A 444,663-nucleotide genomic window follows, 5' to 3' on the forward strand; every position below is an offset into this window, starting at 1 on the left:
CGCGAATCCTTCGCCGTTGGCTGAGAGGAGCGGCGGCTCGTGCCGCCGCCCTTGCCGTTCACATCACGTCGTCGAGCCGACGACGCCTTCGAGCAGGTAGCTCATCCCGTCGAGCTCGGGATCGTAGTTGTCCTTGGTGCCCTCGATGACGACCTTGCCGGTGTTGTCCTTGAGCGGGCCGACATAGATCGGCTTCTGGGCCTTGAGGCCTTCGATCGCGGCCTCGGCGGCCTTGATCGCCTCGGGCGTGGCGCCCGCGCCGAAGGCGGTGTTGCGCAGCATGTCGTTGTGGTAGCCGCCGGCGATGAAGTTCGGCAGCGCCTCGCCCTTGGAGAGCGCGTCGGCGTAGATCTTGTAGATCGTCTCCCACTTGTATTCGGCGCCGGTGATGAAGCCCTTCGGCGCGAGCGGCGCCTGGCTGGCATTGTGACCGCAGCTCTTCACGCCGCGCCCCTCGGCGGTCTCGATCACCACCTTCGGACCGTCGACGTGGCAGGTGATGACATCGCAGCCCGCGTCGATGAGCGCATTCGCGGCTTCTGCCTCGCGAACGGGCAGTGACCATTCACCGGTGAAGATCACCTGTACCGTGGCGTTCGGATTGACGCTTTTCGCGCCGAGCAGCACCGAGTTGACGTTGGAGAGGACCGACGGGATCGGCTTGGCGGCGACGAAGCCGATCTTGTTGGACTTGGTGGAGAGGCCGGCGGCGACGCCGTCGACGTAATGCGCCTGGTTGAGGTAGCAGAAATAGGAACCGGCGTTGGCCGGATCGGTGTCCTTGTTCCACAGCGGAGCGGCGTGGCGGAACTGGACGTTCGGATATTTCTTGGCCGACTCGACGACGAACGGCTTGTAGTAGCCGAAGGACGTGGCGAGGATCAGGTTCGCGCCGTCGAGATTGATCATGGATTCCATCGACTTGGAGACGGCGTCCGTCTCGGGCACGTTCTCCTCTTCGACGACGGTGACGCCCGGCACCTGCTTGAGGATGTCCATGGCGACCGCGTGCGCCTGGTTCCATCCGAAGTCGTCGCGCGGGCCGACATAGACGGCGCCGAGGATGACGGGGGCCTGGGCCCGGGCGAGGCCGAAGGGAAGCGCGGAGGCGGCGAGGCCGGCCGCACCGGCCTTGAGCAGGGAACGACGATTGAGCGAGAAACTGTTCATGCGAGGCTCCAGCGGCTAGGGGTTGAGCGCGGCCGCCGGCGGCGGTCGTTCTGTCGAAGGAAAGAAGGCAAAGCCCGTGCCATCTTCCGGATGGTGGATCGGCGGGTCACCGTCATGCGGCGGCCTCCGTCTTCGAGGATGCCGGCCGGGCGAGATAGGCGCGCCAGCCGCCGAATTCGGTGATGTCGGCGGCACCCGCGAGACCCGCGGCCTCGCAGAGGAAGCCCTTGACCGTGGCGCCGTCTTCCAGCTCCACCGTGCCGATGCCGAGCGGGGCCGGAATGCCGGCGACGAAGTCGCCGAAACGCTCCTTCGGCAACGCCCACACTTCGAGCTCAATCGCGGCGCCCCGCGCCTGGCGCACCAGGCCGGGGCGGAAGGGCGGGCCGCCCGCCAGCGCATGCAGACGATAGGCCGGTGCGGTGCTGCAGGCGCGGATGAAGCGCCCTCCCCGCTCGGTGAGTTCGCGGTTGAGCGGCAGGCCGGACATGTGCGCGCCGCAGACGGCGAGCGCGATCTCGCCGGCCGCAGGTGCCGGGACGAGCGTCGGCGGAGAAGGACGCACCCAGCCGGTCGCGCCCAGCGCGCCCGCCTCGACCGATGCCGCGATCGAGGCGCAGAGGGCGTCGCGGCCGGCCGCAGCGAGGAGAGTGACGCTGCCGGGCCGGCCGTCCGCCCGCGCCCCCACCGGAACCGCGATGCCGCACAGGTCGAGCAGGTTGACGAAATTGGTGTAGGTGCCGAGCCGTGCATTCGGACCGATCGGATCGGCCGCGATCTCGTCCAGCGTGACGAAGGTCGGGATGGTCGGCACGCAGAGCGCATCGACACCCGAAAGCAGCGCCTCGCAGTCGCGCCGCAGCGCCTTCAGCCGGTAGAAGCCCTCGAACGCATCGACGGCGGAGAGCTTCAGGCCCGGTTCGAGGATCGAGCGGGTCGTCGGATGCAGCGTCTCCGGCTTCTCGGTCAGCCTGGATCCGACCGCCGCCACGCGCTCGGCAAGCCAGGCGCCCTCGTAGAGCATCCGGGCGACGTCGTAAAACGGCGCGAAGTCGAGTTCGCGGATCGTGGCTCCGTTCGTCCGCAGGCGCTCCACGGTGGCGCGGAAGCTGGCCGCCTGCACGGCATCGCCGAACGTTTCGAGCGACGCCTCGTCCGGCACGCCGATGCGAACGGCCGAAGCATCGAACAGGCCGCCCGCCGGAATGGCGCGCGACCAGGCATCCGCCGGATCGAGGCCAGAGGCGACGGCGTGTATCTCCCACGCATCGGCGACCGTGAGCGCGAAGACGGAGATGGTGTCGAGCGTGCGGCAGGCGGGCACGACACCCGTTGCCGAATATGCACCGAGCGTGGGCTTCAGCCCGACGATGGAATTGAGGGCCGCCGGCACGCGGCCGGAGCCTGCCGTATCGGTGCCGAGCGAGAAACACGCAATGCCGCGCGCCACCGCCACTGCCGAGCCGGAGGAGGAACCGCCGGGCACGATCGTCGGATCGATGGGGTTGCGCGGCACGGGCCAGGGCGTGCGCACGCCGACAAGGCCGGTGGCGAACTGGTCGAGGTTCGTCTTGCCGAGAACGATTGCGCCTGCCTCGCGCAGGCGGGCCACCACGAACGCATCCCGGTCGGCAAGATAGGCGAAATCGGGACAGGCAGCCGTGGTCGGCATGCCGGCCACGTCGATATTGTCCTTCACCACGAAGGGAATTCCCCAGAGCGGGCGGCCGTCCGGTGCGCCGAGCGCATCGGCCGCGGCCAGCGCGCTGTCGCGGGCCTCGTGGATAAAGATGCCGGGATCGCTGGCTATGGCAAGCCGCCAGAACGCCTCGGTGACAACGTCGCGGGGCTCGAGGCCCTCCGCGTAGGCTCGCCGCAACGCATCCAGCGTGAAAGGCAGCTCATCGATCATCGATCGTTCTTGACGCCCCGTGGGGGCATCGTCCCGCGCCCCCTGCCCGCCAAGAATGCAGCTTTTTGCGTTGGCGAAAAATGCTATGAATTCACCATCGCGGTGCAAAAAATGCACCACCCTCTGGAACCACGATATGCGCCATCTGCAAAATTTCCGGCTGATCGAAGCGGTCGCCCGCGCCGGCTCCATGCGCCGCGCCGCCGAGGACATGAACATCACCGCCTCGGCGCTGGTGCGCCGCATCAACGGCTTCGAGCAGGAGTTCGGAACGGAGCTGTTCGAACGGCTGCCGGGCGGCGTGCGGCTGAACCCGGCAGGGGAACTGGTGCTGCACCACTACCGCGCGACCCTGTCCGACCTGTCCCGCGTGCAGGGCCAGGTCGCGGACCTGACCGGCGAGCGGCGCGGCCACGTTTCCATCGCCTGCTCGCAGGCGCTGCTGCCCTACTTCCTGCCGCAGCAGATCGCGCGCTATCGCAGCGAGCATCCGGGCGTGACCTTCTCGGTGAACATCCGCGACCGCGCCCAGGCGGAACAGGAGCTGGCCTCCTATTCGAGCGACCTCGCGCTGGTGTTCGAACCGGTCTACCTGGTCGACTTCCAGGTGATCGAGACCATCCCGCAATCGGTCAACGTCGTCATGCGCGCCGACCACCCGCTGGCGGACAAGTCGGAGATCAGGCTGCGCGACTGCCTCGACACACCGCATATCGCGCCTTCGGCGAAATACGGCGTGCGGCACCTGCTAGATTTCGCCGCGCGGCGCGGCTCGCGTCGTGTAGACCCTCTGGTCGAGACGGAGAGCTTCGAACTGATCCGCCACTATGTGCTGCAGGAGCGGGTGATCGGCTTCCAGATCCCGATCGGCTTGACCGGGTTCGGAGATCCGCAACTGGTGTTCCGGCCGATCTCGGAGCGGGACCTGCCGCCCGGCAACCTCATCCTCGGCCAGATGCGGGGCCGCACCTTGCCGGTCGCCTCGGCGCGCTTCGCCATGCAGGTCGCGACGGCACTCAAGACCTATAGCGGCGAGGAGAAGCCGTAGGGCCTGTCAGCGGGCGCGATCGGGGAAGAGTTTCGCCAGCCCCTCGGCCGAGGCCTTCGCCACGCCGCGCTCGGTGATGAGCCCGGTGACGAGGCGCGCGGGCGTCACATCGAAGGCGGGGTTGGCCGCGGGCGTCGCCTCGGGCGAGATGCGGACGGAGCGGACGGAGCCGTCTTCGTCGCGGCCGGCGACGAGCGAGACCTCGTCGGGCGAGCGCTCCTCGATCGGGATCTCCTTCACGCCGTCGTTCACCGTCCAGTCGATCGTCGGCGACGGCAGCGCGACGTAGAACGGCACGCCGTTGTCTTGTGCCGCCAGCGCCTTGAGATAGGTGCCGATCTTGTTGCAAACGTCGCCTTGCGCCGTCGTGCGGTCGGTGCCGACGATCACCATGTCGACCTCGCCATGCTGCATCAGGTGGCCGCCGGCATTGTCGACGATCAGCGTGTGCGGCACACCGTGGCCGGCGAGTTCCCAAGCGGTGAGGAAAGCGCCCTGATTGCGCGGCCGGGTCTCGTCGACATAGACGTGGACCGGGATGCCGGCCTCGGCGGCGAGGTAGATCGGCGCGGTGGCGGTGCCGTAATCCACGGTCGCGAGCCAGCCGGCATTGCAGTGGGTGAGGATGTTGACCTTCTCGCCCGGCTTCTTGCGCGCCGCGATCTCGCGGATGATCTCCAGCCCGTTGCGGCCGATGGCGCGGTTGAGCTCGACGTCCTCGTCGGCGATTTCCGCTGCCTTCGCATAGGCGGCGTCGGCCCGCTCGGCCGGCGGCAGCGGCTTCAGATAGGCCCGCATTGCATCCAGCGCCCAGCGCAGGTTGATCGCGGTCGGCCGTGTCTCGTTGAGCCGCTCCCAGGCCTCGTCAAGCGAGGCGTCGGACGCATCGACACGCATCTGCAAGGCAACGCCATAGGCGGCCGCGACGCCGATCAGCGGCGCGCCGCGCACCCACATGTCGCGGATCGCGACCGCGATGTCGGCCATCGACTGCGCGTTCACGACGACGAATTCGTGCGGCAGCTTGCGCTGGTCGATCAGGTCGACGGACCAGCGGTCCTCGTTCAGCCAGATCGTGCGGTAATGGCGTTCGCCGACTTTCACGCAACTGCTCCTTCGTCGAGGCGGACCGCCAGCTCGTTCACTTCGGACAGCGATCGGATGTGGCGGCGGTTGACCGCGAGATGGCGGCCGAGCTTGAGCGCACGCATCTCGCATGCACCGCGCAGCTTCTGTTCGGCGATCTCCTCGAAATCGGCATTGTGGGCAAGGCCGAGGATGCGGCGGTGCATCTCGACGCCGGCGAAGCCCAGCATGTCGGTGAAGATGTCGCCGAGCACGCGCTGGAGGGCCTGCTCGGCCGCGAGCGGATCGCCACGATCCTCGAAGACCGAGGAGGCATAGAGCATGCCCTTGCGCTCGGTGCGCCACAGCCGAGAGAACTCGGCGTGGAAGACGTTCCAGGTATCAGTGATCACAGAAAGCAGCCAGGCCCGCATCTCGTCGCGCGGCTTGCCGCCCTCGTGGCCGCGCGCGGCGAAGAAGGCCATCCAGTAGTTGGCCAAGAGCATGCCGACGTCGAACGCGATCGGTCCGTAGAAGGCGAATTCGGGGTCGATGACGCGCGTGTCGGCGTCGGTGACCATGACCGAGCCTGAGTGCAGGTCGCCGTGGAGCAGGGTCTCGGCCCTGGCGGCGAAGAGGTGCTTCAGCGCCTGCGCCTCGACCTTGAGGTCGCGGTCAGCGCGCAGCTCCGCCACCATGCCGTCGAGCTCCGGCGACGTGTGCCGGTTGAGCGGGGCTTCGAAATAGGGATCGGTGAAGACGAGGTTTTCCGTGATGTCGCACAGCTCGACATTGTCGGCGAAGAGCGCGAGGTCGGCCTTTCGCTCGCGCGCCGTCATCGAGAAATCGGAGCCGCGGAACAGGGTGCGGGCCATGAACAGGCCGAGGTCGCTGGCGATGCGTGGCGGCATGCGGCCCTCGATCAGGGCGCGGCGCAGGATGACGTGCGGCGTGAGGAACTCCATGACGATGAGCGCCTGCGTCTCGTCATAGTGGAAGACCTCCGGAACCGCGCCCTTGCCGGCCCGCGCCTCCTGCCGGATCAGCGCGTGGTATTCGAAGAAAGAACGCTTGAGGGGCAGCGGCCAGCTCTCGCCGACGAGGCGGACATAGGGCAGCGCCTGCTTGACGATGATCGAGCCGCGCTCGCCGTCGACGATGAACACGAGATTGAGATTGCCGTCGCCGACCTCGCGCGAGCGCCACGACGCGGGCGGCCCGATGCGGCTGGTCAAGGCGTCGATGCTGCCGAGCCGTGCCGGCAGCGTGTCTATCGTCAACGCCTGATAGGGCGCATCCGTCATGATCCGTCTCCCCTGATCCTCCCATATGGAGGAGAGCAGGGCGACGCTAGGAGCCAGACTGGCAATTGTCAATCCAGTTGACATTTGACGGCATGGTTCGTAGCGTCATGATCCGGGAGGATCAATTGCAGGGCACACCGGTCTTTGTCGTCAAAGGCTTGATGAAGTCGTTCGGCCCCAACAGGGTGCTGAAGGGCGTCGATCTTGTCTTGCATCCGGGCGAGGTGACCGTGCTGATGGGCGCCAACGGCGCCGGCAAGTCGACACTGGTGAAGATCGTCAGCGGCATCCACGCCTCCGGTGGCGGCACGATGGAGCTGGCGGGCACGCCCTTCGCACCTGCCACGCCGGCCGAGGCGATGCGCGCCGGGGTCGTCACCGTGCACCAGGCGATCAATGACGGCGTGGTCCCGGCGCTCGACGTCGCCTCCAACCTCACCCTCGACCGGCTGAGCGGCAAGGGAGCCCCGCTGCTCTTGAACCCGCGCCGCATCCGCCGCGAGGCGCAGGCCGTAGCGGACCGGATGGGCCTGTCGATCGATCTCTCGAAAGAGGTCGCGGACCTGACGCTGGCCGACCGCCAGCTCGTCGCGATCGCCCGCGCCATGGCGCACCAGCCGAAGGTGCTGATCCTCGACGAACCGACCTCGTCGCTGTCGTCGAGCGAGGCCGACCGGCTGTTCGCGCTGATCGACCGGTTGCGGGCCGACGGCGTCGCCATCCTCTACATCTCGCACCGCATGTCCGACATCCGCCGCATCGCCGACCGCATCGTCAGCCTGCGCGACGGCGCGATCGCCGGCCGGTTCGAGGACAAGCCGCTCGACTATTCCGGCGCGGTGGACGCCATGCTCGGCCGCAAGGCGGGCCATGGCACGATCGAGGCGCGGCCGGCCGGAACGCCGGTATTCCGCGCCGAGGACCTGCGCATCGCCTCCGCCTCCGAACCGTTCCGCCTCGAACTCGGCGAGGCCGAGATCGTCGCCATCACCGGCCTCGTCGGCGTCGGCAAGACGGTGCTGGCCGAGACGCTGTTCGGCCTGCGCCAGCCGCTTGCCGGCAGCATGGAGCTCGACGGCAAACCGTACGCGCCGGCCAGGCCGCCGGAAGCGATCGCGCGCGGGGTGTTCCTGGTGGCGAAGGACCGCGCCGACAGCGGCATCGTGCCGGACTTCAACCTCGCCAGGAACGTCAGCCTTCCTTTCCTCACCCGGCTGTCCAGCCTGTCGATCGTGCGGCGCGGCGAAGAACGGCGGCGCGCCCAGGACCAGATTTCACAGCTCGGCATCGTCTGCCGCAGCGAGAAGGACGAGATGTCGGCGCTCTCCGGCGGCAACCAGCAGAAGGCGATGGTGGCGCGCTGGCTCGCCGAGCCGTCGCGCCTGCTCGTGCTGGACGAGCCGTTCCAGGGCGTCGACATCGCGGCCCGCCACGACATCGCCTCGAAGCTGCGCGCGACGGCGCACAACCGCGCCACCGTCCTGTTCGTCACCGAACTGGACGAGGCGCTGGAGACAGCGGACCGCATCCTGGTGATGTCGGAACACACGATCGTCGGCGAGCACATGAACCGCGGCGTCGATATGGACCGGCTCCTCGCAGAGGTCGCCGGGCGCGGCCTGCGCGGAGCCGCCTGATGATGATTTCGGAGACTGCCCCTTGACCCTGCGCGACCTCGCCATCCGCTACGGCTTCCTGGCGCTGCTGGCCGGGCTGGTGATCTTCTTCTCGTTCTCGACGAACGGCTTCACCTCGCCGCAGGCGGCCGTCTTCATCCTGCAATCCGTGTCGCTGACCGGCATCCTGGCGCTCGGCGTGACCGCGACGCTGGTCGTCGGCGGCTTCGATCTTTCGATCGGCTCGATCGCCACCAGCGCGATGATGGCGGCGGCCTATGTCATGGTGGTTCTGGAGCAGAACGCGCTGGTGGCCGTGCTCGTCTGCCTCGCCATCGGCGCGCTGGTCGGGCTGATCAACGGCATCATCATCTGCTACCTGCGCGTGCCCGACCTTCTGGCGACGCTCGGCATGATGTTCCTGCTGATCGGCCTGCAGCGCATTCCGACCGAAGGCCGCTCGATCGCGGCCGGGATGACGATGCCGGACGGGTCCACGGCGACCGGCCAGTTCGATCCGGCCTTCCTGGCACTCGGCCGCCACCGCTTCGACTTCATCCTGCCGAACCTGGTGCCCGCCTCGGTGGTGGTGCTGATCGTGCTCGCGGTGCTGATCTGGTTCTTCCTCGAATACACCCGCTTCGGCCGGCTGATGTATGCGGTGGGGTCCAACGCGCGCGCCGCCGAGTTCGCCGGCGCGCCGGTGAAGGCCTACAAGATCTGGGCCTACATCATCTCCGGCGTCTTCGCCTCCATCGGCGGAATCCTGCTCGCCGCGCGGCTGGGACGCGGCGATATCGCCTCGGGGAACAATCTTCTCCTCGACGCCGTCGCAGCCGCACTGATCGGCTACGCGGTGCTCGGAGCTTCGAAGCCGAATGCTTTCGGCACGGCCGTCGGGGCGCTATTCGTCGGCGTGCTGCTGCAGGGCCTCACCATGATGAACGTGCCCTACTACACGCAAGATTTCATCAAAGGCGCGGTGCTGGTCGTCGCGCTTGTGTTCACCTTCTCGCTGTCGGGTCGGACCGCCCGCTAGCCGTCGTTCAAACCAGGTCTCAGGTGGAGGAAAGACAATGATCACCCGCAGGACGTTCTCCAAGCTCGGACTGGCGCTCGCCGCCGGCTCGGCCCTTCTCGGAATGCCGGCGCTCGCGCAGGACAGGCCGGCTCCGTTCGACAAGCCCGGCGACGTCAAGATCGCGCTGGTGCGGTATCTGTCGACCGGCGATTTCTTCCAGGCCTATCTCGCCGGCGTGGAATCCCAGGCCAAGGCGCTGGGCGTGCAGCTGCAGGTGTTCGACAGCCGCCAGGACGCCGCGCTCCAGGCCGACATGGTCGACCAGGCGATCGCGCTCGGCGTGCAGGGCATCATCATCCAGCACGGCCTGACGGAATCGATGAAGGAAGCCGCCCAGCGCGCGGTCGACGCCGGCATCAAGGTCGTCGCCTTCGACGTCAACGTCGAGAACGACAAGATCCCGCAGATCGAGCAGTCCGACCGCGACCTCGCCCGCCTGGCTCTCGAGCAGGCGATCAAGGACAATGGCGAGAGCTGGAAGGCGGGCTATGTCTATGTCGCCGGCATCGCCCCGCTCGACCGCCGCAACGAGACCTGGGTGGAGTTCAAGAAGAAGTATCCGGGCATCAACGAGGCGGCCATGTTCGGCACGCTCGACAATCCGATCGCCAACTCGGTCGCGAACCAGGCGCGCTCGGTGGTCTCGGCAAATCCGGACATCACGGTGATGTTCGCGCCCTATGACGAGTTCGCCAAGGGCGTGAAGATCGCCGTCGACGAAGCGGGCCTGTCGTCCAGCGTGAAGATCTACTCGGCCGACATCTCGACCGCCGACATCTCGGCGATGCGCGAGGCGGGCAGCGCCTGGGCCGCCACCGCGGCAACCAACCCGGCCGTGGTCGGCCAGGTCTCGGTGCGCGCTCTGGCGCAGCTGCTGGCCGGCGAGGACCCGGGCAAGAGCGTGATCGTTCCCCCGACGCTGATCACCCAGAAGGACCTCAACGACAACGACATCAAGAACATGGAAGAGCTGTCGGCCAAGCTGCCGCAGTTCGCCCATGCCGACGTCGCCATGCCGGCCTGGATGCCGAACCCGAACGCGAAGTGACCACACAGTCGTTTCGATAAAAGGGGCGGGCCGAACGGTCCGCCCCTTTTTCTTGCCGGCGGGATATCTCGGGCGTATATCTAGATATCCGAAGGAGATATCCGATGGCGCTTTTCATCCGCGACGACGAGGTCGATGCTCTGGCGAGCGAGCTTCAGCGGGCGACGAATGCAGCCACAAAAAAGGAAGCGGTGCGGCGGGCGCTGAAGAACGAGTTGGCGCGAATGCGCGCTGTTCCGCCCGGCAACGACAAACTGGCGCGGGCGATGGCGCTCGCCGACGCGATGGGCGACAGCGATCCGGCCTTCGACATGAAAAAGTTCACGGACGAGATGTGGGGAGACCTCTGATGTTCGTGGACGCTTCGGTCCTAGTCGCCGTCCTCGCGCGAGAATCCGATGGTCCGCAACTGACCGAGCGACTTCGAGGTATGATCCCCGGTGGCACGTTCGTCTCGCCAATCGTGCGCTACGAAGCGACGCTGGCAATGGCTCGGGTGAAAGCCAAGGCAGCCGGGAGAACAAGGCCGACGCCGGAACTCCTATTGCAGGCACGCGAAACCGTTGATGCCTTGCTCGATTGGCTCCAGGCCCAGGACGTGGACATCACTTCTGAAATCGGCGTCGCGGCACTCGAAACGACCGGGCGCTACGGAAAAATCGTGGGCCATCCGGCAGCGCTCAACTTCGGCGACTGTTTCGCCTACGCCTGCGCCAAATCCCTCGGCGTCGCCCTCGCCTACAAAGGCGACGACTTCACCCACACAGATCTGGCATGAATCACCCGCCGGAGTTCAGGGCGTCGAGCAGGGTCCATACGGCAATCGCAAGAAGAGCCGCGCCGGCGATCCCGCGCACGGTCGCTCCGAGATAGGGCGGAAGGCCGCGCGCTGCGGCGCGGCTTGCGATCCAGCCCACGAGCAGGAACCATCCAAGCGCCATCGTGAAGACGCAGGCGGGCGCGGCGACCAGCAGGCGGCTGCCGGAGTCCGCAAGACTTATTGCGGCCGTGGAGAAGAAGGCGAAGCTGATCGGATTGCTCAAGGAAGTGACGAGACCTGCGAGGAGATGTCCGCCAATCGCGCCTCCCGCCCGGGCAACGCGCGGATCGGAAGGCCTGACAGCCTGGGAGACGAGCCGCAGGCCGAGATAGAGCATCGTCGCCGCGAACAGGAACGGCGCGACCAGGCCGAGATCGGCCGCCTCGCCGATCCTGTTTCCGGCATACATTGCCACCAGCGCCAACAGCGTGGCGCCGAACGCCACGCCGATCGCCGCCGCCATGCCCTCGCCGCCCCGCGACGCCAGGCTCGCCGCCGAGACGACGACCATATTCGGACCCGGCACCACCAGCAGCGCTGCATAGCCTGCCATCAGTTGCAGCGTCCCGGCGGGAAGGCCGTCGATCAATCCGGACATCGCGTTTCTCCGCGACGCCCGGACCGTCTTATCCTTCACACGCGTCGCGGTCGCTGATTGCCGCAACGGAAGCAAGAGGACTGTGAAACATCTAACGCAGCGTCGCGGCGGGCGACAGTTCAGGCGCTACTCTGCCGGATCGATCGCGCTGACCACGCGCGCCACGATCTCCCCGATCGTGGCATCGTCGAGCGTCTCGACGTAACGCGCGGTTCCACCCCGCACACGCGCCTCGATATCGAAGCTGCGGACCTGGTTGCAGACCGCGACGCCGGTGGTGCGGTGGCCGATGATCGGGACGGCCAGCCCGACATTGCGGGTGAACACGCCGCCCGTCGTCACCGGGACGGTCATCGAGACGCCGAGTGCGTTGATTTCGTGCGGCGTGATCACCACGAAGGAGTGGAGGTCCTTCATCTCGCGGCCGGCGACCGGATTGGGATCGATCCAGTAGATGTCTCCCCGCCGCGGCACGCTGCTGCGGACCATCAGGGCAGCTCGCGGCCGACGGAGTCACCTTCGCGCGCCCATTCGGTCTGCGCGTTGAGCTCGGCCATTGCGTCGGCACCTTCCAGCAGCTCGCCAAGCGAGTAGCGCTTCCTGGCGCCCCTTACCGGACGGGCGATCAGCTCGCCGTCGGTAACGCTCAGCGACAATTGCGAGCCGACCTCCACATCCATCAGCTTCAGAAGCGCCGGCGGGATGGTCACCACGGCGGCGCCGCCCTGCCGGCGTATTTTCGATGTGATGGACATTGGCGACACTCCAACCAGATGTGCTACATACATAGCACACGCGAGAGTGACCGCAATCGATCCTTACCGCAGCGTCGCCGCGATATTCCCCCCGTCGACCGTCGTCACATCCGCCGTCGTCCGCTCCGCCAGCGCGTGGTGCAGGAAGGCCTGCGCCACGTGGTCGGCGGTGACTTCCTGGCCGAGCAGGTTGCCGGACATGTAGTCCTTCTCCGACAGGCCGCGGGCGGTGGAGCGGCTGGCGATCATCGCGTCGGTGAGCAGGCCCGAGCGGATGCGGTCGGCGTTGACGGCGTTGGAGCGCACGCCGATCGAACCGTAGTCGAGCGCATATTGCCGCGACAGGAACAGCGTCGCCGCTTTGGGCAGGCCATAGGCGCCGAACTTCGGGCCGGGATTGATCGCCTGCTTGGAGGTGTTGAAGAGCAGGCAACCGCCGGTGCCCTGCTGCTTGAAGATGCGCACCGCGTTCTGCGCCACGGACTGGTGGGCGAAGAAGTTGAGCTCGAAGCTCTTGCGCAGCAGCGCGTCGTCGATCTCGCCGATCGCGCCTTCGAAAGCCGCGCCCGCATTCGAGACAACGATGTCGACGCCGCCATAGGTCGCGACGGCCTTGTCGAACGCGGCGCGTACATCGGCCGGCTTGGTCACGTCCGCGCCCACGCCGATCGAGGCGTTGCCGGCGGCCTTGGCGACCTCCTTGGCCTTTGCCTCATCGAGGTCGACCACGACCACATGTGCGCCATTGGCGGCGAACATCTTCGCCGTCGCAGCGCCGATCGCGCCCGCGCCGCCAGTCACCAGCATCACTTGGCCCGTCAGCGGCTTCGGCTTGTTGCCGGCGAGCTTGGCCTGCTCCAGCGACCAGTATTCGAGCTCGAACAGGTCGGACTTGGCGAGCGGGCGGAAGTCGCCGATCGCCTCCGCCCCACGCACCGCGTCCATCCACGCCTCGGCGACATCTGAAGCGATCTTCGCGTCCTTCAGTGTGCGGCCGTGGCCGAAGATGCCGACGCCCGGAACGAGGCTGAGGCGCGGCATCGGGTCGAGCATGGTGCGCCTGACCTCGTCGCGCGCGTCGTTGGTGCGGAAGTAGTCGGTGTATTCGGCGACATAGGCCGCCACCTTCTCGCGGATCGCCTTCGGATAGTTCGCGTCTCCGGCGGCCGGTGCCGGCAGCACCATCGGGCCAGTCTTGATGCGGATCGAGAGATCCGGCGTCGAGACGCCGCGATCGGCCAGCCGCTGGAGATCGGCATTGGCGAGGAAATCGAGGATCGCCGGCGAGGTGCGGAAGTCGGACACCATGCGGTCGAAGCGTCCTTCACCGAGATCGACGGCGACCGCGCCCCGCAGCGACGAAGCGATGTCTGCCGCTGTCGCCAGCGTCGCGGGGAGTGCCGCGGTCTTCGCCGGCGCCTTGCCGTTCTTCGCGACATAATCCTCAGCGACCGTGACCCAGTGGATCATCAGGTCATAGGCCTCCTTGGCGGTCTCGGCGAAGGTGAAGATGCCGTGCTTGTCGAGGATCAGGCCTTCGACGGAGGTGTCCTTCTCGAACACCTCGGCCGCCGCCTTGGCGAGGTCGAAGCCGGGCTTGATGTAGGGCACGTAGCCCATCTTCGGGCCGAAGACCTTGGCGATCGTCTCGACGCTGTCGGTGCCCTGGTCGACGATGGCGAGCACGGCCGTCGAATGCGTGTGGTCGACGAACTTGTGCGGCAGGAAGGCGTGCAACAGCGTCTCGACCGACGGATTGGGCGAGGACGGGTCGATGAGGTTGGCGCGCTGCAGCGCGACCATGTCCTCGTCGGAAAGCACGTCCTTTGCGCGCGCCTTTAAGAGCGGCGCCATCTTCACCGCCGGCAGGCCGGCCGGCTCGATGACCGCCATGTCCCAGCCGGAACCCTTGACGTGCAGCACGTCGTAGGTGTCGCCGACGAGGTCGGTCGCGGTGGCCTTCACCGACGTGTTGCCGCCGCCATGCAGCACCAAGCGCGGCTCGCCGCCGAGCAGCCGGGTCGTGTAGACGCGCAGCGCCAGATCGCGCGCGACGCCCTTGGCGGCATATTCGCCGACGAGACGCTCGGCTTCCTGGTCGTTCCAGAGGTTCTTCATTGCAGTCTTCCGTATTGCGATGAGTTGATGACCGGTCAGCCGCCCGCAAGCAGGCCGCGCGCTATTGCCGCGGTCGCGACTAGGTGGGTGCAGAAGCCGCCGGCAAGCGCTGCGCGAAGCGGTGCGAGCTTGCTCTCCTCCTGCACGACCGTCAGCCTGCGGGGGATCTTCTTGAGGCTTTCGAGATCGGCGGAGATGACGCGGCGGTTGTAGTCGCAGTCGAGCAGGCGGCCGGAGCGATCGATGATCTGGCCGGCGATCACACCCGCCCCGCCCTGCTTTCGCAGTTGCGCCAGTTCGTTCGCCGTCAGCGCGCCGCACTTCACCACATGGCTGTCCTCGTCGAGCGTGCCGACCGAATAGAGCGACAGGTCGCAGCCGGCGACGCTGTCGAGCTGCTCGCGGATCACCGGCTCGCTGCGCAGGGCGCTGGCAAGCTCGGGCGTAGAGAGAACCAGGGGGGCATAGAAATTCAGGCCGCGCGCGTTGAGCCGCCGCGCGATCTCCATCGTGCACTGGTCGGGCCGGTAGGAATAGGGCGCGCCGAGATTGCCGCAGAGCTGGACGACGGTGACGCCTTCGAGATCGGCAAAGGACATGACGTCGGCAATCGCATAGACGGTGCGGCCCCAGGCGATGCCGACACGCTGGCCGCGCCCGACCATCTCGAGGAAGACGCTCGCCCCGAGCGACGGGATCTCGGCCTCGGCCTCCCCGGCGGCCAGGTCCTCGCCGGCGATCCAGACGGCCTCCAGCCCGAACTTATCCTCGACCTCGCGGGCGAGCTGTTCGCCGCGAAAGAGATGCGTGGCGGTGGAGATGTTGACGATGCCCGTCTCGCGGGCGCGACGGAGATAGAGCGCGACGGAGGCGCGCGAGATATTCAGCCGCTGCGCCACCTCGTCCTGGCGCAGTCCATGCGTATAATAGAGCCAGGCCGCCTTGTGCACGATCCTGTCAGCTTGCGCCTTCGCCATTGCTCCTCACCATGCTCCAACGCATGGCGACATATTTCACACGGATTGGCAATTGTCAAAGAAATGGCGCGACGGAGCCTGCGGCAAACATGGGTGCCGTGGGCTAATCGAGATCGAGCGACGCCAGCATCAGGCCGGGCTCCTGCGGATGATGCTCGACATGGAAGCCGAACTGGCGGCACATCGACAGCATGCGCGTGTTGTCGCCCAGGATGATGCCTTCGATCCGCTGGATGCCGTCGGCACGGGCGTAGTCGATCAGGTGCCGCAGCAACGCCCAGCCGAGCCCGTGTCCCTGCAGGTCGGTCCGCACGAGAAGCGCGTATTCGGCCTTCACATGGTCCGGATCGGCGGACAGGCGGCCGATGGCCGCAAGCTCGCCGGTCTCCTGCAGGGCCACGAAGGCGATCTCGCGGTCGTAGTCGAGCTGGGTCAGCCGCTTCAGCATCTCGTCCGGAAACTCCTTGCGCTGTGCGAGGAAGCGGAAGCGGATGTCGTCGGCGGACACTTTTGCCAGGAAATCGGGATAGAGCCGGACGTCGGCCGGCTTGATCGGGCGGACATGGAAATCGGCCCTGTCGCTCGAGACGGTCGTTTCCCAGCCGGACGGATAGGGGCGGATCACGAGCGAACGCTCCGGCCCGTCCTCCTCGACCCGCGCCGGATCGATCTCGACGCGGGCGTCGAGCGCGACGGCGCCCTCGGCATTGGCGAGCAGCGGGTTGATGTCGACGCCGTCGATGCAGGGGAAATCGATGATGAGCTGCGACAAGCCGTTGAGCGCCTTCACGATCGCCGCGCGGTCGGCCGGTTTGCGGTCGCGGTAGCCGGCAAGCAGGCGGCCGATGCGGGTGCGGTCGATCAGGTCGCCCGCCAGCACGTCGTCCATCGGCGGCAGGCCGACCGAGGTGTCCTCCATGACCTCGACGGCGACGCCGCCTGCGCCGAACAGGATCACCGGTCCGAAGATCGGATCGCGGCTCATGCCGAGGATCAGCTCGTGCGCCTGCTTGCGCACGACCATCGGCTGCACCGCGAAGCCGTCGATCGCCGCACCCGGTTTCACCTTCGCCACGCGCTTCTCGATCGTGCGGGCGGCCTCGGCAGCCGCCTCCGCCGTATCGAGCGACAGAACCACGCCGCCGACGTCGGACTTGTGGGTAATCTCCTTCGACAAAAGCTTGACCGCCACCTGCCCGCCCCCGGCGAGCAGCCGCTCCGCAGCGGCCTGCACCTCGGCCGGGGTTTGGGCGACCAGCACTTCCGGCGCGTCGACGCCGTAGGCGCGGATGACGCTCTTCGCCTCCGGCTCGGTCAGCATGCGCCGGCCCTCTCGCGCAGCTTCGCGCAGGATGCCGAGAACCAGCTTGCGGTTGCCATCCACATCCTCGCTGCCGGCCGACGGCACGCGGCTCAACGCCATCTGCGCCTTCGACCAGTCCGCAAGATAGGCGGCCGCCCGCGCAGTGTCGGCCGGAGTCTCGAAGCTCGCGAGACCGGCATCCTGAAGGGCGCGGCGGCCGATGCGCGCCGTGTGCTCGCCGAGCCAGCAGGTCAGCACCGGCTTGCCGCCGATATGGCCCTTGTCGGCAAGCTCGGCGACGGCAGTGGCGGCCGCGATCGGCGAGGCGAGGCCGGTCGGACAGTTGAACACCATCACCGCATCGACCCCGGGATCCGCCGCAACGGCCGAGACCGCGGCGCGGTAACGCTCCGGCGGGGCATCGCCGATGATGTCGACCGGATTGCCCTTGGACCAGGTCGGTGGAAGGACCGCGCCCAGCGCCTTCAACGTCTCGGGAGAAAGCTCGGCGAGTTCGATGCCGCAGCTCACAAGCTCGTCGACGGCCAGCACGCCAGCGCCGCCGCCATTGGTGACGATGCCGATGCGGGCGCTGTACAACGGCGGGAAACGTGAGGTGATCTCGGCCGCGTCGATCAGCTCCGCGAGGCCGTCGACCCTGAGGATGCCGGCGCGCCGCAGTGCCGCGTCCACCACGCGGTCCGCGCCCGACAGAGCGCCGGTGTGGGTGGCGGCAGCCTTGGCCGCGGCGGCATGGCGGCCGGACTTGATGGCGATCACCGGCTTGATGCGCGCGGCGGCACGTGCCGCCGACATGAACTTGCGCGGATTGGTGATCGATTCGAGATACATCACGATGGCCTTGGTGGCCGGGTCACCGGCGAGCAGGTCGAGCCAGTCGCCGACGTCGACGTCAGCCATGTCGCCGAGCGAGACGATATGGGAGAAGCCGACATTGTTCTCCGCCGCCCAGTCGATCAGCGAGGTGGCGATCGCGCCGGACTGCGACAGGAGCGCGATGTTGCCGGGCCGGGCCGCCATATGGGCGAAGCCGGCATTCAGCTTGAAGGGCGGGATCATCAGGCCGACCGTGTTGGGACCGATGATGCGGAAGAGATGAGGCCGTGCCGCGTCGAGCATGGCCTGGCGCAGCCCGTTCGCGCGCGTCAGCCCCGCCGTGATCACCACGCCAGCGCGGCATCCTTTCTCGCCGAGCTCGGAGATGACGCCGGGCACCGCTTCGGCCGGCGTGACGATGACGGCGAGATCGGGCGCGGCCGGCAGGGCGGCGGCGTTGCGGAAGGCGGGGAGACCGCGGATCTCGTGGTATTTCGGATTGATCGGCCAGATCGGCCCTTCGAAACCGCCGGAGACGATGTTGTCGAGCACCACCCGCCCGACAGATCCCACGCGCTCGGAAGCGCCGACGACAGCCACGGAGCGCGGACGCGCGGCGAATTCCAGGTTTCTGATGGTCATGCGTCACCCTCTTTCCGCCGACGACCTATCGCTGAGGAGACTGCATCGTCATTGTCACGGATCAAAAGTACGTCGGCCGGCGCCCCGGACGCTACAACCGTCGGAAAGCCGACGACATCCAGTCGGTGGGGCGAGTGTCTCTCTCGGCTTCCTCGTCGGGGCGAACCAGCGTGAGTGCCGGGATGCGCTGCATCAGGCTTGGGTCGCGGTGCAGCACATACTCCAGATTGCGCCTCGCCAGCCGGGCATGCTCGCGGGCGATCGCTTCGGCGCGCGCGCCTTCCCTCTTCTCGATCGCCTCGAGGATGGCGCGATGCTGCTCCTGCGCGCCGACGAGCGACCGGCGGAAGACCGGAACGTCTTCCTGCTTTTCGAGGAATGCGCTGGGCGACGCGAAGGGCAGCCGCACGGCACGCTCGATCTCGCGACGGATCGTCTCGCTGCCGGCAAGCCCCGCCAGGAGCCGGTGGAACTCGTCATTGCCCTGCACATAGGCTTCGAAATCCATCTCCGCCGGCCCCGGCTCGATGGCGCGCCCGATCGCGTCGACCACATACAAGATGTCGGAAAGCTTGCGCGGGTCGGCTCCCCGCTCGGCGGCGAGCCGCGCCGCGGTGCCTTCGAGCACGCCGCGAAGCTCAAGCGCGTCCATGACCTCCTCGATGGTGAAGGCGCGGGCAAAATAGCTGCCGGACCGGGTCTTTTCGAGAAGGCCTTCCTGCTCCAGCCGCGCCAGCGCCGCGCGCACCGGCGTGCGCGAAATCCCGAGTTGCTCGGCGAGGGGGATTTCGGACAATCGCTCGCCGGCCGCAATCCGCCCGCTCATGATGAGATCGCGAATTCCGAGCAGCGCCTTGAGCGATTGCGAAGCTTCCTTGTCACCCATCGCGTTCTCCCCGGCGATCCGACCGGCCCGTCCGGGCCGATCGGGAGCTTTCCCTGCACTATCTGTGCCTCAGGCCGCGCGGGTGCGCCAGCTTTCCACGTAGTTTTCGCGCGCTTCGCGTGCGTACGGCGCCGCCGACACGCGCACGCGGATCTCGGCCTGGCGGTGCTTTTCCGTCGCGGTCTTGTCCGTGCCGCCGTCCGGCTCGCCCCAGACGAGCGTCAGGATGTCACCGATCTCGACGTCGTCGTCGACGACGCCGAGCGACAGCATGCAGCGTTCGTTGAAGCTGTAGCCCGAGAACATCGACAGCCCGACCATCCGGTCGCCGCGCATGATCCTGTCGAACGACGAGGAGGCATAGTTTGCCACCGGGAAGTCGATCCATTTGTAGGGCAGGTCGTCGCGCTGGAAGGCCGACGCGATGACCTTGGCCACGTCGTCGCCGTTCCATTCGAACGTCACCTTCTTGCGGTGCCTGCGGCCCTGCATCTTCTCCAGGGCCGCACGCCCGACGAAGTCGTGATCGTTCTTGATATAAAAGCCGTAGCCGAGCTCCCAGGGGGTCGAATAATAGTCCCGGATATCGTCCGACACGAACGACCCGCCGATCGAGCCGGTCGCTTCGTAACCGTCGGCCGGCAGCCACTGGCGATAGGCTTTCATCTCCTCGCCGGTGTAGACGGCCGGCAGCGGCGACGGGATCCAGCCGGACTCGAGCGTGTTCGTCGAATAGGCCCGGCTGCCGACCTGGTAGAGGTCGAACTCCTTGCCCGCCTCCAGGATCGCCGCGCGGATCTCGTCCTTTTCGGCATAGGGACCGAACACCTCCAGCCCCGGCGCGCCGGCCATGCCGTGGCGCAGCGCCCTCACCTTGCGGCCGGCGATGTTGATGCGGTCCATATGGAAGAACTTGATGTCCGGCACCAGCCCGCCATTGAGCTTCTCGAGGATCTGCGGCGCGTTCGGCCCCTGGATCTGGAAGCGGTAATGGCGTCGCTCGACCTTGTTTCCGTCCGGTCGGGACGGCGAGCGGTCATCGCGGATGGTCTTGACCGAACGACCACCCTTTTTGGCATTGTATTCAACCCAGTTCACGGTCGGGGCGCGGCCGACCAGGACGTATTCGTCCTCTTCGAGGTGGAAGCAGATCACATCGCCGATGACGTAGCCTTCGGGGCTCACCGGCACGTAGTGCTTGGCGCGGTCGACGGGGAAGTTCCTGAAACTGTTGATCGACAGGCTTTCGAGGAAACGGCCCGCGTCCGGCCCTTCGACGGTCAGCTCCGCCATGTGATGCGACTGGTCGAACAGTACCGCGGAATCGCGCCAGGCGCGCTGTTCGTCACGCCAGTTGGCGAACTCGGCCGCGACGACTGGATACACATAGCTTCCGATTTTTGAGTTTCTCAGAATCTCGACGATGTTTTTTCCCGATTTTGTGACGTCTTCCAAGCTAGATGATGTCATTGTTCGATCCTCCCTGATCGCTGGCGACTTCCATGCGCAGTACCTGTATACAATCAGAAGATATCGAGCCGTTCAATCGCCATTCCGCGACCTTCACGCAAGGCGGGTCGGGCGCGGCCGGCCGCTCCTGGGTCCATCCGCGATGCCCTTCATGTGAATCACCTCACAGACGCGCGCCCTGAATTCGAAGACCTTCCGTTACGGCAAGGCCGAATCGAGCCTTGAGCCCAATGAAAAGGAGCAGGTCCCAGCGACCCGCACGTTCCCGAATGCCAAAGGACTTTTCATTGTCGTCGTCTGCGCGGGCGGTTCCTCCCGCCGTCCGTGCAGACGGCCCGCCGCGCTCCGCGACGCCCTTCCTGCCGCCCCGGCCCGCGCCGCGGCTGCTCGGGGCGCGTTTCGAGCGAAACTGTCCGTCACTCGAGTGAGCAACGCCATGCTTTCCACCATGATCGAGCTGTCGTACAAAGACACCGGACGCCGCGAGCGGAGCATTCCGATGACGGGCAGCACACATGATGCGGGTGGCGCAGCCCTTCCGGTGCGCATCGGAAGCGGCCTGTTCGACCTGTTGTTCAAGGGATGCCGCATCGAGCGCTACCCGGCCGGCCAGCACCTGTTCGTACAGGAGGACGACGCCGACCGGATCTATGGCGTCCTTTCCGGGACCGTGGAGATCTCCCTCTTCTCGCCCGGCGGGCAGAAGCTGGTCGCCAATATCGAACTGCACCACAGCCTGGTCGGCGAGATCGGCGCGCTCGACGGCGGCACGAGGACGGCGACTGCGATCTGCCTGACGGCCTGCGAGCTCGTCTCGCTCAGCCGCGCGCAGCTGTTCGACCGGATGCAGGCCCACCCGGAACTCGCCCGCGCGATGATCGAGCTTCTGTGCGCGCGGCTGCGCTGGGTGAGCGGAGAGATGGGCGACCTCGCCTTCTTCGCCATCGAGGCGCGGCTCGCCAAGCGGCTTGGGCTCCTGTCCGGCATCAGCGCCGACAAGGATGGCTGGATCGAGCTCTCGCAGGCCGAGCTTGCCGAATTCCTCGGCGCCACGCGCGAATCCGTCAACAAGACGCTCAACGACTGGCGCTCGCGCGGCGTGATCGAGCTTCGCCGTGGCGGCGTGCGCGTCGTCAGCGCGGCGAAGCTGCGCGGCATCGCCAGCGCCGGCGAGGACGACTGAGCCGTCTCCCGCCGTAGGCTGCGACTTGCCCTACAGCCGCGAGATCATGAAGCGCAGCGCCGCCCGGCTCGGCATGAAGAAATAGCCGCCGCCGCGCGTCGTCACGAAGCTCGGCATCTCCCGCAGCACCACGTTGCCTTCCCATTTCGGGATCGAGAACCGGCCCTTGCCTTCGTTCGCGCCGATCGCCGGGTCCTTCTCGCCCGCGAGGCCGTGGAAGGAACGGGCCGACACCCAGGTCTGCTGCATGAACTCGTACTGACGCTCGATGTCGGCGTTGAGGCACATGAAGAGCAGGCCCTTCTCGGTCTCGCCCTTCTTGGCCCCCGGCACTTCGTAGGTGCGACCGACGCGCAGGATGCGGTGCCGCTTGCCGATGCTGATCTGCGTGGCGTGGTCGTCGCCCAGCGAATCGCGCGGGTTGGAGCGGCGGATATGTGCCCCGAACGGACAGCGCAGCCCCTGCGGGTCCTCGGCGCCGTAGGAGAAGGCGTTGTCGACCGGCCGATCCGGCCGGCCTTCGGGATTGCGCACCAGCGACGAGCCATCCTTCCAGCGGCCCATCATCTTGGCCGCGATCCACTCCGGCGTGATCGACGGGTCGTCGTGCTCCTTGGCCTTGGTTTTCGCGGCGAAGACGCAATAATCGTCGAAGGCGTCGACGTGCTGCTCGAACTGACGCACGACGATGAAGGAGCCGTTGCGGCCGAAATCGTGCAGCGCGTCCGTCGTGCCGTCGGCGCCGCGCCGGAAGCGCAGCGAGGACAGGATGCCCGACGGATCGTGGTGCGCCTTGACGGCCGGCGACACCGGATAGAAGCCGTGCTCGTCGCGATAGCCGAACAGGAATTCGCCAGCGGCAACCACGTTGGCCTCCGGCGCGCCGCCATGGGCGCGCGCCGTGCCGCGCACCGCCGGCTGCGAGATGCCGTCGGCGAAGCCGAAATGCTCGATCGCCCGGCCGTTGCGGCGCACGGTCTCGGCCCGTTCGTGGCTGGCCGCCGCGGCGCGATTGTAGCGCTTGGTCTCGAGCGGCGCCTGGCGTTTGGTTTCGAGTGGCAGATCGAACCCCGGCGACAGGCCGGCAGCCTTCGCGCGCTTCTTCACCTCGGCGACTTTCTTCGCCAGCAGCGACGGGTCCTTGGCATAGCAGAGGACGATCATGTCGACCGGCTTTTCGGGCGAGCCCCAGCGCCATTTTCCGGGCTGGCTCTCGCCGATGTCGTCGAGGATGCGGCTGCGCTCGGGATGGCCCATGCCCTGCAGGAAGGCGTTGGGGAAACGCTTCAGCGCCTCCTCGTCGGCGCCGCCGTCGAGCCCCAGCCGGCGCAGCCCGCGCGGACCGAAGGCGATGGTCATCGCCCTGTCGCGCGGGATCGGATCGCCGAAGCTGGTCTGCGCGGTAAGGAACTCCAGCCATGTCCGCCGCCCGTCGCGGCCCAGGCCACCCGGCACCTCGAACGCGGTCAGATGGCCGTAGTCCAGCGCGCCGAAGGCGTTGAAGAAGATCGACTGGATCTCGCCGGACTCCAGCGGCTCCGGCGGTTGCGGCGCCTCCGGCTTCGCGGCCGCCTCGACCAGATCCTGCGAGATGCGCGGCCGCGGGCGCGAGCCGAACAGGCTGAGCCAGTCGCGCGCCTCGCCGTCGGTGGCGCGGCAGATGCCCCGCCGGATGCGCGAATTGATGCGAATCCGCTGCGTGTTGACCTCGGGATAGGCCGAATACCAGAACAGCGTCGGCACCTGCTGCCGCCTCGCCCAGCGCTTGAAGCGGTCGCCATCGCGGGCGCCATCGCCGAAAAGGTCTTTTGCGCGGGGGAAACCGACCGTGTTGCTCCAAACGCCCGTCAGGCCCGCCGCCGCCTTGGTGATGAAGTCCTCCAGATAGCTCTCCCAGCTCCCACCGTAGTTCGAGAAAAACATCAGCCGGTCGGTCCCCGGTAGCAGCACCCAGCGCGCGAAATGGATCGTGTTGATGTCCGCGAGATATCCCGGCCGGAACACCTTCTGGGCCGAGATGGAGATCAGGTAGAATGCGAGCCGCAGCGCAAGCCGCCGCAGCGTGCCTGGCTTCATCACGGAAATCGCCGTGAGATGGTTCTGGGCGCTGTGATCTTCCCGTTTCTGGATCTTCTCCAGGTCGTCGAGCGGGATCGACTCGACGCCTCGTTTATCGGTCCTCTCGAGCCGATCGAGCGCGAACCGTGCAAGAAAGAGGAGGATCCCGATGACGAAGGCGAGGCCGATCAGGGCCAGCACCAGTGACGTGCCACCGACGAGCAGGTTACGTATGATGCCGGGAGCGGGCCCGAAGACGTACCAGTAGGTGATCCACGCACAGGCGGCGATCAGGGCGACGAGCACGGCCGTGAAGCCGAATGAGCCCAGTGTCGCCTGGATCGCCCGCCGGATATTGCCTGGCGGACGCTCCAGAAGGCTCTCGGTGGAGCGGAAAGCCCAGTCGTAGCCACCGTCGGCCTTGAGCTTCTCGCGCACCTCGGCGAGCACGCCGGCCGCACCGCGCGCATCGCCAGGATGGGGCGTCTCGGCGATGCGTTCCGCAAATGCCGCGAGCTTCGCCTCTGCCCTGATCCTCTGCACGGAATGGCCGGGCGTGCCGGCAAAGACCAGCCCCGCCGTGCTGCCGAAGGAGGGAGAGATGTCGATGCTTTTCTTGGCGAAGAGCTCTTCGAGGTCGCCGCCGGCAGGAATGTCGCAGGCTCGTTCCAGAATCGGCCGCACGATCGGGCTGGCATGATGGGCGAGCGCGGCGATGACCTGCCGGCTGTCGCCGTCGCCCGAGAACTCCAGCACCACCATGCCGAGAGGCTTGCCGGTGGCGGGATCGGCCTTGCCGGTGTCGGCGACCGCGATGCTGGCGAAATGGATGATCCCGGCGGCATCGAGTGCTGCGCGCATCTCGTCGCCCGCCGGATTGCCGAGCTTGTCGACGCTATCGCGAACCTCGCCGAGGCTCACGCCGGGCTTCGTCGGCAACGCCACCGTGACCAGCGACTGCGGTGCGATCCTGTCGAGGTCCTCGCGCTCGAAATCGATGCGCAGATGTTCGGGGAACGCGCCGATGCGCGTCATCTTGCCCGCGCGGCCCGGCATGCGGCGCACGCCCTTCTTCGCGAAGATCGCCCGCAGACACTCGCCGATCTGGACGCGCGCCACCTCGATACCGATGCAGACATGGATGCCGTGGCCGTAGACCATGTAGGTCTTCTTCGGGCGCTCCGGGTCGAACTCGTCCGGCCGCTCGACCGCGTCGGGGTCGAACATGGCCGAGAGCGTCGCCGGCATCACCGTGGATTTGTGCGGGATGACCTTCTCGCGCGGCGTGCCTTCGGCGATCCGCAGGTCGGCCGACGCGTAGCGCCACGGGCCGATCCAGATCGGCTTGAAGCGCATCGCCTCCAGCACCGCCTTGTCCAGCGCCTTGGTGTCTCCAGCGCCGACCGCGAGACGGACCGCCGTCTGCGCCTCCGGCTTCGACAGGATGACATCGAGGCAGTTGCCGCCGGCGAGCAGGTTGGTGGGAGCGAAGCCGGAGATCATGCCCAGCATGACCGAGTGGACCTCCTCCAGCTTGAGGACGCCCTGGTCGATCATCGCCACCATGCGCGAGAGCGGCGTGTCGGGCAGCGCCGAGCCCTCGCGGACGGCGGCGATGGAACGGTCGACGGCCTTGATCATCCGGTCGGCGGCGACGACGGCCAGCTCGCGCGTCGCCTTGTTCGCCGTCGGATCGGAGAAGAAGATCGACGAGAGCGCGATCGACCAGTCGGCGAACTCGTCCTCGTCATCGACGATCATGCCGAAATATTCGCGGCAGATCTTCACCGGCACGATCTTCATCAGTCCGGCGATGGCGTCGAAGCCGGGCGAGGCGCGGTCCATGATCTCGCGCGCATGCCGGGCGGCGATGGGGCGCACGCGCGCTTCCACCTCGGCCGGCGGGAAGGCGCTGAGCAGCGGCTTCTTCAGCTTGCGGTAGTCGGGACCATCCTGCATGCCGAGGATGAAGTTGGAGCCGCCGGCCATCTCGGTCATTTCGAGGCCATAGGGCGTGATGAATTCGCTCTCGCGCTCCAGGATCTCGCGCACGTCGGCATCGCGCGTCACCAGAACGAACTTGCCGATGCGCACGGTCGGCCACCAGCGCCGCACGATCTTCAGCCACCAGCGTGGGTCCTCGAAGATGAGCCCCTTGACCCATTCGCCGATGCCGCCCTTCGAGCGCAGCCGACCGAGGTCGAACGGCGGCATGTCGGAGACGGGTCCCTGTTCGGCCTGCGCCTTGATTACCCCGTCGAAGTATTTCGTCGTGATCATGGTTCGAAGCGCCCCCGCCTCAAGGATCGAAGTCCCGCATGCGCCCGGCCGTGCCGCGTGAGAGGCCGGAAAGCTCCGGGCTCCACGGACGGGGTTCGGAATGAAAGCCGGCAGCGCTTAGACTTACGAGGTTCCACCCGACATTGTCCTCGGATCGTCCGGCACGCCACGCGTGCACGCCACTATCGATGCAAGTGAGGGCCAGTGTCTAGATGCGCCGGCCGTTTCGTCTGTGATCGATTTCATAGATCGTCGCCGCAAGCGCCCCGATGGTCGTCACCCGGGCCTCGCCATCTCGAAATTGGCGATGAGGAAGTCGTTCGCCTCCCTGTCGACGAAGGGAATCCAGCGGATGCGCTGCACGGTGAAGTCCGGATGGCGCGTGTCGAAGATCGCGCGCTCCCGCGCGGCCTCCTCCATTCGGCCGCTGCGCATCAGCGCGCCGATCTTGAGGAAGCGCGCATAGAAATAGCCCGGCGAGAGCGCCAGCGACCGTTCCGCCGTCTCGATCACCGCCGGCCACTGCTCCATGAAACTGTAGGCGGCGGCGAGCTCGCCGAGATTGTGGAAGCTGTAGATGTCGAACGGGCTGAGCCGCTCCGCGTCGCGGAACAGCGGGATCGCCGCCTCCGGCTCGTTGAGCAGCAGCCGCGCGCTGCCCATGGCGGAGCGCGCGAAGGCGAAGCTCGGATTGATATGCAGCGCGACTTCGAGATGCTCGACGGCCCGCGCCGGCCGGCCGCGCATGATCTCCATCGCGCCGAGATTGGCGTGCGGGCGCGCATCCTGGCTGTCCATCAGCAGCGCCTTGTGGGCGAATTGCGCGACGCGTTCGAGATCCTCGCTGTCGCCGAAGCGCAGCCATGCCCGCCAGAACCACCACCAGGCGAGCTCGTTCAGCACCGCGCTGGAATTGGGGTCCTGGCTGTAGGCCTTGGTGAAGAGCTCCAAAGCGAGTTCGGTGTCCTGGCTGGTGCGCCGGGCCATGTGCCAGCGTCCGCGCAGCACGAGCTGCCAGGTCTCCAGCGTTTCCCACGGCACCTGGAAGGTGCGCGCCTGCTCGACGCGGTCCACCTCCTTCTCCAGGATGCCGACGATCTCGCTGCCGATCTCGTTCTGCAGCGCGAAGACATCGTCGAGCGCCCGGTTGAAGCGGCGCGACCAGACCAGGCGTCCGTTCGAAGCATCGACCAGGGCGACGGAGATGCGGATCTCGGCCGTGTTGCGCGCAAGCGTGCCGCGCACGACATAGCGCGCGCCGAGCGCATTGCCGACGAGGCGGATGTCGAGCGCATCGTCGCGGAACTGCGCCGACGAACCGGTCGAGATGACCGAGATCCAGCGTACGTTGGAAAGGCCCCGTCCGATCTCCTCGGCGATGCCGTCGGCCAGATAGGCAAGTTCGCGCTCTTCGTCATGGCGGAACGGCAGCACCGCGATCGCCGGCGGCCCTTGCGGCAGTGCCAGGTGCTTGAGCAGGCCGAGCGGCAGCGAGGCGGGAGCGGCGCCATCCGCCGTCGCGCTCGGCCGCCCGGCCGCGAAGATGCGCACCGGCAGCGAGATGTTCTTTAGCGACAGAGTGCCGAGATCCGTGAACTCCGCAGCCGCCTTGTCCTTGACGTGATGCCATGTCGTTTCGGAGATCGTGAGCCCGCCATGCGGAGCGAATTCCTGGATGCGCGCGGCGATATTGACGTCGTCGCCGTAAAGCCGGCCTTCATGCGCGATCACGTCGCCGGTGTTGATGCCGGCGCGGAACGGCATGCGCCGGCTCGGCGGGGCGGCCTCGTTCAGCGCCGAGATGCGCTCCTGGAAGTCGAACGCCGCCAGCAAGGCCTCCACCGGATTGCCGAACTCGGCCATGATCGAGTCGCCGGCATCGCCGAAGGTGCGGCCGCCATGTACGCCGCAGCGTTCGACGATGATGTCGCGCCGCTCCTCGAAGGCGGACAGCGCCGCCTCGTCGTCCATGCCCATCAGCCGCGAGAATCCCGCCGCATCGATCGACATGATCGTTGCGAGCTGTCGGATATATCGCCGAGCAGCCATCCTGACAGACTGTCCTTCTCGCCCGCGCTCGCCGACCTGATGGCCGGCCCGGCAGCATGTTGCCCAACCCCTCGCCGCGGCACGCGTAACGATGCTTCGGCCCCCTCGCCAGGTTTCAGGCTAACAGGACGTAACGTAAACCTCCACAGCCGAGACGTTGCATCGAGGCGGAAATGGCGCCTTGCCGCATCTAAAAAGTTATCCGGACGTTAAGAACGCCCCTCCGACAGCCTCTCGGCGGCCGGTAATGCGACGGTCTGAAGCTCGCACACATCCTTGCCGGCGATGGCGCCCATGACAGCCTTGGCGAGCTCGCGGCCGGCGAGCCGGAAGTCTTCATGGACCAGTTGCAGCCCGGGGCGGAACCATCGCAGCAGCTTCGACGACTGCTTGCTGACCACGTCGACCTCGCGGCCGAGCGCAAGACCGGCGGCTTCCAGCCCAGCAACCAGCGCGAACGCCGCGCCGCCGCTGGCGCAGACATATCCGTCCGGCGCGCCGGAGCGGACCGAGAGCGCGGCGACCCGGTCGCGGATCGTGTCGATGGAATCGTCGATCGACAGGTCGCCGAGCGAAGTCTCCTGCAGCCCCGCCGCGGCGAGCGCCTCCGCGAAGCCCTTGCGGGTGTGGCGATGATAGGTGAGCGCCGGCGGCGGCGGCAGCAGGGCCAGCCGCCGGCGGCCCTTCGCGACCAGCGCCTCGACCGCCATCCGCCCATAGGCCTCGTTGTCGAAATCGTGGAAGGGATGCGGCGCGCCGATACTGGTGCGGCCGTGCGTTGCGAACGGGAAACCGTGCTCCATGAGATAGAGTACGCGCGGGTCGTTCGGCGTGGTGCGCGAGATGATGATGCCGTCCGCGGACTCGGTCTCGACAACATAGCGGATCGGGTCCATCGGGTCGCGGCGGCGCGAATAGGGCGTCACGACGAGGTGGTAGGACGTGTCGGCGATGCCGTCGGAAATGCCGTAGATGATGTCGGAGACGAAGCCGGTGAGATCATCCTCTGTGTCGAGCACGAGGCTGATGACATTGGTCTTGCCGGTACGCAGGCGCACCCCGGCGCGGTTCGGCCGGTAGCCGACCTGGCGCGCGACGAGCTGGACGCGGCGGCGCGTTTCCTCGCCGATCTCCGGCGCGTCCTTCAACGCGCGCGATACGGTCGTCACGCCGAGGCCCATCATGAAAGCGATCGATTTCAACGTCGCACGCCCGTCGGGCGGCTGCGCCGTCTCCGCAATGACCTTCGCCCGCCGCCCCATCGAATGCTCCTGCCGGCGATTCATCATATGACCGCGCGAACTAACTGTAACGATACAGATATTCGCTTTCAACAAGGATATTGCGTAGCTGCTTCGCGGTTTGGATTCAATCGCTTACCGCACCGCAACCGGTAATATCGTGCATCGCAGCACAAGATTCCGGCTCCTGACAACGACTGACGTCTTGCGAGAGCGAATTAATTCGCCTACCGTAAAAATCTGTAACGTTACAGATTTGGGAGGATCCTCATGCGTTATGCCATACTCGCCGCAGCCCTCGCGGCATCCGTCGCCCTGCCCCGTGTCGCCCAGGCGACCGACCTCGAAGTGACGCACTGGTGGACGTCGGGCGGCGAGGCCGCGGCCGTCGCCGAACTCGCGAAAGCCTTCGACGCGACCGGCAACAAATGGGTGGACGGCGCGATCGCCGGTTCCGGCGGCACCGCGCGGCCGATCATGATCAGCCGCATCACCGGCGGCGATCCGATGGGCGCGACGCAGTTCAACCACGGCCGCCAGGCGGAAGAGCTGGTTGCCGCCGGCCTGATGCGCGACCTGACGCCGATCGCCGAGAAGGAAGGCTGGAAGAACTTCATCAAGCCGAGTTCGCTGCTCGATTCCTGCACCCTCGACGGCAAGATTTACTGCGTGCCGATCAACATCCACTCGCAGCAGTGGCTCTGGCTCTCCAACGCGGCATTCGAAAAGGCCGGCGTCGCGGTGCCGAAGAACTGGGACGAGTATGTCGCAGCGGCCCCCGCCCTGGAAAAGGCCGGCATCATCCCGCTCGCGATGGGCCAGCAGCCCTGGCAGACCTCGCTCGCGTTCCAGGTTCTGGTCGTGGCGCTCGCGGGTCCCGACGGCTTCAACAAGATCTACAAGGACAAGGACGCCGAGTTCGCCGCCGGCGCCGAGATGGCCAAGGTCTTCGACGCGGCCGACAAGGCGCGCGCCATGGCTGCCAAGTCGAACGTGCAGGACTGGAACCAGGCGACCAACATGGTCATCAGCGGTCAGGCCGCCGGGCAGATCATGGGCGACTGGGCGCAGGGCGAGTTCCAGGTGGCCGGCAAGGTGGCCGGCAAGGACTACACCTGCCTGCCCGGCCTCGGCGTCAACGAGGTGATCCAGACGGCTGGTGATGCGTTCTACTTCCCGGTCCTGAAGGACGAGGCGAAGTCCGCCGCGCAGGATGTGCTGGCCTCGACCATGCTGTCGCCGACCACGCAGGTCGCCTTCAACCTCAAGAAGGGCTCGCTGCCGGTGCGCGGCGACGTCGACCTTGCCGCGGCCAACGACTGCATGAAGAAGGGTCTCGAGATCCTTGCCAAGGGCAACATCATCCAGTCGCCCGACCAGCTGTTCTCGGCGGACTCGCTGACGCAGGTGAACGACCTGTTCGTCGAGTTCTTCAAGGACCCCAAGATCACGGCGGCCGACGCGCAGAAGCGCTTCGCCGAGATCGTCGCTGCCGCCGACTGAGGCAGCCATCCTCCGCCGCGCGCCGTGGCCAAAGGGCCGCGGCGCAGCGAAGCCGTCCCTGAGCGAGAGAACGCGCCATGGCAGACGCAGCCGCCCGCCGGCCGAACCAGCTCTTCCGAAACCTCAACGCCAAGATCGCGTCAATCCCGATGATCCTGACCGCGCTCGTGGTCTTCGTCGGCGGTTCGATCTGGACGGTCGTCTATTCCTTCACCAATTCGCGGCTCCTGCCGCGGCTCAATTTCGTCGGGCTCGACCAGTATGAGCGGCTCTGGTCCTCGAACAAATGGCAGATCGCCATCGAGAACCTGTTCATCTACGGCGTCTGCACGCTGATCCTGTCGATGGTGATCGGCTTCGTGCTCGCCGCCCTGCTCGACCAGAAGATCCGCTTCGAGGACACGTTCCGGACCATCTTCCTTTATCCCTTCGCACTCTCATTCATCGTCACCGGCCTCGTCTGGCAGTGGATCCTGAACCCGGACTTCGGCATCCAGGGCTTCGTCCGTGGCCTCGGCTGGGAAAGCTTCACCTTCGATCCGCTCTACAACCAGGACATCGTCATCTACGGCATCCTGATCGCGGGCATCTGGCAAGGCACGGGGCTGGTCATGTGCCTGATGCTGGCCGGCCTGCGCGGCATCGACGAGGACATCTGGAAGGCCGCGCGCGTCGACGGCATCCCGATGTGGAAGACCTATCTCTTCATCGTCATTCCGATGATGCGGCCGGTGTTCGTCACCACGCTGGTGATCGTCGCCTCCGGCATCGTGCGCGTCTACGACCTCGTCGTGGCGCAGACGAGCGGCGGGCCGGGCATCGCCTCGGAAGTGCCGGCGAAATATGTCTACGACGCGATGTTCCTGTCGCAGAACCTCGGCCAGGGCTTCGCGGCTTCCACGATGATGCTGCTGGCGGTGATGACCGTCATCGTGCCGTGGGCCTATTTCGAGTTCGGCAGGAGGCGGCGCAATGGCTGACGTGCGCACCGCCACGGCCGGGCAGTTCGAGCCCGCCATCGCCTCCCCCACCGAGCCCTACGGGCCGCGGCCGCGCCGCGCCATCTCGCGCCGCAACATCCTGATCTACGGCACGCTGGCGCTCGTCTCGCTCTACTACCTGCTGCCGCTCTGGGTGATGGTGGTGACCTCGGTGAAGGGCATGCCGGAGATCCGCACCGGCAACATCTTCGCGCCGCCGCTGGAGATCACCTTCGAGCCGTGGGTGAAGGCCTGGTCGACCGCCTGCACGGGGCTGAACTGCGACGGGCTCTCGCGCGGTTTCTGGAACTCGGTGCGCATCACCGTGCCGAGCGTCATCATCTCGATCCTGATCGCCTCGGTGAACGGCTATGCGCTCGCCAACTGGCGCTTCAAGGGATCGGAGGTCTTCTTCACCATCCTGATCGTCGGCGCCTTCATTCCCTACCAGGTGATGCTCTACCCGATCGTCATCATCCTGCGCGAAATGGGCATCTACGGCACGCTGACGGGGCTGGTGATCGTCCACACCATCTTCGGCATGCCGATCAACACGCTGCTGTTCCGCAACTATTTCGCTTCGGTGCCGGAAGAGCTTTTCAAGGCCGCCCGCGTCGACGGCGCCGGCTTCTGGGGCATCTACTTCCGCATCATGCTGCCGATGTCGCTGCCGATCTTCGTGGTGGCGATGATCATCCAGGTGACGGGCATCTGGAACGACTTCCTGTTCGGCGTCGTCTACACCAAGCCCGACGTCTACCCGATGACCGTGCAGCTCAACAACATCGTCAACTCCGTGCAGGGCGTGAAGGAGTACAACGTCAACATGGCCGCCACGCTGCTGACCGGGCTCGTGCCGCTGATCATCTACTTCATTTCCGGAAAACTGTTCGTGCGCGGCATCGCGGCCGGCGCGGTGAAGGGGTGAGCCGATGACAAGCGTTCTCGTCAAGGATGTCTCGCTCGCCTTCGGCGCCGTCGAGGTGTTGAAAAAGCTGAACCTCGACGTGCAGCAGGGCGAGTTCATCGTGCTGCTCGGCCCCTCCGGCTGCGGCAAGTCCACGCTGCTCAACTGCATTGCCGGCCTGCTCGACGTGTCGGCCGGGCAGATCTTCATCAACGGCAAGAACGTGACCTGGGAGGAGCCGAAGGACCGCGGCATCGGCATGGTGTTCCAGTCCTATGCGCTCTATCCGCAGATGACGGTGGAGGGGAACCTCTCCTTCGGCCTGAAGAACGCACGCCTGCCGAAGGACGAGATCGCGAAGCGTATCGCCCGCGCGGCCGAGATCCTGCAGATCGAGCCGCTGCTGCAGCGCAAGCCGGCCGCGCTCTCCGGCGGCCAGCGCCAGCGCGTCGCGATCGGCCGCGCGCTGGTGCGCGACGTCGATGTGTTCCTGTTCGACGAGCCGCTATCCAACCTCGACGCCAAGCTGCGCGCCGAGCTGCGGGTGGAGATCAAGCGCCTGCACCAACAGCTCGCCAACACGATGATCTACGTGACCCACGACCAGATCGAAGCGATGACGCTGGCCGACCGGATCGCGGTGATGCGCGGCGGCCTGATCCAGCAGTTCGCCTCGCCGAAGGAGATCTACAACCGCCCGGTCAACCGCTTCGTCGCCGGCTTCATCGGCTCGCCGGGCATGAATTTCCTCGAGGGCGAGGTCGCCGACGGGGACTTCGTCGCGGACGGCGTACGTATCCCGATCACGCGCTACGAGGCTACGGCGCAGCCTCTTCAAGGCGCGAAGGTGGCGTTCGGCATAAGGCCGGAGCATGTCGCGCTCAACAGCGGCGCGGACTGGCCTTTTGCGCAGAAAGTGAAGGTCGACGTGGTCGAGCCGATGGGTTCCGACGCGCTGGTCTGGACCAAGCTCGGCCGTCAGAACCTCGCCGTGCGCGTGCCGGCGGAACGGACGCCCGCCACCGGCGACACGGTCGAGATCGGCTTCGATCCGATGCGCGCCTCTCTCTTCGACGCCGCCGAGGGGCGACGGGTCTGACATCACAGGACAAACGGCAGGACATTCACATGAACTGGTCTTTCCAGCTTTACAGCGCCCGCAACTTCAAACCCTGGAGCGATGTGCTGAAGCTCGTCTCCCGGCTGGGCTACAAGGAGGTCGAGGGTTTCGGCGGCGTCTACGACGACCCGAAGGCCTTCCGGGCCGACATGGACCGCAATGGTCTCGCGATGCCCTCCGGCCATTTCTCGATCGACGCGCTGGAGGGCGATTTCGACGGCGTGCGGCGCATCGCCGACACGCTGGGCGTGACGCTGATCGTCTGCCCCTACCTGATGCCCGACAAACGCCCGACCGACGCCGCCGGCTGGAAGGCCTTCGGCGAGCGGCTCGGCGCCGTCGGGGACAAGGCGAAGAAGGCCGGATACGGTTTTGCCTGGCACAACCACGACTTCGAATTCAAGGCGCTGCCTGACGGCTCGCTGCCGCAGAAGCTGATCCTCGATGCCGCTCCCTCGATCGGACTGGAACTGGACGTCGCCTGGGTCGTGCGCGGCGGGGCCGATCCGGCGAAGTGGATCGCCGACTACGCCGACCGCATCCTCGCCGTGCATGTGAAGGACATCGCCCCGGCCGGGCAGAACGCGAACGAGGACGGCTGGGCCGATGTCGGCCACGGCACCGTCGCGTGGAAACCGCTGATGGCCGAACTGCGCGCGAAGACGCCGGCGAAGGTCTACGTCATGGAACACGACAACCCGTCCGACCTCGAACGCTTTGCCAGGCGGTCGATCGAAACGGTGAAATCCTACTGAGGATCGCGGACATGGTTGCGAAGAAGAAACTGCGCGTCGGCGTCGTCGGCTGCGGCAACATCTCGACCGCCTATTTCCGCCTGGCACCGCTGTTCAAGGGCGTGCGCATGGTCGCCTGCGCCGACCTGAAGCCGGAACTCGCCGAAACGCAGGCGAAGGCCTTCGGCCTGCGGGCGATGACTGTCGACGAGCTGCTTGCCGACAGGGACATCGACATCGTCGTGAACCTGACGGTCCCGGCGGCGCATTATCCGATCTCGAAGGCCGCGCTCGATGCCGGCAAGCATGTCTACTCCGAAAAGCCCTTCGTGCTGTCGCTGAAGGAAGGGCTCGACCTGAAGAAGCGGGCGGAGAAGAAGGGCCTGCGCATCGGCTCGGCGCCGGACACCTTCCTCGGTGGCGCGCACCAGCAGGCGCGCGCACTGGTCGACGCAGGCAAGATCGGCAAGGTCACGTCGGGCGTCTGCCACGTGATGAATCACGGCATGGAGCACTGGCACCCGAATCCCGACTTCTTTTATGCACCGGGTGGCGGGCCGATCCTCGACCTTGGACCGTATTATGTCTCCAGCCTTGTGCAGCTCATCGGGCCGGTCTCCAAAGTCGCCGCAGTGACCTCGATCCCGCAGGCTCGCCGTACGATCTCGAACGGGCCGCGCACCGGCGAAAGCGTGCCGGTCGGCACGCCGACGACGATCCATGCACTGCTGCATTTCGCCAACGGCGCGGTGGTCACGCTGAACGCCTCGTGGGACGTGTGGTCTCATGGGCATGCGCCGATCGAGCTCTATGGCGAGGACGGGACGATGCTGGTGCCCGATCCGAACTTCTTCGGCGGCACGGTGGGTCTCACGCGCCAGGACAAGCCGGTGAAGAAGCTGCCGGCCTGGAACCATCCGCTCGGCGTGCCCAACCAGCAGTCGCCGCGCGGCCCGCTGGCGAACTATCGGACGGTCGGACTGGCGGACATGGCGCTGGGCATCCTGGAAGACCGGCCGCACCGCTGCTCGCTCGACTTCGCGCTGCATGCGATCGACATCATGACCGCGATCCTGCAATCGGGCGAGACGGGCAAGTTCGTCACGCTGACGACCAGTTGCGAACGGCCGGCCGCGCTCGACTCGGCCACGGCGCGCAGGATGATGGCCTGAGCCGCAGACAATTCGGGCGGCCCCTCCGTCGAGGGCCGCCCTTCAAGACATCAGCGATGGATAGGCGTCCGGCAAACCGGACGCGCCGCCAAGAAGCGTTCAGTGCTTCTTGGCCTGCTCGGTCTCGCGAATGGCTTCGTCGTGATACCAGCCGTTGACGTCGACGACAGGCGCCTGAAGCACCGGCGCGGGCTGCTCGCGGCGCGCGAGAAAGCCGGCGCGACCGCCGACGGGAAACTGGATGATGGTGGCGCTCTGGCTGCTCTGGTTGTTGGTCATCATGTATACTCCGCTGATGCCGAACATCAGTATAACCCAGATGGGTGCTGCACTCAATTTAATCAAGATGCCTTTTTTGTAGTCATTTTTTGAGCACCCGTCGCAGCGAAGCGCTTTCTGCATCCTAATGCGGCAATTTGGATCGGGTTCCGGCCCGTGATGGCTGCCGTTGTCGAAACCGCAGGCAAACGCGAAAAATGCTGCATTTTTCGCCGCTTGCGCGGAGGCCGGTCTGATTCGCTCTTTCGCGGGGCGCGACATACCCTTTCGTAAGCGAAGTATTAACCGCAACTGGCACGCCTGTTGCATCGCACCATTCGGCATGCGCACGGCGGAATGGCCGCAGCGATCACAGTTCGACGTAACTTCGTAAGAGAGGCGAAATGACCAAGTACAAGTTGGAGTATATCTGGCTCGACGGCTATACCCCTGTTCCGAACCTCCGCGGAAAGACCCAGATCAAGGAATTCGACTCCTTCCCTTCGCTCGATGAACTGCCTCTGTGGGGCTTCGACGGTTCCTCGACGATGCAGGCCGAAGGTCACAGCTCCGACTGCGTGCTGAAGCCGGTCGCCGTCTATCCCGATCCGGCCCGCAAGAACGGCGTGCTCGTCATGTGCGAAGTCATGATGCCCGACGGCGTCACCCCGCATTCGACGAACAGCCGCGCGACCATCCTCGACGACGAGGGCGCCTGGTTCGGCTTCGAGCAGGAATACTTCTTCTACAAGGACGGCCGCCCTCTCGGCTTCCCGGAGCATGGCTATCCCTCGCCGCAGGGCCCGTACTACACCGGCGTCGGCTACAAGAACGTCGGCGACGTTGCCCGCACGATCGTCGAGGAGCATCTCGAGCTCTGCCTCGAGGCCGGCATCAACCATGAAGGCATCAACGCCGAGGTGGCCAAGGGCCAGTGGGAATTCCAGATCTTCGGCAAGGGCTCGAAGAAGGCCGCGGACCAGATCTGGATGGCGCGCTACCTGCTGCTGCGCCTGTGCGAGAAGTATTGCATCGACGTCGAGTTCCACTGCAAGCCGCTGGGCGACACGGACTGGAACGGTTCGGGCATGCACTGCAACTTCTCGACCACCTTCATGCGCGAAGTCGGCGGCAAGGCCTATTTCGAGGCGCTGATGGCTGCCTTCGACAAGAACCTGATGGACCACATCGCCGTCTACGGCCCGGACAACGACAAGCGCCTGACCGGCAAGCACGAGACCGCGCCGTGGAACAAGTTCTCCTACGGCATCGCCGACCGCGGCGCGTCCATCCGCGTTCCGCACTCCTTCGTCAAGAACGACTACAAGGGCTATCTCGAGGATCGCCGCCCGAACTCGCAGGGCGACCCCTACCAGATCGCCTCCATCGTCCTGAAGACGATCTCGGAAGTTCCGACCGAGGCCTACAAGAAGGCCGCGGCCTGATTTAAGGAGCCGGCGTTCGCGCCGGCAGGCAAAGTCTCGACGGCCCGGCTGGCGACAGCCGGGCCGTTTCCGTTTCGGCGCCCAGGCGCGCTGGCAGAGGCTTCCCCCCTCTGCTAGCCTGCCGGCACATCGGAGCCGATCCCCATGCTGCAGCAGAACCAGGACAACTTGTCGGCCGCGTTCGACAGGCAGAAGGCTGCATTCGCCCGCGATCCCTTCCCTGACATCGACGCGCGCCGCGACAGGCTGCGCCGGCTGCTGGCGCTGACCGAGGACCATGAGGCGGAGTTTTGCGGTGCGATCGACGCCGATTTCGGCGGCCGCTCCGCGCACGAGACGCGCCTGGCGGAGATCATCGTCGTGCGCGCCGGCATCCGCCACGCGCTGTCGCACCTGTCGTCATGGATGGCGGACAAGCGCGTGCCCACCGCGATGCCCTTCTGGCCCGCCCGCAACAGGCTCGTGCCGCAGCCGCTCGGCGTGGTCGGTATCGTCTCGCCGTGGAACTATCCCTTCCAGCTCGCGCTGGCGCCAGCGACGGCAGCGCTTGCGGCCGGCAACCGCGTGCTGATCAAGCCATCCGAGCTCACTCCGCGCTTCTCGGACCTGCTCGCCTCGCTGGCAGCGCAGCATTTCGCCCCGGACGAGCTGGACGTGATCGTTGGCGGCCCGGATGTCGGCAAGGCCTTCGTCGCCCTGCCCTTCGACCACCTGCTCTTCACCGGCTCGACGACGGTCGGTCGCCAAGTGGCGGTCGCAGCAGCCGCCAACCTGACGCCAGTGACGCTGGAACTCGGCGGCAAGTCGCCGGCGATCTTCGATCCGAGCTGCAACCTCGACACGGCAGTCGCCAGCGTCGCCTACGGCAAGCTGCTCAATGCCGGCCAGACCTGCATCGCGCCCGACTATCTGATGGTGCCGAAGGGCCAGGGTGCGGCGATCGCCGGCAGGCTCGCGGGCGCGATGGCGAAGCTCTATCCAAGGATCGCCGACAATCCAGACTACACCGCGATCATCTCGGACCGGCATCACGCACGGCTGACCTCGCTGGTGGAGGAGGTCCGCGCGCGGGGCGCCGAGGTGATCGAGGTCAATCCGGCAGGCGAAAACTTCGGCAATACGCGAAAGCTCGCGCCCATGATCGTGCGCAACGCGCCATATGACACGCGGCTGATGCAGGAGGAGATTTTCGGCCCGGTCCTGCCGATCATCGAATACGGCGACGTCAGCGAGGCGATCGGCCATATCAACGGCCGCGACCGGCCGCTGGCGCTCTACTGGTTCGGCAAGGATAAGGCCGCTCGACGCAGGGTTCTGCGCGAGACGGTCTCAGGCGGCGTGACCATCAACGACTGCCTAATGCATATCGCCCAGGAGAACCAGCCCTTCGGCGGCGTCGGGCCGAGCGGCATGGGCGCCTATCACGGCGAATGGGGCTTCCGCACCTTCAGCAAGGAGAAGCCGGTCTTCGTGCAGTCACCGCTCGGCGCCGGCGGCATGATGCACCCGCCCTATGGCGCGACGTTCGAGCGAACGCTTCGCCTCTTCAAACTGATGACCTGAGGCATCGCCGGCGTTTGCGCTCGATCAATGCGCATGGCTCTCGTCCACCGTAGACAATTGCCACGGCTGAGGCCGGCAATCGAAACAGGTGTCATCATGAAAAGAACATTCGCAATGGCCGCCGCGCTCGCGGCGTTGCTGGCGACGGGCGCGGCGCAGGCCGCCGACCATCAGGTGCAGATGCTCAACAAGGGCGAAAAGGGGACGATGGTTTTCCAGCCCGACCTGATCATCGCCCAACCGGGCGACACGGTCACCTTCGTCCCTGTCGACAAGTCGCACGACGTACAGAGCATCAAGGACATGATCCCGGAGGGAGCGACCCCGTTCAAGGGCAAGCCGAACGAGCAGGTCACCATCACGGTCGACAAGGAAGGCGTCTACGGCGTCAAGTGCCTGCCGCACTACGCGATGGGAATGGTCGCGCTGATCGTGGTCGGCAAGCCGGTCAATCTTGAGCAGGCGAAGGCCGTGAAGCAGACGGGCATGGCGAAGAAGCGGTTCGAGGCGCTGTTCGCGGAAGTGCCGACGAACTGATTGCAGGCGCGGCGGGCAAGGCGTCACGACCCCGCCGCGAATCGTTCCCGCAAGGTGCGGCGCAGCACTTTGCCGTAGGCGTTCTTCGGCAGTTCTTCGAGGAAGAAGACGTGCTTCGGCTTCTTGAAGCGCGCGAGGTGGTCGCGGCAGAAGTCGAGCACGGCCGTCTCGGTCATGCCTGCGTCCGCCACCAGCGCGACGGCGACGGATTCTCCCCATTCGCTGTCGGGCAGTCCGAAGGCGATGACCTCGCGCACGGCCGGATGCGCCGCCAGCACGTCCTCGACCTCCTTGGGATAGATGTTGGTACCGCCGGAGATGATCGTGTCGTGCCGCCGGTCGAGCACTCGCAGCCGGCCGCCGGAATCGAAATGGCCGACGTCGCCGGTGTGCAGCCAGCCGCCCCTCAGCGCCTTCGCCGTCGCGTCCGGATTGCGCCAGTAGCCTTTCATGACGACATCGCCGCGCACGCAGATCTCACCGTCGCCGCCCAGCGGGACGTCACGGTCGTTCTCGTCGAGGATACGCACCTCGATGCCGCTGCGGACATAGCCGGCGGACACCAGCGTCTCGTCGTCGGCGCCGAGATGTGCAGCGCCCGGCAGATAGGAGATCGTCATCGGCGACTCCCCCTGCCCGTAGAGCTGATGGAAGATCGGGCCGAAGCGCGCGACCGCCGCGCGGATATGTTCGAGATGGATCGTCGCGCCGCCATAGATGACGCCGCGCAAGGAACCGATGCCGTCGCGCGGCGCGGCCTCCAGGAAGCGCACGATCATCGTTGGGGCGACGAAGGCGATGGCGGTGATGCGTTCCCGCGCGATCGTGTCGAACACTTCGTCCGGGCGGAAGTTGGCGCGGTCGTAGACGATGTTGAGCGCGCCGCGCGCCAGCGACGGGATGAGATAGAGGCCGCTGCCATGCGACAGCGGCGCGACATGCAGCACGCGGTCGCTCTCGACGAAGGCGAAGACATCGGCGAGGCAATTGACCGAGGCGGCGATGAGGTTGCGATGCGAAAGCGTCGCGCCCTTCGGCTTGCCCGTCGTGCCGGATGTGTAGAAGATCCAGGCCGGTTCGTCGGGATCGACCTCGGCGGGAACCGATGATCGAGGGGCAGGTTGAGGCATCGAAAAATCCTCGATCGCGATGATCCGAGGCTTTTCCTCTCCCTCAAGAGCAGCATCGAGGGCATCGACATGCTCCCGATGCGTGAAGATCAGCTTCGGCTCGGCATCGCCGGCGATCCATGCGACCTCGCGAGGGTGCAGCTTCGCATTGGTCGGCACGACCACCAGACCGGCTCGCATGATCGCCATCAACAGGACGGGGAACTCGAAGCCGTTCTTCAGGAAGACGAGCACGCGGTCGCCGCGGACACAGCCCTGGGCCGCCAGCCAGTCGCCGAGCGCGGCGCAGGTGAGATCGAACTCGCCATATGTAAGCCTGTTCTTACCATAAGATATGGCGCTCTCGTCTTTCCGGCGGCGAATGGCGTCGGCGAGCATCGAATAGACGTTCATGGGACTTCACCTCTCCTCCCAGGCGAATGCCGCGCGGGATCGCTCCGCGCGAAGCAGCCTGACTATTCCTTGCGAAGGGCGGATGCGCAACGTGCGGGGTCTGTAACCGTGGAGCGGCAGGCGGGCCACAGCTCCGCCCGCCTTCCGGACCGTCAGCTCGGCCGCGTCAGCACGCGGTTGCGCAGGATGCCGATGCCCTCGACCTCCAGTTCCACCGCGTCGCCGTGCTTGAGGAACTTCATATGCTCGAGGCCGCAACCATTGCCGACCGTGCCCGAGCCGAAGAACTCGCCGGGATAGATCGTCTCCGAACGCGAGACATGCGCGATCAGGTCCTCGAACTTCCAGTGCATGGTGGACGTGCTGCCGCGGCCCCACTCCTCGCCGTTGACGCGGCAGATCATGGTGAGGTTGTAGGGATCCTTCAGTTCGTCGGCGGTGACGAGGCAAGGGCCCATGGCGTTGCCGTAGTCGAAGTCCTTGCCCTTGGCCGGGCCGAGCTGGCCGCCCATTTCCTGCGTCTGCGCGTCGCGGGCGGAGAAGTCATTGAAGATGGTGTAGCCGTAAATGTGCTCGCGCGCCTTGTCCTTCGGAATGTCGACGCCTTTGGTGCCGACGTAGAAGCCGAATTCCAGCTCGAAATCCATCAGCGTGGAATAGCTTGGCCAGAGCACGTCCTGATCGGTGCCGATGACCGAGAAGCGGTTGGCCTTGTAGTAGATCGGCTGCTCGTAGAAGGTCTTGGGGATCGCGAAGACGCCCTTTTCCTCGAACTCCTTCATCGCCGCTTCGGGGTCCGGTGTCGCGTTGGCGCGGATGCGACGGACGGCGTTGAACGACTGCTTCAGGTGCGTCTCGAAGCAGAGGCAGTCACGCATCTGGATCGGCACCGGCACCGGGGCGAGCAGCCGTACGTCCTTGCGGGAGACGGCGTCGCCCTTGGCGGCCTTCTTCACCGTCTTTTTCGCCAGGTCGAGACCTTCCTCGCCGGCTTCGATGAGCGCCTGGATAGAGGCGAAGGCCGGGTAGCTCTTGCCGAACGCTTCCTTGTGCGCGTCGGCGAGATCGACGATCTTGCGATCGCCGTCCACCAGGGCGCCGGCGCGCGGCTTGCCCTTCTTCTGATATGTCACGAGCTTCATCGGTTTCCTCCCGTTGGTCGTCGCGCCGGCTCTTGTGCGCCGGCTAGGTTTGCGCTTTCGGCACATGGCTGTAGAGCAGCGCCGCCTTCATCAGCGCGACGAGATGCGTCGCGGTCGTCAGTTCGTCTTCGGGATCGCACCGTCCGCCCGACAGGCGGCTGATGCGCCCGGTATCGGCCATGGTGTAGACCATGACCCCGAGCATGGCCTGGTAGCCCCAGTTGATCTCCTCGATCGTGCGGTCGGGCATCGCCTGCTGCAGCGCCTCGATCACCTTGTAGGCGATCGGGTCGAAGAACTCGGCGACGACCTTGCGGTGGTGTGACTTGGGGTCTGAAACCTCCCGCGCGAGGATGCGGGCGTAGCTGGAGTTCTTTTCCGTGCTGCGCATGTGCAGGTTCGGTACCAGCACGGCCTTGACGATCATCTCCACCTTCCGGTCGCGCTCCGGCTCCATCTCGGCAAGCCGGAGGCCGGCGATGCGCTGGTCGATAATCATCGGCGCGCGCATTTCGAAGATGGCGCGGTAGAGGCCTTCCTTGCTGCCGAAATGGTAGTTGATCAGGGCGACGGGCACGTCGGCATGCAGCGCGATCTGGCGCACAGAGACACCGTCAAATCCATGATCGGCGAACTCGGCTTCGGCGGCATACAGAATCCGCATGCGCGTCGCCACAGAATTCCGCTGGGTCGCCTCGACGGCGATAACCTTCTGTTCCGGCTCTGTTTTCTGCGATTTCGGCATAGCTTTCCGCACGGCTTTCGGCCGCCCTCCCATGTGTTATTGAACGAGATATCAAAGTTCTTGTCAACTTGTTCAAATGCCGATACGTTCTCCGGATCGATCGGATGGCGGGGAGAGAGCCGTCCGTTCTGAACAGGGAGGATTTGCATGTATCGCACTCTATTGTCGGGCGGTGTGGCGGCTGTGGCGCTTGCCGTGGCCTCGGCGCCCGCATTCTCGCAGGAAACGATCAACCTGACCGCCGCAGCAGGACATCCCGAGGTGTTTCTCTGGGTGAAGCATATCAAGGAGACCTTTATCCCGACGGTCGATGCCGAGCTCGCCAAGACCGGCAAGGTGAAGATCAACTGGACGCAGGGCTACGGCGGCACCATCGTCAAGCTCGGCTCCGAGGTCGAGGCGTTCCAGCAGGGCATCATCGATGTCGGCCAGATGAGCGGCGTGTTCAATCCGGCCACGATGGGCCTGTTGAACCTGACCTATGCGATGCCCTTCGGCCCGCCCGATGCGCGCGGAGTCACCGCCGCCGTCGAGAAGGCGCTGATGGAGACCGAAGGCGCGCTGCAGAAGCTGGAGGAGGCGACCGGCGTCGTCTATATCGGCGGCGGGATCGCCATCGACGACTATAACATCGCCTCCACCAAGGCGCTGACCAAGATCGCCGACATGAACGGCGTCAAGCTGGGCGGCGCCGGCCCGAACCTTGCCTGGCTCGCCGGCACCGGCGCGGTCGGCGTGCAGGGCAGCTACGTCACCTTCTACAACGACATCAAGACCGGCGTGTATGACGGCAACATCGGCTGGATGACGGCGAACGTGCCGGCCAAGCTCTACGAGGTCGCGCCCAACTGGAACCAGACGCATTTCGGCGCGATGTATATCGGCGGCATGGGCGTGTCGAAAATGCAGTGGGACACGTTCTCGGACGAGACCAAGGCCGCGTTCCGCACCGCCGCCACCGCCTACACCAAGGCCTATTTCGACGAGCAGGAGGCCCGCTACGAGGCGGCCAAGAAGACGCTGGTCGATGGCGGCGGCAAGATCGTCGAGTTCGATCCTGCCGAGCGCAGCACCTGGATCAAGGGACTGCCGAACCCGACGGCCGCCTGGGCCAAGGCGGCGGAGGCGCGCGGCGAGCCGGCCAAGAAAGTGCTCGAAGCCTATCGCGACAACCTCAAGGCAGCGGGCTTCACCTTCGAGCGCGACTACCTCGCCGAATGACGTAGCCGCCCGGCTCCCCGCGGGCCGGGCGTTTTCACCAGAGGAACATCGAGATGGCTGACGAGGCCGCAATTCCGCGCGACGACGCGCCACCTCCTCGTGCACCCAGCGGGTCGTTCGCCCGCGTGATCGGCGTGATGAACGCCGTGGGAACGCTCTGGATCATCCTGCTGATGCTGCTGATCAATGCCGACATCTTCGGCCGCAGCTTCCTGAATCATCCGATCGCCGGAGTGCCCGAGCTCGTGGCCTTCTCGATCGTCGGCATCGTGTTCCTGCAGCTCGCCCACACGCTGCGCTCCGGCGCCATGACGCGCTCCGACGTCCTGCTGAACGTCCTCGAACGCCGCGCCCCGCGCGCCCGCTTCACGCTCTTGTCGATCTTCCATCTGGTCGGCGGCTTGCTGATGCTGATGATCGCCTGGAAATTCTGGCCGAGCGTGGTCGCGGCCTGGCTGTATCCCGAACGCAACTTCATGGGCAATCCGGGTTTCTTCACCATCCCGCAATGGCCCCTCTTCATGCTTGTCTTCCTGGGCATTGTGGCGACCGCGATCCAGTTCCTGCTCCTGTCGTGGAATGACCTCCGTTCCGCCCGGGAGATCGCATCATGAGCGGCGTCGGCATAGCCTTCCTTTCGATCGCAGCCATGCTGGTCCTGATCTATTCGGGCATGCATGTCGCCATAGCGCTGATCCTGCTTTCCTTCTGCGGCGTGTGGATCCTGCGCGGCAATTTCGACATCGCCTCCAATATGCTGGTCCTCGCCTTCAAGGACTCGATCAGCGACTATCTCTTCGGTGTCGTGCCGCTGTTCGTCCTGATGGGCCTGCTGGTCGCCGTCGCAGGCATCGGCCGCGACACGTTCGAGGTCGCCGCGCAAGTCTTCCGCCGCGTCCTTGGCGGGCTTGGCATCGCGACGGTCGCGGCCAACGCGGTCTTCGCCGCGATCACCGGCATCTCCATCGCCTCCGCCGCCGTGTTCACCAAGGTCGCCGTGCCGGAGATGATCCGCCACGGCTACACGGCGCGCTTCGCTGTCGGCGTGGTGGCGGGCTCCTCGGTGCTCGGCATGCTGATCCCGCCGAGCCTGCTTTTCATCCTCTACGGCGTGCTGACGGAGCAATCGGTCGGCTCGCTGTTCATCGCCGGCGTCATCCCCGGCGTACTGCTGTCGCTCATCTACTGCGCCGGCATCTTCGCGATGGGCCGCTGGTGGCCCTCCTTCATCGGCGGGCGGAAAGCGGACAGCTACGACACGGCGAACGACATGAGCCTCGGCGAGATGGCCAACAAGCTTGCGCCGATCGTGATCCTGATCGCCCTGGTGCTCGGCGGCATCTATGGCGGCTTCTTCACGCCGACCGAAGCGGGCGCCGCCGGCGCGCTCGGCGCGCTGCTGATCTCGCTCGCCAAGCAGCGGCTGACCTGGGCGAGCTTCTGGCAGGTGCTGGTGCAGACCGGGCACACGACCTCGTCGATCTGTTTCTTGATCATCGGCGCGAGCCTCTATTCGCGCATGCTCGCCATGTCGGGCATGCCTGGCTGGCTCGGGACATTCGTGGTGGAGTCGGGACTTGGCGTCACCGGCATCGTGATCGCGCTGATGATGGTGGTGATCCTGCTCGGCACGATCCTCGACTCGGCCTCGATCATGCTCCTCACATTGCCGATCGCGATCCCGATCCTGACCGGCATGAGCGTCGACCTGATCTGGCTCGGCGTTCTGATGATCCTCTCCGTCGAGATCGGCCTGCTCACCCCACCCTTCGGCATCGCCGTCTTCGTCGTGAAGGCAACACTGGGACCCGACAGCGAGGTCACGCTCAACGACATCTTCGCGGGCGCCTTCCCCTTCGCCGCGATGATGTTCCTCGTCCTGGTGCTCGTCTTCCTGTTCCCGTGGCTTGCCACAGCCCTCGTCTAGGAGAAACACAATGGCCAAATGGCAATTCACCAAAGGCATGCACGACCTCGGTAACGGCTGCTATGCCTACCTGTTGCCGGACGGCAGCTGGGGCTGGTCGAATGCGGGTCTGATCGTGGACGGCGACGCGACGCTTATGGTCGACACGCTGTTCGACCTCAAGCTCACCGCAGAGATGCTCGAAACCTATCGCGCCTCGATCCCTGCCGCGAAGTCGATCGACGTGCTGGTCAATACGCATGCCGACGGCGACCATACCTTCGGCAACCAGCTCGTCGAAGGCGCACGTATCATCGGCACGCAAGGGACGGTCACCGACTTCGCCCGCTTCGATCCGACCGTCGTGCAGAACATCTGCCTCAACGCGGAGCAGTTCGGCAGCGCCGGCGTCTTCATGCGCGAGTGCTTTCGGCCGTTCGATTTTTCCAGGATCACGCTCACGCCGCCGACAGAAACCTTCTCGGGCACGCTCGACCTCATGGTCGGATCCAAGAAGGTCCAGCTCATCGAGGTCGGACCGTCGCATTCGCTGGGCGATGCGCTGATCTACGTGCCGGACGACAAGGTGCTCTACACAGGCGATATCCTGTTCACCGGCGGCACGCCGATCGCATGGTACGGACCGGTCAATCGCTGGATCGACGTCTGCGACAGGGTGCTGAACATGGATGTCGAGACGATCGTCGCCGGCCATGGCCCGATCTCGACCAAGGACGACGTGCGCGAGATGCGGGACTACCTGCAGCATGTGAGCGACGAAGCGCGACCGCTCTGGGAGCAGGGCATGGACTATCTCGAGGCGTCGTACAAGATCGACCTCGGCAAATACCGGGACCGGGAAGACGCCGAGCGCGTGGTGGTCACCGTGCAGACGCTGTTCGACGATTTTGCCGATGCGCCGCAGCGGCCGGTGCGCGCGCCGATCCCCTATTTCGCCGAGATGAAGGGCTTCCGGCACCATCTCGGCCGCGGCCCCGTGCATGAGGCCTATTGCAAGGCCTGCGGCATTGAGCAGGGCTTTCGCGCCCGCGAAGCGAAATAAGCTGGTTTGAAGCGCTCAGCCACGCGGGAACGCGTGAGTGCGCAGGACGGCGATGCGGCCGTGATCGCCCTTCGCCACCTTCGTTTCCGGCGGCACGTCGAGCTCCACCAGGGAGCCGTCGGACAGCGACGCCAGGAGACGCCGGCCATCGGGCCGGTCGATGACGCGTGAGACCACGGCCGGGATGGACCCGGCCGTATTCCATTCCAGGTCGGCGGGCCGGACGAAGATCTCGACCGATCCGTCCTCGACGCCGGGCAGCTCGATAACGCCTCCGGCCACCTGCGCCCTTCCATGAGACGCGACGGCTTCAAGCCGGTGCGCGTCGCCCAGGAAGCGCGTGACGAAGGGCGAGTTCGGCTGCCGGCAGACCTCTTCCGGTGTGCCCTGCTGGACGATCTTTCCCTGGTCCAGGATGACCACGCGGTCGGCCAGATCCAGCGCCTCTTCCTGATCGTGCGTGACGAAGAGTGTGGTGATGCCGAGTTCGTCATGGATCTCGCGCAGCCAGCGGCGCAGGTCGCGCCGCACATTTGCGTCGAGCGCGCCGAATGGTTCGTCGAGCAAGAGCACCTTCGGATCGACGGCGAGCGAGCGCGCAAGCGCCACGCGCTGGCGCTGGCCGCCGGAGATCTGCGACGGGAACCGGTTGCCCAGGCCGGAGAGCTTCACGAGCACGAGGAGGTCGTTGACGCGCGCCTCGATCTCGGCCCCGCTGCGCTTGCGCTTTGAGACCTTCATGCCGAAGGCGATGTTCTCGGCCACCGTCATATGCGGGAAAAGGGCATAGTGCTGGAACACGAAGCCGACGCCGCGATCGCGCACCGGTATGTCGGTGGCATCCTGCTCGCCGAACAGGATGCGTCCACCGTCGGCATATTCGAGGCCGGCGACCATGCGCAGGATCGTCGTCTTGCCGGAGCCGGACGGACCAAGCAGCGCAACCAGCTCGCCGCTGCCGATCTCGAGCGAGACGCCGCGTACGGCGCGGAACGTGTCGAAGGTCTTCACCACATTGTCGAGCGTGATCTTCATGCCTTCGCTCCCTGTTCGGCGACGACGGGGCCGGCGAGCGCCGGGCGTCCCGCCCGGCCGGCGCCCCGGCGTTCGAGAATGACCTTGGCCACGATCGTGACGAGCGCGAGCGCGGTCAGGATGGACGCCGCCGCGAAGGCGCCCGCCGTCTGGTAGTCGTGATAGAGCAGCTCGATGTGCAGCGGCAGCGTATTGGTCTGGCCGCGGATGTTGCCCGACACGACCGAGACCGCGCCGAACTCGCCCATGACGCGGGCATTGCACAGCACCACGCCGTAGAGCAGCGCCCAGCGGATGTTGGGCAGCGTCACGGAGAAGAAAGTGCGCCAGCCCGACGCACCAAGCGACGTGGCCGCCTCCTCAAGGTCCCGCCCTTGCGCCTGCATGAGCGGAATGAGCTCACGCGCGACGAAGGGCGCGGTGACGAACATCGAGGCGAGCACGATGCCCGGCAGCGCGAAAAGGATCTTGATGTCCGCCGACTGAAGCGCCGGGCCGAACAGACCCTGCAGTCCATAGACGAAGAGATAGGCGACGCCGGCCACGATCGGCGAGATCGAGAAGGGGATCTCGATGATGACGGTGAGCAGGCGCTTGCCGGGAAAATCGAACTTGGTGATCGCCCATGCGGCCGCGACGCCGAAGGCGGTGTTGACCGGAACGGCGATGAGCGCCGTCACGACCGTGAGCATGATCGCATGCCGCGTGTCGGGATGCGTGATGGTGGCCGCATAGGCCGACCAGCCGGCGGAAAAGGCCTGGACGAAGATCACCACCAGCGGGGCGAGCACCAGAACCGCGCCGACGCCCAGCACGAAGCCGATCAGGCTGCGGCGGACGGCGGGGCTGTCGCCGATGCGCGGCGGCTTCTTGCGAATGGGTGCGGCGCTCATGTCACGACCTCTGCGTATAGCGCAGCGCGCGCGACTGAAGGAGGTTCGTCACGGCGAGCATGACGAAGGCAGCGATGAGCATGACGGAGGCGATCGCTGCGGCCGCCTGGTAGTCGTATTCCTCCAGCCGGATAAAGGCGAGCAGCGCGGTGATCTCGGTCTCGAACGGCTGATTGCCGGCGATGAAGATGATGGCGCCGAACTCGCCAAGGCTGCGGGCAAAGGCAAGCGACACACCCGCGAGCAGCGCCGGCGTCAGCAGCGGCAGGATCACCCGCCGGAAGATCTCGCTGTCCGTCCCGCCGAGCGACTGGGCCGCCTCCTCCAGCGCCGGATCGAGATCCTCGAGCACCGGCTGCACCGTGCGCACGATGAAAGGCAGGCTGGTGAACGCCATCGCGATCATGATGCCGAGCGGCGTGTAGGCGACCTGCACGCCGATGCGGTCGAAGAAGAAGCCGAACCAGCCGCCGGGTGCGAACAGCGTCGTGAGCGCGATGCCGGCGACCGCCGTCGGCAGCGCAAAGGGAAGGTCGACGATCGCGTCGACCAGCCGCTTGCCGGGAAAGGAGTAGCGGACCAGCACCCAGGCGAGCGCGACGCCGAAGACGACGTTGAAGGCAGTGGCCGCGGCGGCCGACAGCACCGTCACACGGTAGCTCGCCACGGCGCGGCCGGAGGAGATGATGCGCCAGTAGTCCTCGAACCCGAGGCTGCCCGCCTTCACGACCAGCGCGCCGAGCGGCAACAGCACGATCAGCCCCACGTAGAAGAGGGTGATGCCGAGCGACAGGTGGAACCCGGGCAGAACGCGTCGTCTCAAACCAGATATCCCGAACAGGAAAAGGGCCGGCGGAGATGTAGCCGCCGGCCCGCGATGGCGAAACCTATTATTCAGCGCTCGCCGTAGATCTGGTCAAGCAGTCCGCCGGAAGCGAAGTGCTCTTCCTGAACCTTGGCCCAGCCGCCGAAAACGTCGTCTACCGTTACAAGCCGGATGTCAGGGAACTGATCCTTGAACTTGGCAGCAACAGCCTCGTCGTTGACGCGATGGCCTCTCTCGGCGGCGATCGTCTGGCCTTCCGGTGAATAGAGGAAGTCCAGATAGGTCTTGGCGAGATCACGAGTGCCGTGCTTGTCGACCACCCTGTCGACGATGGCGACAGGAAACTCCGCCAGAAGGCTGACCGAAGGAACGACCAGGTCGAACTTGTCCTCGCCGAACTCCTTCGCGATGCCGCGAGTCTCCGCCTCGAAGGTGATCAGCACGTCGCCGATATTGCGCTCGACAAAGGTCGTGGTCGCGGCGCGGCCACCGGTGTCGAACACCGGGACGTTGGCGAAGATCTTCTTGACGAACTCGGTGACCTTGGCCTGATCGTCGCCAAACTTCTCCTTCGCGTAGGCCGTCGCAGCGAGATAGGTGTAGCGCGCATTGCCGGAGGTCTTCGGATTGGGGAAGATGACCTTCACGTCGTCGCGGACGAGGTCGCCCCAGTCCTTGATGCCCTTGGGATTGCCTTCGCGCACGAGGAAGGACGGCATCGAATAGAAGGGCGAGGACTGGTTGGGAAAGTCGGCCTGCCAGTCGTCGGACACGAAGCCGTTCTTCACCAGGAAATCGATGTCGGTGACCTGGTTGAAGGTGACGACGTCGGCCTCGAGGCCTTCAACGATGGCACGGGCCTGCTTCGACGTTCCGGCATGCGACTGATCGATCGTCACGCCCGGGTGCTTGGCGACGAAAGCCTCGTTCACCTGTGCGAAGAGTTCGCGCGCGATGTCGTAGGACGCGTTGAGGAGCTTGTTCGGCTCCTGCGCGGCCGCGGGAGAAAGCAGAAGCGCGAGCGCGGCGCCGACAAGGAGAAGTCTTTTCATCTGTTGCCATCCGACTGAGAGAGTGTAGCCGGAAAATAGACGAGCCGCGCGAGAAGCCGGAGAGACACCACGCTAAGTTACATTCAGCAGCGGAACATTCTTCCTCAAACCAGGGATCGAATGAGATTTGTTTTTCAAAATCCCATGCTGCCTACGCCGGGATGGAAAGACATGCCATCGAACGGCGCATTCGCGATACGTTATGCTCACCCGGCGCGGTAAGGCGGCTTACGTCCTCTTGCCCCAGCCGCCGCCATTGGCGGTGTGGATCAGGATCTCGTCACCCGGCATGATCACGCAGCCGCTGACGAAGGAGTAGTCCTCGCGGCCGCCGTCCTTGCGGACCACGGAAATGCCGTTCGTGTCGCCATTGGCCCCGCCGGCCGAGCCCCAGACGGGAATGCGATTGCGGCTGTAGCCGGCCGACAGCACCGCCGGCGCGCGCGGCTGCAGCGATGCCGACAGGCCGCGCCCACCCTTGTGCAGGCTGGTTTCATCGGTGATCTCGTTGAGCCTGCGATAGCCGACGTCGATCCCGTACCGCGCCTCGCAGATTTCGACCGGACAGTTGAACGTGTCGCCGTGGCCGGTCGAATACATCGCATCGAGCCCGTCACGCGTCGCCGTCGCGCCCCAGCCGCCCATCTGCGGCTCGACCATGGTGTAACGGCGGCCGGTATCGGGATGTAGACCTGCCAGCACCGTTCCGCAGATCGAGGCGAAATGGCCGGCCGGCAGTTTGTCCGGCTGCGGTTCCGCCATGCGACGGCAGAGCATGTCGTAGAGCCGCATCCGCGTCTCGAAATAGTAGCCATGCGGCGCCGTTCCCCGGACATCGAAGATCGTACCGGGCTCTGTGATAACTTCAAGCGGGCGGAACGAGCCCGAATTAGCGAACAGCGTCGGGTCGGTCAGCCCCTTGAACAGCGTCTGGCAGACGATCACCGCGCCATCGCGCGCGGTGTTGTAAGGCGCGGCGCGCTGCGCCGGATTGCCGCGCAGATCGACCGTGAACGTCTCGTCGGTGATCATGACCGTCGCGTGCCAGACCGCGCCGTCGTCCTGCTCTTCCTCGACCGTGAACGTGCCCTTCGGCAAGGCTTTCAGGCCGGCCCGTGCACGCCGCTCGCCTTCGACGAACAGCGCCTCGATGGCCCGGTGGTAGGCGTCGGCGCCATAGGTCTCGATCAGTTGCTTGATGCGCTGCTCCGCCTTGCGGCCAGCGGCAACCTGCGACCAGAGATCACCTTCGACGAACTCCGGCAGGCGGGAATTGACCATGATGATGTCGAACACCGAGCGGATCGGCTGACCGTTCTCGAACAGTTTTACCGCAGGCAGGCGCAGGCCTTCCTGGAACACTTCGGTGACGTCCACTGCCATCGATCCCGGCGTCTTGCCGCCAACGTCGTTCCAGTGTCCGACCGAAGCAGCCCAGGCGACGCAGGTGCCATCAGCGAACACGGGCTGCGCCACGATGACGTCGTTGAGATGGGTCACCCCGCCATAGGCCGGGTCGTTGGTGATGTAGCAGTCGCCATCGCGGATGTTGTCGAGCCCGTACATCTCGATGATGCGGTAGACCGCCTTGTCGAGCATGCCGATGAAGCTCGGTATGCCGGCGCCAGAGCTGACCAGATGGCCATGGCGGTCCATCACCCCGGTGCCCACGTCGAGCACCTCATAGATGATCGGGCTCATCGCGGTCTTCTTCAGCACCGCGAACATCTCGTCGGCGGCAGCGACCAGGCCGGACTGGATGACCGATGTGGTGATCGGGTCGACGGCTGGGGTATTTGTCATGGTCGTCAGTCCTTCACAGGCCGGTTTCGATGACGACCTTGCCATGCGCCGTGCGCGGCTGGCTGAGATAGTCGAACGCCTCGATGTATTTCTCCATCGGATAGACCCGGTCGATCGACGGCTTAAGCCGCCCGGCCGCCAGCATGTCGTAGACGAAGGCCTTGCCGCGCTCACACATCAGCGGATCCTCGACATAGTTGAACAGCGAATAGGGATGGAAGACGGCGTTCTTCTGGAACATGTCGACGAAAGGCAACGGCGGCCAGACGGTGTCCAGCGTGCCGTAGAAGTAGATGCGTGCGTTCTTCGCCAGTGCGGGGGCATACTGGTCGATCAGCCCTCCACCGACCGGATCGAACGCCATGGTCACGCCCTTGCCGCCGGTGATGTCGCGGATGCGCGCGGCGAGGTCTTCCTTGCCGGTGACGATGACATGGTCTGCGCCCATCGAGCGCAGATACTCCTCGTTTTCGGCGAAGCGCGTGGTGCCGATCATGGTGGCGCCGAGCAGGCGGCCGATCTCCAGCGAGGCGGCACCTGCCGTGCTGGTCGCCGCGGTCACGAGGACATGGCTGCCAGGGCCAACCGGCGTGACCTCCGCCAGCGGATAATAGGCGGTGAGATACTGCATCCAGATCGAGGCGCATTCGACCGCCGACAGGTTCGGCGGCGCCTTGGCGACGTAACGCGCATCGATCACCATCGATTCCGTGCTGGCGCCGCGGTTGTCGTAGAAATAGGGCAGCGTGGACACCCGCTCGCCGATCGAGAAGCCTTCCACGCCCGGCCCAATGGCGTCGATGATGCCCGCCGCCTCGATGCCGACGCGCGCGGGGAAACGCGGGAAGCTGAAGGAGTAGTTGTCCTTCATCAGGTCCATGTCGCCCCAGTTCAGCGCGAAGGCTTCGACCCTGAGCCGCACCTCGCCAGCACCTGGCTTCTCGAACGGCTCCTCGCCGAGGCGCAGCCCCTGATAGCCGGAATAGTCGTGGATGTGCCAGGCGCGGGGCATGTATGGTCCTTTCGCGAGTGCTGCTCAGACCTGCACGACGTGCAGGTCGCGCGGCAGGTCGGACAGGATCTCGGGACCGTCGGCGCGCAGGATGACGATCTCCTCCAGCCGGATGCCGAAGCGGCCGGGGAGATAAATGCCGGGCTCGATGGAGAACACCATGCCCTCCTCCAGCACCGCCTCGGAGGTGGCCGTGATGTAGGGCGGCTCGTGGCCGTCGATGCCCAGCCCATGGCCGGTACGGTGGACGAAGAACTCGCCATAGCCGGCATCCGCGATGACGTTGCGCGCCGCCGCGTCGACCTCTTTCGCAAGCACGCCGGGCTTCGCCGCCTTCAATGCCGCCTGCACGGCCTTCTCGACGATGCCGTGGATCTGGCCGTAGCCTTCCGGCGGCTGGCCGATGACGGCCATGCGGGTGATGTCGCTCGGGAAGCCGCCCTTGCGGCCGCCGATGTCGATGACGATCGCGTCGCCCTCGGCAAGCTTGCGCTCGCCCGTCTGGTGGTGCGGGAAGGCGCCGTTCGGCCCGCCGCCGACGATCCAGAAGGCGGGCGTCGCACCTTCGGAGGCGAAGTGGTCGCGGATGATCGCCGCGAGCTCCTTCTCGGTGATCCCCGGCTTGACGGAGGCGAACGCCTTCTGCATCGCGCGGTCGGCGATCGAGGCGTTCATCTTCAGCGCCTTGTATTCGGCAGCGTCCTTGCGCATGCGCAGCGCCCCGACCGTCTCGGGCGTGAACGCATGCGTTGCATCCGGCAGCGCACCGAGCAGCAGCAGCGCGAAGTCGGCGCGCATCGTCTCGTCGAGCGCGACCTTCTTCGCCGACGCGGCACCGACATCGGCAAGCGCGGCGGCGAGTGCCGCATCGGGACCCTCCGCGTCGGCCCAGGTGTGGAAGGCGATGTCGGTGGATTCGCGCGTTCCCTCGGCATTGAGCACCGGCATCAGGAACGCCTCGCGCTCCGGGCCGACCAGCAGCAGGCAGGGCCGCTCGTCGGGATGAGGATGGAAGCCGAGCAGCCAGTCCATGTGCGAGCCGGGCGCGACCGCGACGAGGTCCGTGCCGGTTGCCTTCATCCGCCCGCGCAACGCGGCGAGCCTCCCCTTGGTGTCGACGGTCATGGGTGAATGTCTCCTTGCTCTTCAATACTCATGGTGCGCGCCCCCTCCACCACTACGTGGTCCCCCTCCCCCGCTTCGCAGGGGAGGATTGGCGGCGGCACGGCCGCTCCGATCCTCCCCCGTTTACGGGGGAGGGGAACCGCCGAAGGCGGTGGAGGGGGCGCGTCACAAACCTCACGCCGCCTTGCGCGCCGGCTGCAGCGGCTCGGCCGGAACCACGATACGATTGCCGAAGATCTCGCCATCGTCGAAGCCGCCGAAGCGCGCGATCTCCTCCTCGGGCGGAGCCTCGGACGACCAGCGCCGGCTCGGCTTCCAGCCGCAATCGTGCTTCAGCACAGCGGCATACTCCGCCCGCTTGAGGGCGGCGATGGACGGGTCGATCACCGGCACGCCGAGCGCCTTTTCGACGTCGCGGTAGAAGCCGACCTCCAGCGTGCAGCCGAGGATGAGCGCCTCGGCGAACTCCTCCTCCACCGCCTTGCGCCCGGCCGCGATCAGCCGGCGTTCGGTCTCCGCATGATCCTTCTGGAAGTCGTCGACGCCGAGTTCGACATGATAGAAGCCGGAGAGGCGATGCTCGTGGCCGTGCTCGCGCACGGTCGAATGCATCTGGTGCACCCATTTGCGCCGCCCGACGATGACGCCGAACCGGTTCGACAGGCTGGCCGCGATCTCGCAGGAGGCGACGCAGGGCGCGGTGACGACCATGTCGCCAGACACCTCGCGCGCATCGTGCAGCGCCGTGTCGTAGAAGCAGCCGATCGCGAATGCGTCGAAGCCTTCCTTCGCCGCCGCGCGGGCGGCGCGGACGATGCCGCGCGTGACGATCGCCTCGTAGGAGCGGAACTCGATATGGGTGAAACCGCCCGTCGACGGCGGCAGCGAGGCGATGTGCACCTCGGTCTGCGGCAGCTTGTGCTGCCGCGCCATGTCGGCGAACACGTGGTCGTAGCCGGACGTTCCGACCGGATTGAGATACATGATCTTGAGCGGTCTGTCGGTCATGATGAAGTCTCCTCTTCTTCGAAACGCTGCAAACGCCCTCGCCTGCCCGGACTCCCCTGCCCGGGCAGCAGACATGTCGTGATCAGGCCTCGTAGCCGTAGACCTCGCGCGCCCGCTCGGGCGTGATCAGGCCGTTCTTCAGGTCTTCCGCGACCAGCTTGCGGTCGCGCTCCTTGGGATTGCCGATGCCGCCGCCGTTGCCGGTGACGACGCGGATCACATCATCCGTATGCGTCGTCAGGCCCGAAACGAAGGCGTAGCGCTGGTCCGTGCCGTCCTTGCCCAGGTAGCGGACATAGTTGCCCGTTCCCTCGTTGCCGCCGTCGAGCGCCCAGGCGGGGAACTTCGAACGGGTGTAGCCCACGGTCAGGAAGCCGTTGTCGCCACGGATGCGGTAATCCATCACGATGCCGCGCCCGCCGCGATACTTGCCCTCGCCGCCCGGCTCCATGTTGAGCTCCATGCGGTCGACATAGAGGCCGTTGCGCGCCTCGTTGATCTCGGCCGGGCAATTGTAGGTCTCGCCGTGGAAACCGCAGAAGATGGCGCTGTTGCCGTCGCCGGTGCGGCTACCGCCCCACCCGCCGATCTGCGGCTCGATGATGGTATACTGCCGGCCCGTATCCGGATGGATGCCGCCGATGAACGTGCCGCAGACCGAGGCGAAGTGGCCGGCCGCCAGCCGGTCCGGCATATGCTGCGCGAGGCAGCGCCACATGATGTCGTACACGCGCAGCTCGATCTCGTAGTAGAAGCCGATCGGCGCCGGCTCCTTCGCCTCGAAGACCGAGCCAGGCCGCGTCAAGAGCCGGATCGGCCGGAACGAGCCCTCGTTGGCCGCCGAATAGGGATCGGTCAGCGACTTGAAGATCATCTGCGCCGACACCATCACGCCGTCGCGGCTGGTGTTGACCGGGTTCTTCGACTGGTCGGGATTGTCGCGCAGGTCGACGACGAACTCGGTGTCGGAGATGGTGATCTTCACGTTGAAGATGCGACCGTCGTCCTGCTCCTCGGAGAGCTCGAACGTGCCCTTGGGCAGCTTCGCCAGCTCCTTGAGCGACACCTGCTCGCCGAAATCCATGAACGAAGTCATGGCGTTCTCGAAGGTCTCGACGCCGTATTTTTCGGCGATCTCGACCAGCCGCTTCGCGCCGATGCGCACGGAGGCGATCGCCGCCCAGACGTCGCCTTCCAGCACGTCGGGCATGCGGGAATTGACCGTGATGATGTCCATCACCGAACGGATCGCCTCGCCCTTGGAGATGATCTTGATGGCCGGCAGGCGCAGGCCCTCCTGGAAGATCTCGGTCGCCTCGCCAGTGAGCGAGCCGGGCGCCATGCCGCCGACATCGGAATTGTGGGCAATGTTGGCGGTCCAGGCGATGATGCGCCCGCCGGCGAAAACAGGCATCATCACGATGATGTCGTTCAGATGCGTGACACCGCCGTAGTACGGATCGTTGGTGGCGAAGACGTCGCCCGGCTCGATGTCGCCGGGCTTGTCGAACTTCGCCACGACCACCTTCACCGCCTTGTCGAGCACGCCGACGAAGGCCGGGATGCCGGCGCCGGAGGAAGCGAGCGCACCCTTCGCGTCCGTTATGCCGGTGCCCATGTCGAGCACCTCGTAGATGATCGAGCTCATCGCCGTCTTCTTCATGACGGCGAACATCTCGTCGGCGGTCGCCTGCAGCGAGTTCTGGATGATCTCCAGCGTGATCGGGTCGTTGACCTTGGTCGTCATCTTGGCCTCCTCACGCCAGCTTGATGTGGATATTGCCGTAGCCGTCGATCTCGACGGCATTGCCCGGATGGATGACGACGGTAGTGCCCGGATCTTCCACGATCGCCGGGCCGGCGAAGGTCATGCCCGGCTCGAGCTTCGTGCCGTCGTAGATCGCCGCTTTCTTGACGCCCTCGAGTGCGTAGTCGACGTCGCGGTGGCCCTTCAGCGCGACGTCCGCCTTGGCGCCGGTCGGCTCGCGCTTCTTCATGGTAAGCTTGCCGACCTCCGCCGAGGCGACGAGATGGATGCCGACCATTTCGACCGGCGCATCGAGGCGGTAAGTGTATTCGCGCTCGTAGGTCTCGTGGAACGCCTTCTCGATCTCCGACAGACTGCCATCGGTGATCTTGCCGCCCTCGATCAGCACTTCGGTCGTGTGCTCCTGGTTCTGGTAACGGAACTTGCCGTAGCGCAGGAACCGGATCTTGGCCGGATCGACGCCCTCGGCAGCGAACTGGGCGCGCGCCCGGTCCTCGCTTTCGGCGAACACCGCCTCGATGCTCTCAGCGGCTCCCTTCTTGAGATCGGCCAGCTTTGTGACGAAGTAATCTCGGCGCAGGTCGGACATCATCATGCCCCAGGCCGAGAAGACCGAGGCGCCGGCGGGCACCACGACCTTCTTGACGCCGAGCTCCATTCCGAGCGCCACGCCGTGCATCGCCCCGCCGCCGCCGAACACCACGAGGGTGAAGTCGCGCGGATCGTGGCCGCGGTTGAGCGAAACCAGCTTCAGCGCATTGACCATGTTGTTGTTGGCGATGCGGATGATGCCGCGCGCCGCCTCGTCCACGGACACGCCGAGCCGGCCGGCAACCTCGCCGAGCGCCGCTTCCGTCGCCTTCATGTCGGCGATCACCTCGCCGCCGCAGAAATAGTCGCGGTTGATGCGGCCGAGCCAGAGATTGGCGTCGGTGGTCGTGGCCTTGGTGCCGCCGCGCCCGTAGGCTGCGGGTCCGGGCATCGCACCGGCCGATTGCGGGCCGACATGCAGCTTGCCGAAATCGTCGACCCAGGCGATCGAGCCGCCGCCATTGCCGATCTCGACCAGGTCGACCACCGGAACCATGATCGGATAGCCGGCGGAGGTGCGGTCGCGCTCGATCCAGTAGTCGGTCTTGATCTTGACCTCGCCTTCCTCGATCAGCGAGCACTTGGCCGTCGTGCCGCCGATGTCGAGCGCCAGGACGTTGGGTTCGCCGATCAGTTTGCCGAGTTCCGCCGCGCCCCAGAAGCCGGAGGCGGGACCGGACTCGACCATCGTAATCGGGATCTTCGACACGGATTCCAACGAGTCGACGCCGCAGTTGGACTGCATGATGTAGGGGCTGCCCTTGAGCCCCTGCTCCTTGAGACCACCGGCCAGGCGCGAGAGATAGCGCTCGGCCGTCGGCTGCACATAGGCCGACAGCACGGCGGTGTTGGTGCGCTCGTATTCGCGCCATTCGCGGGTGATCTGGTGGGACGCGACGACCGAGACCTCCGGCCAGAGCTTCTTGACGGCATCGATCACCGCCTGCTCATGCGCCATATTGGCGTAGGAATGCAGGAAGCAGATTGCGATCGCCTGCACACCCTCGGCCTTGAAGTCGTCGAGGATCGCCGGCAGGCCGGACAGGTCGAGCGGCTTCAGCTCCTCGCCCTTGTAGGACATGCGGCCCGGCAGTTCGCGGCGCAGGTAGCGCGGCACGAAGGGCTTCGGCTTCTCATAGTGCAGGTTGAAGAAGTCGGGGCGGTTGCCGCGCGCGATCTCCAGCGTGTCGCGGAAGCCTTCGGTGGTGATCAGCCCGACCTTGACGCCCTTGCGCTCGGTCAGCGCATTGATGACCACCGTGGTGCCGTGGGCGAGGAAGTCGACCTCCTTCGGATCGACACCGCCCTTGGCGAGCACGTTGAGCACGCCCTGCTCGAAATTGGGCGGCGTGGTGTCGGACTTGGCGGTGACGATGCGCGACTCGCCGGTCGTGTGGTTCGTCTCGAAACAGACGAGGTCGGTGAAGGTGCCGCCGACGTCAGTCGCGACCCGGATCGTGGTTTCGGCCATCACTCGGCTCCCTTCGCATCGAGTTCGTTGAGCAGCAGGCAGACCGCGCCGGGCAGCTTCAGCGCCTCGGCGGCCTGAACGCGCTCCGGCGTGTAGAAACCTGCCTCGTGCAGGCAGTTGATCGTGCCCTTCACCTCGCCGGCGACGATGATCGGCACGTTGATGACGCTTTCGCAGCCGAGCGACTTGATCAGTTCGTGGTCGTAGAAGACGTTCGCGATGTCCTCGATCGTGTTGGCGACGAAGGTGCGCTTTTCCTTGATCACCTGCCGCGACCAGTCGGTCTCGTTGGCGGGCTTGGTGCCGGAGACCGGATAGGCATCCGGCATGTTGGAGTAGATACGCCCGGCCATGCCGGTGCGGGAATCATGCGTCATCACGGTGAAGAGCTTCACGCCCACCACGTCGCGGGTGAGCTCGCACAGGGCGTCGAAGGCCTCCGTGGGCCCGTGCCCCTTGGCCAGCGCGGTGGTGAAGGCCGAGTAGTCAGGCATTTCCATTGGTGTCCTCCATGATTTTCTGGCGCAGGGCCGCCTCGGCCGCCGTGACGACGGGAACCGCGGCGATCAGCCGGCGCGTATAGGGATGCGAGGGAGCCTCGAAGATCGAGGCGGTAGAACCGATCTCGACGAGCCGGCCCTTTTCGAACACGGCGACGCGATCGGCGATGTTGCGCACGACCGAGAGGTCGTGGGTGATGAAGAGATAGGTCAGGCCGCGGCTCTGCCTGAGCTCCGCCAGGAGCTTCAGCACGCGCGCCTGCACCAGCACGTCGAGCGCCGAGGTCGGCTCGTCGAGCACGACCAGCTCCGACTGGCAGGCGAGCGCGCGCGCAATCGCCACGCGCTGGCGCTGACCGCCGGAGAGAGCCGCCGGCGCGCGCGTGCGGAAGTCGGCGGGCAGCCCGACCTCCTCCAGCAACTGGCCGGTGCGCTCCGCGCGGGCCGCACGCTCGCCGATGCCGTGCACGTCGAGCGCCAGCCTCAGCGACGCGCCGATGGTGCGGCGCGGGTTGAGCGAGGAGAGCGGGTTCTGCTGCACGAGCTGGATGGCGCGGCGATGCGCGAGGTCGCGCCGGGCAGGAAGCGCGGCGCCCTTGAAGGCGATCTCACCCAGCGTCTGCGGGTAGATGCCGAGGATCATGTTGGCGATGGTCGACTTGCCCGATCCGCTCTCGCCGACCACGGCGAGGCATTCGCCCTGCGCGACGTCGAAAGAAACGTCGTCCACAGCCTTCACCTCGCGGCCGGCGACATGGAAGGTCTTGGAGACGGAGCGCAGCGACAGGAGAGGCTGGATCATGATGCGCCCTCCGGCTCGCCATTTCCCTCATGCACCACGGTCGGCGCGAAATAGGCGTTCGACGCGTCGTCGATCTCCGGAATGCCTTCGCCGGTGATGCGCGGCACCGCGGCCAGCAGCGCCTGGGTGTAGGGATGGCGCGGGTCCTCGAACAAGGCCGCGGCAGATCCCTGTTCGGCGATGCGGCCCTTGTAGATGACGTAGACGCGGTCGGCGAACTCGCGCACCACGCCGAGATTGTGCGAGATGAACAGGACCGAGGTGCCATGCCGCTCGACCTGCTCGCGCATCAGCTTCAGCGTCTGCGCCTGCACCGTGACGTCGAGGGCCGTGCCCGGCTCGTCGGCGATCAGCAGGGACGGTTCATTGGCCAGCGCCATCGCGATCATGACGCGCTGGTTCATGCCGCCCGAGAGCTGGAAAGGATAGGATTCCAGAACGCGGGCCGGGTCCGGGATGGAAACATCGGCGAGCGCCTTTTCGGCGCGCATCTGCGCTTCCGCGGCAGTGATCGCCGGGTTGGCCCGCCGCAGCACCTCGTGGAACTGGGTGAACACTGGATAGACCGGATTGAGCGACGAGGTCGGGTCCTGGAAGATCATCGACATGCGCGTGCCGCGCAGTGCGTGGCGCTCGGCTTCGGAAAGCTTCGAAAGATCGCGACCTTCGAACTCGACCAGGCCGGAAAGGCGCGCCGACCGCAGCGACTGCAGAAGGCCAAGCACGATGCGGGCGGTGACCGACTTGCCGGAGCCGCTTTCGCCGACGAGAGCGACGCGCTCGCCCTTGTTGATGTGCAGCGAGATGCCATGCAGCACCTCGACCATGCCGGACCAGCTCTTGAAGCCGAGCTTGAGATCGCGGATGCGCAGAGTGGGGCCGCTCATTGCTCGGCCCCCAGGATCTCGCGTAGCGCGTCGCCGATGAGGTTGAAGCCGAACACCGCGACCAGGATCGCCAGGCCCGGGAACACGGTCAGCCACCAGGAGTCGGGCAGGTATTTCGCGCCTTCCGCGACCATCGAGCCGAGATCGGGCGTGGGCGGCTGGACGCCGAGGCCGAGGAAGGAGAGTGACGAGGCGATGAGGATGACGAAGCCGAAGTCGAGCGTCATCTTGGTGAGGATCGACGGCACGCAGTTCGGCAGGATCTCGCGGAACATCACGTGCAGCTTCGACGCGCCGATGATCTCGGCGGCGAGCACGTAGCCCTCCTCCTTCTCGGAGCGCGCGAGGTTGTAGACGAGGCGCGTGTACCAGGGCCACCACATGGCGGTGACCGCGATCATGCCGTTTGTCAGCGTCGGCTCCAGCAGGCCCATCATCGACATGGCGAGCACCAGCGGCGGGATGGACAGGAAGACATCGGTGATGCGCATCAGGACATATTCGGTCCAGCCGCCGAGATAGCCGGCGAAAAGGCCGATCGCGACGCCGATCGGCACCGCGATGGCGAGCACCACCACGCCGAGGATCAGCGAGATGCGATAGGCGTAGAGGATGCGCGAGAACAGGTCGCGGCCGACGAGATCGGTGCCGAAGATGTAGGGCCATTCCGGCGGCTTGTTGAAGTTGGCGAAGTCGACCACCGCGCCGCGGTGCAGCGGAAACGGCGCGATGAAATCCGCGAACACCGCCGACAGCACGACCAGCGCGACGAGGATCAGGCCGAGCAGCGAAAGCGGATTGCGCAGCAGGACGGCGAGGGTGCGATTCATGACGCCCTCTGCGAGTAACGGATGCGCGGGTTGATGAAGGCGATCAGGAGGTCGACGATCACGTTGACGATCAGGAACATGGCCGAGATGACCAGCACCGTGCCCACGATGGCGTTGAGGTCCTTGCGCAGGATGACCGCCACGCCGTAGCGCGACAGGCCCGGCCAGGCGAACACCGCCTCGACCAGGAAGGCGTTGCCGAGCATCGCCGCGAAGTCGAGGCCGATGATCGTCATCGACGGGATGAGCGAGGGCCGGAAGGCATAGCGCCAGGCGATGCGCTTCTCCGGGAAGCCGTAGGATTTCGCCATCTCGATATAGGGCCGTTCGTAGGTCTCCACCATGTTGGAACGCGTCAGCCGGGCGGCCTGCGCGATGCCGGCCAGCGCCAACGCAAAGGCGGGCAGGATGATGTGCCAAGCGGCGTTGCCGAACGCCCTGACATTGCCGGCGAGCAACGTATCGATCAGCAGGAACCCGGTCACCGGTGGGATGACGAAGGAATCCGCGATCCGGCCCGCGATCGGGAAGAGCGGGATGAAGAAGGCGAAGAGCAGCATGAAGATCACCGCCCAGACGAAGCTGGGCGCGGACACGCCGAGCAGCGTGACGATGCGCACCGAATGGTCGATCCAGGAGCCGCGATAGCGCGCCGAGAGCACGCCGAGCGGCAGCCCGAACAACACCATCATCAGGCCCGCAGCGAAGACCAGCTCAAGGGTCGCAGGCAGGAAGTCGGCGATGTCCCGCGTCACCGGGCGGTTGGTGTAAAGCGAGATGCCCAGGTCGCCGCGGGCGAGATCGGCGAGGAAGTAGCCGTATTGGAGGACGAACGGGTCATCGAGATGCAGCCGGTCGCGTAGCGCCGCGACAGCCTCCGCCGTGGCGTTGGGACCGAGCGCGATACGCGCAGGGTCGCCGGGGATCACCCGGGCGATGGCGAAGATCAGCAGGGAAACGCCGACCAGGACGATCAACGATGTTCCCAGCCGCTTCGCGAGGAGGCGGAGGACAGGCGGCATGGCGGATCCGCTCGGTTGGAGTAAATCCCCAGCCGACGACGCTTGCCGCCGGCCGGATGCGAGAGCGGCTCGGGCCGCTATTCGTTCATTTCCATCAGCCGGAAGGAAAAGCCGAAGCCCGAGAGGTTGAACGCCTTGGCGGGATCGGTCAGCGCCGGCACGCTCACCCGCTTCGACGCCGCGAACACGGCCACCTGATCGTAGGCGTAGATCGACGGAGCGATCTCGACCAGCCGCTTGTTCAGTGCCGAATAGGCTGCCGCACGGCCAGCCTCGTCCGCGATCGAACGGCCTTCGTCGAGATACTTGTCGACCTCGGCGTCCTGGAGATATTCCGGCGACTGCCAGGTGCCCTTCGCGCTCGAGTGATACATGCCGTAGAGCAGCGTGTCGGGATCGCCGGTGATCGACGCCACGAAGAGCTGCGAGATGTTCGGCGTGTTCTCGGGCTTCGACACCTGTTCGGAGAACAGCGCCCAGGGCAGCTTCTTGATCTCGGACTTGATGCCGATCTCGGCGAAGTTAGCCTGCATAAGCAGCGCGAAGCGTTCTTCGAGCGGCACCTCGCCGATCCAGGACAGTTCGAGATTGATGTCTTCCGGCTTGTATTTGCACTTCGCCAGATGCGCCTTGGCGGCTTCGAGGTCGCGCTTGTTGGCCATCTCGGCTGGGTTGGCGCCGAGCATGCCGACGAGGATCGCCCCGGTGGACGGCTTGCCCTGAGAGACGGTGTCGTTGATGGCGACCATCTTGATGCCGGCTTCGTAGTCGAAGGCATTGGCCAGCGCGAGGCGGCATTCGACGTCGTCGAGCGGCGCCTTGGTCGTGTTCATCTTGATGTAGAAGCCCGACGTGCCGGACTCCGTGAGGAGCTGGGCGCCGCTGGAGGCGAGCGACTTCAGCACTTCCGGCGGCAGCCACTGCGAGGAGATGTCGTGCTCGCCCTGCGCGATCAGAGTGCGCACGGTGGCGGCTTCAAGCCCATAGCGCAGGCGCACAGTGTCCGGCGCCTTGGCAGGCACGCCGAGGAAGTAGTCGGCGTTCTTCGCCATCACCGTTTCCTGCTGCGGATTGTGCGACGTGACCTTGTAGGCGCCGGAGCCGGCGTCGTTGGACGACAGGAACGCCTGGCCCCAATCCTTCATCTCGCCGTCGCCCGCGCCGAGATTGGCCAGAACCAGCTTCTTGTCGACGATCGGCAGCTTTACCAGCGAGGCCACGAACGGCGAATAGGGCCGGCTCAGCGTGAACTTCACGGTGCTCTCATCGACCGCCTCGACCTTCTCGACCACGTCGAAGAGATAGGTGAGGCCCTGGCCGAGCGCCTTGGTGCGCTCCAGCGAGAAGACCACGTCCTCCGCCGTAAACGGATTGCCGCTGTGGAATTTCACGCCGGGACGAAGCTTGAAGGTGTAGGCGTTGCCGTCGACCGTCCAGCTCTCCGCCAGGTGACCCTGATGCCCCGGCGCGCCCTGGTTCGGGATGACGAGCGTGTCATAGACGTTGAACATGAGGATGGAGTCGGCATAGTCGGAAGCCTTGCCGGGATCGAGCTCGCCGACGGCGACCTCGTCCAGCCTCAGCACGGTTTCGGCCGATGCCATGGTGGCCGTGGCCGCGGTCACCGCCGTCAGCGCGCTGGCGGCGACAAGCGCCGCGGCGAGTGTCTTCAGTATGTTCTTCATGATGACTTCCCCTTTTTTGCTTTGCTTGTGGTCTTGGTCTTAGGCTTGGGAGGCAGTTCGGACGCGGTCACCGCGCCCGGGTTGGACGAGCTGTTCGCCTCGTTGTCACGAAAGACGTCCATCGTGCAGGTGTGCAGGATCGTCGACGGCGTACTCGTATGGTTCCAGGAGGAATGAACCCGCCTGGACGGAAAATGGATCGAATCCCCGACGCCGAGCACATGCGTCTCGCCGTCGACCTCAACCGTGATCCCTCCTTCGAGCACGTAGAAAATCTCCTCGCCCTCGTGAGCAATCGGCTCGGAGCGGTAGCCGGGGGGCTCGTGGATGATGACGCTGTTGATGACGTTGCCCGGGAACGAGGTCGACAGCCTCTCGTAGACGAGGGAGTTGGAGCCGATCGCGTAGTGTGGGCGCTGGTCGTGCCGGGTGGTGGGGGCTATTACCCGAGGCTGCGACAGGAATTCGGACACCTGGAAGCCGAGCACGCGCGAGACGCTGACGAGGGAGGACAGCGACGGCGTGGTGATGCCGCGCTCGATCTGCGAGATGAAGCCCACCGACAGGCCCGCCCCGTCGGCGACTTCCTTCAACGTCAGTCCGAGCTCGCGACGGCGCGTGCGGAGTCGTTCCCCGAACGCATCGTGGTCCAAGCCGCGGACGCCGCCTTCTGCAGACTGGCTGTCCAACGTCCAATTCCCTGGTTTTAGTATTGCTAAAAATCTAGGGTCAGGATCGGCGCAGCGTCAAGCGAAAATTTTAGTCAGGCTAAAAAAGAGCCGGCGAATTTCTTCGCCGGCCCGTGACTGTTCAGGATTCGATGCGAAGGCCGCGACTTTCGGGAAAGGCGCGGCGGTGCAACATGTCAGACACGCTGCCGGACCCGCATCTTGATGTGCTTGGATTCGCGATAGGCCTCGATGCCCTCGCGACCGAGCTCGCGGCCGATGCCGCTCATCTTCCAGCCGCCGAACGGCGCCTGCAGCTCGCTGGTGTCGTTGACGTTGACGCCGACGGCGCCCGCCTCGATCTGCTCGGCCATCGACCAGGCACGCTCCAGATCGCCGGAATAGACATAGGATGCGAGGCCATAGGGCAACGAGTTGGCGATCGCCAGCGCCTCGCGGTCGTCAGCGACCGAACGGATCGCCGCGAGCGGGCCGAAGGTCTCCTCGGTGACGGCAAGCGCGCCATCCGGCACCTCGTCCACCAGCGCCGGCTCGAAGAAGAAGCCCCTGTCGTAGAGGCCGCCCTTCGGGGCGCTGCCGCCGGTGACGAGCTTCGCCCCGCGCCGCACGGCATCGTCAAGGTGGCGAGTGGTGCGGGCGCGCACGCTTTCGTTCAGCACCGGCCCGTAGAGCACGCCGGGCTCGACGCCGTGGCCGAGCTCGATCTTGCGCGTTTCGGCGGCCAACGCCTCCACGAAGCGGGCATGGATCGGCTTCGAGACGAGGATGCGGTTCACCGCGATGCAGATCTGGCCCATGTTGGAAAAGGAGCGCCGCGCCGCGGCGGCGGCCGCCTCCTCGATATCGGCGTCGTCCAGCACGATGAACGGGCTGTGGCCGCCGAGTTCCAGCGACATGCGCTTGAGCGTCGCCGCCCCTGCCCGCATGATCGACTGGCCCGCCGGCACAGACGCGGTCGCCGAGATCATGGCGATGCCGGGATGTTCGGCGAGTGCGGCGCCGACCTCCGGGCCGTTGCCTGGGATGTCGTTGAGCACGCCGGCAGGCAGGCCCGCATCGGCGAAACACTGCACGACCTGGCCGATCGCGAGCGGCGTCTCGTGCGGCGGCTTCACCACCAGGGTGCAGCCGGCGGCGAGCGACGGCGCCACCTTCCACGCATAGAGATCAACCGGATAGTTCCACGGCACGATGCCGCCGACGACGCCGACGGGCGCGGTCGTGACAAGGCTGCGGATGTCGGACCGCGAGGCCGGACGGATCGACCCGCCGAGCCGCCTGCCCTCTTCCGCGTAATAGCGGATGACCGTGACGCCGAAGAGGATTTCCTTCTTCGCGTCCGGGATCGGCTTGCCCTGCTCGCGCGTCAGCGTGTCGGCGATCGCCTCGACGCGTTCCTCGATCAGGTCCGCGGCGCGGTGAAGGATGCGCGCGCGCTCATCCGCATGGATGCCCCCCCATGCGGAGAGCGCGCGCGTGGCGGCCAGAACGGCGCGGTCAACATCCGCCCTTGCCGCGATGGAGCTCGTGCCGACGAGATCGCCGGTGGCTGGGTCCTTGATGTCGGCGCGCGTGCCGGCGATCGCATCGACCCAGGCGCCGTCGATGAACAGCTTGCGATCCATGGCGCTCACCGTGCCTTGAGCCGGGCCCAGAGCTGCTCGTAGTTCTCGTCGTTCTGCCGGTTGGCCTTTTCCTTCTCGGTCGTGTTGGGGCTGACCATGACGTGCGGATGGACGCCCTGCTTCACGAGCTTCTCGGCGGTCGAGGACACGATGGCGTGTGCGACGGCGATCGTCACCGAGGTCGAACTGGCGCCCACCGGCGATTCCAACCCGTCGATGTAGAGATTGGCATCGGCGCGCGGGATGCCGGTGTCGATGACGACGTCGGCGACCTCGAACAGGCGCTTGCCGGACGAATGGCGCGACGGCGTCGAGGTGGAATGCGGCAGCGAAGTTACGCCGATCAGCGTGATGCCGCGCTCCTTGCACTCCATGGCAATGTCCATGATCACGGCGTTGATGCCGGAATGCGAGAACAGGATCATCGTGTCGGCGGGGTCGATCTGGTGCGAGCGCAGGATCGCCTTGCCGTAACCTTCCTGGGCGTGGATGAAGCGGTACTGTCGCGCGCCCATGTCGCCCCAGACATGGTGGAACGAGATCATCGTGCTTTCGACTATCGGCCGGAAGCCGACGATGGTTCCGGTGCGCGGGAAGCTCTCAAGTGCGGGCAGCGCGCCGTGGCCGGTGCCGAAGGTGAAGGCGAGCTTGCCGGCGGCGATGGATTTGGCGCAGGCTTCCGCCGCCTTCTCGATGGCCGGTCCCTGGGTGGAGCGCACCGTTTCCAGCCGCTCCGAAAGCGTCTGGAAATAGCGGTCGATCAGCGTGGTCATGGTCTTTCCTTTCTTATGTCCTTGGCCGGCGACGCAGCGCGCGTCAGGCCGGCAGCGATGTCATCGCGTCGAGCGCGACATCGAAGAGTTCGGCCTCGGCGACATCCATGGCGGCGTCGTCGATCTTGGCCTGGCTGTGGGCGTCCACCGTGGCAACGCACAGCGTCGAGCAGCGGGCGCCGAGAATTCGGGCGGCGGTGAGCAGCGCCGAGGTCTCCATGTCGGTGCCGATCAGGCCCATCCGCTCGATGTCCTGCTTCAGCTTGCCGATCATCTCGCGGCGCGCGCCCGACAGGCCGAACATCTCGGTGTAGAAGCCGTCATAGGTGCCGTAGATGCCGGCATGCCAGGCGCGCTTCGACGCGGCCAGCTTCGCGCGCAGCACCGTGTTCAGCGTGAAGTCAGCGATGGCCGGGAAGCCCAGAGGGGCATAGGAGTTCGACGTGCCGTCCGCGCGCAGCGCGCCGTCCGCGAGCACGAAATCGCCGATCTTCGCCGGCGGGATCGCCATCGCGGTGCCGATGCGCAGGAAGTTGCGGATGCCGAGCGCGAAAAGCTCGTGCAGCACGATGGTGGCGATCGGCGCGCCCATGCCGAAGGCGGCGACGGTGACGCGCTTGCCGGCATAGGTGCCGGTGACCGTCTTCAGGCCCCGGTTCTCCTTGACGGAGTGGACGTTCGTCATCTTCGCGGCGAGACGCGGCACGCGGGCCGGATCGCCAACGAGGATGGCCGCCTCTCCTACTTCGTCTCTGCTGGCACCGATATACCAGGCGCTCGCGGCTTGTTCTTCGCTCATGTCATGCACTTTCATTCTGGTTCGCGACGCGCCCTGACAGCAGGGCATACGCCGCCTTATGGCCGGATTTGACGACCGCGACCGGATTGGTTTCCCCGCTGGCAAGCGCCGCGAGGGCACCGCCCGCAAATGTGTCTCCGGCTCCCGTAGGATCGGTGATGACGAGCGGTTCGGAAGGGACGAAGGTCGTGACGCCCTCGAACGTCACCTGCGCGCCGGCGCCGCCGCGGGTCTCGATCAGCATCAGGCCCGGTTTCGGCTTTGCACCGGCTTCGAAGGCGCGCCTCACGAACGCAGCCTCGGCCGCGCTGCAGCAGATGAGATCGGCGCGCGCGGCAAGCTCGGCCGCGAGGTCGGGCGTGACGGCGCGCGGATCGTCCTTGACCACCCAGCAGAGTTTCGCGGCGGGCGACAGCAGGCCCACCGCCTCGCGGGTCGCCGCTTTCGGCCCGACGGTGACGCATAGCCAATCGGCACCGGCGACGACGCCTCGCTGGCTGTCCGTCAGGACGAGGTGACCGGCGGATGCAGGATGGTAGAGGCAGAGACATCCGCCTTGCGGCTCGTAGGCGAGGATCGCCATCGGCGTGCGCTCGCCCTCGATCGCCGACACGCCGTCGGTCCGGATGCCGCGTTGCTCAAGCTGTCGCAGATAGCCCTCACCGGCCGGATCGTCGCCGATCCAGGTGACGGGCGTTGCGCCATCGATTCCGCCGGAGGCAAGCGCGGCCGCGACATAGGCGGGGCTGCCGCCAAGGCGCGGCCAAGCGTCCTCGGGCCTGGTCAGGATCGTCGTGGTGCGGCCGGGCGTGGGAATCCCGTCCAGCGTCATCACATGGTCGAGGCTGGCATAGCCGGGGATCGCGATGCGGGTCACGACAGCATCCCGATCGCTTCGTCCACGGACACGACACGCCCCATGTAGCGGTCGATGTCCTCCAGCGAGGCCTCGGCCAGGTGCGGCCGGTTGGAATTCGTCGCCTCGCGCGGCACCACCGGTTCGAACCCATTGGCGAAGGCATCCTGCGCGGTGGCACGGATGCAGACATTGGTCTTCACGCCGACGATGATCACCCGCTCCACCTTCTGCTCGGTCAGGAACAGGGCAAGGTCGGTGGCGAAGAACGCGCTGAAGCGGCGCTTGAGCACGAGGGTCTCGTTGTCTCCCTGCGGCCTGAACTCGCCGAAGAACTCGGCGTCGAAGGCCTGTTCGAGATGATGCAGCGGCAGCTTGCGCCATTCGAAGTCGTCGAAACCGGGCCGATGGCGCTCGACGGCGTGCACCACCACGGCCCCCGACGCCTTCGCCGCCGCCCGCAGCCGGCGGATCGGTTCGAGAACGTCTTCGACGCCCTTGTAGTAGTTCGGCTGCGACGGATCGAAGAAGGAGTTGATCACGTCGACGAGGATGAGAGCGGTCTTTTGCGTGTCGGTCATGGGTCAGGCTTTCAGGGCGCGGGCGCGGCGCGTGGCGATCGCCATAAAGGTCAGCACCACGATCACCATTGCATAAGGTAGTGTCTGGATCAGTTCGGCCGGGATGCCGCGCCCCTGGAGGCGGATCTGCAGGGCGTCGAAGAAGCCGAACAGCAGCGCGCAGAGCGCGGTCGGCCACGGCCGGTTGCGGCCGAAATAGAAGGCGGCGAGCGCGATGAAGCCGCGGCCGGCGGTGATGCCCTCGTTGAAGATGCCGACGACGCCGATCGAGAGATAGGCGCCGGCGAGGCCTGCCAGCAGGCCGGCGAAGACGGTCGAGGCATCGCGCAGCCGCAGCGGTGAGAGCCCCAGCGCACGCGACGCCTGCGGAGCAGCGCCCGCGGCGCGCAGACGCAGACCGAGACGCGTGCGACGCAGGAACCAGACCGTCACTGGAACAAGGATCCAGGCTGCCCAGGTGAGCGGGTCGTGGCCGGACAGGATGGCGCCGAGATAGGGGATGTCGGCGATGACAGGGATCTCGATGCGGGGAAGCCGGGCGACGTCGGGCAGCCGCAGCGTGCCGGAGCTGCCATAGGCGGTCTTGAGGAAGAAGCGGACGAGACCGGCGACGAGGATGTTGAAGCCGAGCCCGACGATGATCTCGTCGGCCTTGAGCCGCGTGACGCAGAGCGACATCAGGAGGCCGAGCAGCGCGCCGACGCCGGCCGCGCCCACCAGCGCGACACCCCAGCTGCCGGTCTGCGAGGCGAGGATGATCGCGATGAGGGCGCCGCCCAGCATCATGGAATCGAGGCCGATATTGACGATGCCGCCGATGCGGTTGATCAGCCCGCCGATCGCGGCCAGCAGCACCGGCGTCGTCATGACGATGGCCGAATGGAGGACGTTCTCGATCATGCCGCGCCCCTCTTCTTCGACATGATCCAGCCGAAGCGGGCGACGGCGAAGATCATGACCATGCCCTGCAGCACGTTGACGATCTCGATCGGCACGTCGCTGAAGAGCTGGATGGTCGCGCCCGATGCTGCGAGCGCCCCGAACAGGATCGCCGCAAGGAAGATGCCGATCGCGGAGCCGCGTCCGAGCAGCGCGACGGCGATGCCGGCGAAGCCGTAGCCGGGCGAGAAGCCGGAGACGAAGCGGCCGACATTGCCGAGCGCATGCACCGCGCCGGCAAGCCCGCCGATGGCCCCTGACAGGAGCATCATCTTGATGATGAGGCCGGGAACATCGATGCCGGACGCCGTGGCGAAGCGCGGATTGAGGCCAGCCAGCCGCGTCTCGAAACCAAGTGCGGTGCGCTTGCCCCAGAGCCAGTAGAGCAAAAGCAGCGCCACCGCGATCAGGAAACCGGCATTGAGTGTCGAGGGCGGCATCAGGCGCGGCAGGCGGGCGGCGGCGTCGACCATCGGCGTCGCCGAATTGGCGGAGCCGGGTGCCAGCAGCGGGCCGTTGACCAGGTAGGCCGTGAGGCTGATGGCGATGAAGTTGAGCATCAGCGTGGTGACGACCTCGTCCACGTCGAGACGGGCCTTGAGCACGCCGGGCACCAGCATCCAGAGCGAGCCGACGACGAGGCCGGCGGCAAGCGCCAGCGGCAGGAGGATGGCGGCGGGAAGGCCGACGAAGGTGAAGCCGACATAGGCGGCCGCCAGACCGCCGACATAGACGCATCCCTCGACGCCGACATTGAAGGCCCCGGCGCGGAAGGCGATGGCCGTGGCGAGGCCGGTCAGCATCAGCGGCGTCGCAGCCGAAAGGGTGGCGGCGACGCGGCGCGTTCCGCCGAAGGATTCGACGATCAGCAGGCGATAGACCTCGACCGGGTTATGGCCGGCCAACGCAAGCAGGATCGCAGTGCCCGCAAAGGCGAGCACCAGCGCCAAGGCAATCGCCAGCGCGGCCTGCAGACGACCGGAAGGCTGTTCGGCAGCGACGGTGCTCATGCGGCAAGCCCTCCGAGCATCAGGCGGCCGATCTCGTCGATGCGCGCCGAGCCGCGCGACACTTCGCCGGTCGCCTTGCCGCCATAGAGGACGACGATGCGATCCGAGAGCGTGATGAGTTCGTCGAGCTCCTCGGAAATGAGCAGCACCGCGCCGCCCTTGTCGCGGAAGTCGAGCAGGCATTGATGGATGAAGGCGATGCCGCGGATGTCGACGCCTCGCGTCGGCTGGCAGGCGAGCAGCACCTTCGGATTTCCGTCGAGCTCACGCCCGACGGCGACGCGCTGCTGGTTGCCGCCGGACAGGCTGGAGGCGGGAAGCTGGGAGGACGAGCGCTTGACGCCGAAGCGGTCGAGCATCGTCTCGACATGGGTTGCAATCGCACGGCGCTTGAGAAAGCCGGACGACGAGAATTCCGGCCGGCGATGATGCCCGGCAATCGCGTTCTCGGCGATCGGCGCGACGAGGCACAGGCCCTCATGCGCGCGGTCGGGACTGAGATAGGCGAGGCCCGCGAGACGCCGGGCACTGAGCGGCAGCGACGAGATGTCGAGCCCGTCGATCCTGATTGCGCCAGCACTCGCCTGGCGCAGGCCGGTGACGATGCCGGAAAGCTCGTCCTGGCCGTTGCCCGCGACGCCGGCGATGCCGACGATCTCGCCGGCGCGCACGGTGAGGTCCAGTGCATCGAGGCCGGCGGTGCCGCGGCCGGGACGGGCGGAGATGCCGGAGAGTTCGAGAACCGGCTTGCCGGCGGCGCTCTCCCGCGCGGAAGGCCGCGCCAGGATCTCGCCGATCATCAGCTCGGCCAGCTTGCCCTTGTCGGCCTCCGAGGCAGGCAGGCTTGCGACGACCTTGCCGGTGCGGATCACCGTGATGTCGTTGGCGAGCGCCAGCACCTCGTCGAGCTTGTGGCTGATGAACAGGATGGTCCGCCCTTCCTCGCGCAGCTTCTTCAGCAGCGTGATGAGCTCGCGCACCTGGGCAGGAGCAAGCACGGCCGTCGGCTCGTCGAGGATCAGCACGTCGGCGCCGCGATAAAGCAGGCGCAGGATCTCGACGATCTGGCGCAGGTGAACCGGCGCCTCTTCCTCCGGCACGTCCCAGTCCACCGTGACACCAGCGAGCTTCTCCAGGCGGCGCGCCTCGGCGAGAGCGGTGTCGCGGTCGATCCTGCCGAGGCCGCCGACCGGTTCCTTGGCGAGGATCAGGTTCTCGAGCAAAGTGAGCCCCGGCACCAGCATGAATTCCTGGTGCACCATGCCGATGCCGTGCTCGAACGCATCGGCGGGACCAGCGAAGGACACCGGCTCGCTGTTGACGACGACGGTGCCTTCGCTCGGCTGGTCCATGCCCTGCAGGATGCGCATGAGCGTCGACTTGCCGGCGCCGTTGCCGCCGACGATCGCATGGATCGTGCCGCGGCGTGCCGAGAAGTCGATCGCGTCATTGGCCACAAGGCGCCCGAACCGCCTGGTCACGCCGCGCGCGCCCAGGCGGATGTCGGAGGCCGGGACTTTGTCCTGCCCGGTCATGGAGCGTCCGTCCCGCTTACTTCAGCCAGTCCGGATAGCCCTGGGTGACGACGTTCCAGACCTGCACCTTGCCGGAGAGGATGTCCTGCTTCGCCGCCTCGACCTTCTCGAGGATCGCAGCCGGGATCAGCTCCTTGGTGTGCTCCATCTCGGACAGGCCGACGCCGCCTTCCTTCAGGCCGAAGGCAGCCGTCTTGCCCGCCGGGAACGTGTCTGCGGCATAATCCTTGAGCATCGCCTCGACGGCGACGTCGGTGCGCTTGATCATGCTGGTGAGCACCGAGCCGGGAGCAAGCCCGTCCTGATCGGTGTCGACGCCGATGGCATAGTGCCCGGCTTCCTTGGCCGCCTGGATGACGCCCATGCCGGTGCCGCCGGCGATCTGGTAGACGATGTCGGCGCCCTGCTCGAACATGGCCTTGGTCATCTGCAGGCCGATCGCCGGATCGGCGAAGTTATTCGAATAGGCGACCAGCACCTTCACGTCCGGATTGGCGGCCTTGGCGCCTTCCATGTAGCCGGCGATGAACTTGTCGATGCCGGCCGACTTGGTGCCCCCGATCACGCCGATCACCGGCTCGGCATTGATGCCCTTGATCGAGGTGTCGGTCGTGACCAGCGCGGCGAGCGTGCCTGCGAGGTAGGAGCCTTCCTGCTCCTGGAACAGGACGGAAGCGACGTTGGCGCCCTCGCGCACCTGGTTCAGGATCACGTATTTGGTGTCGGGATAGTCCTTGGCGACTTCGGTCAGCGCGTCGCCATGGGCATATTCGAGGTCGACCACGAGGCCGAAATTGGCATCGGACGCGCGGCGCAGGATATCGACCGCCTGGGCGACGACCTCCTTGGATTCGATCGGACGACCTTCGAGCTTGGTGGCCTCCAGGCCGCGCTTGAAGCCTTCATAAGCGAGGTCGTTGTAGGACTGATCGCCGAGGCCGCTCTGCGAGATGATCAGAGCAGCAGGTCGATCGTCAGCTTTCGCCGCCGAGAGTCCAAGGGCCGAGACGAGGGCCAGCATGGCGGTCCCGAGCATCAGTTTGCGGTGCATTGTCGTTCTCCTGACTTGTTAGGGTGTTCCCGGGCCGATGCCGCCGCACGAGGCGAGCCTCGTAGGAATAGCGACGGGCATCGTAGATCGCGCTGACGCAGTCCAGGACGGCTCCGTCAGCAGCAAAGGAGTGGCGGTTGACCGCGACGACGACGCCGTTGCGCGGCAGTCCGAGCAGCTTGCGGTCCTCCGCTTCGGCAGGACGCGCCAAAAGGCTTTCCGTCGCCGAATGGACGGAAAGGCCGTGGTCGTCGAGATGCCGGTAGAGCGAGAATGACGGATCGGCCGCCCGGTCCTCGGTCAGGCCGATGCGGTCGACCAGCCGGCGTGACAGCACCGACCGGTGCCGCGCGATAGGCATGCCGTCGACAAGACGCAGGCGGTCCATAAGGACGAGAGCTTCGTCGCGACCATAGGGAAGGCCGCGCTCCCACACGGCAGGACCATAGGCGAGCAGCCGGTGCGCGGCCGAATGTCCGGTGGCTTCGACGGCTTCGGTGAAGGAGAGGAGATAGCCGGGCGAGCGCCGCAGCGGCGCTTCCGCCACAAATGTCCCACTGCCCTGACGGCGCGTGATCAACCCTTCTTCGAGAAGCTGCTCGACGGCACGCGTGACGGTAAAGCGGCTGACGCCGAACTCCTTCGCCAATTGCGGTTCGCTGGAGAGACGGGCGCCCGGATCGAGCGACGCGATGCGGACCTTCAGCTCGTCGGCGATCTGAAGGTAGCGCGGCGCATGAAGGAGGCGGTCTGCGGACATCTCTTCCTCAACTTGTCCAGTCAACTGATCAGATTTTGAAAGCCGGCGCAAGAGGCACGCCGCGGTTTGCCGACAGAAGATGGAGCACGCCGCGATGGGACGGCCGCAACAAATGCCCTCCCGCTGTCAGCGAGGCGAAGCCGGCGAAAATAGGAGAAGCTCACACGCGGCGAACGTTAGGATCGCGCGGACGAGACCGAGGCGGCGATATCAGAAATCGAGCGGAAGAGGACCAGCGGATCGTCCTTCGAGGCCATGAAGCCACGCCGGAGCCAGAAGGCGGCCGCCTCGTCATCTACCGCATTCACGACGAGCGCACGCCCGCCGACAAGCGAAGCAGCCGCCACGCAACGTTGGAGCGCGTGCTTGACCAACCCCGTCCCGATACCTTTGCCCTTCCACCGTTCATCCGTCGCAAGCTGGCCGAGCAGCAGACAAGGAACAGGATCGGGCGGCTGTCCGGTTCGGATCGATCGCGGCAGCCGGCCTGGCACGATGGCGGTTGGGGCAAGGCCGTAGTAGCCCACCACGCGGTTCTGCTCGTGGACGACGATAACCGCCGTAAAGCTTTTCTTCTGGTTCGACAGCGCCCGCGTCTTCAACCAACGGTCCAGCACCGGCTTGCCGCAGGAGAACTCCGATACGTCATGCAACGCGGAGATCGGCTCGGGAGCGGAGAGGGCCAAGCCTCATTCCCCGGCTTTCGACACGTCCTGCTCCCAAGGGGCGGGGCGGCGCAGCAATTCGACCATTTCCGGAACAGCGCTGGCCGGAGTTGAAAGGGTCTTGAGGAACGCGTCGAAACCATCCGCGCTCATTCTGATCGGCACCGTTTCCATGAGCACGTCCTCGGCGGCACGCACGGCAGCCTCGCGCACGAAATCGGTCCGCGAACGCCCACGCAGCGACGCGGCACGGTCTATGACGGCAATGTCGGCATCGGGCAGCCGCATGGAAAGCGGATGGTCTTTCCGTTCAGCGATACGAGACATGGCATTTCTCCAGATCGCCGGAGTGTATCAACGTGTAGCGCATTTTGCAATACATCCTCGTCAACCGGTGGATTGCCGCCGTCCAGATCGAAGTTCTCGGCCGGCGCTCTATCCGCCCGTCGCCGTCGGCTCCTCGCGCGCGATGGCCGACCAGCACATCTCGGCGATCTGCCGCCGTTCCAGCTCGGTCAACGGAGAACCGTCGGCGCGACGCCATTTCAGCGTGTTGCGGATGCCACCGCCGATATATGCGCCCATGACGTCGGGGTCGAAGTCGCGCAGCACACCCGCGGCATGCGCCTCGGTGAAGATCTTGGTGGTGAAATCCGTCACGGGCGCAAACAGCGACCGCAGTTCGCCGGGCTGCAGCAGCGGGATGTTGGACAGGTATTCGAACAGGATCGCCTGCTCGGGATCGGCCCATATCAGGCGGATGTAGTCGTCGATGTAGCGCCGGACCCGGGTTTCATGCGGAACCTCGGGCCCATGCTCGATGATGAGGGAGGAGCCCACCTTGGCGGTCAGCCTTTGGTACACTCCGCGAACCATCTCCTCTTTCGAGGCGAAATAGATATAGAGCGTGCCGGTGGCGACCCCGGCCACCTGAGCGATCTCCGCCATCGAGCATTGAAGGCCGTTTTTCACGATCAGGTCAGAGGCGGCAGACAGTATGCGCTCGCGCTTGTCGATGACGGGTGCGTCCAACTGATTCCTCCCAACCTGTGAATGAATGTTCATTCACCTGTCACATAGCATGGCTACTCCTGCCCGCGTCAAGCATGAGCGCCGGGTTGTCGCCTGGCCGCACAGGAGTATTCAATGGCCGACGCCCTCACCTTCGTTCACCTGACGGACCTTCATATCGGCAATCCGGCCGTCCAGGACGATCACCTCTATTCCGACACGGCTGCCACGCTCCGCGCTATCCTCGCGGATGTGAAGCGCCTGGTGCCGCAGCCCCGCTTCATCGTCGCCAGCGGCGACCTGACCAATACCGGCGACCAGGAAAGCTACGAGCAGCTGAAGGCGATCATCGCCGAGGCCGAGCTCGACATGCCGATCCTCTATACGCTCGGCAATCACGACAAGCGTTCCGGCTTCTATCCCGCCATGCTCGGCCAGGCCGAGAACATCGACAAGCCCTACGATCATTCGGCGGTCGTCGACGGCATCCACATCATCCTCGTCGACACCAGCGTGCCCTTCAAGATCGGCGGCCATTTCGAGCCCGGCCAGGTCGAATGGCTGGAGAGCGAGCTGGACCGTCATCCCGAGTTGCCGAAGCTGATTGTCATGCATCATGCGCCCGCGCTCGATTTCCATGCCGCCGAACTCGAATGGGAGTCGCTCTCCTTCGAGGGAACCGAGGCCCTGCGCCGCACGCTCGAAGGCCGCAGCGGCATTCTCGGCATCCTCTCCGGCCACATCCACTACGACCGAGTCAGCCACTGGCACGGGATTCCGGTCGTGGTCGGCATCGGCCAGCACGCGGCGACCGACGTGCTCTACCTGCATGAGGGCCTGCGCATGGTCGCCGGCGCCTCCTTCGCGCTCGGCACGGTCCGCGACTCGGGCCTCAGCATCTCCTTCGTGCCGCAGCCGGCCGACCGCCGCGAGCTCAAGGTCCACACCTTCGCGGGCATGTCCGAGCTGATCAAGCACTACGAAACCGACGCGGCCGCCGCCGCGGTGGCAGCACAGTAAACCCAGGAGTCCTCCCATGAACCGCAAGACATTCCTGGCCGGCGCGACAGCGCTGGTCATGACGGGCCTTTGCGCGCCCGCCTTCGCCCAGGCGATCCCCGCGACCGTCGATCAGCCAGTGACGATCAGCTATTACAACTACAACCTCGCCTCGGCCGGCAACGGCGCAGAAGCGACCAAGAAGATGATCGCCGACTTCGAGAAGGCGAATCCGAACATCAAGGTCGAGGGCGTCGGCGCCAGCTCGGCGGACATCACCAGCCGCATCCAGGCCGACGTGGCCGCCGGACGCATCCCCGACGTCGTTCAGATGGTCTTCTCCGACCTGAACTTCACCGTCGACAATCTCGGCGCCGTAGCACTCGAGGACATCGTCCCGGCCGACGAGCTGAAGAAGCACTTCGAGGGCATCACGCCCAACGGACTGCAGCTCGGCGTGGTCAACGGCAAGACCTACGGGCTCGCCTACACCTTCTCGACGCCCGTCCTGTTCTACAATGCGGATCTTTTCCGCCAGGCCGGGCTCGATCCGGAGAACCCGCCCAAGACCTGGGCCGAGGTGAAGGCAGCCGCACTCGCGATCGTCGACAAGACGGATGCCGAGGGCATTGCCACCGGCATCTTCGGGCCGAGCGCCGGCGACTGGTTGTTCCAGGGCGTGCTGCGCTCCAACAATGGCGGCATCATCTCGGCCGACCGCAAGCAGCTCGCCTTCGCGGATCCGGCCTCGGTCGAGGCGGTGGCGATGCTGCGCGACCTCTATGACAGCGGCGCCTACACCAATGTCGAAGTCCAGGCCGCCATGGAAGGCATGGCCTCGGGCAAAATCGGCATGTATCTGCAGACTTCGGCGATCCAGGGCTTCCTGGTGAAGGGCGCGGAAGGCAAGTTCGAGCTGCGCGCGAGCACCATGCCGCGCTTCGGCGACAAGCCGCAGCGCCCGAACAATTCCGGCAGCGCGCTGGTGATCCTGAGCAAGGACCCGGTCAAGCAGCGGGCCGCGTGGGAGCTGATGAAGGCGATGACCTCGAAGGAGGCCTATACCGTCATCACCTCGCAGATCGGCTACCTGCCGCTGCGCACCGACATCGTCGACGATCCGAACTATCTCGGCGAATGGGTCAAGAAGCATCCGCTGATCAAGCCGAACCTCGAACAGCTCGCCATCCTGGAGCGCTGGGAATCCTTCCCCGGCCCGAACTATCGCCAGATCCAGAAGACCATGATGGAAGGCGCCGAGCTCGCCGTATTCGGTGGTGTCGAGCCGGCCGAGGCGATGAAGGCCGCGCAGGACAACGCCCAGACCCTGATGCCGAAGTGACGAAAAGCGGCGGCCGGCTCTCAAACGCCGGCCGCCTCCTTACTATTCCCGGGATAAGGCCATGACCGCCATTCCTCTCGACAGACCGGCGAAGATTGCCGCGAAGCGCACCGCGAGCCCATGGCGGATCGCCCCCTGGCTCTATCTCGCGCCTTCCGCCGCGACGCTGGTCCTGTGGATCTACTGGCCGCTGCTCGACGCGCTGAGGCTCAGCTTCTACGAATGGAACATGCTGCCGACTTCGCCAATGACCTTCGTCGGCTGGCAGAACTACGTGAACATCTTCGCGCTGCCGAAGTTCTGGCAGGCGCTGCGCAACACGGTGATCTACGTGATCGGCCTGCTGCCGCTCGCGGTGCTGATCCCGCTCGCGATCGCCATTTACACCCACGACCTGCCGGCGCGCTCGCGCAACATCTACCGTGCGATCATCTTCGTGCCGATGATCATCGCTCCCGTCGTGGCCGCCGCCGTGTGGCGCTGGCTGCTCGATCCGGGCCACGGCATGATCAACGAGACGATCGGCCTGTTCGGCTTCCGTCCGGTCCGTTTCCTCCAGGACCCGAAGATTGCCATCTGGACGATCATCGTGCTCACCGGCTGGAAGCTCATCGGCTTCTCGACGCTCATCCTTTCGGCGGCGAACGCCAACATCAACCCGTCGCTGGTCGAGGCGGCGCGGATGGACGGTGCCTCGCGCTGGGAGATCATCCGCGACATCCGCCTGCCGCTGCTGCGCTCGACCATCCTGTTCCTGTCGCTGATGACGATCCTGCTCGGCGCGCAGTGGAGCTTTTCCTACATCCACGTGCTCACCGGCGGCGGGCCGCTCGGCGCCACGACCAACATCTTCTACATCCTGTGGGACTTCGGCTTCTCCACCCTCTCGGTCGGCTGGAGTTCGGCGGCGGCGATCATCCTCTTCCTCGGCTTCGGCGCGCTGGCCTTCGTCCTCTTCCGCCTGATGGACAGGTATTCGTTCCATGACAACTGACGTCACCCTCTCCCCGACGCTGTCCGGCGTCGCCCGCAACAGATCCCGGCGTCGTTCGCAGTCGACGCACCTGAACACGGCGGTCGGACACGCAGTCATGGTCCTGCTGTCGATCTTCTGCCTGTTCCCGGTCTACTGGATGATCATCTCGTCGTTCCGGCCGGCCAACGCGATCTTCGAGACGACGCTCTGGCCGACATCCGCATCGCTCGAAAACTACACTTATGCGCTGAACGCGATCCCGATCGGGGCGATGCTGGTCAACACGCTGGTGGTCTCCGCTGTCGTGACCATCGCGCAGCTCTTCACCGGCCTGCTCGCAGCCTATGCCTTCGCCCGCTGGCGCTTTCCCTTCGACAAGCTGATCTACACGATGATCGCGCTCACCTGGCTGGTTCCCTTCCAGGTGGTGATGATCCCGAACTACCTGCTGGTGGCCAATCTCGGCCTGCTCGACAGCCTGGCCGCGCTGATCCTGCCGCACTTCGCCGGCGCTCTCGCCGTCCTGCTGCTGGCGCAGGCGATGCGCTCCTTCCCCGCCGAGGTGATCGAGGCGGCGCGCATGGATGGCGCCAAGAGCTGGCGCGTGCTGTGGGAAGTCATCACGCCCAACCTGCGCGGCACCATCGCCTCGCTGGCGATCCTCATCTTCATCTCGACCTGGAACGAATATTTCTGGCCGCTGCTCTTGTCCCGCACGCCGGAGAACAGCGTCATCCAGATCGGCATCCAGATGTTCATGACCTCGGAGGGCACAGCCTGGGGGCCGCTGATGGCGGCGTCAACGCTGGCGAGCCTGCCAATCCTGGCGATCTACATCGTCCTCCAGCAGCAGGTCATCCAGTCCTTCATGAAATCGGGAATACGCTGATGCACGCGCCGATCGAACGCCATCTCGCCATTGCGGGAACATTCAACGTCCGCGACCTGGGCGGCTATCCCGTGCCGGGCGGCGCGACGCACTGGCGCCGCATCCTGCGCGCGGACGGCCTCCACCGTCTCGACGGCAACAGCATCGCAGAACTGAAAGGCCTCGGCGTGGCGACCGTCATCGACCTGCGGCGCGACGAGGAACTCGAAACCCACCCCAATCCGCTGCGCCTGGAGCCGGGCATCGACTACCGGCAGATCTCGCTGTTCGAGGAGCTCGCGCCTTCGGCCATGACCGCCGCCGACGTGCTGTACGACCTCTACCTGCAGGCGCTCTCCAGCCGCCGCGACCGGATCGTCGAGGTCCTGTCGGCGATCGCGGATGCGCCGGAGGGGATCGTCCTGTTCCATTGCACCGCCGGCAAGGACCGGACCGGCCTCATCGCCGCCCTGCTTCTCGGCCTGGCAGGCGTCGAGCACGATGTCATCGTGGCCGACTACGCCCTGACGAAGGAACGTCTCGCGCCCGCGATCGAGGGCTTCGTCGCCGATGCGGTCGCGCGCGGCGTCGATGTCGAGGCCTTGCGGCCGCTGCTTGCCTGCGAGCCGGAAACCATGGCGGCGACGCTCGCCCACCTCGCCGACCGCTACGGATCGGTCGAAACCTACCTTCTGGATTCGGGCCTCGATCCGGCCACCATCGGCCGCCTCAGAGCCCGCCTGTCGGAGATCGCGTGATGTCCCATCTGTCCATTCAAGCCCTGAAGAAGCGCTACGACGGCAAGCAAGTGCTGCACGGCGTCGATGTCGAGATCGAGCACGGCCAGTTCGTGGTCATCGTCGGCCCGTCCGGCTGCGGCAAGTCGACCCTGCTGCGCATGATCGCCGGGCTGGAGAGCATCACCGAAGGCGTCATCTCGATCGACGGCGAGGAGATCAACGATCTCGACCCGGCCGATCGTGGCTGCGCGATGGTGTTCCAGAACTACGCGCTCTATCCGCACATGACAGTGCGCGAGAACATGGCCTATCCGCTCAAGATCGCCCGGATGGCGAAGGAGGAGCGGGAGAAGCGCGTCGCCGAGGCGGCCGCGATGCTGGACCTGACCGCCCTGCTCGACCGCCGCCCCGCCCAGCTGTCGGGCGGTCAGCGTCAGCGCGTCGCGATGGGGCGTGCCCTGGTGCGCGAGCCGCGCGTCTTTCTCTTCGACGAGCCGCTGTCCAATCTGGATGCCAAGCTGCGCGTGACGATGCGCATCGAGATCAAGCGCCTGCACCGGCGCCTGAAGGCGACGTCGATCTTCGTCACGCACGACCAGACCGAGGCTATGACGCTCGCCGACACGATGATCGTGATGAACGGCGGCAATGTCGAGCAGGTCGGCACGCCGCTGTCGATCTACCGCGAGCCGGCGTCGACCTTCGTCGCGAGCTTCCTCGGGGCGCCGGCAATGAACCTGATGCCTGCGCGGGCGAACGAGAAGGCTCTCGTGCTGCAGCATCTGCCGCAATTCGCCATCGCGCTCGACCGCCACCCGGTGGCCGATGGCGACGCGGTGACGTTCGGCATCAGGCCGGAGGACATCGTCGTGTCCCCGCCCGGGCCGACGGGCCACCCGGCGCGGATCGACCTGATCGAGGAACTCGGCGGCAGCCGGATCGCCTACTGCTCGCTCGGCAATCAGGAAGTCGCCGTCATGCTGCCAAAGGGCGGCGACCATCGCGAGGGCGAGACGGTTCACCTGAGTTTCCCGGCGCGCTCGGTGCATCTGTTCGATATCAAGACCGGCCTGCGCCTCGCCCAGGGCGCAACGGAGCCGGGCCGCGCACGCATGTCCCTTGTGACGGCCTGATCCGAGGGCTCGCCCTCTTCGAGGGGGGGCGACCGATCCACATTTTTCGACAGAACCACGGCGAGAATCGAACGGATTCTCGCCGTGGCTTCGTTTGGGGAGTGGTGGATTCAAGGGTTTATCCACGCAGTCATCCCACCTTTCCGCGCGGATTGTAGAACTTTCTCCAAAATTGACAAACGCCAGCCATTTTGTAAGCTCTTCGTCATCGGGAGAGGAGCTTGAAGAGCGGTGTCGATACGGGAAGAGCTGGCGCACACGCAGTTGGCCCTCACTGCGGCGGAAAGGAAGATCGTTCAGGTGCTCCTGGCGGACTATCCGAAGTCTGGACTTGGCACGGCGACCCGCCTCGCGCGGCTGGCCGGCGTGAGCGATCCGACCGTCATGCGCCTGATGATCAAGCTCGGCTACGGCAAGTTTTCCGACTTCCAGACGAAGCTTCTGGAAGAGGTGGAATCCCGGCTGCACTCGCCCCTCCTGATGATGGAGGCGAAGCGGCCTGCCAATGCCAGCGAGGGCACCGCGCTCGGCTACTACAACTCGGTCATCCAGAGCCTGGAACGCACGCGCACGCAGACGTCGTCCCAGGCCTATACCCGCGCCGTGTCGATGCTGCTCGAGACCAAGGGCAAGGTGCTGCTGCTCGGTGGCCGCTTCAGTCGTAACGTCGCCTCGATCCTGGCCAGCTACCTGGCGCAACTGCGCGTGGGCGTGCACGACATGGAGAAGCTGTCCGCCTCCGATTTCGACGTCTTGATCGACATGGGCAAGAAGGATCTTCTCGTCGTGTTCGACTACCGCCGCTATCAGGCGGACGTGGTGAGTTTCGCCCGCCAGGCGCATGAGCGCGGGGTCGGCATCCTCCTCTTCACCGACCCCTGGCTTTCGCCGATCGCGGAGATCGCCGACCAGACGATGGTGGCGGCGATCGACTCGGATTCGCCTTTCGACACCTCGGCCTCCTGCGTCGCGCAGATCGAGGCCGTGGTGGCGCATGCGCTCGCCGTGCGCGGCCCCTCTGTGCGCGGCCGCATCGAGGACATCGAGGCGATCCGCGACGCCAACGGCGTCACCCTCGACGCCGGCAACGACCCCGAACGGGGCAAGAATCCCGGCAGCCGCATCCAGTCGGCCGCATCGAAATCATGACCTTGTCGGAGACTATATGACCACCTCGCTTCCGCGCCGCGACCAGCCCTTTGCCAAGGGAGCGACGGCCCTCCTCCTCGTCGACATGCAGCGGATATGGCTGGAGCCGGGGCTCGATCCGGACCATGCCGACTGGGGGCCGGATCACTACTTCTTCCGGCAGACCCGTGAGGTGACCATCCCGAACCAGGTCGCGCTGCTCAAGGCGGCGCGCGAGAATGGCGTCGAGGTGCTGCATACGATCATCCAGAGCCTGACCGAGGACGGCCGCGACCGCTCGCTCGACCACAAGATGACGCCGATCCACATCCCGCCGAGCCTCAAGGAAGGCCTGCCGCCAACGGAGCTCGCGCCCATCGGTGACGAGATCATGCTTCCCAAGACCTCCTCCGGCGTCTTCAACTCCACCAACATCGACTACGTGCTGAAGAACCTCGGCATCCGCAATCTCGTGGTCTGCGGCGTGCTGACGGACCAGTGCGTCGACATGACGGTGCGCGACGGGGCGGACCGGGGCTATCTCGTCACCTGCGTGGCCGATGCCTGCGCAGCCCCCACACCGGAACGCCACAACGGCGCGCTGAAGGCCTTCGGCGGCTATTGCTGGGTGACCGACACGCAGACGGTTGCCGGCCGCTTCGAAGCGCTCGGCCGCGAGGTCGCGGCATGAGCGGCGCCCTGACACCCCTTGCCCATGTCGTGACGACAGACCTGGCGGCCGTGACGCGCGGCCGGCCCGTCACCGAGGAGCGGCTTCGCAAGGCGCAGAGCACCGGCCTCGGCTGGGTGCCCGCCAACCTCTGCCTGACGCCGTTCAACTCGATCGGCGAGAATCCGTGGGGCTCATCCGGGGACCTGCGCCTCGTCCCCGATATCTCGGCGCGCCACACCACCTCCGCGACCGGGGCCGCGACGCCGCTCGATCTCGTGATGGCCGACATCGTCGAACTCGACGGTTCCCCATGGGACGGCTGCCCGCGAACTCAATTGAAGAAGGCGCTCGCGGCGCTGAAACAGGCGACCGGACTGTCGGTGATCGCCACCTTCGAGCAGGAATTCCTGCTTCTGCCCACAGCCTCGGACCCGGCGCGGATCGCCGACCATGCCTTTTCGGTCGCAGCGTTCCGGGGCGCCGGCGACTTCGGGCCGATGCTCGCCACCTGCCTGGAGGAGGCCGGGGTCGAGCCCGAGATGATCCTGCCGGAATACGGCAACGACCAGTTCGAGATCACGCATGCGCCGGCCGACGCGCTCGCAGCCGCGGACCGCGCGGTCGTCATCCGCGAGGTGACGCGGGAGGTCGCGCGCACGCTCGGCCGCCGCGCCTGCTTCGCGCCGAAGCCGGTCCTCGACGCAGTCGGCAACGGCGTGCACATCCATTTCAGCCTCGTCGATGCGGACGGGCGGCCAGCGACTTACGCGGCCGACGGTCCGGGCAAGCTGTCTCCCGCGGCGGCCTCCTTCTGCGCAGGCATCCTCAGGCATCTTCCGGCGCTCGTCGCGCTCACCGCGTCGAGCCCGCCGTCCTACTACCGGCTGGCGCCGCACAACTGGAGTTCATCCTATACCTGGCTCGGCGAGCGCGACCGCGAGGCGACGCTGCGCATCTGCCCGTTCGTGACGATGGGGGGCGGGGACCCGGCGCGGCAGTTCAACATCGAATACCGCGCCGCCGACGCGACGGCCAATCCCTACCTTGCGCTGGCCGGCATCGTCCGCGCAGGGCTTGCCGGTATCGAGGCGAAGCTGCCCGCGCCGCCGATCGTGACGGGCGACCCGACGCTGATGACGCAGGACGAACTCGATGCGAAGGGTCTGCGCCGCCTTCCCGAAACCCTGGAGGCCGCGCTCGATGCGCTGGCCGCGGACAGCATCGCCCGCAGCTGGTTTCCGGAACGGCTCATCGACAGCTTCTTCGCGGTCAAGCGCACCGAACTCGCCGCAATGGATGGCAAGGAGAAAACCGAGATCTGCGCAGCCTACGGGGAACGCTATTGAGCACTGCAGCAAGCAGGGCAGCGCTTCCCGACTGGCCGGAGCCTGTCGAGATCCTGAACCCTGCCTCCACGTCGCCGCTGGTGCTGATCTGCGACCATGCATCGAACCATTTGCCGGCGAGCTATCGCGGCCTGGGACTGGATGCCGCCGACCTGAAGCGGCACATCGCCTACGACATCGGCGCCGCCGAGGTCACCTGCGCGCTTGCCGCGCAGCTCGGCGCACCGGCCTTCCTCGGCACCTATTCGCGATTGCTGGTGGATCTCAACCGGCCGTTCGGCTCTGCGACCAGCATGCCGGTGCTCTCCGAGGCAACGCGGATTCCTGGCAACGAGGCGCCAAGCGAGGCCGAGAAGTCGCTCAGGCGCAGCCGCGTCTTCGATCCTTTCCACGCCGCGATCGCGGATTTCCTCGACCGGCGGCGGACGCCGAGCTTCATCGTCGCGATCCATTCCTTCACGCCGGTGTTCCTCGGGGTCGAACGCCCCTGGCATGTCGGCGTCCTGCACGAGAACAGGCCGGACCTCGCCGAGGCGTTCCTGGCGCCGTTGCGAACCGAGCCCGGCCTGACCGTCGGCGAGAATGTGCCTTACGTGATCGAACGCGACAGCGACTACGCCATCCCGATCCATGGCACCGATCGCGGCAATCCGGCGCTGCTGATCGAGATCCGCAACGACCTGATCGCCACGCCGCGGGGCGTCGCCGAGTGGACCGGCCGCGTCGCGCCGATCCTCGACCATCTCGCCACCACCTACGCCGCCCCCATTGAACGCAACTGAGAGGATGCCATGTCGGACACGGAAGCCACGATCAAAGCCGTCCAGGACTTCATCGAGAAGGACCGGGATTTCGTCATAAACCTGACGCGCGACATCGTCCGCATCCCGTCGGTCAATCCGAAGTTCGAGACCGGCGAGGGCCTCAACCGTGAGGGTGACGTCCAGGCCCTGCTGGAAAAGGCCATCAAGGAAGAAGGCTTTGCCACCGAACAGTTCGACGCGCTGCCCGGTCGCCCGAACCTGATCGGCGAGAAGCCCGGCTCCGAGGAGAAGAGCCTGATCCTGTGCGGCCACATCGACGTGGTGCCGACCGGCGCGCTGAAGGACTGGACGGTCGATCCGTTCGGCGGCGAGATCCGCGACGGCAAGCTGTACGGACGCGGCGCGATCGACATGAAGGGCGGCGTGGCGGCCTGCGTCGCGGCCATGCGCGCGCTCAACCGGACGGACGTGAAGCTCGACGGACGGCTCGCCTTCCACTCGGTGGTCGACGAGGAAGCGGGCGGCGGCGGTGCCATCGACAACGTCAGGCGCGGCAAACTGGCCAAGGCGATCCTCGTCGCCGAGCCGAGCTGGGGCGACGTGCATCCGGCCGAGGGCGGGCTCGAATGGGCGCGCGTGACCATCCGCGGCCGCAACGGCCATTCCGCCTTCCGCTTCAACGAGATCTATCCGCAGCAGCACACGCCCGACCGGATCGCGCCCGCCGTCAACGCCATCGACATCGCGGCCCGCTTCATCCAGGCCGTGCATCTGTTCGAGCAGAACCGCGTGCGCGCCAGGGCGCATCCGCTGCTGCCGGCCGGCATGAATACGATCAATATCGGCGTCATGTGGGGCGGCACGGCGCTGGGCGACAATGGCCTGCCGACGGTGATGACCAATCCGGCGATCATCCCGGACGCAGTGGTGCTCGACCTCGACATGAAGTTCCTGCCGGACGAGACCTCGAAGCAGTACCGCAAGGACTTCGAGGACTTCGTCGCGCATTTCTGCGCCATGGACGACAGGCTGAAGGCCAATCCGATCAAGATCGACTGGGAATTGGGCGGCCTCTATTTCGCACCGATGAATACCTCGCCCGACCATCCGCTGGTCGCCTCGCTGATGAAACGGCAGGCGGCGATCGGCAAGTCGCCGACGATGAAGGGCTTCATCGCCGTCTGCGACGCGGCGCACTACGCCGGCGCGGGCGTCGACGGCGTGATCTTTGGACCCGGTGGCGACGGCTTCCACGGCGTGAACGAATATGTCGATGTCGAGTCGCTGGTGAGCAGCGCCAAGGTGATCGCAGCCGCGGTCGTCGACTGGTGCGGCATCAAGGCCTGACCGGAACGACGGCCAATCGAAGGAGGCACTCATGACGCGCACAATCCCGCTGGACAACAGCCTGATCGACGAGGCGACGGAGTGGCGGCGCTATCTCCACGCTCATCCCGAAACCGCCTTCGACGAGCACCGCACCGCCGATTTCGTCGCCGCCAAGCTGGAGGAGTTCGGCATCGAGGTTCATCGCGGCCTCGGCGGCACGGGCGTGGTGGGCACGCTGAAGCGGGGCACGAGCCCGGCCGCCGTCGGCCTGCGCGCCGACATGGACGCTCTCTTCATCCATGAGGACAACGACGTCGATTACCGCTCGACGGTGGACGGCAAGATGCATGCCTGCGGCCATGACGGGCATATGGCGATGCTGCTCGGAGCGGCCAGGCACCTTGCCCGAAACGGCGACTTCGACGGCACGGTGCGCTTCATCTTCCAGCCGGCGGAGGAGACGGGGGACGAGCGTTGCGGCGGCAACGAAATGGTCAAGGACGGACTGTTCGAGAAATTCCCCGTCCAGGCGGTGTTCGGCATGCACAATTTTCCCGGCGCGCCACTCGGCAGCTTCATGTTGCGTCCCGGGCCGATGCTGGCGTCCATCGACACGTTCGAGTTCCACATCGGAAGCGAACTGTCCCATCCGCATTCGCAGTTCTATGTCGCGGACCCGCTGCTCATTGCCGCCAGCCTCGTCCAGGACATGCACGCCTTCAAGGCCCGCTACGTCAATCCGGCGGAGCCGGTGGTGCTGTCGATCACCCAGTTCCAGAGCGGCAATCCGGCCGATCGGCAGAGCGTGCACGTGACGCCGGACAAGGCTGTGGTGCGCGGTACGCTCTACACGCTGAACGACGCCATTCGCGGACAGTTCGAGGCCGGACTGGAGAAGCTGGTGCGCAACGCCGCCGAGGCCAGCGGTGCGACCTACAAGTTCATCTTCGAGCGGGGCTATCCGGTGCTGCGTAACGCGCCACAAGAGACCGAATTTGCCACGTCAGTGGCGGAGGAAGTCGCAGGCGCGGACAAGGTGAGCGCGGCGATGCAGCCGGTCATGGGCGCCGAGGATTTCGCCTTCATGCTCGGCAAGGTGCCGGGCTGCTACGTGTTCCTCGGCTCGGCGCGCGAAGGCGAGGCGACGCCGCGCCAGCTTCACAATCCGGCCTATGACTTCAACGATGAGGCCCTGCCGGTGGGCATCCGCTACTGGGCGACGCTGGCGGAACGCTACCTGAGCCAGGCATCCGGCCGGCAATAACGCAGAGGAGGCGTCCGGCTTCGCCGGACCCTACTTCCTGCCTGCGCCGCGGCGGTTGAACAGGAGGTCGCCGGCGCTCTTCAGCATGCCCATGATACCGCCGGGATAGGCAAGCATCACGACGAGGATGAGGACGGCGGTGATCATCGGCCGCCAGGCGCCGAAATCCGCCATCGCCTCGGAGAAGACCGTCAGCACGAAGGAGGCAATGATCGCGCCGTAGATCGTGCCGGTGCCGCCGAGCAGCACCATCGACAGGATGATCGTGGCGAGGCTCATGCCGAAGACCTCGACCGACGCATTGCGCTGGTAGGCGGCATAGAAGGCCCCCGCGATGCCGGTGAAGAAGGCGCTGGCCGCCAGCGTGATCAGCCGCTGCCGGACCAGCGAGATACCGCGGCTGACGGCATATTCCTCATTGTCGCGCAACGCGACGATGCTGATGCCCATGCGCGAGCGTACGAAGATGCGCAGGAAAATGGTGCTGAGCGCCAGCAGCCCGAGAGCGATGTAAAAATAGGCGAACTTCGCATCCCGGACCATGTTGTGGTCGAACCAGTAGAGGGTCGGGATGCGCACGAGACCCTGCGTGCCGCCGGTGTAGTCGGACTGGCTGATGATGATCTGCATCACCAGCTGCGCGAAGCCGAAGGTCACCAGGATGATGTAGATGCCCTTCAGCCGCAGGATCGGGATCGTCACGAGCACCGCCGCGAGCACAGCCACGATGCCGCTGGCGGCCATCGCGATCCATGGATCCATTTCGGCGAGTTTGGTCAGCAGGCTGTAGGCGTAGACGCCGATGCCGAACAGCGCGATGTGGCCGAAGTTGAAGACGCCGCCATAGCCCAGGCTGAGATCCCAGTTGGAGGCGACGACGGCGTAGATGAACACCATGATGAGCACATGGCGGCTGTAGCTGTCGGTGAACACGAAGGGCGCAAGCGCCAGGAGCACGAGGCCGATCGCGAGCGCGATCGCCTCGCGCTGCCAGGACACGCGGCCCGGCGCCTTCGGCACGATCGTGGAAGATGCGGAAGGTTGGGTCATCGTCTCGGCGGAACTGGCGGTGGTCATGCGAGCCCCCTGCCGCTGCTGGTCGAGAACAATCCCTCAGGCCGGATCATAAGCGTCAGGATGAGCGCGGCGAAGAGCAGAGCCGGTGTCCAGTACAAACCGAAATAGTAGCTGCAGATGGCCTCGAAGAAGCCGATCACATAGGCCGCGAAAATGGGGCCCGAGATGCTCGATATGCCGCCGAAGACGACGACGATCAGCGCCTTGAGCAGCGGATCTGCGCCCATGACCGGCGTCATGAAGCGGTAGCCGCCGAGGAAGATGCCGGCGAGCGCCGCGAGTGCCGCAGCGATGCCGAAGGCGAGCGCGTAGAGCGCCGTCACGTTGAGGCCGACGAGCCGGCTCGCATCCTCGTTCTGCGCGACCGCGCGCAGCGCGAGGCCCAGGCGCGTGCGGCTGAGGAACAGCCACAGCGCACCCAGGATGATCGGCGTGATGACGATGATCGCGATCTGGTGCATCGACACACCGATGCCGCCGATCATGGCATTGCCCTCGAGCAGCGGCGGGACCTGCTTCGAGCGCGGTCCCCAGGTGACGAGCACGCCGTTCTCGATCAGCGAGCCTGCGGCGAGCGTGGTGATGACGACGACCAGAACCAGATTGGCGCGGCCGATCAGCGGCCTGACCACTGTCGCCTGCAGCAGCCAGCCGACGCCGGCCATCAGCACCACCGCCAGCGGGAAGGCCGCGAAGGGCGGCAGCCCAAGAGCTACAAGCTGCCAGGCGACATAGGCGCCGAGCATCATCAGCACGCCATGGCTGAAGTTGAACACGCCGATCGTGGTCCAGACCAGCGCGAGGCCGACCGCCATCATGGCGTAGAGCGAGCCCTGGAACAGGCCGCCGAACAGGATATCCGCCACGGTGTTCATGGTTCAGTGCCCGAAATACATGGCCATGATGTCGGAGTGGGCCAGGCTTTCGCCCGGCTTGATCTCCGTTTCCACCTGGCCGTGATTGATGAAATAGAGGTGGTTCGTAAGTTCGAGCAGGAACTCGACATCCTGCTCGACCACGATCAGCGGCACGCCGCTCTTCGAAATGTCGAAGACCGCCTTGCAGAGCTCGTCCTTGATCTTCGGCGCGAGGCCGAGCGTCGGCTCGTCGAGGATCAAAAGCTTCGGATGACTCATCAGCGCAGTGCCGATGGACACCATCTGCCGTTCGCCGCCGGACAAGGTGCGCACACGCTGCCGCCAGCGCGCGCGCAGCTTCGGAAAGAGTGCCAGCACCTTTTCCCGGTTCGCCTCCTCAGCGGCGCGGGCGCGCGGCGTGTAGGCGCCGAGTGCCAGGCAGTCGGCAATGGTCAGGTCCGGGAAAAGCGTGTTGCCCTGCGGAACGTGGATCAGCCCCCTGTCGACGATGGCCCTCGGGCTCATACCGGTGATGTTCTCGCCTTCGAACTCGACCGCCCCGGCGCGCGGCTTGAGCAGCCCCGATATGGCGCGCAGCAGCGTGGTCTTGCCGTGGCCGTTGGGGCCGAACAGGCCGACATTGCCATTCGCGCCCGCGGCCACGGAAATCCCGTCGAGCACCGTCACCCGGCCATAGCCGGCGGAGAGGCGGGCGACGTTGAGCATGGGAGCGCTCATGCGACCTTCCTGCTTCCGAGATAGGCTTCCACGACGCGCTGGTCCGCCACCACCGTGCGCGGGTCGCCGAGGGCCAGAACGGAGCCTTCGTTGAGCACGAGCAGGTGCTGCGACAGGCTCATCAGCAGCGTCAGAACATGTTCGATGAGCAATATGGTGATGCCGCGCGCGGCCGTGCGGCGGATGAGCTCGATCGAACTGTCGATCTCGGGCTTGGTGAGGCTGGACGCCGGCTCGTCGAGCAGCAGCATCTTCGGCTTCATGGCGATCGCCGTCGCCAGCATCAGGCACTTGCGCTGGAACACCGACAGCTCGCCCGCCGGGCGGCCGAAATCCTGCGCCGAAAAGCCGACGAATTCGAGCGCTTCCGCGGCCGAGGCGGCCGCCTCCACCGTCTGCTGGCCGCCGAAGGCCGAGCCCATCAGCGCATTCTCGAACACGGTCAGGCCGTCGAAGGCCGTCTCGCGCTGAAAGGTGCGGGCGAGACCGAGGCGCGCGATCCGGTGACCGCGGAGCTTCTGGATCTCCACGCCGTCGAAACGGATCGTGCCACGGTCAGGCCCGAAGGGAATGCCGGTGATAGTGTTGAACAGCGTGCTCTTGCCGCTGCCGTTGGGGCCGGCGATCCCGAAGATCTCGCCGGCCTCGACCTTGAAGGAGACGTTGTCGACGGCCTTCAGCGAGCCGAAGGCCTTCGAGACGCCGTCCAGTTCCAGCAACGCCATTGCGTCACTTCATCCACGGCTGGATCTGGAACTCTCCGGTCGCATACTGCTCCGGCGAGATCAGCGTCCGCTTGCCGTCCCAGATCTGGAAGAAGGTGATCGGGATGAAGTCGTCGCCCTGCATAGCGAGATGCGTCGCCTGGTCAAACTTCAGCCGGCCGGCGGAGATTTGCTTGTCGGTCTCGCCGAGCGCCTTCATGACGGCGGCATGGTCGGAGGCATCGCCCGCCTTCTTGAGAGCATCGAGGTAGAGATAGACGGTCTCATAGAGCGCGACGCCGTAGGTGCCGCTCTCGGTGCCGTATTTCGCCTTGTATTTCGCAGCCACTTCGTCCGCCCGCGGGTTCTTCGGCGTGGTCAGCGGGCCGCCCAGCAGGTTGTAGATGATGCCGGTCGAATTCGCCTTCGTCAGCTCGACGAACTCAGGCACGCTCGGCGCATACTGCAGGAAGACGAGGCTCTTGGTCGGCTGCTCCATAAACTGGTTGAGGAACGAGGCCGAGTTGCCCGGCAGGTAGTCGGTGTTGATGACCACGTCCGGAACGTCGCCGCGCACCTTTGTCAGGATGGCGCGCCAGTCGGTGACTTCGCCGAACGGCACGAGTTCATCGACCGTGATCGTCCAGCCCTGTTCGGTGAAGGTCTTCTTCATGCCCTCGGAGATGGTCTTCGAATAGGCGTTGTCGGACGAGATGATCGCCACCTTCTTGGTCGGCAGCTGGATCTTTCCGTCCTTGGCGAGCTTCTCGACGAAATAGGTCACGTCGGTGTTGTAGGCGTCGAAGGACGGCGTCAGCGACCAGCAGCAGGTATATTTGGCCGGATCCGGCGCAATGATGTCGCGCGTCTGCTGCGAGGTGGCGGAGAGCACGTAAGGCATTTCCGCCTCAGCCATGTTCTCGATTTCGAAATTGGTCAGGCTGGCGTAGCCGGTGGTCATGAAATGCACGTCGGGATCGCCGAGCAGGCGCTCCACCGCGCTGGTGACGTTGCCGGCCGACTGGTCCTTCACATCGCCGACGACAAGCTCAAAGGTGTTGCCGTTGAAACCTCCGGCGGCATTGATCTCGTCGATGGCGAGCTGCGCGCCGCGCTGGAACTCCTGACCGTCGGCCGCGGCCGGTCCGGTCTGCGGCGCGAGCAGTCCGATCTTGATCGTGTCGGCCCATGCAGCCCCGCCGGCCGTAGCGGCCAATGCTGCGAGCGAAGCCCCCAGGAGAAGGCGGCGGACACGAGAACCCATGGTATTCGACATCATATTACGACCCCTCTGGAACCCTTGTTGGACAGGTTGAATAATTGACAATCTATGCACATGCGGTCCAATCTGAAAAGACATTTTCACACCCCGGCGCGATCTTTTGCCTACTCGCTGGACTCGCCGGCGCGGGTGATGAATTGATGTGCAGGCAGTGAATATCGCGAAAACGGAGGCCCCGGTGGCAACGAAGAAGTCCAAGATCGAGACAAGTCATGGCACGCTCGCGGTACGGGAGACCGACAGTTCCGGCATGCCGTTGCTGATGATCCACGGCAATTCGTCGAGCAGCGAAGTCTTCCGCAACCAGTTCGAGGGACAGATCGGCCGGGATTACCATCTGATCGCGATCGACCTGCCCGGACATGGCGAGTCCGCCGACGCGATCGATCCGGACCGCACCTACAACATGCCCGGCTATGCCGACGCCTTCACCGAGGCGATGCTCAAGCTCGGCTACGACCGCGCGGCGATCTTCGGCTGGTCGCTCGGGGGTCATATCGGTCTCGAAATGATCGGTCTCTACAAGGGAATGCTCGGCCTGATGATCACCGGCACGCCGCCGGTCTCGGCAGCCGACCTCGGCAACGGCTTTCTTCCGAGCCCGCACATGGGTCTGGCCGGCAAGGAGCATTTCACCGCCGAAGACGTCGACGCCTACGCGCACAGCACCTGCGGCGAGCCCTATGACCAGTTGCTCCACGACGCGGTGAAGCGCACCGACGGGCGGGCGCGCGCCATGATGCTCGGCAAGTTCGCGCAGGGCGTCGGCCGCGACCAGGCGCAGATCGTGCTCGGCGACACGCCGCCGATCGCCGTGGTCAACGGCGCGGACGAGCCCTTCGTCAATGTCGCCTTCGTCGACACGATCCCCTTCTCCAATTTGTGGGAGGGCAAGAAATTCGTCATCGAAAAATCCGGCCATGCGCCGTTCTGGGATTCGCCGGACCGTTTCGACCCGATCCTCGACCGCTTCCTGAAGAGCCTGGAGCCGGCCTGGCGCAAATAGGCTGCGACGCCGCGAAGGCGGGCGAGGCTACTCGGCCGCCTCCGCGAACGGCGTCGGGATATAGTTCAGGATCGGCCCGAGCCAGCGCTCGACCTCCTCGACGGCCATGCCCTTGCGCGCCGCATAGTCCTCGACCTGGTCGCGCTCGACTTTGGCGACGCCGAAATAATAGCTGTCGGGGTGCGACAGGTAGAGGCCTGAGACCGACGAGCCCGGCCACATCGCCATGCTCTCCGTCAACGCGACGCCGGCGTTCTTCTCGGCATCGAGCAGGCGAAACAGCGTGACCTTCTCGGTATGGTCCGGCTGGGCCGGATAGCCGGGCGCAGGGCGGATGCCCTGATAGCCTTCCAGGATGAGATCGTCCGGCGTCGCGGCCTCGTCCGGCGCATAGCCCCAGAACTCGGTGCGGACCTTCTCATGCATCCGCTCGGCGAAAGCTTCGGCGAAGCGGTCGGCAAGCGCCTTGACCATGATCGAGTTGTAGTCGTCGTTGGCGCGTTCGAACCGCTCGGCGATCGCCACTTCCTCGATGCCCGCGGTGACCACGAAGCCGCCGACATAGTCCGCCTTGCCGCTGTCGGCCGGCGCGACGAAGTCGGAGAGCGCCACATTCGCCTTGCCGTCGCGCTTGGCGAGTTGCTGGCGCAAGGTGAAGAAGGAGACGAGTTCTTCCGTCCTGCTTTCGTCCGTGAAGAGACGGATGTCGTCACCCACCGTATTGGCCGGCCAGAAGCCGATCACGCCTTTTGGCGCAAACCATTTCTCCTCAATGATCTGCTTCAGCATCGCCTGCGCGTCGTCGAAGAGCTGCCGGGCGGCAGGGCCCTGCTTCTCGTCTTCCAGGATCTTTGGATAACGTCCCTTAAGCTCCCAGGTCTGGAAGAAGGGCGTCCAGTCGATATAGCGCGCAAGCTCGGCAAGATCCCAGTTTTCGAACACCCGCGTGCCGAGGAAGCTCGGCCTGGGCGGCGTGTAGTCCGCCCAGTCGATCTTGTGCGCATTCGCCCGTGCGCGTGCGAGCGGAAGGCGCTGCTTCTCGCGCTCCGAGCGCTCATGTGCCTCCGTCACCTTCTTGTATTCGGCCCGCAGCGTCTCGATGTAGCCGGGCTTCATCTCCGGCGACAGGAGGCTGGACACGACGCCGACCGCACGGCTGGCATCGGTGACGTAGACCGCCTGCCCGCGGTCGTAGCGAGGGTGAATCTTGACGGCGGTATGGACACGGCTGGTCGTCGCGCCGCCGATCAGCAGCGGAATGTCGAAACCTTCCCGTTCCATCTCGGACGCGACATGCACCATCTCGTCGAGCGAGGGCGTGATCAGGCCGCTGAGGCCGATCACGTCGACCTTCTCGTCCCGCGCCGTCTGCAGGATCTTGGTCGCCGGCACCATGACGCCGAGGTCGATGATCTCGTAATTGTTGCAGGCCAGCACAACGCCGACGATGTTCTTGCCGATGTCGTGCACATCACCCTTGACGGTGGCCATCAGGATCTTGCCGGCGCTCTGACGCTCGCCATTGTCGATGCCGTTTGCGGCATTGGCGAGCTTCTCCGCTTCCATGTGGGGCAACAGGCCGGCGACCGCCTGCTTCATGACGCGCGCCGACTTGACCACCTGCGGCAGGAACATCTTTCCCGCGCCGAACAGGTCGCCCACCACATTCATGCCGGCCATCAACGGGCCTTCGATGACATGCAGCGGCCGTTCGGCCTTCAGCCGCGCCTCGTCGGTGTCGGCGTCGATGAATTCGGTGATGCCGTTGACCAGCGCGTGGCTGATGCGCTGTTCGACAGGCCATTCGCGCCAGGCGAGGTCCTTTTCCTTGGCTTCCTTGCCCGCGGTTCCCTTGAACCGCTCGGCGATCTCCAGCATCCGCTCGGTCGCCGTGCCGCCGGCCTTCGGCACGCGGTTGAGCACGACGTCCTCGCAGGCCTCGCGCAGCTCGGGCTCGATCGTGTCGTAGACGGCAAGCTGACCGGCATTGACGATGCCCATGTCCATGCCGCGCTGGATCGCATGATAGAGGAACACGGCATGCATCGCCTCGCGCACCGGCTCGTTGCCGCGGAACGAGAAGGACAGGTTCGACACGCCGCCGGAAATGTGGACATGCGGGAGGGTGGAGGTGATCTCGCCGGTGGCCTCGATGAAATCGACGCCGTAATTGTCGTGCTCCTCGATGCCCGTGGCGACCGCGAACACGTTCGGATCGAAGATGATGTCCTCCGGCGCGAAGCCGGCCTTCTCCGTCAGGAGCTTGTAGGCGCGCGTGCAGATCTCGACCTTGCGCGTCTTGGTGTCCGCCTGGCCGACCTCGTCGAAGGCCATGACCACGACCGCCGCTCCATACATGCGGCACAGCTTCGCGTGATGCAGGAAGGCTTCCTCGCCTTCCTTCATCGAGATCGAATTGACGATCGGCTTGCCCTGCACGCATTTCAGCCCGGCCTCGATCACCTCCCACTTGGAGGAGTCGATCATGACCGGCACCTTGGCGATGTCCGGCTCGGCGGCGATGAGGTTGAGGTATTCGACCATCGCCTTCTTCGAGTCGATCAGGCCCTCGTCCATGTTGATGTCGATCACCTGCGCGCCGTTGGCGACCTGGTCGCGCGCGACGTCGAGGGCGGCGGCGTAGTCGCCCGCAGTGATCAGCTTCCTGAACTTCGCCGAGCCGGTGACGTTGGTGCGCTCGCCGACATTCACAAACGGAATGTCCTTGGTCAGCGTGAACGGCTCGAGGCCCGACAGCCGCATCAACGGCGAACGCTTCGGCACATTGCGCGGCGCGTGGCGCGAGACCGCTTCGCTGATCGCGGCGATATGTTCCGGCGTCGAGCCGCAGCAGCCGCCGACCACGTTGACCAGTCCTTCGCGCGCAAATTCCTCAACCTGCGAGGCCATGAATTCGGGGCTCTCGTCGTACTGGCCGAAGGCGTTGGGCAGGCCGGCATTGGGATAGGCGCAGATGAACGTGTCGGCCACCGACGACAGCTCCGCGAGATGCGGACGCATGGCAGCCGCGCCGAGCGCGCAGTTGAGGCCGATGGTGAAGGGCGCGGCATGGCGGATCGAGTGCCAGAAGGCGGTCGGCGTCTGGCCGGACAGCGTGCGGCCGGAGAGGTCGGTGATGGTGCCGGAGATCATCACCGGCAAGCGGATGCCCTTCTCCACGAACACCTCCTCGGTCGCGAAGATCGCGGCCTTGGCGTTGAGCGTGTCGAAGATCGTCTCGATCAGCACGATGTCGGCGCCGCCATCGATCAACCCGCGCAGCTGTTCCGCATAGGCGAGGCGCAGGTCGTCGAAGGTCACGGCGCGGTAGCCGGGATTGTTGACGTCGGGAGAAATCGACGCGGTGCGGTTGGTCGGACCGAGCGCGCCGGCCACGAAGCGGCGCCTGCCGTCCTCCTGCTCCGCCCGGCGGATCGCGCGCTTCACCAGCCGGGCTCCGTCGCGGTTCAGATCGTAGACCATGTCCTCCATGCCGTAATCGGCCTGCGCGATCGAGGTGGAGGAAAAGGTGTTTGTCTCGATGATGTCGGCGCCTGCCTTGGCATAGGCGTAGTGAATGTCCTCGATCGCCTTGGGCTGGGTGAGAATCAGAAGGTCGTTGTTGCCCTGCTGGTGGCAGGCGCAGCCGAGGAACCGGTCGCCGCGGAAATGATCCTCGCCGAAGGCGAGCCCCTGGATCTGCGTGCCCATCGCGCCGTCGAGGACGAGAATCCGCTCGCGCGCGGCCGCCTGCAAAGCGGCAAGAATCTCCGCGCCATCCGGCTGCGGAGCGGTCGCGCCGAACAGCGCATCCGAGACACTTTTTTGCGACATCACCTGTCCTTTATGCGACGAGGTCTTCGTCACATAAAGACATCTTTATGTCAACATGCGGCAAGTTGCAGAATGAATTTGCTACTCGTCCTGCAGCTCCTCGATCAACTCGCCGAAGAGACGTTTCAGCGTCCGCACACCCGCCTCATCCCGGTGAACGGCCAGTCGCTCGATCTGCGCCCGGGCGCCGGCGACAATGTCCGCCTCCGGCGGCTGAGCGACGAGCCAGCACAGGAACACCTGTTCGGGCGACGGCAATGGCCGCATCAGTCCCATGCCAGCGCTCCGCCATTCTGGTATTCGATGACGCGGGTCTCGAAGAAGTTCTTCTCCTTCTTGAGGTCCATTGCCTCCGACATCCAGGGGAACGGGTTCTCCGCTTCCGCGAACACCGGAACGAGACCGAGCTGCGCGCAGCGGCGGTTGGCGATGAAGTGCATGTACTGTTCGCACAGCGCCGCGTTCAGCCCGAGGAAGCCGCGCGGCATGGTGTCCCGGCCATAGGCCGCTTCCAGTTCCGCCGCGTTGGATATCATCCCCCGCACCTCGTCCTGGAACGCCTTCGTCCACAGGTGCGGGTTCTCCAGCTTGATCTGGTTGATGACGTCGATGCCGAAATTGAGATGGATGGATTCGTCGCGCAGGATGTACTGGTACTGCTCGGCGATGCCGACCATCTTGTTGCGGCGCCCGAGCGACAGGATCTGCGCGAAGCCGGTGTAGAACCACATCCCCTCGAAGATGACGTAGAAGGCGACGAGATCGCGCAGGAAAGACTGGTCGGCCTCCGGCGTGCCGGTCCTGAAGTCCGGATTGTCGAGGTTCTGCGTGTGCTTCAGCGCCCAGGCCGCCTTGTCGGTGATCGACGGCACCTCGCGATACATGTTGAACAGCTCGCCCTCGTCGAGGCTGAGGCTTTCCACGATATACTGGAAGGTGTGGGTGTGGATCGCCTCCTCGAAAGCCTGCCGGAGCAGATACTGGCGGCATTCGGGGTTGGTGAGGTGCCGGTAGATGGCGAGCACGATGTTGTTCGCCACCAGGCTTTCCGAGGCGGCGAAGAAGCCGAGGTTGCGCTTGATCATGCGCCGCTCGTCGTCGGTCAGGCCTTCGCGTGACTTCCACAGCGCGATGTCAGCCTGCATCGACACTTCGGTCGGCATCCAGTGATTGTTGCAGCCGGAAAGATATTTCTCCCACGCCCAGCGGTATTTCAGCGGCAGCAGCTGGTTCACGTCGGCACGGGCGTTGATCATGCGCTTGTCGTCAACCGAGACGCGCGCGCCGCCGCGTTCGATCTCGCCGAGGCCGGTGGCGTCGACGGCGGGAGCATCCGTGCCGAGCGGCGGGATGGGAGAATTGGGCTTGGGTTCGGACCAGTCGAGCATTGGAGGCATCTTCCTGAATATAGAAAATCGGAGGCGTCATCCCGGCCAAGAGAGCGAGGCGACCGCGAGCCGGGATCCAGTCCGCCGACGTTGCGGGCTGGATCCCGGATAGCCTCCGCTGCGCTGCGGCTTCCGGGATGACGCGGATGGGCGGAGCGGCGTCTACTGGCAGGCCTCGCAGTCGGGATCGTCGATGGCGCAGGCCTTGCCCCAGGCGGCATCCGGATTGACGACGATCGGCTGGGATGCGGGTGCAGCGGCAACCACGGCCGACACCGCGTTCAGCTTTCCGTCCGTGCCCTTCAGCGTCGACTTCTCGACATGGGTCGCCGATCGCGAGCGCAGGTAGTAGGTCGTCTTCAACCCCTTCCTCCACGCCAGGCGATACAGCTCGTCCAGCTTCTTGCCCGACGGATTGGCGATGTAGAGGTTGAGCGACTGCGCCTGGTCGATCCATTTTTGCCGGCGCGAGGCGGCCTCGATCAGCCACGCGGTGTCGAGCTCGAACGCGGTCGCATAGAGCGCCTTCAGGTCGTCCGGCACACGGTCGATCTGGCCGACGGACCCGTCGAAATACTTCAGGTCCGACACCATCACCTCGTCCCAGAGGCCGCGCATCTTCAGGTCGTGAACGAGCTGCGCGTTCACGACGGTGAAGTCGCCCGACATGTTCGATTTGACGAACAGGTTCTGGTAGCCGGGCTCGATCGACTGCGACACGCCGCAAATGTTGGAGATCGTGGCGGTGGGTGCGATCGCCATCGTATTGGAGTTGCGCATGCCGGTGGTCTTCACCCGCCTGCGGAGCCCCTCCCAGTCGAGTGTCGAGGCGGCATCCATCTCGACGCCGGGCCGCGCCTCCTCCAGCAGCCGGATCGAGTCGATGGGAAGAATGCCCTTCGACCAGAGCGAGCCGTCAAAGCTCGGATAGCGCCCGCGTTCGGCCGCGAGATCGACCGAAGCCGAGATCGCATGGTAGCTGATCGCCTCCATCGAGCGATCCGCGAACTGCACCGCGGCGTCCGACGCGTACGGGATGCGCAATGTCTGCAGCGCGTCCTGGAAACCCATCAGGCCGAGACCGACCGGACGGTGCCTGAGGTTCGAGCGCCGCGCCTCCGGGATCGTGTAGAAATTGATGTCGACGACATTGTCGAGCATGCGCATCGCCGTGCCGACCGTCCTCGCCAGGCGATCCAGGTCGAGACCCTTTTCGGTGACGTGGTTGGCGAGGTTGACGGAGCCGAGATTGCACACCGCCACCTCGTCCCTCGACGTGTTCAGCGTGATCTCCGTGCACAGGTTGGAGGAGTGCACGACGCCGACATGGCCCTGCGGCGAGCGGATGTTGCAAGGATCCTTGAACGTGATCCAGGGATGCCCCGTCTCGAACAGCATCGTGAGCATCCTGCGCCACAGGTCCACGGCGCGGACCTTGCGGAACACCTTCATGCCGCCGGCCGCCGCCTTCGCCTCATAGGCTTCGTAGGCCGCGCGGAATGCCGTGCCGTAGAGGTCGTGCAGGTCCGGCACCTCGTCGGGAGAGAACAGCGTCCACTCGGCATCGGCCTCGACGCGCTCCATGAAAAGGTCCGGCACCCAGTTGGCCGTATTCATGTCGTGCGTGCGGCGGCGGTCGTCGCCGGTGTTCTTGCGCAGGTCGAGGAACTCCTCGATGTCGACATGCCACGTCTCGAGATAGGCGCAGACCGCACCCTTGCGCTTGCCGCCCTGGTTGACGGCGATCGCGGTGTCGTTGGCGACCTTCAGGAACGGCACCACGCCCTGGCTCTCGCCATTGGTGCCCTTGATGTGGGCGCCGAGCCCGCGCACCGGCGTCCAGTCGTTGCCGAGCCCGCCGGAATATTTGGCGAGCAGCGCATTGTCCTTGATGCCCTTGAAGATCGCGTCGAGATCGTCGCCGATCGTGGTCAGGAAGCAGGAGGAGAGCTGCGGCCGCGTCGTGCCCGAATTGAACAGCGTCGGGGTCGAGGCCATGAAGTCGAACGAGGAGAGCAGGTCGTAGAACTCGATCGCCCTCGCCTCGCGGTCGATCTCGCGGATTGCCAGTCCCATCGCCACGCGCATGAAGAAGGCTTGCGGCAACTCGAAGCGCCTTCCGCGCGTGTGCAGGAAATAGCGGTCGTAGAGGGTCTGGAGACCGAGATACTGGAAGTTCAGGTCACGTTCCGGCTTGAGGGCCGCGCCGAGCCTGGCGAGATCGAAGCGGCCGAGTTCCGGATCGATCAGTTCGGCCTCGATGCCCGTCTTGACGAAATCCGGGAAATAGCTCGCATAGCGCTTGGCCATGTCGGCCTGCGTTGCCAGCTCCGTCCGGCCGGAGACGAAGGACAGCGCTTCCCGCCGCAGCCGGTCGAGCAGCAGGCGAGCCGAGACGAAGGCATAGTTCGGCTCCTGCTCGACCAGCGTGCGCGCGGCGAGGATCGGGGCGAGCGACAGTTCGTCGAGCGTGATGCCGTCGTAGAGGTTGCGTCTTGCCTCGGCGAGGATCGGCTGGGCGGAGACCGCATCGAGACCGTCACAAGCCTCATCGACGATCCGTGCCAGCCGCGCCTCGTCCAGCGGCAGCAGCGCGCCGTCCTCGGCTTTCACGTGCAGCGAAGGCGCCGCCTGTTCGACGGCCGCGGCCTTTTCGGCGGCGCGCTCGCGCGCCCGTTCCTCGCGATAGAGCACATAGGCGCGCGCTATCTTGTGATGCTCGCCGCGCATCAGGGCGAGTTCGACCTGGTCCTGCACGTCCTCGATGTGGAAGATCCTGCCCTCGCCGACGCGGCGCGTCAGCGCGGTCACGACCTGTTCCGTCAGGTCCTCGACGACGTCATGGACGCGCCGCGACCCCGCGGCCGTCGAGCCCTCCACCGCCAGGAAGGCCTTGGTGAGAGCCACGGTGATCTTCGTCGGATCGAACGGCGTCAGGCCGCCGTTGCGCCGGATGACCCGGTAGCCGGGCTCCGCGCCCCGCCGCGCGCCGGTGTCGAGGGAGGGAGGAACCGGTGAGGTTCCCATGGTGTCGAGTGTCGCAGTCGCCGGCATCTTTTCCCCGTAGGCGTTGTGGACGGGGATGGCGTGGAACGCATGCCGGACGCGGGCTCCTCAAGCCGCACGCAGACACAGCGCACCGCCGGGACACCCCGCCCGTGGTTCGTTCAGATCCGTCACGGCAGGTCTCCTGGCTCGCAGGTCGCCGCTTTTGTCGGCCTTCCCGGCGCCGTCAGGCACCAGTGGCTAATCTCGACGCAAGCTCACTGCTTACAGTTGCGGGGGCAGCGCCGGCATTGTGAACACGCACCGGCTTCCCTCTTAGCTTCCGAGCTGGAACGACTCGGAAGAACCATGACCACAACATCTAGACGGAAAGGCCATCAGACTGTCAACAGGTCGCTTCAACTGTTGTGTGAAAGTCCGTGTCGGTTATGTTTCGCCACCGAGATTGGGAGAAGCGGACGTGACGAAGACACGCATTGCGATTGTCGGCCTTGGCATGGCGGTAACGCCGCACGCGCGGGGGCTGATGGATTTGGCCGGCACGGTCGAGGTCGTGCATGCCTATGCGCGCAGCGAAGGACGACGACAGGCTTTCGGCGCGAAGTTTCCCTTTCCGCTCTGCGACAGCCTCGAAACCATCCTGAACGACGACAGCGTCGAAGCGGTGGCGGTTCTCTCGCCGGCCAACACGCATCGCGACATCGCGCTGCGTTGCGCGGAGGCCGGCAAGCATGTGCTGATGGAGAAGCCGCTCGAGATCACCACCGCGCGCGCCGAGGAACTCGTCGCCGCCTGCCGCAGGGCGGGCGTCAGGCTCGGCGTCGTGCTGCAGCATCGTTTCCGGCCCGCCGGCATGAAGCTGGCGGAGATGCTGCGCGCGGGCGAACTGGGCGCCATCGTCGGCTGCTCCACCGTGATCCGGCTATGGCGGCCCCAGTCCTACTACGACGAGCCGGGTCGCGGCACTTTGGCCCGCGACGGCGGCGGCGTGCTGATCTCGCAGGGCATCCACACGCTGGACCTGATGCTGAGCCTCGCCGGCCCGGTTGCGGAGGTCACTGGGTTCACGGCGACCACTCCGATCCATAGAATGGAGACCGAGGACATGGTCTGCGCCGCCGCGCGCTTCGCCAATGGCGCGATCGGCACGATCGACGCGACGACGGCCGCCTATCCCGGCTTCCCCGAGGAGATCGTCCTCACCTGCGAGAAGGGCACCGCCCTGCTGCGCGGCACGGAACTTCTCGTGCAGTTTCAGGACGGCCGGAAGATCGCCATGGAGCCGGACCGCTCGGCAGGAGGCACCGGAGCCGACCCGATGGCCTTTCCCCACGACTATCACCGCGCGGTCATGGCCGACTTCGTCGAGGCGATCCGCGCCGGCCGCGACCCGAAGGTGACCGGCGAGGAAGCGCTCAAGGTACACCGCCTGATCGACGCCCTGATCGAAACCGGCCGCACCGGCCGGCCGGTCCGCTGCAAGACGAGCTGACGCTCCAGTAGGCAACCGGCTCAGGCGGCCTCGTTCTTGGCGAGAATGCCGACGATCACCGGCAGGCGCATGTCCTTGCAGGTCTGGACTCGATCCTCGTCGAAATGGCCCGACTCCGCGAGGCAGTTCAATGTCCCGATCACCCGGCCGAAGAGGACGAGAGGCACGTTGACGAGGGACTCGCAGCCGATCGACCGGATGGTGTCGTGGTCGGCCATCACCTCGGCCAGCGTCTCGTAGTCGTTCGCCACGAACACTTCGAGCTTTTCCATCACCTGCTGGCTCCAGCGGGTGGTGTTCGCCGGCTTGCGGCCGGAAACGGGGTAGACGTCGGGCATCGACGAGTAGAGCCGTTCATAGGACAGGTCGTTCGGATCGACGGCGGTGACGGTCACCAGCTTGGCCCCTGCCTTCTCGCGCAGTTCGTCCGCGACCAGCTTGAACACGTCGGCGCTCGTCGACGCGGCCCGGGCAAGGGCGTCGGCAAAGTCGTCCGGATGGGCGGTAGGTGCGCTCGTCACGATCAATTCCTTTTCTGCGTAGGTCGTTCAGGATCGCTTGCCGGCGACGCTCACCGCCACGGCGACGAGGATGACGACGCCGGTTGCGAGGTCCTTGTAGAAGGGATCGGCGTTCAGGATGTTGAAGCCGTTGTTGATGAGGGCAAGCAGCATGACGCCCGCGACGGACCGCCAGACCGCCCCCTCCCCGCCATAGATCGAGGTCCCGCCGAGGATGACGGCCGCGATGGCCTGCAGTTCCATCCCCTGCCCGGCGGTCGGCTGTCCCATGGAGATGCGCGAGACGGTGATCGCCGAGGCGAGGCCCGCCGCCAGCCCCGAGATGGCGAAGGTGGCGACCCGCACCCTGTCTACCCGTATCCCCGAGAGCTCCGCCGCCTGGACATTGCCGCCGACGGCGAAGATGCGCCGGCCTAGGCCGGTCTGCGTCAGGACCACAGCCAGGATTCCGGCGAAGAGTATCAGCACGATGACGGCGACGTTGACGCCGAAATACTGAGCCCGCCCCAGCCAGGTGAAGGCGTCGATGCGCACCGGGATCAGGTTGCCGTCGGAGATCAGGATCGCGAGGCCCTGGAAGACCAGCCCTGTGGCGAGCGTAGCGAGGAAGGAGTGGACCCGAAGCCGCGTCACCACGATGCCGTTGAAGACGCCGAGGGCCAGGCCGACGAGCGGCGCGATCAGCAGGCCGAGCGCCGGGTTCACCGCCAGCGCCACCGAGGCACAGACCACGCTCGCGACGCCGAAAATCGCGCCGACCGAGAGATCGAAGCCTCCGCCGATGATGACGAAGGTCATCGCGGCGGCCATGATGGCCAAGGGCGCATTCTGGTTGAGGATGTTGGCGATGTTGCGCCAGGTCAGGAAGGCGTCGCTCGCCAGCGCCAGCACGATCACCATCAGAACCAGTGCGATGGCGATGGCATAGCGCTGCGCGAAGGCGGAAGGGTTGATCCGAACGGCGGTCGACAAGCGGCTCTCCTTCTACGATGGCTCGGATTCGACCTGGAACAGCGCGTTCAGCACCTCGGCCATGGTCGTCTCAGGGGGAGAAATCTCCTTCACGGTCCGGCCCTCGTGGACCAGATAGGCGCGGTGCGAGAGGCCGAGGACTTCCTCCAGCTCCGAAGAGATCAGGAGAACCGCCTTGCCCGAAGCCGCCTGCTCGATGACGAAGTCGTGAATCCGGCGTCTTGCGCCGATGTCGACGCCCCGGCTCGGCTCGTCGAGAATGATGAGCGAGGGAGCGATGGTGACCCATTTGGCGAGCAGCACCTTCTGCTGGTTCCCGCCGGAAAGCTTGCGGATATCGCCGTCCATTGACGGCGGCGTGATGGAGAATTCCGAGATCCGCGCGGTGACGTTCGCCAGTTCCTTGCGGCGTCGGAGGAACCCGCCGAGGAGAAATGCCGGCAGGCTCGCCATGGTGATGTTGGGGCGGACGGGACTCGCCAGGACGAGTCCCTGGCTGCGTCGATCCTCGGGGACGAAGGCGACGCCGCGGGCGATCGATGCTTCCGGGCTGCGGTCCGCATAGTCTTCGCCGTTGAGGCGGACGGTTCCCTCGGATGGGTCGGCGCCGAAGATCGCCCGCGCGATTTCGCTTCGCCCGCTGCCGACAAGGCCGACGAGGCCGACGACCTCGCCCGGCCGGACGATCAGGTCCGCACCTTTTACTCCCGCCCCGGAGACGAGGCCTTTGACCTCGAGGAGCGGCGGAACCTCCGGACCGGGGAGCGGAGGGAGGTCGGGATAAATGATCTCCTGCGCGCCCCCGCCCAGCATGCCGCCGATCAGGGTCGCCTTGGTTTCGGAGGCCGTGTCGGCGGTGCGGACCACCGAACCGTCGCGCAGGATCGTCACGCGATCGCTGACCTCGAGCACATGGTCGAGGAAATGCGTGATGTAGATCAGGGTCCGGCCGTCGTCGCGCAGCCGCTTCATCGTCGCATGCAGCCGCTCGATCTCGTCGAAGGTGAGCGACGAGGTCGGCTCGTCCAGCACGATCACCTGCGCGTTGCGAGCGAGCGCCCGCATGATCTCGATCTTCTGCTGGTCGGCCAGCGCGAGATCGCCGGCGCGCGCATTCGGGTCGAGCTCGAAGCCGCAGATCCGCTCGATCTCGGCGGCTCGGGCTGCATCGTCATGCTTGAGCAGGCCGAAGCGCAGGGATTCGATCCCCAGGAAGACGTTCTGGGCGACCGTCAGCGCCGTCACGATCTGCAGCTCCTGGTGCATGATCGCGACGCCCTTCTCCAGCGCCCGGACGGGATTCCAGGCGCCGACTGGATGGCCTTCGTGGAGGATCTCCCCCTTGGTCGCACTGTAGAAGCCGCCCGCGATCTTGCCGACCGTCGACTTGCCCGCGCCGTTCTCGCCGACGAGGGCGTGGATTTCGCCCGGCCGGAAGCCGATCGAGACGTCGTGCAGGATCTCGGTCCCGTAGAAGGACTTCGAGACATGGGACAGGGCCAGCCTGTCCAATCCCTCCTGCGTCGCCTCGGCCACGGCGCCTTAGCCCCAGGTAGCCCGGGGCGTGCTGGCCGCCGTGTCGATCGCTCCGTCCTTGACCACCACGCCGTAGTCGCGCGCGGCGACGTCCGGCGAGAGGTAGCCGCAGTCAAGGTCTTCCTGGATCTCCGCGAAGGGACGGGCAAGCGGATCGCCAAAGCCGCCGCCGCCGCCGGTCTTGGTGACGAGGACGGTCCCCTTCGGCAGGGAGCGGGCGCGCATCTTGAGCCGTTTCTCCTCGCTGCCGTCGGGCCAGTAGATGGTCACGTCCGGACCTTGCGCGCTGTTGCCGCCATTGAGGCCGAACGCCGGCGTCAGGGCCCGGTCGAACCACAGCGCGCCCGCTGCGTCGTCCAGCAGCTTGTAGGATCGCACCACCCCGTTTCCGCCGCGCCAGCGGCCTGCGCCGCTGGAGTCCGGGCGGATCGAGAACTCCTCGACCCGCACCGGGAACTTGGTCTCGTAGATTTCCGCCGGCAGGTTACGGAAGCCGCCATTGGTTATGTTGATCAGCGCGCTCTCGCCGTCTGCGCCGTTGGAGCCGCCCCAGCCGCCGGCGGTCGCCTCGGTCGAGATCCACTGCTTGCGCTTGGGGTCGACCGAGAAGAAGGAGACCACCATGGAGTCACCGTAGTGGGCAGCCGTGGCTCTCTCCGGCATCGCTTCGGAAAGGCAGGAGATCAACTGGTCGGCGAGCAGGCCGAAGCTGGTGAAATACCAGGAACACGCGGCCGGCTCCTTGGCGTTGAACATGCAGTCGTCGGGGATCTTGACCTCCATGGTGGAGAAGGATCCGCCGGTGATTGCCCGGTCGGGCGAGATCATCGTCTTGTAGGCGAGGCGCAGGATGGACACCGTCTGCACCGCGCCGCAGTTGATCGAACCCTTCACCTGGGGTGAGGAGCCCTCAAGGTCGAGGATCAGCCTTTCGCCGTCGATGGTGACCTTCAGCGCCACCTTGACCGGATCGTCCGACAGGCCGTCATTGTCGATATAGCCTTCGCGATAGTAGGTGCCGTCCTTGAGCGCGCCGATCGCCTCGCGGTCGAGCGTGCGGGCCTGCTCGAAGATGTTCTCGCAGGAGGCCTGGTAGGTCGGCACACCGATCCGGTCGAGAAGCTGGTTCAGTCGCCGCTCGCCGGTCCGGATGGCGCTGATCTGGGCGCGGAAATCGCCAAGGGTCAGTTCCTTCAGCCGGGTGTTGCGCAGGATCAGGTCGAACCAGTCCGGCAGTTCCCTGAAGTTCTGCACCACCCGCGTCGGCCCGAGCCTCCAGCCTTCCTGGAAGATCGATGAGGCGCCCATCACCATGCCAGGATCGGTGGCCCCGACATCGGCCCAGTGAGCCCTTGCCGCGCCGAAGCCGACCAGCTTGCCTTTGTAGAAAAGCGGGCCGACCGCGGTGAAGTCGTTCAGATGCGTTCCCTGCAGATAGGCGTCGTTCATCAGGAAAATGTCGCCTTCGCCGATGTCGTCGCCATAGCGGTCGAGGACCATGTGGACGCAGGCGTCGATGGCGCCGACGAACAGCGGCACGCCGGTTGACTGGCCGAGCATGTTGCCTTTCGCGTCGAGCAGGGCGACGGCCGAGTCCCGGCCTTCGTAGATCAGGGCCGAGAAGGCCGAGCGCCAGAGCGAGGCGTTCATGTCCTCTGCGCAGGAGATGACGAAGTTGCGGACGACTTCGGTCGTGATCGGATCGGCAGTGACTGTGGTCATCTCACGCTCCCGCTTTGGTCATGGACAGGTGGCCGCCGACGATGACTTCGATCCGCCAGCCGGGCGGGACGAGGGTTGTCGCGGTTTCTTCTTCCAGGATTGCCGGCCCTTCGACCGCCTCGCCGAGAGCGAGCGTGTTGCGGTCGACGATCGCCGTCTCCCGTTCGGACCCGTCGAAATAGACGAGCCGGCTGCGGGCCGAGCCCTTGGCTTTCGTCTCCGGGTCGGGCTGCGCAGGCCGCGCCAGCCGGCCAAGCGCTGCGACGCGCAGGTTGGCCACCTCGACCGGGGTCGTCCCGCTCGAATGGCCGTAGTGCTGCTGGTAGGACTTGTCGAACTCGGCACGAACGGCAGCGAGGTCCACGGGTCCGTTGGGCACCTGGATCGTCAGGACATATTCCTGCCCCTGGTAGCGCAAGTCGGCGAAACGCTCGTAGGAGATGTCGGCGGCCTCCATGCCTTCCTTCTTCAGGTAGGCGAAGCCTCGCTTCTCCAGCTCTTCGAACTTCTGCGTCACCTCGGCCGGATCGAGCGTGCCCCACTGGCCGTAATAGGTCATCTTGAAATCGTGGCGCATATCGGTCTGCAGCATGCCCCAGGCCGAGAAGGCGCCCGGATGGACGGGGATGATAACCTCGCGAATGTCGAGCTGGTCGGCCAGCGCGGCCGCCTGGCTGGGGCCGGCGCCGCCATAGGCGAGCAGGGCGAAGTCGCGCGGATCGATGCCGCGCTGCACGGTGATAGTGCGGATCGCATCCGCCATCTTGGCGTTGATGATGTCGATGATGCCCTGGGCGAAAACTTCCGGCCCCATGCCGAACCGCTCGCCGAGGTCGTGCATCGCCTGCCGGGCAAGGCCCGCATCGAGTTGCATCTCGCCGCCCGAGAAGTTCGAGGAATCGAGCCGCTTCAACACCAGGTTCGCGTCCGAGACGGTCGGCTCGGTGCCGCCGCGTCCGTAGCAGGCAGGGCCGGGAACCGACCCGGCCGACTGGGGGCCGACGCGCAACGCCTTCGCCTCTTCCCAGGCGATCGAGCCTCCGCCGGCTCCGATGACGTGGATGTCGACCACCGACATCTGCACCGGAAGTCCCTCGAGCTTGGTCTCCGTCGAGCTGGAGGGCAGTCCGTCGACGATCAGGCTCGCGTCGAAGGACGTGCCGCCCATGTCGACGCAGATCAGGTTCCTGCGGCCGGTCTGCTCGGCAAGCGAACGGCCGCCGATGGTTCCGCCCACCGGGCCGGACAGCAGGGTCTGCAGCGGATTTTCGGCGGCGGCCGTGGCGGTCATCGCACCGCCGTTCGATTCCATCACATGGACCTGGCCGTCGGCCGGCAGCGTGTCCTTCATCTGCTCGACCAGCGTGCGCAGATAGCGGCGCACCACCGGAGCGGTAAAGGCGTTCATCGCGGTCGTCGAGATGCGGTCGAACTCGCGCCACTCGGGCGAGACCTTGTGCGACAGGGTGATGTCCACGCCCGGCAGATGCTCGCGCAGATAGGCCTCGGCGGCAAGTTCATGCGCAGGGTTGCGGAAGGAGAACAGGAAGCAGACCGCCACGGCGGCATATCCCTTGTCCTTCACCGCGGCGACGAACGGGGCGAGATCCTCGACCTTCATCGGGACCACGACGCTCCCGTCGGCTGCGACGCGCTCGGCGACCGTATAGGTGTCCTTCACCGACACCAGCGGCTTGGGCTTCTTCCAGCGGATCGAGAAGATCTCGCCCCGGTCGTTGCCCTGGATGGTATAGACATCGCGGAACTTCTCGGTGGTCAGCAGCGCCACCCGGGCGCCGCGGCGGGTCAGGACCGAGTTCAGTCCGACCGTTGTTCCATGCACGAAGAAGTCGACATGTTCGTCGGGGCCGAGCCCCTTGCGGATACCTTCCAGCACGGCGAGCGCCGGGTTTTCGGGGGTCGACAGGACCTTGAGCGCCCGGCAGGCGCCGGTCTCGGTATCCTGGAAGACGACGTCAGTGAAAGTGCCGCCAATATCGGCGGACACCCGATAGCCGGTGGATGGCATCGGAACCTCTCCGTTATTCATGAAAGTCGGGAAGGGGCGGCCCCTCTTGCGGGGCCGCCGGAGGGGTCAGGTCACTGTGCCCACTCGCCGACGAAGGCGGGATTCTTGTCGAGCACGTCCTTGGTGACGATGAACGGCACGGGACCGCCGACATCCATGTCGTAGGTGACCGGATACTTTTCCTTCTTCATCGCGGCGACCAGGGTCTCGAGGGCAACCGTGCCCATCGTCTCGGGGAAGTAGGCGAGCGTGTTGTCCCAGTCGCCCTTGCGCACCGCGTCGACGCCGTAGGTCGACGCGCCCGCAGCGGCGAGGAAGATCGGCCCCATGTCGATTCCCGCGTCCTTGAGGGCAATCTCGACCCCGATCATCTGCTGATCGGCGACGGACAGCACGGCGTTGAAGTCGCTCTGCGCCTGCATGATGTCCTGCATCGCGGTCAGCGTCGCATCGGGGCTGTAGAGCCCTTCCGCCGTCGCGACGATCTTGATGTTCGGATGTCCGGCGAAGACCTTTTCATAGGCCGCGAGGCGGATCTGGTCGAACGGCGAGACCTTGAAGCCCAGCAGGATGACCACTTTGCAGGGATCCTTGTCCTTGCAGAACTCCGCGACCGATTCCGCCTGGGCGGTGGCTCCGATCGCCGGGACATGGCCGACCGTAGCGGTGAGACCGGGGATCTGGGGCTCGAGCGTGCCGAGATCGGGACCGATCGGGAACATGACGGCGACGAGCGGCACACCCTTGGCGATCACCTGCTCGGCAGCGCCGGAAATGCCGACCGTATCCTGCGCGTAGAGGATCATGCCGTCGAAGTTGCCGCTGGCGAGCACGTCCTCGACCTGCGCGTACTGCACGACGGGATCGAACTTGCCGTCGTAGATGGAGACCGAGATGCCGCCGAGCTCCTTGGCTTTCTTCTGGATCCCCGACCAGACGGCCTGATTGAAGCCGTTCTGCGAGGCCGAGGCGAAGAAGGCGATCTTGAGGTCCTGGGCCGATGCTCCCGTTGCCGCCAGGCCTAGCATAGCGCCTGCGGCAAGCAGCCCCGCACGGCAGACGCGCCACGATTCATTGAACAATGTCATGTGGTTACCCCTACTGAAGACTGTGTTTCTTATCGTTGACGAGATCGAGGCTAGTCGATATGCGAACTTTATGCAATTGGGTTATCCAAACTTTATGCAAGTCAGACAGGGTAGTGATGGAACGCAGCAGTCCACGCAGAATCACATCGGGAGGAAACGCATGACGGGCGAGAAGCCGACCGGGGCCGAGGCGGCCGGCCCCAAGCGCGAAAGAGGGGCGACGACGATCTATTCCTCTCTGCGCGAGGACATCCTGACCCTGCGCCTGGCACCGGGCTCGGCGGTGGACGAGGTGGATGTCGCCCGGCAGTTCGGCCTTTCCCGCACGCCGGTGCGCGAGGCGCTGATCATGCTTTCCGGCGAAGGACTGGTCCGGTTCCTGCCGAACCGTTCCTCGATCATCGCGCCGCTGACCATGGAGAACATGAACGACTACTTCGACACGCTGCTCATCCTGACCCGGTCGATCATGGTGGCCGCAGCCACCAAGCGGCTCCCCGAGGACGGAGAGCGGCTGCGCCAGCTGCTTGTCAGCTTCCGCGAGAGCATTGTTCAGGACGAGGACGTGTTCCGGATCGTCTTTGCCCAGCTGGACCTGCTCAAGGGCTTTTCCCGCGTCGCGCGCAACGACTTCCTCGGCAAGTTCTTCCCCACCTGCCTCGACTACGGCCGGCGGACGATGTTGCTGCACTACTTCCCCTTTGCGGGACCGGAGGACCTCGCCTTCGTCGCCGACACCTACGCCCGCCTGATCGAGGCGGTGGAGAAAGGCGACACCTCGGCCTGCAACGAGATCGTCAACGAGCAGATGAATTCGGTCGTCCGCGTGGTGCAGAGGTCGCTCGAGCCGACCTTCGCCGAATCCGTCGACCTGTCGACAGACACCTATCCCCGCTTCAAGAATCTCGCGAAGAGAAAGTGACGCCTGTGACCAGCCCCCGCATCGCCAAGCTGCAGACCTTGCTCCAGGCCGCCGATCTGCCTGCTGTCGCCTTCGTGCCGGGACCGAACTTCTACTATCTGACAGGCGTTCACCTGCACCTGATGGAGCGGCCAACGATCCTGATCGTCACCGCCGAGGGTGCGATCCACGCAGCGATCCCTGCCCTGGAGCGTGACCGCTGGAACGCCGACATGCCCAAGGCCGAGACCGTCTTCTGGCAGGATTCCGAAGGCTACGCCGACGCGCTCACCACGCTGGCCCGCCAGACCGGACTCGACCGGCTTGGCGTGGAATCAGGCCGGATGCGGCATTTCGAGGCCGCCGCGCTGGAGGCCGCCTTCGGCTTCAGGATCGTCGATGCCAGCAAGGCGCTTGCGAAGCTGCGCCTGATCAAGGAGCCCGAGGAACTCGCAGCGATGGAGCGCGCCATCCGCATCAGCGAGGCCGCCCTAGAGGACACCCTGCCGCGGATCGTCGCCGGCATGTCGGAAACCGAAATCCGCGCACGGCTCAACATCGCCATGCTGGAACGCGGCGCCGACGGACCGGCCTACGACCTGATCGTGCTGACCGGAGGCGCCTCGGCCGATTGCCATGGCGTCCCGTCGCCAGACCGGCGCGTGGCCAGAGGCGACGCCCTGCTGTTCGACTGGGGCGCGGCTGCGGGCGGCTACGCGGCGGACCTGACGCGGACCTTCTTCGTCGAGACCGTCTCGAAGGCCCACCGCGACATCTACCAGACCGTGCTCGACGCCAACCGGCTGGGTCTCTCGACGGCCGCTCCGGGCGTGACCTACGACGCGCTCGACACCGCCGTGCTGAGACTGCTGGCAGACAGGGGCTATGCCGACATGATCCGGCACAAGACCGGACACGGCCTCGGCCTCGACGTCCACGAGGCGCCGCAGGTGATGGTCGGCAACCGCGAAACGATGTCGCCCGGCACCGTCTTCACCATCGAGCCCGGCCTCTACCGTCCGGACAATCTCGGGGTGCGAATCGAGGACGACGTGGTCGTCACGGAGACCGGTGCGAGGTCCCTATCGGTCATGTCGCGGGAGCTGCGGATCATCGGCTGAGGGTAGCGTGGGCGAGCGGGCCTGACGTCAGCGGCAAGCGGCTTCGAGCAGGATTCACATACGTGTCGAATGTCCGCCCAAGGCGGACAGGGTGTTGGCGATGTTCGGAACGCTGGTTAGGTGTGCGACGAGATGGCGGCGCATGAGACGTCGGCCGTCCGGAAACGCTAACCGAGAGGGTCACGGCGTATCGCGAAGATGCGGAACGCCGGGCGGAACCATATGGCACAGGCCGGAGCATTGGCGGGGATTCGCGTCCTGGACCTCACCCAGGCTCTCGCCGGGCCTTTTTGCACGCAGATACTAGCCGACCATGGCGCAGATGTCGTCAAGATCGAGCCGCCGGTCAGCGGGGACATGGCGCGGCTTTCGGGCCCCTATCATCCCGACGACCGGCAGAAGACCGAATCCGGCTACTTCCACAGCATCAACCGCAACAAGCGCAGCGTCGTCATCGATCTCAAGACCCCGGACGGGCGAGACCTGCTGCTGCGCATGCTGCCCGACTTCGACGTGGTGGTGGAGAACTTCCGGACCGGCGTAATGGACCGCTTCGGTCTCTCCTACGAGACGCTTCGAGCAGCTCATCCGAAGGTGGTCTACGGCACAATTCGCGGCTTCGGCGACCCACGTTCCGGCGAAAGTCCCTATTCGGACTGGCCGGCCTTCGATGTCGTCGCCCAGGCAATGGGCGGCATGATCGGCGTCACGGGGGCGGATGCGGTCCACCCCGTCAAGGTAGGGCCCGGTGTCGGCGACACGATACCCGCGCTTTATCTTGCGATCGGAATCCTGGCCGCGGTTCTGCGCGCGAGGGAGACGGGGCAGGGGCAGTTCGTCGACGTCTCCATGGTGGATGCGATCCTTGCCGTGACCGAGAGGATCGTCCACCAGAATTCCTTCGGCGGCAAGGTCGCCCTGCCGGAAGGCAACCATCACCCTTTCATCGTGCCGTTCGGACTGTTCTCCGCCCGTGACGGCCATGTCGCGCTCGCCTGCCACAACGACGCATTCTTCGGCGTCCTCTGCAAGTCGCTGGATGCGGATGCGGTTCTGGAAAATCCGATCGTAAGGACAAAGGAGAGCCGCACCGAGAACCGGGCCGCCGCGATCGCGCTGATCGACGAGATGACGCGCCGGTTCACCAAGGCCGAGCTCAACGAGCGGCTCGGCGGCAAGGTCCCGTTCGGCCCGGTCTACCAGATCGACGAAATCGAGCGCGATCGGCATTTCACCGTCCGTGAAATGATCGCGGAGATCGAGTGCCCTCCGATCCAGGGCAAGATGCGGATTGCCGGCGTGCCGATAAAGTTCAGCGACACGCCCGGCAGCGTCAGGACGCGAGGTCCGCGCCAAGGCGAGCACACCGCCGAGGTTCTGGCGGCGTCCGGCCTGTCGGACGCCGAGATGAAGAGCCTGAAGGAGAGGGGCGTCATCGGCGGTGACTTCGGCTGACGACCGGGTCGGGTTCTCCATCGCTCGTTCGCGCCCTCCAGATCAAAAGACGGCAGATTCACGAGAACGCCATTCCTGGCCGCGCGCCAAACGGCGCCCACGAAGGTTCCGGCCTTGCTGGACAAGTCGAACACATATGTGATCTGTCTTCGCCGGTTCCGTTAACCGGCTGTTCTCGATACGGATCCGGTGGAGAGTGCCGTCGCGTTCGACCTGGAGGAGATCGAAATGTCCTATGAGCAATTCGAAGGCTCGGTGATCGTGCCGGGGCTTCCGGTGCGCGACAAGACGGTCAAATCGGCGCGCAGGACCATCGAGCTGCTCGAGTTCTTCGTCGAGCATCGTCGGCCTGCCAACCTCCTGACGATCTCCCAGGCCCTCCGCTATCCGGCATCGAGCACGGCGGCGCTGGCGAAGAGCCTGACCGTTCTCGGCTATCTTCACTACGATTCCAGCACCCGCACCTATTTCCCGACCCTCCGCATATCGCTCCTCGGCGGCTGGCTGCAGGATCAGTATTTTTCCGACACCAAGACGCTCGACCTGATGAATGCGATCGCCAAGGAAACGCGACAGACCGTGATTCTGGCGATGCAGTCCGGCATTCACGTCCAGTATCTGATGGTGATCCAGGGGCATGAGCACCTGCGCGCCTACACCCGGATCGGCTCGCTGCGGCCGATCTGCCGGGCCTCGACCGGATTGATGCTGCTGACCCTGGCGCCGGTGGAAGCGCTGCGCGGGATCGTCAACCACGCCAACTCGCTGGAAAAGGAGCCGTCGGCGCGCGTCATGTTCAAGGACCTGGTCAAGGAACTCGACGAGTGCCGCGCCCGGGGATACGCGACGACGTCGGGCAACGTCACGCCGGGCCTCGGAACTGTCGCGATGCTGCTGCCGAGATCGGAGAGGCACGTGCCCCTCGTCATCGCCGTCGGCGGCCCGCTGGAGGCGCAGCGGGAGGAGATGCCGGACTGGATACGCATCATGCGGGACCGGATCGCGGACTACTATCCAAAGCTCACCAGAACGGTCTGAGTTTCTGCGCCCCGGCATGGCCCGGAGGCAGGGAGTAACTGGCTTCCGGAAGCCTGCCCCAGCCTACGCTTCCCGACGGTCACAGGGACGGAATCGCACATGAACACATATGTGCTTTGGCCCTCCGAGGAGCCTGTCCAGGGTGAAGCGAGCCGGCAAACCCAATAGATTGGGCTTCCGGTTGCCGGCTCAGCGGCCCCGACAGGACCATTTCGGAGGAGATCATGAAAACCACAACTGGCGGCGGTTTCGCCGTCCTCGCCTTGCTCGGCGGCCTGCTTTCCGCAAGCACCGCCATCGCCCAGGATCACACGATGCGCATCTCGCTCGACACGGGGGCGAACTCCAGCCGTGTCATCTGGGTCCAGAAATTCGCGGACGCGGTGGAGAGCCGATCGAACGGCCGTATCGACACCCAGGTCTTCCATAGCGGCCAGCTTTTCCGTGATGTCGACGTGCCGAAGGCGATCCGCCAGGGCAATGTCCAGATGGGCGTGCCGGGCAGCTGGCAGCTGGGCGGCTTCGATCCGCGCATGAACATGTTCCAGCTTCCGGTCATGTACGGGCGCTCGGCCGATGTCGTTCACGAACTGGTCGACGGTCCGCTCGGCCAGAACCTTGCCAAGTCGATTGGCGAGCGACTGGGTGTCGAGGTCATCGGGAACTGGCTCGATCTCGATGCCGGCTCGGTCTTTACCACGACGAAGAAAATCGAAACGCATGGCGACTTCTCGGGCCTGACGATCCGCTTTCCCGGCGGCGCCGCCATCGAAGAGAAACTGAAGGTGCTGGGCGCGGTGCCCGTGCGGGTTCCTTTCCCCGACGTGCCGATGGGCCTTCAGCGCGGCAACTTCCAGGGTCTCGTGTCGACGGCCAACACGGTCGTGTCCGCCAAGCTCTGGGAGTCGGGCATCAAATACGGCTACCTTGAAGCAAACTCGCGCGATCAGTTCATCCCGATGGTGTCCAAGGATTTCTGGAGCGGCCTTCCCGACGACCTGAAGCAGATCGTCACGGAAGAATGGAGCAAGATGATCCCGCTGGCGCGCGAGGACGTCCTGCTGCAGGCGGGCAAGGACGCGGAGACGCTGAAGCAGAACGGCGTCGAGCTGGTCGAACCCAGCGAGTCGGAAATTGCCGCGACACGCGAGATTCTGATGCAGAAGCAGGAAGAAATCACCAAGACGCTGGGGATCGAAGCCGACTTCGTGAAGAGCGTGAGCGCGGCGCTCGGCGAGAGCCAATAGCACCTCGCAGAACGGATCCGACATCGGGTCGAAATGAAGCCGTCGCCGGCCCACCGGCGGCGGCTTTCTTTTGCGCCGGCGCTACGCATCGAAGGTATCGCGAGCGCCGAAGCGGCAAGCTCCCGACGACCACTGCAGTTCAAAGCTGCGCAGCGATGCGCGGTCGTCGCCTCCAATGCAACTCGTCCGAGCCTTCGGGATCGATGCCGCAGCAGGCTGTAACGAAAGCGGAGCGGCGGGTGTCGAACCGCGCCGCTCCGTTGTTGCCTGTCGGGATATGCGCCGGCAGCTATGGTCCGTAGACCATCTCTGGCAGCCACAGGGTGAGGCCGGGAATGAACGCGACCAGCAGCAGCAGGCCAAGCATAAGGACCACGAACGGCCATATGCCGGCGTTCACCTCGGACGTCGTGCCCTTGGAGATCGCCGCAAGCACATAGAGGTTGAGCCCGACAGGAGGCGTGATCGCCGCGATCTCCATGTTGATCGCCATGAGGATTCCGAAATGGATCGGGCTGATGTCGTAGGCGCCCAGCAGCGGAATGAGGATCGGCGTCGTGATCAGCAGGATCGAGGCGATCTCCAGGATCGTTCCCAGCACGATCAGGATCAGCATGACGATGACGATGAACTGCCACGGCTGGAGATTGAGAGAACTCGTCCACTCGACCAGCCGCGCCGGCACTCCGGATTCGGTTACCCAGTGGCCGAACACCATCGCGGTCATGATGATGAGGATGATCGCCGAGACGCTGTAGATCGACTCCCCGATCACTGAGATCGTCTCCCTCAGCTTCACGCCGCGATAGACGAAGATGCTCAGGATGAGCGAGACGAACGCCGCGGCCACCGCGGAATCCGTGATCGTCAGCAGCCCGCCATAGATGCCGACCGCGATCACGATCGGCACCAGAAGCGCGGGAGCCGCGCGCAGGGCAAGCACGCCGATCTCGCCGGCGGACTGCCGAGGCTCCGCCGGCAGATTGCGGACGCGGGCCATCACGATGACGTAGATTGCCAGCAGCAGGGCCTGCATCAGCCCCGGTATGACCGCCGCGAGGAACAGCCTCGGCACGCTTTCCTCGGCAAGAATGGCGTAGAGGATGAGCGGCAGGCTCGGTGGGATCAGAATGCCGAGCGTGCCGCCGGCGCCGAGAAGGCCCGTCGAGAACGGACGGCCGTAGCCCTTGGCGAGCATGGACGGCAGAAGCAGCACGCCCATCGCCAGCGCTGTCGTGACGCTCGAGCCGGAGATGGTCGCGAACATCGTGCACGCGGCGACGGCGACGAGCCCCAGTCCGCCGCGCATCCAGCCGATGAGTCCGATCGCAAGATCGACCAGCGACTTCGCGACGCCGCCCCGCTGCATGAAGACGGCCGCCATGCCGAAGAACGGCAGGGACATCAGCAGGTCGTTGTTCAGCTCGTCGATCATCTTTTGCGCGACGAGCGTGAGGGACATGTGGCCCTCGGCAACGATCAGGACCGAGACCGAGGCGCCGAGCACCACGAAGAGCGGCGTGCCGAGATAAAGCAGCACGAAAAAGAGAACGAGCAGGAGCAGCATCAGACCGACTCGCTCCCGCTCGCAGGGGCGGCGTGTTCGGGCTCGAGCCCGGGGACGTCCCGTCCTGCCGCGAGATAGGCCAGCCGGATCGCGTAGAAGACCGACATGATCAGGAAGCTGGCGGGAAGTGCGGCGTAGTAGATCCACATCGGGAATTGCAGGGACGTAACGGACCTCTCTCCGATGTCCCACGCATCATAGGTGATCTTGTATCCGTAGTACGCGATGGCGCCGCAGAACGTCAGGGATATCAGGACATTGAGCGTCTCGACATATCGCAGCGGCCTGCCCTTCAGCGTGGCGAAGATGCTGTCGACGCGGATGTGTTTGCCCTCGGCGGCCAGGGTCGACGCGGTCAGCAGCGACGCCCAGACCAGGAGGTAGATGAAGACCTCGTAGATCCACGGTCGCATTCCGGGCGGATACAGTACCTGCGCGAAGATCTGGTAGGTCGGCAGCGCGAGCGCCGCGAACGCCAGTAGTCCGGCGATCCAGTTCAGGATACGGATTGCAATGGCAACATAGGCATTCATGGACGGTCCCTCCCGGCTCGCCCGGTCCTCGCTTGCGATGCGAACTCGCATCCCGGACGACTGCCCGCCGATGGAGTCGGGCCGGCGGCCCATCATCGTCACAGCACGCTTGACGAGGATCAGGCCACGTCGCTCGACCGGCGGGCGTGTCTATCAGCCATCATCTGGCGACCGGCCTGACAAGGGCTGGAGCCCGACGCCGAAAGGCAAACCACATATGTATTTTGACGCCCGGACGGCTCGACACCGCCCGTTTCGCGGGTCTTTCGCGTTCCTGAGACGATGTCAGGCATGGAAGACGATCTGGACTGCCCGCTTCGCGGACGACCGGCGGCATCCCCTCCGGGGCGTCGAAGAAACACATTCGTGTCCTGATTGCCGCCCCAGCCCACCGATGTTGATCGGTCGCTGCGTTCTCGCCCAAATGCATCGCAAATGGGAGGAACGGTATGTACGACTACGTGATCATCGGCGCGGGATCGGCTGGCTGCGTGATCGCCAACAGGCTGAGCGCGGATCCTTCCATACGCGTTCTGTTGCTGGAGGCCGGGTCCGAGCCGTCCGACCCGTGGATCAAGATCCCGGCCGGCATGGCGAGAATGTACCTGCCGGGCAAGAACAACTGGGGCTACATGTCCCTGCCGGAGCCCGGCCTGAACAATCGCGAAATCTACTGGCCGCGCGGCAAGGTGCTGGGCGGCACCAGCGCGATCAACGGTATGCTCTACGTCCGCGGCCATCCGCTGGATTTCGACGACTGGGCTCAGCGCGGCAATTTCGGCTGGAGCTGGGACGACCTGCTGCCGCTATTCAAGCGAGGCGAGGACTACCAGTTCGGAGCGACGGGCGAGCATGGCGCCGGCGGGGAGCTGTCGGTGACGGAACCGGTGATGAAGCTGCCTTTCTCGCAGGCGTTCATCGAGGCCGCGGCCAAGTGCGGACACAAGGTGAATGAGGACTTCAACAGCGGCGATCAGGACGGCGTCGGGTTTCTTCACTTCACGATCAGGAACGGCTCGCGCAACTCGACCTACGACGCCTTCGTCAAGCCGATCCGCCATCGGCGGAATCTCGACATCGTCACCGACGCGTTCGCGGAGAGGATCGTCATCCGCGAGGGGCGCGCATGCGGCGTGGAATACAGTCTGGGCGGGGAACGCAGGACAGCCGAGGCGCGCCGCGAGATCGTGCTCAGCGGCGGAGTCATCAATTCGCCCCAGCTCCTGATGCTGTCCGGTATCGGTCCGGCCGCCCATCTCAAGGAGTTCGGCATAGAGCCGATCGTGGACCTTCCCGGCGTCGGGCAGAACCTGCACGACCATCTCTACACGAACCTGGTCTTCGAGGTGGAGCCGGCATCCTCGGTGAACAGCAGGATCCGGGGAGCCGCAGCCTATCTCGAAGGCCTGAAATACGTCCTGGCAAAGACCGGCAACCTTACCAGCGGCTCCTCGCAGACATCCCTCTTCGCCCGGGTCATGCCCGGCGCCGACAGGCCCGACATCCAGATCAACTCGCGGCCTCTGAGCTTCGAGTTCTCGAAGGGCAAGATCGAGGTCGGCAAGGCCCCTGCCGTAACGGTTTCCGTCTGCCAGCTCCGTCCTCATTCCCGCGGCGAGGTGCGTCTCACATCGCCCGATCCGCGGGCGGCGCCCAGCATGATCGCCAACTATATGAAGGAGGAATGGGATCGGCTGACCATGATCGGCGGCGTCCGCATGGCGGAGCAGATCGTGTCCACAGAGCCCGTCGCCTCACGCATCGTCGGCCGCAGGGCTCCGGCGGAGGAACTCGTCACCGACGACGAGATCCTCGCCTACATCCGCCAGAGCGCGCAGTCGGTCTACCATCCCGTGGGCACATGCAAGATGGGCAACGATGCGCTGGCGGTCGTCGATCACCGGCTGCGCGTGCGCGGCGTGGCGGGTCTGCGCGTCGCCGACGCGGCCATCATGCCGGTCATCACCTCGGGAAACACCAACGCGCCGGCTATCGTCATCGGCGAGAAAGCCTCCGACCTCTTGAACGAAGATCGGCGCTGACTGCGTACTACCGCGGGAGCGGATGCTACATTCGCATAGGCTCCCGGGCAGAATGCCGGCCGAACGGCACGCCTCCACGGCGAAGGCGTGCCGGCAGCCGGTCACATGCCGATTGCGTCCGCCCGCTGGACGATGTTCCTGATGTGGCGAACCGAGGCAATGTCGATCATCTGCCCCTTGAACTGAACCGCGCCCAGCCCTTCGGACAGGGCCTTCTCGAAGGCCGCGTACATTTCCCGCGCCTCGTCCACCTGCGCTTGCGTGGGAGAGAACACCTCCTGCGCGACAGCCACCTGCGAGGGATGGATCGCCCATTTTCCGACCATGCCCAGCGTGGCCGCGCGTGTGGCCTCGCGGCGATAGGCTTCGGGATTGGAGAAGTCGCCGAACGGGCCGTCGACCGCATCGATGCCGTGGGCGCGGCATGCGATGGTCATGCGTGTGCGCTGATAGTGCCAGATGTCGCCCGGATAGCCGCTCTCCCCACCGATCGAGGTGATCGGAACGCCCTGGCTGGCCGAATAATCCCCCATTCCGAAGATCAGGCCTTCCAGCCGCGGCGTTGACGCCGCGATGCGCTCGACATTCATCATCGCCTCGACCTCTTCGATCAGGCACTCGATGCCGATTTTGCGCTCCAGGCCCAGATCCTTCTCGATCTGGCTGAGGAGCTTGTCGACGAAGAGCACGTCGTCGGCGTCGAGGACCTTCGGGACAATGATCATGTCCAGGTTCCGGCCCGCACCGGAGACGACCTCGATGAGGTCGCCATAGCAGAAATGACTGGCCGGATCGTTGATCCGCACGCAGCGCGTGGTGCGGCCGAAGTCGAGCGTGTTCAGCGCCTCGACGATCTTTCCGCGCGCTTCCTTCTTCTTGTCGGGAGCCACCGCGTCCTCAAGGTCGAGGAAGACGTAGTCGACGTCCATCGACGCTGCCTTGTTCATCATCTTCTCGGAGCTGCCGGGCACCGAAAGCTGGCAGCGGCGCAGCCGCGGAGGATGCGGGTATTTCGTGATCATCGGTGTCTCTTCCTTCTTACCTGGCAGCGCTCGGCTTGCGCTTGACGAGCGCGGTGCGCTCGCCTTCGAAGACCAGCTTGTCGTCCTGATTGATGCCGTAGTGCCGGAATCGGATGACGCCCGCGTCCGGACGGGCCGACTCCGTTTTCTCCAGCACTTCCGTCATGGCGTAGAGGGTGTCGCCGTGGATGACCGGATGCTTGAGGCGGATCTTGTCCATGCCCAGCTCCTCGATCACCTGTTCGGCGGTGTCCTGTGCCGCCAGCCCTATGACGAGCGAGAAGTTGATGCCGCCAAACACGATGCGCGTGTCGAAGCCGGCGACGCCTTTCAGCGACTGGGTCTTCATCCGATGCTCGTTGAAATGTCCGTCGGCGGTGTTCATGACCAGATTGGTCAGCAGCACATTGTCCATCTCGGTCATCGTCTTGCCGCGGGCATGCGAGATGACCTGTCCGACCTCGAAATCCTCGAAGTAGTTGTTCGGTGAGGTCAGGGCGGGATCGTTGGCTTTCATGCTGCTCTCCTCATGCTTCGCCGAACGCCATGTCGACCATGCGCCTGTCCGTCTCCGATCGGCCCAGGATGCTGTCCGAGATGATGCGAAGCTGGATTTCCGACGTGCCTTCGAAGATCTTCGTCAGGCGCGCGTCGCGCCAGTGCCGCTCGACGGCATGCAGCTTGGTGTAGCCGGCGCCGCCGAGGATCTGCAGCGCATCCGAAGTGACGCGCTCCGCCATCTCGGCCGAGAGATATTTCACCATCGAGGATTCGCGATCGCAGCGGCGGCCCTGGTCGATCTCGTTGCAGACGAAATACATCAGCTGTCGGCACGCTTCGATCCTCGTCGCCATCTCGGCGATCCTGAACCGCAGCGACTGGAACTCCGTGATCGGCATGCCGAACTGCCTGCGTTCGCCCGCATAGGCGATGGCGTCGTCCAGCGCCGCCTGCGCGAGGCCGATCGAGCGGGCGGCCGTGTGCGCGCGGGCGCCTTCGAGACCGCTCGTCATCAGGTAGAAGGCCTTGCCCTCCTCGCCCAGCAGCGCCGAGCCGGGGACGCGCGTGCCCTGGAAACTCAGCTCGAACGTGTTCCAGCCGAAATAGCCGATCTTGGGGATCGGGCTGCCAGCGCAGTTCGTCGGAAGCGTGCCGCGCTCCTTGTCGATCACGAAGGCGGAGATGCCGAGGTGGCGTTTGGCCGCCGACGGCGGCGGCGAGGTGCGTGCGAACACGACAAGGAAATCGGCACCGTCCGCGAAAGTGCACCAGTATTTGCTCCCGGTGATCACCCATTCGTCCCCGTCCTTGACGGCCCGGCAGGAGATCGAGGCGAGATCGGAGCCGGTGCCGGGCTCCGACAGCGCCGCGGCGGCCAGATAGTCGCCTTGCGCCGCCCGGCGAAGCCGATCTGCCTGCGCGTCCGTCAGGTTCCCTTTCTTCGGCAGGAACGAGCCCTGGCCCCGCGCAATGATCGATGCCACCGACATCCAGCCGCGCGCGAGTTCCTCCGCGATAAGGCAATACTCGAAATATCCGAGCCCCAATCCGCCATATTGCTCCGGCACCAGGATGCCGAAATATCCCATCTCGGCCATCTTCCGGCGCAGATCCATCGGGATCTCGCCCTTCTCCGGATCAAGCCGGTTCGCCACCGGCAACACCTCGTTGCGGGTGAATTCGCGCGCCACCTGCTGGATCATCCGGCGTTCGGACGTCATGTAGCCGCGACCGTCGTTCTCGACGGACGGGTCTGCCGATAGTGCGGTCATTTCAGCCGTCCCTCTTGCGCACGAGATTGCTCCTCGTGAATTCGATCAGGGTTTCGCCGGCCACGGTGTGGCCGCGCGTGCGCCAGGTGACGATGCCGTAGTCGGGTCGGCTTTCGGTCGTCCGGCAGGCCGTGACGGTGCTTTCCGCATACACGGTCTCCCCGACGATAACCGGCCGTGCGTAGGTGAGGTCGTCCACGCCGAGAAAAGGCCCGCCGATTTCGCTCAGATCCTCCACGCTCAGGCCGAAGACGGTTCCAAAAAGCAGCAGCGGACACACGACCAGGCCGCTCCGTCCCTCCGCCCGCGCATATTCCTCGTTGAAGTAGATCGGGTTGTAGTGGAGCGTGAGGGTGGTGAAGAGGACGTTGTCGCCCTGCGTCAGCGTACGCCCCCAATGGTGGCGGAAAACCTGGCCGACCGCGAAGTCCTCATAGCTGTTTCCGCGCCCCCAGAACTGCGCGCGACTGCGCAACTGCGCGACGATGTCGTCCGGCATCCGGCGTCCCTCCCTCGGTCACGCAGCCGATGGTGCGATCGGGCGTGTTTTCTTCCAGGCCCGCGGATGCTGCGCAGGATCGCAAGCCGGATCCCGCCGATGTGCCGACGCCGCTGGTGTCGCGGCACTCCGTCATCCACGCGCTTGTCCTGTTGTTCAGAAAGCGGTGTCCGCAAACAAGCGCAAACCGGGCGCGGCGCGCCGGACAACACATATGTGGCGCGTGCACTTCGATGGACGGATTTCGTTCCGCCGGCCGCATTTCACATATGTGCTCTCAGCGTCCCTTTCCCCGCTCTCCGATTGACTGCCACGCCGTCCAGCGAACACGCTCCTTTCGTTCGCGGCTAGGCAAGGCCAGCTTCTCGCTGGTCATGCAGGGGCGCGAAGCAAGGGAGGAGGACGATCATGCAGGAATCCATCACGTTCGATGTCGACGAGATCCGTCTTCAGGTGAACGCCGACAAGGAATGGACGCTGGCCGCGCGCTACTGGTACGCGCGAATCCGTTTCTCGATCGGAGCCGACCGCTACTTCATGCGTGTCGAGGACGGCAGGGTGACGGAGTTCGTCGCGGGAACGCAGGGCTTCGATCCTTACCAGATCGACATCGGCGCTCCCGCCGAAGTCTGGGAAAAGATGCTGGCGAAGGTCCCGCCGGCCTACTGCCAGAGTTTTCTGCCGGCACAGCTCTTCTTCGGCGCGACGCTCGGCGGCGATCTGGCCGCGATCTACTCTCACTACGCGGCGCTCGAGCGCATCCTGGCGGTCATGCGCCGCTGTCACAACGCGGTTGCCGCCTGAGTCCGCAGAGGGAGGAAGCATCAATGAGATACTCGAACGTTACCGGCCGCTATGCCTATCTCGAAGTCGAGGGGGTCGAATACCGCGTCTACATCGAGGAGGCCGGAGCCGGCATCCCGGTTCTGCTCCAGCACACGGCCGGCTCCGACGCCCGCCAGTGGCGCCACCTCCTCGAAGACGAGGAGCTGACGAAAAGGTTCCGCTTCATCGCCTACGACCTGCCTTACCATGGCAAGTCGGTGCCACCGCTTTCCGAGCGGTATTGGGAAGAGGAATACAAGCTGCGCAAGGACTGGTTCATGACCTTCGTCACCACCCTTGCAAGCGAAATGAAGCTGGTGGATCCGATCTACATGGGGTGTTCGATGGGCGGCCATCTCGCACCCGATCTGGCGCTGCATTATCCCGGCGTCTTCAGGGCGGTCATCGGCATAGAGGCCGCGGCATCCAGCGCCGGGGTGGAAACGCTGCTGAAGTTCCTCTGGCATCCGGAAATCTCGAACGAGAGCAAGCCCGCGATGATGCACACCTTGTGCTCGCCCACCGCTCCCGAGCCCTATGTGCGCGAGACCATTTGGTGCTACAGCCAGGGTGCTCCGGTCGTCTTCAAGGGCGACCTCAACTACTACGTCGTCGAGCACGACCTGACCGCGACGGCCAGAGACATCGATACGTCGAAGACGGCCGTCTACATCCTCAACGGCGAGTATGACTGGTCGGGCTACGCCGCGGCCGGCGAGGCCCTGGCGAAGGATATCGCCGGCGCGAAATGGACCTTCATGCAGGGGGTCGGCCATTTCCCGATGAGCGAGGATCCGGTCCGGTTCCGGTCCTACATCGTACCGATCCTCGACGAGATCGCCGCGCGCGCTTAGTCACGCGGCCTGCGCCAGCCACCCGCAAATTCAGACGGGACATGAAGGAAGAGAACGTGAGCGATCGCTGGAACCACTACATCGGCGGGACATTCAGGGAGCCGGCTGGCGGCGCCTATCTTCGCGAGCGCAATCCCCGCACCCGCGGCTTTTCCTATGAGATTGCGCGCGGCTCGTCCGAAGACGTGCGTCTTGCCGTGGAAGCCGCCCGCGCGGCCTACCCGGCATGGCGGGCGCTGAGGCCGATCGCGAGAGGGCGTGTCCTCTCCGCAATGGCCGCAGCGATCCGCAGCAACCTTGACGACCTTGCCGAGAGCGAGAGCCTGGAGACCGGCAAGACGGCCGTGCAGGCGAAAGCCGAGATCGAGGTGGCCGCCCAGTATTTCGAGTTCTATGCCAGCGTCATCAACCTGCCCGGCGGCGAGGTCATCGACCTCGGCGACAAATACCATTCCTACACCCGGCGCGAGCCGCTCGGCGTCGTCGGCGTCATCCTGCCCTGGAACGGGCCGCTGAACCAGGCAGCGCGAGGCATCGCGCCGGCGCTCGGCGCTGGCAACGCTGTAGTGTCGAAGCCGTCGGAATTCACCTCCGTCTCCCTCCTCAAACTCGCGCGCCTCGCAGTGGAGCAATGCGGGCTTCCGGCCGGCCTGCTGAACGTCGTGACCGGAAACGGTCCGGAAACGGGCGAGGCCATCGTTTCGCACCCCGAAATCCGCAAGGTCGCCTTCACCGGCTCGCTGAGAGCCGGCCGCGAGATCGGCCGCATCGCCGCCGAAAGGGTGATACCGGTGACGCTGGAGCTCGGCGGAAAATCCCCGAATGTCGTTTTCGCCGACGCCGACCTGGACGCCGCCGCGCTAGGAGCGCTGAGGGCATTTATCAGCAATGCCGGACAGATCTGCTCCAGCGGCACGCGCTGCCTGGTCGAGGCCTCGATCCACGACGTCTTCGTCGACAAGCTGGCAACCGCGCTGGATAAGGTGAGCATCGGCAGGCAGGAGCCTGGCTCGATCGGTCCGATGTCAACCGAGGCGCAGTTCGACAAGGTGCAGTCCTATTACGGGATAGCGCGGGGAGAGGGTCTGGTCGCCGTGCGCGGCGGTGCGCTGCCCGATGCTCCGGAGCTGAAGGAAGGCTGGTTCGTCCTGCCGACCATATACGCAAACGTGCCCAACTCGTCGCGCCTCGCGCGAGAGGAAATCTTCGGCCCCATCCTGTCCGTCATCCCCTTTTCCGACGAGGCCGACGCGATACGGATCGCCAACGATACAGAGTATGGCCTCGTGGCAGGCCTGTGGACGCGCGACCTCGCCCGCGCGCACCGCGTCGCCGGCCAGATCGAGGCCGGCCAGGTCTTCGTCAACGAGTATTTTGCCGGCGGTGTGGAAACCCCGTTCGGCGGCTACAAGCAGAGCGGCATCGGACGCGAAAAGGGCATCGAGGCCCTTCACCATTATTCCCAAGTCAAATCCGTCACCATAGCACTCTGAACATACATGCTCGTCGAATAGCTCCGAGATCAGGGCGCGATCTGGAACAGCGCCTGCATGCTCCACGTCGCAGTCGGCGCCTGACCCATGCCAATCAAGGTGAGATCGTGTGTCTGTGGAGCAACGTGCGCCGAGCCGCGCTAAAGCTGCTTTTCAGTCTGTTGCAAACTGGCAATCCAACCGGTGAAGGCTAGACGGCCGGTCGGTGATACCTCTCCGACCGTGACCGACAGTCCAGCGTGAGGGCCAGATGACTTTGTTGATCTCACTGGTCGTAGCACTCTGAAGAGATGACCAATCGCTCGCGGCATGATGCTTCCAAAGGATGCCGCCAGGTCCCATTTCGGGATTGAACATCACGTTGAGATCGAAAGCAGACACCTCCGCCAAGTTCGGTCCGATCCAATATGACGGACTCCGACCAGGACTACCGTGGACTATCGCGGTCAACGTTTGCTGGCTGCCCCGCAAGCCCAGCCAAATCTGCTCGATCGAACCTGGAGCGAAAGCTGAGAAGAAGGTTTGTGGCCTGGCGGTCCCGCAGGAGCTCGGCTGTCCCGTAACCCTCAGTTCAATCCGTCGACCCATAGCAAGGCAGCCCTGGATAGGGGCTTCCATTTCGCCCCTCGGCAAGGTTTTCCACTCCGACTCTTGCTCGGTCGGCGGCCACTCAAATTTCTCTCTGATAGCCCCCTCTGTGTCCAACACATTCAAGCGAAGGCCTTGGTCGTCAATCGCGGCTTGGACGCAGTGCAGGTATTCGACACCTTCAGGCATGCGGTGCGCGGTCCCGGCACCAGCAGTACATATCTGCAGGACACCTCGATGGATCTGCACATCGAATGCGAGGATATGGCTGCAGACATAGGCCAACACCTTCTCCCTGACCAATATGTCCCAGAACTTTGGGCCGTCTTCCGGGCCAATCTCGCGCTGGTACGGGCCGGAAAATCCGTTCACCGGAAAGACCGGGTGGTGACCGACAACGAGTTTGTGGCGAACGTCAGCATTCTCCTGGAGTGTCCTCTCGAGCCACTGGGTCTCGACATACCCCTCGCCTCCCGAGCCGCTCCACAAAGTGTTGACGAAGACCATCAGGAGATCGCCACGCCGCACGAAATAGGACAGGCCAAGTTGGTCGACCGGACCATTGTCCGGGAGTCCGAGCACATCGCGGAATACCGCTTCGCTCATCTCATCATAGGCTGTGTGGTTGCCGGTGGTATGCCACATCGGGATCTGCGTGCGATCCAGCCAGCCCATCTCGACTTCCAGCCAATGCCGCCACTGGTCCCTCAGCGCCGCTTCGTCCGAAACCAAACCGATGACTTCGTCGCCAGGGAAGAGGATGAATTCCGGCGCTGGATCGAGGCGTCTCACGACCGCATTCACTGAAGCAAACGTCTGTTCATGAAGGGCATTCGGGACGCCTGAACAGGAGTCGCCGTAGATGACGAACTGGTGGCCTTGACCACGCGGACAAATCGCCGGAATGCGCGGCGTCATATACTCCTCCCTTGAGCTGCTACGCCCTTCAGGACGCGCCCGTCACGTGCGCAATAGGGAGCTCCGATCCCTTCCATGGACCCATCCACGTCTGCAGAACGTCCGGCGGCGCGCATCCGCGGAGCATCCGCTTACCAAGCTGGCGCTTCAGCAGCATCCTCCCCGTTCTGCCCCTGAGCGGCGTTACGATCGCTGCAGCCTCGCAAAACAGGTCATTGCTCCGAATTGGCGGCCCATGCCTCGTCTCGATACCGCCGGATCGCGGTGCGCAGACCGGCTACACTTGGACCCTTTGCCAGAATCGCACGAGAGACGGAGGGCAGCGTTCGTTTTGCTGCGCGGCCAAACCTGGCTTTGACGTCCGAGATCGTCGCGCCCTGGGCGCCGACGCCCGGCGCCAACACAAGAGAGAGTGGTAGCCGGTCAAGGACGGTGCTGTCCGCTGCATCGATCGTCGCGCCGATCACCGCGCCGACATGTCCGATGCCCTCGCCCGTCTCGCGATTGATCACCGTGATGGAATCCGCAAGCGCCTCCGCGACGGTCCGGCCATCGTCATGCATCGCCTTCTGCAGGAAGTGTCCGTCGGCATTCGACGAACGTACCACCACGAAGACAGCCGCGCCGCAGGCGGCAGCCCTGTCGATCACGGGTCTGAGCGCGTCCAGTCCGAGATAGGCGGTGACAGTCATTGCATCGCCACCAAAGCCGCTGTCATCGCCGAGCATTGCCTGCGCATAGCCCGTCATTGTCCTGGCGAAGTCACCCCTCTTGCAGTCGATGAGGGCGAGCGCGCCCTGGCTCTTGGCCTGCCTGATCACCTTCGCCATCACGTCCATGCCACCAGGTCCGAGGCGTTCGAAGAAGCCGCATTGCGGCTTCACGACCGCGATCTCGTCAGCCGCCGCTTCGAGCACTGTCTGGCAGAAGCGATGCATTCCCTCGACCGAATCGTCGAGACCCCAGTGGCGGATGAGATCCTCCGAGGGATCCAGTCCCAGACACAGCGGTGATCGTGCCTGTGCGAGATCCACGAACCGATCCGCAAAGCGCCGTGCAACAGGCCTGCTTGTGTTCCCGGATTCGCGTCGAACTGCTGCTGGCATGCTTCCGTTCCTCGCTAGAAGATCAAGTTGGGCAGGAAGGTCGACAACCAGGGCACATAGCTGACAAGCGCCAGCACCAGCAGATTGACGGCGATGAAAGGCATTATGCCGGCCACGACCTGTTCGACCGGTCGCCCGAGCGTTGCCGAGGTTACAGCGAGATCGAGCCCGACCGGCGGCGTTATCATGCCGGTGCAGACGTTCAGCGTTACGATCATGCCGAAGTGGACAGGGTCGATTCCAAGCGCGGTCGAGACTGGGAAGAGGGTTGGCAGGAAAATCACCATGATCGAGTTGGGATCGAGAAACATGCCGCAGATGAGAAACAGCACGTTCACGCACAGCATGAACACGATCCAGTTCACGTTGTTGTCCTGGATGATGCCCAGCAATGTGCGGTCAAACCCGGCCAGCGTGATGAAGTAGGCAAGAAGCGCGCCCATCGACAGCAGGATGAAGATCACGCCGGTGGAGACAGCGCTGTCGCGCGCGATCGAGAAGACGTCGCGCAACGAGAGCGAGCGGAAGATGAAGACCTCCACGATCACGGCATAGACGGCGGAGACCGCGGCCGCCTCGGTCGCCGTGAATATCCCGCTGAAAATTCCGACCAGGATGATGACCTGCATCAGCAGCGCCCAGAAGGCGTCGACAAAAGCCGACCACCTCCCGCGCCAGGTCACACGCTCGACCCCAGGAATGCCCTCCCTCCATGCGGTGAATGCAACCAGCGCCATGAAGCCGAGGCCAAGGACGATCCCCACCATCAGACCCGCCGCAAACAGCGCGGCGATCGAAGTCCCCGTCAGCCAGCTGTAGACGACAAAGGTGATCGAGGGCGGGATCAGGAGTGCGCATTCCGCGCTCGAGGCTATCAGGCCAAGGCTGAAGCGTTCGCTGAAGCCGGAGCGCCTGAGTTCGGGAAAGGCCACGCGCCCCATCGCTGCCACGGTGGCTGGAGCGGATCCCGCGGCGGCGCCGAACACCATGCAGGTTACGACCGTCGAATGGCCGAGGCCTCCCCGTTTGTGGCCGACCAGGGCGCGGAACAGACCGGCAAGCTGCCCTGCCATTCTGCCCCGCGCCATCAGGTCCGCCGCGAAAATGAAGAAGGGAATGGCGAGCAGCGTCACCACTTCGACGCCGCCGACCAGGCGCTGCCCGATGATCAGATCGGGCATCATCGGATACATGAGGTATTTGGTGACGACCGCCGGAACGCCGAGAACCAGGAATATCTCTGCGGCTATCGCCAGAAGAACGGCCGCGAGAACGAAGAGGAGCCCAACCATGTGACCGCTACAGATGGTGCATGGGGTCGATCTCGCGCGCAAAGCGGTCCGACAACCCAAGCAGTTCAACCAGATATTGCGCCGCAAGCAGGAGGAAGCCGACAGGCATGATCCCGTAGAGCCACGCGACGGAGAAGCCGAGCGTCGGACTGGTCTGCCCGCTGCGCGCCACGAAAGCCGTGATCTCCCAGCCGACCTTCAGCATGTAGACGCTGAAGACCAGGCCGAGCAGATTGATGACGATTTTCACGAGGCGCTGGGCCGAAGGCGGCATGCGGTCGAGCAGCATGCGCATGCTGATATGCCGTCCGCTTTCGAGCGCGAGACCGATCGCCAGAAAGACGATCCACACCAGCCCGAAGAGCGAGACCTCGTCGATCCACGCCAGTCTCGGTGCGAGCGACGGCATGATTTCACGAACAAGGACATTGGTCGCGTAGCCGAAGGTCATTGCAAGCATGAGCAGACCGAGCAGGAAACCCTGCACGGTCTGCACGCGCCCCAGCGCGGCGACGAAGCGCGCGCCCATCAACCGGCGAGCTTCTTGTACTCGGCGTCGTAGATCTTGAGTATGTCCTCGCCCTCGGCCCCCGCCAGCGCCACATAGGCTTCGCGGGCCTTCGGCGCGGTCGCGTCGCGCAATTTCCCGCGCTCGGCTTCATCCGCGATCCGGACATTGACACCGGCGGCCTTGATGATCTCGAGCGCGGCGCTGGCCGACGCTTCCTTCATCTTCTCGACTTCGGGTCGCACCTCGTCGAATGCCTTTGCAATGATGTCCTTGTGGCCATCCGGCAGCGCCTGCCACCATGCAGGATTGAACAGGACGAAGTCCTCCATCGCGCCATGCTCGGTCACGACGAGGTTCTTCTGGACCTCGTGGAACTTCATGGTGGTGATGGTGTCGAGCGGGTTTTCCTGCCCGTCGACGAGACCCGTCTGGAGCGAGGTGTAGAGCTCGCCGAAGTTGATGGCGACGGCGGTGGCGCCGACCGCGGCGAACTGATCGATCAGGATCTTGGAGTCCATGACGCGGAACTTCTGTCCCGCGAGCTCGACCAGATTGTCGAGGGATTTGTTCGAGGTCAGGCTTTTGCGGCCGTTCGGCCATTCGGTGAGCGCATGCAGACCGCGCTTCTCGAAGCTTGCAAGCAAAGCCTTGCCGAATGGCCCCTCGCGCAGCTGCTGCGACATGGCGCGATCGGTCGGCAGCAGGTAAGGAACGTCGAGCACCGACACCACCGGATTGAAGCCACCGAGGAAGGCGGCCGGCTGAACCGTGCACTCGATGGCGCCGAACTGCGTGCCCTCGATCATCTGGCGCGCATTGCCGAGCTGGGACAGCGGGTAGAGCGTGAACTCGACTTCACCGCTCGTACGTTCCTTCACCAGAGCCCCGACTTTTTCGAGACCCTTGTGGCGCGGTTGAGCCGGCGATTCGAGATGCGCGACTTTCACTGGATACTTCGCGGCCTGACCGAATGCGACCCTGGGCATCATCGCCGCGGTGGCCGCCAACGCTCCCGACTTCAGGACTGTCCTTCTGGATATCATCTTGTTCACCCTCGTTTTTAGTTGTCTCATTTTTGAGAATTGATCCATATATTGAGTATCGTGTCAACGCCCGTTCGACAGGAAAACGTACCTCCGCTCAGTTGGAAATCGACAGATCCGCAAGGCCGACGCGATTGATGAGGGCGATCAGGCTCTCGGCGTCACCGGGCGGCAGTTCGCTTGCTTCACGTACATAGGCCTTGAGTTGGCTCAGGGCTTGACTGGCGGTGGACAGATCAAGTGGCTCGCCATCAAATTCGTCTGCGAAGCGACCCGACAGATCGGCCAGCAGCCTCATCAGGCCTGCCTGCCGGTTATGCGAGGCACGAAGCGCAAGGGACCTTCGCTGGAACTCATAGAAGGTCGCCACGCCGCCCTTCTGCATGTCCAGCCATTGCAGGAGCCCGTGAAGACCCTCCTGCGCCTGCGTTTCCAAATTGATGCCCGAGGAATGTTCGCCACTCATCTTGCTCTTCCTTCCAACTGCGGATCACGGTCACCTTCTTCGTCGATGGACCAGGCCAGCCGTTCACCCCCACGAAACATCGCGATATCGCTGCTGCCGATCCGCAGGGAGCGATCGCCCAGATTCTTCCGTCGTCGCAGCGTGATCGTCCCGGTGTTGAGCGGTAGACGATAGAAGGCCGGTCCGTTGCAGGATGCGAATGATTCCAGCCTGCCGAGCGCGCCCTCCTCCTCGAAAACCTGGGCATAGGTCTGAAGGGCGGTCGGCCCGCAGAAGATGCCGGCCGAACAGCACTCCGCCTGCTTGGCCTCGCGAAGATGCGGTGCCGAGTCGGTGCCGAGGAAAAAGCAGGGATCGCCGGAGACGGCGGCGCGCCTGAGCGCCAGGCGATGGTGCTCGCGCTTGGCGACCGGCAGGCAATAGTAGTGGGGCCGCAGGCCACCCTGAAACAATGATGTGCGATTGAGCACCAGGTGGTGGGGTGTGATGGTCGCGGCCATGCGCGCCGAATTCTCGCGCACAACGGCCACGCCTTCGACGGTCGTGACATGCTCCAGCACGATCCTGAGTTCCTGGTGTCGACCAAGAAGTGTCCGCAGGCTGTTCTCGATGAAGAAGCTCTCGCGGTCGAATGTGTCGACCGTCGGCTCGGTCGCCTCGCCGTGGATCAGAACGGGCATGCCGATCCTTTCCATCCGCTCCAGCACGGATCCGATACGGGCGAGGTTGGTGACGCCGTGACTTGAATTGGTCGTTGCGCCGGCCGGATAGAGTTTGCAGGCAACCCACACGCGGTCCCGAAAGCCGGCCTCAACCTCGTCGGCGGATGTCTCGTCCGTCAGGTAGCAGGTCATCAGGGGTGTAAACGTGGCTCCTCGCGGCAGCGCCGCCACGATCCGGTCGCGATAGGCTTGCGCCGCGGCCACCGTGGTGACCGGCGGGGTCAGGTTGGGCATGACGATGGCCCGACCGAACTGCGAACTGGTGAACGGCAGCACCGCCCTCATCATGTCGCCGTCCCGAAGATGAACGTGCCAGTCGTCCGGGCGCCTGATCGTCAGCGTCGTGACGGGACTGTCGCCGGGCGGACCGAAGATCTTTTCGGTGTTCATTGCGCCGCCTCCTGGATCGCGGCATGCATCACATCTATCCCGGCGATCAGATCAGACAGGTCCATCGCCTCGCGCGGATTGTGGGAACCGTGCTGGTTGCGCACGAAGACCATGGCGCTCGGCACACCGGCATTCGCAAACACCGCCGCGTCGTGCCCGGCGCCGCTGGCGATCGTTTCGAAGGGGAGATTCAGCCGACCGGCCGCGGCGGTCAGTCTTTCGATCCACATCTTGTCCATGGTGGCGCCGGCGGCCTCCACCTTCTCGTCGAACCGGAAGGACACGCCGCGCTCCCTGGAGACCGAGGCGCATTCGGACAGGAAGAGTTCGTAGACGGCGTCGAGCGTGGCCTTGCTCTGACTGCGAATTTCGAAGGCGAAACGCACGAGTTCAGGAATACGAGCGATGGCATTGACCTTCGGGTCGGTCGCGACAATGCCCGATGTGAGGACCAGATCGTGGCCCCGCTCAAGCAACGTTCTCCAGTGCGCGTCGAGATGGGTGATCAGTTCGCACATCCCGAACACGGCGTCGTGGCGCAGCCATCTTGGCACCGCCCCCGAATGACCGGCCTGGCCGACACATTCGACCGCGCGGTGCCTTATGTTGCCACGGATTCCCGAGACGATCCCTATCGGCAGGTTGCGGGCGGTGAGCACCGGGCCCTGCTCGATATGGAGCTCCACCCAGGCCGCCATGGACGCCGGCTCCAGCAAGACCTCGCGCGCTGCGATACGGTCGACCGCGACACCGACGCTGCGCATGCAGTCGCCCATCGAGCGACCATCGTCCTCCGCCTTGGTCTCCAGATCGGACGGCGTCAGCTTCCCAAAGAGACAGCTCGATCCGAGATAGGGTTTGCCAAATCGCGCGCTCTCTTCGCCGCGCAACGCGAACAGCTTGACCGTGCGCTTCAATGGTCTTTCCAGCGCCTTCAGACGGCGCAGGACGGCGAGTGCCGCAACGACGCCGGCGGCTCCGTCGAAATTTCCGCCTTGCGGCACCGAATCGACATGCGAGCCGCAGGCGATGAAGGGAAGTCCCCCATCAGATCCGGGCAGCGTGGCGACGAGGTTGGCGGCGGCGTCCCTCTCCGTGGTCAGACCGATGCGCCGGGCTTCGACCTCGATCATCTCAAGAGCTCGGCTCTCCACCTCGCTATAGGCGACGCGACTGATCCCGACACCATCGAATGCCGCGTCCCGAAGTGCATCGAACAGCGTCGAGATCTCGTCATACTCGCTGGGCGCGTGTCCACGATTGCGGGTGGCCGACGCCATCATTGCGCCGGCTCCGTCCACGCCATGTCAGGTTCGTCGCTTTCTTCAACGACGAGCGCTCCGGACAGGTCGGCGATTCTCGCTATGTCCCGGTGCGCGCAAAACTGCGCGAGACCGTCGATGATGCGGAGAAGAGCATCAGGCTGGACAAAGGACGCAGTGCCAATCTGCACGGCCGTCGCCCCTGCCAGCAGGAATTCCACCGCATCCTCGGCGCTGGAGATACCGCCGCATCCGATAATCGGAATCCTTGCCGCCCGCGCGCACTGGTAGACCTGCCGCAGGATGATCGGCTTGACCGCCGGCCCGGACAGTCCACCCATGATATTGCCCAGGGAAGGCCTGAACGTCTTCAGGTCCACGGCCATTGCCAGGATCGTGTTGGCGACGACAAGGGCGTCCGCACCTGCTTCCTCGCTGGCGCGCGCGACCGCCGCGATGTCTCCCGTGTTCGGCGTCAGCTTGGCCCACAGGGGAAGAGTTGTCGCCCTGCGCAGTGCAGCGGTCACGCGCGCCGCCGACTTGGGGCTCATCGCGAAGGCCTTGCCGTCTTCCTCGATGTTGGGACAGGAGATGTTCGCCTCGATCGCGGCAACGCCCGGCACAGAGACGGCTTCGGCGAGATAGGCAAATCCCTCCACGGTCGGCGCCGAGATGCTGACCACGAGAGGGGTCGAATACTGGGCATAGAGCGGCAACGTCTCTTCTATGAAGTGGTCGATGCCCTTCGACGGGATTCCGATCGAATTGATCATGCCGTCGGGCTGTTCCACGACGCGCGGCAAGGGGTTGCCAGTCCGCAATTCGCGCGTGATCGTTTTGGTGACCAGCGCGCCAAGCCGGTTGAAGTCGATGACGCGATCGAGACCTTCGGCGAAGGTTCCCGAGGCAGGCATGACCGGGTTGCGCAAGCTCAGCGACCCGACCTTGACGGAGAGATCGACGCTCATGGCATCGCCTCCGCCAGGTCGAAGACGGGACCGTCCCAGCACACGCGCCGGCTGATGATCTCGCCATCGACGTTGAAGTCGCGAACGCAGCAGTAGCAAAGGCCGATGCCGCAGGCCATCTGCTGCTCGAGCGCGATCTGGCCGGGGATGCCGAACTCATGCGCCAGCCGCTGTTGCACGCGCATCAGCCGGGCTGAGCCGCAGGTGAAGAAGGCGTCGCAACTGTCCTGTGCGATCAGAGCGCGCAGAACCTTCTCGACATTGGCGGGACCGCTGGTGGCTTCGGCATCGGTCACACCGATCACGTCTGCGCCATAGGTCTGGAAAAGGTCGACAGAAACCAGAAGATCGGGACGGCGCGCACTCAGGATCGCCGTGACGCGAATGTTCAGTTCGGCCGCCGCACGAGCCAACGGCGCAAGGGTCGCCAGACCCGCGCCACGTCCGACCACGACGATGTGGCGCCATTGCCGGTCGAGCGTGAAACCAACGCCAAGCGGCCCGAAGACGTCGATGGTATCGCCGGACTGAAGGGTCGCCAGGCCTCGCGTGCCCGCACCCGTCACCTTGTACAGAAACTCGATCCGACAAGGATCTGCCTGCACCGCATAGACGCTCATCGGACGGCGCAAGAACGGCTTTTCGCCAACCGGCTGCGGGCAGAGGAGTTGAAAGAACTGGCCGGGGCGAGCGCTCGCGGCGAGCGCGCCGCATGAGAGAATGAGGTGCCTGTAGTCGCTCGCGATGGGGCGATTGGAGATGACCGTCGCAATCTCGGGCATCGCCTTCGGCTGCCACGCCGCGCCTGATCTCGAACCGACTTGCTCTCCTGACGTCTGAAGCATGCTGCAGTCACCGGCTAAAAAGAGAGCCTGACACAGGCAAATCTCAATTGCAATGCTTTGTCTCTTTTTTGCGACAAAACGCCAACTGATATCAGTATCTGCATTGTTAGCTTTTTGTGAGGAAATGTCGCATTTTTCAAATTCGACGTTGACGGATCGCCGCCCGGGGGACAGAAGAGGCCGTTTGTACCCAGCAAGCGCCCGCCCCTGACAACGCCGCGCCGGTGAACGCCGACGCGCAGCCATGGAGAACGACCCATGCCCAGCCTCTACACGCCCGTCGACAAGGAGACGATCGCCAGGGAAGCAGCGAAGATGCTGCTCGAGATCAAAGCCGTTCACTTCTACGACGAGAAGCCGTTTTTCTTCACGTCGGGTTGGGCAAGTCCCGTCTACATCGACTGCCGCAAGATCATCTCATATCCACGGCTGCGCTCGTCGCTTATCGACTTCGCGGCGGCGACGATCGTGCGCGATATCGGCTACGAGTCGATCGACTGCGTCGCCGGCGGCGAGACAGCCGGCATCCCGTTCGCAGCATGGATCTCCGACCGGCTGATGCTGCCGATGCAGTATGTGCGCAAGAAGGCCAAGGGCTTTGGACGCAACGCGCAGATCGAGGGTGAGATCGCTTCGGGCGCCCGCACGATTCTGGTCGAAGACCTGGCGACGGACGGACGGAGCAAGGTCAATTTCTGCCAGGCGCTGCGCGAGGCCGGAGCGCATGTCGATCATTGCTTCGTGCTGTTCTACTACGACATCTTCCCGAAGAGCCGCGAACTGATGGAGGAGTTGGGCGTTCGCCTGCACCACCTCACCACATGGTGGCATGTTCTGGAGGTCGCCAAGGCAAGCGGCCATTTCGAGCCGAAGGTTCTCGGCGAGGTCGAGCAGTTCCTGAATGATCCGGCAACGTGGTCGGCGGCGCACGGCGGAATCTCGGACTTCGGCAAGAGCGCCTGAGGCGCCCGACAGGAGCTCAGGCCGTCGCAGCGCGACGACGGCCTGGCGCACCGATCGCGGAGCGCGTCAGCACCGTGCGCAGAAGATCGGCCGCTTCCCTGCCCTTGCGCGCCCGCTTCCAGAGTTCGTCGACAAGCCGTTCATAGAGCTGCACCGGCTCGAGATCCGCCGTGACCGTCGCAACGCCGGAACGGATGTTGGGCAGATCCCCCCCAAGCCGGAACGGACTGACGCCGAGATAGGTCTTCTCGGCGGTTCGGAACAGCTGGAAGGCTGTGTTCGGCAGAACCTCTTCCAGAAGACCGATCTGGATTCCCATCGGCTCGCTCTCGATCAGCGTGATCAGATGCTCGACCTCGTCGCGCGCGGCCCGTCGCCGCTCTGTCAGTTCGGGGCCGGACATATCGAACCGGCCGACGATGCCGAGCTTCAGCCAACGCTCGATTTCCAGCAGATTGACGAAATTAACCACGCTCAGGCGCCGCTGCTGACTCGACTGCTTGCGCTCGTCGAGGATGGAGATGATCAGGTCGATGTCGCGCTCGGCGGTCTTGTCGTGAACATGCGGCGGCAGCGTTTCGAGCAACGAGCGTTTCAGATAGGCCGGGAAGGCGTCGGAGGTCAGCAGGTAAGACAGCGGCGGGAAGTGGGCGACAACCTGGTCTGCATCCGCCTCGATCTGGCGCATGCGCTCGAAATAGCTGATGGGGCTGGCGTAGTACTCCACGCCTGCGCCGAGCAGCGAAGCGACCGTCGTGCCGAGAACGACGGCCAGCTTCTCGAGAGTTTCGATCTTCACGACGTCGCCGGTCTCGATGCGATAGACGGCGGCGCGCGAGATTCCCAGGTCGTCGGCGATGGCATCGGCGGTGAGGCCTTTGCCCATCCGGTAGGCCTTCAATCGCCGGCCAATCTCCTCGAACTGGCTTGCCATGGCCCCTCCCAAATCGTTTGTCTCATTATTTAGACGCACTTAGCGTAAATACGCCCCGCTGCAAAGTCTCTCAGCCGGCCTCCAACGCCAAACGTTCCCGGGCGTCGGTACTTTCGTGCCACCTGAGCATTCGCCGTTCGACATGGTCTACGGCCATGAACAGGGCATAGCCCAAAAGGGACAGCAGGGTAACGCTGATCAAGACCAGGCCGATGTCGGACGTCTCCTGGCCGAGACTCAAAAGATAACCCAATCCCGCACGGGCGCCCATCAGTTCGCCGATCACCGCCGCGGTGACAGCCAGGGTGATGCCAACCTTCATCCCTGTGAACAGGAGCGGCAGGGCCTGCGGAAGCTCGATCCGCCACAGGCGGCTCCAGGTGCTCATGCGCAGGATCCTAGCCAATGCGAGGAGATTCGGGTCGATCGTCCGCAACGCGCTGATCATGTTGGACAGGACCGGAAAGAAGACGACGATCGCCACCAGCACCACCTTTGGCGTTGCCCCCAGCCCCAGCCACAGCAGGAGCAGCGGCGCGATGGCGATCTTCGGCGCGGTCTGTACGAAAATGATCAAGGGGTTCATGACGATCTCGAGCAGCGGAACGCGCACGAACAGCACTGCGAGACCAATGCCGAGCACCGTGCCGATGACGAAACCCAGCACGATTTCCATCAGGGTCACAGGGACATGGCTGAACAGCCCGGCCTGTGTCGTCAGGAACCAGAATTTCGCCGCCAGCGTTGGCGGCGACGGCACGAGGTATTCGGGGACGCCGAATACCCAGACCGCGCCCCACCAAAGGGCGACAAACACCAAGAGCGAAATGACTGCTCGCAAGTCAGGTCTCCCGGCGCTCCAGCCCAGCTGGAGCGCCGCTTTGCGCTAGAGATCGGATGGCTTCTCGACGACGAGGTCGGCGGCGGGGAAGGCCTCCGGTATCGCCTTGTATTCGGCTGCGACGTCGATCGTCTTCTGCCAGCCGGCGATGTTGCCGTAGCCGAAGCCGTTCGCCTTCGTGTCCTCGCTCTGCCACAGGGTCTTTATGAAGACCTCCTTGATGATTTCGGTGACGACCTTCTCTTGCGGGGCGAAAGTCGGCGCATAGTCGGCGATCGCCATCTTGACCTCCTTTTCAACGTCACCCTCGACGATGTGCTTGAGGGCCTTGTCGAGCGCGGCGATGAAACCCTTCACCTGCTGCGGATTGGAGGCGAGATAGCTGTCCGACGTGACAAGCACGTTGCCGTGGCTGGGCAGGAAATCATCCGAAGCGATCATGCCGACATCCACGCCCTCGGCCTTGAGCGCGTAATAGCGCAGCATGGAGAAGACGATCGCGTCGACCTGGTCCGACTTCAATGCATCCAGGATCGCGCCGGTGCCGACGATCTCGACCTTGACGTCGTCGATGGACTTGCCGGCCTGGCTCATCATAACCTGAAGCTGGATGTAGTTCGGGCTGCCGTAGCTTGTCACGGCGACCTTCTTGCCAACGAGATCCGCCGGGGTCTTGATGCCGCTCGCATTCTTGAACAGCACCGCACCGATGCCGCGCTGATAGGTCGAGTGGACAACCTTGACCGGGATGCCGTTCGCGCGGGCGGAGATGACGGCATCGCCATTCGGAAAGCCGAACTGGACATTGCCGGCGGCAACATTGTTCAGGATGTCCGCGGCATTGGCATAGAGGAACTCGACCTCAAGACCCTGTTCCTTGAAGTATCCTTCCTTCTGCGCGACGTACAGCGGAAGATAGTAGGGCACAGCCGCGCCATCGATCTGGATCGTCACCTTTTCATCGGCTCTGGTCGCGAACGTTCCGGCCGTCAGCGCCAGCAGCGCGAGCGGAATTGCCAGTGCGGCGGCCCTTAGGATTGCGTGCAGTCTCATCACATTCTCCTCTGTCGGTTATTGTGTCTTGAAGGTTTCGATCATGGTCGCCGCCGCCTGAGCGCCAATGCGCAGGAGGTTGCGCTGGGTTGCCTCGTAGTCTTCGAGCCAACCATCGCTGCGCCGATGTGCGTGCACGGCCAGAACGGCGCCGGCCCGCACATTGCATGCGGAGGCCACCGCCAGGATCACTTCGGCTTCCATTTCGACGGCATCGGCGCCCGCCGCCGCGAAACGATCGAGCAGGCCGGCATCTCCCTGGCCATCGGCGGTGTTCGGCCTGCCCTGGGCGCGATAATATCCGTCGGCGGTCAGGCATTTTCCCGGACGGGCCGCCAATCGAAGCGATCTGCAGGCGTCAAGCAGCGCCGAACTGACCGAAGCGTCCGCGCCGACCGCGATCGCCGGGTCCGGCTGATACACAGCGGCGACGCCGCTGTTGCGGACAGCCTCCTGCACGATCAGGAAATCGCCGAGCGACAGATCGTCGGCGAGCGCGCCGCAGCCACCGGTACGAATGAGGATGGTTGCGCCCATCGCGGCAAGCTCCACCGTCGCGATCTCGGCCGAGGCGCCGCCGACACCGGTCGAGCACACCCCGATCAATGCTTCTCCAAAATAGCCGCACCCCAGTCGAAACTCCCGGTTCTGGCCGACGACGACAAAATCGCGGAGCACGGACGCTGCGAAGTCGACGCGAGCGGGATCGCCCGGCAGCAGGAAGGCTGTCGGCATCAGCGTGGGACGCGGCAGATGAGGTGGGGTATCGCCGCGCCAGGGCCATGCTGCCGAACGGTTGTTCATCGCCATGAGAGCAGCCATTTTTCAAGGCCGGCGAGCGACTGGTAGATCAGGATGCCGAGCAGTGAGGTGACCAGCACCATCGCGAACAGCATCGGCGTCTTGTACGTGGTTCCGGCGAAGACCATCAGGTAGCCAAGTCCCTGCCCGCCGGAGAGCCATTCAGCCAGGATCGCTCCGATTGTGGCCTGCACCGCGCCCACTTTGAGGCCGGCGAATATTTCGGGGACCGCCGAGGGAAGCTCGATGCGAACGAGGCGGTCTCTTCGTGTAAGGTGCAGGATGTCCGCCAGGAAGCCGAAATTCGCGGGCACCGAACGCAGCCCGAGGATCGTGCCTGCCATCACCGGGAAGAAGACCAGGGAGACGGCCAGAACGATCTGGGAGGTCAGTCCGAGCCCGAACCAGAGGATGAAAAGCGGCGCCAGCGCGATCTTGGGCGCGGTCTGGAAAAAGAAAAGGTAGGGGCCGATGATCCGCTCGGTCCGCGGGCTCTTGGCCAGGATGAAGCCAAGCACGAAACCCAGCGCCGATCCGATCCCGAAGCCCGCGACGATGATGCCGAGCGTATGCGCCAGATGCGGCCAGATTGTCCCGTCCCGGAAGAGCGCAACGAGGGCCGATCCGACGGCGCCCGGCGGCGGCAGCACAAAACGCGGAACGTTGAAGATCCGCACATAGGCCCACCATACCGCGATCAGCGCGAGCGGCGTCACGACCATGAAGACCGCATGCAGGGCGCGGTTGTTCATTTCAGTTCCCGACGCAGCAGTGAGAGCCAGCGATGGAAATCGGGCGTGTCCTTGAGCGCCTCGTCGCGATCCTTGCCGAGGTCGAGCGTATGGACGGCGCTGATCCGTCCCGGCCGGGGCGACATGACCGCGACGCGATCCGACAGATAGGCAGCCTCATCGATGGAGTGGGTTACGAAGACGATCGTGGCTGCCGTCTCCGCCTTGATGCGAAGAAGTTCGTCGTTCATGCGATCCCGGGTCAGGAGGTCGAGCGCGCCGAATGGCTCATCCATCAGGACGAGCCGCGGGCGATAGACGAGCGCACGGGCGATGGAGGCGCGCTGCCGCATTCCACCCGAGAGCTCCTTGGGCAGGGCCCTGCCGAAATCCTTGAGTCCGACCAGTGCCAGCATGGCGGCCGCGCGCTCGTCTGCCTCCTGCCGTGCGACACCGAACACGTCGAGCGGAAACCGCACATTGTCCTGAATGCTGAGCCAGGGCAGCAGAACGGGCTCCTGGAAGACGAAACCGATATCGGTTCCGCGGCTCGGCGCCCCGTCCTGCCAGCGGATCACGCCGCCCGACGCCTGTTCCAGCCCGGCCAACAGGCGCAAAAGGGTCGACTTACCGCACCCCGATGGTCCAATAAGGCTCAGGAGTTCGCCGCGATAGACGTCCAGCGTCACGGGCGAGAGGGCCTCGACGTTCGAGCCCTCTCTGGTTTTGTAAGTCTTGGTCAGCGCTTCCACGCCGACAAGCACCGAAGGATCTGTCGTCTGCTGCAATTTTTTCGACTGCCGAGCCCGTTGTCTCAATATTGAGACGAAGGTTGCAAGGAACTCGATCCTTGTCAAACTGAAAACGCGCTGGCTCAAACTTTGCAATCGGGTCAGCCGACCAAAATATCAGCGATCAGCGTTTTTCGGGCCAAGTGCGTCGATGAAACTGATCGCTCACCAGAGCGGATCTGGCGGCCGTCAGCTCAATAGCCAATTGATATGTCTCGACTTGTTGGCTGCAAAGAGCACGTGAAACACGGCGTCCGGATTCTTGGCCAGCTTGATGAAATTCCCGCCTGACTCATATGGTCTGGGCTTCAACTATCCGCCGTTGGTGGAGCTGAGGGGGATCGAACCCCTGACCTCGTCATTGCGAACGACGCGCTCTCCCAGCTGAGCTACAGCCCCGTCCGACGGATGGCCGGCATTTATGTGCCGGGGCCCGGTTCTGTCAAGCGCGTTACGCGCCGGATTCCGGCTGCCCTTGCCGCTTCCGCCCGCAATGGCTACATCTGCCCGACGATCACGGAGACGTTCATGCTGGCCCTTATCCAGACCATCATCCTGGCGCTCGATATCTACTGGTGGCTGATCATCCTGTCGGCGATCTTTTCCTGGCTGTACGCGTTCAATGTGATCAATTCGCGCAACCAGTTCGTCGGCATGGTGGGGGACTTCCTCTACAAGGTGACCGAGCCGGCGCTCCGCCCGATCCGGCGTTTCCTGCCGGACCTCGGAGGCATCGACATCTCGCCGATCATCCTGCTGCTGATCCTGTTCTTCATCCGCCAGCTCATCCTGCAGACGGTCGCCCCGGCTCTCCTATCCTGAGATGGAGCGCATGGTCCGGCTTTCGGCCGGCCGCATCGACATCCGCGTGCGCCTGACGCCGAAATCCTCGGCCGACCGGATCGAAGGCGTCGCGGCGGCCTCCGACGGCTCGGCCCATCTTGCCGCCCGCGTCCGCGCGGTGCCTGAAAAGGGCGCGGCGAATGCAGCGCTGGAGCGGCTGGTGGCCGATTGGCTTGGCGTGCCCGGCCGCACGGTCTCCGTGACGGGCGGAGCCACGTCGCGCATCAAGACCGTCAGCGTCGCGGGCGACGCGACGCTGCTCTCGAAACGCGTGGAGGAACGGCTCGTGGGCGGCTGAAGCCCGGGCGGCCTACTTCGCCGCCTTTGCCCGCTCGATGCCTTCGACAATCATCTTCTTGGCGTAGTCGGCGTCGTGCCAGCCGCCGATCTTCACCCACTTGCCGGGCTCGAGATCCTTGTAGTGCTCGAAGAAATGCGCCACCTGCTGCAGCGTGATCTCCGGCAGGTCGGTGTAGTTGAGCACCTTGTCGTAGCGCCGCGTCAGCTTCGGCGTGGGCACGGCGATGACCTTCTCGTCCTGCCCTGCATTGTCCTCCATGATCAGCACGCCGATCGGACGGACATTGATGTAGCAGCCGGGCATCAGCTCGCGCGTGTTGCAGACGAGCACGTCCACCGGATCGCCGTCGCCCGACAGCGTGTGCGGCACGAAGCCGTAGTTTCCGGGATAGGCCATCGGCGTGTAGAGGAACCGGTCGACGAACAGCGTGCCCGCCTCCTTGTTCATCTCGTACTTGATCGGCTGTCCGCCGATCGGCACCTCGATGATGACGTTCACGTCGTCGGGCGGATTGTTTCCGATCGGAATGGCGTCGATGCGCATCAAAGAACTCCAGTAATTTTCGGGCAGCGGTATCGTTTTGTGCGATGCAGCGCAAGCGGCCGAATTGACGCCGCGTCGGACGCGGCGGAAGATGCGCCCTCCACCGGAGGAAAGGACGATGCGCATACTTGCCGGCTTGATGCTCCTGGCGTCCTCGCTCGGCGCTTATGGCGCCGAAAGTACCTACCAGAAGGTCGATTTCGAGACCGATTGCAGTGAGGTCCAGTCCGATGAAACCGGCGGATCGTGGACCTGCAAGGGCTACGGCGACTACGGCATCAGCTTCGCCGAGGGCGACCTCAGGCAATCCGCCTTCTACGGCCATCTCGGGCCATGGTTCGAAAAGGGCGCCTTCGAAACGTTTTCGGGCTTCAACCATGCCGGCGACACGATCGAATGGCGGCTCGACGGCGCCACGCCCTTCGCGACGATCCGGCGCTGGTTCGTCTCGCCCGGCACCAACGACAAGGGCGACCCGTTGCCGGAAGTCCAGGTGCTGGTGATCTCGAAGGTCGGGCAGAAGGATGCGAGAGACGCTTGCGTCGTCGGCTATGTCGAGGCAACGGCCAACAAGGATGCCAATGCGCTGGCGCGCAAGATCGCCGACGAAGAAGCGCACGATTTCGCCTGTCGCTACGCCGAGGCGATGTGGCATGGCGAGCGACGCGCGACGGGAATAGAGGCGTCCAGCTATTTCGAGGACAAGGCTGGCGTCGAATAGGCCTGGCCAGACCCGTTCAGGGCCAGATTATTTCCAGACGAAGGCGATCTTGCGCAGCGCCTTCTGGTCGAAGATCTCGACACCCTCGGCGACATCGCGGCCGCCGATGCCGTGGTAGAACGAGGTCGCATTGGCATTGTCTTCCAGCGCCCAGATGACGAGCCCCTTCAGCCCGTGCCCGCTGAGCCGTTCGCGCGCGGCCTGGAAGAGTCGCGTGCCGAGGCCGATGCCCTGGTACTCCGGCCTGACGTACAGCTCGTAGATCTCGCCTTCCTGCTTGAGGTCGCGCGACCTGTTGCGGCCGATCGTGGCGTAGCCGACGACCTTGCCGCCCACCTCGACCACCAGCACGGAAGCCGCCCGCTTGATCGCGCTCGCCCACCAGCTCTGGCCGCGGCGATTGATCATCGCCGTGAGTGCGCGATGTGGGATGATGCCCGCATAGGCTCCCTGCCACGCCGCCTGATGAATAGACGCGATCGCGGCCGCGTCATCTTCCTCGGCTCTGCGTATGCCTACGGTCAGGGTTTTCATAATGGCTTAACCATAGCCGGGTGCGAAGAGTCGGCGCAAGCGGCGAGCCGCGCCGGCTGGTGGATTTTCCACTCAGATTTCGACCAGCCTGTCGTCGAGCTCGTTGCGGTCGCGCGTTCCGCGCGGCACATGGGTGGCAAGCAGGGCGCCGGCAGCGGCGACCGCGCTTTCGAAACCCTCGGTCAACCGTTTCTGCGACGCCGCGACGACGAGATCAGCAATGATCCGGTTCCACTCCGACTGCGGCACCTTCTCGCTGATGCCGGTGTCCGCCACCACTTCCGCATAGCGTTCTGCCAGCGAAACGAAGATCAGCACGCCGGTCCGCTCGCTTGTCGTGTGCACGTTCCGCGACAGGAACTGCCGCATGGCGTTGGCGTGCGCCTTGGCATAGCGGACGCGCTTCGGCACCAGCCGGATGCGCAGCGATGGAACGGCCTTCAGCAGGATCACCCCCGCCGCGAACGCGAGGCATTGCGCCAGCACGAAGGTCGAGGCCTCGACATGGCGCCAGCCCCACTCGAGCCAGAGCGCGACGAGCAGGCTGAGGACCATGATGGCGCCGGCCAGCACCGCGGCCGCGACGTGGAAATAGCCGTCGCTGGCGCGCGCGAGCACGCAGAATATCTCGCCGGATGTCGACGTCTCGGCCTGCCTGATGGCGGCCGAGACGCGGGAATGATCGACCTCGCCGCTCATGCCGTCTCTCCTACCATCCGCCCGAGGCTCCCCCGCCGCCCGACGAGCCGCCGCCGCCGGAGAAGCCGCCGCCGGAGCTTCCCGACGACCAGCCGGACGAGCCGCCCGAATAGCTTCCGCCCGAAGACGACCCGCCGATGGTGATGTCCATGCCGAGCCAGCGATAGCGGTTCGGCCCGAGCTTCTTGCCGTAGATCGGCGCCAGGAAGGAGATCAGGAAGCCGCCGACGAACAGCGTCACCCACAGCGTGACGAAGAGGACGACGAACCAGTCGATGTCCGCCGGCGCGTCCTGGTTCCGCTCGGCGCGGGCCTCGAGTTCGGCAACATTGCCTTCCAGCACCATGATGATGTCGTCGACCGCCCGCGAGATGCCGCCGGAAAAGTCGCCGGCGCGGAAGGCGGGCACCATCGTGTTCTCGATGATGAGCTTCGAATGCAGGTCGGTCAGCGTGCCTTCCAGCCCGTAGCCGACCTCGATCCGCATCTTGCGGTCGTCCTTCGCCACCAGCAGCAGGATGCCGTTGTTCTCGCCCGCCTGACCCAGCCCCCAGGCGCGAAACTGCCGGTTGGCGAAATCCTCGATGCTTTCGCCATCGAGGCTGTCCATCGTCGCAACGACGATCTGGTCGGAGGATTTCTGCTCGAAGGCGGCCAGCTTTGCCGTCAGCGCGGCCTCGGTCGCCGCATCGATCATGTCTGCCTGGTCGACCACGCGACCGGTCAGCGGCAGAAGCTCCGCCGTGAACGCAGGCAGCAGCGAAAACGCGACAAGGAAAACGGCCGCGAGGAGCCGAGCGCCTGCGCTCATGCCCTCGCGGAGTGCGTACTGCATGGCGGTTTAAGCCTCAGCCGCCCTGCTTCGTGCCGAAATCGACCTTCGGCACCTCCATCTTGTCCTCGGCGACAGTGAAGTTCTGGAACGGCTCGTTGGAGGTGAACCAGAGCTTGGCCCAGATCAGCGACGGGAAGGTGCGCAGCGTCGTGTTATAGACCCGGACCGCCTCGATATAGTCGCGGCGGGCGACCGCGATCCGGTTCTCCGTGCCTTCGAGCTGCGCCTGCAGCGCCAGGAAGTTCTGGTTGGACTTGAGATCCGGATAGTTCTCGACGACCGCCAGCAGCCGCGACAGCGCGCTAGTCAGCCCGGCCTGGCTGTCCTGGAACGCCTTGAAAGCCTCGGGATCGGACAGCTGCTCCGGCGTCACCTGGATTTGCGGCTGGGTCGCCTTGGCGCGAGCCTCGACGACCGATTCGAGCACGTCCTTTTCCTGGGCCGCATAGCCCTTCACGGTCTCGACGAGGTTCGGGATCAGGTCGGCGCGCCGCTGGTACTGGTTGAGCACCTCGCTCCAGGCCGCCTTCGCCCGTTCCTCTTCGGTGGGGATCGTGTTGAAGCCACAGCCCGAAAGCAGCGGGACGAGCAGAAGGAGCAGGAGTGCGCCGAGGCGCGGAAGGCGAAGAGCCGGAGCTTGGATTGAAGCGGTCATGATCTCCCCTCGTCGATCCATGCGGATCAGGAACGGTGCGCACATTACTCCGCCGGCACACGGAAGGAAACGGCGGCGACAGCGTCCCCTGTGCAGGACCGAATGCGCCGGCTAGAGTGGCGTCATGGCAGACAGGAAGGAAAACCCGGAGGCGGAGTCGCGCCGCATCCTCGACCGCGTGGCGAAGGAATCGTCCGCGGACGGCGCTTCCTTCGTCGGGCGCGGGGTCGATCGGCTCAAGGGTCATCTCAACGCCGACGATGTCGATCAGGCCGACAGCATCGAGGTCTGGGGCACCCGCGTCGGCCGCGCAATCGGCTTCCTCATCACGCTGGCGATCCTGGCCTGGCTCCTCTTCTATATCCTCGGCGGCTGAACCGGCATGCAGACCCATACGACCGATACGCCGCGCGCGGTAATCGTCATCTCCAGCCACGTCGCGCGCGGCTCCGTCGGCAACCGCGCCGCCGTCTTCGCTCTCGAAACGCTGGGCTTTCCCGTCTGGGCCGTTCCGACCGTGATCCTGCCCTGGCATCCGGGCCATGGCCGCGCCACGCGCATCGTGCCGCCGGCGGCCGATTTCGCCGCGCTGATGAAAGACCTCGAAGGCGCCCGCTGGCTCGGCGAAGTCGGCGCGGTCCTCTCCGGATATCTCGGCGATCCAGCGCAGGCCGAGGCGATCGCATCGCTGGTCGCGGCCGTGAAGGCCCGCAATCCCCGCGCGCTCTATGTCTGCGACCCGGTCATGGGCGACAAGGGCGGGCTCTATGTCCCAGAGGCGACAGCCATCGCAATCCGCGACCTGCTGGTGCCGGTCGCGGACGTAGCGACGCCGAACCGCTACGAGCTCGCCTGGATGACGGGCGCCCCTCTCGACGAAATCTCCAGCCTGCTTCAGGCGGCGCAAGACGCCCCGCCCCCGACCATGCTGGTCACCTCGGCCCCGGCGATGATGAACGGTTCGATCGGCAACCTCCTGCTGACGCCCTCGCAAGCGCTGCTCGCCGAGCATCGCATGATCGACAGGCCGCCGAACGGGCTTGGCGACCTCACGGCGGCGGTCTACCTCGCCCGTGTCCTGTCAGGCCAGTCGCCGGACAAGGCGCTCCAGTCGACCACAGCCGCCGTGTTCGAGATTCTCGCCCGCACGGCCAAGCGCGGCGGCGACGAGCTGCAGATCGAAACCGACGCCCAGAGCCTGTCGCACCCGATGGCGATGGTCCAGACGCGCCATCTTTCCGTGCCGGGCAGAAACCGGCGCGCGTGAGCACCGTCCTCGCCGGGGTCGACGGCTGCAAGGCCGGCTGGGTGGCAGCCGTGAGACGCCCCGGATCTCAGGATGAGATCGTCGTCGTCGATCGTTTCTCAAGCTTGGTCGATGCTCTCCCGGACGATGCGGTGATCGCGGTGGACATGCCGATCGGATTGCCCGACGTCACCCGCAAGGGCGGCCGCGGCCCCGAGATGGCCGTCAGGCCTCTCCTCGGCCAGCGGCAGTCGAGCGTGTTCTCGATCCCCTCGCGCGCGGCCGTCTATGCCGAACCCGCCGGCTTCACTACGCTCGATGCGTGGTACGAGGCGCATCGGCGCTCCAGCGCCATCGCCCGCGCCACCTCGGATCCGCCGCGGTCCATCTCCATCCAGGCGTTCGGCATCTTCTCGAAGATCCGCGAGATCGACGGCCTGCTGCGCGATCGCCCGGACCTGCGCGGCCGCATCCACGAATCCCATCCCGAAGTCGCGTTCTGGCGCCTGAACGGCATGCAGGCCATGTCCCTGCCCAAGAAGGTCAAGGGGCGCGTGTCTGCTCCCGGCATGGAGGAGCGACGGGCTCTGCTTGCGCAATGCGGGCTCGAACGGACGTTTCTCGATCGCCCTTCCCCGCGCGGCGCCGGCGACGACGACGTGCTCGACGCCTGCGCGATGCTGCTGATCGCAGCGCGCATCGAACGGGGCGAGGCGAGGCCGTATCCGGACCCGCCGCTGGTGGATTCCTGCGGGCTGCCGATCGCGATCTGGGTTTGACCCGCTGTGCATCGTTCGCAATTGCGAATGATCCGGATTCCCGCTAATCGCATCTGCATGAGCGCTTTCCCGGAACAGCTTCTCAACGGCTATCGGTCCTTCATGAGCGGCCGTTACGCACACGAAACGAATCGCTATCGGGAGCTCGCGCGAAGCGGCCAGTCGCCGGAGACGCTGATCGTGGCCTGCTGCGATTCCCGCGCCGCGCCAGAGACGATTTTCGACGCGGGGCCGGGCGAACTCTTCGTCGTCCGCAACGTCGCCAATCTCGTGCCGCCCTATTCGCCGGATGGCGAATATCACTCGACGTCCGCCGCGCTCGAATTCGCGGTGCAGAGCCTGAAGGTCAAGAACATCGTGGTGATGGGCCACGGACGCTGCGGCGGCATTCGTGCAGCGCTTTCGCCCGTGGCGGAGCCCCTGTCGCCGGGCGACTTCATCGGCAAGTGGATGAGCCTTGTCGCACCGGCCGCGGAAGACGTGTCGAAGAACACGATGCTCACCGCCGCCGAGCGCCAGACCGCGCTGGAGCGCATCTCGATCCGCTTCTCCATCGCCAATCTGCGCACCTTTCCGTGCGTGAGCATCCTCGAAAAGAAGGAGCGGCTCACATTGCACGGCGCCTGGTTCGACATCTCGACCGGCGAACTCTGGATCATGAATCCCGAAACCGGCGACTTCGAGCGGCCTGAAGCCGAGTGATCAGCTGATCGTGATATCCTTAGGGGGCCGGACGATCCGCGCAGCGTCCGGCAGCTTCCTGAACCCCAGCCAGCAGAGAACAGTGATCAGCCCCATTGTGGGGATCACGGTAGCGATCGCCAGAATGGGCTCCCCGATCAGCACGGCGACCGCGCTGCCGAGAAGGCCGCCGCCCATCTGCATGAAGCCTGAAAGCGATGAGGCCGCGCCTGCCATGTGCGGAAAGGGCGCAAGCGCCGCCGTGGTCAGGGCCGGCGTCACGAAGGCGATACCCACCGCATAAGACGCGATCGGCAGCATCACCGTATAGAAGCTCGGACCGAACAGCAGCGGCAGCGCGCAGATGGCGATGCTGCCGAGGACCACGAAGCCCAGGCCGATCGGGACGAGCGCATGCGAGCCGAGCTTCGGCATGATGAACCGCACGGCGAGCGATCCGAAGAAATAGGACCCCGACTGCATCAGCATCGACAGGCCGAACTGCGTCGCCGTCAGCCCGACGCGCTCGATCAGGACAAAGGGAAGCATGGTCGCGAGGGTGTAGAGCGCGCCCACCGTGCCGCCGAGCATGAGGCTCGGATACATGAAGGAACGGCTGGCGAGCAGCGACTTGTAGGACCGCAGGATCGCCATCGGGCGGATGCGGCTGAGGTCACGCGTCACTGTCTCCTGCAGGGAGAATGTCGCGATCAGGATGATCACCGCGCCGAAAGCCACCATCAGGACGAAGATCGCGTGCCAGCCGAACAATTCCATCGTCACGCCGCCGATGACGGGGGAGAAGGCCGGCCCGATCGCCAGGATGATGCCGATCAGGTTCATGATCCTGGCGGACGATTCGTTGGTGAAGAGATCGCGCACGATGGCGCGCGAGATCGCGATTCCGGCGGCAGCCCCCACGCCCTGAAGGAAACGCGCGGCGATCAGCACGTGGACGTTGGGGGAGAACAGCGCCAGCGTGCTCGCGACGAGATAAATCCCCATGAACGCCACGGTGACGGGCCGCCGGCCAAATCCGTCCGACAGCGGCCCGCAGAAGAGCTGCGCGATGGCAAAGCCGGCGAAATACATCGAAAGCGTCAGCTTGACCGCCGCCTCCGTCGTGCCGAAGGCGCGCACGATCTCGGGCATTGCCGGCGTGTAGAGCGCCATCGAGACCGGTCCGAGCGCGACCAGCATCGCGCCGATGATCGCGACGCGCCGCTCCGACATCAAGGGCGGCATCGCCACCGGAGCCTGCATCATGTTCATGCGGCGTCGCTTTCCCGCTTGTTCGCCTCGAGGCGAAGCTGGTTGAGGCTGTCGCGGGCATGCCGCAGCGCCGAATTGAGCTGCTCCCATTCCGACGGGCTGATCCTCGTGGCGACATCGACCCGCACGCTGGCGCCGATGATCTGGATCTTCTCCAGCACCACATGCGCCTCGTCCGTCAGGTGAATGAGCTTTGCGCGCCTGTCGGTCGGATCGGGCTGACGCTGGACGAGGCCACGGGCTTCGAGCCGATCGAGATAGGTGCTCAGCGTCATCGCCTCGACACCCATCCGCTCGGCAAGTACCGTCTGGCGCACGACGCCGGCGCGAAACGCGTTGGAGAGCGCACGCGCCTCGCCCGGCGTCACGCCGATGCCTGCCTCGCCGATGCGCCGGTCGAACTCCGCACGCATAAGCCGCGACACGTCGGCGATCAGGAAGCCGAATGAATCCGGGTCTTGGAGAAGAGCCATCTGGGTCGGAATTAGTAAGCCATACTGATAATAAGCGGGCCATAGTGCGTCTGCCGTTCCGCGTCAAGCGGTTGTCCCGCGCCGCCGCAGCGATTACATGCCTCGCAGCATGTCCCTCCCGGAGCATCTTCCATGACCGCCCACCCGCTCGATCTCGCTTCGCATCCCCTCACCCGCTGGACGGGCGAGATCAGCCTGCCGGAATTCGAGCGGATCGACGACGGTGATTACGCGCCCGCGTTCGAGGCTGCCCTGTCGGCCCATGGCGCTGAGATAGACGCGATCGCCGGCAATGCCGAGGAGCCGACGATCGAGAACACGCTCGCAGCACTTGAGCTCGCGGGCGATCCGTTGAGCCGCGTCTCCGCCCTGTTCTGGGCCCGCGCGGGCGCGCACACCAACGAGACCATCCAGGCGCTGGAGCGTGAGATCGCGCCGAAGATGTCGCGGCATTTCTCGGCGATCTACATGAACGACCGGCTCTTCGCCCGCATCGATTCGCTCTATTCGCGGCGCGCCGAACTCGGCCTCGACGCCGAGACGCTGCGCGTGCTCGAAAAGACCTGGAAGCGCTTCGTGCGCGCCGGCGCGAAGCTGGGCGCCGAAGACAAGGCGCGCCTCGCCGCGATCGGCGAGGAACTTGCCTCGCTCGGCGCGGCATTCAGCCAGAACCTTCTCGCCGACGAGAAGGGCTGGGCCATGATCCTCCAGGCCGAGGACGTCGACGACCTACCGGAGTTCCTGCGTTCCTCGATGGCGGAAGCCGCCCGGGCGCGCGGCGAGGAAGGCCGTTTCGCCGTTACCCTGTCGCGCTCGATCTACGAGCCCTTCATGTCCTTCTCCGGCCGCCGCGACCTGCGCGAGAAAGCGTTCCGCGCCTTCGCCGGCCGGGGCGAGAACCCGGGCCCGACCGACAACCGCGACATCGTCCGCCGCACGCTCGAACTGCGCGCCGAGAAGGCGAAGCTTCTCGGCTACGAGAATTTCGCCGCCCTCAAGCTGGACGACACGATGGCCAAGACCCCGCCGGCGGTGATGGGCCTGCTCGAACCGGTCTGGGAGAAGGCGCTGGAGAAGGCCGCCGCCGACCAGGCCGAACTCGCCCGCATCGCCGCCGCCGAGGGCCGCAACCATGCGATCGCGCCGTGGGACTGGCGCTATTATGCCGAGAAGCTGCGGGCCGAGAAGTTCGCCTTCGACGAGGCCGAGCTGAAGCCCTACCTCCAGCTCGAACGCGTGATCGACGCCGCCTTCGACGTGGCCTCGCGGCTGTTCGGCGTTTCCTTCGTCGAGCGGCCGGACATCACCGCCTGGCATCCGGACGTGCGCGTGTTCGAGGTGCGCAGCCGTGAGGGCGACCGCATCGCCACGTTCCTCGCCGACTATTTCGCCCGTCCGACAAAGCGCTCCGGCGCGTGGATGAGCAGCCTCGAATCCGGCTACACGCTGGGCGCGGGCTCGCTGCCGATCGTCTACAACGTCATGAACTTCGCCAAGCCCGCTCCCGGCGAGCCGGCGCTTCTGTCGCTGGACGAGGCGCGGACGCTGTTCCACGAGTTCGGCCACGGACTTCACGGCATGCTGACGGACGTCCGCTGGCCGTCGATCTCTGGCACCTCGGTATCGCGCGACTTCGTCGAACTGCCGTCGCAGCTTTACGAGCACTGGCTGACGGTTCCGGCGGTTCTGGCGCGCCATGCGCTGCATTACAGGACCGGCAAGCCGATGCCGGAGGAGCTGATCGCCAAGATGGAGGCCGCGCGCAACTTCAACGCAGGCTTCAACACCGTCGAATTCACCTCCTCCGCTTTGGTCGACATGGCCTATCACGCCCGTGCCGACGCGCCGGCCGACCCGATGGCTTTCGAGGCCGAGACGCTGGCGCGGCTCAACATGCCGGATGCGATCGTGATGCGGCACCGCACGCCGCACTTCCAGCACGTCTTCGCTGGCGACGGATACTCAGCCGGCTACTACTCCTACATGTGGTCGGAAGTGCTCGACGCCGATGCTTTCGCGGCGTTCGAAGAGACGAACGATCCATTCAACCCAGACCTCGCCGCGAGGCTGAAACGGCACATCTATGCCGCCGGCGGCTCGGCCGACCCGGAAGAACTCTACACCGCCTTCCGCGGCCGCATGCCCTCGCCGCAGGCGATGATGGAGAAGCGCGGGCTGGTGTAACGCCTGCTCAGTGCGACATCAGCACCGGCAGGCGCACGTCCTCCAGGATCGTGCGCGTGGCGCCGCCGAGGACGAATTCGCGCAGCCGCGAATGGCCGTAGGCGCCCATCGCGAGCAGCCCGGCGCCGTCCTGGATTGCGAAGTCCTGCAAGGTCGCTCCGATCGGCTGGTCCTCCAGCTCGACCGCCAGCGCGCGTGCCGGCACGCCACGCTTGATCAGATGCGCCGCGAGCCTGTCGCCAAGGTCGTCGGCGGGCAATGGCTTCTCGTTGAGGACGGAGACGATCGTCACCTGATCCATCCCGCCGAACAGCGAGAGCATGTCGTTGACCGCGCGCGCTGCAACGCGCGAGCCGTCCCACGCCACCACGGCCCGGCGAAGGCCGCGCACCACCAGGGCTTCGGGCACCAGGATCGTCGGCCGGCCTGATCCGAACACGATGGCCTCCGCGATCGCCCGGCCCTGTTCGCCGACCTTCGGCATGGGGACCACACTGAGATCGAAATAGCGTGCCTCTTCCGCGGCCGCGTCACCCGCAAGCTCCTGCGCCGAACGGCGGCGGCCGGCTTCGCTCTCGACGCCGTGTTGCGTAGCGAGCGTGGCAACAGCCTTGAGCAACGCCTCGCCGCCCATCCGGCTCTGCGCCTCAGCTCTTCGGATCATCTCGGGCACATCGAGCAGCAGGCGCGACAGCGCATTGGCGACGTCGGGAAAGTCTGCCTCCAGCGAAAGAGCGAAGAGGTCGAAGCCCGCCTTGGAGGCGAACTCCACGCTCGCAGCGAGCGCTTCGCCCGGAAGCGGCTCGGGATAGGTGACGAGTGGAAGGAGAGCTGTCTTTTTCATGGCTTCACCTTACGACATTGTAGGCGACCCGTATTGACCTCCGTCAAAGCGGCCTAGCCGGCGGCGATTTCCGCCTGCAGCGCGTTCATATGTTGCTCGGCCGCCGCGGTGGCCGCCTGCTCGATGGCGCGGAAGCGGCTGACGACCGCACGCCCGACGGCGGTGAGCTCCGCGCCGCCGCCGCGCCTGCCGCCGGTCTGCGCCGCCACGACCGGCTTGCCGAAGATGCCGTTCATCTCCTCGACCAGGTCCCAGGCATGCTTGTAGGACATGTTCATCTGCCGCGCGCCGGCCGAGATCGAGCCGAAGGCGGCTATCTGCTCCAGAAGCTCGATCTTGCCGGGGCCGATACGTCCGTCTGGATCGAGGTTGATGCGCAGGCTGAGCGACGGCATGGACGGCTCCGATCGTTATTCCATCCAGTATATATCGATGGCCGGCAGCTGCAACGCGCGGGGCCCGCGGCGCCGTCAACGGCGGGCGGTCGCGGCGCCGTCCAGCGAGACGGATTTGACGATGGCGAAGACGGGCTTGCCGGGCTCGAGCCCGAGCTGCTGCACCGACCTACCCGTCACGCGCGCCGAGAGGCGGTCCGATCCGGACAGGATCGTCACGAGCGCCTCGCTGTCGCCGACGCTGTCGACCCCGGCGATCGTGCCTTCCAGGACGTTGAGGGCGCTGACGCCGGCCGGCTTCTCGGTCGCGATCATGACGTCCCTTGCCCTGACCCGCACCGTCAGACGCGTCCCCTCCTCCGCCGCGACCCGCGGCAGGCGCCATTCGCCACCCGAGGAGCGCATCAGCGACAGGCCAAAGCCGTCGTCGCGCCTCACCACTTCGAGCCGCACCAGCGCGCCCGCCTCGCCGCGCTCGGAATCCGGCAGGAGGTCGAAGCGCGGCAGGATATCGTTGACCGGCCCTGCCGCCGTCACCCTGCCATCGGACAGCAGCACCACATCGCTGGCGAGCCGCGCGATCTCGGCGACGGAATGGCTGACATAGACGATGGGGATCTGCGTCTCGTCGCGCAGTCGCTCGACATAGGGCAATATCTCGGCCTTGCGCGCATCGTCCAGCGCGGCCAGCGGCTCGTCCATCAGCAAAAGCCGCGGGCTCGCGATCAGCGCCCGGCCGATCGCCACCCGCTGCCTTTCGCCGCCTGAAAGGCCGGAGGGACGCCGCTCCACCAGATGGCCGATGCCGAGCAGCTCGACCACCTTCGAGACATCGGCATACCGCTCCGCCGCCGGCGTGAAGAAGCGCCCGTAGCGCAGGTTCTGCGACACGGTGAGGTGCGGAAACAGCCGCGCGTCCTGGAAGACATAGCCGATCCGTCGGCGGTGCGGCGGCAGGAAAATGCGCCGCTCGGCGTCGAAGAGCACACGTCCGTCCACCGCGACCTTGCCGCCCTCCGGTAGCGTCAGCCCGGCAATGGCGTTGACGATCGAGGTCTTGCCGGAACCGGACGGACCGAACAGGGCGGTCAGCCGTCCGGCGCTCGCGAAGGCGACATCAAGCGCGAACGCGCCGAGCCTTTGCCGGATCTCGACCTCGACCGCCATCAGGCGCCGATCCGCCGGCTGATCCGCCGCGCCAGGATCTCCGAGGCGACGAGGGCGACCATCGCGATGGCGATCGAGACCAGCGTCAGGCGCATCGCGCCGAGCTCCCCGCCCGGCACCTGCGTGAAGGTGTAGATCGCCGACGGCAGCGTCTGCGTCTCGCCGGGAATGTTGGAGACGAAGGTGATCGTCGCGCCGAACTCGCCCATCGCCTTGGCGAAGGCGAGGATGGCGCCGGCCACGATGCCCGGCAGGATCAGCGGCAGGGTCACGGTCATGAAGACCATCACCGGGTTCGCCCCCAGCGTTCCCGCCGCGGCCTCCAGCTTGCGGTCAACGGCCTCGATCGAGAGACGGATCGCGCGCACCATCAACGGAAACGCCATCACCCCGCAGGCGAGCGCGGCGCCGGTCCACCGGAACGAGAACACCAGCCCGCAGCAGGATTCGAGCAGCGAGCCGACCGGCCCCCTGCGCCCGAAGCTGAGCAGCAGCAGATAGCCGGTGACCACCGGCGGCAGGATCAGCGGCAGATGAACCAGACCGTTGAGCACCGATTTGCCGATGAACTCGCGCCGGGCGAGGATGTGGGCGACGACGATGCCGATCGGCAGGCTGACCAGCGTCGCCCAGATCGAGACCTTGAGGGAGAGGCTGACGGCGACCCATTCCTCCGGACTGAGCGCCAGCCACTCCATCGTTCAACCGGTCCCCGTCAGTTCGATGCGACGGGGCTCAATACCGTGAAACCCTGCTCCTCGAAAAGCGTCTTCGCCTTGGCGGACTGCATGCACTTCAGGAACGCGGCCGCGTCGGCGTCATTGGACTCGGCGGTGATGGCCGCCGGATAGACGATCGGCGCATGCGATCCCTCGGGGAAGGCGCCGACGATCTTCACCTTCCTGTCGGCGGCGGCGTCGGTCTTGTAGACTATTCCGAGCGGCGCCTCGCCGGTCGAGACCAGCGCGAGTGCGGCGCGCACGTTCTCAGCCTGCGCGACCTTGCCCTCGACCGAGCCCCAGACGCCGAGCTTCTCCAGCGCCGCCTTGCCGTATTTGCCGGCTGGCACCGAGTCCACGTTCGCCATGGCGAGCTTTCCGTCGCCGAGGAGGCCGGCGAGGTCGAAATTCTCCTTGATATCGGTCGCGGCCGTGGAATCCGCCGGGGCGACGAGGACGATGCTGTTACCGAGCAGCTTCACCTCGGTGTCCTTCTTCGTCAGGTTCTTCTCCGACAGATAAGCCATCCAGTCGAGATCGGCAGACACGAAGATATCGGCCGGCGCTCCGCCCTCGATCTGCTTGGCCAATGCCGAACTGGCGGCGTAGGAGATCGTCGCCTCGCCGACATCCGCCTCGCAGGCCGTGTTGACCGCGTCCAGCGCGTTCTTGAGGCTCGCGGCGGCGAACACCGTCACCTTGTCCTGCGCGAACGAAGCCGTCGATGCGAGGACCGAAGCCGCAAGGGCGGCAGCGCCCGCAAGGAAAGAGAGACGCGATACCATTGGATGTTTCCCGTGATCTGCCTGAGCGATATATTCAGTCAAACATAACACTCGGCGCGTGTCCATCACCCAGGGGAGGGATTTTGCGCGAGACCGAGGCGCCTGCGGCGCCTGAAGCTCAGGCGACGCAGGCGTCGGATTCGCGGACTTCCATGCGGCGGTAGAAGTCAGCCAGCGTCTTGCCGCGCTCGTGGCGGAAGGTGCGGCCGGTCGGTGTCACGCCGGCAACGCGGTCGATACGGAAGGCGCGGAAATCGTCGCGAAGCTCGCACCAGGCGACGAGCGTCCACACCCTGCCCCAGAACCAGAGCCCAAGCGGCCGCACGTCGCGCTGGGTCGGGCGTCCCTGCTCGTCGCGATAGTCGAGCGAAAGCACCTGCCGCTCCTCGACCGCGCGCTCGGCGAGGTCGACCGCGGTCCGCACGGCGTTGCTCATCACATAGTCGGGCATGTGGATTTCGGTGCGGCGGATGCGGTCCTTTTCGCCGGCCGGCAGGACAGCGCCGATCTTGATCAGCGATTCCGCCGCAGCCCGCGCCATCGCCGCGCCGCCGAAGGCCTGCACCATCCGTGCGCCGGCCACGAGCGCGACGATCTCGTCGCGGGTGAACATCAGCGGCGGCAGGTCGTAGCCTTCGCGCATGATGTAGCCGACGCCGGCCTCGCCGTCGATCGGCACGCCGGTCGACTGCAGGTCGGCGATGTCGCGATAGATCGTCCGCTCCGACACTTCCAGCCGCTCGCCGAGCATCTGCGCCGTGACCAGGCGGCCACCGCGCAGGTGCTGGACGATCTGGAAAAGGCGGTCCGCGCGTCGCATCAGGCCGAGAACACGCCGATGGAGTTGCCGTCCGGATCCAGGCAATAGGCAAAGCGCCCGGCGGGGATCGAGATCACCGGCGAGACGACCGTGCCGCCATTGGCCGTGACGCGGCCCATCGCCGCCTCGACGTCGTCGACGGCGAGATGGATAGTCGGGCCGGTTCCGGCCGTCGCGGGCTTGCCGGGATAGATGTGGCCGGCGACAGAGCTGTCGCTGGCCGCGGCGAAGCGTGCCATCGGGTTCGGGCCGCCCTCCTCGTCGAAGAGCGGATTGCCGGTGACGGCGGAATAGAATGCCTTGGCCCGCTCCTGGTCAGTGACCGGTATTTCGAACCACACGACGGCGTGCTGGGGAACTTGGGTGCCCATGATGAGATCCTCTCGTTTCGACATCTCACCATCGCACGACCCTCCTGACAACATTTTGTCAGGAGGGTCTCGTCCTCTCCCGACATCTCTTGTCATCGGCGGGTGCGGTGCGGACCGTTCCACAGGTCCGGCCAGCCGACATCCTTGCGCAGATGCGTGGGCAGCGCGCCCAAGATGCGCTCGGTGCGGACGGCGGCGCGGATTTCGCGCCGATGGGCGACGAAACGCGTGAGTGACGAGCGAAAATTGGAAGCGAAGGACATGATTCTCTCCTCTCTCGGTTGGGAGGAGAGAATGACAGGATGCTCCCGACAGCCTTGCGTCAGGAGGCAGGCGGCTTCGCGGTCATTTCTTGTCGGCGACGGGAACCGTATAGTTGAGCGGCAGCCGGCCGCCGTCGGCGTAGATCGTCTGGCCGGTGATGTAGGACGCGTCGTCCGACGCGAGGAATGCGGCGATTGCGGCGATCTCCGACGGCTGGCCGACGCGGCCGAGCGGCGTGCGCGACAGGATGCGGTTCTTCGCGGCCGGATCGGCGTTCACCGAGGCGAGCATCTCGGTCATGATCGAGCCCGGGCCGATCGCGTTGACGCGGATGCCGTAGGGCGCAAGCGACAGCGCCATCACCCGCGTGAGCTGGTTCACCCCGCCCTTGGAGACCGAATAGGGAACCTGGTCGGCGATGGCCACCACGGAGTTGATCGACGACATGTTGACGATCGCGCCGGGCGCTCCGCCGGCCTTGACCTTGTCGACCATTACTCGCGCCACCGCCTGGCCGACGAGGAAGGCGCCCTTGAGATTGACGCGCAGGACGCGGTCGAAATCCTCCTCCCTCAGATCGAGAAAACCAGCGCCGTGGACGATGCCGGCATTGTTGACCAGCACGTCAATGTCGCCATAGGCCTCGAGCGTCGCGGCGACGAGATTGTGCGCGTCGAGCCGGTTACCGACATCGGCACGGATGAAGCGGACCTCGCCGAGTTTTCCGAGATCCTGCGCCGCCTTCTCGCCCTTCTCGGCATCTATGTCGGCGATCACCACGCTCGCCTTGCCGCGCAGGAAGCGCTCCGCGATGGCATAACCTATGCCGCCGGCAGCACCGGTGATGATGGCGATCTTGCGTTCAAGCGACATGAAGGGCTCCGGATCGGGATGTGGGCAGGTTATAGACCCTGCCCGGATGGGGAGCCAGCGTTTGGACTAGCCGTCCGGCCTTCAATTCGTCCAACTTGTCACCGCTCTCTGAACGAAACGGGATCGAGTCATGACCAACGCCGCCAACGCACGCACGCTGCGCAACCACGTCGCCTCTCTGGAGACGATGACGCGCCTGGTGCTGGCAACGCTGGCGCTGGCGTCCGGTGTCTACACTTATCTCGGCGTGCGCTCGCTGCTCGACGGGTCGGCGACGATGGTGTTCTTCGCAGCGGTCATCTACTCCGTCTCCGTGTCGGTCGGGATGTACGGGTTCTGGACCTACATGATCCGCTTCCTGCCGGAGCTTCGCGAAGGCGCGTCTCGGCTCTCGATGCTCGCGATGATGGCGCTCGGTTCGCTGATGATCATCGCGATGTCCTCTTGGCTCAACGCCGCCGCACTTGCCGGTTCCGCGGCGGTCGAGCAGCACCTCGCGGTGACGCTGCAGGGCTATACCGAAGACCTCGACCAGGCGAACTCCAACGCGATCGGCGCGTTGTCGCTCGTCCCCGACATCCAGCGGGCAGCGGAGCGCTTCAACCGGCTGGCCGAGGATGAGCGCACCTCCGGCGCGCTGACCGGCACCACGGGCTCGGGCAGCGTCGTGCAGCTCTTGAGCCAGATGTCGGCGCAGATGCGCGAGCTGGAGGCAACGATCTCGGCCTCACGCGAGAGCGTGCAGACCCTGTTCGAGCAGGGTCAGGCGCATCTGGCGACGATGCGTGGCCTCGTCTCGGCCCCCGGCGCGATCGCCGAACGGTCGGACGACTTCGCCAAGGAGTCGGTGGCGCTGGCCGGTGTCATCGCATCGCTCGAACGGACGTCGATCGCGCCATCGGTGGCGCGAGCGGCCGCCGATCTTTCGGCCGGCTTCATCGCGCCGGTGGCGGACGGGTCGACGACCGACCTTGCCGGACGGCAGGACGCGGTGATCGCGACCGTGCGCGCCTCGGTGGCGCAGCAGTCGACGGCGCTGGCGGCGGCCGCGGAAGAGATCATGGCGCAGCCGAAGGTCGAGGAACGCCGCTACGTGCCACTCACTTCGGCCGAGGCGGTGATCCGCTACTGGGACCAGTTCATCCCGAGTTGGGCGGGCGCGATCTCGATCGACCTCCTGCCGGCAGCACTCGTTGGCATAATGGCGGTCGTCTATAGCGCCATCCGGCGCAGCGAGGAGACGATGACCGACGTGGACCGGCTGTCGGCCGGAGACGTGCTGAGGGCGCTGGAAATCCAGGATTCATTGCTGGCCAAGGCGCGGGCCAGGGCGGAGTTGGCCGCAAGCGACGCGGCTGCCAGGACCGAGCCTGCGCCAGAGCAGGAGGCGAGGCCGGCGCCACCCGAAAACGTGACGCCGCTGACCCTTAACGAAAGGAAGCGCAGCGAGACATGAACGGTGATCCGGCAACCTCCGTGACGATCAGGCAAAAGGTCGGCGGCCTTGTCTGGCGCTATCTCTCGCGCTTCGACGAGGGCGAGGTGATCCGCTGGGCGTTCCGCGGCATGCTGATCGGCACGATCGGTGTGCTGGCGCTGGACCTGTCCGAGCTGGTCGAGCGCAATGGCGGGCTGTTCCCGCCGCAGGCGATCGCGCCGTCGCCCGACCAGCCGATCCTGCCGCCGGCGGTAGAGACATCCGACCCGGCCGAAACGGGCGTCGATCCCCGACAGTTTCTCACTGTGGACGAGGATCGGCTGAAGGGCGCGATGCGCTTCACGCTCGGCGCCGGAGGGGTGCTTGCGGCGGAGGGAACGATCGATCCGGGCGCAGCCACTCGATTCGCAGAGGAGATCGCGGCGCGGGGCGAATATGTGACGACGGTGGCACTCAACTCGCCGGGCGGCTCACTCGACGACGCGATGGCGATGGCGCGGCTGATCCGCGACAAGGAGCTCGGCACCGAAGTGGCCGACGGCGCGCTCTGCGCCTCGTCCTGCCCGCTGGTCTTCGCCGGCGGTGCGACGCGGCGGGCGGGCGAGAAGGCGGCCATCGGCGTCCATCAGTTCTATTCAGCCGGCTCGACCGAGGGACTGGCCCCGGCGCAGGCAATGTCGGATGCGCAGGCGACGACGGCGCGGATCACGCGGTTGCTCGCCGAACTCGACGTCGACCCGGCGATGTGGCTGCACGCGCTCGATACGCCGCCGCGCCAGCTCTACTATTTCTCGCGCGAGGAACTCGAAAGTTACCGGATCGTCACGGGGTCGGCCCCGGTGGCGGCAAGGAAGTAGGGGATCGGACCGACGTGGCGCGCTTCAACATACTATGGCGCATCGTCGTCGAGGCGGTGGACGTCGAAGAGGCGCAGGCGACCGCCGACGAGGTCGCCCGTCTCGCCGGGATCGAAGGGATGCAGCCCGTCGCGCGCTACGAGGAGCCGCCGCAGTGGATGACGGACGTCGTCATGAGCGAGGAGGCGGAGGAGACGGCGTGCCTGTTCGGCAAATGCCTCGCCCGCGCCGGTCGCCTTGGCAACGAATGGCTGGCCGCGGCTCTGTCCGACCTCGCCGAGGGCGGTGAATGCTATGCCACCTTCAACGCCAGCGAGCGCAACCGGCCGAAGGTGGCCGGCCTCAAGTGGGCGCTCGTCGAGGTCTGGGCCGCCAGTCATGACATGTGAGACGATCCGGAGCCAGCCGTTTCGGTAGCACGGGACGACACGCGGCAATTTCCGTCACACGGCGCGACGGGCGGCGCCAGGGCCAGTGCGGACTCGCGTCAGGCGAAGGCCGGCGCCGGGCGCTGCTGGGATCGTGGTGACATGACGGGGTTTGGAGCCGGAGCAATGGCGGGCGTGCAGCCTTGCGTCAGATCAAGTTGGGCGCAGCTGTTTGTGATATCGTTCCGGCAAACAATCCGCCAGGACAATCCATCATGAGCCGACTGCACGCCGAAAACCATCTCGTCTCGCGGATCGGATGGCTGCGGGCCGCCGTGCTGGGCGCTAATGACGGCATCGTCTCGACCGCGAGCCTCATCGTCGGCGTCGCGTCTGCCTCCGCCAGCACGTCCGAGGTGCTGGTGGCGGGCGTCGCAGGTCTGGTGGCGGGCGCCATGTCGATGGCGGCCGGGGAATATGTGTCGGTCAGCTCGCAGTCGGATACGGAGCGGGCCGATCTCGATCGCGAGAGGGCGGAACTCAAGACACAACCGGAGTTCGAACGGCAGGAGCTCGCGGACATCTACGTCAAGCGTGGGGTCGCACCGGAGCTCGCGCTACAAGTGGCGGACCAGCTCACGGCCAGGGACGCACTCGGCGCCCATGCCCATGACGAGCTCGGCATTTCAGATATGACGACGGCGCGGCCGATCCAGGCGGCGCTGACCTCGGCCGCGACCTTCGCGGTCGGAGCGGCGCTGCCGCTGCTCATGGTCGTCGTCGCGCCGGCTTCGCTGCTGGTCGCGACGGTGTCCGGGGCATCACTGCTCTTCCTCGCGCTTCTCGGTGCGCTCGGGGCTAGGGCTGGCGGCGCGGACGTGCTGCGCGCCACCGTCCGCGTCACCTTCTGGGGTGCCTTCGCGATGGCGCTGACCGCCGGCATCGGCGCGGTGGTAGGTACGGCGGTCTGACGCCTACAGGATAGTCTTGCCCTTCAGCGCTTCGCCGATCTCGCTCAGAATGGCCGGGTCGTCGATGGTGGCCGGCATGTTCCAGCTTTCGCCGTCGGCGATCTTCTGCATCGTGCCGCGCAGGATCTTGCCGGAGCGCGTCTTGGGCAGGCGCTTCACCGACACGGCGGTGCGGAAGGCCGCGACCGGGCCGATGCGGTCGCGCACCAGGGCCACGATCTCCTTTTCGATCTCGTGCGGATCGCGCTTCACGCCGGCCGAGAGCACCACGAAGCCGAGCGGCAGCTGGCCCTTCATCTCGTCGGCGACGCCGATGACGGCGCATTCGGCGACATCGGGATGCGAGGCCACCACCTCCTCCATCGCGCCGGTCGACAGACGATGGCCGGCGACGTTGATGATGTCGTCGGTGCGGGCCATGATGAACAGGTAGCCGTCCGCGTCGAGATAGCCGGCGTCGGCGGTCTTGTAGTAGCCCGGGAACTCCGCGAGATAGGCGTTGAAGAAGCGCTCGTCCGCATTCCACAGCGTCGGCAGGCAGCCCGGAGGCAGCGGCAGCTTGACCAGCACGTTGCCGAGCGTGCCCGCCGGAACGGCGTGGCCGGCATCGTCCAGCACCTCCATCTTGTAGCCCGGCATCGCCACGCCCGGCGAACCGAGCTTGACCGGCAGCATGCCGAGCCCGACCGGGTTCTGGCTGATCGGCGAGCCGGTCTCGGTCTGCCACCAGTGGTCGATGACCGGGACGCCGAGATGTGTCTGCGCCCATTCGATCGTCGGCGGATCGCCGCGCTCGCCAGCGAGAAAGAGGGTGCGGAACTTCGACAGGTCATACTTGCCGATGAACTCGCCGTTCGGGTCCTGGCCCTTGATGGCGCGGAAGGCGGTGGGCGCCGTGAACAGCGAGACGACGCCGTGCTCCGCAATCACCCGCCAGAAGGTGCCGGCGTCGGGTGTGCCGACCGGCTTGCCCTCGAACAAGATGGTTGTGCAGCCGTGCAGCAGCGGCGCGTAGACGATGTAGGAGTGGCCGACGACCCAGCCGACATCGGAGGCCGCCCAGAACACCTCGCCCGGCTTGACGCCGAACTCGTTCCACATCGACCATTCGAGCGCGACCATGTGGCCACCGGTGTCGCGCACCACCCCCTTGGGCTGGCCGGTCGTGCCGGAGGTGTAGAGAATGTAGAGCGGGTCGGTGGCGAGCATTGGCTCGCAGGGCACGGCGCGGCCGCGGGCGGCAGCAACGAGCGTGGCATAGTCGAAGTCGCGGCCTTCGGTCATCGCGGCGGCGAGCTGCGGCCGCTGCAGGACGAGGCAGAAGTCCGGCTTGTGCGCCGCCATGTCGATCGCGCCGTCGAGCAGCGGCTTGTAGGCGACGGTGCGGCCGGGCTCGAGGCCGCAGGAGGCGGCGATGATGGCCTTCGGCGTGCAGTCGTCGATGCGGGTGGCGAGCTCCTTGGCCGCGAAGCCGCCGAACACCACCGAGTGGATCGCGCCAAGCCGGGCACAGGCGAGCATGGCGAAGGCGGCTTCCGGCACCATCGGCATGTAGATGATGACGCGATCGCCCTTGCCGATGCCGTTGTCCTTCAGCACCGCCGCAAGCGCCGTGACCTCGGTCAGAAGTTCGGCATAGGTGAAGGAGGCCGTGGTGCCGGTAATGGCGCTGTCATGGACGAGCGCGAGCTGATCGGCGCGGCCGGAGGCGACATGCCGGTCGACGGCGTTGTGGCACATGTTGCCGACCGCATCCGGGAACCAGCGGCCGTAGACGCCGGCCTTCGGATCGAAGATGCGCTTCGGCGGCGAGACCCAGTCGATGGCCGTTGCAGCCTCGGCCCAGAATCCTTCCGGATCCTTCTCCCAGCGCGCATAGACCTCGCGATATGTCGACGCCATCAATGCCTCCCTCAGATGCGTGGCAGCGTTCTAGACCCTCGAAGCGCGGCTCGTCCACCTGACCATCGTCTAGACTCGGGCGTTCGGAGCTGTTCAAAAGGAGCAAATCGCCGCACAACGGTTTCGCATTGTCCAAAGTCCTCGCCCTTCTGATCCTTGCCATGATGGCGCTGCACCTCGTCCGCCCGCTCGGACTGCCGGGGCTGAAGCAGCGGCGCGACGTGTGGAAGATCGCCGTCGCCGCGCTGGTGGCGATCGGGGCGACGGTGCTGCTGAGCCATACGGGGCAGTGAGGGTGTGGGCAGTGGCGACATATGGCCAGCGCCTGTAACCCGGTCCGGGCTGACATTCGTGTTTTCGATCGGGAAACCGGCGCCAAATCCGTCCGCGCTATCCTTGTCATGACAAATGCGATATTCTGTCATGACAGATCAAAAGGACAACGCATGAACCTTCAGATCCGTGACAAGCGCGCCCACGAACTCGCCAGGCGTCTCGCCGAGCGGGACAAGACGACCATGACCGAAGCGGTGATCTCGGCACTGGAGAACGAGCTTGGGCGGAAGGCGGAGGAACCTTCGTTTCAGGAGCAGGTCGCACTGATTGTCGACGAGCTTCACCGACTCTCACCGGGCCGCGGCCGTGACATGACCAAGGACGAGATCGACGAGATGTGGGGCCATGAATGATCTTCCTCGACACGTCGGTGCTCGTCGCCATCGTCGCCCGGGAGGAAGATCATCATGAGTGGATCGACCGGATAGGCGCATACGGGGCAGGCGTGACGTCGCCCCTTGTCATCCTGGAAGCCACGATGCGACTGACCACGCTTCTGGCCACGGAGCCGCGGGATGTCGAGGCAACCATCGCGTCGCTGCTCGCGGTGTTCAAGGTCCAGGTGCTGCCGATCGAGGCGGAGGACACCAGTCTCGCAATCGGTGCCTTCGCTCATTACGGCAAGGGAAGGCGCCCCCCCGCGCGGCTGAACCTTGCCGACTGTCTGTCCTATGCCTGCGCGAAGCGGCGAGGGTTGAAGCTGCTCTACAAGGGCGGCGACTTCGCGCTGACCGATCTCGCCTGAGCGGCGGCCTCACCCCTCTCCAAGCACCATCGGCAGCAGATGCTCAGCCCAGGCGGCATAGCCGGCAGCGGAGGCATGGAAGCCGTCGGTAGAGAAGCCGGCGGCGGGGTCGAGGATCGGCAGGCGGGTCGCCGGGATCGCGCCGCGCTCGTAGCACAACGCCTCGCCTTTGGCATTGATGACGCCGGCGCGGATTTCGAGGATCTTTCCGAGCAGCAGCGGCAGCGCCGGCACGCGCGTCATCTCAACCACCGGCGACCAGATCACGCGGGCCTCGGGCCACTTGGCGCGCAACGCGTAGAGCAGACCGCCGAACTCGCGCTTGAAGCGCGGCGCGGAATGGAAATTCTTCGCGTCGTTGGTGCCAATGGAGAGCACGATATGGGTCCACGGCTCCGGCGCGAGATTGGGCAGGACATGGTCGCGGATCTGGCCGGACGTCGCCGAATTGAAACCCGCCGCGCGCCAGACGACGGCGCGGCCGGTGCGCGCGGAGAGCAGGCGGGCGAGCTCGGCGGCGATGCCCTGCTCCGAACTTTCGATGCCGACCGAGGCGGCGGAGGAATCGCCGAGCACCAGGAGCCGGATCTCCGGCTCGGCGCCGTCGATGCGATGACGCACCGGCCCGGACGCCGGCAGCATGCGCGGCGTGCGGCGGCGCACGCCCAAGCCCTGCCAGACATAGACAGGAAAGGCGAGCCAGGAGAGGAGCGCGGCGAAGCGGGACATCACAGTCCGGATAATGCGACGGCGGCCGGGATGGAAGGAGATTCCGGCAGGCTGCGCCTCAGGAGCGGCCTTTCGCCGAGGCAAGCGCCAGCCAGAGCGGCCAGATCTCGTCAACGAGACGATGCCGCCGGGCAATCGCCTCGGGCGCGGCGGTATCCCTTCCCCCGCCGCGATAACGCCGTTCCGGATGCGGAACGATGACGACCGGTGGAGCGCCGAACTGGTCGGCGGTGATGTCGATGATCCGGCCTTCGGCCTCGACCCAGCTGTGCGCCCGCCACGACGCGCCGTCGAAGAAGCCCAGCTCCAGGCCGTCCTGCGGCACGCCGCGGCAGACGCTGGCATCGATGCCGCCGTCGCGCAGCGCCCGTTCGAGAAAGAGGCTGGAGCGGCCGCAGGTGTTCAGCGAAGGGATCGGCGGCACCGTGCCGGAGTCCAGCAGGTGCCACCGGCACCAGATGGGCTCCAGGATCGCCCGCGCCATGCGGGCGATACGTTCGATCTCGTTGGGCGTTGACAGCATGTTCGTCGGCGATGACGGCGGGGGCGTCGGGCCTCGCGCCGTTGATCCCGCTCCCAGATCGATCAGAACGACGGGAGCGCCGGGCGCATGGCGAGCGCGTCGGTGATGATCTTCTCCGTGGTGGCGCGGCGCTCGCCCGACAGCGGCAGGCGTGGCATGCGCACACGGTCGTTGGTGCCGATGGCGTGAACTTCCGCCAGCTTGATGTTCTGGACGAGATAGGTCGAGACGTCGAGGTCGAGCAGCGGGCGGAACCAGCGGTAGATCGACAACGCCTCTTCGCGGCGGCCCTGCTTCATCAGCTGGTAGATTGCGACCGTCTCGCGCGGGAAGGCGGTGACGAGACCCGCCACCCAGCCGATGGCGCCGACCGACAGCGCCTCGAAGGCGAGGTTGTCGACGCCGGTGAACAGGTCGAACCGATCGCCGAAGGCATTGATGATGTCGGTCGAGCGGCGGATGTCGTCGGAGCTTTCCTTGACCGCAACGAAACGGGCGTCGGCGGCGAGCTCTTCCATGATGGGAAGAGTCACGTCGACACGGTAGGCAAGCCGGTTGGAATAGATCATCACCGGCAGGTCGCCGGCAGCCGCCACCGCCTTGAGCGCGGCGACCGTTTCTTCCGGATTGGTGTGGTAGATCGGCGACGGCACGACCATCAGCCCGTCGGCGCCCGCCTGCGCCGCGCGCCTGGCGAGCGAAGCCGCCTCACGGGTGCCGGCCTCGTTGACGGTGAGCAGGACCGGCTTTTTGCCGGCTATCTTTCGCGCTGTCGCAAAGACTTCAAGCTTCTCGTCATGGCTGAGCATCGGGCCCTCGCCGAGCGAGCCGCAGACGATGATGCCGTCGCAGCCGGCATCCATCTGCAGGCCGAAGCAGCGCTCCATCTCGGCATGATCGAGACGGTCGTCAGGGGTGAACTTGGTCGTGACAGCTGGGAAAACGCCGGCCCACATGATTGATCTCCTTGTGATATATTACTGATATATGAGATTGGGCAGCAGGTTGTCAATCGCTTTCCGAAGCTGATATATCAAGAATATATCTAACGGAGTCCGCAGATATATGGCCGACGTGATGCAGGAGAGCGCGACGAGGCGCGCCTACCGGGCGCTGGAGCGGATGATCGTCACGCTCGAGCTCTCCCCCGGCAGCGTGACCACGGAGGGCGCGCTGATCGAGCGGATCGGGCTCGGCCGCACGCCGGTGCGCGAGGCGATCCAGCGGCTGGCCTGGGAAGGATTGCTGGAGGTTCGCGCCCGGGCCGGGCTGGCGGTCACGCCGCTGCACGCGTCAGACTGGGTGAAAATCATCGATGCTCGCCGTGGCGTCGAGGCGGTGCTGGCGCGCGCCGCCGCGCGGCACGCGACGCGTGAGACGGCGCAGCGCTTCCACGACGCGCTGCTGGCTATGCGCAAGGCCGTGGTGGCCGGCAACGTGCTGGCCTTCCTCCAGGCGGACAAGGCGCTGGACGAGGCAATGGCAGATGCCTCCGACAATCCCTATGCCGCAATGGTCGCGGAGCCCTTGCAGATCCACAGCCGCCGCTTCTGGTATCGATACCAGGCCGAAAGCGGCCTGTCTGCCGCGGCGGACAGGCACATGACCCTGATCAAGGCGGTTCTCGAAGGCGACGGCGACGAGGCGGCCGCGGAGTCCGACCGGTTGATGGCGCTGCTGCGATCCTATGCGGAAGAGGCCGCGCGATAGCGCGCCCACTTCAGGATCAGGTATCGTCGCCGACCGGGGTGGTGACCGCGGCGTCCCAGCCCTCGCCGCTGGCGAGGATGCAGCTGTTGCCGTCGGTGCCGCTGGCAAGGATGGTGAAGGTGCCGGCGTTGGAGACGAACACTTCTACCACGGCGGTCGGATCGATCATGCCCATGCCGCTCGGCGCCTCTTGGAAGACGGAGCCGAGCTGGGCGACGATCTCGTCGCGAGGCCCGCAATTGGAGATCTCGGCGGACTGGTCCGGCACGGTGGCGTCCGGAACGACCTGGACGGACGGGTCGGACGGCCCTGCCTGGGAGGCGACATACTGCGCCGGGGTCTGCGCCGGGGTCTGCGCCACGGCGGCGAAGCTGCAGGTGAGCGCGAGAGCGCCGATCAAAGGGGCGAGACGGGACATGACCGAACTCCTCATTCGCCGATTTCTGGTTCCGTGAACTCAAGCAGGCGAACGTTTCCACGTTCCATCACGAAAACTTGCAAAGCGTAACGAACGGCGAAGACAAGCCGTCAGGTCGCGATCAGGAATCCCGACGTTCGGCCGCCCATTTCAACAGGGCATCGAGCGCCGGACACAGCGCCTGGCCCCAGTCCGTCAGACAATACTCGACCTTTGGCGGCACCTGATGATGAACGATCCGACGCACGATTCCATCGGTTTCCATCTGCCGCAATTGCTGGATCAGCATCTTCTGCGAAATGGCAGGAATAGCGCGCTCCAGTTCGGAGAAACGCAGAACCTTGCCGCCGAAGAGATGGAACAGGATCACCAGCTTCCAGCGACCTTCGAGTATCCGCAACGCGTTCTCGACGCCGCTGGCGGCGGTCGTCGGCGTGAGCGGCTCATGCTCACTTTCTGGTAAGTAGCCTACTTTTTGGTCGGTTCTTGTCATTTCGAGAGCCTAGCCGCATCTAGGCGGAGAGGCAAGCAGCCGGCGAGTTTCAGAGGCCGGCAGACAAGGAGTAGAGACCATGACCATCGATCTGCCGCGGCCGCTCGAAGATTATTTCGCCGCCAAGAACAGACATGACATCGACACGATGCTCGCGCCATTCGCTGTGGACGCGATCGTTCGGGACGAGAGCCGGACCTACACCGGCCACGCTGCGATCCGGGCGTGGATGGAGGAGACGACCAGGAAATACCGCGTCACCGTCGAGCCGACCGGGGCCCACCTGGACGGACAGAACTGGAAGGTCTCGGCGCTCGTCGCGGGCGATTTTCCAGGCAGCCCGGCGACGCTGCGCTACAGGTTCTCGCTGGCGCATGAGCGCATCGCCGGGCTGGAGATCGGCGCATGACCGCAGCGCCGCATTTTCCGATCCTTGCCGACGAATTCGCCGGCAAGCGCGTGCTGGTGACGGGAGGTACGAAGGGCGCCGGCGCGGCGATCGTGCGACGCTTCTCGGCGGCGGGCGCGCGGATTGCCACCGGCGCGCGCTCGACGCCGCCGGAAGGGGTTTCGCCCGAGATCTTCGTTCAGGCCGACCTGAGCACGATCGACGGTTCCGCGGAGATGGCCGCCACGATCCTGCGCGAGATGGGCGGCGTCGATATCATCGTCCACTGCCTTGGCGGCTCGAAAAGCCCGGGCGGAGGCTTCGCCGCGCTGACGGAGGCTCTCTGGCAGGATGAACTGAACCTCAACCTTTTGACCGCCGTGCGCCTCGATCGCGCGCTTGCACCGGGGATGGCGAAGCGCGGCACCGGCGTCGTGATCCACATCTCGTCGATCCAGCGCAGTCTGCCGCTGCATGAATCGACAACGGCCTATGCCGCGGCCAAGGCGGCGCTGTCCACCTACAGCAAGGCGCTGTCGAAGGAGCTTGGCCCGAGGGGCGTCAGGGTCAACAGCATCGCGCCAGGCTGGATCAACACGACCGCATCCGAAGCCATGGTGGCGCGCCTGGCCGAAAGCGCCGGGACGGACAAGCAGACGGCGCGGCAAGGGATCATGGATGCGCTGGGCGGCATCCCGATCGGTCGTCCGGCATGGCCGGAGGAGGTAGCGGAACTGGTGGCTTTCCTGGCCTCCGACCGCGCCGCGTCGATCCATGGCGCGGAATATGTAATCGACGGCGGCACGGTGCCGACCGTCTAGCCGCTCAGCTGCCGAGAGCGCGGCGCAGCAGCGGGTGTGGCTCGGCGAGGAAGGGGTTGATCACCGTCACGCCACGCCACTCGAAGCCGTGCTGCATGTCTTGGGAGAGCAGGAGGCGACAGCCGGCCGCGTCGGACACGGCGAGGATGATGGCGTCGTAGATTTGCAAGTTATGACTAGCCGACAGTTCGCTCGCTGTCTCAAAATCTTCAATCGTGGTGGCAAGGACATGAAACACCCGTGACCAAGCATGGAGGGTTGCCTGGGCCTCGCGGCGTGAAAAGCCGCCTTTCTTGGTCAGAACGTTGAAGGTCTCGCTCAAGACCTGGATAGGGACGAACTGTTGGGAGTTCCGCGTTCCCTTGATCACCGACAATGCGATCTGCCGCAAGTCCGGACCATTGGCGCCTTCTGCATAGACGAGAACATTCGTATCGAATGTGATCCGCACGGCCTCAGCGCTCGTTGGCCTCGTCTCGTGTCCACTTGCCGATATTTTTCACGGGCTGGCTTTGAAGCCGTTCAACGAGTGCATCAAGCGCTTTCTGCCTCGCGGCCAGATCGTCCGCGTCAGCGGGGGCAAGCGTCGCGATCGTCGTCCCATGGTTGGTTATGACGACGGTATCGCCCTCTTTCACACGCTTAAGCAGCTTGGAGAAGTCCCGGTTGGCCTCGGCGGCTGTGACGATCCTGTTCATGTGCCAAAAAGTAGTGATTTTCACTACTTTGTCAAATCTGCATCCGCGGGCAGACCCTTGGACACGAAAAAGAGGCGGCGCATCGCTGCGCCGCCTCAGTCGGGATCGCCTTTGGGAGGAGATCAATTCATCGTCGGGATGACGAACTCGGCGCCGTCCTTGACGCCGCTCGGCCAGCGCGAGGTGATCGTCTTGGTCTTGGTGTAGAAGCGGAAGGCGTCCGGGCCGTGCTGGTTGAGGTCGCCGAAGGACGAGGCCTTCCAGCCGCCGAAGGTGTAGTAGGCGATCGGCACCGGGATCGGCACGTTGACGCCGACCATGCCGACCTGGACGCGGGAGGCGAAGTCGCGCGCCGCGTCGCCGTCGCGGGTGAAGATCGCGACGCCGTTGCCGTATTCATGGTCGTTGGCGAGCTTGATCGCGTCCTCGTAGCGGTTGGCGCGCACCACCGAGAGCACCGGCCCGAAGATCTCTTCCTTGTAGATCTTCATGTCGGCGGTCACGTGGTCGAACAGGCAGCCGCCCATGTAGTAGCCGTTCTCGTAGCCCTGCATCTTGAAGCCGCGACCGTCGACCAGCAGCTTGGCGCCTTCCTGGACGCCGGCGTCGACATAGCCCTTGACGCGCTCCAGCGCCTGCTTCGTCACCAGCGGGCCGAAATCGGCCGAGCTGTCGGTGGACGGGCCGACCTTGAGGCTCTCGACCCGCGGGATGAGCTTCTCGATCAGGCGGTCGGCGGTCTCCTTGCCGACAGGCACGGCGACCGAGATCGCCATGCAGCGCTCGCCGGCCGAGCCGTAGCCGGCGCCGATGAGGGCGTCGACGGTCTGGTCCATGTCGGCGTCGGGCATGATGATCATGTGGTTCTTGGCGCCGCCGAAGCACTGCGCGCGCTTGCCGTTGGCCGTGGCGCGCGAATAGATGTACTGCGCGATCGGGGTCGAGCCGACGAAGCCGACCGCCTTGATGTCGGGATCGTCGAGGATCGCGTCCACCACTTCCTTGTCGCCGTTGACGACGTTGAGCACGCCTTCCGGCAGGCCGGCCTCGAGGAAGATCTCGGCGATGCGCATCGGCACGCCCGGGTCGCGCTCGGACGGCTTGAGGATGAAGGCGTTTCCGGCGGCGAGCGCCGGACCGATCTTCCACAGCGGGATCATGGCCGGGAAGTTGAACGGGGTGATGCCTGCGACGACGCCGAGCGGCTGGCGCATCGAATAGACGTCGATGCCGGGGCCTGCGCCGTCGGTATATTCGCCCTTCATCAGGTGCGGCGCGCCGATGCAGACCTCGATGACCTCGAGGCCGCGCTGGATGTCGCCCTTGGCGTCGGCGATCGTCTTGCCGTGCTCGCGGGCGAGCAGTTCGGCCAGCGCGTCATTCTCGCGCGCCATCAGTTCGAGGAACTTCATCAGCACGCGCACGCGGCGCTGCGGATTGGTCGCGGCCCAGCCCACCTGGGCTGCCTTGGCGTTTTCGACCGCCTTGCGCAGCTCGGCGGCCGAGCCGAGCGCGACCTGACCGCGCACCGAGCCGTCCATCGGCTGCAGCACGTCCGCGACGCGTCCGCTGGTGGAGGCGACATGCTTGCCGCCGATGAAATGACCGAGGATCGCCACTGTTTCACTCCCTGGAGGATTTTCTGTGGCTGCCATCATCGGCGCAGCGCAGCCGGATTGCAACGCGAGCAAGGTCGAAACCGTTGTGCGCCGTCTCAATAGCGACTATGGTTGATCTATATTCTTTGCATATCGGGAGGGGATATGAACTGGGATGACGTGCGCATCTTCCTCGCCGTGGCCCGCGCGGGACAGATCCTCGGCGCGGCCAAGCGGCTTGGTCTCAACCACGCGACCGTCTCGCGCCGCGTCGCGGCGCTCGAGGAAAGCCTCAACGCCCGGCTGTTCCGCAGGCTGACCACGGGCAGTGAGCTGACGCCGGCCGGCGAGCACTTCCTGGCGGTGGCCGAGCGGATGGAAGGCGACATGATCGCCGCCCGCGCCGAGATCGCCGGCGAGGGCAACGACGTCTCCGGCACGGTCAGGATCGGCGCGCCGGACGGTTTCGGCGTCGCCTATCTCGCGCCGCGGCTGGGCGAGCTGACGCAGAAGCACCCGACGCTTTCGGTACAGCTCGTGCCGGTGCCGCGCTCCTTCTCGCTGTCGCGCCGCGAGGCCGACATCGCAATCACCGTGGAGCGGCCGACGGAGGGCCGGCTGGTCGCTGCCAAGCTTGTCGACTACACGCTCGGCCTCTATGCCTCGAAGGCCTATCTCGACGCTCAGGGCGTGCCGGCGACGATCGACGACCTCGGCAAGCACCGGCTGGTCGGCTATGTCGGCGATCTGGTCATCAGCCCGAGCCTGGACTACGCCACCGAGATCTCGCCGCGCTGGAACGCCGGCTTCCAGATCTCCTCGGCGCTGGGCCAGACGGCGGCGGTGCGGTCGGGCGCGGGGATCGGCATCCTGCACACCTTCATCGCAAAATCGTTCGATGATCTCGTGCCGCTGGCGATCGCGCCGCCGATCCGGCGCGCCTACTGGCTGGTCTACCATGAGAGCGTCAGGCCGCTGCGGCGCGTGCAGGCGGTGTCGGCCTTCATCGCCGGACTGGTCGAGAAGGACCGCGCCAGCTTCGCCTGAGCGCGGTCAGGGCAATGCCACTGCCGTCTCCGTCCGTTCGCCCGCGCTGACCTTGGCCTCGGCTTCCTTGCCGGCGTCGTCGTTCAGCTGCCTCGCGACGACGACGTAATCGCCGGCCGGAAGCGTTGTCTGGAATTCCTCGCCATAGGAATAGGAGAACGATTTGCGCTTGCCCTGGATGTCCTTCTTCGCGCCCAGGATTTCGATGGAATGCGCGCCGGGCGCCGAGATAGCGAGCACGCCGGCGTTCAGCACGACTTCGACATCCGTGGTTTCTCCGACCTTGACGCTGAACGGGGTCTCCGCATCGGTTTCGCCGATCCGCGCGTGCAGCACATAGTCGCCCGGCGGAACCTCGTGGGCGCTGTCCGGACCATAGGCGGACACGACGGACCCGCGCGACCCGTCCAGCTTTTTCGCCGCCTTGAGGATCTCAAGGAACAGGCCGCCGTCCTCGACCTTCATGCCCGGCACATAGGCCGCGTTCGTCACCGCGCGGCCGACACCCACGACGACATCCTTCGTGACGGTGTCACCGGCATTGACGACGACCGTCTCGGTGACTTCGCCGGCACCGATGCGGACATTGAGCTTCTGTTCTCCCGCCGGCGTGATGAACGTGGCCTGCCCGTAGGTGGTCGTTTCGCCACCGGGATAGACCAGATTGACGGCCGCGCCGTCGACGGGCTCGCCACCGGGAATCGCCAAAGGCCGGACGATCAGGGTGCCGGCATTGAGCACGAAAAGCGGCTCGGTCAACTTGCCGGCCTCTATCGTGACGGGCTGCTCCGTGCCAGCCTCGCCGTAACGGGCGACAACGACATATTTGCCGGGCTCCAGGCTCGTCTTCCAGCTGTTGCCGTAGTCGGTCGAGACGTATTCGCCGCGCGAACCGTCGGCATTGGCGCGATAGACCTCCCAGGCGTTGCCGGCATTCCCCGGCAACGGGTCTTCGCCTTCGGCCATGATCACGACCGGCGCAAAATTGTATTCCGGAGCAGCCGGCTCAGGGGCTGGTGCCGGCGCGGGGGTCGGCTTGGCCGCGGGCTGTGATGCCTGGGCGACGGTCGTCGCGAGTGCCTCGGAGAGCGCATTGCCGTCTCCGGCCTGGACGTACATCCCGCCGGTATTCTCGGCCAGACACGCGACCTTGCGGCCTTCCTCCTCCGTCAGGCCGAAGCCGACGACGTGCGCGGTGAAGCCGACACCACCCTTTTCGAGCTCGTTCGCCAGCGCGCATGGATCGGCGTCGCATGTCTCGATGCCGTCGGTGACGAGGATCACCGTCGCCTTCTCCTCAGTGTAGCGCAGTTCCTCGGCGGCGCGCTTCACGGCGGCGGAGAGCGGCGTCTTGCCCTTCGGATTGATCCTGTCGACGGCAGCCGAAATCGCGGCAGCCGAGCCAGCGGCTGGCGGAACGAGAGTCTCGATGTCCTGGCAGGAGCCTTTCTCGCGGTGGCCATATGCCATCAGGCCGAGCTCAAGACCGGCGGGAAGGCGGCCGAGAACCTCCTTGATCGTCTGTCGCGCAATCGTAATGCGTGGCACACCATCGATCTGCGCCCACATCGAGCCGGAAGCGTCGAGCACGACGATCGCACGATCGGCAGCGAGGGATGGTATGACCGACGCCGCCATGGTCATAAGACCTGCGGCCAAAGCAAAACGAAGTCTCATGATGTCTCCCGCGACGTTTCGATCTCGACGGGAGTTACCAGCACATGTGACGTTACGGCAACCCCGTTAAAGGCGGAATCGAACAGGGCAGCGCGGAAGAATGCCGGCGATAGTCTTCGCCTGCGCGTGCAATTGCGCTGGCGAGAGCCCGACTATTCCTCGTCGTCTTCGGCGTCCTGGCGCTTGAGCGAGGACAGCTTGGCGAAGACCTTGGAGGCGTCGAGCTCCTCGTCCTCGTCCTTCGGCGCCTGCTCCAGCGGCATCCGCTCGGTGAGCGCGGCGGGCAGCAGCGTATCGCCGACGGGCGCGGCCGGTGCGCGACCCGAGGACGCGCGCTGCACTTCGAGATCGAGGTCGATCTGCGAGCACAGGCCGAGCGTCACCGGGTCCATCGGCGCCAGGCTGGCGGAGTTCCAGTGCGTGCGGTTGCGGATCTGCTCGATGGTCGACTTGGTCGTGCCGACGAGACGCGAAATCTGCGCGTCCTTCAATTCGGGATGGTTGCGCACCAGCCAAAGGATCGCGTTCGGCCGATCCTGGCGCTTCGACAGCGGCGTGTAGCGGCCGCCGCGACGCTTGGCTTCCGGCACGCGCACCTTGGGCTCGTTGAGCTTGAGGCGATAGTTCGGATCCGTCTCGCCGCACTTGATCTCGTCGCGGGTCAGCTGGCCGTTCATGATCGGGTCCATGCCCTTGATGCCTTGCGCGGCCTCGCCGTCGGCGATGGCGCGAACCTCGAGCGGGTGGAGATGGCAGAAGAAGGCGATCTGGTCGAAGGAGAGCGCCGTGTTGTCGACCAGCCAGACGGCGGTCGCCTTGGGCATGAGCAGCGTGTTGGCCATGGGTAAAATCCTCTCGTTCGCCCGCGTCCCTAGCGCGGGCGGTGGGCAAACCACCGAAGAATGGGAAATCGCGGCCGATATAGACCGAAAGCGGAGTCGAGGCAAGAGAAAGGGCTGAAGACGCCGTGGGATCCTGGCCACGTGAGGTCGCGCCATCAAACCAATATAACAGCGGTCGAATAGGGGCTAACCAGAAATGGCGATCTCTATCGCCCTTTCAGCAATCGCGAAATACCGCGCAGTGGCGCCGTCAGGCGCCAGGACGTGCTGCTGGCAACGGCCTGCTTGAAGGCCTCCAGCTCGGCCGCCTTATGTTCAAGTGCCTTTCCTGCCTCTTCGGCCTTTTTCTCCAGCGGCTTGAGACTGTCCCGTTCGGTCCTGATCACCGAGATTTCCGTCGTCACAGCCTCGAGCGCCGCGGACTTTCGGTCGAGTTCAGAGCTTACCTCTTCGACCTTCTTCTCCAGCGGCTTGAGGTTATCCCGTTCCGCTGCCAAGCGGTTAACTTCAGACGCAATGGTCTCCAAGGCTGCAGCTTTCCGGTCGAGTTCCAGGCTTATCTCTTCGACCTTCTTCTCAAGCGGCTTAAGGTTGTCCAATTCCGCTGTCAGGCCGGAAACGTGCGACGCGGCAGCCATGCGCTCGCGCGCCATTTCCTCGCTCAGGACTGAAAGTCTCGTCTCAAGCGACGTCTTCGACACCGCCAATGCGGCTTTCTCGCGCTCGAGACGAGCCACGACCTCTTCCGCGCGCTTGCTGTCGAGCACAGCACCGAGTTCCTGGCGGATCAGCGGAGCAAGCTGACGTGCCATCTGAGCGAGATGCCTCGCATCGCGTTCGTGGCGTTGCTCCAAGCGTTCGAGCTCGTCGCGCGCGGCTTCCAGTTCGCCGGACAGCCGCGCAATCTTTCCCTTGTCCTGTTCTGTCTGATCACGAAGCTCGTCGAGTTCGTGACCACGCTGGAGGAAAGCGCTACGCATCTGGGCGAGATCGCTTTCCAGCTGCTGTTTCGCCCTAGCAACCTCGTCAAGACTGGACGACAGATTCGCAATGTTAGTCTGATCCTCATTAGCGCGGCCGCGAAGTCTATCCAGTTCCCGTTGTTGGTGCCCGAATGACTCTTGCAGTGCGACGAGCGCTTGCTCGGCTTGGCTGCGGGCAAGCGCATTATCCCCGAATTGCCCTTCCAGCTCGGCGATCCGGGCCTCCGCAGCGCCGCGTTTCCTCTGTTCGGTCGCGTGATTGGCTGCGTGCCCGATGGATTCGGCGCGCACAGTGGCCAGAGCCGTCTCGGCCTTCGCCAGCTTTGCCTGCAGGCCTCGCGTTTCTTGTGCGATCACTCCGAGCAGCGGCGAGGCCTCGTCGAACGCGGCTCTCACGGCATCGAGTTCGGCATAGTCAGCCGCCTGCTCGCCGTCCGCCGCCCACCGCTCGAACACCTCATAGGCACGCGCTACCCATGCGAAGGCCAGGGAATGACGCGGCATGGTTTCGCCCGCAGCCCGGAAGTGCCGCAGCTCGCCCGAGAGGAACGCCTCGATATCGCTTGCCGCGTTGTCCGGATGGCGCGGCCAGCTCAACCCCAGCCCCTCGCCGATACGAGCCACCGTCGCGCGCCAGTCCGACAATAGACCATCATAGGAGACGAAGACGCGCGACTGCCCGCGGCTGCCGGCCTCCGCCTCGAGCGCGTGACGCAACCAGAGCAGCAGACCCACCGTCTCCGGCCAGCCTTCCCGGCGGGTCAGCGAGGCGGCCACTTCCTTGGGATGACGATGAATGCAAACATAGCGCGGCCCGACATCCAGATCGGCCAGAACCCGTTGCCAGAACGGCAGAAGGCGGCACATCCGTGGATCCTTCATGACGAAGAAACCGGAACCGCCAAACTCCTCCTCAATGACCTTTGCCGCCCGCGCTCGATACTCGGGGAACCGCGGCGACGCGTACCATTCGGTATTGAAGGCTGCGGAATCGTCCCAGGAGGACCCTGCCGACATGAGCAGATCGTCGTTCAGACGATATGCCTTCATCGATTCGAAATACCCCTTCGGATTCGCATCCCCAGGAGGCATCAACTCCTTGGGCAGATCGGATCCCATATGCGCCAGCACACCAGCTATCGCAGAGGTCCCGGAGCGATGCATGCCGAGGACGACAAGGGCGGTGCGGGGAGGAGCAGAACCTTCGATGAGCGTATTCATTCGTGACGCGATCATACTGATTTCACTTGCGCTCGTCGCGGCGCTCGAGACTTTCAACGCGAGCGGCCAGTCTTTTGATCTGATGGGCCTGGCTAAACACCAGATCCATCATGGTGCCCAGAATATGATCCGTCAATTCTGAAAGATCAAAATCTTGTTCCGGCTGAACTCTATTCTTGGAAAGATTAAACCCGAACTCGCGCTCAAGATAAGAAATAGTCTCACTATTCTCCGCTAGGATTTGGGAAATCTCACTCACATCGAATACATGAGAGAATTTACTCGACAAACTCCTTGGAGTTCCAGCAGGGACACCCCGTGAAGAAACGGCGTTATAGAGATCTGGGAGCGCCATTTGCGGATGCGTATTGTTGCATGCACCCCGGAGCAAAGTCTCCGACGATGAAGGGCGAACCTGCTGCCTGCCGGAAGCAGATTGAAAATCGACACCGAGATATCTTGAAAATTCTGCAACCGAATCGGTGTTGTCGTCCAGCAGAACCACACTAACGTTAGATCCAAATATTTCGCGCCAGCGCCGGATAAAATCGTATTGCCGAATAAGCTCGCGAGCCTTTACGGAGAAGGAACGGACTGGCCCTAAATTCGTCTTGTGAACCACCCCCCACTGAATGTAAGCCGAAGGCAACCAGCTTGCTGGAGGGCGAACAAAAATTATAATCTTAAGCTCAACATGCCTCTCTATCCGCTTAAAGAAGACATCAAGCTTATCTATGTTTTCTAAATATTGCTCGTTCGAAATCAGGAAATTTTGAACACCTTTCTCTTGACCAATTCTATTGATCTCTTGAACAAATATGTCCGCACATAATTCAAATTCGTCCTTTTTCTGTTTAAGAAATGCCTGAAATCCTTGAAACTGATCGAACTCCGGACGTATGATATCCAGCCATTGTCCGAGATACAAATACCCTGCCCTCAAAAGGGCAGGATCATTCTGGGCTAGAGCCGCCTGGATTGTCGTCGATCCAGTCTTACCCATGCCGACATGAAAAATAACTTTAGGCAACTAAACTCTCTTCTGATCCAGTTTATGCACGAAGACTGAATCCAATCCAGCTTGGGTGGTCACTGCGGGCCAGAGTCGCTCGATCAGATGGAACTCCGTCCCGTCGTCCGGAATCGGCTCATTCGGCCACGGGTAGTTGTGCCCGAACAAGTCCCTCATGGCCAGAACTACGGAACGACGTATCCAAAACATATTTCCGACCGGCAACAGGAGCGGATTGTCGGGCAACGGACCCGAAAGACGATCTACGAACCGGGGCAGGAGCTCGCGCGACGCGTTCCAGGGTATGAAGTAAGGATCGAACGGGGCGACGAGCCCAATCCCGTCCTGGCCGATCAAGTTGATCGCAGTGGAGATTTCCTTTTCGTCGCCGAGCAGAATCCGCATCAGGAACGTCCGCCATACATCGCCGGATCGAACCGTCGCCAGGGATTTCTTCTGGTGGAGATGGCACCAAACCTCGTCGTCGCCAGCTGCCCCTCCTTCGGCGAACAATTCCATGAACGGCAGGATATCGCGACCTCGATTGGGAACGATCACCACCTCGGGAGAAAGCTCCTCGGAGGCGGCAATCCTGCGGATCTCATCCGCCTTCCTTTCTGTATCGGTGGTGAAAACGATACGCTTCGCCAAGCGATATGCGCGGTAACGCTTCAGGTCGTCGCCCAGTTCGTCGGTATAGTAGGCGTGCACGTGGATAGAGAATTCCGTCTCGGGCACCCGCGGGACCTGTTCGTAGGGGAGAAGCCGGAGTCTTTTGTGCGTCCAGTTGTCCGAACTCGCCAGCTCCTCCTCGACGTCCGCGAGATCCCGCCACACGAAGCGCCGACGGTAGCGCAGCATCTTTTCGCGTTCGCGAACGCGCAGCGGGCGGTCACCATCGCCGCTCGTATAAAGCACCGGCACGTCGATCTGGCTCGCACCGCGCACGAAGTAGCGCTGGGCGGCGAGCCGCGCTTCCAGCGCCTTGCGGATGCTGCCGAAGAGGCGAGGAGGCGGCAAGGATTCGACGCCGGCCGTTGCCGCCTTACGCGGTAGCGACAGGATAGCCTCTGCCGCAGCCAAGGGATTGCCGTATTCGACCGACGTGAAATGCTCCGTCTCGGCATAGAGACTGTCGCCAAAGCCCGAAGCACCTTCGAACTGCACGATATGGCAGCCGGCATCGAGTGCGTCGAAAACGACATTCGGCAGCGGGTCGAGCCGCGAGGAGACGAGCATGGCGTCCGAGGCCGCGATCAGATCCTGGTAGGCGGGACCTGCCGGAAGGAAGAACAGGTTGCCGCCATGTTTGTCGGCGCCGGCCTGTTTCATATGATACTTCATCCAGACGCCGAAACTGATGTCCTCGAAGTTGAGGCCGTCGCCGATCCAGACGAACACCGTGTTCGGATCGCGGTCGCGGCAGATCTGCGCGACCATCGTGAAGATGTCGGTGCCCTTGCGCCATTGAAGGTGCCCTGCTCCGCAGATCAGCCGCACGTTCGAAAGATCGCGCCCGATGACATTCGACAGCCGGGCCCGGGCTCCGTCCAGCGTCAGCGCGTCCACTCCGCCGGTCGAGAAATTGCGCTGCCTCACGATCGTGGAATCGCGCGCAGTGTCGAACTCGATGTCCTTGAGCCGGCCCGCCCAGCTGTCGCGCACATGCTCCGATGAGAATACCACGAGGTCGGCGAACAGGCCTGTGAAGGTGGATTTGTAGGTAGGGAGCACGTAATGTACATACTCATGCACATATGATGCGAAAGGTATCTCCTGCGCGACGAGAAACGGGATGAACGACCAGGCCTCGACGGAATTGACGATCGCGAAATCGATTCTTGAGAACACCTCGCCCCTGTAGTGGCGGAAATCGCCGAGCGGCCGCGTGACGATGACCACCTCGCAGGCATATTCGAGGAACGAATCGAGCAGCGGTCCGTCCTTCAGCGATGCGACGATGACGTTGTGGGTGCGTGAGGCTTCGCGGACCAGATCGAGGGTGACGATCGGCGCTCCCGTGCGGGAGAGTTCGTGCGTCCCGATCAGGCAGGTCGGCCGGTCCGCGGAGTAGGCGCCACGCCCGTGATGCTGCGAAGCAAGCAGATGCTTCAGCGTCTGGCGGCCTTCCTTCACGCCATAGGCCAGGTAGTGGATCAGTGCGTCGACGCCCGCGCTTCCGATATCAGGATAGGTGTCGAGATAGGCTTCGAGCGAGAAGTCCGAGATGCGCGCGTCGACAGGCGGGCCGAGATGCATCAGCTCGAAGGCCAGGTGAAGCGCCTCGGGGTCGCCGCTCGCGATCGCCTGGCGGATGTCGGGATCGACGATCAGCCCGTCGACGACTGCCGTCAGGTCCGGCCGCTCGGCAATGGCCCGAATGTAGAGGGACGGAGCCGCACCCTTCGCCTTGCCGTGCCGCTCGTAGTGTGCCCTGAGGGCTTCGGGATCCTGGCCAAGATCGGGCCATTGCCGGCCGTAGAAATCGGGATCGAACCTGAAGTCGGGGCGACGCTGGAGAACATTCGCCGCCGACGCATGCTTGCGCCAAATCGCCAGGAGGTCGGTCATGCGCGCGCACCGGAGAAGGACAGGTTGAGCAGGTCGACCATCTGACGATCTTCGATCCGGTTCTCGCACATGAACGACAGGACATCGCGTAGCACCGGGCTCGTCGCGATCATCTCGCCCAACCGCAGCGTGGCGAGCGCCCCCTGGCTTGAGAAGGCGGCCTCCAGGTCGCCCGGATGGCGACGGCCCAACTCGCCCTGGGCCTTGACGAAGGCAGGTTCGCACGGGCGGTCCATGTAGAGCAGTGGCCAGCTTTCGTTCTCGAAATGCACCTTCAGGAACGAAAGTATGTCCATCAGCAGGGCGGATGTGCTGGACGGTGTCTCGAGGCAGTCCAGAACGAGGAAGTCCTTCTCGAGTTGCCTGAACAGCGATCGTCTGGGATGCTGACCCGGAAGAAACACCAGGAGCGCCGGCCCGTCCCACCCGAGCAGGTGACCCATGTCGCCGCCCGTCTCGAGGCAGTTTGATGTCGCGATCAGCATGGGATCTTGCTCTCGTCGCCGACAAGAAGAAAATATTCTGCCTTCATAGGCCTTTCAAAACTTCACAATGTTGATCCGACATGACGCAACGCGATAGCGTTGCCGCATTACACTTGTGTGGCTGTCGCGAGGCGTTGTGCCGGACATGTCAGTTGGCATGCTGCATCGGATGGCTTGCGCTTCGATGATACCGAAAGCGCATCGGCTGGGGTTGCAAGGAAAGCTGGGCAAGGCTCAGCCGCAGGGTTCATCGAATCGCATCTGAACGAAAATAACCTACAGTAACTTCTTTGGCACTTTGTTCAGAGTTTTGCACTGCACAAAACGGAAACCAAGCCGTTTTTGTCGTGAACCTGTTGGTGTTCCGGAGTTCTGAAGCCGTCCAGTTCACCCGACATCCAGCACGATCTTGCCGATGTGCTCGCCCTCTTGCATGCGCTCGTGCGCGCGCCAGGCCTCGCGCAGCGGGAAGATCATATCCAGCACGGGCGCGATCCTGCGTTCCGACAACAACGGCCAGACCTGCCGTTCCAGCTCCGACGCGATGTCTCCCTTGAACTCCACCGTGCGCGGACGCAGCGTGGAGCCGGTATGGGTCAGGCGCTTGACCATCAGCTTCGAGAAATCGGCCGTCGCCTTGGGCCCCTGCAGGAAGGCGATCTGGACGATCCGCCCGTCGATTGCCGCGCAGTCGTAGTTCCGGCCGACATAGTCGCCGCCCACCATGTCGAGGATGACGTCGGCGCCCTTGCCGCCCGTCACCTCCTTCACCACCGCGACAAAATCCTCGCTCCGGTAATTCACCGCGCGGTCGGCGCCGAGCTTCGTGCAGGCCTCGCACTTCTCCGCCGACCCGGCGGTGGCAATGACGCGCGCGCCGAACGCCTTGGCGAGCTGGATCGCGGCGGTGCCGATGCCCGAGGTGCCACCATGTACCAGGAAGGTCTCGCCCGCCTTCAGCCCGCCGCGCTGGAAGACGTTGTGCCACACCGTGAAGAAGGTCTCGGGAATGGCGGCGGCCTCGGTGAAGGTGAAGCCGTGCGGCACCGGCAGCGCGTTGGTCTCGTGCACCAGGCAGAATTCGGCATATCCCCCGCCGGGCGTGAGCGCCGTCACGCTGTCGCCGACCTTCCACCGCTTCACGCCCTCGCCGGTCGCCGCGACCTCGCCGGCCACCTCGAGGCCCGGCAGGTCGGACGCACCCGGCGGCGGCGGATAAACGCCTTGCCGTTGCGCGACGTCAGGCCGGTTCACGCCCGCGGCCTTGACCCTGATCAGGATCTCGCCCGGCCCAGGCTGCGGCAGCGGCCGCTTCTCAGGCTTCAGCACCCGTGGACCGCCCGGCTCGGTGATCGCGATGGCCGTCATCGTCTCGGGCAATCTGGCCGGCTGCTTCATCTCGGTTCTCCGCTGCTTGTCCGGGGTTGTTCACCCCGTTCGTCCGGCTCTATGTATCCTCTGTCCGCAAAGAGGCAAACCGGAGGACGACATGGCCCTGTTCGAAGAGGAGCCGAGGAAGAAGAAGCTGGTCCACGAGATCGGTCAGGACCTGTCGGCGCTGTCGGTCGGCGAACTTGAGGAGCGGATCGACCTGCTGCGCGGTGAGATCCTGCGCCTGGAGGCGGAAAAGGCGGCCAAGGGCGCGACGCGCAACGCCGCCGATGCCTTGTTCAGGCGCTAGGAAAAATCCGCCCCGGCGGAACGAAGGCGTTTTCCCGTCCTTGAAAGGACACAAAGCGGGTATCCTCAGCCGAACCGAATCCCAGAGCGGAAGCCTGTCATGTTCGCATCCTTCGGTCCGATCCTAGCCCTATTGCGCGGCACGGCCTTCCTGCTGGCCGCATCGGGCCTGCACGGGCTGCTCCTGCCGCTGCGCGGCCAGGCCGAGGGCTTCTCGACCTCCTCGCTCGGCCTGCTGGGCACCGCGTGGGCGGCCGGCTTCGTCGCCGGCTGCCTGTTTGCGCCGCGCCTTGTCCGCCGGGTCGGCCACGTGCGCGCCTTCGGGGCATTCGCTGCGTCCGGCGCCATCATCGCGCTGATGACGGGCCTGCTGATCCATCCGATGATCTGGGTCGTGCTTCGCGCCTTCACCGGCTTCGTCATGGCCGGCGCCTTCATGGTCATCGAGAGCTGGCTCAACGAGCGCGCGACCAACGAGAACCGCGGCACGGTCTTCGGCCTCTACATGATGGTCACCTATGCCTCGATCATGGCCGGCCAGATGCTGGTCGCATTCGGCGACGTGACCACCGACAAGCTGTTCATGGTCGCCGGCATCTTCTTCTGCCTGTCGCTCATCCCGACCGCGGTCTCCACCGCGGTGACGCCCAAGCCGCTGCAGGAAGTCTCGCTGGACATCAGGAGCCTCTACGCCAACTCGCCCGTCTCGGTGGTCGGTTGCCTGCTCGTTGGCGTTGCCAACGGTGCCTGGGGCACGCTGGGCGCGGTCTACGGCGCGCAGATCGGCGTCTCGACGGCGACGATCGCGCTGATGATGAGCCTGACCGTGGTGGCGGGTGCTGCCATGCAGATGCCTGTCGGGCGCATTTCCGACATGACGGACCGCCGTAATGTGCTGGCCGGGGCCGCCTTCATTACGGCCGTGATCGGCGTCGCGACCTATTTCCTCCAGCCGAGATCGGACGTCTTCGTGCTGATCATGACGGCGGCCTACGGCGCGCTCGCCTACACGCTCTATTCGATCGCGGTGGCGCATGCGAATGACCACGCGGATGCGGCGAACTTCGTCAAGGTGTCCGGCGGCCTGCTGCTGCTCTACGGCTTCGGCACGATGATCGGGCCGGTACTGGGAGCGGTGTTGATGGAGCAGCTGCGGCCGGATGCGATTTTCCTCGCGACCGCGCTCGCCCACCTGGGGCTGGCGGGCTACACGCTGGTGCGCATCCGGGCCCGTGCGCCCGTGCCGATCGCCGAGCGCGAGTCCTTCCAGACGCTGCCGTCCGAGCGCGCGGTCACGCCCGAATCCCTGCGTCTCGACCCGCGCAGCGGGGAATCGCCGTAGCGCAACCGCGCATTGAACCGTTGAATTGGGCCGCATGCTCTCTTACGCTGGGGTATGGCGATCGAAGATGCGTTCCTTGCAATATCCGATCCGAACCGGCGGACGATCCTCGAGGAGCTCCGCCGGCAGCCGCGCACCGTGAACGAACTCGCCGCCGGACTGCCGGTGTCGCGCCCGGCCGTGTCCCAGCATCTCAAGGTGCTGCTCGACGCCGGCCTCGTCTCGGTGCGCGCCGAGGGGACGCGGCGGATCTACGCGGTCGAGAACGGCGGTTTCCTGCGCCTCAACCTGTGGCTCGACCAGTTCTGGGCGGAATGAGGCTTTTCTGAACTGAAACGGCCCGCCGGGAGCACCGGCGAGCCGTTGAAAAAAGCTGTGGACGCGCCGCGAGGGCGCGGAAGAGATCAGTGTCGGGTCTGCGTATCGTCCTTCTCGGTACGGAGCCGCTGGATCTGGTCTTTGAGAGCCAGCTTCCGGCGCTTCATCGCGACGATCTCCACGTCGTCTGTCGACGGGCTCGCTTGCGCCTCGACGATTCGCTGTTCGATCTCGCTGTGGCGCTTCTGAAGTTCCGCAAGATGGGACGCTAATGACATCTGTCGTTCTCCCTTCGCTGGTTTCCTCGTTTTCCGCCAGGGAGGCCGCCCCGCCGGACGGCGTTCATGACGGACGGATGACACTGTGCCACCCCTCCCCGCGAATGTCGAACACCTCAGAGTAGCATTTCGTTTCGCGGCGAAATGTGATATGGCGACTCGCCGGTCGCAGCCCGTGTCCGGGCTCCCCGACATTCCGGCGCGACCGCGCGACATACATCGAGACGGAACCTAGATGTCCGACCAGGACCAGGCAGAAATCAAGCTTGAATATGCACGTCTCAAGCAGGAACATGCCGACTTCGACGCTGCGATCAACGCGATGATCGCCACCGGCTGCGATCCTTTGCAGATCCAGCGCATGAAGAAGAAGAAGCTGCATCTGAAGGACAAGCTGATCCAGCTTTCCGACAAGGTGATCCCCGACATCATCGCCTGAACCGGCGGCGGGCCGCTGCTTGCGCCGCCCCGCCGATTCCGCTAGGTCCGCCGCCTGACGAGGGATACCGACATGGCCGGCAGCGACGTTGCGATCATCATGGGCAGCCAGTCCGACTGGGCGACCATGCGCCACGCCGCCGAGACGCTGGAAAGCCTCGGCATCGCCCACGACAGCCTGATCGTCTCCGCCCACCGCACGCCCGAACGCCTCTACGAATTCGCCCGCGGCGCCAAGGCCAGGGGCTACAAGGTGGTGATCGCGGGCGCGGGCGGCGCGGCGCACCTGCCGGGCATGACCGCCTCGCTCACTCCTCTGCCGGTGTTCGGCGTGCCGGTGGAATCCAAGGCGCTGTCGGGCCAGGATTCGCTGCTGTCGATCGTCCAGATGCCCGCCGGCATCCCGGTCGGCACACTCGCCATCGGCCGCGCCGGCGCGGTGAACGCCGCGCTCCTGGCGGCAGCCGTGCTGGCGTTGCGCGACGAGGCCCTGGCGGCGCGCCTCGACGCCTTCCGCAAGGCGCAGACCGACAAGGTCGCGCTCGTGCCCTCGGACAGCGCCGAATGACGGCGCCGCTGCCGCCCGGCTCGACGATCGGCATCATCGGCGGCGGCCAGCTCGGCCGGATGCTGGCCATGGCCGCCGCCCGGCTGGGCTACCGCACGATCATCCTCGAACCACAGGCCGATTGCCCGGCGGCGCAGGTTGCGAACCGGCAGATTGCCGCCGCCTATGACGATGAGACGGCGCTCGCGGAATTGGCCGAGAGCTGCGACGTCGTGACCTACGAATTTGAGAACGTGCCGGTGCAGGCAGCCGCCGCGCTCGCAGGCCGGGTGGAGGTCTCGCCGCCGCCGATGGCCCTCGACGTGTCGCAGGACCGGCTGACCGAGAAGAGCTTCATCAACGCGGCGGGCACCCCGACGGCGAACTTCCGCGCGGTCGATTCCGATGACGACCTGATCAGCGCCTGCGCCGCGTTCGGCGGCTCCGGCGTGCTCAAGACCCGCCGCCTCGGCTATGACGGGAAGGGGCAGCGCCTGCTACGCGGTGCCAACCCGGCCGATCTCGCCGGCGTCTACGCAGCCATGGGTGGCGTGCCGCTGATCCTTGAAAGCCTTGTTCCCTTCAAGCGCGAGATCTCGATCATCGCCGCGCGCGGCCGCGACGGGACGGTGCTTTGCTACGACCCGGCCGAGAACGTCCACCGCAACGGCATCCTGCACACCTCGACCGTTCCGGCGCGCATCCCGGAGCGGACGGCAGAGGCGGCGCGCAAGGCCGCGACAGCGATTCTCGAAGGGCTCGACTATGTCGGCGTCATCGGCGTCGAGTTCTTCGTGCTCCGCGACGGCAACCTCCTGGTGAACGAGATCGCGCCGCGGGTGCACAATTCCGGCCACTGGACCGAGGCCGCCTGCGCCATCTCGCAGTTCGAGCAGCACATCCGCGCGGTCGCCGGCCTGCCGCTTGGCGATCCGAAGCGCCACTCGGACTGCGTCATGGAAAACCTGATCGGCGACGACGTGAACCGGCTCGCCGACCTCGCCGCCGAGCCGGACACCGTCATCCACCTCTACGGCAAGGCCGAAGCGCGGCCCGGGCGCAAGATGGGGCATTTCACGCGATTGACGAAATCGACCTCATAGCTTATCTGCTATGTTTGCGTTTTGGACTCTAGCCGATGCCGTAGACGGTCGAGACCCTGGACGAGACCGTCGACGATGAAATCGCGGCGCTGCCCACGTCCTTGCAGGCACGCCTGATCCGCCTGTTCGAGATGGTGGAGCATCTCGGGCTCGAAAGGATTCGCGAGCCGCATGCCAAGCACCTGCGCGGCAAGCTGTGGGAGCTCAGGGCAAAGTCTCCGGAGGGTATCGCGAGAGGGATCTATGTCGCACTGGCTGGTCAGCGCGTGATCATTCTCCATGTTTTCGCGAAGAAATCACAGAAGACACCGGCGGGGGCTCTCACGACCGCCGAACAAAGATTGAAGCAGGTGATGCGATGACGAAACTCACGGACCTGAAGCAGAGACTCTCGAAGAATCCGGAATTCGCGACCGAGTATGTCAAGGCCGACGAGGAATATGCGGTGATCGAGGCGCTGATCGCCGCCCGTACCTCCGCCCATCTTTCGCAGGCGGAACTGGCAATCCGTCTCGGAACGACCCAATCCGCCATCGCACGTCTCGAAAGCGGCCGCATTTCTCCGTCGCTGTCGACGCTTCGTCGCTATGCCGAGGCCACGGGAACCCGACTGAACGTGTCGTTGGTGGCGAGATAGGCGCAACGCCTTGACAGCCCGCCGCCGCGCCGGTATGGACCCGCATCGTTTTTGGCGCGCCCCATCGGCGCGTCTTTCGTTTTGGCCCGAACGGGCCTCACCGACGGGCTAAGACAATGAAGATCAAGAACTCGCTCAAGGCGCTCAAGGGCCGTCACCGCGACAACCGCCTGGTTCGTCGCAAGGGCCGCATCTACATCATCAACAAGACGGCTCCGCGCTACAAGGCGCGCCAGGGCTGAGCGCCCGCCTCACGCGAATTTCAGTTTGACGCCGCGCGAATCGGGGCTACGTTCCCGGTATGCGCGGTGTTTTGCTTTTGCTCCTCGGACTGGGCGTCCTCGCCCCGGCCCTCCCCTCATACGCTCAATCGAGCGCCGCTCCCGTCGCGCCGGCCATGACGCAGGCCGACCGGACGGCCGCGCTCGACAAGCTGTTCGACGAGCTCAGGCGCGAGCGCAAGGAGAAGGCGGCGGAGCGCATCGCGTCGCGCATCCGTGACAGCTGGCTCCACTCCGGCAGCGCATCGATCGATGCGATGATGCAATGGTCGGAAGATGCGGTGAAGGCCAAGAAATACGGCGTGGCGCTGGATTTTCTCGATCGGGTCACCGTGCTTGAGCCTGACTACGCCGAAGGGTGGAACCAGCGCGCCACCGTCCATTTCCTGATGAACAACTACCGCAAGTCGATGGCCGACATCGACAAGACGCTGAGGCTCGAGCCGCGCCATTTCGGCGCGCTGTCCGGCATGGGCGCGATCCTCAAGCAGTCGGGCCGCAAGGAGCTCGCGCTGGACGCCTACGAGCGCGCGCTGGCGATCTATCCGATGATGCGCGGCGCCCAGAAGGAAGTGGCGGAACTGGCCGAAGAACTGGCCGGCGAGGGAATCTGAGTCTTCCCTCCGGCGCGCCAGCGCCTATGCTCTCCACATCCCGTGTCCCTGCTCCCGCCGGCTCATGAACCTCGTCTATGCGCTGATCCTGTTCGTCGTCGCCCTGTCGCTCACGCTGGCCGGCGTCACCCGCGTCGGCACCTGGCTGATCGAGCGGCGCAATCCGCCTGTCGGATCGTTTGCGACGGTCAATGGCACGCGGATGCATTTCGTCCATGTCGCAGGCCCTTCCGCCCGCGATCTTCCGCCGGTCGTCTTCGTCCATGGTGCGAGCGGCAACCTGAAGGACCAGATGCTGCCCTTCCGGCAGGCGCTCGAAGGCCGGGCGGAGATGCTGTTCCTCGATCGGCCGGGCCACGGCTGGTCCGCCCGCGGCGCGGCAAACGAGGACCCGCACGGCCAGGCCAGGACGATCGCCGCGCTGATGGACCATGTCGGGATCGACCGCGCCATCGTCGTCGGCCATTCCTTCGGCGGCGCGATCGCGGCCACCTTCGCGCTCGACTTCCCCGATCGCACGGCGGGCCTCGTCTTCCTCGCGCCGGCCAGCCATCCGTGGCCGGGCGGCGCGACCTCCTGGTACTACACGCTGACGACGAAACCGGTGGTCGGGCGGCTCTTTTCCGAGACGCTGTCCTATCTCGGCGGCATCCTGCGGATCGACAGCGCGAGCGAATGCGTTTTCTCGCCGAACAGGGCGCCGGACCACTACGTCCGCGATGCCTCGATCGCGCTGGTGCTGCGGCCGGCGGCGTTCCGGGCCAATGCGACGGACGTGGAGGGCCTCTACCGCCACGCGCTGGCGACTGCGCCGCGCTACCGCGAGATCACGGCGCCCACGGTGGTGATCTCCGGCGACAGCGATACGGTGGTCTACGAGGAGATCCACTCCGCCGGCCTCGGGCGCGACATTCCGGGCGCGGAACTGGTCTGGGTGCACAATCTCGGCCACAAGCCGGACTGGATCGCGACCGACCTGGCCATTGCCGCGATCGGCAAGGTCGCGGGTCAGCCGGCCGATCTCCAGGCGCTCGCGAAGGCCGTCGAGGCACGCATCGCCGACGACAGGCATGGCGTCGGCATCTGTGTCGACGAGACAGCGCCCTATCGCGCGCCCGAATTGAAACCGGTGGAATAGGCCCTGGTCACCCGGATCGCCCGACGCTCATGCGGTCGCGTCGAGCTGCGCTGCGAAGGGGCTGCCGAAGGATATCTGATCCCCGGCGGGCGGAATCAGAATCCGCTCAGTCCATCCGAGCCGATATAGGCGATGCGCAGCATGTTGGTGGCGCCCGGCGTGCCCAGCGGCACGCCCGCGGTGACGATGATCCGGTCGCCCGGCTTGCCGAAGCCTTCGTCGAAGGCGATGCGGCAGGCGCGGTCCACCATGTCGTCGAGGTCATGGGCGTCGGGCGTTACCACGCAATGCTGGCCCCATACGAGCGACAGCCGCCGCGCCGTGGCAAGCACGGGCGAGAGCGAGATGATCGGCAGTTGCGGCCGCTCCCGCGCCGCGCGCAGGCCGGTCGTGCCGGAGGAAGTGTAGGTGACGATCGCCGACAGCTTCAGCGTCTCGCCGATCTGCCGCGCCGCGGCGGAGATGGCGTCGGCGCCGGTCGCCTCGGGCTCCGAGCGCTGCGCGTTGATGATGCCGGGATAGACGGGATCCTGCTCCACCTTCTCGGCGATCTTGTTCATCATCGCGACCGACTCGATCGGATACTGGCCGGCGGCGGATTCGGCCGAGAGCATGATCGCATCCGCGCCCTCGAACACGGCGATCGACACGTCGGACACCTCGGCGCGGGTGGGCACCGGGGCAGAGATCATCGATTCCAGCATCTGGGTCGCAACGACCACCGGCTTGCCGGCGCGGCGGGCGGCGCGCGTGATCTGCTTCTGGATGCCGGGAACGGCTTCCAGCGGCATCTCGACGCCAAGGTCACCGCGCGCCACCATCAACGCGTCGGACAATTCGATGATCTCCGACAGGCGGGCAACCGCCTGCGGCTTCTCGATCTTCGACATCAGCGCCGCGCGACCCTTGGCGATCTTGCGCGCCTCGGCCAAGTCCTCCGGCCGCTGGATGAAGGACAGCGCCACCCAGTCGACGCCCGTTTCCAGCACCGCGTCGAGGTCCCTGCGGTCCTTGTCCGTCAGGGCGCCGACCGGCAGTTCGGTGTCGGGCAGGCTGACGCCCTTCTTGTTCGAGATGTTCGTGCCGGAAACGACCTTGCAGACGATCGACTTTCCGTCGGCCGACTCGGCCACCAGCGCAAGCCGCCCGTCGTCGATCAGCAGGCGGTCGCCGGGCTTCACCGAGGAGAGGATCTCCGGATGCGGCAGGTGCACCCGCGTCGCGTCGCCCGGCGCGGGATCGGCGTCCAGCGTGAAGGTCTGGCCCGGCGTCAGCGTCTCCTTGCCGTTGGCGAAAAGGCCAACGCGCAGCTTCGGACCCTGCAGGTCCGCGAGGATGCCGATCGGCCGACCGACCTTCGTCTCCACCGCGCGGATGCGACCGACAAGCTCCCGCATCAGGGGATGATCGGTATGGCTCATATTGATGCGGAACACGTCCGCACCGGCCTCGAACAGCTTTTGGATCATCGCCTCGTCGGACGAGGCGGGTCCGAGCGTGGCGAGGATCTTGACCTTGCGGCTGCGTCTCATTGAGAGCCTGTCGGGCTGGGAGGAGTCGGGCCGCCGGGCGGCAGTTCATCGGTCAGTTCGACCATCCAGCTCGACTGTTCGCGCGTATCGTATTCCTGGAAGCCGGCGCGCTGGAAGCCGCGCCGCACGCAATCGTTCACGGCAGTGATCTTGAACTCTTTTTCGGCCACGCACATGGTGGTCGGGCCGTCCCAGCGGCCGCCGCGCTCGGCATCCTCGGCATAGAGGTAGTAGTAGCGCGAGGCGAGCGGGCCCTCGATCAGCGTCTTGCAGGTCGACGCCTCGATGTGCCACCAGCCCTCTGTGATCCAGCCCGCGGCGGCACGATAGCCGATCGCCACGCCGACGAGGCTCTGCGTCGCGTTGCAGACACGGAAATCGGCCAGCGCCGGCGTGGAAAAGGCGACCGTTCCCAGCGTCGCCGCAGCAAAAAGCGCCGGCAAGGTGATGGCATGGCGCACGCGTGCGGCCTTGGCGACCTGCATTCTCGAACTCTTCGGCTGACGAAGCAATCTAAGGTTCTTTTCGGAAAACTCGCGCGATCTGTCAACGAAACTCCGCTGCACTGCGGCAGAAGCCCGGTGAAATCCGCAGTTTCGCCGCATCTATATCGATACGGCATTGCGCGAGGCTGCACGAGGTGGAAGAAGAGCCGCATCCGGACCACGAGCGGAACCCAGAATCGACATGGCCAGGACGGCCCTCTTTTCCCCATTCGAGATCATCGAAGGCAACCGCGCCGGCGGCATGCTGATCGTTGCCGACCACGCCAAGCGGGACATGCCGGACGAATATGGCGACCTCGGCCTGCCCGCCGCCGAGTTCGACCGCCACATCGCCTATGACATCGGCGTGGAGATGGTCACGCGCCGGCTGGCCGCCATCACCGGCGCGCCGGCAGTGCTGTGCGGCTTCTCGCGGCTGCTGATCGATCCGAACCGCGGCGAGGACGACCCGACGCTGATCCGGCAGGTCTATGACGGCACGGTGATTTCCGGAAACTATCCGATGTCGAACGACGAGCGGCAGCAGCGGCTCGACCGCTTCTACCGCCCTTACGACGACGCGGTGGGCGCTCTGATGTCCTCCGTCGCGGAGGCGTCCGGCCGGTCGCCGTTCATCGTCTCGATGCATTCCTTCACGCCTGTCATGCAGGGCCGCCCGCGCCCCTGGCATGCCGGCATCCTGTGGGACAGCGATCCCCGCGCGCCGCTGCCGCTGATCGAGGCGCTGGCGGCGGACGGCTCGCTCGTCGTCGGCGACAACGAGCCCTATGACGGGGCGCTGCGCGGCGACACGATGTTCCGTCATGCGATCGTCAACGGCTTCGCCCATGTGCTGATCGAGATCCGGCAGGACCTGATCGGAACGCAGGCCGGCGCCGACGAATGGGCGGAACGCCTCGCTCCGATGCTTGACGCGATCAACCGGCGACCCGATATCCATGAAGCGAAACAGTTCGGGTCCCGCACGGGACCGATCTGAGGAGGCTCCCATGACAGACCTGACCGAGACCGAGCAGCGCGACTTCGAGGCCGCCGCCTTCCGCCGCCTCGTGCAGCACCTGCGCGAGCGCGCCGATGTGCAGAACATCGACATGATGAACCTCGCCGGCTTCTGCCGGAACTGCCTGTCGAACTGGTATCGCGATGCCGCCAACGCGGCCGGGCACGACATGTCCAAGGACGAGTCGCGCGAGATCATCTACGGCATGCCCTATGCCGAATGGCAGGCGAAGCACCAGACCGAGGCGTCCGACGCCAAGAAGGCCGCCTTCGAGCAGAACCGTCCGAAGGACCACTGACAGCAGCATGCCGGCGTGACCCGTTTGCGCCTTGACCCTGCCGGGGCGGTGGGGCATCGCAGGCCTCCCGGGCGGCGTGCGAGTCGCCCTGCAACGACCAGATTGAGGAGTATACCTTGGCCGACGAGATCACAGAAACCTCGCAGACTGTCGCTGCCGGCCAGCTCAAGGCCTTCATCGAGCGCGTCGAGCGGCTCGAGGAGGAGAAGCAGACGATCTCCGACGACATCAAGGACGTCTATGCCGAGATGAAGGGCACCGGCTTCGACACGAAGGCCGTGCGGACCATCATCCGGCTGCGCAAGAAGGACCAGGCCGAGCGCCAGGAGGAAGAGGCGATCCTCGACCTCTACAAGGCCGCTCTCGGCATGGAGTAGGGACGAATTGCCCTCTAGCGAAGTCCACGTCATCGAGCCTGTGGGAATCCCTGTGGCGCCGCGTCGCGCCGACTGACAGCGGATGCTAAGGACGGTGCCGGAAGGGGTACCGGATGAAGGTCAATATCGACATGGGCGTCGCGGCTCGCGGCGCCATGGCGGAGATGGATCTGGAAGAACTGCTGGCGACCCGCCTGCTGGTGCAGGGCAATTCCGGGTCCGGCAAGTCGCATCTGCTGCGCCGCCTGCTGGAGCAGAGCGCGCCGTGGGTGCAGCAATGCATCATTGATCCCGAGGGTGATTTCGTCACGCTGGCGGAGAAGTTCGGCCACCAGGTGGTCGACGCCGCCCGCACCGAAGCGGAGCTGACGCGGATCGCGGGTCGCGTGCGCCAGCACCGCGTCTCTGTCGTGCTCAACCTCGAAGGTCTCGACGTCGAGCAGCAGATGCGCGCGGCCGCCGCCTTCCTCGGCGGTATGTTCGATGCCGAGCGCGACCACTGGTATCCGGTGCTCGTCGTGGTCGACGAGGCGCAGCTTTTCGCACCCGCCGCCGCCGGCGAGGTCGCGGACGAGGCGCGGAAACTCTCGCTCGCCGCCATGACCAACCTGATGTGCCGCGGCCGCAAGCGCGGCCTGGCCGGCGTCATCGCCACCCAGCGGCTGGCCAAGCTGGCGAAGAATGTCGCCGCGGAAGCGTCCAACTTCCTGATGGGCCGCACCTTCCTCGACATCGACATGGCGCGCGCGGCCGACCTGCTGGGCATGGATCGCCGTCAGGCCGAGATGTTCCGCGACCTGGCGCGCGGCAATTTCGTCGCGCTGGGACCTGCCCTGTCGCGCCGCCCGCTGCCGATCACCATCGGCAGCGTCGAGACCTCTGCGCGCTCGGGAAGCCCGAAGCTGATGCCGCTGCCGGAGGCGCCTCAGGACGCCGGCGACCTGATCTTCACGCCCGCGCCCGACGAGGCGCGCCTGGTGGTGCGCAAGCCGCCACCGACGCCGATCCCCACCGCCGACCTCCTGGCGCAGCTGTCGCGGCCCAAGCCCGCGCCTGCGCCGCCGGCCGAGCCGGTCTTCGCCGTCATCGACGAAGCCGAACGGGACGCTGGCATCGACGCCGTGCTGCGGGAGATCCTCGACGATCCGGATGCGGCCTTCCGCACCGACGCCGTGCTCTATCAGGACTTCCTGGTCCGCAGCCGCATCCGCCGCGTGCCCGGCGAGCCGCTGTCGCTGTCGGGCTTCCGCCGGCGGCTGGCGGTCGCCCGCGCCGGCGTCGACGAACATTCCGGCGGCGAAGTCTGGGCGAAGGCGTTGTCGCTCTCGGAAACCCTGCCCGACGACCTCCAGGGCGTGTTCCTGATGGTCGCGCGCGCCGCGACGCTCAACGCCCCGGCCCCGTCCGACGCCACGCTGGCCCGAGCCTATGGCAGCCACTCGCCCCGCCGCGCCCGGCGCCTGCTCGCCTATTTCGAGGAGCGTGGCCTGCTAGTCGTTCGCACAGATTTCCACCAGCGCCGCGTTCTCGCCTTCCCCGACCTCGGCTGCGAAACCGCCCCCGGCCACCCCGAAGCGCCCGACGAGCCCCAGCGCGACGCAGCCGAATAGGGGCACCTCCTGCCGCGACAGGCAGGCAATCTGTCTCGCAAAGAAGACCGGCGGCAGATCGCTCTGCCGCGGCGCGGATTGAGCCATTATTGACGTTTGATCTCCACGACATCTGTTGATACAGACCATTGTCCACTCGGACATTCCGGATATTCTTGAGACTCGGATCCTGAGGGTCTCATCGAGGGGGCAGGCCTGAATTGTAATGACGAGCACGTTCTCCAAATCCCGGGAATACCTCCGCCACATCGATGGAATACGCGCCATCGCCGTTATTTCGGTGTTTCTCTTCCACCTGAACGTTCCGTATTTCTCAGGGGGGTTCGTCGGCGTCGACATATTTTTCGTGATCTCGGGATTCCTGATCACCCGGTTGATCGTACAGGAACTCAACGAAAGCGGCGGCTTCTCGTTCTCAAATTTCTACCTGCGCCGCCTGCGCCGTCTCGGTCCGGCAATGCTCTTGACCGTCTTCGCGAGCTTCGTCGCCGCCTACTTCCAGTTCGCTCCGGCTGACCTGCGGCAGTTTGGCGGTTCCGTCGTCGCAAGCCTGCTCAGCGTATCGAACATCTTCTTCTGGTACGAGTCGGGCTATTTTGACACCGAATCGGCCCTGAAGCCCCTGCTGCACACCTGGTCGCTGTCGGTCGAAGAACAGTTCTATCTGACCTGGCCGCTGATCCTGATCGTCTCGTCGACTCTGCTTGGCGCCCGCAGGACCGTTCTGGTCGTCGGGGCGATCGGGACGATCAGCTTCCTCGTCAATCTCTGGGTGCAATTCGGCGGAAGCGGCTTCACCGACCTCAAGTCGGCGATGTTCTACCTGCCGTTCTTCCGGGTGTTCGAACTCGTTATCGGCGCTTTGCTGGTCTGGGCGTGGGCATGGCGCCCCAAATCGGCCGGATGGAACGATTTCCTGACGCTGCTAGGCCTCGGGATGATCGCCGTGTCCATCTACTATTACGACGAGAATACGCCCTTCCCCACCTATTACGCGCTGCTTCCCTGCATTGGCACGGCCTTCCTGATCCTCGCCGGCGACGGCAGCCGGATCAGATATGCGCTGACGAATGGCGTAAGCGTTCGGATCGGGCTGATCAGTTACTCGCTATATCTCGTTCACTGGCCGCTGATCGTATTCTGGAGCTATTCTCATCAGCTCACGAGCACCGCCAAGGCTGGAATATTCGTCGCGGCCCTGGTGATCGCTACTGTGATGTATTTCTTAGTCGAACAGCCGTTCCGCTCGGCCAACCGCCTGCCGATGCTCGGCCGCAATTTGCCGTTCGTCACCACTTCGGTCCTCCTCGCGGCTCTCATGGCAACGCCCGGCGCGCATGCCTGGGCACACAAGGGCTGGCTGTGGAGGCTCGACCCGGGCATCCTCGCGTTGATAGATCCTCAGAACGTCGCAGCTGGCCCCGCCCATACCAGGTTCAAGTGCCTGCTCGGTAGGGGCGAAGACCCATCGGCGTTCGACGAAGAATGCTACAGGATTCGGCCGAACGGCCGCCCCAACATACTCCTCCTTGGAGACAGCACAGCTTCAGGCCTTTATCCTGGGCTGAATGAATTGCTTGGAGAGGAGGCTAACATCTATCTGACGGCAGTGGCCGGCTGCCCTCCACTTCTGGGCTTGGACATTCGAACCAGTCCCCGGTGCGGCGAGGCGAATCAGTACCTTTTCAAGACACTGATCCGGAACCACGCGTATGATTTGGTCATCATGAAATCGCTCGCCTCCGACACCATGTTCCAGCGCTATTTTCCCGCGACGCGCGCGGCGATTAGTGACAGCGGCACTAACTATCTTGTTCTTGGTCGCGGACTGGAATTCAAGAAAGGCCTGCTGACGCTGATCACCCAGTACGGCAAGGAAGCGGGACTGGACGAGTTTGTAGAACGCAATCTCCAGGCGCCATGCGGCGACGAGCAGGGTATCGACAAATTCGTCCCTCCTGACAATTTCCTCTCGTTGAAGGACATTTTCTGCGCCGATGGCAAGCCGACCTTTCGAGATGGCTCCAACGTCTACTTTATAGACGGTGTTCATATGACGCGGTTCGCCTCGCGGTTGGCGGCGAAGCCGATTGCCGCCTGGATTCGCGCGAACGATGTCTTACGGCCGGGATCCTGAACTCCGGCAAGGTTGGCTTGGAGGCTCTGCCATCTCGAACCCGTTTGTTCGCGGGTACGACCGACCGGCGGCAGATCGCTCTGCCGCCGGTCTTTGTCTTCAGCCCTTGGCCGGCGCGGCGTCCGGCGCTTCGAGCGCCCGGTTGGGGTGGCGCCGGGTCCACCAGTCGCCGAGGAAGAGCAGGATGGGGGCTGCGATGAAGATCGAGGACGTCGTCGCGACGACCACGCCGGCCACCATCGGCACGGCGAAGTTTTCGGTCGCCTTGCCGCCCCAGATCGCCATCGGCACGATCGACAGGAGGATCGCGACCGAGGTGTAGACGCAGCGCGCGAACACCTGGTTGATCGACATGTCGATGACGTTGCGCAACGGCATCTTCTTGTAGGCTCTCAAGTTCTCGCGCATCCGGTCGTAGACGACCACCTTGTCGTTCACCGAATAGCCGATGATCGTCAAAAGTGCCGCGATCGCCGTCAGGTTGAAGTCGAGGCCGAGCAGGGCGAAGAAGCCGACCATCTTGGTCGTATCGAGCACCAGCGTCGCGATCGCGCCGATGGCGAAGTTCCACTCGAAGCGCCACCAGATGTAGCAAAGCATCGCCGCCGCCGCGAGGACCACCGCCAGCACGCCCGACTGGGCAAGTTCGCCCGAGACCTTCGGCCCGACCACCTCCGTGCGTTCGAACTTCACGCCCGGATCGAGCTTCTGCACCGCCTCCTTCACCTTTTCGACGGCGGTCGTCTGCGCGATCTCGCCGCCATCCTGCCGCTGGACGCGGATCAGGACGTGGTCGGCGTCGCCGACGTTCTGAAGCGCGATTTCGCCCAAGCCCAGATCCGAGAGCGTGCTTCTCAGCTGGCCGAGATCGGCCGGCTGCGACGAGGTGATCTCCACCTGGATGCCGCCCTTGAAGTCGATGCCGTAGTTGAGGCCGGGCTTCATGAACAGGCCGATCGAGGCGAGCGACAGCAGGATCGACACGCCGATGCCGAGGAAACGGCCCTTCATGAAGGAGATCGACGTCTTTTCCGGGAAGAACCGGAACAGCGGCTCGATGCGCAGCACCTTCAGCTTCCGCCGGCGCACCACTTCCTGCATGATGACGCGGGTGACGGCGACGGCGGTGAACATCGACAGCAGCGTGCCGAGCACCATCGTCACCGCGAAGCCGCGCACCGGACCAGCGCCGAACATGAACAGCAGGCTGGACACGATCAGCGAGGTCGCATTCGCGTCGACGATCGTCGAGTAGGCGCGCTTGAAGCCCTGGTCGAGCGCCGCGAAGGCGCCGAGCCCGCGCTTGGTCTCCTCGCGGATGCGCTCGTTGATCAGGATGTTGGCGTCCACGCCGAGGCCAATGCCGAGGATGATGCCGGCGATGCCAGGCAGCGTCAGCGTCGCCCCCAGTATGGCCAGTGCGCCGAAGGTGAGCACGACATGCAGCAGGAGCGCGACGTTCGCGATCATGCCCCACGAACCGTAGAGCGCCACCATGAACAGCACGACGGCGACGAAGCCGGCAATGCCGGTATAGATGCCCATCTTGATGACGTCGCCGCCGAGATCGGGACCGACGGTGCGTTCCTCGATCACGGTCAGCGGCGCTGGCAGCGAGCCGGAACGCAGCAGCGCCGACAGCGTCACCGTCTCGTCGACGGTGAAGTTGCCGCTGATCTGGCCGGACCCGCCGACGATCGCCTCGCGGATGACGGGCGCGGTCAGCACCTTGCCGTCGAGCACGATGGCAAAGGGCCGGCCGACGTTCTGGCCGGTGATCTCGGCGAACTGACGCGCGCCGAGGCTATCGAAGCGGAAGGAGACGATTGGCTCCTTGGTGCGCTGGTCGAAGCCGGCGCGGGCATCGGTGAGGCGTTCGCCGTCAACGGCGACGCGGTCTTCAACCGGCATCTGGCCGCCGCCCTTGGCATCCGGCAACATGGTCACGCCGCGCGGCAGCGGCTCGCCCTGGCCGACATTGGCGACCATGTGGAAGGTCATCTTGGCGGTGCTGCCGAGCAGCTGGCGCAGCCGGGTCGGGTCCTGCAGGCCGGGTAGCTGGACCAGGATGCGATCCGAGCCGACACGCTGGATGGTCGGCTCCGCGACGCCGACCTGGTCGACGCGCTGGCGCACGATCTCCAGGCTCTGCTCGACGGCACGGTCGAGGCGGTCCTTGAGGCCCGCTTCCGTAGGCGTGACCTTGATCGGCGCGCTCGCATCGGAGCCGTCGACCGCGAGATCCGACGAGCCGGCGGAGAAGCCGATCGCCGTGACGGGCGTGGACAGCGCCTTCAGGCTATCGATCGCCTTGGCGCGGGTGGCCGGATCGGCGACCGCGACCGTTACCGTGTCACCCACCAGGCGAACAGAGTCGGTGCGGACGCCGTCCTTGCGCAACGCCGTGCGGGCGTCGTTGAGCAGCGATTGCAGCCTGTCCTGCTTCAAGGCGGCGGAATCGACCTCGAGCACGAGGTGAGAGCCGCCCTGGAGATCGAGGCCGAGGGTGATCTGGTGCTTGGGCACCCAGTTGGGAAGCGCGGCGAGCTGCTGCGCGGTGAAGAGGCTGGGGAGTGCGGCGAGAACGCCGACGAGGATGATGAGGGCATAGCCCAACATCACGCTCCTGGAAGTGCGCATGATCTGATCCTTCGAAAGACGCTGTCACGGCGCGAGGCCGCGTGCGTCGAAAAGCCTGAACGGTCCGCCCCGAAGGGGCGGTTCTGCGTCAGGTGAGGATCGGGGGAGCGCGGGCCCGGAAGCCCGAGGCGCGGGCGGAGAGAGAGAAGGTGGAAAGGGATGTTCCGCCATGCGCCGCGCGCAGCGCCGGAAGGTCGAGACGGATGTCCGGGACGATCGCAGGATCGGGACCGTCGAAGCTCGACGCCGGAACGGCCTCGAGCGCGCGCTCGGTGACCAGCACCATCCGCATCTGCGCGCTGGGCGCGGTCGAACGCTGGAGGGGCAGGCCGCCGGAACGGGCGGCCCCGGTCGATGCGGGACGCAGCTGGCCCGCGTCGGGCGGGGCAACCTGCTGGATGCCGGCGCCGAGCGTCAGCACGGCCGCCAGCCACAGCATCACCGCCGACAGGAGATGCGTCGGTGCGGGACGTGCCTTATGCGGCTGCGGCTTCATCGCGGGTCGCTATACGCCTCTTCGCACCACCGCACCAGAGCGGCGGCGCGTCGCGGATCAATCGGCTGCCTTTGCATAAGAGGCGAGTGCGGCGACAAGGAGGAGGAGCACGGCCACGCCGAGGAAAACCGGCGCGAAGCCGAAATGGCCGCCGACGAAGCCAAGGCCCGAAGGCGCGACCAGGATGCCGGAATAGCCGATCGTCGTGACGACGCTCATGCCCGCCCCCGGCGGCAGGCCGGGATGGTTGCCGCCGGCCGAGAATGCGATCGGCACGGTGTTGGCGATGCCGAGCCCGGCAAGGGAGAAGGCGGCGATCACCATCCAGGTCTCCGGCGCGAGGCCCGCCGCGAACATGCCCACCGCCGCGATCAGCGCCGAGACCCGCAGCGTCTTCACCGCGCCGAACCGGTCGCGCACCCGGTCGCCAAGGAAGCGCATCGTGGCCATCGCCGCCGAGAAGGCCGCGAAGGCGAAGCCGGCGGTGGCGATCGAGGCGCCGCGTTCCTCCTTGAGGTAAAGGGCGGCCCAGTCGAGCACCGCCCCTTCCGGCACCATGCAGAACAGCGCGATGAGGCCGACGAGATAAAGCGACGGGTCGCGCGGCAAAGCGAGCGGCTGGCGCTCGTGCGGCTCGGGCCGGTCGTCGCCGCCGAGCTGCGACACGACGAGGGCGACGACGGCGAGCGCGACGACGGTTACGGCTCCGGCATGGGCGAGCGCGCCGAAGCGTTCGATAACCAGACCGCCGGCCGCGCCGCCGGCAAAGCCGCCGAGGCTCCAGAAGCCGTGCGAGGACGACATGATGGCGCGGCCGAGCGACCGCTCGACGGCCACCGCATTGGCGTTCATCGACACGTCCATGCCCCCGACCAGCCCACCGAACAGCACCATGGCGAACGCCGCCGTCCAGACGCTCGGCGCGGCCACGACCACGATGAGGCCGAAGGCGGCTGCGAAGGCGAACCAGGTGAGCGTGACGCGCGAACCCTGCCGGCCGATGACATAGCCGGCGGCCGGCATCGCAATCAGCGCGCCGAGGCCGAAGCCGAGGATCAGCAGGCCGAGGGTGAACTCGGTGATGCCGAGCCGCGCAAGGAACAGCGGGATCTGCGGCGCCCAGCTGCCGATGATGAATCCGTTCACCGCAAACAGCGCGGCGACCGCCCAGCGGGCACGGAGAAAGGCGGGATTTACAGCGGCGAGGCTCGACATCGGAGTTTCTTAAATCGATTTAGAAACTCCATCAAGCCACTTGCCAATCCAAGCGATTGGGCCAGCAGAGACCAGGAAAGACGCTGCAGGATCTCCATCGCCCTACCCCCACCCCTAGCCCCTCCCCGCAAGGGGGAGGGGGACTTGGCGGCGAAACTGCCCTGCACAGTTTGGACCGTTTGGCGGAATGGCGACGACCTCGTTCCCCTCCCCCTTGCGGGGAGGGGTTAGGGGTGGGGGTGCCCGCCACATGCGATCTCCCGACCCCGCCACGCTCAGGCCGCCCGCGCCAGCGCCACGGCGTCGGGACCCGCGGGGAAATGCAGCTGACCCGTCATGTCGTTCGCTGCCTCCCACACCGCTTCGGCGACATCTGTCTCCTTCGTGACCAGCGCAGGCGACGCGAACTCTGCGAAGATCGGCTGGGCATAGGCCGCATAGGCCTGCGGGATCAGGTCTTCGACGCGCACCTGGGTGTTCTGCGAGAAGCGGGTGGTCGGGGCATAGCCGGGCTCCACCAGCTTGACGCGCACGTCGAACGCTCCGAGCTCATGCGCCAGCGAGCCGGTGAATCCAGTGATCGCCAGCTTGCTGGCGGTGTAGGCGGCCGCGAGCGGCATCGACGCGAGCGTGACGCTGGAGGTCACGTTGACCACCACGCCGGAGCGGCGTTCGCGGAACTGCGGGATGACGGCTTGCGTCATCGCCATCACGCCGAACGTGTTGGTCTCGAACACCTTGCGCACATGCGACATCGGCGTCGCCTCGAAGGCGCCGACGACGCCGATGCCGGCATTGTTGACCAGCGCGTCGATCGGCCCCGCCGCCTCGATCACGGCGGCGATGCTCGCAGCGTCGGTGACGTCGAGCGGCAGCACGCGGATGCGCTCGGAGCGGGGGAGGATTTCCTCGCGGGGCGTGCGCATCGTCGCGATGACGTTCCATCCGCGAGAGTGGAAGTGGCGGGCGGTCTCGAGCCCGTAACCCGAGGAGGAGCCGGTGATCAGAACGGTTTTCATTTTCATATCCCTTGTTGCAGTTGACGCGACAGGAATAAACGAGGCATTCTGGACCATCATCAATCCGCAGTCCTGATTTCATCGTCGAAAGTCCGGAAATGATCGATCCGCTCGCGCAAGTCATCGAACTGCTCCGTCCTCGCACCGTCTTCTCGAAGGGGATCAGCGGCGCCGGCCGCTGGGGCGTGCGCTACTCCGCCTTCGGCGAGCCCGGCTTCTGCGCGGTGCTGGAAGGAAGCTGCCGGCTCGCCGTCGACGGCGTGGAGCCGATCACCCTTGAGACGGGCGACTTCGTTCTCCTGCCGGCAACGCCCGCCTTCACCATGTCCAGCTTCGAGCCCGCGACGCCGCGGCACATCGATCCCAAGGTCGCGCCGGCGCCGACGGAGGAGGTTCGCCACGGCCGCCAGGACGGACCCCCGGATGTGCGCCTGCTCGGCGGCTATTTCGTCTTCGATTCGCCCGACGCTTCCCTGCTGGTGTCGCTTCTGCCGGCGATGATCCATGTGCGCGGCGTGGCGCGGCTCTCGCAGCTGGTGCGCCTTGTCGGCGAGGAGGCCGGGGAGCAGAACGTCGGCCGCGACTTCGTGCTCGCGCGCCTCGTCGAGATCCTGTTGATCGAGGCGCTGCGGGCAAGCCAGGGCAAGGATGCGCCGCCTGGCCTGCTGCGCGGACTGGCCGATGCGCGGGTCGCCGGAGCGATGCGGCAGATGCACGGCGATCCCGAGCGCGCCTGGACGGTGGCGGAGCTCGCGCAGGAGGCAGCCATGTCGAGGTCAGCCTTCTTCGACCGCTTCACCCGCTGCGTCGGGTTGCGGCCGATGGAATACCTGCTCGCCTGGCGGATGGCCATGGCGAAGGACCTGCTGCGCGACGGCGATATCGCGCTGGACGAAGTCGCCCGGCGCGTCGGCTACGGCTCCGCGAGCACGTTCAGCACGGCGTTCAGCCGCCATGTCGGGCAACCACCGGGCCGGTATGCGCGCCGCGGCCGGCGCGAAGGCCGGCCCGGCGCACGCACACAGGTCGCGCTTGCCGGGCAGGCGCTCTGACGGGGGAGAGGTTCAGTAGGGCGAAAGCCCCCTCACGCGCCTCCGCTCCGTTCGGCGGACCTCTCCCCGAGGGGAGAGGAGGCGGTCAACGCCGGCTTCCTCTTCTCCCCTCGGGGAAAAGGTGGCCGCGCAGCGGCCGGATAAGGGGGGCGTGCGCGATATGCGATCGCCCGCTCTGACGCGCCAGGCGCCCTACCCGAACACCACCAGCAGGTCCTTTGCGTCGATCTGCTCGCCGGGGCGGACCAGCACTTCGGCGATGGTGCCGTCGCGCTCGGCGTGCAGTGCTGTCTCCATCTTCATCGCCTCGATCGAGACGAGGATGTCGCCGGCCTTGACCGACTGGCCTGCCGCCACCGCCACGCCGGAGATGACGCCCGGCATCGGCGCGCCGACATGGGCCTCGTTGCCCGGCTCCGCCTTGCGGCGCGCCTTGCCGTTCGCCGCACCATGGACGCGGTCCGGCACCTTGACGCGACGCGGCTGGCCGTTGAGCTCGAAGAACACGGTGACCATGCCCTTTTCGTCGACATCGCCAATGGCAAGGCAGCGCACCACCAGCGTCTTGCCCTTCTCGATGTCGAGGAAGATCTCGTCCTCAGCCTTCATGCCGTAGAAATAGGTCGGCGTCGGCAGCACCGAGACCGGACCGTAATTGTCCTGCGCGGAGACGAAGTCGGTGAACACCTTCGGATACATCAGATAGGAGGCGAACTCGAACTCGGAGAGCTTGCGGCCGGCCTTTTCCTCGGCCTCCTTGCGCGCCTTGCCGAGATCGGCGTCCTTGAGCAGCGAGCCGGGGCGCACGGTGATCGGCGTCTCGCCCTTCAGCGCCTTCTTCTGCAGGGCAGCCGGCCAGCCGCCCGGAGGCTGGCCGAGGTCGCCCTTGAGCATGGAGACGACCGAATCCGGGAAGGCGATGTCCTTGGCCGGATTCTCGACATCGGCGACGGTGAGGTCCTGGCTGACCATCATCAGCGCCATGTCACCGACCACCTTGGAGGACGGCGTGACCTTGACGATGTCGCCGAACATCAGGTTGACGTCATGATAGGCCTGCGCCACCTCGTGCCAGCGGGTTTCGAGCCCCAGCGAGCGCGCCTGCTCCTTGAGGTTGGTGAACTGGCCGCCCGGCATCTCGTGCAGGTAAACCTCGGAGGCTGGCCCCTTCAGGTCGCTCTCGAAGGCCGTGTACTGGTTTCGCACCGCCTCCCAGTAGAACGACAGTTTCCTGATCCAGCCGGTGTCCAGGCCCGGATCGCGCTCGGTGCCCTTCAAGGCCTCGACGATCGAGCCGAGGCAGGGCTGCGAGGTGTTGCCCGACAGCGCGTCCATCGCCGCGTCGACCGCGTCGACGCCGGCCTCGACGGCCGCAAGCACGGTCGCCGCCGCGATGCCGGACGTGTCGTGGGTATGAAAGTGGATCGGCAGGTCGGTCGCCTCGCGCAGCGCCTTGAACAGCACTTTAGCCGCCGCCGGCTTGAGCAGCCCGGCCATGTCCTTGACCGCGATGATGTGAGCCCCGGCCGCTTCCAGTTCCTTGGCCAGCGCGACATAGTATTTGAGGTCGTATTTGGCGCGGCTCGGATCGAGGATGTCGCCGGTGTAGCAGATCGCAGCCTCGATCAGCTTGCCCTCGGCCCCCACCGCGTCCATCGCGACGCGCATGTTCTCGACCCAGTTCAGGCAATCGAAGACGCGGAACAGATCGATGCCGCCGGCTGCGGCCTGTTTGACAAAATGCTTCACCACATTGTCGGGATAGTTGGTGTAGCCGACGCCGTTCGCCCCGCGCAAAAGCATCTGGAGAAGCAGGTTCGGCGCGCCCTTGCGCACCAGGTCGAGCCTCTCCCACGGGTCCTCGGTGAGGAAGCGCATCGCGACGTCGAAGGTCGCCCCGCCCCAGCATTCGAGCGACAAAAGCTGCGGCAGGCCGCGCGCATAGGCGCCCGCCACCTGCGCGATGTCGAAGGTGCGCATGCGGGTGGCAAGCAGCGACTGGTGGCCGTCGCGCATCGTCGTGTCGGTGACGAGCACTTGGCGTTGCGCCCGCATCCACTTGGCGAAGCCGGCCGGGCCAAGCTGGTCGAGCTTCTGCTTCGTGCCGTCCGGCACGTCGCCGCCGACGAAGGGCACGACCGGAGCTGCCGCATCCGCCTTGGGCTTCGGCCGCCCGCGCGCCTCGGGGTGGCCGTTGACGGTCACGTCGGCGAGGTAGTTGAGCAGCTTCGTCGCGCGGTCCTGGCGCTTCACCTGCGCGAACAGTTCCGGCGTCGTGTCGATGAACTTGGTCGTGTAGGAATTTTCCTTGAACGCCGGATGCGTGATGATCGCTTCGAGGAAGGTGAGGTTCGTTGCCACGCCGCGGATGCGGAACTCGCGCAGCGCCCGGTCCATGCGGGCAATCGCCTCCAGCGGCGTCGGCGCCCAGGCCGTCACCTTCTCCAAGAGCGGATCGTAGAAGCGGGTGATGACCGCGCCGGAATAGGCCGTGCCGCCGTCGAGCCGGATGCCGAAGCCGGTGGCGCCGCGATAGGCGGTGATGCGGCCGTAGTCCGGGATGAAGTTCTGCTCGGGATCTTCCGTCGTGATGCGGCACTGCAGCGCGTGGCCGTTGAGGCGGATGTCCTTCTGCGCCGGCACGCCGCTCTCGGGCGTGCCGATCGCAGCCCCTTCGAGGATGTGGATCTGCGCCTTGACGATGTCGATCCCGGTCACCTGCTCGGTCACCGTATGCTCGACCTGGATGCGCGGATTGACCTCGATGAAGTAGAACTTGCCGGTGTCGGCGTCCTGCAGGAACTCGACCGTGCCGGCGCCGATATAGTCGGTCGCGTGCGCGATCTTGAGCGCGTAGCCGCACAGCTCCTGCCTCAGTTCGTCCGAGAGATACGGCGCCGGCGCGCGCTCGACAACCTTCTGGTTGCGGCGCTGGATCGAGCAGTCGCGCTCGAACAGGTGTACGGCGTTGCCATGCGTGTCGCCCAGCACCTGCACCTCGACATGGCGGGCGCGCTCGATCAGCTTTTCGAGATAGACCTCGTCCTTGCCGAAGGCGGCCTTGGCCTCGCGCTTGCCCTCGGTGACCTCCTTGGCAAGCTCGGCCTCGGAACGGATGACCCGCATGCCGCGCCCGCCGCCGCCCCATGAGGCCTTCAGCATCAGTGGATAGCCGACTTCGGCCGCGAGCGTCTTCACCGCCTCCATGTCGTCCGGCAGCGGGTCGGTGGCAGGGATGACCGGCACCGCGATCTCGACCGCGAGGTTGCGCGCCGCGACCTTGTTGCCGAGCCGGCGCATCGTCTCCGGCTTCGGGCCGATGAAGGTGATGCCGTTTTCCGCGCAGGCGTCGGCGAATTCGGGGCTCTCGGACAAAAGGCCGTAGCCGGGATGGATCGCATCCGCGCCGGACAGCTTCGCCACCCGGATCACCTCGTCGATCGACAGGTAGCTCTCGATCGGCCCGAGGTCGCGTTCCAGATGCGGCCCGCGGCCGATCTGATAGCTCTCGTCCGCCTTGAAGCGGTGGAGCGCGTATTTGTCCTCCTCCGCCCAGATCGCGACCGTCTTGATGCCCAGTTCGTTGGCGGCGCGGAAGACGCGGATCGCTATCTCGGACCGGTTCGCGACAAGGATCTTCTTGATCTGCAAGGAGGCACTCCGGGAGGGGCGGGACGCTGGGGAAGATGTTTATCCGGAAAATGCTGCACTGCAAACAGAATCGGCGAAACGCGCCGACATCCCGGGCCATCCGGCAAAGAAAATGCCCGGCGCGAGGGTCGCGCCGGGCACTTTGCGCAGGTTCAGAGAGCTTATTCGTTCTCGAAGTAGCTGTACTTGCCGTCGTCGCCCTTCTTCCAGGTGTACATCACGTAGTCCGGACGGGTGATGTCGCCCTTGGCGTCGAAGCCGAGTTCGCCGATCGCGGTCGCGAACGGGCCCTTGGCCTTGGCGGCTTCCGCGACCTTCATCGGGTCGAGGTCGCCGGCTGCCTTCGCCGCGCCTGCGATGACCTGCACGGCGGCGTAGGAGTAGAGCGTGTAGGCTTCCGGCTCGAAGCCCGCGGCGCGGAACTTCTCGACGATTTCCTTCGCGGCCGGGTTCTTGCGCGGATCCGGAGCGAACGTCATCAGGGTGCCGTCGACAGCGTCGCCAGCGATCGAGGCGAGCTCGTTCGACACGATGCCGTCGCCCGACATGAAGGCCGCCTTCAGGCCCTGGTCGGCCAGCTGGCGCATCATCAGGCCGGCTTCGGTGTGCAGGCCGCCGTAGTAGACCGCCGTCACGCCGGCTTCCTTCATCTTGGCGATCAGGGCCGAGAAGTCCTTGTCGCCGATGTTGATGCCTTCATACATGACTTCCGTCACGCCGGCGCCGTTGGCGGCTTTCTTGGTCTCGTCGGCGAGACCCTGACCATATGGCGTCTTGTCGTGGATGATGGCGACCTTGCCGTCCTTGAAGTTGGCGGCGATGTAGGCGCCCGCGACTGCACCCTGCTGGTCGTCACGGCCGCAGGTGCGGAACGTGTTCCACAGGCCCCGCTCGGTGAACTGCGGGTTGGTCGAGGCCGGCGTGATCTGCATGATGCCGTTCTCGGCATAGACTTCCGAGGCCGGGATCGAGACGCCCGAGTTGAAGTGGCCGACGACGAATTTCACACCGTCCGCGACGAACTTGTTCGCGACCGAAACACCCTGCGTCGGGTCGGAGACGTCGTCGCCGATGACGACCTTGATCTGCTCGCCATTGATGCCGCCGGCGGCGTTGATGTCGGCCGCGGCCTGCTCCGCGCCCTTCTGGAGCTGAGCGCCGAAGGCGGCGTTCGGACCGGTGATCGGACCGGCGACGCCGATCAGGATGTCGGCCCACGCGCTGCCGCTGAACGCGAGGACCGCGGTCACGGCGACGGCCGACAAGAGAGACTTCTTCATAGATACACTCCCGTTAAACGGGCGGGCCTGGATGATTGCTTTCATGCGATGCCCACCCAACTCGCAGAAAGGAAACTTTGCCCATTTTCAGGGACTTGTCACGCCGATTCCTGATGAAATCGGCCTGAATGGTGAATGTCTTCGCCGCCTCAGCTTTTATCCTTCCAGGACAGAAGTGAATCCCGCTCGTAGAGCCAGTGATACTGCGTGACCATCTGGTTGACCCGCGTGTAGCGGTAGCCGAGATAGCCGATCACCAGCAGGATGATCGTGTCGACGATGTAGAACTGGGCCGTGAACATCGTGCCGTCGAACAGCGCATGATGGATGAAGCGCACCGCGACGCCCAGCAGCAGCAGGAACGCAACGAGGCTGGACACCGGCCGCCAGGTCTGCGCGCAGGCCCGGCCCGTCATCCAGGCCGCACCGCCGCCCAGCACCAGCGTGACGAAGAAGAACTGCCAGATATTGGCTTCCTCGTAGAGAATGCCGTGCATCAGAATATCCTCCTCAGTGCCGCCCGCCTTCGAGATAGGCGGCGCGGACTTCCGGATTGGCGAGCAGGTCCTGGCCGGTCCCGCTCATGGTGATGTTGCCGTTGACCATGACATAGCCGCGCGTGGCGAGCCGGAGCGCGCCGAAGGCGTTCTGCTCGACCAGGAACACGGTCAGCCCCTGCTCCTGGTTGAGCAGGCGAATGGCGTCGAAGATCTGCTTCACGATCAGCGGCGCGAGGCCGAGCGAGGGCTCGTCGAGCAGCAGCAGCTTCGGCCGCGCCATCAGCGCGCGGCCGATGGAGAGCATCTGCTGTTCGCCGCCCGACAGCGTGCCGCCGCGCTGCTGAATGCGCTCCTTGAGACGCGGGAAGAGGGCGAAGACCTTCTCCGAATCCTCGGCGAAATGCGCGAGGTTGTCGAGGCTCGCCCCCATCTGCAGGTTTTCGAGCACGGTCATGCGCGGGAAGATGCGCCGCCCCTCCGGCGACTGCGCGATCCGCAGCCTGGCGATCTCATGGGTGGGCAGTTGCGTGATGTCGGTGCCGTTGAAGACGATGCGGCCCGATTTCGCCCGCGGCGCGCCGAAGATCGTCATCATCAGCGTCGACTTGCCGGCGCCGTTGGCACCGATCAGGGCAACGATCTCGCCCTGGTTGACCTCCATCGTCACGCCGTTGAGCGCGCGGATGTTGCCGTAATAGGTCTCGACGCCGTCGACGGAGAGAAGCGGTTGCGTCGCCATCAGCCGCGTCCTCCGGTCTTACCGGCCTTCGCCGGCTTGGCGCCCCTGGCGAAACGCCTGGCCTGGCCGACCCAGTCCTCGCGGGCGATGCGCCCGTCGAATTCGAGATAGGCCTCCGCCGCGACGATGTCCGCCTTCTTCCAGGCGGCGATCTGGGCGAAGGTGGTGATGCCGTGCTCGCCGAGCTTGCGCGCATTGACCGGGCCGATGCCCTTGATCAGCGTCAGGTCGTCGGGAGCGGCCGTTGCCGCGCTTGCCGGAGCGGGCTTCGGCCGCGCAGGTTTCGCGGCGGCAGGCGATTTGGCTGGAACCGTGGCCTTGGCCGCCGCCGGCTTCGGCGCTGGAACGGCCGCCTTGGCCACGGGCTTTGCCGATGCCTTGGCCGCGGGCGTCTCCGCTGGCTTCGCCTTGACGGTGGCCTTGGGCTTTACCGCCGGGGCCGACATCAGCGACACGGGCGCCTGATCGGTCGGCTTCGCACGAGACCGCGCGGGCTTCGGGGCCGCCGGCTGCGCTACCGCGGCGTCGGCCGCCGCCTCGGATTTGGCTTTGGGTGCTCTTGGAACCTTCGCCGGCTCCACGGCCGGCTTCGCCTTCGCGGCCGGCTTGGCCTTTGCGGAAGGAGCCTTGGCGCTTTCGGCGGACTTGACGCGATCGGCCTTCGACGCACCGGGCGCCACCTTGACCAGCCCCTCGCTGTGGTCGGCATGCTCGATCGTGTCGGAGACCGGCCCGGCCATCATCGATGACGACGGCGAAGGCCCCTGCTCGGGGTCGGGCGTGCCGTCGAACTGCTCGATGACATGCTCGTCGCCCACCTCGACCAGCACCGTCTCGACCTCCTGGTCGTCGATGCCGAGATAGGCGGCGATGACCTTCGGGTCGCTCTTCACGAAGGACGGGTCGCCGTCGGAGATCTTGCGTCCATATTCGAGCACGACGACGTGGTCGGAGATCTGCATGACCACCGACATGTCGTGCTCGATGAGCAGGATCGAGGTGCCGGTATTGTCCTTGATGTCGTTGAGCAGCGTGTTGAGCGCCAGCGACTCCTTGGGATTGAGGCCCGCCGCCGGCTCGTCGAGACAGAGCAGTTCCGGCCCCGTGCACATCGCGCGCGCGATCTCGAGACGCCGCTGCGCGCCATAGGGCAGGTCGCCGGCCGGATCGTCGGCGCGGTCGATCAGGTCGGCCTTTTCCAGCCAGTGCGCCGCGAGATCGCGCGATTCCGCCGATGCCCTGCGGTAGGCCGGCGCGCCGAACAGGCCGAGCACCGTGAAACCGGACGCCAGCATCAGCTTGTTGTGCTGGGCGACGAGCAGGTTCTCCAGCACGGTCATGCCGGAGAACAGGCGGATGTTCTGGAAGGTGCGCGCAACCTTCGCCTTTGCGGGAATCTGGAAGTCCGGCAGGCGTTCGAGCAGATAGGCGGTGCCGTCGCGCCGCTTCAGCGTGATCATGCCCTCGGACGGCTTGTAGAAACCGGTGATGCAATTGAACACGGTCGTCTTGCCGGCGCCGTTGGGGCCGATCAGCGCGGTGATCTCGCCGCGCCGCGCCTCGAAGGACAGGTCGCCCACCGCGACCAGTCCGCCGAACTTCATCGACAGGTGCTCGACCTTGAGAATGGGATCGGAAGCCACGATCGACATCAGCCGTGTCCCTCGCGCGTGAATGAACCGGACACGGATTTCCTCGCCTTCAGGAACGCGGTCGGCTCGCGGCTGCCGACGAAGCCGCGCGGCTTCCAGACCATCACGATGACCATCGCCATGCCGAACAGGAGCATGCGGTAGAGTTCGGGGGTGAAATCCTGCCCGAAGGCGAGCTTGAGGAACTGCATCTCGCGCAGGGCCTCCATGCCGCCGATCATCACGAGCGCGGCGACCGCGATGCCGACCAGCGAGCCCATGCCGCCGAGCACGACAATCGCCAGGATGATCGCGGATTGGAGGAAGACGAAGGATTCCGGGTTGATGAAGCCTTGCCGCGCCGCGAAGAAGGAGCCGGCGAAGCCGCCGAACATCGCGCCGATGGCGAACGCCGTCAGCTTGGTGTTCGTCGTGTTGATGCCAAGCGAGCGGCAGGCGATCTCGTCCTCGCGCAGCGCCTCCCAGGCGCGGCCGACGGGCATGCGCCTGAGCCGGACCGTGACGAAGGCGGTGATCAGCGCCAGGCACAGGATCAGATAGTAGAGGAAGATCTTGTAGTAGACGCCCGAGGTCGGCAGGTCGAACATCTTGCCGATGTAGAACGGCGACGAGACGTCGAAATTGAAGAAGCCGAAGAAGGTGATCTTCGGGATGCCGGAAATGCCCGCGGACCCGTTGGTCACCTCGCGCCAGTTGATCAGCACCAGGCGGATGATCTCGCCGAAGGCGAGCGTGACGATGGCGAGATAGTCGCCGCGCAGGCGCAGCACCGGGAAGCCGAGAAGCACGCCCCACAACGCCGCCATCGCGCCGGCGGCCGGCAGCAGGATCCAGAACGACAGGCCGAATTCCTTGCCGAGCAGCGCATAGGTATAGGCGCCGACCGCGTAGAAGGCGACGTAGCCGAGGTCGAGCAACCCGGCGAGCCCGATGACGATGTTCAGGCCCCAGGCGAGCATCACGTAGATCAGCACCTGGATGCCGAAATTGTCGACCCACTTCAGCGAGCCCTGCAGGCCGCTGGTCCACACCGCGAAGACCGGGAACAGGAACAGGAGGAGGATGCCGATCCAGGTGAAATTGCGGCGCAGGAAGCCGGGCTCGGCGGCGACGGCCGCCTTCTTGCCCGCCATGCGGCGGCGCTCGACCTCCGGCCATATGAAGGCCGAGAAGGCAAAGCGCCCGACCATCACGATGGCGACGACGATGGCGAGCAGGCTCCAGCGCTGCACGACGATCAGTTCGTTGCGGATGTTCTGGGTCGTTTCGAGCCCGACGATCAGCACGAACATGCCGAGCGCGATGAGGCCGGCATAGAAGGCCTCTCTCAGCGCGTCCGAGATGACGTTGGGCTGCGCGCCGGCCGCCCTGCTCGCGGCGGCGGTTACAGTCGTCTGCGATGTCGCCATGGCGCTAGACTTTCTCCACTTCCGGGCGGCCCATCAGGCCGGAGGGCAGGAAGATCAGCACGATCGCCAGGATCGAGAAGGCGGCGACGTCCTTGTAGTCGATCGAGAAATAGGCGGACCACAGGGACTCGATCGTGCCGATGAGCAGCCCGCCAAGCACCGCGCCCGGCAGCGAGCCGATGCCGCCGAGCACGGCCGCCGTGAACGCCTTCACGCCCGGCACGAAGCCGTCGGAGAAGGCGACGACGCCGTAATACATCAGGAACAGCGTGCCGGCGACGGCGGCGAGCGCGGCCCCCATGATGAAGGTGATCGAGATCGTCTTGTCCACGTCGACACCGAGCAGTGCCGCCATCTTGCGGTCCTGCTCGCAGGCGCGCTGCGCGCGGCCCAGCGGCGTCCTGTTGACGATGTACCAGAACACGGCGAGCAGCGTGACGGTGACCACCGCGATGACGATCTGCTTCAGCGAGATCGAGATGCCGCCGATGGTGTAGACCGAGGAGATCATCGGCGGGATCGGCTTGTTGCGCGGGCCCTGCGTGACCTGCACGAAGTTGGAGATGAAGATCGACATGCCGATCGCGGTGATCAGCGGCGCCAGCCGGAACGACCCGCGCAGCGGCCGGTAGGCGGCGCGCTCGATGGTCCAGTTCCACAGCGACGTGGTCAGCATGGCGACGATCATCATCACCAGGAGGAAGAACACCACGTGGATGGTTGTGAACATCGCGACCAGGATCAGGAAGACGATCATCGCGATAAACGCGCCGAGCATGAAGATGTCGCCATGGGCAAAGTTGATCATGCCGATAATGCCGTAGACCATCGTGTAGCCGATCGCGATCAGCCCGTAGATAGATCCCAGCGTCAGCCCGTTGATGAGCTGCTGGATAAAGTATTCCATCGTTTGTCGGCTCCCCTGGAATGTCGCCACCCCTGGCGCATTCCTTATGTGGTTCCCTTAAGTCGTAGCCGTACGATATCGGATTGCAATGTCAAAATGCGACATGCAGCCTGCCGGAGCGGCACTGCCTAAAATCGCGACATGGACGATCGACGACCTGGACCAAGCCGGACGCTAGCATTGGCCTACTGCGAAGTCTTCGACTTTCGGCGGAGACCGCGTCAGCCTTTCGTAGAATCCGTTACGGAAGCCCGGAAATCCGAGCTTTCCTGCGAGATCGCAGTGCTCTGCGGGGTCCTACTTCACCACGAAACCGTGCGCGTAGGGATCGCGGTCGTCGATGAAGATGGTGTTGTAGCCCGTGGTGCGGGCCCAGCCGCCAATCGATGGCACGATCGCCTTGCGGTTTGCGACAGTGGTTTCCTTTTCCACCCGGCCTTTGAACAACGAGCCGATGATGGACTCGTGCACGAAGCTCTCGCCCTCCTTGAGCAGGCCCTTGGCATGGCGCTGCGCCATGCGCGCCGAGGTGCCGGTGCCGCACGGGCTGCGATCGATCGCCTTGTCGCCGTAGAACACGGCATTGCGCGCATCGGCCCCGTCTACCGTCGGCGCGCCGGTCCACAGGATGTGCGACAGCCGGTTGATGCCGGGGTTTTCCGGATGCTCGAAGGTGTATTTGTCGTTCAGAGCCTTGCGCAGCACCGGGCTCCAGCCCACCAGCTCGCCGGCCGTATGGTCGGCGATGTCGCGGAAATTCTTCTGCGGTTCGACGATGGCGTAGAAATTGCCGCCATAGGCGACATCGACCACGATCTCGCCGAGGCCGGGCACCTCCGCCGACAGCCCCTCGGCATAAAGAAAAGACGGCACGTTGGTGATGCGCACCTCCTCGACATATTCGCCCTCCTGCCGGTATTCGGCGAGCACGAGGCCGGCCGGCGTGTCGAGGCGCAGCAGGCCCGGCGTCTTCGGCTTCACCAGCCCGTGCTCTATCGCCATCGTCACCGTGCCGATCGTCCCATGCCCGCACATCGGCAGGCAGCCGGAGGTCTCGATGAACAGGATCGCGATGTCGCAATCGGGACGGGTCGGCGGATAGAGGATCGAGCCCGACATCATGTCGTGCCCGCGCGGCTCGAACATCAGCCCGGTGCGGATCCAGTCGTATTCGGCGAGGAAATGCGCCCGCCGCTCCATCATGGTCGAGCCGTCGAGCAGCGGCCCTCCCCCGGCGACGAGACGCACCGGATTGCCGCAGGTATGGCCGTCGATGATGTGGAAGGAATGGCGGGACATCATGCGGCTCCTGTGGCGATGGCTAGGGGGGTGCCTAAGCGAACCATCGGTCGATCCTAGAACCTCTGCGGCGAAAACGGCGCCAGGTCTATCGCCGGTGCGTCCCCCGTCACAAGGTCGCGCATCAACCGCCCCGTGGCCGCCGCCTGCGTCAGGCCGAGATGGCCGTGGCCGAAGGCGTAGAAGACGTTTGGGGCCGAGCGCGACTTGCCCATGACCGGCAGCGAATCCGGCAGCGAGGGCCGATAGCCCATCCATTCGCGCCCGCCCTCTGTCTTGAGACCCGGCAGGAACGTCGCGGCCTTCGTGAGCATGGCTTTCGAGCGGGCATAATTGGGCGCACGCTGCAGGCCGGCGAACTCGACGGCCCCGCCGACACGCACGCCAGTCGACAACGGCGTGATGACGAAGCCATGACCGGCGAAGAACAGCTGGCGCTTCAGATCGAACGCCCCGACGGGCAGCGTCGTGTTGTAGCCACGCTCCGTCTCGAGCGGGATCGTGTCACCGAAACGCGACGCGAGCATGTGCGACCACGCGCCGGCGGCGATGATCAGGTGGCGGCCGGCAAGGACTCTGCCGTCTGTCAGCTTGATCCGCGCCGCGTCCCCCTCCGCGCCCACGGTGGCAACGACGCCGCGGACGAAGCGCGCGCCTTTGCTTTCCGCATAGGCCCAGATCGCCTTGCCCAGCAGCTTTGGATCGTCCACCGTTTTCCAGCCGGGCACGAAAGTACCCTTGACGAAGCGCGGGGAGAGGCCGGGCTGCAGCTCCGCCAGCGCCTTGCCCTCGACGTGGCGAAGCGCGATGCCATGCACCTCGCGCGCCGCCCAGCCTGGAAGCGATTCCTGGAACTCCCTTTCGCTTTCATACAGATCAAGCGAACCATCCTCGCGCAGCATCGCCCGTGTGCCGGACCGATCAAACAAACCCATCCACTCGGCCTCGGCGAGGCGCATCAGCGAGGCCTGCGCCGCGATCGCCGGCGTCGGGTCGGACTGCCCGGCGCGCCAGAAGCGCCACAGCCAGGGTGTCAAACGGGGCAGATAGGCGGGTGAAATGGAGAGCGGGCCAAGCGGGTCTGACAACCATCGCGGCAGCTTCTTCATCATGCCCTTGTGGGCCAGCGGCAAGATCTCGGCGAAGGCGAGCGCCGCGGCATTGCCCGAGCTCGTCTCCTCGCAGATGCCGGTGCGGTCGACGACCAGCACCCGCTTGCCGGCCTCGGCGAGGAACGCCGCCGCGCAGATGCCGACGATGCCCGCGCCGATCACGACGATGTCGGCGTCAGGGTCGGCGGGCTGGGCAGTGGGCATGGGCAGGGATCTATGAAGTAGTAAGGGGGCCGCGCGGCCCCCTTAGCATTGTTCGCCGATGCAAGGCGACGGGAAAATCAGCCGGCGGGCGCCCTTCAGCGCGCGCGGGAGGCTTCGAAGATGCTGTCGATCGCCGACGCCAGCACGGCGTTGAACTCGGCGTCGTTCTGCTTCGCCGAGAGGCCCTCGGTCAGGGCGCGCGAGAAGGACGCGATCACGCCGTCGTTTTCCATCAGCTTCTTGTTCGCCTCGTCGCGGGAATAGCCGCCCGACAGCGCCACCACGCGCATGACCTTCGGATGGTCGACCAGCGGCTTGTAGAGGTTCGCCTTCGTCGGCAGCGTCAGCTTGAGCATGACCTGCTGGCCGGCGGGAAGCTTGTCGAGATGCTTGAGGATCTCGGCGAGCAGGATCTCCTCGGCCTCCGCCTTGTCGGCAATCGAGATCGTCACCTCCGGCTCGATGATCGGCACCAGCCCATGCGACAGGACCTGCGCGCCAACCTCGAACTGCTGCGCGACGATCGCCGCGATGCCCTTCGGGTTGGCGGCGTCGACCACCGAACGTTCCTTGGTGCCGAAGATGCCCTTGGCGACAGCGCGCTTGAGCAGGGCGTCGAGTTCCGGCATCGGCTTCATCAGCTGGACGCCGTCAGCTGCCGGGGCGAGCCCCTTGTCGATCTTCAGGAACGGCACCACGCCGCGCTTCTCCCACAGATACTGCGCCGTCGGCGTGCCGTCGATGTCGCGGTCCATGGTCTGCTCGAACAGGATGGCGCCCATCACCTTGTCGCCGGTGAAGGCGGGCGACTTGATGATGCGCGCGCGCATCTGGTGGATGAGGTCGAACATCTCCGCTTCGTTCGACCAGGAACCTTCCTCGACGCCGTAGAGCCTGAGCGCCTTGGGCGTGGAGCCGCCCGACTGGTCGAGCGCCGCGATGAAACCGTCCTTGTTCGCGGCCTGCGCGGCCATTTTCTCGTTCATGCCATTCTCCCTGTGTCGACCGATTTCCGTGTGTTTGCGCGCGCTTAGCAGGTATTCATACAAGACGGAATGGTGCGCGGACGCCCTCAATCGATTGAAAGTGGCGGGCATCGCGAAGATGGTTGACGATCCCGCGTCTGGAGGCGGGACGGCCCGCGAAACCTCCCCGCCCAAGCGGAATTCCTTGGTCCAGGGCCAATTTCACGTTTCTGAATCAGCCCGCGGCGGGCAATGTTCTTTTGCCGCCTTCCGGATCGGCCGATAGAGACGACGGACCGAAAATCGATCTGGGAGGAATAGATGAAGGGTCTCAAGCTCTTTTTTGCGCTCGTGTCGCTGGCCCTGACGACGGGCCTCGCAAGGGCTGAGGACTGGCCGACGCGGCCGGTCACGTTCGTCGTGCCCTTCGCGGCCGGCGGCATCACCGACACCGTCGCGCGCCGCATGGCGACTGTCATGACCGAGAAGCTCGGCCAGCCCGTGGTAGTGGAGAACCGTCCGGGTGCGGGCGGCATCGTCGGCACCGAAAGCGTCGCCAACGCGAAGGCGGACGGCTACACGATCATCTATTCGTCGGGTGGACCGATGTCGATCCTGCCGCAGTTGCAGAAGGGCAAGCTGTCCTACGACCCGATCAAGGCCTTCATCCACATCCGCGGCGTCTCGTCGTCCAGCCAGATGATCGTGGCCAATCCGGCGACGCCCTACAACAACATCACCGAGCTGGTCGAATACGCCAAGGCCAATCCCGGCAAGGTGACCTTCGGCTCGCCCGGCATCGGCACCGCCCAGCACCTCGTCGGCGAACTGCTGAAGTCGGCCGCCGGCATCGACATGCTGCACATCCCGTACAAGGCCGGCTCGGCGCAGATGACCGACCTGATGGCGGGCGTGATCGACCTGTCCTTCGACTACGTCTCGGTGGTGAAGCCCTATGTCGACTCGGGCAAGATGAAGGTCATCGGCACGACCGCGCCCGAGCGCAACGTCGCCTATCCCGACGCGCAGACGGTGGTCGAGGCTGGCTTCCCCGGCGGCGTCAACGTCGCGTCGAGCTGGGTGTCCGCACCGGCCGGCATCGACCAGGCGATCGTCGACAAGCTGTCCGCCGTCGTCGAGGAGACGATGAAGGACCCCGGCATCGTCGAGTTCTTCAAGACGACCGGCCTGACGATCATCGGTGAAAAGGGTCCGGACGTGATGACCCAGTTCGTCATCGACGAGAACACCAAATACGGCAAGGTGATCGAGGAAGCCAAGATCGTCGCCCAGTAGCCGCGACCGGAGGTCGGGCACGAGATTGGTCGGCATTCCTGGCAGGGATGCCGACCTTCGCTTTTGAGAGCGGAGGAAACAGCATGCACATCCGCAACCGGCGCGCCTTCGTCTCCGGCGCGCTCTTCCTGATCGTCGCAATCGCCTACCTTTCCATAGGCTGGGACTACGACCCCGGCTCCGCGGCGCGCATGGGACCGGGCTACTTCCCGCGCATGCTGGGCAGCCTGCTCGTCCTTCTCGGCCTCGCCATCATGATCGGCGCCATCCGACCGGGCGCAACGGAGGAGGGCCTGGACGGCTGGGACCTGAAGTCGCTCGCCTGGATCACCGGCTCGATTCTGCTTTTCGCCTTCCTGCTCAATGCGGCCGGACTGGTCGTGGCGCTTGTCGGCCTGCTGTTCGTGGCGAGCCTCGCCAGCCGTGAATTCACCTGGCGCGGCGCGATCGTCACCGTGATCGCGCTGACCGCGCTCGCGGTTCTCGCTTTCTATTACGGGCTCGGACTCCAGTTCGACCTTCTCCCCTCGTTCGTCTAGGGCATTTCCAATGCCCTATCCCTTTGTTTTTACGCAATTCCGGACGCAAAACCGCAGCGCACTTTTGCTGGAATTGCTTTAGGAGGCCGCCGTGGAGCTTCTGTCCAATCTCGCGCTTGGCTTCTCCCATGCGCTGACGCTGACCAATCTCTCCTACGCCTTCATCGGCTGCCTGCTCGGCACGCTGATCGGCGTGCTGCCGGGCCTCGGGCCGCTGGCGACGATCTCGATGCTCCTGCCGCTCACCTATGTCCTGCCGCCGGATTCGGCGCTGATCATGCTGGCGGGCATCTACTACGGCGCACAATACGGCGGCTCGACCACCGCGATCGTCGTCAACCTGCCGGGTGAATCCTCCTCGGTCGTCACCGCGATCGACGGCCACCAGCTCGCCCGCCAGGGTCGCGCCGGCGTGGCGCTGTCGACGGCGGCCATCGGCTCGTTCTTCGCCGGCTGCGTCGCGACGCTGGCCATCGCCATGTTCGCCCCGATGCTGGCCGAAGTCGCCTTCGAGTTCGGTCCGAAGGAGTATTTCGCGCTGATGGTGCTGGGCCTGCTGCTCGCCACGGTGCTCTCAGACGGGCCGCTGCTGGAGAGCATCGCGATGGTCGTGCTGGGCGCCATGATCAGCCTGATCGGCACCGACGTGAACACCGGCGAGCAGCGCTTCACCTTCGGCATCTCGCAGCTCTTCGACGGCATCGACTTCGTGCCGCTGGCGATGGGCATCTTCGGCTTCGCCGAGATCGTGCGGAACCTGCACCCCAACGCCGAGGCGCGCTCGTTGCTCGCCTCGAAGATCACCAGCCTGTTCCCGACCCGCGAGGACTTCCGCAAGATGGCAGCACCCATCCTGCGTGGTTCGGCGCTGGGCACGATGCTGGGCGTGCTGCCCGGCGGCGGCGCGGCACTGGCCTCCTTCGCCTCTTACTCGCTGGAGAAGAAGGTGTCGCGCGAGCCTGAGACCTTCGGCAAGGGCGCGATCGCCGGCGTCGCCGGGCCGGAATCGGCCAACAATGCCGCGGCCCAGACCTCGTTCATCCCGCTGCTCACGCTCGGCCTGCCGTCGAACGCCGTAATGGCGCTGATCATCGCCGCGATGATGATCCACGACATCCAGCCCGGCCCGCGCGTCATGACGGCCGATCCCGGCCTGTTCTGGGGCCTCATCGCCTCGATGTGGGTCGGCAACCTGATGCTCGTCCTGCTCAACCTGCCGCTGGTCGGGCTGTGGGTGAAGCTTTTGACGATCCCGTATCGCTTCCTCTACCCGGCGATCCTGATGTTCTGCTGCATTGGCATCTTTTCGCTGAAGAACGACACGTTCGAGATCTACCAGGCCGCGCTGTTCTGCATCATCGGCTACGCCATCCTGCAGCTGAAGCTGCCGCCGGCGCCGCTGCTGATGGGCCTGGTGCTCGGGCCGCAGGTGGAGGAGAACTTCCGCCGAGCCATGCTTCTGGCGCGCGGCGACGCGACGGTGTTCTTCACCTCGCCGCTGTCGGCGAGCCTGCTCGGCATCGCCGTGGTGATGCTGGTGTTCATGGCGCTTCCCGCCATCCGCGCGCGGCGCAAGGAAGCGCTGCGGGAGTAGCCTACTTCTTCAGCGCCTCGACGCCCGGCAGCGCCTTGCCTTCCATCCATTCGAGGAAGGCGCCGCCGGCGGTGGAGATGTAGGTGAAGTCGTCGGCCACGCCGGCATGGTTGAGCGCGGCCACCGTGTCGCCGCCGCCCGCGACGGAGACCAGCTTGCCGGCCTTCGTGCGCGCGGCCGCGTGTTTCGCCGCGGCCACCGTCGCGGTGTCGAAGGGCTCGATCTCGAAGGCGCCGAGCGGGCCGTTCCAGACCAGCGTCGCGGCGCGGTCGATCCAGTCGGTCACCGCCTTCACGGTCTTCGGGCCCACGTCGAGGATCATCGCATCTGACGGCACGGCGGTGACATCGACCGTCTCGTTGGCCGCGCCCGCCTTGAACTCGCGCGCGACCACGCCGTCGGTCGGCAGCACGATGGCGCAGCCCGTGGCGGCCGCCTCGATCATGATCTGCTTGGCGGTGGCCGCGAGGTCGTGCTCGCACAGCGACTTGCCGACATCCTCGCCGCGCGCGGCGAGGAAGGTGTTGGCCATGCCGCCGCCGATGACGAGGGCATCGACCTTGGTGACGAGGTTCATCAGCAGGTCGATCTTGGTCGACACCTTGGCGCCGCCGACGATGGCGACGACCGGACGCACCGGATTGCCGAGCCCCTTCTCCAGCGCCGAAAGCTCCTCCTCCATCGTGCGGCCGGCGAAGGCCGGCAGGATCTTGGCGATGCCTTCGGTCGAGGCATGCGCGCGGTGCGCGGCCGAGAAGGCGTCGTTGACGTAGAGGTCGCCGTTTTCCGCCAGCTTCGCGGCGAAGTCCGGATCGTTCTTCTCCTCGCCCTTGTGGAAGCGGGTGTTCTCAAGCAGCAGGATGCCGCCGTCGGGCAGGGCCGCGATGGCGCTGGCCGCGGACGGCCCGATGCAGTCGTCTGCGAAGGCGACGGCCCGGCCCAGCACCGAGGCGGTTGCGGTCGCGATCGGCGCGAGCGACTGCGCCGGATCGGGCGCACCCTTCGGACGGCCGAAATGCGCCAGCAGCACCACCTTGGCGCCCTTGTCGGAGAGTTCGAGGATGGTCGGCGTGACGCGCTCGATACGGGTAGCGTCGCTCACCGCACCGTCCTGCACCGGCACATTGAGATCGACCCGCACCAGCACGCGCTTGCCCTTCACCGCGCCGATGTCGTCGAGAGTCCTGAAATCGGCCATGCCGTCCTCCATTGCCCGCCGGTCTCCACGCCGGCCAAATCGCGCCGGACCATACAGACGGCGAAGCCAAGCGCAAGAGACTGGCGACGGTTGGGGTTCGCTGTATCGATTTACCCCCACCCCTGCCCCTCCCCGCAAGGGGGAGGGGAACCTGCGGCGACACCAGCCGCCTCAGGAATCGACGAGTTCCATTGGCTATGTACGGCTCAACAGAAACTCCGCCACATCGTCCGAGAACCGCCTGCGCTTGCCGTCGATCACCACGTCGCCGGATCCTTCCGGGTCCGGCTCGCCGCGGGGCATGCCATGCGCGACGAGCGCCTCGGCGCAGCCGAGCCAGTCGCCGTCCGGCTCGGGCTCGTTGTTCGAGGCCCAGGAGAGCGTGCCGCAGACATTGTCGCCGAAGCCATGCTGCGAGCGCCAGTCCGCGCCCTGCTCCAACAGGAAACGAGCGAGCCCTGCGTCGCCGCGGAAGACGGCGAGATTGAGCGCCGACGCTCCCCAGTCGCCGCCCTTGACCTCGATCGGCCAGCCGACCCGGACCATGGCGCGGACTGCCGCGTCGCGGCCGTTCGCGGCGAGCTCGGGCAACATCTTCAGACGCGCCTCCGGCAGGGAAGCTGGCAGGTCTGGTCGCCCCGCCTGTATCCGCCGCGCCTCGTCCTCGTCGCCCGCCGCGCAGGCTGCGACGAAGCTCTCCTCCTCCGACAAGGGTTCCGCGCCGGTTTCTCGCCTCAACAGGTCTGCGACATCCGTCAGCCCGTAGCGCAACGCGAGGCCGTAGGCGCTGGTGTCGTCGCGCGAGCGAACGCGGGGATCGGCACCTGCCGCCAGCAAGGCTTCAACATGCGCGACCGAACGCCCGCGCCGGATCGCAAACAGCAACGGCAGGCTCCAGTCGATCGGCGGCTGTTCCCGCTTCCCGAAGTCGATCAGCACACGCAGGGATTCGAGATTGTCGAGATCGAACACCCGGTAGTTTGCATTGGTGCCCTCGATCCGCGCCCCGGCCGCCAGCAGAAGCCGCGTAACGTCGGGGCTTTCCAGCGAATGGTAGAGCGACTCGTTGTCGTTCGGATCCGCCCCCGCATCGAGCAGCAGCCGCGTCATCTGCGGATCGCGGTTCTGGCCGGCGGCGCCGTAGAGCGCGGAGAGGCGATGTTCCGTGGACGGTTCCGCCAGCGACGCGGGCGGCCAGCGGCTCCAGACCGACTGGTCGGGGTCTGCCCCGGCATCGAGCAGCAGCTTCGCGGCGGCATGCAGCCGGTCGCGGTACGCCGGCAGCCGCACGAGGCCGGAATGCGTGACCGCGACCAGCGGCGGCAGGTTCAGCTGTCCGCCGGGTCGGTTCACCCAGCCCGGATCCCGGTTCACTGCCGCGGCGATGGCCACCGTGTCGCCGATCGCGCAGGCGAGCCAGGGATCGCCCGCCGTCAGCTCCGGCTGATCCTCCAGCAGGCGGGCAGCGGCGGCGGGACTGGCGCGGCTCGTACCGCCGGCAATGTCGCCCGGATAGACGAGCCGCAGCCAGTTGAGCACCAGCGTGGCGCGGTCGGTGGAGAAGGCGCGCCGGGCGGCGACATACGTGCCGAGCTCCGTCCACGAAGCGAAGCCATATTCGCGCGCGATGCAGGATTGCGCATCGTGCAGGCGCAGGCCAAGGGCCGCGATGGCCGCGTCGTCCCTGCCGGCGGCGAGCGGCAGGGCATCACGGAAGCGTGCAAGCGCGTCGGGATCGTTGCGCCGGTAGCCGGACAGCAGATCCTTGGCCTGCTTCTTCAACTGGTCGAGATTGGGATGGTCGGGAAGACGTTTCATGGAACCTCCGTGCGTGAAACGCCGACGGTCCGCAAATCCGGCTGCACAAAGGTCTGGAAAGACGTCTCAGCGATGCAAGTGGGTTCAACCCTTCCCGCGGACCCGGGCGCGGCTTGCACCGCAACATCGATCATAGGGCGGCATCGGCGCCACGGTCAATGGCGAGACAGGCCGATCAGGACGCGGGAGGAGATGGCTCACCGGACGACGCCTTCACGCCCCGGCGCCGCAGGAACGCGGCAATCCGGTCCTTGATCTCACCAGCCGTAAGCAGCAGGGGCATCGAGGGCGCCAGCTCCTGCGGTTCCAGCGACAGGCCGACCGAATCGATCACACCCTTGTCGTCGGTGTCGCGCACGATCAGCTCGATCGGGCCGAGCAGGACCCGGTCGGCATATTCGGCATGGCCGCCAAGCCGCGCCAGCATCAGCTGCGCAATGGTGAGGTCGGCCTCTCCCTCACGCAGCTCCGCGCCATAGGCGGCGCTGATCTCGCTCGCCAGATGGTCGGGTTCGACGGTGAAGGCGCCGAAGAACTCCTCGTCGTCGGCTGCGAGCGACACCTTGGTGGCGAACAGCCGATCGAGCAGGCGCGGATACCGGTCGGAGACGAAGATGTAGACGAGGTCGTCGGCCAGCAGGCGTCCGGCGTCCTGCGGCTTGAGCGAACGGCCTTCGCGGATGACCAGCGAAGGCCGCGCCCAGCGCGGGATGCGTCCTCCGCGCGCGACCGGGCTGCCGGCTGCCACGCGATAGGCGAGCAGTTCATGGTGCGCCGAACCCGGCAGTTCCAGCTCGACCTTGTCGAGCGGGCCGCTGCGCGGCGGGATGATCAGTCCGAGCCGTCGCGCGACGGGACCGATCGTCCAGCCCTGAACCAGGAGCGAGACGAGCACGACGATGAAGGCGATGTTGAACAGCTCCCTGCCGTTCTCCAGCCCGCCGATGATCGGCGCGAGCGCCAGAAGGATGGAGACAGCGCCGCGCAAGCCGACCCAGGAGATGAACGCCGTCTCGGCCCGCGCGAAGCGGAAGGGCAACAGGCAGAGCGACACCGCGACGGGCCGCGCGATGAAAATGAGGAACAGCGACAGCGCGATCGCAACCGGCAGGATCGAGATGAACTGCGACGGGGTGGCGAAGAGACCGAGCACCAGGAACATGATGATCTGGGCAAGCCAGGAGATGCCGTCCTGGAAACGCTTGAGCGTCGCGGTGGAACGCATGCCCGAGTTTCCGGCGACGAGACCTGCCGTGTAGACCGCGACGAAGCCCGAGCCATGCACCGCGCCGGTGATGCCGAACAAAACCAGCGCAACCGTGATGACGAAGATCGGCAGCAGGCCGGGATCCAGCTTCAGCCGGTTTACGAACATCACGATGAGGCGGCCGCCAATCAGCCCGGCGAACACACCGACGCCCATCTCCCGCAGGAAGCCGAGCACGACTCCTATGGCGAGTTCGCCCGGCTGGACGGCCGCGCCTGCTGCGATCAGCTCGACGAACGCTATGGTCAGGAAGATTGCAATCGGATCGTTGGAACCGGACTCGATTTCCAGCGTGTTGCGCACGCGTTCGCGAATGTGGAGATTGCCGGCGCGCAGCAGGAAGAACACCGCCGCCGCGTCGGTGGAGGCCACGATTGAGCCGAGCAGGAAAGATTCCAGCCAGTTCAGGTCGGTGATGGCGAAGGCGAAGACGCCGAAAAGTCCGGCCGTCAGGATCACGCCGAGCGTGGCCAGCGAAAGTGCCGGCGGCGCGGCCAGCCTCAGCGACGACAGCGCCGTGCCGAAGCCGGAATCGAACAGGATCACCGCCAGCGCGATCGAGCCGATGAAATAGGAGGCTGCGGCGTTGTCGAACGGGATGCCGAGCCCATCCTGACCCGCAAGCAGGCCGATGCCGAGAAAGAGCAGCAGGAGGGGAGCGCCGAAGCGGAAGGCGATCAGGCTCGAGAACGCCGCGGCGAGCACCATCGCGGTGCCGATGAGCGTGACGAGATAGACCCCTTCGAACATCCCCGATCCCTTTCCCTCTCCTCCTCATGGGATAGTGCGGCGAAGAGAAGGCGCTGCGGAAACAAATGCATGACAGGGTTGATATTTTCTCCTGAACCGGCGTCCGAAACGAAAAATGCCCGGCCGAAGCCGGGCATCTGGAAATGAAACGGGACTGCGCGTCAGCCGATGAGCTTGCCAAGCGCGACGGCGGTGTCGCCCATGCGGTTCGAGAAGCCCCATTCGTTGTCGTACCAGGACAGGACGGAGACGAAGTTGCCATCCATGACCTTGGTTTGGTCGAGCGCGACCGTCGAGGAATGCGGGTCGTGGTTGAAGTCGATCGAGACATTCGGGTGCCGTGTCACCCCGAGGATGCCCTTGAGCCTGCCTTCGGACGCAGCGATCAGCGCGTTGTTGACCTCCTCGACCGTGGTGGCCTTCTTGGCGACGAACTTGAGGTCGACCAGCGACACGTTCGGGGTCGGCACGCGCACCGAGATGCCGTCCAGCTTGCCCTTGAGCTCCGGCAGCACCAGGCCGACGGCCTTGGCAGCGCCCGTCGAGGTCGGGATCTGCGACAGCGCGGCGGCGCGGCCGCGGTAGAGGTCCTTGTGCATCGTGTCGAGCGTCGGCTGGTCGCCGGTGTAGGAATGGATGGTGGTCATCATTCCCTTCTCGATGCCGATCGCGTCGTTCAGCACCTGGGCCACCGGCGCCAGGCAGTTGGTGGTGCAGGACGCGTTGGAGATGACCATGTGGTCCTTCGACAGCTTGTCATGATTGACGCCGTAGACGACGGTCAGGTCGGCGCCGTCGGACGGGGCCGAGACGATGACGCGCTTGGCGCCGGCGGTCAGGTGCGCCGCGGCCTTGTCGCGGGCGGTGAAGATGCCGGTGCATTCGAGCGCGATGTCGATGCCGAGTTCTTTCCAGGGAAGCTGCGACGGATCCTTGATCGCAGTAACCTTGAACGAGTCGGTGCCGATCGAGATGACGTCGCCCTTGACGGTCACCTCGCCCGGGAAGCGGCCGTGGACGCTGTCGAAGCGGAGCAGGTGCGCATTGGTCTCGACCGGGCCGAGGTCGTTGACGGCCACCACGTCGATGTCCTTGCGGCCGGATTCATAGATGGCGCGGACGATGTTGCGGCCGATGCGGCCAAATCCGTTGACTGCTACCCTGACGGTCATGTTCGATCTCCGAAAGTGCGGGAGGAAAGGCGGGCGCGGACGCCCGCCGGATTACTTGGTGGGATGGAGCAGCTTCTCGGCGGCGGCGGCGGCGGCGTCCGCCGTGATGCCGAAATGCTCGTAGAGCTTCTCGTAGGGGCCGCTCGCGCCGAAGCCGTGCATGCCGATGAAGACGCCGTCGCGGCCGATGAAACGGTCCCAGCCCTGGCGGATGCCTGCCTCGATGGCGATGTTCACCTTCGAATTGCCGATGATCGCGGCCTGGTAGTCCTTGCTCTGCTGCTCGAACAGCTCGAAGCAGGGCACCGAGACGACGCGGGTCGGGTGGCCGTGCGCCTGCAGCTTGTCGCGGGCGGCGAGCGCGATCTCGACCTCGGAGCCGGTAGCGAAGATCGTCACCACCGCGTCGTCGGACGCCTGGGCCAGCTCATAGGCGCCGCGGGCCGACAGGTTCTCCTCGGAATATTCCTTGCGCACCGCCGGCAGGTTCTGGCGGGTGAGCGCGATGGTGGAGGGCGCGGTGCGCGAGTTGAGCGCGATCTCCCAGCACTCCGCCGTCTCCATCGCATCCGCCGGGCGGAAGACGAGATGGTTCGGGATGGCGCGCAGCGCAGCCACCTGCTCGACCGGCTGGTGTGTCGGGCCATCCTCGCCGAGGCCGATCGAATCGTGCGTCATCACGAAGACGACCCGCTGATGCATCAGCGAGGCCAGCCGCATCGCCGGCCGGGCATAGTCGGAAAAGACCAGGAACGTGCCGGAATAGGGGATCAGGCCGCCATGCAGCGCCATGCCGTTCATGGCCGCGGCCATGCCGTGCTCGCGGATGCCGTAATAGACGTAGCGGCCGGAATAGTCGGTCGGGGTGACCGGCTTGGTCTGGCTGGTCTTGGTGTTGTTGGAGCCGGTCAGGTCGGCCGAGCCGCCGATCGTCTCCGGCACCGCCCCATTGAGGATCTCGAGCGCCATCTCGGAAGACTTGCGCGTCGCAACCTTCGGCTTGTCGGCGGCGAGCTTCTGCTTGTAGGCGGCCATCGCCGGCTCGAAGCCGCCCGGCAGGTCGCCGCGCATGCGGCGCTCGAATTCGGCGCGCTTGTCGGCTTCGCTCGCGGCGAGACGGGTCTCCCATTCCTTGCGCTTCTTGACCGAGCGCAGGCCGGCCAGACGCCAGGCGTCGAGGATGTCGGACGGCACCTCGAAGGGGGCGGCCGTCCAGCCGAGCGCCTTCCGGGTGGCCTCGATCTCTTCCTTGCCGAGCGGCGAGCCGTGCACCTTGTTGGTGCCGGCCTTGTTCGGCGCGCCGAAGCCGATCGTCGTCTTGCAGGCGATCAGGCTGGGGCGAGGATCGTTCCGCGCGGCCTCGATCGCCTGGGCAATCGCCTCCGGATCATGTCCGTCGCAGGCGATGGTGTGCCAGCCCGACGCCTCGAACCGTTCCAGCTGGTCGGTCGAATCCGACAGCGACACCGGCCCGTCGATCGAGATGTTGTTGTTGTCCCAGAACACGACCAGCTTGCCGAGCTTGAGATGCCCCGCGAGCGCGATCGCCTCCTGGCTGATGCCTTCCATCAGGCAGCCGTCGCCGGCGAGCACATAGGTCCAGTGGTCGACGAGGTCGTCGCCGAAGGAGGCGTTGAGGATGCGCTCCGCGAGCGCGAAGCCGACCGAGTTGGCGAGACCCTGGCCAAGCGGGCCGGTCGTCGTCTCGATGCCGGCGGCGTGGCCGTATTCGGGGTGGCCGGCGGTCTTCGAGCCGAGCTGGCGGAAGTTCTTGATCTCGTCGATCGTGATGTCCTCGTAGCCCGTCAGGTAGAGGAGCGAGTAGAGCAGCATCGAGCCATGGCCGGCCGAGAGGATGAAGCGGTCGCGGTCGGGCCAGTGCGGATTGGCCGGGTCGAAGGTCAGATATTTGGTGAACAGCACCGTGGCGATGTCGGCCGCGCCCATCGGCAGGCCGGGATGGCCGGAATTGGCCTTTTCGACCGCATCCATCGACAGGAAGCGGATCGCGTTCGCCATCCGGTCGTGCTTTTCACGTGACGTCATCTTGTACCTCGAGACCTTGAAGGCCAGGAGCGGACGCGCATCAGCCGCATCCCCCCGGAAAATGCGAGGGACACATAGCAGGTGCCCGACACCTGTCAACGCGCGGAGCGCTCGGATAGCAGGGGAAAGCCGGCGCGCTTTGTTGACGCCCGCTTCGCCCGACGCCTAAGCTTGACAGGATAATTCGTTCGAATAATGCGCGATTCGCGCGTCGGGACGGCTGGAACGCTCAACAATGACCGGCGATGTCACCCTGAAGGAAGTCATCAACCGGCTCGGCAAGGCGATCGCCACGCTGGAGGATGCGGTGGCTGCGCGTCTGGAACGCGACCAGGATTACGCCGAAGCCGAGGCCGAGGTGCAGCGCATGAACGCCGACCGCGCCCGCCTCGCGCAGGAGCTCGACGCCTCGGAGGCCCGCGCCGAGCGGCTGGAGGGCGCCAACAAGGAAGTCTCGCGCCGCCTCGTGACGGCGATGGAGACGATCCGCGCCGTTCTGGACAGGTAACGGGAGGCCCGCATGGCACAAGTCACCGTAACCATCGACGGCAAGCAGTATCGGATGGCCTGCGACGAGGGCCAGGAAGAGCACCTGATCGACCTCGCGAACAGGTTCGACCGCTATGTCGGCCACCTCAAGGGCTCGTTCGGCGAGATCGGCGACCACCGGCTGACCGTCATGGCCGGCATCATGGTCATGGACGAGTTCTCGGAGCTGCAGCGCCGCGTGAAGGGCCTGGAAAGCGAGATCGAAACGCTGCGCAAGACCCGCGACGACGCCCTGATCAAAGCCGACAAGAACGACGCCGCCCTTACCGGCGCGCTGGCGGGCCTGGCCGAGCGGATGGAAGTGCTGGCGGAGCGGATCAAGGGGTGAGGCACCTCTCCTTCTCCCCTTGTGGGAGAAGGTGCCCCGGAGGGGCGGATGAGGGGTGCTGGACGGAGTGTGAGGGTGGAAGATTGGTGCTGGTAGCGCTAGCTTCTGAAGCTTTCCATTTCTTCCAACACCCCTCATCCGTCTCGGCCTTCGGCCGATCCACCTTCTCCCACAAGGGGAGAAGGACAGGTGTCCCTCACCGCTTCACCACATCGTCCCAGTCCGGCGCGTGGCGGGTGATCTCGTCGGCGACGAACCAGCAGGTCGGCGTGATCTTCCAGCCGTTGGCGCGGGCGTCGGCGATCAGGCGTTCGACCATCGCCTCGGCGATGCCGTCGCCGCGATAGGGCACCGGCACGAAGGTGTGGTCGGCGATGATGTGGCCGTCCGACACCTTGACGAAGGTCAGCCGCGAATCCTCCCCGTTGGGCATCGGGACGAAGTAGCGGCCGCCCTTCGGCGTGGTCTCGAATCGGATGGAAGCGTCGTGGTCCATGCTGGAGGCTCCGTTCATCTCACCCGGGTCAATGCGCGAGCGGGGTCAATGTTTCAGCACGTCGGCCCATTCCGGATGCCGGCGGAACTGCGCGGCGGCGAAGGGGCAGAGCGGGATGACCGTCTTGCCCGCCTTGCGGATGTCCTCCACCGCGCGGGTGACGAGCTTGAGCCCCGCCCCCTGCCCGCGGAAGGCATCCGGCACCTCGGTGTGGTCGATGATGACCTGGTGCTCGCCGACCTTGGTGAAGGTCATCTCGGCCTCCTCGCCGGTGGCGAGACGGATGAAGTAGCGGCCCTTGGAGCCGGTCTCCTCGAGCTGGATTTCGGGAAGTTCGGACATGATCAGGCTCCGACAGGCTGGAGGAAACGGCGCGCGGCCTCGACTTCGTTCGGGCGCACCTCATGCGCGCCGTCGTGCCAGTCGAGGATGACATCCGCACCCGCGTCGCGCAACCAGGCCTCCAGCCGGCTGGTGTAGACCGGCGGGCAGATCGGGTCGCGGCGGCCGGCGGTGATGAGGATCCGCCTGCCCTTGAGGTCGCCGTCGATGCGCGGCTCGAAGGGGATCAGCGGATGCATCAGCACCACGGCGTCGAACAGGCCTGGCGCGGCGAAAAGCGTCGAGGCGAGGATGTTCGCCCCGTTGGAATAGCCGAGACCGTAGACGGCCGACGGCTTGGCCGCCGCGACATGTGCCTCCGCATAGGCCTTCATCTTCGCCGTCGCCCGTGCGAGATCGTCCATGTCGTAGACACCCTCGCCCGTGCGGCGGAAGAAGCGCGCCGCGCCATGTTCCGAGACGTCGCCGCGCGGCGACACGATGGTCGCATCGGCCAGCAGATCCCGCCCGAAGGCGGGGAACTGGTTTTCATCGCCGCCGGTGCCGTGGAAGGTGAAGAGGAGCGGTCCGCCCGGCTTCCCGGGCAGGACCTTCTCGATATAGCTCTGGGTCATGGTCAGTCCTCGATCGGCTGCAGGTGGCCTTCGAGCATCGTCCGCAGGTGCTCGTGCTGCCTCGGCAGCTTGAGCGCCTCGCCGAGGTGCTTCGTGTCCTCGTCTCGGTCGAAACCCGGCTCGTTGGTGGCGACCTCGAACAGCACGCCGCCCGGCGTACGGAAGTAGATCGCCCAGAAATAGTCGCGGTCGATCACCGGGGTCACCTGATATCCCGTATCCATCAGCGCCTTGCGCACCTCGAGCTGCTTGGCCCTGTTCTCTACCGCGAACGCGATGTGATGCACCGAGCCGGCGCCCTGCCGCGCAAACGGCGTGACCGGCAGCGCCTCGATGTCGATGACGTCCGCGCCCATGCCGTCCGGCACGGCGAAGCGGGTCACGTTCTTCGACTGGTCGACCTGGCTGTAGCCCATGAACTTCAGAAGCTCGCTCGTCGCCCCGCCGTCGCGCAGCCGCATCGAGGCCGAGTGGAAGCCGCGAATGGCATAGTCGTCCGGCACGCCGCCCTTGGTCCACGGCGCGCGCGTGTCGCCGGTGTGCTCGACCAGCGCGAAGCCGTCATTGTCGGGGCCCTTGAAGAGGAGCCGCTTCTCGCCGAACGACTCGCCAGGCTCCAGGCCGGCCACGTTCTCCTTCGCCAGATGCTCCTGCCACCAGCCGAGCGACCCCTCGGGCACGGAGAAGACGGTCGTACCGACCTCGCCGACGCCAGGCTGGCCCTTGGCGATGTGCGGGAACGGGAAATAGGTCATCACCGAGCCCGGCGTACCGACCTCGTCGCCATAGTAGAGATGATAGACGTCCGGCGCGTCGAAATTCACGGTCTTCTTGACCCGGCGCAGGCCGAGCGTCTTGGTGAAGAAGTGGTTGTTCTCGCTGGCGTCGGCCGCCATCGAGGTGACGTGGTGCAGTCCCTTGATCTGATCGAGCATCGTCTTGCTCCCTTGTGTTCGGCGGCCCGCGCCGCCCGTCGCGTCCATATGTCGGTCGCGAGGGACGGAAGGAAAGCCGCCGGTCGCAGCAAGGACTGTGCTGTGTTTGTGAACGATCGGATGAAATCGTTCACCGATCCGCCAGCGAACTGCGCAAGCGCTCGGCCGCCTCGGCCATCTCCTCGCCGGATGGTCGCGGCGGATGCCTGTAGGTCACGACCTCCTCGGCGATGTAGCGCCGCGAGGTCAGGTCGTCGAACCGCACCAGCGGCACGACATGCGCGTGGGCATGCGAGATATCGGTGCCGGTAAACATGAAGCCCACCCTCTGTACCTGCCAGATCTGCTTCTGAGCCCGCGCAATGCGCTGGCCGAGCATGATGATCCGCCCGGCAGTCTCCGGCGGCAGGTCGTCGAAATAGGGATGATGCGCGCGCGGCACGATCTGCACGTGACCGGTCCGGATGGGATTGATGTCGAGGAAGGCGACAAGATCGTCCTCTTCCGCGACGATGGCGGCGGGAATGTCGCCCGAGGCGATGCGGCAGAAGATGCAATCGGACCTGCTCATGTCGTATTCCGGCATCGATACCGCTATTGGGCGCAGTCCGGCTCGCCAGGAACCGCCTTGAACTTGCGCGGCCCGACAAGGCCCGGCTGGGTGGGCAGGTCCTCGATGCGCACGTCGAGCACGCAGGTTTCGGTCTGCACGCGGTAGAGGTCGACGTCGAGCCGCTGGACGCTCTCGATCGGACGCATTCCCAGCACCCCGGCCGCCGCGTCGACCACGGCCGTCAGTTCCTTTGCCCGCTGGAACTGCGGCGGCAGCGCGGCGTGCGCCACCGATGCCGAGGCGACCGATGCGATCCCCAGGAAAAGTGTCCGCCGTCCGATGCCCATGTTCTTTCCCCCGTTGGATGAGGCTGCTAGCAGATCACGGCAAGGCCCGGTTGGGAAGGAGCACGACGTGGAGAGGCAGACGAAGCAGGCAGCGCGGCCGAACGTGCTCTTCATCACCTGCGACCAGTGGCGCGGCGACAGCCTGTCGGCCGTCGGCCATCCGGTGGTACGCACGCCCAATGTCGACCGTCTGGCGAAGGAGGGCGTTCTGTTCTCGCGCCATTATGCGGGTGCGGCACCCTGTTCGCCTGCCCGGGCCTGCATCTATACCGGCCTCTACCAGATGAACAATCGCGTCTGCCGCAACGGGACGCCGCTGGACGCCCGGCATGATAATGTCGCGCTCGCCGCCCGCCGCGCCGGCTACACGCCGACCCTGTTCGGCTACACCGACACCTCGCCCGATCCGCGCAGGCTCGATCCGTCTGACCCCGCACTGAGGACCTATGAGGGCATTCTGCCCGGCTTCGTGCCGCGCGTGCTGTTGCCCGAGCACCAGAAGCCGTGGCTGTCCTGGCTCGCCGCGCGCGGCGTGAAGACCGACGCCGGCTTCCCGGAGATCCACAAGCCGGCGAAGCGTTCGCCCGAAGTGTCCCCCGCCCCGCCGGTCTATTCCAAGGACGAGACCCCCGCCGCCTTCATCGTCGGCGAGTTCGTCCGCTGGCTGGGCGAGCAGGCCGAGCCCTGGTTCGCCCATCTCTCCTTCATCAGCCCGCACCCGCCCTTCATCGTGCCGGAACCGTTCAACACGATGTACGATCCAGCCGACGGGCCGGCGCTGCGGCGGGCTGCCGACCTCGATGCGGAGGCCGCCATCCATCCCTTCGCCGCCTGGGCGATGGAGCGGCTGAAGAAGACCAAGTTCATTCCGGGCGCGAAGGGCAAGGTGCGCGACTGGAGCGAGGACGAGTTCCGGCAGATCCGGGCAATCTACTGGGGCATGATCTCCGAGGTCGACGGCCAGCTCGGCCGCATCTTCGACGCGATCGCCGCACGCGGCGCGTGGGACGACACGGTCGTCGTCTTCATGTCCGACCACGCGGAGATGATGGGCGACCACTTCTCGATGGGAAAGGGCGGCTTCTTCGACCAGAGCTATCACGTGCCCCTCGTGATCCGCGATCCACGCCGCATCAAGGCACGCGGGCGCCTGGTCGATGCCTTCACCGAGGCCGTCGATATCATGCCGACGCTGCTCGACCTGATCGGCGCGCCGGTGCCCGCCCATCTCGACGGCCAGTCTCTGTTACCCTTCCTCGACGGGACGCCGCCGAAGGCCTGGCGCAATGCGGCGCACTGGGAGTTCGACTTCCGATCTGTGAGCAGCGGCAAGGCGGAGAAGCGGTTCGGCCTCTCCTCGCGTCAGTGCAACCTGTCGGTCGTCCGCACCAAGCGCTGGAAATACGTCCATTTCGGCGGCGGACTGCCGCCGGTGCTGTTCGATCTGGAGAACGATCCGGCCGAGACCCGCAACCTCGCGGCCGATCCTGCCTATGCTTCCGCGCGCCTCGAAATGGCCGAGCGCCTGCTCGAATGGCGTGCAGAGCATCTCGATCAGTCGCTGGCCTTGCTGGAGCTGACGGAGAACGGTGTAGCCGGCAAACAGTACCTCTGACGCAAAAAATCGGCCCGCCGGTTTCCCGGCGGGCCGAAGCAACGGTGATCGAGCCTTAGTTCGGCACGACGCGCATCTCGTCGCGCTTGGCGGCATAATTGGCCTCGTCGTAGGCCGGCGCCGCGTCCAGCTGCTCCTTGGTGAAGGTCGTGTAGAGGTAATGGTCGCCATCCTCGTCGGCCATGAAGGTCAGATTGTCCATACCGACGGCCACTTCCTTCTCGCCCATGCCGAGGAAACCGCCGACATCGATGATCACAGCGTCAACCTTTTCGCCCTGCAGGACGACGTCGCCGATCTCGCCGATGTTCTCGTCATTGGCGCCATAGACGGTGGTGCCCACCAAATCCTCGGAGCGAATCTCGGCCGTATTCACCTCCTTCAGCGTCGAACGGTCGATCGCGGCCGTCTCAGTCTTGTCGGTCGCGGCCGGAGCCTGGGCGTCGGGAGCCTTGGTCATGGCGTCCTGTCCGGCGGGCTTCGTTGCGTCGTTCTGGCTCATGTCGGTCGACGGCGCAGTGGTCGCCGGCGGAGTCGTCGCCTGAGGAGCTGCCGCGTCGTTGGAAGCGACGGCAGCCGGCGCATAGGCGCTGCGATCGAAGTCAGGCAGTTCCTTCAGCTGGTCGGCCGTGGCCTCGATCACGATCCAGCGGTCGCCGTCGCGTTCGGCCCAGTCGATCGTCTTGTAGTCGATCGCAACGTCCTTCTCACCGATGCCGAGGAAGCCGCCGACGCCGATCACGATGGCTTCGATCATGCCGTCCTTCGAGATCACGAGGTCGTTCACGTTGCCGACAGTCTGAGCATCATCGGCGGTGCTGTTATAGACGGTCTCGCCAATGATGTTGGAGGCGATCTGCCCGTCGGCCGAGACCTCGGACTGGTCGACGGCAACGCCAGGCGCGAGCGGCGCGGCCGGTGCAGCCTCGCTGGCGGCCGGCGGTGTCGCAGGCGCAGGCTGGGTGCTCGACTGGGCAAAGGCGCCGGTCGAAACGATCGTCAGAATGGCGGTAGTCGCCAAGAGCTTGCGGATCATGATATTCTCTCCTTCGTGCAGGGTTTTTCTTTGCACGGCCGCGCCGTTACCGATCGTCGCTGTGAGGGCCGGCGCGGCCTCTACAGTCCGCTAACGCAGGCTCGCCGATACGGTTCCCCTGATCGAGCGGCGGAATCCGCGATCGTCTTTGGCATTGATTTTGCTGGAAAAAGTGCGGAACCTTTTGACTGTCTGCGCGTTTATCGGCGCCTTGCTGCGAACCAGTTCTCTCTCAACCCGTCCGGAGCTTAGACCATGCGGTTCATCGCCGTGCTGAACAGGGGCGGAGGAACGCTGCGCACGATGGACCTCGACGCGTTCGAGTCTCGGATGCGCGATCGTCTGGGTGAGGCCGGACATACGGTGGAGGTCCGGACCGTGGAGGGCCGCGACCTTATGGACGCGCTGCGCGAGGCAGTGGCAGCCCCCGAAGCGGATGTGGTGCTGGCGGGCGGAGGAGACGGCACGATCTCGGCGGCCGCGTCCGTGGTCATGGACACCGGCAAGGCGCTCGCAGTTCTGCCGGCGGGAACGATGAACCTGTTCGCCCGCTCGCTCGGCATGCCGCTCGACCTCGACTCCGCGCTCGCGGCCTTCGCCACCGGCGAGATCCGCGAGGTCGACGTGGCGACCGCCAATGGCAGACCGTTCGTGCACCAGTATTCGGTCGGCCTGCACGCCAAGCTGGTGAAAATCCGCGATCAGATGAAGTTCTCTTCGCGCCTCGGCAAGATGCGCGCCTCCGTCAGGGCAGCCTTCGCGACGCTGATCCGGCCGCCATCGATGGTGGTTTCGATCGACATCGATGGCGCGGAGATCATTGTCCGCGCCTCCGGCATCGGCGTGACCAACAACCTTTTCGGCGAAGGGCACCTGCCCTATGCGGACCATCCCGACGGGGGAACCCTCGGCGTCTATGTAACGACGGCGCGCAGGCTACCGCAGCTTTTGTCGGCGCTTGCCCACATGCTCGTCGGCCGCTGGAACCGCAACGCGCATGTGGAAATCCATACCGGCAAGGAAGTGGTTCTGAAGTTCAACCGCCTGCACAGGCGCCATCGCTGCGTGATCGACGGCGAGCTGTCCCCGATCGAGCACGAGACCGCGATCCGCATCCATCCGAAATCGCTGCGGGTCCTCGTGCCCCACGCCTGAATCAGCCGCCCGCCGGTGCGGGAGGTGCGCCGGTCGTCGGTTGGGTCGCGTTGGTCTGCGGGGTCTGGATCGACGTTCCGTAGATCTCGACGACGAACCAGACCGCGCAGGCCAATGCCAGCGAGACCAGCAGGATGACGAGAACCGGATAGCCTTGCTTGCCCTGACGAGCGTCGCGGGCCGAGAACAATCTACGCATCACATGCTCCTACAATGGTCGCATGCCAAATGCGCGCCGCCGGGATTAGGTTCCGGATTCGGCAGGTAGTCGAGCAATCAGAGAGACTTAGGCGTCGGGATCCTCGTCCCGGTCGCTGTTCTCCTTGTAGATTGCATAGGCGGCCATGGCGGCCACCGGCGTCAGGAGAGACAGGAGCCCGCCACGTCCCTTCAGAAGCGCAGGAAGAATGGCAAACGCCGTGGCTCCCGCAAGCGCCTGGAGTTGAGCAGCCCGCGCTTCTTCAGCACGGCGCTTTGCCTGAATGCCGGAAACGATGCGGTGCACGATCAGCGCCACGCCGGCCAGCGCAATGAATCCAAGGCCGAACCCGACCGCCGTGTAGAGCGGACCATACCGCTCGGCGACGAAGATGTAGGCGGCCGCGATCAGGAAGCCGAGGCCAATCGCGAGACAGATCCCCGCGATCATGTAGTCGATCATGGCGCGCCTGACACGCTTCGCCGCTCGCGATGTCTCTCCGGAAACGATAGATTGGATCAGTGCCGCGAGCATGGACGTTCCGGGATAGGCCAAGGCGTCAGCGGCGTGTGAGCAATGCGAAGAGGAAGCCGACGCCGGCGGCAATAGCGAGCGACGTGACCGGCTTCTCGCGCACCCGGGCGACAATCTCGCCCTCGATGTCGCTGGCCTCGCTCTTCAGACCCTGCACCGCGGCCTCCCCCTTGGCCCGCATCTGGGTGGCGCCTTCCTGCGCGATGGATTTCAGCGCTTCGAGCGATTTCTCGCCCGAACTCTGCACCTGCGCCGTCAGCTTGGCGATCTCCGCCTTCAGGGTCTCGATCTGAGCCTCCATCTCCGAGATGGACGGATCCGTGGCCCTGGAACCGTTGGCGGGCTTTTCGGTTTTAGCTGTGGAAGATGGCATGGCGGGCTCCTTTGCGTTTGCGTGTTCCAAACGCGGGACCGGCGGCGAAGTTCCTCGGACCTGCCAGCATCAAAATGCCTTTCACGGCGCGAGTCCAGCCGGATTTCTCACATCAGCGGGCGGCGCTGGTCGCCAAGCCCCTCCCATCGTGCAATCCCGCAGAGCGTTTCCTCGTCGAGCACCTCGCAGCCGCGGTCGAGCCAGCGGATCGCCTTGCGGTCGATCAGCTTCCTGAGTGTCTTGTTGGTGTGGACGATAGAGAGCCCGAGCGTGTCGGCCACATGCTGCTGCGTAATGGGGATTTCCGCCTTTCCCTTGCCATAAAGCTGCACGGATCGCGCCCGCTGGTGGAGAAAGGCGATGAGATACGCCGCGCGCTCCAGCGCGCTGCGACGTCCGACGCTGAGCAGGTTCTCGTCGAGCATCTGCTCCTCGCGCGCGGCGAGCCAGGTGAGGTCGTAGGCGAGGCCGGGATGGTTGCGGTAGAGCGAGAAAAGCTGTTCGCGCTCGAAGACGCACAGCATCATCGGCGACAGCGCCTCGACCGAATGCTGCATTTCGCCGGTGAGGCTGCCCTGCAGGCCGATCAGGTCGCCCGGCACGACATAGTTGAGGATCTGGCGTCGGCCGTCCGGCAGCAGCTTGTAGCGGAATCCCCAGCCGGACAGGGCGGTGTAGAGATGCGCGCTGTGATTGCCCTCGACGAGCACGGTCGCGCCGCGATCGATGGTGAGCTCGCCGGTCTTGAACCGGCTGATGAAGCCGAGTTCGGCAGAAGTGAAGTCCCTGAAGACCCCCAGCGGCCGCAACGGGCATTTCTCGCACGGATACTTCTTGGCCGAACTGGCCGGCGCTGGCGTCATGGACCCGTCTTCCTTCCGCTGCCCCCGGCGCTCCGGCATGTCAAAGTTAAATGACGGGAGGGGAATTTATCTGCGATCGGTACAGCAATGCGAATTCGGAGAAAGCCATTTTGACCAAGCTGCCGCTCGACGGCCTTAGGGTTCTCGTCCTCGAGGACGAGTTTCTCATCGCGATGGAGGTCGAGCAGGCCTGTCGCGACAGCGGCGCGGCGGAAGTTCGGATCTGCCGAACGCTCGAGGAAGTCGGTACGACACTGTCGGGAGCGCTCGATTTCGACGTGGCCGTGATCGACCTGAGGCTGGGCCTCATATCGTCTGTCGACTTCGCGCGCACCTTGTTCGAAGCGGGCGTGCCATTCATCTTCGCAACCGGCTATGCCGACTCGCAGGAGATGTCGGAGAACTTCCCCGGCGTGCGGGTCGTCACCAAGCCTTATCTGGGTAATGAAGTGGTCGACGCTCTGGCGGATACCCTGCAACGTGTCCCTCAACGGCTCGACTGAGACTGGACGCCGGCGGGTCACACCGCCGTGCTGAGGATCTGAACCGTGATCGAATCCGGGCCGAACTCGCCTTCGCCGGAAATGCCGAGCTGCTCCTGCAGGCGGGCGCGGGCGCGGCTCACCCGGCTCTTGATCGTGCCCACGGCACAGCCGCAGATCTCCGCCGCCTCCTCGTAGGAAAAGCCGGATGCGCCGATCAGGATGATCGCCTCTCGCTGATCCTCCGGCAGCATTTCGAGCGCGCCGCGGAAGTCTTCCAGGTCGAGCGCGCCCTGCTGGCTCGGATGCACCGCCAGGCGGCCGGTCATGATCCCGTCTGAATCCTGCACCTCGCGACCGCGCTTGCGCATCTGCGAATAGAACTCGTTGCGCAGGATGGTGAACAGCCACGCTTTGAGGTTCGTCCCCGGCTGGAAGCTCTCGTGCTTGTCCCAGGCCTTCACGAGGGTTTCCTGCACGAGGTCGTCCGCGCGGTCCGTATTGTGCGTCAGCGACACCGCGAACGCACGCAGGTTGGGAATCGACGCAAGCAGTCCGGACTTGAAGTCGGCTGATACCGCCATCGGCTCACTCCGACTTTCCGGCAGTTTCTGCCTTGTCGAGCTGCTGGAGCAATTGCGCGAAACGGTCGGGAACCTCTTCGGACACGAGACCGTCATAGTACTGGCGCAGCTTGCGTCCGATTTCGGAGTTGGTGCCGAGGAGGTCCGCGCTTCCAAGCAGGCCCGCCTGCCGCTCGGAGGTGTTTTTCTTGTTGGTCATTCCTTGAACTCGCCCTTTGTCTTTACCGGCAGCGCCCACCGTCCCTGATGGCGTACATGCCGGCATTGCGGCCCGCCGACAGCAATGTCCGGGCTGAAATGCGCCGCCGCGAAAAAAGTTCCCTCCGCCCGGAACTTTTTTTGTCGACGCCCGTTGAACCGACACATGCGCCCCTATTCTCTGCGGCGCAGTTCGTCATTGAGGGAGACGTCATCACATGAGCCTGTCTGCAAGCATCGCCCCGCATCTGCCGTTCCTGCGCCGCTTCGCGCGCGCGGTTTCCGGCTCTCAGTCGAGCGGTGACGCCCATGTCGCCGCCGCGCTGGAGGCGATCATTGCCGATGTAAGCATTTTCCCGAAAGCCTCCAGCGACCGGGTCGCGCTCTACAAGGTGTTTGCCAAGCTGTTTTCCTCCGTCGCGTCGAACATGCCGGCGGAGCAGCCGGTCCAGGCCTGGGAACGGCGCGCCGCGGCCAATCTCGGCTCGCTCTCGCCGCTGCCACGCCAGGCCTTCGTGCTGGTTGCGGTTGAAGGCTTCAGCGACGAGCAGGCGGCCGAGATCCTCGACGTGAGCGAGGAGGATTTCACCGACCTGATCGCGGAGGCGTCGCGCGAGATCTCGAAGCAGGTCGCGACCGATATCCTCATCATCGAGGACGAGCCACTGATCGCGATGGACATCGAGGAGATGGTGGAAAGCCTCGGCCACCGCGTCGTCGGCACGGCACGCACCCATAAGGAGGCGGTCGGCCTCTTCCAGAAGACGCAGCCCAAGATGGTGCTCGCCGACATCCAGCTCGCCGACGGCAGCTCGGGCATCGATGCCGTCAACGAGATTCTGTCGTCGACCGCGGTGCCGGTGATCTTCATCACCGCCTTCCCGGAGCGCCTGCTCACCGGCGAGCGTCCGGAACCGGCCTTCCTCGTCACCAAGCCGTTCAATCCGGAGATGGTCAAGGCCCTGATCAGCCAGGCTTTGTTCTTCGACCGGCAGGCAAAAGCAGCCGCCTGACGGAACAAAAGGCGCCGCGGCGCGTTGTTTTATAATGGCAGGACCGTTCGGCCACAATTTTGCCAGAACACGGGAGATGCGCTCCTGCGGAGCCATCGGCCCGCAGATTTCAGGAGAGTAGAATGCTGTACTGGACCGTCGTTTTCCTCGTCGTCGCCATCATCGCCGGTGCGTTGGGCTTTGGGGGGATCGCGGGGGCATCTGCCGGTATCGCGCAGATTCTGTTCTTTGTCTTCCTTGCATTCCTTGCGATCTCGCTCATCGCCGGCCTGGTGCGCCGGGCGAGCTAGGGCGGGGCGACCGCAAGGCTACCCGTTCCGGGGAGCCAACAAATCCCCCTCAGCGGCTTCCCGGAGCCGAAGCCGGACCGCGGTCTTTCGGGATCGCGGTCCGGCGGCTTTTGCGTCGTCCTGTCGAACCGGCCTGCCCCGCGTCAGAGCGAGGGAACTTTGCGCACCGTCAGCAGTTTGTCCCGAAGGTAACCAGCAGGGCGGCAGCAAATGACTGAAGCGGGGAAGAGCGAGCGTATGTCGCCGACTTCGCGCGCCCATGCCGATCAGGCCGACCAGGCCAGCCTCGTCCGTGCACTTGCCAACGCAAATGTCGCGATCCTCGCGCAGGACACTTCGCTTGCCTATCTTTGGAGTGAAAATGCGCCCGCCAAGTGGGGACTTGGGAAGATTGTCGGGCGCAGGGACGCCGACATCTTCTCCGACGCGGTTGCCGAGGAGCTGACCGGCCTCAAGAAGGAAGTGCTCGCGGGAACCGAGCGGCGCCATACCGAGATCGCGGTTTCGGGTCCGGAAGGCCTGAGCTGGTTCGAGATATGGCTGGACCCGCTGAGGAACAACGAGGGCTCCGTCGTTGGCGTGGTGACGACCGCCACGGAGATCACCGAGCAGCGGCAGCGCGAGCAGACGCTGCGCACCCTGCTTCGGGAGGTGAGCCATCGCTCGAAGAACCTGCTCGCCATCATTCAGAGCATTGCGGCCCAGACCGGCCGCTACACCGATACGGTCGAGCAGTTCCTGACCCGGTTCCGCGGGCGGCTTCAGTCGCTCTCTTCCTCGCAGGACCTCGTGACCTCGTCCAACTGGCGCGGGGCCGACCTGTCGCAGCTCGTGGCCGGCCAGGTCGCGCGCTACTGCGCCGAGCCGTCGCGCAATCTGGTCGTCAGCGGCGAGAACCCGTATCTCAACCCGAACGCAGCGCTTCACGTCGGGCTGGCCCTGCACGAGCTCGCCGTCAACTCGGTGAGCTATGGCGCGCTGTCCTCGCCCGACGGCCAGGTCAAGATCGAGGTCCGCCTCCTGCCGGACGGAGAGATGGAGCTTCTCTGGAGCGAGCCGCTCATCCGGCCCGACGCCGGCCCGGAGCGAAAGCGCTTCGGCACCGTGGCGCTGGAACGGGTGGTGCCGTCCTCGCTCAACAGCACCGCCAGCCTGTCGACGGGCGCGGGCCGGCTCGTCTATCGGCTGGTCCTGCCCGCCGACAGTTTTCACCTCGACTAGAAAGAATGTGAGCCGGCATCTTAATCGGGCTTCAACCAGAATGTGCGACGGTTCGCTGCGGGAATTGGGAACCGGCTGGGGAGGAGGCCGTTTACGCTGGCGAATTCGGTTGGAGAGGAGCAGGGCGTGAACACGAGGATCCATCTGGAGGATGCCGCGCGGCTCGCGATGGGCAGCTTTGCCATCGAGGAACGTCCGCCGGCCTCCGTCGCGCCCTATGCGGTTCGCCGTATCGCCATCATCGCGGCCGCCGCAGCGGTCGCCGCCATCCTCGCCCTTGCCTACCTGGCATAACCGCTGCTTGTCCGGGGAAGGCAAACGATCCTTCCGGCCGGACTATTCGCAATTCCGCCAGAAATGGAACCAAATAAAACGGAAGAACGTTCCAGGGCCGAAAGGATTCGGCCATGGAACACATTGCTGCGCTGTTGCTGATCGTCGGATGTTCGCAGGATATGAAGCAGTGCGAGGAACTGCCGTCGCCGGTCACCGTCTACGAGACGTCGGTGGAATGCGATACGGAGCTGCCGGCGATCCTCGGGCGGCTCGATCATTTGCGGCCGCGGGTGATGGGAACCTGCGTATTCGTCGATCCGGCCCTCGAGGAGCAGGACGCCGAACTGGTTTGGGATGTGACGCCCGACGGCGCCTTGCGCGCTTCGATCGAAGCCGTCTCGATGAACGTGGCATCGGTGAAGGGGAAAACCCTTCACGAATGAGCAACCAAGATTGGATCGGGACGAGGCGAAACCGAACTGTTACGTTCAATGCATACTCCTCCCGGTCTAGATATTCCGGCAGTCCGCCGGATTTTTGCTCGCATCGCGTGTAGGAAACATTCGGGCGGGTCGTTTCTGAAGGAGAGAGCGCAATGAAGAAGATCATCATCGCCCTGGTGGCGGCAGGGGCGATCGCCGGCTGCACCACGGCTGAGCAAGATGCGGCAGGTGGCGCCGTGGTGGGCGCGGCCGTCGGCGGCATCGCCACGGGTCGTGTAGAAGGGGCGCTTGTGGGCGCCGTGGTCGGTGGCGCGACAGGTGTTCTGCTGGGTCAGGCCACGCGTCGCGGTGAGTGCCGCTACCGCGACCGTCGCGGCCGCATCTACATCGCCGCCTGCCCGGCCGGCTACTACTGATCTGCTACGCAGACGCGAAGGGGCCGCGACAGCGCGGCCCCTTCCTCACGTACGGCCGCCTCAGCGTTTGAGCGGAATGAAGATCTCGATATCGATCCCGTCCTCGGGATAGCGTCGCTCGACCGAGCCGCCGAGTTCGCGCACGATGTTGGCGTCGATCAGCCGCGTGCCGAAGCCCTTGCGTTCGGGCGGCTCCACCTTGCCGCCGCCGCGCTCGCGCCAGAACAGGCGCAATCCGCCCCTTGTCAGGCTCCACGTCACCGCGACTGTGCCCTTGCCCGTGCCGGCCGCGCCGTATTTAAGCGCATTGGTCGCCAGCTCGTGGAAGGTCAGGCCGAGCGCCTGCGTGGTCGCCTCGTCGATCTCGACCTGCGGGCCGGTCAGCCGGTCGGCATCCATGCCGTTGCCCAGCACTTGCTCCACCTCGGTGAGCAGCAGTTCGCGCAGGTCCGCCTTCTGCCAGCGCGAGCGGGTCAGCATGTCCTGCGAGGCCGACATCGCCTGCAGCCGCGCGCTGAACGAGGCGGAGAAATCCTCGACCGTCTTCGCGCCCGACGCCGTCTGGCGGGCGATCGCCAGCACGCGGGCGAGCGAGTTCTTGATCCGGTGCTTCATCTCCTGCAGCAGAAGATCCTTCTCCTGCAACGCCTTCTCGCCCGCCTCGTTGAGCGCGCGCACCGCCTCGTAGGCCTTTTCGCCGGAGCGCACGACATAGGCGAGCGCGGTCGCCAGGGCCAGGCCGAAGAGGCCGAGCGCGATGGCTGCCATGCGCGAGGCCGGCCAGGCGAAGTTCGAGGTCGGCTCGAAGCGGAGCAGCCAGGTGCGGCCGGCCACCTGCACCTGCCGGCTGGTCCCGAACCTGCCCATCGACCGGTCGGGCGGCGTCTGCGAGCGGAAGATCAGCGTCTCGGGCTTCGGCTCGCCGTCATAGACCTCGATCGCCAGCGGCAGGAGCGGCGCTCTCGACAGGGCCGCGCCGAAGAGGTCGGCCGCCCGGAACGGCGCATAGACGAAGCCGGCCGTCGCCGCCATGCGCTGGGCGACGGGGGCATCGTCGGAGGCGCCGAGCACCAGCGGCAGATAGATCAGGAATCCCGGCTGCGACATGGAGCCGGCGTCCCGCACCAGCGGCACCAGGCCGGTGGCGCGCGGCTCCCCCATCTCCATCGCGCGCATCATCGCGGCGCGGCGGGTCGGCTCGCTCATCATGTCGTAGCCCAACGCGCCCCGATTGCTTTCGTCGAGCGGTTCGAGAAGGGTGATCGGCGTGCGCTGCGAGCCGCCCTCGGGCGGCCATACCCTGATCTCGCCGCCGTAGTTGCGCGCCAGATCGTCCTCCGCCGCCTTCTCGCCGCCCTTGCGCAGCAGCCGCGCATAGCCGAGGCCGCGGATGCCGGCATAGCGATCCTTGATGTCGAGAGCGGCGACGAAGGAACGCAGCGCGTCGCGGCTCACCATGCCGTTGCCGGTCTTGAACAGCGCAAGCGTCGCCCGCAGCATGGAAAGATGCAGCTCCAGCCGCGTCTCGATGCGGTTGACGGCGTCGTCGGCCGTGCTCTCGAACTTGATGCGCGCCGCATCGGTCGCCGCGACATAGGCGTAGCCTGCCATGGCGAGGCTTGCAGTCGCGACCGACACGAACACGACCACGGGGAATAACCGTTTCACGCGCTCCACCAGAATCCCGCAAATCGCGGACGACTCTTATCGGATGAATCACGTAATGCAATCAGTGGTCCGCCGCCCAGATCGGACCCAACGTTAGCCCAGGCCGGGTCAGGCCGCGTGCGCCGGCTCCTGCATTGCCCCCGGTCCAGGAATGGCGCCGGGCGGGCACTTGCCGAGGATGATCATGCCGAGCACCTCGTCCTTGGTCACGTCCTGCGTGCGCGCCGTGCCGACAACCTGGCCGTTCTTCATCACGCAGACGCGATCCGCGAGGTCGAACACGTCGTGGATGTCGTGGCTGATCAGGAAGATGCCGATGCCGTCGGCCTTGAGCTGCTTGACCAGCTCGCCGACCTGGGCGGTCTCCTGCGGGCCGAGCGCCGCCGTCGGCTCGTCCATGATCAGGATGCGGGCGTTGAACAGGATGGCGCGGGCGATCGCGACAGACTGGCGCTGGCCTCCGGAGAGCTTGATCACCGGTTCCTTGAAGCGCTGGAAGCGCGGATTGAGCCGGCCCATCACCTTGCGCGCCTCGGCCTCCATCGCGACGTCGTCGAGCGTGCCGTATCTCGTCATCAGCTCGCGGCCGAGGAAGAGATTGGCGGCCGCGTCGACATTGTCGGCGAGCGCCAGCGTCTGGTAGATCGTCTCGATGCCGTATTTCTTGGCGTCGCGCGGGTTGTTGATCGTCGCTTCCTCGCCGTTGACGAAGATCTGGCCGGCGTCGCGCTTGTAGGCCCCCGACAGGATCTTGATCAGCGTCGACTTGCCGGCCCCGTTATGGCCGAGCAGCGCCATGACCTCGCCCGGATAGAGGTCGCAGGACGCGTCGTCCACGGCGCGGATGCCGCCGAAGGCGATCGATATATTGCGCAGGTCGACGAGAGGGGTACGGCTCTCGGCCATCGTCGTTCTCCTAGATCCGCTTGCGATAGAGGGTGTCGAGCCAGACGGCGAGCACGAGCACCGCGCCGACGACGATGTTCTGCAGCGGCGTATCGATGCCGAGCAGCACCATGCCCGACTGCAGCGACTGCATCAAAAGCGCGCCGAGCATGGCGCCCGCGATGGTGCCCGCGCCGCCGGCGAGCGAGGTGCCGCCGATGACGGCCGCGGCGATGGTCAGCAGCTCGTCGAGGGTGCCCTGCGCATTGGTCGCCGCGTTGAGGCGCGCGGTCGAGATCGCCGACGCGATTGCCACCAGCGCCCCCATCAGCATGAAGATCTTCAGCGTCACCCAGCGGGTGTTGATGCCGGCGAGCTCGGCCGCCTCCGGATTGCCGCCGATCGCGAAGACGTAGCGGCCGAAGCGGGTGCGGGTGGCAAGGAAGGTCATCGCGATGCCGACGCCGATGGCGATGAGTACCGGAATGGCGATGCCATGCGCGATGAAGGCGTCCTCCGGCACCGGCAGTCCCTGCGCCTCGTAATAGCGGCGCACGATGCCGATCGGCCAGGGATAGGAATTGGCGATCCATACCGCGCCGAGGATCGCACCGCATGTGACGATGCCGAGGAAGACCTCCGCCCAGACGGGCCGCAGCGGGAACTTGAAGCGCTTGCGCTGCGAACGGCCGTTGAGGAGCATCAGCACGACCGCAATGCAGGCGACGATGGCGACGACCCAGCTCCAGGTCGCGCCGATCGAGCCGTCCGGCCCGCCGCCCATCAGGCGGAAGGTCGCGTCCATCGGCGCCACGGTGCGGCCGCTCGTCACCCACCACGCCGCTCCGCGCCAGACGAGCAGGCCGCCGAGCGTCACGATGAAGGCCGGAACGCCGAGATAGGCGATGATGTAGCCCTGGAACGCCCCGATCGCCGCGCCGACCACGAGGCCGGCAATCAGCGCGATGATCCAGATCGAGGGGTCGCCGAGCGAGAAGCCGAAGCTGCGCACGAGGACCTCCGCCTGCAGCACGCCCATCACCATGCCGACGAAGCCGAGGATCGAGCCCACGGACAGGTCGATGTTGCGCGTGACGATGACCAGCACCATGCCCGTCGACATCACGGCGACGGAGGCCGACTGCACTGACAGGTTCCACAGGTTGCGCGGCGTGAGGAACAGGCCGCCGGAGAGGAAATGCAGGCCGAGCCAGATGACCACCAGCGCCCCGACCATCCCGAGCATGCGGGTGTCGAGCTCCGTGGCCTTGAGGAAGCGCTCCACCGCGTTGAGTTCCGCGGCGCGAGCCCGGTCCGGAGCCGCATTCGAGGTAGCGTCGGTCATGACAGTCCTCCCGTGCCGCAGTCTGAAGCTGCTTTTCGGCGTATCTACCTTAGTGAAACGCCGCGGTTTTCGTCAAACCGCGGCGTTCCGATGAGTTGGCTTCGCGCCGCGATCAGTTGCAGGCCGCGACGGAACCCGCCGCCACGCCCTGGCAGACCACGTCCTTGGTCACCCAGCCGGCGTCGATGACGACGTTCAGGTTGTCCTTGGTGATCGCGATCGGGGTCAGGAAGACCGAGTTGGTCTCGTTGCCGCCCGGCGTCGTGAACTTCACGACATTCGGGATTTCTTCCATCTTCTTGCCGTCGGCGAGCTGCGAGGCGATCTCGGCCGCGTTCTTGCCGAGTTCGCGCGCGTCCTTCCACACCGACACGGTCTGCGTGCCGAGCGCGACGCGGTTCAGCGCGGCGTGGTCGCCGTCCTGGCCGGAGACCGGCACGGAGCCCGCGAGGCCCTGCGCGGCGAGCGCCGCGATTGCGCCGCCGGCCGTGCCGTCATTGGAGGCCACGACCGCGTCAACCTTGTTGTCGTTGGTCGTCAGGATCTGCTCCATGTTCTTCTGCGCGTTCGCCGGCAGCCAGCCGTCCGTGTAGGCCTCGCCGACATTCTTCACCTTGCCGGAATCGATCGCCTCCTTCAGCACTTCCATCTGGCCGGAGAACAGGAAATCGGCGTTCGGATCGGCCGACGAGCCCTTGATGAAGGCATAGTTGCCCTCGGGCTTGACCTTGAACACTTCGCGGGCCTGCAGGCGGCCCACTTCCTTGTTGTCGAAAGTCAGGTAGAAGACGTCCTTGTTCTCGATCAGACGATCATAGCCCACGACCGGAATGCCTTCCGCCAGAGCCTTCTCGACAGCCGGCCCGATGGCCGACGCATCCTGCGACAGGATGATGAGCGCGTTCGCGCCCTGCGCGATCAGGGCTTCGACGTCGGTGAGCTGCTTGGCGGCGGACGACTGGGCGTCGGCCGAGATGTATTTGTCGCCGGCGGCCTCGATCGCCGCCTTCATCGCGGCTTCGTCCGTCTTCCAGCGCTCTTCCTGGAAATTGGACCACGAAACGCCGATGATCTTGTCCTTCGCCTCTGCGACGGCGGCGAGCGACATCGACATGGCGACGCCCGCCAGCATGGCGGTTGCTAATTTCTTCATGAAGTCCTCCCTGGGCGCCTCGCGGGCGCGTGACGTTGGCAATGCGCCAAGTTGCGAAGCTCTTTTTTTCGAGCCTCGAAAAAATTAATGACTCATGCCCCCCGCTCTGTCAATATCCCTTCGCGCGCCGAGAGGAGGTCGCCCGACGAGGTGGACACGGCGCAGGGGAGGATGGCGAACATGACGGTAGGCATCCGTCACGACGACCTGCGCCGCCGTAACCGCGCGATGGTGATCGCGGCGGTGCGCCGGGCCGGCCAGCCGTCGCGCACCGAGATCGCCGCGACGACGGCGCTCAGCCCTTCGACCATCTCGGCTATCACCGCCGACCTGATCGCCGAGGGCATCCTCGTCGAGAGCCGCTCGGGCGACACGACCGCCGCGCGGCGCGGGCGGCCGCAGGTGGCGGTGCGGCTCAGCCCGGCGGCGGCGACCATTGTCACCATGGTCCTGTCGATGAACCAGCTGTCTGCGGCGCTGATCGACTATGCGGGGGAGACGGTGGCCGAGGAGCGGCGCAAGCTGCCGACCCTCGACCTGTCGCGCGAGGCCCTCGTCCACGAAGTGGTCGGCATCCTGCGCGATCTCGTCGGCCGGATGCCGCAAGGGCGGCGGCCGATCCTGCGCATCGTGTTCGCCATCCAGGGCATCACCGATTCCGGTGAGCGCAAGCTGTTGTGGTCGCCGATCACGCCCCATGCCGACATCGATTTCGCCTCCATCCTGGAAGAGGAATTCGGCATCCCGGTCACGGTCGAGAACGACTGCAACATGATCGCGGTCGGCCTGCGCTGGCGTAATCCGGAGCGCTACGCCCGCGACTTCATCGCCGTGCTTCTGTCGCACGGCATCGGCATGGGCATGGTTCTGCGCGGCGAGCTGTTCACCGGCACGCAGTCGTCCGGCGGCGAGTTCGGCCACATGATCCACCGCCCGGATGGAGCGCTGTGCCGCTGCGGGCGGCGCGGCTGCATCGAGGCCTATGCGGGCAACTACGCCATCTGGCGCAACGCCAGGGGCCTGCCGGAGACGGAGGCGGTCGCGCGCGACGTGACCGATGACGACATCCGCGCGCTGGCCGAGGTCGCGCGCAGGCAGCCTGGCCCCGAGCGCGAGGCGTTCCGCACTGCCGGCGAGGCGATCGGCTTCGGCCTCGGCAGCCTGTTCGCGCTGATCGATCCGGCGCCGGTGGCGATCGTCGGCCACGGCGCCAACGCCTTCGACCTGATGGAGAAGCCGATGCTGGACGCCATCGCGCGCACCGCCGGCGGCGTGCATTCGGGCGCGATCTCCTTCGACACCGAGCCGGACGAGATGCCGCTGATCCGCGAGGGATGCGCCATGCGGGCGCTGACCTTCATCGACCAGGAAGTCTTCTCCCCCGCGCAGGCGCCCGCCCCGGGCCGGAACGTCGCCTGATCAGCCGGCGGGACGCCACCTGCGCGGCGGCTGCCCGCGGATGATATCGTAGAAGCCGTTCGCCTCCACCGCCTGCCATTCGCCCTCGCTCCCGTCCGGCCACAGCACGCGCACCTCGGCCTTCGTCTCGTCGCCGAGGCCGAAATGGATCCAGCCGAGCTGCCCGCCGGCGTGCCCGCCGCCGACGGTGATCTCGCGGCGAAGCGTGCGCGCGCCGCAACGCACCTCCACCCAGGCGCCGATCGCGTCGACATTGGGCGGCGGCTGGCCGAGCGCAAACGCCGCCCAGTTGCCCGCGACGCCGCCATTGCGCCACAGCCGCGCCTTGCCGTTGCGGTTGACGACGACGAGATCGACCTGGCCGTCGAGATTGAAATCGGCAAGCGCTGCTCCCCTGCCCGTATCGAAGCTCGCGATGCCCGCCGCCTCGCCCGCCTCCTCGAAGGTGCCGTCGGGCTTCTGAAGGAGAAGATTGTCGGGGTCCTTCATCGCGAAGTCGGGCATCTCCGAGACGTTCCCCTTGGCGACGAAGAGATCGGCGAAGCCGTCATTGTTCACGTCCTCGAACTGGGCGTGCCATGCGGTCGACGGCTTCACCTCGCCGCCCGTATAGGGCCGGTGCGCCGTGACGCCCTTCGCGAGGGCGATGTCGGCGAAGCTCGCCTTGGGTGCACCGCCGTCCGGCCTGGGGGCGAGCGTCTGGAGCTTGTTGTCCGCCATCGAGGTGAGGAAATATTCGGGGTATCCGTCGCCGTCGAGGTCGGTGCTGGCGATGCCCATGCCCCAGATCTTGAGCGGCTTCCAGCCGTCGGCCGGACCATAGAGGGCGGGCGGCTGGCCGGGATCGATCCGCCACATCTGCTCCTGCCCGCCCTTGTAATATTCACGGTCGTCGGAAACACGCAGCGACGGCGTGCCCGACCGGTTCCAGTCGGTGAACAGCATGGACAGGGCGCAGTAGCTGGGCTTGAGCGGCAGGGGCGAAGCGAACCGGCGCTCCTCGCCTGCCGGGCGGTGCAGCCAGTTGTCGGTGCAGGAGCCCCACGGAAACGCATCCTGCGTCCGGTCGATATAGTTGCCGACGGCGATGGTGGGGAACCCCGCGCCTTTCTCCCATGTCGCGGCAAGAGCCGTCGACCAGGCGTCGCCGCCGTCGAAGCCCAGGGCCTCGTTGGCGCGCTCGAAGCGGCAGGCTCCCAGCCCCCTCATCACAACGTTCTCGCCGACCCGCAGCAGGACGAGGTCCGTAGTGCCGTCGCCGTCGATATCGAGCGGATAGGCGCCCGACACCATGTCGAGTTCCAGGCCGCTCTCCTGCGCGGCGAAAGAGAGCGGGCCGCCGACCGCGCCCGTGTTGCGGTAGAACGTCGCCGGCGCGGTTCCGCCCGCGAGCAGCATGTCAGGCATTCGGTCGCCGTTGCAGTCGAATACGGCCGCGCCGCCGCCGACCATGAACTCCCATTCGCCGGTGAAGACGTGGTCGATCCCGGCCGAAGCCGTCTCGTCGGCGAATGTCGGCACGGCGCTTTCGAACGCCATCGCCGCGGGAGAGCCGACGGCGAGGAGCGTGGCCAGAAGGACGGGGATCAGGCGCATGGCGTCAGTTCCTCGTCCTGAGCGCGTTGGCATAGGCGCCGATACAGCGCCCCTGGTCGAGCCCGCGCTCGATCGCCGAGCGGAAGTGGATCCCGCCATAGAGCCGCGAAATGCCGGCCTCTTCCGCCGCCGCCCAGAAGCTCGCGAAACGGCGCGCGGGAAGCCCGTCGTCGGAATGCGTGCCGTCCTCGAAGGCATAGGCCGGCCCGAACATATCGGTCAGCACCGTCGCGGCCGCCCCGGATTGCGTCGAATGTCCGCTCGGATATTCGGGAAAGGGCGGCGTATTGAGGATCGCCTCCCACTTCGGGTCGATGCGGCGGCGGATATAGGTGAGCGGACGGACGAGGTCGTAGCGGTATTTCGCATCCCAGCAGCCGATGAAGGCGTCGGCCAGCGTGACGCCCAGCCGCACCAGCGTCTCGGCGCTGGTGACGAGATCGGCATCCTCCTTCTCCAGGATGCCGATTGCGATGGAAATCCAGTGGCCGGGCGGCGTGGGCGACAGCATCGGATCGTCGGACCAGAAACGCGCGATCGCCCGCTGCTCGTCGGTGAGGCCGTTGACCGCGTCCCGCACCTCGATGGCCTCGATGTAGAACTGCGAGTCGGGCGCCTCGCTGTAGGCCGGAGGCGGCGGCAGCCCGCACGATGCGCCGTCGGGCATGGCGAAGGTGCGCGTCCTGCCCCAGTCGGGCAGGAGCGGAAACTGCTGCTGCTGGACGAGACTGGTCGGCACCCAGTGCGCCGGCCCCTCGGTCAGCGTGTAGTCCAGCGGAAAGCCCATGTTCTCGATCGCCGCGCCGCCGTCGGTCGCCGCCCAGGCGAGGATGTGCCGCGCAACCGCCCGGCCATACTCCTCGCTGCGGCGCACCACATCCTCCGGCACGCCGCGCGCGGCGTCGGCCGCGGCTCTCTTCTCCATCGCAGCCATGGCGCGCTGGCCCGTCGGGCCAGTGTTCTCGAACAGCGCCGCGGCGGCATGCGCCATCGCCGCCTGCACGACGACGGCGCCGTCATAGGACTGCCCCGCCTCGCGGGACGGAACGGGCGTCAGCTCGTTCAGCTGGCCGGCAAGCGAATGCAGACCGTCCGATCCGGTCGCGAGCGCCTCGAAGGCGGTCACGCCGAGATAGGCGAAGGCACGGCTTGCGACAGGCGGCGAATAGGTCGCCGTATGGCGGACGAGCTCCAGCACGAGCCGATGCCAGACGAGCAGCGCGTGGCGCGAGCGCGCCGGCTCGGACGCGGGCTGCTGCGCGGTGGCAACGGTCGCTCCGCAGATCAGAACCGCCACAACGACCCACAATGTCCGCACGATGCGCATGCGCAGCCCTCCCCGGCCTCCGTCAGGCGAGAGAAGCACGCGGACGCCCGTCGCGGCAAGCAGCCGGAACGATCGGCGGCTCCGCCTAATCCTCGCGGATGGCGTAGCCCGAGCCGCGGATGGTGCGGATGACGTCCGTCTGGCGGCCGTTGTTGACCGCCTTGCGCAGGCGGCCGACATGCACGTCGACGGTGCGCTCGTCGATGTAGTTGGTGTCGCCCCAGACATTGTCCAGCAGCTGGCCGCGCGTATAGACGCGGCCGGGATGCTGCATCAGGAACTCGAGCAGCCGGAACTCGGTGGGCCCGAGGCGGATCTCGTTCTTCTTGCGGTAAACGCGGTGCGATTCGCGGTCGAGCACGATGTCGCCGACCTTGAGCACGCTGGACAGCACTTCGGGCTTCGCCCGGCGCAGGAGCGCCCTCACCCGCGCCATGAACTCCGGCGTCGAGAACGGCTTGACGAGATAATCGTCCGCCCCGGTCGACAGCCCGCGCACGCGGTCGCTCTCCTCGCCGCGCGCGGTCAGCATGATGATCGGCAGGCGCTCGGTCTCGGAACGCATCCTGAGCCGCCGGCAGAGCTCGATGCCGGAGACGGCGGGCACCATCCAGTCGAGCACCAGGAGGTCGGGCACGCTTTCCTGCAGCCTGAGCTCCGCCTCGTCGCCACGGGTGACGATCTCGACCTGGTAGCCTTCCGCCTCGAGGTTGTAGCGCAGGAGGACGCCGAGCGGCTCCTCGTCCTCCACGACCATGATCTTCGGGGCAATCATCGTTCGTCGCGGTCCATCAGGCGGCGGACATCGCCGCCGTCTCGTCCACCTTGGGACGGTTGGCCGGCAGCAGCGTCCCGGTCATGACATAATACGCGTTCTCCGCGATATTGGTCACGTGGTCGCCGATGCGCTCGAGGTTCTTGGCGCAGAACAGGAGATGCGTGCACGCCGTGATGTTGCGCGGATCTTCCATCATGTAGGTGAGGAGTTCGCGGAAGACGGCCGTATACTGGATGTCGATCTTCTCGTCGTCGGCGCGCAGCGTCTTCAGCGCCTCGGCGTCTCGCGCCACGTAATGGCCGATCACCTTGTTGACCTGTTCGAGAACCAGCGTAGCCATCGTGTCGATCGAATGCGACAGGTTGCGCGGGGTCGAGGTCTGCCCGACCGCGCCGACGCGCTTGGCGATGTTCTTGGCCAGGTCGCCGACGCGCTCCAGGTCGGCCGCCATGCGGATGGCGCCGACGACGGCGCGCAGGTCCTGCGCCATCGGCTGGCGCTTGGCGATCAGCGTGACGGAGGCGTCGTCCAGCTCGCGCTGCTTGGCGTCCATGATCGCATCGTCCGAGACGACGCGCTGCGCCAGCGCATTGTCGGACGTCAGAAGTGCCCGCGTCGAACCTGCCAGCATCGATCCGGCCAGATCTCCCATGTCGCGGATCAGCCGGTCGATGTGCTCGAGTTCCTCGTCGAAGGAGGTGACGGTATGCTCGCCCATTGTTCTGTCCTCGTGGCTCGATCGGTCAGCCGAAACGTCCGGTGATGTAGTCCTGCGTGCGCTTGTCGTCGGGGCTGGTGAACATCTTGTCCGTCGCCCCTTCCTCCACCAGATAGCCGAGGTGGAACATCGCCGTGCGCTGCGACACGCGCGCCGCCTGCTGCATCGAGTGCGTGACGATGACGATCGTGTAGTTCTGCCTCAGCTCGTCGATCAGCTCCTCGACCTTGGCGGTGGCGATCGGATCGAGCGCCGAGCAGGGCTCGTCCATCAGGATCACCTCCGGCGACACGGCGATGGCGCGCGCGATGCACAGGCGCTGCTGCTGGCCGCCGGACAGGCCGGTGCCCGGCTCGTGCAGGCGATCTTTGACCTCGTTCCACAGCGCGGCCTTCTTCAGGCTCGATTCGACGACGCCGTCGAGGTCCGCCTTGGTCTTCGTCAGCCCGTGGATGCGCGGACCGTAGGCGACGTTCTCGTAGATCGACTTCGGGAACGGGTTCGGCTTCTGGAACACCATGCCGACGCGGGCGCGCAGCTCCACGACGTCGATCGCGCGGTCGTAGATGTCCTCGCCGTCGAGCGTGATCTTGCCGCCGACGCGGGCGCTGGGCACCGTGTCGTTCATGCGGTTGAGGCAGCGCAGGAAGGTCGACTTGCCGCAGCCGGACGGGCCGATCAGCGCCGTCACCTGCTTCTCGCGCACGTCGAGGTCGACCCCGAACAGCGCCTGCTTCTCGCCATAGTGAACGGTGACCTTCTCACCCTTCATCTTGATCGCTTCGTTGGGCTCGCCCGACATTCTGGTGCTCACGGCTTCTTCGAGGGTCTTTTCGGTCATCACATTCATAGCAATCTGCCTCCAGGACGCCTACCAGCGCCGCTCGAAGCGGCGGCGGAGGATGATGGCGGTGATGTTCATGGCCATCAGGAAAACGAGCAGGATGATGATCGCGCCCGACATGCGCTCCACGAAGGCGCGTTCGGCCTCGTTCGCCCACATGTAGATCTGCACGGGGAGCGCGGTCGCGGGATCGAGCGGCGTGGTCGGATAGTCGGCGACGAAGGCGACCATGCCGATCAGGAGCAGCGGCGCCGTCTCGCCGAGCGCGCGGGCGAGACCGATGATCGTGCCGGTCAGGATGCCGGGCATCGCCAGCGGCAGGACGTGGTGGAACACCATCTGCATCTTGGATGCGCCGAGGCCAAGGGCCGCCGCGCGGATCGAGGGCGGCACGGCGGCGAGCGCCGCGCGGGTGGCGATGATGATCGTCGGCAGCGTCATCAGCGACAGCGTGATGCCGCCGACGAGTGAGGCCGAGCGCGGCATGCCGAGGAAGTTGATGAACACCGCGAGGCCGAGCAGACCGAACACGATCGACGGGACGGCGGCCAGATTGTTGATGTTCACCTCGATCAGGTCGGTCAGCCGGTTCTTCGGCGCGAACTCCTCGAGATAGATCGACGCGGCGACGCCGACGGCGAGCGCCAGCACCAGCACGATCAGCATCATGTAGAGCGAGCCGACCATGGCGACGCCGATACCCGACGTTTCCGGCCGGCTGGACGCGCCATAGGAGAACAGGCCGGTGTTGAACTTCTCGGCCAGCGTGCCGTCGGAGGCGAGCTGGTTCATCCAGGTCACCTGCTGGTCCTTCACCTTCCGGCGCGCCTCCGGCACGGACAGGTCGACCTGCCCCTTGAAGGCGGAATCGATGTTCGCGGAGGCCAGCATCGACACGTCGACGGTCTTGCCGACCACAGACGGATCTGCCGCTACGATGTCGCGCAGGGCGATGCGCACGCTGTCGGACAGGAAGCCGCGCAGCTTGGCCACGGCCGCCTTGTCCTGCGGGTCGATGCCGAGCTTCTGGATCATCGCGTTCTGGGCGAGCTTGTCGTAGTTCGCCCGGATCAGCACCGACGGATCGCTGTCGCGCTTGTTGTCCGGATCGATGATCGCGGCGTCGAACGTGATCGGCAGCGTGACGTTGGTCTGCCAGAAGGCCGTGTAGCCCTTGCCGAAGATCGAGACCAGCATGATCACCAGGAACAGCAGGCCGAAGGTGATGGCCGCGATGCCGTATGCCTTGAACCGGGCCTCGGCGGCGTAGCGCCGCTTGATGCCGATGTCGCGGCGGGGCGGCCGCGCGGTGACGGGGAGAGTGCCGTCGGCGCTGATGGCGGTCATTCGTACTGCTCCCGATACTTGCGCACGATGTAGAGGGCGAAGACGTTCATCCCGAGCGTCACGAAGAACAGCGTGATGCCGAGCGCGAAGGCCACCAGTGTCTGCGGCGAGTTGAACTCGAGGTCGCCTGTCAGCTGGTTGACGATCTTGACGGTGATCGTCGTCATCGCCTCGAAGGGATTGAGGGTCAGGTTGGCCGCCACGCCGGCCGCCAGCACCACGATCATCGTCTCGCCGATGGCGCGCGAGGCCGTCAGCAGCACGGCGCCGACGATGCCGGGCAGGGCCGCGGGAAGGATGACCTTGCGGATGGTCTCGGACTGCGTCGCGCCGAGGCCGAGCGAGCCGTCGCGCATCGCCTGCGGTACGGCGGTGATGATGTCGTCCGAGAGCGAGGAGACGACCGGGATCAGCATCACGCCCATCACCAGGCCGGCGGTGAAGATCGACTGCGCCTGGATGAAGGGCGAGCCGCCCGCAAGCGCCGCGCTCAGGTCGCGCAGCCAGGGGCCGAGCGTCACCAGCGCGAAGATGCCGTAGACGATGGTCGGGATGCCGGCGAGCAGCTCCAGCGCCGGCTTGACCACCGAGCGCACCGGGCGCGGCGCATACTCGGACATGTAAACCGCCGACATCAGTCCGACCGGGACTGCGACGAGCAGCGCCACCAGCGCGATGTAGAGCGTGCCGGCGAGCAGCGGGATCAGGCCGAACTGGCCTTCGGACCCGCCCGACCCGGCGGCTGCGAAGCGCGGATCCCATACGGTGCCGAAGAAGAAGTTGAGCGGCGAGACCTCGCTGAAGAAGGTGATGGTCTGGAAGAGCATCGACAGCACGATGCCGATCGTCGTGATGATGGCGATGGTCGACGCCGAGAACAGCGTGCCGAACACCACCTTCTCGACCTTGTCGCGCGCCTTGGCGCGGACGGCGATCTGCGACAGGCCGAACAGGGCGCCGGCGATGGAGAGCACGGCGGCGATGATGCCGCCGGCCCAGGCCAGCCGCGCCTGCGAGGCGATGGCCGCCTTGGCGATCGGGATCATGTAGTCCTGGGTGTCGGTCGCGAGCGTGACGCCCTTCGCGGCGAGCAGCGGCGACAGTTGCGCCATGGTCGCCGGTATCTCGGTCTGGCTGTCGAGCTTGCTGATGCCGCTGGCGAGGCTCTTCACCAGCGTCAGGGAGGTGTGCGCGGTGCTTCCGGACTGCGCCTGCACCTGGCTGGCGATCGAGCTGTCCAGCCACGCCGCCTGGCCGATGGACCAGAGGATGAAGAAGGCGAGCGCCGGCAACGTCGCCAGGAGCATCGCCCAGGAACCGTGATAGAGCGGCCGCGAATGCACCTTGCGACCGCCGGTATCCAGCGCGCCAGCCCTCGCCCGGCCCACGAACTGAGCAACCAGACCGATCAGCACGATCAGCGCGATGACGAGAAATCCTGACATGAACCTCTATCCCCTGGCGCCTGCGTTGGCCGGACGGAAGATTTTGCGATCGGCCGCATGAGCTGGCCAGGATCAGCAGTGTCAAGCCTTGCGTGAAGACTGCAAGGCGTCAACCCGAAGAGGAAGCCTGGGGGAAGCCGGCAAATGACCGGCCTCCCCCAAGGCAATTACATGGTCTTGCCGCCGGAGAAGGCGTCGCGCTGTTCCTGGCGCTCTGCTTCCGGAGCCGGAACGAGACCGTATTCGGCCAGCGGGCCGTCCGAACCGACCATCTGCTCGTCGAGGAAGAACTCTACATATTCCTTCAGGCCGGGAACGACGCCGAGATGCGCCTTCTTGACGTAGAAGTAGAGCGGACGCGAGACCGGGTATTCGCCGGCAGAGATCGTCTCGACCGAAGGCGTCACGCCGCCGACGGTGGCGACCTTCAGCTTGTCGGCGTTGTTCTCGTAGAAGGACAGGCCGAACACGCCCACGCCGGTCTTGTTGGAGTCGATGCGGGCCAGCGTCTCGGTGTAGTCGCCGTCGATGTCGACAGCCTTGCCGTCCTTGCGAACCGCCTTGCAGGCGGCTTCCGCGGCCTTCTCGTCCATGCCGCCGGCTTTGGCAGCGTCGACGCCCCCCAGCTTGTGGCAGCCGGCGATCAGCAGCTTCTCTTCGAACACTTCACGGGTACCGTGCTTCTCGCCCGGGATGTAGGCGGCGATGTCCCAGTCCGGCAGGGCCGGGTTGACCTGGTTCCACTTGGTGTTCGGGTTGGCGACGAGCTTGCCGTCGACGACGATCTGCGCGGCGAGCGCCTTGTAGATGTCTTCCGGCGTCAGAGCCCAGTCCGGGCCGTTGGCGTCGGTGGCGAACACGATGCCGTCATAGCCGAACTTGACTTCCTGGATCTCGGTCACGCCGGCCGACTTGCAGGACTCGACCTCGGAGTCCTTGATCTTGCGCGACGAGTTGGCGATGTCGATCGTGTCCTCGCCGGCGCCCTTGCAGAATTCCTTGATGCCGGCGCCCGAACCGCCGGACTCGACGACGGGGGTCTTGAAGTTGGTGAAGGTCTCGCCGAAGCGCTCGGCAACGATCTTGGCATAGGGGAGAACGGTCGAGGAACCAGCGACCTGGACCTGATCGCGCGCCGCGGCGATGCCGATGGATGCGGCGAGGGCGAGCGAAGCCGCCGAAGCCGTAAGGAGGAATTTCTTCATGTGCCTACTCCCGTTCGGAATTCGGAAAAGATGAATTCTGTCGACGCCCCGAAGGCGACACGGGTGGCATTAAAGGGGCTGTGTTACAGTTGGATGACAGTTTTATGTCCGGAATAATTCCCTCCCCGGCCCGTCGCGCCCGAGGCGAAAGGCTGCATCAGCCGGCGACGGTGCGCGAGGCCCTGTCGTCCATCCAGAGCTCGACCTTGGCGAGCAGCGCGTTCGGGCTGATCGGCTTGGAAAGGTAGTCGTCCATTCCCGCTTCGAGGCAGCGTTCGCGGTCGCCCTTGAGCGCATGCGCCGTGACGCCGACGATCGGGACGTGTCCGCCGACGGCCGCCTCGCGCTCGCGGATCGCGGCCGTGGCCTCCAGCCCGTTCATCATCGGCATCGAGATGTCCATCAGGATCATCCGCGGCTGCAGCGCCTCGAACGCCTCCAGCGCGCGCCGGCCGTTGTCGACGATCTCGAACGTATGGCCGGTCTCGCCCAGGATCTGCGTGAACACCAGCTGGTTCACCTCGTTGTCCTCGGCGACCAGAATGTCGATCCGGTGCCGCCCTTCCGCGCGGACGGGAGCCGGCTTCGGAACCTGCGGCTCCGGCCCCGATACCGCTGGCCTTTCGACCGGCGCCGTAGCGATGACCGGCGGCGCGCGATGGCGCTGGATCGTCGTCACCAGCGCATCGAGCAGCACCGACGAGCGGGCCGGCTTGATCAGGTGGGCATCGATGTCGAGGTCGCGGTAGCTCTTGTTCGACAGCGACTGGTCGACCGAGGTGAGCAGGATCAGCGGCGTATCCGCGAGCGCGGGATTGGCGCGCACCGCTCTCGCCACGTCGGCTCCCGTCATTCCCGGCATCTGGTAGTCGAGGATCGCGCAGTCGACCTTGAGCCCGAGCCGCGAGGCGGTTTCGAGCACCAGCAGGCCTTCCGCCCCGCTCCGCGCCGCGCAGGCGTCGAACGCCCAGGACTGCATCTGCTCCATCAGGATCGCCCGGTTGACCGGATTGTCGTCGATCACCAGGATCCGCGCGCCCGTCACGTCGAGCGGCGCCACGCGCCGCGGCTTCTGGTCGGCCGCCACCGGAAGCTCCAGGCTGACCGTGAAGGTCGACCCCTTGCCCTCGGCGCTCTGCACCTCGACGCTGCCGTTCATCATCTCGACCAGCCTCGACGTGATCGCGAGGCCGAGGCCCGTGCCCTCGTGGCGGCGGGTCGAGGAGCCGTCCACCTGGCTGAACTTCTCGAAGACCAGCTTGAGCTTGTCGGTCGGGATCCCGATGCCCGTATCGGTGACGGCAATGGTAATCCGGGTGACGGACCCGTCCACCTCGCCGTTGACGTCGACCAGGACGTGGCCCGAATCGGTGAACTTGACGGCATTGCCGACGAGATTGGTGATGATCTGCCGGATGCGGCCGACATCGCCGACGAACAGCGCCGGCAGGTCCGGCTGCACGCGCACGATCAGCTCCAGGTCCTTCTCCTTGGCGCGGGTCGAGACCAGCGTCGCCACGTCCTCGATCGCCTCGGCGAGGTTGAAGGGGGCGGGATCGAGCACGAGCTGGCCGGCGTCGATCTTCGAGAAGTCGAGGATGTCGTTGATGATCTTCAAGAGCGCATTGCCCGACTTGAGGATGATGTCGGTGAAGGTGCGCTGCTTGGCATCGAGGCTCGACTTGGACAGCAGTTCCGCCATGCCCAGCACGCCGTTCATCGGCGTGCGGATCTCGTGGCTCATATTCGCCAGGAACTCGGACTTGGCGCGGTCGGCGAGCACCGCCCGCCGCTGCGCCTGCTCCAGCTCGATCTCGCGCTGCTTCAGCTCGGTCACGTCTGTGCTGGAGCCGATGAGGTGGACGATACCGTCGTCGAGCGACAGCCGGCTCTTGCGGGCGATCAATTGCCTTACCGATCCGTCACGGTGGGTCAGTGTCTCCTCGGTCTCGTTGACGATGCCCGTCGAGAGCACCGCGAGGTCGCGGTGCGCGAAGTCCTCGCCCTGGACGCCGAACAGGTCGAGATCGCTGCGGCCGGCGGCCTCGTCCTTGCCGATGCCGGTCAGCGCGCACCAGGCCTTGTTGACGAAGCGGATCGAGAGGTCGTCGTCCTTGACGTAGGCCGCGACCGGCAACTCGTCGAGCACATGGCGGAACAGGTCGATCTGGCGCGTGAAGTCGCGCAGGGCGACCTCGCGCTCCCTGATTTCGGAAATGTCGAAAATGAAGCCGGCGACATAGTCTTTGCCGCTGTCGGTGCGGATGCGGGTCTTGCGCACGATGCGCGACTTGCCGACGCCGTCGACCTCGAAGTCTTCCTCGACCTCGTAGGCTTCGCCGGTTTCCAGCACCCGGCGCTCCGTGAGCTCGAACCGCACGGCATCGTCCGGCGCGACGAAATCGCCGCCGGGCCTGCCCGCCATCTGCGCCGGCTTCACGCCGAACATGCTCGCGAACGCCTTGTTGACGTAGACGAAGCGAAGCTGGCTGTCCTTGACGAACACCGGATTGTTGATGCCGTCGATCACTGCGTCGGCCAGCCCGGCCCGCTCCAGCGCCTCCGCCAGCTCCGCCTCGCGCTGCTTCAGGTCGGAGATGTCGAAATAGGTCACCAGGCGCTTGCCGCCGGACAGCTCCGTGACCTCGTAGACCATGGTGCAGCCATCCGCCCGACGAAACTCCCGCGGCGCGATACTGCCGGCGGAGATCTCGCGCGACCGGGAGGCGACGTAGTCCTCCCACTTGTCGTCGGAGACGTCGTAGACGCCGTTGTGCCGGTTGATGTCCATCAGCGCCCGGAACGGACTGCCGACCGAAACGTCACGCGGCGTTACTTTCCAGATGTCGTAGAAGGCGCGGTTGATGATCTCAGCGCGCAGATCGGCGTCGAGCACCACGACACCCATGCGCATGGCGTCGACGGTGCGCTGCAGGTCTTCCAGCAGTTCGCTCGTCCGACGGTCGACCGCAACGCCGGGCAGGCGCATGGTTTCGTCGCCGGCCTTCGCGGACTCGCCGGGCATGTCGCTCGACGCCTCGCCCAAGGTCAAAATTCCGTCCCCTTTGCACGCCCCTCGATTAACCATACGAGGGCAACGCTTAACGATCCGCTAAGCATGAATCCGGCTGAAGGCTTAGCTGGCATCCCCGCCGAGACGGCGCGCATGGTCGGCGCAGACGCGCAGGATGACGACGGCGCCCTTGAGCAGCTCGTCGCGGCTCAGCGTGAACACGCGTTTGGCGCGGGCGGGATCGAGCGCCGGAAGCTGGTCGGCGAGGAACGGCACGTGGACGAAGCCCGATATCTTCGGGCCGAACCGCGAGATCGTGCCCGAGCGCGACAGGTAGAAGACGTGGTTGCACAGATAGGCGCCGGCATTGGACGAGAGCTGCACCGGCAAGCCCTCGGCGTCGAGCGCCGCCGCGATGTCGGGCAGCGGCAGCGTCGAGCGCAACGTGGCCGGTCCCTCGCAGACGCGCGCCTGGGCCGGCAGCAGCCCCGCTGCATCGACGGCGAGCGTCGACGAGCGGTTGCGCGCCGTGGATTCGAGGCGGAAGCCCCGCGCCGTGTCAGCGAGGCCGAAATGCACCGCCACGTCCGCCGCGAACGCCGCCCCGATCTCGCCGAGCGCCTGCGGCGCGCGCGCATATTCGACCGGCAGCACCAGCGTGCGCAGCTCGACGGCCGGCCCGAGGTCCGGAGCGGCCTTTTCGAGCAGCCCCATCAGCACCTCGGTCGGATTGACCGGCGCGCGCGGGAAGGCGGAGAAGCCCGTGGCGAGAATGCGAAGTGGGGTCATGGCGGTCCTGGCAGGCTACTCATCGGCCTCCCGTTCGAGATAGCGGCCGTACATTGCGCTCGCGATGCGCGCGGTCACGGCCGCCTGTCTGCGCAGCACGATATCCGGGTCGGCACGCCGCCGCTGCGCTTCCTGCGCGATCGCCTCCTCGACCTCCTCCCGCGTCACGAACCGCCTCGGCAGGAAATAGTCCTCGGCCAGCCCGTATTCCAGGCAGAAGGCGCGGTTGGACGCTTCAAAGCGCGTGTCGACGAAATCCTTGAGCACATCGAGGAAATCGTCCGTCCCGGACCGCTCGACCGGACGGCGGAAGTTGCTGTTCCGATCGAAGAAGGCGCCGTGCTGATGCGGCCCCGGAGCCGGCAGGCCGAGCTCGACGGCGAGATGGACAGCCTCCACCAGATCCGGATCGAACTGCGCGTTCACCGGGGTCTCGTCCCTTTCGGGCAGCGCCGGCGAGGAAAGCCCGCATCGCCGGTAGAAGTCGTCGAGCAGGGAGAACCCGTAACCCTCGCGCGGGATGAAGCCGGCCGAGATCCTGACGCCGAAAGGAGCGAGCAGGCGGGCGATCTCGCCATAGACCGCGTGCCAGTCGAGGATCAGGTTGTTCGAGAGCTGGCGCGCCGAGCGCATGTCGGTCTTCACGGCAGCGATGAAGCACGCCTCCAGCCCGGTGAAGTGCAGCGGCTCAAGGCCTGCCGCGCGCAATGCCTCGCCCACCTCGCGCGTCCGCTCCGGCGAGCGGAACAGCCACTGGCTGTAGGCGGACTGGATGAAGCCCGACTGCCGCCGCGAATAGCCGACCACCGTCACGTCCTTCACCACCGGCCGCAGCAGCGCCACGATGTTGCGCAGCGCCACAGGACGCTGGAACATCGTCTCATGGCTGATGACCACCCGGTCGCCGCGCGCGAACAGGCCGGACACGATGTCGAGGAGCTTGGCGGCGGCGTCCGGGGGCACCGTCTCCTCGATGAGCTGCTTTAGCAGTGCCAGCGGCAGCATGACGGAGCGCCCGTCGAAGGGGCTCCCCGCGCGGGCGATCTCCCTCTGGATCGACGACGAGCCGCATTTCGCGGGACCGACGTGCAGGATCAGCGACTTGGCCAAAACGGTCCTCGGCATGGCTGGCTCCGCGATCCGCCCTCGTCCTGACACGGCATCGTGCCGGCCCCGTCGGAAGGCGAACCGCGGCGGTATTGCCTCTCATTCTTCGCAGAGTGTGCGGCCGTCTTTCAAGAGCGTCGGCCGGACCTCTCCCATCGCGTCAGGGTCACCCCGTTGTCGGGGTCGATCGACCGCCTCTCGAATGGCGCGAGGCCGGCCGCGGCGAGCACGGCGCGCGGATGGCCGGCGCCGAAACAGGATATGCCGCCCGGAAGCACGAACGGCTCGACCTCCGCCAGCATGAACTCGTCGTAGAACGGCAGGAAATGGTCGAACACCCGCTGGCCGCCGGTGACCGCGACGACACCCTCCGGCACGTCCAGCCGCGCGAGCAGATCGCCGATCGCCATGCCGGCCGGATTGTAGAACGTCGCCAGCCGATCGGCCGCATCAGGCGCGAACCGTTCCACCGAACCGGTGAAGACGAGCCTGCGCCGCCCCGGATTGGGATGCCGCCCGTGGCCGAGGCTGCCGAGAACGACGAGGCTCGACCTGTCCAGCGCCGCCTGGAAGATCCCCCAGTCGGCATCGTTCCTCAGCGGCGCAGGCATCAACCCCCGCGCATCGGCGATCATGCCGTCAGCCGAAACGATGGCATGGCCGGCCACGCGATAGGACTTTCCGTGGCTGGAGACTATCGGCAGGACGCTGTTCCTCGGATTGGGCAGGGCCATCACCGCCCACCGCCTTCGGTATCGGCAGTCCGGCTCGGCGGCAAGCCTCGGAACGACCGGCGGTCCACACCAGAGCTCGGATCGAATCTACACAAACCATCCAAAACGACAGCCGCGACATCCAGCACCGGCCGTAAAAATATCAGCACTTTCAATGGATTGTCAGTTGGTACGCCCAAGGGGAATCGAACCCCTGTTTGCGCCGTGAGAGGGCGCCGTCCTAACCGCTAGACGATGGGCGCATACCGAACTGGGCGGGATATATTCTGCCTCCGCGCGAAATGCAACCGTCGGGCGGGAAATCCTGGCGCGGGCAAGGCGCCCCATGTTTCGCGGCTGCGGCGACCACGTCTGGAGGCGGCGCTGCCTGTCAAAGTCCTTGCTGTATATATTCCTCATCGCCACGCAGCGGGCCCGGTCGCGGTGCATCAAGCCCCCGTCGCGCGGCAGGGCCTTCCGTCCGTGGCCTGCTTCATATTAATGTCCAATTCCAAGGAGTAAGATCAAGCGGTCCCGTGCGGCGTCGCCCGCGGGAACGAAGCCGGAATTGCCGTCCATGATCGCTCGAATGCTTGCCGTGCTGGCGCTTGCCGGCCTGACATCCACCTCCGTTGCGGCGGAGGGGCCCAAATCGTTCCGTGTCGACTATTCGGTGTCGATCCTGGGGCTGAACATCGCGCGCTCGAGCTTCGAGAGCACGATCGAGCCGCGCACCTTCTCCGTCTCCGGCACCGTGGCCTCAAGCGGCATTGCCCGCATCTTCGACCAGACCGAGGGCACCGCCGAGGTGCGGGGCAATTTCGGCGACGACGGCGCGCAGGGCAACCGCTTCCTGCTCAACTACACATCCGGCAAGAAGAAGAAGAGCACCGAGATCGCCTTCTCTAAGGGCACCGTCACCCGCGCGCTCAATACGCCCGCCCGCAAGCCCGACCCAAAGGTCTGGGTGCCCGTGAAGAAGGCCGACCTCGTCTCGGTCGCCGACCCGCTCTCGGCCTCGCTGGTCAAGGCCTCCGGCCTGCGCGACGTCTGCGACAGGACAATCAAGGTGTTCGACGGCGAGATGCGGATGGACCTGAGGCTCTCCTATGTCGACACCGGCACCGCCGAGACGCGCGGCTATTCCGGCCAGACGGTCACCTGCCGCGCCCGCTTCGTGCCGATCGGCGGCTACAAGGGCGACCACAAGTCGATCGCGTTCCTGAAGAACAAGAGCAAGATCCTGATCTCCTTCGCCCCGCTCGGCACCACTGGCGTTTACGCCCCGATCAAGGTATCGGCGACCACGGAGATCGGAACGCTGGTCGTCAACGCGCGGCGGTTCGAAGCAATCAGCCAGTAGACCGTCCCCCGCGGACGGCGGGGAGCGGAAGTGGGCCGCGCGACACTCATCGGGTTTTCGGCCGTCGCCATGTGGGCGCTGCTGGCGCTGCTCACCGACGCGTCCGGCGCGGTGCCGCCTTTCCTCCTCTCCGCGCTCGCCTTCTCGATCGGGGCGGCGATCGGTTTCGCCGCCCGCCTCGCCGGCCTGTCGCCGCCGCCGACGGAACCCGTGCCCGCCGCCGTCTGGGTCATCGGCATCGCCGGCCTGTTCGGCTACCACTTCTTCTATTTCACCGCGCTGCGCGCCGCCCCCGCGGTCGAGGCGAGCCTGATCGCCTATCTCTGGCCGCTGTTCATCGTGGTCGGCTCGGCGCTGATGCCGGGCGAACGGCTGCGCTGGTTCCACGTCGCGGGTGCGCTGCTTGGCCTTGCCGGCACGGCCCTGATCGTCACCAAGGGCGGCGCGGTCGCCTTCGAGGCGCGCTACGGTTTCGGCTATGCGATGGCGCTGGTCTGCGCCTTCGTCTGGGCAATCTACTCGCTGGCCTCCCGCCGCTTTCCGCAAGTGCCGACCTCCGTCGTCACCTGGTTCTGCCTCGCCACCGCCATCCTGTCGGCGCTCTGCCATCTGGCGCTGGAAGAAACCGTCTGGCCGCAGGGCGCCGGCCAGTGGCTCGCCGTCGCCGGCCTCGGCCTGATGCCGGTAGGGGCCGCCTTCTACGCCTGGGATTACGGCGTCAAGCACGGCAACATCCAGGTGCTGGGAGCTGCGAGCTATGCGGCCCCGCTGCTGTCGACGCTGGTGCTGATTGCCGGCGGCGCGGCGAAAGCCGAGCCCGCAATCCTCGGCGCCTGCGTGCTGATCACGGCGGGCGCGGTGCTGGCGGCAAAGAACATGCTGTTCCGGGCAAGCGGCGCAGCCGAGGGAGCCAAGCCATGATGCCCTTCCCGGACGGCATGGCGGGAACGGCGAATGGCACGCTGATCTTCAGCGTGCTCCTCGCCCTCTACTACGGCATCATCGTGCACCGCGCTCCCTCGCTCAGGCGCACGATCGTCAAGACCGGCTCGGTCGCCCTGCTCGTGCTTCTCGCCTGGCTGCAAGGTGGGCCGCCGCTGTTGATCTCGGCCCTTGCGCTCAGCGCCGTCGGCGACGCCTGCCTGGCGCAGGAGGGCGAGACGCCGTTCCTCGCAGGGCTCGCAAGCTTCCTCTGCGCCCACGTCGCCTATGTCGCTCTGTTCTGGACCAAGGGCGGCGGCATCGCCGAGATCCTGTCCGAGCCGTCCCGCATCGTCATCGCCGTGGCCCTGGTCGCGGCGGTGGCGCTCATCCTGTCGCGGCTCTGGCCGGCACTTGAGGCGGCAATGCGCCCGCCGGTGGCGCTCTACTGCGTCGCGATCCTGGCGATGGGCATCTCGTCGCTGTCCGAACTCGGCGCGACGGTGGTGTTGGGCGCGGTGCTGTTCATGGCGTCGGACGCGATCCTGGCCGCGGGACGCTTCCTCGTGCCGGCGGGCGATCCGCGCCATGCCTGGATTCAGCCGCTGGTCTGGGCGCTCTATTACGCGGCCCAGCTGCTGCTGACGCTCAGCTTCGTCGTCGCCTGATCAGACCTCGCAATAGGCCGACGCGACCGCGTCGTAGCTCGCGCTCGCCTCGCCGCGCGGCGGCTGCGTCAGCGCGATGACGGCGGCGGCGTCGGCCCGCGTGATGTTGGACAGGAAGAGCCTGAGCTGATCGGCATCGGCCTCCTGGCCGCGCCGCCCGGCCTGCGGCTGAACCGGCCCCGTCGCCGACTGTGCGGATTGCGGCTGCGCACCGGCGCGCGCCATCGGCACGCCGACGGCGTCCGACCTTACGTTTCCAAGCATGTGAGCCCCCTCAACGCTGGCTATGCCCTAGAGATAGCAGGCCGCGTTTGAGGTTGCGTTGCAGCATGCCGGAGCAATCGACTCAAACTTTAGCGGTTGGCGATTACGAGCCGGTCGCCGTCCGCACCAGCGCCTTGGCGTCCTCGCTCGCCCACTCGGCCGGACCGTTCATATTGGCGATCAGGCAGCCGTCGCGGTCGACGAGCAGCGTCACCGGCAGGCCGAGCGCCAGGCCGCGCTTCTTCAGTTCGTTGAAGAGCGCCAGCGTGTTCTCCCGATAGTAGCCGAGGCTCGACACGCCTGTTTCGGCGAGGAACTTCTTCGGCTTGGTGTCGTCGCCGGTGTCGACATTGACGGCGACCACTTCGAAACCGTCCGACCCCATCTCCTTCTGCAGCGCGTCCAGCGCCGGCATCTCGGCGCGGCAGGGCGCGCACCAGGTGGCCCAGAGATTGACCAGCAGCACCTTGCCCGACATCGCGCCGAAGGTGGTCTTCGCGCCCGACGGATCGTTGAGCGACAGGCCCGCCAGCGACTGAGGCGGGTTTGCCGCAAGCATCGCCGCCACCTCGCCCTTAGCGGCTGCCGCGACCGTATTGGCCCGGTCGGACTTCTGCGCGCACTGGGCGATGTCGGCCTCGGCGCCCGCAGGGCGCGCGAGCGCAGCCGGTTCCTCGGGCAGATTGTTGCCAGAGGGCACCCCGCTCACGTATACCGCCACCGCGCCGGTCGCCAGACCCGCGACCGCCGCGAGGAGGACCGGGCGAAGCCCCGGAAATCCGCTTTTTCTGTCCGCCATCCGTTCTCGTCTCCGGAGCGCCGTAAACACCATGTCCGAGAAAAAGGCCAGCAATGAGATGTGGGGCGGGCGTTTCGCCTCAGGTCCGGCCGCGATCATGGAGGCGATCAACGCCTCGATCGGCTTCGACAAGAAGCTCTACGCGCAGGACATCGCCGGCTCGCTGGCGCATTCGGAAATGCTGGCCGAACAGGGCATCATCGCAAAAGCCGATCAAGAAAAGATCGCTCACGGGCTGAACACGATCCTGTCAGAGATCGAAGCCGGCACCTTCGTCTTCTCGACCAAGCTCGAAGACATCCACATGAACGTGGAATCGCGGCTTGCCGAACTGATCGGCCCGGCGGCCGGCCGGCTGCACACCGCGCGCTCTCGCAACGACCAGGTGGCGGTCGACTTCCGCCTGTGGACGAAGAACGAGCTGACCCGCACCGCCGAAGCCCTGAAGGGCCTGATCGCCGCTTTCCTCGACAAGGCCGAAGCGCATGCCGCCACCGTCATGCCCGGCTTCACCCATCTCCAGACCGCGCAGCCGGTGACCTTCGGCCATCACTGCATGGCCTATGTCGAGATGTTCGGCCGCGACCTCTCGCGCGTCCGCGACGCGATCGAGCGGCTGGACGAGAGCCCGCTGGGCGCGGCCGCACTCGCCGGCACCGGCTTCCCGATCGACCGCCACAGGACGGCGTCGGCACTCGGCTTCCGCGAGCCGACCCGCAACTCGATCGACAGCGTCTCCGACCGCGACTATGCGCTGGAGTTCCTGTCGGTCGCCGCCATCTGCGCCACGCATCTGTCGCGGCTGGCGGAGGAGATCGTCATCTGGTCGACGCCGCAATTCGCCTTCGTGCGCCTGTCGGACCAGTTCTCCACCGGCTCCTCGATCATGCCGCAGAAGAAGAACCCGGATGCCGCCGAGCTGGTGCGCGCCAAGACCGGCCGCATCAACGGCCATCTCGTCGGCCTCCTGACCGTCATGAAGGGCCTGCCGCTTGCCTATTCCAAGGACATGCAGGAGGACAAGGAGGCCGTCTTCGACGCTGCCGAGACACTCGACCTGATGATCGCGGCGATGACCGGCATGGTCGGCGACATGACGATCAATACCGACGCGATGAAACGCGCCGCCGGCTCCGGCTTCTCCACCGCAACCGACCTCGCCGACTGGCTGGTGCGCGAGGCCGGCCTGCCCTTCCGCGAGGCCCACCACGTCACCGGCCGCGCCGTCGCCATGGCCGAGGCGCAGAAGAAGGGCCTCGAAAAACTGTCGATCGAGGACCTCCGCTCGCTGAACCCGGCCATTACCGAGGACGTCTATTCGGTCCTGTCGGTCAACAATTCGGTCAAGAGCCGCAAGTCCTTCGGCGGCACCGCGCCCGCCGAAGTGAAGCGCCAGATCAGGTACTGGAGGAAGCGGCTGGCGAAGGCGTGAGCGCCTACACCCGAGGCCGTCATCCTCGGGCTTGTCCCGAGGATTTACCCACGGTCGAGCGCCTGAACGGTCCCAGAAACCCGCCAACGACGGCAGATCCTCGGGGTGAGATCGCGGTTTGACCATCGGGCAAATTGCAAGGTCCAGTGGACCTTGCAAAGCCAATCGAACGCCCGAAGGGCAGGCCCGAGGATGACGTCAGCGAAAAGCGTCAAGCCGCTTCGGAGAGCCTTATCTCCCCGCCATTCAGAAACACCGCTCTGTCGAACAGCGCCAAATCGAGCGGGTTGGGCAGGCGCACGTCCGACCAGTCCGGCACAGACTTCTTTCCTGCATCATAGGCCCGGTCGATCTGCGAGATGAAGACGAGGATGACGCCGCGGTCGGCCGCGAACGCCTTCAGCCGGCGCACCTGCGTCGCGAGGTCGGGATTGTCCCGCCTCTGGTCGAGCAGCTGCAGGTAGTCGATCACGGCGAGCGCGCCGCGCGGCGCCTCTGCCAGCGCCTTCATCACGTGATCCGCGCTGATTGCGTCCGACAGGTCGACCTCGAAGCGCCCTTCCAGGCCGGACGGCTCCACGCCGATCGCCCGCAGCCGGTCGAGCACGTCCCTCATCGTGTATTCGAGCGTGAAGAACACGCTCCTGTGCCCCGCCTTCGCCGCCTCGACGGCAAGCTCCAGGCTGAGCAGCGTCTTGCCCTGGCCCGGCCGGGCGCCGACCAGCACGAGGTCGCCGGGACGCAGGCGCACATGCAGTTCGCGGGCCGATATCGAGCAGGTATGCCGCGCGGCGAGCAGGCTCCAGCTCGCAAAGCCCTCCTCGCGGGCGACGCCGTCGAGCGCGGCGTGGAGCGGCAGTCCGGCCGAGCGGGCGGCGAGCTTCGCCTTGCGCTTGAGATGGGGAATGGATGCGGTGAGTTTCATCGAATGCCTCCTGATGCGGGCGGTCTTCGCAATCCCTCCTCATGCGCAGCGCCCGAACAGCAGGTTCGACGATCGATATGCCCCGCATGAAAAATGCTTCCCCGTCGGAGGGAGGAGGCTCGGGCCGAGCCGAATCGGATGATAGGCGAATTGCCGCCGGCATGAAACATCGACGGCATGCGCACATGAGGGTGCAATTAACTGCAATCTCGGTTATGAGCATTTCACATCTCGTTCGGACCCGCTCCATGACCACATCCCGCCTGATCTTCTCCACGGTGCTGATCCTCGCCGTCGTCGGCGTGTCGGCCTGCGGCCGTCGCGCGCCGCTCGACCGGCCGATCGACGTGCAGTACGAGCAGGAGAAGGAAGCGGCGCGGAAGGCGGGCCGCCCGGCGCCGCAGAAACCGTCGACCGACGTGCCCGAGCGGCCGTTCATCCTCGACGGCCTGATCGACTGACCCTTTCGCCGGGACCATTTCCGTGAATCATTTCGAGTATCGCGACGGCGTCCTCCACGCCGAAGACGTGCCTCTGCCCGAGATCGCGGCAGCCGTCGGCACGCCGTTCTACTGCTATTCCACCGCCACGCTGACCCGGCACTTCCGCGTCTTCAGCCAGGCTTTTTCCGGCCTCGACGCGCTGGTCTGCTACGCCATGAAGGCCAACTCCAACCAGGCGGTGCTGAAGACGCTGGCAAAGCTCGGCTCCGGCGCCGACGTCGTCTCCGAGGGCGAGCTGCGCCGCGCGCTGGCCGCCGGCATCCCGGCCTCGAAGATCATGTTCTCCGGCGTCGGCAAGACCGCGCGCGAAATGGACTTTGCCCTTTCCGCCGGCATCCACTGCTTCAACGTCGAATCCGAGCCGGAGCTGGAGCTGCTCTCGGCGCGCGCCGTGGCGGCCGGCAAGGTGGCGCCCGTCTCGGTGCGCATCAATCCGGACGTCGACGCCAAGACGCATCGCAAGATCGCCACCGGCAAGGCCGAGAACAAGTTCGGCATTCCGTGGCAGCGCGCCCGCAAGGTCTACGCCCGCGTCCGCGATCTGCCCGGCGTGCGCGCGGTCGGCATCGACATGCATATCGGCTCGCAGATCACCGAGCTGAAGCCCTTCGACGACGCCTTCGCGCTGCTGGCCGAGCTCGTCGGCACGCTCCGAAACGACGGCCACGACATCGCCCATGTCGATCTCGGCGGCGGGCTGGGCGTGCCCTACCGCTTCGACAACGACCCGCCGCCGCTGCCCGACGCCTATGCCGACATTGTGCGCAAGCACGTGACGAAGCTCGGCGTGAAGGTGATCTTCGAGCCCGGCCGGCTGATCGTCGCCAATGCCGGCATCCTCGTCTCCGAGGTCATCTACCTCAAGGAAGGCGACGCGAAGAACTTCCTCATCGTCGACGCGGCGATGAACGACCTGATCCGCCCGACGCTCTACGACGCCTACCACGACATCCGCCCGGTGGTGGAGCAGCCCGCCGACGCGCCGCGGCTCACCGTCGATGTCGTCGGCCCGGTCTGCGAGACGGGCGATTATCTCGGCCACGACCGCAACCTGCCGCGCCTTGAGGCTGGAGATCTGATCGCGGTCGGCACCGCCGGCGCCTATGGCGCGGTGCAGGCCGGCACCTACAACACCCGCCTGCTCGTGCCGGAAGTGCTGGTCGACGGCGACCGGTTCCACATCGTGCGCCCGCGCCGCACCTACGAGGATCTGATCGGGCTGGACAGCCTGCCGGACTGGCTCTGACCCCCGGAAGGCGGCGCATTCACGTTTTGGTGGGCTGCCTCGCCTTTGCCGCGTTTGCTGTTATCCTCATACATGAGTCCGCGCGGCTGATGCGCCGGGCTTCCTGGAGATGAAGCGGCCGATGGCGGGCATCAAGGCGCAGGACGACCAACCCGAAGCGAATGCCGGCATGCTCGGCCGCCTCGCCCGCACGCGCATGTGGACGACGGCGTCGATGGCGCTCGAGCGCTTCTGGCCGCTCGTCCTGCCGCTCCTCGTCGTCGCCAGCCTTTTCCTGAGCCTGTCCTGGTTCGGCGTCTTCCGCCTGATGCCGGACTGGCTGCGGATCGGCACGCTGTCCGTCTTCGGCCTCGCCGCGCTGGCCGCCCTCTATCCGCTGCGCTTCTTCCGCTGGCCGGAGCGCGCTTCGGTCGACCGCCGCATCGAGCGCGCTAACGAACTGGAGCACACGCCCGTCCTGGTCCAGGCCGACAGGCTGACCGGCTCGTCCGACGGCTTCGCCGAGGCGCTGTGGCGCGAGCACCAGAAGCGCATGGCCGCCAAGCTCGGCCACCTGTCGAGCGACCTGCCGCGCACCGGCGTGCCTGAGCGCGACCCGTGGGGCCTGCGCACCGTCGCGCTGCTTCTCCTGGTGACGGCCTTCGCCTTCTCGGCCGGCCCCTTCGGCGGCCGGATCTCGGATGCGTTCCATGCCGCGCCCGGCGCGCCGCCGGTCCCGCCGCGCATCGACGCCTGGGTGACGCCGCCGCCCTATACCGGCAAGCCGCCGATCTTCCTCACCGCCGACGCCAACCGCCAGACCGACCTCTTCGAGGCGTCGGAAGGAAGCGACCTCACCTTGCGGGTGACCGGCGGCAGCGGCGAGGAAACCTTGACCTATTCGCCGCTCGACGGCGACACGCTCGACATCGCGCCGCAGGGCGAGACTACCGCGCCGCCGGCGCAGCGGGCCGGCGTGCGGCAGTTCGCCAGCAAGCTGACGACGGACGGCCTGCTGATGCTGAAGTCCGGCGACACCGAGATCGGCAGCTGGGCGTTCCAGATCAAGCCGGACACCGCGCCGGCCATCTCCTTCATCGGCGAGCCCAAGCGGGCGCTGAACGGCACGCTGGAGCTCGCCTACCAGATCCAGGACGATTATGGCGCCGTCTCCGGCAAGGCCGGCTTCGAGATGCTGGAGCCTCAGGCCCCCAACGCCCGGCCGCTCTACGGCGAGCCGGAGATGCCGCTCGCTCTGCCCCGCAAGGGCGCGAAGGACGGTGCCGCCAAGACATCCCGCGACCTCACCGAACATGTCTGGGCGGGCGTCCCGGTGCGGGTGAAGCTCACCGCCACCGACGCCTCCGGACAGGTCGCCATCAGCGAGGAGAAGGAGTTCCGCATGCCGGAGCGCCCCTTCACCAACCCGCTCGCCCGCGCTCTGGTGGAGCAGCGGCGGATGCTTGCGCTCGACGCCAACCGCAGGGACCGCGTGCTCGACCTGATGGAAGGCGTGATGCTGCGCCCGGACGAGACGATCCCCAACCCGTCCCACTGGCTCGCCCTGAACAGCGTCTTTTCCCGCCTGAAGCAGGCGAGGACCGACGACGACCTGCGCGGTGTCGCCGACTATCTCTGGCAGATCGCGCTTGCGGTCGAGGACGGCGACCTGTCGGCCGCCGAACGCCGGCTGCGCCAGGCGCAGGAAGCGCTGAAGAACGCGCTGGAGAACAATGCCAGCGACGAGGAGATCGAGAAGCTGATGAACGAGCTGCGCGCGGCGATGCAGGACTTCCTGCGCGAATTCGCCGAGCGCGCCCAGCGCGACCCGAACATGGCGCAGCAGATGCCGCAGAACGGCCAGGAGCTGCGCCAGAGCGACCTCGAGAAGCTGATGGACCAGATCGAGGAGCTGGCCAAGTCGGGCGCGAAGGATCAGGCGCGCGATCTCCTCTCGCAGCTGCAGGACATGATGAACAACCTGCAGGCCGGCCGCCAGCAGAGGCAGCAGCAGGGCCAGCAGAGCGAGATGCGCCAGCAGATGGACAAGCTCGGCGAGCTGATGCGGCGCCAGCAGGAAATGATGAACGAGACCCACCGCCTCGACCAGATGCAGCGCGGCCAGCGCCAGCGCGGCCAGGACCGCGGCGAGCAGCAGGGTCAGGAAGGCCAGCAGGGCGAGCAGCAGCAGGGCCAGGGCGGCCAGATGTCGCCCGAGGAACTGGCCGAGGCGTTGCGACAGATGCAGCAGGGTCAGGGCCAGCTGCGCGGCGATCTCGGCGAGATCCTGAAGGGCCTCGAAGGCATGGGCATCCAGCCCGGCGAGGGCTTCGGCGAGGCCGGCGAGGCGATGGACGGCGCCGGCCAGGCGCTTGGCGACGCGCAGGGCGAGCAGGCCGTGGGCGAACAGGGCCGCGCCCTGGAGGCGCTGCGCAAGGGCGCGCAGGACATGATGCAGCAAATGCAGCAGGCCATGCAGGGCGAGCAGGGCGGCAGCGAGGAAGGCGGCCGCCAGCAGAGTTCGGACCGCGACCCGCTCGGCCGCCCGCGCGCCACCACCGGCCCGGATTTCGGCGACACGGTGAAGGTGCCCGACGAGATCGACGTCCAGCGCGCCCGCGAGATCCTCGACGCCATCCGCAAGCGCCTGGGCAACGCGCTCAGCCCCGAGATCGAGCGCGACTACCTCGAGCGCCTGCTGCAGATGCGGTAGTCTACCCCGTCATTCCGGGGCCGCGCAGCGGAACCCGGAATCCAGAGCACCGACTCGGGAGGCCGCGCATCGTCTTTCGCGATCGAGGCAGCCGGCAGAGTTCGGATCTATTCACGAACGCCGGCGATCAAGATCACCGGCTGGCGCTCACGACTGCTTGAGACTGGCCCATCCAAGCCTCGTGCAGCTTTCGATCACGCCCTGACGCGCGCCAGGTTCTTCGCCACCACGTCACGGATCGAGGCGAGCGTGAACGGCTTGAGCAGCACGTCCACCACCACGCCTTCCAGCTCCGCCGCGCGCTCGCGCTGGTCGGCGTAGCCGGTGACCAGCATGATCTTGATGTCGGGGAAGCGCGCCGCGGCCTTATGCGACATCTCGATCCCGTCCAGGATCGGCATGCGGATGTCCGACACGACGAGATCGTAGTCGCCGCCCGCCTGGACGATCCGCGCTAGCCCCTCCTCGCCGTCGCAGGCGACGTCGACCTGGTGGCCTTCGCGCTGCAGGGCGCGTGCCGCGAGCTGGCGCACCGATTCGTCGTCTTCCACCACCAGAAGCCGCGCCATCAGGCGTCTCCCTTGACGATGCCCACGAAGGGCAGCTCGCGGAAGGCATGCGCCACGTCCATGCCGTAGCCCACCACGAAATGGTCGGGGCAGTCGAAGCCGACATAGTCCGCGTCGAGTTCGATCTGCCGCCGCATCCGCTTGTCCAGTAGCACGGCGATCGAACAGCTCTTCGCGCCGCGGTCGAGCATCAGCTTGCTGGCGAAGGCGAGTGTCTTGCCCGATTCGAGGATGTCGTCGATCAGAAGCACGTCGCGGCCCGACACGTCGTTGTCGATGTCGCGCAGCACGCGCACCTCACCGCTGGTGGTGCCGGCGCCATAGCTGGAGATGAAGATGAACTCCACCTCGGGCGCCAGGCCGACATCGTGCATGGCGCGGATCAGGTCGGCCGCGAAGATGAAGGAGCCCTTGAGGACGGAGATGACCAGCAGGTCGTGATATTCGTGCGCCGCGATGTCCTTGGCGAGCTCCAGGTTGCGCCGGGCGATCGCCGATGCGCTGAACAGGACCTCGATCTCCTTGCCGCGAACGATTGGCATCAGTTCAGTCCTTCCTTGTCGAGCGTCACGGTCACCGAGCGCACGCCCGCTTCCGGCGCGTCGAGGCGGCTGGAGAAGCGCCGCGATTCGCCCGACGCCATCCGGCCGGCGCCGGTGGTCAACCTGTAACGCGTGACCAGCCCGTCCTGCGCGGTCACGTTGATCATGAGGTCAGGCGAAACGACGCCGTCGACCGCTGTATTGCGCACTTCGCCGTCGATGAACAGACGCGGGCCCGTCGCGGTGTCGGCGACGCGCGAGGTGAGGCCGGCGATCCGGACCGTCTCCGCCTCGCCGCGCATCAACGGCAGGTGGCGCGACAGCGTGTGCCCGCCGGACATCCAGAAGGCGGCGGCCGCCGCGACCAGGCCGGTGGCCCAGAACCCGATGCCGGCCCGGCGCGAGCCGTTCGCCTGCGCGGCCTTCGCCGTAAGCACATCCATGCCGGCGGGCGGCTGGACCGGACGGACGGTTGGAATGTCGGGCGCTGCGAATGCCGAAACGGCGGCGGGACCGCGCGGGATGGTGACGAACTCGGCGTCCACCACGTCCGGGCTAGCCACGGTCTGGGTCTGCGCATCCCGATGCGCATCGCCAGCCATGATTTCGCCGGAGAGCGGCGGCATGTTCGCGGTGTCGCCCATTCGGCGCGGCCATCCTCTTCGGTTTGCCTGTCCCGGACCTTCGTCCGGCGTAGCGCGAAATGGTTAATGCTTCGCAACCATTCGCATTCCGGGGCGGGAATTTAACCCCGCATTAACCATGCGGGACGAATGGTCGAAGCGGTTGCTTCGCCGCAGTTTGTCCGGGAACGAGCCTTGATCCGTTTCGAGAATGTCGGCCTGCGCTATGGAATGGGACCGGAGATCCTCCGCGACATCACGTTCCATATCCCGCCGAAGTCGTTCCAGTTCCTCAGCGGCCCCTCCGGCGCGGGGAAGACCACCCTGCTGCGCCTGCTGTTCATGTCGCTGAAGCCGACGCGCGGGCTGATTACCGTGTTCGGCAAGGACCGCGCCGGCATCGCCCAGCGCGACCTGCCGGCGCTGCGCCGGCGCATCGGCATCGTCTTCCAGGATTTCCGCCTGCTCGACCACATGACGACCTACGAGAACGTCGCTCTGCCGCTGCGCGTGCGCGGCAAGGAGGAGATGTCCTACCGGGGCGACGTGATCGAACTGCTCAAATGGGTCGGGCTCGGCGAGCGCATGCATGTGCTGCCGCCCGTGCTCTCTGGCGGCGAGAAGCAGCGCGCCGCGATCGCGCGCGCGCTGATCGAGCAGCCCGAAATGCTGCTCGCCGACGAGCCGACCGGCAATGTCGACCCGCCGCTCGCCCGCCGCCTGCTGCGCCTCTTCATCGAGCTCAATCGCTCCGGCACCGCCGTCGTCATCGCCACCCACGACCTGGCGTTGATGGACCAGGTCGACGCCCGCCGCATGATCCTCGCCAACGGACGGCTGGACATCCATGACTGATCCCGTCGCCGTGAAGGTCGCCCCGGCCAGGCCGGAAGCCGCGCCGCGCAGGATGCAGCCGATCGTGCCGGCCGGCACCGTCGCCGGCAACGCGCTGGTGCTGGTCATCGCGATCATGACCTTCCTGTCCTGCCTGACGCTCGGCGCCGTCACGCTGGTGCGCGACACGGCCTCGATGTGGCAGAGCCAGATCTCGCGGGAGGCGACGATCCAGATCAAGCCGGCCGACGGGCTGGACATGGAGGCCGCGCTCGTGACCGTGCAGGAGATCGTCGGCGCATTCCCTGGCGTGCGGGAGGCCCGCATCGTCGATCGCGCCGCGACCGCCCGGCTTCTGTCGCCCTGGCTCGGCGAGGGGCTCGACCTCGACGAGCTGCCGGTGCCGCGGCTGGTGATCGTGACCATCGACGAGAGCGCGCCGCCGGATTTCGCCGCGATCCGCGCCGCGCTCGCCCAGGAGGTGCCCGCCGCCAAGCTGGACGACCACCGCACCTGGATCGACCGGCTCATCTCGATGGCGCGCACCACCGTCGCCATCGGCATCGCGACGCTGGGGCTGATCCTCGCCGCGACCGTGCTGACCGTCGTCTTCGCCACGCGCGGTGCCATGGCCGGCAACGGCCAGATCATCGAGGTGCTGCATTTCGTCGGCGCGGAGGCGAGTTTCATCGCCAGCGAGTTCCGCCGCCATTTCCTGCTGATCGGCGCTAAGGGCGCGGCCGCCGGCGGGCTGGTGGCAATCCTCGTCTTCATCGTCTTCGGCTGGTGGTCCTCCCGCAACATGGCGACGCCCGAGGCAGACCAGGCCGCCGCCCTGTTCGGCAATTTCGCCATCGGCCTCGCCGGCTATCTCGGCGTCGCCGTCATCGTCGGGCTGGTCGCGGTGCTGACGGCCGCCACTTCCCATGTGACGGTCGTGTCCTACCTGCACGACATAGACGTGCCCGGACGGAGCGAGATGTGACGATATCCGTTTCACCGCATACCGCCGGTTCCGGCTGTTCAAACACGGCTTTCGGGATTAACCATGGAAGCGCAATGAAGGGGCATTTCGAACAGGGCCCGCACGCCGCCATCGTGACGAAGAGCACGCGGCGTGGCCCATGGTTTTTTGTGCGCTGGCTCGCGGCCGGCACGTTTGGCTTGTGCCTGCTGTTCCTGGTCGGCTTTGCCGCCTTCGCCAGCCATATCGGCCGCCTCGCGGCCCCCAGCGACGTGCGCGCCGCCGACGCGATCATCGTCGTGACGGGCGGCCAGTCGCGCATCGACGCCGCGGTTGACCTGCTGCGCAGCGGCAAGGGCAAGCGGCTGCTGATCAGCGGCGTCAACCCGATGGCGAAGCGCGAGGACCTGCGCGCTGCCACCGGCGGCGATCGCGGCCTGTTCGCCTGCTGCGTCGACATCGACCATGCCGCGCTCGACACGATCGGCAACGCCGAGGAAAGCGCCAAATGGGTGCGCGGCCATGCCTATGACAGCGTCATCCTCGTCACCAACAACTATCACATACCGCGCACCATGCTGGAAATGCGCCGGCTGCTCGACCACGAGGACCTCCAGCCCTATCCGGTGGTGAACACCCGCCTCGACGGCGGCGAATGGCTGACCAAGCCTAGGGCAATACGCGTCCTGTTCACCGAATACACCAAATACCTCGCCGCCCTGGCGCGTGGCGCCTTCCCCGCCCCCGCCACGCATGGCGACGTCGAGGTGGTCAACGCGCGAACCGCGAACTGAGCCCGCATCATTGCGTTTTCCGCCGGCTGGTGTAACCACGGCCGGGTTCTTCCGGGCAGGCCAAATGACCGTCATCCGCTCCGTCGTGTTCAACGTCGCGTTCTACCTGAACCTGATCGTCCAGATGATCGTGTGGACGCCGATCTACTTCCTGTCGCCGCGAAAGTTCGCCTGGTTCGTGCCGCGCTTCTGGTCGCGCTCCAGCCTGTGGCTGCAACGCTGGCTCGCCGGCACGAAGTCGCACATCACCGGGATGGAGAACCTGCCCGAAGGCCCGTTCATCCTCGCGCCGAAGCACCAGTCCTTCTGGGATACGATCGCCTTCTATCCCTATCTTGAGGACCCGCTCTATATCCTCAAGCGCGAGCTGACCTGGATTCCCTTCTTCGGCTGGTACATCCAGAAGATGCGGATGATCCCGGTCGACCGCGGCAAGCGCTCGGTCGCGCTCAAGGCGGTCATCGCCGCGACAAACAAAGAAATGGCGCGCAACCCGCGCCAGCTCATCATCTATCCGGAAGGGACCCGCCGGCCGCCCGGCGACGTGCCGGACTACAAGCACGGCATCGTCGAGCTCTATGCCGGGCTGAACCTGCCCGTCGTGCCCGTGGCGCACATGGCCGGCCTCTACTGGCCGAGGCGCAAGTTCCTGCGCCATCCCGGCACCATCGTCGCCCGTTTCCTGCCGCCGATCCCGGCCGGCCTGTCGAAGACCGAGTTCCGCCGCCGGCTGATCAGCGAGACCGAGGCCGCCTGCGACGCGATCCTGGTCGAGACCGCGACCGGCCCGAACCCGCCGCCCATGCCGCCCACAGCGCAGCGCCGGCTGCAGGAGCTCGGCATCGCCCTTCCCGCTCAGGGCTGAGGCGGGACCAGCTTCTCCGCCACGCCGTCCAGCCAGTGGTCGCGGATGCCGAGCGCCTTGAGGTGCGCGACGGTGTTGAGCACATATTCCTCGTTGGCCCCCGACACACCGACCGCGCCCGACACGCGCCGCGCCGCCTCGTCCACCTCCAGCGCGCCGGCATACTGCTCGTGTCCGCGATCGACGACATAGGTCAGCGCCGGCACCGTACCGCCGCCGTCGAGCCGCACCGGCAGCAGCCGCTCCAGATAGACCAGCGTCACCAGCTCGCGCGCGCGCAGATAGCCGACCACCTCGTCCCGCAGGTCGCCGGGCACCCGGAAGGCGAGCCCGAGGCAGGAGCCGCCGCGGTCGAGCCCCAGCACGAGGCCGGGCCGTTCCGGCGTGCCCCGATGGACATGCGAGGTGACGCAGAGCGCGCGGCGATAGCCGTGCAGCCGCGCCCGCTGCGTCTCCACATGCGCGAAGCCGGGCCTCCACATCAGCGACCCGTAGCCAAACACCCAAAAATCGCCCATATCGCCTGACCGGATCGTTTGACGGCGCACGACCGCCTTGGACGACCGAGTTAGGAATCCAGCCCGATGACGTCAAGCGAACAGAACGCCAAACGGACCGCCGCCGCGCAGCGCGGCATGAGCCGGCGCTTCGCCTGGTTCGCCTTTGCCATCGTCGCGGCGATCGGCATCTACACGGCCGGCTGGTTCTACGCCGCCCGGCGCCTCGAGACGGCGGTGGCGCAGGCGATCGGCGACGCGCGCGGCAGCGGGGCTGAGGCCGACTGCACCAAGGCGCAGGCGCGCGGCTATCCCTTCCGCATCGGCCTGTTCTGCGACGGCATCGCCTATTCCGACCGCCGCTCCGGCATCGCGGTTTCGGGCACGGGACTGCGCAGTGCGGCGCAGATCTACCAGCCGGCGCGAATCGTCGGCGAGCTCGACCGGATTTCGATCGATCTCGCCCGCGCAAGGCTGGCGCTCGACCTGTCCGACATCCGCTATTCGACCCACTTTGCACGTCCCCTGCCCGAGATCCTCTCGGTCGCCGGCACCGGCCTATCGGCGGCGGAGATCGCCGGCAGCAAGCTTGCAGCGGCATCGCAGGCGGAATTCCACATGCGTCCGCGCGGCGCCGACATCGACCTCGCCGGAACCGTCTCCGCGCTCCGTCTCGAGCCCTCGGCGGATATTCCCCCCAACCTGCCGCCTATCGACGGCGAGTGGGACGTCACGCTCAGCGACGGCGTCGCCCGCCTGCGCCAAGGTTCGGACAGCCTGCGCGGCGTGGCGGGAGAAATCCGCGCCCTGACGGCGCGCTCCGGCACGGCGGGCATCGGCCTCAGCGGGCCGGTCGCCGTCGGTCAGGACGGCCTCGTCGACGCGGATCTGACGGTCGCGATCACCGATCCCGCGGCCCTCGTGGCGATCCTGCGCAAGGCGTTTCCCGCCATGCGCCCGCAGCTCGGCCAGGCCGAGGTTCTGCTCACCGCGATGGGCGACAGCCCGCGCCTGCCGCTCTCCATCTCGAAGGGCGAGATGCGCATGGGCTTCTTCTCGATCGGCCGCATCCCGCCGCTCGACTGACGCGTCAGGACGGCTGCTCGACCACGCCGCAGGCGACCCGGTTGCCGGCATGGCCGGCGGGGTCGCTCGCATAGTCGTCGGGCTCGGCATGCAGGATCACCGCCGAGCCGTCGCTGTCGAGCAGCGGATTGGCGCCGCCTTCGCCGAGCGAAAGTTGCGTGGCGAAGAACTCGACCTTCAGCACGCCGTTTCCGCCGACATGGACGTTCGGCAAGTCGCCGGGATGCGGCCCGTTCGCATTGTTGATCCCGTGCTCCTTGCCGCCGGCATAGTGCCCGCCCGCGCTTTTGAAGCCGCCCGCCGCATCACACGCGCCTGTCTCGTGGATGTGCAGCCCGTGCGACCCGGGCGCGAGGTTGGTCATCTCGACGACGATATGCAGCACGCCGGATTTGGTCTGCGTGAAGGTGACCGTGCCGTTGTCCGCGCCATCGGCTCCCGCCATCCTCGCCGTGGCCGACGCCTCCTGCGCATGGACCGGGGCACACATCAGGGTGGCTGCCGCCGCGGCGAATAGAATCCGTGTCATGGGTTGCTCCTTCCGATTGTCTCGGGGGCAACGGTCGGGCGACGGGATGGTTCGATTGGCCGAAAAAGGGAGTTCAGTCCGCTTTCATCAGATCGTCGCTGCGCTCGGCAAACGGCAGTCCGAACGAGTTCCAGTAGATGCGTTCGACGCGACCGATCAGATTCTCCGCCGGGACGGTGCCCCAGACCCTGCTGTCTGCAGAATTGTCGCGATTGTCGCCGAGGACGAAGTAGGATCCGGCGTCGACGGTGAACGCGCGGGTATCATCCAGGATGCCGTCTTCGCGCTCATCGAGTGTTTGATAGGAAACACCGTTCGGAAGCCGCTCGCGATAGACCATCACCGGGCGCTTGTTGCCGGAGAGTGCCTCGTCCGTCAGCTCACCCACTCGTTCGCGATCGACAGGCACCCCGTCCACATGCACGACGCCGGCAACCATCTGAATCCGCTCGCCCGGCAACCCGATCACACGCTTCACGTAGTCGAGCGACGTGTCTTTGGGATACTTGAAGACGATGAGATCGCCGCGGCGAGGTTGCCTTTCAAACACTCTCCCGACGATGGGCAGAGTGAGTGGCGCCATGCTGTATCGCCCGTATCCATAAGGCCATTTGGAGGCGGCGACGTAATCGCCGGCGACGATGTTTGGCGTCATCGATCCGGACGGTGTCGAGAACGGTTGATAGATCAGTGCACGCGCTGACAATCCCACAAGAACGAATGCTGCGAAGAAAATCAGCACTGCGGGAACGACCATCCAGCCGCTCGAATACCATCGCGGAGTTTGCGGCCCGAGCGAGATTGCCATCACGCCGACAGCTGCGAAGATCCCAATTGCGAGGAACAGCCAATCGAGGTGGGCTTCACAGTTCCGAACGAGATCGGAATCGAGCGAGATCGCCCCACTGAAGACAGCGACATACGCTCCAAGCGGAATGGCGATGAAAGCGGACAGAAATCCGACCGCGAGCCGGCCGCGCCCGATCCAGAGAAGGCCGGCAAAGGGGGTGAAGAAGTAGCTGATGATGGCCGTCGACAGCAATCCGCGACGGCGAAGCGTGGGTTCAGACGAAACCGGTGAAGGTCCGCCTGACGCCATCGCCGTCCCTACACCGCGTCGTGCAGCGTGGCGAGGTGGTTGAGGAATTCCTCGGCCTTGGTGCGATCCTCGTCGGTCTTGGCGTCGGCGAGGTCGTCCTTGGCGTCCTGGATGCGGCTCGCGAGGTCGGCCTTGTTGAGGTCGCTGACCGCGACCGCGGATTCGGCCAAAAGCGTGCAGCCTTCCGGCAGGATGTCGGCGAAACCGCCGAACACCACGTAGCGCTGCTCCGCGCCCGACACCGGCTTCACGGTGACGACACCCGGCTTCACCGTCGCCATGACCGGCGAGTGGTTCGCCATCACGGTCATCTCACCCTCGGTGCCGGGGATGACGACGGACTCGACGGTTTCCGACACCAGGAGGCGCTCGGGCGAGACCAGTTCGAACTTGTAAGCTTCAGCCATGTCGATGGGGGAATAGGGGAGTGGGGCAATAGGGCAGTAGGAAACTCGCTTCCCTGTACCTAATGCCGATTTCCCTATACCGCTCTCCCTACTGCCTTATTGCCCTATTGCCTTACTGCCCTGCTCAGGCAGCTTCCGCCGCCAGCTTCTGCGCCTTGGCGATGGCCATCTCGATCGAGCCGACCATGTAGAAGGCCGCTTCCGGCAGGTGGTCGTATTCGCCGTTCACGAGGCCCTTGAAGGAGCGGATCGTGTCTTCCAGCGGCACGAGCTGGCCCGGCGCACCGGTGAACACCTCGGCGACGAAGAACGGCTGCGACAGGAAGCGCTCGATCTTGCGGGCGCGGGCGACGGTGAGCTTGTCCTCTTCCGACAGCTCGTCCATGCCCAGGATCGCGATGATGTCCTGCAGCGACTTGTAGCGCTGCAGCGTCTGCTGCACCTGGCGGGCGATCTGGTAGTGCTCCTCGCCGACGACCTGCGGGTCGAGCATGCGCGAGGTGGAGTCCAGCGGGTCCACCGCCGGGTAGATGCCCTTTTCCGAGATCGCGCGCGACAGCACGGTCGTGGCGTCGAGGTGGGCGAACGAGGTCGCCGGCGCCGGGTCGGTCAGGTCGTCGGCCGGCACGTAGATGGCCTGCACCGAGGTGATCGAGCCCTTGGTCGTGGTGGTGATACGCTCCTGCATCTGGCCCATGTCGGTGGCCAGCGTCGGCTGGTAGCCCACGGCCGAAGGAATACGGCCGAGAAGCGCCGACACTTCCGAGCCCGCCTGGGTGAAGCGGAAGATGTTGTCGACGAAGAACAGAACGTCCTGGCCCTGGTCGCGGAAGTTCTCGGCGATGGTGAGGCCGGTCAGCGCGACGCGGGCGCGCGCTCCCGGCGGCTCGTTCATCTGGCCGAACACCAGCGCGCACTTCGAGCCTTCGGTCGTGCCGTGCTCGTGCGGATCCTTGTTCACGCCCGACTCGATCATCTCGTGATAGAGGTCGTTGCCCTCGCGGGTGCGCTCGCCGACGCCGGCGAACACGGAGTAGCCGCCGTGCGCCTTCGCGACGTTGTTGATGAGCTCCTGGATCAGCACCGTCTTGCCGACGCCGGCGCCGCCGAACAGGCCGATCTTGCCGCCGCGGGCGTAGGGGGCGAGCAGGTCGATGACCTTGATGCCGGTGACGAGGATCTGCGCTTCCGTCGACTGCTCGACATAGGCCGGCGCTTCCTGGTGGATGGCGCGCTTGGCCTTGGTCTTGACCGGGCCGGCTTCGTCCACCGGCTCGCCGATGACGTTCATGATGCGGCCGAGCGTCTCGTCGCCGACCGGAACCATGATCGGGGAGCCGGTGTCGGCGACCGGCTGGCCACGCACGAGGCCTTCGGTGGAGTCCATCGCGATGGTGCGCACGGTGTTCTCGCCGAGGTGCTGCGCGACCTCGAGGACGAGGCGGTTGCCGCCATTGTCGGTCTCGAGCGCGTTCAGGATCGGCGGCAGAGTGCCCTCGAAGGACACGTCGACGACGGCGCCGATGACCTGGGCGATCTTGCCGGTGGCCTTGCCGCCGGACATCACGCCGCCGGACGAGGTGACCGCAGCGATCGAGGAAGCCGCCTTCGGAGCGGCCTTTGTTGCGGCCTTCGGGGCTGCCGCCTTGGGAGCGGCGGCTGCCTTTGCCGGAGCCTTGGCGGCTGCGGGAGCCTTCGGAGTTGCGGCCTTTGCCATCGTGACGACCCTCTTTCCTGTTTCCGTTGCGAGCGACCCTTGAGGTCCGCTGCTAGAGCGCCTCGGCGCCCGAAATGATTTCGATCAGTTCCTTGGTGATGTTCGCCTGACGCTGGCGGTTGTAGCTGATCGTCAGTCGATTGATCATGTCACCGGCGTTGCGCGTGGCGCTGTCCATCGCGCTCATCTTGGCGCCCATCTCGCCGGCTGCGTTTTCCAGCAGCGCGCGGAAGATCTGCACCTTGATGTTGCGCGGGATGAGGTCCGCGAGGATCTCGCCCGGCTCCGGCTCGTATTCGTAGACAGCCGAGTTGGCGTCGGCCTTGGCATCCGCCGCTGCGGGAGCCGCGGCCGGGATGATCTGCTGCGCGGTCGGGATCTGGCTGATCACCGACTTGAATTCGGAATAGAACAGCGTGCAGACGTCGAAGGCGCCCTGGTTGAACAGGCCGATCACCTTCTTGGCGATCATGTCGGCATGGATGAAGCCGACCTGCTTGGCGTCGCGCAGCTCGATGCGGTCAATGATCAGCGAGGCGAAGTCGCGGCGAAGGATGTCGTTGCCCTTCTTGCCGACGGTGATGATCTTCACCGTCTTGCCGGCCGCCTGGAGCCTGCGGATGTGGTCGCGGGCGAGGCGGGCGATCTGGCTGTTGAAGCCGCCGCACAGGCCGCGCTCGGCGGTGGCGACGACGAGCAGGTGCGTGTCGTCCTTGCCCGTTCCGGTCATCAGCGCCGGCGCATCGCCGCCCGACACGGCGCCGGCGATGTTGGCCAGCACCGCGCCCATGCGCTGCGAATAGGGACGCGCGGCTTCCGCCGCCTCCTGCGCACGACGCAGCTTCGCCGCGGCGACCATCTGCATCGCCTTGGTGATCTTCTGCGTCGCCTTGACGGAGGCGATCCGGTTTCTAAGGTCTTTCAGTGACGGCATGCCGCGCTACCCAGCCCTGCTTGCTTTACCGGTTCAGGCGAAGGTCTTGGCGAACGCGTCAATGCCCGCCTTGAGCTTTTCCTTGGTCGAGTCCGAAATCTGCTTCTCGGTGCGGATCGCGTCGAGGACGGCCTTGCCCTCGGTGCGCATGTAGCCGAGCAGGCCCTGCTCGAACTTGCCGACCTGGTTGAGCGTCAGCTTGTCGAGATAGCCGTTCACGCCGGCGAAGATCACGACCACCTGCTCTTCCGTCTTCAGCGGCGAGAACTGCGGCTGCTTCAAGAGCTCCGTCAGGCGCGCGCCGCGGTTGAGCAGGCGCTGCGTGGCGGCGTCGAGGTCGGAGCCGAACTGCGCGAAGGCGGCCATCTCGCGATACTGGGCGAGCTCGCCCTTGATCGAGCCTGCGACCTGCTTCATCGCCTTGATCTGCGCCGACGAGCCGACGCGCGACACGGAGAGGCCGACGTTCACCGCCGGGCGGATGCCCTGGAAGAACAGGTTGGTCTCGAGGAAGATCTGGCCGTCGGTGATCGAGATCACGTTGGTCGGGATGTAGGCCGACACGTCGTTGGCCTGCGTCTCGATGACCGGCAGCGCGGTCAGCGAGCCGGCGCCGTTGTCGTCGTTCATCTTCGCGGCGCGCTCGAGCAGGCGCGAGTGGAGGAAGAACACGTCGCCCGGATAGGCTTCGCGACCCGGCGGGCGGCGCAGCAGCAGCGACATCTGGCGGTAGGCGACGGCCTGCTTCGACAGGTCGTCATAGGCGATCACGGCATGCTTGCCGTTGTCGCGGAAATATTCGCCGATGGCGCAGCCGGCGAACGGCGCGATGAACTGCATCGGGGCGGCGTCGGAAGCGGTCGCCGCGATGACGACCGAATATTCCAGCGCGCCGCGCTCTTCGAGCACCTTCACGAACTGCGCGACGGTCGAGCGCTTCTGGCCCACCGCGACGTAGACGCAGTAGAGCTTGGCCTTCTCGTCGTCGCCGGCGTTCAGCGGCTTCTGGTTGAGGAAGGTATCCAGGATGATGGCGGTCTTGCCGGTCTGGCGGTCGCCGATGACCAGCTCGCGCTGGCCGCGGCCGATCGGGATCAGGGCGTCGATGGCCTTGAGGCCGGTCGACATCGGCTCGTGCACCGACTTGCGCGGAATGATGCCGGGCGCCTTGACGTCGACGCGGCGGCGCTCGACGGCCTCGATCGGGCCCTTGCCGTCGATCGGGTTGCCCAGCGCATCGACCACGCGGCCGAGCAGGCCGGGACCGACCGGCACGTCCACGATCGCGCCGGTGCGCTTGACGGTGTCGCCTTCCTTGATGTCGCGGTCGTTGCCGAAGATGACGACGCCGACATTGTCGGTCTCGAGGTTCAGCGCCATGCCGCGGATGCCGCCGGGGAACTCGACCATCTCGCCGGCCTGGACGTTGTCCAGACCGTAGACGCGGGCGATGCCGTCACCGACGGACAGAACCTGACCGACCTCGGAAACCTCGGCTTCCTTGCCGAAATTCTTGATCTGGTCCTTGAGAATTGCGGAAATTTCCGCGGCGCGGATGTCCATCAGCCGACCTCTTTAAGTGCGAGCTTGAGCGAATTGAGTTTGGTGCGGAGCGACGTGTCGATCTGGCGCGAGCCGATCTTGACGATCATTCCGCCGAGAAGCGAAGGATCGACGGTCACCGCGATGGCGACGTCCTTGCCGGCGACCGACTTCAGCGCCGTCTTGAGTTCCGTCTGCTGGGCGGCTGTCAGCGCGTGCGCCGAAGTCACTTCGGCGGAGACCTGGCCGCGGCTCTCGGCGGCGATCTCGCGGAAGGAGCGGATCATCGCCGGCACGGCGAACAGGCGGCGGTTCCGCGCCACGACCTTCAGGAAGTTGCCGGTCAGCGCGGAGAGGCCGGCCTTCTTCACGATCGCCGAAATGGCGTTGAACTGCTCGTCGGAGGAGAAGACCGGGCTTTCGACCAGGCGCTTCAGGTCGGCGCTCTCGGAGAGCATCTTCTCGAACCCGTCGAGATCCTTTTCCACAGTCGCGACGGCCTTCGCGTCGGCGGCGAGCTCGAACAGGGAGCCCGCATATCTTTCCGCGACGCCGGAGATGGTCGAACCAGACTTAGCCACAGATCGTCTTTTCTCTAGCCTGAGCGGCGCAAGGATTTTCCGCTGGAGTGTGACACTCTGGCTAAATCATTGGCCTTGTTGATTTTTTCAACCCGGAAGCGTGGCCTTGCCGCATCCCCCGGCCAAAAGTCGATTGCCGTCTAGCACAGGCTTTCCGGAGTCGCAACACGCCGGGAGGCACGGTTTTGCGGCAGTTTTGTCGCAGACCCACCTACATCCGCAGACGCTCAGGGAACGAGCCCGAACGCGAAGGCCAGCGGCAGCGCCGCCAGCACGATCTCGAGCGTGAGCGAAATCCAGTTGTAGAGTGTGTTTCCCCGGTCCGACATCATCGAGACGAGGCGCCCGAACGCCGTCAGCGCCCATGACGCGCCGAGCGCGATGTAGAGCATCGGCTGGGCGAAGAGGATGCAGGTGAGGCCGAGGCCGAGATAGAAGCCCGACATCGTCGCCCGCGCCTCCGCCAGCGCCTCCGGATGCTCCGGCGTCGTCTGCAGCCGCAGGATGCGCAGCGACAGGCCGGGCGCGAAGAACAGGATCAGGCCGAAGAGCACGGTGACCACGGCCGACGACCAGGCCAGCCACTCGCCTTGGCTGAAGGGCCAGGGAAATGCGAATTCCATCGTGATTCTCCGCCGGGGATGCAGCCGCCTATCTTGCAAATGCGCGGCGCGGACGCCAGACGCCGCGGCCGCGGGCAATGCTGATTCCGTGCTTCACCCCAGCATGAAATCCACCGCCGCCTGCGCATGCAGGGCAGTCGTGTCGAACACCGGGATGTCGAAATCGTCCTGCCCGATCAGCATGGTGATCTCCGTGCAGCCCATGATCAGCCCGTCCGCGTAGCCGGCCTGCCGAAGCCGCGCGACCTCCGCCAGATAGGCCTGCTTGGACGGCACGGTCACGATTCCGCGCACCAGTTCCTCATAGATGATGCGGTGGACGACATCGCGCCCGGCGGAATCCGGCACAGCCGCTGTGATGCCGTGCCTGTCGCGCAGCCGGCCGGTGTAGAACTCCTGCTCCATCGTGAAGCGGGTCGCGAGCAGGATTGGATGCGTCACGCCCCGGCCTGTCATCGCCTCCGCTGTCGCATCGGCGATGTGAATGAGCGGCACCGACACCGTGCCCTCGATCTCCGCCGCCAGCTTGTGCATCGTGTTGGTGCACAGCACCAGCGCCTCCGCGCCCGCGCCCTCCAGCCGCCGGCCTGCCTCGGCCAGCAAAACCCCGGCGCCCGCCCAGTCGCCGGCCGTCTGAAGGGCAGCGATCTCGTCGAAGTCGAACGAATACATCAGCAGCTTCGCAGAATGCAGCCCACCCAGCCGCTCGCGAACCCCCTCGTTGATCAACCGGTAGTAGATCGCCGTCGATTCCCAGCTCATCCCGCCGATCAGGCCGATGGTTCTCATGGCACTTGCTCCTCCAAGGCTCGAATCCTATATTGTGACTACATGAGACCACAAGGAGGTCGCCATGAAGACGATGCAACTCCGCGAAGCCAAGGCCGGGTTATCAGCGTTGGTCGACGCGGCCGAGAACGGCGAGCCGACGATCATTACCAGGCACGGCAAGCCGGCTGCCGCCATCGTGTCGATGGATGATGTCAGAAAGCTGCATCCCGACAAGAAGCCGAACTTCGGCGAATTTCTGCTGACATATCCCGGCGGCATCGAGCTTGAGCGAAACCCGTCATCGTTGCGTGACGTCGATCTGTGAGCGGCTATCTCATCGACACATCGATACTGTCGACATTGGCACCGGATCGGCCGCCAATCCCAAGGGAATTGAGTTCCTGGATCATCGAGCAGGGCGAACGGGGAACGCTCTTCACGTCCGCGATCGTCGTTCTTGAAATCAGACGGGGCATCGCAAGCCTCAAGCGTGCAGGAGGCTCCATGCGAGCGGAACGTCTCGCAGGGTGGCTTGGATCGATGATCGAGCAATTTGAGGAGAACCTGCTGGCAGTCGATACTGCGGTTGCGATTTCAGCGGGTGACCTTGAGGATGAGGTTCGAGCAAAAGGCCGTAGCCCCGGCACGGCAGATATTCTCATTGCCGCCACGGCACGCGTGCACGAACTCACCGTTCTCACCGCAAACGCGCGCCATTTCGACGTCGTTGGGGTCAATCATTTCGACCCGTTCAAAGCCGATCTGCCCCGCTGACCTTCACAGGAGGCGTCGCGGGTCATGTCGACCTGATTTCAGTGACTTTCCAACCGGTACTGGACCTCAGCACGCCCAGGATTCAAAGTGCCGCCAGCCAGTCATGTCGGGGATGGAGCCGCGTCAGGCACTGCGCGAGCCAGAGCCGCTCCTCTTTCGCCATCTTCGGCAGCGCCCGTTCGAAATCCGCCTCGTCCTTGGCGCGCTGGTGTTTCGCCTTGAACAGCAGGACGCCGGCGGGCTTCAGGTAGGGAATGCCGTCGCCGGTCACACCCACCATCTCGGCGCGCGGCCGCGTGATCGTCCTGTCTCTCTTGTAGACCCAGGTCGCCGGCGTGCCCGGCTCGATCATCATGTCCGCGCGCCAGCAGCGTTCCGTCGGCTCCTGGCACCAGATCTGGAACACGTCTTCCGCTGGCTCCATATCCGCCGGCAGGCTGGCGACGACGCCGTCATGCGCCGTGAAGAACGCCATGCCGCTCAGCGCGGCGCGGAACAGCGGCAGATCCTCCCGCAGCACGGTGAACTCGATATCCTCGTGCTCCCGCGTCTGTTCTCCAAGCCAAAGGTCGAGCGCCCAGCCTCCGACGACGCACCAAGGCCGCTCGACGCCCGCCAGCCGTCCCGCGAGTTCGGCCGGATGCCAGGCGTTCCAGGCATCGTCAGGAAGAGCGGCTCTCACAGGAAGCTCTGCGGGTCGATATCGACCTGCACCCGCACGCTGCCGCGCACCTTCGGCCCGGCCGCGAGCATCTCGCGCACGAAGCCCTGGAGATGCGATTTCCGCTCGCCCTGTACCAGCAGCCGGAACCGGTGCCGTCCGCCGACGAGCGACAGGGGCGCTTCCGCCGGCCCGAGCACGTGGATGTCGTTGGCGGCGGGTGCCGCGCGCCGCAGGCCGCGCGCATGGCTCTCCGCCTCCGCCCTTGTCGCCGCGCTGACGATGATGCCCGCGAGCCGGCCGAAGGGCGGCAGGCCTGCCCGTTCGCGCTCGGCGATCTCGCGCTCGTAAAAGCTCTCCGCATCGCCCGACACGATCGCCCGCATCACCGGATGGTCCGGCTGGTAGGTCTGCAGCAGGCCGCGGCTCTTCTTGCCGGTGCGCCCCGCGCGGCCCGTCACCTGGCTCAGCAGCTGGAACGTTCGCTCCGCCGCGCGCGGGTCGCCGTTGGCCAGCCCGAGATCGGCGTCGACCACGCCCACCAGCGTCATGTTCGGGAAATTGTGCCCCTTGGCGACCAGCTGCGTGCCGATGACGATATCAGCCTCGCCCTTCGCCACCGCCTCCAGTTCGAGCCTGAGCCGCCTCACCCCGCCGACGAGGTCCGACGACAGCACGATGGTGCGCGCATCCGGGAAGTGCGCCACCACCTCCTCCGCGATGCGCTCTACCCCCGGCCCGCAGGCGACGAGATGGTCGAGCGTGCCGCATTCCGGGCAGGCCTCCGGCTTCTTCTCCGCATGGCCGCACTGGTGGCAGACGAGCTGGCCCCGGAACCGGTGCTCGACCAGCCAGGACGAACAGTCCGGGCACTGGAAGCGATGACCGCAGACCCGGCACAGCGTCAGCGGCGCATAGCCGCGCCGGTTGAGGAACAAGAGCGACTGCTCCTCCTTCTCCAGTGTGCGGCGCATCGCCTCGATCAGCGGCGGCGACAGGAACCCGCCCCGTGCCGGCGGATGGCGCCTGAGGTCGATCGAGGCAAGCGTCGGCAGCGCCGCCTCGGCATAGCGCGACGGCAGCGCCACGCGGGCATAGCGCCCGGTCTGCGCGTTGACGCGCGTCTCCACCGACGGCGTGGCGGACGACAGGATCACCGGGAACGCGCCGATATGGCCGCGCACCACCGCCATGTCGCGCGCATTGTAGAAGACGCGGTCCTCCTGCTTGAAGGCCGGATCGTGCTCTTCGTCGACGACGATCAGCCCGAGCTCGTTGAACGGCAGGAACAGCGCCGATCGGGCGCCGGCCACCACGCGAATTTGCCCCTCCGCCACCTGCCGCCACACCCGCTCGCGCATCCGCGGCGCGAGGTCGGAATGCCATTCGGCCGGCTTGGCGCCGAAGCGCTGCTGGAACCGTTCGAGGAAGGCGTGCGTCAGCGCGATCTCCGGCAGAAGCACCAGCACCTGCCGCCCTGCTTCCACCGCCGCCGCGATCGCCTCGAAATAGACCTCCGTCTTGCCCGATCCGGTGACACCGTCGAGCAGGGTCACCGAATAGCCCCCGGCCTTGACCGTCGCGGCGAGCCGGTCGGCCGCCGCCTGCTGGTCCGGATTGAGGTCCTGGCCGCCATAGGCCGGGTCGGGCGGCGCGACCACCGGACGAGGCGGCAGGAGCGTGTCCTCGAAACAGCCCTGCGCCCGCATGCCGTCGATCACCGCGCCCGTCACGCCCGCGGCATGCGCCAGCCCCGAGCGCGTCCACGCGAACCCGTCGCCGATCAGCTCCATCACCCGTCGCCGCGCATCGGTCATCCGGTCGGGCGCATTGCCGGTCGGCTTAAGCCCCTCGATCCACGGCTCGGGGTCGAACGCCGCCGGCGCCCGCAGCGCCATCCGCGCCGCCAGTCCCGGCGGCGACAGCGTGTAGTCCGCCACCCAGTCGATGAAGCGGCGCATGTCCTTCGACAGCGGCGGACAGTCGAAGGCTCTCGTGATCGGCCTCAGCTTCTTCGGGTCGACAGCGCCCGCGTCCGCGTCCCACACCACGCCCGCCACCTCGCGCGGCCCCAACGGCACCTGCACGATCGATCCCGGCTCGACCTGCATGCCGTCCGGCACGGCATAGGTGTACGGCCGCTCGGCCGGCATCGGCACGAGCACCGCCGCCGTTCTCGGTCGTGGCGAATCTCTGTTCATGGCGCGTGACCTTGCATCGAGTTTCGGCTAGAGCAAAGGCCGATCACGGCGGCTGTGCCGCCTCGGGGCCGCGACCAAGCCGGCCCGCTGAATTGAAGGAGACGGCCATGAAGTTCTTTGTCGACACCGCGGACGTGAAGGAAATCCGCGAACTCAACGATCTGGGTCTGCTGGACGGCGTCACCACCAACCCGTCGCTGATCCTGAAATCCGGCCGCGACATCAAGGAAGTCACCAAGGAAATCTGCGACATCGTCGACGGACCGGTGTCGGCCGAGGTGACGGCCACCGAATATGCCGAGATCATGCGCGAGGCCGACGTTCTGTCGAAGATCGCCGACAACATCTGCATCAAGCTGCCGCTGACGCTGGACGGCCTCAAGGCCTGCAAGGCGCTCACCGGCGACGGCCGCCAGACCAACGTCACGCTCTGCTTCTCGGCCAACCAGGCGCTGCTGGCGGCCAAGGCCGGCGCGACCTTCATCTCGCCCTTCATCGGCCGCCTCGACGACATGGGCTTCGACGGCGTCGAGCTGATCGCCGAGATCCGCCACATCTACGACAATTACGGCTTCGAGACCGAGATCCTCGCCGCCTCGATCCGCACACCGGACCACGTAAAGCGCGTGGCGCTGATCGGCGCCGATGTCGCCACCGTGCCGCCGGCGACGCTGAAGGCGCTGGTCAAGCACCCGCTCACCGACAAGGGGCTGGAGCAGTTCCTCGCCGACTGGGCCAAGACCGGCCAGAAGATCGGCTGAGACTTATGCGTCTGGCCGCCGACATCGCCCGCGAGGTCCTGTCGGCGCTGGACGAACACTTCCAGATCGCGCCGTTCACCGGCCGCGACGGCGGGCTCGACGCCCGCCGGGCGCAGGCCGTCGCGCGCGAGCTGGCCCGGCTGCGCAGCGCCCGCGGCCTGCGCAAGGTCGGCCGCAAGATCGGCTTCACCAACCGGGGCATCTGGGCGGAATACGGCGTCTGGGCCCCGATCTGGGGCGATGTCTGGGACGGGTCGCTCGCGAATGCACGGCCGGGCATGACGGTCGCCATCGGCGACCTCGTCCAGCCGCGCATAGAGCCCGAGATCGTGGTCGGCCTCGAAGACGACCTCGAGCCCGGCATGGATGTCGAGGCGATCGCCGGGCGGATCGGCTGGATCGCGCATGGCTACGAGATCGTGCAGTCGCCGTTTCCCGACTGGCGTTTCCAGGCGGCCGACTGCACCGCCGCCGGAGCCTTGCACGGAAAGCTGCTCGTCGGCCCGCGCCGTCCCGTGCCGCGCAGCGAACGGTCCGCCCTCCCGCGGGCGCTCGCGGAACTGACGGTCTCGCTTCATAAGAATGGCGCGGAAGTGGACCGGGGCCTTGGCACAAATGTGCTGGACGGCCCCGTGCATGCACTCGCCCATCTCGTCGCAGCCCTGGCCGAAGACCCCAACGAAGAGCCCGTGCGTGCCGGCGACATCATTTCGACGGGAACGATCACGCGCGCCTTTCCGATCGCGCCCGGCGAACGCTGGCAGACGGTCTTAGGCGACCACGACCTGCCCGGCATGGACGTCACCTTCGCCTGATCCCGACGCCCGAGAGGCCGCGTGGTGCTTACCAAGCCCCATAAGGCGGGCAGGCCGAATCGGGCAGCCGGCTCAGGAGAAACTCGCGGTCGTCCTCGCCTGCCTCCAGGTGGACCGCGCTCCCCTCATCGTCGCAGCCCTCGGTCATGCGGATCCAGCCGTCATTGCCGAGGCTGACGAGGATTTTGTCGCCGGGGCGGCGCGTCACCGCCACGCCGCCACCGTCGCACTCCACGCCGCAGCCGATCATGTTGCCATTCGGGCTGCATTCGCCGCGGGCGGTCATGAGCCGGCTGTTTCCCTTCCGCTTCGCGGTCAGGGCGAAATAATAGTTGCGCTGACCCTGCGGATGGAACTCGTCGGGCGGAAAGCGGTAATAGGCCAGCCGGAACCCGATCTCCGTCACCTTCTGCTTCGGATGCTTCGCCAGATGCTCTTGCGTATAGACGCGCGCGTAGCAGATCCGCTTGCCTGCCTCTGGCTTTAGGAAATTCGCCAGTTCCCCCTCCTCGCCGGGCGCGATGGCTTGCGCGAAGAGCGGCACCGGCGCGGCCAGCGCCGCGCAGACCAGGGCAATACCCGCGATTCGTTTCATCACCTGCCTCCTGACGGATGGACAGGATAGTATCCTTCCGCAGGGGAAGGAAACATCAGGACAAGGCAATTGCATAGGAAAGTTGAAGATCGCAGCCAGCTTGATACCCCCACCCCCTAACCCCTCCCCGCAAGGGGGAGGGGACGATGCCGTGGCCGCCGCAGTTAGTGTTCGCTGCTTTCCGGGCCGTGACGGCAGATTCCCCTCCCCCTTGCGGGGAGGGGTTAGGGGTGGGGGTAAGTCGACATGCGGCCCTGGTCTCAGGCCGCGCTTGTCAGCCGCGGTGCGACGGGGCGGAAGACGGCGTCGGGATCGTCCGCCATCCGCACCACCGTGTGCTCCTGCAGCGCGGCGGCGACCTCTGCCGGTTCGCCTTCCAGGCAGTCCGGCGCGATCGGATGGCCGATCGAGATGGCGAACTTCTGCCGCTTCTTGTTCAGCAGTTCGTGAAACAGCGTCATGTCGCGGATTTCGGTCGAGTGCTTCGACAGGAAGTAGAACAGGCCGGAATTCCGCGCCGAGATATGCGCCGGCACGACCGGATAGTTGTAGCGGCGAGCCAGCGACACGACCGAGTTCTGCCACGGCCGCTCGGTGAGCTTGCCCTCGTTCCAGAACGCCAGCCGGCCGGACGGAAACAGCACCACGGGCCGGTTGTCGCTAAAGGCCTTCGCCGTCATCTCCAGCGTATCGCGCGACTTGCCGTAGGATTTTGCGCCGGCTCGCCATTCGACCGGGATGATCATGTCGCGGAAGCCGGCCGACACGCGCAGCGCATCGCGGTTGGCGAAGAAGGTCATGTCCGGCCGCACCGCCTTCAGCGTGTCGAAGATGGCGATGCCGTCGGCGATGCCCGTCGGGTGATTCGGGGCGAGGATGAAGCCTCCCGTCTTCGGCAGGTTCGCCAGGCCGGTCAGCGTCAGGTCCAGCGACAGAAGCCCGCTGATCATCTCGAAGGCGCGCCAGCCGTCCAGCCGCGCGATCTCGTCGGCCATCTCGACCGCCTGGCGATAATGGAGAAAACGCACCAGAACCGGCCGGATCAGCGGCCAGAGAGGGTGTTTCGAGATCAGTTGTGTGCGCTCGGCGATGAGCTGGTCGACGATGTGGTCGCCGCCCGTGCGCAGCGTCTCCAGCCGACCGGACAGGAGCCCGAACTGGGAAGTCGTCATCTTACCTCATCCAACCGGCGTGCGAGCCCCGTTACGCTTCTCGCCAATAATGGTGACGCGAAAATGACGCTCGCCCAACAACCGACGAGTTGAAATCCGGTTCCCTGAGCCGGCGTCCGTTCAGGACGCAGGCGGCAGGCGCGCCAGATCCTGGGCAATCGCGGCGCGCAGGGTTTCGGCGAGTTCCCGCGCGGCGCGGTTTTCCGCATCCCGCAGGGCGCGCACGGCGGCGAACTCCTGGCGGGGGATGTCGTAGGAGGCGACCATCGACCGGCGGCCGGCGGCGACAGGCTCGCCGGTCTTGTTGTCGATGATCTTGTAGCTCGCGGTGACGGTCACCTGGCCGGATGTCGGCTCGGTATCCACCGTCCGCTGGATCGTGGCGGTGTTGCTGGAGACGGACGACACCGACGGGTCCAGCGTATAGGCCGGATTGGCCGGCTCGGCGCCGCCGCCGGTCAGCAGAAAGACGAGATGGTTGCGCACTTCGAGCCCGACGCGGGTCGTCGGCGGCTTGACGACGATCGACGGCCTGGCCGCGCTGCCGGCCAGCGAGCCGGTCTGCAGGCCGGCATCGCTGTAGAGCGGGCGCGCCGTGCAGGCGGACATCACGGCGAGACCCGCCAGGGCCACCAGTCCCAGCGAAAAGCGCCGCCGGTTCATCTCATGCAACGACATTGACGATCCTCTGCGGCACCACGATCACCTTGCGCGGCGCCTTTCCTTCCAGAGCCTTCTGGACGAAGTCAAGCGCGAGCGCCGCCTGTTCGACGGCAGCTTGATCTGCGTCGCGGGCGATTGTCAAATCGCCGCGCTTCTTGCCGTTGATCTGCACCGGCATCACGACCTCGTTGTCGACCACCAGCGCCGGATCGTAGGCCGGCCAGGATTGTTCGGCCGCCATTCCGTCGCAGCCGATCGCCTGCCAGCATTCTTCCGCCAGATGCGGCGTCATCGGCGCGATCATCGCGATCAGGAACTCGACCGCCTGCCGCGCCGCGCCGCCCATCGCCGCATCGGCCTTGCCGGCGGCGATATCGGCCAGCGGGGTCTGCAGCGTGTTGGTCAGCTCGTAGAGCCTCGCCACGGCCTTGTTGAAGCCCAGCCGCCCGATTTCCTCGCCCACCGCCTTCAGCGTCTTGTGCGCGATCTTCGAGACCTCGCCGGCCGCGCCCTCGGTCGCCGCCTTTGCCGCGACGCCCGACAGCGACGGCGCCGCCTCCGACACCAGCCGCCAGACGCGCTGCACGAAGCGGTGCGCGCCCTCGACGCCGGCCTCCGTCCAGATCACATCGCGCTCCGGCGGCGAATCGGACAGCATGAAGAAGCGCGCCGTGTCGGCGCCGTAGGAGGCGATGATGTCGTCGGGGTCGACCACGTTCTTCTTCGACTTCGACATCTTCTCGATCGAGCCGATCTCGATTGGCGAGCCGTCGGAGGCGAGCACGGCGCTGCGCTTGCCGTCGACTTCGGAGATCTTCACTTCCGCGGGCGTGACCCAGCCGTGCGGCCCCTTGTAGGTCTCGTGCACCACCATGCCCTGCGTGAACAGGCCTTCGAACGGCTCCTCGACCGTGGTCAGATGGCCCGTCGCCTTCATCGCCCGGGCGAAGAAGCGCGAGTAGAGCAGGTGCAGGATCGCGTGCTCGATGCCGCCGATATACTGGTTCACCGGCAGCCAGCCCTTCGGCCCGTCGACATCCTTCAGCGTCGTCGGCTGGGTCTCGTTCCACGGATCGGTGAAGCGGGCGAAATACCAGGACGAATCGACGAACGTGTCCATCGTGTCGGTGTCGCGCCGCGCCGCCTTGCCGCATTTCGGGCAGTTGGCGTGCTTCCAGGTCGGATGATGGTCGAGCGGATTGCCCGGCTTGTCGAACGACACGTCGTCCGGCAAGAGCACCGGCAATTGGTCGTCCGGCACCGGCACCGCGCCGCAATCGTCGCAGTGGATCACCGGGATCGGGCAGCCCCAGTAGCGCTGGCGCGAGATCAGCCAGTCGCGCAGGCGGAACTGCACCTTGCGCTGGCCCCAGCCGGCCTGCTCGAACATCGTCAGGGACGCGTCCATCGCCTGCTGGCAGGTCTGCACCGTCGGCTCGCCTGCCCACTGCACGTAGCGCACCGTGTCGGTCTTGGCGGGCACGAAGGCCACGTCGCCGACGCGCTCGTCGCTGTCCAGCGGCAGGAAGACGTCGATCACCGGCAGCCCGTATTTGCGGGCGAAGTCCAGGTCGCGCTGGTCGTGCGCCGGACAGCCGATGATGGCGCCCGTGCCGTAGTCCATCAGCACGAAGTTCGCGATGTAGAGCGGCAGCGTCCAGTTCGGATCGGCCGGATGCGTCACCTTGATCCCGGTGTCGAAGCCGAGCTTCTCCGCCGTGTCGATCTCCGCCTGCGACGTGCCCATGTGGTGGCACTTGTCGATGAAGGCCACCACGTCCGGGTTCGTCTCCGCCAGCTTCTTCGCCAGCGGATGGTCGGGCGACACCGCCGCGAAGGTCGGGCCGTACATCGTATCCGCGCGGGTGGTGAACACCGGCAGTTTGTCGAAGCCCTCAGGCGCGCCGACCAGGCCGAACTCGAAGGCCAGCCCTTCCGAGCGGCCGATCCAGTTCGACTGCATCAGCTTGACCTTCTCCGGCCAGCGGTCGAGCGTCTCCAGCCCGTCCAGCAGGTCCTGGCTCATCGACGTGATCTTGAAGAACCACTGCGTCAGGTCGCGCAGTTCGACATCCGCGCCCGAGCGCCAGCCCTTGCCGTCGATCACCTGCTCGTTGGCGAGCACGGTCATGTCGACCGGGTCCCAGTTGACCTTGGCCGACTTGCGCTCGACCAGCCCCGCCTTCCAGAAGTCGAGGAACATCTTCTGCTGGTGCTTGTAGTAGGACGGGTCGCAGGTCGCGATCTCCCGCGCCCAGTCCAGCGACAGGCCCATCGTCTTCAGCTGGCCCTTCATCGTCTCGATGTTGGCGTAGGTCCAGGTGCGCGGATTGACCTTGTTGTCGCGCGCCGCGTTCTCGGCCGGCAAGCCGAACGCGTCCCAGCCCATGGGGTGCAGCACGTTGAAGCCCATGGCCCGCCGCCACCGCGCCACCACGTCGCCCATCGTATAGTTGCGCACGTGGCCCATGTGGATGCGGCCCGACGGATAGGGGAACATCTCCAGCACGTAGTATTTCGGGCGCGGATCGTCGTTCTTCGTCTCGAAGAGCTTCGCGTCGTCCCAGGCCTTGCGCCATTTCGGCTCGGCGGTGCGGGGATTGTATCGTTCGGTTGCCATCGCGGATTATTTCACACAAAGAAGCGTCGCGGCGGACCTTCACCACGGTTTGCCGGCGGAATCAATCAGTACTGACTGATCAGTGGGGGCTATCGACATTGGAACCGAGTGCGCACACCCCGCAAGACCGTCATCCTCGGGCTTGTCCCGAGGATCTGCTGTCGTCTGAGATGATTTGCCAAGAGACCTCGAACGCGCCACTGCGAACCCTTCACCGCAGGCAGATTCTCGGGACAAGCCCGAGAATGACGGCCCCGGAGGCCATTGCCGGATGACCGACGCCCTAGAGAACCTGAACAACGTCCGAGCCCGCATCGCCGCCGCCGAGAAGGCCGCGCACCGCCCCGCCGGTTCGGTCCAGCTCGTCGCCGTCTCCAAGACCTTCGAGGCCGACGCCATCCGCCCCGTCCTCCAGGCCGGCCAGCGCGTCTTTGGCGAGAATCGCGTCCAGGAAGCCCAGGGCAAGTGGCCCGCGCTACGGCAGGAATTCCCGGGCCTGGAACTCCACCTCATCGGCCCGCTCCAGTCCAACAAGGCGAAGGAGGCGGTCGCGCTGTTCGACGTCATCGAGACCGTCGACCGCGAGAAGATCGCCGCCGAACTGGCGAAGGAAGCCGCGAGACAGGGCCGCCGGCTGCGCTTCTACGTCCAGGTGAACATCGGCCAGGAGCCGCAGAAGGCGGGCATCGACCCGCGCGAGGCCGCCGCCTTCGCCGCCCGCTGCCGCGACGTCCACGGCCTCGCCGTCGAGGGCCTGATGTGCATCCCGCCCGCCGACGAAAACCCCGGCCCGCATTTCGCGCTCTTGGCCAAGATCGCCGCCGAGGCCGGCCTGCAAAAGCTGTCGATGGGCATGTCCGGCGACTACGAGACCGCTGTTCACTTCGGCGCCACCAGCGTCAGGGTCGGCAGCGCCATCTTCGGAACGCGGTAGCGCTGTCTGCAAGATGACCGATCAAAGGAAACGGGGCCGGTCGCCCGGCCCCTCGCCCGTCAGCTCGCAATCTTGCCGCCGCCCTGCTTGGTGATCACCACCACCGACGGCCGGGTCGGCAGGTCGGGCGAGAAGTCGGGCCAGCGGGTCGACAGGTCCTCGTAGTAGGACGGGCGGCCGAACTCCTTCCAGTCCTCGCCGCCGTCTCCCGGATGCTGGACCGCGACAAACATGGTCTCGTCGTCGGCCGTCAGCAGCGGCCCGCACATCTCCGCGCCCACCGGCACGCGGAAGAACAGCCGCGAGGTCGCGCGCGCGTCTCCCTCCGTGTCCACCGCCCAAAGCCCGTCGGTGCGGCCCGTCGCCTTGGGCGAGTTGCCGTCGGTCGACACCCACAGCCTTCCGCTTGAATCGACGGCGCAGTTGTCCGGCATGCCGAACCAGCCATTGGCCGTTGTCGCGGTCGAGAAGCTGGCGCCGACCTCGGCCACCGACGGATCGCCGCACTTCAACAGCACGTCCCACCGGCTCTTCGTCGCCGTAAAGTCGCCGTCGGCCTCGGTGATCTCGATGATGTGGCCGAAGGCGTTCTTCGCCCGCGGGTTGGCGGCGTCCGCCTCCTCGCGCTTCGTGTTATTGGTCAGCATCACATAGACCTTGCCGTTCACCGGGTTCGGCTGGATGTCCTCGGGCCGGTCCATCCTGGTCGCACCCAGCAGGTCCGCGGCCCGCCGCGTCTCGATCAGCACGTCGGCCTGGCTTTCGAAGCCGTTCTCGGCGGTCAGCGGGCCCTGGCCGAACACCAGCGGCAGCCATTCCATCGTCCCGTCCTCGGCGAACTTCGCGACATGCAGCGTGCCGTCGTCGAGCAGGTTCAGGTTGGCGGCGCGGTCGTCCGGATTGAACCGGCCGGTCGTGACGAACTTGTAGACGTAGTCGAAGCGCTCGTCGTCGCCGAGGTAGAACACCACGCGGCCGTCCTTCGCCACGATCGATTCCGCGCCCTCGTGCTTGAAGCGGCCGAGCGCGGTGCGCTTCTTCGGCGTCGAGGTCGGATCGTTGACGTCCACCTCGACGATCCAGCCGAACCGGTTCGGCTCGTTCGGCTCCTTGCCGACGTCGTAGCGGTCGTAATGCGCGGCCCACTCGTACGAGCCTTCCGGAATGCCCAGCCGCTCGTAGTTCTGCGCCTCGCGGTGCCCGGCCGGCAGCTCGCCCGAGAAATAGCCGTGGATGTTCTCCTCGGCCATCACGTAGGTGCCCCACGGCGTCACGCCGCCGGCACAGTTGTTCACGGTGCCCAGCACCTTCGTCCCGGTCGGATCGGCCAGCGTCTTCAGGCGATCGTGCCCCGCCGCCGGCCCGGTGATCTCCATCGGCGTGTCGGCGGTGATGCGGCGGTTGAGCTTGCCGTCGCGCACCACCTGCCACTTGCCGCCGTCCTTGCGGATTTCGACCACCGTGCCGCCATGCGCGGCAATCTCGATGTCCACCTGCTCCTTGCTGAGCGTCTTCTGCTCCAGCTTCTTCTTGCCGTCCTTCTCGACCACCGAGACCAGCCCCGCGAACATCAGGTGCGGGTTGGTGTATTCGTGGTTCACCACCAGCAGCCCGTGCTCGTTCGAGCCGTCGAGCGGAATGAAGCCGACATAGTCGTTGTTGTAGCCGAACTGCCGCGCCTGCGCCGCCGCCGACTGGGCGGAGGGATCAAAATCCGGCGCATCGGCGAACAGCGGGTCGCCCCAGCGCAGCAGCACCTCGGCGTCATAACCCGCCGCGACGTGGTGCGTGTCGTCCACCCCCGCCTCGACCTCGTCGAACGAGAAGGCCGACTTGCCCGTCTCCGCGCGCGCCTCGTCCGCCAGCATCAGCGCCATCGGGCTCACCGTCGCTGCGATGGCGGTCACGGCGAGCGACCCCTTCAGGAGACCGCGTCGCGAAAAGCGGGCGGAGATGATCTCGCCCATCGACTGGTTCGAGGTCGGGTTGTGGCCCGGCCCGTCGTTTTCTTCGAGGAGGCTGGTGCGGAACGGCGAGGGGGTCGACATGCGTGGCATCTCCGGCTGCGTTTGTCCGGTCCCGCCCGTATCGCCGCCGGATGACATGCGCGTGACGGGCAGGCGGCAATGCCGGACGGGCCGGATGGTCCAATCCGGATGGCCGATTGGGCCATGATCTTAAAACGAAACGTGCCGTTCTTATATCAGACGGGTTCTTCCTCCATCCCCGGAGTCTTTCCCATGCGATACAATCAGCTTGGCCGCACAGGCCTTTTCGTTTCCGAACTGTGCCTCGGCACGATGACCTTCGGCGAGGCCGGCGCCGGCCAGTGGGGCCAGATCGCCAAGGTCGACCAGGAGGCCGCCGATCGCCTGGTCGAGCGGTCGCTCGCCGCCGGCATCAACTTCATCGACACCGCCAACGTCTATTCCTTCGGCGAGTCCGAGAGGATCCTCGGCCAGTCGCTCAAGAACCTCGGCGTGCGCCGGCAGGACGTGGTCATCGCGACCAAGTTCCACGGCCAGATGGGCGCCGGCCCCAACGAGCGCGGCTCCTCGCGCGGCCACATCATGGACCAGGTCGAGCAGAGCCTCGAACGCCTCGGCACCGACCACATCGACCTCTACCAGGTGCACGGCACCGACACGGTGACGCCGATCGACGAGACGCTGCGCGCGCTCGACGACCTCGTCTCGCGCGGCCTCGTCCGCTATGTCGGCGTCTCCAACTGGCAGGCCTGGCGCATCGCCAAGGCGCTCGGCATCTCCGAGCGCAAGGACTACGCCCGCTTCGAGACGGTCCAGTCCTACTACTCCATCGCCGGCCGCGACCTCGAACGCGACATCGTGCCGATGCTGACCGAGGAGAAGCTCGGCCTGATGGTCTGGTCACCGCTCGCCGGCGGCCTGCTGTCGGGCAAATACGGCCCCGGCGCGCCCGGCAATGGCGAGGGCCGCCGCGCGTCCTTCAACTTCCCGCCGGTCAACGAGGACAAGGCCTGGCCGATCGTCGCCATCATGCGCGACGTCGCCAGGGCGCACGACGCCACCGCCGCCTCGGTGGCGCTGGCCTGGATCCTCACCCGGCCCTTCGTGATGAGCATCATCATCGGCGCCTCGCGGATGGACCAGCTGGAGCAGAACCTCGCCGCCGTCGACCTGCGCCTCACGCCCGAGGAAATCGCCCGCCTCGACGAGGCAAGCGCGCTCTCGCCCGAATATCCGGGCTGGATGCTCGAACGCCAGGCCGCCGGCCGCGTCCCTGCGCCGTTCGTGCCGAAGAAATGATCCGCTTCGCCGCGAATGTCAGCCGCTAGAGGGCCTGACATTCGCGGCGAGGAACGCGCGAACGCGGACCGAACCGTGATCGCCGATGACGCAAAGATAGCCTGTTCGACTAAGTAAGAGGCATATCGTAGCTCCGTGCATGCAAAGCACTGGTGACGGCATGCGAATAACCCACTGATATCCTGCAGGATTCTCTCCGCGAAGCAACGCACCGCGTCGTCCGGAACTGGTACACCGCTTGCTTGTTGCGGCATGGCATCGCAACGCCGCGCGCGCAGGGGCTCAAGGTGAGGACCTTTGATCTCAAGCAGATAGACTCGTCGACGAGATTCGGTTTCTGGCGGGAGGTGCTGTGCAACGTCTACGTTGCACTGGACTCCGAGCCGGTCTCTCGGCGCGAGTTCGTCGGTGCGGTCACGGAGCATCCGTTCTCCGACTTTTCCGTTTCCAACATCAGTTCGCAGAAGCAGCTCATTTCCCGCAACGCCAGGGGTATCCGCCGCGACACCGACTCGTTCTGCTTTCTGAATCTTCAGGTCAGAGGTTCATGCCGCGTCGTGCAGGCGAAGCGGGAGACGGTGACGAACCCGGGCGAATTCAGCATCGTGGATTCGACCGAGCCCTTTCTGCACGACTATTTCACCGATGAATGGGAGATGCATTCCTTCAAGATCCCGAAGCGGGTTCTCGATACGCATATGGACGTCCGGCACGACTGCGTGGCCCGGAAGGTGACGGACCGGACACCCGTCGGAAAGATCGCCATCGACTATCTCACGGCCATCGCGAGAAACCCGCAAAGCCTTACCGGCAACGCGATCGACCTGAACAAGATCATGGTCGATCTCATAGGACTGTCGCTGGGCCGGGCGGAGGACATGCACGAAGGGCGCAAGAAGAGCTGGAGAGCGGGGCTCTGCCACTCCATCCTCAGCTACATCGAGCTGAACTTTGCCGATCCCGAGCTGACGCCGTCGAAGGTTGCGGCGCATTTCGGCATATCCACGCGCTACCTTCACATGATCATGGAGGAGCGCGACGAGACCTTCGGCCAGAGCCTGCTGAGGAAGCGCCTCGAGCGGAGCGCGCAAAATCTGCTCGACGAGCGCTGCGTCAACATATCGGACGCGGCGTTCAGGGCTGGCTTCAACGACCTGTCCCACTTCAGCCGGGTCTTCCGGCAGCATTATGGGATGTCGCCTCGCGAATACCGGAACTCCCTCTCGGGTTCCGAGAACCGGCCGCTGATTTGATTGGGGCCGCATGCCCGGCCTGCTCGCACAGGCCGGGCATGCGTGTCCCGTATCACATGCCGGTCATGCCGCCATCGATCGTGTACATGCTCCCGGTGATGTAGGACGCCTTGTCCGACGCGAGGAAGAGAACCAGGTCGGCGATCTCCTCGGGCTCGGCATAGCGCTTGAGGCCGGTGAGATTCTCGAACTGTCCCTTCACCGCGACCGGATCGGTGGCCGATATGCCCGCCTCGATTTCCCGCATCATGCGCGTCTCGACCGGCCCGGGGCAGACCGCATTGACGCGGACCTTGGAGGCGGCGACCTCCGCGGCCGCGGCCCGTGTGAGCCCGATCACCGCATGTTTGGAGGCGGTGTAGACGCCGAGCGAATGGAAGCCGATGAGTCCGGCCATCGAGGACGTGTTCACCACAGCCCCGCCCCCTTGGGCGATCATTTCGCGCAGCACGTATTTCAGGCCGAAGAAGCAGCCCTTCACGTTGACGTCGAGAATCTTGTCGAGCGTATCGGCGTCGGTGTCGATCAGCAGGCCTGTCTTGCCCTCGACGCCGGCATTGTTGAAGAAGACGTCGATGCGTCCGAACTTTGCCTTTGTCGCCGCGACGAAGCTCTCCACTTCGCTTTCCTTGGAGACGTCGGCCGCGATCAGGACGCAGCGGTCGGGGTCCAGTGTCAGTTCCCTGGCCATCGTGTCGAGAGACGGCTGAGCCAGATCGATGAGCACCAGCTTGGCGCCCTGTTCGAAGAACGCTTTCGTCGCGGCCTTGCCGATGCCGCCGGCAGCGCCGGTGATGAGGACTGTCTTGTCTTTGAATTCCATGGCTTTGCTCCGGTTTTCTGGTCGCGCGGGTGCGGGCGGACGTTGCGCCGGCTTCCCGCCGTCGATCCGAAAGCCCTTGCACGCCGCGAAGGTGGGTTCGCCCGCTGCGGAACAGGGGCGGTGAAGTCGCTGCTGTTCGGCGCGCCTGGCCGGCTGACAAGGCGCGTCGCGACAGGTCTCAGGAAGCCTGCGTGAACTCGGTGAACTTCACCTTGTATTCGACGTCGCGTCGGCTGAACTTCCAGGCGCCGTCTTCGAGTTCGAGCCAGTCGTGGTAGACGCAGATGCTGCCCTCGGCCTTGCCGTCCTTGACGCAGAAGAACTGCAGATAGGCTTTCTGCCGCGCGGTGTTTCCGTCGAAGTCGATGACTTCGTTCGTGGTCAGGTGGTGCATCTTGCCGAAGGCGTCGTTGCAGATCTTGACGAAGGCTTCGAGCTCGGCCGGTCCCTTGGGGCGCTGCCCCTCAATCAGGGCGTTGAAGACACCGGTCTTCGTGAAGCAGGCAGCCCAGGCTTTGCCGTCGGCTTCATCGACCGCATAGTTGTATTTCGCGTTGAGCATCTTGATTTCCTGCACGTCGGCGGTGCGTGCGACGCTTGTCGTCTCGGTCATTCGGTTCCCCTTTTCTCGTTGATTTCGCGTGAGGCGTGTGCGGACAGCTCGCCTCCATCGAAATCTACGGGCTTTTCGACCCGGGCTCTTGGCGGACAGGGAAGCGAGATTTTGCAGCGAGGGAAGAATTGCGGTGAGCGCCGCCATCGGGCATGGCGCGCATCATCCGTTCGCGGAAGACATCCGATGCTCGAACGCCAGGCCGCCGGCCGCGTCCCTGCGCCGTTCGTGCCGAAGAAATGACCCGCTTCGCCGCGAATGTCAGCCGCCGTAGGGCCTGACATTCGCGGCGAGGAAATCGAGGAATGCGCGAACGCGGGCCGGCAGGTGGCCGCCCTGGCCGACATAGATCGCGTGCAGCGGCTCCTCGTCGCCCGGATTGAAGTCCTCCAGCACCGGCACGAGCGTTCCCGCGTCGATGTCGCGCTGCACATGGTTGCGCGACAGCCGGCCGATCCCGCCCCCGGCCAGAACGGCCAGCCGCATGGATTCGCCGTCGCTGACGAGCAGATTGCCCTTCGGGGCGAAAGTCGCGACACCGCCTGTGCCGTCGAGCAGCGGCCAGCCGTCGACGGCGCGGGCAAAGCCGAAGTCGAGGCAATTGTGGTCCGCCAGATCCTCCGGCCGGCGCGGCGTGCCGCGGCCGGCGAGATAGGAAGGTGCCGCGACGATCACCATGCGGCTCTGCCACAGCTTGCGCGCGATCAGCCGCGAATCGCGCAGCGGGCCCGCCCGTATCGCCACGTCGGCACGTTCTTCGAGCAGATCCACCACCCGGTCGGTGAGTGAAACGTCCACCATCACCCCGGGATGGGCTGCGAGGAACGACGGCAGCAGCGGCAGCAGGTAGTGCTGGCCAAACGGAATGTTGCAATTGACCCTGAGCCTTCCCCGCGGCGTGGCGCCCGCGGCCGCCTCCCGCTCGGCCAGGTCGATCTCGGCCAGGATGCGCAGCGCGGTCTCGTAGAATGCCGCGCCCTCGGGCGTCAGTTGCAGCCGCCGCGTCGTCCGGTTGATCAGCCGGGCGCCCAGGCGGTCCTCCAGCCGGCCGATCAGCTTGCTCACCGCCGACGGCGTCATTCCCGACATCTTCGCCGCCGCCGAGAACGACCCTCGCTCCACGACGCGAACAAACACTTCCATCTCGCCGGAGCGGTTGATCTCAAGTCGCGCCATTTGTGAATTGATCTCACGAATGATGTTCCCGCCGCAAGCCTTTTGCCGTCGCCCGCGCGCACCGATCTTCGGCGGCGCGCTGATGCGCCGGACCAACGGGGACAGGACATGCCAATCGCCCTTTACGCACTTGCAGCCGGAGCCTTCGGCATCGGCGTCACCGAATTCGTCATCATGGGGCTGCTGCTCGAGGTCGGAAACGATCTCGGCGTGTCCATCTCCGCCGCCGGCCTGCTGATCTCGGGCTATGCGCTCGGCGTCGTGGTCGGCGCGCCGCTGCTCGCCGCCTTCACCGCGCGCTGGCCGCGCAAGACGGTGCTGCTCGCGCTGATGGGCGTCTTCACGCTCGGCAACCTCGCCTGCGCGCTCGCCCCCGACTACTGGACGCTGATGGCCGCCCGCGTGCTCACCGCCTTCGCGCACGCCTCCTTCTTCGGTGTCGGCTCGGTCGTGGCGACCGGCCTCGTCCCCTCCGACCGCAAGGCGACGGCGATCGCCGTCATGTTCACCGGGCTGACCGCCGCCAATGTGCTGGGCGTCCCCTTCGGCACCTGGCTCGGCCAGGCCTATGGCTGGCGCGCCACGTTCTGGGCCGTGACGCTCATCGGCCTCGCCGCCGTCGCCATCATCGCCGCCTTCGTGCCGCGCGATTCAGGTGACGAGTCGTCGGAAGAGACCACCGGCGGCGCGCTGTCAGTCCTCGGCCGCCGCACCGTGCTGATCGGCCTGCTCACCACGGTCCTGTCCTGGGTCGGCGTCTTCGCCGCCTTCACCTACATCGCCCCGATCCTCACCGGCATCTCCGGCTTCTCCGAGGGCGCGGTGTCGCCGATCCTCCTCGTCTTCGGCGGCGGCCTCGTGGTCGGCAATCTCCTGGGCGGCCGCCTCGCCGACCGCCATCTGGTCCCGACGATGCTCGGCAGCCTCGCCGTGCTGTCGGCGGTGCTCCTCGCGATGACCTTCGCCATGCACGACAAGGTGCTGGCGGTCGTCTTCGTCGGCCTGCTCGGCGCGGCCTCCTTCGCCACCGTGGCGCCGCTGCAGATGTGGGTGCTGAAGAAGGCGGACGGCGCCGGCCAGAGCCTGGCGTCGTCGTTCAACATCGCCGCCTTCAACCTCGGCAATGCGCTCGGCGCGTGGCTCGGCGGCGTTGTCATCGACCACGGCCCCGGCCTCGGCGCGATCACGCTCGTCGCCGGCCTGGTGCCGCTCGCAGCGATCGCCTCGGCGCTGGTCGGGCTGCGCGCCGAGCGGCGCGGCGACCGGTTCGTGCCGGCGGAATAGCCACCGGTGGCAGCCGCCGCCTCTCCAGCCAACCCTCCAATCAAGGAACCTTACCATGGAATATCGTCGTCTCGGCGCATCCGGCCTGAAAGTGCCCGCGCTCTCCTTCGGCGCCGGCACGTTCGGCGGCTCCGGCCCGCTCTTTGGCCATTGGGGTACCAGCGACGCCGCCGAGGCGCGGCGGCTGGTCGACATCTGCCTGGAGGCCGGCGTCAACCTGTTCGACACCGCCGACGTCTATTCGGCCGGCGCATCGGAAGAGGTGCTTGGGGCGGCGATCAAAGGCCGGCGCAACGAGGTGCTGATCTCGACCAAGACGTCGCTGCCGATGGGCGAGGGACCGAACGACGGCGGCTCGTCCCGCTCGCGCCTGATCAAGGCGGTGGAAGATGCGCTGCGCCGGCTCGGCACCGACTATATCGACCTGCTGCAGCTGCATGCCTTCGACGCCGGCACGCCGGTCGAAGAGGTCCTGTCGACGCTGGACGACCTGATACGCGCCGGCAAGCTGCGCTATGTCGGCGTCTCCAATTTCTCCGGCTGGCAGTTGATGAAGTCGCTCGGTCTCGCCGACCGGCACGGCTGGCCGCGCTACGTCGCCAACCAGGTCTATTATTCGCTGGTCGGGCGAGACTACGAATGGGAACTGATGCCGCTCGGGCTCGACCAGGGGGTGGGCGCGCTGGTGTGGAGCCCGCTCGGCTGGGGCCGGCTGACCGGCAAGGTCCGGCGCGGCCAGCCGCTGCCGGAGGGAAGCCGGCTGCACGAGACCGCGAGCTTCGGCCCGCCGGTCGACGACGAGCATCTCTACCGCGTGGTCGATGCGCTCGACGAGGTCGCCCGGGAGACCGGCAGGACCGTGCCGCAGATCGCCATCAACTGGCTGCTGCGCCGCCCGACCGTGTCGTCCGTCATCATCGGCGCGCGCAACGAAGAACAGTTGCGCCAGAACCTCGGCGCGGTGGGCTGGTCGCTCGCGCCCGAGCACGTCGCGAAGCTCGATGCCGCGAGCGAGGTGACCGCGCCGTACCCCTATTTCCCCTACCGGCGGCAGGAGGGGTTCGCCCGGCTCAATCCGCCGGCGGTGTGACGGGACGGCGGGGCCCGCTTGCCGGACCCGGCCGCGCCGTTCAGTGCAGCAGGATCTCGCCGTCGACCATCCGCCATTCCGACGGCGAGATCAGCTTCTTGTGCGTGTAGCGGATCGAGTGCAGCGGGCCTTCAAGCTTCGCGCGCCAGAATTCGAGAAAGCTGTTCAGCACCGGGAATTTCGGCGCCAGGTCGTAGTCCTGCCAGAGATAGGTTTGCAGGACGCCCGGGTGGTCGGGCATCCGGTAGAGGATTTCGGCCGTCGTCAGGCCGTAGCCCCTGAGCATCAGTTCGAGTTCCGTCGTGTCGCGCATGCTTGGCCCCGTATGTTTCTCCTTCCTCCCAACGCGAAACTGTGCGCGCGGATCGTTACCCGTCTATTGACATTTTCGTGAAGCAAGCAGATTTAACCAATGAATCCAGATAGTTAGCAGCACATCACCTTGAGTGCTGCCAACGCAGGCCGCATCCCCGCGCACCCGCAGTGCGTCAAGCCGCCGCGCGAATCCAAGGTCTAATGTTGCCGCTCCGCCCGAATTGCTAATAATGCGCCCGAATTCGCGGATGCTGAGACCGCGAAGCCGCCGGCGCTCAGCCGGTGTGTGACCAGTCCGGGGAGGAAAGCATGTCGGAAGTGAATGTCCACAAGGTCCAGCCTGCGTGGAAGAAGAACGCGCTGATCGACAACGACACCTATCTCAAATGGTATGCCGAAAGCGTCAGGAACCCCGACAGGTTCTGGGGCAAGCACGGCAAGCGCATTGACTGGTTCAAGCCCTACACCAAGGTCAAGAACGCCTCGTTCAAGGGCAAGGTCTCGATCAAGTGGTTCGAGGACGGCCAGACCAACGTCTCCTACAACTGCATCGACCGCCACCTGAAGAAGCGCGGCAACCAGACCGCCATCATCTGGGAAGGCGACAACCCCTACGACGACAAGAAGATCACCTACAACGAGCTCTACGAGCACGTCTGCCGCCTCGCCAATGTGATGAAGAAGCACGGCGTCAAGAAGGGCGACCGCGTCACCATCTACATGCCGATGATCCCCGAAGCCGCCTATGCGATGCTCGCCTGCACGCGCATCGGCGCCATCCATTCGATCGTCTTCGGCGGCTTCTCGCCGGATGCGCTGGCCGGCCGCATCGTCGACTGCGAATCCACCTTCGTCATCACGGCGGATGAAGGTTTGCGCGGCGGCAAGCCGATCCCGCTCAAGGAAAACACCGACAAGGCGATCGACATCGCCGCGAAGAACCATGTGATGGTGAAGAAGGTCGTCGTCGTGCGCCGCACCGGCGGCAAGGTCGGCTGGGCGCCGGGCCGCGACGTCTGGTACCACGACGAGATCGCCTCGGTGAAGCCCGAGTGCAAGCCGGAGAAGATGAAGGCCGAGGACCCGCTGTTCATCCTCTACACCTCCGGCTCCACCGGCAAGCCGAAGGGCGTGCTGCACACCACCGGCGGCTATCTCGTCTACGCCTCGATGACGCACCAGTACGTCTTCGACTACCACGACGGGGACATCTACTGGTGCACCGCCGACGTCGGCTGGGTCACCGGCCACAGCTACATCGTCTACGGCCCGCTCGCCAACGGCGCGACCACGCTGATGTTCGAGGGCGTGCCCAACTACCCCTCCGTCTCCCGCTTCTGGGAGGTCATCGACAAGCACAAGGTCAACATCTTCTACACCGCCCCGACCGCGATCCGCGCCCTGATGGGCGCCGGGGACGGCCCGGTGAAGAAGACCTCGCGCAAGAGCCTGCGCGTGCTGGGCTCGGTCGGCGAGCCGATCAACCCGGAAGCCTGGGAGTGGTATTACAACGTCGTCGGCGAGAAGAAGGTGCCGATCGTCGACACCTGGTGGCAGACCGAGACCGGCGGCATCCTGATCACGCCGCTGCCGGGCGCGACCGACCTCAAGGCCGGCTCCGCCACGCGGCCCTTCTTCGGCATCGAGCCGCAGCTCGTCGACAATGACGGCAAGGTGCTGGAGGGACCGGCCGACGGCAATCTCTGCATCACCGAGTCGTGGCCGGGCCAGATGCGCACGGTCTACGGCGACCACGAGCGCTTCATCCAGACCTACTTCTCCACCTACAAGGGGAAGTATTTCACCGGCGACGGCTGCCGCCGCGACGAGGACGGCTACTACTGGATCACCGGCCGCGTCGACGACGTCATCAACGTCTCCGGCCACCGCATGGGCACGGCCGAGGTCGAGTCGGCGCTGGTCGCCCACGACAAGGTGTCCGAGGCCGCCGTCGTCGGCTATCCGCACGACATCAAGGGCCAGGGCATCTACTGCTATGTCACGCTGATGTCCGGCGTCGAGCCGACCGACGACCTGCGCAAGGAGCTGGTCAGCTTCGTCCGCAAGGAAATCGGCGCCATCGCCTCCCCCGACAAGATCCAGTTCGCCCCCGGCCTGCCGAAAACCCGCTCCGGCAAGATCATGCGCCGCATCCTGCGCAAGATCGCCGAAGACGACTTCGCGGCGCTGGGGGATACCTCCACGCTGGCGGACCCGGCCGTGGTGGATGACCTGATCGGGAACAGGCAGAATAAGAAGGCGTAGGAAGACGACACAGCCCACCCCGCGCGCCGTCATCCTCGGGCCTGTCCCGAGGATCTACTGCGAGTCGCGGGTGACCGAAAACCGGTCCGGCCAGCCCGCGGATGTCCATAGATCAGCGGGGCAAGCTAACGATATTGCTTGATTTTCAGCGGCGTAGATCCTCGGGACAGGCCCGAGGATGACGCCCCTGGACGGGTTTCGCGTCTCGAACATCTGCGTCAATGTCCCTTTTGCAACCCAGCCTTGAGAACCGACCCCGAACCATCCGCCCGGCCACCGCGTTGTCCCGCATGACCTCCCCCGCCACCCCCAACCCCGCCGCCCAACTCCTCGCCCTGCGCATCTCCGCAAACGGCGGCACCCCCAACAACGACCGCCACCCCGCGATCGTCGCCCGCGGCGCGATCCGTCCCTCGCCTGAAGATCCCGACGGCTCCATCCGCCGCCTGTTCGAGGCGAACGCCTGGCGCGGCACGTGGACCTGGCAGGTCTTCCGCTACCACCACTATCACCCCGACGCCTTCGAGGTTCTCGGCGTGGCCACCGGCTCGGCGGTGCTGGTCATCGGCGGCGAGGCGGGCCGCCGGCTGGAGGTCGAGGCCGGCGACGTGCTGCTGCTTCCGCCGGGCTGGGGCCACTGCATGTTGTCCTCATCCCCCGACTTCGCCATCTGCGGCGCCTATCCGCCGGGGCAGGAGGACTACACGGTGCGGCGGGCGAGCGAGGGATATGACGAGGGCGTGATTGCGCAGATCGCTGCGGTGCCCCTGCCGGAGATGGACCCGGTGTTCGGCAAAGCCGGGAAGCTGCTTGACGGCATGAAGTAAGTGATCAGTCCCGGCTTTGCCCACGCGACAGTCCAACTCCGTTCGAAAGCGGGAAGGACGACCTTATCCCTCCAGCCAGCGAAAAATCCCGGCAACCGTTCGAGCGCCATCAGGACTTCGTCAGATCCGGCAATCTTTTCATGAAGCGTCCAAACGCTTCCGTCGGACATTTTGAGATCGAAGCAGATCAGGTCCGTGGTGATCTCGTCACGCTTGTACGCCGCGATTTCCACGATATTGGCGAATGCCCACCGATTCTGGGGAACGCCGCCCTCTGATAGAACGATCTCGTTATTCTCGACAGCAGGACCGGGGAGAGTCGCCTCCACATGCCTCAAAAACCCTGATGAAGAAAATCCAAAGCTGCAACGATCTCATCCCTATGCGCCGAGAGATTTGCGATTGGACGGCCACGCAGAGCGCTCAGAGGCACGGAAACTGCGTGCTGGGGATGGAGCACATACCTGCGGTCGCCAACCGGAAATACCGGGTTGAGACGGAGCAGTGGCCGCAGCTTCGGGTGATCCGGCATGAGTGGCAGGCAAAAGCGGACATGAAGGCGTTCGAAAATATCCGCCTGCATGATCATGAGAAGATTTTCAGCGCCTCTCGGATCGGGAAAGACGTCGAAGCGCGTCACTCGAAGCCCCGAAACTCGGAAAACGGCAGTCCATGTTCCGCGAAATAGCGATTGTGCTCTTCAATCGCTTCACGATTCTCTTCCAGCCAAAGCTCCGACTTTCTGGCAGCAACCGCTTTGGCCAGCCCTTCCTCGGCAATCTTCGAAACATTGAGGCCGAGTTCCTTCGCCTCGGCAATCAGCCGCTGGTCCAAGGACAGGTTCGTCGCCTTGCGTTGCGGCTTAGGTGCTTTCGTCAACATGAGCATCTCCTATGCGCATAGGATATGCGCATGTATCTTCGCCTGCAAGGATTTAGGCAACGCCGAAACCAATCATCAGAACAACCGGTATTTCTCTAGCGGCAGCCCGTTCTCGCGCACCCATTCGTTCATGCTCTCCAGCGCCTCGCGATTCTCTTCCTTCCAGCGGCGGTTCTTTTCCGCCCGCACGGCATCGGAGATCGCCTCGTCGACAATCCGCGAAACGTCGAGTCCAACCGCCTTCGCCTCGGCGACGACCCGCTCATCCAGCGACAGCTTCGTCGCCCTGCGCCTCGGCTCTGGCATCTTCGTCGGCATGCACGCCTCCAATGCGCACACGGTATGTGCATGCTCCCTGCTCCGCAATCGCCGCACGATGCACACAAACCCCACCCGGTGGATCGATTTCCATCGAACTTCGCCTACTCACGCAACAACCCATTGTTTCTGCTCGCTATCTGCCCTTTCCGATTCATTCTTTATCCCCGCTTTCCGGGGCCGGCTTAGAATCGCCTCCGCTTGTCGAAAGGGCGCGGAATGGACTGGGACGAAATCATCGACCGACAGCTTTCCGGCCTGAAGCGGATCCTCGCCATGCTCGTCGCGATCGCCTCCGTGGGCGCGGGCGGCACGACGCTCAGGCGTCGGGCCTATTACGGCGTGCTCCGGCTGCTGCGGCCCGCCGAATCCGCTGCGCGCAGGCTGGTCATCATCGCCGCGCGCGACCTCGTCGTCGCCCTCCCGCCGCGCCGGCCGGCGCGTCCGCGGCCGAAGCGCAGGTCGATCTATGTGCGCCCCGGCGGCACCGGCGTCGTCGTTCCGTACGGCACCCCGATGCCGGATGCCCGCCCGCCCAGCCAAACCCCCGGCTTTCGCCTCTTCGACCCGCCCTACCGGATCGTCCTGCGCCGTTCGCCGCCGAGAACCTCCGTGCCGCGTATCGCGTTCTTCGGCTGGGACGGGCCGAGCCGGTCGCCGGGGCCAGCTCCCCGTTCAGACACGGTCGATACGACCCGGCTCAACCTCCGCATCGCCGCCCTCGGCCGTGTCCTCCACGATCTGCCCAGCCAGGCGCTTCGCTTCGCGCGCTGGAAGGCCCGCCGGGCCGCGGGCCGGGTTCCCTGGCGCTGGCCGCTCCGGCGCGGCTCCATCCCCGGGATGTCCCGCGCGCGGGTCATGCGGCGGGACGGCGAAATGGGCGAGATCCTCGATGATACGGATTACTTCGCGAAGATGGTGCTGAGCGCCGACACGTCCTGAACGCACCGCCGGCCTGTTCCGGATTCGATGTCGGGCGTCGTTCGCGGCTGTCGCCGAACGCGTCCGCGCGCCTCTGCTTCCGGGCGGGTCCCGTTGCTTCGCAACTCCCGCCCGTTCGACGCCTATGAAAGGTCCACCGGACCTTTCATTCCGCCTGCGGCAGACCGGGCTATCTGCCCTCGGCTATGGCCTCGGGCGTTCGACGCCTATGAAAGGTCCACCGGACCTTTCATTCTGCCTGCGGCAGACCGGCGTCTCACCCCTCGATCTCCTCGCGCAGCATCTCCAGCTCGAGCCATTCCTCTTCTAGGGCATGGAGCGCGGCGCGCTCGGCGTCGAGGCTGGCGGCGATCTTCTGGAAGCCGGTAGGATCCTTCGAGAACAGCGCCGGATCGGCGAGCTTCGTCTCCAGCGCCGCGATCTTCGCGCCCGCCTCCTCCATCTTCTTCGGCAGGTTTTCGAGCGCGAACTTCTGCTTGTAGGAGAGCTTCTTCGACGACGGCTTCGCCGCCTGCGGAGCGGATATGGCGGCCGTCTCCTCCTTCGCCGCCTTCTCCCTGCCGCCTCGTCGTTCGAACGTCTTCGATCCGCGCTGCGCCAGCATGTCGGCATAGCCGCCGGCATATTCGACCCAGCGCCCGTCGCCCTCCGGCGCGATCGTGCTCGTCACCGTCCTGTCGAGGAAGTCGCGGTCGTGGCTGACGAGGATCACGGTTCCCGCGAACCCGGCCACCAGCTCCTGCAGCAGGTCCAGCGTCTCCATGTCGAGGTCGTTGGTCGGCTCGTCCAGCACCAGAAGGTTCGCCGGCTGCGCGAGAATCCGCGCCAGCATCAGCCGCGCCCGCTCGCCGCCCGAGAGTTCCCGCACCGGCGTCCGCATCTGCTCCGGCTTGAACAGAAAATCCTTCATGTAGGAAGCGACGTGCTTGTCCTGCCCGTTCACCGTCAGGCTCTCGCCGCGCCCGCGCGTCAGGTAGTGCGCCAGCGTCTCGTCCGGATCGAGCGACTCCCGCTTCTGGTCCAGCGTCGCGATCTCCAGGTTGACGCCCAGCCGCACCGTGCCCGCATCCGGGGCCAGGTCGCCGATCAGCATCCTGAGCAGCGTCGTCTTGCCCGCGCCGTTGGGCCCGACGAGGCCGATCCGGTCGCCGCGATTGATGCGGATGGAGAAATCCCGCACCACGTCGACGCCGTCATAGGCCTTGGCGATCCCCTTCGCCTCGATCACCAGCTTGCCGCTCTCGGCCGCGTCGCTCGCCGCCATCTTCGCCACGCCCTCGGCGCCGCGATGGGTGCGGTGCTTCTGCCGCATCGACTGCAGCTCGCCCAGCCGGCGCATGTTGCGCTTGCGCCGCGCCGTCACGCCGTAGCGCAGCCAGTGCTCCTCGCGCACGATCTGCCGGCCGAGCTTGTGCTGGTCGCGTTCCTCTTCCTCCAGCACCTGGTCGCGCCATTCCTCGAAATGCGCAAAGCCCCGGTCCAGCCGCTTCGTCTGCCCCCGGTCGAGCCAGATCGTCGCCCGCGACACCCGTTCGAGAAACCGCCGGTCGTGCGAGATCAGCACGATCGCCGATTTCGACCGCTGCAGCTCGTCTTCCAGCCATTCGATCGTCGCGAGGTCGAGATGGTTGGTCGGCTCGTCCAGCAAAAGGATGTCCGGCTCCGGCGCCAGCACCCGGGCAAGTGCGGCCCGCCGCGCCTCGCCGCCCGACAGCGTCGTCGGGTCTTCCTCGCCGGTCAGCCCGAGATGTTCCAGCAGATAGGTGACGCGGTGCGGATCGTCCGCCGGCCCCCGCCCCGCCTCGGCATAGGCCCGCACCGTGGCGAACCCGTCGAAGTCCGGCGCCTGCGGCAGGTATCGTATGGTGGCCGAGGGATGCCGGAACACCTCGCCGTCCTGCGCCTCGACAAGCCCCGCCGCGACCTTCAGCAGCGTCGACTTGCCCGACCCGTTGCGCCCCACCAGCGCGATCCGGTCGCCCGCCGTCACTGACAGGTCCGCCCCGTCGAGCAGCGGCGTGCCGCCGAAGGTCAGCCGGATGGCGTCAAGCTTGAGAAGAGGAGGTGCCATCAGGAAACAGGATCCAGAGGTTGTGCAACCAGCAGCGCCCGGCCCTTGCCGAGAACCACGCCGAGCGGGCCGGTCACCCGGTTGGAGATGGTGAGCGACGAGCCAAACTCCATATGGATACGGTCGAGCGGCCACTCCGCTCCCTCGATGCTCAGCCCCTCGAGATCGGTGAAGCCGAGGATCGAGAACAGCGTGCCATAGGCATAGTCATAGGCGTTGGCGCCCGGCAGCACCGGCCGCCCTTCCTGCGCGCCGCTGGATAGCGTCACGTCGAGGCCGCGCTCGGCCAGCCGCACGGCGAGCGCCAGGTGCAGGAACTCGTGGTCGGTCCGGTTTCCCCCGAACGCGCCGAGGATGACGAGCGAGGACGCCCCTCTCGCGATGGCGATGTCGATCGCCAGCTCCCCGTCCGTCTTGTCCTTTGCGGCGGGAAAGGTCTCGCGCGGCACGTCGCGATGCATCTCGAAATCGTCGGCGGAAGAAGAATCGAAGTCGCCGACCCACAGCTCCGGCACGATGCCGAGTGCCGCCGCATGGCGTATGCCGGAATCAGCCGCGATGACGCGGCCGCCCGCCGACAGCGCGGCAACACGCGGCGTCACGGTCAGCTCGCCGCCGAGAAGGATCACGAACGTGCTCATGCGGCGCGCTCTATCACGCGCTGGCGCGGAAGCGATAGCCCGCGACGCAACCAAGCGCCGGGCTGGCGCATTCACGCTCCACACCGGAGACCACTGCATGGAAAGCCTGATCGACGAGTTCGGCCACTCTACCTACACGTCGTTTCCGGTCGTCATCGCCCGGCTTCTGCTCGCCGCCGTGTTCGGCGCCGCGATCGGCTTCGAGCGCGAATGGCGCGCGCGACCCGCCGGGCTGCGCACCCACATCCTCGTCTGCGTGGCCGCCGCCACCTTCGCGATCCTCACCACGGAGATCGTGCACGCACCCATGTTCACCACCGACATGATCAAGGACGCGGTGAAGGTCGACCCCATCCGCGTGGTCGAGGCGGTGACGGCCGGCGTCGCCTTCCTCGCCGCTGGCGTGGTCATCTTCACCAGGGGCGAGGTGCACGGGCTGACAACCGGCGCAGGCATGTGGCTCGCCGGCGCGATCGGCGTCGCCTGCGGCCTGGGCTTCTGGCAGATCGCCCTGCTGGCGACGATCATCGCCCTGGTCGTCTTGGGCCTGATGCAGGCGCTGGAGATGAAGCTCGACATCGACGGGGGAAGCGATCCGATCAAACGTCCTTCGGCACGGAAGAAAGAGCAAAAGAGGGACGATCCGGCCCATGACGAAACAGTCCGCTGACGCGAAGCTGTGAATTGCCCAATTCTCCGCGCGGTGGTATGAGCCGGCGCATGGAATGCCTGTTCGGAAATCCGAGCTACAGACAGTTCACGCTGCAGGACCGCAAGCGCCTGCCGGCGCGCTTCTATTCGGCCATTTCCGGCGCGATGACCTGCCGACTTCGGTGACCGGCCGCGGCACAGCCGCCCCTCACCGCATTCCAAGCTCCAGCCACGGATAAAAGCCATGAGCGCACCGCGCACTCTCTACGACAAGATCTTCGACGACCACGTCGTCGACCGGCAGGACGACGGCACCTGCCTGCTCTACATCGACCGCCACCTCGTCCACGAGGTCACCAGCCCGCAGGCCTTCGAAGGCCTGCGCATGACCGGCCGCACGGTCCGCCATCCGGAGAAGACGCTCGCCGTCGTCGACCACAACGTGCCGACCTCCAAGGACCGCGTGAACGGCATCAAGAACGAGGAAAGCCGCATCCAGGTCGAGGCGCTGGCGAAGAATGCCGCCGACTTCGGCGTGGAATACTATTCCGAGAAGGACCGCCGCCAGGGCATCGTCCACATCATCGGTCCCGAGCAGGGCTTCACCCTGCCCGGCATGACCATCGTCTGCGGCGACAGCCACACCTCGACCCACGGCGCCTTCGGCGCGCTGGCCCACGGCATCGGCACCTCGGAGGTCGAGCACGTGCTCGCCACCCAGACGCTGATCCAGCGCAAGGCGAAGAACATGCTGGTCCAGGTCGACGGCCAGCTCCCGCCTGGCGTCGGCGCCAAGGACATCATCCTCGCCATCATCGGCGAGATCGGCACGGCCGGCGGCACCGGCTACGTCATCGAATATGCCGGCGAGGCGATCCGTTCGCTGTCGATGGAAGGCCGCATGACGATCTGCAACATGTCGATCGAGGGCGGTGCTCGCGCCGGCCTGATCGCGCCAGACGAGACCACCTTCGCCTATGTGAAGGACAAGCCCCGCGCGCCCAAGGGCGCGGCGTGGGATATGGCGCTCGATTACTGGAAGACGCTGAAGACCGACGAGGGCGCGCATTTCGACCGCGTCGTCAGGCTCGACGCCGCCAAGCTGCCGCCGATCGTCACCTGGGGCTCCTCGCCCGAGGACGTCGTCTCGGTAACAGGCGAGGTGCCGGACCCGGCAAAGATCGAGGACGAGAACAAGCGCGCCTCGAAATATCGCGCGCTGGAATATATGGGCCTGACCCCAGGCACGAAGATGACGGACGTCACGATCGACCGCGTCTTCATCGGTTCCTGCACCAACGGCCGCATCGAGGACCTTCGTCAGGTCGCGGCCGTCGTCGAGGGCAAGAAGGTCAACCCGAAGGTCAATGCGATGATCGTCCCGGGTTCCGGCCTGGTGAAGGCCCAGGCGGAAGCCGAAGGCCTCGACAGGATCTTCATCGAGGCGGGATTCGACTGGCGCGAGCCCGGCTGCTCGATGTGCCTCGCCATGAACGACGACCGCCTTGCCCCGCATGAGCGCTGCGCCTCGACCTCGAACCGCAACTTCGAAGGCCGCCAGGGCTTCAAGGGCCGCACGCACCTCGTCTCGCCCGCCATGGCGGGTGCCGCCGCGATCGCCGGCCACTTCGTCGACATCCGCGACTGGAGCTGACGGCGTTCAGCGCACTGACAAGATAATAGAGAGGCCCGGCATGTCCGGGCCTCTTTCCTTTCGACCCTAACGCCGCACGATCTCGTGCCAGGAATCGCGCACGCCCGGCCGGTCCTTGGCCACCACCAGCGCGAGCTCCTCGCGGTCGAAGACCTCGAACCAGTCGCTCCATTCGACCAGCTCGCGGCCGCCTGAACTCTGCGCCCGTTCCGCCTGGTCGGTGTCCTGGTAGGCGATCTGGCCAAAGACGAGCGTGAGCATCGGCTGCGTGCCGCCTGCCGGCGAGACGTCCACGATCGCCGGCACGCCGGCGCGGGCGGCGGCCCAGTCGCGGATTGCCTCATGGTCGGTAAGGGTGACGGTGTCGGTCATGCTTTTTCTTCTCCTGACTGTAGGCGGAAAGCTCCACCCCTCATTGCGGTTCCATCCGGCGGTTAACCAGATGTTCGCCCGCTGCCTGCTAGAACGGGATCGATACGAAGGATCTCATGAGCAGCGCTGTCTTCATTTTGATGATCAATGTCAGCGTCGCGGCGCTGCTGTCGATCACGTTCCTGGTTATCGCCAACTATGACAAGGCCTTCGCGTCTGCGCGTTGGATCTGCGCCGCCTATGCGATTGGCGCCGTCTATTACGCGTCGGAATTTCTCATCGCCCATTTCCCCGCCTCCACCGCCGTCGCGACCGCGTCCTATTCGGCCCTGCTCGTCGCGTTGGCTGCCTACGGTGTCGGCATCGCCAGAAAATACGACGTCCGGCCGCCGTGGCGGATGCTCGCTCTCCTCCTGGTCGCCTCGATCCTCCTGAACCTCTACACGCAGACCCTGCCGCGCGAATTGATCTTGCGCAATGTGCTTTGGCAACTGCCCTATGCGGCGATCCAGGCGGTCTCGATCTGGGTGCTGCTGCATGCGCGCAGGCTCGGCCCGCTCGACAGGGGGTTGGTGGGGGCGCTGGGGCTGAGCTCGATCTACTTCGTGGTGAAGCCGCTGGTCGCGGTCGAGGCCGGCGGACCCGGCGGCACGGCCGGTTCATATCTGGACAGTGTCTATGCGCTGATCTCGCAGTCGACCGGCATCATCCTAGCGATCGCCGTCGCGCTGATGACGCTCGCCGTCTATGTCGGCAAGATGCTGTCGGACGCGACGCTGAAGTCGGAGACCGACACGCTGTCCGGTCTGCTCAACCGGCGCGGCTTCGTCGACCGCGCGGACGAGATCCTGCGCACCGCCGATCGTTCCGGCGGACCGGTGACGCTCATCCTCGCCGACATCGACCATTTCAAGAACGTCAACGACACATACGGGCACGAGGCCGGCGACCGCGTCATCCAGGCCTTCGCCGGCGTGATGCGCGAGGTGGCAGGCGAGGAGCACGCCATCGGCCGCATCGGCGGTGAGGAATTCGCCATCGTGCTCTCCGGCACGGAGCTTTCGACCGCTCGCCTTATCGCCGAAGGCGCCCGTGTCGCCTTCTCGCAATCAGCGGTCGAGGGCCTGGCCGACATCGAAGCCTGCACCGCCTCGTTCGGGGTGGCCCAGCGCCATGCCGGTGAATCCTACGAGCAACTGCTTCGTTGCGCGGACATCGCTCTCTACGAGGCCAAGAACGCCGGCCGTGACTGCGTCCGCACCGCTCCGCCGGTCATTCGTCCGAACGGCAACGGCGACCATGCGGAAAACCGGCGGATGTTCCGCGACAAGAGATAGGATCGCTCAGTCGCAGATGCGGCGCGCCGGCGTCGGGACCACGCCGTCCGGCAGGCCGTACATGTAGCTGCGGCCCTTGAACATGCCGGGCACGGTACGGCAGTTCCGGTAGGAACCGCGATCCCCCTCGTCGTAATACGCCTCGGGCTCCGCGACGCCTTCCTGCGCCTGATACTCCGCCAGTACATGACCCTGCCCGACGATGATGCGCTTGTATCCGGCAGGGCTGTAGACGATCAGGTTTCCGAACGAATCCGCATGGTAGCGTTCGCCATAGAGATCGCCGGCAAATGCCGGAACGGCGGCGACGGCCAGGCCGGCGGCGAGCGGCAGAGCGCGTAGGATGGCGAGTTTCGAACGCATGGCCTGTCCTTTCCGGGCGGGACAACCGCTCCCTTTGATCAGAGACTTAACCATTTCTTAATCGTTGTCACCGTTTCCCGTTCCCGCCGACGCAGGGATTAAGAAACATGGTTAACGAGGATCGCGCCGGCTTGAAAAAGATCCCGGCAGGAGGCTAGCTATCGTCATGGGGGTATTCTTCCGAAAAGGCTCGCACGGAGCTCTCTTTGCGGCAGGGCTGGCAGCGGCGTCTCTGCTGTCCGGCTGCGCGTCGGACGGCTTGTCGCCCGCGACCGCCTCTCTGGCGCCTGGCGCGTCGACAGCTGCCGTTGCGGACATGGCCGACGCGGGAGGCGATGCCGCGACATCGGCCGAGGCCGCTTCTTATGACGACAACGCCTTTTATGCCGGCCGCGCGACCTATCGCTGCGACAATGGCGAGAGTCTCGAGGTGAACAATACCGTCACGCAGGTGGCGCTGGGCCTTCCCGACGGCTCGGTGATGGAACTTCCGGCCTCGCCGGCCGATTCGCACACCCGCTATGTCAAGGATCAATACGCCTTCGTCTTCGACGGCGCGGAAGCGCTGTACTTCCGCCCCAAGACGGCTCCGGCGACCTGCAAGCGCTGACAGGTGCCGAAAAGCCGGAAATCTTCAATCGATTGAACAGCCTATCGGTCAATTTCAGGTACTAAATACCGCACCCCGCACGCCTTTCCGGCTTTGACGCGGTGCAAAAACCGCACTAGAAGGCAGGCACGAAAAAGTCGCATTTCGGCCAGCCAAACGCCGCACGCGGAGTAAGGCCGGCCGCTCCCGGGGGAGCCATGTCCGCACCAGCCACCCGACACAAGCCACGCCCGCTGTCGCCGCATCTGTTCATCTACAAGCCCATCCCGACGATGGTCATGTCGATCCTGCACCGCATCACCGGCGGCGCGCTCTATGTCGGCACACTGGTCATGGCCTGGTGGATCACCGCGGCCGCGGGTTCGGAGGACTACTACAGCTTCGTCAGCGGCATCGTCGGCTCTTGGTTCGGCCAACTGGTTCTGTTCGGCTTCAGCTGGGCCCTGATGTTCCATCTGCTCGGTGGCGTTCGCCACCTCATCTGGGACACCGGCGCCTATATGGAAAAGCACACCGCGACGAAGCTCGCCATTGCTACCGCCATCGGGTCGGTCGTGCTGACGCTGGCCATCTGGATCGTCGTGTTCGCGATGAGGAGCGGCGCATGAGCAAGTCTTCCACCGACATGCGCACCCCTCTCGGCCGCGTGCGCGGCATGGGCGCGGCCCATGAGGGCACCGGTCATTTCTGGGCAGTCCGCCTGACGGCGATCGCGCTGATCCCGCTCACCTTCTTCGTGATCGGCCTTCTCTTCTCGATGATCGGCGCCGACTTTGTCCAGATGCGGGCAACGCTGGCCAACCCGTTCGTCTGCCTGCTGCTGCTCGTCACCATCGGCTCGGGCCTTTACCATATGTGGCTCGGCATGCAGGAGATCATCCTGGACTACGCGCACAGCGAATTCTGGAAATACGGTCTTCTGATCCTCAACACCTTCTTCGTCTTCGCGATCGGTGCGCTCTGCGCCTTCTCGCTGCTGAAGATCGCATTCGGAGTCTAGTACCTTGGCCAAGGCAGCTTCCTCACCCACGGCCAACGGCAAGGCCTACACCTATGTCGACCACAAGTTCGACGTCGTCGTCGTCGGCGCCGGTGGCGCGGGCCTCCGCGCCACGCTCGGCATGGCCGAGCAGGGCCTGAAGACGGCCTGCATCACCAAGGTCTTTCCGACCCGCTCCCACACCGTTGCCGCGCAGGGCGGCATCGCCGCCTCGCTGCGCAACATGGGTCCCGACCACTGGCAGTGGCACCTCTACGACACGGTGAAGGGCTCCGACTGGCTGGGCGACGTCGACGCGATGGAATATCTCGCCCGCGAAGCGCCGGCCGCCGTCTACGAGCTCGAGCATTACGGCGTGCCCTTCTCCCGCACCGAGGAAGGCAAGATCTACCAGCGGCCGTTCGGCGGCCACATGCAGAACTTCGGCGACGGCCCACCCGTGCAGCGCACCTGCGCCGCCGCCGACCGCACCGGCCACGCCATCCTGCACACGCTCTACGGCCAGTCGCTGCGCCACTCGGCCCAGTTCTTCGTCGAATATTTCGCGCTCGACCTGATCATCGAGGACGGCCGCTGCACCGGCGTGGTCGCCTGGAACCTCGACGACGGCACAATCCACCGCTTTGCTGCCAAGATGGTGGTGCTGGCCACCGGCGGCTACGGCCGCGCCTATTTCTCCGCCACCTCGGCGCACACCTGCACCGGCGACGGCGGCGGCATGGTCGCCCGCGCCGGCCTGCCCCTGCAGGACATGGAATTCGTTCAGTTCCACCCGACTGGCATCTACGGCGCCGGCTGCCTCATCACCGAGGGCGCGCGCGGCGAGGGCGGCTACCTGGTCAACTCCGAGGGCGAGCGCTTCATGGAGCGCTACGCGCCGTCGGCCAAGGACCTCGCCTCGCGCGACGTCGTCTCGCGCTGCATGACGCTGGAGATCCGCGAGGGCCGCGGCGTCGGCAAGAACAAGGACCACATCTTCCTGCACCTCGACCATCTCGACCCGGCCGTGCTGCACGAACGCCTGCCCGGCATTTCCGAGAGCGCCAAGATCTTCGCCGGCGTCGACGTGACCAAGGAGCCGATCCCGGTTCTGCCGACTGTCCACTACAACATGGGCGGCATCCCGACGAACTACTACGGCGAGGTGCTGAACCCGACGCCGGAGAACCCGGACGCCATCTTCCCCGGCCTGATGGCCGTCGGCGAGGCCGGTTGCGCCTCCGTTCACGGCGCCAACCGTCTCGGCTCCAACTCGCTGATCGACCTCGTCGTCTTCGGCCGCGCCGCGGCGATCAAGGCTGGCCAGGTGGTCGACCGCGAGGCGGCGATCCCGACCATCAACGAGGCGGCGGTCGACAAGATCATGGACCGTTTCGATCGCCTGCGGAACGCCAACGGCTCCACCCCGACCGCGCAGCTACGCGAGAAGATGCAGAAGGCGATGCAGGCGGACGCGGCCGTGTTCCGTACGCAGGAATCGCTGGAGAACGGCGTCAAGCGCGTCTCCGAGATCTGGGGCGAACTCAAGGACATCAAGGTTCACGACCGCTCGATGATCTGGAACTCCGACCTGGTCGAGACGCTCGAGCTTGAGAACCTGATGGCCAACGCCATCACCACCGTCGTCGGCGCCGAGGCGCGCAAGGAAAGCCGCGGCGCGCACGCCCGCGAGGACTTCTCCTCGCGCGACGACGTCAACTGGCGCAAGCACACCCTGTCCTGGCTCGACACCGACACCGGCAAGGTCACCCTCGGCTACCGCCCGGTCCACGTCGACACCATGCTGCCGGAGAACGAAGGCGGCATCAGCCTCGCCAAGATCGCGCCCAAGGCGCGCGTCTACTGAGGAAGGAAAGATCATGGTCGAACTCACCCTTCCCCGGAACTCGAAGATCCAGACCGGCAAGACCTGGCCGAAGCCGGAAGGCGCGACCAACCTGCGCGAATACCGCATCTACCGCTGGTCGCCGGACGACGACCAGAACCCGCGCCTCGACACCTATTATGTCGACCTCGACGACTGCGGACCGATGGTGCTGGACGGCTTGCTCTGGATCAAGAACAAGATCGACCCGACGCTGACGCTGCGCCGCTCGTGCCGCGAGGGCATCTGCGGCTCCTGCGCAATGAACATCGACGGCACCAACACGCTCGCCTGCACCAAGGGCATGGACGACATCTCGGGCGCGGTGCGCGTCTACCCGTTGCCGCATATGCCGGTGGTGAAGGACCTCGTGCCCGACCTGACCGTTCCCTACGCCCAGCTCACCTCGATCGAGCCCTGGCTGCAGACCGTGTCGCCCGAGCCGGCCAAGGAGTGGCTGCAGAGCCATGAGGACCGCCAGAAGCTCGACGGGCTCTACGAGTGCATCCTCTGCTTCTGCTGCCAGACCTCGTGCCCGAGCTATTGGTGGAACGGCGACCGCTACCTTGGCCCGGCCGTGCTGCTGCAGGCCTATCGCTGGCTGATCGACAGCCGCGACGAAGCCACCGGCGAGCGTCTCGACAACCTCGAAGACCCCTTCCGCCTCTATCGCTGCCACACCATCATGAACTGCGCCCAAGCCTGCCCCAAGGGCCTGAATCCCGCGAAGGCGATCGCAGAGATCAAGAAGATGATGGTGGAGCGACGGGTTTAGCCGGCCGGCCGCGTTTCGATCTTGGCGTGCCTGCTGGTTCGGATGCTGCGTGCAACTGTTGCATCCAAGCAGCCGTGACCGCGGTAGCTCGCGTCATGAAGTCGAGGATGATCGCCAGATCTTCGACACTGTAGCGCGACCAGACAACGTCCATCTGGGAAGCCAGCGGTGCGTAAATCGCCTGGATCGGCGCGATGGCGTCCTTCCGGATGCGGACTCCCACCTTTCGGCGGTCGTGCGGATCGGCGGCGCGTTCGACATATCCAGCCTTCGTCAGCCTATCGAGCAGGGTTGTGGTGGCCCCTGAGGTTAGACCCGTCGCCTGACCGAGTTCACCGACCGTCGCCTCGCCGCCCTTCATGACCAGCGCATCGAGGCACTCCAGATCGGTGGTGTTGAGTCCGAAGCGGCTTGCGACTGCCTGGCTGACCATCACTCCCTGCGCACTCATGGCACGCACGGCGGCGCCGAGTTCTGCCAGGAGGCGGGCTTTCTTACCGTCGTCGGAGATATTCGCCCCCATCAGTACCGAATTGCCTCAATCAGCGCCGCCAACGCCGCACCCGCCGTTGTCAGGTCCAGTAGCAAGCGCAGCCGGCTGCGGCGCACCCAGCGCAGCGCGGCCGACTGTATGGCCGGCGAAGGCGTTGCCGCCTCGAAAACGATGGCCTTCGGAATGAAGTCGGCGAAGGACCAGGCGCGCATGATCACATGGCTCACCAATGCGACGAGTAGCCATGACCGCGCCTGCGCTACATCCCACCAGAGGAAGATGGACGCGAGCAGGACCAACTCGAACGCGGTGTGCACAGGGATCCAGAAACGGCGGCGGGAGATGCCACCCTTTCTCGGCTGTACGATGTCCAGACGCCGCGGCCACGCTGGATCAACCACAAGGAATTCATAGATCCCGCCCCCGATTGTTGCGGCTGCAAGCGCGAAACTCAGGGCGACGAGAGCAAGCGAAAGGGTCATGACGTCACTTTTTTAGTGGTTGATAGCCCAATTACCTCTATGATAAAGATACTTGATAATCAAGATAAATGTGCGACCCCCCCCCAGAGTTGAAGGGAGATGGCCGAGGTGGATCATGCGTTGCCTCCCGCTGCAATCGAGTGGTCGCGGCTCCCGCGCCATTTCCCCTTGTTCCGCCGGCCCGTCTTTGCCAAGTAACGCCGATGGAAAGCTCCGCATCCTCCCTCGTCCTCCTCAACGCCGTCGAAGCCCGCGTTCTCGGCTCGCTCATCGAGAAGAAGGAGCTGACGCCGGACGTCTATCCGCTGACGCTCAACGCCGCGCAGGCCGCCGCCAACCAGAAGACGGCGCGCGAGCCGGTGATGGCGCTGGAGCCGTCGGACATCCACCGCGCGTTCAAGACGCTGCAGGAAAAGGGCCTCGTCCGGCAGGTCTCCGGCTCGCGGGTCGAGCGCTACGAGGAGCAGCTGTCGCGTCGCTTCTCGCTCACCCGCGGCCAGACCTCGCTCATCGGCCTGATGCTGTTGCGCGGGCCGCAGACCACGCACGAGCTGCTCGCACGCAGCGAACGGATGGCGAGCTACGGTTCGGCGGACGACCTCGTCGCCGATCTCGACCTGCTCATCGGCCGCCGTCCGCCCTTGGTTCAGCTCGTGGAGCGCGGCCCCGGCCAGCGCGAGGACCGCTTCGCGCACCTGCTGTGCGGCCCGGTGGAGGCGCTGGCGCGCACGGCACCCGCAGCCCAGTTCCAGGCAACGCCATCAGGCCTTGAGGCCCGCGTCGCAGCACTCGAGGAAGAGGTCGCGGAACTGAAGCGTCTGGTCGAGCGGCTGTCCGGTAACGGCTGAACCTGTTCACGCCGCTGCTCGCGGCGGCTTGATTTGAAACTTCGCCAGCCGCTGCTACGTTCCTCCACAATCGGAGGATCCTTCTATGCGCCTTGCCGCTGCCGCTCTCGCCACAGCCGTCGCGTTCCAGCCGCTCGCCGTCTCGCAGGCGGGCGCCGAGACCGCCATCTTCGCCGGCGGCTGCTTCTGGTGCGTCGAGTCCGACATGGACCATGTGCCGGGCGTGACGGAAACGATCTCCGGCTATTCCGGCGGCACGAAGAAGAACCCGACCTATTATGACCACGAGGGCCATCGCGAGGTGGTGAGGGTCGAGTTCGACCCGGCGAAGATCAGCTACGAGCAACTCGCGACGACCTTCCTGCGCACGATCGACCCGACCGATGCGGGCGGCCAGTTCTGCGACCGAGGCCATGCCTACACCACGGCGATCTATGCCGTGGGCGACGCCCAGCTCGTGGCGGCCAGGAAGGCGAAGGCGGCCGCGGAAGCGCAGCTCGGCGTCAAGCTGGCGACCGAAGTGGCGCCTGCCGGCGAGTTCACCGAGGCCGAGGACTACCACCAGAACTACTACAAGGTGAGCGCCGCCAAATATAAATACTACCGCTTCGCCTGCGGCCGCGACGAGCGCGTGAAGGAGGTCTGGGGCGCCGACGCCTACAAGGGCGTGCCGGCGCATTGAGCGCCCTCAATCGGCCTTAGAGCACCTTCTCCTCACGAATGGGGAGAAGGAAGTCCTCAGAACCACTCCGCCTGCATATCCAGCGTCGTCTCGTCCAGCTTCGCCAGCAGTTCCTTCTGCGCCTTCGTCCTCGGCAGTTCGTAGGCGAAGAAGTAGCGGCAGGCGGCGAGCTTGCCGTGGAGGAAATTCGCGTCGCCCTCGCCCGCCTCCAGCTTGTGCGCCGCCACCAGCGCCTGTCTGAGCCACATCCAGGCGATGACGACATGGCCGAACATGTCGAGATAGATCGTCGCGTTGGCGAGCGCCTTGCGCGGGTCCTTCGCCAGTTCGCCGGCAAGGACACGCGTCAGCTTGACGGTCTCGGCAAGATGGTTCGCCAGGTCCGAGGCGTGGGCCGAGAGCACCGCCACCGACGACGCCTCCGCGACCGTTTCGCCGATCCGCCCCGCCAGCAGCTCCAGCCCGCTCCCGTTGGCCTGCACCACCTTGCGGCCGAGGATGTCCATGCCCTGGATGCCGTGCGTGCCTTCGTGGATCGGGTTCAGCCGGTTGTCGCGGTAGAGCCGCTCGACCGGATAGTCGCGCGTGTAGCCGTAGCCGCCCAACACCTGGATCGCATGCTTGTTGGCCTCCAGGCAGAATTCCGACGGCCATGACTTGGCGACCGGCGTGAGCAGATCGAGCAGCAGCTCATCGTCGCGCATCTTCGCCTCGTCCGTTCCGATGCGGATGCCGTCCACCAGCCGCGCGCAGTAAAGCAGCAGCGCGAACGCTCCTTCCACCGCGCTCTTTTGCGCCAGGAGCAGGCGGCGGATGTCGGCGTGTTCGACGATCGGCACCTGCTTCGAGGTCGCGTCCTTGCCGTCCGGATGGCGGCCCTGCGGCCGGTCCTTCGCATAGGCGAGCGAGGCCTGGTAGCCGGCCGACGCCAGTGCGGTCGCGCCCAGCCCAACGCCGATGCGCGCCTCGTTCATCATCTGGAACATGTAGGCCAGCCCCTTATGCGGCTCGCCGACCAGATGGCCGATGCATTCACCCGCTTCACCGAAATTGAGCAGCGTGTTGGTGGTGCCGCGATAGCCCATCTTGTGATTGAGACCCGCAAGCGTCACGCCGTTGCGCGCCCCGACCGCGCCGTCCTCGCCGACGCGGTATTTCGGCACGATGAACAGCGAGATGCCCTTCACCCCGGCGGGTCCGCCCGGAATCTTCGCCAGCACCATGTGGACGATGTTCTCCGACATCTCCTGCTCGCCGCCGGAGATCCACATCTTGCGGCCGCTGATGCGATAGGTGCCGTCGCCCGCGGGCTCCGCCTTGGTAGCGATGTCGGAGAGCGACGAGCCCGCCTGCGGCTCGGACAGGCACATCGTGCCGAAGAAGCGACCCTCCACCATCGGCGCCAGATAGCGCGCCTTCTGCTCGTCGCTGCCGAAGCTGGCGATGAGGTTTGCTGCGCCGATCGTCAGGAAAGGATAGCCGGCCGTGCCGATATTGGTGGCCGAGAACATGTAGGCACAGGCGATGCGCAGCGTTTCCGGCATCTGCGCGCCGCCCCATTCGTGGTCGAAGCCGGCGCCGAAGAAGCCCGCCTCGCGATAGACGGCGAGTGCGGCGCCGACGCGCGGGTCGACGATCGCCTTGCCGTCGACGAATTTCGGCTCGTTTTCGTCCACGGCCGCCGCATGCGGCAGGAAATGATCGATCGCGATGCGCTCGGCCGTGTCCAGCACATTGTCGATGCCGCTCCGGTCCCAGTCGGCGAATCTCGTCGCCTCGCTCAGGCGATCCGCGTCGAGCAGATCGAACAACTGGAAGGCGATGTCGGCACGGTCGATGCGTATCAAGGAACGAATCCCGTCTTTGTGCGTTTGCGAAGTCGGTGCGGAAGAAAGCGAAACTTCCCGAGGAGCGGCTACGTATTCCTTCCGGCCGGGCTCGCCAAGCTAATGGCGAATGCAAGCCGATGTGGCAAGACAAGGAGGGTCGCGTGAAGACAGCACCGGCACGTTCAAGTCTCGTCCGAGCTGCCATGACGGCGCCCTATCTGCAGCGCGACGAGGAGCATGAGCTCGCGGTGCGCTGGAAGGAAAAACACGACCAGGTCGCCCTCCATCGCATCACCGTCTCGCACATGCGGCTTGTCATCTCCATGGCGTCGAAGCTGCGCGGCTTCGGCCTGCCGCTGGGCGACCTGATTCAGGAAGGCCATATCGGCCTGCTGGAGGCGGCCGCGCGCTTCGAACCCGAGCGCGACGTGCGTTTCTCCACCTATGCCTCGTGGTGGATTCGCGCCTCGATGCAGGATTACATCCTGCGCAACTGGTCGATCGTGCGCGGTGGCACAAGCTCCACCCAGAAGGCCCTGTTCTTCAACCTGCGCCGGCTGCGTGCCCGTCTTGCCCAAGGGTCGGAGACCTTGTCCAACGATTCGATCTACAGCGAGATCTCGGCTGCGCTTGGCGTGACGAAGGCCGACGTCGCAATGATGGATTCGCGCCTGTCCGCGCCGGACAGCTCGCTCAACGCGCCTGTGGTGGACGAGGGCAGCGGCTCGACGGAACGGATGAATTTCCTCGTGTCGGACGATCCGCTGCCTGACGAGATCGTCGGCGACGCGATCGACGAGCAGCGCCGCGTCGGCTGGCTCAAGGCGGCACTGCGGGTGCTGAACGAGCGGGAGCTGCGCATCATCCGGGAACGGCGACTGCAAGACGAGGGCGCGACACTCGAACTGCTGGGAGAGAAGCTCGGCATCTCGAAGGAACGCGTGCGTCAGATCGAAACCCGCGCCATGGAGAAACTGAAGGCGGCCCTGCTGGAGCAAAACCCGGAGTTCGCCGCGGCCTGACGGTCCTACTGATCGGTGATGATCTTGACCTTGTCGCCGGCCGACAAGGTTGCCCCTGCCGGCAGAGCGTTGATCAGGCGGAACAGCTCCACCTTGCGATCCACGCCCTGCATCAGGTTGGCGAGCGACTGCACGGTCTCTCCCGACTTCACTGTGCGGACCCGAATGCGCAGTGGCTTGAGAGCGGCCCGCTCGGAGGCCGACAGCACGCGGAAGCTGCCCGACACGGACTTTGCCACGCTCTCCAATGAGGTACTGGTCAGGGGAGCTGCGGTGAGCAGGCGGTACACCTGACCGCTGGCGCGGACCACCGTGATGTCGAACTGCCAGCCGTCGGCGCGCGCCTTGGCGGTCGCGGCCTCGTTCCCCGCGATCGTGGTGCCCGCGATCGAACTGGGATCAAGGCCCGCGATCCAGCCTGAACGCAGATATTCCTCCAGCGGCATCGACTGCGCGACCTTCACCCCGTCGAAGCGCACGGCGACGTCGCCCGGCCCGGCGGCGGTGACCGCGGCGGCCGAATTATCGATGATGAAGCCTTCAGGCACGGTGAACGTGACGCCGAGGCCGGGATGCAGGAAGGTGCGGCCGCGCACGAACCCCTCCTGCGGCGTGTCCCCGAACATCATGCCGTCGATGCCGGCGAGCAGCCAGTCGCGGTCGCGCGTTCCCACTCCCGGCGCCCCGAAGGCGCGAGCATGGCCGAGTGCGAGTTCGATGCGCTGGGGTGCCGCCGGATGGCTGGCAAGGAAGTCGAGGCTGGCGTCCGTCGCTCCGCTCACGCTTCGGAAGTCGGCGTAGGAAGCCATGGACTGCAGGAATCGCGCCGCGGCGAACGGGTCGTAGCCGGCGCGGCCGCTGGCGCGGATGCCGATCGCGTCGGCCTCCAGCTCCTGGTTGCGCGAGAACTGGGCGAGGCTGAGCTTGCCGCGCAGCAGCGCCGCCTTAGCCGCCGCATCGCCTTCGAGCACGTCGCTCACGACACGGGCCGCAAGCACCTCGTCGGCCTCGCGCTGCTGGCGCTGCACGCCGTGATTGGCGGTGACGTGCCCCATTTCGTGCGCGATCACCGCCGCGACCTCGGCCGAATCGTTGGCGAGCGCGAGCAGGCCGCGCGTGATGTAGAGATAGCCGCCTGGCAGCGCAAACGCGTTGACGTTCGGCGAGTTCAGGATAGTGATCCGGTAGGTCTGGTTCGGATTGTCGGACACACCGGTGAGGTTGCCGACCACCTTGGCGACCATGCGTTCCAGCTTCGGGTCCGAATATTCGCCGCCATAGGTGGCGAGGATGCGCGGATGCTGCTGGCGGGCGATCTCGGCGAACTTGTCGTTGCGGCCAACCGTGTCGACCGTCACCGGATTGGACGACGGCTTCAGGTCCGACGTCATCGACGTGTCGATCAGCTGGCAGCTTGACAGCAGCACGGACAGGGCCGTCGCGGCAATGGCGCCACGAGCCCGGACCTGGCTTGGCGCCATCCGCTGGAGAACTGCACTCATTCTGTCGGAACCTATGAGCAGGCTTGTTCCTCGAAACTCTGTCGGGCGCGTCTAGATCCCGGTCCGGCAAGCCTCGGTTACCGCGATTTAGAGCCCCCGCCACGCCGTGACAAGAACGCCGATGCCACACTGCCGCCATAACCGGTAAATGTGTCGCATTGCGGGCAATCTATCGTGATCGCCGCCGCTCCCCGACATAGGCGCGGACCGTCTCCGGCCCGGCATCGCCAAGCAGGTCCGCCGCCAGCCCGTCTGCCGCGATGCGTCCCGCCTCCACGAACACCATGCGCGGCGCGAGCGCCAGCGCGTCGCCAGGCGAGTGCGTCACCACAAGAATGGTCATCCCGGTCTCGCGATGGAGCTCGGCAACGAGCGCCGCCATGTCCGCCCGCAGGCCGGGGCCCAGCGAGGCGAAGGGCTCGTCCATCAGAAGCACGGGTCGGCGGCGCACGAGCGCGCGAGCGAGGGCCGCCCGCTGCCGCTCGCCGCCCGACAGCTCGCGCGGACGACGCGCCTCCTTGCCGGCGAGGCCGACGCGCGCCAGCGCCTCGCCGACAGCCGAGCGGTCATCGGACGAGAGGCGCAGGGTCGGGCTGCGGCCGAGCGCGACATTGGCGAACAGGTCGAGATGGGCGAACAGGTTGTTCTCCTGGAAGATCATCGAGACCGGCCGTTGCGACGGTGGATCGGTTGACACGTCCCGGTCGCCGATCAGTATGCGGCCGACGGCCGGCGTCTCGAAACCGGCGACGAGGTTGAGCAGCGTCGACTTGCCGGAACCGCTCGGCCCCATGATCGCGACGATCTCGGCCGCGGCGATGGCGAGGTCGAAGGACATCCTCGTCTCGCCATAAGCGAAGCGGACCCCTTCCAGCACCACTGGCAGGCCGAGGCTCATCGTGCATCCTTTCCGAGCCGGTCCGCCAACGACATCAGGACAAGGCACAGCAATCCAAGCAGCAGTGCAAGCCCCGCCGCGTCCTCCGTCCGGTAGCTGCCCATGCGCGCATAGAGGAGATAAGGCAGCGTCTGCACGCCGTCGCTGCCGAACAAAGCGATGACGCCGAGATCGCCGAGCGACAGCGCCATCGCGAAGGCAAAGCCGGTGAACAGCGGCCGGCGCAGCTCCGGCCAGTCGATCAGCCGCGCCCGGGCGAGGCCGGAGATGCCGAGCTGCGCGCAGAGCCGGTCGTTGCGCAGCGCAGCCGCGTCATGCGCCGGGCGGATCGCCCGCGTGGCAAACGGCATCGCCATCACCGCGTTGACGGCAAGCACCATCAACGGCGCGACGGCGAAGACGGCGCCGGTGTTGCGCAACAGCACGAACCAGCCGGCGCCGATGACGATCGGCGGCACGACCAGCACCAGGCTCGAGCCGGTTCCGGCGAGAGTTTCGAGGAACGAGCGCCGGCCGTCCTGCCGCGCGGCTTCGAGCCGGCGGCGCGTGACGACGAGCGAGAGCGACAGCGCGACGCTGAGCGCGGCCGAGCCGAGGGAAAGCGCGAGGCTCTGCCCCATCGCGGACAGCACCGCGGCCTCGGTCGCCAGCCGGCCAAGGTCCGCCTGCAGACCGGCGGCCACGATGGCCGCCATCGGGGCGAGCACGAACAGCGCCGCGAGACCGATCAGCGCTCCGTCGAGAATGCTCGCGGCGATGCCCGCGCTGCTCATCCGCCGGCCCGCGATCGGCAGGTTCGCATCGCCCGTCGCATCCGCGCCCAGGCGCGAGAGCACGAGAACCGCCGCGACCGTCAGCGCGACCTGCACAACGGTCAGTGCGACGGCCCGCGCAGGCTCGAAGTCGAAGCGCAGCGACTGGTAGATCGCGACCTCCAGCGTTGTCGCCGCCGGCCCACCACCAAGCGTCAGCACCAGCGTGAAGGAGGTGACACAGAGCATGAAGACGAGCGCGGCGACGCCGGGGATCGCCCCGCGAAGCGCCGGCCACTCGATCAGACGGAACACCGCGCCCGAGCGCATGCCGAGCTGGCTCGCCAACCGCCACTGGTCCGGCGGGACGGTTTCCAGCGCCGCGAGCATCAGCCGTGTCGCCAGCGGCAGGTTGAAGAAGACATGCGCGATGAGGATGCCGGACAGGCCGTAGATCCCTGGCCAGCGCCCCGCGCCGACGGCGGATGCGAGGTCCGCGACGAAGCCGGCGCGGCCGTAGAGCGCAAGCAGGCCGAGTGCCGCGACGATCGCCGGCAGGCCGAGCGGCACCGCGAACAACCTGAGCAGCAGGCCGCGCCCCGGAAAATCCGGATGCCGCGAGAGCGCCCGCGCGACGAGGATCGCCGGTGCGACGGAGAGCAGAGTGGAGAGCGCGGCCTGCCAGAGCGTGAAGGAGGCAATGCGCAGCATGCCGCCGTCGAAGGCGCCGACCGCCCCCGACCAGTCCCGCGCCGCCTCGACGAAGAGACCGGCGAAGGCTCCGCCGATGAGGAGGGCGATGAAGGAGAGCGCGACGAGGCCAGGACGGGTCATGCGTGAAGGCCTTCTTCTCCCCGTTCGTGGGGAGAAGATGCCGGCAGGCAGATGAGGGGCGGCGAAAACTGTCGACGTGTTCCGCAGCCCCTCATCCGACCCTTCGGGCCACCTTCTCCCCGTGAACGGGGAGAAGGAAGAATCGCGCGCAATGCCTCCTCCTACCTGCTCATCGCCGCCGTCCACTCCTCCACCCATGCCTTGCGGTTGGCCGCGACCTCTTCCGGCGAAAACAGCAGCGACTTTTCCGGCTTCACAAGTGCCTCGAAGGCAGGGTTGAGCGGCTTGGAGGTCTTGGCTGCCGGGAACATCCAGTTCGTCTCCGGGATGGCGTCCTGGAACTGAGGTCCGGTCATGAAGGCGAGGAACTTCGCCGAAAGCGGGTTCGCCGAACCCTTCTTGGTTATGCCGGCGACCTCAATCTGCATGTAGTGCCCCTCGCTGAAGGCGGCCGCCTTGTAGCGCTCGCTGCTCTCCGCGATCACATGATAGGCGGGCGAGGTGGTGTAGGACAGCACCATCGGCGCCTCGCCTTTGGTGAACAGGCCATAGGCCTCGCTCCAGCCGGGCGTGACGGTGAGCACACGGCCCTTGAGCTTCGCCCAGGCTTCGCCGGCCTTGTCGCCATAGACCGACTTCATCCACAGCACGAGTCCGAGCCCCGGCGTCGAGGTGCGCGGGTCCTCGATGACAATCTTTTCCTGCGGGTCGCCCTCGACCAGGTCCTTCAGGCTCGCCGGCGGGGACTTGATCGCTTCGCTGTCGTAGACGACGGCGAAATAGCCGTAGTCGAAGGGAAGGAAGGTCGCGTCGCTCCAGCCGCCCGGCACTGTGAGGTCGGCGGGCGAGAGGCCGTGGGGCGCGAACAGGCCGGTGTCCGCCGCCTCCTTGGTGAGGTTGGTGTCGAGACCGAGCACGACATCCGCCCGGCCCGAGGCGCCTTCGAGCCTGACGCGGTTGAGCAGCGCCACGCCGTCGGCCACCGAGACGAATTCGAGATCGCAGCCGCATTCCGCCTCGAACGCCTTCTCGACGATCGGGCCAGGGCCCCATTCGGCGGTGAAGCTCTCATAGGTGTAGACGGTGAGCTTGTCCTGCGCCTGCGCAGGCACGGCGAAAGCGAGCGTTGCGAACAGTATCGGGATTGTCGTGCGCATCTGGCGCCTCCTTCATTCGAGTGAAAGGGAAGATGCGCCGCGAGCCGAACGCTTCTAATCCCTCCGCCGGTGCTAGCCGGATCAGGTTCAGCGGGTTGGCTATCGCCTCTCAGCCGGTCGCGGTTTCCCGCCCCGGCACCCCGTTAGAGCGCGTGGAACATAGGGCGGTCTCTTTGCCGGCGCAAGCCGGCGTTCTGCGGTTGACGTGCCCAGCGGGTGCATGGTGAGGATGGGCGATGCTCGACAAGCTCGAAGCCTTCATCGCGCTCTCCCGCGCGCAGCATTTCGGCAAGGCGGCCGAGGATCTGGGCGTGACCCAGCCGACGCTGTCGGCCGCGATCAAGCAGCTTGAGGGAGAGCTGGGCGTCATGCTGGTCAAGCGCGGCTCGCGCTTCCAGGGGCTGACGGCCGAAGGCGAGCAGGTGCTGGCGTGGGCGCGGCGCATCTCGGGCGATGCGCGGGCGATGAAGGAGGAGATGCGCGCGGCGCGTCACGGCCTCTCGGGCCGCATCCGCATCGCCGCGATCCCGACGGCGCTCGCCATGGTGGCGAAGCTCACGACGCCGCTGCGCGAGAAGCATCCCGGCATCTCGTTCTCGATCCTGTCTCGCACCTCGATCGAGGTCCTGTCGCTGCTCGGCAATTTCGACATCGACGCCGGCATCACCTATCTGGACAACGAGCCGCTCGGGCGTGTCCTGTCGGTGCCGCTCTATTCAGAGCGCTACCAGCTCATCACCGCCGCCGGAAACCGCTATTCCGAACGCTCCTCGGTCACCTGGGCGGAAGTGTCGGAACTGTCGCTCTGCCTTTTGACCCCGGATATGCAGAACCGGCGCATCATCGACCAGCACCTTGCCCAGTCGGGCGTGTCCGTGCGTGCCTCGCTCGAATCCAATTCGATGATCGTGCTGTATTCCCACATCCGCACCGGAAAGTGGTCGTCGATCATGCCGCTCAACCTGGCCGAGACCTTCGGTTTCGCCGAGCCGATCCGCGCCATCCCCATTGTGGAGCCGGATGCCAGCCATACTGTCGGCCTTGTCGTCCAGCCGCGCGAACCACATACGCCGCTGGTGAAGGCGCTTCTCGACGAGGCGACCGCGCTTGCGTCGCAGTCCCGCTCCTGACGCTACCCGAACATGCCGACAGGCGTCTGTCCGTGATCCAGGTAATCTTCCGAAGAGAACACCATGGCCGCGCCGAGCGCCTGCGCATGCTGCACGACGAGCCCTTCTATGTCTTCGCGGGCGACGTTCTCCGGCTCGTTGCGCAGCCGAACCGCCTCGGCGAGCACCGGCACGTTCACCACGCCGTTCAGCCTGACCGCGCGCTCGACAGCGGAAACCACGTCGAACCTGAGCTGTTGCGACAATGTCCGGTACATCCGCTGTCTCCTGCATTTCCATCAAAAGAAAAGACTACTCCCCGGCCATGCGGAATGCAAATAGAAATTGAAAATTTAGTAGGAATATCAATTAGTTAGATAAAGTATGAGCTGACTTGGTCAGCAGCTTTACCCCACAGGGTTCAATCCCCGCAAAGAACGCCGGCGCACCATAAGGTTCCGCCTATTGCGAATGTACATGACGCGACTATATAGTCGCTTACTCATTTTCTGTAATCGGCGTCCTGAGTGGCATATGTCGGAACTCGAAAGAGCAGAACGGCTGCAGATCATGTTGAGCGCGGAAGAACTTCGGGCCGTCGAGGACTGGAGGTTCGAGAAGCGCATGCCCAGCCGCGCGGCGGCAGTGCGCGAGCTTTTACGGCGCGGGCTGGCGGCGGAGGGTTTCCTGACCGCACAGGCTGGCGCGAAGTCCCAGGACTTCGGTGTGATCCTCCCCGACGGCTCCGCCGACGCGGGTGATTGATCTTCCCGTTTTCTTTGTTCTTGGCGGGTCCAGCCATTGAGTTATCGCGTTCGCAACGGAAGGGCTTTTGCAGAGAACGCCAAGCACTGAGATCAGATTTCGTCAGCAGGAGATCTCCGTTGAGCGGGCCCTCACAGATAGAGGACGTACCGGGTGGCTCCGAACTGGTTGGATGGTTCGGTGCGGTTCCTTCCTTCCATGACGCTGAAGTCTTGAGTTTCGATCTCGAAAGAGACAAGGCAAGCAAGCTCGTCATCTATGGGTTTCGGATGACAAGCGAGATCGACGAACAAGGCTACTACGTTCTCGACCGGAAATTTATCGCGACGTTCGAACTCGATGGGATCGACAAGCTGGAGCTTGAAGGCTTCAGCAGTCAGAACATTCTGGGGACGTTGTCCGTCGCCATCCGTCCGGCCGGAGCTGGATTCGATCTTGAATTGGACGCGATCTACGGCTTGGCCGGACGAGTCGGCTGCAAGCGGCTCCATGTTTCGTTTGCGCCGCAGTAACGACGCTCTTTGATCAGGGGACGGCGTTGGCCGACGATCTGGCCAGCCAACGACTGCGGTAGATAGGCTAAGAGCCACGCATCGATAGGTATCTTCTATCAAGCGACGATTCCGCTTTATTGATTTCCGCGGTTTTCTCTGGCTCCATTGGTAAATGGCGCGTGACGGCGCCGGTCCAGGGAGGAACGCTGCCTTGCAGCCGTCAGGTACCCAGATCAAGGTCGCGGACGTGGCCGTGCGGACGATGGCAATCGTCTCTGCCTGCAAACATCTCGAAGGTCCGTTGCTCCCCATCCTGCACGGTGTGCAGCAGGAGTTCGGCTTCGTGCCGGGCGAAAGTCTGCCGATGATCGCCGAGGCGCTGAACATCTCCAATGCCGAGGTCCACGGCGTCGCCACTTTCTATCACGATTACCGCCGCGCGCCGGCCGGCCGGCATGTGCTGAAGCTCTGCCAGGCCGAGGCCTGCCAGTCGATGGGCTCGGAGCGCGTCGCCGCCATGGTCAGCCAGGCGCTCGGCGTCGGCTTCCACGAGACCGCAAAGGACGGTTCGGTGACGCTGGAGCCGGTCTACTGCCTCGGCCTGTGCGCCTGCGCGCCCGCGGCGATGCTCGACGGCGAGGTGATCGGCCGCCTCGACGCCGATGCGATTGACGATATCGTCGCTGAGGTGCGGCGGTGACCACCACGATCTACATTCCGAAGGACTCCGGCGCCCTTGCCCTCGGCGCGGAGAAGGTTGCCACGGCCATCGAGCGCGAGATTGCCTCTCGCGGCCTCGACGCGAAGATCGTCCGCACCGGCTCGCGCGGCATGTTCTGGCTGGAGCCGATGGTCGAGGTGGCGACGGCATCCGGCCGCGTCGCTTACGGCCCGGTCAAGGCGAAGGACGTCGCGTCGCTTTTCGACGCCGGGCTGCTCTCGGGAGGCAGCCACGCCCTGTCGCTCGGCGACCCGGAGAAAATCCCCTTCCTCGCCAGACAGACGCGGCTGACCTTCGCCCGTTGCGGCATCATCGACCCGCTGTCGCTTGCCGATTACGAGGCCCATGGCGGGCTTGCCGGACTGCGCAAGGCGCTGGCGATGACGCCGGCGGACATCGTCGGGACCGTCACCGAGTCCGGACTGCGCGGCCGCGGCGGCGCGGGCTTCCCGACCGGCATCAAGTGGAAGACGGTGCTCGATCAGGTCGAGGACCGCAAATACATCGTCTGCAATGCCGACGAGGGCGACTCGGCCACCTTTGCCGACCGCATGATCATGGAGGGCGACCCCTTTGTGCTCATCGAGGGCATGGCGATCGCGGGCATCGCCACTGGCGCGACCAAGGGCTTCGTCTACATCCGGTCGGAGTATCCGCATGCGGTGGCGGCGATGCGGGCGGCCATCGACGTTGCGCGGCAGGCTGGCATGCTAGGCCCCGCCATCCTCGGCTCGCCCAACGCCTTCGACATGGAGGTGCGCGTCGGCGCGGGCGCCTATGTCTGCGGCGAGGAGACGTCGCTGCTCAACTCGCTGGAAGGCAAGCGCGGCGTCGTTCGCGCCAAGCCGCCGCTGCCGGCGATCCAGGGCCTGTTCGGCAAGCCGACCGTCATCAACAACGTCATCAGCCTCGCCTCCGTGCCGATCATCCTCGATCGCGGTGCGGAGCACTACAAGGACTTCGGTCGCGGCCGCTCGCGCGGCACGATCCCGATCCAGATCGCCGGCAACACACGGCATGGCGGCCTGTTCGAGACCGCCTTCGGCCTGTCGTTGGGCGAGATCGTCTACGACATCGGTGGCGGCACCGCGACGGGCAGGCCAGTAAAGGCCGTGCAGGTGGGCGGCCCGCTCGGCGCCTATTTCCCACCGTCGCTGTTCGACACGCCCTTCGACTACGAAGCCTTCGCCGCCAAGGACGGGCTGATCGGCCATGCCGGCATTACCGTCTTCGACGACAACGCCGACATGCTGAAGCAGGCGCGCTTTGCGATGGAGTTCTGCGCCATCGAGAGCTGCGGCAAGTGCACCCCCTGCCGTATCGGCTCGACGCGCGGCGTCGAGACCATCGACAAGATCGCGGCCGGCGTGCAGCCGGAGAAGAACCTCGCTCTGGTCACCGACCTCTGCAACACGATGAAGTTCGGCTCCCTCTGCGCACTCGGCGGCTTCACGCCTTATCCGGTGATGAGCGCGATCAATCATTTCCCGCAGGATTTCGCGCCGAAACCGATGCAGGAGGCGGCGGAATGATGGAAGCAAGCCTTGAGATTGTGTCTGTCGGCACGGCCTTTGATTTCGAAGCCGCTGCGCGGGTTGATCGCTACCAGCTTGTCACAGGTCCTGGAGCTATGGGAATCCTAACCACGATGGATCGGTCTCAACTCCAAGCGTGTTTCAAGAATTGCGCCATGACAACATCCATCGGCTTGGACTGCGAGGAAGTTGAAGACCTGTTGGATGAGGTTTCTATTGGTCTTCAGGCTGAAAGCGACAATGGCTTTTATCCGACCATCTCGGGTCGAGAGTTCGACGACAACGTCTGGATTGTTATCCCCCAGTCATATGATGCACCGCGTCTGCTCGCTTTGAGCACTCAATCGAGTTTCGCATCTCAGGTCGCGTCCTGGATCGAACGGGCCAAGGCGGAAGTGTCGGAGGCACGGTGATGACGGAAAAAGTCAAAGGTCCTGCCTCCTACTTCCCGTCGATCGAGAAGACCTACGGGCAGCCGATCGAGCACTGGAAGACGCTCGTCCGCAGCCGTGCCGGCATGAAGCACATGGAAATCGTGAACTGGCTGAAGGCTGAGCACAAGCTTGGCCACGGCCATGCCAATGCGCTCGTCGCACATACCCTCGCAGAGAAACAGGACCGCTAGGAACAATCCCATGGGTCTCGTCCACGAAATCGACTACGGCACGCCGGCCTCCAAGGCCGAGCGTCAGGTCACGCTCACCGTCGACGGCTTTACCGTCACCGTGCCTGAAGGGACCTCGATCATGCGCGCCTCGATGGAGGCGGGCATCCAGATCCCGAAGCTCTGTGCCACCGACATGGTCGACGCCTTCGGCTCCTGCCGGCTCTGCCTGGTCGAGATCGAGGGCCGCAACGGCACGCCGTCCTCCTGCACCACGCCGGTCGCGCCTGGCATGGTCGTGCACACCCAGACCGGCCGCCTCAAGGACATCCGCAAGGGCGTGATGGAGCTCTACATCTCCGACCATCCGCTCGACTGCCTGACCTGCGCCGCCAATGGCGACTGCGAGTTGCAGGACATGGCGGGCGCGGTAGGCCTGCGCGACGTGCGCTACGGCTATGACGGCGAGAACCACGTCTTTGCGAAGAACCGCGCCGACGCAACCACGAACTTCAACTGGATGCCGAAGGACGAGTCGAACCCCTACTTCACCTACGATCCGTCGAAATGCATCGTCTGCTCGCGCTGCGTGCGCGCCTGTGAGGAGGTGCAAGGCACCTTCGCGCTGACCATCGAGGGCCGCGGCTTCGGCAGCCGCGTCTCGCCCGGCATGCACCAGCCGTTCCTGGAATCCGAATGCGTCTCCTGCGGCGCCTGCGTGCAGGCCTGCCCGACCGCGACGCTGACCGAGAAATCGATCATCGAGATCGGCCAACCCGAGCACTCGGTCGTCACCACCTGCGCCTATTGCGGCGTCGGCTGCTCGTTCAAGGCCGAGATGCGCGGCGAGGAGCTGGTGCGCATGGTGCCGTGGAAGGACGGCAAGGCCAATCGCGGCCACTCCTGCGTCAAGGGCCGCTTCGCCTACGGCTATTCCACCCACAAGGATCGCATCACCCGGCCGATGATCCGGGAGAAGATCTCGGATCCGTGGAAAGAGGTCACCTGGGAAGAGGCCTTCTCGCACATTGCCTCGGAGTTCCGCCGGATCCAGTACCAGTATGGTCGCGGCGCCGTCGGCGGCATCACCTCGTCCCGCTGCACCAACGAGGAGACCTACCTCGTCCAGAAACTGATCCGGCAGGGCTTCGGCAACAACAATGTCGACACCTGCGCTCGCGTCTGCCACTCGCCGACCGGCTACGGCCTCGGCCAGACCTACGGCACCTCCGCCGGCACGCAGGACTTCGATTCCGTCGAGGAAAGCGACGTGATCATGGTCATCGGCGCCAACCCGTCGGCCGCCCATCCCGTCTTCGCCTCGCGCATGAAGAAGCGCATCCGCCAGGGCGCGAAGCTGATCGTGCTGGACCCGCGCGAGACCGAGACCGTCAATTCGGTCCATGCGAAGGCGGACTACCACCTGCCGCTAAAGCCCGGCACCAACGTCGCCGTCGTCACCGCGTTGGCGCATGTCATCGTCACCGAGGGCCTGTTCGACGAGGCTTTCATCCGCGAGCGCTGCGACTGGTCGGAGTTCGAGGATTGGGCCTCCTTCGTCGCCGAGGAGCGCAACTCGCCGGAGGTGATCGGCCCGCTTGCCGGCGTCGACCCGGAAGTCATCCGGGGTGCCGCCCGCCTCTACGCCACCGGCGGCAATGGCGCGATCTATTACGGCCTCGGCGTCACCGAGCACAGCCAGGGCTCGACCACCGTGATGGCGATCGCCAACCTCGCCATGGCGACCGGCAACATTGGCCGTCGCGGCGTCGGGGTAAACCCGCTGCGCGGCCAGAACAACGTCCAGGGCTCGTGCGACATGGGGTCCTTCCCGCACGAGCTGCCGGGCTATCGCCACATCTCGGGCGACGCCGTGCGCGACATCTATGAGAGCCTGTGGGGTGTGAAGCTGGACAACGAGCCAGGCTTGCGCATTCCCAACATGCTCGACGCGGCCGTCGAGGGCACGTTCAAGGGCATCTACATCCAGGGCGAGGACATCCTGCAGTCCGACCCGGACACGAAACACGTTTCGGCCGGCCTCGCCGCGATGGAATGCGTCGTCGTGCACGATCTCTTCCTCAACGAGACCGCCAACTACGCCCACGTCTTCCTGCCGGGTTCGACCTTCCTCGAGAAGGACGGCACCTTCACCAATGCCGAGCGCCGCATCAACCGCGTCCGCAAGGTAATGAGCCCGAAGAACGGCTTCGCCGACTGGGAGGTGACGCAGAAGCTCGCCCAGGCGATGGGCCTGAATTGGGACTATGCGCATCCGTCGCAGATCATGGACGAAATCGCCCAGACGACACCATCCTTCGCGATGGTCTCCTACGACTATCTCGACAGGATGGGCTCCGTGCAGTGGCCCTGCAACGAGAAGGCGCCTGAAGGCACGCCGATCATGCATGTCGACGGATTCGTGCGCGGCAAGGGAAAGTTCATCCGCACCGAATACGTGCCGACCGACGAGAAGACCGGCCCCCGCTTCCCGCTGCTCCTAACGACCGGCCGTATCCTCAGCCAGTACAATGTCGGCGCGCAAACAAGGCGCACCGCCAATGTCGTCTGGCACGCCGAGGACGTGTTGGAGATCCACCCCCACGACGCCGAGCAGCGCGGCATCCGCGACGGCGACTGGGTCCGCCTCGCCTCGCGCTCCGGCGAAACGACCTTACGGGCGGACGTTACCGATAGGGTGGCGCCGGGCGTGGTCTATACGACCTTCCACCACCCGGACACGCAGGCCAACGTCATCACCACCGATTATTCGGACTGGGCGACCAACTGCCCCGAATACAAGGTAACGGCCGTGCAGGTCTCGCCCTCCAACGGCCCCAGCGCTTGGCAGGAGGAATACGAGGAACTGTCGAAGCGCTCGCGGCGGATCGAGGGGCACCTGGAGGCGGCGGAGTGAGGAGCGGTCCGCGCAGCGGACGAAAAGCCAACGATTTGGCTTTTCGAGCGACGAACGCCCGAGGCCGTAGCCGAGGGCAGCGCGGTTCGCGCGTCGGATGACCCGCCCGCCGCTCGCCTCCACCATCCGCATTGCACGCCGCGCCAATGGCACAGCTGCCGCTGCGCGAATGGTGCCGGAGGAAACGCCGGTGGCGCTGTCGTTTGCGGGCACCACGCATGCCGTGATGATGGCCTCGCCCGCCGATCTCGAGGATTTCGCGCTCGGTTTCTCGCTGACCGAAGGCATTATATCGTCGCCGGATGAAATCGCGGCGATCGAGGTGATCCAGGATGCCGGCGAGGGCGTCGATATCCAGATCGCGCTGAAGGATACTGCCAACAAGCGTTTCGAGGCCCGGCGCAGGCGTCTCGCAGGACCCGTCGGCTGCGGCCTCTGCGGCATCGAATCGATCGACGAGGCGATGCGGTCCGTGACTCCAGTCGGTAAGTCGGAGATGATGTTTGCTGCGCAGCAACTCACCGAATCTGTGCGATTGCTGGCAAAGGCGCAGCCCATGCATGCCGAGACCGGCGCGGTTCATGCCGCGGGCTTCTATATCCCCGGCAGAGGCATCGTCGCCGCGCGCGAGGATGTCGGCCGGCACAATGCGCTCGACAAGCTGGCCGGCGCGCTGGCCAGCTCCGGCACCGATGGCGCGGCCGGCGCGGTCGTGGTCACCTCGCGCGTCTCGGTCGAGATGGTGCAGAAGACCGCGGCAATCGGTGCGCCAATGATCATCGCCGTCTCGGCGCCGACCGCCCTGGCAATCCGCACCGCTGACGAGGCCGGCATGACGCTCGTCGCGCTCGTGCGCGGCGAAGAATTCGATATCTTCACGCATCCCGGTCGCGTGACCGAGGGAGAGACACGCCATGTCGCCTGACCAGCATCACGCAACCGACGTCATCGCCAAGATCGTCCGCATGGCCAACCAGATCGGCACCTTCTTCGCCTCCAAGCCGCATGACGAAGGCGTGGCCGGCGTGGCCGAGCACATCAACAAATTCTGGGAGCCGCGCATGCGTCGCCACTTCTTCGAAGTGTTCGACGCCGGCGGCGAGAGCCTCTCGCCGATCGTGAAGGAAGCCGCTGCCACGATCCGACGGCCGGCGGAAGCGCCGCATCCGGGCGCAAACGCCGGCGCCCCGGGCGGCAAGGGCTCGGCAGCAGGTGAATCGAAAGCAGAGATCGCCGCATCTCAAGGGTAGGTCGCGGTCGACTCTCGTTGCCGTGCTTGTATGCTTCACCTCCTTGGGGAGGGACATGCAATGGCAGCCTATGTGATCTTCGACGTCGAGATCCGCGACCCGGTGCGGTACCAGGAATTCATGGCCGGCGTGAAACCAGCGCTCGAAGCTGCGGGGGCCAGATACCTGGCCCGTGGCGGTGCCTACAAGGTCTACGAAGGCGACTGGCAGCCGCGCCGGATTGTGCTTCTGGAGTTCCCCTCGGTCCAGGCGTGGGAGGAATTCTATCTTGGCCCGGTCTACCAGGGGCTAAAGTCGATCCGCGACGAGTGCAGTTCGGCGCGTCTGGTCAGCGTCGAGGGTCTGTGACCTCTCGGCTGGCCTGCGCGCTGCGTGCTCCTGTGCCGCCGCGCAGCATGTAGATCGCTGTCGCGGCGCCCACCGCGACATAGATGCCGAGATAGATCCACTGCCCCGGCCGGCCGGTCAGATCGAACACGCCGATGAAGGCGAGCGCGGCCAGCGCGATGAACAGGATCAGCCCCCAGCTCAGGTACATGTGCGTCAGCGCGGTATCGACGCCGCGCACGACGAGGAGGGTCAGCGGCCCGAGCGCCACGGCGAGGTAGAACGCGCCGAAAGCCCGCAGGCTGAACGGGGTGAGAATGTCGGGAAAGATCCCGCCATGCAGGCCCCGCGCGCCCTGCGGCGCGAGCAGTCCATAGAGCCCCAGAAACGCGACGAGCAGGATGAACACCACGTCGACCGCGATGTCGCGCCGGCTCGTTCTTCCTCCCAGCGTTTCGATCGCGGGCCGTGTTCGGAGCGCCTCGACAATCCAGACCGCGGCTTGCAGCAGGTTGAGCGCGAGCGCCGCGAGGTAGAGCCACGCGAGCCAGTGGCCGAGCCTGAGGACCGGCCAGAAGGCAAGAACCACTCCAGCCTGGAAAAGGGCGAACAGTGCGAGATAGACGAGGCCCGACACGACGAGCGAGAACCGCCAGCGGCTGGCCACGACATAGGCGGCCCACGCGTTGCCGAGACACCAGCCGCCGATCGTCATCGTGACCAGCGGCGACACCTTCCAGGCGAAGTTCGGCGCGGCCCAGTGCGGCGCCACGAAGAGCAATGCTCCGAGGACGGCGTAGAGCACCGCCACCGCGAATGTCAGCGAACGTGTACTGGACGAGAGCATCCCCACCCCTCCGGCGACGAACACTGTCGATCAAATCACCGGATTGGGCAAGGCTGGCACGACGAGGCGCCTATCCTCGCATCGGCTTCAGCGCAGTCGCCCAGCGATGCAGCTCGGAGAGCATCAGCTTCGCGCCGTCGACGATCGGTTCATTCGGCTGGAAGCTGTCGTCCTCGCGCAGAAACTGCGCAAACATCGGGATCGCGACGGCCTCCGGGATCGGCATGACCTTGACGGTGGTCAGCAGCTGCTTCTCCGACTGCGCCGCGCGCAGGCCGGCCGAAACGCCGCCATAGCTCGCCAGCCCCGCCGGCTTGTAGGCCCATTCCTTCGACAGGTAGGTCACCGCGTTCACGAAGGAGGGCGGCGCGAAGTAGTTGTATTCCGGCGTCACGAACACGAAGGCATCGGCGGACCCGACGCTCTCGGCCCAGCGCTTGGTGTGCGCATGCTCGTACTGCCCGAGCCGCGGATGCTTGGGCTCGTCGAAAACCGGCAGGTCGAACGACGCCAGGTCGACCGGAACGACATCGAACGCGCCATGCTCCCGGGCGACGGAGACGAGCCAGTCGGCAATTTTCGGTCCCATGCGGCCGGGACGCGTGCTGACGGTAATGACGTTCAGTTTCAACGACATGATTAGATCCGGTTTCCAAAGGTGACCGAACCTAGTGCGTTGCGCTGCACAATTTCAACAAGGCACGTCCAGGTAACCGAAGTGACGCTGGGTTACATCGCCCATCGCAGCGCGGCCGTGTGCACCGGCGCATCCCAGAGCTTCGTCGTCTCGGCGTCGAGCATCGTCACCGTGATCGAGCAGCCGGCCATATCGAGCGAGGTGACATAGGAGCCGACCAGCGACCGGGCGATGCGGATGCCTTTCGCCTGCAGAAGCTTTCGGGCCGAATTGTAGACGACATAGAGTTCCATCGCGGGTGTGCCGCCGAAACCGTTGACGAAGAGCAGCGCCTCGCCCTGCGCCGCATTGCCCAAGTCCGCGACGATCGCATGGACGATCTCCTCGGCAATGGCGTCCGCGCTCTTCAGCTTGTCGCGGCGCCGGCCCGGCTCGCCATGGATACCGACCCCGAACTCCATCTCGTCGTCGCCGATGTCGAAGGTCGGCTTGCCTGCCGCCGGCACCGTGCAGGAGGTCAGCGCAACGCCCATCGAGCGCGTCGCGGCGTTGACCTTCTCGCCCAGCGCCTTCAGCGCGGCAAGGTCGCGCCCTTCCTCGGCGGCCGCGCCGACGATCTTTTCGACCACCAGCGTGCCGGCCACGCCGCGCCGCCCGGTCGTGTAGGAGGAATTCTCGACCGCGACGTCGTCATTGGTGATGACGGTGGCGACGTTGTCCGCCATCTCCGCCGCCATCTCGAAGTTCATCACGTCGCCCTCGTAGTTCTTGACGATGAAGAGGCAGCCGGCCCCCGTGTCCACCGCCTGCGCCGCGGCCAGCATCTGGTCAGGGGTCGGCGAGGTGAACACCTGGCCAGGGCAGGCCGCATCCAGCATGCCGTGGCCGACGAACCCGCCATGCAGCGGCTCGTGACCCGATCCGCCGCCGGAGATCAGGGCCACCTTGCCAGGCTTGAGCGCCTTGCGGCGGACGAATTTGTGTTCGTCCCCAAGCACCAGAATGTCGCCATGCGCGGCGACAAAACCGTCCAGGCTGTCGATGAGTATCGTCCCGACCGAATTCATCAGCTTCTTCATGCTCTCCTCCCGTATCTGCCGGGGAAGGTCTGCTTTCCCGCCCGCGCCTCTCCTCGAAACGCCGCGTCCTGCTGCGGGAAAATAGACTGTCCCTGCCTAGGTCTTCCCTGCAATGCTCGTGATCTTCTGGATGAAATCCAGGATGGCGCGGTCCAGCGCCGCGTTCTGCCGGTCGTCGCCGAGATCCGGCACCGTCAGGGAAATATGCCGCGTGCGTCGCGAAGCGTTTGCCGGCGCCTTGCCCGGATGCGCGACCGCGTAGGCCGATACGAACGCCTCGCGCTCGGCCGGGCTGAAATGGCAGACGGAAAAGATCGCCGGCAGGTGCTTCGCCGGAATCGGCGTCGAATAGGCCGGATTGGCGATCTGCGATACGAAGGAGCGGTGCTTGCCGAGCGCATCTGCGAGCCGCTGCCGCGTGCCGGAAGGTCGCTGCTCGATGACGGAAGCCAGGACCGTCTTGTAGGCGCGGATCGCGCCCTCCGTGTCGGGCGGCGCAGCCGGCAGGTCGCTCGTGCGGCTCTTCACAACGTGACCTCCGCGATCGCAGCCTTCGCCGCGGCCAGTTGCGCCGGAACCGCGGACAGCTCCCGCAGGCCGGCCCTGAGAAGGTGCGGGATTAACGGCGGATCGCCGCCGGCATCGCCGCACAGACTGACCGGAATCCCCCGCGCAGCCCCGAAATCCGCCACCTCGCGAATCAACCGAAGCACGGCCGGATGCGCCGTGTCGTTGAGGTTCGCAACCGCCGCGTTGTCCCGTGCCGCCGCCATGACGTATTGCGTCAGGTCGTTGGACCCGATCGAGAAGAACGCCACGTCGGCAAAGGCTTCCGGCGCGATCGCCACCGACGGCACCTCGACCATGATGCCGAGCGGCGGCATGCGGTGCACTGTGCCGCGCGCGGAGAGCGCCAGCGCCTCCTCCGCGAACATGGCTTTCGCCTTCGCATATTCCGCCGGAACCGCGATCATCGGGAACATCACCTTGAGAGTGCCGTGCACGGCGGCCCGCAGCAAGGCGCGGATCTGCGCGCGGAAGATTTCTGGCCGCGACAGCGACAGGCGGATGCCGCGCAGGCCGAGGAACGGGTTGCCTTCCTGCACCGTGAAACCGGGGACCGGCTTGTCGCCGCCGGCGTCCACCGTGCGGATCGTTACCGGCTTGCCCGCCGCCCATTCGAGCACGCGGGCATAGGCGCGGTACTGCGTATCCTCGTCCGGCAGGCCGTGTGAAAACAGGAATTCGGTGCGCATCAGCCCGACACCGTCGCAGGTGGCGATGTCGATCGCCTCGACGTCGGACGGGTCGGCAATGTTCACATAGGTCAGAATTCTCGTCCCGTCGGCAGTCGCGGCCGGCGTCGACAGGTAGGCGGCGGCACTGGAGCGGGCGGCGTCGAAGGCAGCCGCCGCTGTGCGATGCCGATCGATTTCGGCGACCGAGGCGAATGCGGTGAGCGTCCCGGCCTTGGCGTCGAGCAGCGCTTCCCCGGACAGCGCGGACAGGGCATCGCCCAGACCCACCACCATCGGCAAACCCCGCGCGCGGGCGAGCATGGCGACGTGGCTTGCCGAGGAGCCCGCCGACAGCGCGATGCCACCGCCGTGCGACCAGTCGGTCTCGAGAAAGCGCGTCGGTGGGATATCATCGCCGGCAAGGATCGCGCCGAGCGGAGCAGCAGCGCCCTCCGCACCCGCCAGCGCTTGCAGCACCCGGTCGCGGATGTCCTTCATGTCAGCCGAGCGGGCGCGGAAGTAGTCGTCCTCCGCCGCTTCGTAGCCTTCTATCTCGGCATTCAGCGCGCGCGCCCAGGCCGAGGCGGCGTCGGCCCCTTGCCCGATCGCGGCCCGCGCAGGCTCGGCCAGCGTGTCGTCGGCGAGCATGGCGAGCTGGAATTCGAGAATGTCGGCCGTGTCACCGGATGAACGCTCGATCAGGTCGGCGACGGCGGCGGAGGCGGCGGCTATGGCCTCCGTCAGTGCCTCGATTTCGGTCGCGGGCGAGCCTTTGGCCGCATAGTTGGCCTCAGTTGCCTCCAGCCGGTGCAGCGGTCCGACCGCAAAGCCGGGCGAGGCGGGGATGCCAGCAAGGATGATGGGCGGGCGGGGGGTCATAGGGAGCACTCGCCCAACGTGACAGTCGCGTCGTGGTCTACGGCGCCCCCCTCTGCCTTGCCGGGGGCGTGACGTAACTCGGTCGAACGCCGCGTGATGGCGACCGCCCTACGCGCTCTTCGCATGGTCGCCCTCGTCGAAATCCCGCTCGACCAGCGCCACCAGCGCATCGACGGCGGCTTCAGCACCCTCGCCCTCCGCGCGAAGGTGCAGCGTGGTTCCCTTCGGCGCCTTGGTCGCCATCACCTTGACGATCGACTTGGCGTCGATCCAGGGGCCGCCTGCGTCCAGCGCCATCTCCACCTGCGCCGGGAATGTCTTGGCGAGCTTGGTGAACTTTACCGACGGGCGGGCGTGCAGGCCCACCGCGTGAGTGATCAGGACCGAGGCTGCGGCTTTCGCGGACATGCTCGACAATCCTTACGCCGGCGACAGTTCATGCGCGGTGGCCACGACCTCGCGCAGCGACGCGCCGCCCGAAGCCTCGGTCGCAGCCATCACCGCGCCTTCGACGATCGGCGCGTTGCAGACGACGATCTTCTTCGCGCGCGGCTCGCCGATCATCTCGACCGCCATCTCCGAATTGGTCTCCGCCCCGCCGAGGTCGACGAGGATCGCCACACCAGCCTCCGACCAGGCACGCTCGATCGCCTCCATGATGTCGCCCACCGACGTGCCAAGCCCGCCTTCCGGATTGCCGCCGCACCAGGCAAGCGGCACCTCGTCGCCCACCATCTGGCGGACCATGTCGGCCGTGCCTTCGGCGACCTTGGGCGAATGCGAGACGATGACGATGCCGACATTCATGGAATCAGGCTCCGAGTGTTTCTGCGACGGCGCGCACGAGCAGGGCGCTCGACCGCGAACCGGGGTCCATATGGCCGATCGACCGGTCGCCCAGGAAGGACGCGCGGCCCCGGATCGCCTTGAGCGGCACGGTCGCCTCGGCCGCCTGGTCGGCGAGGGCGGCGATCTCCGCGTCCGACGTTCCGGATACGAGCGCATCACGCACCGGATAGAACACGTCGAGCATCGTTTTCTGGCCCTTTTCCGACTTGCCGCGCGCCGCGACCGCGTCAACCGCCTTGCCGAAGGCGGCCGCGAACGTCGCGCGGTCGGCGTCCGCCGGCAACTCTTTGCCTAGCGCCATCAGGAACGTCCCGAACAGCGGCCCGGATGCGCCGCCCACAGTCATCACCAGTTTCGTTCCCGCCGCCTTCAGCGCATCCGGCAGGGGCTTGGCGGCCAGGGTATCGACATCGGCCAGGAGCGCATCGAAGCCGCGCTTCATATTGTAGCCGTGGTCGGCATCGCCGATCGCCTGGTCGAGCGTGGTGAGCTCGTCGGCATGCGCTGAGATGGTCGTGGCGCAGGCCTCGACCAGGCTCCTGATGTCGACGGATGCGAGCGTCTCTGTCATGCGGCCCTCTTCCAGCCCTTGCGGATGTGGTCGTAGCCCTCGCGGTAGACGGCCTCGGGGCTTTCGGCGAAGTCGCGCCAGACCTTCGTGGCGGCGGCCAGATCCTTCAGGCCACGCCCGAAGGCCTCGATGGTGAGCCAGCCATCATAGCCGGATTCGCGGATCGCCCGGAACGTCTTCTTCCATGGAATGTTGCCGCGGCCCGGCACACCACGGTCGTTTTCGGAAATATGGACATGGACGATGTTGCGCAGATTGTCGGTGAAGGCCGCGATCGGATCTGCTTCCTCGATGTTGGCGTGGAACGTGTCGTACATCGCCCTGATGTTCGGATTGCCCACCTCGTCCACGAGCCGCGACAGGTCCTTCATCGTGTTGACGAGATAGCACTCGAAGCGATTGAGCGCCTCCAGGCCGACCGTCACGCCATGTTGTCCGGCGTGGTCGCCGATGGCGCGCTGGGTATCGACCGCGCGCTTCCATTCCGCCGGCGTCGGGCCCGTGCCGGAGAAATGGCCAAGCGTCGAGTGCAACGGCCCGGAGAGACAGGTCGCTCCCAGCGCCTCGGCGCAGTCGATCGTGTGCTTCATGAAGGCAATGCCAGCCTTGCGCGCGGCCGCGTCGCCGATCAGGTTCATAGCCGGATCGCCCATCGCCGAGACGGCGGTGCGTTCCAGGCCGATCCTGTCCAGCATCTCTCCCAGCCGCCTGTAGTCGTCCGGCGCACCCTCGAAGATCGGGATTTCCACCCCGTCGTAGCCGGTCGCCTTGATGTCCTTCAACAGCGCACGGTGCTTGGTGGACACGTTGGTGGTCCACAAAAACATGCAGAAACCGATCTTCATATGCTTCCTCCCCGGATGCGGTTGCCCTCGCCGTCGAAGAACAGCGGGTTGCGCAACCTTATCGTCACCGGATCGCCATTTCTCAAGGGTGTCTCGGTGTCGGTGAGGGTGATCAGCTTGCGGTCACCGATCGTCACATGCAGGTGGTTCTGGTCGCCGAGATGCTCGACCCAGTCGACCTTGCCGTCCGCATGGCCGTTGGCAGAACGCTCGATGGCGAGGTGTTCGGTGCGCGCGCCGACGGTTTTCGCTCCCGTCGGCGCGCCGCCGTCGGGGAGGAGCCCGACAGGGAGAAGGTTGATCGCGGGCTGGCCGAGGCGGGCCGCGACATGCAGGTTCGCCGGCTCGGTGTAGATCTGGCGCGGCGTGCCCACCTGCACCAGCCGGCCCTCGGCCAGGATGCCGATCCGGTCGGCCATCGTCATCGCCTCGATCTGGTCGTGCGTGACGTAGAGGACCGTGGCGCCGAGCTCGCTCTGGATGCGCTTGAGCTCCAGCCTGAGGTCGCCGCGCAGCTTGGCGTCGAGCGACGACAGCGGCTCATCCATCAGGAAGATCGACGGCTTGCGCACCAGAGCTCGCCCGATCGCAACGCGCTGCATCTCGCCGCCGGAGAGTTTTGTGGAACGGTTCTCCAGCTTGTGGTGGATGCGCACCAGTTTTGCGACCTCCTCGACCCGGCGGCGGATCTGGTCTTCCGGCACGCGCCGCGACGGCGAGCGCAGCGGGAAGGCGAGGTTCTCGAACACCGTCAGGTGCGGATAGAGCGAATATTGCTGGAAGACGAAGGCGACGTCGCGCGAGGCCGGGTCGAGTCGCGTCACGTCGCGCCCACCGATCTGGATCGAGCCCGCGTCCGGCTTTTCGAGGCCGGCAATCAGCCTGAGCGTCGTCGTCTTGCCCGCACCTGTCGGGCCGAGCAGCACCACGAACTCGCCGTCGGCGATGGCGAGGTCGAGGCCGGACACGGCCTGCGTGGCCTTGAACGCCTTGTCGACGCCGTGGAGAACGACCTCAGCCATGGGCGTGGCTCCTCAGCGCCTCGTCGTGCAACGCGGTGCGCAACGCCCGGCCGCTCGCCTTGTCGAAGACCGAGAGCCGCGGGCCGTTGAGCGAAAGCCCCACCTGCTCGCCGACCTTGACCGGCACGTCAGCCGGGATGCGTGCCTTGAGCATGCCGTCGGCGGTCTCCACAGCCACGACCTGCGTGGTGCCAAGATATTCCGCGCCGTAGACGGCGCCACGCAGCTTCGATCCATCGTCGAAGCGGATATGCTCGGGGCGGATGCCCAGCGCATATTCGGCCTCGCCGCCGTCCTCGTGCAGCTCTGGGATGACAATCTCCGCGCCCTGCACGCCGACCTTCCGGTCGCCGCGCGCCAGCGTCGCGCCGAACTTGAGGAAATTCATCGGCGGGGAACCGATGAAGTCGGCGACGAACATCGTCGCCGGCCGATCGTAGATTTCCTGCGGCGTGCCGAATTGCTCGATGACGCCGTGGTTCATCACCGCGATCTTGTCCGCCATCGCCATCGCCTCGTGCTGGTCGTGCGTCACGTAGACGGTGGTGGCATGGATGCGGTTGTGCAGTTCGCGCAGCTCGTGGACCATCAGATCGCGGAACTCGGCATCGAGGGTCCCAAGAGGCTCGTCCATCAGGAAGCATTTCGGGCGCCTGACGATCGCACGGCCGAGGGCGACGCGCTGCCGGTCGCCGCCGGCGAGGCCCGAGACAGGCTTGTCGAGCAGGTGGTCGATCCTGAGCAGCCGCGCTACTTCCTCCACCCGCGCTCGGATCTCGGCTTTCGGCATGCCCTGCGCCAGCAGCGGGAAGCCGATGTTCCTGCGCACGTTCATGTGCGGATAGAGCGCGAAGAGCTGGAAGACGAAGGCAATATCGCGCTCGCGCGCCCGCTTCTGCGACACGTCCTCGCCGCCGAGCAGGATGCGCCCCGACGTCGGCAGTTCCAGTCCCGCGATCATCCTGAGCGTCGTCGTCTTGCCGCAGCCCGACGGCCCCAGCATGACGAAGAACTCGCCGTCCTCGACGACGAAGTTCGAGTTCTGAACGGCGATGAAGTCGCCGAAAGCCTTCCTCAGTTGCTCGACCCGAATCTCGGCCATCGCGCTACTCCGGGAACTTCGAGACGACGATGAACATCGCAGTGCCCGCCAGCATGGTCACGAACGACCAGGTGTAGAGCGCCAGCGCGAAGGGCTGGAACAGCATCAGGAAACCGATACCGATCAGCGCCGTGGCGATGTTTTCCAGCGGCCCGCGGCGCAGGAACTTCGGCCAGGAGGATCTGCGGCTCGTCTGCGCGCTCATTTCCGCACCGCCCCGAACGTGATGCCGCGCAGAAGCTGTTTGCGAAGCAGGATGGTGAACACCAGGATCGGCACCAGGAAGATCGTCGTACCGGCCGCGACTGCCGGCCAGTCCTGCCCGCCCTCGCCGATGATCGTCGGGATGAAGGGCGGCGCGGTTTGGGCAGTGCCGGAGGTGAGCAGCGAGACGAAGGCGTATTCGTTCCAGGCGAAGATCATGCAGAAGATCGCGGTCGCCGCGATGCCGGTCGTCGCCTGGGGCAGCACCACCTTCCAGAACGCCTGCAGCCGCGAATAGCCGTCGATCATCGCCGCCTCCTCGTATTCGCGCGGGATCTCGTCGATAAAGCCCTTGAGCAGCCAGACCGCCAGCGAGACGTTGACCGCCGTGTAGAGCAGGATCATGCCGAGCGCGGTGTCGGAGAGCCCGAGTTCGCGGTACATCAGGTAGATCGGGATCGCGACGGCGATCGGCGGCATCATTCGCGTCGACAGGATGAAGAACAGCAGGTCGTCCGCCAGCGGCACCTTGAAGCGCGAGAAGCCGTAGGCCGTCAGCGTGCCGAGGAAGACGGCGCAGAAGGTCGAGCCGAAGGCAATGACCAGCGAGTTGACGAAGCGGGGGAGGAAGTTCGATTGGCCGGCAATGACCATGTTTCGCTTGCGCGTGGTCTCGTCGCAGAAGTTGGTCGCCGGCGGCAGCGAGGCGATATAGTCCGGCGTTTGCCGCGTTCGCGTGGTGAACAGGTTGCAGTAACCCTCGATCGACGGCGTGAACACGACCTTGGGCGGATAAGCGATCGAATCCGGCGGCGTCTTGAACGAGGTCGCGATGATCCAGGCGAGCGGGATCATGGTGATCACTGCGTAGAGAATGACGATCGCGCCGGCGACGCGTTTCGACGCCGCGCTCGGCTCGATGACGGAGTGGGCCGAGGCGCTCATCGGCTCTTCACCTTGTTCAAGACCTTGACGTAGATGTTGGCGAGGCCGAACACCGCGACGAAGAGGATGATCGCGAAGGCCGACGAGAAGCCGGTGCGCCACTTCTCGAACGCCTCGCGCTTGAGCGTGATCGAGGCGACCTCGGTGGTCGAACCCGGACCGCCGCCGGTCAACAGGTTCACCATGTCGAACATCTTGAAGTTCTCGATGCCGCGGAACAGCACCGCCAGCATGATGAAGGGCAGCGCCATCGGCAGCGTGATCGACCAGAACTGTCGCCAGCCCGATGCGCGATCAACCTCGGCGGCCTCGTAGATGTAGTCGGGTATGGAGCGCAGGCCCGCGAGGCAGATCAGCATCACATAGGGCGTCCACATCCATGTATCGACGATGATGATCGCCCAAGGCGCCAGCCGCACGTTGGACAGCATCAGGATGTCGGTCGGCGCGATGCCGGTGACGAACGAGACGGCGTAGGTGAAGAGCCCGATCTGCGGCTCATAGAGGAAGCGCCAGAAATTGCCGACCACGGCCGGCGACAGCATCATCGGCACCAGTATGACGGTGGTCCAGAAAGCATGGCCGCGGAATTTCCTGTCGATCAGATAGGCGAGCGAGAAGCCGATCAGCGTCTGCAGGACGATGGTCCAGAAGACAAAATGCGCCGTGGCCTGCATGGCAAGCCATGTGTCGGAATCGGTCAGGATCCGCTCGTAGTTCTGCAAGCCGACATTCTTCACCGGCTCGTTCGGCCGGTTGGCGCGATAGTTAGTGAACGACAGCCGAATCGCCCAGATCAGCGGAAAGATGTTGATCGCAAGCAAGAGGATCATCGTCGGCGCGATGAAAAGCCACGCCACGGCACGGTCCGACAGCCGGCGCACCCGCGCAGCGACCGGCGCGGGCGTGGCCCGGGCCGCGGTCTCGGCGGCGCGCTCGAGGATGGATGCGTTGTCGGTCAAGGTTCAGGTCCGCTTCTGGCACGGGCTGGGAGGGATTTCCGGCCCGTGCCGCCCAAGCGCCACGGGCCGGGTGAGAGGCAAGATCACATCTTGCCGTCGTCCTCGAACACCTCGGTCCAGTCCTTGACCAGGCCGTCGAGCGCTTCCTTGGCCGTACCCTGGCCGGCGACAACGTAGTCGTGGAAGCGCTTCTGCGAGGCCTGCAGCAGCGAGGCGTAGCTGGGCTCGGCCCAGAAGTCCTTCACGATCGCCATGGAGTCGAGGAAGGTCTGCGCATAGGGTTGGCTGGCTGCGAAGCCCGGGTCTTCCACCACGGCCTTGAGGCAGGAGAAGCCGCCGAGCGACCACCACTTCTTCTGCACGTCGGCGGTGGCGAACCATTTGATGTATTTCAGCGCCGCGTCCTGCTTCTCGGAATAGGCGACCACCGAGATGCCCTGTCCGCCGAGCTGGGCGAACTGCTCGCCATCCGGTCCCTTCGGATTGGCGAAGAAGCCGACCTTGTCGCCACCGACGGCCTCGTCCTTCTGCAGGCCCGGCCAGGTAAAGGCGAAGTTCATGTGCATCGCGACCTGGCCGGATTTGAATGCATCAACGCCCTCGCCCATGTAGCTGTTCGATGCCCCGGGCGGCGTGCAGCAGTCGTAGAGCGCCTTGTAGAATTCGAGGCCGGCAACCGACTTCGGCGAATTGACGAAGCCTTCCATCTCGTAGGGCTTGTCCGGGTTCTCGTATTTGAAGCCGAACGAGTAGAGCACGTCCATCACGCCCATCGTAACGCCTTCCGAGCCACGCTCGGTATAGATGGAAGCGCCGTAGACGGTCTTGCCGTCGATCTCACGCTTCTGGAAGAACTCGGCGATGTCCTTCAGTTCGGCAAAGGTCGCGGGCACCGCCAGATCGCGGCCGTACTTTTCCTTGAACGCCTTCTGGATGTCCGGATTGGCGAACCAATCCTTGCGGTAGGTCCAGCCGACCACATCGCCGAAGGCCGGCAGCGACCAGTAGTTCGGCGTATTCTTCGGCCATTGCGAATAGCCGACAACGGTCGCGTCGACGAAGTCGCTCATCTTGATCCCTTCCTTGTCGAAGAAATCGTTGAGCTTCACGTAGTGGCCGTTCTCGGCCGAACCGCCGATCCACTGCGAATCGCCGATGATCAGGTCGCACAACTTGCCCTTCGAGTTCAGCTCGTTGAGAAAGCGGTCAGCATAATTGGTCCACGGCACGAACTCGAACTTCATGCCGATGCCGGTTTCCTTGGTGAAGTCCTTGCTCAGCTCGACGAGTGCGTTTGCGGGGTCCCAAGCGGCCCAACACAGGGTCAGGTCCTCGGCTGCTGCGACGTTCGACAGGGCGGTCGTGGCCAAGAGGCCCGACGCCAGGCCGAACGCAGTCCTGGTGATGCGTTTCATGCCTTCCTCCCAAAAGCGAGGCGTCGGATCGACCGCCTCGAAGCCCGAAAAACCCCTCCTCCGGGGCAGGTCCAGCCGGCGCAGGGCAGACGCCGGATGTTTAGTAATTTGTTTAGTGAAACAGCGATTACTAAACATCGCAAGCCAAAATCGTTGCTGCGCCGCAGCACGACATGTCGGCGGAGAGGGCGGGAATCAGGCGTTGTGTCGGGGAGGCCGAAGAAAATAACGCAAGGTCAGGACGATAGCGCCCGAACTTTCATCTTGCAGTGCACCAAACTTTCGGCGTCACTTCTCGAAGCGTGAGGCGAGCGTCGCGATGCGATCCACCATCTCCGTGAATTCGGAGGCAAGCCTGTCGCGCAGCGCGAACGCGACCTCGGGATATTCTTCCATGATACGCCGGAACAGCGACCGGTTAAGGCGGATCACTTCCGACTCCTCGTCGGCATAGGCGCCGGCCTTGCGGCGGACATGAGAGATCAGGGCCATCTCGTCGAGCGTGTCGCCCGGCTCGGCATAGGCAAAGGGCACGCGCTGGCCGTCGACGGTGCGGTAGAGCGCTATTCGGCCTTTGGTCACGACATAGGCGCAATCGGCCGCCGTCTCCTCGCGGAACAGGTCGCGGTCCTTCATCAGGCGGATGTTTTCTGCGCCGAAGGCCAAAAGGCGAAGCTGTTCGTGCGTCAGCCCCTCGAAGAGCCGGACGCCGGACAGTATCCGGATATCGTCTTCCAGCGCCATGCGCGAATGCGGCCCCTCCGGCCCCCCTCCCGCCGGCGACTCAAATGCCGACTATGGAACGAGCTTGTAACCGCCGCTTTCTGTCACAAGAATTTCGGCATTGGAAGGATCGCGCTCGATCTTCTGCCGAAGCCTGTAGACATGTGTCTCGAGCGTGTGGGTGGTGACGCCGGAATTGTAGCCCCAGACCTCCTCCAGCAGCACGTCGCGCGTGACCACTTTCTGGTCGGCCCGGTAGAGATATTTGATGATCGAGGCCTCCTTCTCGGTGAGGCGCACCTTGGCGCCCCGCTGATCGATCAGGAGCTTCTGGCTCGGCTTGAACGTGTAAGGCCCGACGGCGAAGGTCGCGTCCTCGCTCTGCTCGTGCTGGCGCAGCTGCGCCCGGATCCTCGCCAAAAGCACGGCGAACCGGAATGGCTTTGTGACATAGTCATTCGCGCCGGCTTCGAGGCCGAGGATGGTGTCGGAATCGGTGTCGTGCCCCGTCAGCATGATCACCGGCGCCTTGAAGCCGCCCTTGCGCAAGAGCTTCACCGCCTCGCGGCCATCCATGTCGGGCAGGCCGACATCCATGATCAGCAGATCGACCACGCCGCCGCGCGCCGTCGATACGCCCTTGGTGGCCGTGCCTTCCTGGAGCACGTCGAATTCCTCATAGAGCGACAACTGTTCGACGAGCGTGCCGCGCAGGTCGACATCGTCGTCAACGATCAGAATGGTGCGGGAGGTCATGATTCAATCCGTGGTCTGGCAATGAATTGGCTGTTGACGCGCCGTCCCTTATTCGGAACGTGAGGTGTGCGGAAGGCTATCACTGTGATTTGTTCGGCCGTGCTGTGTTCCTCATCAATGCGTGATGCCTCTCCATCATGACTGATTTCCGTCTCCCACGCACGATATTTGGTGTCAGGCACAGGCCGGGCAAGGCCAGCCAGGGCATTCTTTCACTCGAAGGCCGCACCTTCCGCTGCGCACTCGGCAAGGGCGGGATCGCCGCGCTGAAGCGTGAGGGCGACGGCGCAACGCCCTTGGCGGACTTGAGGGTGCTCGGCGGCTATTATCGCAGCGATGGAGTTGTCCCGCGCCGCGACCGCCTCGGCCTGACGCGGATTGCCGACGATCTCGGCTGGTGCGACGCGCCGGATGACCGCAACTACAACCGGCCCGTCCGCCTTCCCTATCAGGCGAGCCACGAACGGATGCGACGCAGGGACCGTCTGTACGACGTCTGCATCGTGCTGGACTGGAACATCAGCCCGCGCCGCCGCAACTGCGGCAGCGCGATCTTCCTGCACATCGCCCGTCCGGGCTACCTGCCGACCGAAGGCTGTATCGCGCTTTCGCCGCGCGACATGCAGGTCATCCTGCCGCTGCTGTCGACGCGGACGGTGTTCCGGGTCATGCGCTGACTATTCGATCGCGGTCCCGCCGAACCAGCCGATCACTGCACCGATGAGGATCAGCACGCCGAGCCAGTGGCCGCCGTCGATGAGCGTCAGCCCCCAGCCGAAGCCTTCGTAGCGGTGGTTGACTGCGAGGATCGTCACGACGAACCCGACCCAGAAGATGATGCCGAACATCACGCCGGCCACGACAGAAGGCTCGCCGAAAGTGAGCGTTCCCAGAAGCATCGAGAAGATGATCGCCATCACGATCTCGGCGAGGAAGCTGATGACGAAGGGCGCGGCCGAGCGCTGCATCGTCGCCGGATCGAGCTTGGCCGCCGCCAGCCAAGGCTTGCTGAGCAGCATGTACCAGGCGGCCCCGAACAGCCAGGCGACGACCGCCGCCACGACGACGGCGATCCAGTTGATCGAAGAAATGTCCATGACGTCCCCTCCACGGTTCAGCCGGCAGAGAACGCCGCGCGCGGCGCGCCGTCAAGTGTAGCGCCAGACCCTCGTCCGCTTCACGTCGGCGTCTTCCAGCGCGCGAGTGACCGGCACCTGATACTCGGCGAGCTGCGTCAGCCGCGCCTTCGGCAGATAGGCGCGTCCCGGATCGCCCACCAGAACAGACGCCCCGCGTCCGGCCAGTCCCGTGAACCACGGGATGAGGAGATCGGCGAAGGCCCGGTCGTAGAAAACGTCGCCGGCAAGGACGACCTCCCAGCCATCGTCGGTCCCGACAACGTCATCACCGGTGAACCCCACGTCGACGGCGTTCTCAGCCGCGTTGAGCGCGACCGCCGGCCCGCAGAACGGATCGATGTCCGCGCACAGCACGCTTCTGGCACCGGCCTGCGCGGCCGCGATCCCCACCAGCCCGGACCCTGCGGCAAAGTCGAGCACGCGCTTCCCATGCACAATGTGCGGATTGTCGAGCACGTAGCGCGACAGGCCCTGACCGCCGGCCCAGGCGAAGGCCCAGAACGGCGGCGGCAGTCCCTTTTCCTGCAACTGCTCCTCGGTGAGATGCCAGAGCTCATGCGCCTCGTCGGCGAGGTGGAGCCGGATCTCCGGCACATGCGGCGGCGCGATCAGGGCCGTGTTCGCGAGAACGAAGGCCTCGGTCGCCCCGACACGCCGGCCGTCACTCACCCTTGAGACCGCCCATGCGGCAGATCTCCGCCCATTCGTCCTCGGCGACGGGCTGGACCGAAAGCCGCGAATTGTTGACGAGCACCATCTTGGCGAGCTTCTCGTTCGCCTTGATCTCCTCGAGCGTCACCGGCTTCGGCACGTCCTTCACGGCGCGGATGTCGACACATTCCCAGCGCGGATCGTCGGTCGTCGTGTCATGGTGCGCGAGCGCGCAGACCTCGACGATGCCGACGACCTCCAACCCCTCATTCGAGTGATAGAAGAAACCCCGGTCGCCGATCTGCATGGCGCGCATGTTGTTGCGCGCCTGGTAGTTGCGCACGCCGTCCCACTGCTGGCCTTTCGTGCTGGCAGCCTTCTGCATGTCCCAGGACCATTTGAACGGCTCGGATTTGAACAGCCAATACGCCATATGACGCCCCTTCCTCGTTCCTAATCGTCCTCGGCCCTGAGCGGCCGTGAAAGCAGCTCCCCGACGGCGCGGTCGATCGTCAGCGTGCCTGCAAGCATCCGGTCGACCGCATCGGTGATCGGGGCGCGAATGCCGCGCTGGGCCGCGATCGTGGCCGCGATGCCGGCCGTCGCCACGCCTTCTGCGAGCTTCATGCCGACAAGACTGTCGCCGCGCCCCAATGCCAGCCCGTAGGCGAAGTTGCGCGACTGGGCGGAGCCGCAGGTGAGCACGAGGTCGCCGAGGCCGGACAGTCCCATCAGCGTCTCGGGCCGCGCGCCGAACGATGCGCCGATGCGGCGCAGCTCGACGAAACCGCGCGTCACCAGCGCCGCCTGGGCGCTGGCGCCGAGCCCGGCGCCGATGACCGCACCGGCGGCGATCGCCAGCACGTTCTTCAGCGCACCGCCGATCTCGACGCCAACGAGGTCGTCCGAGGAATAGCAGCGGAACTGGGGCGCCGACAGAAGCCGCGCCAGCATTGCGGCAAGCTCCGCGTCCACGGCCGCCACCGTGACTGCCGTCGGCAGCCCCCGTGCCACGTCGGTGGCGAAGCTTGGCCCCGAGAGAGCCGCCGGGGGATTGTCAGGCAGCATCTCGCGGATGATTTCCGACAGCCGCTTGCCGGAGCTCCGCTCGATGCCCTTGGCGCAGATCACCACCGGCACGCCGGGACGGATCCTGCCGACAAGCCGCGACGCCACCTCACGCAGCGCCTGCGCCGGGGCGACAGCCAGCACGCACTCCGCGCCGACGAGCGCCGCGTCGAGGTCGTCCGTCGCGGTCAGCTCCGCGTCGAGCGCGATGCCGGGCAGGTAGCCGGGGTTCTCGTGCCGCTCGTTGACCGCGCGCACCGCATCGGCATCGCGCATCCAAAACGTTGTCGGATTGCCGCCGCGCAGTGAGGTAAGCGCGAGCGCCGTGCCCCAGGCGCCGCCGCCGAGAACCGCGACCTTCATGCCTTGGCTCCGCGCTTGCCGGCGCCGATCAGCGGCGCGGCACTCTCGTCCAGCGGCCAACGAGAGCGCGGCGCGAAATGCATCGCCTCGTCCGGCTCTATACCGGCGCGCAGCCGCTCCAACCCCGCCCAGGCGATCATCGCCGCATTGTCGGTGCACAGTTTCATCGGCGGCGCGAGGAAGCGGAAGCCGTTCCGCTCACAGACCAGTTCGAGCGCCGCCCGGATGGCCCTGTTCGCCGCCACGCCGCCCGCGACGACGAGCGTCGGCGTCTGCTGTCCCGGAAACATCCCGCGAAACCGCGTCAGGCTGCGCGCCACGCGGTCCTGCAGCGTCTCGCCCACCGCGACCTGGAAGGACGCACAGATGTCGGCGATGTCCTTCTCCGTCAGCGGTGCGATCGCCGTCGCGGCCTGCCGCACGGCGGTCTTGAGACCGGAGAACGAGAAATCCGGCCGCGCCTCGCCCTTTAGGGGGCGAGGGAAGTCGAAGCGCGACGCATCGCCGGCAAGTGCGGCCTTCTCGACGTTCGGGCCGCCGGGATAGGGCAGGCCGAGCAGCTTCGCCGTCTTGTCGAAGGCCTCGCCCAACGCGTCGTCGATCGTCGAGGCCCAACGCTCGTAGTCTCCCACCCCGCGCACGAGGATGATCTGCGTGTGCCCGCCGGAGACCAGCAAGACCAGGTACGGAAACGCGACATCGTCGACGAGACGCGCTGCCAGCGCGTGGCCCTCGAGATGGTTGACCGGGTAGAGCGGCTTGCCGCTCACACTCGCCAGCGCCTTGCCGGTCATCAGCCCGACGATCAGCCCGCCGATGAGCCCCGGCCCGGCGGTCGCCGCGATGCCCTCCATCTCGGCGAGGTCTTTGCCCGATTCCTGCAGCGCGGCCTCGATGATGCCGTCCAGCGCCTCGACATGGGCGCGCGCGGCGATCTCCGGCACCACGCCGCCGAAGGCGGCATGTTCCTCGATCTGGCTCAGCACGACGTTGGAGAGAATCTCCGGACGGCCGTCGACGTCGAGCGCGACGACCGAGGCCGCGGTCTCGTCGCAGCTCGTTTCGATGCCGAGCATGAGGCGGGTCGGTTTCACCAGCTGCATTGCCGAAATATGGACACCTGGCTAGGGAATGATACTGAGAGTGCCCGGCCGATCCGGACCGGCAGGGGTTATCACGGTCCACACATCATGCAAACAGAACTGTTCAGGATAGGCACGCGAGGCAGCGCTCTGGCACTGGCGCAGGCGCACGAAACGCGCTCCCTCCTGATGCAGGCGCACGGCCTGCCGGAGGAAGCCTTCGCCATCGAGATCATTTCGGTGACCGGCGACCGGATCCAGGACCGCCCGCTCTCCGAGGCCGGCGGCAAAGGCCTGTTCACCAAGGAGATCGAGGAAGCCCTGCTCGAAAGGCGCATCGACATTGCCGTGCATTCCTCGAAGGACATGCCGACCCGGCTGCCGCCCGGCCTGGAACTGTCGGCCTTCCTGGAGCGCGAGGATCCGCGCGACGCTTTCATCGGCCGCACCGCGCCAACGCTGAAGGGACTGCCGTCCGGCGCAGTGGTCGGATCCTCCTCGCTGCGCCGCCAGGCGCTGATCCGCCGCATGCGGCCGGACCTTGACGTCGTCACCTTTCGCGGCAACGTACAGACCCGCCTGCGCAAGCTGGCGGAAGGCCAGGTGGACGGCACGATGCTCGCCAATGCCGGACTCAGGCGGCTTGGCCTCGCGCACGAGATCACGCAACTTCTGCCGCTGGACGAGTTTCCTCCTGCCCCCGGCCAGGGCGCAATCTGCGTCGAGCAGCGATCGGGAGATTTGCGCGCCGCGGCCATGCTCGAACCCATCAGCCATCGCGAGACGGCGACCGCGTTGGCCTGCGAGCGCGCCTTCCTCGGCGCCTTGGACGGTTCCTGCCGCACGCCGATCGCCGGCTATGCGCGGATCGAAGGCGACCGAATCCTGTTCTCCGGACTGATCCTGACACCGGACGGCACAAAATCGCACGACGTCGCCCTCGACGGCTACGCATTAGAGGCGGAAGCCCTTGGCCAGGAGGCGGCCCGCATCGTTCGCGCAAAGGCCGGCGAGGAGTTCTTTGACGGCTGGGCCTGATCCACTGCGCCGTGTGCTCGTCACGCGGCCGGAGCCCGGCGCGTCCGCGACCGCGCGGGCGCTGCGGCTGGCCGGCTTCGAGCCGATCATGCTGCCGCTGACGGAGATTCGCCCGCTGCCGGCCGAGGCGACTGACACGAGAGTGATCGACGCCGTCGCTGTCACCAGCGCCAACGCGCTTCGCCACGCCTCTCCTGAGCTGCTGCAGGAGCTCGCGAAACGCCCGCTTTATGCGGTCGGTGAGGCCACGGCCGAGACGGCCCGCAATGCCGGCTTTTTGGACGTCGCCGCCGGGCCGGGCGATGCAGCCGGCCTCGTCCGGCTCATATGCGACAGCTTGAAGGCGGGCGCGGCCGTCGCCTATCTCTGCGGCAGGCTGCGCCGGCCGGACTTCGAGGAGGGTTTAAGGCTACACGGTATCCGCACGATCCCGATCGAAACCTATGAAACCGTGCCGATGGGCATCGGTGAGGACACGATGAACCGGCTGGCTACGGCGCCCTTCCTCGCCGTACTCGTCCACTCCGCCGAGGCGGCCAGGGCTCTGGCGGCGCTGGCCGCCCGTCCCACCTTTGCGTCGTCGCTGACAAACGCCCGGCTGGTGGCGATCTCGCGCCGCGCGGCCGAGCCTGCCGCTCCGCTCTTTCCCGGCCGGATCGCGATTTCGAGGGTGCCGACCGACCGCGCGATGGTCGAGGCACTGTCCCAACTGCTCTAGCCGCGCCATACTGCCACCCTTTTCATCCTGTCCAATAGCCGGTAGTCATCGGACCGGTCCCGGAGGGTTCCGACATCGGCCGGCGTCAAGCGCGGGGAGCATGAAGATGGTGAATTCGCCGAAGATCCGGCATTCGAAGCCGCGTCGCGACCCCGTGACGATCGATCTCGACGCCGAGCCGGTGAAATCCGAACCCACAAAGCCCGAAACGTCCGCGCCCGCGGCATCGGCCAAATCGCCTGAGCCGACCCCGGAGACTGAGTCTCCGGAAAAACCCCTGCTCGACGAGACCACCTCGAAGCCGACCGCTGAAAGCGGCGCGAAGCCGCCCTTCGGCCGCGAACAGCCGTCCGCATCGCCGCAGCCTGCAGCCGGCGCCGACAAGTCCTCCCCGAAAGCCCCTCCGCCGTCCCCGCCGCGCGCCGAACCTCGTCGTGGCGGCGTTTCGGCCATTGCGGCCGGTCTTCTCGGTGGCGTTGTCGCGATCGCCGGCGCGGGCGCGCTGCAATATGGCGGCGTGCTGCCGTCACTCGGCGGGAATTCGACGGCGACCGCCGAGATCGAGGCACTGCGCGGCGAGATCGGCGCGTTGAAGAACCAGGTCGCCGCTGTCCCGGCCCCGGAAAACCTTGCTCCCCGGCTCGACGAGCTTGCCGCGGCGCTGAACGAGACCCGCACGCAGCTCCAGTCAATGCAAGCCGGCGGCGCATCGCCGGAAGCGTCGGCGGCGCTGGAGGAACGCTTCAAGGCCCTCGAAACGGCGCTTGCCTCCGTTCAGCAGGGCGGTGCCAGCGTTGATCTCGCGCCGGTGACCCAGCGCCTCGATGCGCTCGATGCCGCCGTGGCCGAGGCGAAGCAGGCCGCCGCTGGTGCGGTAACCCCTCTCGAACAGCGCCTCGCGGCACTTGAGGCGCAGGTGGGCGAGCTCGGCGGCAAGGTCGCCGAACAGGCGGAACAGCCGAGCGCGGCGCTGGCCATTGCGGCCTCCGCGCTCAAGGCCGCCATCGACCGCGGCGATCCGTTCATGACCGAGCTGGAGACCTACGCATCGATCGCGCCGCAGTCGCCCGAGATCGAGGCCCTGCGCGGCATGGCGGCGACCGGCGTACCCTCGCGCACCGCGATCGACGACGCTTTCCCCGCGGTCGCCAATGCGATGATCGCTGCCGCGAAGGTGCAGGATCCGAACGCGGGCTTCATTGACCGCCTCGTGTCGAGCGCCCAATCGCTCGTACAGGTGCGGCCGGTCGGCATGGTGGAGGGCGAGGATGCGCCCGCCATCGTCGCGCGGATGGAGGTCGCTTTAAAGAAGGGCGACTATGCCAGCGCCGTCGCAGAATACGACAAGCTTCCGGAGCCGGCCAAGGCGGCGGGCGCCGAGTTCATTGCCAGGGTCAAGGCGCGCGAGGCGGCCGACGGGCTGATCGGCACGATCCTGTCCGCCGCGCTCAAGGCCTGAGCCCAAGTCCGTTTCCGGGGGTCGATCGATGTTCCGTGTCCTGTCCTTCCTGATCCTCGTCTTCGCGCTCGGTCTCGGCTTCGCCTGGCTCGCGGAGCGACCTGGCACGCTCCTGGTGACGTTCAGCGGCTACCAGTACGAGGTGACGCTGATGGTCGGGGCGGCGATCGTGACGGCCTTCGTCGCCGCCGTGATGATCCTGTGGTGGCTGATCAAGAGCATCTGGAACAGCCCCTACACGATCTCCCGCTATTTCCGCGTGCGCCGCCGCGACCGCGGCTACCAGGCGCTTTCGACCGGCCTGATCGCGGCCGGCGCGGGTGATGCCGACATGGCGCGCCGCAAGCTCCGCGAGTCCGCCAAGATGCTGAGCGCCGACCAGGAGCCGCTGCTGCATCTTCTGGAGGCGCAGGCCTCGCTGCTCGAAGGCGACCATTCCGCCGCGCGCAAGAAGTTCGAGACGATGCTGGACGATCCGGAAATGAAGCTGATCGGCCTGCGCGGGCTCTATCTCGAGGCCGAGCGGCTGGGAGACCGGGGCGTCGCCCGCCACTATGCCGAACAGGCGAGCACCGCCGCGCCGCAGTTGTCCTGGGCCGCCAACGCCGCGCTCGAATCGCGTATGCGCGACGGCGACTGGGACGGTGCGCTGCGCCTGCTCGACGCACGGAAGCCGACCGGCGCTGCCGAGAAGGAGGCGGCCGCGAAGAACCGTGCGGTGCTGCTGACCGCGAAGGCGATCAACCTGTCGCATGTCGATCCGCTTGCGGCGAAGAACGCGGCGATCGAGGCGAACAGGCTCGACCCGGGCCTCATCCCCGCCGCCATCATCGCGGCCAAGGCGCTCTTCCGCCAGGACGACCTGCGCAAGGGGGCCAAGATCCTCGAGGCTGCCTGGAAGAAGGAGCCGCACCCGGAGATCGCCGACACCTATGTGCATGCGCGCCATGGCGATTCGGCGATCGATCGGCTCAAGCGCGCCCGCAAGCTGGCGGAACTGCGCACCAATAATGCCGAATCCTCGCTCGTGGTCTCCCGCGCCGCCCTCGAAGCCGGCGAATACAGGGCCGCCCGCGATGCAGCTGAGACGGCTGCACGGCTCGCGCCGCGCGAGGCGGCATTCCTCCTCCTGGCCGATATCGAGGATGCCGACGGCGGCGACCAGGGCAAGGTGCGCGAATATCTGGGGCGGGCGGTGAAGGCGCAGCCGGATCCGGCCTGGACGGCAGACGGCATCGTTTCCGAGAAATGGGCGCCCTTCTCGCCGGTCACCGGCAGGATCGGCGCCTTCGAATGGCGCGTGCCGGTCGAGCGGATCGGCCAGGTGATCGAACAGGCGCCGCAGGTGGTGGACGGCCCCGCTCCCGAGCCGGAGCGTGCAGCCCCGCCGGCCGCCCTCCAGCAGCCCGAGCCTGCACCCGCCCGCACGGATGTGGTCGACGCCGAGATCGTCCCTATGCCGGCCAACGACCGCTATCCGCCGGTCCAGGCCCCGGAACCGTCTGCACCGGCGCCGGAAACGCCTGCCAAGGCAACGGCGCCTGTCGAACAGAAGCCGGAGAACGCACAACCTGCCGCGCCGGCCCCCGCCGTCGCCGCGCTTTCGGAAGAACCGCCTGTCCCGCCCATTCCCGACGATCCGGGTGTGGATCCGGACTCCGCCGGGGAAAAGGAAGCCCGTCGCTTCCGGCTCTTCTGATGGTTGCCGATCGGTCAGAACGCGTTAGATTTCCAAGGCGCCGATTCGGGCGTCGCAACTCCCTGCCTGTCGGTCCTATTCCATGTTCGAGCGTTTTCTTGCCTTCATAAGGGAATTGACCGGCGAGGAGATCGCCGGGCGCCATCTTGGCGGGGACCACCCTGCCGTTGCCGCCGCGGCGCTTCTCTTCTTCGTCATGGATGCCGACGGCGAGCGCGCCGAGTCCGAGCGGAAGATCCTCGAGGAGGAGATCGCCGCGAGTTATGACGTCCTCGGAGAAAGGCTGGCCGAGATTGTCGCCGCCGGCGAGAAGGCCGAGCAGGAATCGGTCGACCTCTACGCCTTCACCAGCATCCTCAATCAGCATCTCGATCACGAGAGCCGCATCGAGTTCGTCGGCATGATGTGGGAGATCGTCTACGCCGACGGCATTCGTACCGAAGTGGAGAACAACATCGTCTGGCGCGTCGCGGAGCTGCTGCACGTCGAGCGAGCCGACAGGATCAGGATGCGGCACGAGGTGGAGGAGCGCCGGCCGGGATCTTCTGGAACGAAAGATGAAGTCGAGACGGACTGAGTTTCCCGCGCGGCCGAAAATCCTTACGGTCCTGCACCAGGAACTGTCGAGCCCTGGCCGGGTCGGGCAGATTCTCGTCGCCAGCGGCTTCGACCTCGACATCCGCCGGCCGCCGCTCGGCGATTCCCTGCCCGAGACGCTTGAGAACCATGCCGGAGCGGTCGTCTTCGGCGGACCGATGAGCGCCAACGATCCCGACGAGTTCGTCAAGCGCGAAACCGACTGGCTGGCGGTGCCGCTCGGCGAAAACAAGCCGTTCCTCGGCATCTGTCTCGGCGCGCAGATGCTGGTGAATCATCTCGGCGGTAAGGTCGGCGGGCGCGAGGACGGCAAGGTCGAGATCGGCTGGTATCCGCTGAGGCCGACCGATGCCGGCCGCGAGATTTTCGACTGGCCGGACATGGTCTACCACTTCCACCGCGAGGGCTTCTCGCTGCCCTCCGGCGCGACGCTGCTGGCCTCCGGCGAGCATTACGAGAACCAGGCGATCCGCTACGGCGACAATGCCTGGGGCGTGCAGTTCCACGCCGAGCTGACCCGCGCCATGATGCACCGCTGGGTAGTGCGGGGCGCGCAGCGCTTCGAACTGCCGGGTGCGCAAGTCGGCCGCGACCACCTCGAAGGCCGTATGCTCTGGGACGTCAGGCTGCGCGCCTGGCTGGGAGAATTCCTTGAACGGATCTTCGGAGCCGCGGACCCGAGGCAGGCGGTGACGCGGGCACGGAAAGCCTGACGTCGCCTACACCCGTCCGTCCAGCCGCCTGACCTTTCGCAGCGCCGGGAAGAGCACGGCCCACAGCCCGGCCACCGCGATCGCGCCGACACCGCCAAAGACGACGGCCGGCACGGTCCCGATCAGCGCGGCCATCGTGCCGGCGCGGAACTCGCCGAGCTCGTTCGATGCGCCGACGAAGACCATGTTCACCGCATTGACCCGGCCGCGCACACGGTCCGGCGTCCAGAGCTGGATCAGCGTCTCGCGCACATAGACCGAGATCATGTCGGTCGCGCCGAGCATGGCGAGCGCGAAGATCGACAGCCACGGGATCGTCGATACGCCGAAGACGATGGTGAAGACCCCAAACATCGCAACGAAGAAAAGCATGACCAGGCCCGCATGGTCGCGGATCGGATGGCTGGTGAGCCAGACCGCCACCATGATCGCGCCGATGCCCGGCGCAGCGCGCAGGAGGCCCAGTCCCCACGGGCCGAGTTCGAGAATGTCGCGCGCATAGACCGGCAGCAGCGCCACCGCGCCCGAGAGCAGCACGGCGAAGAGGTCGAGCGAAATCGCGCCCAGCACGATCTTCTCCGACCAGATGTAGCGGAAGCCGGCGAAGATCGTCTCCAGCGAGGTCTTCTCCGTTTCGGAATGCTGCGTCGGTTTTGGTATGGTCAGGATGAGCACGCCGGCGGCGAGCATGAACACCATCGCGACCGTATAGGCCGCCTCCGCCGACAGGCCGTAGAGCAGGCCTCCGGCCACCGGTCCGACGATCGTCGCCGTCTGCCAGGCGGATGAATTCCAGGCCACCGCATTGGCGAAATCCTCCGCCGGCACCAGATTGGCGACCAGCGAGGCGGAGGCCGGCGCGAAGAAGGCGCGGGCGATGCCGAAGACGAACAGGATCGCGAAAACCTCCGAGACGCCTGTGAGGCCGCGCAGCGTCAACAACAGGATCGCCAGCGCGCACAGCGCCTCCAGGAACGCCGCCAGCGCCATGATCAGCCTGCGGCCAAACCGGTCGGCGACGGAGCCGGTAACCAGTACGAGCAGCAGCGAGGGCGCAAACTGGATGATCCCGACGAGGCCGAGATCGAACGGGTCGCGCGTCAGGTCGTAGATTTGCCAACCGACCGCGACCGAAACCACCTGCGTCGCAAAGGTGGTGAGAAACCGCGCCGCCCAGTAACGTGAGAAGGACGAATGGCGGAACGCGGCGAAGCGATGGGTTGAAACGGAGGTATCAGGAGGCATGACCCAGGAGGGGGTGAGTTGGCGCCAGCATGAAGCCCCCCCTTAGACCAGTTCGAGCGACGGCGCGCGCGAAATCATACGGTTGGCCCAATCTTTTGCCGGTGCCTTGCGGACGGCCTACAACCCGCCATGATGGTGCGCCAAGCATCCAGAACTTTGCGGAGACAGGAAATGCCGCGTCTGATTCTGCTGGTCGTCTGCGCCGTCGCCGGCGCGATCGCTCTTTACAAGCTCTACCAATTCCTGCGCACGCGCCAATGGGACTGGACCGGCGTGGGCGTCGCCATCCTCTTCATCCTGCTCGCGATCTGGCTCCGCCAGGAGACCGGTACGGGAGGAGTGTTCGGCTAGGTATCAGCGCGAAGACGAGCGGCCCGCGAAGAGCGCGGCCGCGAGGCCGAGCACGATCAGCCCGACCGCGACCGAGGCAGCCGGATGGCTCCTGACGCTCTCGCCGGCATATCTCGCCTGGCGGCGCATCTGATCCATCGTTGGCGCGAGCGTATCGCGGATCTCTTCCACGAGGTCGGCAGCGCTGTCACGCGCGTCGGAATAGGATTGTGCGCCCCGCTTTCCTGCCTGGCGGCGCAGGGTCTTCAACTCTTCCTGCAGCGAATGAATCTGGTCCGCGAGGCGGCCTTCGACATCCTTGCGGGCATTCAGGAAATTCATGGACATGGCTACACCTCGTTCGTAGTGACGATCGTCGCCAGACAAACGCGGCTGCGCGGTTTGAGTTCCACTCAGACGCCCAGCAGCAGCGCGGCCAGCGCAAGCCCGGCCGGCAAAGCCTGAATGTAGAGGATCTTGACCCCCACGGTCGCGGCGCCGAAGAGGCCGGCGACGATTACGCAACCGAGAAAGAACACCTTCACCGCGAAGCCGGCATCGCCGAGCCAGAGGCCCCAGACCAGGCCGGCGACGAGGAAGCCGTTGTAGAGCCCCTGATTCATCGCAAGCGTCTTCGAGGCGGTGGAGAACTCCGGCGTCGTGCCAAACGCCTTGCGGCCCGCGGGCGTGTCCCATGCAAGCATCTCGAGATAGACGATATAAAGGTGGATCAACGCGACGACGGCGATCAGGATGTTGGCGATCATGGCAAGTTCCCCCGTGATCCCTTCATTGAGCATGTCGTCGCATGCCGCGCAACTTTCTCCTTGATTGCGTGGCGATGCCTGGCCCATCCTTCCTGACCCGGGAGAGGAACAGGGGGAGGACGATGTGGCCGAACATGCGGATGCCATCGTGGTGGGCGGCGGGCTCGCCGGGCTCGTAGCGGCCGCCGAACTCGCCGATGCCGGCAGGCGCGTCGTCGTCCTGGAGCAGGAGGGCGAGAACTCGCTCGGCGGCCAGGCCTTCTGGTCGCTTGGAGGCCTCTTCTTCGTCGACAGCCCCGAGCAACGCCGCCTGCGCATCAAGGACAGCCGCGAGTTGGCGTTGCAGGACTGGCTGGGCTCCGCCCAGTTCGACCGGCCCGGGGACGCATGGCCGCGCAAGGTGGCCGAAGCCTTCGTCGATTTCGCCGCCGGCGAAATGCGCCCATGGCTCCACGGCATGGGCATGCGCTGGTTTCCCGTCGTCGGCTGGGCCGAACGCGGCGGCGCGCAGGCACACGGCCACGGCAATTCCGTGCCGCGTTTCCACATCACCTGGGGCACCGGCCCCGGCGTGGTCGAACCGTTCGAGCGGCGCGTGCGCGAACACGTCGCCAAGGGCCGCATCGAGCTGAAGTTCCGCCACCAGGCGAGCCGCCTCGTCACCACCAACGGCGCGGTCGCCGGCGTCGCGGGCGAGATACTCGAACCTTCGACCGTGGAGCGGGGCCAGCAGTCCGGCCGCGCCGTCGTCGGCGCCTTCGAGCTGTCGGCCGGCGCGGTGCTGGTCACCTCCGGCGGCATCGGCGGCAACCACGAGCTGGTACGCAGGAACTGGCCGGTCGCACGCCTTGGACCCGCGCCGAAGCGCATGGTGTCCGGCGTGCCGCATCACGTCGACGGCCGCATGATCGCGATCAGCCAGGAGGCGGGCGCGGCGGTCATCAACGCCGACCGAATGTGGCACTACACCGAGGGCGTTGCCAACTGGGCGCCGATCTGGCCGAACCACGGCATCCGCATCCTGCCCGGCCCGTCCTCGATGTGGTTCGACGCGCGCGGCGAGCGCCTGCCAGCGCCCTGCCTGCCGGGCTTCGACACGCTCGGTACGCTGAAGCACATCCTGTCCACCGGCTACGAATATTCCTGGTTCGTGCTCACCCAGTCGATCATCAAGAAGGAGTTTGCGCTGTCCGGCTCCGAGCAGAACCCCGACTTCACCTCGAAGAGCTGGCGCGCGGTGCTGAAGAGCCGGCGCGGCAAAGGCGCCCCGCCGCCGGTGGAGGCCTTCAAGGAGAAAGGCGAGGACTTCATCGTCCGCAACACGCTGTCCGAACTCGTCGAGGCGATGAACGCGCTTGTCGGCGAAAGACTGATCGACCATGGCTACCTGAAGATGCAGATCGAGGCGCGCGACCGCGAGATCGCCAACCCCTTCGCCAAGGACGCGCAAATCACCGCCATCAATGGCGCCCGCAACTATCTCGGCGACAAGCTGATCCGTACGGCGAAGCCGCACCGCATCCTCGATCCCGCACATGGGCCGCTGATCGCCGTCAGGCTCAACGTGCTGACGCGCAAGACGCTCGGCGGCCTGCACACCAATCTCGATTCGCAGGTGCTCGACACATCCGGCAATCCGATCCCCGGCCTCTACGCCGCGGGCGAGGTGTCTGGCTTCGGCGGCGGGGGGTATCACGGCTACAACGCGCTCGAAGGCACCTTTCTCGGCGGCTGCATCTTCTCAGGCCGCAATGCGGGCCGCCACGCCGCGCGTTCGGTCTAGCGGCGCGCAATGATCAGCCCCGACGCCCGCATCGCGATCGCCGGCGCCGGCTCCATCGGCTGCTATGTCGGCGCATGCCTGACGCTGGCGCGGCGCAACGTCGTGCTCCTCGCCCGGCCGCGGCTGGTCGATGCGTTGCGCGATCATGGCACGCGGATCACCGATCTCGACCGACGCGACCGAATGCTTCTGCCGGGCGCTATCGAAGCGACCGCCGACCCCGCCGCCGCACTGGCCGATGCCGCCGTGATCTTCGTCACCGTGAAGAGTGGCGACACAGCCGGCATGGCGGATCTGATCCTTCGCTTCGCACCACCGGACTCCCTCGTCGTCAGCCTGCAGAACGGTGTCGACAACGTCCCGCTGCTGCGCGAGCGACTCGGCGCAGACCGGGTCGTGGCCGGGATGGTGCCGTTCAACGTCGCCCAGACATGGCCTGGCGGCACACCCTCCTTCCATCGCGGCACCAGTGGCCACGTGGTCATCGATTCCGGACAGCCCGACCTGCGCTCACTGCTCGATGTCGACGGCGTCGGTTGCGCGGATCACCCGGACATGGCCGGCCTAGCCTGGTCGAAGCTGGCGTTCAACATGAACAACGCGCTCAACGCACTCTCCGGCCTGCCACTGAAACGCCAGCTCTCCGACCGCGCCTGGCGCCGCATCCTGGCCTCACAGATCGACGAACTGCTCCGGGTGACGAAGGCCGGTGGCATCGCTCTGCCGCCGATTGAAGGCGTGCGCCCGCGGACGATCGCGACCATCCTGCGCCTGCCGGACACCCTCTTCGGCCTCGTCGCCAGGCGCATGCTCGCGATCGACCCCGCCGCCACGTCCTCAATGGCTGAGGATCTCGCCGCGCGCCGCCCCACCGAGATCGACTACCTGCAAGGCGCAGTCGTCAGGCTTGCGGAGACGCACCGAACGAGCGCCCCGATATCGGAGGCGGTCATATCGCTCATCCGCGAACGAGAAGCAGGTAGGGGGAGTATCGCCTCCGCTGAAGCCTCGTCGAGAATCAGCGCCTTAGCTGGAAAAGCCCAAAGCGCTCGTTAGAAGTCGATAGTTGAGACTAGAGCAAAGGGCGGCTAGGCTGACTCTTACTTGGGGAGGGGCGGTCAGCACACATGAAGCAAGTGCAACGAGCTATATGCTTCGTCGGGTTGCTTGTGGCCCTCGCCCTGTCGCAGTCCGCGATCGCTGACAGCAGCGTCGCGCGTGGTCCCGAGGCGCCATGGGTCGAGATACTGGATGTACCAGCACGTGATCCGCTCTATGCCGACAGGATCCAGGGCGGACTGCATTACCTGCTGTCGGAATATCAGATCCAGCCGACTGAAGGCGGCTGGGAAACCTATCACCGCATTTCCTATAAGATCGTCGACCGCACCGGTCTGGAAAGCGCCGCCTCCATCAGTCTCGAGTTCGACCCGGAAGCAGAGATCGTTACGCTCAATCGGCTTAACATCATCCGGGACGGCGAGATCATCGACCAGCGCCAGGTCGCCAGGATCCAGACCGCGCGGCGGGAACCGGACGCGGAGCGCGGCGTGTTCGACGGCCGGCTGACGGCATACATCAACCTGGACGATGTCCGCGTCGGCGACGTCATCGACTGGGCAAGCACGTCCAGGCACAGTCCGGCGGTCGGCAAACACCTCTTTTACGCGGCGTTCGAGGTGGAATGGACGGTGCCCGTGGGCCGCTTTCGTGTGAAGGCGTTTACGCCACCCGGAAGGGAACTCGTCTACACGTCCCGCGAGACCGAGCTTCAAGCTGATCTTGTGACCGAAGGCGGCATCAAGGCTCTCGTCTGGGACGTTATCAATCCCGAGCCGATTAACGATCAACCCAATGCACCAGCGGACTTTCCCGTACAGGGGCGCATTGAAATCTCATCGACTCGAGATTGGGCCGACATTGTCGCCGCAGTGCGTCCGCATTACCAACTGAACCGGACACTTCCAGAGACCTTCAAGACAAAGATCGCGTCGATCGCCAGCCGCTACGCCTCGGCTCAGGACCGGCTCATCGAGGCGATGCGTATCGTGCAGGACGATATCCGCTACGTCAGCCTTTCGATCGGCACCGGCACCTACATTCCGCGCAGCCCGGAGGAAGTGATCGCGAGCGGCTTTGGCGACTGCAAGGACAAATCGCTGTTGCTTGCGATCGCACTGCGCTCGCTCGGTATCGAAGCCGATGTGGCGCTCACCCATTCCTTCGAAGGGGCAGCATTGCTGCAACGTTTGCCGGCTGTGTCAGTATTCAACCACGCCATCGTGCGGGCGAGAATCGACGGAAGACCCTATTGGATCGATCCGACGAACTATCTGCAAGGCGGACGCGCCGACACGATCGTCGTCCCGCAGTTCGCCTATGCTCTGCCCTTGACCGACGACACGGCCGCCCTTGAGCCTATCCCCAGGCCACGGTTGGTCGAACCGACGTCAAGTGTCCTGGAAACCTTCGACATGCCCCGCGCCGACGAACCGATGACGCTGCGTGTCGAGACCACGTATCGGGCGGATTCCGCCGATTGGATGCGTTACAAGCTGATGAATGAATCGCCGGCCAAGCTGTCGAACAACTACCTCAAATATTACGACGGGCTCTATCCGGGCATAAGCCGCGTCGCCGCCCTGGACATCAGCGACGACCGCGACGCCAACATCGTGAAGGTTGTCGAGCGCTATGAGCTCAGCGCAGCCAAGTTGAAGGCCGATGGCCTCATCAAGGAGTTCCCTCTCAAGGCCGACATTGCGCTCGGCGACTTTCCGACGCCGAGCAGCGTCGACCGCGTCGCGCCGGTCTGGATCGGACAGCCCGTGTTCAAGCAACATACCACACTCGTACGCAACCTGAAGGCGCGTTTCAGGGCACCGGAAAATTCGGCCCAGGATGTTGCGCCCTTCGCAGCACTCACGGCCGTTACCAAGGCGACCGATACCAGCTTCCAGGTCATCTGGACGTTCATGACCTTCACGGACCAGGTCTCACCCGCCTATCTGTCCAGATACTCGAAGCGACTGGACGACTTCTGGGCAAACTCGAAATGGACCTTCGACTTCACCTACGTCGCAAAGCCGGGCGAATAGCTTACTCCGCCGCGCTCCTGAACGCGCTGGCGCCCGTCTCGAACTGCAGCCGCGCCAGGCGCGCGTAGACGCCGCCCTTGGCGACCAGCGAGGCGTGCGTGCCTTCCTCGACGATCTCGCCACCATCGAGCACGAGGATTCGGTCGGCCTTGAGAACGGTCGCCAGCCGGTGCGCAATGACCAGCGTGGTGCGGCCCTTCATCAGCCGTTCCAGCGCGGTCTGCACCAGCGTCTCGCTTTCCGCATCGAGCGCGGAGGTGGCCTCGTCGAGTAGCAGGATCGGGGCGTCGCGGAGGATCGCTCGTGCGATCGCGATGCGCTGGCGCTGGCCGCCAGACAGCGTCACGCCACGCTCGCCGACGACCGTCTGGTAGCCGGCGCCGAGCTTGTCGATAAACTCGGACGCCAGCGCATCATGCGCCGCCCGCTCGATGTCGATCTGGTTGGCCTCGGGGCGACCGAAGGCGATGTTGTCGCGCACCGAGGCGGCGAAGATGGTCACGTCCTGCGGCACAATGGCGATTCGCCGGCGCAATTCCTGCGGGTCGGCCTCGCTGATGTCGACGCCGTCGACGCGGATCCTGCCCGTCTGCGGGTCGTAGAAGCGCAGGATGAGCGAGAAGACGGTGCTCTTGCCGGCGCCGGACGGACCGACGATCGCGACCGTCTCGCCCGGCTCGACCGTGAAGGAGACCGAGGTAAGCGACGGCATGTCACGACGCCCCGGATAGGCGAAGGAGACGTCCTCGAAGGACACGCGGCCGAGCGCCGGCGAGGGAAGCGCCTTCGGATCGGCCGGCGCCGCGATCTCCGGCTCCTCGGCAAGGATCTCGGTCAGCCGTTCGGCGGCGCCCGCTGCCTGGCTGAGCTCGCCCCATACTTCCGACAGCGCACCCAACGCGCCGGCCGCGAACACCGAATAGAGCAGGAACTGGCCGAGCGTGCCGGCCGACATCGTGCCGTCGAGCACGTCGCGTGAACCGAACCAGAGCACGGCCACGACCGAAGCGAAGATAGTGAAAATCGCGAAGAAGGTGAGGATCGAGCGGGCGAAGACCGACGACCTGGCCGCGTCGAACGCTGCGTTGACCGCGCGCTCGAAGCGGGAGACGACGATCGGTTCCGCAGTGAAGGCCTGCATCGTGCGCGGCGCGCCGATCTGCTCGCTGGCATAGGCGGTCGCCCGCGCGAGCGTATCCTGCGCCAGCCGCGACTTGCGCCTCACCGATCGGCCGAAGGCGACGAGCGGCAACACGATCACCGGGATCGCGGTGATGACGAGGCCGGAAAGCTTCGGACTGGTGACGACCATCATTCCGACCGCGCCGAGCCCCATGATGGCGTTGCGCAACGCCACCGAGGACGTCGCGCCGACGGCGGACTTGATCTGGGTCGTGTCGGCAGTCAGCCGCGAGACGATCTCGCCCGATTGCGACCGATCGAAGAAGGCGGGCGAAAGCGTCGTGACATGAGCGAAGACGTCGCGGCGTATGTCGGACACGACACGTTCGCCGAGTGTGATGACGAAATAATACCGGCAGGCGGATGCCAGCGCGAGCACCGCGGCGATGACCACGAGCATACTGAAATAATTGGCGATGAAGGTGGAATCGCCGCCGGTGAAGCCGTGGTCCACCATCCGGCGCACCGCGAGCGGCAGGGTCAGCGTCATGGCGGCGGCAAGCATGAGGAAGAAGACCGATGCCGCGACCATGCCCTTGTACCGGCCGAGATAGGGGAACAGCCGCGCCAGCGGCCTGAGCGAGCCGCGCCTTGGTTCTTCCTGGATTGGTTTATCTTCGGCCATCGCTCTGCGGTCCTCGTCCCGTCGGTCCGGGATCTGTTCTCATCAACGGTTCGGACGAACCTAATCGTCCATTTCGGCATCGCGAAGCCTTGACGGAAATCAATTCGGCCTTGGCGCTCTTCCGGCGCCAAACGATCATGCCTTATACTCACAGACGCATAATGGGCACGTGCCGTATTGTCGGCTGGGCGGACTTGTGCTTCTCGGGGTCGTGCTGTATAGGGCACGCCGACCGTTTTCGAAGCCGTAGCCGTCCATGGCCGCGGCTTCAAGCTTTAGAGACCGGGCGCATCGCCGCACCGCTGTTCAGGACGAGACCGATGAAAGACAAGATCCATCCCGACTACCACACGATCAAGATCGTGATGACCGACGGCACCGAGTACCTGACCCGCTCCACCTGGGGCAAGGAAGGGGACACGATGAACCTCGACATCGACCCGACGACGCACCCGGCCTGGACCGGCGGCAACCAGAACCTCCTGGACCGCGGCGGCCGCGTCACCAAGTTCAAGAGCAAGTTCGCCAACCTCGGCATCTAAGCCTGACGGTAGCGTTGGACATGAAAAAACCCCGCTCCGGCGGGGTTTTTTCATGTCAGGGCTTCTTGTCGAGATGCCCGAGCTGTTTCTCCGGCCACACCCTGTCGCGAAGGCGCCGCTTGAGCTCCGCGGCTTCCGGAAAGCCGCCGTCGCGCTTGCGCTCCCAGATCAGCTCGCCGTCGCAGTGGACCTCGTAGATTCCGCCGGTGCCCGGCACCAGCGTCACCTCGCCGAGATCCGCGCCGAAGCTGAAGAGCAGCTCCTGCGCCATCCAGGCGGCGCGCAGCATCCAGTTGCACTGGGTGCAGTAGATGATGCGGATGGAAGGTTTATCGCTCACGCCGCGCTGAGCTTGGCAAGCGTGGCGTCGTCGACCTCGAAATTGGCGTAGACGTTCTGCACGTCGTCGTCGTCCTCAAGGGCTGCCACCAGCTTCATCAGCGACTGAGCGCGCTCTTCGTCGACCGGGATGTTGTTCTGCGGCTTCCAGATCGTCTTCACCGACTGGGCCTCGCCGAGCGACGCTTCGAGCGCGGAGGACACGTCGCCGATGCTCTCGAAGGCGCAGATGATGACGTGGCTCTCCTCGTCCGACTGCACGTCGTCGGCGCCCGCCTCGATCGCCGCGTCCATCGCTTTGTCCGCCGATGCCGCGGAGGCCGGGTAGACGATCTCGCCGACACGGTCCCACATGAACGACACCGAGCCGGTTTCGCCGAGCGCCCCGCCGGCCTTGGTGAAGCAGGCGCGGACGTTGGAGGCGGTGCGGTTGCGGTTGTCGGTCAGCGCCTCGACGATGACGGCGACGCCGCCCGGCCCGTAGCCCTCGTAGCGCACCTCGTCATAGTTCTCCGCGTCGCCACCGGCGGCCTTGTTGATGGCGCGCTGGATGTTGTCCTTCGGCATCGACTCGGCCTTGGCGTTCTGGATCGCGAGCCGCAGGCGCGGATTGAAGTTCGGGTCGGGCGCGCCCATCTTGGCCGCCACGGTAATTTCGCGCGCGAGCTTGGAAAAAGCCTTGGAACGCATCGCGTCCTGGCGACCCTTGCGATGCATGATGTTCTTGAACTGGGAATGACCGGCCATGAGCCCTTCAGGTCCTGCAATGGTTGGATTTGGTGGGCTGCCTTACACCAGAAGCCTCGCTTTCGTCCAGAACCGCTCTTTCCCGCCCCATCTCGCGCAATCGTGATGATACGATCCGCGCCAGCTTGACGATACTCTCGGTCAGACGAACCGGGAGGCCAGACATGCGCCGCTTCCGCCTGGCAATCGTGGCCGCAGCACTGCTGGGAGCCTTCACGGTGGCCTCCCGCGCCCAGCAGGAGGATCCCGTCCCCTCGTCCTGCATCGCGATGGCACAGTCGCTGCCGAACGTCGTCTATGCCAACTTCACGCCGCAGATCGCGCAGGCCGACGTGGCGAAGGGCGAGGTGACCATCACCTATGTCGGCCATTCCACCTACCTGATCGACACGCCCGGTGGCGTGCGTGTCGCCACGGACTATTCCGGCCGCTATCCGGTCGACCCGATGCCGCGCGTCGTTACCATGAACAAGGCCCATTCCGGCCATTTCACCCGCACGCCCGACCCATCGATCGAATACCCGCTCAACGGCTGGGCCGAGGGCGGCGAGCCGGCCCGACACCGCGTCGTGGTCGGCGATCTCTACGTCCGCAACGTGCCGACCGACATTCGCACCTGGGAAGGCGGCATGGAGATCGACGGCAACTCGATCTTCATCTTCGAGGCGGCGGGCCTTTGCATCGGCCATCTCGGCCACCTGCACCACGACCTCACCGACGCGCATTATGCCGCCATCGGCCGGCTCGACGTGCTGATGGTACCGGTCGACGGCGGCATGACCCAGTCGCTGACCAATATGAGCAGGATCGCAGAGCGGCTCTATTCCTCGGTCATCCTGCCGATGCACCGCCACGCGACGCCGATCGGCGAATTCATCTCGCTGATGGGCGAAGGCTTCGCCACCGACTTCCGCTCCGAACGCTCGGTCAGGCTGTCGCTGTCCAATCTTCCCCGCCAGCCGACGATCGTCATCCTCGACGGCGTCTGAGCCCTATTGCAGGCACCTGACATAGTCGCCGGCGTTGCGCGCGCGGCGCTCTATGATATTGGCGATGCGGCGCATGCTGGCCGAGGGCTTCGCCGGATTGCGCAGGATCGGGTTTGGCAGCGCGGCCGTGAGAAGCGCCGCCTCGCGACGCGACAGGTTCTTCGCCGACTTGCCGAAATGGTGCTGCGCGGCAGCCTCCGCGCCATAGATGTTCGGCCCCAGCTCGGCGATGTTTATGTAGATTTCCATGATACGGTGCTTCGGCACCACGAGGTCGAAATAGACCGCCAGCGGCAGCTCGATCACCTTGCGCACCGACCCCAGCGGCCGGTGCCAGAGAAAGAGGTTCTTCACCGTCTGCATGGTGATGGTCGAGGCGCCGCGGGTGAGTTCGCCTTCCATCGCGTCGGTCAGCACCGCGCTAAGTTCCCGCAGGTCCACGCCGTAATGCGAGCAGAACTGGCCGTCTTCCGACATCACGATCGAATGGAGCAGCGGCGGCGCGACCTCCTCCAGCGACACCCATTGCCGATCATACCCCTGCAAGGTCGCCAGATCTTTCAGCATCAGCGTCGAGACGGGATGCACGAAAGGCAGGATGTAGAGAAAGGTCAGCACAAAGGGCAGCGCCGCCAGCACCACGAGCCCGACGACGATTCGCCTGACCCAGCCGCGCCTGCCTTGCCCTGCCCTCACCCTTCCCGCGGCCATGTCCGGCTCCGGATCGACGGCGGGCATGCTCGTCCTGGGAGTGCCTTTTGCCATTACAGACGGCATAAAGGCGCGACTTGCGGCTGGCAATCACCCCCCGCGCTTCACGGCGCGCTTTCCCATGCTTGACCGCGCCAGGGAATGGCGGCAAGCGTCGCCGCCATGGAAAGCGCACCGGTCACCAGCTTCAAGGAACGGCTTTCGGGTCATGCCGCCCGCGTCGAGCAGGAGCTGCGCCGTCTGCTCGACGCGCGCGAGCGAGCCGGCGAGATCGTCCGGCCGGAACGCCTGCTCGCCGCCATGCGTCACGGCGTTCTCAATGGCGGCAAGCGGCTGCGGCCGTTCCTCGTCATCGAGAGTGCCGCCCTGTTCGGTCGCTCCGGCGAGGACGTGCTGGCTGCCGCCGCCGCGCTGGAATGCGTCCACTGCTATTCGCTGATCCACGACGACCTGCCGGCCATGGACGACGACGACCTGCGCCGCGGCCAGCCCACCGTCCACAAGGCCTATGACGAGGCGACCGCGATCCTTGCCGGCGACAGCCTGCTGACGCTCGCCTTCGACATCCTCGCGACGGAGAGCGGAGAGGCGGCGCGGCCGCCGCTCTCGCCACGCCAGCGGCTCGACCTGGTGAAGGGGCTGGCGGTCGCGGCCGGCATCGGCGGCATGGCCGGCGGCCAGGCGCTCGATCTCGCGGCTGAGAAGGACCGGCCCGACGAGGCCGGCATCATCCGGCTCCAGGCGATGAAGACCGGCGCCTTGATCCGCTATGCCTGCGAGGCCGGCGCAATCCTCGGCGGCGCCACCTTCGCCGATCGCGAGCGGCTGGCCGAGTTCGGCTCCGCGATCGGGCTCGCCTTCCAGCTCGCCGACGACCTGCTCGACCTCACCGCCGACGCCGCCGCCATGGGCAAGGCGACCGGCAAGGATGCGGCCGCCGGCAAGGGCACGCTGCCGGCCCTGCACGGCGCAGAATGGACGCGGCAACAGCTGAAGGGCCTGGTCGACCAGGCCCACGACCTCCTGGAACCATTCGGCGCCAAGGCCGCCGCCCTCAAACAGGCTGCGACCTTCATCGCCGAGCGCAAGAGCTGAGGGCCGGATGCCTGGAACGGTCCCCGAGTTCGGTGAACGGCTTTCGAAGGCATGGTCCTCCGACACGTCGAGCAAGTGGAGCGTGGAGAGGCCGGCGCTCGGACAGTGCAGCGTTTCGGCCCTGGTCGTGCAGGATGTCTTCGGCGGCGAGCTTCTGAAGACGCGCGTCGGGGACGATTGGCACTTCTACAACCAGATCGATGGACGGCGTTTCGATCTGACTGCGGAACAGTTCGAGGGGGCGGTTTCGTATGACGATCTTCCGGCGAGCCGCGAAGACGCATTCTCGGACACGTCCCCCGAACAGTACAAGGCCCTTCGTGCCGCTCTGGAACTGTAGGGCTTACCGGTTCCGCATCACGACGCAGGACCCGCCGGCGGTGCGAAGCGTGATACAGATTTCGTCCGCCTCCCGTCTTGAATCGGCTCCGATGCGGACCGCATAGATTCCGCGTCGCCCGATCGACGAGCGCACCCGGCTGACCACCGGCTCGTGATCCGCGAGCACGCTGCTGAATCGCCCCTTCAGGCGCTGGAACTGGCGAACCGCCGCGTCGCGCCGGAAATTGCCGGCAACCTGGACGCCCCACGGCTTGGTGTGCACGCTCGCCATCGGGATCACGGCGCTCATCGTCGCCGGCATCGCCCGGCACGCCACATCGAATCCCGCCTCGGCATCCAGCGGCTGGACCTTGCCGGCATAGGCCGGATCGGTGAACACGTCCGCCGGTTCGCCCATGATGTCGAGCACATAGTTCTCGGTCTCGAGCGGCAGGAACCCGCCGGAGGACAGCCATCGCGACACCCGGGTCTCACCCGAATTGTAGGCCGCCGCCGCGAGCCCCAGATTGCCGAACCTCGCCTTGAGCTCGCCGAGATACTTTGCGCTTGCCGGAATGGCGAGGTCGGGATCGAAGGAATCGGCGAGTCCTCGCATCGAGGCGGTTCCCGGCATGAACTGCGCGATGCCCTCCGCCCCCGCCGGGCTGATCGCCCCCGGATCGAACCGGCTCTCCTTCCAGATCAACCGCGCGAAGAAATCCTCCGGCAACCGGTTCACCCGCGCATGGACCCAGATCAGGTCGCAGATGCGGTCGATGGTGATCGGTGGCTTGGCAGGCTCCTGGGCAAGGGCCGTCGCGGAAACGATGACGAGAAGGGTTGCAGGTCCCCTAAGCAATCGGGCGATCCAAGACGGTAGCGACAATGGCTTTTCCGATGTTCTCACAGTTAGGTGGCTGCAACGTTTCCACCCACGAGCTAAAGAATGTTGCTGGCCGAGCTATCGGCAATACGGATTGACATGACCGATCGACCTCGTCGCCTTATGTTCGCAGAAGGACTCCTGCCGCCGGAAATCCTCTCGCGCGGTTCGCTGAGGGGAAATGAGTACGCTTGGCCGGTTGATGATATCCCCATGGTAATCGCCGCAGCTGAGAAAGCGTCGCTTATAAGCCTGGGCGGGCAGTTGCAGTTCCGACTCTCTGATGGTGGCACATGCGAATGCTATTGGGTCGATGTTGATATCGGACGGAGCGAGTTGGTTGGCTCGAACTGGGCCGAGAAAGTCAGGCATTCTGGGCAACTGGCGCGCGAGCGCTTCATGCAACTGCGGGAGCGCTTCGATTTCTTGCACGAAGGAAGAACCAACTTCCAGCCAGTGGTCGAAGCGGAGGCTCGTGGAGACGACCTATCATCCGCGATGTGCTTCGTCTGGTATGTCGAGGATCAGACAGGACGGCACGGCTTCGAGCTAAACTGACTTACGCGCCGATCCGCTCCGCCGCCTCACTCCGAGCCTGCCCGAAGCGCTGCTCGATGTAGCTCGCCACCATAGCCTCAAACTCGGCGGCAATGTTCGCGCCCCGCAGCGTCGCGGCCTTCTTGCCGTCGATGTAGATGGGGGCCGCCGGCGTTTCGCCGGTGCCGGGTAGCGAGATGCCGATATCGGCATGCTTGGATTCGCCGGGACCATTGACGATGCAGCCCATCACGGCGACCTTGAGTTCTTCCACGCCCGGATATTTGGTCTTCCAGACCGGCATGTTCTTGCGCAGGTCGGCCTGGATCTTCTCGGCCAGCTCCTGGAACACGGTCGAGGTCGTGCGGCCACAGCCCGGGCAGGCGGCGACGATCGGCACGAACTGGCGGAAACCCATCGTCTGCAGCAGTTCCTGCGCCACCTGCACCTCGCGGGTGCGGTCGCCGCCGGGCTCGGGCGTCAGCGAGATGCGGATCGTGTCGCCGATGCCCTGCTGCAAAAGGATGCCCATCGCGGCCGACGAGGCGACGATGCCCTTGGTGCCCATGCCAGCCTCGGTGAGGCCGAGATGCAGCGCGTGGTTCGATCTCTCGGCAAGGTCCCTGTAGACGGCGATCAGGTCCTGCACGCGGCTGACCTTGGCCGAGAGGATGATCTTCGAGCGCGGCAGGCCGATCTCCTCGGCAAGCTCGGCCGAGAACAGCGCCGACTGGATGATCGCCTCGCGCGTCACTGCATCGGCCGTCATCGGAAAGCCGTTCGCCTGGTTGTCGTCCATCAGCCGGGTCAGCAGTTCCTGGTCCAGCGAGCCCCAGTTCACGCCGATGCGCACCGGCTTGTCGTAGCGGATCGCCGTCTCGATGATCGCACCGAACTGCCGGTCCTTCTTCTCCTTGAAGCCGACATTGCCGGGATTGATGCGGTATTTCGCCAGCGCTTCGGCGCAGGCGGGATGATCGGCCAGCAGCTTGTGGCCGATATAGTGGAAATCGCCGATCAGCGGCACGAACACGCCGACGCGCTCCAGCCGCTCGCGAATTCGGGGGACGGCGGCGGCGCTCTCGTCGCGGTCGACGGTGATGCGGACCAGTTCCGAGCCGGCGCGATGCAGCGCGGCCACCTGCGCGACGGTCGCGTCGACGTCGGCCGTGTCCGTATTGGTCATCGACTGGACGACCACGGCGGCCCCGCCGCCCACCGTCACGCCGCCGACATCCACGCCGACGGTGGCACGGCGCGGCGCGGGCCCGGCCTGGCCGGCGGCGGGTATCGGGGCGGCGATGGTCATGTGTGGTCTCCGCGACCGGATTCTACGGCATTCAGGTGGCGGAGGCGCTCCGTCATGTCAAGCTTGCGAGCCGAAGACGACACTTCTGTGTCAGGAACGAAGCTCGCTCGCAATGCGTGGCAACCGTTCGCGGATCATGTCGCGCTCGTCCGCGCTGAGGATCGTTGTGTCGAACAGCTTCATGCTCAGCAGCCCCTCCATGGCGAAGAAGACGATGAGCAGGTCGGCGGGATCGGACGATTCGGCCTTGAGCCGATCGAGCAGCCGGCGGCGATGCTGCCTCACGGGCTCAAGGAAATGCGGGTCCTCGGCCATGGCGGAGAATATCCAGGATGCGGTCTCGTCATCCTCGCATTTGAGCATGCTGAGCCGCAGATAGGCAGCCAGCAGCGTTTCGCCTCCGGCAACGGACTTGTCGAGTTCGCGCTCGAACTCCTCCACATAGCTCGCCACGAGCGCCTGCATCAGCTTGGCCTTGCTCGGGAAATTGTAGAGCAGCCCGCCCTTCGACACGCCTGCGCGGTGGGCTACCGCATCGAGAGACAGGCTTCCCGGACCGGTTTCGCGCGCGACTTCTGCCGCAGCGGCCAGTATTCGTTCACGGGAATTTGCTCTCGGAGTCCTCATCGAATTTGCTGCACTGCACATACAATGAATTGACAATACCGTCCAGACGGTACAGTTACGATAGGTGAAACAGATTGCGGAGTCCAGCCATTCGGCTGCATAGTTCCCCGCTCGCCTTTCTCGGAGTGCCTCGTGATCAAACGTCTCATCATCGCCATCGTGCTGCTCGTGCTGGTGGTCGGCGGGATCGTCGGCTTCAACATGTTCCGCGACAACGCTATCCAGCAGTTCTTCGCCAACATGCCCGTCGTGCCGTCGCCCGTTTCCACCGTGAAGATCGAGCCGGCGAAATGGACGCCTGGCATCCAGGCGATCGGCACGGTCAGTGCCTCGCGCGGCGTCGACCTCACCGTCGAGACCAGCGGCATCGTCAAGGACATCAAGTTCGCCTCGAACCAGCGCGTCGAGCAAGGCGCGCTCCTCGTACAGCTTGACGATTTGCAGCAGCAGGCGGACCTGTCGGCCCAGCGCGCCCAGGCGGCGCTCGACAAGCAGAACCTTGACCGCGCAATCGAGCTGCAGAAGCGCGGCGTGGGCTCCGAGACCACCGTCGAGCAGGCACAGGCCGCGGCGACCGCTTCCGCAGCCCAGGTCGCCAAGCTCGAAGCCGTGCTGGAGCAGAAGCAACTTACCGCGCCCTTTGCCGGCACGATGGGCATCCCGAGGATCGACCTCGGCCAGTATCTCACCCCGGGAACGACGGTCGCCACCCTGCAAAACCTCGACGTGCTGCGCGCCGACTTTTCCGTTCCCGAACAGAGCCTGAACCTGGTCAGGATCGGCCAGCCCGTGCGCTTTGGCGTCAACGATGCGGACATGCCGTTCCGCGGCGCGATCGTCGGCATCGAGCCGAAGGTCGACCCGTCCACGCGCCTGGTGCTGATCCGTGCCGAGATCGCCAATCCCGAAGGCAAGCTCGCGCCCGGCCAGTTCGTGCAGGTGCGTGTTGATCTCCCCGAGGAGGACAACGTCATCGCGGTGCCGCAGACGGCCGTGGTGACAAGCCTCTACGGCGACTTCGTCTACGCCGTCCGCCCGGCCGACGCCAAGCCGGCCGCGGCGCCAGCGAAGGAAGGTGACGCCAAGCCCGCGGCCGAAACGCCAGCTCCGACCCCGGCGCAGGCCGCGCCCAGTCTCGTCGCGCAGCAGATCTTCGTCAAGCTCGGCCGCCGGTCCGACGGGCGGGTCGAGATTGTTGAAGGTCTCAAGGATGGCGACGAGATCGTCACCGCCGGCCAGAACCGCCTGTCGAACGGCGGACCGGTCGTGGTCGACAACACTGTCCAGCCGCAGCCCTCCGGCGACGCACAGGCAGACGCGAAATGAGCTTCTCCGACATCTTCATCAAGCGGCCCGTCCTGTCGACGGTGCTCGCCTTCCTGATCCTGCTGCTTGGCGCGCAGGGCATCTTCAACCTGCAGATCCGCGAATATCCGGAGGTCGAGGAGACGGTCATCACCGTCACCACGACCTATCCCGGCGCCAGCGCGGACCTGATCCAGGGCTTCATCACCGCGCCGATCTCGGCCGCGGTCTCGACCACGGAGGACATCGACTACGTCACCTCTCAGAGCCGGCCGTCGGCTTCCGTGGTTACCGTCCAGATGCGTCTCGGCGCCAATCCCGACGCCGCGCTCACCGAGGTCATCGCCAAGGTCAACCAGGTGCGCGGCCAGCTGCCGTCCGACGCCGAGGACCCGGTCATCGTCAAGGGCACCGGCCAGCAGTTCGCCATCATGTATCTGGCGATGCAGAACCCGAACATGACCGGCGAGCAGCTGACCGAATACATCGAGCGCGTCATCCGCCCGCGCATGTCGACCATCGAGGGCGTGGCCGAGGTGCAGGTGCTCGGCGCCAAGGAATATTCGATGCGCGTCTGGATCGACCCGATCCGGCTCGCCTCGCGCGGCGTCACCGCGGCGGAGGTGCTCTCGGCGATCAACTCGTCGAACTTCCTCTCCGCGCCCGGCAAGACGCAGAACAAGTTCGTCTCCAACTCGATCACGGTCCAGTCGACCCTGCAGAGCGCCGATGCCTTCGGCCAGCTGCCGCTCAAGTCGGATGCGGACGGCGTCGTGCGCCTGAACGAGGTGGCGACCGTAGAACTCGCCGCCGCGAGCGAGGACACGCGCGTCAACTTCAACGGCAAGGAAGGCACCTTCATCGGCATCTTCCCGACCCCGTCCGCCAACCCGCTCGACACGTCGGCGGGGGTCGTAGAACAGCTGCCGGCGATCCAGAACTCGCTGCCGGACGGCATGTCGATCAGCCTGGTCTACGATGCGACGGAGACCATCAGCGCCTCGATCGAGGAAGTGTTCAAGACGATCGGCGAGGCCGTGCTCATCGTCATCGTCGTCATCCTCCTCTTCCTCGGCTCGTTCCGCTCCGTGCTGATGCCGGTGGTGACGATCCCGCTGTCGCTGGTCGGCGTCTGCTTCTTCCTGTTCGTGGCCGGATATTCGATCAACCTTCTGTCGCTGCTCGCAATGGTGCTGGCGATCGGCCTCGTCGTCGACGACGCGATCGTGGTGCTGGAGAACATCCACCGCCATATCGAAGATGGCATGACGCCGATGCAGGCGGCCTTCAAGGGCATGGCCGAGATCACGACGTCGGTCGTCGCCATGACCATCACGCTCGCCGCCGTCTTCGCGCCGCTGATGTTCACCGGCGGCCTGACCGGCTCGCTCTTCCGCGAGTTCGCCTTCACGCTTGCCGGCGCTGTGGTCATCTCCGGCCTGGTCGCCTTGACGATCACGCCGATGATGTCGGCCCGCATCCTGAAGTCCGGCAACCACAGCCGCTTCCAGAAGGCCGTCGACCACTTCTTCGACCGCTTCGCCAACGGTTATGAGCGTCTCGTCTCCGGCTCGCTGAAATACCGGCCTGTGACGCTCCTGGTCGTCGTCGCCCTGGTCGGCGCGACGGCCTTCATGTTCGTCAAGACCTCCAGCGAACTGGCGCCGGAAGAGGATTCCGGAGCGCTGTTCGCGCTCATCACCGCCCCACGCTACGCGACGACGGATTACACCCAGCTCTATGTCGACCAGATCCGCGAGCTGACCAAGGACATCCCGGAGGTCAAGGCGAACTTCTCCATCGTCGGCCTCGGCGGCCAGACCAATTCCGGCTTCTCGGTCTGGGCGCTGAAGGACTGGTCCGAGCGCACCCGCTCGCAGAAGGAGATCCAGGCCGACATCCAGGCACAGCTCGCCAAGGTGGCGGGCGTGCAGGCGCTGGTCTTCGCTCCGCCCTCGCTGCCAGGCGCCGGCGGCGGTCTGCCGATCTCGGTCGTCATCCGCTCCACGGGCGAGCCGAGCCGCGTCTACGAGGTGGCCGAGCAGATCCGGCTGGAGGCGCAGAAGTCCGGCCGCTTCATCGTCGTTCAGAACTCGCTCGCCTTCGACGCACCGCAGGTGACGGTCACGATCGACCGCGATCGCGCGGCCGCGCTCAATCTGCCGATCCGCGAGATCGGCACGACGCTCGGCCTGCTCGTCGGCGGCGGCGCGGTGGCGCAGTTCGACCGCGACTCGAACAGCTACGACATCATCATGCAGGTGCCGCAGGAGTATCGCGACAATCCGGAGAAGCTCGGCCAGTTCTTCATCCGGTCGGTCTCGGGCGACATGGTGCCGCTGTCGGCGGTCGTCTCGGTCTCGACCAACGTCTCGCCGGCCTCGATCGAGCAGTTCAACCAGCTCAACGCCGCGACGATCTCGGCTCTGCCGCTGCCTGGCGTGTCGACCGGCGACGGCCTCGCGGCGATCGAGAACATCGCCCGGCCGCTGCTGCCGGACGGCTTCTTCATCGACTATTCCGGTCAGTCGCGCCTCGAGAGCCAGCAGGGCAACACGATCGCCATCGCCTTCGCGCTCGCCGTCGTCGTCATCTACCTGGTGCTCGCCGCGCAGTTCGAGAGCTTCCGCGACCCGCTGATCATCATGATGTCGGTGCCGCTGTCGATCTTCGGCGCCATCCTGCCGCTCAACCTCGGGCTCGGAACGCTGAACATCTACACGCAGGTGGGTCTCATCACGCTGGTCGGCCTCATCACCAAGCACGGCATCCTGCTGGTCGAGTTCGCCAATCAGCAGCGGCACATGAACGGGCTCGGCCGGCGCGACGCGATCATCGCGTCCGCAAAGACCCGCCTGCGCCCGATCCTGATGACCACGGCCGCGATGTCGCTCGGCGTCGTGCCGCTGATCATCGCTTCCGGCGCAGGTGCGGCGGCGCGTTCGGCGATGGGAATGGTGATCTTCACCGGCATTCTCGTCGGCACCGCCTTCACGCTGTTCGTGGTGCCGATGTTCTACACCTTCATTGCTGCCAAGGACGCGCCCCAGGATGCGGAGGAACCGTCGGCCGAGACGCTGGCCATGCCAGCGGAGTAGGACCGTAGAACCACGGCATTGGCTTCCCTTGTGCGGCGCACTATGTCTGCTGCGCCGCACAAGCCGATGAAGGAGAATGCCATGCCCAAGGTCGCCATCGTCACCGGATCGACGTCCGGGATCGGCCTCGCCATCGCCGAGGCGCTTGCCGGCCTCGGCCACATCGTCATCGTCAATTCCTTCTCCGACACCGCAGCCGACCATGCGGTGGCGAAAGCCATCGCAGACGGCACGGGTGCAAAGGTCGTCTACCGCCAGGCCGACATGTCGAAGGCGGAAGACTGCCGCGCCCTCGTCGCCTGGACCGAGAAGGAGTTCGGCTCCGTCGACATTCTCGTCAACAATGCCGGCATCCAGTATGTCGCGCCGGTCGAGGAGTTCCCTATCGAGCAGTGGAATCGCATCATTGCGATCAACCTCTCCTCCGCCTTCCACACCACGGCCGCCGCCCTGCCCGGCATGAAGGCCAGGGATTGGGGCCGCATCGTCAACATCGCCTCCGCGCACGGCCTGCGCGCTTCGCCGAACAAGTCGGCCTATGTCGCCGCCAAGCACGGCGTCGTCGGCCTGACCAAGACCGTTGCGCTGGAGAGCGCCCGCTCGAACATCACCTGCAACGCCGTCTGCCCCGGTTTCGTGCTGACGCCACTGGTCGAAAAGCAGATCGATGACCGGGCGAAGGAACTCGGCCTCGACCGCGAGACCGTCATCCGCGACGTCATCCTGGAGAAGCAGCCGAGCAAGAAATTCGCCTCGGTCGGCGAGATCGCCGCCGCCACGCTCTACCTCGTGTCGGACGGCGCCGCCTCCGTCACCGGCACGACCATCTCGGTCGACGGCGGCTGGACGGCGCAGTGATGCGCAAGCCGGTCAACCTGGCGCTGCAGGGCGGCGGCTCGCATGGCGCCTTCACCTGGGGCGTTTTGGACCGCCTGCTCGAAGACGGTCGGCTCGACTTCGCCGCCGTGTCCGGCACCAGCGCCGGCGCGATGAACGCGGCGGCACTCGCCGACGGCTGGATGCGCGGTGGGCGCGAGGGCGCGCGCGAGCGACTGTCCTCCTTCTGGAAGAGCGTTGCGCGCAAGGGCCGCTTCTCGCCCGTGCAGCGGCTGCCCTGGGACATTTTCTGGGGCAACTGGTCGGTCCAGAACTCGCCCGGCTACATGTTCTACGACGCCATGTCGCGCGTCTTCTCGCCGTACATGGTCAATCCTCTCAACGTGAACCCGCTTCGTGAAGTGGTCGAGGAGGAGATCGACTTCCGCAATGTCCGCAGCTGCAAGGGCATCAGCGTCTTCGTCTCGGCAACCAATGTCCAGACCGGCCGCCTGCGCGTCTTTTCCGGCGAAGAGCTGAGCGCCGATGCCGTGATGGCGTCCGCCTGCCTGCCGCAGGTCTTCCGCGCCGTCGAGATCGACGGCGAGCCCTACTGGGACGGCGGCTATGGCGGCAATCCGGCGATCTTCCCGTTCTTCTACACCAACCACGTCGAGGATGTTCTGCTCGTGCAGATCAATCCGGTCACGCGGGAAGGCGCGCCGAAGACGGCGCAGGAGATCCAGAACCGCGTCGACGAGATCACCTTCAACTCAGGTTTGCTGCATGAAATGCGCGCCATTGCCTTCGTCAACAGGCTGATCGACGAAGGCCGGATCTCGCGTGACGAATACCGCGCCATACGCATGCACCGCATCGATGCCGACGAAGCCTTCAAGGACCTGTCCGCCTCCTCGAAGATCAATGCGGAATGGGCGTTCCTGGAGTATCTGCGCGACCTCGGGCGCAGCGCCGCCGAGGACTGGCTCGTCGCGAACTTCGACGCCGTCGGCGAGCAAGCCACGCTCGACGTGTCGGGAGAACTTTCGGAGACGCCCCAGCTCAGATCGCGCGGCCTCGGCGCGCGCACGCGAGAATTTCTGGCGACCCGCAGGAAGCCGGCGGCCTGACGCTCAGCCCGGCGTGACCGCGCGAGCCACCACCGACACGAGGCTGCGCGTCGCCACGCGCAATTCATCGAGGTTCTTCAGGCGCGCCTTCATGCCTTCGATCGCATCCCAGAACAGGCTCGCCAGGGTTTCGGCCGAATAGCCGCGCGCCCTCAGATCGACGCCGCTGTCGCGGGCCGCGCGATCGAGTGCGTCGGCGACGAGACCGACCATCGACTCCTTCCAGTCCGCGAGCACCTCGCCTGCCAGCTGATTCTTCATATCGAGGATCTCGTGTCCGTGCGGCGATCGCATGAACTCTTCCATCATCGCGAACATCGACGTTTCGAGCAGCAGGTTCAGCCGCTCGCCGATCGGGCCGTCGCCGGCCAGCACTTGCCGGGCGGTTGCCACGGATCCATCAAAATAGCTGAGCGCGATGGCCTGGTAGATGTCGACCTTGTTGCGGAACAGCAGGTACAGCGCCGGCCGTGACATCTCCGCCGCTTTGGCGATGTCGTCCATCGTCGTGCGCTGAATGCCATAGGCGAGGAAAACCTTCGCCGCGCGCTCCAGGATGCGCTGGCGCTTCAGATCATCTGGGCTGGCATTGGTGTCGTTCAAGGCAATTCCCGCTCGCACATGACCTATTGACATACTGACGAATTTTGTCAAGATGTTTCGGCAAGGCAGAGAGTGGTATGCTCGCAACCCAGCCCAAGGAGGTGCTTATGCGTCTGACGGTCGATGGACAAGAGATCGAGGTCGATGCGGAGCCAGACATGCCGCTCCTGTGGGCCTTGCGCGACCTCGCCGGCAAGACCGGACCGAAATTCGGCTGCGGCGTCGCCGCCTGCGGCGCCTGCACGGTGGTGATCGACGGCCAGCCGGTGCGATCCTGCTCCCTTCCTGTCGGCGACGTCACAGGCAGCGTAACCACCATCGAGGGCCTTGCTGTCGACGGGAAGCTGCATCCGGTGCAGCAAGCCTGGCTGGAAGAACAGGTCGCGCAATGCGGCTACTGCCAGGCCGGCCAGATCATGAGCGCCTATGCGCTTCTGGAAGAGATCGAGAACCCGACCGACGAGGACATCGACAACGCCATGGGCGGCAATCTCTGCCGCTGCGGCACCTATCCGCGCATCCGCGCCGCCATCAAGAGAGCGGCGAACCTCAAGCTGGCGAGGGCCTGACCATGGCAAGCATCGGCAAGATCGCACGACGCACCTTCCTGTTCGGCATGGCGGCCGTCGCGGGCGGCGTGGCCGTCGGCTACTACTATTACCGCAGGCCCTACCCGAACCCTCTCGAAGGCGAACTGGCCGAGGGCGAGGTAACCTTCAACCCCTATCTCAAGATCGGCTCCGACAACACGATCACGGTGATCGCGCCGCGCGCAGAGATGGGTCAGGGCATCTCCACCACGCTCGCCGCCTTCGTCGCCGAGGAACTCGACGTGACGCTTGACCGTCTCACAGTCGAGCACGGGCCGCCGTCTTATGCCTATTACAATGCCGCGATGCTCGAAGAAGGCGCCGGCTTCAACTTCTGGGACGATAGCTTCACCGCGGAGACAGTGCGCGGGCTGATGGGCGCGGCGGGCAAGATGCTGGGCCTCCAGGCCACCGGCGGCTCGACCGCGGCGCGCGACGGCTTTGACCGGATGCGTCAGGCCGGTGCGGCGGCGCGCATCATGCTGATCGAGGCCGCTGCCGCCCGGTTGGGCGTGCCCGCGCGCGACCTTGCGACCGACAACGGCACGATCGTCCACAAAGCATCCAACCGCAGCGTTACCTACGGCGAAGTGGCGCTCGACGCCTCGAAACTGACGCCTCCCTCGAAAGTCACGCTGAAGGAGAAGGCGGACTGGAAGCTGCTCGGCAAGCCGCAGAAGCGCGTCGACATGCTGGCGAAGGTTACCGGCGCGCCGATCTTCGGCATCGACGTCCGGCAGCCCGACATGCTGTTCGGAACCGTTCGGATGAGCCCGGTCTTCGGCGCGAAACCCGTCCGCTCGGACACCTCGGCCGCTTCGAAGATGCCCGGCGTCGTCAAGATCGTGCCGATCGAATCGAGCTATGGAAGCGGTTTCGGCGTCATTGCCGAGAACACCTGGGCCGCGTTCAAGGCTGCAGAGGCGATCGATGTCGAGTGGGGCAAGCCGGATTATCCGCTTTCCAACGACGAGATCATGACCCGTATCGCGGACGCCGCCCGAACCGGCGAGGCAAGCGCGATGCGGGACGACGGCGACGTCGATGTCGCCTTCGCCGACGCGCCGCAGGATCGCGTCATCGAGGCGGAATACAGCGTCCCCTACCTGTCGCATGCTCCGATGGAGCCGATGAACTGCACAGCGCAGCTGAAAGACGGCGTCCTAAACGTCTGGGCACCGAACCAGATGCCCGTGCTGGTGCGCTGGTTCTGCTCCGACATCGCCGGCGTGCCGGGCAACAAGACCATGGTGCACACCACCTCCATGGGCGGCGCCTTCGGCCGCCGCGGCGAACTGGACTACGCGCTCTACGCCACCATCCTCGCCAAGGAGACCGATGGGCGCCCGGTGCAGGTGACATGGACCCGCGGGGAGGACATGCGCCGCGGGCCGTTCCGGCCGGCGTCGGTTGGGAAGTTCCGGGCCCGCATCGGCAATGACGGCCTGCCGGTCGCCGTCGACATGCGGGTGGCGGCGCAGAACATGATGGCCTCGCTGATGAGCCGCACCTTCACGTCCCTGCCGGCCGGCGGGTCGGATCCCTCGATCACCGACGGGTCGCGCAACCAGCCCTACACCATCCCCAACTACCGGGTCTCCGAGATCCAGGTGCCGCTTCCCATTCCCGTTACCTTCTGGCGCTCGGTCGGCAATTCCGTGAACGGCTTCTTCCACGAATGCTTCATGGACGAGATCGCTCATGCAGGCGGCATCGATCCGGTCGAGATGCGGCGCAAGCTGATGGTCAACCATCCGGCTGCGCTCGCGGTCGTGAACAAGGTTGCGGAAATGTCCAGCTGGGGCGAGGCCTTGCCGGAAGGCAAGGCAAAGGGTTTCGCCTTTACGCTCTCCTTCGGCAGCTGGTGCGGGCAGGTCATCCAGATCGCCGACACGCCCGCCGGCATCAAGCTGGAGAAGATGTGGATCGCTGTCGAGGTCGGCACGGCCCTCGATCCAGGCATCATCGAGACGCAGATGACCTCCGGCGCGGTCTACGGCCTGTCGGCCGCGATGGGCCAGGCGATCACTTTCGAGGACGGACGGGTCGTTCAGTCCAACTTCCACGATTTCGACGCCATGCGCATCTTCCAGGCGCCGGAATTCGAGGTCGCAATCCTCGAGAATTTCCACCGCATGGGCGGCGCCGGCGAAGTCGGCGTTCCGCCGGCAGCGCCCGCGCTTGCCAACGCGCTTTCCGCGCTCAAGGGCCAGCGCTTCCGCTCCCTGCCGCTGTCGAAGGAGGTCGCGTTCGCATGAGGCTCGCGCGCATAGTGCTGACGGCCGCTGCCATCACCGCGGCCGTCTCAACCGCCTTCGCCCAGGAGACGTCGCCCGCGGTCGATCCCGCCGCCGGCCTCGCCTCGTGGGCCAAGGTCTACGAAGTCTTCTCGCATCCGCGCTGCGCCAACTGCCACGTCGAGGACGACCGTCCGCGCTGGTCGGGCCCCCATTATGGCGCGACACGCGTCCATGCATTCAACGTGCAGCGTGGTGCCGACGGCTCGGGCTTCGGCAATCCCGGCCTGCGCTGCACCACCTGCCATTTCGCGACCAATTCCACCGTGTTGCATGGCCCGCCCGGCGCCGAGAGCTGGCATCTGGCCCCGCCGGAAATGGTCTGGTTCGGCAAGTCGTCCGCCGAAATCTGCGCCCAGATCAAGGATCCCGAGCGCAATGGCGGCCGCACGCTCGACGAGGTCGCCGTGCACGTGCGAGACGACGGCCTCGTCGCCTGGGGTTGGAACCCCGGTCCTGGCCGCGAGCCCGCGCCGGGCTCCGCGCAGGCCACGTTCGAGGCGCTCTCGGCATGGGCGGCCGCCGGCGCGCCGTGTCCATGAGAGCCGCCCACGAAGAAGCCGACCTCGGTCGGCTTCTTTACATTTCTTTACAATTCGCAGGGCTTTTCGAAACACGCAGGCACTAGTATGGCCTTTCGGATACGGGCCGGACTCATGACAGCAAAGTGTCAGGAGCATCGGACGAATGTATCTTTATGACTATATTGCGCTGCAAACTTGGAGTAAGAAACCGCCCGCTCCGTTCCGGATGCGTTTCAGGATTGCAAGATGGCCGATGCGGCCCCACCTGAATGCACGGAGCGGCCGCGACGCGTGACGCGTCTTTCGCCCGATATGGGGATTTTTCGGTATGGCGAAGTTCAGGTTCCACAAAGTCGCGGCTGTTGCCGTGCTCATCGGATTTGCCGCATGGATGGGAACCGGGAGGTTCTCGTCGGTCGGCTCCGCATCGACGGAGACGGAGGCCGCGCAGGGCGAGGCAAAGCCGGCGACCGCGGAGGCCGCGCCCAAGGCGCCGCGCACCGTCGCAGTGGTGACCCCGCCCCATATCCAGCATGAGCGGGCGATCCGCCTCTCCGGCCAGACCCAGGCCGACAAGCGGGCGGTGCTCGCGACGCGCGCGGCCGGCATCATCGAGCAGCTCACCGTCAAGCAGGGCGACAAGGTCGCGGCCGGCCAGACCATCCTGGTGCTGAACGCCGAGGACAAGCCCGCTATGGTCGAGACCGCAAAACAGCTGGTCAAGCAGCGGCAGGCCGAGCTGGAGGCCGCGCAGCGGCTGGCCAAGACCGGCACACTCGCCAAGCTCAGCCTCGACACGGCCGTCTCGGCTCTTGCCCAGGCGGAATCCCAGCTCAAGGCTGCCCAGGCCGATCTCGACCGCCTCACCATCGTCGCCCCGTTCGCCGGCATCGTCGACAGCGTCGACGTCGAGCTCGGCAGCGCGGTCGCGCAGGGCGCCCAGATCGCCACGCTGCTCAGCCTCGATCCCGTCGTGGTGAAGGGCGAGGTGAGCGAGCGCGACCTGACCTACATCAAGGCCAACGACAAGGCCGATGCCGTTCTGGTCAATGGCGAACGCGTCACCGGCACCGTGCGCTACATCAGCCGCGAGGCCGCCGCGGCGACGCGCACCTTCCGCGTCGAGGTGGCGATCCCCAATGCGGACGAGCGCATTCCCGCCGGCATGACGGCCGAGATCACCGTGCGCGCAGCACCCGCCGACGCCGTGATCCTGCCGCGCTCGGTGGTGACGCTCAGCGCCAATGGCGACCTCGGCATCCGCGCGGTCGACAAGGATGGCAAGATCGTCTTCTACCCGATCGACCTCATGGACGACCTGACCAACGGTCTGGTTCTCGGCGGCGTTCCGAAGGATGCGCGCATCGTCGTGGCCGGCCAGGATCTGGTCACCGAGGGCGACATCGTCAACCCGGTCACCGCCGACGAGCAGCTCATCAAGAAGCTGGTCGGCGAAGTCGCCGGCACCAATTGAGCGGCGCCCGGTCATGGATATCGTCAAGCTTGCCATCCGCAACGCGCGGCTGACGCTTTCGGTCCTCGTTTTCCTCGTCATCGCGGGCGCGCTCGCCTATCGCGCGGTGCCGAAGGAGGCCGAGCCAGACGTCGCGATTCCAATCATCTACGTGAGCCTCGCCTACCAGGGCATCTCGCCGGAGGATTCCGAACGCCTGCTGCTGCGACCGGTCGAAACACAGCTGAAGAGCCTGAAGGGCCTGAAGGAAATGCGCTCCGCCGCCTACCAGGGCGGCGGCTACGTGCTGGTCGAGTTCGACCCCTCGACGGACCTGTCGGACGCGCTGATCGATGTGCGCAACAAGGTGCAGGACGCCAAGCAGGATATTCCCGAAGGCGCCGAGGAGCCGACCGTCAACGAGGTCAACGTCTCCGAATTCCCCGTCCTTGTCGTAACGCTGTCGGGCGACGTGCCGGAGCGCGTGCTCACGGTCGCGGCCAAGTCGCTGCGCGACAAGATCGAGGAGGTCCCGGGCGTCCTCGAGGGCACCATTCAGGGTTCCCGTGAAGAACTGGTCGAGGCGATCATCGACCCGGTCAAGCTCTCCTCCTACGGCCTGAGACTCGACCAGCTCATCCAGGGCGTCGGCGCGTCGAACAGCCTCGTCGCCGCCGGTGCGCTGGAAGGCAGCGAAGGCAAATACGCCATCAAGGTACCGGCGCTGATCGAGACGCCGGAAGACGTGGCGCGCCTGCCGGTCGTGGCCAACAACAACGCGGTGGTGCGGGTGCAAGACCTTGCCACCGTCCGCTCCACCTTCAAGGACGCCGAGACGATCACGCGGCTCGACGGCAAGCCCGCCATCGCCATCGAGGTGAAGAAGCGCATCGGCGCCAACATCGTCGAGACGATCGAGGGCGCAAAGCACGTCGCCGACGAATTCCTCAAGACGGCGCCTCCAGGCATGGAGGTCACCTACACGCAGGACAAGTCCGTCTTCGTCAACCAGCTCCTGAACGACCTGCAGAATCACGTGCTGATTGCCGTGATCCTGGTCTTCATCGTCATCCTCTACGCGCTCTCCGGTCGCGCCTCGCTGCTGATCGGCCTCGCGATCCCGTCCTCGTTCCTGATGGGCATCCTGGCGCTGGCGCTGATGGGCTACACGATCAACATGATCGTGCTGTTCTCGCTGATCCTGGCGGTCGGCATGCTGGTCGACGACGCGATCATCGTCACCGAATATGCCGAGCGGCGCATGTCCGAGGGCGCGCCGAAGGAGCTTGCGTTCGAGGAGGCCGCCAAGCGCATGGCAGGTCCCGTGATCGCGGCCACCATGACCCGCATCGCCGCCTTCTCGCCGCTGCTCTTCTGGCCCGGCATCATCGGCGACTTCATGAAATACCTGCCGATCACGCTCATCGTCACGCTTGCAGCTTCGATGGCCTATGCGTTGATCTTCGCGCCGACCCTGGGCGCGATCTTCGCCAAGGCGCCTGAGCATCCGGAGGAGCACGGCCGCGACGGCCTCTACATGGCCGTCGTCAACAAGGCGGTGCACTATCCCATCACTGCCCTGATCCTGACTGTGGCGCTGCTCGGCGGCGGCATGTGGTCCTACGTGAAGTTCGGCAACGGCGTGGAGTTCTTCCCCACCGTCGAGCCGGACTACGGCCTGCTCTACGTGCATGCCCGCGGCAACCTGTCGCTCGCCGAGATGGATGCGGCGACCCGCGAGGCCGAAAACCGGCTGCTCGGCTGGCCGGGCGTCAAATCGGTCTACACCCGCGCCGGCAAGTCGCGCGGCGGCGGGCAGGATATCCCCGAAGATGTCGTCGGCGTGATCCAGTACGAGTTCGTCGACTGGCGGGAACGCAAGTCCGCGCATGAGATCCTGGATGAGTTGCGTGTGAAGATGGCGGGCATTCCCGGCGTCGATGTCGAGGTGCGCGTGCCTGATGCCGGCCCGCCGACCGGCAAGCCCATCCAGGTCCGCCTCTCGGCGGTCAATCCCGAGGGCCTCAACGAATACGCCGCCAAGGTCGCGGCCGAGGTCGCCAAGGTGCCGGGCGTCATCGACATTTCCGATGGCTTGCCGCCGCCGGGCATCGACTGGGCGCTTGAGGTCGACCGTTCGAAGGCTGCTCAATACGGCATCTCGCCGATCGCCGTCGGCACGGTCGTGCAGCTCGTCACGACCGGCCTGAAACTGACTGACTATCGCCCGGCCGGCGCGGACGACGCGGTCGACATCCGGCTGCGTCTGCCGGAAGACCGGCGCACGCTCGCCTCGCTCGACCAGCTGCGGATCGAAACCGCACAGGGCTCCGTTCCGATCTCGAACTTCGTCTCGCGCAAGCCGGAGCAGACCGTCGGCATCCTCAATCGCATCGACGCCAAGCGCACGATATCCGTGCAGGGCAATGTCGCCTCCGGATTCCAGGTCGCGGCCGTACAGGCCGAGGTGTCGAAGGTCGTCGCGGGCATGGAGCAGCCGGGCATCGAGTGGAAGCTGGCCGGCTCCAACGAGGACAGCGAGGAGGCCGGAGCGTTCCTGGTGAATGCCTTCGGCGCGGCGATGTTCCTGATCTTCCTCGTGCTGCTCGCGCAGTTCAACAAGTTCACCAGCGTCGTGCTCGTGCTCACCTGCGTGGTCATGGCGGTCATCGGCGCGCTGCTCGGCATGCTTTTGACCGGCCAGGCCTTCGTCATCGTCATGTCGGGCATCGGCATGATCGCGCTGGCGGGTGTCGTCGTGAACAACAACATCGTGCTGATCGACACCTACGACCGGCTGCGGGACGAGGGCTGGGAAAAGCTCGACGCCGTGCTCGAGACCTGCCGCCAGCGTGCGCGCCCGGTCGTGCTGACCGCGCTCTCCGCGATCCTCGGCGTGCTGCCGATCGCCTTCGGCCTCGGTCTGGAGATCTTCCACCACGAGACGACGATCAACGCACCTTCGACCCAGTGGTGGATTGCGCTCTCGTCGGCGATTGTCTTCGGCCTGTCCTTCGCGACCGTGCTGACGCTGATCGTCACGCCGTCGATGCTGATGGTGTTCACCCGCGACAAGCATCGCAAGAGACGCGGCTGGCTATCGCGGCTGTTCCGCCGCAAGGGCGATACGGTCCCCGAAGTGCCAGCCGGCACGCCGGACCTGCCGGCAATGCCTTACCCGAAGGCGGCGGAATAGCCGGCGAAGGACGAAAAGCGGGCGCCGGAACAAAATTCGGCGCCCGTGCATTGTGATCCCATTCAGAGATTTTTCTCGGAAGGGGTAATCACATGACGCTCAGCACTATCCTTCTCATCATCCTGATCCTGATCCTGCTCGGCGCGATCCCCGCCTGGCCCTACTCCCGAGGTTGGGGCTACGGGCCCTCCGGCATCGTCGGCGTGATCCTCGTGATCCTGATCATACTGGTGCTGATGGGACGGATCTGATCCGCGATCGAAACTGATCCAACGAAAACGCCGCCCAAAACCATGGGCGGCGTCTTTTTGATCTTCCCGCTCGACGTCAGGCCGGCTCGAATTCCAGCGCGACGCCGTTGATGCAGTAGCGCTGGTAGGTCGGCGGCGGCCCGTCCGGGAAGACATGGCCGAGATGGCTGCCGCAGGTCGCGCAATGCACCTCGGTGCGCACCATGCCGTGGCTACGGTCGGTCGTCGTCTCCACCGAGCCCGGCAGCGGGTCATTGAAGCTCGGCCAGCCGGTACCGCTTTCAAACTTCAGCGTCGATTCGAACAGCGGCGTGTCGCAGCCGACGCATTTGAACGTGCCCTGCCGCTTCTCGTAAAGCAGCGCGCAACTGCCCGGCCGCTCCGTCCCATGCTCGCGCATGATGTAATACTGCTCCGGCGTCAATTTCGCACGCCACTCGGAATCCGTTCGGGTGACGGGATAGGTGTGGATGTCCATGAGATTCTCCATCGGGCGCTGTCGCTCCAATATGGGTATTTCGGGCGCCGCCGGCAATGCGCAGCCGACTGCCGAAGGTTTCGTGCCAAGCGGACCGCAGCCGACGACATGAATTTGCCTTCGACTGCCGCCACTCAAGGCCTACCTGAAATCGCGAGGTGGTCGGTGCGGAAGATTTTCTGGTTTCTCCTTTGCCTCGCGGTCGGACTCGCAGCGCAAGGCGCAAGCGCCGATCCGTGGGAAACCGTCGAGCCGGAGGCCGCCGGCTGGTCCGCGAGCGCGCTCGCGGAGGCCCGGACAACTTCACTCGCCTTAAAGCCGACCGCTCTCCTGATCGTGCAGGATGGCAAGGTTGTCGCGAGTTGGGGCGATATCTCCAGGCGCGTCAACGTCGCTTCCGTTCGCAAAAGCCTGCTGAGCGCGCTTTACGGCATCGCCGTGTCCGAAGGGCGCATCGATCTCGGCAGCACGCTCGCCCAGCTGGACATCGACGACACACCGCCTCGCCTCACTGCGACCGAGAAGCAGGCCACGGTGCGCGATCTGCTGATGTCTCGCTCCGGCATCTACCATCCGGCAGCGTATGAGACCGCCGACATCAAGCGCAAGCGGCCTCCGCGGGGCAGCCATGAGCCCGGCTCGTTCTGGTTCTACAACAACTGGGACTTCAACGCCCTGGGTACGATCTATCGGAAGCAGACCGGCGAGGACATATTCCAGAGCTTCGAGAGGCGGATCGCCCGGCCACTCCAGATGGAGGATTTCTCCGCACGCGACGGCGAGTATGTCACGGAGAAAGCGTCCGAGCATCCAGCCTACCCCTTCCGCCTCAGCGCACGCGATGCGGCGCGTTTCGGTCAGCTTTTCCTCGACGGCGGGCGATTGGACGGCAGCCAGGTCGTGCCGGCCGCCTGGGTCAGGGAGGCGACGACTGCATACTCCTTCACGAAGCGCGGCCGGCAGGGATACGGCTATATGTGGTGGTCGCTGCCGTCCGACGTTTGGGGCGAAAATGCCGCCTATGCCGCGGGCTATGGCGGTCAGGTCATTGCATTCCTGCCGTCGAAGCGGCTGGTCGTTGTCCAGACAGTAGACCTGCGGCAGAACCCGAAGGGCATCCGAACCAGCAGCTTCCTCGACCTCCTCAGGAAGATCGCCGCCGCGGCTCCGTAAAGCTCAACCTCTGAAAAGGGCGTCTGCTGCCCGCTCAATGCTTCCGCGACAATTCCTTCGTCGCGCTCTCCAAGCCCTGCAGCGTCAGCGGATACATCCGGTCCGTGAAGATGTCGCGGATCATCTGGATCGAGTGGGTATAGCCCCAGTGCTTCTGCTGCACCGGATTGATCCAGATCGCGTTCGGCCAGTGCTGGATGACGCGGTTCAGCCAGACGATGCCGGCCTCGGGATTCCAGTGCTCGACCGAGCCGCCAGCGGTGGCGATCTCGTAGGGACTCATCGAGGCGTCGCCGACGAAGATCACCTTGTAGTCGGGACCGTATTTATGCAGCACATCGAAGGTCGGCGTCACCTCGTGGTGCCTGCGGCGGTTGTCCTTCCAAACGCCCTCGTAAAGGCAGTTGTGGAAGTAGAAGAATTCCAGCTGCCGGAACTCCGTGCGCGCCGCCGAGAACAACTCCTCGACCACCTTGATGTGGTCGTCCATCGAGCCGCCGACGTCGAAGAACATCAAGAGCTTCACCGCATTGCGCCGCTCCGGCCGCGTCTGCACGTCGAGGTAGCCATGCTCGGCCGTGGCATGGATCGTGCCGGGGATGTCCAGCTCCTCGTCCGCACCCTCGCGCACCCAGCGGCGCAGCCGCTTCAGCGCCACCTTGATGTTGCGCGTGCCGAGCTCGACCGTGTCGTCGAAGTTCCTGAACTCGCGCTTGTCCCACACCTTCACCGCGCGGCGGTTGCGGCTCTCGTGTTGGCCGATCCGTACGCCTTCCGGGTTGTAGCCATAGGCGCCGAAGGGCGACGTGCCAGCCGTGCCGATCCACTTCGAGCCGCCCTGGTGCCGGCCCTTCTGCTCCTCCAGGCGCTTCTTCAGCGTCTCCATCAGCTTGTCGAACCCGCCCAGCGCCTCGACCAGCTTCTTTTCCTCCTCGGTCAGGTGTTTTTCCGCGAGCTTGCGCAGCCATTCCTCCGGCAGGTTGGCAATGTCGATGCCTCCTTCGCCCGACAACGCTTCCAGCCCCTTGAACACATGCCCGAACACCTGGTCGAACCGGTCGATGTGCCGCTCGTCCTTCACCAGAGCGGCGCGCGCCAGATAATAGAAGCCCTCGACATCATAGGTGACGAGATCGGCCTCCATCCCCTCCAGCAGGGTCAGATATTCCCGCAGCGACACCGGAACGCGCGCAGCCTTGAGCTCGAGGAAGAAGGGAATGAACATGGGGGCACTCTGGTCGGTCAGCCGGCCAAATGCAAGGCAGTCGACCGACTGCTAGCAAAATGCTAGCATGACCCCGAAAAGGGAGTTCCGAGATGGCTAGCCTGCACGTGAGAAACGTCGACGACGAGATCGTCGAGCGGCTCAAGGGACGAGCGAAACGGAATGGTCGCTCGGCCGAAGCGGAGCACCGGGAGATTCTGAAACGCGCTTTGGAATGGGAGAAAGCGCCCGAACCCAAGGACGGAATGAGCTGGGACGAGCGGGCGGCACGCTTGAGAGAATTGACCAAAGGGCGGGTTCAAACGCCCTCCGAAATCCTGCTCCGTGAATCTAGGGACGAGCGTTGAGCACGCTGGTTGTCGATGCTAGCGTCGCGATAAAGTGGATAATCACGGAGGAGGACAGCCCGCGCGCCTTGTCGCTCAGGCCACGCTACAGCATCATCGCGCCTCAGCTTATCTATGCCGAGTGTACCAACATCATATGGAAGAAAGCGCGGCGCGGTGAAATCCTGAGTTCTATGGTTGGCGAGTACGCCGACGTCGTAGCCGATCTGGACATCAACACCGCGTCGCTGCGGGGCTTGACTACACAGGCCTCCAGACTATCGCAAATCCACGATCACCCGACCTATGACTGCTTCTATCTCGCGCTGGCTCTGACCGAGGGCTGCCTGATGGTGACGGCGGATCAGTCGTTCTACCGCAAACTGTGGCAGTCGGGGCGTCCGGAGCGGGAGGCGTGCGTCCTGCTGCGGGACGTGGACATCTAGGTGACCACTACCTCTCATACTCGATAAACCCCGTCCTCCTCGCGATCCGGTCATACAGCTGCCGCGCCGTCGTATTCGTCTCGTGCGTCATCCAGTAGACATTGGTGATGCCCTGCCGGTCGGCCTCGGAATACACCGCCTCGATCAGCCTGCGCCCTACGCCCGTGCCGCGCACATCCGGGTCGGCGTAGAGGTCCTGCAGGTAGCAGTTGTTTTTCGCCGACCAGCAGGTGCGGTGGAGGATGTAGTGGACGAGGCCGGCCGCGCGGCCGTCGACCAGCGCGATAAATCCGTTCGGCTCATATTCACCAGGATCGAACAGCCGCTTCCACGTCGTCGCGTAGGTCTCTTCCGGCAGTTCGGTTTTGTAGAAGGTCAGGTAATCGGTCCACAGACGCTTCCAGTCGGCATGGTCGGACTGGCGCAAAGGGCGGATTTCGACGCTCGGCATGGCTGCTCCTGATCCTTGGCAATGCAATTCGCTGGTTGTCAGCGGCCCTGAGCACAGCTAAGCCGGACCGCGAAAACCCCGCAAGAGACGTGCGACGGCAAAGGATGGTCCAGTGCTGAAGAAGACCGAGGCGGCAACGGACGACGGACTCCACTTTCCATGGGCGGAGCCGCCGGCCGGCGAGGCCTATGTCGAAGTGGCCCCCGGCATCCTCTGGTTCAGGATTCCGCTGCCGTTCCGGCTTGATCACGTCAACATCTACCTGATCGAGGACGGCGACGGCTGGGCGGTGCTCGACACGGGCATTTCCAACCAGGCCACGCGCGACGCCTGGGAGCGGATCGTCTCCGGTCCGCTTGCAGGCCGCCGGCTGACGCGACTGATCGTCTCGCACTTCCATCCCGACCATATCGGACTGGCGGGCTGGCTGTGCGAGCGGTTCGAGATCCCGCTGCTCACCAGCCAGACAGGCTATCTCGGCTGCATCAACATTTCGCTCAGCCCCAACGCCGTGGGCGAGAAGCCCTACCAGGATTTCTACCGTTCGCACGGCATGTCGCTGGAGACGGCGCAACTCGTCGCCACGCACGGCAATGGCTACTTGCGCATGGTCTCGCCGCTGCCGCCGACATTCCGCCGGCTGGTCGCCGGCGACGTCATCGACATCGGTGGCCGCGAGTTCGAGGTGCTTTCTGCCGACGGCCACGCCCCGGAACAGCTGATGCTCTATCTCGCCGAGGAGAACGTGTTCCTGGCATCGGATCAGGTTCTGGCGAAGATCACGCCGAATGTCAGCGTCTGGGCGGTCGAGCCGGAAGGCGATCCGCTCGGGCTCTACATCCGGTCGCTGCGCGTTATCGAAAACGCGATTCCGGGCGATGCGCTGGTGCTCCCCGGACATCAGCTGCCGTTCTACGGCCTGCACGAGCGGGCGCGCCAGCTCGCCGCCCACCATGCCGAACGCTGCGAGCGTATTGCCAAGGCATGCGGGGAAGGCGCGAAATCCGTGGCGGACCTTGTCCCCGTCCTCTTTCCCCGCCAGCTCGACCCGCACCAGCTCAGCTTCGCATTCAGCGAAACCCACGCCCATGTGAACTATATGGTCGGGCGGCGCGAACTCGTCTGGGATCGCGCGGAGCCCGAACGGCTCCGCGTCATGCTTGCCTGATCGGGAAGGTCAGACGCTGCGCCGTGCCATGAAGGCCAGCCGCTCGAACAGGTGAACGTCCTGCTCGTTCTTCAGCAGCGCGCCGTGCAGCTTGGGCAGGGCGTTCTTCGGATCGGAACGCAGCGTCTCCGGGTCGACGTCGTCGGCGACGAGCAGCCGGATCCAGTCGAGCGCCTCCGAGGTCGACGGCTTCTTCTTCAGCCCCGGCATCTCGCGCACCTCGTAGAACTGGGTCAGCGCCGCGCGCACCAGGTTCTGCTTGATGCCCGGATAGTGCACGTCGACGATCTTCTGCAGCGTGTCGACCTCGGGGAAGCGGATGTAATGGAAGAAGCAGCGGCGCAGGAATGCGTCCGGCAGCTCCTTCTCGTTGTTCGAGGTGATGATGACGATCGGGCGGTTTTCGGCACGGACCGTCTCGCCGGTCTCGTAGACGAAGAACTCCATCCGGTCGAGTTCCTGCAAAAGGTCGTTCGGAAACTCGATGTCGGCCTTGTCGATCTCGTCGATCAAAAGCACCACCTTGCGGTCGGTAGCGAACGCCTCCCAGAGCTTGCCCTTCTTGATATAGTTGCGGATGTCGTTGAACCGCTCGTCGCCGAGCTGGCTGTCGCGCAGGCGCGACACGGCGTCGTATTCGTAGAGGCCCTGCTGCGCCTTGGTCGTCGACTTGACATGCCATTCGATCAGGTCGAGCCCCAGCGCGGCGGCCACCTGGCGCGCGAGCTCCGTCTTGCCGGTGCCCGGCTCCCCCTTCACAAGCAGCGGCCGTTCCAGCGCGATCGAGGCATTCACCGCGACCATGAGATCCTTGTCCGCGACATAGGCCGCCGTTCCTTCAAAACGCATCCGTCACCATCCAGTCGATTGAGCCGGCGCGACAGTAGGGACAGCGGCAAGAGAGGGCAAGCGTCCGGCTTTCGAACGCGGATAAGAAAAGCCGCTCTGCGCGGCGTTTCCGGCCCGAAAGACGCGAAACGCCCGCGCCTCGACGGAGGCACGGGCGTTTTCGGGTGATCGGGTCGGGCCTGCGCCCGACCGGTCAGCGGCCCGAATAGTTCTGGTTCAGGTTGATCAGGAAGCCGTCGGCACCCGGAACGGTAGCGTTCTGATGCGAGGAGACCGAGAAGCCGGCTCCAACCGGGGCCGTGCCAGCGTTCTGGACGTTCTGCGCGAAGGCGTCGCTGTAGATCAGTGCGGGAGCTTCCTGCGCGGCGGCGACACCGGAGAGGCCGAGGACGGCGACGGAAGCGAGGAGGAACTTGTTCATGGAGGATACCTTTCAGGTGAATGAGTGAACGGGCCTGCGGATCAGGCCGTGGGGGGCCTTAGCGGCCGCCCTGGTAGTTCGGGTTGTTGCGGATGTCGCTTATGGTCTGCCCGGCGCTCTGGACAAGCACGCTTGCATTGCGCTGCGACGTGATGGTCAGGCCGCGGTCGGCCGACGGAGTGCCGGCGTTCTGGACGTTCTGCGCGAAGGAGTCGCTATAGATCAGAGCAGGGGCTTCCTGCGCGGCGGCGACGCCCGAGAGGCTCAGCACGGCAGCCGAGGCGATGAGGAACTTTCGCATTGATTTATCCCTTTTTTGCTGCGAGGCCTCCCGACATTTCGGCAAAGCCTTCGTCTTTCTTGAAATCGAGGCGGCGATAGGTGCGTCGTCCGATGATGCTCAGATGGGCCGGGCCGGGCTGACTTTCAAAACAACAGAAAGGGAAACAAGGTTGACGATCCGATCGCGATTTCGTGACCGGATTTCCCTTGAAAAACAGAGTGTTCACCAACCGTCGCTCCTGACGCAGGGGGAGCTGGTTCAAGGTTTCGCAAACGTCTGGCGGTCACGACCCGGAAGGCTTATATTGGCTTTGACGGTCTGCGCTTCACGGCAGGAGTAACACTTCCCCGGGGCCTTATTGATCCCAAGGGAGCTGTCCCTGAGGAGACCCGTGGGTCTCTTCATACGGCGCCCACCTACTTTGTAGGCACCCGGGATCAACCTCTCCACCGGTCTGCGTGGATCGTCGCTTTCCCTTCGCTAATCCGCACAACGAAGTCGCATGCCGGCTGTCCCGCGCGGCCGGAGGATGGATATTGTCTGGCGAGGAGGGACCGTCATGGACAATCGCGCGATCAAGAAGAGGCTCCGTCAGGACGCGCTCGCCCGGCGCGATGCGCTGCCGCCGGAATGGCGGATCGAGGCCTCCCTTGGCATGGCGGACAGAGCCGGCGAGATCGGCGTCGAGCCGGGCGCTGTCGTCTCCGGCTTCTGGCCGATGCGCTCCGAGGTCGACATCCGCCCGCTGATGTTCGCCCTGCGCGAGCTCGGCGGCCGCCTCTGCCTCCCCGCGATCCTCGACAAGGAGACGATCGTCTTCCGCGAACTCGTCCGCGGCGCATCATTGATCGACATGGGGTTCGGCACCGCCGGTCCGGGCCCGGAGGCCGAAGTGCTCCAGCCGACCCTCATGCTCGTGCCGCTCGCCGCCTTCGACAAGCGCGGCCACCGCATCGGCTATGGGGCGGGGTATTACGACCGCGCGATCGCACGCCTCCAGGCCGGCTCGCGTCCGCCACGCCTGATCGGCATCGCCTTCGATTGCCAGGAGGTCGAAAAGGTCCCCGACGAGCCTCACGACATCGTCATTCCCGAATTCCTGACCGAATCCGGCTTGCGCAGCTTCGCGCCGGCTCTATAGAAGCCGGATGCGTCTTCTCTTTCTGGGCGACATGGTGGGCAGGACGGGCCGCACGGCGGTCTGGGAACGCCTTCCCGGTCTCATCTCCGACTTCCGGCTCGATTTCGTCATCGTCAACGGCGAGAACGCTGCCGGCGGCTTCGGCATCACCGAAGAGATATTCCAGGAGACCTTGCGGGCCGGCGCCGACGTCGTCACCACCGGCAACCATGTCTGGGACCAGCGCGAGGCGCTGGCGTTTGCGCCGCGCGAGGAACGTTTTCTGCGGCCTGCCAATTTCCCGAAGGGCACGCCGGGTCGCGGCTCTGGCGTCTACATCGCAAAGAACGGCGCCCGCGTGATGGTCTCCAACATCATGGGCCGGGTCTTCATGCATCCCGAGCTCGACGATCCGTTCGTCGCCGGTGAGCGCGAGCTCGCGGCCTGCCCACTCGGCGAGCAGGCGGACGCGGTGGTGATCGACTTTCACGCCGAGGCGACCTCGGAGAAGATGTGCTTCGCCCATTTCGTCGATGGACGCGCCAGTCTCGTCGTCGGCACCCACACGCACTGCCCCACCGCCGACCACCAGATCCTCAACGGCGGCACGGCATACCTGTCCGATGCCGGCATGTGCGGCGACTACGATTCCTCGCTCGGCATGGACAAGGAGGAGCCGCTCAACCGCTTCCTGTCCAAGGTGCCCAAGGGCCGCTTCGAGGCTGCGACCGGCCCCGCCACGATCTGCGGCGTCGGCGTGGAGATTTCCGATCGCACTGGCCTCGCCGAGAAGATAGGCCTGCTGCGGCAGGGTCCCCGCCTCGAGGAAACCCTTCCCTCCTTCTGGATCTGAACGGTCGCGCCGCGACTGAAAGCCCCTCCGAGAATTTCCTCGATGTAGGAGTTTCTCCTACATTGACGTTTGCCGGGACGCTCCCTACTTCTCCCGGCAACCCTCACCGCGCGCCCCACTCGGGCCAACACGGAACATCACAACAATGGAATGGCTTCTCGGCTTCTTCGACTGGACGAGCGATCCGACGGCATGGGTGGCGCTCGCCACGCTCGTCATTCTCGAGGTCGTCCTCGGCATCGACAACCTCATCTTCATTTCGATCCTGACCAACAAGCTGCCAATCGAGCAGCAGGCGAGGGCCCGGCGCCTCGGCATCAGCGCCGCGCTCATCATGCGGCTTATGCTCCTGGCCACGATCTCCTTCATCGTGCAGCTTACGACGCCGCTGTTCACCGCCTTCGGCCATCCATTCTCCTGGCGTGACATCATCCTCATCGCCGGTGGCCTGTTCCTGGTCTGGAAGGCGACGCGCGAGATCCACCACTCGGTTGATCCGCAGGACCACAAGGAGGACTTGGTCGGCGGCGCGGTCTCGATGACCATCGGCGCCGCGATCTTCCAGATCCTGCTGCTCGACCTGGTCTTTTCGATCGACTCGATCATTACCGCCGTCGGCATGACCGACCATATCGCGATCATGTATATCGCCGTGATCTGCGCCGTGACCGTGATGCTGCTCGCCGCCGAGCCGTTGTCGAAGTTCATCGCCAAGAACCCGACCATCGTCATGCTGGCGCTGGGCTTCCTGCTTATGATCGGCATGACGCTGATCGCTGATGGCTTCGGCTTCCACGTACCCAAGGGCTACATTTACGCCGCAATGGGCTTCTCGGCCCTCGTCGAGGCGCTCAACATGCTTGCGCGCCGGGCCAAGACGAAGCATTGACGCGACCGTCGCGGGCAGCCGCCTGCGGCGAATCGCTTTTTTGCCGGCCGGGACTGGCCAAAACCCGGTCGGGCGTGTATAGGCACGCGACTTTCAATCAACCGCCGTGTGCGATGCCCGGATTTCGGGTTCCCCGGCTTGTGAGACGCCCGGAGCAGTACAATGGCAGTTCCTAAACGAAAGACCTCCCCGTCGAAGCGTGGCATGCGCCGCTCGGCCGATGCGCTGAGGGCCCCGACCTATGTCGAGGACAAGAATTCCGGCGAGATGCGCCGCCCGCATCACATCGACCTGAAGACCGGCATGTATCGCGGCCGCCAGGTTCTCGAGCCCAAGGAAAGCTGATCGGCGCCCTTCGGGGCTTGACGATCCATCGAGGGGCCGGCGCTTGCGCCGGCCTTTTTGCATGCGCGCTTGACGCGGCGGGGCGGGACCGCTCTACAAGCGGCTGAAGCCTTGGCGGAGGATCGCATGATCGGCAGCATTCCCCTCATCGTTGTCCCGTTCGTTCTCTACAATATGGGCCTCGTCGGCCTGTTCGGCGGCGGGGCCGATCCCTGGGCACAGGTACTGTTCTCGATCCGAATGATGTCCGGCGGCACCTGGTCGATGACGCTCGGCGACCTGATGGTGCTGATCGGCTTGTTCTTCCTGTTCATCGAGATCATGAAGTCGACGCGGACCTCCAATGCCTCGGTCATCGACCACCTGCTCTCGACCTTCGTCTTCGTCGCCTTCCTGGTCGAGTTCATGCTCGTGCCGGGAGCCGCGCACTCCGTGTTCTTCACGCTGATGATGATCGCACTGGTCGACGTGCTCGCAGGCTTCTCTGTCTCGATCCGTTCGGCCGGGCGCGACGTGAACTTCCGCTGAGACGATGCGCGACTTCCAGCGCCCCGGCCGCTCGCCTGTCATCGCCGGGAATGGCATGGCCGCGACGTCGCATCCGCTTGCCACCGCAGCGGCGATCGATGTCCTGAAATCCGGCGGCAACGCAGTCGACGCGGCAGTCGCGGCGTCCGCCGTGCTCACCGTGGTCGAACCGCACATGACCGGCATCGGCGGCGACTGTTTCGTCATCCTGGTCGAGCCAGACGGTTCCGTGCACGGGCTCAATGGCTCCGGCCGGGCACCCGCAGGCGCGAGCGCCGAGGCCTACCGCGCGCGGGGGCTGACGGACATCCCCGAATACGGTCCGCTCTCGATCACCGTCCCCGGTGCGATCAAGGCGTGGGAGACGCTGCTTGCCCGCTTCGGCACCCGGGGCTTCGACGCGCTCTTCGCGGATGCCATCCGCTACGCCGAGGAGGGCTACCCGGTCCACGCCCGCGTGGCGTGGGACTGGGCGCGGCAGGTCGACGCCCTGTCGGCCGACGAGGGTGGTTCGATACACTACCTGGTCGACGGCCGCTCCCCGGCTGCCGGCGCCCGACACCGCCAGCCGGCGCTGGGAGCAACGCTGCGTGCGATTGCCGCCAAAGGCTCTCGCGCCTTCTATGAGGGACCGATCGCCGCCGAGATGGCCGCCGTCGTGCAGGCCCAGGGTGGCTATCTCGCCGAGGAAGATCTGGCCGCTGTCGCCGCCGACTGGGTGACGCCGATCTCGACGCGTTATCGGGGCTACGACGTGCTGGAGATCCCGCCGAACGGTCAGGGCATCACCGCGCTGATCATGCTCAACCTGATGCGCGAACTCGGCGTCGAACACCTGCCGCCCGACAGCGCGGAGCGCTACCATCTCGAGATCGAGGCGGGCCGCATCGCCTATTCAGTGCTGCACCGCGAGGTCTCAGATCCCGCCACGATGAAGGTCGCGGTCGAGACCGTCCTGGCGGACGGCTTCACGCGGCAGCTGGCGCGGCAGTTTGACCCCGCGCGGCGCAACCCGGCCGTCGCCTTCCCGAAGAACCCGTCCTCGGACACGGTCTATCTCTCCGTTGTCGACCGTGATCGCCGCGCCGTCTCCTTCATCAACTCGACCTACGACGCCTTCGGCTCGCGCGTGGTGACGCCGGTCTCCGGTATCGCGCTGCAGAACCGCGGCGCCTGCTTCAACCTGATCGAGGGCCATCCCAACGAGATCGGCCCGCGCAAGCGGCCGCTGCACACCATTATCCCTGCCATGGCGATGAAGGACGGCCGTGCCTTTGCCTCCTTCGGTGTCATGGGCGGCGACTTCCAGCCGATGGGCCACGCCCACGTCTTCTCCAACCTCGTCGACCACGGCATGGACCCGCAGGCCGCAATCGACCATCCGCGCCTGTTCTGGGGCGAGGATGGCGTGCTCGACGCCGAAGCCGGCATTTCCCCCACCGTCCGCGAAGGGATGCGCGCCCGCGGCCACCAGCTCCGCGACGCGGCCCGGCCGCATGGCGGCGGCCAGATGATCGTTATCGATGAAGAGAATGGCTTCCTGGTCGGCGGCTCCGACCCGCGCAAGGACGGCTGCGCGATGGGATGGTGAGCCCGCGTCCTTGTCCCCTTATGGGAGAAGGACGCGGAGCAACTACCTCGCTACTTCCCCAGCTGCTCCAGCTTTCGCTGCATCGCTGCGATCTGGTCCTTCAGCTCGGCAAGCTCGTCGGTCTTCTCAGCCGCCTTGCGCGGCTTCGGCGCTTCCTCAGGCCCGGGCGCAGTGGTGCCAGCCGCCGGGAAGGCGGTGAACATCTTCATCGCGTTCTGGAATATCTCCATGTTCCGCCGCGTCTGCTCCTCGATCGCCTTCATCGAGGTTGGCATGCTCATGAAGTCGATCGGCGATTTGCCGAAGGCGGACGTCATCTGTTCGCGGAACCGCTCTTGCTCCTTGGAGAAGGCGATCATCGACTGCTCGAGAAAGCTCGGCACGATCATCTGCATCTGGTCGCCGTAGAAGGCGATAAGCTGGCGCAGGAACGGGATCGGCAGCATATTCTGGCCGTCCTTGTTCTCCAGCTCGAAGATGATCTGGGTCAGGACCGGATGGGTGATGTCCTCGCCGGTCTTGGCGTCCTGCACGTTGAAGTCCTCGCCCTTCTTGACCATTTCGGCGAGGTCTTCGAGCGTCACGTAGGTGCTGGTGCCTGTATTGTACAGGCGGCGGTTTGCGTATTTCTTGATGACGACCGACTCGTCCTTAACGGGCATCGAGGCCCTCCCGATATGGCCGGCCCGTTGCGTGGCCAGCCAGCTGCGCTCAATTGCTGCACAGAGGATATGCGCAATTCCGGACCAAATGAAAGCAGTTTGTGCACTGCATAAGCACGTCATGCGCTGCGGCAAGTGCCAGAGCGCAAAGGCAAACTCCCTTTCGACCTTCGTCGTGGAGCGCCGGCGCGACGATTTTCCGGTTTGACTCAGGGGGCGGAAAGGGCAAGAAAGTCGCGATCCTGCGGCGTCTGCTTGGGACGCCGGTTCCTCGGAGATTCCTGATGTCTGCTTCCCCCTCCATCGTCATCGCCTCCGCCGCCCGCACGCCGGTCGGCTCGTTCAATGGCTCCTTCGCCGCGACTCCAGCGCACGAACTCGGCGCCGTCGCGATCAAGGAAGTCCTGGCGCGCGCCGGCGTGGATGCGAAGGAAGTCGACGAAGTCATCCTCGGCCAGGTGCTGACCGCCGCCGCGGGCCAGAACCCGGCCCGCCAGGCCTCGATCGCGGCCGGCCTGCCGATCGAGACGACTGCCTGGGTCCTCAACCAGGTCTGCGGCTCGGGCCTGCGCACGATCGCCGTCGGCATGCAGCAGATCGCCAATGGCGACGCCAAGGTCATCGTCGCCGGCGGACAGGAATCCATGTCGCTTTCGCCGCATGCGCAGCACCTGCGCGCCGGCACCAAGATGGGCGACCTCAAGCTGATCGACACGATGATCAAGGACGGCCTGTGGGACGCCTTCAACGGCTATCACATGGGCAATACGGCCGAAAACGTCGCCCGCCAGTTCCAGATCACCCGCGAGGCGCAGGACGAGTTCGCGCTTGGCTCGCAGAACAAGGCCGAGGCCGCGCAGAAGGCGGGCAAGTTCAAGGACGAGATCGTCGCCGTTACGCTCAAGGGCCGCAAGGGCGACACGATCGTCGACAGCGACGAATATATCCGTCACGGCGCGACCATCGACGCCATGCAGAAGCTGAAGCCCGCCTTCGACAAGGAAGGCACGGTCACCGCCGCCAACGCCTCGGGCCTCAATGACGGCGCCGCCGCGGTGCTTCTCATGACCGAGGACGAGGCGAAGCGCCGCGGCATCACCCCGCTCGCACGCATCGCCTCCTGGGCGACCGCCGGCGTCGACCCCTCCATCATGGGCACCGGCCCGATCCCGGCCTCGAAGAAGGCGCTCGAAAAGGCCGGCTGGTCGGTCGGCGATCTCGATCTCGTCGAAGCGAATGAGGCCTTCGCCGCGCAGGCCTGCGCGGTCAACAAGAGCCTCGGCTGGGATCCGTCGATCGTCAACGTCAACGGCGGCGCCATCGCCATCGGCCACCCGATCGGCGCCTCCGGCGCGCGCATCTTCAACACGCTGGTCTACGAGATGCGCCGCCGCGGTGCGAAGAAGGGCCTCGCCACGCTCTGCATCGGCGGCGGCATGGGCGTCGCGATGTGCGTCGAAGCGATGAATTAAGGGAGTAGGGCAATAGGGGAGTAAGGCAGTAGGGAAAAGAACAAGCTCTCACACTCCCCTGCCTTATTGCCCTACTGTCCCCATAACGAGGGGAGGAATACCACATGGCACGTGTAGCACTGGTCACGGGCGGCTCTCGCGGCATCGGGGCGGCGATCTCGATCGCGCTCAGGGATGCCGGCTACAAGGTCGCGGCGAACTATGCCGGCAATGACGAGGCGGCTTCCGCCTTCACCACCGAGACCGGCATCCCGGTCTACAAATGGTCGGTCGCCGACTACGACGCCTGCGTCGCCGGCATCGCAAAGGTCGAGGCCGATCTCGGCCCGGTCGAGGTGCTGGTGAACAATGCTGGCATCACGCGCGACGCGATGTTCCATCGCATGACGCGCGAGCAATGGAACGAGGTAATCAACACCAACCTCAACGGCGCCTTCAACATGACGCATCCGGTGTGGAGCGGCATGCGCGACCGCAAGTTCGGCCGCGTCATCACCATTTCCTCGATCAACGGCCAGAAGGGCCAGATGGGCCAGGCGAACTATTCGGCGGCCAAGGCGGGCGACATCGGCTTCACCAAGGCGCTGGCGCAGGAAGGCGCCAAGGCCGGTATCACGGTCAACGTCATCGCCCCCGGCTACATCGGCACCGACATGGTGATGGCGGTGCCGGAGAAGGTGCGCGAATCGATCATCGCCCAAATCCCGGTCGGGCGGCTGGGCGAACCGGCGGAGATCGCGCGTTGCGTGGTGTTCCTCGCCTCGGACGAGGCAGGCTTCATCACCGGCTCGACGCTTACCGCCAATGGCGGCCAGTACATCACCTGAGCAAGGCGCCCAGCGTGCCGCGATCCTCGGCGATCAGCCGAGGATGTCCCTGCGGGCCCAGTGCAGAAGTTCCGAGCGGTCGGCGCGCATGTCGGACAGGTCGCGGTTCGACAGCGCGTTGATTTCCGCGACGGCGCGGTTGTAGCGGCGCTGCTTCTCGATCCGGTTCTGCGCGCGCGCAATGAGATCGTTGAGGATCATGATACGGTTCCTTGCATAATGGGCCACCTCGGCCCATGCGTGGTTCCTCCCGTATGCGTTCACGATCTCATATGGCACTGCACAATGGAATTGGAAATTGCTGCAGTGCAGCAATGCACTCGGCGCATGGCTCGGTTAAGGTTTTCTGAACCGTTGCCGCAACGCCGCTACGTCACCACATCGAATTTGCATAGGCATCGTCGAGCCAGAGGTCCATCGCCTCGGCCGACTGGTCCAGCGCGAGCTGGTCCTTGAGAATCTGGCCGAGCGTCGGCAGCGACTTCCGGTCGGGCCAGCTTTCGGGATGCCAGAGCTGCGAGCGCATGAAAGCCTTGGCGCAGTGCATGTAGGTGGCTTCGACCGTGACCACGATCACCGCCTGCGGCAGCTTGCCGTCAACCTCGAACCGGGCGCGAAGCGAATCGTCCGCCGTGATCTTCGCCTTGCCGTTGATGCGAAGCGTCTCGTCCATGCCAGGAATGAGGAACAGAAGCCCGATCGCCGGCTCCTCAAGCAGGTTTTCCAGCGTGTCGAGACGATTGTTTCCCGGCCGGTCGGGGATCGCGATCGTCCGGCTGTCGAGCACGGCGACGAAGCCCGGCCGGTCGCCCTTGGGCGTCACGTCCGCATGGCCCTTGCCGTCTGTGGTGCCAATCAGCACGAACGGGCTGCGGCCGATGAAGGAGGCGGCGTGGCTGTCGAGCGCCTTGAGTTCCTTGCGCAGCGATCCTTCGCTTGCGGGTTTGTAGACGCTGCGAAGCTCTTCGCGGGAGGTGATGAACTGCATGGCTGGCTCCTGTCTGCGGAGCGGAATGTGCCAAATCGCGCAGCGGCGCGCCACCCGCTTCAGGTGACGCGCCGGCGCTTTTATCAATCGTCGCCGAAGACGGCCTTGTGCACGATGCCGGCGATGGCCGCGCCGACGATCGGGGCTACCCAGAACAGCCAGAGCTGTGACAGCGCGGGGGTTTCGGCGAACAGCGCCACGCCGGTGGAGCGGGCGGGGTTGACCGACGTGTTGGTCACCGGAATCGACACGAGGTGAATCAGCGTCAGTCCGAGGCCGATCGCGATCGGTGCGAAGCCTGCCGGAACCCGGCCAGTGGTGGCGCCGAGGATGATCATCAGGAAGATGAAGGTCATCACGACTTCCATGACCAGTGCGGCACCCAGCGAGAACTTGCCGGGCGAGAATTCGCCGTAGCCGTTGGACGCGAAGCCGCCAACGCCGGCGAAGTCTGCCTTGCCGCTGACGATGAAGTAGAGCACCGCTGCCGCGACCACCGCGCCGACAAGCTGTGCGATCACATAGGGGATCAGGTCCTTCGCCGGGAAGCGGCCAGCGGTCAGGAGACCGACGGAGACGGCCGGATTGAAGTGACCGCCCGAGATACCGCCGACGGCATAGGCCATCGTCAGCACGGTGAGGCCGAAGGCGAGCGACACGCCAAGTAGACCGATACCAACATCCGGAAACGCGGCGGCGAGAACGGCGCTGCCGCAGCCGCCGAACACAAGCCAGAACGTGCCGAGGAATTCGGCGAAGAGACGCTTTTGCATGGACCCCTCCATAGGAGCAAATCGCGATATGGACCGGCGCGCGCCGGCCGGCCGCGCGAGGGCCGAGCGGCTGCTTCAAAAAGAGTCATGGTTTTGACCAGACGGCAAGCCGGATTGTCAGCCTTGGTTTGCAATCCCCCAACAAGCTTGTGGAAGGCCCTGCAAATGTCTTTCGCTGTCCCGTTTCGGCGCAGCATGGTTAACGCCGCGTCGGAATCGGATAGGTTGCAACCGGTCGAACACGACCCCGTTTGTGACCGCACTCATCGCAACCCACCAGATGTTGCGGTGAACGGACCGGAAACTCTGCATCGAAGCTGATTCGTCTCCGATTCGTTCCGGCTTTGGCCGGATCGTTAACCCAGATCGTCGTCAGGGCCCGCGGCAGCGTCATATTCGGTTAAGATAGGCTAACGATTCCATAAACTTGACCGCAGGCGAAACGCCCTCGGAAGACGCAGCCGCCGCCCGCTGCGCGAAAGGTTAACGCGCGCCTGTTTCGCCGCCGGGCCAGCGGGCGGAGCGATTCCGCATGTGGTGAAAAATCACGATTCAAATCAACATCTTGCGGTGAACAGAACATGAATCTTGGCGAGTCAGTGATTCGTCGCTGATTCGTTCCAGACTCGTTCCGGTTGTTAATGTCGCACCGCAGCAGCGGAACAAGCCGCCGGCGCCCGCGCCGTTGTGCAATGCCCTTGCTGCCCTATATTGATGCCAGTCGGTTCCCCCGCCGGCTGTGCCGCACAGGCTTTCCACGGTGCGCCAAAGGCCGTCCGACCTATGAATGTCCAGCCCCGACCGAAAGATGCGATGATCCTGTCCGGACGCGGCGTCACCGCCGTGCTCGGCCCGACCAACACCGGCAAGACGCATCTCGCCATCGAGCGCATGGTGGCGCATCCCTCCGGCATCATCGGCCTGCCGCTGAGGCTGCTCGCGCGCGAAGTCTACCAACGCGTCGCCGACAAGGTTGGCCTCGCCAACGTTTCCCTCGTCACCGGCGAGGAGAAGATCCTGCCGCCCGGCGCGCGCTATTCCGTCTGCACCGTCGAAGCCCTGCCGCGTCAGACCAATGCCGCCTTCGTTGCGATCGACGAGGTGCAGCTCGCCGGGGACCTGGAGCGCGGACACATCTTCACCGACCGTATCCTGCATCTTCGCGGCCGCGACGAGACACTCCTTCTCGGCGCCGGCACGATGCGCGGCATCCTGGAGCACACGCTGCGCGGCCTGTCGGTGGTCACGCGGCCGCGCATGTCACGGCTCGAATATGCCGGCCAGAAGAAGATCACCCGCCTGCCGCGCCGCTCCGCCATCGTCGCCTTCTCGTCGGAAGAGGTCTATGCCATCGGCGAACTGATCCGCCGCCAGCGCGGCGGTGTCGCAGTCGTGCTCGGCGCGCTGTCGCCGCGCACCCGCAACAAGCAGGTCGAGATCTACCAGTCGGGAGACGTCGACTTCCTCGTCGCCACCGACGCCATCGGCATGGGCCTCAACCTCGACGTCGACCACGTCGCCTTTGCCCAGAACCGCAAGTTCGACGGCTACCAGTACCGCGAGCTCACCGCCGCCGAGATCGGCCAGATCGCGGGCCGCGCCGGCCGCCACGTCCGCGACGGCACCTTCGGCGTCACCGGCCAGGTGATCCCATTCGACGAGGAGTTGATCGAAAAGATCGAAGGCCACGAATTCGATCCTGTCCGCGTCATGCAATGGCGCACGCCCGACTTCGATTTCGCGAGCCTGGAGGCTCTGCGCCGCTCTATCGAGACACTGCCGATGGTCGACGGACTGACCAAGGCTCTGCCGGCCGTCGACCAGAAGGCACTCGAATATCTAGCCCGCGATCCGATGATCCGCGACCTGGCCACCCGTCCGGAGCGCGTCGCGCTTTTGTGGGACGCCTGTGCCTTGCCCGACTACCGTCGCATCGCGCCGGCCCAGCATGCCGACCTGATCGGCTCGATCTATGTCGACCTCGCCGAGCGCGGCCATGTCGACGAGGCCTACATGGCCGAGCAGGTGCGCCGTGCCGATTCCGTCGAGGGCGACATCGATACGCTCTCCCACCGCATCGCCCAGATCCGCACCTGGACCTTCGTGTCGCACCGGCCCGGCTGGCTTGCCGATCCGGCACACTGGCAGGAAAAAACGCGCGAGATAGAAGACAGACTGTCGGACGCGCTTCATGACCGGTTGACGAAACGCTTCGTAGACCGCAGGACATCCGTGCTCATGAGGCGCCTTAGAGAAAATACGATGCTCGAAGCCGAAATCAGCCCAATCGGAGAGGTCTCCGTCGAAGGGCACCATGTCGGGGAACTGCAGGGGTTCCGCTTCACCGCCGACAGTTCCGCCGGCGGCGAGGACGCGAAGGCCGTGCGCGCCGCCGCACAGAAAGCGCTGGCGACCGAGTTCGAGACGCGCGCCGAACGCTTCTCGGCCTGCGCCAACGGCGACCTTGCGCTCGGCAACGACGGCACGCTGCGCTGGCTCGGCCAGCCCATCGGCACGCTGGCCGAGGGCGAGGACGCGCTGAAGCCACGCGTCATTCTCCTGGCGGACGAACAGCTCACCGGGCCTGCCCGCGACAAGGTCGCAGCGCGCGCCGAGCGCTTCGTCGCCTGGCAGATCGAATCGCTTCTCAAGCCGCTCGTCGACCTCAAGGCCGCCGACCAGCTCACCGGCATCGCGCGCGGCCTTGCCTATCGCCTGGTCGAGAGCTTCGGCCTGCTCAACCGTCGCGACGTCGCCGACGAGATGAAGTCGCTCGAACAGGATTCGCGCGCTGCGCTGCGCCGCCTCGGGGTGCGCTTCGGCGCCTATCACATTTTCCTGCCCGCGCTGCTCAAGCCCGCCCCGGCCGGTCTCCTGACCTTGCTGTGGGCGCTCAAGAACGACGGCAAGGACAAGCCCGGTTTCGGCGACCCGGTCAACGCCCTCGCCACCGGCCGCACCTCCGTGGTGGTGGACCAGCAGTTCGACCGCGAATTCTACAAGCTCGCCGGCTTCCGCATCCTCGGCCGCCGCGCGGTCCGCGTCGACATCCTTGAACGCGTTGCCGATCTCATTCGTCCTGCGCTCGCCTGGAAGCCCGGCGCGGCATCGCGCCCGGACGGCGCCTACGACGGCAACGCCTTCCTGGTCACGCCGCCGATGATGTCGATCCTCGGCGCCACCGCGTCCGACATGGAAGAGATTCTGAAGGCGCTCGGCTACCGTGCCGAGCCGAAGCCGCAGGCCGAGGTCGCCGGGCGTATTGCGAAGCTTGATGCCGATGCGGCGGAGGCCGCCAGGCTCAGGGCGGAGGCGCATGCCGCGGCGGAAGCGGCGAGAGCCGCCGAAGCCGCCTCTGTGGCCGATGCGATGACAGAGCCTGTCCCCGAGGACGCGGAAACCGCGCCTGTCTCGGCTGATGCGGCCGACGTGCCGCAGGCCGTGGTCGAAGAGATGGAAGCCGGCCCGCTGGCCGGCGCCGACCTTGCCGCCGAGGCGATTGCTCCGGTAGCCGTCGAGGAGGCGCTCAAGGCCGAAGACAATGTCGCTGCCGAAGAGATGTCCGTCGAACAATCGTCCGAGATCGCGGCGGAGGCGGTCGCTCCGGTGGTCGTCGAAGCGGCGTCCGAAGCCGAGGCTCCGGCATCGTCCGAACCCTCAGTCGCGCAGGACGTTCCTGCAGCCGATGCCACCCCTACCGAGCCTGAAGAGCCGAAGATCGTGCTGCTGTGGCGACCGGCCCGCAACGAGAACCGCTTCCGCCACCAGCGCCAGGGCGACCGCAACGGTCAGCCGCAGGGCCGCCGCGATCGCGGCCGCGGAAACAAGGGCGCCAAGCCGGAAGACGGCGCGCCGAAGGAGCCTAAGGTTCTGTGGCGCGCCGACGATCCGCAGTTCCAGCGCAAACCGCGACCGGAAGGCGAGCGCGACAATCGCAACCGCAACCGCCAGGACGGAAAGCATCTCGAGGGCAAGCGTCGCGAGGACCGGCCCGAGCGCAAGTTCGAGCATCAGAACCGCCCACGCGAGGAGAAGCCGGCGCGTATCGATCCGGACTCGCCCTTCGCCAAGCTCGCCGCGTTGCGCGACCAGCTTCGCAAGTAGGTCATGGCGGTTGCCGGCAGCCAGCGCATCGACAAATGGCTGTTCTTCGCGCGGGTGGTGAAATCGCGCTCGCTCGCCGCGAAGCTGGTCCAGTCCGGCGGCGTGCGCATCAATTCGCTCAAGGTCGACCAGCCCTCGGCCACCGTGAAACCAGGCGACGGCATCACGGTCACGCTGGAGCGCAGGATTCTCGTCTATCGCGTCCTGTCGGGCGGCACGCGACGCGGGCCGGCCGAGGAGGCTCGGACGCTCTATGAAGACCTCACTCCGCCGCCCGCGCCGCGGGAAGAGCAGGTCGTGACCGCCGAGCGCGAGGCCGGCAGCGGCCGCCCCACCAAGCGCGACCGCCGGCTGACCGACAGGCTGCGCTACGATCAGGACTGACCCTCGTACCCACCGGCCTTGGAATTCCATTTCTCGCCGGCCCGCCTACGCGGCAAAGCGCCCCTTGCACGGCCATGTCAAAGCCGTTACCCAACCGGCCTAGAGCCCCGCGCGTCCCGTTGGCCGCGCGAAGGATGCTTGAGAATTTGAGACCGTCGCATCGGCCTGGGAACGGCAGGCTCCCGAGCCGATGCGATGGAGTTCCGGAGCCGATCCGATGACCTATGTCGTCACCGACAATTGCATCAAGTGCAAGTACATGGACTGCGTCGAGGTCTGTCCGGTCGACTGTTTCTACGAAGGCGAGAACATGCTCGTCATCCATCCGGACGAATGCATAGACTGCGGCGTGTGCGAGCCGGAATGCCCGGCCGACGCGATACGTCCGGACACTGAGCCCGGCCTCGACAAGTGGCTCAAGATCAACACGGAATACGCCTCGTCCTGGCCGAACATCACCCAGAAGGGCGAGCCGCCGGATGATGCAAAGGAATTCGACGGCGTCGAGGGCAAATTCGAGAAATACTTCTCGCCCGAACCCGGCAAAGGCGACTGAACTCTCCTGATATGCATCGATCCAATTAACCTTTACCGTGCCGGAAACGGCCGCGGCGACTTCGCGCATGCGGCAAATTGTTGATTTCGACACGAAATTATGTTACACGCTTCTCCACATGCCGGTGACACGACGTCTCTTCATGGCGGTGAGCCTGAATCATCGAAAGGTTTGAACTGAATTCGGACCAAGGCGATCCGCGCGCGGCGCGTCGTCTTTGCGCGTGACGCTGCTTTGTTTCCGAAGCCGTTCTCCCCATGTCCCGCATAGCGCATGGCCCGCGCCTGGGCTGCAGCATGTTGCCTTCCGGCTCGTTCCGGCGGCACGAACAGGAGTTTGAAGCGTAATGGCAATCCCGCAGAAGAAGACTTCGGCAGCCCGCAACGGTTTCAAGACCGGCGAATTCATCGTCTATCCCGCGCATGGCGTCGGCCAGATCGTCTCGATCGACGAGCAGGAAGTCGCGGGCCACAAGCTTGAGCTCTTCGTCATCGATTTCCAGAAGGACAAGATGCGCCTGAAGGTTCCGGTCGCCAAGGCGACCTCCATCGGCATGCGCAAGCTGTCCGAGACCGATTATGTCGACCGCGCGCTCAAGGTCGTGCAGGGCCGCGCCCGCGTGAAGCGCACCATGTGGTCGCGCCGCGCGCAGGAATATGACGCGAAGATCAATTCCGGCGACCTGATCTCGATCTCCGAGGTGGTGCGCGACCTCTACCGCGCCGACAACCAGCCGGAACAGTCCTATTCCGAACGCCAGCTCTACGAAGCCGCGCTCGACCGCATGGCCCGCGAGATCGCGGCCGTGAACAAGATGTCCGAGACCGAGGCCGTGCGCCTGATCGAGACCAACCTGAACAAGGGCCCGAAGCGTGGCGCCAAGGCCGCCAACGAGGCGGAAGCCGACGGCGACGCCGATCTCGATGCCGAGCAGGAAGAGGCGGCCTGAGCCGACTCGTCCGCCCGATACAAAGACCCGGCCTCGCAGCCGGGTTTTTTTGTTTCAGCTGGCGATCTCGCCGATCGCCCTGAACAGCGCGATCGTCTCGTGCTCGCGATAGGACGTCTCGTCGTTCGTCGTGCCGTAGAGGCGGCTCGCCGAGAGCTTGACGATGGTCAGCCGCCGCGCCGGATTGACGTAGACGAACTGATTGTAGACACCGATGGCGGCATATTCTCCTTCGCTGCCGTCGATCACCCACCACTGGTAGCCATAGCCAAACAGCGGATCGACGACGCCGGGCGCGAGATGCGGCGCGTCGGGTGTCACCGACGCCTCGACCCATGCGGCGGGCACGACCTGCCGTCCCTGCCACGCACCGCCCAGGCGGTAGAGCTCGCCGATCTTGGCATAGTCGCGCGCGGTGGCGTTGAGGCAGGCATAGGCCATCTCCATGCCGGTGTCGTCGAGCAGCCAGTGACCCGACGCCTCCATGCCGAGCGGGTGCCACAGCTTCTCCTGCATGTAGTCGGCGATCGGCCGCCCCGTTGCGGCCTTCAGCAGCATGCCGAGCACCTGCGTGTCCATGCTGTTGTAGTGGCAGACACTCCCCGGCTCCGTCGCCCGCTTGAGCGTCGGCACGAAGTCGGCCATCGCACCGCCTTCGGCCGATACTCTCGCGAAGCGGTTGATGTCGGAATTGGGGTCGGAGTAGTCCTCCTCCCAGCCGGCACCTGACGACATCTGCAGGATGTCCTTGATCCGCACCCCGTCATAGGCCGAGCCTGCGAGGGACGGGACATACGCCGTGACAGGCTCCTCAATCGAGCGGATCGCGCCCTCGGCAACGGCGATGCCGAGTGCGGCCGATATGAAGCTCTTGGCCACCGACATCGACACCCAGCGCGTCCCGCGCCCGCCGAATGCCGCATAGCGCTCGAAGCGCACGGCACCATTCTCGAGCACCAGCAGTGCCATCGTGTCCGTCTCGGCGAGCAAGTCCTCCGTGGAACGCCGTTCGCCAAGGTAGACATAGGTCGACGGCAGAGGGATCGGAGCGCCGTCGGGGAAATCGTACGGCTCCAGCGACGCGCTCATCTCCGCAGCCGGGATGAATTCACGTAGCCGCCCGAAATTCTCGTGCTGCGGCGCGCCGGTGAACAGGCTGGCGATATAGTCGGCGCGATTCATCATACGGTTCCGGGTCGTATCGTCGGAACCGTTTGATAGACCGGATCGCCTCAAAGGAAAACCGGAGGCGACGCGCGTAGCGCCTCCTCCGGCCGCGGCTCAGCCGAGCTTTGCGTCCAGCGACACGTTGATCGCGCCGAGCGCCTTCGACACCGGGCATCCGGCCTTCGCCTTCTCGGCGAGCTCCTTGAACTTGGCGGCATCGATGCCCGGCACCTTGCCCGTGAGCGTCAGCGCGCTGCCGGTGATCCCTGTACCCGGCACCAGAGCCACCACGGCTTTGGCCTCCAGGCTCTCGGCCGGCGTGCCGTTCTCGGCCAGGAAATGCGACAGCTGCATCGCGAAGCAGCCGGCGTGAGCGGCGGCGATCAGTTCCTCGGGATTCGTCCCCGATGTCCCGCTTTCATCCTCAAAGCGCGCCTTGAACGAATAGGGCAGCGCCTTCAGCGCACCGCTCTGCGTGTCGAGCGTTCCGGCGCCCTCTTTCAGATTGCCCTTCCAAACGGCTGTAGCGTGGCGGTCCATCGCGATCTCCCTTGCTATGATCGGCCGGTCTTCCGGCATTTCAGCAACATAGCGCGGCGGCGCGCACTTTCCACGACACTTTCGCGGTGATCTCCTTGAAGATCAGATCGCCTCACCCCGCAGCAGCCGCGGCGCGCCCGGGTTGATGCCTGAGGCCTGGCCAATGAAGAAGCTCTTCATCCGCGGCATCCGCTCGACGAGCCCGAGCCCGATGTCGCGCAGCGCCCGCAACGGGCCGAAATCGTTCGAGAACAGCCGGTTCAGCACATCGGTCGTCACCCCCATCTGCACCGTGTCGAAGCGCCGCCAGCGCTCATATTCTTCCAGCACGTCGATCGCGCCGATATCCCGTCCGAGCCGGTCCGCCTCCACCACCACTTCGGCCAGCGCGGCGGCGTCGCGGAAGCCGAGGTTCAGCCCCTGCCCTGCGATCGGATGAATGCCGTGCGCGGCATCTCCAGCCAGCGCGAAGCGTGGCGCGACGAAGGCGCGGGCAAGCGTCAGCCCCAGCGGCCAGGCTTTCCTGGGCCCCGCGGCATGGATCTCGCCGAGTTTCAGCCCGAAGCGCTGCTCGAGCTCGGTCTCGAAGACGAGGTCGTCCTCGGCGACGATCCGGTCCGCATCCTCCGTGCGCTCGGTCCAGACGATCGAGGAGCGGTTGCCACCCTTCTCGTCGGGCTTCAGCGGCAGGATCGCGAACGGTCCGGCCGGCAGGAAATGCTCCTCGGCCCGCCCGCCATGCGGTCGTTCATGCGCCACGGTGCAGACGATACCGGACTGGCCGTAATCCCAGTGGACCGTCTTGATGCCGGCCATGTCGCGCAGCTTCGAGCGGACGCCATCGGCGGCGACGAGCAGTTTCGCGTCGATGCTGATTCCATCAGCCAGCGCAACCGTGACATGCGACGGGCCGGCCTCGAAATGGTTCACCGCCACGCCCTCGATGATGTCGATGCCCAGCGTCGCAGCCCGCTTGCGCAGCGCACCGTTGAGCACCTTGTTGTCGACCATGTGGGCGAAGGGCTCGCCCGGCGCGACCTCCCCGCCGAAGGTCAGGAAGACGGGACGCACCGGGTCGGCGGTGCGGGAATCGGTCACGATCATCTCGGTGATCGCCTGCGCCTGCGGCTCGATGTCTTGCCAGCAACCGAGCTGCTCGAGCATCCGACAGGCGGCGGCGGCGATCGCCGAAGAACGGCCGTCCTTGCGCCACACCTCCGCCGGGGCGGCATCCACCACCGCGACCCTAAGCGACGGGCGCGCCGCGACCATCGCCACGGCCGTCGCCAGTCCCACATAGCCAGCACCCGCGATCAGCACGTCGAACCGCGTGCCGGGCGCCGTCTCTGGTTCCTTGACTTCCGGCATGTCCATTCCTCCTCGGACGGTCGAGCGGCCTTGACATCCCGCCGCCGCCTGTCCGAATGCCTTTTTCAGCCCCCGTTGGGGCACTTGCCCGCGGAAGCAGCACCCATGACGGCCGACCCGCAGTCGATACAATCCATTCTCGAACTCGAGCAGCTGGAACACAATCTGTTTCGTGGTCGCAGCCCCGACACGTCCTGGCAACGCGTGTTCGGCGGCCAGGTGATCGCACAGGCCCTGGTCGCAGCGCAGCGCTGCGTCGAGAAGGAGCGCTACGTGCACTCCCTGCATTGCTATTTCATGCTGCCGGGCGATCCGTCGATCCCCATCATCTACCAGGTCGAGCGGCTGCGCGATGGCAGTTCCTTTGCCACCCGCCGCGTAACTGCTATCCAGCACGGTCAGGCGATCTTCTCGTTCGAAGCTTCCTTCCAGCTCGACGAGGCAGGGCTGGATTTTCAGATGCCGACGCCGCCCGACGTGCCGGACCCCGACCAGTTGCTCAGTCAGCGCGAGATCATCGAGCGGTTCGGCGATCGGATACCGAGCGGCATCGCGCGTTTCTGGCGGCGCGAGCGGCCGATCGAACTCAGGCCTGTGGATCTGGAGCACTATACCAGCCGCGAGAAGCTCGACCCGCGCCAGAACATCTGGGTGCGCGTCAAGGAGGAGGTGGCTGACGACCGCCGCGTCCAGGCAGCGGTCCTCGCTTACCTGTCCGACATGACGCTGCTCGATACGTCGACCTTCGCACACGGACGGATCCTGGCCGACCCGGACATCCAGGCCGCGAGCCTCGACCACGCGATGTGGTTCCACCGTCCGGACAGGCTCGACGACTGGCTTCTCTATACTCAGGACAGTCCTTCGACCTCCGGCTCGCGCGGTTTCACCCGCGGCGCCCTCTATTCGCGCGACGGCACTTTGGTGGCCTCCGTTGCACAGGAGGGACTCATCCGCCTGCGAACCAAGCAGAAGCAGTAAGCATTTCTTAATATATGCCTATTTTTTAGGCAGAGCCTGCTTGCACAAAAAGCGGGCAGCTTTGATGGCTGCGCGCATTGACAAGGATTTCATCGTTTTATGCGGCCTCCGCGCCAGTTGGCACGGACCTTGAATCCTCGTGCGTCAGTCTCCGCCGTCTTCGGGCGCCGGCGATGGACGAAAACGCGGGGGACCCGCACTAGTGAAGGGTGAAGCCTAATGAAAATCGTGATGGCAATCATCAAGCCGTTCAAGCTCGACGAGGTTCGCGAAGCGCTGACCGCCGTCGGGATCCAGGGCCTGACCGTCACCGAAGTCAAAGGTTATGGGCGTCAGAAGGGGCACACGGAAATCTATCGCGGCGCGGAATACGCCGTGAGCTTCCTCCCCAAGCTCAAGATCGAGATCGCGGTGAGCTCGGACATGGCGGAGAAGGCCGTCGAAGCCATTTCCGGCGCGGCCAAGACCGGCCAGATCGGTGACGGCAAGATCTTCGTCTACCCGATCGAGCAGGCCGTGCGCATCCGCACGGGCGAAACCGACAACGACGCGCTCTAAGCCGCCAATCCCGATTTCATGGAGAGAAGCATGACTATAATGCAACGAATTGCGCCGATGGCGCGCACGGCGGCGCTCGGAGCGCTCGCCCTGGGAGCGATGGGCACCCTCGCCGCCTTCGCACAGGAAACCGCGCCGGCGGCTGCCCCCGCGGCCGAGGCGGCCGCGCCCGTCATGGACAAGGGCGACACGGCGTGGATGCTCGTGTCCACCATCCTCGTCCTGTTCATGATCCTGCCGGGCCTCGCACTCTTCTACGGCGGCCTCGTGCGCGCCAAGAACATGCTGTCCGTGCTGATGCAGTGCACCATGATCACCGCGGTGGTCATCATCGTCTGGGTCCTGTGGGGCTACTCCTTCTCCTTCGGCGGCGGCACCGGTGCCTTCTTCGGCGGTTTTGCCAAGGTCTTCCTCTCCGGCGTCACCGCCGACAGCACCGCGGCGACCTTCTCGGACGGCTTCGTGCTGCCTGAATATGTCTTCATCGCCTTCCAGATGACCTTCGCCTGCATCACGCCGGCCCTGATCGTCGGCGCCTTCGCCGAGCGCATCAAGTTCCGCGCCGTGGTCCTGTTCGTCATCCTGTGGGTGACCTTCGTCTACTTCCCGATCGCCCACATGGTCTGGGATGCCAGCGGCCTGATCTTCACCGGCGCCCATGCCGGCGGTATCGCAGCCCTCGACTTCGCGGGCGGCACGGTCGTGCACATCAATGCCGGCATCGCGGGCCTCGTCGGCTCGATCCTCGTCGGCAAGCGTCTGGGCTACGGCAAGGACAACATGGCTCCGCACTCGATGACGCTGACCATGGTCGGCGCCTCGATCCTCTTCGTCGGCTGGTTCGGCTTCAACGCCGGCTCCAACCTCGAAGCCAATGGCGGCGCGGCGCTCGCGATGATCAACACCTTCACGGCCACCGCCGGCGCGATCGTCGCCTGGGTGGTCATCGAAGGCCTGATGCGCGGCAAGGCTTCGATGCTCGGCGCGGCTTCGGGCGTCGTCGCCGGCCTCGTGGCGGTCACTCCGGCGGCCGGCCTGATCGGCCCCGTCGGCGCCATCTTCCTCGGCGCGATCGCCAGCGCGGTGTGCTACTACTTCGTGGCCGTCGTGAAGATCAAAATGGGCTATGACGACTCGCTCGACGTGTTCGGCATCCACGGCGTCGGCGGCATTGTCGGCGCTATCGGCACCGGCATCTTCACCTCCACCTCGCTGGGCGGCATCGGCTATGCCGATGGCGTCTCGATGGGCGGCCAGGTCTACTCGCAGATCATCGCGGTCCTGATCACCATCGTCTGGTGCGGCATCGGCTCGGCGATCCTCTACAAGATCGTCGACCTGATCGTCGGCCTGCGTCCGACCGTCGAGGCCGAGCAGCAGGGCCTCGACCTCACCTCGCACGGCGAAGTGGCCTACCACTCGTAAGTCGAGACATCCCGGCGCGGCATCGCCCGCGCCGGCGTCCTCCCGGACGATGGCCTCGGCCATCGCAACTCAAGCCCGGCTCCGGCCGGGCTTTTTCTCGTGTGTGCTTCAACTCATGTTGCCGATGCTTTGCTTACCTTGCGTAAGGTTTGTGATTGCTACATAGTCCATTCGACAGTCATCGAACCTGGTGGCGCATCGCTGGCGTCTTTTCAGCCAACCGGACGGTGCTTTCCTGACCCCGCGGCAGAGCGGAGATTGTCACTCCTGTCGGAGAAGACCATGAGACTATTCGCAACTATCGCTTTTGCCGTTGGAGCCTTCTCCGCGGTTGTCTCCTCTCACGCACAGACCACGTCTCCGAGCCCGCCATCCGCTCTCGGCACCGCTCAACGTGCCACAATCGCCCGCGACCTCGTGGCCAGGTGGCGCGACGAGGTGGCGAAAACCCCGAAAGGCAATGTTGCGTCCTGGTCGTCGAAGCTCTCCAAATTCATCGCCATCGCGGATGAATCCAATGTGATGCGGGCCACCACGATGTCGACGCTTGATGGCATGCACGCTGCACTCAACGGCTACGTTCCGGACAGCCCACTGCAGCCGCCACCGACCATAGGCAACTCGTCAGTGGCACCGCAGGTGATTGGCTCCACTACGGCCGACGTTTCCTACACGCCGCTCCCGTGGGGTCGCTGCCGGGTTGCGAATTCTCTCCAGAACAGCACACCGACGATCGCCAACACCGTGCGCGAAATCGATGTGGAAGATATCAGCTCCTATGCTGGCCTTGGCGGCAACGGCACCTATGCGCATGGCGACGGCTCGACCAATTGCGGTATTCCGAGCTTCGTCGCCGCCTTCTCGGTGCGGGTGAGCGTCGTCAGTCCCGCCGGAACGGGCACGATGCGCATCTTCGAGAACGGGACCCCGTTCCAGAGCGGCAATTCCCTGTTCTACACCGCCGGAATCAGCTCGGGCGGCGATATGATCGTGAAGTCGTGCCGCACCTGCACCAACGAGATATCGATCCAGTCCACAACGGCCGTCAATTACATCGTCGACGTGCTCGGCTACTTCGCGCCGCCACAGGCAACCGCGCTCCAGTGCTTGGATACGAATACCGTGTCGACTGTCGTCCAGCCCGGGACGACAGGCTATGTCGCGCTCTCGGCTTGTACTTCGGGATACACCGAGGTGAACACGAAATGCATCGCGACGACGAGCGGCGGCGATCTGATGCAGCAGGGTGGCGGATACTGCGTCGTGCGCAACAATGGACCATATCCCCTCTCCCTGGGAGGAAACCGTGTGTGTTGCCGCGTGCCCGGCCGATAATCTCCCCGGGTGAGAAGCACGCCCTTGGTCCCCAACGTGGGGCGCATGGTTAATGGCCCCTTAACCTCCCGTCGATAGGTTCGTCCACGTTGCGCGCCGTCTTATTCCGGTGCGCATTCGCGTGATCAAGACGGGGTTATCCATGCGCTCCAGCAGCCCGACCAGTTCCGCCCTGATGGACAGTGGCGCAGGCCTAGCGGCCTTTGCACGCCGGCAGGCGGAGCGACTGGGAGGCCTCGCCCTCATCCTCCTGTCCGCCGCCGGCGTCGGCGCGCTGGCGACCTGGAACGTGCAGGACCCGTCCTTCAGCCACGCCACCGACAACCCGGTCACCAATGCGCTCGGCTATCCGGGCGCGGTCTATTCCGACATCGCCATGCAATTCTTCGGCCTCGGCGCGCTCATCACGCTGCTGCCGCTGCTCGCCTGGGGCATCCTCCTCCTCTGCGCCCGTGGCATCGACCGCTTGCCGAAGCGCGCACCGGCATGGCTTGGCGCGTCAATCCTGACGGCGGGCATCACCGGCTGCATCGAGCCACCCGCGAGCTGGCCGCTGCCCTCCGGCCTTGGCGGCGTCTTCGGCGACGTGGTGCTCAAGCTGCCCTCGCTGGCGCTCGGCGGCTATCCGACCGGCATCGCGGCGATGCTGATCGCCGTCGTGCTCGCCGGCCCTGCGCTCTGGCTGCTCGCCTTCGCCTCCGGTATCACCGGCAGGCAGGCCGTCTCACAGGACCGCCCGGCGTCGTCGCGCAAGGCGGCCGAAGAGGACGACGAGCTCTATGCCGAGGACGAGGACGACGAGCAGAGCGGCGGGATGCTGGCGCTCGGCGCCATCGCTCACTGGTGGCTCTCCGGCCGCGCCTGGGTCCGCCGCCACTTCGGCCGCGCGTTGGAAGCGCGGCGGGCCGAACCGGCCGTAACCGCGCGCCGCGAGGCGCTGCCCGTCCGCTCCTCGCAGCGCATCGAACCCGGTTTCGACGCGCAGCCGGCCGCGCCGGCACATTTCGAGGCGGAGGAGGAGTTCGCGGAACACTACGACGAGGCGGAGTTCGCCGAGCCCGAGGAGATCGCCGCCCCGGTCGCGCGCCAGGCGCCGGCCACCCGCCCGGGTGCGGTACGCGTCGAAGCGCCCGCGGCCAGACCTGTTCAGGGTACCCGCGCCAAACGCGAGGCACAGCCGTCCATGCTGTCCAGCGACGGCTACGAGATGCCACCAATCCATTTCCTCGCCGAGCCGAAGAACGTCGCGAAGGATCCCGCGCTCTCCAAGGACGCGCTGGAGCAGAACGCCCGCCTGCTCGAAGGCGTGCTGGAAGACTTCGGCGTCAAGGGCGAGATCATCCACGTCCGCCCCGGCCCGGTCGTCACGCTCTACGAGCTTGAGCCCGCGCCCGGCATCAAGTCGAGCCGCGTCATCGGTCTCGCCGACGACATCGCCCGCTCGATGAGCGCGATCGCCTGCCGCGTCGCCGTCGTCCCAGGCCGCAACGCCATCGGCATCGAGCTGCCCAACGCCAAGCGCGAGACCGTCTACCTGCGCGAGATCCTCGCCAGCCGCGACTTCGAGCAGTCGAAGCACAAGCTGGCGCTGGCGCTCGGCAAGACGATCAACGGCGAGGCCGTCACCGTCGATATCGCCAAGATGCCGCATGTGCTCGTCGCCGGCACCACCGGCTCGGGCAAGTCGGTCGCCATCAATACGATGATCCTGTCGCTGGTCTACCGCATGACGCCCGACCAGTGCCGCCTGATCATGGTCGACCCCAAGATGGTCGAGCTGTCGGTCTATGACGGCATCCCGCATCTGCTGACGCC

Annotated in this window: 446 protein-coding genes, 2 tRNA genes, 1 other RNA gene and 2 riboswitches (1 of these 451 cut by a window edge); of the genes, 189 read left to right on the forward strand and 260 right to left on the reverse strand. The window is 65.7% G+C overall.

Features of this window, described 5'->3' with window-relative positions; translation table 11 throughout:
• Positions 1-63 precede the first annotated feature (63 nt).
• Positions 64-1,170: a BMP family ABC transporter substrate-binding protein gene (locus B9Z03_RS26775; RefSeq protein ID WP_085467020.1), complete on the reverse strand. Its 1,107-nt coding sequence runs from the start codon at positions 1,168-1,170 to the stop codon at positions 64-66.
• 112 nt (positions 1,171-1,282) lie between these two features.
• Entirely contained in the window at positions 1,283-3,328 is a 2,046-nt protein-coding gene (gene atzF, locus B9Z03_RS26780) for an allophanate hydrolase (protein ID WP_432417018.1), read from the reverse strand.
• Here atzF and B9Z03_RS26785 point away from each other — a divergent pair.
• Positions 3,219-4,130 (forward strand): LysR family transcriptional regulator, encoded by a 912-nt coding sequence (locus B9Z03_RS26785; protein WP_085467022.1) that lies wholly within the window; start codon positions 3,219-3,221, stop codon positions 4,128-4,130. The genes atzF and B9Z03_RS26785 overlap by 110 nt on opposite strands.
• A 6-nt stretch (positions 4,131-4,136) precedes the next feature.
• On the opposite strand, the gene mtnA is transcribed toward B9Z03_RS26785, so the two are convergent.
• Both mtnA and mtnK read right to left on the reverse strand, forming a co-directional pair.
• Positions 4,137-5,234 (reverse strand): S-methyl-5-thioribose-1-phosphate isomerase, encoded by a 1,098-nt coding sequence (gene mtnA, locus B9Z03_RS26790; protein ID WP_085467023.1) that lies wholly within the window; start codon positions 5,232-5,234, stop codon positions 4,137-4,139.
• Entirely contained in the window at positions 5,231-6,499 is a 1,269-nt protein-coding gene (gene mtnK, locus B9Z03_RS26795; protein WP_085467024.1) for an S-methyl-5-thioribose kinase, read from the reverse strand. The genes mtnA and mtnK overlap by 4 nt, the downstream gene beginning before the upstream one ends.
• Before the next feature lie 125 nt (positions 6,500-6,624).
• On the opposite strand from mtnK, the gene B9Z03_RS26800 reads away from it, so the two are divergent.
• The 5 genes from B9Z03_RS26800 to B9Z03_RS26820 all read left to right on the forward strand — a co-directional run bounded on the left by B9Z03_RS26800 (position 6,625) and on the right by B9Z03_RS26820 (position 11,022).
• Positions 6,625-8,136, forward strand: a complete 1,512-nt coding sequence (locus B9Z03_RS26800) for a sugar ABC transporter ATP-binding protein (RefSeq protein ID WP_176247653.1) — start codon at positions 6,625-6,627, stop codon at positions 8,134-8,136.
• 22 nt (positions 8,137-8,158) lie between these two features.
• On the forward strand, positions 8,159-9,154 hold the full coding sequence (locus B9Z03_RS26805; protein ID WP_085467026.1) for an ABC transporter permease: 996 nt from the start codon (positions 8,159-8,161) through the stop codon (positions 9,152-9,154).
• 37 nt (positions 9,155-9,191) lie between these two features.
• Positions 9,192-10,244, forward strand: a complete 1,053-nt coding sequence (locus B9Z03_RS26810) for a substrate-binding domain-containing protein (protein ID WP_085467027.1) — start codon at positions 9,192-9,194, stop codon at positions 10,242-10,244.
• A gap of 104 nt (positions 10,245-10,348) precedes the next feature.
• Entirely contained in the window at positions 10,349-10,594 is a 246-nt protein-coding gene (locus tag B9Z03_RS26815; RefSeq protein WP_085467028.1) for a type II toxin-antitoxin system VapB family antitoxin, read from the forward strand.
• Positions 10,594-11,022, forward strand: a complete 429-nt coding sequence (locus tag B9Z03_RS26820; protein ID WP_085467029.1) for a type II toxin-antitoxin system VapC family toxin — start codon at positions 10,594-10,596, stop codon at positions 11,020-11,022. Before B9Z03_RS26815 ends, B9Z03_RS26820 begins: the two co-directional genes overlap by 1 nt.
• A 1-nt stretch (position 11,023) precedes the next feature.
• Here the strand turns inward: B9Z03_RS26820 and B9Z03_RS26825 are convergent, their stop codons facing one another.
• From B9Z03_RS26825 to ligM, 8 genes are all read right to left on the reverse strand, one after another.
• Positions 11,024-11,662: a LysE family transporter gene (locus B9Z03_RS26825; protein ID WP_085467030.1), complete on the reverse strand. Its 639-nt coding sequence runs from the start codon at positions 11,660-11,662 to the stop codon at positions 11,024-11,026.
• Between the two features lie 126 nt (positions 11,663-11,788).
• Entirely contained in the window at positions 11,789-12,151 is a 363-nt protein-coding gene (locus B9Z03_RS26830; RefSeq protein WP_085467031.1) for a type II toxin-antitoxin system toxin MazF, read from the reverse strand.
• Positions 12,151-12,417 (reverse strand): type II toxin-antitoxin system antitoxin MazE, encoded by a 267-nt coding sequence (locus B9Z03_RS26835; protein WP_085467032.1) that lies wholly within the window; start codon positions 12,415-12,417, stop codon positions 12,151-12,153. Before B9Z03_RS26835 ends, B9Z03_RS26830 begins: the two co-directional genes overlap by 1 nt.
• A 63-nt stretch (positions 12,418-12,480) precedes the next feature.
• Complete coding sequence (locus B9Z03_RS26840; RefSeq protein WP_085467033.1) at positions 12,481-14,535, reverse strand: bifunctional aldolase/short-chain dehydrogenase; 2,055 nt, start codon at positions 14,533-14,535, stop codon at positions 12,481-12,483.
• 35 nt (positions 14,536-14,570) lie between these two features.
• Positions 14,571-15,512, reverse strand: a complete 942-nt coding sequence (locus B9Z03_RS26845) for a sugar-binding transcriptional regulator (RefSeq protein WP_085467034.1) — start codon at positions 15,510-15,512, stop codon at positions 14,571-14,573.
• Between the two features lie 103 nt (positions 15,513-15,615).
• The gene (locus B9Z03_RS26850; RefSeq protein WP_085467035.1) at positions 15,616-18,294 is read right to left on the reverse strand and encodes a bifunctional acetate--CoA ligase family protein/GNAT family N-acetyltransferase; all 2,679 of its coding nucleotides are present in this window, start codon (positions 18,292-18,294) and stop codon (positions 15,616-15,618) included.
• Between the two features lie 91 nt (positions 18,295-18,385).
• Positions 18,386-19,180 (reverse strand): GntR family transcriptional regulator, encoded by a 795-nt coding sequence (locus tag B9Z03_RS26855; RefSeq protein WP_085467036.1) that lies wholly within the window; start codon positions 19,178-19,180, stop codon positions 18,386-18,388.
• 69 nt (positions 19,181-19,249) lie between these two features.
• Positions 19,250-20,650 carry a vanillate/3-O-methylgallate O-demethylase gene (gene ligM / locus B9Z03_RS26860; protein WP_085467037.1) on the reverse strand — a complete coding sequence of 467 codons (1,401 nt, stop codon included), beginning with the start codon at positions 20,648-20,650 and terminating at the stop codon, positions 19,250-19,252.
• A 499-nt stretch (positions 20,651-21,149) separates the two neighbouring features.
• Here ligM and B9Z03_RS26865 point away from each other — a divergent pair, with 499 nt between their 5' ends.
• Positions 21,150-21,833, forward strand: coding sequence for a Crp/Fnr family transcriptional regulator (locus B9Z03_RS26865; RefSeq protein ID WP_085467886.1), 684 nt, complete (start codon positions 21,150-21,152; stop codon positions 21,831-21,833).
• Between the two features lie 30 nt (positions 21,834-21,863).
• Here B9Z03_RS26865 and B9Z03_RS26870 read toward each other — a convergent pair whose 3' ends face one another.
• From B9Z03_RS26870 to B9Z03_RS26880, 3 genes are all read right to left on the reverse strand, one after another.
• Complete coding sequence (locus B9Z03_RS26870) at positions 21,864-26,171, reverse strand: cytochrome P450 (protein WP_085467038.1); 4,308 nt, start codon at positions 26,169-26,171, stop codon at positions 21,864-21,866.
• A 276-nt stretch (positions 26,172-26,447) separates the two neighbouring features.
• Entirely contained in the window at positions 26,448-28,220 is a 1,773-nt protein-coding gene (locus B9Z03_RS26875; protein WP_085467039.1) for an adenylate/guanylate cyclase domain-containing protein, read from the reverse strand.
• A 209-nt stretch (positions 28,221-28,429) separates the two neighbouring features.
• Complete coding sequence (locus B9Z03_RS26880; RefSeq protein ID WP_085467040.1) at positions 28,430-29,482, reverse strand: LacI family transcriptional regulator; 1,053 nt, start codon at positions 29,480-29,482, stop codon at positions 28,430-28,432.
• A gap of 249 nt (positions 29,483-29,731) precedes the next feature.
• Between B9Z03_RS26880 and B9Z03_RS26885 the strand changes: the two genes are divergently transcribed.
• The 6 genes from B9Z03_RS26885 (at position 29,732) to B9Z03_RS26910 (ending at position 35,877) form a co-directional block, all read left to right on the forward strand.
• Positions 29,732-30,964 (forward strand): ABC transporter substrate-binding protein, encoded by a 1,233-nt coding sequence (locus tag B9Z03_RS26885; protein WP_085467041.1) that lies wholly within the window; start codon positions 29,732-29,734, stop codon positions 30,962-30,964.
• 77 nt (positions 30,965-31,041) lie between these two features.
• Positions 31,042-31,944, forward strand: coding sequence for a carbohydrate ABC transporter permease (locus B9Z03_RS26890; RefSeq protein WP_085467042.1), 903 nt, complete (start codon positions 31,042-31,044; stop codon positions 31,942-31,944).
• Positions 31,937-32,872 (forward strand): carbohydrate ABC transporter permease, encoded by a 936-nt coding sequence (locus B9Z03_RS26895; RefSeq protein WP_085467043.1) that lies wholly within the window; start codon positions 31,937-31,939, stop codon positions 32,870-32,872. The genes B9Z03_RS26890 and B9Z03_RS26895 overlap by 8 nt, the downstream gene beginning before the upstream one ends.
• A 4-nt stretch (positions 32,873-32,876) precedes the next feature.
• Positions 32,877-33,950, forward strand: coding sequence for an ABC transporter ATP-binding protein (locus tag B9Z03_RS26900; RefSeq protein WP_085467044.1), 1,074 nt, complete (start codon positions 32,877-32,879; stop codon positions 33,948-33,950).
• A gap of 29 nt (positions 33,951-33,979) precedes the next feature.
• Positions 33,980-34,726 carry a sugar phosphate isomerase/epimerase family protein gene (locus tag B9Z03_RS26905; RefSeq protein WP_085467045.1) on the forward strand — a complete coding sequence of 249 codons (747 nt, stop codon included), beginning with the start codon at positions 33,980-33,982 and terminating at the stop codon, positions 34,724-34,726.
• 11 nt (positions 34,727-34,737) lie between these two features.
• The gene (locus tag B9Z03_RS26910) at positions 34,738-35,877 is read left to right on the forward strand and encodes a Gfo/Idh/MocA family protein (protein WP_085467046.1); all 1,140 of its coding nucleotides are present in this window, start codon (positions 34,738-34,740) and stop codon (positions 35,875-35,877) included.
• A gap of 99 nt (positions 35,878-35,976) precedes the next feature.
• Here B9Z03_RS26910 and B9Z03_RS30355 read toward each other — a convergent pair whose 3' ends face one another.
• A complete protein-coding gene (locus B9Z03_RS30355) occupies positions 35,977-36,417 on the reverse strand; it encodes a DUF2735 domain-containing protein (protein WP_244561854.1) in 441 nt (146 codons plus the stop codon).
• A 122-nt stretch (positions 36,418-36,539) separates the two neighbouring features.
• Between B9Z03_RS30355 and B9Z03_RS26920 the strand changes: the two genes are divergently transcribed.
• The 3 genes from B9Z03_RS26920 to B9Z03_RS26930 all read left to right on the forward strand — a co-directional run bounded on the left by B9Z03_RS26920 (position 36,540) and on the right by B9Z03_RS26930 (position 39,680).
• Positions 36,540-37,580: a glutamine synthetase beta-grasp domain-containing protein gene (locus B9Z03_RS26920; protein ID WP_085467048.1), complete on the forward strand. Its 1,041-nt coding sequence runs from the start codon at positions 36,540-36,542 to the stop codon at positions 37,578-37,580.
• A 144-nt stretch (positions 37,581-37,724) separates the two neighbouring features.
• The gene (locus tag B9Z03_RS26925; protein ID WP_085467049.1) at positions 37,725-39,143 is read left to right on the forward strand and encodes a coniferyl aldehyde dehydrogenase; all 1,419 of its coding nucleotides are present in this window, start codon (positions 37,725-37,727) and stop codon (positions 39,141-39,143) included.
• 96 nt (positions 39,144-39,239) lie between these two features.
• Positions 39,240-39,680, forward strand: coding sequence for a pseudoazurin (locus tag B9Z03_RS26930; RefSeq protein WP_085467050.1), 441 nt, complete (start codon positions 39,240-39,242; stop codon positions 39,678-39,680).
• 23 nt (positions 39,681-39,703) lie between these two features.
• Here the strand turns inward: B9Z03_RS26930 and B9Z03_RS26935 are convergent, their stop codons facing one another.
• The 3 genes from B9Z03_RS26935 to B9Z03_RS26945 form a co-directional block, all read right to left on the reverse strand.
• On the reverse strand, positions 39,704-41,203 hold the full coding sequence (locus B9Z03_RS26935) for a class I adenylate-forming enzyme family protein (protein ID WP_085467051.1): 1,500 nt from the start codon (positions 41,201-41,203) through the stop codon (positions 39,704-39,706).
• A gap of 152 nt (positions 41,204-41,355) precedes the next feature.
• Positions 41,356-42,345: a fumarylacetoacetate hydrolase family protein gene (locus B9Z03_RS26940; protein ID WP_085467052.1), complete on the reverse strand. Its 990-nt coding sequence runs from the start codon at positions 42,343-42,345 to the stop codon at positions 41,356-41,358.
• A gap of 43 nt (positions 42,346-42,388) precedes the next feature.
• Positions 42,389-43,009: a TetR/AcrR family transcriptional regulator gene (locus tag B9Z03_RS26945; protein ID WP_244561855.1), complete on the reverse strand. Its 621-nt coding sequence runs from the start codon at positions 43,007-43,009 to the stop codon at positions 42,389-42,391.
• Positions 43,010-43,237: 228 nt separating this feature from the next.
• On the opposite strand from B9Z03_RS26945, the gene B9Z03_RS26950 reads away from it, so the two are divergent.
• Genes B9Z03_RS26950 through B9Z03_RS26965 form a run of 4 tightly spaced genes read left to right on the forward strand, consistent with a single transcriptional unit; the run spans position 43,238 to position 47,280 of the window.
• Positions 43,238-44,311: a C4-dicarboxylate TRAP transporter substrate-binding protein gene (locus tag B9Z03_RS26950; RefSeq protein WP_085467054.1), complete on the forward strand. Its 1,074-nt coding sequence runs from the start codon at positions 43,238-43,240 to the stop codon at positions 44,309-44,311.
• A gap of 53 nt (positions 44,312-44,364) precedes the next feature.
• The gene (locus B9Z03_RS26955; RefSeq protein ID WP_085467055.1) at positions 44,365-44,925 is read left to right on the forward strand and encodes a TRAP transporter small permease subunit; all 561 of its coding nucleotides are present in this window, start codon (positions 44,365-44,367) and stop codon (positions 44,923-44,925) included.
• Complete coding sequence (locus B9Z03_RS26960) at positions 44,922-46,238, forward strand: TRAP transporter large permease (protein ID WP_085467056.1); 1,317 nt, start codon at positions 44,922-44,924, stop codon at positions 46,236-46,238. Before B9Z03_RS26955 ends, B9Z03_RS26960 begins: the two co-directional genes overlap by 4 nt.
• Before the next feature lie 10 nt (positions 46,239-46,248).
• Positions 46,249-47,280: an MBL fold metallo-hydrolase gene (locus B9Z03_RS26965; protein WP_085467057.1), complete on the forward strand. Its 1,032-nt coding sequence runs from the start codon at positions 46,249-46,251 to the stop codon at positions 47,278-47,280.
• Positions 47,281-47,295: 15 nt separating this feature from the next.
• Here B9Z03_RS26965 and B9Z03_RS26970 read toward each other — a convergent pair whose 3' ends face one another.
• From B9Z03_RS26970 to B9Z03_RS27115, 30 genes are all read right to left on the reverse strand, one after another.
• Positions 47,296-48,315, reverse strand: coding sequence for a sulfate/molybdate ABC transporter ATP-binding protein (locus tag B9Z03_RS26970; RefSeq protein WP_085467058.1), 1,020 nt, complete (start codon positions 48,313-48,315; stop codon positions 47,296-47,298).
• Entirely contained in the window at positions 48,312-49,208 is an 897-nt protein-coding gene (gene cysW, locus B9Z03_RS26975; protein ID WP_085467059.1) for a sulfate ABC transporter permease subunit CysW, read from the reverse strand. The genes B9Z03_RS26970 and cysW overlap by 4 nt, the downstream gene beginning before the upstream one ends.
• A gap of 1 nt (position 49,209) precedes the next feature.
• The gene (gene cysT / locus B9Z03_RS26980) at positions 49,210-50,031 is read right to left on the reverse strand and encodes a sulfate ABC transporter permease subunit CysT (RefSeq protein ID WP_085467060.1); all 822 of its coding nucleotides are present in this window, start codon (positions 50,029-50,031) and stop codon (positions 49,210-49,212) included.
• 71 nt (positions 50,032-50,102) lie between these two features.
• Positions 50,103-51,086: a sulfate ABC transporter substrate-binding protein gene (locus B9Z03_RS26985; protein WP_085467061.1), complete on the reverse strand. Its 984-nt coding sequence runs from the start codon at positions 51,084-51,086 to the stop codon at positions 50,103-50,105.
• A 228-nt stretch (positions 51,087-51,314) separates the two neighbouring features.
• Positions 51,315-52,889 carry a hydantoinase B/oxoprolinase family protein gene (locus B9Z03_RS26990; RefSeq protein ID WP_085467062.1) on the reverse strand — a complete coding sequence of 525 codons (1,575 nt, stop codon included), beginning with the start codon at positions 52,887-52,889 and terminating at the stop codon, positions 51,315-51,317.
• Between the two features lie 13 nt (positions 52,890-52,902).
• The gene (locus B9Z03_RS26995; protein ID WP_085467063.1) at positions 52,903-53,901 is read right to left on the reverse strand and encodes a zinc-dependent alcohol dehydrogenase family protein; all 999 of its coding nucleotides are present in this window, start codon (positions 53,899-53,901) and stop codon (positions 52,903-52,905) included.
• 24 nt (positions 53,902-53,925) lie between these two features.
• Positions 53,926-55,026, reverse strand: coding sequence for a M24 family metallopeptidase (locus tag B9Z03_RS27000; protein ID WP_085467064.1), 1,101 nt, complete (start codon positions 55,024-55,026; stop codon positions 53,926-53,928).
• A 174-nt stretch (positions 55,027-55,200) separates the two neighbouring features.
• Complete coding sequence (locus B9Z03_RS27005; protein WP_085467065.1) at positions 55,201-56,034, reverse strand: aspartate/glutamate racemase family protein; 834 nt, start codon at positions 56,032-56,034, stop codon at positions 55,201-55,203.
• 82 nt (positions 56,035-56,116) lie between these two features.
• Positions 56,117-57,781 carry a hydantoinase B/oxoprolinase family protein gene (locus B9Z03_RS27010; RefSeq protein WP_085467066.1) on the reverse strand — a complete coding sequence of 555 codons (1,665 nt, stop codon included), beginning with the start codon at positions 57,779-57,781 and terminating at the stop codon, positions 56,117-56,119.
• Between the two features lie 10 nt (positions 57,782-57,791).
• A complete protein-coding gene (locus tag B9Z03_RS27015; RefSeq protein ID WP_085467067.1) occupies positions 57,792-59,864 on the reverse strand; it encodes a hydantoinase/oxoprolinase family protein in 2,073 nt (690 codons plus the stop codon).
• Positions 59,864-60,364, reverse strand: a complete 501-nt coding sequence (locus B9Z03_RS27020) for a GAF domain-containing protein (RefSeq protein ID WP_210191395.1) — start codon at positions 60,362-60,364, stop codon at positions 59,864-59,866. The genes B9Z03_RS27015 and B9Z03_RS27020 overlap by 1 nt, the downstream gene beginning before the upstream one ends.
• Entirely contained in the window at positions 60,351-61,166 is an 816-nt protein-coding gene (locus B9Z03_RS27025; protein WP_085467068.1) for an ATP-binding cassette domain-containing protein, read from the reverse strand. The genes B9Z03_RS27020 and B9Z03_RS27025 overlap by 14 nt, the downstream gene beginning before the upstream one ends.
• Entirely contained in the window at positions 61,163-62,053 is an 891-nt protein-coding gene (locus B9Z03_RS27030; RefSeq protein ID WP_085467069.1) for an ABC transporter ATP-binding protein, read from the reverse strand. Before B9Z03_RS27030 ends, B9Z03_RS27025 begins: the two co-directional genes overlap by 4 nt.
• On the reverse strand, positions 62,050-62,883 hold the full coding sequence (locus tag B9Z03_RS27035) for an ABC transporter permease (protein ID WP_085467070.1): 834 nt from the start codon (positions 62,881-62,883) through the stop codon (positions 62,050-62,052). The genes B9Z03_RS27030 and B9Z03_RS27035 overlap by 4 nt, the downstream gene beginning before the upstream one ends.
• The gene (locus B9Z03_RS27040) at positions 62,880-63,905 is read right to left on the reverse strand and encodes an ABC transporter permease (RefSeq protein WP_085467071.1); all 1,026 of its coding nucleotides are present in this window, start codon (positions 63,903-63,905) and stop codon (positions 62,880-62,882) included. Before B9Z03_RS27040 ends, B9Z03_RS27035 begins: the two co-directional genes overlap by 4 nt.
• Positions 63,906-63,982: 77 nt before the next feature.
• Positions 63,983-65,590: an ABC transporter substrate-binding protein gene (locus B9Z03_RS27045; RefSeq protein ID WP_085467072.1), complete on the reverse strand. Its 1,608-nt coding sequence runs from the start codon at positions 65,588-65,590 to the stop codon at positions 63,983-63,985.
• Positions 65,587-66,279 (reverse strand): helix-turn-helix domain-containing protein, encoded by a 693-nt coding sequence (locus B9Z03_RS27050; RefSeq protein WP_139832407.1) that lies wholly within the window; start codon positions 66,277-66,279, stop codon positions 65,587-65,589. Before B9Z03_RS27050 ends, B9Z03_RS27045 begins: the two co-directional genes overlap by 4 nt.
• Positions 66,280-66,455: 176 nt before the next feature.
• Positions 66,456-67,904 (reverse strand): aldehyde dehydrogenase family protein, encoded by a 1,449-nt coding sequence (locus B9Z03_RS27055; RefSeq protein WP_085467073.1) that lies wholly within the window; start codon positions 67,902-67,904, stop codon positions 66,456-66,458.
• Between the two features lie 5 nt (positions 67,905-67,909).
• Complete coding sequence (locus B9Z03_RS27060) at positions 67,910-68,677, reverse strand: sugar isomerase domain-containing protein (RefSeq protein WP_085467074.1); 768 nt, start codon at positions 68,675-68,677, stop codon at positions 67,910-67,912.
• Positions 68,678-68,720: 43 nt separating this feature from the next.
• Positions 68,721-69,476: a nucleoside phosphorylase gene (locus B9Z03_RS27065; RefSeq protein WP_085467075.1), complete on the reverse strand. Its 756-nt coding sequence runs from the start codon at positions 69,474-69,476 to the stop codon at positions 68,721-68,723.
• Between the two features lies 1 nt (position 69,477).
• On the reverse strand, positions 69,478-70,353 hold the full coding sequence (locus tag B9Z03_RS27070) for a carbohydrate kinase family protein (RefSeq protein WP_085467076.1): 876 nt from the start codon (positions 70,351-70,353) through the stop codon (positions 69,478-69,480).
• Positions 70,350-70,913: a cysteine hydrolase family protein gene (locus B9Z03_RS27075; RefSeq protein ID WP_085467077.1), complete on the reverse strand. Its 564-nt coding sequence runs from the start codon at positions 70,911-70,913 to the stop codon at positions 70,350-70,352. Before B9Z03_RS27075 ends, B9Z03_RS27070 begins: the two co-directional genes overlap by 4 nt.
• Positions 70,914-70,916: 3 nt before the next feature.
• Positions 70,917-71,813, reverse strand: coding sequence for an ABC transporter permease (locus B9Z03_RS27080; protein WP_085467078.1), 897 nt, complete (start codon positions 71,811-71,813; stop codon positions 70,917-70,919).
• Positions 71,810-72,862, reverse strand: a complete 1,053-nt coding sequence (locus B9Z03_RS27085; protein ID WP_085467079.1) for an ABC transporter permease — start codon at positions 72,860-72,862, stop codon at positions 71,810-71,812. The genes B9Z03_RS27080 and B9Z03_RS27085 overlap by 4 nt, the downstream gene beginning before the upstream one ends.
• Positions 72,859-74,397, reverse strand: a complete 1,539-nt coding sequence (locus B9Z03_RS27090) for an ABC transporter ATP-binding protein (RefSeq protein WP_085467080.1) — start codon at positions 74,395-74,397, stop codon at positions 72,859-72,861. The genes B9Z03_RS27085 and B9Z03_RS27090 overlap by 4 nt, the downstream gene beginning before the upstream one ends.
• Positions 74,398-74,413: 16 nt before the next feature.
• On the reverse strand, positions 74,414-75,448 hold the full coding sequence (locus B9Z03_RS27095) for a BMP family lipoprotein (RefSeq protein WP_176247654.1): 1,035 nt from the start codon (positions 75,446-75,448) through the stop codon (positions 74,414-74,416).
• Positions 75,372-76,208 (reverse strand): GntR family transcriptional regulator, encoded by an 837-nt coding sequence (locus B9Z03_RS27100; RefSeq protein WP_085467081.1) that lies wholly within the window; start codon positions 76,206-76,208, stop codon positions 75,372-75,374. The genes B9Z03_RS27095 and B9Z03_RS27100 overlap by 77 nt, the downstream gene beginning before the upstream one ends.
• A 176-nt stretch (positions 76,209-76,384) precedes the next feature.
• Positions 76,385-76,894, reverse strand: a complete 510-nt coding sequence (locus B9Z03_RS27105; RefSeq protein ID WP_085467082.1) for a GNAT family N-acetyltransferase — start codon at positions 76,892-76,894, stop codon at positions 76,385-76,387.
• 3 nt (positions 76,895-76,897) lie between these two features.
• Entirely contained in the window at positions 76,898-77,200 is a 303-nt protein-coding gene (locus tag B9Z03_RS27110; RefSeq protein ID WP_085467083.1) for a type II toxin-antitoxin system TacA family antitoxin, read from the reverse strand.
• 108 nt (positions 77,201-77,308) lie between these two features.
• Positions 77,309-77,905, reverse strand: coding sequence for a TetR/AcrR family transcriptional regulator (locus B9Z03_RS27115; protein ID WP_176247655.1), 597 nt, complete (start codon positions 77,903-77,905; stop codon positions 77,309-77,311).
• Positions 77,906-78,019: 114 nt separating this feature from the next.
• Here B9Z03_RS27115 and B9Z03_RS27120 point away from each other — a divergent pair, with 114 nt between their 5' ends.
• The 12 genes from B9Z03_RS27120 to B9Z03_RS27175 all read left to right on the forward strand — a co-directional run bounded on the left by B9Z03_RS27120 (position 78,020) and on the right by B9Z03_RS27175 (position 90,446).
• Positions 78,020-78,904, forward strand: a complete 885-nt coding sequence (locus B9Z03_RS27120) for a metallophosphoesterase (protein WP_085467085.1) — start codon at positions 78,020-78,022, stop codon at positions 78,902-78,904.
• A gap of 16 nt (positions 78,905-78,920) precedes the next feature.
• Entirely contained in the window at positions 78,921-80,225 is a 1,305-nt protein-coding gene (locus B9Z03_RS27125) for an ABC transporter substrate-binding protein (protein WP_085467086.1), read from the forward strand.
• Positions 80,226-80,286: 61 nt separating this feature from the next.
• Positions 80,287-81,219: a carbohydrate ABC transporter permease gene (locus tag B9Z03_RS27130; protein WP_085467087.1), complete on the forward strand. Its 933-nt coding sequence runs from the start codon at positions 80,287-80,289 to the stop codon at positions 81,217-81,219.
• Positions 81,209-82,090 carry a carbohydrate ABC transporter permease gene (locus B9Z03_RS27135; RefSeq protein ID WP_085467088.1) on the forward strand — a complete coding sequence of 294 codons (882 nt, stop codon included), beginning with the start codon at positions 81,209-81,211 and terminating at the stop codon, positions 82,088-82,090. Before B9Z03_RS27130 ends, B9Z03_RS27135 begins: the two co-directional genes overlap by 11 nt.
• Positions 82,090-82,827 (forward strand): tyrosine-protein phosphatase, encoded by a 738-nt coding sequence (locus tag B9Z03_RS27140; protein WP_085467089.1) that lies wholly within the window; start codon positions 82,090-82,092, stop codon positions 82,825-82,827. Before B9Z03_RS27135 ends, B9Z03_RS27140 begins: the two co-directional genes overlap by 1 nt.
• The gene (locus B9Z03_RS27145) at positions 82,827-83,942 is read left to right on the forward strand and encodes an ABC transporter ATP-binding protein (protein ID WP_085467090.1); all 1,116 of its coding nucleotides are present in this window, start codon (positions 82,827-82,829) and stop codon (positions 83,940-83,942) included. Before B9Z03_RS27140 ends, B9Z03_RS27145 begins: the two co-directional genes overlap by 1 nt.
• Positions 83,943-84,173: 231 nt before the next feature.
• Complete coding sequence (locus tag B9Z03_RS27150; RefSeq protein WP_085467091.1) at positions 84,174-85,091, forward strand: MurR/RpiR family transcriptional regulator; 918 nt, start codon at positions 84,174-84,176, stop codon at positions 85,089-85,091.
• Between the two features lie 16 nt (positions 85,092-85,107).
• The gene (locus B9Z03_RS27155) at positions 85,108-85,761 is read left to right on the forward strand and encodes a cysteine hydrolase family protein (RefSeq protein WP_085467092.1); all 654 of its coding nucleotides are present in this window, start codon (positions 85,108-85,110) and stop codon (positions 85,759-85,761) included.
• Positions 85,758-87,089 carry a type I glutamate--ammonia ligase gene (locus B9Z03_RS27160; RefSeq protein ID WP_085467093.1) on the forward strand — a complete coding sequence of 444 codons (1,332 nt, stop codon included), beginning with the start codon at positions 85,758-85,760 and terminating at the stop codon, positions 87,087-87,089. Before B9Z03_RS27155 ends, B9Z03_RS27160 begins: the two co-directional genes overlap by 4 nt.
• Positions 87,086-87,871, forward strand: a complete 786-nt coding sequence (locus tag B9Z03_RS27165; protein ID WP_085467094.1) for an N-formylglutamate amidohydrolase — start codon at positions 87,086-87,088, stop codon at positions 87,869-87,871. The genes B9Z03_RS27160 and B9Z03_RS27165 overlap by 4 nt, the downstream gene beginning before the upstream one ends.
• Before the next feature lie 9 nt (positions 87,872-87,880).
• Positions 87,881-89,200: a M20 family metallopeptidase gene (locus B9Z03_RS27170; RefSeq protein WP_085467095.1), complete on the forward strand. Its 1,320-nt coding sequence runs from the start codon at positions 87,881-87,883 to the stop codon at positions 89,198-89,200.
• 31 nt (positions 89,201-89,231) lie between these two features.
• Positions 89,232-90,446: an amidohydrolase gene (locus B9Z03_RS27175; RefSeq protein ID WP_085467096.1), complete on the forward strand. Its 1,215-nt coding sequence runs from the start codon at positions 89,232-89,234 to the stop codon at positions 90,444-90,446.
• A gap of 30 nt (positions 90,447-90,476) precedes the next feature.
• Here the strand turns inward: B9Z03_RS27175 and B9Z03_RS27180 are convergent, their stop codons facing one another.
• The 5 genes from B9Z03_RS27180 to B9Z03_RS27200 are packed head-to-tail and all read right to left on the reverse strand — an operon-like array spanning position 90,477 to position 95,086.
• Positions 90,477-91,523, reverse strand: a complete 1,047-nt coding sequence (locus tag B9Z03_RS27180; protein WP_085467097.1) for a branched-chain amino acid ABC transporter permease — start codon at positions 91,521-91,523, stop codon at positions 90,477-90,479.
• Complete coding sequence (locus B9Z03_RS27185) at positions 91,520-92,398, reverse strand: branched-chain amino acid ABC transporter permease (RefSeq protein WP_085467098.1); 879 nt, start codon at positions 92,396-92,398, stop codon at positions 91,520-91,522. Before B9Z03_RS27185 ends, B9Z03_RS27180 begins: the two co-directional genes overlap by 4 nt.
• 3 nt (positions 92,399-92,401) lie before the next feature.
• Entirely contained in the window at positions 92,402-93,118 is a 717-nt protein-coding gene (locus B9Z03_RS27190; protein ID WP_085467099.1) for an ABC transporter ATP-binding protein, read from the reverse strand.
• Positions 93,115-93,843, reverse strand: a complete 729-nt coding sequence (locus B9Z03_RS27195; RefSeq protein ID WP_085467100.1) for an ABC transporter ATP-binding protein — start codon at positions 93,841-93,843, stop codon at positions 93,115-93,117. The genes B9Z03_RS27190 and B9Z03_RS27195 overlap by 4 nt, the downstream gene beginning before the upstream one ends.
• 4 nt (positions 93,844-93,847) lie before the next feature.
• A complete protein-coding gene (locus B9Z03_RS27200) occupies positions 93,848-95,086 on the reverse strand; it encodes an ABC transporter substrate-binding protein (RefSeq protein WP_244561857.1) in 1,239 nt (412 codons plus the stop codon).
• A 196-nt stretch (positions 95,087-95,282) separates the two neighbouring features.
• Between B9Z03_RS27200 and B9Z03_RS27205 the strand changes: the two genes are divergently transcribed.
• Entirely contained in the window at positions 95,283-96,110 is an 828-nt protein-coding gene (locus B9Z03_RS27205) for an alpha/beta fold hydrolase (RefSeq protein WP_244561858.1), read from the forward strand.
• Positions 96,111-96,137: 27 nt separating this feature from the next.
• Here B9Z03_RS27205 and metH read toward each other — a convergent pair whose 3' ends face one another.
• From metH to B9Z03_RS27225, 4 genes are all read right to left on the reverse strand, one after another.
• Entirely contained in the window at positions 96,138-99,944 is a 3,807-nt protein-coding gene (gene metH / locus B9Z03_RS27210; protein WP_085467102.1) for a methionine synthase, read from the reverse strand.
• Between the two features lie 81 nt (positions 99,945-100,025).
• Positions 100,026-100,220, reverse strand: coding sequence for a hypothetical protein (locus B9Z03_RS27215; protein WP_085467103.1), 195 nt, complete (start codon positions 100,218-100,220; stop codon positions 100,026-100,028).
• Positions 100,211-101,332 (reverse strand): ribonucleotide-diphosphate reductase subunit beta, encoded by a 1,122-nt coding sequence (locus tag B9Z03_RS27220; protein ID WP_085467104.1) that lies wholly within the window; start codon positions 101,330-101,332, stop codon positions 100,211-100,213. Before B9Z03_RS27220 ends, B9Z03_RS27215 begins: the two co-directional genes overlap by 10 nt.
• 162 nt (positions 101,333-101,494) lie before the next feature.
• On the reverse strand, positions 101,495-104,359 hold the full coding sequence (locus B9Z03_RS27225; protein ID WP_244561942.1) for a ribonucleoside-diphosphate reductase subunit alpha: 2,865 nt from the start codon (positions 104,357-104,359) through the stop codon (positions 101,495-101,497).
• A 136-nt stretch (positions 104,360-104,495) separates the two neighbouring features.
• Positions 104,496-104,704: riboswitch (cobalamin riboswitch) on the reverse strand.
• A 94-nt stretch (positions 104,705-104,798) separates the two neighbouring features.
• Between B9Z03_RS27225 and B9Z03_RS27230 the strand changes: the two genes are divergently transcribed.
• Complete coding sequence (locus tag B9Z03_RS27230; RefSeq protein WP_085467106.1) at positions 104,799-105,830, forward strand: Gfo/Idh/MocA family protein; 1,032 nt, start codon at positions 104,799-104,801, stop codon at positions 105,828-105,830.
• A 20-nt stretch (positions 105,831-105,850) separates the two neighbouring features.
• Here the strand turns inward: B9Z03_RS27230 and B9Z03_RS27235 are convergent, their stop codons facing one another.
• The 6 genes from B9Z03_RS27235 to B9Z03_RS27260 form a co-directional block, all read right to left on the reverse strand.
• Positions 105,851-106,351: a GAF domain-containing protein gene (locus B9Z03_RS27235; RefSeq protein WP_176247656.1), complete on the reverse strand. Its 501-nt coding sequence runs from the start codon at positions 106,349-106,351 to the stop codon at positions 105,851-105,853.
• A 27-nt stretch (positions 106,352-106,378) separates the two neighbouring features.
• Positions 106,379-107,323, reverse strand: a complete 945-nt coding sequence (locus B9Z03_RS27240; protein WP_244561859.1) for an ABC transporter permease — start codon at positions 107,321-107,323, stop codon at positions 106,379-106,381.
• 12 nt (positions 107,324-107,335) lie between these two features.
• Positions 107,336-108,835, reverse strand: a complete 1,500-nt coding sequence (locus B9Z03_RS27245) for a sugar ABC transporter ATP-binding protein (protein WP_210191396.1) — start codon at positions 108,833-108,835, stop codon at positions 107,336-107,338.
• Positions 108,836-108,865: 30 nt separating this feature from the next.
• Positions 108,866-110,581: a hydantoinase B/oxoprolinase family protein gene (locus tag B9Z03_RS27250; protein ID WP_085467109.1), complete on the reverse strand. Its 1,716-nt coding sequence runs from the start codon at positions 110,579-110,581 to the stop codon at positions 108,866-108,868.
• A 1-nt stretch (position 110,582) separates the two neighbouring features.
• Positions 110,583-112,610: a hydantoinase/oxoprolinase family protein gene (locus B9Z03_RS27255; RefSeq protein WP_085467110.1), complete on the reverse strand. Its 2,028-nt coding sequence runs from the start codon at positions 112,608-112,610 to the stop codon at positions 110,583-110,585.
• 71 nt (positions 112,611-112,681) lie between these two features.
• Complete coding sequence (locus B9Z03_RS27260) at positions 112,682-113,698, reverse strand: sugar ABC transporter substrate-binding protein (RefSeq protein WP_085467111.1); 1,017 nt, start codon at positions 113,696-113,698, stop codon at positions 112,682-112,684.
• Positions 113,699-113,858: 160 nt separating this feature from the next.
• Here B9Z03_RS27260 and B9Z03_RS27265 point away from each other — a divergent pair, with 160 nt between their 5' ends.
• The 5 genes from B9Z03_RS27265 to dctP all read left to right on the forward strand — a co-directional run bounded on the left by B9Z03_RS27265 (position 113,859) and on the right by dctP (position 119,460).
• A complete protein-coding gene (locus tag B9Z03_RS27265) occupies positions 113,859-114,620 on the forward strand; it encodes a GntR family transcriptional regulator (protein ID WP_176247657.1) in 762 nt (253 codons plus the stop codon).
• Positions 114,617-115,720: a M24 family metallopeptidase gene (locus B9Z03_RS27270; RefSeq protein WP_085467113.1), complete on the forward strand. Its 1,104-nt coding sequence runs from the start codon at positions 114,617-114,619 to the stop codon at positions 115,718-115,720. Before B9Z03_RS27265 ends, B9Z03_RS27270 begins: the two co-directional genes overlap by 4 nt.
• A 222-nt stretch (positions 115,721-115,942) precedes the next feature.
• Positions 115,943-117,175, forward strand: a complete 1,233-nt coding sequence (locus B9Z03_RS27275; protein WP_085467114.1) for a CaiB/BaiF CoA transferase family protein — start codon at positions 115,943-115,945, stop codon at positions 117,173-117,175.
• 228 nt (positions 117,176-117,403) lie between these two features.
• On the forward strand, positions 117,404-118,213 hold the full coding sequence (locus tag B9Z03_RS27280; protein WP_139832409.1) for an IclR family transcriptional regulator: 810 nt from the start codon (positions 117,404-117,406) through the stop codon (positions 118,211-118,213).
• 224 nt (positions 118,214-118,437) lie between these two features.
• Complete coding sequence (gene dctP, locus B9Z03_RS27285; protein WP_085467116.1) at positions 118,438-119,460, forward strand: TRAP transporter substrate-binding protein DctP; 1,023 nt, start codon at positions 118,438-118,440, stop codon at positions 119,458-119,460.
• Between the two features lie 289 nt (positions 119,461-119,749).
• Here the strand turns inward: dctP and B9Z03_RS27290 are convergent, their stop codons facing one another.
• Together B9Z03_RS27290 and B9Z03_RS27295 are read right to left on the reverse strand one after the other, a co-directional pair.
• Positions 119,750-121,027 (reverse strand): TRAP transporter large permease, encoded by a 1,278-nt coding sequence (locus B9Z03_RS27290; RefSeq protein WP_085467117.1) that lies wholly within the window; start codon positions 121,025-121,027, stop codon positions 119,750-119,752.
• Positions 121,027-121,560, reverse strand: a complete 534-nt coding sequence (locus tag B9Z03_RS27295) for a TRAP transporter small permease (RefSeq protein ID WP_176247658.1) — start codon at positions 121,558-121,560, stop codon at positions 121,027-121,029. The genes B9Z03_RS27290 and B9Z03_RS27295 overlap by 1 nt, the downstream gene beginning before the upstream one ends.
• Before the next feature lie 449 nt (positions 121,561-122,009).
• Between B9Z03_RS27295 and B9Z03_RS27300 the strand changes: the two genes are divergently transcribed.
• Entirely contained in the window at positions 122,010-123,602 is a 1,593-nt protein-coding gene (locus tag B9Z03_RS27300; protein WP_085467119.1) for a GMC family oxidoreductase, read from the forward strand.
• A gap of 101 nt (positions 123,603-123,703) precedes the next feature.
• Here the strand turns inward: B9Z03_RS27300 and B9Z03_RS27305 are convergent, their stop codons facing one another.
• The 4 genes from B9Z03_RS27305 to B9Z03_RS27320 are packed head-to-tail and all read right to left on the reverse strand — an operon-like array spanning position 123,704 to position 126,895.
• A complete protein-coding gene (locus B9Z03_RS27305) occupies positions 123,704-124,624 on the reverse strand; it encodes an HpcH/HpaI aldolase/citrate lyase family protein (RefSeq protein ID WP_085467120.1) in 921 nt (306 codons plus the stop codon).
• A 16-nt stretch (positions 124,625-124,640) separates the two neighbouring features.
• On the reverse strand, positions 124,641-125,141 hold the full coding sequence (locus tag B9Z03_RS27310; RefSeq protein ID WP_085467121.1) for a MaoC family dehydratase: 501 nt from the start codon (positions 125,139-125,141) through the stop codon (positions 124,641-124,643).
• A gap of 10 nt (positions 125,142-125,151) precedes the next feature.
• On the reverse strand, positions 125,152-126,396 hold the full coding sequence (locus B9Z03_RS27315) for an acyl-CoA dehydrogenase family protein (RefSeq protein WP_085467122.1): 1,245 nt from the start codon (positions 126,394-126,396) through the stop codon (positions 125,152-125,154).
• 1 nt (position 126,397) lies between these two features.
• A complete protein-coding gene (locus B9Z03_RS27320; RefSeq protein ID WP_085467123.1) occupies positions 126,398-126,895 on the reverse strand; it encodes a MaoC family dehydratase in 498 nt (165 codons plus the stop codon).
• 408 nt (positions 126,896-127,303) lie between these two features.
• Between B9Z03_RS27320 and B9Z03_RS27325 the strand changes: the two genes are divergently transcribed.
• Genes B9Z03_RS27325 through B9Z03_RS27335 form a run of 3 tightly spaced genes read left to right on the forward strand, consistent with a single transcriptional unit; the run spans position 127,304 to position 130,067 of the window.
• Positions 127,304-127,699, forward strand: a complete 396-nt coding sequence (locus B9Z03_RS27325) for a hypothetical protein (protein WP_085467124.1) — start codon at positions 127,304-127,306, stop codon at positions 127,697-127,699.
• Between the two features lie 23 nt (positions 127,700-127,722).
• On the forward strand, positions 127,723-128,574 hold the full coding sequence (locus B9Z03_RS27330; protein WP_085467125.1) for an alpha/beta fold hydrolase: 852 nt from the start codon (positions 127,723-127,725) through the stop codon (positions 128,572-128,574).
• Between the two features lie 56 nt (positions 128,575-128,630).
• The gene (locus B9Z03_RS27335; RefSeq protein ID WP_210191397.1) at positions 128,631-130,067 is read left to right on the forward strand and encodes an aldehyde dehydrogenase family protein; all 1,437 of its coding nucleotides are present in this window, start codon (positions 128,631-128,633) and stop codon (positions 130,065-130,067) included.
• A gap of 153 nt (positions 130,068-130,220) precedes the next feature.
• Here B9Z03_RS27335 and B9Z03_RS27340 read toward each other — a convergent pair whose 3' ends face one another.
• From B9Z03_RS27340 to B9Z03_RS27385, 10 genes are all read right to left on the reverse strand, one after another.
• Positions 130,221-131,573, reverse strand: coding sequence for a metallophosphoesterase family protein (locus tag B9Z03_RS27340; RefSeq protein ID WP_085467127.1), 1,353 nt, complete (start codon positions 131,571-131,573; stop codon positions 130,221-130,223).
• Positions 131,574-131,785: 212 nt separating this feature from the next.
• A complete protein-coding gene (gene pyrF, locus B9Z03_RS27345; RefSeq protein ID WP_085467128.1) occupies positions 131,786-132,679 on the reverse strand; it encodes an orotidine-5'-phosphate decarboxylase in 894 nt (297 codons plus the stop codon).
• Positions 132,680-132,693: 14 nt separating this feature from the next.
• Positions 132,694-133,971 carry a TRAP transporter large permease gene (locus B9Z03_RS27350; RefSeq protein ID WP_085467129.1) on the reverse strand — a complete coding sequence of 426 codons (1,278 nt, stop codon included), beginning with the start codon at positions 133,969-133,971 and terminating at the stop codon, positions 132,694-132,696.
• Between the two features lie 7 nt (positions 133,972-133,978).
• Complete coding sequence (locus B9Z03_RS27355) at positions 133,979-134,500, reverse strand: TRAP transporter small permease (RefSeq protein WP_085467130.1); 522 nt, start codon at positions 134,498-134,500, stop codon at positions 133,979-133,981.
• Positions 134,500-135,525, reverse strand: coding sequence for a TRAP transporter substrate-binding protein (locus tag B9Z03_RS27360; protein WP_085467892.1), 1,026 nt, complete (start codon positions 135,523-135,525; stop codon positions 134,500-134,502). Before B9Z03_RS27360 ends, B9Z03_RS27355 begins: the two co-directional genes overlap by 1 nt.
• Before the next feature lie 97 nt (positions 135,526-135,622).
• Entirely contained in the window at positions 135,623-135,991 is a 369-nt protein-coding gene (locus B9Z03_RS27365) for a hypothetical protein (RefSeq protein WP_085467131.1), read from the reverse strand.
• Positions 135,988-137,103 (reverse strand): dihydroorotase, encoded by a 1,116-nt coding sequence (pyrC, locus tag B9Z03_RS27370; RefSeq protein WP_085467132.1) that lies wholly within the window; start codon positions 137,101-137,103, stop codon positions 135,988-135,990. Before pyrC ends, B9Z03_RS27365 begins: the two co-directional genes overlap by 4 nt.
• Entirely contained in the window at positions 137,100-138,386 is a 1,287-nt protein-coding gene (locus tag B9Z03_RS27375) for a Zn-dependent hydrolase (RefSeq protein WP_210191398.1), read from the reverse strand. Before B9Z03_RS27375 ends, pyrC begins: the two co-directional genes overlap by 4 nt.
• Positions 138,383-139,333, reverse strand: coding sequence for a dihydroorotate dehydrogenase (locus B9Z03_RS27380; RefSeq protein ID WP_085467133.1), 951 nt, complete (start codon positions 139,331-139,333; stop codon positions 138,383-138,385). Before B9Z03_RS27380 ends, B9Z03_RS27375 begins: the two co-directional genes overlap by 4 nt.
• Complete coding sequence (locus B9Z03_RS27385) at positions 139,330-140,424, reverse strand: dihydroorotate dehydrogenase electron transfer subunit (RefSeq protein ID WP_244561860.1); 1,095 nt, start codon at positions 140,422-140,424, stop codon at positions 139,330-139,332. The genes B9Z03_RS27380 and B9Z03_RS27385 overlap by 4 nt, the downstream gene beginning before the upstream one ends.
• A gap of 12 nt (positions 140,425-140,436) precedes the next feature.
• Here B9Z03_RS27385 and B9Z03_RS27390 point away from each other — a divergent pair, with 12 nt between their 5' ends.
• On the forward strand, positions 140,437-141,141 hold the full coding sequence (locus tag B9Z03_RS27390; protein WP_085467135.1) for an orotate phosphoribosyltransferase: 705 nt from the start codon (positions 140,437-140,439) through the stop codon (positions 141,139-141,141).
• A gap of 16 nt (positions 141,142-141,157) precedes the next feature.
• Here B9Z03_RS27390 and B9Z03_RS27395 read toward each other — a convergent pair whose 3' ends face one another.
• From B9Z03_RS27395 to B9Z03_RS27425, 7 genes are all read right to left on the reverse strand, one after another.
• Entirely contained in the window at positions 141,158-142,075 is a 918-nt protein-coding gene (locus B9Z03_RS27395; RefSeq protein ID WP_085467136.1) for a helix-turn-helix domain-containing protein, read from the reverse strand.
• 70 nt (positions 142,076-142,145) lie between these two features.
• Positions 142,146-142,892 carry an ABC transporter permease gene (locus B9Z03_RS27400; RefSeq protein WP_244561943.1) on the reverse strand — a complete coding sequence of 249 codons (747 nt, stop codon included), beginning with the start codon at positions 142,890-142,892 and terminating at the stop codon, positions 142,146-142,148.
• Positions 142,893-142,961: 69 nt separating this feature from the next.
• Positions 142,962-143,969 (reverse strand): ABC transporter substrate-binding protein, encoded by a 1,008-nt coding sequence (locus tag B9Z03_RS27405; protein WP_085467138.1) that lies wholly within the window; start codon positions 143,967-143,969, stop codon positions 142,962-142,964.
• Positions 143,970-143,987: 18 nt separating this feature from the next.
• Positions 143,988-144,779, reverse strand: a complete 792-nt coding sequence (locus tag B9Z03_RS27410; protein WP_210191399.1) for a nucleoside phosphorylase — start codon at positions 144,777-144,779, stop codon at positions 143,988-143,990.
• On the reverse strand, positions 144,770-145,522 hold the full coding sequence (locus tag B9Z03_RS27415) for an ABC transporter permease (protein WP_085467139.1): 753 nt from the start codon (positions 145,520-145,522) through the stop codon (positions 144,770-144,772). The genes B9Z03_RS27410 and B9Z03_RS27415 overlap by 10 nt, the downstream gene beginning before the upstream one ends.
• The gene (locus tag B9Z03_RS27420) at positions 145,519-146,253 is read right to left on the reverse strand and encodes an ABC transporter ATP-binding protein (RefSeq protein ID WP_244561861.1); all 735 of its coding nucleotides are present in this window, start codon (positions 146,251-146,253) and stop codon (positions 145,519-145,521) included. The genes B9Z03_RS27415 and B9Z03_RS27420 overlap by 4 nt, the downstream gene beginning before the upstream one ends.
• Before the next feature lie 362 nt (positions 146,254-146,615).
• Positions 146,616-146,691: transfer RNA gene (locus tag B9Z03_RS27425), tRNA-Ala, on the reverse strand.
• 129 nt (positions 146,692-146,820) lie between these two features.
• On the opposite strand from B9Z03_RS27425, the gene B9Z03_RS27430 reads away from it, so the two are divergent.
• Entirely contained in the window at positions 146,821-147,114 is a 294-nt protein-coding gene (locus tag B9Z03_RS27430) for a YggT family protein (protein ID WP_176247660.1), read from the forward strand.
• A 1-nt stretch (position 147,115) separates the two neighbouring features.
• The gene (locus B9Z03_RS27435) at positions 147,116-147,433 is read left to right on the forward strand and encodes a DUF167 family protein (protein WP_085467142.1); all 318 of its coding nucleotides are present in this window, start codon (positions 147,116-147,118) and stop codon (positions 147,431-147,433) included.
• A 12-nt stretch (positions 147,434-147,445) separates the two neighbouring features.
• On the opposite strand, the gene ppa is transcribed toward B9Z03_RS27435, so the two are convergent.
• Positions 147,446-147,979 (reverse strand): inorganic diphosphatase, encoded by a 534-nt coding sequence (gene ppa, locus B9Z03_RS27440; RefSeq protein ID WP_085467143.1) that lies wholly within the window; start codon positions 147,977-147,979, stop codon positions 147,446-147,448.
• A 118-nt stretch (positions 147,980-148,097) separates the two neighbouring features.
• Here ppa and B9Z03_RS27445 point away from each other — a divergent pair, with 118 nt between their 5' ends.
• Positions 148,098-148,700 carry a hypothetical protein gene (locus B9Z03_RS27445; RefSeq protein ID WP_085467144.1) on the forward strand — a complete coding sequence of 201 codons (603 nt, stop codon included), beginning with the start codon at positions 148,098-148,100 and terminating at the stop codon, positions 148,698-148,700.
• A 27-nt stretch (positions 148,701-148,727) separates the two neighbouring features.
• Here B9Z03_RS27445 and B9Z03_RS27450 read toward each other — a convergent pair whose 3' ends face one another.
• The 4 genes from B9Z03_RS27450 to B9Z03_RS27465 all read right to left on the reverse strand — a co-directional run bounded on the left by B9Z03_RS27450 (position 148,728) and on the right by B9Z03_RS27465 (position 151,423).
• Positions 148,728-149,234 (reverse strand): GNAT family N-acetyltransferase, encoded by a 507-nt coding sequence (locus tag B9Z03_RS27450; protein ID WP_085467145.1) that lies wholly within the window; start codon positions 149,232-149,234, stop codon positions 148,728-148,730.
• Between the two features lie 72 nt (positions 149,235-149,306).
• Positions 149,307-149,933 carry a TPM domain-containing protein gene (locus B9Z03_RS27455; RefSeq protein ID WP_085467146.1) on the reverse strand — a complete coding sequence of 209 codons (627 nt, stop codon included), beginning with the start codon at positions 149,931-149,933 and terminating at the stop codon, positions 149,307-149,309.
• 10 nt (positions 149,934-149,943) lie between these two features.
• Positions 149,944-150,768, reverse strand: coding sequence for a TPM domain-containing protein (locus B9Z03_RS27460; RefSeq protein WP_085467147.1), 825 nt, complete (start codon positions 150,766-150,768; stop codon positions 149,944-149,946).
• 13 nt (positions 150,769-150,781) lie between these two features.
• Positions 150,782-151,423, reverse strand: coding sequence for a LemA family protein (locus tag B9Z03_RS27465; protein WP_085467895.1), 642 nt, complete (start codon positions 151,421-151,423; stop codon positions 150,782-150,784).
• Between the two features lie 124 nt (positions 151,424-151,547).
• Between B9Z03_RS27465 and B9Z03_RS27470 the strand changes: the two genes are divergently transcribed.
• Genes B9Z03_RS27470 through B9Z03_RS27485 form a run of 4 tightly spaced genes read left to right on the forward strand, consistent with a single transcriptional unit; the run spans position 151,548 to position 154,150 of the window.
• Entirely contained in the window at positions 151,548-151,799 is a 252-nt protein-coding gene (locus B9Z03_RS27470; RefSeq protein ID WP_085467148.1) for a hypothetical protein, read from the forward strand.
• Positions 151,800-151,805: 6 nt separating this feature from the next.
• On the forward strand, positions 151,806-152,690 hold the full coding sequence (pdxY, locus tag B9Z03_RS27475; protein WP_085467149.1) for a pyridoxal kinase PdxY: 885 nt from the start codon (positions 151,806-151,808) through the stop codon (positions 152,688-152,690).
• Complete coding sequence (locus B9Z03_RS27480) at positions 152,687-153,448, forward strand: DUF429 domain-containing protein (protein WP_085467150.1); 762 nt, start codon at positions 152,687-152,689, stop codon at positions 153,446-153,448. The genes pdxY and B9Z03_RS27480 overlap by 4 nt, the downstream gene beginning before the upstream one ends.
• A gap of 57 nt (positions 153,449-153,505) precedes the next feature.
• Entirely contained in the window at positions 153,506-154,150 is a 645-nt protein-coding gene (locus B9Z03_RS27485; RefSeq protein WP_085467151.1) for a carbonic anhydrase, read from the forward strand.
• Here the strand turns inward: B9Z03_RS27485 and B9Z03_RS27490 are convergent, their stop codons facing one another.
• Both B9Z03_RS27490 and B9Z03_RS27495 read right to left on the reverse strand, forming a co-directional pair.
• Positions 154,151-155,401: a multidrug effflux MFS transporter gene (locus tag B9Z03_RS27490; protein WP_085467152.1), complete on the reverse strand. Its 1,251-nt coding sequence runs from the start codon at positions 155,399-155,401 to the stop codon at positions 154,151-154,153.
• Positions 155,398-155,874, reverse strand: a complete 477-nt coding sequence (locus B9Z03_RS27495; protein WP_085467153.1) for a MarR family winged helix-turn-helix transcriptional regulator — start codon at positions 155,872-155,874, stop codon at positions 155,398-155,400. Before B9Z03_RS27495 ends, B9Z03_RS27490 begins: the two co-directional genes overlap by 4 nt.
• A 132-nt stretch (positions 155,875-156,006) precedes the next feature.
• On the opposite strand from B9Z03_RS27495, the gene B9Z03_RS27500 reads away from it, so the two are divergent.
• A complete protein-coding gene (locus B9Z03_RS27500) occupies positions 156,007-158,058 on the forward strand; it encodes a M3 family metallopeptidase (RefSeq protein WP_085467154.1) in 2,052 nt (683 codons plus the stop codon).
• A 7-nt stretch (positions 158,059-158,065) separates the two neighbouring features.
• Here B9Z03_RS27500 and B9Z03_RS27505 read toward each other — a convergent pair whose 3' ends face one another.
• The 9 genes from B9Z03_RS27505 to B9Z03_RS27540 all read right to left on the reverse strand — a co-directional run bounded on the left by B9Z03_RS27505 (position 158,066) and on the right by B9Z03_RS27540 (position 164,296).
• Positions 158,066-158,902, reverse strand: a complete 837-nt coding sequence (locus tag B9Z03_RS27505; RefSeq protein WP_085467155.1) for a universal stress protein — start codon at positions 158,900-158,902, stop codon at positions 158,066-158,068.
• A 53-nt stretch (positions 158,903-158,955) separates the two neighbouring features.
• Positions 158,956-159,297, reverse strand: coding sequence for a winged helix-turn-helix domain-containing protein (locus B9Z03_RS27510; protein ID WP_085467156.1), 342 nt, complete (start codon positions 159,295-159,297; stop codon positions 158,956-158,958).
• 75 nt (positions 159,298-159,372) lie between these two features.
• Positions 159,373-160,464: a molybdenum ABC transporter ATP-binding protein gene (modC, locus tag B9Z03_RS27515; protein WP_085467157.1), complete on the reverse strand. Its 1,092-nt coding sequence runs from the start codon at positions 160,462-160,464 to the stop codon at positions 159,373-159,375.
• Complete coding sequence (gene modB / locus B9Z03_RS27520; protein ID WP_085467158.1) at positions 160,464-161,162, reverse strand: molybdate ABC transporter permease subunit; 699 nt, start codon at positions 161,160-161,162, stop codon at positions 160,464-160,466. The genes modC and modB overlap by 1 nt, the downstream gene beginning before the upstream one ends.
• Before the next feature lie 17 nt (positions 161,163-161,179).
• Complete coding sequence (gene modA, locus B9Z03_RS27525) at positions 161,180-161,968, reverse strand: molybdate ABC transporter substrate-binding protein (RefSeq protein ID WP_085467159.1); 789 nt, start codon at positions 161,966-161,968, stop codon at positions 161,180-161,182.
• A gap of 118 nt (positions 161,969-162,086) precedes the next feature.
• Positions 162,087-162,788 (reverse strand): helix-turn-helix transcriptional regulator, encoded by a 702-nt coding sequence (locus B9Z03_RS27530; RefSeq protein WP_085467160.1) that lies wholly within the window; start codon positions 162,786-162,788, stop codon positions 162,087-162,089.
• Positions 162,788-163,159 carry a VOC family protein gene (locus B9Z03_RS27535; protein WP_085467896.1) on the reverse strand — a complete coding sequence of 124 codons (372 nt, stop codon included), beginning with the start codon at positions 163,157-163,159 and terminating at the stop codon, positions 162,788-162,790. The genes B9Z03_RS27530 and B9Z03_RS27535 overlap by 1 nt, the downstream gene beginning before the upstream one ends.
• 92 nt (positions 163,160-163,251) lie before the next feature.
• Positions 163,252-163,422: a hypothetical protein gene (locus tag B9Z03_RS29970; protein WP_176247661.1), complete on the reverse strand. Its 171-nt coding sequence runs from the start codon at positions 163,420-163,422 to the stop codon at positions 163,252-163,254.
• 82 nt (positions 163,423-163,504) lie between these two features.
• Entirely contained in the window at positions 163,505-164,296 is a 792-nt protein-coding gene (locus B9Z03_RS27540) for an SDR family NAD(P)-dependent oxidoreductase (RefSeq protein ID WP_085467161.1), read from the reverse strand.
• A gap of 130 nt (positions 164,297-164,426) precedes the next feature.
• On the opposite strand from B9Z03_RS27540, the gene B9Z03_RS27545 reads away from it, so the two are divergent.
• The 4 genes from B9Z03_RS27545 (at position 164,427) to B9Z03_RS27560 (ending at position 167,930) form a co-directional block, all read left to right on the forward strand.
• Positions 164,427-165,752 carry a hypothetical protein gene (locus tag B9Z03_RS27545; protein ID WP_085467162.1) on the forward strand — a complete coding sequence of 442 codons (1,326 nt, stop codon included), beginning with the start codon at positions 164,427-164,429 and terminating at the stop codon, positions 165,750-165,752.
• Complete coding sequence (locus tag B9Z03_RS27550) at positions 165,749-166,591, forward strand: COG3904 family protein (RefSeq protein WP_085467163.1); 843 nt, start codon at positions 165,749-165,751, stop codon at positions 166,589-166,591. The genes B9Z03_RS27545 and B9Z03_RS27550 overlap by 4 nt, the downstream gene beginning before the upstream one ends.
• 14 nt (positions 166,592-166,605) lie before the next feature.
• Positions 166,606-166,980, forward strand: coding sequence for a hypothetical protein (locus tag B9Z03_RS27555; RefSeq protein WP_085467164.1), 375 nt, complete (start codon positions 166,606-166,608; stop codon positions 166,978-166,980).
• 254 nt (positions 166,981-167,234) lie between these two features.
• Positions 167,235-167,930 (forward strand): VIT1/CCC1 transporter family protein, encoded by a 696-nt coding sequence (locus tag B9Z03_RS27560; RefSeq protein ID WP_085467165.1) that lies wholly within the window; start codon positions 167,235-167,237, stop codon positions 167,928-167,930.
• A gap of 3 nt (positions 167,931-167,933) precedes the next feature.
• Here B9Z03_RS27560 and B9Z03_RS27565 read toward each other — a convergent pair whose 3' ends face one another.
• Positions 167,934-169,832 carry a propionyl-CoA synthetase gene (locus tag B9Z03_RS27565; protein ID WP_085467166.1) on the reverse strand — a complete coding sequence of 633 codons (1,899 nt, stop codon included), beginning with the start codon at positions 169,830-169,832 and terminating at the stop codon, positions 167,934-167,936.
• 128 nt (positions 169,833-169,960) lie between these two features.
• On the opposite strand from B9Z03_RS27565, the gene B9Z03_RS29630 reads away from it, so the two are divergent.
• The 3 genes from B9Z03_RS29630 (at position 169,961) to B9Z03_RS27575 (ending at position 170,913) form a co-directional block, all read left to right on the forward strand.
• Complete coding sequence (locus tag B9Z03_RS29630) at positions 169,961-170,125, forward strand: hypothetical protein (protein WP_176247662.1); 165 nt, start codon at positions 169,961-169,963, stop codon at positions 170,123-170,125.
• Between the two features lie 153 nt (positions 170,126-170,278).
• On the forward strand, positions 170,279-170,521 hold the full coding sequence (locus tag B9Z03_RS27570) for a type II toxin-antitoxin system VapB family antitoxin (RefSeq protein WP_085467167.1): 243 nt from the start codon (positions 170,279-170,281) through the stop codon (positions 170,519-170,521).
• Positions 170,518-170,913: a type II toxin-antitoxin system VapC family toxin gene (locus B9Z03_RS27575; RefSeq protein ID WP_244561863.1), complete on the forward strand. Its 396-nt coding sequence runs from the start codon at positions 170,518-170,520 to the stop codon at positions 170,911-170,913. Before B9Z03_RS27570 ends, B9Z03_RS27575 begins: the two co-directional genes overlap by 4 nt.
• Before the next feature lie 9 nt (positions 170,914-170,922).
• On the opposite strand, the gene B9Z03_RS27580 is transcribed toward B9Z03_RS27575, so the two are convergent.
• From B9Z03_RS27580 to B9Z03_RS27590, 3 genes are all read right to left on the reverse strand, one after another.
• The gene (locus B9Z03_RS27580) at positions 170,923-171,642 is read right to left on the reverse strand and encodes an SGNH/GDSL hydrolase family protein (RefSeq protein WP_085467168.1); all 720 of its coding nucleotides are present in this window, start codon (positions 171,640-171,642) and stop codon (positions 170,923-170,925) included.
• A 58-nt stretch (positions 171,643-171,700) separates the two neighbouring features.
• A complete protein-coding gene (locus B9Z03_RS27585; RefSeq protein ID WP_085467169.1) occupies positions 171,701-172,165 on the reverse strand; it encodes a lasso peptide biosynthesis protein in 465 nt (154 codons plus the stop codon).
• A 62-nt stretch (positions 172,166-172,227) separates the two neighbouring features.
• On the reverse strand, positions 172,228-173,121 hold the full coding sequence (locus B9Z03_RS27590; protein WP_085467170.1) for a dihydrodipicolinate synthase family protein: 894 nt from the start codon (positions 173,119-173,121) through the stop codon (positions 172,228-172,230).
• A 109-nt stretch (positions 173,122-173,230) separates the two neighbouring features.
• Between B9Z03_RS27590 and B9Z03_RS27595 the strand changes: the two genes are divergently transcribed.
• Entirely contained in the window at positions 173,231-173,875 is a 645-nt protein-coding gene (locus B9Z03_RS27595) for a GntR family transcriptional regulator (RefSeq protein WP_244561864.1), read from the forward strand.
• A gap of 16 nt (positions 173,876-173,891) precedes the next feature.
• Here the strand turns inward: B9Z03_RS27595 and B9Z03_RS27600 are convergent, their stop codons facing one another.
• Together B9Z03_RS27600 and B9Z03_RS27605 are read right to left on the reverse strand one after the other, a co-directional pair.
• Positions 173,892-174,293 carry a hypothetical protein gene (locus B9Z03_RS27600; protein ID WP_139832413.1) on the reverse strand — a complete coding sequence of 134 codons (402 nt, stop codon included), beginning with the start codon at positions 174,291-174,293 and terminating at the stop codon, positions 173,892-173,894.
• A 121-nt stretch (positions 174,294-174,414) separates the two neighbouring features.
• Positions 174,415-174,786: a winged helix-turn-helix transcriptional regulator gene (locus B9Z03_RS27605; protein WP_085467172.1), complete on the reverse strand. Its 372-nt coding sequence runs from the start codon at positions 174,784-174,786 to the stop codon at positions 174,415-174,417.
• 79 nt (positions 174,787-174,865) lie between these two features.
• On the opposite strand from B9Z03_RS27605, the gene B9Z03_RS27610 reads away from it, so the two are divergent.
• Together B9Z03_RS27610 and B9Z03_RS27615 are read left to right on the forward strand one after the other, a co-directional pair.
• The gene (locus tag B9Z03_RS27610) at positions 174,866-175,195 is read left to right on the forward strand and encodes a nuclear transport factor 2 family protein (RefSeq protein ID WP_085467173.1); all 330 of its coding nucleotides are present in this window, start codon (positions 174,866-174,868) and stop codon (positions 175,193-175,195) included.
• Positions 175,192-175,995 carry an SDR family oxidoreductase gene (locus B9Z03_RS27615; protein ID WP_085467174.1) on the forward strand — a complete coding sequence of 268 codons (804 nt, stop codon included), beginning with the start codon at positions 175,192-175,194 and terminating at the stop codon, positions 175,993-175,995. Before B9Z03_RS27610 ends, B9Z03_RS27615 begins: the two co-directional genes overlap by 4 nt.
• Positions 175,996-175,999: 4 nt before the next feature.
• On the opposite strand, the gene B9Z03_RS27620 is transcribed toward B9Z03_RS27615, so the two are convergent.
• From B9Z03_RS27620 to B9Z03_RS27630, 3 genes are all read right to left on the reverse strand, one after another.
• Entirely contained in the window at positions 176,000-176,446 is a 447-nt protein-coding gene (locus tag B9Z03_RS27620) for a PIN domain-containing protein (RefSeq protein WP_085467175.1), read from the reverse strand.
• A gap of 4 nt (positions 176,447-176,450) precedes the next feature.
• Entirely contained in the window at positions 176,451-176,693 is a 243-nt protein-coding gene (locus tag B9Z03_RS27625; RefSeq protein WP_085467176.1) for a type II toxin-antitoxin system Phd/YefM family antitoxin, read from the reverse strand.
• A 122-nt stretch (positions 176,694-176,815) separates the two neighbouring features.
• Entirely contained in the window at positions 176,816-178,312 is a 1,497-nt protein-coding gene (locus B9Z03_RS27630; RefSeq protein ID WP_139832414.1) for a CoA-acylating methylmalonate-semialdehyde dehydrogenase, read from the reverse strand.
• A 144-nt stretch (positions 178,313-178,456) separates the two neighbouring features.
• On the opposite strand from B9Z03_RS27630, the gene B9Z03_RS27635 reads away from it, so the two are divergent.
• The gene (locus tag B9Z03_RS27635) at positions 178,457-179,338 is read left to right on the forward strand and encodes a LysR family transcriptional regulator (RefSeq protein ID WP_085467177.1); all 882 of its coding nucleotides are present in this window, start codon (positions 178,457-178,459) and stop codon (positions 179,336-179,338) included.
• A gap of 6 nt (positions 179,339-179,344) precedes the next feature.
• Here B9Z03_RS27635 and B9Z03_RS27640 read toward each other — a convergent pair whose 3' ends face one another.
• The 7 genes from B9Z03_RS27640 to B9Z03_RS27670 form a co-directional block, all read right to left on the reverse strand.
• Positions 179,345-181,015 carry a vWA domain-containing protein gene (locus B9Z03_RS27640; protein WP_085467178.1) on the reverse strand — a complete coding sequence of 557 codons (1,671 nt, stop codon included), beginning with the start codon at positions 181,013-181,015 and terminating at the stop codon, positions 179,345-179,347.
• A gap of 152 nt (positions 181,016-181,167) precedes the next feature.
• Positions 181,168-181,857 (reverse strand): DUF1013 domain-containing protein, encoded by a 690-nt coding sequence (locus B9Z03_RS27645; protein WP_085467179.1) that lies wholly within the window; start codon positions 181,855-181,857, stop codon positions 181,168-181,170.
• Positions 181,858-182,063: 206 nt separating this feature from the next.
• Positions 182,064-184,061 carry a sulfotransferase gene (locus B9Z03_RS27650; RefSeq protein ID WP_139832415.1) on the reverse strand — a complete coding sequence of 666 codons (1,998 nt, stop codon included), beginning with the start codon at positions 184,059-184,061 and terminating at the stop codon, positions 182,064-182,066.
• A gap of 22 nt (positions 184,062-184,083) precedes the next feature.
• A complete protein-coding gene (locus B9Z03_RS29635) occupies positions 184,084-185,091 on the reverse strand; it encodes a hypothetical protein (RefSeq protein WP_139832416.1) in 1,008 nt (335 codons plus the stop codon).
• On the reverse strand, positions 185,092-187,644 hold the full coding sequence (locus B9Z03_RS27660) for a rhamnan synthesis F family protein (protein ID WP_085467182.1): 2,553 nt from the start codon (positions 187,642-187,644) through the stop codon (positions 185,092-185,094).
• Positions 187,641-188,129: a hypothetical protein gene (locus tag B9Z03_RS27665; protein WP_085467183.1), complete on the reverse strand. Its 489-nt coding sequence runs from the start codon at positions 188,127-188,129 to the stop codon at positions 187,641-187,643. The genes B9Z03_RS27660 and B9Z03_RS27665 overlap by 4 nt, the downstream gene beginning before the upstream one ends.
• A 387-nt stretch (positions 188,130-188,516) precedes the next feature.
• Positions 188,517-189,527 (reverse strand): NAD(P)H-quinone oxidoreductase, encoded by a 1,011-nt coding sequence (locus tag B9Z03_RS27670; RefSeq protein WP_085467184.1) that lies wholly within the window; start codon positions 189,525-189,527, stop codon positions 188,517-188,519.
• Positions 189,528-189,618: 91 nt separating this feature from the next.
• Between B9Z03_RS27670 and B9Z03_RS27675 the strand changes: the two genes are divergently transcribed.
• The 3 genes from B9Z03_RS27675 (at position 189,619) to B9Z03_RS27685 (ending at position 191,469) form a co-directional block, all read left to right on the forward strand.
• On the forward strand, positions 189,619-189,810 hold the full coding sequence (locus B9Z03_RS27675; protein WP_085467185.1) for a DUF1192 domain-containing protein: 192 nt from the start codon (positions 189,619-189,621) through the stop codon (positions 189,808-189,810).
• A gap of 99 nt (positions 189,811-189,909) precedes the next feature.
• The gene (locus B9Z03_RS27680) at positions 189,910-191,151 is read left to right on the forward strand and encodes an MFS transporter (RefSeq protein WP_085467186.1); all 1,242 of its coding nucleotides are present in this window, start codon (positions 189,910-189,912) and stop codon (positions 191,149-191,151) included.
• Between the two features lie 54 nt (positions 191,152-191,205).
• The gene (locus tag B9Z03_RS27685) at positions 191,206-191,469 is read left to right on the forward strand and encodes an ArsR/SmtB family transcription factor (protein ID WP_085467187.1); all 264 of its coding nucleotides are present in this window, start codon (positions 191,206-191,208) and stop codon (positions 191,467-191,469) included.
• Between the two features lie 86 nt (positions 191,470-191,555).
• On the opposite strand, the gene B9Z03_RS27690 is transcribed toward B9Z03_RS27685, so the two are convergent.
• Complete coding sequence (locus tag B9Z03_RS27690) at positions 191,556-191,747, reverse strand: YdcH family protein (RefSeq protein WP_085467188.1); 192 nt, start codon at positions 191,745-191,747, stop codon at positions 191,556-191,558.
• Between the two features lie 235 nt (positions 191,748-191,982).
• Here B9Z03_RS27690 and B9Z03_RS27695 point away from each other — a divergent pair, with 235 nt between their 5' ends.
• The 8 genes from B9Z03_RS27695 (at position 191,983) to B9Z03_RS27730 (ending at position 196,505) form a co-directional block, all read left to right on the forward strand.
• Entirely contained in the window at positions 191,983-192,186 is a 204-nt protein-coding gene (locus B9Z03_RS27695; protein ID WP_085467189.1) for a YdcH family protein, read from the forward strand.
• A 72-nt stretch (positions 192,187-192,258) separates the two neighbouring features.
• On the forward strand, positions 192,259-192,753 hold the full coding sequence (gene purE, locus B9Z03_RS27700) for a 5-(carboxyamino)imidazole ribonucleotide mutase (RefSeq protein ID WP_085467190.1): 495 nt from the start codon (positions 192,259-192,261) through the stop codon (positions 192,751-192,753).
• A complete protein-coding gene (locus tag B9Z03_RS27705) occupies positions 192,750-193,835 on the forward strand; it encodes a 5-(carboxyamino)imidazole ribonucleotide synthase (protein WP_085467191.1) in 1,086 nt (361 codons plus the stop codon). The genes purE and B9Z03_RS27705 overlap by 4 nt, the downstream gene beginning before the upstream one ends.
• Positions 193,836-193,915: 80 nt before the next feature.
• On the forward strand, positions 193,916-194,197 hold the full coding sequence (locus B9Z03_RS27710) for a type II toxin-antitoxin system RelE/ParE family toxin (protein WP_280174857.1): 282 nt from the start codon (positions 193,916-193,918) through the stop codon (positions 194,195-194,197).
• A complete protein-coding gene (locus B9Z03_RS27715) occupies positions 194,194-194,472 on the forward strand; it encodes a helix-turn-helix domain-containing protein (protein WP_085467192.1) in 279 nt (92 codons plus the stop codon). Before B9Z03_RS27710 ends, B9Z03_RS27715 begins: the two co-directional genes overlap by 4 nt.
• A 116-nt stretch (positions 194,473-194,588) precedes the next feature.
• Positions 194,589-194,714 carry a type B 50S ribosomal protein L36 gene (gene ykgO, locus B9Z03_RS27720; protein WP_085467193.1) on the forward strand — a complete coding sequence of 42 codons (126 nt, stop codon included), beginning with the start codon at positions 194,589-194,591 and terminating at the stop codon, positions 194,712-194,714.
• A 59-nt stretch (positions 194,715-194,773) separates the two neighbouring features.
• The gene (locus B9Z03_RS27725; protein WP_085467194.1) at positions 194,774-195,367 is read left to right on the forward strand and encodes a tetratricopeptide repeat protein; all 594 of its coding nucleotides are present in this window, start codon (positions 194,774-194,776) and stop codon (positions 195,365-195,367) included.
• Positions 195,368-195,431: 64 nt separating this feature from the next.
• Complete coding sequence (locus tag B9Z03_RS27730; RefSeq protein WP_085467195.1) at positions 195,432-196,505, forward strand: alpha/beta fold hydrolase; 1,074 nt, start codon at positions 195,432-195,434, stop codon at positions 196,503-196,505.
• A 95-nt stretch (positions 196,506-196,600) separates the two neighbouring features.
• Here the strand turns inward: B9Z03_RS27730 and pyk are convergent, their stop codons facing one another.
• Positions 196,601-198,037 carry a pyruvate kinase gene (gene pyk, locus B9Z03_RS27735; protein WP_085467196.1) on the reverse strand — a complete coding sequence of 479 codons (1,437 nt, stop codon included), beginning with the start codon at positions 198,035-198,037 and terminating at the stop codon, positions 196,601-196,603.
• The gene (locus tag B9Z03_RS27740; RefSeq protein WP_085467197.1) at positions 198,034-198,522 is read right to left on the reverse strand and encodes a DUF1036 domain-containing protein; all 489 of its coding nucleotides are present in this window, start codon (positions 198,520-198,522) and stop codon (positions 198,034-198,036) included. Before B9Z03_RS27740 ends, pyk begins: the two co-directional genes overlap by 4 nt.
• A 202-nt stretch (positions 198,523-198,724) precedes the next feature.
• Between B9Z03_RS27740 and B9Z03_RS27745 the strand changes: the two genes are divergently transcribed.
• The 5 genes from B9Z03_RS27745 to B9Z03_RS27765 all read left to right on the forward strand — a co-directional run bounded on the left by B9Z03_RS27745 (position 198,725) and on the right by B9Z03_RS27765 (position 203,965).
• A complete protein-coding gene (locus tag B9Z03_RS27745) occupies positions 198,725-199,522 on the forward strand; it encodes an N-formylglutamate amidohydrolase (protein WP_085467198.1) in 798 nt (265 codons plus the stop codon).
• 10 nt (positions 199,523-199,532) lie between these two features.
• Complete coding sequence (locus tag B9Z03_RS27750) at positions 199,533-199,841, forward strand: DUF1244 domain-containing protein (RefSeq protein WP_085467199.1); 309 nt, start codon at positions 199,533-199,535, stop codon at positions 199,839-199,841.
• A 116-nt stretch (positions 199,842-199,957) separates the two neighbouring features.
• Positions 199,958-200,218, forward strand: a complete 261-nt coding sequence (locus B9Z03_RS27755; RefSeq protein WP_085467200.1) for a DUF2312 domain-containing protein — start codon at positions 199,958-199,960, stop codon at positions 200,216-200,218.
• A 113-nt stretch (positions 200,219-200,331) separates the two neighbouring features.
• Complete coding sequence (locus B9Z03_RS27760) at positions 200,332-201,828, forward strand: helicase HerA domain-containing protein (RefSeq protein WP_085467201.1); 1,497 nt, start codon at positions 200,332-200,334, stop codon at positions 201,826-201,828.
• A gap of 205 nt (positions 201,829-202,033) precedes the next feature.
• On the forward strand, positions 202,034-203,965 hold the full coding sequence (locus tag B9Z03_RS27765; protein WP_085467202.1) for an acyltransferase family protein: 1,932 nt from the start codon (positions 202,034-202,036) through the stop codon (positions 203,963-203,965).
• Positions 203,966-204,064: 99 nt separating this feature from the next.
• On the opposite strand, the gene secD is transcribed toward B9Z03_RS27765, so the two are convergent.
• The 4 genes from secD to B9Z03_RS27785 form a co-directional block, all read right to left on the reverse strand.
• Positions 204,065-206,605, reverse strand: coding sequence for a protein translocase subunit SecD (gene secD / locus B9Z03_RS27770; protein WP_085467203.1), 2,541 nt, complete (start codon positions 206,603-206,605; stop codon positions 204,065-204,067).
• A gap of 88 nt (positions 206,606-206,693) precedes the next feature.
• Complete coding sequence (locus B9Z03_RS27775) at positions 206,694-207,101, reverse strand: hypothetical protein (RefSeq protein WP_085467204.1); 408 nt, start codon at positions 207,099-207,101, stop codon at positions 206,694-206,696.
• A gap of 57 nt (positions 207,102-207,158) precedes the next feature.
• Positions 207,159-208,316 (reverse strand): MFS transporter, encoded by a 1,158-nt coding sequence (locus B9Z03_RS27780; protein WP_085467205.1) that lies wholly within the window; start codon positions 208,314-208,316, stop codon positions 207,159-207,161.
• Positions 208,317-208,591: 275 nt separating this feature from the next.
• A complete protein-coding gene (locus B9Z03_RS27785) occupies positions 208,592-209,335 on the reverse strand; it encodes an SDR family oxidoreductase (protein WP_085467206.1) in 744 nt (247 codons plus the stop codon).
• Between the two features lie 98 nt (positions 209,336-209,433).
• Here B9Z03_RS27785 and B9Z03_RS27790 point away from each other — a divergent pair, with 98 nt between their 5' ends.
• Positions 209,434-210,387, forward strand: coding sequence for an AraC family transcriptional regulator (locus B9Z03_RS27790; RefSeq protein ID WP_085467207.1), 954 nt, complete (start codon positions 209,434-209,436; stop codon positions 210,385-210,387).
• Positions 210,388-210,579: 192 nt separating this feature from the next.
• Here B9Z03_RS27790 and pyc read toward each other — a convergent pair whose 3' ends face one another.
• The 10 genes from pyc to B9Z03_RS27840 all read right to left on the reverse strand — a co-directional run bounded on the left by pyc (position 210,580) and on the right by B9Z03_RS27840 (position 224,126).
• A complete protein-coding gene (gene pyc, locus B9Z03_RS27795; RefSeq protein WP_085467208.1) occupies positions 210,580-214,038 on the reverse strand; it encodes a pyruvate carboxylase in 3,459 nt (1,152 codons plus the stop codon).
• Positions 214,039-214,199: 161 nt separating this feature from the next.
• A complete protein-coding gene (locus B9Z03_RS27800) occupies positions 214,200-215,318 on the reverse strand; it encodes a branched-chain amino acid ABC transporter substrate-binding protein (RefSeq protein WP_085467209.1) in 1,119 nt (372 codons plus the stop codon).
• A gap of 149 nt (positions 215,319-215,467) precedes the next feature.
• Positions 215,468-215,815 (reverse strand): DUF6867 family protein, encoded by a 348-nt coding sequence (locus B9Z03_RS27805; protein WP_085467210.1) that lies wholly within the window; start codon positions 215,813-215,815, stop codon positions 215,468-215,470.
• Positions 215,816-215,828: 13 nt separating this feature from the next.
• On the reverse strand, positions 215,829-216,557 hold the full coding sequence (locus tag B9Z03_RS27810; protein WP_085467211.1) for an ABC transporter ATP-binding protein: 729 nt from the start codon (positions 216,555-216,557) through the stop codon (positions 215,829-215,831).
• On the reverse strand, positions 216,557-218,209 hold the full coding sequence (locus B9Z03_RS27815) for an ATP-binding cassette domain-containing protein (protein ID WP_085467212.1): 1,653 nt from the start codon (positions 218,207-218,209) through the stop codon (positions 216,557-216,559). The genes B9Z03_RS27810 and B9Z03_RS27815 overlap by 1 nt, the downstream gene beginning before the upstream one ends.
• Positions 218,209-219,618 carry a high-affinity branched-chain amino acid ABC transporter permease LivM gene (livM, locus tag B9Z03_RS27820; RefSeq protein WP_085467213.1) on the reverse strand — a complete coding sequence of 470 codons (1,410 nt, stop codon included), beginning with the start codon at positions 219,616-219,618 and terminating at the stop codon, positions 218,209-218,211. Before livM ends, B9Z03_RS27815 begins: the two co-directional genes overlap by 1 nt.
• A 4-nt stretch (positions 219,619-219,622) precedes the next feature.
• Entirely contained in the window at positions 219,623-220,525 is a 903-nt protein-coding gene (locus tag B9Z03_RS27825; protein WP_085467214.1) for a branched-chain amino acid ABC transporter permease, read from the reverse strand.
• A gap of 297 nt (positions 220,526-220,822) precedes the next feature.
• Complete coding sequence (locus B9Z03_RS27830; RefSeq protein ID WP_085467215.1) at positions 220,823-221,824, reverse strand: 4-hydroxyproline epimerase; 1,002 nt, start codon at positions 221,822-221,824, stop codon at positions 220,823-220,825.
• A gap of 56 nt (positions 221,825-221,880) precedes the next feature.
• On the reverse strand, positions 221,881-223,140 hold the full coding sequence (locus tag B9Z03_RS27835; protein WP_085467216.1) for an NAD(P)/FAD-dependent oxidoreductase: 1,260 nt from the start codon (positions 223,138-223,140) through the stop codon (positions 221,881-221,883).
• A gap of 95 nt (positions 223,141-223,235) precedes the next feature.
• A complete protein-coding gene (locus B9Z03_RS27840; RefSeq protein WP_085467217.1) occupies positions 223,236-224,126 on the reverse strand; it encodes a fructose bisphosphate aldolase in 891 nt (296 codons plus the stop codon).
• Positions 224,127-224,426: 300 nt separating this feature from the next.
• Between B9Z03_RS27840 and B9Z03_RS27845 the strand changes: the two genes are divergently transcribed.
• From B9Z03_RS27845 to B9Z03_RS27855, 3 genes are all read left to right on the forward strand, one after another.
• Positions 224,427-225,401, forward strand: a complete 975-nt coding sequence (locus B9Z03_RS27845) for a Bug family tripartite tricarboxylate transporter substrate binding protein (RefSeq protein ID WP_085467218.1) — start codon at positions 224,427-224,429, stop codon at positions 225,399-225,401.
• 83 nt (positions 225,402-225,484) lie between these two features.
• Entirely contained in the window at positions 225,485-225,940 is a 456-nt protein-coding gene (locus tag B9Z03_RS27850; protein WP_085467219.1) for a tripartite tricarboxylate transporter TctB family protein, read from the forward strand.
• Positions 225,941-226,031: 91 nt separating this feature from the next.
• The gene (locus B9Z03_RS27855; protein WP_085467220.1) at positions 226,032-227,534 is read left to right on the forward strand and encodes a tripartite tricarboxylate transporter permease; all 1,503 of its coding nucleotides are present in this window, start codon (positions 226,032-226,034) and stop codon (positions 227,532-227,534) included.
• A gap of 1 nt (position 227,535) precedes the next feature.
• On the opposite strand, the gene B9Z03_RS27860 is transcribed toward B9Z03_RS27855, so the two are convergent.
• The 5 genes from B9Z03_RS27860 to tkt all read right to left on the reverse strand — a co-directional run bounded on the left by B9Z03_RS27860 (position 227,536) and on the right by tkt (position 235,785).
• Positions 227,536-228,732 carry a phosphoglycerate kinase gene (locus B9Z03_RS27860; protein ID WP_085467900.1) on the reverse strand — a complete coding sequence of 399 codons (1,197 nt, stop codon included), beginning with the start codon at positions 228,730-228,732 and terminating at the stop codon, positions 227,536-227,538.
• Positions 228,733-228,927: 195 nt separating this feature from the next.
• Positions 228,928-230,550 carry an ankyrin repeat domain-containing protein gene (locus B9Z03_RS27865; protein ID WP_085467221.1) on the reverse strand — a complete coding sequence of 541 codons (1,623 nt, stop codon included), beginning with the start codon at positions 230,548-230,550 and terminating at the stop codon, positions 228,928-228,930.
• Positions 230,551-230,725: 175 nt separating this feature from the next.
• Positions 230,726-232,567 carry a potassium/proton antiporter gene (locus B9Z03_RS27870; protein ID WP_085467222.1) on the reverse strand — a complete coding sequence of 614 codons (1,842 nt, stop codon included), beginning with the start codon at positions 232,565-232,567 and terminating at the stop codon, positions 230,726-230,728.
• A gap of 161 nt (positions 232,568-232,728) precedes the next feature.
• Complete coding sequence (gene gap, locus B9Z03_RS27875) at positions 232,729-233,739, reverse strand: type I glyceraldehyde-3-phosphate dehydrogenase (protein ID WP_085467223.1); 1,011 nt, start codon at positions 233,737-233,739, stop codon at positions 232,729-232,731.
• A gap of 51 nt (positions 233,740-233,790) precedes the next feature.
• A complete protein-coding gene (gene tkt, locus B9Z03_RS27880; protein ID WP_085467224.1) occupies positions 233,791-235,785 on the reverse strand; it encodes a transketolase in 1,995 nt (664 codons plus the stop codon).
• Positions 235,786-236,020: 235 nt separating this feature from the next.
• Here tkt and B9Z03_RS27885 point away from each other — a divergent pair, with 235 nt between their 5' ends.
• Positions 236,021-236,293: a DUF4164 domain-containing protein gene (locus tag B9Z03_RS27885; protein WP_085467225.1), complete on the forward strand. Its 273-nt coding sequence runs from the start codon at positions 236,021-236,023 to the stop codon at positions 236,291-236,293.
• 12 nt (positions 236,294-236,305) lie between these two features.
• Entirely contained in the window at positions 236,306-236,662 is a 357-nt protein-coding gene (locus B9Z03_RS27890; RefSeq protein ID WP_085467226.1) for a cell division protein ZapA, read from the forward strand.
• Between the two features lie 196 nt (positions 236,663-236,858).
• On the opposite strand, the gene B9Z03_RS27895 is transcribed toward B9Z03_RS27890, so the two are convergent.
• The 6 genes from B9Z03_RS27895 to B9Z03_RS27920 all read right to left on the reverse strand — a co-directional run bounded on the left by B9Z03_RS27895 (position 236,859) and on the right by B9Z03_RS27920 (position 239,949).
• Positions 236,859-237,158 (reverse strand): GNAT family N-acetyltransferase, encoded by a 300-nt coding sequence (locus B9Z03_RS27895; protein WP_085467227.1) that lies wholly within the window; start codon positions 237,156-237,158, stop codon positions 236,859-236,861.
• Positions 237,159-237,203: 45 nt separating this feature from the next.
• Positions 237,204-237,503 carry a GNAT family N-acetyltransferase gene (locus B9Z03_RS27900; protein WP_139832417.1) on the reverse strand — a complete coding sequence of 100 codons (300 nt, stop codon included), beginning with the start codon at positions 237,501-237,503 and terminating at the stop codon, positions 237,204-237,206.
• Positions 237,503-238,114 (reverse strand): alpha/beta hydrolase, encoded by a 612-nt coding sequence (locus tag B9Z03_RS27905; RefSeq protein ID WP_085467229.1) that lies wholly within the window; start codon positions 238,112-238,114, stop codon positions 237,503-237,505. Before B9Z03_RS27905 ends, B9Z03_RS27900 begins: the two co-directional genes overlap by 1 nt.
• Before the next feature lie 2 nt (positions 238,115-238,116).
• Positions 238,117-239,049: a VOC family protein gene (locus tag B9Z03_RS27910; RefSeq protein WP_085467230.1), complete on the reverse strand. Its 933-nt coding sequence runs from the start codon at positions 239,047-239,049 to the stop codon at positions 238,117-238,119.
• A 130-nt stretch (positions 239,050-239,179) separates the two neighbouring features.
• Positions 239,180-239,620, reverse strand: a complete 441-nt coding sequence (locus B9Z03_RS27915; RefSeq protein ID WP_210191400.1) for an HIT family protein — start codon at positions 239,618-239,620, stop codon at positions 239,180-239,182.
• Positions 239,621-239,643: 23 nt separating this feature from the next.
• On the reverse strand, positions 239,644-239,949 hold the full coding sequence (locus B9Z03_RS27920; protein WP_085467232.1) for a hypothetical protein: 306 nt from the start codon (positions 239,947-239,949) through the stop codon (positions 239,644-239,646).
• 67 nt (positions 239,950-240,016) lie between these two features.
• On the opposite strand from B9Z03_RS27920, the gene B9Z03_RS27925 reads away from it, so the two are divergent.
• Positions 240,017-241,564 carry an alkaline phosphatase family protein gene (locus B9Z03_RS27925; protein ID WP_244561867.1) on the forward strand — a complete coding sequence of 516 codons (1,548 nt, stop codon included), beginning with the start codon at positions 240,017-240,019 and terminating at the stop codon, positions 241,562-241,564.
• A gap of 55 nt (positions 241,565-241,619) precedes the next feature.
• Here B9Z03_RS27925 and B9Z03_RS27930 read toward each other — a convergent pair whose 3' ends face one another.
• The gene (locus tag B9Z03_RS27930) at positions 241,620-242,600 is read right to left on the reverse strand and encodes a PRC-barrel domain-containing protein (protein ID WP_085467234.1); all 981 of its coding nucleotides are present in this window, start codon (positions 242,598-242,600) and stop codon (positions 241,620-241,622) included.
• 255 nt (positions 242,601-242,855) lie between these two features.
• On the opposite strand from B9Z03_RS27930, the gene B9Z03_RS27935 reads away from it, so the two are divergent.
• Positions 242,856-243,755 (forward strand): diacylglycerol/lipid kinase family protein, encoded by a 900-nt coding sequence (locus B9Z03_RS27935; protein ID WP_085467235.1) that lies wholly within the window; start codon positions 242,856-242,858, stop codon positions 243,753-243,755.
• Position 243,756: 1 nt separating this feature from the next.
• On the opposite strand, the gene B9Z03_RS27940 is transcribed toward B9Z03_RS27935, so the two are convergent.
• From B9Z03_RS27940 to B9Z03_RS27955, 4 genes are all read right to left on the reverse strand, one after another.
• Positions 243,757-243,954, reverse strand: a complete 198-nt coding sequence (locus tag B9Z03_RS27940; protein WP_139832418.1) for a hypothetical protein — start codon at positions 243,952-243,954, stop codon at positions 243,757-243,759.
• Between the two features lie 87 nt (positions 243,955-244,041).
• A complete protein-coding gene (locus tag B9Z03_RS27945; RefSeq protein ID WP_085467237.1) occupies positions 244,042-244,488 on the reverse strand; it encodes a hypothetical protein in 447 nt (148 codons plus the stop codon).
• Positions 244,489-244,513: 25 nt separating this feature from the next.
• Positions 244,514-244,861 (reverse strand): ElaB/YgaM/YqjD family protein, encoded by a 348-nt coding sequence (locus B9Z03_RS27950; protein ID WP_085467238.1) that lies wholly within the window; start codon positions 244,859-244,861, stop codon positions 244,514-244,516.
• Between the two features lie 107 nt (positions 244,862-244,968).
• Positions 244,969-245,724 (reverse strand): Crp/Fnr family transcriptional regulator, encoded by a 756-nt coding sequence (locus tag B9Z03_RS27955; protein WP_085467239.1) that lies wholly within the window; start codon positions 245,722-245,724, stop codon positions 244,969-244,971.
• A 110-nt stretch (positions 245,725-245,834) separates the two neighbouring features.
• On the opposite strand from B9Z03_RS27955, the gene B9Z03_RS27960 reads away from it, so the two are divergent.
• Positions 245,835-246,227, forward strand: a complete 393-nt coding sequence (locus B9Z03_RS27960; protein WP_244561868.1) for a response regulator — start codon at positions 245,835-245,837, stop codon at positions 246,225-246,227.
• Between the two features lie 17 nt (positions 246,228-246,244).
• Here B9Z03_RS27960 and B9Z03_RS27965 read toward each other — a convergent pair whose 3' ends face one another.
• Together B9Z03_RS27965 and B9Z03_RS27970 are read right to left on the reverse strand one after the other, a co-directional pair.
• Complete coding sequence (locus B9Z03_RS27965; RefSeq protein WP_085467241.1) at positions 246,245-246,790, reverse strand: sigma-70 family RNA polymerase sigma factor; 546 nt, start codon at positions 246,788-246,790, stop codon at positions 246,245-246,247.
• Positions 246,791-246,794: 4 nt separating this feature from the next.
• A complete protein-coding gene (locus tag B9Z03_RS27970; protein ID WP_085467242.1) occupies positions 246,795-246,989 on the reverse strand; it encodes a NepR family anti-sigma factor in 195 nt (64 codons plus the stop codon).
• 217 nt (positions 246,990-247,206) lie between these two features.
• On the opposite strand from B9Z03_RS27970, the gene B9Z03_RS27975 reads away from it, so the two are divergent.
• The 6 genes from B9Z03_RS27975 to B9Z03_RS27995 all read left to right on the forward strand — a co-directional run bounded on the left by B9Z03_RS27975 (position 247,207) and on the right by B9Z03_RS27995 (position 250,647).
• A complete protein-coding gene (locus B9Z03_RS27975; RefSeq protein WP_085467243.1) occupies positions 247,207-248,001 on the forward strand; it encodes a response regulator in 795 nt (264 codons plus the stop codon).
• Between the two features lie 122 nt (positions 248,002-248,123).
• Positions 248,124-248,291, forward strand: a complete 168-nt coding sequence (locus B9Z03_RS27980; RefSeq protein ID WP_085467244.1) for a DUF1328 domain-containing protein — start codon at positions 248,124-248,126, stop codon at positions 248,289-248,291.
• Between the two features lie 237 nt (positions 248,292-248,528).
• Complete coding sequence (locus B9Z03_RS27985; protein ID WP_139832521.1) at positions 248,529-249,512, forward strand: sensor histidine kinase; 984 nt, start codon at positions 248,529-248,531, stop codon at positions 249,510-249,512.
• A 126-nt stretch (positions 249,513-249,638) separates the two neighbouring features.
• Entirely contained in the window at positions 249,639-249,806 is a 168-nt protein-coding gene (locus B9Z03_RS29975; protein WP_176247663.1) for a hypothetical protein, read from the forward strand.
• 113 nt (positions 249,807-249,919) lie between these two features.
• Positions 249,920-250,231 carry a hypothetical protein gene (locus tag B9Z03_RS27990; protein ID WP_085467246.1) on the forward strand — a complete coding sequence of 104 codons (312 nt, stop codon included), beginning with the start codon at positions 249,920-249,922 and terminating at the stop codon, positions 250,229-250,231.
• A gap of 152 nt (positions 250,232-250,383) precedes the next feature.
• Positions 250,384-250,647: a glycine zipper domain-containing protein gene (locus B9Z03_RS27995; RefSeq protein ID WP_085467247.1), complete on the forward strand. Its 264-nt coding sequence runs from the start codon at positions 250,384-250,386 to the stop codon at positions 250,645-250,647.
• 60 nt (positions 250,648-250,707) lie between these two features.
• Here B9Z03_RS27995 and B9Z03_RS28000 read toward each other — a convergent pair whose 3' ends face one another.
• The 4 genes from B9Z03_RS28000 to xylF form a co-directional block, all read right to left on the reverse strand.
• A complete protein-coding gene (locus B9Z03_RS28000) occupies positions 250,708-252,315 on the reverse strand; it encodes a CHASE domain-containing protein (protein WP_085467901.1) in 1,608 nt (535 codons plus the stop codon).
• A 108-nt stretch (positions 252,316-252,423) separates the two neighbouring features.
• Positions 252,424-253,221 carry an ATP-binding cassette domain-containing protein gene (locus B9Z03_RS28005; RefSeq protein ID WP_085467248.1) on the reverse strand — a complete coding sequence of 266 codons (798 nt, stop codon included), beginning with the start codon at positions 253,219-253,221 and terminating at the stop codon, positions 252,424-252,426.
• 10 nt (positions 253,222-253,231) lie between these two features.
• Positions 253,232-254,545: a sugar ABC transporter permease gene (locus B9Z03_RS28010; protein WP_085467249.1), complete on the reverse strand. Its 1,314-nt coding sequence runs from the start codon at positions 254,543-254,545 to the stop codon at positions 253,232-253,234.
• A 112-nt stretch (positions 254,546-254,657) separates the two neighbouring features.
• Positions 254,658-255,698: a D-xylose ABC transporter substrate-binding protein gene (gene xylF, locus B9Z03_RS28015; RefSeq protein WP_085467250.1), complete on the reverse strand. Its 1,041-nt coding sequence runs from the start codon at positions 255,696-255,698 to the stop codon at positions 254,658-254,660.
• Between the two features lie 180 nt (positions 255,699-255,878).
• Here xylF and B9Z03_RS28020 point away from each other — a divergent pair, with 180 nt between their 5' ends.
• A complete protein-coding gene (locus B9Z03_RS28020; RefSeq protein WP_085467251.1) occupies positions 255,879-257,117 on the forward strand; it encodes an ROK family protein in 1,239 nt (412 codons plus the stop codon).
• Here B9Z03_RS28020 and B9Z03_RS28025 read toward each other — a convergent pair whose 3' ends face one another.
• From B9Z03_RS28025 to B9Z03_RS28085, 13 genes are all read right to left on the reverse strand, one after another.
• Complete coding sequence (locus tag B9Z03_RS28025) at positions 257,118-258,713, reverse strand: CRTAC1 family protein (protein ID WP_085467252.1); 1,596 nt, start codon at positions 258,711-258,713, stop codon at positions 257,118-257,120.
• A gap of 4 nt (positions 258,714-258,717) precedes the next feature.
• Positions 258,718-260,040, reverse strand: coding sequence for a vanadium-dependent haloperoxidase (locus tag B9Z03_RS28030; RefSeq protein ID WP_085467253.1), 1,323 nt, complete (start codon positions 260,038-260,040; stop codon positions 258,718-258,720).
• Positions 260,041-260,125: 85 nt separating this feature from the next.
• Complete coding sequence (gene phoB / locus B9Z03_RS28035) at positions 260,126-260,815, reverse strand: phosphate regulon transcriptional regulator PhoB (RefSeq protein ID WP_085467254.1); 690 nt, start codon at positions 260,813-260,815, stop codon at positions 260,126-260,128.
• 16 nt (positions 260,816-260,831) lie between these two features.
• Complete coding sequence (phoU, locus tag B9Z03_RS28040; protein ID WP_085467255.1) at positions 260,832-261,536, reverse strand: phosphate signaling complex protein PhoU; 705 nt, start codon at positions 261,534-261,536, stop codon at positions 260,832-260,834.
• Positions 261,537-261,561: 25 nt separating this feature from the next.
• Entirely contained in the window at positions 261,562-262,386 is an 825-nt protein-coding gene (gene pstB / locus B9Z03_RS28045; protein WP_085467256.1) for a phosphate ABC transporter ATP-binding protein PstB, read from the reverse strand.
• A gap of 21 nt (positions 262,387-262,407) precedes the next feature.
• Complete coding sequence (pstA, locus tag B9Z03_RS28050; RefSeq protein ID WP_085467257.1) at positions 262,408-263,727, reverse strand: phosphate ABC transporter permease PstA; 1,320 nt, start codon at positions 263,725-263,727, stop codon at positions 262,408-262,410.
• Positions 263,724-265,172, reverse strand: coding sequence for a phosphate ABC transporter permease subunit PstC (gene pstC / locus B9Z03_RS28055; RefSeq protein ID WP_085467258.1), 1,449 nt, complete (start codon positions 265,170-265,172; stop codon positions 263,724-263,726). The genes pstA and pstC overlap by 4 nt, the downstream gene beginning before the upstream one ends.
• A gap of 167 nt (positions 265,173-265,339) precedes the next feature.
• Positions 265,340-266,377, reverse strand: coding sequence for a PstS family phosphate ABC transporter substrate-binding protein (locus tag B9Z03_RS28060; protein WP_085467259.1), 1,038 nt, complete (start codon positions 266,375-266,377; stop codon positions 265,340-265,342).
• A gap of 157 nt (positions 266,378-266,534) precedes the next feature.
• Positions 266,535-269,402, reverse strand: coding sequence for a response regulator (locus B9Z03_RS28065; RefSeq protein ID WP_244561869.1), 2,868 nt, complete (start codon positions 269,400-269,402; stop codon positions 266,535-266,537).
• Between the two features lie 111 nt (positions 269,403-269,513).
• Positions 269,514-270,179: a pyroglutamyl-peptidase I gene (locus tag B9Z03_RS28070; protein ID WP_085467261.1), complete on the reverse strand. Its 666-nt coding sequence runs from the start codon at positions 270,177-270,179 to the stop codon at positions 269,514-269,516.
• Between the two features lie 15 nt (positions 270,180-270,194).
• Positions 270,195-271,304, reverse strand: a complete 1,110-nt coding sequence (locus B9Z03_RS28075) for a hypothetical protein (RefSeq protein WP_139832419.1) — start codon at positions 271,302-271,304, stop codon at positions 270,195-270,197.
• A 110-nt stretch (positions 271,305-271,414) separates the two neighbouring features.
• The gene (locus B9Z03_RS28080) at positions 271,415-272,020 is read right to left on the reverse strand and encodes a hypothetical protein (protein ID WP_085467263.1); all 606 of its coding nucleotides are present in this window, start codon (positions 272,018-272,020) and stop codon (positions 271,415-271,417) included.
• Positions 272,021-272,187: 167 nt separating this feature from the next.
• Positions 272,188-272,262 (reverse strand) — tRNA-Glu (locus B9Z03_RS28085).
• 314 nt (positions 272,263-272,576) lie between these two features.
• Between B9Z03_RS28085 and B9Z03_RS28090 the strand changes: the two genes are divergently transcribed.
• The 3 genes from B9Z03_RS28090 to B9Z03_RS28100 are packed head-to-tail and all read left to right on the forward strand — an operon-like array spanning position 272,577 to position 274,951.
• Positions 272,577-273,362, forward strand: a complete 786-nt coding sequence (locus B9Z03_RS28090; RefSeq protein ID WP_244561870.1) for a DUF3108 domain-containing protein — start codon at positions 272,577-272,579, stop codon at positions 273,360-273,362.
• A 30-nt stretch (positions 273,363-273,392) separates the two neighbouring features.
• Complete coding sequence (gene yddG, locus B9Z03_RS28095; protein WP_085467265.1) at positions 273,393-274,283, forward strand: aromatic amino acid exporter YddG; 891 nt, start codon at positions 273,393-273,395, stop codon at positions 274,281-274,283.
• Positions 274,280-274,951: a lysoplasmalogenase gene (locus B9Z03_RS28100; RefSeq protein WP_085467266.1), complete on the forward strand. Its 672-nt coding sequence runs from the start codon at positions 274,280-274,282 to the stop codon at positions 274,949-274,951. The genes yddG and B9Z03_RS28100 overlap by 4 nt, the downstream gene beginning before the upstream one ends.
• On the opposite strand, the gene B9Z03_RS28105 is transcribed toward B9Z03_RS28100, so the two are convergent.
• Both B9Z03_RS28105 and tlpA read right to left on the reverse strand, forming a co-directional pair.
• Entirely contained in the window at positions 274,952-275,215 is a 264-nt protein-coding gene (locus B9Z03_RS28105) for a hypothetical protein (protein ID WP_085467267.1), read from the reverse strand.
• 103 nt (positions 275,216-275,318) lie between these two features.
• Positions 275,319-276,014 carry a thiol:disulfide interchange protein TlpA gene (tlpA, locus tag B9Z03_RS28110; RefSeq protein ID WP_085467268.1) on the reverse strand — a complete coding sequence of 232 codons (696 nt, stop codon included), beginning with the start codon at positions 276,012-276,014 and terminating at the stop codon, positions 275,319-275,321.
• 31 nt (positions 276,015-276,045) lie between these two features.
• On the opposite strand from tlpA, the gene argH reads away from it, so the two are divergent.
• Positions 276,046-277,446 carry an argininosuccinate lyase gene (argH, locus tag B9Z03_RS28115; RefSeq protein WP_085467269.1) on the forward strand — a complete coding sequence of 467 codons (1,401 nt, stop codon included), beginning with the start codon at positions 276,046-276,048 and terminating at the stop codon, positions 277,444-277,446.
• A gap of 211 nt (positions 277,447-277,657) precedes the next feature.
• Here argH and B9Z03_RS28120 read toward each other — a convergent pair whose 3' ends face one another.
• Entirely contained in the window at positions 277,658-278,371 is a 714-nt protein-coding gene (locus B9Z03_RS28120; protein ID WP_085467270.1) for a DNA helicase, read from the reverse strand.
• Between the two features lie 248 nt (positions 278,372-278,619).
• On the opposite strand from B9Z03_RS28120, the gene B9Z03_RS28125 reads away from it, so the two are divergent.
• The 3 genes from B9Z03_RS28125 to B9Z03_RS28135 all read left to right on the forward strand — a co-directional run bounded on the left by B9Z03_RS28125 (position 278,620) and on the right by B9Z03_RS28135 (position 282,812).
• Positions 278,620-278,832 carry a lipoprotein gene (locus tag B9Z03_RS28125; RefSeq protein ID WP_085467271.1) on the forward strand — a complete coding sequence of 71 codons (213 nt, stop codon included), beginning with the start codon at positions 278,620-278,622 and terminating at the stop codon, positions 278,830-278,832.
• Positions 278,833-278,854: 22 nt separating this feature from the next.
• Positions 278,855-280,120 (forward strand): diaminopimelate decarboxylase, encoded by a 1,266-nt coding sequence (lysA, locus tag B9Z03_RS28130; protein WP_085467272.1) that lies wholly within the window; start codon positions 278,855-278,857, stop codon positions 280,118-280,120.
• Between the two features lie 121 nt (positions 280,121-280,241).
• Complete coding sequence (locus B9Z03_RS28135) at positions 280,242-282,812, forward strand: TIGR02302 family protein (protein ID WP_085467273.1); 2,571 nt, start codon at positions 280,242-280,244, stop codon at positions 282,810-282,812.
• 194 nt (positions 282,813-283,006) lie between these two features.
• Here the strand turns inward: B9Z03_RS28135 and B9Z03_RS28140 are convergent, their stop codons facing one another.
• The 3 genes from B9Z03_RS28140 to B9Z03_RS28150 are packed head-to-tail and all read right to left on the reverse strand — an operon-like array spanning position 283,007 to position 284,567.
• Entirely contained in the window at positions 283,007-283,381 is a 375-nt protein-coding gene (locus tag B9Z03_RS28140) for a response regulator (RefSeq protein WP_085467274.1), read from the reverse strand.
• On the reverse strand, positions 283,381-283,923 hold the full coding sequence (gene hpt / locus B9Z03_RS28145; protein WP_085467275.1) for a hypoxanthine phosphoribosyltransferase: 543 nt from the start codon (positions 283,921-283,923) through the stop codon (positions 283,381-283,383). The genes B9Z03_RS28140 and hpt overlap by 1 nt, the downstream gene beginning before the upstream one ends.
• Positions 283,923-284,567, reverse strand: coding sequence for a hypothetical protein (locus B9Z03_RS28150; RefSeq protein ID WP_085467276.1), 645 nt, complete (start codon positions 284,565-284,567; stop codon positions 283,923-283,925). Before B9Z03_RS28150 ends, hpt begins: the two co-directional genes overlap by 1 nt.
• Before the next feature lie 174 nt (positions 284,568-284,741).
• On the opposite strand from B9Z03_RS28150, the gene ftsE reads away from it, so the two are divergent.
• The 4 genes from ftsE (at position 284,742) to B9Z03_RS28170 (ending at position 288,003) form a co-directional block, all read left to right on the forward strand.
• Complete coding sequence (ftsE, locus tag B9Z03_RS28155; RefSeq protein WP_085467902.1) at positions 284,742-285,401, forward strand: cell division ATP-binding protein FtsE; 660 nt, start codon at positions 284,742-284,744, stop codon at positions 285,399-285,401.
• Entirely contained in the window at positions 285,394-286,365 is a 972-nt protein-coding gene (locus B9Z03_RS28160; RefSeq protein ID WP_085467277.1) for a cell division protein FtsX, read from the forward strand. Before ftsE ends, B9Z03_RS28160 begins: the two co-directional genes overlap by 8 nt.
• Before the next feature lie 74 nt (positions 286,366-286,439).
• Positions 286,440-287,138, forward strand: coding sequence for a YdcF family protein (locus tag B9Z03_RS28165; protein WP_085467278.1), 699 nt, complete (start codon positions 286,440-286,442; stop codon positions 287,136-287,138).
• 64 nt (positions 287,139-287,202) lie between these two features.
• Positions 287,203-288,003: a lysophospholipid acyltransferase family protein gene (locus tag B9Z03_RS28170; protein ID WP_085467279.1), complete on the forward strand. Its 801-nt coding sequence runs from the start codon at positions 287,203-287,205 to the stop codon at positions 288,001-288,003.
• Here B9Z03_RS28170 and B9Z03_RS28175 read toward each other — a convergent pair.
• A complete protein-coding gene (locus tag B9Z03_RS28175; protein WP_085467280.1) occupies positions 287,994-288,521 on the reverse strand; it encodes a gamma-glutamylcyclotransferase in 528 nt (175 codons plus the stop codon). The genes B9Z03_RS28170 and B9Z03_RS28175 overlap by 10 nt on opposite strands.
• A 66-nt stretch (positions 288,522-288,587) precedes the next feature.
• On the opposite strand from B9Z03_RS28175, the gene B9Z03_RS28180 reads away from it, so the two are divergent.
• On the forward strand, positions 288,588-289,586 hold the full coding sequence (locus B9Z03_RS28180; protein WP_085467281.1) for a DUF2125 domain-containing protein: 999 nt from the start codon (positions 288,588-288,590) through the stop codon (positions 289,584-289,586).
• Positions 289,587-289,590: 4 nt separating this feature from the next.
• Here B9Z03_RS28180 and B9Z03_RS28185 read toward each other — a convergent pair whose 3' ends face one another.
• From B9Z03_RS28185 to B9Z03_RS28225, 9 genes are all read right to left on the reverse strand, one after another.
• Positions 289,591-290,115: a superoxide dismutase family protein gene (locus tag B9Z03_RS28185; RefSeq protein WP_085467282.1), complete on the reverse strand. Its 525-nt coding sequence runs from the start codon at positions 290,113-290,115 to the stop codon at positions 289,591-289,593.
• Positions 290,116-290,188: 73 nt separating this feature from the next.
• On the reverse strand, positions 290,189-291,157 hold the full coding sequence (gene lepB / locus B9Z03_RS28190) for a signal peptidase I (RefSeq protein WP_176247664.1): 969 nt from the start codon (positions 291,155-291,157) through the stop codon (positions 290,189-290,191).
• Between the two features lie 65 nt (positions 291,158-291,222).
• Positions 291,223-291,621, reverse strand: a complete 399-nt coding sequence (locus B9Z03_RS28195) for a F0F1 ATP synthase subunit epsilon (protein ID WP_085467284.1) — start codon at positions 291,619-291,621, stop codon at positions 291,223-291,225.
• Between the two features lie 124 nt (positions 291,622-291,745).
• On the reverse strand, positions 291,746-293,338 hold the full coding sequence (gene atpD / locus B9Z03_RS28200; protein ID WP_085467285.1) for a F0F1 ATP synthase subunit beta: 1,593 nt from the start codon (positions 293,336-293,338) through the stop codon (positions 291,746-291,748).
• Positions 293,339-293,390: 52 nt separating this feature from the next.
• Positions 293,391-294,272, reverse strand: a complete 882-nt coding sequence (locus tag B9Z03_RS28205; protein ID WP_085467286.1) for a F0F1 ATP synthase subunit gamma — start codon at positions 294,270-294,272, stop codon at positions 293,391-293,393.
• 33 nt (positions 294,273-294,305) lie between these two features.
• Positions 294,306-295,835, reverse strand: a complete 1,530-nt coding sequence (gene atpA / locus B9Z03_RS28210; RefSeq protein WP_085467287.1) for a F0F1 ATP synthase subunit alpha — start codon at positions 295,833-295,835, stop codon at positions 294,306-294,308.
• Positions 295,835-296,395, reverse strand: coding sequence for a F0F1 ATP synthase subunit delta (locus B9Z03_RS28215; protein WP_085467288.1), 561 nt, complete (start codon positions 296,393-296,395; stop codon positions 295,835-295,837). The genes atpA and B9Z03_RS28215 overlap by 1 nt, the downstream gene beginning before the upstream one ends.
• Before the next feature lie 227 nt (positions 296,396-296,622).
• Positions 296,623-297,018 carry an AGROH133_08824 family phage infection protein gene (locus tag B9Z03_RS28220; RefSeq protein ID WP_085467289.1) on the reverse strand — a complete coding sequence of 132 codons (396 nt, stop codon included), beginning with the start codon at positions 297,016-297,018 and terminating at the stop codon, positions 296,623-296,625.
• 93 nt (positions 297,019-297,111) lie between these two features.
• The gene (locus tag B9Z03_RS28225; protein ID WP_085467290.1) at positions 297,112-297,807 is read right to left on the reverse strand and encodes an aspartate/glutamate racemase family protein; all 696 of its coding nucleotides are present in this window, start codon (positions 297,805-297,807) and stop codon (positions 297,112-297,114) included.
• 64 nt (positions 297,808-297,871) lie between these two features.
• Here B9Z03_RS28225 and B9Z03_RS28230 point away from each other — a divergent pair, with 64 nt between their 5' ends.
• The gene (locus B9Z03_RS28230; protein WP_085467291.1) at positions 297,872-298,114 is read left to right on the forward strand and encodes a type II toxin-antitoxin system Phd/YefM family antitoxin; all 243 of its coding nucleotides are present in this window, start codon (positions 297,872-297,874) and stop codon (positions 298,112-298,114) included.
• Positions 298,111-298,563: a type II toxin-antitoxin system VapC family toxin gene (locus B9Z03_RS28235; RefSeq protein WP_085467292.1), complete on the forward strand. Its 453-nt coding sequence runs from the start codon at positions 298,111-298,113 to the stop codon at positions 298,561-298,563. Before B9Z03_RS28230 ends, B9Z03_RS28235 begins: the two co-directional genes overlap by 4 nt.
• An 82-nt stretch (positions 298,564-298,645) precedes the next feature.
• Here the strand turns inward: B9Z03_RS28235 and B9Z03_RS28240 are convergent, their stop codons facing one another.
• Entirely contained in the window at positions 298,646-299,245 is a 600-nt protein-coding gene (locus B9Z03_RS28240; RefSeq protein ID WP_085467293.1) for a nucleotidyltransferase domain-containing protein, read from the reverse strand.
• Positions 299,242-301,425, reverse strand: coding sequence for a primosomal protein N' (locus tag B9Z03_RS28245; protein WP_085467294.1), 2,184 nt, complete (start codon positions 301,423-301,425; stop codon positions 299,242-299,244). The genes B9Z03_RS28240 and B9Z03_RS28245 overlap by 4 nt, the downstream gene beginning before the upstream one ends.
• A gap of 107 nt (positions 301,426-301,532) precedes the next feature.
• Here B9Z03_RS28245 and fsa point away from each other — a divergent pair, with 107 nt between their 5' ends.
• Positions 301,533-302,186, forward strand: a complete 654-nt coding sequence (gene fsa, locus B9Z03_RS28250) for a fructose-6-phosphate aldolase (protein WP_085467295.1) — start codon at positions 301,533-301,535, stop codon at positions 302,184-302,186.
• Between the two features lie 5 nt (positions 302,187-302,191).
• Positions 302,192-303,001 (forward strand): 2-keto-4-pentenoate hydratase, encoded by an 810-nt coding sequence (locus B9Z03_RS28255; protein ID WP_085467296.1) that lies wholly within the window; start codon positions 302,192-302,194, stop codon positions 302,999-303,001.
• Between the two features lie 28 nt (positions 303,002-303,029).
• On the opposite strand, the gene B9Z03_RS28260 is transcribed toward B9Z03_RS28255, so the two are convergent.
• The 4 genes from B9Z03_RS28260 to leuS all read right to left on the reverse strand — a co-directional run bounded on the left by B9Z03_RS28260 (position 303,030) and on the right by leuS (position 308,051).
• Positions 303,030-303,596, reverse strand: a complete 567-nt coding sequence (locus B9Z03_RS28260; RefSeq protein WP_085467297.1) for a hypothetical protein — start codon at positions 303,594-303,596, stop codon at positions 303,030-303,032.
• 260 nt (positions 303,597-303,856) lie between these two features.
• Positions 303,857-304,768, reverse strand: coding sequence for a 1-acyl-sn-glycerol-3-phosphate acyltransferase (locus tag B9Z03_RS28265; RefSeq protein ID WP_085467298.1), 912 nt, complete (start codon positions 304,766-304,768; stop codon positions 303,857-303,859).
• A gap of 120 nt (positions 304,769-304,888) precedes the next feature.
• The gene (gene lptE / locus B9Z03_RS28270; RefSeq protein ID WP_085467299.1) at positions 304,889-305,446 is read right to left on the reverse strand and encodes an LPS assembly lipoprotein LptE; all 558 of its coding nucleotides are present in this window, start codon (positions 305,444-305,446) and stop codon (positions 304,889-304,891) included.
• On the reverse strand, positions 305,433-308,051 hold the full coding sequence (leuS, locus tag B9Z03_RS28275) for a leucine--tRNA ligase (protein ID WP_085467300.1): 2,619 nt from the start codon (positions 308,049-308,051) through the stop codon (positions 305,433-305,435). Before leuS ends, lptE begins: the two co-directional genes overlap by 14 nt.
• Positions 308,052-308,322: 271 nt before the next feature.
• Here leuS and B9Z03_RS28280 point away from each other — a divergent pair, with 271 nt between their 5' ends.
• Positions 308,323-308,985, forward strand: coding sequence for a YggS family pyridoxal phosphate-dependent enzyme (locus B9Z03_RS28280; RefSeq protein WP_085467301.1), 663 nt, complete (start codon positions 308,323-308,325; stop codon positions 308,983-308,985).
• 59 nt (positions 308,986-309,044) lie between these two features.
• On the opposite strand, the gene B9Z03_RS28285 is transcribed toward B9Z03_RS28280, so the two are convergent.
• Entirely contained in the window at positions 309,045-311,033 is a 1,989-nt protein-coding gene (locus B9Z03_RS28285) for a PhoX family protein (protein ID WP_432417019.1), read from the reverse strand.
• A 192-nt stretch (positions 311,034-311,225) separates the two neighbouring features.
• Here B9Z03_RS28285 and B9Z03_RS28290 point away from each other — a divergent pair, with 192 nt between their 5' ends.
• Complete coding sequence (locus tag B9Z03_RS28290; RefSeq protein ID WP_085467303.1) at positions 311,226-312,272, forward strand: aldo/keto reductase; 1,047 nt, start codon at positions 311,226-311,228, stop codon at positions 312,270-312,272.
• Positions 312,273-312,559: 287 nt separating this feature from the next.
• A complete protein-coding gene (locus B9Z03_RS28295) occupies positions 312,560-313,525 on the forward strand; it encodes a helix-turn-helix domain-containing protein (RefSeq protein WP_244561871.1) in 966 nt (321 codons plus the stop codon).
• Between the two features lie 52 nt (positions 313,526-313,577).
• Here B9Z03_RS28295 and B9Z03_RS28300 read toward each other — a convergent pair whose 3' ends face one another.
• From B9Z03_RS28300 to B9Z03_RS28310, 3 genes are all read right to left on the reverse strand, one after another.
• Positions 313,578-314,348 (reverse strand): SDR family NAD(P)-dependent oxidoreductase, encoded by a 771-nt coding sequence (locus B9Z03_RS28300; protein ID WP_085467304.1) that lies wholly within the window; start codon positions 314,346-314,348, stop codon positions 313,578-313,580.
• A 178-nt stretch (positions 314,349-314,526) separates the two neighbouring features.
• On the reverse strand, positions 314,527-314,961 hold the full coding sequence (locus tag B9Z03_RS28305; protein ID WP_085467305.1) for a nuclear transport factor 2 family protein: 435 nt from the start codon (positions 314,959-314,961) through the stop codon (positions 314,527-314,529).
• Positions 314,962-315,222: 261 nt separating this feature from the next.
• Positions 315,223-316,137 carry a LysR family transcriptional regulator gene (locus B9Z03_RS28310; protein ID WP_085467306.1) on the reverse strand — a complete coding sequence of 305 codons (915 nt, stop codon included), beginning with the start codon at positions 316,135-316,137 and terminating at the stop codon, positions 315,223-315,225.
• A 108-nt stretch (positions 316,138-316,245) separates the two neighbouring features.
• Between B9Z03_RS28310 and B9Z03_RS28315 the strand changes: the two genes are divergently transcribed.
• Complete coding sequence (locus B9Z03_RS28315; RefSeq protein ID WP_085467307.1) at positions 316,246-317,421, forward strand: MFS transporter; 1,176 nt, start codon at positions 316,246-316,248, stop codon at positions 317,419-317,421.
• A 55-nt stretch (positions 317,422-317,476) separates the two neighbouring features.
• Positions 317,477-318,511: an aldo/keto reductase gene (locus tag B9Z03_RS28320; RefSeq protein ID WP_085467308.1), complete on the forward strand. Its 1,035-nt coding sequence runs from the start codon at positions 317,477-317,479 to the stop codon at positions 318,509-318,511.
• A gap of 40 nt (positions 318,512-318,551) precedes the next feature.
• Here the strand turns inward: B9Z03_RS28320 and B9Z03_RS28325 are convergent, their stop codons facing one another.
• The gene (locus B9Z03_RS28325; RefSeq protein WP_085467309.1) at positions 318,552-318,824 is read right to left on the reverse strand and encodes an usg protein; all 273 of its coding nucleotides are present in this window, start codon (positions 318,822-318,824) and stop codon (positions 318,552-318,554) included.
• A gap of 311 nt (positions 318,825-319,135) precedes the next feature.
• On the opposite strand from B9Z03_RS28325, the gene acs reads away from it, so the two are divergent.
• Together acs and B9Z03_RS28335 are read left to right on the forward strand one after the other, a co-directional pair.
• Positions 319,136-321,091: an acetate--CoA ligase gene (gene acs / locus B9Z03_RS28330; RefSeq protein ID WP_085467310.1), complete on the forward strand. Its 1,956-nt coding sequence runs from the start codon at positions 319,136-319,138 to the stop codon at positions 321,089-321,091.
• Between the two features lie 290 nt (positions 321,092-321,381).
• The gene (locus B9Z03_RS28335) at positions 321,382-321,918 is read left to right on the forward strand and encodes a cupin domain-containing protein (protein ID WP_085467904.1); all 537 of its coding nucleotides are present in this window, start codon (positions 321,382-321,384) and stop codon (positions 321,916-321,918) included.
• 334 nt (positions 321,919-322,252) lie between these two features.
• Here the strand turns inward: B9Z03_RS28335 and B9Z03_RS28340 are convergent, their stop codons facing one another.
• From B9Z03_RS28340 to B9Z03_RS28350, 3 genes are all read right to left on the reverse strand, one after another.
• Positions 322,253-322,558 (reverse strand): CcdB family protein, encoded by a 306-nt coding sequence (locus B9Z03_RS28340; RefSeq protein ID WP_139832420.1) that lies wholly within the window; start codon positions 322,556-322,558, stop codon positions 322,253-322,255.
• Positions 322,555-322,800, reverse strand: coding sequence for a type II toxin-antitoxin system CcdA family antitoxin (locus B9Z03_RS28345; protein ID WP_085467905.1), 246 nt, complete (start codon positions 322,798-322,800; stop codon positions 322,555-322,557). The genes B9Z03_RS28340 and B9Z03_RS28345 overlap by 4 nt, the downstream gene beginning before the upstream one ends.
• A 75-nt stretch (positions 322,801-322,875) precedes the next feature.
• Positions 322,876-323,118, reverse strand: coding sequence for a type II toxin-antitoxin system CcdA family antitoxin (locus tag B9Z03_RS28350; protein ID WP_085467312.1), 243 nt, complete (start codon positions 323,116-323,118; stop codon positions 322,876-322,878).
• 219 nt (positions 323,119-323,337) lie between these two features.
• Between B9Z03_RS28350 and B9Z03_RS28355 the strand changes: the two genes are divergently transcribed.
• On the forward strand, positions 323,338-324,060 hold the full coding sequence (locus tag B9Z03_RS28355; RefSeq protein WP_085467313.1) for a hypothetical protein: 723 nt from the start codon (positions 323,338-323,340) through the stop codon (positions 324,058-324,060).
• A 256-nt stretch (positions 324,061-324,316) separates the two neighbouring features.
• Here B9Z03_RS28355 and B9Z03_RS28360 read toward each other — a convergent pair whose 3' ends face one another.
• Together B9Z03_RS28360 and B9Z03_RS28365 are read right to left on the reverse strand one after the other, a co-directional pair.
• The gene (locus B9Z03_RS28360; protein WP_085467314.1) at positions 324,317-326,131 is read right to left on the reverse strand and encodes an ABC-F family ATP-binding cassette domain-containing protein; all 1,815 of its coding nucleotides are present in this window, start codon (positions 326,129-326,131) and stop codon (positions 324,317-324,319) included.
• Positions 326,131-326,772, reverse strand: a complete 642-nt coding sequence (locus B9Z03_RS28365; RefSeq protein WP_085467315.1) for a thiamine diphosphokinase — start codon at positions 326,770-326,772, stop codon at positions 326,131-326,133. The genes B9Z03_RS28360 and B9Z03_RS28365 overlap by 1 nt, the downstream gene beginning before the upstream one ends.
• A gap of 97 nt (positions 326,773-326,869) precedes the next feature.
• Between B9Z03_RS28365 and B9Z03_RS28370 the strand changes: the two genes are divergently transcribed.
• Together B9Z03_RS28370 and leuC are read left to right on the forward strand one after the other, a co-directional pair.
• Positions 326,870-327,442, forward strand: a complete 573-nt coding sequence (locus tag B9Z03_RS28370) for an MgtC/SapB family protein (RefSeq protein WP_085467316.1) — start codon at positions 326,870-326,872, stop codon at positions 327,440-327,442.
• 225 nt (positions 327,443-327,667) lie between these two features.
• A complete protein-coding gene (gene leuC, locus B9Z03_RS28375; protein ID WP_085467317.1) occupies positions 327,668-329,077 on the forward strand; it encodes a 3-isopropylmalate dehydratase large subunit in 1,410 nt (469 codons plus the stop codon).
• Positions 329,078-329,143: 66 nt separating this feature from the next.
• On the opposite strand, the gene B9Z03_RS28380 is transcribed toward leuC, so the two are convergent.
• Positions 329,144-329,449 (reverse strand): hypothetical protein, encoded by a 306-nt coding sequence (locus tag B9Z03_RS28380; RefSeq protein WP_085467318.1) that lies wholly within the window; start codon positions 329,447-329,449, stop codon positions 329,144-329,146.
• A gap of 116 nt (positions 329,450-329,565) precedes the next feature.
• Between B9Z03_RS28380 and B9Z03_RS28385 the strand changes: the two genes are divergently transcribed.
• On the forward strand, positions 329,566-330,786 hold the full coding sequence (locus B9Z03_RS28385; RefSeq protein WP_085467319.1) for a GGDEF domain-containing protein: 1,221 nt from the start codon (positions 329,566-329,568) through the stop codon (positions 330,784-330,786).
• A 6-nt stretch (positions 330,787-330,792) separates the two neighbouring features.
• On the opposite strand, the gene B9Z03_RS28390 is transcribed toward B9Z03_RS28385, so the two are convergent.
• A complete protein-coding gene (locus tag B9Z03_RS28390) occupies positions 330,793-331,149 on the reverse strand; it encodes a hypothetical protein (RefSeq protein WP_085467320.1) in 357 nt (118 codons plus the stop codon).
• 316 nt (positions 331,150-331,465) lie between these two features.
• Here B9Z03_RS28390 and B9Z03_RS28395 point away from each other — a divergent pair, with 316 nt between their 5' ends.
• The 5 genes from B9Z03_RS28395 to B9Z03_RS28415 all read left to right on the forward strand — a co-directional run bounded on the left by B9Z03_RS28395 (position 331,466) and on the right by B9Z03_RS28415 (position 335,398).
• Complete coding sequence (locus B9Z03_RS28395; RefSeq protein ID WP_139832421.1) at positions 331,466-331,759, forward strand: MliC family protein; 294 nt, start codon at positions 331,466-331,468, stop codon at positions 331,757-331,759.
• A gap of 197 nt (positions 331,760-331,956) precedes the next feature.
• Positions 331,957-332,367, forward strand: coding sequence for a succinate dehydrogenase, cytochrome b556 subunit (gene sdhC / locus B9Z03_RS28400; protein WP_085467322.1), 411 nt, complete (start codon positions 331,957-331,959; stop codon positions 332,365-332,367).
• On the forward strand, positions 332,364-332,759 hold the full coding sequence (gene sdhD / locus B9Z03_RS28405) for a succinate dehydrogenase, hydrophobic membrane anchor protein (RefSeq protein WP_085467323.1): 396 nt from the start codon (positions 332,364-332,366) through the stop codon (positions 332,757-332,759). Before sdhC ends, sdhD begins: the two co-directional genes overlap by 4 nt.
• Before the next feature lie 4 nt (positions 332,760-332,763).
• Positions 332,764-334,605 carry a succinate dehydrogenase flavoprotein subunit gene (gene sdhA, locus B9Z03_RS28410; protein ID WP_085467324.1) on the forward strand — a complete coding sequence of 614 codons (1,842 nt, stop codon included), beginning with the start codon at positions 332,764-332,766 and terminating at the stop codon, positions 334,603-334,605.
• Positions 334,606-334,618: 13 nt separating this feature from the next.
• A complete protein-coding gene (locus B9Z03_RS28415; protein ID WP_085467325.1) occupies positions 334,619-335,398 on the forward strand; it encodes a succinate dehydrogenase iron-sulfur subunit in 780 nt (259 codons plus the stop codon).
• Here the strand turns inward: B9Z03_RS28415 and B9Z03_RS28420 are convergent.
• Together B9Z03_RS28420 and B9Z03_RS28425 are read right to left on the reverse strand one after the other, a co-directional pair.
• Complete coding sequence (locus tag B9Z03_RS28420; protein WP_085467326.1) at positions 335,367-335,921, reverse strand: MarR family winged helix-turn-helix transcriptional regulator; 555 nt, start codon at positions 335,919-335,921, stop codon at positions 335,367-335,369. The two genes, B9Z03_RS28415 and B9Z03_RS28420, sit on opposite strands and share 32 nt — an antisense overlap.
• A complete protein-coding gene (locus tag B9Z03_RS28425; RefSeq protein WP_085467327.1) occupies positions 335,921-336,373 on the reverse strand; it encodes a hypothetical protein in 453 nt (150 codons plus the stop codon). The genes B9Z03_RS28420 and B9Z03_RS28425 overlap by 1 nt, the downstream gene beginning before the upstream one ends.
• Before the next feature lie 203 nt (positions 336,374-336,576).
• On the opposite strand from B9Z03_RS28425, the gene B9Z03_RS28430 reads away from it, so the two are divergent.
• Entirely contained in the window at positions 336,577-337,221 is a 645-nt protein-coding gene (locus B9Z03_RS28430) for a DUF480 domain-containing protein (protein ID WP_085467328.1), read from the forward strand.
• A gap of 85 nt (positions 337,222-337,306) precedes the next feature.
• On the forward strand, positions 337,307-337,903 hold the full coding sequence (gene msrA / locus B9Z03_RS28435; RefSeq protein WP_085467329.1) for a peptide-methionine (S)-S-oxide reductase MsrA: 597 nt from the start codon (positions 337,307-337,309) through the stop codon (positions 337,901-337,903).
• A 56-nt stretch (positions 337,904-337,959) separates the two neighbouring features.
• Here msrA and B9Z03_RS28440 read toward each other — a convergent pair whose 3' ends face one another.
• The gene (locus B9Z03_RS28440) at positions 337,960-339,750 is read right to left on the reverse strand and encodes an acyl-CoA dehydrogenase (RefSeq protein WP_210191401.1); all 1,791 of its coding nucleotides are present in this window, start codon (positions 339,748-339,750) and stop codon (positions 337,960-337,962) included.
• A 119-nt stretch (positions 339,751-339,869) separates the two neighbouring features.
• Between B9Z03_RS28440 and B9Z03_RS28445 the strand changes: the two genes are divergently transcribed.
• Positions 339,870-340,754 (forward strand): RNA polymerase factor sigma-32, encoded by an 885-nt coding sequence (locus B9Z03_RS28445; protein WP_085467331.1) that lies wholly within the window; start codon positions 339,870-339,872, stop codon positions 340,752-340,754.
• A gap of 5 nt (positions 340,755-340,759) precedes the next feature.
• On the opposite strand, the gene B9Z03_RS28450 is transcribed toward B9Z03_RS28445, so the two are convergent.
• The 4 genes from B9Z03_RS28450 to thiB form a co-directional block, all read right to left on the reverse strand.
• Positions 340,760-342,235 (reverse strand): M48 family metalloprotease, encoded by a 1,476-nt coding sequence (locus tag B9Z03_RS28450; RefSeq protein ID WP_432417048.1) that lies wholly within the window; start codon positions 342,233-342,235, stop codon positions 340,760-340,762.
• Between the two features lie 190 nt (positions 342,236-342,425).
• Positions 342,426-343,154 (reverse strand): thiamine ABC transporter ATP-binding protein, encoded by a 729-nt coding sequence (gene thiQ, locus B9Z03_RS28455; protein WP_085467333.1) that lies wholly within the window; start codon positions 343,152-343,154, stop codon positions 342,426-342,428.
• Entirely contained in the window at positions 343,151-344,740 is a 1,590-nt protein-coding gene (gene thiP / locus B9Z03_RS28460) for a thiamine/thiamine pyrophosphate ABC transporter permease (protein ID WP_085467334.1), read from the reverse strand. The genes thiQ and thiP overlap by 4 nt, the downstream gene beginning before the upstream one ends.
• 161 nt (positions 344,741-344,901) lie before the next feature.
• Positions 344,902-345,897, reverse strand: a complete 996-nt coding sequence (gene thiB / locus B9Z03_RS28465; RefSeq protein WP_085467335.1) for a thiamine ABC transporter substrate binding subunit — start codon at positions 345,895-345,897, stop codon at positions 344,902-344,904.
• A gap of 41 nt (positions 345,898-345,938) precedes the next feature.
• A riboswitch (TPP riboswitch) is annotated at positions 345,939-346,050 on the reverse strand.
• Positions 346,051-346,133: 83 nt separating this feature from the next.
• Between thiB and B9Z03_RS28470 the strand changes: the two genes are divergently transcribed.
• Complete coding sequence (locus tag B9Z03_RS28470) at positions 346,134-347,027, forward strand: LysR family transcriptional regulator (protein ID WP_085467336.1); 894 nt, start codon at positions 346,134-346,136, stop codon at positions 347,025-347,027.
• 2 nt (positions 347,028-347,029) lie between these two features.
• Here B9Z03_RS28470 and B9Z03_RS29980 read toward each other — a convergent pair whose 3' ends face one another.
• Positions 347,030-347,284, reverse strand: coding sequence for a hypothetical protein (locus B9Z03_RS29980; RefSeq protein ID WP_085467337.1), 255 nt, complete (start codon positions 347,282-347,284; stop codon positions 347,030-347,032).
• Between the two features lie 256 nt (positions 347,285-347,540).
• Between B9Z03_RS29980 and B9Z03_RS28480 the strand changes: the two genes are divergently transcribed.
• The 10 genes from B9Z03_RS28480 to B9Z03_RS28525 all read left to right on the forward strand — a co-directional run bounded on the left by B9Z03_RS28480 (position 347,541) and on the right by B9Z03_RS28525 (position 355,640).
• On the forward strand, positions 347,541-347,771 hold the full coding sequence (locus B9Z03_RS28480) for a hypothetical protein (protein WP_085467338.1): 231 nt from the start codon (positions 347,541-347,543) through the stop codon (positions 347,769-347,771).
• A 119-nt stretch (positions 347,772-347,890) separates the two neighbouring features.
• On the forward strand, positions 347,891-348,283 hold the full coding sequence (locus B9Z03_RS28485; RefSeq protein WP_085467339.1) for an Imm50 family immunity protein: 393 nt from the start codon (positions 347,891-347,893) through the stop codon (positions 348,281-348,283).
• A 244-nt stretch (positions 348,284-348,527) separates the two neighbouring features.
• Positions 348,528-348,965, forward strand: coding sequence for a formate dehydrogenase subunit gamma (locus B9Z03_RS28490; RefSeq protein ID WP_244561945.1), 438 nt, complete (start codon positions 348,528-348,530; stop codon positions 348,963-348,965).
• Entirely contained in the window at positions 348,962-350,518 is a 1,557-nt protein-coding gene (locus B9Z03_RS28495) for a formate dehydrogenase beta subunit (RefSeq protein ID WP_085467341.1), read from the forward strand. The genes B9Z03_RS28490 and B9Z03_RS28495 overlap by 4 nt, the downstream gene beginning before the upstream one ends.
• Positions 350,515-350,934 (forward strand): hypothetical protein, encoded by a 420-nt coding sequence (locus B9Z03_RS28500; protein WP_085467342.1) that lies wholly within the window; start codon positions 350,515-350,517, stop codon positions 350,932-350,934. Before B9Z03_RS28495 ends, B9Z03_RS28500 begins: the two co-directional genes overlap by 4 nt.
• Positions 350,931-351,146, forward strand: coding sequence for a DUF4287 domain-containing protein (locus B9Z03_RS28505; protein WP_210191402.1), 216 nt, complete (start codon positions 350,931-350,933; stop codon positions 351,144-351,146). The genes B9Z03_RS28500 and B9Z03_RS28505 overlap by 4 nt, the downstream gene beginning before the upstream one ends.
• A 10-nt stretch (positions 351,147-351,156) precedes the next feature.
• Positions 351,157-354,042: a formate dehydrogenase subunit alpha gene (gene fdhF / locus B9Z03_RS28510; protein WP_085467344.1), complete on the forward strand. Its 2,886-nt coding sequence runs from the start codon at positions 351,157-351,159 to the stop codon at positions 354,040-354,042.
• Positions 354,043-354,139: 97 nt separating this feature from the next.
• Positions 354,140-354,967, forward strand: a complete 828-nt coding sequence (gene fdhD / locus B9Z03_RS28515; protein ID WP_085467345.1) for a formate dehydrogenase accessory sulfurtransferase FdhD — start codon at positions 354,140-354,142, stop codon at positions 354,965-354,967.
• On the forward strand, positions 354,957-355,292 hold the full coding sequence (locus B9Z03_RS28520) for a formate dehydrogenase subunit delta (protein WP_085467346.1): 336 nt from the start codon (positions 354,957-354,959) through the stop codon (positions 355,290-355,292). Before fdhD ends, B9Z03_RS28520 begins: the two co-directional genes overlap by 11 nt.
• A gap of 60 nt (positions 355,293-355,352) precedes the next feature.
• Positions 355,353-355,640 carry a DUF1330 domain-containing protein gene (locus B9Z03_RS28525; protein WP_085467347.1) on the forward strand — a complete coding sequence of 96 codons (288 nt, stop codon included), beginning with the start codon at positions 355,353-355,355 and terminating at the stop codon, positions 355,638-355,640.
• Here the strand turns inward: B9Z03_RS28525 and B9Z03_RS28530 are convergent.
• The 17 genes from B9Z03_RS28530 to B9Z03_RS28610 all read right to left on the reverse strand — a co-directional run bounded on the left by B9Z03_RS28530 (position 355,621) and on the right by B9Z03_RS28610 (position 369,693).
• Positions 355,621-356,466, reverse strand: a complete 846-nt coding sequence (locus tag B9Z03_RS28530) for a hypothetical protein (protein WP_085467348.1) — start codon at positions 356,464-356,466, stop codon at positions 355,621-355,623. The two genes, B9Z03_RS28525 and B9Z03_RS28530, sit on opposite strands and share 20 nt — an antisense overlap.
• 70 nt (positions 356,467-356,536) lie before the next feature.
• Complete coding sequence (locus B9Z03_RS28535; protein ID WP_085467349.1) at positions 356,537-357,103, reverse strand: NADPH-dependent FMN reductase; 567 nt, start codon at positions 357,101-357,103, stop codon at positions 356,537-356,539.
• 92 nt (positions 357,104-357,195) lie between these two features.
• The gene (dhaK, locus tag B9Z03_RS28540) at positions 357,196-358,182 is read right to left on the reverse strand and encodes a dihydroxyacetone kinase subunit DhaK (RefSeq protein ID WP_085467350.1); all 987 of its coding nucleotides are present in this window, start codon (positions 358,180-358,182) and stop codon (positions 357,196-357,198) included.
• A 96-nt stretch (positions 358,183-358,278) separates the two neighbouring features.
• A complete protein-coding gene (locus B9Z03_RS28545) occupies positions 358,279-358,710 on the reverse strand; it encodes a helix-turn-helix domain-containing protein (RefSeq protein WP_244561872.1) in 432 nt (143 codons plus the stop codon).
• Entirely contained in the window at positions 358,707-360,299 is a 1,593-nt protein-coding gene (ptsP, locus tag B9Z03_RS28550; RefSeq protein WP_085467351.1) for a phosphoenolpyruvate--protein phosphotransferase, read from the reverse strand. The genes B9Z03_RS28545 and ptsP overlap by 4 nt, the downstream gene beginning before the upstream one ends.
• Positions 360,300-360,407: 108 nt before the next feature.
• Complete coding sequence (locus tag B9Z03_RS28555) at positions 360,408-360,707, reverse strand: HPr family phosphocarrier protein (RefSeq protein ID WP_085467352.1); 300 nt, start codon at positions 360,705-360,707, stop codon at positions 360,408-360,410.
• A gap of 12 nt (positions 360,708-360,719) precedes the next feature.
• Positions 360,720-361,106 carry a dihydroxyacetone kinase phosphoryl donor subunit DhaM gene (gene dhaM, locus B9Z03_RS28560; RefSeq protein WP_085467353.1) on the reverse strand — a complete coding sequence of 129 codons (387 nt, stop codon included), beginning with the start codon at positions 361,104-361,106 and terminating at the stop codon, positions 360,720-360,722.
• Between the two features lie 4 nt (positions 361,107-361,110).
• Positions 361,111-361,719, reverse strand: coding sequence for a dihydroxyacetone kinase subunit DhaL (dhaL, locus tag B9Z03_RS28565; protein WP_085467354.1), 609 nt, complete (start codon positions 361,717-361,719; stop codon positions 361,111-361,113).
• Positions 361,716-362,564 (reverse strand): sugar phosphate isomerase/epimerase family protein, encoded by an 849-nt coding sequence (locus B9Z03_RS28570; RefSeq protein ID WP_085467355.1) that lies wholly within the window; start codon positions 362,562-362,564, stop codon positions 361,716-361,718. Before B9Z03_RS28570 ends, dhaL begins: the two co-directional genes overlap by 4 nt.
• The gene (locus B9Z03_RS28575) at positions 362,561-363,586 is read right to left on the reverse strand and encodes an ABC transporter ATP-binding protein (protein ID WP_085467356.1); all 1,026 of its coding nucleotides are present in this window, start codon (positions 363,584-363,586) and stop codon (positions 362,561-362,563) included. Before B9Z03_RS28575 ends, B9Z03_RS28570 begins: the two co-directional genes overlap by 4 nt.
• On the reverse strand, positions 363,579-364,688 hold the full coding sequence (locus tag B9Z03_RS28580; RefSeq protein WP_085467357.1) for an ABC transporter ATP-binding protein: 1,110 nt from the start codon (positions 364,686-364,688) through the stop codon (positions 363,579-363,581). Before B9Z03_RS28580 ends, B9Z03_RS28575 begins: the two co-directional genes overlap by 8 nt.
• 4 nt (positions 364,689-364,692) lie before the next feature.
• Positions 364,693-364,893: a hypothetical protein gene (locus tag B9Z03_RS28585; RefSeq protein ID WP_085467358.1), complete on the reverse strand. Its 201-nt coding sequence runs from the start codon at positions 364,891-364,893 to the stop codon at positions 364,693-364,695.
• Entirely contained in the window at positions 364,890-365,837 is a 948-nt protein-coding gene (locus B9Z03_RS28590) for a carbohydrate ABC transporter permease (protein ID WP_085467359.1), read from the reverse strand. The genes B9Z03_RS28585 and B9Z03_RS28590 overlap by 4 nt, the downstream gene beginning before the upstream one ends.
• Positions 365,834-366,799 carry a carbohydrate ABC transporter permease gene (locus B9Z03_RS28595; protein WP_244561873.1) on the reverse strand — a complete coding sequence of 322 codons (966 nt, stop codon included), beginning with the start codon at positions 366,797-366,799 and terminating at the stop codon, positions 365,834-365,836. Before B9Z03_RS28595 ends, B9Z03_RS28590 begins: the two co-directional genes overlap by 4 nt.
• An 83-nt stretch (positions 366,800-366,882) precedes the next feature.
• Positions 366,883-368,214: an ABC transporter substrate-binding protein gene (locus tag B9Z03_RS28600; protein WP_085467360.1), complete on the reverse strand. Its 1,332-nt coding sequence runs from the start codon at positions 368,212-368,214 to the stop codon at positions 366,883-366,885.
• Between the two features lie 288 nt (positions 368,215-368,502).
• Positions 368,503-368,958 carry a Crp/Fnr family transcriptional regulator gene (locus B9Z03_RS28605; RefSeq protein WP_085467361.1) on the reverse strand — a complete coding sequence of 152 codons (456 nt, stop codon included), beginning with the start codon at positions 368,956-368,958 and terminating at the stop codon, positions 368,503-368,505.
• A gap of 51 nt (positions 368,959-369,009) precedes the next feature.
• Complete coding sequence (locus B9Z03_RS28610) at positions 369,010-369,693, reverse strand: response regulator transcription factor (RefSeq protein ID WP_085467362.1); 684 nt, start codon at positions 369,691-369,693, stop codon at positions 369,010-369,012.
• Positions 369,694-369,830: 137 nt separating this feature from the next.
• On the opposite strand from B9Z03_RS28610, the gene B9Z03_RS28615 reads away from it, so the two are divergent.
• Entirely contained in the window at positions 369,831-370,370 is a 540-nt protein-coding gene (locus B9Z03_RS28615) for a L,D-transpeptidase family protein (protein ID WP_085467363.1), read from the forward strand.
• On the opposite strand, the gene B9Z03_RS28620 is transcribed toward B9Z03_RS28615, so the two are convergent.
• From B9Z03_RS28620 to tsaD, 5 genes are read right to left on the reverse strand one after another with little or no spacing between them, the layout of a single operon-like run.
• Positions 370,371-370,790, reverse strand: coding sequence for a DUF1761 domain-containing protein (locus B9Z03_RS28620; RefSeq protein WP_085467364.1), 420 nt, complete (start codon positions 370,788-370,790; stop codon positions 370,371-370,373). It lies immediately after the preceding gene.
• 51 nt (positions 370,791-370,841) lie between these two features.
• On the reverse strand, positions 370,842-371,501 hold the full coding sequence (locus B9Z03_RS28625; RefSeq protein ID WP_085467365.1) for a class I SAM-dependent methyltransferase: 660 nt from the start codon (positions 371,499-371,501) through the stop codon (positions 370,842-370,844).
• The gene (locus B9Z03_RS28630) at positions 371,494-371,916 is read right to left on the reverse strand and encodes an EVE domain-containing protein (protein ID WP_085467366.1); all 423 of its coding nucleotides are present in this window, start codon (positions 371,914-371,916) and stop codon (positions 371,494-371,496) included. The genes B9Z03_RS28625 and B9Z03_RS28630 overlap by 8 nt, the downstream gene beginning before the upstream one ends.
• Before the next feature lie 20 nt (positions 371,917-371,936).
• On the reverse strand, positions 371,937-372,914 hold the full coding sequence (locus B9Z03_RS28635; RefSeq protein ID WP_085467367.1) for an NAD(P)H-dependent glycerol-3-phosphate dehydrogenase: 978 nt from the start codon (positions 372,912-372,914) through the stop codon (positions 371,937-371,939).
• On the reverse strand, positions 372,911-373,990 hold the full coding sequence (gene tsaD / locus B9Z03_RS28640) for a tRNA (adenosine(37)-N6)-threonylcarbamoyltransferase complex transferase subunit TsaD (RefSeq protein ID WP_139832523.1): 1,080 nt from the start codon (positions 373,988-373,990) through the stop codon (positions 372,911-372,913). The genes B9Z03_RS28635 and tsaD overlap by 4 nt, the downstream gene beginning before the upstream one ends.
• Before the next feature lie 114 nt (positions 373,991-374,104).
• Here tsaD and hemC point away from each other — a divergent pair, with 114 nt between their 5' ends.
• The 6 genes from hemC to B9Z03_RS28670 all read left to right on the forward strand — a co-directional run bounded on the left by hemC (position 374,105) and on the right by B9Z03_RS28670 (position 380,220).
• Positions 374,105-375,034 carry a hydroxymethylbilane synthase gene (gene hemC, locus B9Z03_RS28645; RefSeq protein ID WP_085467369.1) on the forward strand — a complete coding sequence of 310 codons (930 nt, stop codon included), beginning with the start codon at positions 374,105-374,107 and terminating at the stop codon, positions 375,032-375,034.
• A complete protein-coding gene (locus B9Z03_RS28650) occupies positions 375,018-375,752 on the forward strand; it encodes a uroporphyrinogen-III synthase (RefSeq protein ID WP_085467370.1) in 735 nt (244 codons plus the stop codon). Before hemC ends, B9Z03_RS28650 begins: the two co-directional genes overlap by 17 nt.
• 106 nt (positions 375,753-375,858) lie before the next feature.
• On the forward strand, positions 375,859-377,211 hold the full coding sequence (locus B9Z03_RS28655) for a COG4223 family protein (protein WP_176247665.1): 1,353 nt from the start codon (positions 375,859-375,861) through the stop codon (positions 377,209-377,211).
• A gap of 28 nt (positions 377,212-377,239) precedes the next feature.
• Positions 377,240-378,910 carry a heme biosynthesis protein HemY gene (locus B9Z03_RS28660; protein WP_085467372.1) on the forward strand — a complete coding sequence of 557 codons (1,671 nt, stop codon included), beginning with the start codon at positions 377,240-377,242 and terminating at the stop codon, positions 378,908-378,910.
• An 82-nt stretch (positions 378,911-378,992) separates the two neighbouring features.
• Complete coding sequence (locus tag B9Z03_RS28665; RefSeq protein WP_085467373.1) at positions 378,993-379,487, forward strand: tellurite resistance TerB family protein; 495 nt, start codon at positions 378,993-378,995, stop codon at positions 379,485-379,487.
• The gene (locus B9Z03_RS28670; RefSeq protein WP_085467374.1) at positions 379,468-380,220 is read left to right on the forward strand and encodes a glutamine amidotransferase; all 753 of its coding nucleotides are present in this window, start codon (positions 379,468-379,470) and stop codon (positions 380,218-380,220) included. Before B9Z03_RS28665 ends, B9Z03_RS28670 begins: the two co-directional genes overlap by 20 nt.
• Before the next feature lie 6 nt (positions 380,221-380,226).
• Here B9Z03_RS28670 and B9Z03_RS28675 read toward each other — a convergent pair whose 3' ends face one another.
• Positions 380,227-381,465 (reverse strand): MFS transporter, encoded by a 1,239-nt coding sequence (locus B9Z03_RS28675; RefSeq protein WP_085467375.1) that lies wholly within the window; start codon positions 381,463-381,465, stop codon positions 380,227-380,229.
• Positions 381,466-381,636: 171 nt separating this feature from the next.
• On the opposite strand from B9Z03_RS28675, the gene B9Z03_RS28680 reads away from it, so the two are divergent.
• Positions 381,637-381,816, forward strand: a complete 180-nt coding sequence (locus tag B9Z03_RS28680) for a hypothetical protein (RefSeq protein ID WP_085467376.1) — start codon at positions 381,637-381,639, stop codon at positions 381,814-381,816.
• A 3-nt stretch (positions 381,817-381,819) separates the two neighbouring features.
• Here the strand turns inward: B9Z03_RS28680 and B9Z03_RS28685 are convergent, their stop codons facing one another.
• Positions 381,820-382,143: a DUF883 family protein gene (locus B9Z03_RS28685; protein WP_085467377.1), complete on the reverse strand. Its 324-nt coding sequence runs from the start codon at positions 382,141-382,143 to the stop codon at positions 381,820-381,822.
• A gap of 65 nt (positions 382,144-382,208) precedes the next feature.
• Positions 382,209-382,562, reverse strand: a complete 354-nt coding sequence (locus B9Z03_RS28690; protein WP_085467908.1) for a DUF1304 domain-containing protein — start codon at positions 382,560-382,562, stop codon at positions 382,209-382,211.
• 124 nt (positions 382,563-382,686) lie between these two features.
• On the opposite strand from B9Z03_RS28690, the gene B9Z03_RS28695 reads away from it, so the two are divergent.
• The 3 genes from B9Z03_RS28695 to B9Z03_RS28705 all read left to right on the forward strand — a co-directional run bounded on the left by B9Z03_RS28695 (position 382,687) and on the right by B9Z03_RS28705 (position 387,443).
• Positions 382,687-384,345 carry an FAD-binding dehydrogenase gene (locus B9Z03_RS28695; protein ID WP_085467378.1) on the forward strand — a complete coding sequence of 553 codons (1,659 nt, stop codon included), beginning with the start codon at positions 382,687-382,689 and terminating at the stop codon, positions 384,343-384,345.
• A gap of 9 nt (positions 384,346-384,354) precedes the next feature.
• Positions 384,355-385,401, forward strand: a complete 1,047-nt coding sequence (locus tag B9Z03_RS28700) for a 2-dehydropantoate 2-reductase (RefSeq protein WP_085467379.1) — start codon at positions 384,355-384,357, stop codon at positions 385,399-385,401.
• A 71-nt stretch (positions 385,402-385,472) separates the two neighbouring features.
• Positions 385,473-387,443, forward strand: a complete 1,971-nt coding sequence (locus B9Z03_RS28705) for a DUF3857 domain-containing transglutaminase family protein (protein ID WP_085467380.1) — start codon at positions 385,473-385,475, stop codon at positions 387,441-387,443.
• Between the two features lies 1 nt (position 387,444).
• Here B9Z03_RS28705 and B9Z03_RS28710 read toward each other — a convergent pair whose 3' ends face one another.
• Entirely contained in the window at positions 387,445-389,250 is a 1,806-nt protein-coding gene (locus B9Z03_RS28710; protein WP_085467381.1) for an ABC transporter transmembrane domain-containing protein, read from the reverse strand.
• Positions 389,251-389,570: 320 nt separating this feature from the next.
• On the opposite strand from B9Z03_RS28710, the gene rpmE reads away from it, so the two are divergent.
• On the forward strand, positions 389,571-389,792 hold the full coding sequence (gene rpmE / locus B9Z03_RS28715; protein WP_085467382.1) for a 50S ribosomal protein L31: 222 nt from the start codon (positions 389,571-389,573) through the stop codon (positions 389,790-389,792).
• 55 nt (positions 389,793-389,847) lie between these two features.
• On the opposite strand, the gene B9Z03_RS28720 is transcribed toward rpmE, so the two are convergent.
• Both B9Z03_RS28720 and B9Z03_RS28725 read right to left on the reverse strand, forming a co-directional pair.
• Positions 389,848-390,132, reverse strand: coding sequence for an Rdx family protein (locus tag B9Z03_RS28720; RefSeq protein WP_085467383.1), 285 nt, complete (start codon positions 390,130-390,132; stop codon positions 389,848-389,850).
• Complete coding sequence (locus tag B9Z03_RS28725) at positions 390,129-390,878, reverse strand: YebC/PmpR family DNA-binding transcriptional regulator (protein ID WP_085467384.1); 750 nt, start codon at positions 390,876-390,878, stop codon at positions 390,129-390,131. Before B9Z03_RS28725 ends, B9Z03_RS28720 begins: the two co-directional genes overlap by 4 nt.
• A gap of 164 nt (positions 390,879-391,042) precedes the next feature.
• Here B9Z03_RS28725 and B9Z03_RS28730 point away from each other — a divergent pair, with 164 nt between their 5' ends.
• Positions 391,043-391,867 (forward strand): MBL fold metallo-hydrolase, encoded by an 825-nt coding sequence (locus B9Z03_RS28730; protein ID WP_085467385.1) that lies wholly within the window; start codon positions 391,043-391,045, stop codon positions 391,865-391,867.
• Between the two features lie 3 nt (positions 391,868-391,870).
• On the opposite strand, the gene B9Z03_RS28735 is transcribed toward B9Z03_RS28730, so the two are convergent.
• Positions 391,871-392,578: a biosynthetic peptidoglycan transglycosylase gene (locus B9Z03_RS28735; protein WP_244561874.1), complete on the reverse strand. Its 708-nt coding sequence runs from the start codon at positions 392,576-392,578 to the stop codon at positions 391,871-391,873.
• A gap of 162 nt (positions 392,579-392,740) precedes the next feature.
• Between B9Z03_RS28735 and B9Z03_RS28740 the strand changes: the two genes are divergently transcribed.
• Together B9Z03_RS28740 and B9Z03_RS28745 are read left to right on the forward strand one after the other, a co-directional pair.
• Positions 392,741-393,673, forward strand: coding sequence for a polyprenyl synthetase family protein (locus B9Z03_RS28740; RefSeq protein WP_085467909.1), 933 nt, complete (start codon positions 392,741-392,743; stop codon positions 393,671-393,673).
• A 7-nt stretch (positions 393,674-393,680) separates the two neighbouring features.
• Positions 393,681-394,013, forward strand: a complete 333-nt coding sequence (locus tag B9Z03_RS28745; RefSeq protein ID WP_085467387.1) for a YunG family protein — start codon at positions 393,681-393,683, stop codon at positions 394,011-394,013.
• A gap of 3 nt (positions 394,014-394,016) precedes the next feature.
• On the opposite strand, the gene B9Z03_RS28750 is transcribed toward B9Z03_RS28745, so the two are convergent.
• A complete protein-coding gene (locus B9Z03_RS28750; RefSeq protein WP_244561946.1) occupies positions 394,017-394,823 on the reverse strand; it encodes a lytic transglycosylase domain-containing protein in 807 nt (268 codons plus the stop codon).
• A gap of 117 nt (positions 394,824-394,940) precedes the next feature.
• Here B9Z03_RS28750 and B9Z03_RS28755 point away from each other — a divergent pair, with 117 nt between their 5' ends.
• Entirely contained in the window at positions 394,941-395,435 is a 495-nt protein-coding gene (locus B9Z03_RS28755) for a hypothetical protein (protein WP_085467388.1), read from the forward strand.
• Between the two features lies 1 nt (position 395,436).
• Here the strand turns inward: B9Z03_RS28755 and ispG are convergent, their stop codons facing one another.
• Positions 395,437-396,723, reverse strand: coding sequence for a flavodoxin-dependent (E)-4-hydroxy-3-methylbut-2-enyl-diphosphate synthase (gene ispG, locus B9Z03_RS28760; protein WP_085467389.1), 1,287 nt, complete (start codon positions 396,721-396,723; stop codon positions 395,437-395,439).
• A gap of 90 nt (positions 396,724-396,813) precedes the next feature.
• On the reverse strand, positions 396,814-397,350 hold the full coding sequence (locus B9Z03_RS28765; RefSeq protein ID WP_085467390.1) for a TetR/AcrR family transcriptional regulator: 537 nt from the start codon (positions 397,348-397,350) through the stop codon (positions 396,814-396,816).
• A gap of 132 nt (positions 397,351-397,482) precedes the next feature.
• On the opposite strand from B9Z03_RS28765, the gene B9Z03_RS28770 reads away from it, so the two are divergent.
• The 4 genes from B9Z03_RS28770 (at position 397,483) to B9Z03_RS28785 (ending at position 403,699) form a co-directional block, all read left to right on the forward strand.
• Positions 397,483-398,676, forward strand: a complete 1,194-nt coding sequence (locus B9Z03_RS28770) for an efflux RND transporter periplasmic adaptor subunit (protein ID WP_244561875.1) — start codon at positions 397,483-397,485, stop codon at positions 398,674-398,676.
• The gene (locus B9Z03_RS28775) at positions 398,673-401,753 is read left to right on the forward strand and encodes an efflux RND transporter permease subunit (RefSeq protein ID WP_085467391.1); all 3,081 of its coding nucleotides are present in this window, start codon (positions 398,673-398,675) and stop codon (positions 401,751-401,753) included. The genes B9Z03_RS28770 and B9Z03_RS28775 overlap by 4 nt, the downstream gene beginning before the upstream one ends.
• An 81-nt stretch (positions 401,754-401,834) precedes the next feature.
• Positions 401,835-402,611, forward strand: a complete 777-nt coding sequence (locus B9Z03_RS28780; RefSeq protein WP_432417020.1) for a 3-hydroxybutyrate dehydrogenase — start codon at positions 401,835-401,837, stop codon at positions 402,609-402,611.
• Complete coding sequence (locus tag B9Z03_RS28785; protein ID WP_085467392.1) at positions 402,611-403,699, forward strand: patatin-like phospholipase family protein; 1,089 nt, start codon at positions 402,611-402,613, stop codon at positions 403,697-403,699. Before B9Z03_RS28780 ends, B9Z03_RS28785 begins: the two co-directional genes overlap by 1 nt.
• 3 nt (positions 403,700-403,702) lie before the next feature.
• On the opposite strand, the gene B9Z03_RS28790 is transcribed toward B9Z03_RS28785, so the two are convergent.
• The gene (locus B9Z03_RS28790; protein ID WP_085467393.1) at positions 403,703-404,335 is read right to left on the reverse strand and encodes a TetR/AcrR family transcriptional regulator; all 633 of its coding nucleotides are present in this window, start codon (positions 404,333-404,335) and stop codon (positions 403,703-403,705) included.
• A 74-nt stretch (positions 404,336-404,409) separates the two neighbouring features.
• Here B9Z03_RS28790 and B9Z03_RS28795 point away from each other — a divergent pair, with 74 nt between their 5' ends.
• The 6 genes from B9Z03_RS28795 (at position 404,410) to B9Z03_RS28820 (ending at position 412,613) form a co-directional block, all read left to right on the forward strand.
• Positions 404,410-404,871 (forward strand): (2Fe-2S)-binding protein, encoded by a 462-nt coding sequence (locus tag B9Z03_RS28795; protein WP_085467913.1) that lies wholly within the window; start codon positions 404,410-404,412, stop codon positions 404,869-404,871.
• Between the two features lie 2 nt (positions 404,872-404,873).
• Positions 404,874-407,150: a xanthine dehydrogenase family protein molybdopterin-binding subunit gene (locus B9Z03_RS28800; protein ID WP_085467394.1), complete on the forward strand. Its 2,277-nt coding sequence runs from the start codon at positions 404,874-404,876 to the stop codon at positions 407,148-407,150.
• Positions 407,147-407,731 (forward strand): hypothetical protein, encoded by a 585-nt coding sequence (locus tag B9Z03_RS28805; RefSeq protein ID WP_085467395.1) that lies wholly within the window; start codon positions 407,147-407,149, stop codon positions 407,729-407,731. Before B9Z03_RS28800 ends, B9Z03_RS28805 begins: the two co-directional genes overlap by 4 nt.
• A 310-nt stretch (positions 407,732-408,041) precedes the next feature.
• Positions 408,042-409,187 carry an efflux RND transporter periplasmic adaptor subunit gene (locus tag B9Z03_RS28810; RefSeq protein ID WP_139832424.1) on the forward strand — a complete coding sequence of 382 codons (1,146 nt, stop codon included), beginning with the start codon at positions 408,042-408,044 and terminating at the stop codon, positions 409,185-409,187.
• Between the two features lie 13 nt (positions 409,188-409,200).
• Positions 409,201-412,362: an efflux RND transporter permease subunit gene (locus B9Z03_RS28815; protein WP_085467396.1), complete on the forward strand. Its 3,162-nt coding sequence runs from the start codon at positions 409,201-409,203 to the stop codon at positions 412,360-412,362.
• A 92-nt stretch (positions 412,363-412,454) separates the two neighbouring features.
• Positions 412,455-412,613: a DUF3309 family protein gene (locus tag B9Z03_RS28820; protein ID WP_085467397.1), complete on the forward strand. Its 159-nt coding sequence runs from the start codon at positions 412,455-412,457 to the stop codon at positions 412,611-412,613.
• 76 nt (positions 412,614-412,689) lie between these two features.
• Here B9Z03_RS28820 and msrB read toward each other — a convergent pair whose 3' ends face one another.
• Entirely contained in the window at positions 412,690-413,091 is a 402-nt protein-coding gene (gene msrB / locus B9Z03_RS28825) for a peptide-methionine (R)-S-oxide reductase MsrB (RefSeq protein ID WP_085467398.1), read from the reverse strand.
• Between the two features lie 165 nt (positions 413,092-413,256).
• Between msrB and B9Z03_RS28830 the strand changes: the two genes are divergently transcribed.
• A complete protein-coding gene (locus B9Z03_RS28830) occupies positions 413,257-414,264 on the forward strand; it encodes a serine hydrolase domain-containing protein (protein ID WP_085467399.1) in 1,008 nt (335 codons plus the stop codon).
• A 34-nt stretch (positions 414,265-414,298) separates the two neighbouring features.
• Here B9Z03_RS28830 and B9Z03_RS28835 read toward each other — a convergent pair whose 3' ends face one another.
• Positions 414,299-415,489: a vWA domain-containing protein gene (locus tag B9Z03_RS28835; RefSeq protein ID WP_085467400.1), complete on the reverse strand. Its 1,191-nt coding sequence runs from the start codon at positions 415,487-415,489 to the stop codon at positions 414,299-414,301.
• Between the two features lie 92 nt (positions 415,490-415,581).
• Here B9Z03_RS28835 and B9Z03_RS28840 point away from each other — a divergent pair, with 92 nt between their 5' ends.
• Positions 415,582-415,836, forward strand: a complete 255-nt coding sequence (locus B9Z03_RS28840; RefSeq protein ID WP_085467401.1) for a FitA-like ribbon-helix-helix domain-containing protein — start codon at positions 415,582-415,584, stop codon at positions 415,834-415,836.
• Positions 415,833-416,261, forward strand: coding sequence for a type II toxin-antitoxin system VapC family toxin (locus tag B9Z03_RS28845; protein ID WP_085467402.1), 429 nt, complete (start codon positions 415,833-415,835; stop codon positions 416,259-416,261). Before B9Z03_RS28840 ends, B9Z03_RS28845 begins: the two co-directional genes overlap by 4 nt.
• 7 nt (positions 416,262-416,268) lie before the next feature.
• Here B9Z03_RS28845 and B9Z03_RS28850 read toward each other — a convergent pair whose 3' ends face one another.
• Positions 416,269-416,712: a GNAT family N-acetyltransferase gene (locus B9Z03_RS28850; RefSeq protein ID WP_085467403.1), complete on the reverse strand. Its 444-nt coding sequence runs from the start codon at positions 416,710-416,712 to the stop codon at positions 416,269-416,271.
• A 112-nt stretch (positions 416,713-416,824) separates the two neighbouring features.
• On the opposite strand from B9Z03_RS28850, the gene B9Z03_RS28855 reads away from it, so the two are divergent.
• Positions 416,825-417,880, forward strand: coding sequence for an MBL fold metallo-hydrolase (locus B9Z03_RS28855; RefSeq protein ID WP_244561877.1), 1,056 nt, complete (start codon positions 416,825-416,827; stop codon positions 417,878-417,880).
• A 9-nt stretch (positions 417,881-417,889) separates the two neighbouring features.
• On the opposite strand, the gene B9Z03_RS28860 is transcribed toward B9Z03_RS28855, so the two are convergent.
• From B9Z03_RS28860 to B9Z03_RS29645, 4 genes are all read right to left on the reverse strand, one after another.
• Positions 417,890-418,729 carry an AAA family ATPase gene (locus tag B9Z03_RS28860; RefSeq protein WP_085467404.1) on the reverse strand — a complete coding sequence of 280 codons (840 nt, stop codon included), beginning with the start codon at positions 418,727-418,729 and terminating at the stop codon, positions 417,890-417,892.
• 193 nt (positions 418,730-418,922) lie between these two features.
• Positions 418,923-419,150 carry a hypothetical protein gene (locus tag B9Z03_RS28865; protein ID WP_085467405.1) on the reverse strand — a complete coding sequence of 76 codons (228 nt, stop codon included), beginning with the start codon at positions 419,148-419,150 and terminating at the stop codon, positions 418,923-418,925.
• A 58-nt stretch (positions 419,151-419,208) separates the two neighbouring features.
• Complete coding sequence (locus B9Z03_RS28870; protein ID WP_085467406.1) at positions 419,209-419,451, reverse strand: hypothetical protein; 243 nt, start codon at positions 419,449-419,451, stop codon at positions 419,209-419,211.
• A gap of 4 nt (positions 419,452-419,455) precedes the next feature.
• The gene (locus B9Z03_RS29645; RefSeq protein ID WP_139832426.1) at positions 419,456-419,659 is read right to left on the reverse strand and encodes a hypothetical protein; all 204 of its coding nucleotides are present in this window, start codon (positions 419,657-419,659) and stop codon (positions 419,456-419,458) included.
• Positions 419,660-419,745: 86 nt separating this feature from the next.
• On the opposite strand from B9Z03_RS29645, the gene ssrS reads away from it, so the two are divergent.
• The 7 genes from ssrS to B9Z03_RS28905 all read left to right on the forward strand — a co-directional run bounded on the left by ssrS (position 419,746) and on the right by B9Z03_RS28905 (position 424,759).
• Positions 419,746-419,902, forward strand: a non-coding RNA gene (gene ssrS, locus B9Z03_RS28875) — 6S RNA.
• Between the two features lie 90 nt (positions 419,903-419,992).
• Complete coding sequence (locus tag B9Z03_RS28880; RefSeq protein ID WP_085467407.1) at positions 419,993-420,574, forward strand: 5-formyltetrahydrofolate cyclo-ligase; 582 nt, start codon at positions 419,993-419,995, stop codon at positions 420,572-420,574.
• Between the two features lie 7 nt (positions 420,575-420,581).
• Complete coding sequence (locus tag B9Z03_RS28885) at positions 420,582-421,406, forward strand: TIGR00282 family metallophosphoesterase (protein ID WP_085467408.1); 825 nt, start codon at positions 420,582-420,584, stop codon at positions 421,404-421,406.
• 145 nt (positions 421,407-421,551) lie between these two features.
• The gene (locus B9Z03_RS28890; protein ID WP_085467409.1) at positions 421,552-422,295 is read left to right on the forward strand and encodes a TerC family protein; all 744 of its coding nucleotides are present in this window, start codon (positions 421,552-421,554) and stop codon (positions 422,293-422,295) included.
• A 162-nt stretch (positions 422,296-422,457) separates the two neighbouring features.
• The gene (gene rpmF / locus B9Z03_RS28895; RefSeq protein ID WP_085467410.1) at positions 422,458-422,640 is read left to right on the forward strand and encodes a 50S ribosomal protein L32; all 183 of its coding nucleotides are present in this window, start codon (positions 422,458-422,460) and stop codon (positions 422,638-422,640) included.
• Positions 422,641-422,766: 126 nt separating this feature from the next.
• Positions 422,767-423,168, forward strand: coding sequence for a hypothetical protein (locus B9Z03_RS28900; RefSeq protein WP_085467411.1), 402 nt, complete (start codon positions 422,767-422,769; stop codon positions 423,166-423,168).
• Between the two features lie 4 nt (positions 423,169-423,172).
• Positions 423,173-424,759, forward strand: coding sequence for a gamma-glutamyltransferase family protein (locus B9Z03_RS28905; RefSeq protein ID WP_176247666.1), 1,587 nt, complete (start codon positions 423,173-423,175; stop codon positions 424,757-424,759).
• A gap of 50 nt (positions 424,760-424,809) precedes the next feature.
• Here B9Z03_RS28905 and phaR read toward each other — a convergent pair whose 3' ends face one another.
• Positions 424,810-425,421: a polyhydroxyalkanoate synthesis repressor PhaR gene (gene phaR / locus B9Z03_RS28910; protein ID WP_085467412.1), complete on the reverse strand. Its 612-nt coding sequence runs from the start codon at positions 425,419-425,421 to the stop codon at positions 424,810-424,812.
• A 284-nt stretch (positions 425,422-425,705) separates the two neighbouring features.
• Here phaR and B9Z03_RS28915 point away from each other — a divergent pair, with 284 nt between their 5' ends.
• Entirely contained in the window at positions 425,706-426,893 is a 1,188-nt protein-coding gene (locus B9Z03_RS28915; protein ID WP_085467413.1) for an acetyl-CoA C-acetyltransferase, read from the forward strand.
• A gap of 104 nt (positions 426,894-426,997) precedes the next feature.
• The gene (locus B9Z03_RS28920; protein WP_085467414.1) at positions 426,998-427,720 is read left to right on the forward strand and encodes a beta-ketoacyl-ACP reductase; all 723 of its coding nucleotides are present in this window, start codon (positions 426,998-427,000) and stop codon (positions 427,718-427,720) included.
• Between the two features lie 33 nt (positions 427,721-427,753).
• On the opposite strand, the gene B9Z03_RS29985 is transcribed toward B9Z03_RS28920, so the two are convergent.
• From B9Z03_RS29985 to aqpZ, 3 genes are all read right to left on the reverse strand, one after another.
• Positions 427,754-427,921, reverse strand: coding sequence for a hypothetical protein (locus tag B9Z03_RS29985; RefSeq protein WP_176247667.1), 168 nt, complete (start codon positions 427,919-427,921; stop codon positions 427,754-427,756).
• Between the two features lie 172 nt (positions 427,922-428,093).
• Positions 428,094-428,708, reverse strand: coding sequence for a pyridoxamine 5'-phosphate oxidase family protein (locus B9Z03_RS28925; RefSeq protein ID WP_085467415.1), 615 nt, complete (start codon positions 428,706-428,708; stop codon positions 428,094-428,096).
• Between the two features lie 83 nt (positions 428,709-428,791).
• Positions 428,792-429,481: an aquaporin Z gene (gene aqpZ, locus B9Z03_RS28930; RefSeq protein WP_085467416.1), complete on the reverse strand. Its 690-nt coding sequence runs from the start codon at positions 429,479-429,481 to the stop codon at positions 428,792-428,794.
• A gap of 783 nt (positions 429,482-430,264) precedes the next feature.
• On the opposite strand from aqpZ, the gene B9Z03_RS28935 reads away from it, so the two are divergent.
• From B9Z03_RS28935 to B9Z03_RS28950, 4 genes are all read left to right on the forward strand, one after another.
• Positions 430,265-433,585 carry a helicase-related protein gene (locus B9Z03_RS28935; RefSeq protein ID WP_085467417.1) on the forward strand — a complete coding sequence of 1,107 codons (3,321 nt, stop codon included), beginning with the start codon at positions 430,265-430,267 and terminating at the stop codon, positions 433,583-433,585.
• Between the two features lie 3 nt (positions 433,586-433,588).
• A complete protein-coding gene (locus tag B9Z03_RS28940; protein ID WP_085467418.1) occupies positions 433,589-433,969 on the forward strand; it encodes an RNA-binding S4 domain-containing protein in 381 nt (126 codons plus the stop codon).
• A gap of 217 nt (positions 433,970-434,186) precedes the next feature.
• On the forward strand, positions 434,187-434,525 hold the full coding sequence (gene fdxA, locus B9Z03_RS28945; protein WP_085467419.1) for a ferredoxin FdxA: 339 nt from the start codon (positions 434,187-434,189) through the stop codon (positions 434,523-434,525).
• A 346-nt stretch (positions 434,526-434,871) separates the two neighbouring features.
• The gene (locus tag B9Z03_RS28950; RefSeq protein WP_085467420.1) at positions 434,872-435,474 is read left to right on the forward strand and encodes a CarD family transcriptional regulator; all 603 of its coding nucleotides are present in this window, start codon (positions 434,872-434,874) and stop codon (positions 435,472-435,474) included.
• Between the two features lie 54 nt (positions 435,475-435,528).
• On the opposite strand, the gene B9Z03_RS28955 is transcribed toward B9Z03_RS28950, so the two are convergent.
• From B9Z03_RS28955 to B9Z03_RS28965, 3 genes are all read right to left on the reverse strand, one after another.
• A complete protein-coding gene (locus tag B9Z03_RS28955; protein WP_210191403.1) occupies positions 435,529-436,656 on the reverse strand; it encodes a serine hydrolase domain-containing protein in 1,128 nt (375 codons plus the stop codon).
• 99 nt (positions 436,657-436,755) lie between these two features.
• Positions 436,756-437,181 (reverse strand): OsmC family protein, encoded by a 426-nt coding sequence (locus B9Z03_RS28960; RefSeq protein ID WP_085467917.1) that lies wholly within the window; start codon positions 437,179-437,181, stop codon positions 436,756-436,758.
• A gap of 102 nt (positions 437,182-437,283) precedes the next feature.
• On the reverse strand, positions 437,284-438,549 hold the full coding sequence (locus B9Z03_RS28965; protein WP_085467918.1) for a ubiquinone biosynthesis hydroxylase: 1,266 nt from the start codon (positions 438,547-438,549) through the stop codon (positions 437,284-437,286).
• Between the two features lie 105 nt (positions 438,550-438,654).
• On the opposite strand from B9Z03_RS28965, the gene tesB reads away from it, so the two are divergent.
• From tesB to B9Z03_RS28990, 5 genes are all read left to right on the forward strand, one after another.
• The gene (tesB, locus tag B9Z03_RS28970; RefSeq protein WP_085467422.1) at positions 438,655-439,530 is read left to right on the forward strand and encodes an acyl-CoA thioesterase II; all 876 of its coding nucleotides are present in this window, start codon (positions 438,655-438,657) and stop codon (positions 439,528-439,530) included.
• Positions 439,531-439,749: 219 nt separating this feature from the next.
• The gene (locus B9Z03_RS28975) at positions 439,750-440,088 is read left to right on the forward strand and encodes a P-II family nitrogen regulator (RefSeq protein ID WP_085467423.1); all 339 of its coding nucleotides are present in this window, start codon (positions 439,750-439,752) and stop codon (positions 440,086-440,088) included.
• A gap of 30 nt (positions 440,089-440,118) precedes the next feature.
• Positions 440,119-441,513 carry an ammonium transporter gene (locus B9Z03_RS28980; protein WP_085467424.1) on the forward strand — a complete coding sequence of 465 codons (1,395 nt, stop codon included), beginning with the start codon at positions 440,119-440,121 and terminating at the stop codon, positions 441,511-441,513.
• Between the two features lie 438 nt (positions 441,514-441,951).
• Entirely contained in the window at positions 441,952-442,848 is an 897-nt protein-coding gene (locus B9Z03_RS28985; protein ID WP_139832429.1) for a hypothetical protein, read from the forward strand.
• A gap of 142 nt (positions 442,849-442,990) precedes the next feature.
• On the forward strand, positions 442,991-444,663 hold the 5' portion of the coding sequence (locus tag B9Z03_RS28990) for a DNA translocase FtsK (RefSeq protein WP_085467426.1). Its footprint extends 919 nt past the window's final position; 1,673 of the gene's 2,592 nt are visible here — the first part of the coding sequence; the start codon lies at positions 442,991-442,993; its stop codon lies off the right edge, out of view.

Source organism: Mesorhizobium australicum (assembly GCF_900177325.1).
GTDB lineage: Bacteria > Pseudomonadota > Alphaproteobacteria > Rhizobiales > Rhizobiaceae > Mesorhizobium_A > Mesorhizobium_A australicum_A.

Bases quoted from the DNA above. Each gene is read 5' to 3' on its own strand.
- B9Z03_RS26775 (WP_085467020.1), bottom strand. From the start codon at position 1,170: ATGAACAGTTTCTCGCTCAATCGTCGTTCCCTGCTCAAGGCCGGTGCG.
- B9Z03_RS26785 (WP_085467022.1), top strand. From the start codon at position 3,219: ATGCGCCATCTGCAAAATTTCCGGCTGATCGAAGCGGTCGCCCGCGCC.
- atzF (WP_432417018.1), bottom strand. From the start codon at position 3,328: ATGCGGCGCACCAGCGCCGAGGCGGTGATGTTCATGTCCTCGGCGGCG.
- mtnK (WP_085467024.1), bottom strand. From the start codon at position 6,499: ATGACGGATGCGCCCTATCAGGCGTTGACGATAGACACGCTGCCGGCA.
- B9Z03_RS26810 (WP_085467027.1), top strand. From the start codon at position 9,192: ATGATCACCCGCAGGACGTTCTCCAAGCTCGGACTGGCGCTCGCCGCC.
- B9Z03_RS26815 (WP_085467028.1), top strand. From the start codon at position 10,349: ATGGCGCTTTTCATCCGCGACGACGAGGTCGATGCTCTGGCGAGCGAG.
- B9Z03_RS26820 (WP_085467029.1), top strand. From the start codon at position 10,594: ATGTTCGTGGACGCTTCGGTCCTAGTCGCCGTCCTCGCGCGAGAATCC.
- B9Z03_RS26825 (WP_085467030.1), bottom strand. From the start codon at position 11,662: ATGTCCGGATTGATCGACGGCCTTCCCGCCGGGACGCTGCAACTGATG.
- B9Z03_RS26830 (WP_085467031.1), bottom strand. From the start codon at position 12,151: ATGGTCCGCAGCAGCGTGCCGCGGCGGGGAGACATCTACTGGATCGAT.
- B9Z03_RS26835 (WP_085467032.1), bottom strand. From the start codon at position 12,417: ATGTCCATCACATCGAAAATACGCCGGCAGGGCGGCGCCGCCGTGGTG.
- B9Z03_RS26840 (WP_085467033.1), bottom strand. From the start codon at position 14,535: ATGAAGAACCTCTGGAACGACCAGGAAGCCGAGCGTCTCGTCGGCGAA.
- B9Z03_RS26845 (WP_085467034.1), bottom strand. From the start codon at position 15,512: ATGGCGAAGGCGCAAGCTGACAGGATCGTGCACAAGGCGGCCTGGCTC.
- B9Z03_RS26850 (WP_085467035.1), bottom strand. From the start codon at position 18,294: ATGACCATCAGAAACCTGGAATTCGCCGCGCGTCCGCGCTCCGTGGCT.
- B9Z03_RS26855 (WP_085467036.1), bottom strand. From the start codon at position 19,180: ATGGGTGACAAGGAAGCTTCGCAATCGCTCAAGGCGCTGCTCGGAATT.
- ligM (WP_085467037.1), bottom strand. From the start codon at position 20,650: ATGACATCATCTAGCTTGGAAGACGTCACAAAATCGGGAAAAAACATC.
- B9Z03_RS26865 (WP_085467886.1), top strand. From the start codon at position 21,150: ATGACGGGCAGCACACATGATGCGGGTGGCGCAGCCCTTCCGGTGCGC.
- B9Z03_RS26870 (WP_085467038.1), bottom strand. From the start codon at position 26,171: ATGATCACGACGAAATACTTCGACGGGGTAATCAAGGCGCAGGCCGAA.
- B9Z03_RS26875 (WP_085467039.1), bottom strand. From the start codon at position 28,220: ATGGCTGCTCGGCGATATATCCGACAGCTCGCAACGATCATGTCGATC.
- B9Z03_RS26880 (WP_085467040.1), bottom strand. From the start codon at position 29,482: ATGGGGCGGCGGGCGAAGGTCATTGCGGAGACGGCGCAGCCGCCCGAC.
- B9Z03_RS26885 (WP_085467041.1), top strand. From the start codon at position 29,732: ATGCGTTATGCCATACTCGCCGCAGCCCTCGCGGCATCCGTCGCCCTG.
- B9Z03_RS26890 (WP_085467042.1), top strand. From the start codon at position 31,042: ATGGCAGACGCAGCCGCCCGCCGGCCGAACCAGCTCTTCCGAAACCTC.
- B9Z03_RS26895 (WP_085467043.1), top strand. From the start codon at position 31,937: ATGGCTGACGTGCGCACCGCCACGGCCGGGCAGTTCGAGCCCGCCATC.
- B9Z03_RS26900 (WP_085467044.1), top strand. From the start codon at position 32,877: ATGACAAGCGTTCTCGTCAAGGATGTCTCGCTCGCCTTCGGCGCCGTC.
- B9Z03_RS26905 (WP_085467045.1), top strand. From the start codon at position 33,980: ATGAACTGGTCTTTCCAGCTTTACAGCGCCCGCAACTTCAAACCCTGG.
- B9Z03_RS26910 (WP_085467046.1), top strand. From the start codon at position 34,738: ATGGTTGCGAAGAAGAAACTGCGCGTCGGCGTCGTCGGCTGCGGCAAC.
- B9Z03_RS30355 (WP_244561854.1), bottom strand. From the start codon at position 36,417: ATGTCGCGCCCCGCGAAAGAGCGAATCAGACCGGCCTCCGCGCAAGCG.
- B9Z03_RS26920 (WP_085467048.1), top strand. From the start codon at position 36,540: ATGACCAAGTACAAGTTGGAGTATATCTGGCTCGACGGCTATACCCCT.
- B9Z03_RS26925 (WP_085467049.1), top strand. From the start codon at position 37,725: ATGCTGCAGCAGAACCAGGACAACTTGTCGGCCGCGTTCGACAGGCAG.
- B9Z03_RS26930 (WP_085467050.1), top strand. From the start codon at position 39,240: ATGAAAAGAACATTCGCAATGGCCGCCGCGCTCGCGGCGTTGCTGGCG.
- B9Z03_RS26935 (WP_085467051.1), bottom strand. From the start codon at position 41,203: ATGAACGTCTATTCGATGCTCGCCGACGCCATTCGCCGCCGGAAAGAC.
- B9Z03_RS26940 (WP_085467052.1), bottom strand. From the start codon at position 42,345: ATGAAGCTCGTGACATATCAGAAGAAGGGCAAGCCGCGCGCCGGCGCC.
- B9Z03_RS26945 (WP_244561855.1), bottom strand. From the start codon at position 43,009: ATGCGGATTCTGTATGCCGCCGAAGCCGAGTTCGCCGATCATGGATTT.
- B9Z03_RS26950 (WP_085467054.1), top strand. From the start codon at position 43,238: ATGTATCGCACTCTATTGTCGGGCGGTGTGGCGGCTGTGGCGCTTGCC.
- B9Z03_RS26955 (WP_085467055.1), top strand. From the start codon at position 44,365: ATGGCTGACGAGGCCGCAATTCCGCGCGACGACGCGCCACCTCCTCGT.
- B9Z03_RS26960 (WP_085467056.1), top strand. From the start codon at position 44,922: ATGAGCGGCGTCGGCATAGCCTTCCTTTCGATCGCAGCCATGCTGGTC.
- B9Z03_RS26965 (WP_085467057.1), top strand. From the start codon at position 46,249: ATGGCCAAATGGCAATTCACCAAAGGCATGCACGACCTCGGTAACGGC.
- B9Z03_RS26970 (WP_085467058.1), bottom strand. From the start codon at position 48,315: ATGAAGATCACGCTCGACAATGTGGTGAAGACCTTCGACACGTTCCGC.
- cysW (WP_085467059.1), bottom strand. From the start codon at position 49,208: ATGAGCGCCGCACCCATTCGCAAGAAGCCGCCGCGCATCGGCGACAGC.
- B9Z03_RS26985 (WP_085467061.1), bottom strand. From the start codon at position 51,086: ATGAAAAGACTTCTCCTTGTCGGCGCCGCGCTCGCGCTTCTGCTTTCT.
- B9Z03_RS26990 (WP_085467062.1), bottom strand. From the start codon at position 52,889: ATGACAAATACCCCAGCCGTCGACCCGATCACCACATCGGTCATCCAG.
- B9Z03_RS26995 (WP_085467063.1), bottom strand. From the start codon at position 53,901: ATGCCCCGCGCCTGGCACATCCACGACTATTCCGGCTATCAGGGGCTG.
- B9Z03_RS27000 (WP_085467064.1), bottom strand. From the start codon at position 55,026: ATGACCGTCGACACCAAGGGGAGGCTCGCCGCGTTGCGCGGGCGGATG.
- B9Z03_RS27005 (WP_085467065.1), bottom strand. From the start codon at position 56,034: ATGACCGACAGACCGCTCAAGATCATGTATCTCAATCCGGTCGGAACG.
- B9Z03_RS27010 (WP_085467066.1), bottom strand. From the start codon at position 57,781: ATGACGACCAAGGTCAACGACCCGATCACGCTGGAGATCATCCAGAAC.
- B9Z03_RS27015 (WP_085467067.1), bottom strand. From the start codon at position 59,864: ATGGCCGAAACCACGATCCGGGTCGCGACTGACGTCGGCGGCACCTTC.
- B9Z03_RS27020 (WP_210191395.1), bottom strand. From the start codon at position 60,364: ATGGAAATGCCTGACTACTCGGCCTTCACCACCGCGCTGGCCAAGGGG.
- B9Z03_RS27025 (WP_085467068.1), bottom strand. From the start codon at position 61,166: ATGATCCAGCCTCTCCTGTCGCTGCGCTCCGTCTCCAAGACCTTCCAT.
- B9Z03_RS27030 (WP_085467069.1), bottom strand. From the start codon at position 62,053: ATGAGCGGCCCCACTCTGCGCATCCGCGATCTCAAGCTCGGCTTCAAG.
- B9Z03_RS27035 (WP_085467070.1), bottom strand. From the start codon at position 62,883: ATGAATCGCACCCTCGCCGTCCTGCTGCGCAATCCGCTTTCGCTGCTC.
- B9Z03_RS27040 (WP_085467071.1), bottom strand. From the start codon at position 63,905: ATGCCGCCTGTCCTCCGCCTCCTCGCGAAGCGGCTGGGAACATCGTTG.
- B9Z03_RS27045 (WP_085467072.1), bottom strand. From the start codon at position 65,590: ATGAAGAACATACTGAAGACACTCGCCGCGGCGCTTGTCGCCGCCAGC.
- B9Z03_RS27055 (WP_085467073.1), bottom strand. From the start codon at position 67,904: ATGGATCGCAAGCTGTTCATCGACGGCGCCTGGGTCGATGCGATCGCC.
- B9Z03_RS27060 (WP_085467074.1), bottom strand. From the start codon at position 68,677: ATGACCACGCTGATCGACCGCTATTTCCAGACGCTTTCGGAGCGGCTG.
- B9Z03_RS27065 (WP_085467075.1), bottom strand. From the start codon at position 69,476: ATGAGCGAAGAACAAGCCGCGAGCGCCTGGTATATCGGTGCCAGCAGA.
- B9Z03_RS27075 (WP_085467077.1), bottom strand. From the start codon at position 70,913: ATGACCGACACGCAAAAGACCGCTCTCATCCTCGTCGACGTGATCAAC.
- B9Z03_RS27080 (WP_085467078.1), bottom strand. From the start codon at position 71,813: ATGATCGAGAACGTCCTCCATTCGGCCATCGTCATGACGACGCCGGTG.
- B9Z03_RS27085 (WP_085467079.1), bottom strand. From the start codon at position 72,862: ATGAGCACCGTCGCTGCCGAACAGCCTTCCGGTCGTCTGCAGGCCGCG.
- B9Z03_RS27090 (WP_085467080.1), bottom strand. From the start codon at position 74,397: ATGACCGGGCAGGACAAAGTCCCGGCCTCCGACATCCGCCTGGGCGCG.
- B9Z03_RS27095 (WP_176247654.1), bottom strand. From the start codon at position 75,448: ATGCACCGCAAACTGATGCTCGGGACCGCCATGCTGGCCCTCGTCTCG.
- B9Z03_RS27100 (WP_085467081.1), bottom strand. From the start codon at position 76,208: ATGTCCGCAGACCGCCTCCTTCATGCGCCGCGCTACCTTCAGATCGCC.
- B9Z03_RS27110 (WP_085467083.1), bottom strand. From the start codon at position 77,200: ATGTCTCGTATCGCTGAACGGAAAGACCATCCGCTTTCCATGCGGCTG.
- B9Z03_RS27120 (WP_085467085.1), top strand. From the start codon at position 78,020: ATGGCCGACGCCCTCACCTTCGTTCACCTGACGGACCTTCATATCGGC.
- B9Z03_RS27125 (WP_085467086.1), top strand. From the start codon at position 78,921: ATGAACCGCAAGACATTCCTGGCCGGCGCGACAGCGCTGGTCATGACG.
- B9Z03_RS27130 (WP_085467087.1), top strand. From the start codon at position 80,287: ATGACCGCCATTCCTCTCGACAGACCGGCGAAGATTGCCGCGAAGCGC.
- B9Z03_RS27135 (WP_085467088.1), top strand. From the start codon at position 81,209: ATGACAACTGACGTCACCCTCTCCCCGACGCTGTCCGGCGTCGCCCGC.
- B9Z03_RS27140 (WP_085467089.1), top strand. From the start codon at position 82,090: ATGCACGCGCCGATCGAACGCCATCTCGCCATTGCGGGAACATTCAAC.
- B9Z03_RS27145 (WP_085467090.1), top strand. From the start codon at position 82,827: ATGTCCCATCTGTCCATTCAAGCCCTGAAGAAGCGCTACGACGGCAAG.
- B9Z03_RS27155 (WP_085467092.1), top strand. From the start codon at position 85,108: ATGACCACCTCGCTTCCGCGCCGCGACCAGCCCTTTGCCAAGGGAGCG.
- B9Z03_RS27160 (WP_085467093.1), top strand. From the start codon at position 85,758: ATGAGCGGCGCCCTGACACCCCTTGCCCATGTCGTGACGACAGACCTG.
- B9Z03_RS27170 (WP_085467095.1), top strand. From the start codon at position 87,881: ATGTCGGACACGGAAGCCACGATCAAAGCCGTCCAGGACTTCATCGAG.
- B9Z03_RS27175 (WP_085467096.1), top strand. From the start codon at position 89,232: ATGACGCGCACAATCCCGCTGGACAACAGCCTGATCGACGAGGCGACG.
- B9Z03_RS27180 (WP_085467097.1), bottom strand. From the start codon at position 91,523: ATGACCACCGCCAGTTCCGCCGAGACGATGACCCAACCTTCCGCATCT.
- B9Z03_RS27185 (WP_085467098.1), bottom strand. From the start codon at position 92,398: ATGAACACCGTGGCGGATATCCTGTTCGGCGGCCTGTTCCAGGGCTCG.
- B9Z03_RS27190 (WP_085467099.1), bottom strand. From the start codon at position 93,118: ATGAGCGCTCCCATGCTCAACGTCGCCCGCCTCTCCGCCGGCTATGGC.
- B9Z03_RS27195 (WP_085467100.1), bottom strand. From the start codon at position 93,843: ATGGCGTTGCTGGAACTGGACGGCGTCTCGAAGGCCTTCGGCTCGCTG.
- B9Z03_RS27200 (WP_244561857.1), bottom strand. From the start codon at position 95,086: ATGGGTTCTCGTGTCCGCCGCCTTCTCCTGGGGGCTTCGCTCGCAGCA.
- metH (WP_085467102.1), bottom strand. From the start codon at position 99,944: ATGTCGCAAAAAAGTGTCTCGGATGCGCTGTTCGGCGCGACCGCTCCG.
- B9Z03_RS27215 (WP_085467103.1), bottom strand. From the start codon at position 100,220: ATGGGACTGATGCGGCCATTGCCGTCGCCCGAACAGGTGTTCCTGTGC.
- B9Z03_RS27220 (WP_085467104.1), bottom strand. From the start codon at position 101,332: ATGCTCGACTGGTCCGAACCCAAGCCCAATTCTCCCATCCCGCCGCTC.
- B9Z03_RS27225 (WP_244561942.1), bottom strand. From the start codon at position 104,359: ATGGGAACCTCACCGGTTCCTCCCTCCCTCGACACCGGCGCGCGGCGG.
- B9Z03_RS27250 (WP_085467109.1), bottom strand. From the start codon at position 110,581: ATGACCACAGTCACTGCCGATCCGATCACGACCGAAGTCGTCCGCAAC.
- B9Z03_RS27255 (WP_085467110.1), bottom strand. From the start codon at position 112,610: ATGCCATCCACCGGCTATCGGGTGTCCGCCGATATTGGCGGCACTTTC.
- B9Z03_RS27260 (WP_085467111.1), bottom strand. From the start codon at position 113,698: ATGACATTGTTCAATGAATCGTGGCGCGTCTGCCGTGCGGGGCTGCTT.
- B9Z03_RS27265 (WP_176247657.1), top strand. From the start codon at position 113,859: ATGACGGGCGAGAAGCCGACCGGGGCCGAGGCGGCCGGCCCCAAGCGC.
- B9Z03_RS27275 (WP_085467114.1), top strand. From the start codon at position 115,943: ATGGCACAGGCCGGAGCATTGGCGGGGATTCGCGTCCTGGACCTCACC.
- B9Z03_RS27280 (WP_139832409.1), top strand. From the start codon at position 117,404: ATGTCCTATGAGCAATTCGAAGGCTCGGTGATCGTGCCGGGGCTTCCG.
- dctP (WP_085467116.1), top strand. From the start codon at position 118,438: ATGAAAACCACAACTGGCGGCGGTTTCGCCGTCCTCGCCTTGCTCGGC.
- B9Z03_RS27290 (WP_085467117.1), bottom strand. From the start codon at position 121,027: ATGCTGCTCCTGCTCGTTCTCTTTTTCGTGCTGCTTTATCTCGGCACG.
- B9Z03_RS27295 (WP_176247658.1), bottom strand. From the start codon at position 121,560: ATGAATGCCTATGTTGCCATTGCAATCCGTATCCTGAACTGGATCGCC.
- B9Z03_RS27300 (WP_085467119.1), top strand. From the start codon at position 122,010: ATGTACGACTACGTGATCATCGGCGCGGGATCGGCTGGCTGCGTGATC.
- B9Z03_RS27305 (WP_085467120.1), bottom strand. From the start codon at position 124,624: ATGATCACGAAATACCCGCATCCTCCGCGGCTGCGCCGCTGCCAGCTT.
- B9Z03_RS27310 (WP_085467121.1), bottom strand. From the start codon at position 125,141: ATGAAAGCCAACGATCCCGCCCTGACCTCACCGAACAACTACTTCGAG.
- B9Z03_RS27315 (WP_085467122.1), bottom strand. From the start codon at position 126,396: ATGACCGCACTATCGGCAGACCCGTCCGTCGAGAACGACGGTCGCGGC.
- B9Z03_RS27320 (WP_085467123.1), bottom strand. From the start codon at position 126,895: ATGCCGGACGACATCGTCGCGCAGTTGCGCAGTCGCGCGCAGTTCTGG.
- B9Z03_RS27325 (WP_085467124.1), top strand. From the start codon at position 127,304: ATGCAGGAATCCATCACGTTCGATGTCGACGAGATCCGTCTTCAGGTG.
- B9Z03_RS27330 (WP_085467125.1), top strand. From the start codon at position 127,723: ATGAGATACTCGAACGTTACCGGCCGCTATGCCTATCTCGAAGTCGAG.
- B9Z03_RS27340 (WP_085467127.1), bottom strand. From the start codon at position 131,573: ATGACGCCGCGCATTCCGGCGATTTGTCCGCGTGGTCAAGGCCACCAG.
- pyrF (WP_085467128.1), bottom strand. From the start codon at position 132,679: ATGCCAGCAGCAGTTCGACGCGAATCCGGGAACACAAGCAGGCCTGTT.
- B9Z03_RS27350 (WP_085467129.1), bottom strand. From the start codon at position 133,971: ATGGTTGGGCTCCTCTTCGTTCTCGCGGCCGTTCTTCTGGCGATAGCC.
- B9Z03_RS27355 (WP_085467130.1), bottom strand. From the start codon at position 134,500: ATGGGCGCGCGCTTCGTCGCCGCGCTGGGGCGCGTGCAGACCGTGCAG.
- B9Z03_RS27360 (WP_085467892.1), bottom strand. From the start codon at position 135,525: ATGATATCCAGAAGGACAGTCCTGAAGTCGGGAGCGTTGGCGGCCACC.
- B9Z03_RS27365 (WP_085467131.1), bottom strand. From the start codon at position 135,991: ATGAGTGGCGAACATTCCTCGGGCATCAATTTGGAAACGCAGGCGCAG.
- pyrC (WP_085467132.1), bottom strand. From the start codon at position 137,103: ATGAACACCGAAAAGATCTTCGGTCCGCCCGGCGACAGTCCCGTCACG.
- B9Z03_RS27375 (WP_210191398.1), bottom strand. From the start codon at position 138,386: ATGATGGCGTCGGCCACCCGCAATCGTGGACACGCGCCCAGCGAGTAT.
- B9Z03_RS27380 (WP_085467133.1), bottom strand. From the start codon at position 139,333: ATGAGCGTCGATCTCTCCGTCAAGGTCGGGTCGCTGAGCTTGCGCAAC.
- B9Z03_RS27385 (WP_244561860.1), bottom strand. From the start codon at position 140,424: ATGGCTGCGCGTCGGCGTTCACCGGCGCGGCGTTGTCAGGGGCGGGCG.
- B9Z03_RS27390 (WP_085467135.1), top strand. From the start codon at position 140,437: ATGCCCAGCCTCTACACGCCCGTCGACAAGGAGACGATCGCCAGGGAA.
- B9Z03_RS27395 (WP_085467136.1), bottom strand. From the start codon at position 142,075: ATGGCAAGCCAGTTCGAGGAGATTGGCCGGCGATTGAAGGCCTACCGG.
- B9Z03_RS27405 (WP_085467138.1), bottom strand. From the start codon at position 143,969: ATGAGACTGCACGCAATCCTAAGGGCCGCCGCACTGGCAATTCCGCTC.
- B9Z03_RS27410 (WP_210191399.1), bottom strand. From the start codon at position 144,779: ATGGCGATGAACAACCGTTCGGCAGCATGGCCCTGGCGCGGCGATACC.
- B9Z03_RS27415 (WP_085467139.1), bottom strand. From the start codon at position 145,522: ATGAACAACCGCGCCCTGCATGCGGTCTTCATGGTCGTGACGCCGCTC.
- B9Z03_RS27430 (WP_176247660.1), top strand. From the start codon at position 146,821: ATGCTGGCCCTTATCCAGACCATCATCCTGGCGCTCGATATCTACTGG.
- B9Z03_RS27435 (WP_085467142.1), top strand. From the start codon at position 147,116: ATGGAGCGCATGGTCCGGCTTTCGGCCGGCCGCATCGACATCCGCGTG.
- ppa (WP_085467143.1), bottom strand. From the start codon at position 147,979: ATGCGCATCGACGCCATTCCGATCGGAAACAATCCGCCCGACGACGTG.
- B9Z03_RS27445 (WP_085467144.1), top strand. From the start codon at position 148,098: ATGCGCATACTTGCCGGCTTGATGCTCCTGGCGTCCTCGCTCGGCGCT.
- B9Z03_RS27450 (WP_085467145.1), bottom strand. From the start codon at position 149,234: ATGAAAACCCTGACCGTAGGCATACGCAGAGCCGAGGAAGATGACGCG.
- B9Z03_RS27455 (WP_085467146.1), bottom strand. From the start codon at position 149,933: ATGAGCGGCGAGGTCGATCATTCCCGCGTCTCGGCCGCCATCAGGCAG.
- B9Z03_RS27460 (WP_085467147.1), bottom strand. From the start codon at position 150,768: ATGCAGTACGCACTCCGCGAGGGCATGAGCGCAGGCGCTCGGCTCCTC.
- B9Z03_RS27465 (WP_085467895.1), bottom strand. From the start codon at position 151,423: ATGACCGCTTCAATCCAAGCTCCGGCTCTTCGCCTTCCGCGCCTCGGC.
- B9Z03_RS27470 (WP_085467148.1), top strand. From the start codon at position 151,548: ATGGCAGACAGGAAGGAAAACCCGGAGGCGGAGTCGCGCCGCATCCTC.
- pdxY (WP_085467149.1), top strand. From the start codon at position 151,806: ATGCAGACCCATACGACCGATACGCCGCGCGCGGTAATCGTCATCTCC.
- B9Z03_RS27485 (WP_085467151.1), top strand. From the start codon at position 153,506: ATGAGCGCTTTCCCGGAACAGCTTCTCAACGGCTATCGGTCCTTCATG.
- B9Z03_RS27490 (WP_085467152.1), bottom strand. From the start codon at position 155,401: ATGAACATGATGCAGGCTCCGGTGGCGATGCCGCCCTTGATGTCGGAG.
- B9Z03_RS27495 (WP_085467153.1), bottom strand. From the start codon at position 155,874: ATGGCTCTTCTCCAAGACCCGGATTCATTCGGCTTCCTGATCGCCGAC.
- B9Z03_RS27500 (WP_085467154.1), top strand. From the start codon at position 156,007: ATGACCGCCCACCCGCTCGATCTCGCTTCGCATCCCCTCACCCGCTGG.
- B9Z03_RS27505 (WP_085467155.1), bottom strand. From the start codon at position 158,902: ATGAAAAAGACAGCTCTCCTTCCACTCGTCACCTATCCCGAGCCGCTT.
- B9Z03_RS27510 (WP_085467156.1), bottom strand. From the start codon at position 159,297: ATGCCGTCGCTCAGCCTGCGCATCAACCTCGATCCAGACGGACGTATC.
- modC (WP_085467157.1), bottom strand. From the start codon at position 160,464: ATGGCGGTCGAGGTCGAGATCCGGCAAAGGCTCGGCGCGTTCGCGCTT.
- modB (WP_085467158.1), bottom strand. From the start codon at position 161,162: ATGGAGTGGCTGGCGCTCAGTCCGGAGGAATGGGTCGCCGTCAGCCTC.
- modA (WP_085467159.1), bottom strand. From the start codon at position 161,968: ATGGTATCGCGTCTCTCTTTCCTTGCGGGCGCTGCCGCCCTTGCGGCT.
- B9Z03_RS27530 (WP_085467160.1), bottom strand. From the start codon at position 162,788: ATGCGACGCGCGGACCGCCTTTTCCAGATCGTCCAGCACCTGCGCGGT.
- B9Z03_RS27535 (WP_085467896.1), bottom strand. From the start codon at position 163,159: ATGGGCACCCAAGTTCCCCAGCACGCCGTCGTGTGGTTCGAAATACCG.
- B9Z03_RS29970 (WP_176247661.1), bottom strand. From the start codon at position 163,422: ATGTCCTTCGCTTCCAATTTTCGCTCGTCACTCACGCGTTTCGTCGCC.
- B9Z03_RS27540 (WP_085467161.1), bottom strand. From the start codon at position 164,296: ATGTCGCTTGAACGCAAGATCGCCATCATCACCGGTGCTGCCGGCGGC.
- B9Z03_RS27545 (WP_085467162.1), top strand. From the start codon at position 164,427: ATGACCAACGCCGCCAACGCACGCACGCTGCGCAACCACGTCGCCTCT.
- B9Z03_RS27550 (WP_085467163.1), top strand. From the start codon at position 165,749: ATGAACGGTGATCCGGCAACCTCCGTGACGATCAGGCAAAAGGTCGGC.
- B9Z03_RS27560 (WP_085467165.1), top strand. From the start codon at position 167,235: ATGAGCCGACTGCACGCCGAAAACCATCTCGTCTCGCGGATCGGATGG.
- B9Z03_RS27565 (WP_085467166.1), bottom strand. From the start codon at position 169,832: ATGGCGTCGACATATCGCGAGGTCTATGCGCGCTGGGAGAAGGATCCG.
- B9Z03_RS27570 (WP_085467167.1), top strand. From the start codon at position 170,279: ATGAACCTTCAGATCCGTGACAAGCGCGCCCACGAACTCGCCAGGCGT.
- B9Z03_RS27575 (WP_244561863.1), top strand. From the start codon at position 170,518: ATGATCTTCCTCGACACGTCGGTGCTCGTCGCCATCGTCGCCCGGGAG.
- B9Z03_RS27580 (WP_085467168.1), bottom strand. From the start codon at position 171,642: ATGTCCCGCTTCGCCGCGCTCCTCTCCTGGCTCGCCTTTCCTGTCTAT.
- B9Z03_RS27585 (WP_085467169.1), bottom strand. From the start codon at position 172,165: ATGCTGTCAACGCCCAACGAGATCGAACGTATCGCCCGCATGGCGCGG.
- B9Z03_RS27590 (WP_085467170.1), bottom strand. From the start codon at position 173,121: ATGTGGGCCGGCGTTTTCCCAGCTGTCACGACCAAGTTCACCCCTGAC.
- B9Z03_RS27595 (WP_244561864.1), top strand. From the start codon at position 173,231: ATGGCCGACGTGATGCAGGAGAGCGCGACGAGGCGCGCCTACCGGGCG.
- B9Z03_RS27600 (WP_139832413.1), bottom strand. From the start codon at position 174,293: ATGTCCCGTCTCGCCCCTTTGATCGGCGCTCTCGCGCTCACCTGCAGC.
- B9Z03_RS27605 (WP_085467172.1), bottom strand. From the start codon at position 174,786: ATGACAAGAACCGACCAAAAAGTAGGCTACTTACCAGAAAGTGAGCAT.
- B9Z03_RS27610 (WP_085467173.1), top strand. From the start codon at position 174,866: ATGACCATCGATCTGCCGCGGCCGCTCGAAGATTATTTCGCCGCCAAG.
- B9Z03_RS27615 (WP_085467174.1), top strand. From the start codon at position 175,192: ATGACCGCAGCGCCGCATTTTCCGATCCTTGCCGACGAATTCGCCGGC.
- B9Z03_RS27625 (WP_085467176.1), bottom strand. From the start codon at position 176,693: ATGAACAGGATCGTCACAGCCGCCGAGGCCAACCGGGACTTCTCCAAG.
- B9Z03_RS27635 (WP_085467177.1), top strand. From the start codon at position 178,457: ATGAACTGGGATGACGTGCGCATCTTCCTCGCCGTGGCCCGCGCGGGA.
- B9Z03_RS27640 (WP_085467178.1), bottom strand. From the start codon at position 181,015: ATGAGACTTCGTTTTGCTTTGGCCGCAGGTCTTATGACCATGGCGGCG.
- B9Z03_RS27645 (WP_085467179.1), bottom strand. From the start codon at position 181,857: ATGGCCAACACGCTGCTCATGCCCAAGGCGACCGCCGTCTGGCTGGTC.
- B9Z03_RS27650 (WP_139832415.1), bottom strand. From the start codon at position 184,061: ATGAATACGCTCATCGAAGGTTCTGCTCCTCCCCGCACCGCCCTTGTC.
- B9Z03_RS27660 (WP_085467182.1), bottom strand. From the start codon at position 187,644: ATGACCGACCTCCTGGCGATTTGGCGCAAGCATGCGTCGGCGGCGAAT.
- B9Z03_RS27665 (WP_085467183.1), bottom strand. From the start codon at position 188,129: ATGCTGATCGCGACATCAAACTGCCTCGAGACGGGCGGCGACATGGGT.
- B9Z03_RS27670 (WP_085467184.1), bottom strand. From the start codon at position 189,527: ATGAAGCAGCCGGCCAGATTGCCCGAGACGATGACGGCCATCGCGATC.
- B9Z03_RS27675 (WP_085467185.1), top strand. From the start codon at position 189,619: ATGGCCCTGTTCGAAGAGGAGCCGAGGAAGAAGAAGCTGGTCCACGAG.
- B9Z03_RS27680 (WP_085467186.1), top strand. From the start codon at position 189,910: ATGTTCGCATCCTTCGGTCCGATCCTAGCCCTATTGCGCGGCACGGCC.
- B9Z03_RS27685 (WP_085467187.1), top strand. From the start codon at position 191,206: ATGGCGATCGAAGATGCGTTCCTTGCAATATCCGATCCGAACCGGCGG.
- B9Z03_RS27690 (WP_085467188.1), bottom strand. From the start codon at position 191,747: ATGTCATTAGCGTCCCATCTTGCGGAACTTCAGAAGCGCCACAGCGAG.
- B9Z03_RS27695 (WP_085467189.1), top strand. From the start codon at position 191,983: ATGTCCGACCAGGACCAGGCAGAAATCAAGCTTGAATATGCACGTCTC.
- purE (WP_085467190.1), top strand. From the start codon at position 192,259: ATGGCCGGCAGCGACGTTGCGATCATCATGGGCAGCCAGTCCGACTGG.
- B9Z03_RS27705 (WP_085467191.1), top strand. From the start codon at position 192,750: ATGACGGCGCCGCTGCCGCCCGGCTCGACGATCGGCATCATCGGCGGC.
- B9Z03_RS27715 (WP_085467192.1), top strand. From the start codon at position 194,194: ATGACGAAACTCACGGACCTGAAGCAGAGACTCTCGAAGAATCCGGAA.
- ykgO (WP_085467193.1), top strand. From the start codon at position 194,589: ATGAAGATCAAGAACTCGCTCAAGGCGCTCAAGGGCCGTCACCGCGAC.
- B9Z03_RS27725 (WP_085467194.1), top strand. From the start codon at position 194,774: ATGCGCGGTGTTTTGCTTTTGCTCCTCGGACTGGGCGTCCTCGCCCCG.
- B9Z03_RS27730 (WP_085467195.1), top strand. From the start codon at position 195,432: ATGAACCTCGTCTATGCGCTGATCCTGTTCGTCGTCGCCCTGTCGCTC.
- pyk (WP_085467196.1), bottom strand. From the start codon at position 198,037: ATGAGACGCAGCCGCAAGGTCAAGATCCTCGCCACGCTCGGACCCGCC.
- B9Z03_RS27740 (WP_085467197.1), bottom strand. From the start codon at position 198,522: ATGCAGGTCGCCAAGGCCGCACGCGTGCGCCATGCCATCACCTTGCCG.
- B9Z03_RS27745 (WP_085467198.1), top strand. From the start codon at position 198,725: ATGGCCAGGACGGCCCTCTTTTCCCCATTCGAGATCATCGAAGGCAAC.
- B9Z03_RS27750 (WP_085467199.1), top strand. From the start codon at position 199,533: ATGACAGACCTGACCGAGACCGAGCAGCGCGACTTCGAGGCCGCCGCC.
- B9Z03_RS27760 (WP_085467201.1), top strand. From the start codon at position 200,332: ATGAAGGTCAATATCGACATGGGCGTCGCGGCTCGCGGCGCCATGGCG.
- B9Z03_RS27765 (WP_085467202.1), top strand. From the start codon at position 202,034: ATGACGAGCACGTTCTCCAAATCCCGGGAATACCTCCGCCACATCGAT.
- secD (WP_085467203.1), bottom strand. From the start codon at position 206,605: ATGCGCACTTCCAGGAGCGTGATGTTGGGCTATGCCCTCATCATCCTC.
- B9Z03_RS27775 (WP_085467204.1), bottom strand. From the start codon at position 207,101: ATGAAGCCGCAGCCGCATAAGGCACGTCCCGCACCGACGCATCTCCTG.
- B9Z03_RS27780 (WP_085467205.1), bottom strand. From the start codon at position 208,316: ATGTCGAGCCTCGCCGCTGTAAATCCCGCCTTTCTCCGTGCCCGCTGG.
- B9Z03_RS27785 (WP_085467206.1), bottom strand. From the start codon at position 209,335: ATGAAAACCGTTCTGATCACCGGCTCCTCCTCGGGTTACGGGCTCGAG.
- B9Z03_RS27790 (WP_085467207.1), top strand. From the start codon at position 209,434: ATGATCGATCCGCTCGCGCAAGTCATCGAACTGCTCCGTCCTCGCACC.
- B9Z03_RS27800 (WP_085467209.1), bottom strand. From the start codon at position 215,318: ATGAAGAAGTCTCTCTTGTCGGCCGTCGCCGTGACCGCGGTCCTCGCG.
- B9Z03_RS27805 (WP_085467210.1), bottom strand. From the start codon at position 215,815: ATGCACGGCATTCTCTACGAGGAAGCCAATATCTGGCAGTTCTTCTTC.
- B9Z03_RS27810 (WP_085467211.1), bottom strand. From the start codon at position 216,557: ATGGCGACGCAACCGCTTCTCTCCGTCGACGGCGTCGAGACCTATTAC.
- B9Z03_RS27815 (WP_085467212.1), bottom strand. From the start codon at position 218,209: ATGTCGATCGTGGCTTCCGATCCCATTCTCAAGGTCGAGCACCTGTCG.
- livM (WP_085467213.1), bottom strand. From the start codon at position 219,618: ATGGCGACATCGCAGACGACTGTAACCGCCGCCGCGAGCAGGGCGGCC.
- B9Z03_RS27825 (WP_085467214.1), bottom strand. From the start codon at position 220,525: ATGGAATACTTTATCCAGCAGCTCATCAACGGGCTGACGCTGGGATCT.
- B9Z03_RS27830 (WP_085467215.1), bottom strand. From the start codon at position 221,824: ATGTCCCGCCATTCCTTCCACATCATCGACGGCCATACCTGCGGCAAT.
- B9Z03_RS27835 (WP_085467216.1), bottom strand. From the start codon at position 223,140: ATGCCCACTGCCCAGCCCGCCGACCCTGACGCCGACATCGTCGTGATC.
- B9Z03_RS27840 (WP_085467217.1), bottom strand. From the start codon at position 224,126: ATGAACGAGAAAATGGCCGCGCAGGCCGCGAACAAGGACGGTTTCATC.
- B9Z03_RS27845 (WP_085467218.1), top strand. From the start codon at position 224,427: ATGAAGGGTCTCAAGCTCTTTTTTGCGCTCGTGTCGCTGGCCCTGACG.
- B9Z03_RS27850 (WP_085467219.1), top strand. From the start codon at position 225,485: ATGCACATCCGCAACCGGCGCGCCTTCGTCTCCGGCGCGCTCTTCCTG.
- B9Z03_RS27860 (WP_085467900.1), bottom strand. From the start codon at position 228,732: ATGGCCGATTTCAGGACTCTCGACGACATCGGCGCGGTGAAGGGCAAG.
- B9Z03_RS27865 (WP_085467221.1), bottom strand. From the start codon at position 230,550: ATGAAACGTCTTCCCGACCATCCCAATCTCGACCAGTTGAAGAAGCAG.
- B9Z03_RS27870 (WP_085467222.1), bottom strand. From the start codon at position 232,567: ATGTTCGAAGGGGTCTATCTCGTCACGCTCATCGGCACCGCGATGGTG.
- gap (WP_085467223.1), bottom strand. From the start codon at position 233,739: ATGACCGTCAGGGTAGCAGTCAACGGATTTGGCCGCATCGGCCGCAAC.
- tkt (WP_085467224.1), bottom strand. From the start codon at position 235,785: ATGACGTCACGTGAAAAGCACGACCGGATGGCGAACGCGATCCGCTTC.
- B9Z03_RS27885 (WP_085467225.1), top strand. From the start codon at position 236,021: ATGACCGGCGATGTCACCCTGAAGGAAGTCATCAACCGGCTCGGCAAG.
- B9Z03_RS27890 (WP_085467226.1), top strand. From the start codon at position 236,306: ATGGCACAAGTCACCGTAACCATCGACGGCAAGCAGTATCGGATGGCC.
- B9Z03_RS27895 (WP_085467227.1), bottom strand. From the start codon at position 237,158: ATGGACCACGACGCTTCCATCCGATTCGAGACCACGCCGAAGGGCGGC.
- B9Z03_RS27905 (WP_085467229.1), bottom strand. From the start codon at position 238,114: ATGACCCAGAGCTATATCGAGAAGGTCCTGCCCGGGAAGCCGGGCGGA.
- B9Z03_RS27910 (WP_085467230.1), bottom strand. From the start codon at position 239,049: ATGCTCGATCAGATCAAGGGACTGCACCACGTCACCTCGATGGCGGCC.
- B9Z03_RS27915 (WP_210191400.1), bottom strand. From the start codon at position 239,620: ATGAGCAGGTCCGATTGCATCTTCTGCCGCATCGCCTCGGGCGACATT.
- B9Z03_RS27920 (WP_085467232.1), bottom strand. From the start codon at position 239,949: ATGGGCATCGGACGGCGGACACTTTTCCTGGGGATCGCATCGGTCGCC.
- B9Z03_RS27930 (WP_085467234.1), bottom strand. From the start codon at position 242,600: ATGATCCGCAAGCTCTTGGCGACTACCGCCATTCTGACGATCGTTTCG.
- B9Z03_RS27935 (WP_085467235.1), top strand. From the start codon at position 242,856: ATGCGGTTCATCGCCGTGCTGAACAGGGGCGGAGGAACGCTGCGCACG.
- B9Z03_RS27940 (WP_139832418.1), bottom strand. From the start codon at position 243,954: ATGCGTAGATTGTTCTCGGCCCGCGACGCTCGTCAGGGCAAGCAAGGC.
- B9Z03_RS27945 (WP_085467237.1), bottom strand. From the start codon at position 244,488: ATGCTCGCGGCACTGATCCAATCTATCGTTTCCGGAGAGACATCGCGA.
- B9Z03_RS27950 (WP_085467238.1), bottom strand. From the start codon at position 244,861: ATGCCATCTTCCACAGCTAAAACCGAAAAGCCCGCCAACGGTTCCAGG.
- B9Z03_RS27955 (WP_085467239.1), bottom strand. From the start codon at position 245,724: ATGACGCCAGCGCCGGCCAGTTCGGCCAAGAAGTATCCGTGCGAGAAA.
- B9Z03_RS27965 (WP_085467241.1), bottom strand. From the start codon at position 246,790: ATGGCGGTATCAGCCGACTTCAAGTCCGGACTGCTTGCGTCGATTCCC.
- B9Z03_RS27970 (WP_085467242.1), bottom strand. From the start codon at position 246,989: ATGACCAACAAGAAAAACACCTCCGAGCGGCAGGCGGGCCTGCTTGGA.
- B9Z03_RS27975 (WP_085467243.1), top strand. From the start codon at position 247,207: ATGAGCCTGTCTGCAAGCATCGCCCCGCATCTGCCGTTCCTGCGCCGC.
- B9Z03_RS27980 (WP_085467244.1), top strand. From the start codon at position 248,124: ATGCTGTACTGGACCGTCGTTTTCCTCGTCGTCGCCATCATCGCCGGT.
- B9Z03_RS27985 (WP_139832521.1), top strand. From the start codon at position 248,529: ATGTCGCCGACTTCGCGCGCCCATGCCGATCAGGCCGACCAGGCCAGC.
- B9Z03_RS27990 (WP_085467246.1), top strand. From the start codon at position 249,920: ATGGAACACATTGCTGCGCTGTTGCTGATCGTCGGATGTTCGCAGGAT.
- B9Z03_RS27995 (WP_085467247.1), top strand. From the start codon at position 250,384: ATGAAGAAGATCATCATCGCCCTGGTGGCGGCAGGGGCGATCGCCGGC.
- B9Z03_RS28005 (WP_085467248.1), bottom strand. From the start codon at position 253,221: ATGGCCGAGAGCCGTACCCCTCTCGTCGACCTGCGCAATATATCGATC.
- B9Z03_RS28010 (WP_085467249.1), bottom strand. From the start codon at position 254,545: ATGACCGACGCTACCTCGAATGCGGCTCCGGACCGGGCTCGCGCCGCG.
- xylF (WP_085467250.1), bottom strand. From the start codon at position 255,698: ATGAAGAAATTAGCAACCGCCATGCTGGCGGGCGTCGCCATGTCGATG.
- B9Z03_RS28020 (WP_085467251.1), top strand. From the start codon at position 255,879: ATGACGGTAGGCATCCGTCACGACGACCTGCGCCGCCGTAACCGCGCG.
- B9Z03_RS28025 (WP_085467252.1), bottom strand. From the start codon at position 258,713: ATGCGCCTGATCCCCGTCCTTCTGGCCACGCTCCTCGCCGTCGGCTCT.
- B9Z03_RS28030 (WP_085467253.1), bottom strand. From the start codon at position 260,040: ATGCGCATCGTGCGGACATTGTGGGTCGTTGTGGCGGTTCTGATCTGC.
- phoB (WP_085467254.1), bottom strand. From the start codon at position 260,815: ATGATTGCCCCGAAGATCATGGTCGTGGAGGACGAGGAGCCGCTCGGC.
- phoU (WP_085467255.1), bottom strand. From the start codon at position 261,536: ATGGGCGAGCATACCGTCACCTCCTTCGACGAGGAACTCGAGCACATC.
- pstB (WP_085467256.1), bottom strand. From the start codon at position 262,386: ATGAATGTGATGACCGAAAAGACCCTCGAAGAAGCCGTGAGCACCAGA.
- pstA (WP_085467257.1), bottom strand. From the start codon at position 263,727: ATGACCGCCATCAGCGCCGACGGCACTCTCCCCGTCACCGCGCGGCCG.
- pstC (WP_085467258.1), bottom strand. From the start codon at position 265,172: ATGTCAGGATTTCTCGTCATCGCGCTGATCGTGCTGATCGGTCTGGTT.
- B9Z03_RS28060 (WP_085467259.1), bottom strand. From the start codon at position 266,377: ATGAAGAAATTCCTCCTTACGGCTTCGGCGGCTTCGCTCGCCCTCGCC.
- B9Z03_RS28065 (WP_244561869.1), bottom strand. From the start codon at position 269,402: ATGCCCGGCGAGTCCGCGAAGGCCGGCGACGAAACCATGCGCCTGCCC.
- B9Z03_RS28070 (WP_085467261.1), bottom strand. From the start codon at position 270,179: ATGACCCCACTTCGCATTCTCGCCACGGGCTTCTCCGCCTTCCCGCGC.
- B9Z03_RS28075 (WP_139832419.1), bottom strand. From the start codon at position 271,304: ATGCCGAGGACCGTTTTGGCCAAGTCGCTGATCCTGCACGTCGGTCCC.
- B9Z03_RS28080 (WP_085467263.1), bottom strand. From the start codon at position 272,020: ATGGCCCTGCCCAATCCGAGGAACAGCGTCCTGCCGATAGTCTCCAGC.
- B9Z03_RS28090 (WP_244561870.1), top strand. From the start codon at position 272,577: ATGATCGCTCGAATGCTTGCCGTGCTGGCGCTTGCCGGCCTGACATCC.
- B9Z03_RS28100 (WP_085467266.1), top strand. From the start codon at position 274,280: ATGATGCCCTTCCCGGACGGCATGGCGGGAACGGCGAATGGCACGCTG.
- B9Z03_RS28105 (WP_085467267.1), bottom strand. From the start codon at position 275,215: ATGCTTGGAAACGTAAGGTCGGACGCCGTCGGCGTGCCGATGGCGCGC.
- tlpA (WP_085467268.1), bottom strand. From the start codon at position 276,014: ATGGCGGACAGAAAAAGCGGATTTCCGGGGCTTCGCCCGGTCCTCCTC.
- argH (WP_085467269.1), top strand. From the start codon at position 276,046: ATGTCCGAGAAAAAGGCCAGCAATGAGATGTGGGGCGGGCGTTTCGCC.
- B9Z03_RS28120 (WP_085467270.1), bottom strand. From the start codon at position 278,371: ATGAAACTCACCGCATCCATTCCCCATCTCAAGCGCAAGGCGAAGCTC.
- B9Z03_RS28125 (WP_085467271.1), top strand. From the start codon at position 278,620: ATGACCACATCCCGCCTGATCTTCTCCACGGTGCTGATCCTCGCCGTC.
- B9Z03_RS28135 (WP_085467273.1), top strand. From the start codon at position 280,242: ATGGCGGGCATCAAGGCGCAGGACGACCAACCCGAAGCGAATGCCGGC.
- B9Z03_RS28140 (WP_085467274.1), bottom strand. From the start codon at position 283,381: ATGGCGCGGCTTCTGGTGGTGGAAGACGACGAATCGGTGCGCCAGCTC.
- hpt (WP_085467275.1), bottom strand. From the start codon at position 283,923: ATGCCAATCGTTCGCGGCAAGGAGATCGAGGTCCTGTTCAGCGCATCG.
- B9Z03_RS28150 (WP_085467276.1), bottom strand. From the start codon at position 284,567: ATGGGCGACACCGCGAACATGCCGCCGCTCTCCGGCGAAATCATGGCT.
- B9Z03_RS28160 (WP_085467277.1), top strand. From the start codon at position 285,394: ATGACTGATCCCGTCGCCGTGAAGGTCGCCCCGGCCAGGCCGGAAGCC.
- B9Z03_RS28165 (WP_085467278.1), top strand. From the start codon at position 286,440: ATGAAGGGGCATTTCGAACAGGGCCCGCACGCCGCCATCGTGACGAAG.
- B9Z03_RS28170 (WP_085467279.1), top strand. From the start codon at position 287,203: ATGACCGTCATCCGCTCCGTCGTGTTCAACGTCGCGTTCTACCTGAAC.
- B9Z03_RS28175 (WP_085467280.1), bottom strand. From the start codon at position 288,521: ATGGGCGATTTTTGGGTGTTTGGCTACGGGTCGCTGATGTGGAGGCCC.
- B9Z03_RS28180 (WP_085467281.1), top strand. From the start codon at position 288,588: ATGACGTCAAGCGAACAGAACGCCAAACGGACCGCCGCCGCGCAGCGC.
- B9Z03_RS28185 (WP_085467282.1), bottom strand. From the start codon at position 290,115: ATGACACGGATTCTATTCGCCGCGGCGGCAGCCACCCTGATGTGTGCC.
- B9Z03_RS28195 (WP_085467284.1), bottom strand. From the start codon at position 291,621: ATGGCTGAAGCTTACAAGTTCGAACTGGTCTCGCCCGAGCGCCTCCTG.
- atpD (WP_085467285.1), bottom strand. From the start codon at position 293,338: ATGGCAAAGGCCGCAACTCCGAAGGCTCCCGCAGCCGCCAAGGCTCCG.
- B9Z03_RS28205 (WP_085467286.1), bottom strand. From the start codon at position 294,272: ATGCCGTCACTGAAAGACCTTAGAAACCGGATCGCCTCCGTCAAGGCG.
- atpA (WP_085467287.1), bottom strand. From the start codon at position 295,835: ATGGACATCCGCGCCGCGGAAATTTCCGCAATTCTCAAGGACCAGATC.
- B9Z03_RS28220 (WP_085467289.1), bottom strand. From the start codon at position 297,018: ATGGAATTCGCATTTCCCTGGCCCTTCAGCCAAGGCGAGTGGCTGGCC.
- B9Z03_RS28225 (WP_085467290.1), bottom strand. From the start codon at position 297,807: ATGAGAACCATCGGCCTGATCGGCGGGATGAGCTGGGAATCGACGGCG.
- B9Z03_RS28230 (WP_085467291.1), top strand. From the start codon at position 297,872: ATGAAGACGATGCAACTCCGCGAAGCCAAGGCCGGGTTATCAGCGTTG.
- B9Z03_RS28245 (WP_085467294.1), bottom strand. From the start codon at position 301,425: ATGAACAGAGATTCGCCACGACCGAGAACGGCGGCGGTGCTCGTGCCG.
- fsa (WP_085467295.1), top strand. From the start codon at position 301,533: ATGAAGTTCTTTGTCGACACCGCGGACGTGAAGGAAATCCGCGAACTC.
- B9Z03_RS28255 (WP_085467296.1), top strand. From the start codon at position 302,192: ATGCGTCTGGCCGCCGACATCGCCCGCGAGGTCCTGTCGGCGCTGGAC.
- B9Z03_RS28260 (WP_085467297.1), bottom strand. From the start codon at position 303,596: ATGAAACGAATCGCGGGTATTGCCCTGGTCTGCGCGGCGCTGGCCGCG.
- B9Z03_RS28265 (WP_085467298.1), bottom strand. From the start codon at position 304,768: ATGACGACTTCCCAGTTCGGGCTCCTGTCCGGTCGGCTGGAGACGCTG.
- lptE (WP_085467299.1), bottom strand. From the start codon at position 305,446: ATGTCGTTGCATGAGATGAACCGGCGGCGCTTTTCGCTGGGACTGGTG.
- leuS (WP_085467300.1), bottom strand. From the start codon at position 308,051: ATGGCAACCGAACGATACAATCCCCGCACCGCCGAGCCGAAATGGCGC.
- B9Z03_RS28280 (WP_085467301.1), top strand. From the start codon at position 308,323: ATGACCGACGCCCTAGAGAACCTGAACAACGTCCGAGCCCGCATCGCC.
- B9Z03_RS28285 (WP_432417019.1), bottom strand. From the start codon at position 311,033: ATGTCGACCCCCTCGCCGTTCCGCACCAGCCTCCTCGAAGAAAACGAC.
- B9Z03_RS28290 (WP_085467303.1), top strand. From the start codon at position 311,226: ATGCGATACAATCAGCTTGGCCGCACAGGCCTTTTCGTTTCCGAACTG.
- B9Z03_RS28300 (WP_085467304.1), bottom strand. From the start codon at position 314,348: ATGGAATTCAAAGACAAGACAGTCCTCATCACCGGCGCTGCCGGCGGC.
- B9Z03_RS28305 (WP_085467305.1), bottom strand. From the start codon at position 314,961: ATGACCGAGACGACAAGCGTCGCACGCACCGCCGACGTGCAGGAAATC.
- B9Z03_RS28310 (WP_085467306.1), bottom strand. From the start codon at position 316,137: ATGGCGCGACTTGAGATCAACCGCTCCGGCGAGATGGAAGTGTTTGTT.
- B9Z03_RS28315 (WP_085467307.1), top strand. From the start codon at position 316,246: ATGCCAATCGCCCTTTACGCACTTGCAGCCGGAGCCTTCGGCATCGGC.
- B9Z03_RS28320 (WP_085467308.1), top strand. From the start codon at position 317,477: ATGGAATATCGTCGTCTCGGCGCATCCGGCCTGAAAGTGCCCGCGCTC.
- B9Z03_RS28325 (WP_085467309.1), bottom strand. From the start codon at position 318,824: ATGCGCGACACGACGGAACTCGAACTGATGCTCAGGGGCTACGGCCTG.
- acs (WP_085467310.1), top strand. From the start codon at position 319,136: ATGTCGGAAGTGAATGTCCACAAGGTCCAGCCTGCGTGGAAGAAGAAC.
- B9Z03_RS28335 (WP_085467904.1), top strand. From the start codon at position 321,382: ATGACCTCCCCCGCCACCCCCAACCCCGCCGCCCAACTCCTCGCCCTG.
- B9Z03_RS28345 (WP_085467905.1), bottom strand. From the start codon at position 322,800: ATGTTGACGAAAGCACCTAAGCCGCAACGCAAGGCGACGAACCTGTCC.
- B9Z03_RS28350 (WP_085467312.1), bottom strand. From the start codon at position 323,118: ATGCCGACGAAGATGCCAGAGCCGAGGCGCAGGGCGACGAAGCTGTCG.
- B9Z03_RS28355 (WP_085467313.1), top strand. From the start codon at position 323,338: ATGGACTGGGACGAAATCATCGACCGACAGCTTTCCGGCCTGAAGCGG.
- B9Z03_RS28360 (WP_085467314.1), bottom strand. From the start codon at position 326,131: ATGGCACCTCCTCTTCTCAAGCTTGACGCCATCCGGCTGACCTTCGGC.
- B9Z03_RS28365 (WP_085467315.1), bottom strand. From the start codon at position 326,772: ATGAGCACGTTCGTGATCCTTCTCGGCGGCGAGCTGACCGTGACGCCG.
- B9Z03_RS28370 (WP_085467316.1), top strand. From the start codon at position 326,870: ATGGAAAGCCTGATCGACGAGTTCGGCCACTCTACCTACACGTCGTTT.
- leuC (WP_085467317.1), top strand. From the start codon at position 327,668: ATGAGCGCACCGCGCACTCTCTACGACAAGATCTTCGACGACCACGTC.
- B9Z03_RS28380 (WP_085467318.1), bottom strand. From the start codon at position 329,449: ATGACCGACACCGTCACCCTTACCGACCATGAGGCAATCCGCGACTGG.
- B9Z03_RS28385 (WP_085467319.1), top strand. From the start codon at position 329,566: ATGAGCAGCGCTGTCTTCATTTTGATGATCAATGTCAGCGTCGCGGCG.
- B9Z03_RS28390 (WP_085467320.1), bottom strand. From the start codon at position 331,149: ATGCGTTCGAAACTCGCCATCCTACGCGCTCTGCCGCTCGCCGCCGGC.
- B9Z03_RS28395 (WP_139832421.1), top strand. From the start codon at position 331,466: ATGGCCGACGCGGGAGGCGATGCCGCGACATCGGCCGAGGCCGCTTCT.
- sdhC (WP_085467322.1), top strand. From the start codon at position 331,957: ATGTCCGCACCAGCCACCCGACACAAGCCACGCCCGCTGTCGCCGCAT.
- sdhD (WP_085467323.1), top strand. From the start codon at position 332,364: ATGAGCAAGTCTTCCACCGACATGCGCACCCCTCTCGGCCGCGTGCGC.
- B9Z03_RS28415 (WP_085467325.1), top strand. From the start codon at position 334,619: ATGGTCGAACTCACCCTTCCCCGGAACTCGAAGATCCAGACCGGCAAG.
- B9Z03_RS28420 (WP_085467326.1), bottom strand. From the start codon at position 335,921: ATGGGGGCGAATATCTCCGACGACGGTAAGAAAGCCCGCCTCCTGGCA.
- B9Z03_RS28425 (WP_085467327.1), bottom strand. From the start codon at position 336,373: ATGACCCTTTCGCTTGCTCTCGTCGCCCTGAGTTTCGCGCTTGCAGCC.
- B9Z03_RS28430 (WP_085467328.1), top strand. From the start codon at position 336,577: ATGGAAAGCTCCGCATCCTCCCTCGTCCTCCTCAACGCCGTCGAAGCC.
- msrA (WP_085467329.1), top strand. From the start codon at position 337,307: ATGCGCCTTGCCGCTGCCGCTCTCGCCACAGCCGTCGCGTTCCAGCCG.
- B9Z03_RS28445 (WP_085467331.1), top strand. From the start codon at position 339,870: ATGTGGCAAGACAAGGAGGGTCGCGTGAAGACAGCACCGGCACGTTCA.
- B9Z03_RS28450 (WP_432417048.1), bottom strand. From the start codon at position 342,235: ATGGCGCCAAGCCAGGTCCGGGCTCGTGGCGCCATTGCCGCGACGGCC.
- thiQ (WP_085467333.1), bottom strand. From the start codon at position 343,154: ATGAGCCTCGGCCTGCCAGTGGTGCTGGAAGGGGTCCGCTTCGCTTAT.
- thiP (WP_085467334.1), bottom strand. From the start codon at position 344,740: ATGACCCGTCCTGGCCTCGTCGCGCTCTCCTTCATCGCCCTCCTCATC.
- thiB (WP_085467335.1), bottom strand. From the start codon at position 345,897: ATGCGCACGACAATCCCGATACTGTTCGCAACGCTCGCTTTCGCCGTG.
- B9Z03_RS28470 (WP_085467336.1), top strand. From the start codon at position 346,134: ATGCTCGACAAGCTCGAAGCCTTCATCGCGCTCTCCCGCGCGCAGCAT.
- B9Z03_RS29980 (WP_085467337.1), bottom strand. From the start codon at position 347,284: ATGTACCGGACATTGTCGCAACAGCTCAGGTTCGACGTGGTTTCCGCT.
- B9Z03_RS28480 (WP_085467338.1), top strand. From the start codon at position 347,541: ATGTCGGAACTCGAAAGAGCAGAACGGCTGCAGATCATGTTGAGCGCG.
- B9Z03_RS28490 (WP_244561945.1), top strand. From the start codon at position 348,528: ATGGCAATCGTCTCTGCCTGCAAACATCTCGAAGGTCCGTTGCTCCCC.
- B9Z03_RS28500 (WP_085467342.1), top strand. From the start codon at position 350,515: ATGATGGAAGCAAGCCTTGAGATTGTGTCTGTCGGCACGGCCTTTGAT.
- fdhF (WP_085467344.1), top strand. From the start codon at position 351,157: ATGGGTCTCGTCCACGAAATCGACTACGGCACGCCGGCCTCCAAGGCC.
- fdhD (WP_085467345.1), top strand. From the start codon at position 354,140: ATGACCCGCCCGCCGCTCGCCTCCACCATCCGCATTGCACGCCGCGCC.
- B9Z03_RS28520 (WP_085467346.1), top strand. From the start codon at position 354,957: ATGTCGCCTGACCAGCATCACGCAACCGACGTCATCGCCAAGATCGTC.
- B9Z03_RS28525 (WP_085467347.1), top strand. From the start codon at position 355,353: ATGGCAGCCTATGTGATCTTCGACGTCGAGATCCGCGACCCGGTGCGG.
- B9Z03_RS28530 (WP_085467348.1), bottom strand. From the start codon at position 356,466: ATGCTCTCGTCCAGTACACGTTCGCTGACATTCGCGGTGGCGGTGCTC.
- B9Z03_RS28535 (WP_085467349.1), bottom strand. From the start codon at position 357,103: ATGTCGTTGAAACTGAACGTCATTACCGTCAGCACGCGTCCCGGCCGC.
- dhaK (WP_085467350.1), bottom strand. From the start codon at position 358,182: ATGAAGAAGCTGATGAATTCGGTCGGGACGATACTCATCGACAGCCTG.
- ptsP (WP_085467351.1), bottom strand. From the start codon at position 360,299: ATGACCCCCCGCCCGCCCATCATCCTTGCTGGCATCCCCGCCTCGCCC.
- B9Z03_RS28555 (WP_085467352.1), bottom strand. From the start codon at position 360,707: ATGTCCGCGAAAGCCGCAGCCTCGGTCCTGATCACTCACGCGGTGGGC.
- dhaM (WP_085467353.1), bottom strand. From the start codon at position 361,106: ATGAATGTCGGCATCGTCATCGTCTCGCATTCGCCCAAGGTCGCCGAA.
- dhaL (WP_085467354.1), bottom strand. From the start codon at position 361,719: ATGACAGAGACGCTCGCATCCGTCGACATCAGGAGCCTGGTCGAGGCC.
- B9Z03_RS28570 (WP_085467355.1), bottom strand. From the start codon at position 362,564: ATGAAGATCGGTTTCTGCATGTTTTTGTGGACCACCAACGTGTCCACC.
- B9Z03_RS28575 (WP_085467356.1), bottom strand. From the start codon at position 363,586: ATGGCTGAGGTCGTTCTCCACGGCGTCGACAAGGCGTTCAAGGCCACG.
- B9Z03_RS28580 (WP_085467357.1), bottom strand. From the start codon at position 364,688: ATGGCCGAGATTCGGGTCGAGCAACTGAGGAAGGCTTTCGGCGACTTC.
- B9Z03_RS28585 (WP_085467358.1), bottom strand. From the start codon at position 364,893: ATGAGCGCGCAGACGAGCCGCAGATCCTCCTGGCCGAAGTTCCTGCGC.
- B9Z03_RS28590 (WP_085467359.1), bottom strand. From the start codon at position 365,837: ATGAGCGCCTCGGCCCACTCCGTCATCGAGCCGAGCGCGGCGTCGAAA.
- B9Z03_RS28600 (WP_085467360.1), bottom strand. From the start codon at position 368,214: ATGAAACGCATCACCAGGACTGCGTTCGGCCTGGCGTCGGGCCTCTTG.
- B9Z03_RS28605 (WP_085467361.1), bottom strand. From the start codon at position 368,958: ATGGCGCTGGAAGACGATATCCGGATACTGTCCGGCGTCCGGCTCTTC.
- B9Z03_RS28610 (WP_085467362.1), bottom strand. From the start codon at position 369,693: ATGACCTCCCGCACCATTCTGATCGTTGACGACGATGTCGACCTGCGC.
- B9Z03_RS28615 (WP_085467363.1), top strand. From the start codon at position 369,831: ATGACTGATTTCCGTCTCCCACGCACGATATTTGGTGTCAGGCACAGG.
- B9Z03_RS28620 (WP_085467364.1), bottom strand. From the start codon at position 370,790: ATGGACATTTCTTCGATCAACTGGATCGCCGTCGTCGTGGCGGCGGTC.
- B9Z03_RS28630 (WP_085467366.1), bottom strand. From the start codon at position 371,916: ATGGCGTATTGGCTGTTCAAATCCGAGCCGTTCAAATGGTCCTGGGAC.
- B9Z03_RS28635 (WP_085467367.1), bottom strand. From the start codon at position 372,914: ATGAAGGTCGCGGTTCTCGGCGGCGGCGCCTGGGGCACGGCGCTCGCG.
- tsaD (WP_139832523.1), bottom strand. From the start codon at position 373,990: ATGCTCGGCATCGAAACGAGCTGCGACGAGACCGCGGCCTCGGTCGTC.
- hemC (WP_085467369.1), top strand. From the start codon at position 374,105: ATGCAAACAGAACTGTTCAGGATAGGCACGCGAGGCAGCGCTCTGGCA.
- B9Z03_RS28655 (WP_176247665.1), top strand. From the start codon at position 375,859: ATGGTGAATTCGCCGAAGATCCGGCATTCGAAGCCGCGTCGCGACCCC.
- B9Z03_RS28660 (WP_085467372.1), top strand. From the start codon at position 377,240: ATGTTCCGTGTCCTGTCCTTCCTGATCCTCGTCTTCGCGCTCGGTCTC.
- B9Z03_RS28665 (WP_085467373.1), top strand. From the start codon at position 378,993: ATGTTCGAGCGTTTTCTTGCCTTCATAAGGGAATTGACCGGCGAGGAG.
- B9Z03_RS28670 (WP_085467374.1), top strand. From the start codon at position 379,468: ATGAAGTCGAGACGGACTGAGTTTCCCGCGCGGCCGAAAATCCTTACG.
- B9Z03_RS28675 (WP_085467375.1), bottom strand. From the start codon at position 381,465: ATGCCTCCTGATACCTCCGTTTCAACCCATCGCTTCGCCGCGTTCCGC.
- B9Z03_RS28680 (WP_085467376.1), top strand. From the start codon at position 381,637: ATGCCGCGTCTGATTCTGCTGGTCGTCTGCGCCGTCGCCGGCGCGATC.
- B9Z03_RS28685 (WP_085467377.1), bottom strand. From the start codon at position 382,143: ATGTCCATGAATTTCCTGAATGCCCGCAAGGATGTCGAAGGCCGCCTC.
- B9Z03_RS28690 (WP_085467908.1), bottom strand. From the start codon at position 382,562: ATGATCGCCAACATCCTGATCGCCGTCGTCGCGTTGATCCACCTTTAT.
- B9Z03_RS28700 (WP_085467379.1), top strand. From the start codon at position 384,355: ATGATCAGCCCCGACGCCCGCATCGCGATCGCCGGCGCCGGCTCCATC.
- B9Z03_RS28705 (WP_085467380.1), top strand. From the start codon at position 385,473: ATGAAGCAAGTGCAACGAGCTATATGCTTCGTCGGGTTGCTTGTGGCC.
- B9Z03_RS28710 (WP_085467381.1), bottom strand. From the start codon at position 389,250: ATGGCCGAAGATAAACCAATCCAGGAAGAACCAAGGCGCGGCTCGCTC.
- rpmE (WP_085467382.1), top strand. From the start codon at position 389,571: ATGAAAGACAAGATCCATCCCGACTACCACACGATCAAGATCGTGATG.
- B9Z03_RS28725 (WP_085467384.1), bottom strand. From the start codon at position 390,878: ATGGCCGGTCATTCCCAGTTCAAGAACATCATGCATCGCAAGGGTCGC.
- B9Z03_RS28730 (WP_085467385.1), top strand. From the start codon at position 391,043: ATGCGCCGCTTCCGCCTGGCAATCGTGGCCGCAGCACTGCTGGGAGCC.
- B9Z03_RS28735 (WP_244561874.1), bottom strand. From the start codon at position 392,578: ATGGCCGCGGGAAGGGTGAGGGCAGGGCAAGGCAGGCGCGGCTGGGTC.
- B9Z03_RS28740 (WP_085467909.1), top strand. From the start codon at position 392,741: ATGGAAAGCGCACCGGTCACCAGCTTCAAGGAACGGCTTTCGGGTCAT.
- B9Z03_RS28745 (WP_085467387.1), top strand. From the start codon at position 393,681: ATGCCTGGAACGGTCCCCGAGTTCGGTGAACGGCTTTCGAAGGCATGG.
- B9Z03_RS28755 (WP_085467388.1), top strand. From the start codon at position 394,941: ATGTTGCTGGCCGAGCTATCGGCAATACGGATTGACATGACCGATCGA.
- ispG (WP_085467389.1), bottom strand. From the start codon at position 396,723: ATGACCATCGCCGCCCCGATACCCGCCGCCGGCCAGGCCGGGCCCGCG.
- B9Z03_RS28765 (WP_085467390.1), bottom strand. From the start codon at position 397,350: ATGAGGACTCCGAGAGCAAATTCCCGTGAACGAATACTGGCCGCTGCG.
- B9Z03_RS28775 (WP_085467391.1), top strand. From the start codon at position 398,673: ATGAGCTTCTCCGACATCTTCATCAAGCGGCCCGTCCTGTCGACGGTG.
- B9Z03_RS28780 (WP_432417020.1), top strand. From the start codon at position 401,835: ATGCCCAAGGTCGCCATCGTCACCGGATCGACGTCCGGGATCGGCCTC.
- B9Z03_RS28785 (WP_085467392.1), top strand. From the start codon at position 402,611: ATGCGCAAGCCGGTCAACCTGGCGCTGCAGGGCGGCGGCTCGCATGGC.
- B9Z03_RS28790 (WP_085467393.1), bottom strand. From the start codon at position 404,335: ATGTCAATAGGTCATGTGCGAGCGGGAATTGCCTTGAACGACACCAAT.
- B9Z03_RS28795 (WP_085467913.1), top strand. From the start codon at position 404,410: ATGCGTCTGACGGTCGATGGACAAGAGATCGAGGTCGATGCGGAGCCA.
- B9Z03_RS28800 (WP_085467394.1), top strand. From the start codon at position 404,874: ATGGCAAGCATCGGCAAGATCGCACGACGCACCTTCCTGTTCGGCATG.
- B9Z03_RS28805 (WP_085467395.1), top strand. From the start codon at position 407,147: ATGAGGCTCGCGCGCATAGTGCTGACGGCCGCTGCCATCACCGCGGCC.
- B9Z03_RS28810 (WP_139832424.1), top strand. From the start codon at position 408,042: ATGGCGAAGTTCAGGTTCCACAAAGTCGCGGCTGTTGCCGTGCTCATC.
- B9Z03_RS28815 (WP_085467396.1), top strand. From the start codon at position 409,201: ATGGATATCGTCAAGCTTGCCATCCGCAACGCGCGGCTGACGCTTTCG.
- B9Z03_RS28820 (WP_085467397.1), top strand. From the start codon at position 412,455: ATGACGCTCAGCACTATCCTTCTCATCATCCTGATCCTGATCCTGCTC.
- msrB (WP_085467398.1), bottom strand. From the start codon at position 413,091: ATGGACATCCACACCTATCCCGTCACCCGAACGGATTCCGAGTGGCGT.
- B9Z03_RS28835 (WP_085467400.1), bottom strand. From the start codon at position 415,489: ATGTTCATTCCCTTCTTCCTCGAGCTCAAGGCTGCGCGCGTTCCGGTG.
- B9Z03_RS28840 (WP_085467401.1), top strand. From the start codon at position 415,582: ATGGCTAGCCTGCACGTGAGAAACGTCGACGACGAGATCGTCGAGCGG.
- B9Z03_RS28850 (WP_085467403.1), bottom strand. From the start codon at position 416,712: ATGCCGAGCGTCGAAATCCGCCCTTTGCGCCAGTCCGACCATGCCGAC.
- B9Z03_RS28860 (WP_085467404.1), bottom strand. From the start codon at position 418,729: ATGCGTTTTGAAGGAACGGCGGCCTATGTCGCGGACAAGGATCTCATG.
- B9Z03_RS28865 (WP_085467405.1), bottom strand. From the start codon at position 419,150: ATGAACAAGTTCCTCCTCGCTTCCGTCGCCGTCCTCGGCCTCTCCGGT.
- B9Z03_RS28870 (WP_085467406.1), bottom strand. From the start codon at position 419,451: ATGCGAAAGTTCCTCATCGCCTCGGCTGCCGTGCTGAGCCTCTCGGGC.
- B9Z03_RS28880 (WP_085467407.1), top strand. From the start codon at position 419,993: ATGGACAATCGCGCGATCAAGAAGAGGCTCCGTCAGGACGCGCTCGCC.
- B9Z03_RS28885 (WP_085467408.1), top strand. From the start codon at position 420,582: ATGCGTCTTCTCTTTCTGGGCGACATGGTGGGCAGGACGGGCCGCACG.
- B9Z03_RS28890 (WP_085467409.1), top strand. From the start codon at position 421,552: ATGGAATGGCTTCTCGGCTTCTTCGACTGGACGAGCGATCCGACGGCA.
- rpmF (WP_085467410.1), top strand. From the start codon at position 422,458: ATGGCAGTTCCTAAACGAAAGACCTCCCCGTCGAAGCGTGGCATGCGC.
- B9Z03_RS28900 (WP_085467411.1), top strand. From the start codon at position 422,767: ATGATCGGCAGCATTCCCCTCATCGTTGTCCCGTTCGTTCTCTACAAT.
- B9Z03_RS28905 (WP_176247666.1), top strand. From the start codon at position 423,173: ATGCGCGACTTCCAGCGCCCCGGCCGCTCGCCTGTCATCGCCGGGAAT.
- phaR (WP_085467412.1), bottom strand. From the start codon at position 425,421: ATGCCCGTTAAGGACGAGTCGGTCGTCATCAAGAAATACGCAAACCGC.
- B9Z03_RS28915 (WP_085467413.1), top strand. From the start codon at position 425,706: ATGTCTGCTTCCCCCTCCATCGTCATCGCCTCCGCCGCCCGCACGCCG.
- B9Z03_RS28920 (WP_085467414.1), top strand. From the start codon at position 426,998: ATGGCACGTGTAGCACTGGTCACGGGCGGCTCTCGCGGCATCGGGGCG.
- B9Z03_RS29985 (WP_176247667.1), bottom strand. From the start codon at position 427,921: ATGATCCTCAACGATCTCATTGCGCGCGCGCAGAACCGGATCGAGAAG.
- B9Z03_RS28925 (WP_085467415.1), bottom strand. From the start codon at position 428,708: ATGCAGTTCATCACCTCCCGCGAAGAGCTTCGCAGCGTCTACAAACCC.
- aqpZ (WP_085467416.1), bottom strand. From the start codon at position 429,481: ATGCAAAAGCGTCTCTTCGCCGAATTCCTCGGCACGTTCTGGCTTGTG.
- B9Z03_RS28935 (WP_085467417.1), top strand. From the start codon at position 430,265: ATGAATGTCCAGCCCCGACCGAAAGATGCGATGATCCTGTCCGGACGC.
- B9Z03_RS28940 (WP_085467418.1), top strand. From the start codon at position 433,589: ATGGCGGTTGCCGGCAGCCAGCGCATCGACAAATGGCTGTTCTTCGCG.
- fdxA (WP_085467419.1), top strand. From the start codon at position 434,187: ATGACCTATGTCGTCACCGACAATTGCATCAAGTGCAAGTACATGGAC.
- B9Z03_RS28950 (WP_085467420.1), top strand. From the start codon at position 434,872: ATGGCAATCCCGCAGAAGAAGACTTCGGCAGCCCGCAACGGTTTCAAG.
- B9Z03_RS28955 (WP_210191403.1), bottom strand. From the start codon at position 436,656: ATGAATCGCGCCGACTATATCGCCAGCCTGTTCACCGGCGCGCCGCAG.
- B9Z03_RS28960 (WP_085467917.1), bottom strand. From the start codon at position 437,181: ATGGACCGCCACGCTACAGCCGTTTGGAAGGGCAATCTGAAAGAGGGC.
- B9Z03_RS28965 (WP_085467918.1), bottom strand. From the start codon at position 438,549: ATGCCGGAAGTCAAGGAACCAGAGACGGCGCCCGGCACGCGGTTCGAC.
- tesB (WP_085467422.1), top strand. From the start codon at position 438,655: ATGACGGCCGACCCGCAGTCGATACAATCCATTCTCGAACTCGAGCAG.
- B9Z03_RS28975 (WP_085467423.1), top strand. From the start codon at position 439,750: ATGAAAATCGTGATGGCAATCATCAAGCCGTTCAAGCTCGACGAGGTT.
- B9Z03_RS28980 (WP_085467424.1), top strand. From the start codon at position 440,119: ATGACTATAATGCAACGAATTGCGCCGATGGCGCGCACGGCGGCGCTC.